Origin of the sequence: Advenella kashmirensis WT001 (genome assembly GCF_000219915.2) — a bacterium.
Taxonomy (GTDB): domain Bacteria; phylum Pseudomonadota; class Gammaproteobacteria; order Burkholderiales; family Burkholderiaceae_B; genus Advenella; species Advenella kashmirensis.
The window spans coordinates 461,374-922,746 of record NC_017964.1 but is presented as its reverse complement, the minus strand read 5'-3'; the positions used below and the strand labels follow the sequence as shown (position 1 = coordinate 922,746).

Annotated in this window: 380 protein-coding genes, 2 tRNA genes, 83 pseudogenes and 1 riboswitch (2 of these 466 cut by a window edge); of the genes and pseudogenes, 170 read left to right on the top strand and 295 right to left on the bottom strand. The window is 55.6% G+C overall.

The annotated features are described in order from the left end of the window. Positions 1 to 32, top strand: partial view of a hydroxymethylglutaryl-CoA reductase, degradative gene (locus TKWG_RS04340; protein ID WP_014749656.1) — the 3' end only. 1,240 nt of this gene lie to the left of the window's left edge; only the last 32 of its 1,272 coding nucleotides appear in the window; its start codon lies off the left edge, out of view; its stop codon occupies positions 30 to 32. A 49-nt stretch (positions 33 to 81) separates the two neighbouring features. Here TKWG_RS04340 and TKWG_RS04335 read toward each other — a convergent pair whose 3' ends face one another. The 10 genes from TKWG_RS04335 to TKWG_RS04290 form a co-directional block, all read right to left on the bottom strand. Beyond that, positions 82 to 822 (bottom strand): transporter substrate-binding domain-containing protein, encoded by a 741-nt coding sequence (locus tag TKWG_RS04335; RefSeq protein WP_014749655.1) that lies wholly within the window; start codon positions 820 to 822, stop codon positions 82 to 84. Between the two features lie 109 nt (positions 823 to 931). Beyond that, positions 932 to 1,660, bottom strand: a complete 729-nt coding sequence (locus TKWG_RS04330) for an amino acid ABC transporter ATP-binding protein (RefSeq protein ID WP_014749654.1) — start codon at positions 1,658 to 1,660, stop codon at positions 932 to 934. Then, positions 1,644 to 2,294, bottom strand: a complete 651-nt coding sequence (locus tag TKWG_RS04325) for an amino acid ABC transporter permease (RefSeq protein WP_041709034.1) — start codon at positions 2,292 to 2,294, stop codon at positions 1,644 to 1,646. Before TKWG_RS04325 ends, TKWG_RS04330 begins: the two co-directional genes overlap by 17 nt. A 3-nt stretch (positions 2,295 to 2,297) precedes the next feature. Beyond that, positions 2,298 to 3,065 (bottom strand): amino acid ABC transporter permease, encoded by a 768-nt coding sequence (locus tag TKWG_RS04320; protein ID WP_014749652.1) that lies wholly within the window; start codon positions 3,063 to 3,065, stop codon positions 2,298 to 2,300. Between the two features lie 53 nt (positions 3,066 to 3,118). After that, entirely contained in the window at positions 3,119 to 3,934 is an 816-nt protein-coding gene (locus TKWG_RS04315) for an NAD-dependent epimerase/dehydratase family protein (protein ID WP_041709029.1), read from the bottom strand. A gap of 242 nt (positions 3,935 to 4,176) precedes the next feature. Next, a complete protein-coding gene (locus TKWG_RS04310) occupies positions 4,177 to 5,424 on the bottom strand; it encodes an MFS transporter (protein WP_081489215.1) in 1,248 nt (415 codons plus the stop codon). 577 nt (positions 5,425 to 6,001) lie between these two features. After that, the gene (locus TKWG_RS22930; RefSeq protein WP_171815119.1) at positions 6,002 to 6,286 is read right to left on the bottom strand and encodes a tripartite tricarboxylate transporter substrate-binding protein; all 285 of its coding nucleotides are present in this window, start codon (positions 6,284 to 6,286) and stop codon (positions 6,002 to 6,004) included. Next, a complete protein-coding gene (locus tag TKWG_RS04300) occupies positions 6,283 to 6,966 on the bottom strand; it encodes a Bug family tripartite tricarboxylate transporter substrate binding protein (RefSeq protein WP_085946349.1) in 684 nt (227 codons plus the stop codon). The genes TKWG_RS22930 and TKWG_RS04300 overlap by 4 nt, the downstream gene beginning before the upstream one ends. Positions 6,967 to 7,072: 106 nt before the next feature. Next, positions 7,073 to 7,840, bottom strand: coding sequence for an enoyl-CoA hydratase/isomerase family protein (locus TKWG_RS04295; RefSeq protein ID WP_014749649.1), 768 nt, complete (start codon positions 7,838 to 7,840; stop codon positions 7,073 to 7,075). A gap of 13 nt (positions 7,841 to 7,853) precedes the next feature. Continuing rightward, positions 7,854 to 9,062, bottom strand: coding sequence for a CaiB/BaiF CoA transferase family protein (locus tag TKWG_RS04290; protein WP_014749648.1), 1,209 nt, complete (start codon positions 9,060 to 9,062; stop codon positions 7,854 to 7,856). Between the two features lie 136 nt (positions 9,063 to 9,198). On the opposite strand from TKWG_RS04290, the gene TKWG_RS25770 reads away from it, so the two are divergent. The 4 genes from TKWG_RS25770 to TKWG_RS04275 are packed head-to-tail and all read left to right on the top strand — an operon-like array spanning position 9,199 to position 11,411. Then, positions 9,199 to 9,840, top strand: a complete 642-nt coding sequence (locus TKWG_RS25770; protein ID WP_081489214.1) for a LysR family transcriptional regulator — start codon at positions 9,199 to 9,201, stop codon at positions 9,838 to 9,840. After that, complete coding sequence (locus TKWG_RS25765) at positions 9,779 to 10,117, top strand: LysR substrate-binding domain-containing protein (RefSeq protein WP_081489213.1); 339 nt, start codon at positions 9,779 to 9,781, stop codon at positions 10,115 to 10,117. Before TKWG_RS25770 ends, TKWG_RS25765 begins: the two co-directional genes overlap by 62 nt. 39 nt (positions 10,118 to 10,156) lie before the next feature. Continuing rightward, positions 10,157 to 10,516 (top strand): nucleotide pyrophosphohydrolase, encoded by a 360-nt coding sequence (locus TKWG_RS04280; RefSeq protein ID WP_041709850.1) that lies wholly within the window; start codon positions 10,157 to 10,159, stop codon positions 10,514 to 10,516. Next, positions 10,509 to 11,411, top strand: coding sequence for an aminoglycoside phosphotransferase family protein (locus TKWG_RS04275; protein WP_014749644.1), 903 nt, complete (start codon positions 10,509 to 10,511; stop codon positions 11,409 to 11,411). Before TKWG_RS04280 ends, TKWG_RS04275 begins: the two co-directional genes overlap by 8 nt. A 16-nt stretch (positions 11,412 to 11,427) precedes the next feature. Here the strand turns inward: TKWG_RS04275 and TKWG_RS04270 are convergent, their stop codons facing one another. The 6 genes and pseudogenes from TKWG_RS04270 to TKWG_RS04245 form a co-directional block, all read right to left on the bottom strand. After that, positions 11,428 to 11,634: a dodecin gene (locus TKWG_RS04270; RefSeq protein ID WP_014749643.1), complete on the bottom strand. Its 207-nt coding sequence runs from the start codon at positions 11,632 to 11,634 to the stop codon at positions 11,428 to 11,430. 209 nt (positions 11,635 to 11,843) lie between these two features. Beyond that, positions 11,844 to 13,202, bottom strand: a complete 1,359-nt coding sequence (locus TKWG_RS04265; RefSeq protein ID WP_014749642.1) for a four-carbon acid sugar kinase family protein — start codon at positions 13,200 to 13,202, stop codon at positions 11,844 to 11,846. After that, on the bottom strand, positions 13,199 to 14,473 hold the full coding sequence (locus tag TKWG_RS04260; protein WP_014749641.1) for a ribulose-bisphosphate carboxylase large subunit family protein: 1,275 nt from the start codon (positions 14,471 to 14,473) through the stop codon (positions 13,199 to 13,201). The genes TKWG_RS04265 and TKWG_RS04260 overlap by 4 nt, the downstream gene beginning before the upstream one ends. After that, positions 14,470 to 15,009, bottom strand: coding sequence for a VOC family protein (locus TKWG_RS04255; protein WP_014749640.1), 540 nt, complete (start codon positions 15,007 to 15,009; stop codon positions 14,470 to 14,472). Before TKWG_RS04255 ends, TKWG_RS04260 begins: the two co-directional genes overlap by 4 nt. A gap of 72 nt (positions 15,010 to 15,081) precedes the next feature. Next, positions 15,082 to 16,846 (bottom strand): annotated as a pseudogene (locus tag TKWG_RS04250) (TRAP transporter large permease). A 136-nt stretch (positions 16,847 to 16,982) separates the two neighbouring features. Further along, a complete protein-coding gene (locus TKWG_RS04245) occupies positions 16,983 to 18,002 on the bottom strand; it encodes a TRAP transporter substrate-binding protein (protein ID WP_014749639.1) in 1,020 nt (339 codons plus the stop codon). Positions 18,003 to 18,095: 93 nt separating this feature from the next. Between TKWG_RS04245 and TKWG_RS04240 the strand changes: the two are divergent. Then, positions 18,096 to 19,157 (top strand): annotated as a pseudogene (locus TKWG_RS04240) (LacI family DNA-binding transcriptional regulator); the annotation flags it as partial. 80 nt (positions 19,158 to 19,237) lie between these two features. Here TKWG_RS04240 and TKWG_RS04235 read toward each other — a convergent pair. The 5 genes and pseudogenes from TKWG_RS04235 to TKWG_RS04215 all read right to left on the bottom strand — a co-directional run bounded on the left by TKWG_RS04235 (position 19,238) and on the right by TKWG_RS04215 (position 23,555). Then, positions 19,238 to 19,813 carry a carboxymuconolactone decarboxylase family protein gene (locus tag TKWG_RS04235; protein ID WP_041709019.1) on the bottom strand — a complete coding sequence of 192 codons (576 nt, stop codon included), beginning with the start codon at positions 19,811 to 19,813 and terminating at the stop codon, positions 19,238 to 19,240. 164 nt (positions 19,814 to 19,977) lie between these two features. Beyond that, positions 19,978 to 20,513 (bottom strand): annotated as a pseudogene (locus TKWG_RS04230) (FumA C-terminus/TtdB family hydratase beta subunit). 40 nt (positions 20,514 to 20,553) lie between these two features. After that, on the bottom strand, positions 20,554 to 21,396 hold the full coding sequence (locus tag TKWG_RS04225; RefSeq protein ID WP_014749634.1) for a fumarate hydratase: 843 nt from the start codon (positions 21,394 to 21,396) through the stop codon (positions 20,554 to 20,556). A gap of 13 nt (positions 21,397 to 21,409) precedes the next feature. After that, positions 21,410 to 22,573 (bottom strand): enolase C-terminal domain-like protein, encoded by a 1,164-nt coding sequence (locus tag TKWG_RS04220; protein WP_014749633.1) that lies wholly within the window; start codon positions 22,571 to 22,573, stop codon positions 21,410 to 21,412. 19 nt (positions 22,574 to 22,592) lie between these two features. After that, positions 22,593 to 23,555, bottom strand: coding sequence for a Bug family tripartite tricarboxylate transporter substrate binding protein (locus TKWG_RS04215; protein WP_014749632.1), 963 nt, complete (start codon positions 23,553 to 23,555; stop codon positions 22,593 to 22,595). Positions 23,556 to 23,743: 188 nt separating this feature from the next. Between TKWG_RS04215 and TKWG_RS04210 the strand changes: the two genes are divergently transcribed. Beyond that, positions 23,744 to 24,472: a GntR family transcriptional regulator gene (locus TKWG_RS04210; RefSeq protein WP_014749631.1), complete on the top strand. Its 729-nt coding sequence runs from the start codon at positions 23,744 to 23,746 to the stop codon at positions 24,470 to 24,472. 80 nt (positions 24,473 to 24,552) lie between these two features. Here the strand turns inward: TKWG_RS04210 and TKWG_RS04205 are convergent, their stop codons facing one another. Then, entirely contained in the window at positions 24,553 to 25,443 is an 891-nt protein-coding gene (locus TKWG_RS04205; RefSeq protein ID WP_014749630.1) for a dienelactone hydrolase family protein, read from the bottom strand. A gap of 186 nt (positions 25,444 to 25,629) precedes the next feature. Between TKWG_RS04205 and TKWG_RS04200 the strand changes: the two are divergent. Together TKWG_RS04200 and TKWG_RS04195 are read left to right on the top strand one after the other, a co-directional pair. Further along, positions 25,630 to 26,681: pseudogene (locus tag TKWG_RS04200) on the top strand (asparaginase). A 450-nt stretch (positions 26,682 to 27,131) separates the two neighbouring features. Next, on the top strand, positions 27,132 to 27,701 hold the full coding sequence (locus TKWG_RS04195; protein ID WP_014749629.1) for an AAA family ATPase: 570 nt from the start codon (positions 27,132 to 27,134) through the stop codon (positions 27,699 to 27,701). Positions 27,702 to 27,756: 55 nt separating this feature from the next. On the opposite strand, the gene TKWG_RS04190 is transcribed toward TKWG_RS04195, so the two are convergent. The 14 genes and pseudogenes from TKWG_RS04190 to TKWG_RS04140 form a co-directional block, all read right to left on the bottom strand. Beyond that, complete coding sequence (locus TKWG_RS04190; protein WP_014749628.1) at positions 27,757 to 28,425, bottom strand: OmpW/AlkL family protein; 669 nt, start codon at positions 28,423 to 28,425, stop codon at positions 27,757 to 27,759. 226 nt (positions 28,426 to 28,651) lie between these two features. Beyond that, positions 28,652 to 29,032, bottom strand: coding sequence for a DUF2195 family protein (locus tag TKWG_RS04185; RefSeq protein WP_014749627.1), 381 nt, complete (start codon positions 29,030 to 29,032; stop codon positions 28,652 to 28,654). Between the two features lie 73 nt (positions 29,033 to 29,105). Then, positions 29,106 to 30,599 (bottom strand): glycine betaine/L-proline transporter ProP, encoded by a 1,494-nt coding sequence (proP, locus tag TKWG_RS04180; RefSeq protein WP_014749626.1) that lies wholly within the window; start codon positions 30,597 to 30,599, stop codon positions 29,106 to 29,108. A gap of 707 nt (positions 30,600 to 31,306) precedes the next feature. Next, positions 31,307 to 31,477, bottom strand: a complete 171-nt coding sequence (locus TKWG_RS24510; protein WP_014749625.1) for an outer membrane porin protein — start codon at positions 31,475 to 31,477, stop codon at positions 31,307 to 31,309. Continuing rightward, the gene (locus TKWG_RS24505; protein WP_014749624.1) at positions 31,474 to 31,776 is read right to left on the bottom strand and encodes a hypothetical protein; all 303 of its coding nucleotides are present in this window, start codon (positions 31,774 to 31,776) and stop codon (positions 31,474 to 31,476) included. Before TKWG_RS24505 ends, TKWG_RS24510 begins: the two co-directional genes overlap by 4 nt. After that, on the bottom strand, positions 31,680 to 32,024 hold the full coding sequence (locus TKWG_RS25760) for a porin (protein ID WP_264300293.1): 345 nt from the start codon (positions 32,022 to 32,024) through the stop codon (positions 31,680 to 31,682). Before TKWG_RS25760 ends, TKWG_RS24505 begins: the two co-directional genes overlap by 97 nt. Positions 32,025 to 32,098: 74 nt before the next feature. Further along, positions 32,099 to 32,494, bottom strand: a pseudogene (locus TKWG_RS25755) (porin); the annotation flags it as partial. 448 nt (positions 32,495 to 32,942) lie between these two features. Beyond that, positions 32,943 to 34,328, bottom strand: coding sequence for an amidase (locus TKWG_RS04170; RefSeq protein ID WP_014749621.1), 1,386 nt, complete (start codon positions 34,326 to 34,328; stop codon positions 32,943 to 32,945). A 10-nt stretch (positions 34,329 to 34,338) separates the two neighbouring features. Then, positions 34,339 to 35,592 (bottom strand): Zn-dependent hydrolase, encoded by a 1,254-nt coding sequence (locus TKWG_RS04165; protein ID WP_014749620.1) that lies wholly within the window; start codon positions 35,590 to 35,592, stop codon positions 34,339 to 34,341. 44 nt (positions 35,593 to 35,636) lie between these two features. Further along, positions 35,637 to 36,642, bottom strand: a pseudogene (locus TKWG_RS04160) (ABC transporter ATP-binding protein). Positions 36,643 to 36,675: 33 nt separating this feature from the next. Beyond that, a pseudogene (locus tag TKWG_RS04155) lies at positions 36,676 to 37,736 on the bottom strand (ABC transporter ATP-binding protein). 4 nt (positions 37,737 to 37,740) lie between these two features. After that, positions 37,741 to 38,636: pseudogene (locus tag TKWG_RS04150) on the bottom strand (ABC transporter permease). Between the two features lie 4 nt (positions 38,637 to 38,640). Next, the gene (locus TKWG_RS04145; protein ID WP_014749615.1) at positions 38,641 to 39,588 is read right to left on the bottom strand and encodes an ABC transporter permease; all 948 of its coding nucleotides are present in this window, start codon (positions 39,586 to 39,588) and stop codon (positions 38,641 to 38,643) included. 62 nt (positions 39,589 to 39,650) lie between these two features. Then, a pseudogene (locus TKWG_RS04140) lies at positions 39,651 to 41,272 on the bottom strand (ABC transporter substrate-binding protein). Between the two features lie 435 nt (positions 41,273 to 41,707). Between TKWG_RS04140 and TKWG_RS04135 the strand changes: the two are divergent. The 3 genes from TKWG_RS04135 (at position 41,708) to TKWG_RS04125 (ending at position 44,853) form a co-directional block, all read left to right on the top strand. Beyond that, positions 41,708 to 42,334: a TetR/AcrR family transcriptional regulator gene (locus TKWG_RS04135; protein ID WP_014749614.1), complete on the top strand. Its 627-nt coding sequence runs from the start codon at positions 41,708 to 41,710 to the stop codon at positions 42,332 to 42,334. A 66-nt stretch (positions 42,335 to 42,400) separates the two neighbouring features. Further along, positions 42,401 to 43,384 carry a Bug family tripartite tricarboxylate transporter substrate binding protein gene (locus TKWG_RS04130; protein ID WP_014749613.1) on the top strand — a complete coding sequence of 328 codons (984 nt, stop codon included), beginning with the start codon at positions 42,401 to 42,403 and terminating at the stop codon, positions 43,382 to 43,384. Positions 43,385 to 43,386: 2 nt separating this feature from the next. Beyond that, on the top strand, positions 43,387 to 44,853 hold the full coding sequence (locus TKWG_RS04125) for a carboxylesterase/lipase family protein (RefSeq protein WP_050981525.1): 1,467 nt from the start codon (positions 43,387 to 43,389) through the stop codon (positions 44,851 to 44,853). Positions 44,854 to 44,942: 89 nt separating this feature from the next. Here TKWG_RS04125 and TKWG_RS26395 read toward each other — a convergent pair whose 3' ends face one another. Together TKWG_RS26395 and TKWG_RS26390 are read right to left on the bottom strand one after the other, a co-directional pair. Further along, on the bottom strand, positions 44,943 to 45,452 hold the full coding sequence (locus TKWG_RS26395) for a LysR substrate-binding domain-containing protein (RefSeq protein ID WP_322786619.1): 510 nt from the start codon (positions 45,450 to 45,452) through the stop codon (positions 44,943 to 44,945). Next, positions 45,401 to 45,889 (bottom strand): LysR family transcriptional regulator, encoded by a 489-nt coding sequence (locus TKWG_RS26390; RefSeq protein ID WP_322786598.1) that lies wholly within the window; start codon positions 45,887 to 45,889, stop codon positions 45,401 to 45,403. Before TKWG_RS26390 ends, TKWG_RS26395 begins: the two co-directional genes overlap by 52 nt. A gap of 270 nt (positions 45,890 to 46,159) precedes the next feature. On the opposite strand from TKWG_RS26390, the pseudogene madL reads away from it, so the two are divergent. The 9 genes and pseudogenes from madL (at position 46,160) to TKWG_RS04075 (ending at position 53,445) form a co-directional block, all read left to right on the top strand. Further along, positions 46,160 to 46,560: pseudogene (madL, locus tag TKWG_RS04115) on the top strand (malonate transporter subunit MadL). Positions 46,561 to 46,575: 15 nt separating this feature from the next. Beyond that, positions 46,576 to 47,337 carry a malonate transporter subunit MadM gene (gene madM, locus TKWG_RS04110; protein WP_014749609.1) on the top strand — a complete coding sequence of 254 codons (762 nt, stop codon included), beginning with the start codon at positions 46,576 to 46,578 and terminating at the stop codon, positions 47,335 to 47,337. 21 nt (positions 47,338 to 47,358) lie between these two features. Continuing rightward, a pseudogene (mdcA, locus tag TKWG_RS04105) lies at positions 47,359 to 49,012 on the top strand (malonate decarboxylase subunit alpha). A gap of 6 nt (positions 49,013 to 49,018) precedes the next feature. Beyond that, positions 49,019 to 49,333, top strand: coding sequence for a malonate decarboxylase acyl carrier protein (gene mdcC, locus TKWG_RS04100; RefSeq protein ID WP_041709008.1), 315 nt, complete (start codon positions 49,019 to 49,021; stop codon positions 49,331 to 49,333). Beyond that, positions 49,330 to 50,244, top strand: coding sequence for a biotin-independent malonate decarboxylase subunit beta (locus TKWG_RS04095; protein ID WP_014749605.1), 915 nt, complete (start codon positions 49,330 to 49,332; stop codon positions 50,242 to 50,244). The genes mdcC and TKWG_RS04095 overlap by 4 nt, the downstream gene beginning before the upstream one ends. Beyond that, positions 50,241 to 50,951 (top strand): biotin-independent malonate decarboxylase subunit gamma, encoded by a 711-nt coding sequence (locus TKWG_RS04090; protein WP_014749604.1) that lies wholly within the window; start codon positions 50,241 to 50,243, stop codon positions 50,949 to 50,951. Before TKWG_RS04095 ends, TKWG_RS04090 begins: the two co-directional genes overlap by 4 nt. Positions 50,952 to 50,960: 9 nt before the next feature. Then, positions 50,961 to 51,632 (top strand): malonate decarboxylase holo-[acyl-carrier-protein] synthase, encoded by a 672-nt coding sequence (gene mdcG, locus TKWG_RS21090; RefSeq protein ID WP_014749603.1) that lies wholly within the window; start codon positions 50,961 to 50,963, stop codon positions 51,630 to 51,632. Next, positions 51,622 to 52,467: a triphosphoribosyl-dephospho-CoA synthase MdcB gene (mdcB, locus tag TKWG_RS04080; RefSeq protein WP_014749602.1), complete on the top strand. Its 846-nt coding sequence runs from the start codon at positions 51,622 to 51,624 to the stop codon at positions 52,465 to 52,467. Before mdcG ends, mdcB begins: the two co-directional genes overlap by 11 nt. 30 nt (positions 52,468 to 52,497) lie before the next feature. Then, positions 52,498 to 53,445: an acyltransferase domain-containing protein gene (locus TKWG_RS04075; RefSeq protein WP_014749601.1), complete on the top strand. Its 948-nt coding sequence runs from the start codon at positions 52,498 to 52,500 to the stop codon at positions 53,443 to 53,445. Here the strand turns inward: TKWG_RS04075 and TKWG_RS23520 are convergent. The 5 genes from TKWG_RS23520 to TKWG_RS04055 form a co-directional block, all read right to left on the bottom strand. Further along, positions 53,434 to 53,577 (bottom strand): hypothetical protein, encoded by a 144-nt coding sequence (locus tag TKWG_RS23520; protein ID WP_171815118.1) that lies wholly within the window; start codon positions 53,575 to 53,577, stop codon positions 53,434 to 53,436. The two genes, TKWG_RS04075 and TKWG_RS23520, sit on opposite strands and share 12 nt — an antisense overlap. 95 nt (positions 53,578 to 53,672) lie before the next feature. Then, positions 53,673 to 54,479 (bottom strand): OmpA family protein, encoded by an 807-nt coding sequence (locus TKWG_RS04070; protein WP_014749600.1) that lies wholly within the window; start codon positions 54,477 to 54,479, stop codon positions 53,673 to 53,675. A 75-nt stretch (positions 54,480 to 54,554) separates the two neighbouring features. Beyond that, positions 54,555 to 57,497, bottom strand: a complete 2,943-nt coding sequence (locus TKWG_RS04065) for a YadA-like family protein (protein ID WP_041709005.1) — start codon at positions 57,495 to 57,497, stop codon at positions 54,555 to 54,557. Then, complete coding sequence (locus tag TKWG_RS04060; RefSeq protein WP_171815117.1) at positions 57,494 to 59,416, bottom strand: ESPR-type extended signal peptide-containing protein; 1,923 nt, start codon at positions 59,414 to 59,416, stop codon at positions 57,494 to 57,496. The genes TKWG_RS04065 and TKWG_RS04060 overlap by 4 nt, the downstream gene beginning before the upstream one ends. Before the next feature lie 372 nt (positions 59,417 to 59,788). Continuing rightward, positions 59,789 to 60,580, bottom strand: a complete 792-nt coding sequence (locus TKWG_RS04055) for a helix-turn-helix domain-containing protein (protein ID WP_014749599.1) — start codon at positions 60,578 to 60,580, stop codon at positions 59,789 to 59,791. Positions 60,581 to 61,101: 521 nt separating this feature from the next. On the opposite strand from TKWG_RS04055, the gene TKWG_RS04050 reads away from it, so the two are divergent. Together TKWG_RS04050 and TKWG_RS04045 are read left to right on the top strand one after the other, a co-directional pair. Beyond that, on the top strand, positions 61,102 to 61,872 hold the full coding sequence (locus tag TKWG_RS04050) for a glutaredoxin family protein (RefSeq protein WP_014749598.1): 771 nt from the start codon (positions 61,102 to 61,104) through the stop codon (positions 61,870 to 61,872). A 298-nt stretch (positions 61,873 to 62,170) separates the two neighbouring features. Continuing rightward, on the top strand, positions 62,171 to 62,359 hold the full coding sequence (locus TKWG_RS04045; RefSeq protein WP_014749597.1) for a hypothetical protein: 189 nt from the start codon (positions 62,171 to 62,173) through the stop codon (positions 62,357 to 62,359). Positions 62,360 to 62,517: 158 nt separating this feature from the next. Here TKWG_RS04045 and TKWG_RS04040 read toward each other — a convergent pair whose 3' ends face one another. Continuing rightward, the gene (locus tag TKWG_RS04040) at positions 62,518 to 63,378 is read right to left on the bottom strand and encodes a LysR family transcriptional regulator (RefSeq protein ID WP_014749596.1); all 861 of its coding nucleotides are present in this window, start codon (positions 63,376 to 63,378) and stop codon (positions 62,518 to 62,520) included. Between the two features lie 176 nt (positions 63,379 to 63,554). Here TKWG_RS04040 and TKWG_RS04035 point away from each other — a divergent pair. From TKWG_RS04035 to TKWG_RS04025, 3 genes and pseudogenes are all read left to right on the top strand, one after another. Beyond that, positions 63,555 to 64,680: pseudogene (locus TKWG_RS04035) on the top strand (mandelate racemase/muconate lactonizing enzyme family protein). Between the two features lie 124 nt (positions 64,681 to 64,804). Next, positions 64,805 to 65,776: a Bug family tripartite tricarboxylate transporter substrate binding protein gene (locus TKWG_RS04030; protein ID WP_014749595.1), complete on the top strand. Its 972-nt coding sequence runs from the start codon at positions 64,805 to 64,807 to the stop codon at positions 65,774 to 65,776. Between the two features lie 61 nt (positions 65,777 to 65,837). Then, positions 65,838 to 66,755, top strand: a complete 918-nt coding sequence (locus tag TKWG_RS04025; RefSeq protein ID WP_014749594.1) for a dihydrodipicolinate synthase family protein — start codon at positions 65,838 to 65,840, stop codon at positions 66,753 to 66,755. Positions 66,756 to 66,959: 204 nt separating this feature from the next. On the opposite strand, the pseudogene TKWG_RS04020 reads toward TKWG_RS04025, so the two are convergent. The 3 genes and pseudogenes from TKWG_RS04020 to TKWG_RS04010 all read right to left on the bottom strand — a co-directional run bounded on the left by TKWG_RS04020 (position 66,960) and on the right by TKWG_RS04010 (position 70,881). Further along, a pseudogene (locus TKWG_RS04020) lies at positions 66,960 to 68,800 on the bottom strand (ABC transporter ATP-binding protein). Positions 68,801 to 69,276: 476 nt separating this feature from the next. Next, complete coding sequence (locus TKWG_RS04015; RefSeq protein ID WP_014749591.1) at positions 69,277 to 69,552, bottom strand: CopG family ribbon-helix-helix protein; 276 nt, start codon at positions 69,550 to 69,552, stop codon at positions 69,277 to 69,279. Positions 69,553 to 69,933: 381 nt separating this feature from the next. Further along, a complete protein-coding gene (locus TKWG_RS04010) occupies positions 69,934 to 70,881 on the bottom strand; it encodes a LysR family transcriptional regulator (RefSeq protein WP_014749590.1) in 948 nt (315 codons plus the stop codon). A gap of 143 nt (positions 70,882 to 71,024) precedes the next feature. On the opposite strand from TKWG_RS04010, the gene TKWG_RS04005 reads away from it, so the two are divergent. Further along, positions 71,025 to 71,954 carry an aromatic alcohol reductase gene (locus tag TKWG_RS04005; protein WP_014749589.1) on the top strand — a complete coding sequence of 310 codons (930 nt, stop codon included), beginning with the start codon at positions 71,025 to 71,027 and terminating at the stop codon, positions 71,952 to 71,954. A gap of 255 nt (positions 71,955 to 72,209) precedes the next feature. Here the strand turns inward: TKWG_RS04005 and TKWG_RS04000 are convergent. Continuing rightward, positions 72,210 to 72,284, bottom strand: a tRNA-Arg gene (locus TKWG_RS04000). Between the two features lie 265 nt (positions 72,285 to 72,549). Here TKWG_RS04000 and TKWG_RS03995 point away from each other — a divergent pair. Next, entirely contained in the window at positions 72,550 to 73,545 is a 996-nt protein-coding gene (locus TKWG_RS03995) for a c-type cytochrome (protein ID WP_014749588.1), read from the top strand. 284 nt (positions 73,546 to 73,829) lie between these two features. Here TKWG_RS03995 and TKWG_RS03990 read toward each other — a convergent pair whose 3' ends face one another. From TKWG_RS03990 to TKWG_RS23515, 5 genes and pseudogenes are all read right to left on the bottom strand, one after another. Beyond that, on the bottom strand, positions 73,830 to 75,053 hold the full coding sequence (locus TKWG_RS03990) for a CaiB/BaiF CoA transferase family protein (protein WP_041708997.1): 1,224 nt from the start codon (positions 75,051 to 75,053) through the stop codon (positions 73,830 to 73,832). Between the two features lie 160 nt (positions 75,054 to 75,213). After that, a pseudogene (locus TKWG_RS03985) lies at positions 75,214 to 77,255 on the bottom strand (UvrD-helicase domain-containing protein). A 24-nt stretch (positions 77,256 to 77,279) separates the two neighbouring features. Next, on the bottom strand, positions 77,280 to 79,331 hold the full coding sequence (locus TKWG_RS03980) for a primosomal protein N' (protein ID WP_014749586.1): 2,052 nt from the start codon (positions 79,329 to 79,331) through the stop codon (positions 77,280 to 77,282). 347 nt (positions 79,332 to 79,678) lie between these two features. Continuing rightward, a pseudogene (hemE, locus tag TKWG_RS03975) lies at positions 79,679 to 80,751 on the bottom strand (uroporphyrinogen decarboxylase). Between the two features lie 126 nt (positions 80,752 to 80,877). Beyond that, positions 80,878 to 81,861 carry a hypothetical protein gene (locus TKWG_RS23515; protein ID WP_014749585.1) on the bottom strand — a complete coding sequence of 328 codons (984 nt, stop codon included), beginning with the start codon at positions 81,859 to 81,861 and terminating at the stop codon, positions 80,878 to 80,880. A gap of 230 nt (positions 81,862 to 82,091) precedes the next feature. On the opposite strand from TKWG_RS23515, the gene TKWG_RS03965 reads away from it, so the two are divergent. Beyond that, the gene (locus tag TKWG_RS03965; RefSeq protein ID WP_014749584.1) at positions 82,092 to 82,334 is read left to right on the top strand and encodes a hypothetical protein; all 243 of its coding nucleotides are present in this window, start codon (positions 82,092 to 82,094) and stop codon (positions 82,332 to 82,334) included. Between the two features lie 724 nt (positions 82,335 to 83,058). On the opposite strand, the gene TKWG_RS03960 is transcribed toward TKWG_RS03965, so the two are convergent. Continuing rightward, the gene (locus TKWG_RS03960) at positions 83,059 to 84,054 is read right to left on the bottom strand and encodes a Bug family tripartite tricarboxylate transporter substrate binding protein (protein ID WP_014749583.1); all 996 of its coding nucleotides are present in this window, start codon (positions 84,052 to 84,054) and stop codon (positions 83,059 to 83,061) included. A 122-nt stretch (positions 84,055 to 84,176) separates the two neighbouring features. Between TKWG_RS03960 and TKWG_RS03950 the strand changes: the two genes are divergently transcribed. After that, a complete protein-coding gene (locus TKWG_RS03950) occupies positions 84,177 to 85,865 on the top strand; it encodes a thiamine pyrophosphate-binding protein (protein ID WP_014749582.1) in 1,689 nt (562 codons plus the stop codon). Positions 85,866 to 86,056: 191 nt separating this feature from the next. On the opposite strand, the gene TKWG_RS03945 is transcribed toward TKWG_RS03950, so the two are convergent. The 10 genes and pseudogenes from TKWG_RS03945 to TKWG_RS03900 form a co-directional block, all read right to left on the bottom strand. Next, the gene (locus TKWG_RS03945; protein ID WP_014749581.1) at positions 86,057 to 86,485 is read right to left on the bottom strand and encodes a F0F1 ATP synthase subunit epsilon; all 429 of its coding nucleotides are present in this window, start codon (positions 86,483 to 86,485) and stop codon (positions 86,057 to 86,059) included. Positions 86,486 to 86,494: 9 nt separating this feature from the next. Then, on the bottom strand, positions 86,495 to 87,895 hold the full coding sequence (gene atpD / locus TKWG_RS03940) for a F0F1 ATP synthase subunit beta (RefSeq protein ID WP_014749580.1): 1,401 nt from the start codon (positions 87,893 to 87,895) through the stop codon (positions 86,495 to 86,497). 55 nt (positions 87,896 to 87,950) lie between these two features. Then, positions 87,951 to 88,862, bottom strand: a complete 912-nt coding sequence (gene atpG / locus TKWG_RS03935; protein ID WP_014749579.1) for a F0F1 ATP synthase subunit gamma — start codon at positions 88,860 to 88,862, stop codon at positions 87,951 to 87,953. A gap of 67 nt (positions 88,863 to 88,929) precedes the next feature. Further along, a pseudogene (gene atpA / locus TKWG_RS03930) lies at positions 88,930 to 90,471 on the bottom strand (F0F1 ATP synthase subunit alpha). Positions 90,472 to 90,505: 34 nt separating this feature from the next. Then, a complete protein-coding gene (locus TKWG_RS03925; RefSeq protein ID WP_014749576.1) occupies positions 90,506 to 91,048 on the bottom strand; it encodes a F0F1 ATP synthase subunit delta in 543 nt (180 codons plus the stop codon). 12 nt (positions 91,049 to 91,060) lie between these two features. After that, positions 91,061 to 91,530, bottom strand: a pseudogene (locus TKWG_RS03920) (F0F1 ATP synthase subunit B). 145 nt (positions 91,531 to 91,675) lie between these two features. Continuing rightward, positions 91,676 to 91,918, bottom strand: coding sequence for a F0F1 ATP synthase subunit C (gene atpE / locus TKWG_RS03915; RefSeq protein WP_014749574.1), 243 nt, complete (start codon positions 91,916 to 91,918; stop codon positions 91,676 to 91,678). 128 nt (positions 91,919 to 92,046) lie between these two features. Beyond that, positions 92,047 to 92,934, bottom strand: a complete 888-nt coding sequence (atpB, locus tag TKWG_RS03910; RefSeq protein WP_014749573.1) for a F0F1 ATP synthase subunit A — start codon at positions 92,932 to 92,934, stop codon at positions 92,047 to 92,049. A 65-nt stretch (positions 92,935 to 92,999) separates the two neighbouring features. Then, positions 93,000 to 93,446, bottom strand: a complete 447-nt coding sequence (locus TKWG_RS03905; protein ID WP_085946384.1) for an ATP synthase subunit I — start codon at positions 93,444 to 93,446, stop codon at positions 93,000 to 93,002. Between the two features lie 261 nt (positions 93,447 to 93,707). Beyond that, positions 93,708 to 94,487, bottom strand: coding sequence for an enoyl-CoA hydratase (locus TKWG_RS03900; RefSeq protein WP_014749571.1), 780 nt, complete (start codon positions 94,485 to 94,487; stop codon positions 93,708 to 93,710). Positions 94,488 to 94,624: 137 nt separating this feature from the next. Here TKWG_RS03900 and TKWG_RS03895 point away from each other — a divergent pair. Beyond that, positions 94,625 to 96,408 (top strand): annotated as a pseudogene (locus TKWG_RS03895) (M61 family metallopeptidase). On the opposite strand, the gene TKWG_RS03890 reads toward TKWG_RS03895, so the two are convergent. The 7 genes from TKWG_RS03890 to gpmA all read right to left on the bottom strand — a co-directional run bounded on the left by TKWG_RS03890 (position 96,405) and on the right by gpmA (position 101,319). Next, positions 96,405 to 97,160 (bottom strand): HesA/MoeB/ThiF family protein, encoded by a 756-nt coding sequence (locus tag TKWG_RS03890; protein ID WP_014749568.1) that lies wholly within the window; start codon positions 97,158 to 97,160, stop codon positions 96,405 to 96,407. The pseudogene TKWG_RS03895 and the gene TKWG_RS03890 sit on opposite strands and share 4 nt — an antisense overlap. A gap of 3 nt (positions 97,161 to 97,163) precedes the next feature. Next, positions 97,164 to 97,661, bottom strand: coding sequence for a prolipoprotein diacylglyceryl transferase (locus TKWG_RS24495; RefSeq protein WP_050981524.1), 498 nt, complete (start codon positions 97,659 to 97,661; stop codon positions 97,164 to 97,166). After that, positions 97,658 to 98,044 carry a S41 family peptidase gene (locus TKWG_RS24490; protein WP_407636887.1) on the bottom strand — a complete coding sequence of 129 codons (387 nt, stop codon included), beginning with the start codon at positions 98,042 to 98,044 and terminating at the stop codon, positions 97,658 to 97,660. The genes TKWG_RS24495 and TKWG_RS24490 overlap by 4 nt, the downstream gene beginning before the upstream one ends. Beyond that, a complete protein-coding gene (locus tag TKWG_RS24485; protein WP_050981522.1) occupies positions 97,929 to 98,762 on the bottom strand; it encodes a S41 family peptidase in 834 nt (277 codons plus the stop codon). The genes TKWG_RS24490 and TKWG_RS24485 overlap by 116 nt, the downstream gene beginning before the upstream one ends. Positions 98,763 to 98,904: 142 nt before the next feature. After that, positions 98,905 to 100,095 (bottom strand): murein hydrolase activator EnvC family protein, encoded by a 1,191-nt coding sequence (locus tag TKWG_RS03880; protein ID WP_014749567.1) that lies wholly within the window; start codon positions 100,093 to 100,095, stop codon positions 98,905 to 98,907. Continuing rightward, positions 100,064 to 100,504 carry a metallopeptidase gene (locus tag TKWG_RS23510; RefSeq protein ID WP_014749566.1) on the bottom strand — a complete coding sequence of 147 codons (441 nt, stop codon included), beginning with the start codon at positions 100,502 to 100,504 and terminating at the stop codon, positions 100,064 to 100,066. Before TKWG_RS23510 ends, TKWG_RS03880 begins: the two co-directional genes overlap by 32 nt. 62 nt (positions 100,505 to 100,566) lie before the next feature. Continuing rightward, a complete protein-coding gene (gene gpmA / locus TKWG_RS03875) occupies positions 100,567 to 101,319 on the bottom strand; it encodes a 2,3-diphosphoglycerate-dependent phosphoglycerate mutase (RefSeq protein WP_014749565.1) in 753 nt (250 codons plus the stop codon). Positions 101,320 to 101,499: 180 nt separating this feature from the next. On the opposite strand from gpmA, the pseudogene TKWG_RS25750 reads away from it, so the two are divergent. The 4 genes and pseudogenes from TKWG_RS25750 (at position 101,500) to TKWG_RS03855 (ending at position 103,870) form a co-directional block, all read left to right on the top strand. Beyond that, positions 101,500 to 101,915 (top strand): annotated as a pseudogene (locus TKWG_RS25750) (rhodanese-like domain-containing protein). A gap of 73 nt (positions 101,916 to 101,988) precedes the next feature. Then, a complete protein-coding gene (gene grxC, locus TKWG_RS22920) occupies positions 101,989 to 102,249 on the top strand; it encodes a glutaredoxin 3 (RefSeq protein ID WP_014749562.1) in 261 nt (86 codons plus the stop codon). Between the two features lie 39 nt (positions 102,250 to 102,288). Next, a pseudogene (gene secB / locus TKWG_RS22915) lies at positions 102,289 to 102,824 on the top strand (protein-export chaperone SecB). A gap of 6 nt (positions 102,825 to 102,830) precedes the next feature. Next, positions 102,831 to 103,870 (top strand): annotated as a pseudogene (locus TKWG_RS03855) (NAD(P)H-dependent glycerol-3-phosphate dehydrogenase). Positions 103,871 to 103,971: 101 nt separating this feature from the next. On the opposite strand, the gene TKWG_RS03850 reads toward TKWG_RS03855, so the two are convergent. Continuing rightward, positions 103,972 to 104,907 (bottom strand): methyltransferase domain-containing protein, encoded by a 936-nt coding sequence (locus TKWG_RS03850; protein ID WP_041708988.1) that lies wholly within the window; start codon positions 104,905 to 104,907, stop codon positions 103,972 to 103,974. A gap of 168 nt (positions 104,908 to 105,075) precedes the next feature. Between TKWG_RS03850 and TKWG_RS03845 the strand changes: the two genes are divergently transcribed. The 6 genes from TKWG_RS03845 to hutG all read left to right on the top strand — a co-directional run bounded on the left by TKWG_RS03845 (position 105,076) and on the right by hutG (position 109,973). Next, the gene (locus tag TKWG_RS03845; protein ID WP_014749558.1) at positions 105,076 to 105,798 is read left to right on the top strand and encodes a ComF family protein; all 723 of its coding nucleotides are present in this window, start codon (positions 105,076 to 105,078) and stop codon (positions 105,796 to 105,798) included. A 283-nt stretch (positions 105,799 to 106,081) separates the two neighbouring features. Continuing rightward, on the top strand, positions 106,082 to 106,837 hold the full coding sequence (locus TKWG_RS03840) for an IclR family transcriptional regulator (RefSeq protein WP_014749557.1): 756 nt from the start codon (positions 106,082 to 106,084) through the stop codon (positions 106,835 to 106,837). A 19-nt stretch (positions 106,838 to 106,856) separates the two neighbouring features. Further along, entirely contained in the window at positions 106,857 to 107,591 is a 735-nt protein-coding gene (locus TKWG_RS03835; RefSeq protein ID WP_014749556.1) for a transporter substrate-binding domain-containing protein, read from the top strand. After that, the gene (locus TKWG_RS03830; protein ID WP_014749555.1) at positions 107,588 to 108,256 is read left to right on the top strand and encodes an amino acid ABC transporter permease; all 669 of its coding nucleotides are present in this window, start codon (positions 107,588 to 107,590) and stop codon (positions 108,254 to 108,256) included. The genes TKWG_RS03835 and TKWG_RS03830 overlap by 4 nt, the downstream gene beginning before the upstream one ends. After that, a complete protein-coding gene (locus tag TKWG_RS03825) occupies positions 108,253 to 109,008 on the top strand; it encodes an amino acid ABC transporter ATP-binding protein (protein WP_041708984.1) in 756 nt (251 codons plus the stop codon). The genes TKWG_RS03830 and TKWG_RS03825 overlap by 4 nt, the downstream gene beginning before the upstream one ends. Next, entirely contained in the window at positions 109,005 to 109,973 is a 969-nt protein-coding gene (hutG, locus tag TKWG_RS03820) for a formimidoylglutamase (protein ID WP_014749553.1), read from the top strand. Before TKWG_RS03825 ends, hutG begins: the two co-directional genes overlap by 4 nt. A gap of 164 nt (positions 109,974 to 110,137) precedes the next feature. Here hutG and TKWG_RS03815 read toward each other — a convergent pair whose 3' ends face one another. The 7 genes and pseudogenes from TKWG_RS03815 to rsmB all read right to left on the bottom strand — a co-directional run bounded on the left by TKWG_RS03815 (position 110,138) and on the right by rsmB (position 118,664). Then, positions 110,138 to 110,602 carry a tRNA (cytidine(34)-2'-O)-methyltransferase gene (locus TKWG_RS03815; protein ID WP_014749552.1) on the bottom strand — a complete coding sequence of 155 codons (465 nt, stop codon included), beginning with the start codon at positions 110,600 to 110,602 and terminating at the stop codon, positions 110,138 to 110,140. A gap of 44 nt (positions 110,603 to 110,646) precedes the next feature. Beyond that, positions 110,647 to 112,114 (bottom strand): annotated as a pseudogene (locus TKWG_RS03810) (TrkH family potassium uptake protein). Between the two features lie 9 nt (positions 112,115 to 112,123). Then, positions 112,124 to 113,500, bottom strand: a complete 1,377-nt coding sequence (gene trkA / locus TKWG_RS03805; RefSeq protein ID WP_014749551.1) for a Trk system potassium transporter TrkA — start codon at positions 113,498 to 113,500, stop codon at positions 112,124 to 112,126. Further along, the gene (locus tag TKWG_RS03800) at positions 113,497 to 114,213 is read right to left on the bottom strand and encodes a response regulator (protein ID WP_014749550.1); all 717 of its coding nucleotides are present in this window, start codon (positions 114,211 to 114,213) and stop codon (positions 113,497 to 113,499) included. The genes trkA and TKWG_RS03800 overlap by 4 nt, the downstream gene beginning before the upstream one ends. Before the next feature lie 78 nt (positions 114,214 to 114,291). Continuing rightward, a pseudogene (locus TKWG_RS03795) lies at positions 114,292 to 116,570 on the bottom strand (ATP-binding protein). Beyond that, on the bottom strand, positions 116,570 to 117,199 hold the full coding sequence (locus TKWG_RS03790; protein ID WP_171815116.1) for a DUF4390 domain-containing protein: 630 nt from the start codon (positions 117,197 to 117,199) through the stop codon (positions 116,570 to 116,572). The pseudogene TKWG_RS03795 and the gene TKWG_RS03790 overlap by 1 nt, the downstream one beginning before the upstream one ends. Before the next feature lie 121 nt (positions 117,200 to 117,320). Next, positions 117,321 to 118,664, bottom strand: coding sequence for a 16S rRNA (cytosine(967)-C(5))-methyltransferase RsmB (rsmB, locus tag TKWG_RS03785; protein WP_050981700.1), 1,344 nt, complete (start codon positions 118,662 to 118,664; stop codon positions 117,321 to 117,323). Positions 118,665 to 119,233: 569 nt separating this feature from the next. On the opposite strand from rsmB, the gene rimO reads away from it, so the two are divergent. Continuing rightward, entirely contained in the window at positions 119,234 to 120,562 is a 1,329-nt protein-coding gene (gene rimO, locus TKWG_RS03780; protein ID WP_014749547.1) for a 30S ribosomal protein S12 methylthiotransferase RimO, read from the top strand. A gap of 22 nt (positions 120,563 to 120,584) precedes the next feature. Then, a complete protein-coding gene (locus TKWG_RS03775; protein ID WP_041709832.1) occupies positions 120,585 to 121,214 on the top strand; it encodes an HAD-IA family hydrolase in 630 nt (209 codons plus the stop codon). A 127-nt stretch (positions 121,215 to 121,341) separates the two neighbouring features. On the opposite strand, the pseudogene fmt reads toward TKWG_RS03775, so the two are convergent. Next, positions 121,342 to 122,300: pseudogene (fmt, locus tag TKWG_RS03770) on the bottom strand (methionyl-tRNA formyltransferase). A 105-nt stretch (positions 122,301 to 122,405) separates the two neighbouring features. On the opposite strand from fmt, the gene TKWG_RS03765 reads away from it, so the two are divergent. Continuing rightward, the gene (locus TKWG_RS03765; RefSeq protein ID WP_014749545.1) at positions 122,406 to 123,383 is read left to right on the top strand and encodes a cation diffusion facilitator family transporter; all 978 of its coding nucleotides are present in this window, start codon (positions 122,406 to 122,408) and stop codon (positions 123,381 to 123,383) included. Positions 123,384 to 123,494: 111 nt separating this feature from the next. Here the strand turns inward: TKWG_RS03765 and TKWG_RS03760 are convergent, their stop codons facing one another. The 4 genes from TKWG_RS03760 to dprA are packed head-to-tail and all read right to left on the bottom strand — an operon-like array spanning position 123,495 to position 126,791. Continuing rightward, positions 123,495 to 123,974, bottom strand: coding sequence for a membrane protein (locus tag TKWG_RS03760; protein ID WP_014749544.1), 480 nt, complete (start codon positions 123,972 to 123,974; stop codon positions 123,495 to 123,497). 8 nt (positions 123,975 to 123,982) lie between these two features. After that, complete coding sequence (locus TKWG_RS03755; RefSeq protein WP_014749543.1) at positions 123,983 to 124,894, bottom strand: hydroxymethylglutaryl-CoA lyase; 912 nt, start codon at positions 124,892 to 124,894, stop codon at positions 123,983 to 123,985. A 12-nt stretch (positions 124,895 to 124,906) separates the two neighbouring features. Then, on the bottom strand, positions 124,907 to 125,485 hold the full coding sequence (locus tag TKWG_RS03750) for an NADPH-dependent FMN reductase (RefSeq protein WP_014749542.1): 579 nt from the start codon (positions 125,483 to 125,485) through the stop codon (positions 124,907 to 124,909). A gap of 37 nt (positions 125,486 to 125,522) precedes the next feature. Beyond that, positions 125,523 to 126,791 carry a DNA-processing protein DprA gene (dprA, locus tag TKWG_RS03745; RefSeq protein WP_041709829.1) on the bottom strand — a complete coding sequence of 423 codons (1,269 nt, stop codon included), beginning with the start codon at positions 126,789 to 126,791 and terminating at the stop codon, positions 125,523 to 125,525. 174 nt (positions 126,792 to 126,965) lie between these two features. Here dprA and def point away from each other — a divergent pair, with 174 nt between their 5' ends. Together def and TKWG_RS03730 are read left to right on the top strand one after the other, a co-directional pair. Further along, positions 126,966 to 127,478, top strand: a complete 513-nt coding sequence (def, locus tag TKWG_RS03740) for a peptide deformylase (RefSeq protein WP_014749540.1) — start codon at positions 126,966 to 126,968, stop codon at positions 127,476 to 127,478. A 263-nt stretch (positions 127,479 to 127,741) separates the two neighbouring features. Next, positions 127,742 to 128,455 (top strand): lipoyl protein ligase domain-containing protein, encoded by a 714-nt coding sequence (locus TKWG_RS03730; protein WP_014749538.1) that lies wholly within the window; start codon positions 127,742 to 127,744, stop codon positions 128,453 to 128,455. A 21-nt stretch (positions 128,456 to 128,476) separates the two neighbouring features. On the opposite strand, the pseudogene TKWG_RS03725 reads toward TKWG_RS03730, so the two are convergent. From TKWG_RS03725 to TKWG_RS03695, 7 genes and pseudogenes are all read right to left on the bottom strand, one after another. Continuing rightward, positions 128,477 to 129,774: pseudogene (locus tag TKWG_RS03725) on the bottom strand (phenylacetate--CoA ligase family protein). Between the two features lie 9 nt (positions 129,775 to 129,783). After that, positions 129,784 to 130,634, bottom strand: a pseudogene (locus tag TKWG_RS03720) (ABC transporter ATP-binding protein). A gap of 82 nt (positions 130,635 to 130,716) precedes the next feature. Continuing rightward, on the bottom strand, positions 130,717 to 132,048 hold the full coding sequence (locus TKWG_RS03715) for an ABC transporter substrate-binding protein (protein WP_041709827.1): 1,332 nt from the start codon (positions 132,046 to 132,048) through the stop codon (positions 130,717 to 130,719). Between the two features lie 74 nt (positions 132,049 to 132,122). Then, positions 132,123 to 133,186 (bottom strand): annotated as a pseudogene (locus TKWG_RS03710) (branched-chain amino acid ABC transporter permease). A 17-nt stretch (positions 133,187 to 133,203) separates the two neighbouring features. After that, complete coding sequence (locus tag TKWG_RS03705; protein WP_014749533.1) at positions 133,204 to 134,133, bottom strand: branched-chain amino acid ABC transporter permease; 930 nt, start codon at positions 134,131 to 134,133, stop codon at positions 133,204 to 133,206. A gap of 5 nt (positions 134,134 to 134,138) precedes the next feature. After that, entirely contained in the window at positions 134,139 to 134,939 is an 801-nt protein-coding gene (locus TKWG_RS03700) for an ABC transporter ATP-binding protein (RefSeq protein WP_014749532.1), read from the bottom strand. Further along, positions 134,936 to 136,906, bottom strand: a complete 1,971-nt coding sequence (locus tag TKWG_RS03695; RefSeq protein WP_014749531.1) for an AMP-dependent synthetase/ligase — start codon at positions 136,904 to 136,906, stop codon at positions 134,936 to 134,938. Before TKWG_RS03695 ends, TKWG_RS03700 begins: the two co-directional genes overlap by 4 nt. 173 nt (positions 136,907 to 137,079) lie before the next feature. Between TKWG_RS03695 and TKWG_RS03690 the strand changes: the two genes are divergently transcribed. Then, on the top strand, positions 137,080 to 137,748 hold the full coding sequence (locus tag TKWG_RS03690; RefSeq protein ID WP_014749530.1) for a Crp/Fnr family transcriptional regulator: 669 nt from the start codon (positions 137,080 to 137,082) through the stop codon (positions 137,746 to 137,748). Between the two features lie 230 nt (positions 137,749 to 137,978). On the opposite strand, the gene TKWG_RS03685 is transcribed toward TKWG_RS03690, so the two are convergent. The 3 genes from TKWG_RS03685 to TKWG_RS03675 form a co-directional block, all read right to left on the bottom strand. Next, entirely contained in the window at positions 137,979 to 138,671 is a 693-nt protein-coding gene (locus TKWG_RS03685; protein WP_014749529.1) for a YggS family pyridoxal phosphate-dependent enzyme, read from the bottom strand. Between the two features lie 31 nt (positions 138,672 to 138,702). Then, positions 138,703 to 139,632, bottom strand: a complete 930-nt coding sequence (locus TKWG_RS03680; protein WP_014749528.1) for a glycosyltransferase family 9 protein — start codon at positions 139,630 to 139,632, stop codon at positions 138,703 to 138,705. Between the two features lie 169 nt (positions 139,633 to 139,801). Further along, entirely contained in the window at positions 139,802 to 141,079 is a 1,278-nt protein-coding gene (locus TKWG_RS03675; RefSeq protein WP_014749527.1) for an O-antigen ligase family protein, read from the bottom strand. Positions 141,080 to 141,297: 218 nt separating this feature from the next. On the opposite strand from TKWG_RS03675, the gene TKWG_RS03670 reads away from it, so the two are divergent. Then, positions 141,298 to 142,173, top strand: coding sequence for an acyl-CoA thioesterase (locus TKWG_RS03670; RefSeq protein ID WP_014749526.1), 876 nt, complete (start codon positions 141,298 to 141,300; stop codon positions 142,171 to 142,173). A 229-nt stretch (positions 142,174 to 142,402) separates the two neighbouring features. Here TKWG_RS03670 and TKWG_RS21065 read toward each other — a convergent pair whose 3' ends face one another. The 7 genes from TKWG_RS21065 to TKWG_RS03630 all read right to left on the bottom strand — a co-directional run bounded on the left by TKWG_RS21065 (position 142,403) and on the right by TKWG_RS03630 (position 151,605). Further along, positions 142,403 to 144,388, bottom strand: a complete 1,986-nt coding sequence (locus tag TKWG_RS21065) for an acyltransferase family protein (protein WP_014749525.1) — start codon at positions 144,386 to 144,388, stop codon at positions 142,403 to 142,405. 321 nt (positions 144,389 to 144,709) lie between these two features. Next, positions 144,710 to 147,055: a glycosyltransferase gene (locus TKWG_RS03655; RefSeq protein ID WP_014749524.1), complete on the bottom strand. Its 2,346-nt coding sequence runs from the start codon at positions 147,053 to 147,055 to the stop codon at positions 144,710 to 144,712. 20 nt (positions 147,056 to 147,075) lie between these two features. Further along, positions 147,076 to 147,822 (bottom strand): ABC transporter ATP-binding protein, encoded by a 747-nt coding sequence (locus TKWG_RS03650; protein ID WP_014749523.1) that lies wholly within the window; start codon positions 147,820 to 147,822, stop codon positions 147,076 to 147,078. 2 nt (positions 147,823 to 147,824) lie between these two features. Beyond that, entirely contained in the window at positions 147,825 to 148,634 is an 810-nt protein-coding gene (locus TKWG_RS03645; RefSeq protein ID WP_014749522.1) for an ABC transporter permease, read from the bottom strand. 331 nt (positions 148,635 to 148,965) lie between these two features. Next, on the bottom strand, positions 148,966 to 150,273 hold the full coding sequence (locus TKWG_RS03640; RefSeq protein WP_014749521.1) for a hypothetical protein: 1,308 nt from the start codon (positions 150,271 to 150,273) through the stop codon (positions 148,966 to 148,968). After that, a complete protein-coding gene (locus tag TKWG_RS03635) occupies positions 150,248 to 150,661 on the bottom strand; it encodes a GtrA family protein (protein WP_014749520.1) in 414 nt (137 codons plus the stop codon). Before TKWG_RS03635 ends, TKWG_RS03640 begins: the two co-directional genes overlap by 26 nt. Next, complete coding sequence (locus TKWG_RS03630; protein ID WP_014749519.1) at positions 150,658 to 151,605, bottom strand: glycosyltransferase family 2 protein; 948 nt, start codon at positions 151,603 to 151,605, stop codon at positions 150,658 to 150,660. Before TKWG_RS03630 ends, TKWG_RS03635 begins: the two co-directional genes overlap by 4 nt. 268 nt (positions 151,606 to 151,873) lie before the next feature. On the opposite strand from TKWG_RS03630, the gene TKWG_RS03625 reads away from it, so the two are divergent. After that, a complete protein-coding gene (locus tag TKWG_RS03625) occupies positions 151,874 to 152,704 on the top strand; it encodes a glycosyltransferase (RefSeq protein WP_014749518.1) in 831 nt (276 codons plus the stop codon). Positions 152,705 to 152,706: 2 nt separating this feature from the next. On the opposite strand, the gene TKWG_RS03620 is transcribed toward TKWG_RS03625, so the two are convergent. From TKWG_RS03620 to TKWG_RS23160, 4 genes are all read right to left on the bottom strand, one after another. Beyond that, entirely contained in the window at positions 152,707 to 153,978 is a 1,272-nt protein-coding gene (locus tag TKWG_RS03620) for a polysaccharide pyruvyl transferase family protein (protein ID WP_014749517.1), read from the bottom strand. Then, positions 153,971 to 156,055, bottom strand: coding sequence for a glycosyltransferase (locus TKWG_RS03615; protein ID WP_014749516.1), 2,085 nt, complete (start codon positions 156,053 to 156,055; stop codon positions 153,971 to 153,973). Before TKWG_RS03615 ends, TKWG_RS03620 begins: the two co-directional genes overlap by 8 nt. A gap of 106 nt (positions 156,056 to 156,161) precedes the next feature. Continuing rightward, positions 156,162 to 156,671: a sugar transferase gene (locus TKWG_RS21060; RefSeq protein ID WP_081489205.1), complete on the bottom strand. Its 510-nt coding sequence runs from the start codon at positions 156,669 to 156,671 to the stop codon at positions 156,162 to 156,164. Further along, positions 156,557 to 157,435, bottom strand: coding sequence for a hypothetical protein (locus TKWG_RS23160; protein WP_014749514.1), 879 nt, complete (start codon positions 157,433 to 157,435; stop codon positions 156,557 to 156,559). The genes TKWG_RS21060 and TKWG_RS23160 overlap by 115 nt, the downstream gene beginning before the upstream one ends. A gap of 377 nt (positions 157,436 to 157,812) precedes the next feature. Here TKWG_RS23160 and pgi point away from each other — a divergent pair. Together pgi and TKWG_RS03600 are read left to right on the top strand one after the other, a co-directional pair. Further along, positions 157,813 to 159,260 (top strand): annotated as a pseudogene (pgi, locus tag TKWG_RS26860) (glucose-6-phosphate isomerase). Next, the gene (locus TKWG_RS03600; protein ID WP_014749513.1) at positions 159,257 to 160,366 is read left to right on the top strand and encodes a glycosyltransferase; all 1,110 of its coding nucleotides are present in this window, start codon (positions 159,257 to 159,259) and stop codon (positions 160,364 to 160,366) included. The pseudogene pgi and the gene TKWG_RS03600 overlap by 4 nt, the downstream one beginning before the upstream one ends. 41 nt (positions 160,367 to 160,407) lie before the next feature. Here TKWG_RS03600 and galE read toward each other — a convergent pair whose 3' ends face one another. From galE to waaC, 13 genes and pseudogenes are all read right to left on the bottom strand, one after another. Continuing rightward, positions 160,408 to 161,442, bottom strand: coding sequence for a UDP-glucose 4-epimerase GalE (gene galE / locus TKWG_RS03595; protein ID WP_014749512.1), 1,035 nt, complete (start codon positions 161,440 to 161,442; stop codon positions 160,408 to 160,410). 361 nt (positions 161,443 to 161,803) lie between these two features. Continuing rightward, complete coding sequence (gene lipA / locus TKWG_RS03590; protein ID WP_014749511.1) at positions 161,804 to 162,784, bottom strand: lipoyl synthase; 981 nt, start codon at positions 162,782 to 162,784, stop codon at positions 161,804 to 161,806. Positions 162,785 to 163,078: 294 nt separating this feature from the next. Continuing rightward, positions 163,079 to 163,704, bottom strand: a pseudogene (lipB, locus tag TKWG_RS03585) (lipoyl(octanoyl) transferase LipB). After that, positions 163,704 to 163,979, bottom strand: a complete 276-nt coding sequence (locus TKWG_RS03580) for a DUF493 family protein (RefSeq protein WP_014749508.1) — start codon at positions 163,977 to 163,979, stop codon at positions 163,704 to 163,706. Before TKWG_RS03580 ends, lipB begins: the two are co-directional and overlap by 1 nt. Continuing rightward, positions 163,979 to 164,845 (bottom strand): D-amino acid aminotransferase, encoded by an 867-nt coding sequence (locus tag TKWG_RS03575; protein WP_014749507.1) that lies wholly within the window; start codon positions 164,843 to 164,845, stop codon positions 163,979 to 163,981. The genes TKWG_RS03580 and TKWG_RS03575 overlap by 1 nt, the downstream gene beginning before the upstream one ends. Before the next feature lie 18 nt (positions 164,846 to 164,863). Continuing rightward, positions 164,864 to 165,976: a D-alanyl-D-alanine carboxypeptidase family protein gene (locus tag TKWG_RS03570; RefSeq protein WP_014749506.1), complete on the bottom strand. Its 1,113-nt coding sequence runs from the start codon at positions 165,974 to 165,976 to the stop codon at positions 164,864 to 164,866. Positions 165,977 to 166,267: 291 nt separating this feature from the next. Next, the gene (locus TKWG_RS03565; RefSeq protein ID WP_014749505.1) at positions 166,268 to 166,939 is read right to left on the bottom strand and encodes an alpha/beta hydrolase; all 672 of its coding nucleotides are present in this window, start codon (positions 166,937 to 166,939) and stop codon (positions 166,268 to 166,270) included. After that, a complete protein-coding gene (locus TKWG_RS23505; protein ID WP_171815114.1) occupies positions 166,939 to 167,100 on the bottom strand; it encodes a hypothetical protein in 162 nt (53 codons plus the stop codon). Before TKWG_RS23505 ends, TKWG_RS03565 begins: the two co-directional genes overlap by 1 nt. 1 nt (position 167,101) lies before the next feature. Beyond that, positions 167,102 to 167,902: a type III pantothenate kinase gene (locus TKWG_RS03560; RefSeq protein WP_014749504.1), complete on the bottom strand. Its 801-nt coding sequence runs from the start codon at positions 167,900 to 167,902 to the stop codon at positions 167,102 to 167,104. Positions 167,903 to 167,906: 4 nt separating this feature from the next. Beyond that, positions 167,907 to 168,284 (bottom strand): hypothetical protein, encoded by a 378-nt coding sequence (locus TKWG_RS24470; protein ID WP_050981519.1) that lies wholly within the window; start codon positions 168,282 to 168,284, stop codon positions 167,907 to 167,909. After that, positions 168,281 to 168,766, bottom strand: a complete 486-nt coding sequence (locus TKWG_RS24465) for a biotin--[acetyl-CoA-carboxylase] ligase (RefSeq protein WP_050981518.1) — start codon at positions 168,764 to 168,766, stop codon at positions 168,281 to 168,283. The genes TKWG_RS24470 and TKWG_RS24465 overlap by 4 nt, the downstream gene beginning before the upstream one ends. A gap of 3 nt (positions 168,767 to 168,769) precedes the next feature. Continuing rightward, positions 168,770 to 170,128 (bottom strand): 3-deoxy-D-manno-octulosonic acid transferase, encoded by a 1,359-nt coding sequence (locus TKWG_RS03550; RefSeq protein ID WP_014749503.1) that lies wholly within the window; start codon positions 170,126 to 170,128, stop codon positions 168,770 to 168,772. A gap of 76 nt (positions 170,129 to 170,204) precedes the next feature. Further along, positions 170,205 to 171,157: pseudogene (gene waaC / locus TKWG_RS03545) on the bottom strand (lipopolysaccharide heptosyltransferase I). A gap of 53 nt (positions 171,158 to 171,210) precedes the next feature. On the opposite strand from waaC, the gene TKWG_RS23500 reads away from it, so the two are divergent. After that, complete coding sequence (locus TKWG_RS23500; protein WP_171815113.1) at positions 171,211 to 171,387, top strand: hypothetical protein; 177 nt, start codon at positions 171,211 to 171,213, stop codon at positions 171,385 to 171,387. Positions 171,388 to 171,394: 7 nt separating this feature from the next. On the opposite strand, the gene TKWG_RS03540 is transcribed toward TKWG_RS23500, so the two are convergent. Both TKWG_RS03540 and TKWG_RS03535 read right to left on the bottom strand, forming a co-directional pair. Next, on the bottom strand, positions 171,395 to 172,204 hold the full coding sequence (locus TKWG_RS03540) for an endonuclease/exonuclease/phosphatase family protein (protein WP_014749502.1): 810 nt from the start codon (positions 172,202 to 172,204) through the stop codon (positions 171,395 to 171,397). Between the two features lie 9 nt (positions 172,205 to 172,213). Next, positions 172,214 to 172,855 carry a site-2 protease family protein gene (locus TKWG_RS03535; RefSeq protein WP_041709819.1) on the bottom strand — a complete coding sequence of 214 codons (642 nt, stop codon included), beginning with the start codon at positions 172,853 to 172,855 and terminating at the stop codon, positions 172,214 to 172,216. Positions 172,856 to 173,195: 340 nt separating this feature from the next. Here TKWG_RS03535 and ypfJ point away from each other — a divergent pair, with 340 nt between their 5' ends. From ypfJ to TKWG_RS03520, 3 genes are all read left to right on the top strand, one after another. Continuing rightward, a complete protein-coding gene (gene ypfJ / locus TKWG_RS03530) occupies positions 173,196 to 174,065 on the top strand; it encodes a KPN_02809 family neutral zinc metallopeptidase (RefSeq protein ID WP_014749500.1) in 870 nt (289 codons plus the stop codon). 217 nt (positions 174,066 to 174,282) lie between these two features. Continuing rightward, a complete protein-coding gene (locus TKWG_RS03525; RefSeq protein ID WP_014749499.1) occupies positions 174,283 to 174,561 on the top strand; it encodes a type II toxin-antitoxin system RelE/ParE family toxin in 279 nt (92 codons plus the stop codon). Between the two features lie 10 nt (positions 174,562 to 174,571). Then, on the top strand, positions 174,572 to 174,844 hold the full coding sequence (locus tag TKWG_RS03520) for a helix-turn-helix transcriptional regulator (RefSeq protein WP_014749498.1): 273 nt from the start codon (positions 174,572 to 174,574) through the stop codon (positions 174,842 to 174,844). Between the two features lie 226 nt (positions 174,845 to 175,070). Here the strand turns inward: TKWG_RS03520 and TKWG_RS03515 are convergent, their stop codons facing one another. From TKWG_RS03515 to TKWG_RS03490, 6 genes and pseudogenes are all read right to left on the bottom strand, one after another. Further along, on the bottom strand, positions 175,071 to 176,240 hold the full coding sequence (locus tag TKWG_RS03515; RefSeq protein WP_014749497.1) for a patatin-like phospholipase family protein: 1,170 nt from the start codon (positions 176,238 to 176,240) through the stop codon (positions 175,071 to 175,073). Between the two features lie 8 nt (positions 176,241 to 176,248). Beyond that, on the bottom strand, positions 176,249 to 177,046 hold the full coding sequence (locus TKWG_RS03510) for a 3-hydroxybutyrate dehydrogenase (RefSeq protein ID WP_014749496.1): 798 nt from the start codon (positions 177,044 to 177,046) through the stop codon (positions 176,249 to 176,251). Between the two features lie 204 nt (positions 177,047 to 177,250). After that, positions 177,251 to 179,043: pseudogene (aspS, locus tag TKWG_RS03505) on the bottom strand (aspartate--tRNA ligase). A gap of 88 nt (positions 179,044 to 179,131) precedes the next feature. Next, the gene (locus tag TKWG_RS03500; protein WP_041709816.1) at positions 179,132 to 179,428 is read right to left on the bottom strand and encodes an FmdB family zinc ribbon protein; all 297 of its coding nucleotides are present in this window, start codon (positions 179,426 to 179,428) and stop codon (positions 179,132 to 179,134) included. A 157-nt stretch (positions 179,429 to 179,585) separates the two neighbouring features. Further along, entirely contained in the window at positions 179,586 to 180,887 is a 1,302-nt protein-coding gene (locus TKWG_RS03495; protein WP_014749493.1) for a putative Na+/H+ antiporter, read from the bottom strand. Between the two features lie 111 nt (positions 180,888 to 180,998). Beyond that, positions 180,999 to 181,498, bottom strand: a pseudogene (locus TKWG_RS03490) (GAF domain-containing protein). Between the two features lie 284 nt (positions 181,499 to 181,782). On the opposite strand from TKWG_RS03490, the pseudogene ubiA reads away from it, so the two are divergent. Further along, positions 181,783 to 182,695, top strand: a pseudogene (gene ubiA, locus TKWG_RS03485) (4-hydroxybenzoate octaprenyltransferase). A gap of 372 nt (positions 182,696 to 183,067) precedes the next feature. After that, positions 183,068 to 186,890, top strand: a pseudogene (gene putA / locus TKWG_RS03480) (trifunctional transcriptional regulator/proline dehydrogenase/L-glutamate gamma-semialdehyde dehydrogenase). Between the two features lie 25 nt (positions 186,891 to 186,915). Here the strand turns inward: putA and dctP are convergent. From dctP to tssJ, 11 genes and pseudogenes are all read right to left on the bottom strand, one after another. Beyond that, the gene (gene dctP, locus TKWG_RS03475) at positions 186,916 to 188,073 is read right to left on the bottom strand and encodes a TRAP transporter substrate-binding protein DctP (protein WP_014749489.1); all 1,158 of its coding nucleotides are present in this window, start codon (positions 188,071 to 188,073) and stop codon (positions 186,916 to 186,918) included. A gap of 95 nt (positions 188,074 to 188,168) precedes the next feature. Further along, positions 188,169 to 188,543, bottom strand: a complete 375-nt coding sequence (locus tag TKWG_RS03470; protein ID WP_041708968.1) for a hypothetical protein — start codon at positions 188,541 to 188,543, stop codon at positions 188,169 to 188,171. Continuing rightward, on the bottom strand, positions 188,540 to 190,003 hold the full coding sequence (locus tag TKWG_RS03465; RefSeq protein ID WP_041708966.1) for a hypothetical protein: 1,464 nt from the start codon (positions 190,001 to 190,003) through the stop codon (positions 188,540 to 188,542). The genes TKWG_RS03470 and TKWG_RS03465 overlap by 4 nt, the downstream gene beginning before the upstream one ends. A 36-nt stretch (positions 190,004 to 190,039) precedes the next feature. Then, entirely contained in the window at positions 190,040 to 190,432 is a 393-nt protein-coding gene (locus tag TKWG_RS03460; RefSeq protein WP_014749488.1) for a hypothetical protein, read from the bottom strand. Beyond that, positions 190,429 to 190,977 carry a serine/threonine-protein kinase gene (locus TKWG_RS03455; RefSeq protein WP_041708965.1) on the bottom strand — a complete coding sequence of 183 codons (549 nt, stop codon included), beginning with the start codon at positions 190,975 to 190,977 and terminating at the stop codon, positions 190,429 to 190,431. Before TKWG_RS03455 ends, TKWG_RS03460 begins: the two co-directional genes overlap by 4 nt. 49 nt (positions 190,978 to 191,026) lie before the next feature. Further along, a complete protein-coding gene (gene tagF, locus TKWG_RS03450) occupies positions 191,027 to 191,770 on the bottom strand; it encodes a type VI secretion system-associated protein TagF (RefSeq protein ID WP_014749487.1) in 744 nt (247 codons plus the stop codon). A gap of 2 nt (positions 191,771 to 191,772) precedes the next feature. Continuing rightward, a complete protein-coding gene (tssM, locus tag TKWG_RS03445) occupies positions 191,773 to 194,058 on the bottom strand; it encodes a type VI secretion system membrane subunit TssM (protein ID WP_264300270.1) in 2,286 nt (761 codons plus the stop codon). Next, positions 194,025 to 195,382: pseudogene (tssM, locus tag TKWG_RS25735) on the bottom strand (type VI secretion system membrane subunit TssM). The gene tssM (TKWG_RS03445) and the pseudogene tssM (TKWG_RS25735) overlap by 34 nt, the downstream one beginning before the upstream one ends. Continuing rightward, positions 195,379 to 196,692, bottom strand: a complete 1,314-nt coding sequence (locus TKWG_RS03440) for a DotU family type VI secretion system protein (protein ID WP_014749486.1) — start codon at positions 196,690 to 196,692, stop codon at positions 195,379 to 195,381. Before TKWG_RS03440 ends, tssM (TKWG_RS25735) begins: the two are co-directional and overlap by 4 nt. 83 nt (positions 196,693 to 196,775) lie before the next feature. Then, positions 196,776 to 198,001: pseudogene (tssK, locus tag TKWG_RS03435) on the bottom strand (type VI secretion system baseplate subunit TssK); the annotation flags it as partial. A gap of 51 nt (positions 198,002 to 198,052) precedes the next feature. Continuing rightward, positions 198,053 to 198,580, bottom strand: a complete 528-nt coding sequence (gene tssJ / locus TKWG_RS03430) for a type VI secretion system lipoprotein TssJ (RefSeq protein ID WP_014749485.1) — start codon at positions 198,578 to 198,580, stop codon at positions 198,053 to 198,055. A 546-nt stretch (positions 198,581 to 199,126) separates the two neighbouring features. Between tssJ and TKWG_RS03425 the strand changes: the two genes are divergently transcribed. Both TKWG_RS03425 and TKWG_RS03420 read left to right on the top strand, forming a co-directional pair. Next, positions 199,127 to 199,597: a TssQ family T6SS-associated lipoprotein gene (locus TKWG_RS03425; protein WP_171815112.1), complete on the top strand. Its 471-nt coding sequence runs from the start codon at positions 199,127 to 199,129 to the stop codon at positions 199,595 to 199,597. A 58-nt stretch (positions 199,598 to 199,655) separates the two neighbouring features. Continuing rightward, positions 199,656 to 200,732: an FHA domain-containing protein gene (locus tag TKWG_RS03420; protein ID WP_014749483.1), complete on the top strand. Its 1,077-nt coding sequence runs from the start codon at positions 199,656 to 199,658 to the stop codon at positions 200,730 to 200,732. A 140-nt stretch (positions 200,733 to 200,872) separates the two neighbouring features. Here the strand turns inward: TKWG_RS03420 and tssH are convergent. Beyond that, a pseudogene (tssH, locus tag TKWG_RS03415) lies at positions 200,873 to 203,499 on the bottom strand (type VI secretion system ATPase TssH). Positions 203,500 to 203,700: 201 nt separating this feature from the next. Beyond that, positions 203,701 to 204,427: pseudogene (locus tag TKWG_RS03410) on the bottom strand (class I SAM-dependent methyltransferase). A gap of 222 nt (positions 204,428 to 204,649) precedes the next feature. Between TKWG_RS03410 and tssG the strand changes: the two are divergent. The 3 genes from tssG (at position 204,650) to TKWG_RS21045 (ending at position 208,717) form a co-directional block, all read left to right on the top strand. Continuing rightward, complete coding sequence (gene tssG / locus TKWG_RS03405) at positions 204,650 to 205,684, top strand: type VI secretion system baseplate subunit TssG (RefSeq protein WP_014749482.1); 1,035 nt, start codon at positions 204,650 to 204,652, stop codon at positions 205,682 to 205,684. Positions 205,685 to 205,955: 271 nt separating this feature from the next. Then, complete coding sequence (gene putP / locus TKWG_RS03400) at positions 205,956 to 207,455, top strand: sodium/proline symporter PutP (RefSeq protein WP_014749481.1); 1,500 nt, start codon at positions 205,956 to 205,958, stop codon at positions 207,453 to 207,455. A gap of 314 nt (positions 207,456 to 207,769) precedes the next feature. Next, entirely contained in the window at positions 207,770 to 208,717 is a 948-nt protein-coding gene (locus tag TKWG_RS21045) for a LysR family transcriptional regulator (protein ID WP_014749480.1), read from the top strand. A gap of 105 nt (positions 208,718 to 208,822) precedes the next feature. Here the strand turns inward: TKWG_RS21045 and TKWG_RS03390 are convergent, their stop codons facing one another. Beyond that, on the bottom strand, positions 208,823 to 209,803 hold the full coding sequence (locus TKWG_RS03390) for a DMT family transporter (protein WP_014749479.1): 981 nt from the start codon (positions 209,801 to 209,803) through the stop codon (positions 208,823 to 208,825). Between the two features lie 399 nt (positions 209,804 to 210,202). Here TKWG_RS03390 and TKWG_RS03385 point away from each other — a divergent pair, with 399 nt between their 5' ends. After that, entirely contained in the window at positions 210,203 to 211,561 is a 1,359-nt protein-coding gene (locus TKWG_RS03385) for a GntP family permease (protein ID WP_014749478.1), read from the top strand. A gap of 268 nt (positions 211,562 to 211,829) precedes the next feature. On the opposite strand, the gene TKWG_RS03380 is transcribed toward TKWG_RS03385, so the two are convergent. From TKWG_RS03380 to TKWG_RS03370, 3 genes and pseudogenes are all read right to left on the bottom strand, one after another. Continuing rightward, the gene (locus TKWG_RS03380; RefSeq protein WP_014749477.1) at positions 211,830 to 212,336 is read right to left on the bottom strand and encodes an acetone carboxylase subunit gamma; all 507 of its coding nucleotides are present in this window, start codon (positions 212,334 to 212,336) and stop codon (positions 211,830 to 211,832) included. A gap of 58 nt (positions 212,337 to 212,394) precedes the next feature. After that, positions 212,395 to 214,722 (bottom strand): hydantoinase B/oxoprolinase family protein, encoded by a 2,328-nt coding sequence (locus TKWG_RS03375; protein ID WP_014749476.1) that lies wholly within the window; start codon positions 214,720 to 214,722, stop codon positions 212,395 to 212,397. 16 nt (positions 214,723 to 214,738) lie between these two features. Then, a pseudogene (locus tag TKWG_RS03370) lies at positions 214,739 to 216,885 on the bottom strand (hydantoinase/oxoprolinase family protein). A gap of 627 nt (positions 216,886 to 217,512) precedes the next feature. Here TKWG_RS03370 and TKWG_RS03365 point away from each other — a divergent pair. Further along, the gene (locus tag TKWG_RS03365; RefSeq protein WP_050981516.1) at positions 217,513 to 219,522 is read left to right on the top strand and encodes a sigma-54-dependent Fis family transcriptional regulator; all 2,010 of its coding nucleotides are present in this window, start codon (positions 217,513 to 217,515) and stop codon (positions 219,520 to 219,522) included. Positions 219,523 to 219,665: 143 nt separating this feature from the next. On the opposite strand, the gene TKWG_RS03360 is transcribed toward TKWG_RS03365, so the two are convergent. The 7 genes and pseudogenes from TKWG_RS03360 to TKWG_RS03330 all read right to left on the bottom strand — a co-directional run bounded on the left by TKWG_RS03360 (position 219,666) and on the right by TKWG_RS03330 (position 226,811). Further along, the gene (locus tag TKWG_RS03360) at positions 219,666 to 220,736 is read right to left on the bottom strand and encodes an aldo/keto reductase (RefSeq protein WP_014749474.1); all 1,071 of its coding nucleotides are present in this window, start codon (positions 220,734 to 220,736) and stop codon (positions 219,666 to 219,668) included. A gap of 40 nt (positions 220,737 to 220,776) precedes the next feature. Continuing rightward, positions 220,777 to 221,736, bottom strand: a complete 960-nt coding sequence (locus tag TKWG_RS03355; RefSeq protein ID WP_041708961.1) for an asparaginase — start codon at positions 221,734 to 221,736, stop codon at positions 220,777 to 220,779. A gap of 394 nt (positions 221,737 to 222,130) precedes the next feature. Continuing rightward, positions 222,131 to 223,221: pseudogene (locus tag TKWG_RS03350) on the bottom strand (tartrate dehydrogenase). Positions 223,222 to 223,302: 81 nt separating this feature from the next. Next, the gene (locus TKWG_RS03345; protein WP_014749471.1) at positions 223,303 to 224,097 is read right to left on the bottom strand and encodes an ABC transporter permease; all 795 of its coding nucleotides are present in this window, start codon (positions 224,095 to 224,097) and stop codon (positions 223,303 to 223,305) included. 1 nt (position 224,098) lies between these two features. After that, positions 224,099 to 224,908: an ABC transporter ATP-binding protein gene (locus tag TKWG_RS03340; protein ID WP_014749470.1), complete on the bottom strand. Its 810-nt coding sequence runs from the start codon at positions 224,906 to 224,908 to the stop codon at positions 224,099 to 224,101. 4 nt (positions 224,909 to 224,912) lie between these two features. Next, the gene (locus TKWG_RS03335) at positions 224,913 to 225,950 is read right to left on the bottom strand and encodes an ABC transporter substrate-binding protein (protein ID WP_041709807.1); all 1,038 of its coding nucleotides are present in this window, start codon (positions 225,948 to 225,950) and stop codon (positions 224,913 to 224,915) included. A gap of 363 nt (positions 225,951 to 226,313) precedes the next feature. Then, a complete protein-coding gene (locus TKWG_RS03330; protein WP_041709806.1) occupies positions 226,314 to 226,811 on the bottom strand; it encodes a DNA-deoxyinosine glycosylase in 498 nt (165 codons plus the stop codon). Between the two features lie 129 nt (positions 226,812 to 226,940). Here TKWG_RS03330 and TKWG_RS26385 point away from each other — a divergent pair, with 129 nt between their 5' ends. After that, positions 226,941 to 227,291, top strand: a complete 351-nt coding sequence (locus tag TKWG_RS26385; RefSeq protein ID WP_014749467.1) for a transporter substrate-binding domain-containing protein — start codon at positions 226,941 to 226,943, stop codon at positions 227,289 to 227,291. Further along, the gene (locus TKWG_RS26380) at positions 227,285 to 227,857 is read left to right on the top strand and encodes a type 2 periplasmic-binding domain-containing protein (protein WP_014749466.1); all 573 of its coding nucleotides are present in this window, start codon (positions 227,285 to 227,287) and stop codon (positions 227,855 to 227,857) included. The genes TKWG_RS26385 and TKWG_RS26380 overlap by 7 nt, the downstream gene beginning before the upstream one ends. Before the next feature lie 15 nt (positions 227,858 to 227,872). Here the strand turns inward: TKWG_RS26380 and TKWG_RS03320 are convergent, their stop codons facing one another. Then, positions 227,873 to 228,808, bottom strand: a complete 936-nt coding sequence (locus tag TKWG_RS03320; protein WP_014749465.1) for a LysR family transcriptional regulator — start codon at positions 228,806 to 228,808, stop codon at positions 227,873 to 227,875. 525 nt (positions 228,809 to 229,333) lie between these two features. Between TKWG_RS03320 and TKWG_RS03315 the strand changes: the two genes are divergently transcribed. From TKWG_RS03315 to TKWG_RS03300, 4 genes and pseudogenes are all read left to right on the top strand, one after another. Continuing rightward, positions 229,334 to 229,744, top strand: coding sequence for a PaaI family thioesterase (locus TKWG_RS03315; RefSeq protein ID WP_041709804.1), 411 nt, complete (start codon positions 229,334 to 229,336; stop codon positions 229,742 to 229,744). Positions 229,745 to 229,826: 82 nt separating this feature from the next. After that, entirely contained in the window at positions 229,827 to 233,144 is a 3,318-nt protein-coding gene (locus TKWG_RS03310; protein ID WP_014749463.1) for an acetyl-CoA carboxylase family protein, read from the top strand. 29 nt (positions 233,145 to 233,173) lie between these two features. After that, positions 233,174 to 235,636 carry a CaiB/BaiF CoA-transferase family protein gene (locus tag TKWG_RS03305; protein WP_014749462.1) on the top strand — a complete coding sequence of 821 codons (2,463 nt, stop codon included), beginning with the start codon at positions 233,174 to 233,176 and terminating at the stop codon, positions 235,634 to 235,636. A 139-nt stretch (positions 235,637 to 235,775) separates the two neighbouring features. Beyond that, positions 235,776 to 236,782 (top strand): annotated as a pseudogene (locus TKWG_RS03300) (Bug family tripartite tricarboxylate transporter substrate binding protein). Positions 236,783 to 237,017: 235 nt separating this feature from the next. On the opposite strand, the gene TKWG_RS03295 reads toward TKWG_RS03300, so the two are convergent. Continuing rightward, positions 237,018 to 237,998: an AraC family transcriptional regulator gene (locus TKWG_RS03295; protein WP_171815111.1), complete on the bottom strand. Its 981-nt coding sequence runs from the start codon at positions 237,996 to 237,998 to the stop codon at positions 237,018 to 237,020. A gap of 173 nt (positions 237,999 to 238,171) precedes the next feature. Here TKWG_RS03295 and TKWG_RS25730 point away from each other — a divergent pair, with 173 nt between their 5' ends. Continuing rightward, entirely contained in the window at positions 238,172 to 238,306 is a 135-nt protein-coding gene (locus tag TKWG_RS25730) for a hypothetical protein (RefSeq protein ID WP_264300269.1), read from the top strand. Between the two features lie 18 nt (positions 238,307 to 238,324). On the opposite strand, the gene TKWG_RS03290 is transcribed toward TKWG_RS25730, so the two are convergent. From TKWG_RS03290 to TKWG_RS03190, 23 genes and pseudogenes are all read right to left on the bottom strand, one after another. Then, on the bottom strand, positions 238,325 to 239,104 hold the full coding sequence (locus tag TKWG_RS03290) for a 2-keto-4-pentenoate hydratase (RefSeq protein WP_014749460.1): 780 nt from the start codon (positions 239,102 to 239,104) through the stop codon (positions 238,325 to 238,327). 10 nt (positions 239,105 to 239,114) lie between these two features. Beyond that, positions 239,115 to 239,750 (bottom strand): mechanosensitive ion channel family protein, encoded by a 636-nt coding sequence (locus tag TKWG_RS26855; protein ID WP_014749459.1) that lies wholly within the window; start codon positions 239,748 to 239,750, stop codon positions 239,115 to 239,117. An 11-nt stretch (positions 239,751 to 239,761) separates the two neighbouring features. Continuing rightward, a complete protein-coding gene (locus TKWG_RS26850; RefSeq protein ID WP_014749458.1) occupies positions 239,762 to 240,430 on the bottom strand; it encodes a mechanosensitive ion channel family protein in 669 nt (222 codons plus the stop codon). A 205-nt stretch (positions 240,431 to 240,635) separates the two neighbouring features. Then, a pseudogene (locus TKWG_RS03280) lies at positions 240,636 to 242,001 on the bottom strand (4Fe-4S binding protein). A gap of 123 nt (positions 242,002 to 242,124) precedes the next feature. Continuing rightward, positions 242,125 to 242,969, bottom strand: a pseudogene (locus TKWG_RS03275) (FTR1 family iron permease). Positions 242,970 to 242,996: 27 nt separating this feature from the next. After that, positions 242,997 to 243,353 (bottom strand): cupredoxin domain-containing protein, encoded by a 357-nt coding sequence (locus TKWG_RS03270; protein WP_014749457.1) that lies wholly within the window; start codon positions 243,351 to 243,353, stop codon positions 242,997 to 242,999. Positions 243,354 to 243,355: 2 nt separating this feature from the next. Continuing rightward, positions 243,356 to 243,862, bottom strand: a complete 507-nt coding sequence (locus TKWG_RS03265) for an iron transporter (RefSeq protein WP_014749456.1) — start codon at positions 243,860 to 243,862, stop codon at positions 243,356 to 243,358. A gap of 266 nt (positions 243,863 to 244,128) precedes the next feature. Beyond that, on the bottom strand, positions 244,129 to 244,743 hold the full coding sequence (locus TKWG_RS03260; protein WP_014749455.1) for an MBL fold metallo-hydrolase: 615 nt from the start codon (positions 244,741 to 244,743) through the stop codon (positions 244,129 to 244,131). Continuing rightward, positions 244,737 to 244,886, bottom strand: coding sequence for an MBL fold metallo-hydrolase (locus tag TKWG_RS23920; protein WP_014749454.1), 150 nt, complete (start codon positions 244,884 to 244,886; stop codon positions 244,737 to 244,739). Before TKWG_RS23920 ends, TKWG_RS03260 begins: the two co-directional genes overlap by 7 nt. Continuing rightward, positions 244,883 to 245,464, bottom strand: coding sequence for a phosphonate metabolism protein/1,5-bisphosphokinase (PRPP-forming) PhnN (gene phnN / locus TKWG_RS03255; protein ID WP_014749453.1), 582 nt, complete (start codon positions 245,462 to 245,464; stop codon positions 244,883 to 244,885). The genes TKWG_RS23920 and phnN overlap by 4 nt, the downstream gene beginning before the upstream one ends. Beyond that, a complete protein-coding gene (locus TKWG_RS03250) occupies positions 245,464 to 246,609 on the bottom strand; it encodes an alpha-D-ribose 1-methylphosphonate 5-triphosphate diphosphatase (protein WP_014749452.1) in 1,146 nt (381 codons plus the stop codon). The genes phnN and TKWG_RS03250 overlap by 1 nt, the downstream gene beginning before the upstream one ends. 78 nt (positions 246,610 to 246,687) lie before the next feature. Then, positions 246,688 to 247,302 (bottom strand): phosphonate C-P lyase system protein PhnL, encoded by a 615-nt coding sequence (gene phnL, locus TKWG_RS03245; protein WP_014749451.1) that lies wholly within the window; start codon positions 247,300 to 247,302, stop codon positions 246,688 to 246,690. Positions 247,303 to 247,336: 34 nt separating this feature from the next. Beyond that, positions 247,337 to 248,166: pseudogene (gene phnK / locus TKWG_RS03240) on the bottom strand (phosphonate C-P lyase system protein PhnK). Continuing rightward, positions 248,163 to 249,017, bottom strand: a complete 855-nt coding sequence (locus TKWG_RS03235) for an alpha-D-ribose 1-methylphosphonate 5-phosphate C-P-lyase PhnJ (protein ID WP_014749450.1) — start codon at positions 249,015 to 249,017, stop codon at positions 248,163 to 248,165. The pseudogene phnK and the gene TKWG_RS03235 overlap by 4 nt, the downstream one beginning before the upstream one ends. Further along, positions 249,014 to 250,258, bottom strand: a complete 1,245-nt coding sequence (locus tag TKWG_RS03230; protein ID WP_014749449.1) for a carbon-phosphorus lyase complex subunit PhnI — start codon at positions 250,256 to 250,258, stop codon at positions 249,014 to 249,016. Before TKWG_RS03230 ends, TKWG_RS03235 begins: the two co-directional genes overlap by 4 nt. Positions 250,259 to 250,268: 10 nt before the next feature. Beyond that, a pseudogene (phnH, locus tag TKWG_RS03225) lies at positions 250,269 to 250,771 on the bottom strand (phosphonate C-P lyase system protein PhnH). Between the two features lie 77 nt (positions 250,772 to 250,848). Beyond that, on the bottom strand, positions 250,849 to 251,298 hold the full coding sequence (gene phnG / locus TKWG_RS03220; protein ID WP_014749447.1) for a phosphonate C-P lyase system protein PhnG: 450 nt from the start codon (positions 251,296 to 251,298) through the stop codon (positions 250,849 to 250,851). Beyond that, complete coding sequence (gene phnF / locus TKWG_RS03215; RefSeq protein WP_202947762.1) at positions 251,295 to 252,008, bottom strand: phosphonate metabolism transcriptional regulator PhnF; 714 nt, start codon at positions 252,006 to 252,008, stop codon at positions 251,295 to 251,297. Before phnF ends, phnG begins: the two co-directional genes overlap by 4 nt. 39 nt (positions 252,009 to 252,047) lie before the next feature. Then, positions 252,048 to 252,829, bottom strand: a pseudogene (gene phnE / locus TKWG_RS03210) (phosphonate ABC transporter, permease protein PhnE). A gap of 93 nt (positions 252,830 to 252,922) precedes the next feature. Next, positions 252,923 to 253,918, bottom strand: coding sequence for a phosphonate ABC transporter substrate-binding protein (phnD, locus tag TKWG_RS03205; RefSeq protein WP_014749443.1), 996 nt, complete (start codon positions 253,916 to 253,918; stop codon positions 252,923 to 252,925). A 23-nt stretch (positions 253,919 to 253,941) separates the two neighbouring features. Further along, a complete protein-coding gene (phnC, locus tag TKWG_RS03200) occupies positions 253,942 to 254,784 on the bottom strand; it encodes a phosphonate ABC transporter ATP-binding protein (protein ID WP_014749442.1) in 843 nt (280 codons plus the stop codon). Positions 254,785 to 255,308: 524 nt separating this feature from the next. Then, positions 255,309 to 256,627 (bottom strand): annotated as a pseudogene (locus TKWG_RS03195) (YbfB/YjiJ family MFS transporter). 18 nt (positions 256,628 to 256,645) lie between these two features. After that, positions 256,646 to 257,617 carry a threo-3-hydroxy-L-aspartate ammonia-lyase gene (locus TKWG_RS03190; RefSeq protein ID WP_014749439.1) on the bottom strand — a complete coding sequence of 324 codons (972 nt, stop codon included), beginning with the start codon at positions 257,615 to 257,617 and terminating at the stop codon, positions 256,646 to 256,648. A 139-nt stretch (positions 257,618 to 257,756) separates the two neighbouring features. Between TKWG_RS03190 and TKWG_RS24455 the strand changes: the two genes are divergently transcribed. Continuing rightward, positions 257,757 to 258,098 (top strand): FAD-dependent oxidoreductase, encoded by a 342-nt coding sequence (locus tag TKWG_RS24455; RefSeq protein ID WP_238534303.1) that lies wholly within the window; start codon positions 257,757 to 257,759, stop codon positions 258,096 to 258,098. 52 nt (positions 258,099 to 258,150) lie between these two features. Beyond that, positions 258,151 to 258,996 (top strand): NAD(P)/FAD-dependent oxidoreductase, encoded by an 846-nt coding sequence (locus TKWG_RS03185; RefSeq protein ID WP_014749437.1) that lies wholly within the window; start codon positions 258,151 to 258,153, stop codon positions 258,994 to 258,996. Positions 258,997 to 259,143: 147 nt separating this feature from the next. Here TKWG_RS03185 and TKWG_RS03180 read toward each other — a convergent pair. The 4 genes and pseudogenes from TKWG_RS03180 to TKWG_RS03165 all read right to left on the bottom strand — a co-directional run bounded on the left by TKWG_RS03180 (position 259,144) and on the right by TKWG_RS03165 (position 262,599). Further along, positions 259,144 to 259,661 (bottom strand): annotated as a pseudogene (locus TKWG_RS03180) (class IV adenylate cyclase). Positions 259,662 to 259,871: 210 nt separating this feature from the next. Next, positions 259,872 to 260,852: a Bug family tripartite tricarboxylate transporter substrate binding protein gene (locus TKWG_RS03175; protein WP_014749436.1), complete on the bottom strand. Its 981-nt coding sequence runs from the start codon at positions 260,850 to 260,852 to the stop codon at positions 259,872 to 259,874. Between the two features lie 18 nt (positions 260,853 to 260,870). Continuing rightward, entirely contained in the window at positions 260,871 to 261,818 is a 948-nt protein-coding gene (locus TKWG_RS03170) for an SMP-30/gluconolactonase/LRE family protein (protein WP_014749435.1), read from the bottom strand. After that, a complete protein-coding gene (locus tag TKWG_RS03165; RefSeq protein WP_014749434.1) occupies positions 261,802 to 262,599 on the bottom strand; it encodes an SDR family NAD(P)-dependent oxidoreductase in 798 nt (265 codons plus the stop codon). Before TKWG_RS03165 ends, TKWG_RS03170 begins: the two co-directional genes overlap by 17 nt. Positions 262,600 to 262,710: 111 nt before the next feature. On the opposite strand from TKWG_RS03165, the gene TKWG_RS24450 reads away from it, so the two are divergent. Next, positions 262,711 to 262,956 carry a LysR family transcriptional regulator gene (locus TKWG_RS24450; RefSeq protein ID WP_238534302.1) on the top strand — a complete coding sequence of 82 codons (246 nt, stop codon included), beginning with the start codon at positions 262,711 to 262,713 and terminating at the stop codon, positions 262,954 to 262,956. A 29-nt stretch (positions 262,957 to 262,985) separates the two neighbouring features. After that, positions 262,986 to 263,615: a LysR substrate-binding domain-containing protein gene (locus TKWG_RS03160; RefSeq protein ID WP_238534301.1), complete on the top strand. Its 630-nt coding sequence runs from the start codon at positions 262,986 to 262,988 to the stop codon at positions 263,613 to 263,615. 160 nt (positions 263,616 to 263,775) lie between these two features. On the opposite strand, the gene gorA is transcribed toward TKWG_RS03160, so the two are convergent. Then, on the bottom strand, positions 263,776 to 265,122 hold the full coding sequence (gorA, locus tag TKWG_RS03155) for a glutathione-disulfide reductase (RefSeq protein WP_041709801.1): 1,347 nt from the start codon (positions 265,120 to 265,122) through the stop codon (positions 263,776 to 263,778). 244 nt (positions 265,123 to 265,366) lie between these two features. On the opposite strand from gorA, the gene cuyB reads away from it, so the two are divergent. Both cuyB and TKWG_RS03145 read left to right on the top strand, forming a co-directional pair. After that, positions 265,367 to 266,179, top strand: a complete 813-nt coding sequence (cuyB, locus tag TKWG_RS03150; RefSeq protein WP_014749432.1) for a cysteate racemase — start codon at positions 265,367 to 265,369, stop codon at positions 266,177 to 266,179. A 2-nt stretch (positions 266,180 to 266,181) separates the two neighbouring features. Next, on the top strand, positions 266,182 to 266,928 hold the full coding sequence (locus tag TKWG_RS03145) for a VOC family protein (RefSeq protein ID WP_014749431.1): 747 nt from the start codon (positions 266,182 to 266,184) through the stop codon (positions 266,926 to 266,928). On the opposite strand, the gene TKWG_RS03140 is transcribed toward TKWG_RS03145, so the two are convergent. The 9 genes and pseudogenes from TKWG_RS03140 to TKWG_RS03105 form a co-directional block, all read right to left on the bottom strand. After that, a complete protein-coding gene (locus tag TKWG_RS03140) occupies positions 266,855 to 267,679 on the bottom strand; it encodes a M55 family metallopeptidase (protein WP_014749430.1) in 825 nt (274 codons plus the stop codon). The two genes, TKWG_RS03145 and TKWG_RS03140, sit on opposite strands and share 74 nt — an antisense overlap. Before the next feature lie 91 nt (positions 267,680 to 267,770). After that, a complete protein-coding gene (locus TKWG_RS25720) occupies positions 267,771 to 268,049 on the bottom strand; it encodes a P1 family peptidase (RefSeq protein ID WP_014749429.1) in 279 nt (92 codons plus the stop codon). Next, positions 267,991 to 268,871: pseudogene (locus TKWG_RS03135) on the bottom strand (P1 family peptidase). The gene TKWG_RS25720 and the pseudogene TKWG_RS03135 overlap by 59 nt, the downstream one beginning before the upstream one ends. A 43-nt stretch (positions 268,872 to 268,914) precedes the next feature. Next, positions 268,915 to 269,817: a glutathione ABC transporter permease GsiD gene (gene gsiD / locus TKWG_RS03130; protein WP_050981515.1), complete on the bottom strand. Its 903-nt coding sequence runs from the start codon at positions 269,815 to 269,817 to the stop codon at positions 268,915 to 268,917. A gap of 10 nt (positions 269,818 to 269,827) precedes the next feature. After that, complete coding sequence (gene gsiC, locus TKWG_RS03125) at positions 269,828 to 270,748, bottom strand: glutathione ABC transporter permease GsiC (protein ID WP_014749425.1); 921 nt, start codon at positions 270,746 to 270,748, stop codon at positions 269,828 to 269,830. 78 nt (positions 270,749 to 270,826) lie between these two features. Beyond that, positions 270,827 to 272,332, bottom strand: a complete 1,506-nt coding sequence (gene gsiB, locus TKWG_RS03120) for a glutathione ABC transporter substrate-binding protein GsiB (protein ID WP_014749424.1) — start codon at positions 272,330 to 272,332, stop codon at positions 270,827 to 270,829. A gap of 102 nt (positions 272,333 to 272,434) precedes the next feature. After that, positions 272,435 to 274,335, bottom strand: a pseudogene (locus TKWG_RS03115) (dipeptide ABC transporter ATP-binding protein). 48 nt (positions 274,336 to 274,383) lie between these two features. Beyond that, a complete protein-coding gene (locus tag TKWG_RS03110; RefSeq protein ID WP_014749423.1) occupies positions 274,384 to 275,370 on the bottom strand; it encodes an isoaspartyl peptidase/L-asparaginase family protein in 987 nt (328 codons plus the stop codon). Further along, the gene (locus tag TKWG_RS03105) at positions 275,367 to 276,236 is read right to left on the bottom strand and encodes a MurR/RpiR family transcriptional regulator (protein WP_014749422.1); all 870 of its coding nucleotides are present in this window, start codon (positions 276,234 to 276,236) and stop codon (positions 275,367 to 275,369) included. The genes TKWG_RS03110 and TKWG_RS03105 overlap by 4 nt, the downstream gene beginning before the upstream one ends. 342 nt (positions 276,237 to 276,578) lie before the next feature. On the opposite strand from TKWG_RS03105, the pseudogene TKWG_RS03100 reads away from it, so the two are divergent. Then, a pseudogene (locus TKWG_RS03100) lies at positions 276,579 to 277,687 on the top strand (NADH:flavin oxidoreductase/NADH oxidase). A gap of 128 nt (positions 277,688 to 277,815) precedes the next feature. Next, positions 277,816 to 278,313: a C40 family peptidase gene (locus TKWG_RS03095; protein WP_014749419.1), complete on the top strand. Its 498-nt coding sequence runs from the start codon at positions 277,816 to 277,818 to the stop codon at positions 278,311 to 278,313. A gap of 181 nt (positions 278,314 to 278,494) precedes the next feature. Here TKWG_RS03095 and TKWG_RS03090 read toward each other — a convergent pair whose 3' ends face one another. Further along, positions 278,495 to 279,031 (bottom strand): VOC family protein, encoded by a 537-nt coding sequence (locus TKWG_RS03090; protein ID WP_014749418.1) that lies wholly within the window; start codon positions 279,029 to 279,031, stop codon positions 278,495 to 278,497. 397 nt (positions 279,032 to 279,428) lie between these two features. On the opposite strand from TKWG_RS03090, the gene TKWG_RS03085 reads away from it, so the two are divergent. Then, the gene (locus tag TKWG_RS03085) at positions 279,429 to 279,872 is read left to right on the top strand and encodes a MarR family winged helix-turn-helix transcriptional regulator (protein WP_014749417.1); all 444 of its coding nucleotides are present in this window, start codon (positions 279,429 to 279,431) and stop codon (positions 279,870 to 279,872) included. Between the two features lie 76 nt (positions 279,873 to 279,948). On the opposite strand, the gene ppk2 is transcribed toward TKWG_RS03085, so the two are convergent. Continuing rightward, positions 279,949 to 281,145: a polyphosphate kinase 2 gene (gene ppk2, locus TKWG_RS03080; protein ID WP_014749416.1), complete on the bottom strand. Its 1,197-nt coding sequence runs from the start codon at positions 281,143 to 281,145 to the stop codon at positions 279,949 to 279,951. 124 nt (positions 281,146 to 281,269) lie between these two features. Here ppk2 and thiD point away from each other — a divergent pair, with 124 nt between their 5' ends. After that, positions 281,270 to 282,082: a bifunctional hydroxymethylpyrimidine kinase/phosphomethylpyrimidine kinase gene (gene thiD / locus TKWG_RS03075; protein ID WP_014749415.1), complete on the top strand. Its 813-nt coding sequence runs from the start codon at positions 281,270 to 281,272 to the stop codon at positions 282,080 to 282,082. Between the two features lie 77 nt (positions 282,083 to 282,159). Beyond that, positions 282,160 to 282,837, top strand: a complete 678-nt coding sequence (locus TKWG_RS03070; protein ID WP_014749414.1) for a protein-L-isoaspartate O-methyltransferase family protein — start codon at positions 282,160 to 282,162, stop codon at positions 282,835 to 282,837. Positions 282,838 to 283,042: 205 nt separating this feature from the next. On the opposite strand, the pseudogene TKWG_RS03060 reads toward TKWG_RS03070, so the two are convergent. From TKWG_RS03060 to ubiE, 10 genes and pseudogenes are all read right to left on the bottom strand, one after another. Further along, positions 283,043 to 283,536 (bottom strand): annotated as a pseudogene (locus tag TKWG_RS03060) (adenylyltransferase/cytidyltransferase family protein). A gap of 67 nt (positions 283,537 to 283,603) precedes the next feature. Then, positions 283,604 to 285,106, bottom strand: a complete 1,503-nt coding sequence (gene ubiB / locus TKWG_RS03055) for a ubiquinone biosynthesis regulatory protein kinase UbiB (protein WP_014749412.1) — start codon at positions 285,104 to 285,106, stop codon at positions 283,604 to 283,606. Further along, positions 285,103 to 285,786 (bottom strand): ubiquinone biosynthesis accessory factor UbiJ, encoded by a 684-nt coding sequence (locus TKWG_RS03050; RefSeq protein WP_014749411.1) that lies wholly within the window; start codon positions 285,784 to 285,786, stop codon positions 285,103 to 285,105. Before TKWG_RS03050 ends, ubiB begins: the two co-directional genes overlap by 4 nt. Before the next feature lie 93 nt (positions 285,787 to 285,879). Then, on the bottom strand, positions 285,880 to 286,110 hold the full coding sequence (locus tag TKWG_RS21040; protein WP_050981514.1) for a hypothetical protein: 231 nt from the start codon (positions 286,108 to 286,110) through the stop codon (positions 285,880 to 285,882). 26 nt (positions 286,111 to 286,136) lie between these two features. After that, positions 286,137 to 286,730 (bottom strand): type 2 periplasmic-binding domain-containing protein, encoded by a 594-nt coding sequence (locus tag TKWG_RS03045; protein WP_050981513.1) that lies wholly within the window; start codon positions 286,728 to 286,730, stop codon positions 286,137 to 286,139. 55 nt (positions 286,731 to 286,785) lie between these two features. Next, the gene (locus TKWG_RS03040; RefSeq protein ID WP_014749410.1) at positions 286,786 to 287,559 is read right to left on the bottom strand and encodes an ABC transporter permease; all 774 of its coding nucleotides are present in this window, start codon (positions 287,557 to 287,559) and stop codon (positions 286,786 to 286,788) included. After that, positions 287,556 to 288,554 (bottom strand): ABC transporter substrate-binding protein, encoded by a 999-nt coding sequence (locus TKWG_RS03035; RefSeq protein ID WP_014749409.1) that lies wholly within the window; start codon positions 288,552 to 288,554, stop codon positions 287,556 to 287,558. The genes TKWG_RS03040 and TKWG_RS03035 overlap by 4 nt, the downstream gene beginning before the upstream one ends. A 180-nt stretch (positions 288,555 to 288,734) precedes the next feature. Then, positions 288,735 to 289,510: pseudogene (locus tag TKWG_RS03030) on the bottom strand (ABC transporter ATP-binding protein). Between the two features lie 206 nt (positions 289,511 to 289,716). After that, positions 289,717 to 290,706, bottom strand: a complete 990-nt coding sequence (locus TKWG_RS03025; protein ID WP_014749408.1) for a Tim44 domain-containing protein — start codon at positions 290,704 to 290,706, stop codon at positions 289,717 to 289,719. Positions 290,707 to 290,884: 178 nt separating this feature from the next. Beyond that, positions 290,885 to 291,652 (bottom strand): bifunctional demethylmenaquinone methyltransferase/2-methoxy-6-polyprenyl-1,4-benzoquinol methylase UbiE, encoded by a 768-nt coding sequence (ubiE, locus tag TKWG_RS03020; RefSeq protein ID WP_014749407.1) that lies wholly within the window; start codon positions 291,650 to 291,652, stop codon positions 290,885 to 290,887. Between the two features lie 119 nt (positions 291,653 to 291,771). Here ubiE and phoB point away from each other — a divergent pair. Together phoB and phoR are read left to right on the top strand one after the other, a co-directional pair. After that, positions 291,772 to 292,466 (top strand): annotated as a pseudogene (gene phoB / locus TKWG_RS03015) (phosphate regulon transcriptional regulator PhoB). A gap of 125 nt (positions 292,467 to 292,591) precedes the next feature. Then, positions 292,592 to 293,932 (top strand): phosphate regulon sensor histidine kinase PhoR, encoded by a 1,341-nt coding sequence (gene phoR, locus TKWG_RS03010; protein ID WP_014749406.1) that lies wholly within the window; start codon positions 292,592 to 292,594, stop codon positions 293,930 to 293,932. A gap of 141 nt (positions 293,933 to 294,073) precedes the next feature. Here phoR and TKWG_RS03005 read toward each other — a convergent pair whose 3' ends face one another. Further along, positions 294,074 to 294,994, bottom strand: a complete 921-nt coding sequence (locus TKWG_RS03005; protein ID WP_014749405.1) for a LysR family transcriptional regulator — start codon at positions 294,992 to 294,994, stop codon at positions 294,074 to 294,076. Between the two features lie 169 nt (positions 294,995 to 295,163). On the opposite strand from TKWG_RS03005, the gene TKWG_RS25715 reads away from it, so the two are divergent. The 7 genes from TKWG_RS25715 (at position 295,164) to TKWG_RS02980 (ending at position 300,555) form a co-directional block, all read left to right on the top strand. After that, positions 295,164 to 295,736, top strand: a complete 573-nt coding sequence (locus tag TKWG_RS25715) for an AMP-binding protein (RefSeq protein ID WP_050981512.1) — start codon at positions 295,164 to 295,166, stop codon at positions 295,734 to 295,736. Between the two features lie 5 nt (positions 295,737 to 295,741). Beyond that, positions 295,742 to 296,668, top strand: coding sequence for an AMP-binding protein (locus tag TKWG_RS25710; protein ID WP_050981511.1), 927 nt, complete (start codon positions 295,742 to 295,744; stop codon positions 296,666 to 296,668). Positions 296,669 to 296,708: 40 nt separating this feature from the next. Next, a complete protein-coding gene (locus TKWG_RS24435) occupies positions 296,709 to 296,876 on the top strand; it encodes a hypothetical protein (RefSeq protein ID WP_014749404.1) in 168 nt (55 codons plus the stop codon). Positions 296,877 to 296,884: 8 nt separating this feature from the next. After that, a complete protein-coding gene (locus TKWG_RS02995; RefSeq protein ID WP_014749403.1) occupies positions 296,885 to 297,673 on the top strand; it encodes a tripartite tricarboxylate transporter substrate binding protein in 789 nt (262 codons plus the stop codon). A gap of 229 nt (positions 297,674 to 297,902) precedes the next feature. After that, entirely contained in the window at positions 297,903 to 298,652 is a 750-nt protein-coding gene (gene pxpB, locus TKWG_RS02990) for a 5-oxoprolinase subunit PxpB (RefSeq protein WP_014749402.1), read from the top strand. Positions 298,653 to 298,693: 41 nt separating this feature from the next. Next, entirely contained in the window at positions 298,694 to 299,683 is a 990-nt protein-coding gene (locus TKWG_RS02985; RefSeq protein ID WP_148274465.1) for a 5-oxoprolinase subunit C family protein, read from the top strand. A gap of 119 nt (positions 299,684 to 299,802) precedes the next feature. Continuing rightward, entirely contained in the window at positions 299,803 to 300,555 is a 753-nt protein-coding gene (locus TKWG_RS02980; protein WP_014749400.1) for a LamB/YcsF family protein, read from the top strand. A 177-nt stretch (positions 300,556 to 300,732) separates the two neighbouring features. On the opposite strand, the gene TKWG_RS02975 is transcribed toward TKWG_RS02980, so the two are convergent. Then, the gene (locus TKWG_RS02975; RefSeq protein WP_041708945.1) at positions 300,733 to 301,332 is read right to left on the bottom strand and encodes a YqaA family protein; all 600 of its coding nucleotides are present in this window, start codon (positions 301,330 to 301,332) and stop codon (positions 300,733 to 300,735) included. 116 nt (positions 301,333 to 301,448) lie between these two features. On the opposite strand from TKWG_RS02975, the gene ilvA reads away from it, so the two are divergent. After that, positions 301,449 to 302,957, top strand: a complete 1,509-nt coding sequence (ilvA, locus tag TKWG_RS02970) for a threonine ammonia-lyase, biosynthetic (protein ID WP_014749398.1) — start codon at positions 301,449 to 301,451, stop codon at positions 302,955 to 302,957. Between the two features lie 260 nt (positions 302,958 to 303,217). Here ilvA and TKWG_RS02965 read toward each other — a convergent pair whose 3' ends face one another. Both TKWG_RS02965 and purT read right to left on the bottom strand, forming a co-directional pair. Continuing rightward, positions 303,218 to 303,757 carry an adenine phosphoribosyltransferase gene (locus TKWG_RS02965; protein ID WP_014749397.1) on the bottom strand — a complete coding sequence of 180 codons (540 nt, stop codon included), beginning with the start codon at positions 303,755 to 303,757 and terminating at the stop codon, positions 303,218 to 303,220. Positions 303,758 to 303,846: 89 nt separating this feature from the next. Then, a pseudogene (purT, locus tag TKWG_RS02960) lies at positions 303,847 to 305,072 on the bottom strand (formate-dependent phosphoribosylglycinamide formyltransferase). A 498-nt stretch (positions 305,073 to 305,570) separates the two neighbouring features. Between purT and TKWG_RS02950 the strand changes: the two are divergent. The 10 genes and pseudogenes from TKWG_RS02950 (at position 305,571) to TKWG_RS24430 (ending at position 313,667) form a co-directional block, all read left to right on the top strand. Continuing rightward, positions 305,571 to 306,560: a KpsF/GutQ family sugar-phosphate isomerase gene (locus TKWG_RS02950; protein WP_014749395.1), complete on the top strand. Its 990-nt coding sequence runs from the start codon at positions 305,571 to 305,573 to the stop codon at positions 306,558 to 306,560. 3 nt (positions 306,561 to 306,563) lie between these two features. Beyond that, positions 306,564 to 307,160 carry a KdsC family phosphatase gene (locus tag TKWG_RS02945; protein ID WP_014749394.1) on the top strand — a complete coding sequence of 199 codons (597 nt, stop codon included), beginning with the start codon at positions 306,564 to 306,566 and terminating at the stop codon, positions 307,158 to 307,160. A 4-nt stretch (positions 307,161 to 307,164) separates the two neighbouring features. Further along, the gene (gene lptC, locus TKWG_RS02940; RefSeq protein ID WP_014749393.1) at positions 307,165 to 307,791 is read left to right on the top strand and encodes an LPS export ABC transporter periplasmic protein LptC; all 627 of its coding nucleotides are present in this window, start codon (positions 307,165 to 307,167) and stop codon (positions 307,789 to 307,791) included. Further along, entirely contained in the window at positions 307,788 to 308,486 is a 699-nt protein-coding gene (lptA, locus tag TKWG_RS02935) for a lipopolysaccharide transport periplasmic protein LptA (RefSeq protein WP_014749392.1), read from the top strand. The genes lptC and lptA overlap by 4 nt, the downstream gene beginning before the upstream one ends. Before the next feature lie 3 nt (positions 308,487 to 308,489). Next, a pseudogene (gene lptB, locus TKWG_RS02930) lies at positions 308,490 to 309,280 on the top strand (LPS export ABC transporter ATP-binding protein). A gap of 227 nt (positions 309,281 to 309,507) precedes the next feature. Then, on the top strand, positions 309,508 to 309,828 hold the full coding sequence (gene hpf, locus TKWG_RS02925) for a ribosome hibernation-promoting factor, HPF/YfiA family (protein WP_014749390.1): 321 nt from the start codon (positions 309,508 to 309,510) through the stop codon (positions 309,826 to 309,828). A 103-nt stretch (positions 309,829 to 309,931) separates the two neighbouring features. After that, entirely contained in the window at positions 309,932 to 310,390 is a 459-nt protein-coding gene (ptsN, locus tag TKWG_RS02920) for a PTS IIA-like nitrogen regulatory protein PtsN (protein ID WP_014749389.1), read from the top strand. Between the two features lie 13 nt (positions 310,391 to 310,403). After that, complete coding sequence (hprK, locus tag TKWG_RS02915; RefSeq protein WP_014749388.1) at positions 310,404 to 311,336, top strand: HPr(Ser) kinase/phosphatase; 933 nt, start codon at positions 310,404 to 310,406, stop codon at positions 311,334 to 311,336. Positions 311,337 to 311,600: 264 nt separating this feature from the next. After that, entirely contained in the window at positions 311,601 to 312,467 is an 867-nt protein-coding gene (gene rapZ / locus TKWG_RS02910) for an RNase adapter RapZ (RefSeq protein ID WP_014749387.1), read from the top strand. A gap of 192 nt (positions 312,468 to 312,659) precedes the next feature. Next, entirely contained in the window at positions 312,660 to 313,667 is a 1,008-nt protein-coding gene (locus TKWG_RS24430; RefSeq protein ID WP_014749386.1) for a septal ring lytic transglycosylase RlpA family protein, read from the top strand. Positions 313,668 to 313,841: 174 nt separating this feature from the next. On the opposite strand, the gene rsmI is transcribed toward TKWG_RS24430, so the two are convergent. Then, entirely contained in the window at positions 313,842 to 314,780 is a 939-nt protein-coding gene (gene rsmI / locus TKWG_RS02900) for a 16S rRNA (cytidine(1402)-2'-O)-methyltransferase (RefSeq protein WP_014749385.1), read from the bottom strand. A 73-nt stretch (positions 314,781 to 314,853) separates the two neighbouring features. Between rsmI and TKWG_RS26845 the strand changes: the two are divergent. From TKWG_RS26845 to TKWG_RS02870, 6 genes and pseudogenes are all read left to right on the top strand, one after another. Next, positions 314,854 to 315,392, top strand: a pseudogene (locus TKWG_RS26845) (YraN family protein). Positions 315,393 to 315,515: 123 nt separating this feature from the next. Beyond that, a complete protein-coding gene (locus TKWG_RS02890; protein ID WP_014749383.1) occupies positions 315,516 to 316,109 on the top strand; it encodes a phosphoheptose isomerase in 594 nt (197 codons plus the stop codon). After that, complete coding sequence (locus tag TKWG_RS02885) at positions 316,106 to 316,810, top strand: BON domain-containing protein (RefSeq protein WP_014749382.1); 705 nt, start codon at positions 316,106 to 316,108, stop codon at positions 316,808 to 316,810. The genes TKWG_RS02890 and TKWG_RS02885 overlap by 4 nt, the downstream gene beginning before the upstream one ends. Before the next feature lie 12 nt (positions 316,811 to 316,822). Further along, a pseudogene (locus tag TKWG_RS02880) lies at positions 316,823 to 317,313 on the top strand (peroxiredoxin family protein). A 22-nt stretch (positions 317,314 to 317,335) separates the two neighbouring features. Continuing rightward, positions 317,336 to 318,238 carry an acetylglutamate kinase gene (argB, locus tag TKWG_RS02875; protein WP_014749380.1) on the top strand — a complete coding sequence of 301 codons (903 nt, stop codon included), beginning with the start codon at positions 317,336 to 317,338 and terminating at the stop codon, positions 318,236 to 318,238. Positions 318,239 to 318,284: 46 nt separating this feature from the next. Further along, entirely contained in the window at positions 318,285 to 319,013 is a 729-nt protein-coding gene (locus tag TKWG_RS02870; protein WP_014749379.1) for a pyrimidine 5'-nucleotidase, read from the top strand. A 51-nt stretch (positions 319,014 to 319,064) separates the two neighbouring features. On the opposite strand, the gene TKWG_RS02865 is transcribed toward TKWG_RS02870, so the two are convergent. From TKWG_RS02865 to apaG, 4 genes and pseudogenes are all read right to left on the bottom strand, one after another. After that, positions 319,065 to 319,826: a DsbC family protein gene (locus tag TKWG_RS02865; RefSeq protein WP_014749378.1), complete on the bottom strand. Its 762-nt coding sequence runs from the start codon at positions 319,824 to 319,826 to the stop codon at positions 319,065 to 319,067. A 177-nt stretch (positions 319,827 to 320,003) separates the two neighbouring features. Beyond that, positions 320,004 to 321,172, bottom strand: a pseudogene (locus tag TKWG_RS02860) (FAD-dependent oxidoreductase). Continuing rightward, positions 321,169 to 322,451: pseudogene (gene mltA / locus TKWG_RS02855) on the bottom strand (murein transglycosylase A). The pseudogenes TKWG_RS02860 and mltA overlap by 4 nt, the downstream one beginning before the upstream one ends. Positions 322,452 to 322,513: 62 nt before the next feature. Continuing rightward, positions 322,514 to 322,885: a Co2+/Mg2+ efflux protein ApaG gene (gene apaG, locus TKWG_RS02850; protein WP_014749377.1), complete on the bottom strand. Its 372-nt coding sequence runs from the start codon at positions 322,883 to 322,885 to the stop codon at positions 322,514 to 322,516. A gap of 94 nt (positions 322,886 to 322,979) precedes the next feature. On the opposite strand from apaG, the pseudogene rpe reads away from it, so the two are divergent. The 11 genes and pseudogenes from rpe (at position 322,980) to TKWG_RS23910 (ending at position 333,753) form a co-directional block, all read left to right on the top strand. Then, positions 322,980 to 323,674: pseudogene (gene rpe / locus TKWG_RS02845) on the top strand (ribulose-phosphate 3-epimerase). Then, positions 323,671 to 324,375 carry a phosphoglycolate phosphatase gene (locus TKWG_RS02840; protein WP_014749374.1) on the top strand — a complete coding sequence of 235 codons (705 nt, stop codon included), beginning with the start codon at positions 323,671 to 323,673 and terminating at the stop codon, positions 324,373 to 324,375. The pseudogene rpe and the gene TKWG_RS02840 overlap by 4 nt, the downstream one beginning before the upstream one ends. Before the next feature lie 227 nt (positions 324,376 to 324,602). Next, a complete protein-coding gene (gene trpE, locus TKWG_RS02835; RefSeq protein WP_014749373.1) occupies positions 324,603 to 326,123 on the top strand; it encodes an anthranilate synthase component I in 1,521 nt (506 codons plus the stop codon). Between the two features lie 9 nt (positions 326,124 to 326,132). Further along, positions 326,133 to 326,702, top strand: a complete 570-nt coding sequence (locus tag TKWG_RS02830; protein WP_014749372.1) for an anthranilate synthase component II — start codon at positions 326,133 to 326,135, stop codon at positions 326,700 to 326,702. Then, a pseudogene (gene trpD, locus TKWG_RS02825) lies at positions 326,699 to 327,729 on the top strand (anthranilate phosphoribosyltransferase). The gene TKWG_RS02830 and the pseudogene trpD overlap by 4 nt, the downstream one beginning before the upstream one ends. Beyond that, positions 327,726 to 328,520: an indole-3-glycerol phosphate synthase TrpC gene (trpC, locus tag TKWG_RS02820; protein ID WP_014749371.1), complete on the top strand. Its 795-nt coding sequence runs from the start codon at positions 327,726 to 327,728 to the stop codon at positions 328,518 to 328,520. Before trpD ends, trpC begins: the two are co-directional and overlap by 4 nt. A gap of 36 nt (positions 328,521 to 328,556) precedes the next feature. Next, positions 328,557 to 329,087 carry an HIT family protein gene (locus tag TKWG_RS02815; RefSeq protein WP_014749370.1) on the top strand — a complete coding sequence of 177 codons (531 nt, stop codon included), beginning with the start codon at positions 328,557 to 328,559 and terminating at the stop codon, positions 329,085 to 329,087. A 570-nt stretch (positions 329,088 to 329,657) separates the two neighbouring features. Continuing rightward, entirely contained in the window at positions 329,658 to 331,298 is a 1,641-nt protein-coding gene (locus TKWG_RS02805; protein WP_014749368.1) for a DEAD/DEAH box helicase, read from the top strand. A 40-nt stretch (positions 331,299 to 331,338) separates the two neighbouring features. Then, positions 331,339 to 332,583, top strand: a complete 1,245-nt coding sequence (locus TKWG_RS02800) for a class I SAM-dependent methyltransferase (protein WP_014749367.1) — start codon at positions 331,339 to 331,341, stop codon at positions 332,581 to 332,583. A gap of 196 nt (positions 332,584 to 332,779) precedes the next feature. Further along, a complete protein-coding gene (locus TKWG_RS23915; protein WP_202947761.1) occupies positions 332,780 to 333,388 on the top strand; it encodes a cation diffusion facilitator family transporter in 609 nt (202 codons plus the stop codon). Beyond that, complete coding sequence (locus TKWG_RS23910; RefSeq protein WP_202947760.1) at positions 333,343 to 333,753, top strand: cation diffusion facilitator family transporter; 411 nt, start codon at positions 333,343 to 333,345, stop codon at positions 333,751 to 333,753. The genes TKWG_RS23915 and TKWG_RS23910 overlap by 46 nt, the downstream gene beginning before the upstream one ends. 92 nt (positions 333,754 to 333,845) lie before the next feature. On the opposite strand, the gene TKWG_RS02790 is transcribed toward TKWG_RS23910, so the two are convergent. Further along, positions 333,846 to 334,112: a hypothetical protein gene (locus TKWG_RS02790; protein WP_014749366.1), complete on the bottom strand. Its 267-nt coding sequence runs from the start codon at positions 334,110 to 334,112 to the stop codon at positions 333,846 to 333,848. A 293-nt stretch (positions 334,113 to 334,405) separates the two neighbouring features. Between TKWG_RS02790 and TKWG_RS02785 the strand changes: the two genes are divergently transcribed. Further along, entirely contained in the window at positions 334,406 to 334,777 is a 372-nt protein-coding gene (locus TKWG_RS02785; protein WP_014749365.1) for a DUF4870 family protein, read from the top strand. Between the two features lie 75 nt (positions 334,778 to 334,852). Here the strand turns inward: TKWG_RS02785 and TKWG_RS21015 are convergent, their stop codons facing one another. Both TKWG_RS21015 and TKWG_RS26840 read right to left on the bottom strand, forming a co-directional pair. Continuing rightward, complete coding sequence (locus TKWG_RS21015) at positions 334,853 to 335,548, bottom strand: TIGR02444 family protein (RefSeq protein ID WP_148274464.1); 696 nt, start codon at positions 335,546 to 335,548, stop codon at positions 334,853 to 334,855. After that, positions 335,514 to 335,606, bottom strand: a pseudogene (locus TKWG_RS26840) (DUF2390 domain-containing protein); the annotation flags it as partial. The pseudogene TKWG_RS26840 and the gene TKWG_RS21015, both read right to left, overlap by 35 nt. Positions 335,607 to 335,820: 214 nt before the next feature. Between TKWG_RS26840 and TKWG_RS02775 the strand changes: the two are divergent. Further along, positions 335,821 to 336,414, top strand: coding sequence for a UbiX family flavin prenyltransferase (locus TKWG_RS02775; RefSeq protein WP_014749363.1), 594 nt, complete (start codon positions 335,821 to 335,823; stop codon positions 336,412 to 336,414). A gap of 76 nt (positions 336,415 to 336,490) precedes the next feature. On the opposite strand, the gene TKWG_RS02770 is transcribed toward TKWG_RS02775, so the two are convergent. Together TKWG_RS02770 and TKWG_RS02765 are read right to left on the bottom strand one after the other, a co-directional pair. Beyond that, positions 336,491 to 337,660 (bottom strand): tRNA CCA-pyrophosphorylase, encoded by a 1,170-nt coding sequence (locus tag TKWG_RS02770; RefSeq protein ID WP_014749362.1) that lies wholly within the window; start codon positions 337,658 to 337,660, stop codon positions 336,491 to 336,493. Further along, positions 337,660 to 339,723: a lytic transglycosylase domain-containing protein gene (locus TKWG_RS02765; protein ID WP_014749361.1), complete on the bottom strand. Its 2,064-nt coding sequence runs from the start codon at positions 339,721 to 339,723 to the stop codon at positions 337,660 to 337,662. Before TKWG_RS02765 ends, TKWG_RS02770 begins: the two co-directional genes overlap by 1 nt. Before the next feature lie 53 nt (positions 339,724 to 339,776). On the opposite strand from TKWG_RS02765, the gene TKWG_RS02760 reads away from it, so the two are divergent. After that, on the top strand, positions 339,777 to 340,301 hold the full coding sequence (locus tag TKWG_RS02760) for a 5-formyltetrahydrofolate cyclo-ligase (protein WP_081489200.1): 525 nt from the start codon (positions 339,777 to 339,779) through the stop codon (positions 340,299 to 340,301). A 282-nt stretch (positions 340,302 to 340,583) separates the two neighbouring features. On the opposite strand, the gene metF is transcribed toward TKWG_RS02760, so the two are convergent. The 4 genes from metF to metK all read right to left on the bottom strand — a co-directional run bounded on the left by metF (position 340,584) and on the right by metK (position 344,765). Beyond that, positions 340,584 to 341,426 (bottom strand): methylenetetrahydrofolate reductase [NAD(P)H], encoded by an 843-nt coding sequence (gene metF / locus TKWG_RS02755; protein ID WP_014749359.1) that lies wholly within the window; start codon positions 341,424 to 341,426, stop codon positions 340,584 to 340,586. 4 nt (positions 341,427 to 341,430) lie between these two features. Beyond that, positions 341,431 to 341,766: a phage holin family protein gene (locus TKWG_RS02750; protein WP_014749358.1), complete on the bottom strand. Its 336-nt coding sequence runs from the start codon at positions 341,764 to 341,766 to the stop codon at positions 341,431 to 341,433. 273 nt (positions 341,767 to 342,039) lie between these two features. Continuing rightward, the gene (ahcY, locus tag TKWG_RS02745; protein ID WP_014749357.1) at positions 342,040 to 343,434 is read right to left on the bottom strand and encodes an adenosylhomocysteinase; all 1,395 of its coding nucleotides are present in this window, start codon (positions 343,432 to 343,434) and stop codon (positions 342,040 to 342,042) included. Between the two features lie 69 nt (positions 343,435 to 343,503). Continuing rightward, positions 343,504 to 343,585: riboswitch (S-adenosyl-L-homocysteine riboswitch) on the bottom strand. A gap of 13 nt (positions 343,586 to 343,598) precedes the next feature. Further along, positions 343,599 to 344,765 (bottom strand): methionine adenosyltransferase, encoded by a 1,167-nt coding sequence (gene metK, locus TKWG_RS02740; protein ID WP_014749356.1) that lies wholly within the window; start codon positions 344,763 to 344,765, stop codon positions 343,599 to 343,601. Between the two features lie 256 nt (positions 344,766 to 345,021). Here metK and TKWG_RS02735 point away from each other — a divergent pair, with 256 nt between their 5' ends. Then, positions 345,022 to 345,216, top strand: a complete 195-nt coding sequence (locus TKWG_RS02735; RefSeq protein WP_014749355.1) for a hypothetical protein — start codon at positions 345,022 to 345,024, stop codon at positions 345,214 to 345,216. Between the two features lie 365 nt (positions 345,217 to 345,581). Here the strand turns inward: TKWG_RS02735 and TKWG_RS02730 are convergent, their stop codons facing one another. From TKWG_RS02730 to TKWG_RS02720, 3 genes are all read right to left on the bottom strand, one after another. Further along, a complete protein-coding gene (locus TKWG_RS02730; protein ID WP_014749354.1) occupies positions 345,582 to 345,992 on the bottom strand; it encodes a MarR family winged helix-turn-helix transcriptional regulator in 411 nt (136 codons plus the stop codon). A 256-nt stretch (positions 345,993 to 346,248) separates the two neighbouring features. Continuing rightward, positions 346,249 to 346,638, bottom strand: coding sequence for a DMT family transporter (locus tag TKWG_RS02725; protein ID WP_014749353.1), 390 nt, complete (start codon positions 346,636 to 346,638; stop codon positions 346,249 to 346,251). Positions 346,639 to 346,691: 53 nt separating this feature from the next. Continuing rightward, the gene (locus TKWG_RS02720) at positions 346,692 to 347,015 is read right to left on the bottom strand and encodes a DMT family transporter (RefSeq protein WP_238534299.1); all 324 of its coding nucleotides are present in this window, start codon (positions 347,013 to 347,015) and stop codon (positions 346,692 to 346,694) included. Positions 347,016 to 347,362: 347 nt separating this feature from the next. Between TKWG_RS02720 and TKWG_RS02715 the strand changes: the two genes are divergently transcribed. The 4 genes and pseudogenes from TKWG_RS02715 to xerC all read left to right on the top strand — a co-directional run bounded on the left by TKWG_RS02715 (position 347,363) and on the right by xerC (position 350,910). Further along, complete coding sequence (locus tag TKWG_RS02715) at positions 347,363 to 348,247, top strand: lysophospholipid acyltransferase family protein (RefSeq protein ID WP_041709791.1); 885 nt, start codon at positions 347,363 to 347,365, stop codon at positions 348,245 to 348,247. Between the two features lie 79 nt (positions 348,248 to 348,326). After that, positions 348,327 to 349,213: pseudogene (gene dapF, locus TKWG_RS02710) on the top strand (diaminopimelate epimerase). A 12-nt stretch (positions 349,214 to 349,225) separates the two neighbouring features. Beyond that, complete coding sequence (locus TKWG_RS02705) at positions 349,226 to 349,888, top strand: DUF484 family protein (protein ID WP_014749348.1); 663 nt, start codon at positions 349,226 to 349,228, stop codon at positions 349,886 to 349,888. 53 nt (positions 349,889 to 349,941) lie between these two features. After that, positions 349,942 to 350,910, top strand: coding sequence for a tyrosine recombinase XerC (gene xerC / locus TKWG_RS02700; protein ID WP_238534298.1), 969 nt, complete (start codon positions 349,942 to 349,944; stop codon positions 350,908 to 350,910). Between the two features lie 29 nt (positions 350,911 to 350,939). Here xerC and TKWG_RS22235 read toward each other — a convergent pair. The 3 genes and pseudogenes from TKWG_RS22235 to TKWG_RS02685 form a co-directional block, all read right to left on the bottom strand. Beyond that, positions 350,940 to 351,793, bottom strand: a pseudogene (locus tag TKWG_RS22235) (metal ABC transporter permease). Next, positions 351,793 to 352,569, bottom strand: coding sequence for a metal ABC transporter ATP-binding protein (locus tag TKWG_RS02690; RefSeq protein ID WP_014749345.1), 777 nt, complete (start codon positions 352,567 to 352,569; stop codon positions 351,793 to 351,795). The pseudogene TKWG_RS22235 and the gene TKWG_RS02690 overlap by 1 nt, the downstream one beginning before the upstream one ends. A gap of 36 nt (positions 352,570 to 352,605) precedes the next feature. Next, positions 352,606 to 352,902, bottom strand: coding sequence for a hypothetical protein (locus tag TKWG_RS02685; RefSeq protein WP_014749344.1), 297 nt, complete (start codon positions 352,900 to 352,902; stop codon positions 352,606 to 352,608). 338 nt (positions 352,903 to 353,240) lie between these two features. Between TKWG_RS02685 and TKWG_RS02680 the strand changes: the two genes are divergently transcribed. From TKWG_RS02680 to hslU, 5 genes are all read left to right on the top strand, one after another. After that, entirely contained in the window at positions 353,241 to 353,756 is a 516-nt protein-coding gene (locus tag TKWG_RS02680; RefSeq protein WP_014749343.1) for a Fur family transcriptional regulator, read from the top strand. Positions 353,757 to 354,133: 377 nt separating this feature from the next. Further along, entirely contained in the window at positions 354,134 to 355,261 is a 1,128-nt protein-coding gene (locus TKWG_RS02675) for a CobW family GTP-binding protein (RefSeq protein WP_014749342.1), read from the top strand. Between the two features lie 100 nt (positions 355,262 to 355,361). Next, a complete protein-coding gene (gene dksA, locus TKWG_RS02670; RefSeq protein ID WP_014749341.1) occupies positions 355,362 to 355,811 on the top strand; it encodes an RNA polymerase-binding protein DksA in 450 nt (149 codons plus the stop codon). Between the two features lie 72 nt (positions 355,812 to 355,883). After that, entirely contained in the window at positions 355,884 to 356,417 is a 534-nt protein-coding gene (gene hslV / locus TKWG_RS02665; protein WP_014749340.1) for an ATP-dependent protease subunit HslV, read from the top strand. 14 nt (positions 356,418 to 356,431) lie between these two features. Beyond that, the gene (gene hslU, locus TKWG_RS02660; RefSeq protein WP_041708922.1) at positions 356,432 to 357,763 is read left to right on the top strand and encodes an ATP-dependent protease ATPase subunit HslU; all 1,332 of its coding nucleotides are present in this window, start codon (positions 356,432 to 356,434) and stop codon (positions 357,761 to 357,763) included. 128 nt (positions 357,764 to 357,891) lie between these two features. Here hslU and TKWG_RS02655 read toward each other — a convergent pair whose 3' ends face one another. Next, the gene (locus tag TKWG_RS02655) at positions 357,892 to 358,185 is read right to left on the bottom strand and encodes a copper-binding protein (RefSeq protein ID WP_041709788.1); all 294 of its coding nucleotides are present in this window, start codon (positions 358,183 to 358,185) and stop codon (positions 357,892 to 357,894) included. A gap of 397 nt (positions 358,186 to 358,582) precedes the next feature. Between TKWG_RS02655 and TKWG_RS02650 the strand changes: the two genes are divergently transcribed. Further along, on the top strand, positions 358,583 to 359,143 hold the full coding sequence (locus TKWG_RS02650) for a cob(I)yrinic acid a,c-diamide adenosyltransferase (RefSeq protein WP_014749337.1): 561 nt from the start codon (positions 358,583 to 358,585) through the stop codon (positions 359,141 to 359,143). Between the two features lie 87 nt (positions 359,144 to 359,230). Here the strand turns inward: TKWG_RS02650 and TKWG_RS02645 are convergent. The 6 genes and pseudogenes from TKWG_RS02645 to petA form a co-directional block, all read right to left on the bottom strand. Beyond that, a tRNA-Thr gene (locus TKWG_RS02645) sits at positions 359,231 to 359,306 on the bottom strand. 195 nt (positions 359,307 to 359,501) lie between these two features. Next, complete coding sequence (locus tag TKWG_RS02640) at positions 359,502 to 359,927, bottom strand: ClpXP protease specificity-enhancing factor (RefSeq protein WP_014749336.1); 426 nt, start codon at positions 359,925 to 359,927, stop codon at positions 359,502 to 359,504. Positions 359,928 to 359,972: 45 nt separating this feature from the next. After that, positions 359,973 to 360,584 (bottom strand): glutathione S-transferase N-terminal domain-containing protein, encoded by a 612-nt coding sequence (locus TKWG_RS02635; RefSeq protein WP_014749335.1) that lies wholly within the window; start codon positions 360,582 to 360,584, stop codon positions 359,973 to 359,975. A 140-nt stretch (positions 360,585 to 360,724) separates the two neighbouring features. Further along, on the bottom strand, positions 360,725 to 361,576 hold the full coding sequence (locus TKWG_RS02630; protein WP_014749334.1) for a cytochrome c1: 852 nt from the start codon (positions 361,574 to 361,576) through the stop codon (positions 360,725 to 360,727). Between the two features lie 22 nt (positions 361,577 to 361,598). Then, positions 361,599 to 362,983: pseudogene (locus TKWG_RS02625) on the bottom strand (cytochrome b). 51 nt (positions 362,984 to 363,034) lie between these two features. Beyond that, positions 363,035 to 363,675, bottom strand: a pseudogene (petA, locus tag TKWG_RS02620) (ubiquinol-cytochrome c reductase iron-sulfur subunit). A 120-nt stretch (positions 363,676 to 363,795) separates the two neighbouring features. On the opposite strand from petA, the gene mscL reads away from it, so the two are divergent. Further along, on the top strand, positions 363,796 to 364,251 hold the full coding sequence (gene mscL, locus TKWG_RS02615) for a large conductance mechanosensitive channel protein MscL (protein WP_014749332.1): 456 nt from the start codon (positions 363,796 to 363,798) through the stop codon (positions 364,249 to 364,251). A gap of 242 nt (positions 364,252 to 364,493) precedes the next feature. Here mscL and TKWG_RS02610 read toward each other — a convergent pair whose 3' ends face one another. After that, positions 364,494 to 365,279 (bottom strand): Nif3-like dinuclear metal center hexameric protein, encoded by a 786-nt coding sequence (locus tag TKWG_RS02610; RefSeq protein ID WP_014749331.1) that lies wholly within the window; start codon positions 365,277 to 365,279, stop codon positions 364,494 to 364,496. Positions 365,280 to 365,290: 11 nt separating this feature from the next. Here TKWG_RS02610 and TKWG_RS02605 point away from each other — a divergent pair, with 11 nt between their 5' ends. After that, positions 365,291 to 366,442: a S1C family serine protease gene (locus TKWG_RS02605; protein WP_014749330.1), complete on the top strand. Its 1,152-nt coding sequence runs from the start codon at positions 365,291 to 365,293 to the stop codon at positions 366,440 to 366,442. 484 nt (positions 366,443 to 366,926) lie between these two features. Here the strand turns inward: TKWG_RS02605 and tatC are convergent, their stop codons facing one another. From tatC to TKWG_RS25705, 22 genes and pseudogenes are all read right to left on the bottom strand, one after another. Continuing rightward, positions 366,927 to 367,718: a twin-arginine translocase subunit TatC gene (gene tatC, locus TKWG_RS02600; RefSeq protein WP_014749329.1), complete on the bottom strand. Its 792-nt coding sequence runs from the start codon at positions 367,716 to 367,718 to the stop codon at positions 366,927 to 366,929. Next, the gene (gene tatB / locus TKWG_RS21010; protein WP_014749328.1) at positions 367,718 to 368,368 is read right to left on the bottom strand and encodes a Sec-independent protein translocase protein TatB; all 651 of its coding nucleotides are present in this window, start codon (positions 368,366 to 368,368) and stop codon (positions 367,718 to 367,720) included. Before tatB ends, tatC begins: the two co-directional genes overlap by 1 nt. 66 nt (positions 368,369 to 368,434) lie before the next feature. Beyond that, complete coding sequence (gene tatA, locus TKWG_RS02590; protein ID WP_014749327.1) at positions 368,435 to 368,710, bottom strand: Sec-independent protein translocase subunit TatA; 276 nt, start codon at positions 368,708 to 368,710, stop codon at positions 368,435 to 368,437. A 90-nt stretch (positions 368,711 to 368,800) separates the two neighbouring features. Beyond that, positions 368,801 to 369,172 (bottom strand): phosphoribosyl-ATP diphosphatase, encoded by a 372-nt coding sequence (locus TKWG_RS02585; RefSeq protein WP_085946381.1) that lies wholly within the window; start codon positions 369,170 to 369,172, stop codon positions 368,801 to 368,803. Positions 369,173 to 369,183: 11 nt separating this feature from the next. Continuing rightward, positions 369,184 to 369,576 (bottom strand): phosphoribosyl-AMP cyclohydrolase, encoded by a 393-nt coding sequence (gene hisI, locus TKWG_RS02580; protein WP_014749325.1) that lies wholly within the window; start codon positions 369,574 to 369,576, stop codon positions 369,184 to 369,186. Next, a pseudogene (hisF, locus tag TKWG_RS02575) lies at positions 369,573 to 370,375 on the bottom strand (imidazole glycerol phosphate synthase subunit HisF). The gene hisI and the pseudogene hisF overlap by 4 nt, the downstream one beginning before the upstream one ends. Further along, positions 370,372 to 371,124: a 1-(5-phosphoribosyl)-5-[(5-phosphoribosylamino)methylideneamino]imidazole-4-carboxamide isomerase gene (gene hisA, locus TKWG_RS02570; RefSeq protein ID WP_014749322.1), complete on the bottom strand. Its 753-nt coding sequence runs from the start codon at positions 371,122 to 371,124 to the stop codon at positions 370,372 to 370,374. The pseudogene hisF and the gene hisA overlap by 4 nt, the downstream one beginning before the upstream one ends. A gap of 91 nt (positions 371,125 to 371,215) precedes the next feature. Next, positions 371,216 to 371,899 (bottom strand): imidazole glycerol phosphate synthase subunit HisH, encoded by a 684-nt coding sequence (hisH, locus tag TKWG_RS02565; RefSeq protein WP_014749321.1) that lies wholly within the window; start codon positions 371,897 to 371,899, stop codon positions 371,216 to 371,218. A 16-nt stretch (positions 371,900 to 371,915) separates the two neighbouring features. Continuing rightward, a complete protein-coding gene (gene hisB / locus TKWG_RS02560) occupies positions 371,916 to 372,503 on the bottom strand; it encodes an imidazoleglycerol-phosphate dehydratase HisB (protein ID WP_014749320.1) in 588 nt (195 codons plus the stop codon). A gap of 9 nt (positions 372,504 to 372,512) precedes the next feature. Continuing rightward, positions 372,513 to 373,822 (bottom strand): annotated as a pseudogene (hisD, locus tag TKWG_RS02555) (histidinol dehydrogenase). A 9-nt stretch (positions 373,823 to 373,831) separates the two neighbouring features. Beyond that, positions 373,832 to 374,500: an ATP phosphoribosyltransferase gene (hisG, locus tag TKWG_RS02550; protein WP_014749318.1), complete on the bottom strand. Its 669-nt coding sequence runs from the start codon at positions 374,498 to 374,500 to the stop codon at positions 373,832 to 373,834. Between the two features lie 5 nt (positions 374,501 to 374,505). Continuing rightward, positions 374,506 to 375,762, bottom strand: a complete 1,257-nt coding sequence (murA, locus tag TKWG_RS02545) for a UDP-N-acetylglucosamine 1-carboxyvinyltransferase (RefSeq protein WP_014749317.1) — start codon at positions 375,760 to 375,762, stop codon at positions 374,506 to 374,508. Further along, positions 375,755 to 375,997 (bottom strand): BolA family protein, encoded by a 243-nt coding sequence (locus tag TKWG_RS02540; protein WP_014749316.1) that lies wholly within the window; start codon positions 375,995 to 375,997, stop codon positions 375,755 to 375,757. The genes murA and TKWG_RS02540 overlap by 8 nt, the downstream gene beginning before the upstream one ends. A 2-nt stretch (positions 375,998 to 375,999) precedes the next feature. Beyond that, entirely contained in the window at positions 376,000 to 376,785 is a 786-nt protein-coding gene (locus tag TKWG_RS02535) for an ABC transporter permease (RefSeq protein WP_014749315.1), read from the bottom strand. Continuing rightward, entirely contained in the window at positions 376,782 to 377,582 is an 801-nt protein-coding gene (locus TKWG_RS02530) for an ABC transporter ATP-binding protein (protein ID WP_014749314.1), read from the bottom strand. Before TKWG_RS02530 ends, TKWG_RS02535 begins: the two co-directional genes overlap by 4 nt. A gap of 67 nt (positions 377,583 to 377,649) precedes the next feature. Continuing rightward, positions 377,650 to 378,258, bottom strand: a complete 609-nt coding sequence (locus TKWG_RS02525) for an MlaC/ttg2D family ABC transporter substrate-binding protein (protein ID WP_014749313.1) — start codon at positions 378,256 to 378,258, stop codon at positions 377,650 to 377,652. A gap of 324 nt (positions 378,259 to 378,582) precedes the next feature. Next, positions 378,583 to 379,436: pseudogene (locus tag TKWG_RS22230) on the bottom strand (MlaA family lipoprotein). 102 nt (positions 379,437 to 379,538) lie between these two features. Further along, positions 379,539 to 380,084 carry an outer membrane lipid asymmetry maintenance protein MlaD gene (mlaD, locus tag TKWG_RS02510; RefSeq protein WP_014749309.1) on the bottom strand — a complete coding sequence of 182 codons (546 nt, stop codon included), beginning with the start codon at positions 380,082 to 380,084 and terminating at the stop codon, positions 379,539 to 379,541. Between the two features lie 40 nt (positions 380,085 to 380,124). Next, positions 380,125 to 380,907: a lipid asymmetry maintenance ABC transporter permease subunit MlaE gene (gene mlaE / locus TKWG_RS02505; protein WP_081489199.1), complete on the bottom strand. Its 783-nt coding sequence runs from the start codon at positions 380,905 to 380,907 to the stop codon at positions 380,125 to 380,127. Continuing rightward, on the bottom strand, positions 380,822 to 381,739 hold the full coding sequence (locus tag TKWG_RS02500; protein WP_014749307.1) for an ABC transporter ATP-binding protein: 918 nt from the start codon (positions 381,737 to 381,739) through the stop codon (positions 380,822 to 380,824). Before TKWG_RS02500 ends, mlaE begins: the two co-directional genes overlap by 86 nt. Before the next feature lie 185 nt (positions 381,740 to 381,924). Further along, positions 381,925 to 383,391, bottom strand: a complete 1,467-nt coding sequence (locus TKWG_RS02495) for a glutamate synthase subunit beta (protein ID WP_014749306.1) — start codon at positions 383,389 to 383,391, stop codon at positions 381,925 to 381,927. A gap of 13 nt (positions 383,392 to 383,404) precedes the next feature. Then, positions 383,405 to 388,054, bottom strand: a pseudogene (locus tag TKWG_RS25705) (glutamate synthase-related protein). A 419-nt stretch (positions 388,055 to 388,473) separates the two neighbouring features. On the opposite strand from TKWG_RS25705, the gene dbpA reads away from it, so the two are divergent. Next, positions 388,474 to 389,847 (top strand): ATP-dependent RNA helicase DbpA, encoded by a 1,374-nt coding sequence (gene dbpA, locus TKWG_RS02485; RefSeq protein WP_171815107.1) that lies wholly within the window; start codon positions 388,474 to 388,476, stop codon positions 389,845 to 389,847. A 31-nt stretch (positions 389,848 to 389,878) separates the two neighbouring features. Here dbpA and glpK read toward each other — a convergent pair whose 3' ends face one another. The 3 genes and pseudogenes from glpK to TKWG_RS02470 all read right to left on the bottom strand — a co-directional run bounded on the left by glpK (position 389,879) and on the right by TKWG_RS02470 (position 394,243). Continuing rightward, positions 389,879 to 391,363 (bottom strand): glycerol kinase GlpK, encoded by a 1,485-nt coding sequence (gene glpK, locus TKWG_RS02480; protein ID WP_014749304.1) that lies wholly within the window; start codon positions 391,361 to 391,363, stop codon positions 389,879 to 389,881. Between the two features lie 63 nt (positions 391,364 to 391,426). Then, positions 391,427 to 393,323: pseudogene (locus TKWG_RS02475) on the bottom strand (LTA synthase family protein). Positions 393,324 to 393,526: 203 nt separating this feature from the next. After that, positions 393,527 to 394,243 carry a hypothetical protein gene (locus TKWG_RS02470; RefSeq protein WP_014749303.1) on the bottom strand — a complete coding sequence of 239 codons (717 nt, stop codon included), beginning with the start codon at positions 394,241 to 394,243 and terminating at the stop codon, positions 393,527 to 393,529. Between the two features lie 180 nt (positions 394,244 to 394,423). Here TKWG_RS02470 and fghA point away from each other — a divergent pair, with 180 nt between their 5' ends. From fghA to TKWG_RS25695, 4 genes and pseudogenes are all read left to right on the top strand, one after another. Further along, complete coding sequence (gene fghA, locus TKWG_RS02465) at positions 394,424 to 395,275, top strand: S-formylglutathione hydrolase (protein WP_014749302.1); 852 nt, start codon at positions 394,424 to 394,426, stop codon at positions 395,273 to 395,275. A 504-nt stretch (positions 395,276 to 395,779) separates the two neighbouring features. Next, positions 395,780 to 396,657, top strand: a pseudogene (gene rpoH / locus TKWG_RS02460) (RNA polymerase sigma factor RpoH). Between the two features lie 347 nt (positions 396,658 to 397,004). After that, complete coding sequence (locus tag TKWG_RS25700) at positions 397,005 to 397,310, top strand: cation:proton antiporter domain-containing protein (RefSeq protein ID WP_264300268.1); 306 nt, start codon at positions 397,005 to 397,007, stop codon at positions 397,308 to 397,310. Positions 397,311 to 397,312: 2 nt separating this feature from the next. After that, entirely contained in the window at positions 397,313 to 399,676 is a 2,364-nt protein-coding gene (locus TKWG_RS25695) for a cation:proton antiporter (RefSeq protein WP_264300267.1), read from the top strand. Positions 399,677 to 399,815: 139 nt separating this feature from the next. Here the strand turns inward: TKWG_RS25695 and TKWG_RS02450 are convergent, their stop codons facing one another. The 5 genes and pseudogenes from TKWG_RS02450 to TKWG_RS02430 all read right to left on the bottom strand — a co-directional run bounded on the left by TKWG_RS02450 (position 399,816) and on the right by TKWG_RS02430 (position 403,925). Beyond that, complete coding sequence (locus tag TKWG_RS02450) at positions 399,816 to 400,463, bottom strand: SCO family protein (protein ID WP_014749300.1); 648 nt, start codon at positions 400,461 to 400,463, stop codon at positions 399,816 to 399,818. 134 nt (positions 400,464 to 400,597) lie between these two features. Then, positions 400,598 to 401,500, bottom strand: a complete 903-nt coding sequence (gene cyoE / locus TKWG_RS02445) for a heme o synthase (RefSeq protein ID WP_014749299.1) — start codon at positions 401,498 to 401,500, stop codon at positions 400,598 to 400,600. Continuing rightward, positions 401,497 to 402,527, bottom strand: a pseudogene (locus TKWG_RS02440) (COX15/CtaA family protein). Before TKWG_RS02440 ends, cyoE begins: the two are co-directional and overlap by 4 nt. Before the next feature lie 85 nt (positions 402,528 to 402,612). Further along, positions 402,613 to 403,188: a membrane protein gene (locus TKWG_RS02435; RefSeq protein ID WP_014749298.1), complete on the bottom strand. Its 576-nt coding sequence runs from the start codon at positions 403,186 to 403,188 to the stop codon at positions 402,613 to 402,615. Beyond that, positions 403,185 to 403,925, bottom strand: coding sequence for an SURF1 family protein (locus TKWG_RS02430; RefSeq protein WP_014749297.1), 741 nt, complete (start codon positions 403,923 to 403,925; stop codon positions 403,185 to 403,187). The genes TKWG_RS02435 and TKWG_RS02430 overlap by 4 nt, the downstream gene beginning before the upstream one ends. A gap of 71 nt (positions 403,926 to 403,996) precedes the next feature. Here TKWG_RS02430 and TKWG_RS02425 point away from each other — a divergent pair, with 71 nt between their 5' ends. Next, positions 403,997 to 404,209, top strand: a complete 213-nt coding sequence (locus TKWG_RS02425; protein WP_014749296.1) for a twin transmembrane helix small protein — start codon at positions 403,997 to 403,999, stop codon at positions 404,207 to 404,209. A 254-nt stretch (positions 404,210 to 404,463) separates the two neighbouring features. Here TKWG_RS02425 and TKWG_RS02420 read toward each other — a convergent pair. From TKWG_RS02420 to coxB, 5 genes and pseudogenes are all read right to left on the bottom strand, one after another. Next, positions 404,464 to 405,338: pseudogene (locus TKWG_RS02420) on the bottom strand (cytochrome c oxidase subunit 3). Positions 405,339 to 405,369: 31 nt separating this feature from the next. Beyond that, complete coding sequence (locus TKWG_RS02415) at positions 405,370 to 405,594, bottom strand: DUF2970 domain-containing protein (protein ID WP_014749294.1); 225 nt, start codon at positions 405,592 to 405,594, stop codon at positions 405,370 to 405,372. 29 nt (positions 405,595 to 405,623) lie between these two features. Further along, positions 405,624 to 405,734 carry a cytochrome oxidase small assembly protein gene (locus TKWG_RS24385; protein WP_226817222.1) on the bottom strand — a complete coding sequence of 37 codons (111 nt, stop codon included), beginning with the start codon at positions 405,732 to 405,734 and terminating at the stop codon, positions 405,624 to 405,626. 9 nt (positions 405,735 to 405,743) lie between these two features. Continuing rightward, a pseudogene (ctaD, locus tag TKWG_RS02410) lies at positions 405,744 to 407,346 on the bottom strand (cytochrome c oxidase subunit I). A gap of 88 nt (positions 407,347 to 407,434) precedes the next feature. Next, positions 407,435 to 408,247: pseudogene (gene coxB, locus TKWG_RS02405) on the bottom strand (cytochrome c oxidase subunit II); the annotation flags it as partial. Between the two features lie 248 nt (positions 408,248 to 408,495). Here coxB and TKWG_RS02400 point away from each other — a divergent pair. The 7 genes and pseudogenes from TKWG_RS02400 to TKWG_RS02375 all read left to right on the top strand — a co-directional run bounded on the left by TKWG_RS02400 (position 408,496) and on the right by TKWG_RS02375 (position 414,795). Continuing rightward, entirely contained in the window at positions 408,496 to 409,359 is an 864-nt protein-coding gene (locus tag TKWG_RS02400; protein WP_014749291.1) for an NUDIX hydrolase, read from the top strand. Further along, positions 409,337 to 410,035: a PhaM family polyhydroxyalkanoate granule multifunctional regulatory protein gene (locus tag TKWG_RS02395; RefSeq protein WP_014749290.1), complete on the top strand. Its 699-nt coding sequence runs from the start codon at positions 409,337 to 409,339 to the stop codon at positions 410,033 to 410,035. Before TKWG_RS02400 ends, TKWG_RS02395 begins: the two co-directional genes overlap by 23 nt. A gap of 84 nt (positions 410,036 to 410,119) precedes the next feature. Then, the gene (gene glmU, locus TKWG_RS02390; protein ID WP_014749289.1) at positions 410,120 to 411,496 is read left to right on the top strand and encodes a bifunctional UDP-N-acetylglucosamine diphosphorylase/glucosamine-1-phosphate N-acetyltransferase GlmU; all 1,377 of its coding nucleotides are present in this window, start codon (positions 410,120 to 410,122) and stop codon (positions 411,494 to 411,496) included. 4 nt (positions 411,497 to 411,500) lie between these two features. Beyond that, positions 411,501 to 412,562, top strand: a complete 1,062-nt coding sequence (locus tag TKWG_RS02385; protein WP_050981508.1) for an MFS transporter — start codon at positions 411,501 to 411,503, stop codon at positions 412,560 to 412,562. Beyond that, complete coding sequence (locus TKWG_RS24380) at positions 412,562 to 412,912, top strand: hypothetical protein (protein ID WP_050981507.1); 351 nt, start codon at positions 412,562 to 412,564, stop codon at positions 412,910 to 412,912. Before TKWG_RS02385 ends, TKWG_RS24380 begins: the two co-directional genes overlap by 1 nt. Beyond that, complete coding sequence (locus TKWG_RS02380; RefSeq protein ID WP_014749288.1) at positions 412,902 to 413,705, top strand: glycosyltransferase family 2 protein; 804 nt, start codon at positions 412,902 to 412,904, stop codon at positions 413,703 to 413,705. The genes TKWG_RS24380 and TKWG_RS02380 overlap by 11 nt, the downstream gene beginning before the upstream one ends. Positions 413,706 to 413,726: 21 nt before the next feature. Beyond that, positions 413,727 to 414,795: pseudogene (locus tag TKWG_RS02375) on the top strand (glycosyltransferase). A gap of 119 nt (positions 414,796 to 414,914) precedes the next feature. Here the strand turns inward: TKWG_RS02375 and TKWG_RS02370 are convergent. Continuing rightward, complete coding sequence (locus TKWG_RS02370) at positions 414,915 to 415,376, bottom strand: Lrp/AsnC family transcriptional regulator (RefSeq protein WP_014749287.1); 462 nt, start codon at positions 415,374 to 415,376, stop codon at positions 414,915 to 414,917. Between the two features lie 248 nt (positions 415,377 to 415,624). On the opposite strand from TKWG_RS02370, the gene glmS reads away from it, so the two are divergent. After that, positions 415,625 to 417,457: a glutamine--fructose-6-phosphate transaminase (isomerizing) gene (gene glmS, locus TKWG_RS02365; protein WP_014749286.1), complete on the top strand. Its 1,833-nt coding sequence runs from the start codon at positions 415,625 to 415,627 to the stop codon at positions 417,455 to 417,457. Between the two features lie 260 nt (positions 417,458 to 417,717). Here glmS and acuI read toward each other — a convergent pair whose 3' ends face one another. From acuI to TKWG_RS02350, 3 genes are all read right to left on the bottom strand, one after another. Beyond that, positions 417,718 to 418,704 carry an acrylyl-CoA reductase (NADPH) gene (acuI, locus tag TKWG_RS02360; RefSeq protein WP_014749285.1) on the bottom strand — a complete coding sequence of 329 codons (987 nt, stop codon included), beginning with the start codon at positions 418,702 to 418,704 and terminating at the stop codon, positions 417,718 to 417,720. Positions 418,705 to 418,791: 87 nt separating this feature from the next. After that, entirely contained in the window at positions 418,792 to 419,745 is a 954-nt protein-coding gene (locus tag TKWG_RS02355) for a Bug family tripartite tricarboxylate transporter substrate binding protein (protein WP_014749284.1), read from the bottom strand. Between the two features lie 48 nt (positions 419,746 to 419,793). After that, positions 419,794 to 421,002: a CaiB/BaiF CoA transferase family protein gene (locus TKWG_RS02350; protein ID WP_014749283.1), complete on the bottom strand. Its 1,209-nt coding sequence runs from the start codon at positions 421,000 to 421,002 to the stop codon at positions 419,794 to 419,796. 138 nt (positions 421,003 to 421,140) lie between these two features. Between TKWG_RS02350 and TKWG_RS02345 the strand changes: the two genes are divergently transcribed. The 3 genes from TKWG_RS02345 to TKWG_RS02335 all read left to right on the top strand — a co-directional run bounded on the left by TKWG_RS02345 (position 421,141) and on the right by TKWG_RS02335 (position 424,028). Continuing rightward, positions 421,141 to 422,061 (top strand): LysR family transcriptional regulator, encoded by a 921-nt coding sequence (locus TKWG_RS02345; RefSeq protein WP_014749282.1) that lies wholly within the window; start codon positions 421,141 to 421,143, stop codon positions 422,059 to 422,061. A 302-nt stretch (positions 422,062 to 422,363) separates the two neighbouring features. Next, complete coding sequence (locus tag TKWG_RS02340; RefSeq protein WP_202947759.1) at positions 422,364 to 423,341, top strand: GlxA family transcriptional regulator; 978 nt, start codon at positions 422,364 to 422,366, stop codon at positions 423,339 to 423,341. A gap of 135 nt (positions 423,342 to 423,476) precedes the next feature. Continuing rightward, positions 423,477 to 424,028, top strand: a complete 552-nt coding sequence (locus TKWG_RS02335) for a cysteine hydrolase family protein (RefSeq protein ID WP_014749280.1) — start codon at positions 423,477 to 423,479, stop codon at positions 424,026 to 424,028. Here the strand turns inward: TKWG_RS02335 and TKWG_RS23905 are convergent. The 4 genes from TKWG_RS23905 to TKWG_RS02320 form a co-directional block, all read right to left on the bottom strand. Then, complete coding sequence (locus TKWG_RS23905; protein WP_238534372.1) at positions 423,983 to 424,621, bottom strand: LLM class flavin-dependent oxidoreductase; 639 nt, start codon at positions 424,619 to 424,621, stop codon at positions 423,983 to 423,985. The genes TKWG_RS02335 and TKWG_RS23905 overlap by 46 nt on opposite strands. Next, positions 424,521 to 425,201, bottom strand: coding sequence for an MsnO8 family LLM class oxidoreductase (locus TKWG_RS23900; protein WP_202947758.1), 681 nt, complete (start codon positions 425,199 to 425,201; stop codon positions 424,521 to 424,523). Before TKWG_RS23900 ends, TKWG_RS23905 begins: the two co-directional genes overlap by 101 nt. Before the next feature lie 268 nt (positions 425,202 to 425,469). Next, positions 425,470 to 426,486, bottom strand: coding sequence for a tripartite tricarboxylate transporter substrate binding protein (locus TKWG_RS02325; RefSeq protein ID WP_014749279.1), 1,017 nt, complete (start codon positions 426,484 to 426,486; stop codon positions 425,470 to 425,472). A gap of 80 nt (positions 426,487 to 426,566) precedes the next feature. After that, positions 426,567 to 426,773: a hypothetical protein gene (locus TKWG_RS02320; protein WP_148274462.1), complete on the bottom strand. Its 207-nt coding sequence runs from the start codon at positions 426,771 to 426,773 to the stop codon at positions 426,567 to 426,569. 174 nt (positions 426,774 to 426,947) lie between these two features. Between TKWG_RS02320 and TKWG_RS02315 the strand changes: the two genes are divergently transcribed. The 5 genes from TKWG_RS02315 to TKWG_RS02295 all read left to right on the top strand — a co-directional run bounded on the left by TKWG_RS02315 (position 426,948) and on the right by TKWG_RS02295 (position 431,905). Further along, entirely contained in the window at positions 426,948 to 427,754 is an 807-nt protein-coding gene (locus tag TKWG_RS02315; protein ID WP_014749277.1) for an IclR family transcriptional regulator, read from the top strand. A gap of 146 nt (positions 427,755 to 427,900) precedes the next feature. Next, positions 427,901 to 429,469, top strand: a complete 1,569-nt coding sequence (locus tag TKWG_RS02310) for a class I adenylate-forming enzyme family protein (protein ID WP_014749276.1) — start codon at positions 427,901 to 427,903, stop codon at positions 429,467 to 429,469. A 32-nt stretch (positions 429,470 to 429,501) separates the two neighbouring features. After that, on the top strand, positions 429,502 to 430,455 hold the full coding sequence (locus TKWG_RS02305) for an NAD(P)H-dependent flavin oxidoreductase (protein WP_014749275.1): 954 nt from the start codon (positions 429,502 to 429,504) through the stop codon (positions 430,453 to 430,455). A gap of 31 nt (positions 430,456 to 430,486) precedes the next feature. Next, on the top strand, positions 430,487 to 431,215 hold the full coding sequence (locus TKWG_RS02300) for an SDR family oxidoreductase (protein WP_014749274.1): 729 nt from the start codon (positions 430,487 to 430,489) through the stop codon (positions 431,213 to 431,215). A 66-nt stretch (positions 431,216 to 431,281) separates the two neighbouring features. Further along, a complete protein-coding gene (locus tag TKWG_RS02295; protein ID WP_014749273.1) occupies positions 431,282 to 431,905 on the top strand; it encodes a 2-hydroxychromene-2-carboxylate isomerase in 624 nt (207 codons plus the stop codon). 366 nt (positions 431,906 to 432,271) lie between these two features. On the opposite strand, the gene TKWG_RS02290 is transcribed toward TKWG_RS02295, so the two are convergent. Then, positions 432,272 to 433,246, bottom strand: a complete 975-nt coding sequence (locus tag TKWG_RS02290) for a GlxA family transcriptional regulator (protein WP_014749272.1) — start codon at positions 433,244 to 433,246, stop codon at positions 432,272 to 432,274. 181 nt (positions 433,247 to 433,427) lie between these two features. On the opposite strand from TKWG_RS02290, the gene TKWG_RS24375 reads away from it, so the two are divergent. The 3 genes from TKWG_RS24375 to TKWG_RS02280 all read left to right on the top strand — a co-directional run bounded on the left by TKWG_RS24375 (position 433,428) and on the right by TKWG_RS02280 (position 434,842). Further along, positions 433,428 to 433,640: a hypothetical protein gene (locus TKWG_RS24375; protein WP_238534295.1), complete on the top strand. Its 213-nt coding sequence runs from the start codon at positions 433,428 to 433,430 to the stop codon at positions 433,638 to 433,640. A gap of 18 nt (positions 433,641 to 433,658) precedes the next feature. Continuing rightward, positions 433,659 to 434,315: an MBL fold metallo-hydrolase gene (locus tag TKWG_RS02285; RefSeq protein WP_322786597.1), complete on the top strand. Its 657-nt coding sequence runs from the start codon at positions 433,659 to 433,661 to the stop codon at positions 434,313 to 434,315. 242 nt (positions 434,316 to 434,557) lie between these two features. Beyond that, positions 434,558 to 434,842, top strand: a complete 285-nt coding sequence (locus tag TKWG_RS02280; RefSeq protein WP_014749271.1) for a putative quinol monooxygenase — start codon at positions 434,558 to 434,560, stop codon at positions 434,840 to 434,842. Between the two features lie 66 nt (positions 434,843 to 434,908). Here the strand turns inward: TKWG_RS02280 and TKWG_RS02275 are convergent, their stop codons facing one another. Further along, complete coding sequence (locus TKWG_RS02275; RefSeq protein ID WP_014749270.1) at positions 434,909 to 435,655, bottom strand: anti-sigma factor family protein; 747 nt, start codon at positions 435,653 to 435,655, stop codon at positions 434,909 to 434,911. Beyond that, positions 435,652 to 436,145: pseudogene (locus tag TKWG_RS02270) on the bottom strand (sigma-70 family RNA polymerase sigma factor). The gene TKWG_RS02275 and the pseudogene TKWG_RS02270 overlap by 4 nt, the downstream one beginning before the upstream one ends. Before the next feature lie 247 nt (positions 436,146 to 436,392). Here TKWG_RS02270 and TKWG_RS02265 point away from each other — a divergent pair. Together TKWG_RS02265 and TKWG_RS02260 are read left to right on the top strand one after the other, a co-directional pair. Next, entirely contained in the window at positions 436,393 to 437,496 is a 1,104-nt protein-coding gene (locus tag TKWG_RS02265) for a catalase family peroxidase (RefSeq protein WP_014749269.1), read from the top strand. Beyond that, positions 437,493 to 438,047, top strand: coding sequence for a cytochrome b (locus TKWG_RS02260; RefSeq protein ID WP_014749268.1), 555 nt, complete (start codon positions 437,493 to 437,495; stop codon positions 438,045 to 438,047). The genes TKWG_RS02265 and TKWG_RS02260 overlap by 4 nt, the downstream gene beginning before the upstream one ends. 4 nt (positions 438,048 to 438,051) lie before the next feature. Here the strand turns inward: TKWG_RS02260 and TKWG_RS02255 are convergent, their stop codons facing one another. After that, the gene (locus TKWG_RS02255) at positions 438,052 to 440,463 is read right to left on the bottom strand and encodes a membrane-bound PQQ-dependent dehydrogenase, glucose/quinate/shikimate family (RefSeq protein ID WP_014749267.1); all 2,412 of its coding nucleotides are present in this window, start codon (positions 440,461 to 440,463) and stop codon (positions 438,052 to 438,054) included. 310 nt (positions 440,464 to 440,773) lie between these two features. Between TKWG_RS02255 and parS the strand changes: the two genes are divergently transcribed. Together parS and TKWG_RS02245 are read left to right on the top strand one after the other, a co-directional pair. Then, positions 440,774 to 441,232, top strand: a complete 459-nt coding sequence (gene parS / locus TKWG_RS02250) for a type II RES/Xre toxin-antitoxin system antitoxin (protein WP_050981506.1) — start codon at positions 440,774 to 440,776, stop codon at positions 441,230 to 441,232. Next, positions 441,232 to 441,699 (top strand): RES family NAD+ phosphorylase, encoded by a 468-nt coding sequence (locus tag TKWG_RS02245; protein ID WP_014749265.1) that lies wholly within the window; start codon positions 441,232 to 441,234, stop codon positions 441,697 to 441,699. Before parS ends, TKWG_RS02245 begins: the two co-directional genes overlap by 1 nt. An 8-nt stretch (positions 441,700 to 441,707) precedes the next feature. Here TKWG_RS02245 and TKWG_RS02240 read toward each other — a convergent pair whose 3' ends face one another. From TKWG_RS02240 to TKWG_RS02205, 9 genes and pseudogenes are all read right to left on the bottom strand, one after another. Continuing rightward, a complete protein-coding gene (locus tag TKWG_RS02240) occupies positions 441,708 to 442,556 on the bottom strand; it encodes an amidohydrolase family protein (protein ID WP_014749264.1) in 849 nt (282 codons plus the stop codon). Positions 442,557 to 442,567: 11 nt separating this feature from the next. Next, the gene (locus TKWG_RS02235) at positions 442,568 to 443,275 is read right to left on the bottom strand and encodes a fumarate hydratase C-terminal domain-containing protein (protein ID WP_014749263.1); all 708 of its coding nucleotides are present in this window, start codon (positions 443,273 to 443,275) and stop codon (positions 442,568 to 442,570) included. After that, positions 443,263 to 444,204, bottom strand: a complete 942-nt coding sequence (locus TKWG_RS02230) for a fumarate hydratase (protein ID WP_014749262.1) — start codon at positions 444,202 to 444,204, stop codon at positions 443,263 to 443,265. Before TKWG_RS02230 ends, TKWG_RS02235 begins: the two co-directional genes overlap by 13 nt. Before the next feature lie 27 nt (positions 444,205 to 444,231). Beyond that, a pseudogene (locus TKWG_RS02225) lies at positions 444,232 to 445,966 on the bottom strand (L-aspartate oxidase). After that, the gene (locus TKWG_RS02220) at positions 445,963 to 446,319 is read right to left on the bottom strand and encodes a succinate dehydrogenase (RefSeq protein WP_014749261.1); all 357 of its coding nucleotides are present in this window, start codon (positions 446,317 to 446,319) and stop codon (positions 445,963 to 445,965) included. Before TKWG_RS02220 ends, TKWG_RS02225 begins: the two are co-directional and overlap by 4 nt. After that, positions 446,316 to 446,498: a hypothetical protein gene (locus tag TKWG_RS24370; protein WP_238534293.1), complete on the bottom strand. Its 183-nt coding sequence runs from the start codon at positions 446,496 to 446,498 to the stop codon at positions 446,316 to 446,318. Before TKWG_RS24370 ends, TKWG_RS02220 begins: the two co-directional genes overlap by 4 nt. Next, entirely contained in the window at positions 446,470 to 446,649 is a 180-nt protein-coding gene (locus TKWG_RS24365) for a hypothetical protein (RefSeq protein WP_238534292.1), read from the bottom strand. Before TKWG_RS24365 ends, TKWG_RS24370 begins: the two co-directional genes overlap by 29 nt. Positions 446,650 to 446,651: 2 nt before the next feature. Then, positions 446,652 to 447,364: pseudogene (locus TKWG_RS02210) on the bottom strand (succinate dehydrogenase/fumarate reductase iron-sulfur subunit). A 10-nt stretch (positions 447,365 to 447,374) separates the two neighbouring features. Next, complete coding sequence (locus tag TKWG_RS02205) at positions 447,375 to 448,301, bottom strand: tripartite tricarboxylate transporter substrate binding protein (RefSeq protein ID WP_014749260.1); 927 nt, start codon at positions 448,299 to 448,301, stop codon at positions 447,375 to 447,377. 281 nt (positions 448,302 to 448,582) lie between these two features. On the opposite strand from TKWG_RS02205, the gene TKWG_RS02200 reads away from it, so the two are divergent. Continuing rightward, positions 448,583 to 449,512 (top strand): LysR family transcriptional regulator, encoded by a 930-nt coding sequence (locus TKWG_RS02200; RefSeq protein ID WP_014749259.1) that lies wholly within the window; start codon positions 448,583 to 448,585, stop codon positions 449,510 to 449,512. Positions 449,513 to 449,662: 150 nt separating this feature from the next. Here the strand turns inward: TKWG_RS02200 and TKWG_RS02195 are convergent, their stop codons facing one another. The 3 genes from TKWG_RS02195 to TKWG_RS02185 all read right to left on the bottom strand — a co-directional run bounded on the left by TKWG_RS02195 (position 449,663) and on the right by TKWG_RS02185 (position 452,394). Then, on the bottom strand, positions 449,663 to 450,853 hold the full coding sequence (locus TKWG_RS02195; RefSeq protein ID WP_014749258.1) for a CaiB/BaiF CoA transferase family protein: 1,191 nt from the start codon (positions 450,851 to 450,853) through the stop codon (positions 449,663 to 449,665). A gap of 83 nt (positions 450,854 to 450,936) precedes the next feature. Further along, entirely contained in the window at positions 450,937 to 451,398 is a 462-nt protein-coding gene (locus TKWG_RS02190) for a MaoC family dehydratase (protein WP_014749257.1), read from the bottom strand. Positions 451,399 to 451,431: 33 nt separating this feature from the next. After that, a complete protein-coding gene (locus tag TKWG_RS02185; protein WP_014749256.1) occupies positions 451,432 to 452,394 on the bottom strand; it encodes a Bug family tripartite tricarboxylate transporter substrate binding protein in 963 nt (320 codons plus the stop codon). A 134-nt stretch (positions 452,395 to 452,528) separates the two neighbouring features. Here TKWG_RS02185 and TKWG_RS02180 point away from each other — a divergent pair, with 134 nt between their 5' ends. Next, on the top strand, positions 452,529 to 453,428 hold the full coding sequence (locus tag TKWG_RS02180; protein ID WP_014749255.1) for a LysR family transcriptional regulator: 900 nt from the start codon (positions 452,529 to 452,531) through the stop codon (positions 453,426 to 453,428). 33 nt (positions 453,429 to 453,461) lie between these two features. On the opposite strand, the gene TKWG_RS02175 is transcribed toward TKWG_RS02180, so the two are convergent. Further along, positions 453,462 to 454,331 carry an NmrA/HSCARG family protein gene (locus tag TKWG_RS02175; RefSeq protein ID WP_014749254.1) on the bottom strand — a complete coding sequence of 290 codons (870 nt, stop codon included), beginning with the start codon at positions 454,329 to 454,331 and terminating at the stop codon, positions 453,462 to 453,464. 113 nt (positions 454,332 to 454,444) lie between these two features. On the opposite strand from TKWG_RS02175, the gene TKWG_RS02170 reads away from it, so the two are divergent. Continuing rightward, on the top strand, positions 454,445 to 455,320 hold the full coding sequence (locus TKWG_RS02170; RefSeq protein WP_014749253.1) for a LysR family transcriptional regulator: 876 nt from the start codon (positions 454,445 to 454,447) through the stop codon (positions 455,318 to 455,320). A gap of 43 nt (positions 455,321 to 455,363) precedes the next feature. Here TKWG_RS02170 and TKWG_RS02165 read toward each other — a convergent pair whose 3' ends face one another. Next, positions 455,364 to 456,122: an IclR family transcriptional regulator gene (locus TKWG_RS02165; RefSeq protein WP_014749252.1), complete on the bottom strand. Its 759-nt coding sequence runs from the start codon at positions 456,120 to 456,122 to the stop codon at positions 455,364 to 455,366. 209 nt (positions 456,123 to 456,331) lie between these two features. On the opposite strand from TKWG_RS02165, the pseudogene sauS reads away from it, so the two are divergent. From sauS to TKWG_RS02150, 3 genes and pseudogenes are all read left to right on the top strand, one after another. Beyond that, positions 456,332 to 457,712, top strand: a pseudogene (gene sauS / locus TKWG_RS23145) (acylating sulfoacetaldehyde dehydrogenase); the annotation flags it as partial. A gap of 39 nt (positions 457,713 to 457,751) precedes the next feature. Continuing rightward, the gene (locus tag TKWG_RS02155; RefSeq protein WP_041708911.1) at positions 457,752 to 459,278 is read left to right on the top strand and encodes an AMP-binding protein; all 1,527 of its coding nucleotides are present in this window, start codon (positions 457,752 to 457,754) and stop codon (positions 459,276 to 459,278) included. A 45-nt stretch (positions 459,279 to 459,323) separates the two neighbouring features. Continuing rightward, positions 459,324 to 460,658: an MFS transporter gene (locus tag TKWG_RS02150; protein WP_014749248.1), complete on the top strand. Its 1,335-nt coding sequence runs from the start codon at positions 459,324 to 459,326 to the stop codon at positions 460,656 to 460,658. A gap of 176 nt (positions 460,659 to 460,834) precedes the next feature. Here the strand turns inward: TKWG_RS02150 and TKWG_RS02145 are convergent. After that, positions 460,835 to 461,373: pseudogene (locus TKWG_RS02145) on the bottom strand (TRAP transporter large permease) (it continues 744 nt past the right edge of the window).

The following is a 461,373-nucleotide window of genomic DNA, read 5'->3' as shown; positions in this document are numbered from 1 at the left end:
AGAAGATACTTCAGGATCTGAAAGCTGACTGATCACGGCATCCTGGCACTCATCAATGCAGTGCCAGGACGCTCATTGATTTCAAGACTGCTGATTGACCACTTTCGGTGAAAGCGCATTGCCGTGATATTTTTTATAAATATTGTTCAGCTTGCCGTTTTTCAGATTTTCAAGAATCCACTTGTCCAGCCATGCCTTAAGTTCTGGATTATTTTTCGGCATGGCAATGCCCAGCATGAATTCATGCTGGACAAATTTGGTCTCAAAGGGATTGCTGGTCTGCTTCTTGTTTATTTCCGCCACAATAGGCCATTGGGAAGAGACGGCCTGAACCTGTCCCGATACGCCGGCAGTCACCAGTGTAGCGTCGTCCTCAAAACGGCGAATATTGGCGTCTTTCGCATTCTTGGTCACATCGGCATCATTCACCGTGGCGCGCGTCACGCCCAGGCGCAGGCCCTTGAGGTCTGCATAGCTCTTGATCTGCACATCCTTGGGCGCAGCGACAATGGTTTGCAGCGAAGCATACGGGACCGTGAAATCCACCACTTTGGCGCGTTCCGGCGTGATCGACAGGCTCGAGACCGTCAGGTCTGCCTTGCCGGTTTGAATGCTGGGAACCCGCGCCGCATTGGTGATCTGAACCAGTTCCAGTTTAACGCCCAGATCCTGGGCCAGCAGTTTGGCAGTGTCCACATCCGAGCCTTCGGGCTCCATATTGGCATTGGCATAACTGAACATGGGAATGCCCATGGCAACGGCCACGCGGATCGTGCCCTCTTTCTTGATGGTATCCAGGCGCCGGCATGGCTTGTCGCGCAAACACCCATCAGGCCCAGACCGAGACCGATCGTTTTCACTGTCTGTATTAATTTCATTTGTCGTCGTACCTTTTATAAATATAGTGAGCTGCGATTAACTGCTTTAACTGCTATAACCCGGTGCCGATAAACTCCTGCAACTCGCGGGTTTGTGGATTGGTCAGGATTTCCGGACCGCCGGTTTCCCACACCATGCCCTGATACATGTAAATCACCTTGTCGGCAATTCTGCGTGCGAACGACATTTCATGAGTAACCAGCACCATGGTCATCCCGCCTTTGGCCAGATCTTCAATTACCCGGAGCACTTCACCGGTCAATTGCGGATCCAGCGCGGAAGTCACTTCGTCAAACAGCATGACTTTGGGTTCCATTGCCAGTGACCTGGCAATCGCCACCCGCTGCTGCTGTCCGCCCGATAGCTGTTCCGGATAGCTTTCCGCTTTTTCAGCCAGGCCCACTTTCTCAAGCACGTACTGCGCCTTGCGACTACACTCTTCGCGCGATAGCTTGCGTACATGCTTTAATGCCAGCATGATGTTTTGCAGGACAGTCAGATGCGGAAACAGGTTGTAGCTCTGGAATACGATGCCCACATCCTTGCGCAGTTCACGCAAATTGACCGTACCCGTACCAAGTTCATGGCCACAGACCGAAATGGAGCCGCTGTTGATGGTTTCCAGATGATCCATACAGCGCAGCGCCGTACTCTTTCCTGATCCGCTCTGCCCGATGATCGCTACTACCTGGCCTCGTTCGATCTCAAACGACACGCCCCTGAGCACCTCATTCTCTCCGAACTTCTTGTGTACATCCCGTACATTAACGATTGCCGACATTGAGTTTTCTCTCCATGGCCCTGCTCCATAACGACAATGGATAACAGAGCACAAAATAAAAGGCGCCCACCAGCACGAAAACCAGAAATGGCTGGAACAGCGAGTTGTTGATGATCTGGCCGGCACGCGTCAGCTCCACGAAACCGACAACCGATGCGAGTGATGTCAATTTGATAACCTGCACCAAATAGCCTACCGACGGCGGCAATGACATACGCAATGCCTGCGGAATAATCACCAGCATTAGCGATTGCCAGCGCGACAGGCCCAGGCACTCTGATGCTTCCCATTGGGTTTTCTCTATGGCCTGTACGCTGCCGCGCCAGATCTCACCCAGGAATGCGCTCACATGAACCATCAACGCAAGGGCCGACGCCACCAGTGGCGCAACGTTGATGCCGAAAATGCCAACCCCGAAATAAACAATAAAGAGCAGGACCAGCAAGGGAATGCCCTGAATCATCTGGATATAGGCAGATGTGATCACCCGGATTGATTTATGCACAGAGACGCGCGCCAGCATCACTGCAAATCCTGCCAGGGAGCCAAGCGCAAATGAAATCAGCGACAACACCAGCGTCCAGCCCACACCCTTGAGCAGATACATTAGCTGTACAGAAGAAAATGAATCCATGAGTTACCCTCTGATCGTAACGGCCGGCAGCTTGCGCGACACCGTTTTGCGCTTGCCGGCCGCTGCCGTACCCAAAGATAGCGAACGGCGCTGCGCCTGGGCGATAACCCGCTGGCGCCGAAACAGCAGTTGCCCGGCCAGCCAGAAAAGCAGCCGCAACACGATTGCCAGCAGCAAGTAAAGGGCGGCAACCACGATGTAAGACTCCAGCGAGAGAAACGTTTCCGATTGCACATTATTGGCTACGGCAGTAAGCTCCTCGGTGGAGATCTGTGAAGTGATGGACGACATCAGCATCATCAGAATGAACTGACTGGTAATGGCCGGATACACTTTCTCGAAGGCCGGCAGCATAATAACGTGCCAATAGATGCGCGGTCGGGACAGCCCAAGACATTCTGCGGCCTCAATCTGCCCCTTGGGGATGGCGTCCATGCCGGCGCGGATAATCTCTGAAGAATAGGCGCCTACATTGATGACCATGGCTATGACTGCGGCCACCGCAGCCGGCATCTGCAGCCCAATACTGGATAACCCAAAGTAGAAGATAAATATTTGCACCAGAAATGGTGTGTTGCGAATCGTCTCAACGTAGACAGCGCAAGCGCGGTTTACCCAGCGGTACCGGCTGCGACTGCCGATCGAACAAAAAATACCGATAGCCAGGCCCAACACTGTCGAGGCCAGGGTCAGTTCCAGCGTCAGTAATGCGCCTTCAAGAAACGTATTCCAGTAAGGAAGCAGACCCGCGAAATTAAAATCATACTGCACTTATATCTCCCATCCAGGTTGGCCGGTTTTATATAGTCCTGCAGTCATTTACTTTACTCGAACGGGCCCTGGGCGGTGAACGCGCCCCCCTGGTAGATAGCCACAGGGTCATCGGCCGCAGGCATGGGCTGGCGCTCCACCTGCTCGCGAAATATTTCAGATGAGTCCTGCGCCACGAAGTTCAGCCTGGCGGCAAGGTGGTTATCCCACCACACCTGTTTGTTATCAGACATGCCATACACAATCGTATGCCCCACTCCCTCAGTTACCAGCGCACAACGAATGAGTTCGGTCAAATCGCGGGCACTGATCCAGGTGTGCATCATGCGCCGGTCTTTCGCAACCGGAAAGCAGGATCCGATACGGATGCTGACCGTTTCAATGCCATAACGATCGAAATAGAAACTGGCCATTTCTTCGCCATAGGCTTTAGACAGACCATAATAACCATCGGGTCGGCGCGGCACACCGGCGTCAATAATTTCATCCTGCCGGTAAAAGCCGATTGCATGGTTCGAACTGGCGAAAACCACCCGTTTGACACCATGCAGTCGCGCGCCCTCATAGATATGGAACACACCCTTGATATTTGCCTCAAGGATTTCCTCAAATGGGCGCTCAACCGATACTCCACCCAGATGTACGATGGCATCGCAACCGGCCACCAATTGCGCTACCGATGCCTTGTCGGCCAGATTGCAAAGAATGAGCTCTTCACCGGTTTCCGACTGCAGTTTTTCAGCAGGAGCAATGATGTCAGACAGCCTCAATATATCGGCAAAGGGTTTCAGGGTTTGGCGCAGCACGGTGCCCAGTCCGCCGGCAGCACCGGTTAACAATAGGCGTTTAAAGGGTTTTGTCTCTTGCACGAAGATTCCAACTGAAATACAGCGTTTATTTATGAGCCTTATTGTTGTATGTTATCTGACATCTTTAAATTGTGGTTTACCCTAAAAACCACCACAAAAGTGTTTCAGGGAAATGCCTGCCTGCGAGCTACTGGTGACCCGCTTCCATGATTTTTTGAGCGCGCAGCAGCCAGGGCTTGTCAATAGCAGCAAAGGTCAAGGGTCTGGCTCCGCGGCACAGCCAGGCAGCACCTGCCTTGCCTCTACTCCCCCCGAAAATGTCTTTTGGTCCGGCCCAGCAAGATGATTGAAGCAATCGTGGGCAATAGCAACGCCAGAAAGCCGTAGCCGAAGCCGCCTGCCGCCTGTGATATGAGGCCGATGACCGGCGGCCCTAATACGACGCCCAAATAGGTAACGGCCAATGTAGCGCCGGTGACCGAACCTGATTTCCCCTCCGGCGCACGCCTGGCTACTTCAGCCAGATACACGCCGTTCCAGCCAATGGCAGTGGCTCCGAAAACAGCAAAAACAAAGATGATCCACCACTCACTTGAATCGGCGTCAATATAAAAGACGCCAACGGCAGACAAGAGCATGCCGGCAGCCAGCATCAGCAACATGCTCCAGGTGGAAAAGAAATTATCAGCCAGGTAGCCCCACAAAATCCGTCCGACCACGCCTGCCGCCTGAGACACGGACAGAAAAACCCCCGCGAGAACCAGCGACATACTGACCTCGTTATGCAGGAAGGTAATGGCATATGTCATTAACGTGAGTTGGCATACAGAAAAGCAAAAGGAACAGACCGCGAGTGTGCGCAGCACAGGAATACGATAAATCGTTCCCAGCGCACCAAAGAACTCATCTTTGAATGACTTTCTGGCTCCGGTCGCCTCGGGCTCCCAGGAGCGCGGAGCAAAAAGCGAGACCACTGCGCAAATGAACAGCACCACACAGACAACGCCCAGGGCGCTGCGCCACCCGGCCATTTGCTCCAGGCTGGGCATGATCATGGCGGCCAGCACCCCACCAAGCGGCACACCGGTTTGCTTAATAGAGAAAATCAGGCTCAGCCGGTGCATGGGCGTGTTTTTAATCAGTATCTGCGAACTGCACGGGGTCACCGGACCATATCCGAGACCGATGAATATGCCGGCCAGCGCGAGCGTCCACACAGACGGCGCCATCACGAACAGGGTCAAACCGACGGCGGACGACAACAGACACAAGGCACTCAGGCGGATCGGCCCGACCATGGTCAGCATCGCGCCCGCGCTCAGGCTGCTTAACATCGCAGACAGATAAGCCACGGCAATATAAAAACCGATATAGCCGGCAGGCACGCCCAACTGGGCGGAGAGCACCGGCGCCATTACCGGCGGAACCAACAATACCATGGTCGCCAGCGCCTGAATGGTCAGCGTCAGGATAAGTACCATCCAGCCTGCACGACTATCCCGTTTCCTTCTGACAAGGTCAGGCTGAGTATTCGTCTTTGTATTTGTCATAGCCCACTTGCCTGGAAAAAACGTTATGCCTTACCGCACCAGTGTCGATTAAAAACAAAAGGGCCACCGTAGAGACCCGCAGCGTGAGTACTGGTCGATACTTCGATAAGGCCACCTATTTCGATCGTGATCTTTTCAGGCGCTTCTCGAACACCATGCCGCCTGCACCGGATTACTACAGCTCCTTTGGACTTCGGGCCGGATCGATTGCCGGGGTTTTAGGCTCAGCAATAACGCCGTCTGGGAACCAATCTGCTGCGCTCAATGACAGCGGTCATAAATGCGGCATATGATTGCTATCGGCAAGATCCACATATACTGACCGCAAGCAGCGCTGCTTGGGTTGAACCCAAGCCTGACGCTCACGTTGACAAACGCGTAATCAGGCACGACAGCGCCGGCATTTCAATCTCTCTGGCCGTAACAAACTTAATCGGACATATTGTAAACAACATTTAAAAATAGCCAATTGATTACGAAATAATCTATTAATTATTTATTTTTGCATACCCATGGATTAATGAAAAGGTCGTAGCCGCTAGCGGGCCCTGCCTGCGAGGCAGACCCCGCCTTGTCCTCAGTTCTTTGTTTGCAGACTCTCTCTGGCCAGATCCAGGCCAAGCTTGCCTTCGGTGCGCGCAAACTGCACAAACTCTTGCTGGCTGGCAGAGGGATTAACCTCTTCAAAGTTTGCCGTCAAGTTCTTTTTGACAGCCGGCTCCGCCAGGACTTTGCCGGTAGCCGTAAACAACGTATCAATAACGGACTTGGGTGTGCCAGCCGGAACGAAAATACCCCACCAGTTGGTGATGTCATATCCCTTTAGCCCGGACTGGTCAATGGGTTTATATTGACTGATCACGCTGGAGGCGTTTTGGAAGTAATTGCCAGCCCTTTCACTTTGCCGGTATCGATCATCGCCTTTGCCGATGGCGCCGTCGCAAACGATATGTCAGTATCTCCTGCCGCCACCGACTGAGTCGCCGGCGCGCCTCCCTTGAATGGCACATGCAGCAGCTTGCGGCCCGACAGCCTTAGAAACTCAACGCCTGCCAGATGGGTTATAACACCGTTACCAGAGGAGGCAAAGGTCAGCTTGCCCGGCTCTTTCTGCGACCTTTCCAGCAAATCCTGAACACTACCTATGCCAGACTTCTTGCTGGCAATAAGAATCATGGGTGATGTGGTAAGCCGGCTGACAGGAATGAAACTATCCGGAGTATAAGCCACTTTATACAGAACGTTGTCGCTCCCCATGACACTTGAATTACCCATGAAAATCGTATAACCGTCTGGCTTGGCCCTTGCTACATGGGCTGCTGCGATAGTGGAACCAGCACCCGGCCTGTTCTCGACAATGACCGGCTGCTTCAGGGTTTTTGCCAGATGGTCTGCATAGACTCGCGCTACGTTGTCGGCACCGCCACCTGGCGGAAATCCGATAGCAAGTGAAATTGGCTTGTCAGGGTATCCTGCCGCATGGACAGTTGTGGTCACAGCCAGCAAGGCTCCCGCCATCCAAATCGCTTTTTTTCCAATCATGTTTGTCTCCTGATAGGGTTTGACCTTCGTTGTAATTGCTTTTTAGCGCTTATGTTTTTTGCGCTTATCTGTTGGTACTTCTTTGTTATTGCTACTTTATGGTCGTTTAACGCCCGGTAAATACGGGGGAACGCTGCGCCCTCCAGGCCGCGGCGCCCTCTTTCATATCCTGCGAACTTTCGGAGCGCAATACGGCCTGGATAATCTCCTCTGTTCTTATCTCCTGTCGGGCGATCAGATTCAAGTGCTTCTTGATTCCCAGCAGGGCTTGCGGCGCCATGGCAGCAAGATGGGACGAAAGCTCATCGGTACGCAACTGCAGGCGCTGTGCCGGCACCAGCTCGGTCAGAAACCCCATATCCAGCATTCGGGCTGCATCGACTTTCTCCGCCGTCAAAAACAGGTACTTCGCATTATTCAGACCCAGGCGCGAAATATAGCGCTGCATGCCGCCTGGGTAAAAATGCAGGCCGAATTTCACAGCCGGCATAAACATATTGACGCGGTCTGTACCCAGCCGAAAATCACAGGCCAGGCACAGATCTGTACCACCGCCATATACGCCGCCCTGGATGACGGCAATAGTAATTGCACGACACTGCTCTAAGGCATCGACCACTTCACCGAAATACAGTGAGCTGGGTGCTTCTTCGCTAGCCAGCGAAGAGATGTCATAGCCGCTGCAGAAATACTTTCCTGATGCAATCAGGCGCAGCACCAGCACGCCTTCGCTATCGTTGACGGTTGCAATATGCTGTTCGATCGCTTTGAGGTCCGCAGGCGACAAACGGTTGGCATGCTCGGCTTTGTTCAGTTGCAGCGTGGCTATCGCGCCCTCGACGTGCAGGGTTGGCGTATGCAAGTCTTCTGTCATGATCACAACCTCTTTAATTTTGCCTGTCGGCCTGGTACAAAACGCCGTCGGCAATCAATTGCTCGATCTGGTCGCTGTTCATCCCCATGTCAGTGACTACCCGCAGGGTATCCTGTCCGAAAACCGGCGGAGAAGAAACAACGCTATTGCTATCGTGATTGCTCATATGCACGGGCAAGGCCACTTGCCGCAATTGCCCCAGGCGGGCATGCTTCACTGTCTGAACCAGATTACATGCCAGCACCTGCTCATCGCGGAAAACATCTTCCAGCGTATTGATCGGGCCGGCAGGAATACCCTGCTCGATCATGATTGGCGTCCAGTGCATGCGCGGATGCTGTTTGAGCGCGCCCTCAAGAATATCCTTGAGCGCATGGCGATTTTTCATTCGATCTGCATTTCGAACAAACCTCGGATCGGCAACCAGTTCATCCAGATCCAGGACGGAACACAGGCGCACCCACATGTCCTGCGTGGCCGGCGCCAGATTGATCGGGCCGTCGCTGGTTTCAAAAGTGCCATAAGGCGCGATCACCGGATGAACATTGCCGCAAGGTTGTGGCACCTCCCCCACACTCAAATAGCGCTGACCCTGTACCGACAGCAGGCTTAGCAGGCTGGCCAGCAGCGACGTTTCCACATGCTGGCCCTGTCCGGTCGATTTCATCTCAATCACCGCCGCCAGCACACCGATCACCGCCCACATCCCGGCTGTCAGGTCGCCGATAGCAGTACCGACCCGTGTCGGGCCCGATTCGGGTGTGCCTGTCAGACTCATGAAGCCGGAATACCCTTGAGCAATCTGATCAAAGCCGGCCCAGTTTTTTGCCGGGCCGGTGCTGCCGAATCCTGAAATGGAAGCCATGATCAGAGACGGCTTATCCTTGCTGAGCGACTCATATGACAAGCCCATACTTGCCATGGTGCCCACCTTGAAATTTTCCACAACGATGTCCGACTGCAGGGCAAGCTGCCGGATAAAAGCCAGCCCTTCAGGCTTGCGAAAATCAACGCCTATGCCCTTCTTATTTCTGTTGGCGCTCAGATAATAGACACTGATGTCCTCATCGAACGGCCCCCACTGGCGAATCATATCGCCATTAGGCGTGGGCTCGACCTTGATTACTTCCGCGCCAAGATCGGCCAGTGTCATGGTGCTAAACGGTCCGGATAGCGCACGTGTCAAATCCAGGACGCGCAAACCGGCTAATGGTCTTGTCATGATTGTCTCCTTTTGCATGCTATTCTATGCAATAAGATTTTCCAATCAAAATACTGTTTATTTATCGTAAGATCATTTTTTCTTATTGCTATATTTCTTATTCACACGCAACACCAGTAAGCACAGACGAGATCTCATGAACACACGCCAAATGCGCTATTTCATCAAAGTCTTTGAATTGGGAAATATGACCAAGGCAGCGGCCACGCTGCATATTGCGCAGCCTGCCCTGACACAGCAGATACATCTGCTTGAAGCGGAGCTAGGCGTCCCGCTGTTTATACGATCTACACGCGGCGTAAAACCGACAGAGGAAGGCACACTGCTCTACAAACATGCCCAGACCATCGTGCGCCAGATTGACAATACCAAGGCAATTTTGCATCGGCACGATAACCCGGTCAGCGGCACAGTCTCCATTGCGTTAGCGTCCAGTACGGCACGCATGCTGGCCTTGCCGCTCATCCATCAGGTCAAGCAGCGCTACCCCTCCGTAATTCTGGAGATTGTCGATCTGCCCAGCGCCGATCTGACCCGTCAGGTGCTCCAGGGACGGGTTGACTTTGCCCTGACGCCGGACCAGCAGGAAATCAAAGGCATGGTGCTCAAGCCGTTTCTGGTTGAGGAATTGCTGCTGTTGCTGCACGCCGACACAAACATAAAAAAACGCCGCGTCAATATCGAGGACATCAAGAATGTCCCGTTGATTCTACAGTTTGCCCAACCGTTTACGCTCTCGAATCGATCATGCCTTCCTGGAGCGACGCCTGCCTTATGAGTTGATCGCAGAGGCCAGTACTTCTGCCATTCTGATTCCCGCAGTCAAAAACGGGCTGGCAGCCACCATTCTTCCCTACTCCGCCGCCCATGAAGAAATCCATGACGGTACAATCGCTATGCGGCGGTTCGATTTTGAGTTTTTCCGCGAGATTTTCATTTGCCATACCAATAACAGCATGCGCAATGACGCTGTAGATTGCGTCATGGACGAATGCGAAAAAACGGCGGCAAGCCTGATTGCGAAGAACGCCTGGAAATATACCAGGCTGCTCTAAGCCAGCCTGCTGCAACCCTTAACCTATTTCATGCCGGATATGATGAAACCAACCTTAACCTCCATTTGCGAACAGCTTGAGGCCTTTGCCAAAGCCCGCGACTGGGACCAATACCATTCGCCTAAAAATATCGCCATGGCGCTTTCGGTGGAAGCGGCAGAGCTGGTCGAAATATTTCAATGGAAAACTGAAGCAGAATCGGCCGCACTGAATCCACAGGACCAACTGGCTGCCAGGCATGAAATTGCCGATGTGTTTCTGTATCTGCTTACCATCAGCCGGGTCCTGAACATTGACATCTTGCAGGCCGCTCAGGAAAAACTGGAGTTGAACGCACAAAAGTATCCAGTAGTAAAAAGCAAAGGCAATGCGAAGAAATATGACAGGCTCGATGACTGACGATAAACCGGACTCGGAGCCTGCGCGTCAAGATCGCCGCGCACATGCCTGCATACAGCCGACGACAGATGCGGATGTGGAGGTGTTTACGCCGTGGATGAACAAATGGAATCTAATCCGGGACGGCATGCCCATTGTGACCCCGGGCAGTAGCCTGCTGCCTGTGAAAATGAACAATACCATGGCAATGCTTAAAATTGCGCATGATGAGCACGAGATACGCGGCGGCAAAGTGCTGCAATGGTGGGATGGCAATGGCGCTGCCCGGGTATTTGCCCGTAACGCCAACGCCTTGGTAATGGAACGGGCTCAGGGCAAACAATCCCTGATGCATATGGCGTTGCACGGCCAGGACGACAATGCCAGCCGTATTGCCTGCGCCACGGTGGCACAACTGCACGCCCACGCACGGCGCGTTTCGGGCCGACCTGAACTGGTTCCTTTACAATTGTGGTTCGCTGACCTGTTCGCAGGGGTCGGGAGCAACCCGGTGCTGCAACAATGCGCAAAGGCAGCGCAGCGGCTTCTGGCCAAGCCCGAAGAGATAACCGTACTGCATGGCGATATCCACCACGACAATATTCTGGAGTTTACGGCCCGTGGCTGGCTGGCTATCGACCCCAAGGGGTTAGTGGGCGAACGAGGGTTTGACTATGCGAATCTGATAGTGAACCCGGACTTGCCCACCGTGACCGACCCGGTTCGCTTCGCTCGCCAGGTTCAAGTCATATCGCAAGCGGCCAGCCTGGATCGCCACCGCTTGTTATGCTGGGTGCTGGCCTTCGCCGGACTGTCTGCGGTCTGGTTCATACAGGACGCAAGCGAGGCGCAGGCACAACAGGACTTGAACGTGGCGCGCCTGGCACTTAAGGCTCTGTCACTGCACCCTGATTAACTGCACCCCGCCTGGTTCATTCCAGCGTAAAACCCGCCTTGATGCTGACCTGCCAGTGAGCCACTTTGCCGTCGACAACGTGTCCCCGGGTCTCGGTAACCGAGAACCACTGGATGTTCCTTACTGTCTCATTGGCTTTGGCCAGCGCGTTGCTTACTGCGTCTTCTATGCTGGTTTTTGACGAACCCGTCAGTTCAATATGCTTATAGACATGATCGCTCATGGCGCTGCTCCCTGTAGTGTGGATAGCACTTACCATGTTACGGCGATTAGACTTTTTATGCAATTGGGCAACATCAATCTGATTTGTTATTTTTATTGCTATTGCAATATAAGTCTGGCGCAAGAATTGCTGCAGCGGCTTACTGTGGTCGTGCGCCGTGCCGAAAGGCTTAGGCAGAAATGAACTTGCCATGCTGCCATGGGCGCAGCTTAGCGGGTCACCGGCACTTGCAGCAATTTATCGAAAATATCCTCACTTCCCATCTGCCCACCCTTTAACATGACGGTCAGGCCATCCAATGCGGGATTGTCACTATGCATTGAACAAACAGTTACGCCGGGCGATAGTACACCTGAATATGACAATGCCCACAGATCCAGTTGCGCAATCGCCTGACTGGATGTATCTCCACCTGCAATGCCAAGCTGCCCCAGGTGTATACCCTGCTCTGCCAACAATTGCAGCGTCGAATATACAAAGCGGGCTGTTGCCGCCGCCAGATCCGCTGATTGTATTGCGTTGTCGCGCCCGTTTTGCTGGTCGACATAGGCCAGAACATGTCGATTAGCACTCAGCTGATCACAAATGTGCTGGCATTGTGCGGCCCGGTAGGCAGCGTCATTCAACAGCAGGCGCGCCTGCAAAGGCAATTTTACATATCCGCTGGCGGCCCCCACCTGCGCAGCGGTCACCGGAGACAGGCTTCCCGCCAATACAAACGTCGGACCACTGTGTGTCGGTTGCCTGTCGCCAATCGCGTGGCCCAAAGCGCGATGGCTGCGTTCACCGGTATTTTCTGCCGCGGCCACTGCCTGCAGCACAACACTTGAGCCGACAACCAAGGCTGTACCGTGATTATGGGCGATACGCAGGATCTGCCGTCCCACGCTTGCAAGCTGCGTGCTGTCCGAAACATCGAACAGGACACCGGTATCCATTTTTCCCTGGGTGCTAGCACAGCGGTGGATGGCCCTATCAACATGCGCATCCAGCACGGCCGGTTGCTGTTGATATGCCGTATAAGGAATGCTGATGACATCTGCCATTGCCTGCGATTGCAGATGCAATCTCAAGTCAGCTTCATGCATTGGTGTCACCGGATGGCATTGCATGGTTGGATGCCGGTCGATACGATGCACCTGGCCGCAATCCCCGGCCGCAGCAAAAAGATTGCCAAAACAGCAGTAACGACCAATATCGGGCTGGCCACCTACAAACAATGCAAACGGCGCTTGCACGTAGTCGCCCAGGATATTGACTGCAGCCCCCAGGCTGCCCGTGTGTGCGGCGCTATCAAAGGTGGAACAACATTTATAATGCAGCACCGGCACCTGCTGATCCCGGAAAAAGCGCCCGATCTTCGGCAAACAGGACTGCATCTGTTGCGGACTCATGCCGCGCGCCGTCCCTGCTATTCCGATTGCCTGCAATGGGCCGATACGCGCCAATTGCGCTTCGGTGGGCACGTCCAGAAACAGCATGCTACGAAGATTGGCTCGTGCCGCAACGGCCAGCGTATCGGTCGCCCCCGTGAAATCATCGCCGTACCAGCCAAACCTCAGGCTCATGATTGCTTGTCGCCAAAAAACGAGAGGGCCGCCTTCAGCTCGGGCATATTGCAAGCGTAATCTTCCAGCCTGGCGCCTTCCTGCTGCGCTGCCCAGGCCTGCCGAAGGCTGACCACACCGGCCGCCGGCCCCATGGGGTGGGCCAGAATGCCGCCGCCAGACATGAAGAGCAGATCCTGACTTTGAATCGATTGCCAGGTCACCGGGACCGTACCTGCCCACTGGCCCGACGAAAACACAGGTAACACCCGATCATCGACCGTGTCGGACATGCGCGCCAGAGAGTCGGCGGCTGCACTTACTACCTCACTATCTGGCTGCGAGAATTTCCCCTGAAGGCCATGCACATGCATGTGATCCACCCCTGCCAGGCGCCACATCGTCTGATATGGCTGATATGCCATGCCAAGCAACGGGTGCCGCGAGACGGCTCCAAAGCCATTACGATGACCATGGATAGCAAGTGGCGTACTCTTTCTGAGGCTTTCAATGGCCGAGAAGCCGCAATAATTGAGACTGGCCATCACACAAGTGCCTTCTTCCTGCGCCACCAGGTCTGCATGGCGTCGCATGGAATCCAGATCATCGCTGATATTGAATGCCATCATGACCTTTTTACCAGTGCGCTGTGCATGCTCGCGAATAACGGCCATCACCGCAGGTACGCGCTGGGCCAGTGGTGCATGGTCCGGATTGGCGCACACTTCATCATCCTTGATGAAATCAACACCGGCCTCGCACAAGGTTTTTACCAGTGCTGCCGTCTGCGCCGAACTCATGCCGACATTCGGCTTGATAATCGTGCCGACCATGGCGCCCGCAGCCACACCAATACTGGCACGGGTGCCGGCAATGCCCAGGCCGGGCAAGGCAAACCGCATACGAAATGAAGCGGGCAGCGTCAGCGACTCAAGACGCAATCCGGTCACTTCACCCAAGTCGTAAAGATTGCCCGAGACCGTGGCAGCCAGCGTGGCCAGGTTAGCGCCAAAATTAGCTATCGGAAATGAAATATCAATCCGGGCGCGACGCCATGGACCGTTTACCTGTCGGCCTTCGAGCCAGGCATTGGGCAAACTGGGCGCCTCGCCTGCGGGCAACTCGGTCACCGCGGTTACCGTGGCGCGGGCTCGCTCTCGCAACTCATCGGTTTCGCCAGCCACGCGGGTAAAGGTTCCGCAAGACTGTTCACCAGCCATAATTTCCGCCACTTTGGCCGGCTCAAATGGCGTTTCCACCACATATCGGGCCTGTACGACAGTATCGCTCATAATGTATCCAGATCCGGAAACGGCCGGATGGCCTGTTGGCCATTCCAGCCTTCCGACGTCGAGCGAATCAGGTCAAACAAACGTCCCTTGGGGCCGGCCACTTCCGACAGTTCGATAACTGTGCCCGGATGATACTCAGTATCAAAATAGATGAACCTGCCCTGCTCGCCAACCTCGCCGCTCATGCGTGGCTTAAAACCCTGCTTGAGCAACCGTTCAAGATCGGCATCGTATTGCTCGGTCCAGTAAGCGACATGCTGCAGACCGGTGCGGCCCGCTTGCAGAAAATCGCGGTACATCGACGGAACATCGTTGCGCGTCTGTATCAGTTCTACCTGCACGAAGCCGGAATTGGCCAGCGCCACTGAATTATGTGGCTCGTAGGCCTGACCGTCATATTCATAGTTGCGGATCGGCACCTTGGGGTTGTAATACCAGGGCCCCACGCCCAGCGTGTTGCTCCAGTAAGCCATTGCCGCTTCGATATCGTCGACAACATATCCCAGCTGACGAATTTCGCCAAAGAATGTACTCATATTGTGTTCCAGCTATTTGATAAAAATGATGCCTGCAAAAACAGGCACCATGAACCTGTATGGCGAGATAATTTATTTGATAAAACCGGTAGAGATCCAGGGAACAAATGTCACGATCATCAGCCCGACAAACAGCGCGACAACATAACCCCAGATATAGCGCATGCCTTCTGACGGATTAACCTTGCCGATTGCACATGCGCCGTAATAGCCTACGCCGAATGGCGGAGCGAACAGCCCGATACCCATTGCAAAAATGACGACGATCGAATAATGCACATCATGAATTTCCAGTGCCCGTGCGACCGGAAAGAGCAGTGGCCCGAACAGGACGATGGCAGGGATCCCTTCCAGAATGCTCCCCAATATGATGAACGCAAATATCGAGATGATCAGAAAGCCATAACCGCCGCCTGGCACGTTCGCCATAAGCGCCGCCAGATCACTGGAAAAGCCAGATTGAGTGAGCGCCCAGGCCATGGCCGTAGCACAGCCGATTATCAGCATAATGGCGCCTGACAGCGTTGCCGTTTCCACCAGGATAGGCGCCACGCGCTTCCAGTCAAATTGCCGGTAAACCAGCAGGCCCAGAAGAATGGAGTACACCACGCCAATGTAGAGACCTCAGTGGCTGTCGCGATACCCTCCACAACCGCAGCGCGGATAACGAACGGCAACGAAATGGCGGGCAAGGCAATCAGCAGGAAACGAAAAATATCACGCTTGGGTACTTTTGCAACCTTTGACAGATCTTCGTGGCGATAGCGCCAGCCAACCACGACACACAAACACAAGCCCAGCACAACAGCCGGCAGTATGCCCCCGGTAAACAGCGCGGCAATGGATACGCCGGTAACCGAGCCTATGGTGATCAGCACAATGGATGGTGGAATGGTCTCGGTCTGCGCGCCTGTTGCGGACAGCAAGGCAACAAGTTCACCCTTTTTGGCGCCGCGCTTTTCCATCTCGGGAAACAGTACCGGCGTGATGGCGGCCATATCTGCAATCTTGGAACCGGAAATACCGGAAACCAGATACATGGCGCCAATCAATACATAAGAGAGCCGCCACGAACATGTCCCAGACAACTGGCCAGGAACTGGATCATGGCCCGCGCCATTCCCGTCATCTCTATGAGTGCGCCCAGGAAGATGAAAAGCGGGACAGCCAGCAGAATCAGATGAGACATGCCTTCGTTCAAACGGCCCACCATCACGACAATGGGGGTCTGGGTCGTTAGCGTGAGATAGCCGAAAGTAGCCAGCGCAAAGGAAAAGGCAATCGGCACGCCGGAAAAGACGCAAGCGGCCACCACAAAGACAAAGAAAATCACCAGATTGAATTTCCCTAGCCCCATTAGCACGGGATGCGCCAGCCAGAACACACCCAGTAAGGCCAATGTAACGCCCAGGCTAATCCACAATTGCTTGCGATCGGCCGTCATGGCCATGCGAAAAACCGACGTCAGGATCATGAGTGCAATACCCACCGGCAATGCCGCTGCGTGCCAGGCATTACTTATTTCGAGCGCCGGAGTCACAATATAGGATTCTTCGTAGGCATACTCGAATGCCGGATACAGAAAAAGCGCCAGGAAGGCCAGTGATGCAGACGAAGCAAAACCTTCAAGCAACAGACGCCGATCGGGGGAAACCCGGTCAACAAAGGCGGTCATGCGCATGTGCTGCCCGCGCCGCAACGCGATGACCGCCCCCAGCATGGACAGCCAGAGAAACAGGATCGAGGCCAGTTCATCGGTCCACACCAATGGCACATGCAATACGTACCTAGCTGCAACACCAGAAAACAGAATCACAACTTCCAGGATGATCAGCATTACGGCGACCAGCTCAATACTGCGGCCAAGCGCATTATCGGCCGTATGAACCAGCTTGCCGGCGCCGGAAACAGGGGTTGTGGCGGGCGTGTTCAGCGCCATCGCAGAGTCGGTCATCATTGCAGTTTCCATCACACTAAACCAGTTTGCCTACCGAGGCCTCGAGAGCAGACCAGGCTTCGTCGCCAAAACGGCCCTTCCACTCTTTGTAAAAACCGGCATCGCGCAGTGCAGCCCGGAATGTGTCGGGCGCCGGCGCATTGAAAGCCAGCCCTTTGGCTTGCAAATCGCTCTGCACCGAATCATTGAGCTTTCGGATATCTTCGCGCTGACGCATACCTGCGCCATTAATGCCATCTGCAACAATTTTCTTCAGATCATCGGGCAACCGATCCCATGCCGCGCCGTTGGCAATAAACCAGAAGCCATCCCAGATGTGATTAGTCTGGGAGCAGTATTTTTGCACTTCATACAGTTTTGCCACCTGGATGATAGGCAACGGGTTTTCCTGGGCATCCACAATCTTGGTCTGCAAAGACGAATACACTTCGCTGAACTGAAGGCTTGTCGGAGCGGCACCCAGACCTTTGAACATGGAAATGGACAACGGGCTGACCGGCACGCGGATTTTCAGATCTTCCAGATCGGATGCCTGCTGTATCGGCCCCTTGCTGCTGGTCATCTGGCGAAAACCGTTATCCCACATTTTGTCAAAGGCATACAGACGTATCTTGCGGATGGAGGCCCGGACATGTGCACCCAGATCGCCGTCCATCGCTTTCCACACCTGGGCATAATCACTGAAAGCAAAACCCAGTGCATTAATGGCCGCAACCGGCACCAGCGTAGCAATCACAAGTGAAGACGGCGTAAAGAACTGAATGCCGCCGGAGCGCACCTGCGACAACATATCGGTATCGCCGCCGAGCTGGTTGTTGGGGAAAATGGCGATATCGACCCGTCCGCCGGATTTTTCCCGGATTTCATCGGCCGCTTCCTTGGCGCGAATATTCAAGGGGTGAGACAGCGGAAGGTTGTTGCCATACTTATAGGAAAATTCGGCAGCACGCGCCATCTGTGGCAGCGCGCTGACAACACCTGCCAGCGGCATGGCGGACAGGGTGCACAGCATGCTGCGGCGAGAATACTTCTGCATATTTGTCTCCAGACGTTAAATGATGTTTTTTGATTTTATTATTTTTCTAACCGCAACGATATAGTGATAATATACCAGCGTCAATCAAATTAAATGATGGTTTTTGATGTAATGAAAAACTCAGAGAAAGCCGCAAGCAGGGCCAATATTGCAGATATTGCCAAACTGGCCAACGTGTCCACTGCCACGGTAGACCGCGTATTGAACCACCGATCGGGCGTGCGCGAGGCCACGGTCCAGCGCGTACTGCGCGCCGCAGCCGAATTGGCCTATCTTCCGGAAAATGATCTGTATGCGGCACTTACCCCCAGTGCCATGCGTATTTCATTTGTGCTCCCCAAAGGCACCAACCGCTTTATCAGGATGCTGGGCGACACCATCACTTACTCCCAGGACAGTTGGACGCCCTACAACGTCAAATGCAGAGTCGATTATGTAGAAGGCTTCAATCCCGAAGCCCTTGCCGCAAGCCTGAAAAAGCAGGCAGAGCGCGCTGACTGCGTGGCCTGCATGGCTATTGAACACCCACTGGTGCGCGACGCTATCGAAGAACTGGTCGATAAGGGCAAGCATGTAATAACGCTGATAACAGATATTTCCAATACGGGCCGCGCCGCCTATATCGGCCTGGACAATCGCGCTGCGGGCCGTACCGCGGCATACCTGATTGCCCGCTTCATTGGCGCGCGGCCGGCCAAGGTTGCCATGATCGCAGGCAGCCTGAGTTATCGCGCTCACGAAGAGCGTGAAATGGGTTTTCTGTATATGTTCAAGGAGCTGTTTCCCACCGTTGAAGTGGTGGGATTGCGCGAGGGCCTGGACAGCGCCGAAGAAAATTATCGACTCACGCGGCAACTGCTGGAGCAATCACCGGATCTGGCAGGAATCTACAATATTGGCGGCGCATCCGACGGCGTGGCAAAAGCGCTCAAGGAAGCAGGCCTGGCGCACAAAGTGGTGTTTATCGGTCACGGACTCACACCCGATACCCGCGCCCTGCTGATCGACGGAACCATGGACGCCGTCATTACACAGAATCCACAGTCCTCTACCATGAACTGTATCCGCATCTTTGCCAATCTGCGTGATCGACGGCCGGTCATGAGCGGCATTGACCCCGTGCAAAGCCAGATCATTTTCCGGGAAAACCTGCCTGATCACACGGGTGCGCATAAGCTCGCCGCCCCTTGCCATCCATTTATTGCGCCTGCAATAAATGGACCTGCCCGACAACGCTACACGGCGGGCATGGTTACCAGCGGCTTGGCCGAAGACACGGGAACCGGTGTTCTGGCCACATTCATGACCATGGAAAGCAACGAATAATAGCCATTGATGCCGACCAGATCCATCACCCCCTGCTCGCCAAACTGCTGCAGCGCGCGCTCATAGGTGCGATCGCATACCGACTGATTGCGAAACAGCTCAGTCGAGAATGCATAAAGTATCGCCTCGTCTTCAGGCAACCCCTCGGGCTTGCGGCCTTCGCGTATTGCCTCGATGGTTTGTTCAGATACGCCTTCACGCAGCGCGATCGGCGCATGAATCGCCCACTCCACCTGCTGGGACCACTGTCGCGAGGTGATAAGTATTGCCAGCTCCGACAGACGCTGCCCCAGGGCACTGCGATACCGCAGGTACTCGCCCATGCGACTGGCATGAGCCATCAGCTCAGGACTGCGCATCAAGGGAATGAAAGGCGACAAAAGCCCGCCACGCGGGCCGTTGATAATTTCCTGGGCGTACTGTTTCTGATCTTCGCCCCAGGTTTCTGGTGCAAGGGGAGGAAGGCGGTCCGGGTACTGATTCATAAGGGTTCTATAGTTTAAATAAAAGAAATTGAAGAAGTACAGTCTTTGCAACTATACCAATTCTCTTATCCCAACAACAGCGCAATCGCCAGGCGCCCTAGATAAGCGTATGTAACGGCGCCGTACAACGGGCGTCGGCTATCGATTTGTGCTAAATCGTCTTGTCAGGCGTTGAGCAGCTTACGATATTTTTCCACCTCCTGCTCATAAAGATCGCCGCCCTGGGTATCGTTCGTCACCAGCAGGGGGAAGTTTTCTATTTCCAGGCGCTGAATCGCTTCGGTCTTAAGATCTTCATACGCGACAATTTCCGCTTTCCTGATACACGCAAACAGGGTTGCAGAAATGCCGCCAATGGCAGAGAACGAGACTGCATTAAAATCAATGCAGGCCTGGCGAATCTCTTTTGCACGATTTCCTTTCCCAATGGCAGCCTTGACCCCATATTCAAATAATTTCGGTGTATAGGGATCCATTCGGTAAGACGACGTTGGCGCCACCACCCCAATGACATGATCCGGTTTGGTCGGCCCGGGTCCGCCGTAAAAAACAACCTGCCCTTGCAAATCCACCGGCAAAGGTTTGCCTGATCAAGCAGAGCAATAAGCCGCTTATGCGCAGCATCGCGCGCCATGTAAATTATGCCGCTCAGATATACTTCATCGCCAACCCTGAGCTGGCTGATTTGCTCGTCGGACATAGGCATTGTCAGATGATAGGTTTTCATTACATCCCTTCCTTCAGATAATGGCCGTTTTGCGACGCGAGGCATGGCACTGTATATTGACTGCCACTGGCAGCGCCGTGATATGACAGGCATACGTTTCAACCGCGACCCACAACGCCGTATTGGACCCGCCGTAACCTTGTGGGCCAATCCCTGTTTTGTTTATTTCAGCCAGCAGTTCTGATTCCAGCTGTGCGATATGCGGCAGCTCACTGTGAACACCAATGTCACGCAAAATGGCTTTCTTGGCAATTTCCGTCACCTTATCGAAACTGCCGCCCAGTCCAACGCCAACCGTCAACGGAGGGCAGGCACTACCTCCCGCCTTGATGATTGCCTGAAGCACAAAGTCTTTAACACCCTGAACGCCTTCGCCAGGTAACAAAAACTTCATGGTGCTCCAGTTTTCACTGCCCCCTCCCTTGGGTAAAACCGTCAGGCGAATCTGTTCGCCTGGCACAATTTCCGTATGCAAAACCGCCGGAGTATTGTCATTCGTATTCATTCTTGTTAAGGGATCACCAACCACAGACTTACGCATGAATCCTTCGGCATACCCTTTTCTGACGCCGCTCTGAAGCGCATCATTGAAATTACAGCCTGTAATGTGCACATCCTGTCCCACTTCTGCATAAACAATGGTCAGGCCCGTGTCATGGCAATAGGAAACATTATTCTCTCTTGCAATACGGTCGTTCTCGATGAGTTTTATCAATACCTGTTTACCCAGCGGCGACACTTCTGTTTCTGCTGCACGGTGGAAACTATTCACCAGATTTTCCGGCAATTGATGACAGGCATCAATACACAATTGAGCAACAGTATTCGTTATCAGGTCAGTGTTAATTTCACGCATTTTTCTCTCAATCCTATCCAATCATTTTTGCAAAAAGCGAGAACAGCTGCGGCTTGCATTCGAATCCAAAGCCCGGCGCATCCGGGACATTGACCATCCCATCGACTATTTTCGTTGTACTGCCGTAGCCACCCATAGGCTGAAATATACCCGGATAGACCTCGGATCCTCCCAAACCAAAACCGGCCACCACCTGCAACGCCATCAATTGGCCGCCATGCGGAAAACAAAATTTTCGGCTGAAGCCGCGACTTTCCATTTCATTTAGCATGCGCGCATATTCCGTGATGCCATACGCCAGTCCCGAATCCATCTGGAAAATATCACGATCGCAACGCATTCCACCATACAACGTCAGGTTCTTCACATCCTGGCGCGAGAACAGATTCTCACCTGTCGCTATCGGTCCCTCATATTCGTTTGTAACCATTGCATTTAACTCGAAATCCAATGGGTCGCCGGCTTCTTCGAACCAGCGCAGCTGATATGGTTGAATGCTCCTGGCATATGCTCTTGCGGCGGCAAGATCAAATCGGCCGTTGGCGTCCACCGCCAGATTCCAGCCCTCTCCTGCCACGGTCAGGGCATCCTCAATCCGGCGCATGTCTTCGCTCAGGCTTGCGCCGCCGATTTTCATTTTGTACATCGTAAAGCCGCTGTCGCGATAGGATTGCAGTTCTTCCTTGAGTTTGCGACTCCCCTCGCCTTCATAATAGTAACCACCGGCAGCGTAGACAAATACACGATGTCCATCGTGATCCAATCGGTAACGCTGCCGGATCAACTGGCTCACCGGGCAATCCTGCAGCTTGCCATTCAGATCCCAAATAGCCAGCTCCAGGGCGCTGGCAGCCGCGGCACGATCTCCATGCCCGCCCGGCTTTTCGTTACGCAGCGCACAAGCCAATACTTTTTCCGGGCAAATCATCCCGTTCTGGTCCAATAATGCGTCAGGCGGCTCCTGTTCTATTCTGGGAATCATCCGGCTGTTTAGAATGCCGCTTTGCGCGTACCGGCCAATCGAGTTGAAAGCCAAGCCGACTACCGGCTTGTTGTTGCGTATCTGGTCAGTCACGACTGCCACAAGTGACACCGTGTGCTCGGAGAAATTGACCAATGCATTCGAAATATTACTTTTCAAATGCACAGGACTTTCAATAATGCGGGTAATTTTCATTTACTGCCTGCCTCTGCTATTACTTTTTTTCTACTTTGGCCGTATCTGTAATTTTTTTCCATTTTTGCGCCTCATCTTCCAGATAAGCGGTGAACTGCGCCGCGGTTTGTTCTTTAGCCGGCGTCAATGCCAATTTTTTGAACTGTTCAAGCGTGGCCGGCTCCTTCAACGCCTTATTCACTTGTGCATTCAGCAATTCAATAACCTCTGGCGGTGTTCCCTTGGGCGCCATCAGAGCAAAAAAGGCAACGGTATTCAGACCGGGAAACCCTGCCTGGTCTGTCGAAGGAGTGTCAGGCAGAAATGCTGAGCGCTCTGAACCCACGACAGCCAGCGCCTTGAGTCTGCCCGCTTTGATCTGCGGCAAAATGGCAGGAAGGGTGTCGGACAGCCCGCTAATCAGACCACTGATCACCTGTGGCTGCGCCTCCGAGCTGCCTTTGAATGGGACATGCGTCATCTTTGCACCTGCCGTACTTAAAAAATATTCCATCGTCAGATGCTGGGTTGAGCCAGTTCCCGCAGAAGCAAAGTTCAAATCCTCCTGTTTTGCCTTGGCCACCAGGTCTTTCAGCGAGTTGATGCCATTATCGGGATTGACAGCCAATACCTGCGGCGAAGTGGCTATTTCGGCAATGGGCTGCAAATCCTTAAGCGGATCGTAGCTGAGTGATTTGTACAAATGAGGCGCGATGGAAAACGGCCCCGTACTAGTCAACAGCAAGGTATAGCCGTCCTGTTTTGCGCGCGCCGCATAGCCCGTACCAATCGTGCCGCCGGCCCCGCCTCTGTTTTCGACAATAAATGCCTGGCCCAGAGCTTTGGACAGTTTTTCACCCACGGTACGGGCAATCAGATCGCCGGTCTGTCCTGCGGGAAACGGCACAATGATTGATACCGGTTTTTCCGGATACTGTGCCTGTGCACAGCTCATAGCAACAAAGCTCAGGCCAGCGGCAAGCCCCAATACATATTTGTTCATTGCAGTCTCCTTTGATTTATTCTGGATTTAATAGTACGTACTATTAATTAGTACGGACTATTATAATGAAATATAGTCAATCGTCAAGAACCTATATTGGGAAAGCCCCAACGTAGCGCCCAGGCAGGTCCGATGACGCAAAGGCCGTTTCCTAAGTACAATGTGGCTCTATTAGGGGAATGCAAACTATGGATGTCAGATACTCGGAACTTGCCAATACCATCGTAAAAAACATCAAGGATGGCATTTACCCGGTGGGATCCCGGTTGCCAAGCGAGGTTGATTTTGCTCGCCAATTCGACGTCAGCAGAACAACAATACGATCAGCATTAAGGGTTGTGGAAGAGCTGGGATTGATATCGCGCAAGCGCCGGGCGGGCACGGTTGTAGAGGCGGCCAAGCCTGCCAGCCAATACAGTAAATCGCTCCATAGTATCGAGGATCTGGTCAATTACGCGAGCAAGACTATTCGAAATGTCCTGGATATCAGCGAAATTATTTGTGATGACGCACTGGCAACGACCCTGGAATGCAAGGCTGGAAAACGCTGGCTTCGTGTACAGATACTACGAACCGAACTAACAGACCGGGATCATCCTATCTGCTGGACCGATGCCTATATGGACCCGGATGACGGACGGGCCATCCTGGATCTTATCAAGGACGGTTCAGGCCTGTTGTGCCATTTCATCGAACAGCGTACAGGTCGTACCGTCATTGATTTGAAACAGCAGGTCGGGGCCACGCAGGTTCCCGCTGCGGTGGCTCATTTGTTGCAGGTAGAAGCAGATTCTGTAGGCCTGGAGATCACCCGCCATTATCTGGATCAGGCAAAAAAAGTATTTCTTATCACGGTCAACATTTATCCAAAAGACAAATTCAAATTTACGTTCTGGATTCACCGCGATAAGCACTAAGCTTCAAGGCAACGGCAGGCCCCTGGCCCGCCGCGCTTAAACCCTTCCAGCTTATTTATCCGCCTGGGTCACGACTGGCATTAGCCGCCCAGGTTCGATTTGAAAAACGCCAGCGTCCGGGACCACGCCAGCTTGGCCGCGGCTTCGTCGTAACGGGGCGTCGTATCGTTATGAAATCCATGATTGGCCCCTTCATACATGTGCATTTCATATTTCTTGTTATTAGCCTTGAGCGCGGCTTCGTAATCCGGCCATCCCGCGTTGATGCGCTCATCAATGCCTGCATAATGGATCAGTAGTGGCGCCTTGATTTTCGGCACATCTGCAGCGGCAGCCTGGCCACCATAGAATGGGACGGCAGCCGCCAGATCCGGCATGCGAACAGCCAGCATATTGACCACCCCGCCGCCATAGCAAAACCCAACTGCACCAAGGTTGCCATTCACGGCTTCGTGCCCCTTCAGAAATTGCGCTGCCGCCACCATATCTTCGGTGCGCTTGGCTGGATCAAGTTTGGCGAAAAGCTCGCGCGCCTTGTCTTCATCACCGGGATATCCGCCTGCCGGCGTAAGCGCATCTGGCGCGAATGCGACATAGTTTTCAACAGCCAGTCGCCGTGCCACGTCCTCGATATAGGGATTGAGTCCCCGGTTTTCGTGAATAACGACAACGCCAGGCAACTTGCCCTTGGCATCGGCCGGCTGCGCCAGATAGCCTTTCATGGTGCCATTGCCCTGGGGAGAAGGATATTCCACGTAGCCAGCTTTAATTCGTTTGTCATCAGGCGCAATTTGCTGCGCCCAGGAAAAATTCGGTGCAAGACTGCTGAGAATCGCCGAGCCTGTGACGCCGCCTACTGCATAACGCGCTGAACGATCCAGAAACTGCCTGCGACTGATACCGCCGTGCACATAGGCATCAAACAGCTTAAGGACATCGGGGTGAAAATCACTCGCTTTTTTTCGATTCATGTTGCGGACTCCTTGACAGGCGGGTCAGCAGACCCGGATTGGCTGAGAAAGGAACTAATGGAGAAATTGCGTGAACAGTGAAATGTGAAACTCGATCCTGATACCATATGCGGGCGCAGGAGGGCTTTCTGCCGAGCCTGCACAGAATCACATTCGTGTTAATTAAATCACAATAAGGGGACAACCATGAAAAAAATCTCATTTGTATTAGCCGGACTGTGCGCGTCACTGATCGGCGCAGCCCACGCCCAGGATAAGCCAACCGTCCAGTTTATTGCCACCGGCGGGACAATTGCCATGAAAATTGATCCTGTCAAAAAAGCGCCGGTACCGGCGATCTCCGGCGATGATCTGCTGGCAACGGTGCCCGGCGTGGCCGAGTTCGCCAAAATAGAAGTCAACAATCTATCGAATGTGCCGTCGGACTATATGGATCCGCCACGCTGGATTGAACTGAGCAAGGCGGTCAGTGCTGCGGCACAACGGCCGGAAGTGTCGGGCGTCATTGTGTCGCACGGTACCGATACACTGGAGGAAACCGCATTCTGGCTGGACTTGACCGTGCAATCGGACAAACCCATCGTCCTGATCGGCGCCCAGCGCAATGCCTCCTCATCCGATTTTGACGGCCCCCGCAATCTGCTGAATGCAGTGCGTATTGCCGTAGACGAACAGGCAAAGGGCAAAGGCACCATGCTGGCCATGAACAACCAGATCAATGCCGCACGTCATGTTACAAAAACCCATACTGCCAATGTGGAAACATTTCAATCGGGTGACTATGGTTTCCTGGGCGAAGTCTATCCTGACCGTGTGATATTTGCCCGGGCACCACTGCGCCGCCAGCATATCCCCATCAGTGCTGAGACCATGCCGAAAGTAGAGATTGTTGCCATGTACGGCGGCGCCGATGGCAGCCTGCTGCGTAGCGCCGTAGATCAGGGAGCAAAGGGCATTGTGTGCAGGCGCTGGGCATGGGAAATATGAACAAGCCGATGTTCGAAGCTGTCAAATATGCACTGGGAAAACAAGTTCCGGTTGTGATTTCCACCCGTGTCTACAACGGTCGCGTGATGGCCAACTACGGATTTGAAGGCGGCGGTAAAACGACCGCAGACGCAGGTGCTGTTATGGCGGGCAATTTGAGCCCGCAAAAAGCCCGTATTCTGCTGATGCTTCTTTTGCAAAGCGGCAAATCTGGCAAAGAAGACCTGCAGGCGGCATTTGACGCCATGTAAGGGGTCTGAGTAAAATCCTGTTTATAAAAAATATATCAATGCATTAATATCGATGCATTGATATATTCGGCATATCGATCGGACACGAGGTGATCACCGCGCTGCGCATCGTTATCTATCGTTACTCTCGAGACCGATCCACCAGCCGCCCTGTACCGTTTTTACCCACCACCCGCAACATCTGTTTGCGTGTCCCAGCACTCACCTTTCGGGTGCCGTCCTCCTCAGACACCCGCTACGTCGAGACTCCGTTTTCTTTTAATACTTTCCAGTCTTATCTGCCATGGCTGCCCGCCGACGCATCAGCGCCAGAGCCCTGGCAAGGCCCTGCCCTTTCCCCCCAACACGATCCCGTCTTCTTCTGTTGACCTCCTGTCGGCGCGCCATACGCGCCGGCTCATGGCGGCCTCTAGAAACATCTTTAATGTATAAAGCGAACCCTCATCAGACATGAATCCTCAATCAACCAACTTTTTTGTATTGACCGGTGGACCCGGCTCTGGAAAAACGACTTTGATCAATCAACTGACAGATATGGGATACCACTGTATGTCAGAAGCAGGTCGGACCGTAATACGCCAGCAGCAAAGCTGTGGCGGAGGTGCCCTGCCATGGAACGACAAAATCACGTATGCCCGGCTCATGTACGAACACGACCTGGCGGCTTATCGGCGCGCATGCAATATGAATGGTCCGGTTTTTTTTGATCGCGGTATCGTGGACGTTGTTGCGTACCTGCAAATGGAGCACTTGCCTGTTCCAGAAACACTGCAAACAGCGGCATCCCATTGTCGATATCATACGACAGCGTTTATTTTGCCGCCCTGGCCACAGATCTATCGTCGTGATCAGGAACGCCAGCAGGACCTGCCCACCGCCATCGCGACCTATCACGCGATGATAAAGACATATTTACAATATGGCTATACGCTGGTGCACGTGCCCCGCCTGCCGGTCGCGCAACGGGCGGTGTTCATCCTGAATGCGATCACGTCCGAACACCGCAGCAAAAAAGATTGAAAGCGCCGTCAATAGTGCACATCACAGTATGCCACTTGCGCTTGCCCGGTGCGGATCAGAACCGATATCCTACGCCGACTGTGGCGACCCAGGGATTGATTTTTGCGGTACCAATTTTGTTGCCATCAAGTCGAACACTGGTCTTGATATCAATATAGCGAACACTGGCATTTAAAAACCAGCTATCGTTGATTTTCACATCGGCGCCCACTTGGGCGGCCAACCCCCAGGAGTCCGAGAGCTTGAGTTTTTCAACGCCAAGATCCCGCAGCGCACCTGTCGGTTTGGTGTCAAAGAAGGTGGTGTAATTGAGCCCAACTCCCACATAGGGCTGTACCCGGGCATCGGGCAAAAAATGCCATTGAACGCTAAGCGTTGGCGGCAGTTGCCTGGTTGTGCCAATCCTTCCAAGATCGCCGCCCAGGTCAGCGGCGCTACCACGAATGTCATGCTTGAACGGCGCTGCAGCCAGCAGCTCGATCCCAAGATGTCGCGTGGCCATATACGTCAGACTGAAACTGGGGCGTGTACTGTCATTGACATCCAGGTCAATCCCGCGAGGGGCGATACTTTTTCCAACCGTACCATTGCCCGACTTGGGCATCACACTGGTCAAACCGGCTTTCACTATCCAGTCCCCCGCTTCGTGAGCAACTGCAGGCAAGGTAGTGAGTGCACCCAGCGCAAGCGCGCCTGCGACGACCAAATGACGAATGACATACATTTTTTTCTCCATCAGTACTTGTTAACGAACTGATAGAGTGCAACAAAAATCACAAATGAATATTGCGTTTGCGCAAGCAACAGCAATTGCGCAACATTAAAAATTGATTTAGATCAAACTTTATGCATTGGACACAATGCGATTGGCTCAATCCAGAATGACACGTTGCAGAAAAGCAGTCGACAGTAGGGACTGCCATGCTCCTTTCAACCCGGCACTAACAATGCTATAACGCGGGCGCACAACGAAATTGAAGCTGTATCTGCCTGTCTGTGACCAGGGCCTGCTCTGATGCCAGCGCCAGCGTTTTGTTGCCGCTCTTGCTGATTCCGATCAGCCCATTTTGCAGCACCTGCGGCGCAGTGTTTACGATTGTGACACTGTCATAGCTTACCAGTGCAGACCGGCAGCCACACTCACCAATAGGCTTGCGCAATTGAAAAACCGTATTGGCCAGAAGCATATTGGCATGTATGGACGTATCTCTGATGTATATGGCCACGCAGGCCGAGAGCGTGTTGTGGATATTCAACGAAACATTGTGCGCCAGTGCCTGCCCATGGACTAATGCCAACAACATGATTGGGCAGATAATACTTTTTTTCATGGGCAATGCCTAATATGATATATGATCGCGGTCGCAGGGGGCACTCTCACAACACCGTCAGACCTCGTTGCCTTTAATCCATGTGCGGATGGCGGTCTACCAGGCGCTGGCGGCGCGCCTTCAGTGCTTCAAGCTGCTCCTGCAACGCTGTGATTTCCTCGTCCACATCACCAACAGTTTGTTCGATATCATCGTAAGCTTCCTTGAGCAGCGCCTTGGCCTCGTGCTTGTTGGATGCTGTGGGCGTGTCGCCCCGCATCGGCTTGTTCGCGGTCTCGGGAAGATAGAAGGAGGTAATGATTCCGATGACGGCAGCAACCATCAAATAATAGGCCGGCATCATCAGATTGCCTGTTTCTTCCACCAGCCAGGCCGCTACGGTTGGCGTGAGCCCGGCAACAATAATGGCGACATTAAAGGAACTTGCCAGCGCGCTATAGCGGATACGCGTCGGAAATAATGCCGGCAGTGTCGAGGCCATCACACCCGTCATACAATTGAGTACGATTGCAATAAACAAAAGCCCCAGGAAGATCAGCCCAGTATTGTCGCTGCCAATGAACTGGTAAGCCGGTATTGCCAGCAACAGCAAACCAATGCTGCCGATTCTCAGGAAGGGTTTTCTGCCAATTTTATCGCTGAAAAAACCGACAACCGGCTGCACGAACAACATCCCGATCATGACCACAACAATAATCAACACACCGTGCTCTTCGGTGTAGCCCAGGCTGCTCGATAAATAGGTAGGCATATACGTGAGCAACATATAGTAGGTAATATTGGTTACCAGAACCATACCTATGCTGATCAACAAAGCCTTGCGATATTTGGAAAAAATCTCGCGAAAGGAAACACCCGGCTTTTCCTTGATGGCATCCTTGTCTTCTTTTTCCATCTTTTCAAGCTGTTGCGTAAATGCGGGGGTTTCTTCGGCAGCGTGACGCAGATAAAGCCCCAGCAGACCTAAGGGACCGGCAATAAAGAAAGGCACCCGCCAGCCCCATTCCAGAAAGGTTGGCTCTTTGAGGATCGTTTGCAACAACACCACCAGGCCAGCGCCAAGCACGAAACCGGCAATTGAGCCGAAATCGAGCCAACTACCCAGAAACCCGCGTCGCCGGTCGGGTGCATATTCGGCAACAAACACCGCCGCGCCCGTATACTCACCGCCGACAGAAAAACCCTGAGCCAGTTTGCATAACAGCAAAAGAACTGGGGCCCACAGGCCGATGGTTGCGTACGACGGAATCAGCCCGATGCAGAAAGTGCTGATGGCCATGATAATAATAGTTAGCGACAGCACCTTCTGGCGCCCGAATCTATCGCCCATCACACCAAAAAACACGCCTCCCAGCGGCCGGACCAGAAACGGGACAGAAAACGTCCCGAGCGCCGCGATGGTCTGCACCGCAGGCGAGGCATCCGGGAAAAAGACTTTACCCAGCGCATAGGCCACGAAGCCATATACGCCAAAATCAAACCATTCCATCGCATTGCCAAGTGCCGCGGCAGTGACGGCCTTCTTAAGCTTGGTATCGTCAATGACGGTGATATCGTCAATATGCAAGGGCTGGTTGTTGTGACGCTGAAGCAGACTCAGTCATTATCTTCTTCCCGGGGCTTCCCATTGTTACGACCCATGGTGCCATAATGTTTATCGTCTTGCAAATACTTCCTATTGTCTGCAACGTGTACATTCATTCACAGATTGCACGCAACGTCTGTTTTCAAATTGTCATAAACAAAGCGGGAAAAACACCCAGCCAAGTAAATAACACTCGCGATAGCGCCCATGGAACGGCACCTGAAGCATATTCAAAACGTCTGTCACGTGACCTTTGCAAGGACGATGCCGTGTGGATAAAGGGATCAATTTTTCCCCAGTAAAACAGATTTATGACGTTGGGCAAATCTGACTATTTGCCAGGCGGTGCACCTGCAACGGGAATGTACATCTGCAACCGCTGGTATCCAGGCGACACAGCGCCCGATACGTTATCGATGTGAAAGTTGAATGAATGGTATTGCATGAAAACGCAAGGATAAAACGAAAACCCCAGAAGCGACCAGCGCTCTGGGGTTTCAAACTACGGAGTTGATGCAAGGGCCGGGAGTCCTTGATACGTCAGGCAACCGCACGTCTTGGGTGAATAAGTATGTTGGAACATATCTACTCACTACGGTTGGCTGCAGACGCCAAGCCTTTATTCTACTGCATCGAGCCGCGCCCGCAATAACGGCGCCAGGCACCGCATTGCAAGTAGCGGCAAGTCATCAGAAGCGATGATTCAGACCGACGCCAACCAATGTTGACTTCAGTTTGACGTTTTCAGTGTTGTCAAACTTCAGCTTGCCTGTACCGTAAGATGCGATAGCATAAATAGTCGTGCGTTTGGACAATTTCTGTTCGTAACCCAGGCTGAAAATATTCAGTTTGCCTTTCACACCATCGAATCCGTCGTCTTTGTTTTTGGTAGAGCTGCCTGATACGAGAACATGACTTTGCCGTCGTCGCCAACAGGTGCGGACAGGCCAGCCACCCAGGCTTGTTGACGGTAACCTTTGGTTTCTGCATAAGTGAATCCATCAGCATTGGTAGCGAAATCATCCAATGCACCGGTCAAACCTGTACTTCCGACACCGCTGGCTACGATAACATCGTTGGCCATTGAGCCGCGAATCTGACCATAACCCAGGAACAATTTGACGACCTCAAAATCATAGGCGCCAAACAGATTCCACATATGGGTTGTACCTTCTCGCCTGCACCATTGGACAGACGCACGTCTGTGCGGAAGCGATCGTATGAAACGCCGACAGAAAGCGGGCCGTTATCATAAGAGGCACCAGTCGTGATCCAGTTGGAAGTATCACGTGCTTCGAAATCTTCGAAGCCGTCGCTGCCGGTGGTTTTCGTGTTTTTGCCAGCATAGCCGATACCAACTTTGAAGCCGGAAAGGTCAGGACTGATATATTTGATCGAATTGTCCATGCGGGCATAAGTGGAAGCACCGAATGCACCAGAAAGCACACCGGCCTGCATGTAGCGACGCCGAAAGGATTAAGCGACGACACTGTGTCTGCCGCAACGTTCAGTTGGCGACCCAAAGTCAGCGTACCCCAGTTGGCACCGGTCAGACCGACATAGGCATGACGACCAAACAGACGGCCACCCTGTGCGGATCTGCCATTGCCCAGGTCAAAGCCGCTTTCCAGTTGGAAAATGGCGCTTGTGCCGTTGCCCAGGTCTTCAACACCCTTCATTCCCCAGCGGTTGCCGTTTCTGACGCCGTTGATCAATCCGATATCACGTGTTTTGGTAAAGGCATCACCCTGCGTCACTTTGGTCTGTTGATAGCCAATACCGGCATCGACAATACCATACAGGGTTACGGAAGTTTCTGCGTGGGCTACGCCGGCAAAGCCGACGGCCAGAGCTGCAGCAAGCAAAGTCTTTTTCATGTATCAAATCTCCTCAGGGATGGGTCATCATTCTTCTTACCCGAATGGTTCAGAAACAATTCAGATTTGAAGCAATATAAAGATTGGATACATTTATGTAAAGGAACCAACCAACTCGGAAAATGGGCAGTTGGGCGGCTCGCGTACGCGGTTGCCACGGCATTTGAATCGTAATTGCTGCGCTTATATTGCTTATGAGAATAATCTAATTGCGATTTGATTCATCACGGTTTTATACGAAATTTCATTTGCAATCAAATGGTTAAACAGATATTTCGCAACGGCTAAGATTCTGAACAGTTTCCTTCACTGATAAGCAAAGTTGGCACGATTCTTGCCCAGGCAATCATTTTTCATTCTTAGGTCATGAGGGTTTTCCTTCATAGTGAATACGCTTAGCGTTTTTATTACATTTGTGACATATATGCGACATTTGTGTAAAACCGTACTAGCCGACTGTTGGCGTATAAGAATGCCAGGCCGTCCGGCATTGAATCGCACTGCCGATGCGCAGTAGCATAAGTTCGTCTCCCGCCTTGCCGGCCAGCTGTACGCTGACAGGCAGGTTGGTTTGGTCAAAACCGGCGGGCAGCGCCAAGGCGCAACCGTTGACCCAGTTCACAAAACGGGTAAAGTAGCCCAGCGGTGTGCCGGACTCGTCCACCTGCGCAAGCGGTATCGGACCAAAAGGCGTGGTGGGCAGCAACAAGGCATCTTTATCGGCCATCCATTGCGTCCAAACGGCCTGCACCTTCAGATGGGCGCCCAGCAGATCCTGGTATTGCATATCCGATATGCTTTTTCCGGCCATGAGGCGATCGCGCACAAAAGGCCCGAAATGCTGGCTCGGGTCCTGGATGTAGTCCTTATGTACACGCCATCCTTCGGCCGCGATCAATTTTCCGCAATCGCTCATGGCCTGCTCAAAGCTAAATGGAGGCGCCTCGCGTACGATGGTTGCGCCGGCCATCTCGACCATCCTGACCATATCCCGCGAACCCAGGCGCACAGCACGCTGCACTTGCACACCATAGTCATCCTCGGGCAGCACGCACACCCGTACTCTCGCCAGATCGTCGGCATTATCCTGGGCCAGGTACGTCATGCTTTGTACTGTCTGCCCCGGCGCATGCGTTAACGCCTGCAGCAGCAAGGCGGCATCATCTGCGGTCCTGGTCATGGGCCCCACGCTATCCAGCGTCCGGGACAATGGATACACGCCGTCGGCGTTGATCGCACCAACTGTCGTCTTCAAGCCGGTAATCCCGTTGAGCGCGGCAGGAATCCGCACCGATCCGCCGGTATCGGTACCCAGCGCTCCCGGCACCAGTCCGGCAGCAACCGCAACGCCCGACCCGCTTGAGGAGCCACCGGGCACGCGATGAAGGTTTCTGTCCCAGGGATTGCGAGGCGTTCCCAGCAAAGCATTGGTTCCCCAGCCGCCAAACGCAAACTCTACCGTATGCGTCTTGCCAATAATGACCGCGCCATGGGCTCGCAAGCGATGCACCGCATCGGCGGTTTGGTTACTGGTCCTGGTTTCCCACTGTCTCGAGCCGCAAGCCGTTATCGTACCCTCGATATCACACAAGTCTTTGATGCCCAGCGGTATGCCATCCAGCATACCCAGCGTCCGTCCCTGTTGCCGCCGTTCATCGGACTCGCGTGCCTGCGCCAGCGCCTGTTCCGGAAACACACGCGCAAAGGCATGCAATACGGGATTCAACCTGTCTATACGGTTCAAAAAGTAGTTCGTCAGCGACTCGGCAGTCACGTTGTTCATTGCCAGGCTGCGGGCCAGCTCTGTGATCGAGGCGAAGGCATACTGTTCCATAATATGTCCTTTACACCACACCGGCTTCATCAAGCATGCAATAGAGCAGGACGTTGCATCCGGCTTCCACATGCTCCGGCAAGGCATCTTCGATTTCATTGTGACTAATACCATCCTTGCAGGGGATGAAAATCATCGCTGTCGGACATATTCGCGCCAGGTAAACAGCATCATGGCCTGCGCCGCTAACCAGCCGGGAATGCCCATAACCCAATCGGGCGGCATTTTTTTCCACAGCAGCCACTTGCGCCGCGGCAAACGCCTGAGGAGGAAAATAAACCACTTCTTCGGCATGAATCTGTACCTGATACGTATCGGCCATGGCATCGCAATAGCGCTGGAAATCGGCAGACATCGCAGACAGGTCGTCGTCGGTCAGCGCGCGCAGGTCCACAGAGAACCGCACCCGTCCCGGAATGACATTGCGCGAATTGGGATATACATCAACCCAGCCAACCGTACCACGTCCATCTTCTCCGTAGCGACGACCAATCTCGTTGACTTCGTTCATGATGCGCATTGCGGGCAATAATGCATCCCTGCGCAGCTCCATGGGCGTCGTACCGGCGTGTGACTCTACTCCCTGCACGACAACATCATACCAACGCTGTCCCAGCGCGCCCGTTACCACACCGATGGTATGCGAGCGCCGCTCCAGCACCGGTCCCTGCTCAATGTGCGCTTCAAAATAACTTTTCACGGGTGTCGCCCTGCACGGCACAGCACCATCGTAACCAATGTCCGCGAGCGCGGCGGCAACACTAATACCCTTGGTATCAGTACTGTGCAATGCAGTCTGGGCAGAAAATGCCCCCACATAAACACCCGACCCCATCATGACAGGCACAAAGCGCGAACCTTCTTCGTTCGTCCATACCACGACCTCGAGAGGCGCTCGCGTGCGGATCTGCAGATCATTCAGCGTGCGTAGTACCTCAAGCCCGGCCAATACGCCATAATTGCCATCAAACTTGCCACCGGTCGGCTGCGTATCGATATGGCTACCGGTCATGACTGGCGGCAACTGCGGGTCCTGTCCCTCGCGGCGGGCAAAGATATTGCCCAGTTCATCCACACGGATGGTGCAGCCGATGTCCTTTGCCCACTGAACAAACAGATGACGGCCTTCCTTGTCCAGCTCGGTCAATGCCAGACGATTTACACCGCCTTTTTCCGTGCCGCCGATGCGAGCAAGCGTCATCAACGAGGCCCAAAGTCGCGCGCCATTGATGCGCCCGTCAGTGTTATGTTCATTCATATCCATTATTCGTTACCTGTTTAAAACATTCGTTGATACGGGATCGATTATCAGGCTGCCACCAAATGGCACTGCACCTGATGACTTTGACTGATCTTGGTCGTCTGCGGCACACTTGTTGTGCAACGTGCCAGCACATGTTCACAACGCGCAGCAAATGGGCAGCCAGGCGGCAAATTGGCCAGATCGGGTGGCGAACCACGTATCACATCCAGCGGCTTACCTCGCTCCATGCCATGACGACGGCTCTTGAGCAACGCCAGCGTATAGGGATGGCGGGCATCCTGCAAAATTTCCCGAATACTGCCCTCTTCGACGACTCGCCCGCCATACATGACGGCGACCCGGTCGGCCATTTCCGTTGCCGCGCCAATATCGTGAGTGACAAAAACAATGGCCAGCCCTAATTGCTTTTGTAATTCGCGCATCAAAATCAACACCTGTATCTGCACCGTGGCATCCAGGGCTGTGGTCGGCTCATCGGCCAGCAACACTTCGGGCTGGGCGGACAGTGCCAGCGCAATCATCGCCCGCTGACGCATGCCACCTGACATTTCATGAGGGTATGCGGCCAGGCGCTTTTCCGGCTCGGGATGCGTACTGCTTCCAGCGCCTCGATCGCACGGGCACGAGCATCCTGGGCGCTAATCTGATGATGCGTCCGAATGCACTCGATCATTTGCTGCCCCACTGTATAGACCGGGTCCAGGGCTAATAGCGGCTCCTGAAATACCATCGCTATTTTCTTGCCTCGTAGCGCGCGCAATTGCCTCCGGTTCATCTGCAATACCTCTTGCCGATTGATCTGGATCGAGCCGCTTTGCCGGGTTTGTCTTTCAGGATGCAGACGCATCAATGCCCGCAACGTCACGCTCTTGCCCGACCCAGATTCGCCAATAAGCACCAGGGTTTCGCCTATGGCTACGTGAAAAGAGACGCCGTTGACCGCCCGTATCGTCTTGCCCCGCGTTCGAAGGCAACCGTCAGGTCTGTTACTGAAATGGCGTTGCCGGGCTGATCGCCAGTGACGGGATGCCCGCTGTTGTGTTCGTCCATAGGCGTAATCGCTTGTGTATTCATTGTGTCCTCTTAGATCGACATATCTGCAGATTCGCGCTGAACCATGCTCACGCTTTGGCCAATTCGGTCGTTAACGCGAATGCACGCCACCTGATGTCCAGGACGATGCGCCAGCAACAACGGCATATTTGATTTACACTGCGGGATCATCTGGCTGCACCTCGGATGAAACCGGCAACCGGCAGGCGGCTCAATGGGATTGGGCGGATCCCCGGCCAGCGGCGCCTTTTCAGTGCGCTGATCCGGGTCTGTCGTGGGCACCGATGCCAACAGCGCCTTTGTATAGGGATGAGCAGGCGTACTGAGTACTTGCGGTGTCGTGCCCAGCTCTACCACCTTGCCCAGATACATGACCAGGACCCGATCACACAGGTATTCGATCACACTCAGATCGTGGCTGATGAACACAAATGTGAGGTTGTATTTTTTCTTCAGGTCCGATAGCAGATTCAATACCTGGCTTCCACGGATTTATCCAGCGCCGATACGGCCTCGTCAAGAATAATCAAGCGTGGTTTCAAAGCAATGGCCCGTGCGATATTAACGCGTTGCCGTTGCCCTCCGGACAATTCATGCGGATATCGTCCGGCAAAGCGTCGCGGGTCCAGGCCCACATTCTCCAACAGCGCGAGCGCCTCGCGTTCCGCCTGACGAGGGGAAAAGCCATGTACGATCGGGGCAAAGGCGATGGTATCCAAAATGGTCATGCGCGGATTCAGGGATGAATAACTATCCTGGAAAACCATTTGCACCTGACGCCGGTATGATTTCATCGGCAACTGCGCACTGCCGACAGTCTGTCCGTCGAAAATCAGTTCGCCGCGGTCCTGCTGCAACAGTTGCATCAGCAGCCTGGCCGTTGTCGATTTACCACAACCAGACTCCCCGACAATACCGAGGGTTTCGTTTTTCATGACATCGAAACTGATATCGTCTACAGCCTGTACTGCAGCGGTGGTACGACTGAAAAACGGCGTTTTCAAAGGGAAGTGCTTCAGCAGGTTTTTCACAATAAGCAAGGGCTGGGCCGGTCCGCCAATATCCTGGGGCTGGGTCAATGTCGTTGTCACAGTATTACTCCTTGATATCCATGGCCTGGCGCAGTCCGTCTGAAAAGACGTTGAAGGAAATCGATGTGATGAAAATCATCAGGCCCGGCAATGCTGCGATTACTGGCTGGGTGTAAATGGCCGTGCGCAGGGTATTGAGCATGAGCCCCATTCGGGCTCTGGTGGTTTGACGCCCAGGCCCAGAAAGGATAGACCCGAAGCCAGGATCATGGAGACGGAAATCAGACTGGTGGAAAAAACGAAAATGGGTCCCAGCACATTATTGAGCACCTGACTGAACACGATCCTGACCGGCGATGCGCCCGATGTTCTGGCAGCATCCACAAACTCCTGAGTGCGCATTTGGGTGGTTACGCTTTCGGCCACGCGAATGATTTGCGGGATGAACACCACGGTCAGCGACAACAGGGCGTTGCCAGTACCGGCGCCCAGCGTGCCCGAGAGCGCGATCGCCAGCAACACAGACGGAAAGGCATACAGCACATCGGTCAGGCGCATAAATACCGCGTTGATCCGCCCCCCGGCATAACCGGCAATAACGCCTATCGTTCCACCAATTGCAAACGCAATTATTACGGGTGTAATACCCATAAATAGCGACAGCCGCGCACCCAGGATCAGGCGCGACAGCATATCGCGCCCCAGCTCATCGGTGCCTAGCAGATAGTTTTCCGTGCCTATCGGCTTGAGCCGGTGAATTATCGAAGATTTATAAGGATCGGCCGGCATGATCCACGGCGCAAGGATCGCCATCAGCAACAGGGTAAGCAACAGACAGGCAGCGAACATCGCAACCTTGTTGCGGCGCAGGTTGAGCATGACGCCGCTCCAGTATCCCGCCGAGCGGTGCGTCTGCACGAGCAGCAAATCTGCGTTCCGGTTAAGGGAATAATCGGTCATTGTGTTACCTTTGAATACGGGGATCAAGCCAGGTCTGAACGGTGTCGACCAGTAGATTGAGCAGCACGAAAAAAATCGCCATGATCAGGATCGTGCCTTGCAGCAGGGGAAAGTCTCGCTGGAACACGGCTGAATTGAGCAGAAATCCGGCGCCGGGCCACGAGAAAACGGTTTCGATCAGGATCGAGCCGCCCAGCAGATAGCCCAATTGCAGCCCCATCACCGACAGGGCCGTTGGCGCCACGTTCTTGACCAGATGCATGAACATTCGGCCGCGGCCCAGACCTCGCGCCTGTAGCCCGACCATGAACTCTCGCGACAGAATATCGCTGACAAGGGCACGGATGGTACGAGCCACAATCCCCATGGGAATCACTGACATCGTGATTGCAGGCAGGATCATGTATTGCACGTGATCCCAGTCCCAGCGCCAGCCAGTGCCATCGCCCGCAGCCGAACCCGTCGCGGGGAACCAGTTCAGGTACACCGAAAACACAATGACCAGCACCATGCCCAGCCAATAATGCGGAATACTGACGCCGAATATAGAGCTCAAAGATGCCAGCCGATCCCAAATGGAATTTCTGGCATAGCCGGAAATCATGCCAAATACGACCCCCAGCGAAAAACCGATCAGCACGGCAATCACGGCCAGCCGCAAGGAATTGCCCACCGCCGCGATAACCTCTGTTGCCACGGGGCGACTGGTCGCGATGGACATGCCCAGGTCACCCTGCAAAGCCCGCCACAGCCAGTTCCAGAACTGAATCAGGAATGGCTGATCAAACCCATAGATGCTCATCATCTGGCTGCGCAAGGCTTCAGAAGCGTCGGGGGGCATGACGGAAATCAGGGGGTCGCCGGGAGCGATATGAATCAGGGAGAAGCACAAAAACGCCACTCCCAGCAATACTGGCAACGAATACACGAGCAGTCTCAGAAAATACATCATGATAATCAGGCTTCAAAAAGAGGGAATAAGGGTAGCGCCGACCACTATCGTGGTCGGTCAAATCACTCCTTGGACATGGTCGCAATATCAATGAACCAGCTTTGTGGCTGAACTACGCCCTTGACCTTGTTGGAAATGGCTCTGGGGCCGACATCATGCGCTACGTAAAGAAACACGGCTTCGTCCACCATCCGGGTATGCAGCTTGGCCAGTGCAGCATCGCGCTGTGCAGGATCAAAACTGGTGCGCGCCTGGCGGATATAGTCGTCGAACGTGTCGTCGATCACATAGCCCCAGTTATTCGAAACGGGCGGCAACGCTTTGCTGCTGACAAAACGCACCATGCAAAGAACGGATCCATGGTTGCCGCACTAACGTTGGTTGCCTGTGCTCCATGCGCGCTGGCGTCCTTGGCGCCCAGGCGCCAACTATTGAACAGGGTATTCCATTCAACAACATCGAACTCAACATCAAAAAAGCACTCTTTCAGATTCTGCTGTATGTACTCATTCATCGGCAGCGGCTGCATCTGACCCGAACCCGACGCTGAAATCTGCACTTTGACCTTGACCGGTTTACTCTCGGAAAAACCGGCCTCTTGCATCAGCTTGCGCGATGCATCCGGATCATATTTGATATCGAATGTCGGCGTGCCCCACCAGGGACTGGACTTGGCCACAACGCCCTGCGCCGGCGCCATCAGGCCGCCCAGCATGCTTTTCATTCCATCACGATCCACGCAAAGATTGGCTGCCTGACGCACCCGCTTATCAGCCAGGCGAACCATCGGTCATAGAAAACTGCCATGGCCAAATATGCGGTTGTACATTTGTATAGATGGTATTGCCACGTGCCTTGATCGGCTCGAGCGCATCTGGTGCTGGTGCCTCTATCCAATCCACCTGTCCCGACATGAGCGCCGCGGTCCTGGCGCTGGCTTCCGGCATCGGAATCAGCACAACCTTATCCAGCTTCGGCATGCGTGCAGGATTCCAGTAATGATCATTTTTGACTATTTCAAGCCTGGAGCGCGGCACCAGCCGGGACAGTTTGAACGGGCCGGTACCGGACGCTTCACTTGCGAATGCATTCCAGGCCTGTTTTGAGCGCTCAAGTGGTTCTGTGACCGAAGCCGGCACGGCATTAAATTTCTTTTGCCATTGAGCAGGCGAAGCCATAAACAGGTTTGTCAGGTTATAGGGCAGGAATGCGTCGGGCTCTGTCGTAGTTATTTCAACCGTCATAGCATCAATTGCTTTGGCTGCCTTGAGCGTGGGCATTCTTGATACCGTAGCCCCAACTTGTGCCGGATCATACTGGGGAGCAGACTTATCCAGTACTTTGCCGACGTTCCAGACCACCGCCTCAGCGTTAAATGGTGATCCATCATGAAACCGGACATCAGGACGCAGCTTGAAAACCCATTTTGTCTTGTCCGCCTCGTCTACGGTCCAGCTTGTAGCCAACCCCGGCGTCAGGGGCGTTGCGCCTTTATCTGAGGACAAATCCCAGCCAACGAGTGCATCGTACATGGGAATGCCGGTAAAACGATTGCCCTCGAATCCCTGATCAGCTGGCCCGAAGTCCGGGGAATATCGGCAGCGGTCATGGCAATACTCAGCACCGATTCTGCGTTAGAGATCAAAGGCATGGCGCTTGCACTAAAAAATACAGCCAATGTCATGGCCGTGGATAACGTGTTCTTGGGAAAAGTTGGGATCATGACGTGTCCTTGAAAGTTACCAGAACTCTTAAGCAAAAGACGTGCCAGCCACTAATCTGCACAGCCTGCACTGTGAGGCATGCTTGTCGCGGCCTGCAAAAGAAGGGGCGCGCACCAAAACAAGGCAGGCATGGGCATTGGTTGATGTGCACACGAGAAAGCGCGCCTGGAAGCAACGCCAGTTGTTCAACTTAATCAATACAGAAACGCCTGCTCCTGGATTCGCATTCCCATATCGTGAAGGAAGACTCGGCGGGCGTGCTCACCTTGTCTTTTGACGACAGTCGAATCAAAACCTGACACTGCACTTTTGCAGCGTACTGCTCTGGAAAACCCGCATTGCAGATATCATCAGTACATTTACAATATGATCATAATGTAAATGAAAAACAATCTATGTCCCCCTCTTCTACTTCTTCGCGCCGCCGGCAGGCGGACCGCAGTAAAGCCACGCAGCAGGATGTGATCCTGGCGGCGATCCGCATTATTTCTGACAAAGGACCAGAGGCCGCGTCCATGCAGGAAATTGCCCGAGAGGCAGGCGTCACACCTGGGGCGATTCAACATCATTTCCAATCCAAGGCAACGCTCATGATGCATGTGCTGAGCACTCTGGTTGACGAGAACATCGAAGCCGGACAATTCTGGCCACCGGTTGACATGCCAATCGACACGCGTGCACAAACCTTCGTTTCCAATCTGTGGACTCGATTTTATAAACAGCCGCGTTTTATCTCGGCCTGGGCAACGTATCTTAGTTGCCGTAACCAGCCTGTACTGCTGGCACATATATCAGAGCTACGCAAAGTCCTGCAAATGCGCCTGCACGCTACTTTCCCGACAATATTTCCTGAACTGGCCAACGATCCCGCACTAGGCGCTTTCATCAACTTGGTGTTCTCTACGTTGCGTGGTCTGGGGTTCTTGGAAATGTTCGCTGCTGCACATGAGGGAACCCAGGAACAACTCGATTGTCTGGCAGATCTGATTGCGCAGCGATGTTACAGCCAAAGCGCACTATAACCATACAACCAAAAATCGGCAGTCCCCCAAAACCATAGAAAAGCAATATTCCGTCAGGAGACATTCATGCAGTGCAAACCGGCCGCCTCGTATTTGAGTACCATACTTACCGCCTTTACAATCGGCTTTTCCGGCTCGGCCTTTGCCGCTTATCCCGAATCGCCGATAACGATCGTGGCACAGCAGCCACCGGGTAGCGGTTCAGACGCGATGACACGTGTTCTGGCCGATTGTCTGGCAAAACAGCTTAAGCAGCCTGTCGTTGTGCAAAACAAAGCAGGTGCAAATGGCATTCTGGCCATCAATTATCTGAAAGGACAACCGGCCAATGGCTACACCCTCATGACAATCGGCATGTCGCAGATGACCATTACTCCTTATGTGTACAAAAAGATGCCCTATGATCCGCAAGCCGACTTTACGGGTGTAACTGTCTTCGGCACGTCACCGCTGGTGCTAACGGCGTCTCTGAATTCGGGTGTGAAGGAACTTGGCGATTTGGCCGTGAAATTTGCAGACAAAGATGGCGGCGCCAATTTCGGTTCGCCAGGCAAGGGGAGCCCGGCCCACTTGCTCACCACCGCACTGTTGGAACGACTGAACGTGCCAGGCACACATGTCCCATTTACGGGTGAATCTGCAGGGGCCACGGCACTGATTGGCAATCAGATCGATATCATGACATTGGTTTCAGGCACTGCATTGCCTCAGGTTAAAGCGGGTAAGCTTGTGCCCTTGGCCGTTTTTGATGACGTGCGTTCGCCTGCGTTCCCTGAAGTGCCTACCATTGCCGAACTGCTGGGCGACCAGGAACTGGCTCGTGGAGCATGGATCGGCCTGGTTGCCGTCAAAAACACACCAGCAGCTATCGTTCAAACACTGAATAAAGCCACCAGCCAATGCAGCCAGGACCCGGCCTATATACAGCGTTTTGCGCAAATGAATGCCAAGGCGATCGCCACTTCAGCAACCGACGTCATCAGCCGCGCCAAGGCGGATTCCGATGTCTGGCGCCCCCTGATCAAAAGCCTGAATCTGACCGTAGACTAAATATGATCGATCACACTCATTTGGCGACCCAGGATATTAGTACAAAAGTAGGTACTGTACGCGGCGTTGTCCATAACGGGCTATGCGTTTTTCGGGGTGTGCGTTATGCCCGTGCATGCACCACCGCCACACGCTTTGCCCCGCCCAAGCCTTTAGAAGAAACGTCTTCGCTCATGGACGCGCGCAAGTTCGCGGCGCTCCCGGTACAACCGGCGCGCAGTCCGAATCCGGAGAACGTCTATGGCAACATTGATTGCCTGAACCTGAATATCTGGACCCCGGAATCATCTTTGAAAATGGGCGGACTGCCTGTAATGGTGTGGATACCGGGCGGCGGATTTATGCGTTGCGATGCCAACGATCCGCTGTACGACGGTTCTCACTTTGCGCACAAAGATATTATTTTTGTCACGGTGAACTATCGCGTGGGCGTGGAAGGTTTTCTGCAATTGCCAGGCATGGCCGCTAACCGGGGGCTGCAGGATCTGTTACTGGCGCTCAATTGGGTGCAGCAGCATATTGGCAACTTCGGCGGAGACCCGGCCCGGGTAACCGTGGTCGGGCAATCGGCCGGGTCCGGGGCAATCGCGTGCCTGATGGGCATGCCACAAGCCAACGGCTTATTTAAACAGGTCATTTTGCAAAGCCCGAGTACACTGGTGCAGACAATGGCAGAAGCGCAAACAGCAGCAAATGCGATCGCCGACTTGGCCAACTGCCCCGCCACGCTTGAAGGACTGGCATCCATCACTGCGCAAAAGGCAGCAACGGCACTGGCCAAACTGTCGCTGGATGGCAAACTGCGACAACGATACGGCCTGGGTGCACATCACCGCTTCGCTCTACGCCCGGTAATTGATGGCGAAATTGTTGCCAGCTCTCCATTACAAGCGATCAAGCAGAACACCATCATGCCAAAAGCGATACTGGCCGGAGCAACCAGGGAAGAAGCCCGTTTGTATCTGGTTCCTGATGGCAGTATTTCGAAAATATCCGCAGAGGATGTGAACAGCTTCATCACAGATGCAAAGCTGCCACCGAATACAGCTGAGCGCTATCGACAACAGCTTTCCGCCGATAGACAAAGCAACGGCGAAATCCTTTGCGCTATTCAATCTGATTACTACTACCGCGAACCAGCTCGACGCATTGCCGAGCATGCGACAGATCGTGGCTCAAAAGCCTACTCCTACGAATTCTGCTGGCAATCGAACTTATACGAAGGTCAGCTTGGTGCTGCCCACGGCGTTGAGCTTCCATTTATGTTTAAAAACCTGCATAACGACACAGCACGTCTTTTTATCGATGTTGATAAACCTGTTTCAAACGCACTGGTCTCAAGCATGCATCAAGCCTGGGTGAGCTTTGCCAAGACGGGAGAACCAGGCTGGCCTGCACAGGAAAAAGGTCAGCGCAGCATGATGCTCTTCGGAGACGGTGATAGTATAGAGCGCCTGGTCACTTATTGATCAGGCGCAACCGGTGCCCCTGCCGCTGGAACATACGTCCACCCTTTCGCCGCCTGATCTGAAATCGCCATAAATACTGGCCTGCCAATTCATTCGGCCTCTCCAAACATGGGGAAATCTGCGCCTCGCAACAGGCGGCGACTGTAGGTGCGGCCCTCTGCCGCCAAGGCAAGCAAATTGCGATCCTGTTCCCGGCTATCCAGAAACAGCAACGCAATGTGTTGGGAATAGGCATGACCGGGACTTAATGGAATCAATTTGATACGTGGTGTAAACGATGCAATTCGCCCAGGCAACAAACTGATTCCCATGCCGTTGCTCACCAGATTGATTAGCGAAAAAATATCGCCCACATGCATTCCTATCACAGGTGAAATTCCCGCATTCTCCATCATCTGGTTAAAACTGAATGATGTGATGAACCCATCGGCCAGAGTCACAAAGTTCTCGCTGGCCAGCTCCTGCAAATCAACCTCGGCACGATTCGCATACGGAGAATCCAGAGGGACAGCCAAAAACATTTCGTCCGAGAATAATGGCACCGTAATCAGGCGCTTGCTGGCAATACCGTCATGCACCCCGATGACAATGGCATCCAGTCTGCCATCTTGCAGCTTTTGCAGCAGTTCATCATTGGAACCAGTGTCAGCTCTATATTGAGCCCGTCCTTGCGCAACTTTGTTCCGACAATCAGGTGCGGAATGCAATGCAAGGTAAGCGAATAGATGGCGCCCAGCCGCAACCGCGACGCATTAATGCCCGCCATGTCTCGCACTGCCTGGATGCCCTCTTCGCACTCGGCTACGACCCGACGGGCAGATTCAGCCAGTCGGTGCGCCGTATCCTGCGGGACCAGATTTCTTCCTTCCAGCTTGAACAGCGGGCAGCCAATGGCCTGCTCAAGTGAATGCAAGGCGCGGTGTACGCTGACAACGCTCTGACCCAGATCCTCTGCGACCCGGGCCAGATTGTTGCGCTCCATGAAAGCCAGAAAGACTTCCAGTTTTTTCAGGGTAATGGATTCATCAATGGCCATGGGTTTAACTCATTGGATGTCTAGGGTAAACGATAGGCCGGGCCAAACAACCTGCTCGTTGACTATAGAAACGCAGGACGGGACAACGAAATATTTAACCTCAGGCTAAACGATTGTACATGCAGGTTGATTGAAAAGCCCATCATCCCTGTCTATTGTCTGTCTTACGAAAAGGAGTTTGTGTGAGGTTGGCATCGCCTTATGCAGCACGAGTCCCTTTCGGCACAAAAAACGCTTAACTACACAGCAAAAACATCCGGAGACAAAACCATGATTATTTACGGTACAGCCATACTGGCTGCATGTCATTTACTTGGAGTCTACATTGGCGACCTGCTGGGCATGCTCATCGGCGTGAAGGCCAACGTGGTGGAGTCGGCATCTCTATGATGCTGCTCATTGCAGCCCGTAGCTACCTTCACAAAAAAGGACTCATGCCCGCCACCACATTGGCCGGCGTGGGGTTCTGGTCTGCCATGTATATTCCCATCGTGATTGCCATGGCCTCACAGCAAAATGTCGTAGCCGCACTCAAGGGCGGCCCGGTCGCCATCCTGGGTGCAATCCTGACGGTGGCGCTAACAGTATGCGTTATCGCGATCATCAATCGCTCCGGCCCTGAGGATGCCGGCGCTACCTGGCAAGCCAGCCTCGCTGCTGATCAGGCCTGACGGGGAGACATGACCATGGATATGTTGAAACAGGCAATTATGCAGAACAATCTGATCGCTGCCTTCGCTTTCGTTGGCCTGATCATATGGATATCAGGCCATCTGTCAAGACGACTGACCAATGGACGCGTACATGGCTCAGCCATTGCCATTGTGATTGGCCTGATACTTGCCTATTGGGGTGGAATGGAAACGGGTGGCACAAAAGGCTTGGCCGACGTCAAGCTGTTTGCCGGGATAGGGCTGATGGGCGGCGCCATGTTGCGCGATTTTGCCATCGTTGCGACGGCATTTGACGTGCAGGTAGAAGAAGTTAAAAAGGCAGGCCTCATCGGCATGGTTTCCCTGATGCTGGGTATCGTACTCCCATTCGTTGTGGGGGCCAGCGTTGCCTATGCATTCGGCTATCGGGACGCGGTATCCATGGCGACCATCGGCGCCGGGGCCATGACCTACATTGTCGGTCCTGTTACGGGTGCAGCAATCGGTGCCAGTTCTGACGTCATTGCCCTGTCCATCGGCGTGGGCCTGATCAAGGCCATTCTTGTCATGGTCTTTACGCCCGCAACCGCTAGATTCATGCGCCTGGATAATCCACGCTCAGCGATGGTCTTTGGCGGCATGGCAGGAACGACTAGCGGTGTCGCGGCAGGTCTGGCAGCGACAGACCCGCGTCTGGTCCCTTATGGCGCACTGACGGCAACCTTTTATACCGGCCTGGGCTGTCTGATGGGGCCTTCTGTGCTGTTTCTCGCGACAAGAGCGTTATTCGGTTAATTTATGCAACAGGAATATTTTATGAATCACACCGGCACCCCACAAGTCTGGGATAAACGAAAGCGCGGACGACAGCGACGTCTGGAACGCGCAGCCAACCTGGGACTGGGCCCTCAAATCAGCCAAGAGCAGATCACTCAGTTGCTGCAGGCGGTAATTGAACCTGATGACCGCGTGTGCCTGGAAGGCAATAACCAGAAGCAGGCCGATTTTCTGGCCGACTCGCTAGCTGCTTGTGATCCGCAACGATTGCATCATCTGCATATGGTGCAGTCTGTGCTCGCCCTGCCCAGTCATCTGGATCTGTTTGAGAACGGCATTGCCAGCCGACTGGATTTTTCTTTTTCAGGCCCGCAAGGGGGCCGGCTGGCGCGACTGGTACAGGACAAACAGATCGAGATCGGCGCTATCCATACTTATCTGGAACTGTTCGGTCGCTACTTTACCGATCTGACCCCCAATGTCTGCCTGATTGCGGCGCAGGCCGCCGATGCTGCCGGTAACCTGTACACCGGCCCGAATACCGAAGATACACCCGCCATCGTAGAGGCCACGGCGTTTCGCAGCGGAATCGTGATCGCTCAGGTCAATGAACGATTGGACAAACTTCCACGGGTCGATATTCCGGCGGATTGGGTCGACTTTACCGTAGTCGCACCGCGCCCCAACTATATTGAACCCCTGTTCACCCGGGATCCGGCTCAGATTACAGAAGTGCAAATCCTGATGGCCATGATGGCTATCAAAGGTATCTACGCCGAGTACGGGGTACAACGGCTCAATCATGGAATTGGCTTTGATACCGCTGCGATCGAGCTGCTATTGCCCACGTATGCAACCGAACTTGGCCTGAAAGGAAAAATCTGCAGCCACTGGCCCTGAACCCCCACCCCACCCTCATTCCCGCGATTGAGTCCGGTTGTGTGCAATCCATCCATAGCTTTGGCTCCGAAGTGGGCATGGAAAATTACATTGCCGCCCGCCCCGATGTCTTTTTCACCGGTAGGGACGGCAGTATGCGTTCGAATCGTGCATTTAGCCAGACAGCCGGCCTGTATGCCTGCGATATGTTCATCGGCTCAACACTGCAAATCGATCTGGCCGGCAATAGCTCAACGGCAACCACTGGGCGCATTACGGGTTTCGGCGGCGCGCCCAATATGGGCTCAGACCCGCATGGCAGGCGGCATGCCTCTGCCGCCTGGCTCAAGGCGGGCAGAGAGGCAGGCGGGCCCGACGCCATACGCGGGCGCAAGCTGGTTGTGCAAACCGTAGAAACCTTTCGCGAACATATGACCCCGGTATTTGTGGAGGAGCTGGACGCCTGGCAACTGAAAGCAGCCATGGACGCCGAGTTGCCACCCATCATGATTTATGGCGACGATGTCACGCATATCGTGACCGAAGAAGGCATTGCCAATCTGCTTCTTTGTCGCAGCGCCGAAGAACGCGCCCAGGCCATTCGCGGCGTCGCCGGCTTTACACCGGTGGGCATGGCACGCGATCGACGCATGGTCGAAAATTTGCGCGATCGCGGCGTGGTGCGCCGCCCCGAAGATCTGGGCATTGATCCTCGCATGGCAACGCGGGATCTGCTGGCGGCCCGCTCGGTCAAAGATCTGGTCAGATGGTCTGGCGATCTTTACGCCCCCCTTCCCGATTCCGCAATTGGTGATTCTCCATGGAAAAACTTGAATATCTTTTTTCAACACCCACCATCAAACCCGCTAGTGGCGCCGTGCTGTGCGGCGTGGTTGGCTCGGGCAATCTTGAAGTGCTGATCCGGCCCGCAGACACTGCGACGTCCTGCACAATACAGATACAAACATCTGCCCGCGGATTCGGGGATATCTGGCAAGCCGTTCTGACAGAGTTTATATCTCACCATGCTGCAGGCGGCACGCACATCGCCATTAATGATATGGGTGCGACACCCGCGGTGGTCACGCTCAGGCTTGCCCAGGCAATCAGTCAATATGCAGGAGGTCTGAGATGATCACAGAAAACCGACCAGTGCTGTCGTTACGCCATAGTTACTTCGAAGCCACTGCCCGACAGCGTCTTTCCTGGATACTGGACAACGGCAGCTTTCGGGAACTGCTGCCGCCGACAGAGAGCGCACCCAGCACGCATCTGGCGGCACTGGATATCCCCGGTGCCTTCGACGACGGGGTTGTCATTGGCGAAGGCGCACTGAATAAAAGCCCGGTATTCATTATCGCGCAGGAAGGCCAGTTCATGGGCGGAGCAGTTGGCGAAATCCATGGCGCCAAAATTGTTGGCCTGCTGCGCCGTGCCATACGCGACAAACCCGCTGCCGTCCTGTTTCTGGTCGACTCGGGCGGCGTCAGGTTACATGAAGCCAATGCCGGATTGATCGCCATTTCCGAAATCATGCGCGCCATACTGGACACGCGCGCCGCTGGTGTACCGGTAGTGGCATTGGTAGGCGGCAGTTGCGGCGCGTTCGGCGGCATGGGCATTGTAACCAGCCTTTGTTCGGCAATTGTCATGTCTGAAGAAGGCCGGCTGGCGCTGTCCGGTCCTGAAGTTATCGAAACCGTGGCTGGTGTCGAGGAGTTCGACTCCCGTGATCGGGCGCTGGTGTGGCGCGTAACGGGCGGTAAGCACCGGTATCTGATGAACGATTGCGCTGCTCTGGTCGAAGACGATCCATTTGCATTCCGGGATACGGCAAAACAGCTTATTGCGGAGAATAAATTTGCACCACCTGATCTGGATGCGCAGAAACAGAACCAGGCGCGCCTGCTGGCTCGATTGGAGCGTTTCAAAGGTATGCGCGATGGCTTGCAAGTGTGGCAGGCCCTGGGCATTCCAACTCCCGTCAACATCCCCATGATGAACTGTACGGACCTGGCCCGACTGCATAAGGAGCTTTACACATGAACCTGAGTACCATTCTGGATGCCCTGTTCCCGGCAGGACATCAAGTTCGAGTCGATGGGCATCAACTGGCGGGAACCGCAAGCACCACCGCTGGCGACGTTACCGTACTGGGAACCACGGATGCTGCCGCTATCGACCACGAGATCGCGCTGTACCTGGCCCAGCAGATATTAGTCACGATCCAGGCGCATCCGCGTCGACCACTGATATTTCTGGTCGACACCCAGGGCCAGGCGTTATCGCGAGCTCAGGAGCTACTTTGCCTGAATGGAAGCCTGGCGCATCTGGCAGCCTGCGTCGATCTGGCCCGACGCCTTGGTCACGTCAGCCTGAGCCTGGTCACCGGAGAGGCGGTCAGCGGCGGCTACTTGTCTTTTGGTCTCATGGCAGACCGCGCCTACGCGCTGGCCAGCTCGCAAGTTCGGGTCATGGATTTGAAAGCCATGGCGCGTGTGACCAAGATAGATCATGCAAAATTGGTGGAGCTGTCAGCCAGTGCCCCTACCTTTGCACCTGGCGCGGAAAACTACCAGCGCATGGGTGCAATCGAGGCTATATGGCAGGCACCCTCTGCCACGCTGCTTGATGCTGCACTTGCTCAATTGTTAAAGACTCGCGCTGGCACAGACCTTCGCATGCTGGCGGCTCAGGATAGAACCGGACGGGTACAGGCGGCCAGCATTGTCGATCAGATCCTGGCAGCCTAGGAGATAATCATGCGTCGCCATGACCTTGCCTATCTGTACTCAAACGCAGAGTACCAGTTGCTCAGCCCTGTGCAGAGTCCAACCGCGCAAGCCGCACTGCAGCGTTGGCTGCACGCCCGGCACCCGCTGGTGGTAGCCCGGCAACCCGCAGCGGCTGATGCCCAGATCCTCTTGGGCCTGACATTGCCACCAGAGGCAGTGCACAGACGAATCAGCGTCTCAATCTGTCCCGATGCTATCCGGGCAATCACACCCCCGCTAGCCCTCGCTGATGGCGTAAATACATGCACTGCAGCGATTGCAGCGCCATTGAAACATCTGCTGCAGAAATGTGAGTCACACGATATTACTGTTAGTGTGTACGGATCGCTCGCATGGGAAATGCTCAGCGGAACGACATATCGACACGACAGGTCGGACATTGACGTTGTCTGCGATATTGCACATGTGGCTCAGCTTGATCCCTGCATTAAAGCCCTGCAACAGGCCCAACAAGCACTGCCCTGCTCACTGGATGGTGAAATACGCTTTGCCAGTGGTCCGGCCGTCAATTGGAAGGAGCTTTCCCGAACGTTATTGCAGCCGGCACTGCGCGTTGTCGCCAAGGATAATGCCAGCGTAGCATTACTGTGCCTGACAGACCTGCTGTCGCGGTTAAAGGAACACGATCATGTTTGCTGAGTCCCTCAGACCTGAACACGTGACTGATCAGGCCGCCCGCCAAATGTCGCCGGCATTGACGCCTGAAGCAATTGGCCGGCTGGCAATCGGCGCGCTGTATCGGGAGGTCGCCCTGGCGCCTAAACCGGGCCTGGTCAGCCCTGTTGACAGCGGCAGCCATACTGACATGGATTTCAGTACCTTTGTGCGAAGCCTTCAGGCACTGCGAGGGTATTTTCCAGCGATCGCTCGCTTGGGCATGCAAACACCAACTTATGCACAGTTGCAATATTGCGGCATGGACGCAGAACAGCGCATGCTGCAGGCCACCAATGGCGTCAATACTCACCGCGGAGCAATTTTCAACCTGGGGTTGCTATGTGCAGCAGCGGGCATTGATATTGCCCTTGCCGGTTCGTGCTCGGCCGAATCGGTGAGCCAGCGCGTTGCAGATCTGTGGGGGCCAGCCATCATGGTTACGGCAAAAACCACACAGGATAGTCACGGCGCAGTCGTTCAACGCCGTTACGGTAGTGGAGGTGCGCGGGCCGAGGCTGCCGCGGGCTTTCCCTCGGCCATCAGGATCGGCTTACCGGCCTATCGTGCGGCGCTTGCACAAACCCAGTGCACGCAACTGGCCGCCGTTCAGTGTTTTTTTACACTGATGGCTGAACTTGAAGACACCAATCTGCTTTGGCGAGGCGGCCGTCAAGGACTGGCGTTTGCCCGCGAAGCTGCAACGACGTTTCTTGACCGTGGTGGCGTATACGTCCAGGACTGGCAAAGTCAGGCCCAGACATTGCATACGCAATTCGTGGCCCGTCGACTGAGCCTGGCGGATCGGCCGATTTGCTAGGGATTGTGCTGTTTCTGGAGTCCCTCTGACATGCGACTTGCCATTCTCTTCAGTGGCCAGGGACAGCAATCTGCTGAGCATTTTCAAGCGCTACAGGCGATGGTGTCACCAGAAACGGCGGCACAATTGTCAAAACAGCTGCCTGATGTCTGGCATAACGCTGCAGTCCATTGCGAGACACTTGGACAAAACAGGATTGCTCAGCCGTTTATCTTTGCGTTTCAATTGCAATGGTGGCACACACTGCGACCATTGCTGCCGCGACCGATTTGCGCCGCGGGATATTCTCTGGGGGAGTTGGCCGCTTGCAGCGCAGCCGGCGCTTTCGATATGCAGCAGGGAATCGTTCTGGCAGCACAACGGGCTGCTTGCATGGACGATTGCATACAAACACAGGCCGGTTTAACGAGCATCATGGGCTTGCCTCTGGAAAATATCGAGGCGATTACCGCCAACAGCAATACGCATCTGGCCATCATCAACCCTGAGCAACACTATGTCATTGGCGGTTTCGAACAAGACTTGCAACATGCCGGTCAACAGGCCTACGATCAAGGCGCCATGCGCGTGGTCAGGCTGTCTGTTCAGACGCCATCGCATACGGCGCTGCTGCAATCTGCGACACCGGCTTTCGCTCGTCACCTTGCGCCCTATTGCAATAAGGCGCCCCTGGCATTCAAAGTGCATAGCGCCATGGACGGTCGCGCAGCCATGCTTGTAGCGCAGGCGCTGGACGCCCTGGCTGAGCAGATAAGCCATGCCATGAATTGGGTAGCCTGCCTGCAAGCCGTTCGTGAATTGCAACCGGATGCCGTACTTGAGATCGGTCCGGGTCGCGCTATGCTCGTATGTGGAACGCCATCTATCCAGATGTACCTGCCAGATCAATCGATGACTTCCGCAGCCCGAGTGGGATACAAACGTGGGTTGACAATGTGCGGGCGCGCTGTTGATGCCAATGCGTCATCACCAGGGTGAAGGTACCCGAGCCATATATTCCGGAATGATCATATTGGTTGTGAACAATTGAATCTCCGGTACCGCAACCAGTACCATTTGCAACAAGGGGATGTGCCTGCCGGGCGTTATCCCGGCATATGCGTGATACATGATCACGCCCCTGTGCTGCAGGTTTGCGCAAGACAGGGGCGCAATTCAAATCACCCGGACGTATATCGCAAGCGGCTTCGGGTCTGACACATCACTTATTTTTCCACCGTCACCTCGACACGGCGATTGGGCACCAGACAACGGATCAGCGCTGCCTCGTCACCGTTATTGCATTGCGCCACCGGCTGAGATTCTCCCATGCCCCGACTATGGATCAGATCGGCAGCAACGCCGTTCTGGATCAAATAGCCGCGTACCGTATCGGCCCGGGCTTTAGACAAGCGCTGATTATACGCATTCGAGCCCAGCCTATCGGTATGGCCTGTAACAGAAATGGCACGGATGCCTTGCGTGCCACGCAGGCTTTCGGCCAGCTTGCTCAGCGCCTGCCGGCCTGATGTCACATCGCTAAGCGTAGAGCGATCAAATTCAAATAACGCATCGGCGCTCAGGGTATAGGTTTGCGGTGCAGCGCCAGGAGGACAGCCTGCGCCCGAGTCACCAACCGGCTTCCAGTACATATTGCGGGCCAGATGCTCAGCGTCGAACAGAATCTTGAACTGACAACGGGTCACGTCATTTGCACCCTGACCGGCGCCGGGAAAGTGCATGAGATAATCCCATTCGTCGCTGCCAAAACCCTCATCAAAGTGCGGGCGACCAAGCAGATGATAGAGCTGGTCCCTGGTCATTCCGGGGCGAATCAGTGAAATGCTTTGCTGTGTTGGATAAATGCCCTGCTTGTTATCGAATGTAATACGGTTTACGTCGGGCCACACCACATTGTCACTGGTGCCGTCGGGTTTAACGTCGCTTAGCGTCGAGCAGCCGGCCAGGAGTACAGTCATGATTGCTGTCACGGCGAAGGCAGCCCGATTGGATTTGAAAATTTTATATCGCATCTTAAGTATCCCTTTAAACCATGGTGATTCTTCTCCGGTGCATGCGTGCACGCACCGGCGTGTTCTATTGCATTATTACCATTGGTATCCGACACCAACCGTGCCACCCACCTGGCCGCGACTGGAGCTGGTGATCGAGCCTTTCAGAACCCATTTTCCGTTACCCGATACGGTGGACAGGCCCATGGCGACACCGGACTCTCCCTGAAACACACTGCCGGCCACCGCAAACATGCTTTTTCCGGGCAGATATGCCTGAGGTAAGCCAGCGACCGCCATTGCTGCAGCAGTGCCGGCCTCGGCCCGTTTTTCAGCGCGATTGATCCGCGAATTCAGGTTACTCTCGACGCTACTCAATTGACGTACGTTCACCGCATCCATCGGGGCTGAACCATTTGCGACCTGATGAATCTGATTGCCGCCCATGCTCACGTTTGTCTCCGGCCTGATCTCAACTGATTGTGAATTGGCCACGAAGGCGCCCCCCCCTATGTTCACACTATTGAAGGTCGGATTATCATCAACGGCGATGGTCACGTTCCTGCCGTCGCGCGTGATATTGACGTTACTGCCGTCGTTGAGTTGAACCGTATCGTTGTTCAGGACCTTGGACGGTGTGTCGCCGTTGGTTTGCAGGTTCCAGCCCACTGTTTTGACTTCGCCGATAATGTTGTACAACTGGCTGCCATTGACTGCGTCCTGACTGGTCGCACTAATGTCTCCTGCTCCCACATTAGTAATTTTGTTGCCCGACATATTCAGTGATCCACCTATGGTGGTATTGCCGGCAACCGTCAACTCCTGAAATACCGGGGCTTGCGCCATCTGGACTTTGACTTCATTGCCCTCCACCACCGTGCGGATATTGGCCCCGCTATATGTACCTGCCGTTGTCGCTTCGCCGGTGATCTTCAATTGCTGCCCAAGCTTGCGATCAACCGATCCACTATTGCCGGTAAACGTAATGGGCAGGTTGCTCAGTTCGCCAATCTCCTGTTGCACGCCGAACAATTGCCCGCCATTGACTGCGTCTTTACTGCCGCTGGCAACCAACCCGTCTGAAACACCGGTAATTTTCCCGGTGCCCCCGGCATTCACAGTCACTGCCCCAAACACTGGAGATTCGGACAACATGATATTCATGGCGCCGGTGTCTGGGTCAACTTCCGTACGAATATTCTTGTTGGAGGCTGCGGCCAGTGGATCAAGTCCGCCCTGGATCACCATCGTAGAACCAAGATCACGATGAACAGTGCCCACATTACCCGCAAAATTTAAGCCCTTGGCTGTCAACTCGTCGTCCTGGTCCTTCAACTGGCTGACATTGATCGCGTCCATGGGATCTACACCGGCTGCTACATTATTGATCCGGTTTCCGCCCATATTTACGATCGTGCCCGGGTTGATGGTCAGGCTGTTGCCGATCACCGCACCGCCATTGAACGTGCTTAGTCCCATCACTGACAACGTGCCTGCCAGGTCTACATTGTCATTCAGGTTGACCTTGATCTGATTGCCTGTCTGCACTACGTTCGTGTTAGTGCCGCCGATAAAGTCTGCACTGCCCCCCGGAGCGATGTTCTGTGTCGTCGCGCCGTTGTTGGCTGTCAGGTTCCAGCCTTTGTTTGCTGTGGTCTGTACTTCAAACAACTGACTGCCGTTGACTGCATCGGTACTGAACTCGGTGACTGCGCCGTCCATCACACCCGTGATTTTGCCGGACCCTCCGTCGTTAATAACGACATCACCAAATCGGGGAGAATCTGCCATCTGAATACGGATTACGCCCGCATCATTGAACGTTTGTACATTCTGGCTTGAGTAGGTTCCTGCTACCGGCGCTGCACCCCCTACAATAGAAAGTGTCTGGCCCAGATCCTTGTGTACCGACAACCCATCATTACCTACAAAGTTCAAGCCCTTGGCCGTCAGATCATCGCCCTGATCGGTCAGCTGGCTGACATTGACGGCGTCTGTGCCCACAACCCCCGCGGCTACGTTATTGATCCGATTGCCACCCATATCCACGGTCGTACCGGGGTTAACCGTCAGACTGTTACCGATCACCGCACCGCCATTGAACGTACTCAGGCCCGTTACCGACAGGGCGCCGGCCAGATTCACATTGTCATTCAGATTCACCTTGATCTGATTGCCTGTTTGCACCACGTTCGTGTTGGTGCCACCGATAAAGTCTGCACTGCCCCCCGGAGCGATGTTCTGTGTGGTCGCACCGTTATTGGCTGTCAGGTTCCAGCCTTTGTTTGCGGTTGTCTGCACACCAAACAGCTGGCTACCATTAACCGCATCGGTACTCAGTTCGGTGACATCCCCATCGGTGACGCCGGTAATTTTGCCGCTGCCGCCATCGTTGATAACCACATTACCGAACTTCGGCGAATCAGCCATCTGAATGCGGATGGCTCCCCCATCGTTGAATGTTTGCACATTCTGGCTTGAGTATGTACCTGCTACCGGCGCTGTGCCCCCGACAATAGAAAGCGTCTGACCCAGATCCTTGTGTATTGGCAATGCATCATTACCCACAAAATTCAAACCCTTGGCTGTCAGATCCTCACCCTGATCGGTCAACTGGCTGACATTAACTGCATCGGTATCTGCAACCCCTGCGGCTACATTATTAATCCGGTTGCCGCCCATATCCACGGTCGTACCCGGATTTACCGTCAGACTGTTGCCAATGACCGCACCGCCATTGAACGTGCTCAGGCCCGTTACCGATAAGGTGCCAGCCAAATTCACATTATCATTCAGATTGACCTTGATCTGGTTACCCGTCTGCACCACGTTCGTATTGGTACCGCCAATAAAGTCTGCACTGCCCCCCGGGGCGATATTTTGTGTCGTCGCGCCGTTGTTGGCGGTCAGATTCCAACCAGCACCCGCAGTGTTCTGTACGGCAAAGAGTTGACTGCCATTGACTGCATCCTTGCTAAACTCGGTCACTGCGCCGTCCATGACACCCGTGATCTTGCCGCTGCCAGCATCATTGATCACAACTCCTCCGAATTTCGGAGAATCGGCCATCTGAATGCGGATGCTCCGCCATCGTTGAACGTTTGCACATTCTGGCTTGAGTAGGTTCCCGTTACCGGCGCTGCGCCCCCGACAATAGAAAGCGTCTGACCCAGGTCCTTGTGTATTGACAATGCATCATTACCCACAAAGTTCAGGCCCTTGGCGGTCAGATCCTCACCCTGATTGGTCAACTGGCTGACATTGACCGCATCGGTATCTGCAACCCCTGCGGCCACGTTAGTGATCCGGTTACCGCCCATATTCACCGTTGTAACTGGATTCACTGTCAGGCTATTACCGATCACCGCACCGCCATTGAATGTGCTCAGACCCGTTACCGACAGGGTGCCAGCCAAATTCACATTGTCATTCAGATTAACTTTGATCTGGTTACCGGTCTGTACCACGTTCGTGTTGGTACCACCGATAAAGTCTGCACTGCCCCCGGGAGCGATGTTCTGTATGGTAGCGCCATTATTGGCGGTCAGATCCCAGCCTTTGTTGGCTGTTGTCTCTACCTCAAACAGCTGGCTGCCATTCACTGCGTCGGAACTTAGGGCAGTAACATCACCATCGGTGACGCCTGTAATCTTGCCTGAACCGGCACTGTTAATGACCACATTGCCAAACTTCGGCGAGTCAGCCATCTGGATGCGAATGGCTCCGGCGTCGTTGAACGTTTGTATATTCTGACTTGTGAAGGTACCTGCTACCGGCACCGCGCCACCCACAATAGACAGGGTTTGACCCAGATCCTTATGTACAGATAACCCGGCATTGCCCACAAAGTTCAGGCCCTTCGCTGTCAGATCCTCGCCCTGGTCGGTCAACTGGCTGACATTGACTGCATCGGTATCAGCAACCCCTGCGGCCACGTTATTGATCCGGTTACCGCCCATATTCACCGTTGTAGCCGGATTCACTGTCAGGCTATCGCCGATCACCGCGCCACCATTGAACGTGCTCAAGCCGGTCACCGACAGTGTGCCTGCCAGGTTCACGCTGTCATTTAGGTTGACCTTGATCTGGTTACCCGTCTGTACCACATTCGTATTAGTGCCGCCGATAAAGTCCGCACTGCCTCCCGGAGCGATGTTCTGTGTGGTCGCACCGTTATTGGCCGTCAGGTTCCAGCCGGCCCCGGCGCCGGTGGCCAGGCTTTCAACTGCCTTCAACTGGCTAACATTGACCGCATCCGTATTCTGCGTACCACCCGCAACGCCGGTAATCTGACGCAGTTTCCCTGTGGCTGGATCGCCGACACTCAAGGCGCCTAATGAACTCGTTGTTGCATTAACGGCAGCAATTGAAGGCACGGAGGCTCCTACGGGCGCGTACGGTGCGATACCTCCTGCCGTATTGGCGACCGAACCTGCTCCCAGCGCAATACCATTAGCGACAGTCGTTGTCGCACCCAACCCCAATGCAACGCCGCTGGTGGCCCCGATGGAGACCACAGCGTCTTTGCCAATTGCAATACCGTCCGCAGCGGCTGCGCCATCATTGTCAACGTTTCCTCCTCCAGTAGAATTTACGCTGAAATATTCCAATGGGTTGTCGACCAGGCCTTGCAACGCTTCAGCACAGACTAACGTATCGGAGCTCCCGGTACCCTCGCCCTTGATCGTTATCGTGCCGCCAGTATCATTCCCCCAGGAAAATGTACATTCTGACGTAGTGAGATCCCCTGCGGCCAATGCCATTGGCGGAAACAGGGCAATGGCGCCCGTGAATAAGACCGGAAGTAGCGCCTTGATCGCAACATCATGAAAAGGCAGGCTACCAAACTCTGTTTTTTCGGTTCCGGTGCTGGCTTTGCGTCCTCTCTTTGTATTTTCGGACACAGCAACAAAAGTGCCTGTTTTTTCACACCAAATAGATCTGTATATTCGATTCATTTTCCAACTCCCCATTGAAATCCATAACATTTCATATTTTTACTAAATGTTATTAAACGAAAAATTTAGTACTTATTTCGTAAGCATCATAGAAGAGTGGAAAGCCGGCATTTTATCTATAAGTACAGAAGTTTCATCAAATACAAACATTGGAAAGCAGAATAAAATTTTTATGAATTATTTAATATTTACTAACATTTATTTACTTTCTGTGTTGTTTAAATGCTTCGTTTTTTGAAATATCTTTCAAAAATGACCAAAAATCGCAGTAGCGATAACCGCAGGTACCTGCGGCCAGACGGCCCGAACGTCCAGCCGCATTCGCCCGCAAAGACATTTCTTGCGAGTGGAGTGTCTGATCTGCCGAAGTTGTCAGCTCATCGTTTTTCTGTAAGCAGTAGGCGGCATGCCATACTGTTTACTAAAAGAAGAAGTAAATGCCGAAAGAGAAGTAAAGCCGATTTCTTCGGCAATATCTGTGATACTGAGCTGCGTTTCCCTAAGCAGCACCTGAGAATAGTCCAGGCGCAGTCGGCTCAGGTACTCGTATATCGTTTCATGCATATGCGCCTGGAATACACGCGCCAGTTTTTTCTTATGCACCCCCAACTCGCTTGCCAGCTGATCCAAAGTCGGTGGATCGTTAAGGTGCTCGGATAAATAGAGCTTGATGCGATTTATGGTGGCTTCCCTGTTTTCCTTCTGCAGGGGCAAGGTTTGATGCACCTTCTGCCTGGCGTAGGACAAATGAATATTCATCCTGGCCACGACCTCCTCTATCGTGTATTGCCCATAGATAAAATCCGAAGCACCATGTTGCAAGGCATGAAGACGGGTCTGCAAATCCGACGATTTGCACAGGATGATAATTGGAATATATTTGGTCAATAACGAACTGCGCAGGATGTCAAACAACTCAAAACGGTTGCGGCTCTCGGTCATGTTAAAGTCAAGCACAATCAGATTGGGACACTGTGTCGCGGCGCATTCATATCCCTTGACATTATTTTGCGCGGTGCTTAAATGAAAACCCTGGGCTTCCAGACTGTCGCATAACGCTGATAACGAGCTCTGACAAACACTGACGATGAGGATGTGCTGGCTGTTGGAGTTAATATAATTACCCGTTCTTTCACACCATATTGATTTATATGTCTGGTTCATTTTTTTGCCTCACCACAGCTTATAAGTTATTCTAATAAATACTGAATGTTACTAAACAAAACTTTTTTCTGTTACAAAGCAGATCATATCTGCCCAAAAGAAGACTGTTTTATCTAAAGAGACATAAATTTCATCTTATGTTTAATTTTCCCTATTTAGTTGTAATTTTTTAAAAAAAGAATTATTTAGTTACATATGTTATTGTGTTTTTCGTCAAAGTCGGCAAAAAGCACGTCATCTGGCAAACTTGAGCTGCGTCTTTGCCTCCCTAACAATAAATCATCCGACCGGACGACACTAAGCCCACAAAGCATCCTCTGTATCAGCGACACGCTCCTGGCATTGGGGCGATTTTTTCGCCTGGAAAAAAACGCTTTGTGAAAAATATATAATGAAATCACATACATGATAAAAACAAATCGCGCCAAAGGTACGCCTGAATACAGGCATCTGATAGACAGGTAGCCGCGTCAATTTACTTCTTGCTATTACCTCATATCCAGCATTAACAGGAGACCGAGATGGCCAGAGAAATACAGTCCCTCAGAAAAGCAGTTATTTATCGCATGGTCATGCCCGAGCACACATGCCCGTATGGCCTGAAAGCCAGAGCGCTGTTGCAGCGCTCCGGTTACGACGTGGAGGATCATTGGCTGACCTCGCACGAAGACACAGAAGCCTTCAAGGAACAACACGCCGTACCCACCACACCGCAGATTTTCATTGACGGCACAAGAATCGGCGGGTACGACGATCTGCGGCGTTATTTAGGCAAGAAAGTCTTTGAGCCCGGTCAGACAAGCTACCGGCCCGTGATCGCTCTATTTGCCATGACGTTTTTGATGTCGCTTGCCGTAAGCTACCTGGTATACGGCCAACCCTTGACGGCGCAGGCAATCAAGTGGTTTATTGCTTTTAGCATGGTGATCCTGGCGCTGCTTAAACTACAAGACGTGGAAAGCTTTTCCACCATGTTTTTGAATTACGATCTACTGGCCAGGCGCTGGGTGCCGTACGCCTATATTTACCCGTTCGCAGAAGGCCTGGCCGGCATTTTAATGATCGGCAATATACTGACATGGTTATCTGTGCCGGTTGCGCTTTTTATTGGAACAATAGGTGCAGCGTCAGTCATCAAGGCTGTTTACATCGACCAACGACAATTGAAATGCGCCTGCGTTGGCGGGTCAAGCAATGTACCGCTGGGATTTATCTCGCTAACTGAAAACCTGATGATGATTGCAATGGCGGCCTGGATGGCTTTTGCTGCATGGGGAAACGGTGGTCATTAGGTATTTTTCTGCAGCGGTCTTCAGTAGTTATTTTTATTCGCAGCGGTCGTTAGCCCCACGCTGTGGTAATTACGCTCATCGTGACGATATGTGATTCGGCACAGTTGCCCGATCGATAGCTGCGCAAATATTCATGCGACATCACTAATATATAAATTCGTGCGCTCATAATAATGTCATGCCGCGTCCCATCTGTGCGACCGTGCCAGCATCCGTTCCAATGGACGGATAACGCACTGCGCTCCCAAATAGATGTAATATGCCGTCTCATATTTTTTTACAACAAGGACTATTTCTCATGCAACTTATGAACCCGGCCAGCATTATCGGCATTGCTATTGGCGCGTCATTATTTACGCTGATCTCAAAGAAAAACAAAGATAAGACAAAGTTGCGCAAGTTCGGTCTTTTCGTTGCCAGTTTTTTTGGTGTTCTTGTTGCGCTATTGGCTATTAACTTCGGTATTTATTATTTTCAGCGGTATTGAGCATCAGAAGGATAAGTGCATTAGTCTGCTGGCCCGCCAGCCCATATCAATATAAAGCACACACCGGTCTCGCGTCACAGACCGGCAGCGCAATCGCTTGCTGAGCCGCCGACCACACTTCGCAACGGCAGCAAGGCTGCCGCAATGATGCCCCTTCATTAGTCGGCCAACGCCAGAAAAGCATGGATCAGCTTTTCCCTCACGTTGGAGCGCAACCACATGATGCCCAAATTGCGAGTGGGTACCGGGCCCGGCAATCGATGGCGAATCAGGCCGGGATCATATTGGTTGCCATAGCTCCAGTCGGGTACGACTGATACCCCCAGATCGGCCTTGACCAAATCGGAAATATAGTCCAGCCCGTCCAGTTCCAGCCATGGTTCAGGATAGACCCCGTGCAATTTCAGATAGTCATCGGCCATTTTTCCGGCGACAACACGTCTGTCATAGCGAATAAATGGATATTTTCTCAAAATTGAAAACGGATCCTCGCCCTGCAACCGGGCCGGCGCAAGCAGGATCAGCGGCTCTTTCCTGAGCTGCTTCCACAAAACTGTTTTTGGCACTTCGAATAAGGGGTGCACCAGGATGGCCGCATCCAGCTCGCCTTGCAACAAGCGCTGGTAAAGCACGGTCGAGGCTGCCGGTTCTATGAGGATCTTGGTGCCTTCATATTTGCCAAGCCATTTTCTCAGCATGCCTGGGAGCATGCCCTTGACAACCGATGGCGTGGCGCCCAGCGTCAGCGGACCGGCCGGCAACTCGGTATTGCTCGCCAGTGAATTGAAATTTTTGACTTCAGCCAGCACCAGCTTGGCCTGCCGCAGCGCCTTGCTGCCCGCCTCGGTCGGCATCATCGTGCGCCCCACGCGCTTGATCAGTGCAGTGCCAACGTCCGCTTCCAGCGCCCGAAGCCTGAGCGATACGGCTGTGGGCGTCAAATCCAGCTGTCTGGCCGCCGCAGCGACAGATCCCAGCTCGACGACCTGCACGAAGCTTTCCAGAAATCTGGTATCCACATCTGTCCTTTCACTTGTAATAAAAGCAAGTCCGATCCAGAGAAGCCGGACCTGAAAAACCAGTTTTTGTTATTTCTGAACCCAGCAAAACAATATTGTTCTCGTGTTACGAACTTCCAATAATAGCATTATGTGTTCACTTCATTTCACTCGTCATCAACAGTAAAAAGGATCCTATGCCAATTATCGAATCGATACAGGTGTGCGCGCCGGTCGTGCCGCTTGATAAAGTTACTTCGTTTTCCAACCGCACCGTGAGCGCGCGCCATTATGGTCTGGTCAAAGTAACCTCGACAGATGGGGTAACAGGCATTGGATTTTGCTACGTCGGTAGCGCGGGTGGTCCGATTTTTTCCCAGGCGGTCAGCCAGCTGCTGGCACCAGTGTTAGTCGGACAGGACTCCTATGCAGTAGAAGGGTTGTGGCAGTCAATGTACCAGGAGTCGTTGCTACAAGGCAGGTCCGGCACTGTGATGCGCGCGCTCAGCGCACTCGATATCGCCCTGTGGGATCTGAATGCGAAGACCCACCAGCTGCCCTGCATAAATACCTTGGCGCTGTCTCCCTGGAGCAGGTGCCGGCCTACGCCAGCGGAGGCTATTACCTGGACGGCAAAACACCCGGGCACCTGGGGGAAGAAATGGCCAGTTACGTTGCCAAGGGATTCAAGGCAGTAAAAATGAAATCCGGTCGCCTGTCGCCCAGAGAAGAAGAACAGCGCCTGAAGGCAGCACGCGAGGCGGTAGGACCGGACGTAGAACTGATGATGGATATGAATAATGCCTGGTATGACACCACCCAGGCCATGCAGTATGTCAGGCGCTTCGAACAATACGACCCCTACTTTATAGAAGAGCCCTTCTTGCCGGACGACATAGATAATCATGCCCGTCTGGCCAGCATGACGCATATACCGATAGCCACTGCCGAGATCGGCTATGGACGTTGGTACCACAAGGCGCTGATGGACCAGGGCGCGCCGCCATCTTGCAGACCGATGCGGCGGTTTGCGGTGGCATCACGGAATGGCGCAGAATTGCCCAGACTGCAGCCAGCTTCGGCCTGGTCATGTGCCCGCACTGGTTTCATGACCTGCATGCGCCACTGGTTGCCAGCACGCCCAACGCCCGCTACGTGGAGTACTTCTGGGACGACCAGGTGCTTAACTTCCGGCGCCTGGTAGACCGACAGTTATCTCACAAGGATGGCCACGTGATCCTGCACCAGGAACCCGGTCTGGGCTTCGGATTCGATGAAAAATACCTGGCCAGCCTGGCCAAATGGGATTTAATAAAAAAGTAACAAGCCATGGGAAGGCAACACACACGTAATCGGGCAGAAACGAGCCGGGAGATCACCAGATAACGAGTCAGAGCAGACAGCAGCATTTTCGCAAAATGGCCGTACACGTTCCAAGGAGACAAACGTGAACAAAATTCAATATGCAGTTGCAGCAACGACGTTAGTGATGGCCTCTATTCCCGGTTTTGCCTGCGCCCAGGATACATGGCCGAGCAAGGCGATTACCTATGTTGTACCGTTCCCGGCAGGCAGCAATACCGACGTTCTTGGCCGCATTATTGCCGACGAACTGGGCAAGCGACTCAAGGTGCCCGTGGTGATTGAAAACAGGCCTGGCGCCACCGGCATGATCGGCTCGACGTACGTGGCCAGGGTCAAAGCCGACGGCTATACAATCATGGGCGGCAGCATCGCCTCGCACGCGATCAATGCCGGTCTGTTTCCCAATATGCAATATGATCCGGCCGGCGACTTCAAGCCGATTACGATTATCGGTTTCAATGCCAATACGCTGGTGGTATCCAACACAAGCCAGTTCACTGACCTCAAGACGATTATCGCTGCGGCCCGTGACAAACCGGACACCATTACCTATGCGTCATCGGGCATTGGCACGACACAACATTTGTCCGGCGTTCTTTTCGGCCAGCAAGCCAATGTCAAAGTCGTGCATGTCCCCTATGGCGGCAAAGCAGCGCTACCGGACGTGATGGGGGGACAGGTCAGCATGATGTTCGAAGGTCCGACCGTCATCCCTCATGTGCAGCAAAAAACAGTTAGAGCCCTGGCGGTCACGTCCACAACCCGGCTGGCCGGCCTGCCCGATGTGCCGACCATGAAAGAGCTGGGATTGCCCGACTACGAAATGCGTTCATGGCAGGCCATTTTCGCACCAAAAGGCACGCCCGACCCCATCGTAGAAAAACTGTACTCGCACATCAAGGCCATTCTGGATACGCCGCAGATCAGCAAGAAACTTGCCACCATGGGTGTTGAGCCTTCGGGCATGCCACCCACCGAATTTGCTGATTTTCAAAAGCAGGAAATAGAAAAATGGCGCGCCGTTATCAAGCGCGCAAATATCAAGATTCAATGATCGCAAGCCCCCGTGTCCTGCCAGACCAGGGCTTACAACCACACCCCCAACAGGAGACATGATGTCCGATCGAATTAAAGGTGTACTCTCCCCCGTCGTGACCCCATTCCGGGAAGACTCGACTGTAGATCTCCCGCGCTTTACTGAACAATGCAAATGGCTGCAAGCCAATCAGATTGGCCTGGCCTTTCTGGGCACCAACTCTGAAGCAAATTCAATTTCACCCGATGAACGCATCGCCATGATTGACGCTGTGATTGATGCGGGGCTGGATCCCAAAGGGATGATGCCGGGCACCGGCAGTTGCAATCTGCCCACAACCGTGCGCCTGACCCGACATGCGGTCGAGCATGGCTGCGCCGGCGTACTGATGCTACCGCCCTTTTATTACAAAGGGGTCTCCGATGAGGGCCTGTATCGTTATTTCTCTGAGGTGATCCAGCGCGTTGGCAATGATGGGCTAAGGGTCTACCTCTATCATATCCCGCCAGTCGCGCAAGTGGGCATCAGCCTGCCGCTGATTGAGCGGTTACTGAAATCGTATCCATCCGTTGTCGCCGGCGTCAAAGACTCCTCCGGCGACTGGAACAATACCCAGGCCATGCTGACACATTTCGCGCCAGACGGTTTCGATGTCTTTGCCGGCAGCGAAACCTTTCTGCTGCAGACGCTGCGCGGCGGTGGCGCCGGATGCATTAGCGCCACCGCCAACGTGAATGCGCCAGCCATTCATGCCTTGTACAACAGCTGGCAAGGCCCCGACGCCGACAGCCAGCAAAGGGATCTTGATAAGATTCGCCAGATCTTCCAAAGCTATCCGATGATACCGGCGCTCAAAGCGGCCATCGCGCATTGGAGCGACAATCCGTCCTGGACCCGTGTGCGGCCTCCGTTGGTTCAATTGGAACCACAGCAGCACCGTAATCTGATTGAACAACTGCAAGCCGCTGGCTTCAGTATTTCGGGCCTGGCCACCTGATAAGCGCCTGATGCAATACTCATTCAAGCTGCGTCTGAGACACACACATTCAGACAGGCTTGTCGGCGAGCATCAACCTCTTGTTGATTCGTCAGAACAAACCTGATGGCGTGCAGCACGGCGTCTGCCCTGCGCTCGTTGAAGGCAACGGGCCTGCCCCCTGGTCACGCTGTCACTAAACAGACGCGAACCAGGTGACGATCATCAACTCACTTCAGCGGCCGGGGTACGAGGCGGGGTCTGTTCATGGAACCCTTTGGTCAATTCCAGCGCCTGTCGCTCGAACAACCGCCGATACAACCCGCCTTCAAGTCGGATCAGGGCTTCATGCCGGCCTTCTTCAATGACTTTGCCTTTTTCCAGCACCAGCAATCGATCCAGCGTGCGCACCGTGGATAAACGGTGGGCAATCACAAGTGTGGTACGGCCAACCATCAGGCGTTCCATGGCCTGCTGAATGAGCACTTCGCTTTCGCTATCCAGGCTGGCCGTTGCTCATCAAGGATGAGGATAGGACAATCGGCAAGGAAGGCGCGTGCAATGGCGATACGCTGACGTTCGCCGCCAGACAGCTTGACCCCTCTTTCTCCCACCAGCGTTGCGTACCCCTTGGGCAAGGCAGTGATAAAGTCATGGGCACTGGCCAGCCTTGCTGCCATCTCAATCTCGGCCTGGCTGGCGTCGGGCCGCGCGTAGGCAATATTTTCCGCCAATGATCGATGAAACAGGATGGGCTCCTGCTGCACGATGGCAATCTGATTGCGTAACGATGCCTGCGTCGCATGCGCAATGTCCTGCCCGTCGATGCAAATACGCCCTTGGTTCAGGTCATACAGTCGCTGAATCAATTTTACAAAGGTGGATTTACCCGAACCCGATTGGCCTACCAGGCCGATCCGTTCACCTGCCGCGATCGTCATCGAGAAGTTGGCAAACAGCGGTGTTACATGATCGCCATAGCGAAACGACACGTTCTCGAAACGAATCTGGCCATCCCGGATGACGATTGGCACCGACTGTGCACGGTCGTCCACGCCAATGGCCTGCGCCTCAAGCCCAACCAACTCTTCCATGTCGTTGACAGCGCGTTGCAAATTGCGAATATGCATGCCCACGTCACGCAAGTACCCCTGCAACATGAAAAACATCGTAAGTGCAAATGCAATATCGCCGACACTGGCTTCATTCCTGCCCCACAGGATCAATGCCACCCCGAGAATCGCCGTCTGCAGGACAACCAGCAAGAAACCTTGCACACCACCATTGATGGTGCCGCGTATCCAGGTTCGACGCGTGCGATGGCGCCATTTATCGATGACACGAACAAGCCGCGCCTCCTCCCGGTGCTCGGCACCGAATGCTTTGACGACTGAATTGCAACTGATCGCATCGGCCAGCGCCCCACCCATCCTGGTGTCCCAGGTATTGGCCAGGCTGGCGGCCGGTGCCACATAAGCCAGCGACAGGAAAACGGTCACGCCGATATAGATGACCGAACCGAGCCCGACCACCAGGCCCATAATAGGCCATTGAATGCTCAGCAGAAAGGTCGAACCCACCAGCATCACAATTGAAGGCAGTAGCGCTACCAGCAAGGTGTCGTTCAGCATATCAATCGCCCACATGCCACGGGTGATTTTTCTGACGGTAGAACCGGCAAAGCTATTGGCATGCCAATCCGTGGAAAACCGCTGTACACGGTGAAATGCGTCAGACGCAATTTCACTCATCATTTTTAATGTGAGCGCGATGATATTCAGGAACGTTAGTTCCCGACATAAAGTCCCGCTCAAGCCCAGCGCCGTCAGCACCCAGAATGCCAAAATGGCGGCATCCCAGGCAATAGTAGCGCTTTGCGCATTCGAGGCCACCGCGTCGACCAACCGCCCCGCATATAATGGAGTAAGCACGTCGGCTACGGCTGATAGCAGCACCAGGCCAGCTATCAGCAAGATACGCAAGGGCTGCTTACGCCAATGAGAAAGAGTAAAAGACAACACGCTTCGAAAAGCGTGACCACGAAAATCAAGTTTTTTCTGAATCATTGATGACACCCCGGACGCCTTGTGGGCCTCCGGCATTCCATAAGTGAGAATATTGACGACGACAGACAATCGCTCCGAAAGCATCGGAGTGCAGAATGCTGCGCTTTAAATATGAGGCTGCGTCTTGGAGATGAGCGCCGACCTAAATGAGAGGCAACTTAATGCTGCTGATCCCGGGGCGGGAAAAAGTTATGTGCTGCTGCCATCGACTGACTCCCTTTAGGTGGTATTTGACAAATAGAATTGGCCGATTGTGTATATCGGTCCGCAAATATTAGCTGACTAATTATTGCCTGACAAGCACCCCGCCGGGGTTAGCGTTGTCTGCGCGCAACGAATAGGGCTGGTCCGATCAGGAGTTGTATTGCGGAAAATTTTATCCATGCGCGCTGCTACTACCGGGTTATCAGCGGCGATGTAGTCCCAAATATCAGCGCGATATTGTTTTGCATCTGGTGTCCAGACAACTTTCAAACTTAGCCCGCCACAACTTTTTTTCGCCTCGCTGCAAACTCGGCTTCAACCTCATCATTTGAACGACCAAGGCCAGAACGCATTGACGCGCGTCCAGCCTCGACCTTGTGCCGCAAGAACTCGTCATATTCGCGCGCATGACGCCGTTGCTCGATGTAGCCACGCATCAGCTCGCGCATGACCTGGGACGCCGGCCGATCTTCGCTGGCCGCTTCAGCCATAAACTTGTCGCGCAGTTCTGGCTCTAACTTCATTGTGAAAACAGCCTGTTTCGACATGGTGTTCTCCATCTATTTATGTACCTTTTTAGCAACCATGAACATAGTGTATACGGGATATATGATTAGTGTATACGGCGTGTAAACGTGGTATACACAAGATGTATGTGCGGTGTGTTTGTGGTGTATAGATGGTGTAGTACCGAAAAACGGGATTGTCTACGGCATATTTGTTCTACAGTTGTAGACCAAGTATTTCTACATGACACGTATCCTGCTTAGCTTAGTGCAGCGCTGCATTTGCCACATATCCGACATTGGGCGTATCCATGGAATCCGCTTATATCAACGGTTTTGAACCCGGAGACGGGTGCGTCATGTGTGTAGCCTTTAAGGCCACAAAGGAGCGATGAGCGCATTTGGGGAATTCCATATCCGATCCTAACCAATGAACCCGCTCCCTGGTTTTTGTAAGACAGGTGTTTCAGGATGATGATTGGGTTGGCTCAAAACCTTTTTACACCAGTCATAAAAAACGCGCACCGAAGGGGGAAGATATCTGTTTTGCGGATATACCAGTGACAAAGGTAAATCAAAAGAGAGGCCGTCCATGCAGGGAACAAGCGCTCCGCACTGCACATAGGGCTTAACCAGATAGCTGGCAACGCGAATTAATCCAAGACCCTGTATTCCGGCCTGAATATATGCATCCGTATCGTCGACTATCAGAGTTTCATTCATTCGGAGCGCGTAATCTTCCTCATCAAGCGTAAAAAACCAGTCGGTAGTTCGCCCTGTGCGGTGGTTCAGATAGCCAACAGCGCGATGCTTCTCCAGATCATTCAAACTCTTCGGCTTGCCATAGATATCAATATACGTCGGAGATGCAAAAACCGCCCACTTAAAATTCGCGAGAGGTCGTGCAACCAGCGTTGTTGAATCTTCGATCCTGCCGGCACGAATGACGCAGTCATATCCATCCTGGATGATATCTTCCACGTCATCGCTTGAACAAAGTATTAACTCCAGTTCAGGATACTGATGCAGAAATTCCGTGAGGCTGGGGATAACGCAATGTCTGGCCAGAGACTGCGGCACCCCCACTTTAAAACGGCCTTTGGGCTTTGCGGATCTACCGGGAAATGAAGACTCCATTGTCGAGATATCAGCTAGTAATCGTTTGCAGTCCACGTAATATCGTCGACCATCTGCGGTCACACTGAGTTTGCGAGTGGTACGCTGGAGAAGTTGGATCCCCAGCCACGACTCCAGCTCCTTTATCACCCGGGATACTGTTGAACGCGGCAGCCCAAGCACTTCAGCTGCCCTGGCAAAGCTATGGGCATCCACCACACAAACGTAAACCTGCATTGATTCCAGTTTATCCATACTCTTTCCATGCCTGAAGGCGCTGATTATCCCATTTTTGCGAACAGTTTAACCTGTATTCGTCATCTTATCGAATGAAGAGCACTGTTATAGACTTGCCTTAATCTCAGCAAATATGCTGCTTATCAACATGAGAGCTAAAAATGAAAGAACATGATTTCAATACTACTAAAAAGGTATTAGTACTAGGAGCGGGACAATTGGGAATCGCTGTACTGGAGCATCTGGTCCCGGCAGTAACGCAACTAAATGGCATTGTCTCCGTCATCGTGTCGCCCGCTTCCCGGGATAAACAAGGCAAACTGCTGTCCGATATGCATCAAAAACTGGCCGATGCCGGGGCGGCATTTATCTCTGTCGACGTCGCGGCCAGTACGATTGAATCGCTAAAAACCCACTTTGCAAATTTCGATACCGTTATCAATTGCATGGGTTTTGTCGCTGGAGCGGGCACACAGATAAAAATTACGCGCGCAGTACTGGAGGCTGGCGTAAGCCGATACTTCCCCTGGCAGTTTGGCGTTAATTACGATGTAGTCGGCAAAGGAAGCGGTCAACCGGTCTGGGACGAGCAGTATGACGTTAGGACGCTACTGCGGGAACAAAACACGACAGAATGGGTGATTGTTTCAACCGGCATGTTTACCAGTTTTCTCTTTGAGCCGGCATTCGATGTGGTGAATTTATCCGAGAAAACCATCAACGCACTCGGAGGATGGGACACGCAGGTCACCGTTACGTCACCTGCGGATATTGGTCGACTGACCACTGACATTTATTTGCATGAGCCTCGAATTGCCAATGAAGTGGTATTTGTCGCGGGTGAAACAACCTCCTATGGGAGACTGGCAGAAACGGTCGAGCACGTGACAAAACAAACCTTTACTAAAGGCATACTTACCTTGCCCGCGCTACAGGATGCACTGCGTTCGAATCCGGATGACCAAATGCTTCGCTATCGAACAGCATTTGCCCGGGGAGATGGGATGTGGTGGCCGATGAGTGACACCTACAATGCGAGAAATAAGATTCAAACCCAGAATATTGAATCCTGGCTTAGGGCATTGATTTAATTAATTGACCCTTTCAGGGCGCTATTTGGGATCTGCATACTGAGGGCTGGATACGAAACGGAGACGATCTTTACCGGCAAAGCATTATTGCGATGCTCTCGCGTCGACGTATGGGTTTAGAAATTTTGAGAATTACCGGCTGAGGTCTGGGCCCAATGCGGTTTGAATGGCGTGATTAATCGAGTTTGGTGAATACCTGCCGCCGATTATGGGGCAGAGCCATAACTAATAGCCACGACTAACAGTACTAAATTCTGGCGCCTCCGACAGGAATCGAACCTGTATCAAGAGCTTCGGAAACTCTTATTCTATCCATTGAACTACGGAGACATTCAACCAAGTCCGCTATTTTACCCTATTGTGCAGATTCCTGTAAGGCCCAGACGATATACTTGCACAGTTAATTTCTGTTTAAAATAAGACACTTTCACCTGTTGCAGGGCGTATTCACGTACAAAACAGGGTGACAATCGTTATAATCCAACATTACTTATTATTTCACTTTCGGGGGAAAGGGCATGGTCCGGCAGTATGCCAGTCATTTGGCTTCTTTTTTTCCATTATTTAACATTGCAATGACCTGTAGGATGTATCTATGAGCGATCAAACAGAACACCACGAAGAACACGATGAACATGTTAGCCCGATTAAAACGCCCAAACAGCTGATTGTCGTCGTCGTACTCGCGTTCATACTCCCCGTACTTATCATTATCCTGCTGGTCAATGTAGTCAGCTCTTCCAGTAGTTCTGGCGCAGGCAGCGATACATTGACTGAAGAGTCCATTGCCGCCCGTATCGCGCCCGTCGCCAAATACAACACCGCTCCCGTGATTGTTGCCGCTGCCGACGCAGGTCCGAAAAAAATCAAGACTGGCGAAGAAGTATACAAAAGCCTCTGTATGGGCTGTCATGACACCGGCGTTGCCGGTGCACCTAAATTCGGCGATAAGGCTGCCTGGGCACCACGCCTGCAAGCCGGTCAGGCTGAAGTCGTCAAACTGGCCATCAATGGCCTGAACGGCATGCCTCCGAAAGGCGGCGATCCAAGCCTGAGCGATCTTGAAGTGGAACGTGCTGTTGTATACCTGGCCAACCACTCTGGCGGCTCATTCAAGGAACCTGCTTCGCCTGAAGGCGCTGCTTCTGCTGAGGGTGCTGCTCCTGCTGAGGGTGCTGCTCCTGCCGAAGGCGCTGCTCCTGCCGAAGGCGCTGCTCCTGCCGAAGGCGCTGCTCCTGCTGAAGGCGCTGCTCCTGCCGAAGGCGCTGCTCCTGCTGAAGGCGCTGCTCCTGCAGCTGCTGCGGCGGGCGCTGCAGCCGGTGCCGCAGCGGCGGCCCCGGCAAATGACAAGCTGGCTGAAGGAGAAGCGCTGTACAAACAGATTTGTTTCGCCTGTCATGACGCCGGCGTAGCCGGTGCGCCAAAACTGGGCGATAAAGCTGCCTGGGATGCACGTATTGCAACCGGTATGGACAAGCTGTATGACGCAGCCATCAACGGCTTGAATGCCATGCCTCCTAAAGGCGGGTCTTCTGCATCAGATGAGGTTGTCAAGGCTGCTGTTGATTACATGGTCAAGTCTGTCAAGTAATCCACAACGTATTCGCTTGAAGTTAAAAAGCCCACTTTGTATAAGTGGGCTTTTTGTTTTGGATAAAGTGAACTGGCAGGGACAGGCTGGATACAAAAAATCCAACTGATATAAACCAGTGCACATTGCAACTCAAAATATTTCCGGTTGCCTGTGATCCTACTATCCTGCCCAAATGAGGCAGGCTATCGGCACGACGCTGTTGCAGCAGGATGACTGCCTTTTTTCGACAGCAACCACACAAGACCACCCGGCTGGACGTGCAACGCCACCTTCCTTGTTGTTTACTTGCCCAGCAATGCAGCGATCTGCTCGTCGCCCCAGCCCAGCTCCTCTCTGAGGATATCTTCGGAATGCTGGCCCAGCATGGGCGGTGCATTCCGATACTGAATGGGGGTGTCGGAAAACCGCATGGGACTGGCCGTCATCGGCGTGGTTCCCGCTGCCGGGTGAGGCAGCTCCAACTTCATCTGGCGTGCGATCACCTGGGGATCCGCATAAACCTGGTCAATCGTGTTGATCGGTCCTGCCGGAATATTGCTCGCTTCCAGATCGGCCAGCCAGGTATCACGCCTGCGGGTCTTCATGACGGACGCCAGCAATGGAATGAGTGAATCGCGATTGACAACCCTGCCGGCATTTTTCCGGTAGCGCTCATCTTCAACCAGCTCCGGCATATTGATCAGGCGGCAGAACGAGGCAAACTGTGTGTCGTTACCTACCGCCAGGATAAGGTGACCATCTTCGACCTCGAACACCTGGTAGGGCACCAGATTCTGATGTGCATTACCGGCGCGCTTGGGCACCTGCCCCGATGTCATGTAATTGAGATTCTGGTTGGCCAGCATTGCCACCTGGCAATCGAGCAGCGCCATGTCAATATATTGTCCCAGGCCACTGCTGTGGCGCTCGTTCAATGCAGCCAGAATGGCAACGCTTGCATACATGCCTGTCATCAGGTCCGACACCGCTACGCCGGCCTTCTGGGGACCACCACCGGGCAGATCGTCGTGTTCTCCGGTAATGCTCATCAGACCACCCATACCCTGAATAATATAGTCATAGCCCGGGCGAGTGGCGTACGGTCCCGTTTGTCCGAATCCGGTAATGGAGCAATAAATAAGTCGCGGATTGATCTGCTTGAGGCTGGCGTAGTCCAGGCCGTATTTTTTCAGACCACCCACTTTGTAGTTTTCCACGACAATATCGGCTTTGGCCGCCAGCGCCAGAACAACCTCGCGCCCCGCGTCCGTAGTGAAATCGAGCGCCAGTGAGCGTTTATTACGGTTTGCGGAAAGGTAGTAGGCCGCCTCGCTGGTGTCTGCCCCTTGCTGATCCTTCAGGTATGGAGGCCCCCAACCACGCGTGTCGTCACCGGTACCCGGACGTTCCACCTTGATAACATCAGCGCCCAGATCGGCCAGGTTCTGAGTACACCAAGGACCCGCCAGAACGCGCGTCAAATCAAGTACCCTGATGTTCGCCAATGGCGCCATACGCTGTGTCATTTTCCTGCTTCTCCGTATTCAAATTTCAGATTATGTGGTCGCCAACGGCCAACATGTCAAACGTGATTAATTACCAGAATCGGCCACCCTCCCTGCACGGCGCAGGTCATTTGGTGACCCAGCAGACAGGCCAGCGGCCCGGCTGCCTGGGGCTTACATTCTACCCTTTTTTCTGCAGCATCTCTTTGAGCCGCACCAGCCGTTCCTTGGGCGTCATGCCACTGAACGGATCGACCACTGTTTTGACGCCGTTCTCCAGGCCCATTTCATTGATAAACCGCGAGGGCTCACGAATCAGATCCTCGCGGGCCTTGCGGCGCTTTTTGCACCAGGTCAATGTCAGATGAAACTGCGCTCGGGTAATACCCACATACATGAGGCGACGCTCTTCCTGTATGCGCACTTCCAGCGCCTCGGCGTCCTTGTTCGCATCGCCATATTCGTCGTCCTTGCCAAAATGAGGCAATAGCCTTCCTCCACGCCGACCATGTGCACATAGGGATACTCCAGTCCCTTGGAAGCATGGATGGTCGTCAGCCGAACAGCATCCGGGTCTTCGTCGTCTTCGCTACGCTCCAGCATGGTAATCAGGGCAATATGCTGAACCAATTGCGCAAGTGTCAAACCGTCTTCCTGTGCCTTGCGCTTGAGCCAGTTAGTCAATTCAAGTACATTCTGCCAGCGCGATTGTGCAGCACGCTCTTCCTGCGTGTCATATAAATAGCGCTCGTAATCGATGTATTTCATCAATTCGTCCAGCAGCTCGGTTGCGCCTTCGGCCGGTGTTGCCGCTCCACCGTCGGTCCTGCCGCGTCCGGCACGCCACTGTATATTTCGAATGAAATCAACGAAAACCTTCAGAGGCTCAAGCTGGCGCGGCGCAATCCGTGTCGCAGCCAGTTCATCATGAACGGCATCGAATAGTGAACAATTAAGCTGCGTGGCCGTGTCTCCCAGTGCTGTCAGGCTGGCCTGTCCCACGCCACGCTTGGGCGTGGTCACCGCGCGAATGAATGCGGGATCATCTTCTTCGTTGGCGACAATGCGCAGGTAAGCAATGATATCGCGGACCTCGGCCTTGTCGAAAAAACTCTGCCCGCCGGCGATCACGTAGGGAATCCGCAACTCCCGGAATGTCTGCTCAAATAGTCGACCCTGGTGGTTGCCACGATACAGTACGGCGTAGTCCTTCCAGCGGGCGTTGCGTTCGAAACGGGACGCCGAGATACGCATGCCCACCGATTCGGCCTCGGCCTCTTCATTGTCCATGACCACCACCTGAATGGGTTCGCCCTGCCCCAGCGTAGACCAGAGTTTTTTACCGAACAGATTGGGATTGCGGCTGATTACCTGATTGGCTGCATCCAGCACGGTCGCGACCGAACGATAATTTTGCTCCAGCTTGATAATGCGCAGTGCCGGATAATCCTGGGGCAGTTTGGCCAGATTTTCGATGGTGGCGCCACGCCAGGCGTAAATGGCCTGGTCGTCGTCTCCCACCGCCGTAAACATGTCGCGTAGTCCGGTCAGCGATCGCACCCACTGGTATTGGCAGACGTTGGTGTCCTGGTATTCATCCAGAAGCATGTAGCGACAGCGCCGCTGCCAGCGCTCGCGCACCTCAGCATTGGTGCTCATCAGCGTGGCCGGCATGACAATCAGATCGTCAAAATCCACCGATTGATACGCGCGCAAGGTTGCATCGTAGCTCCGGTATACGCGGGCAGCGTCCATTTCGTCAGGAGTCTGGGCGATTTTCTCGGAATCGTCAGGTGTAATTAGCGCGTTTTTCCATAGTGATATCTGCTGCTGTACGCTGCGCAACCGGCCCTTGTCCGTCGTGGCCAGCAGCTCCTGGATCACGCCCAGCGCATCGGTCGAATCCAGGATGGAAAAACCAGGTTTCAATCCCGCCAGCACTGCCTCTTCACGCAAAAAACGCACGCCCAGCGCATGAAAAGTGCTGATCGTCAGCCCTTTGAGGCGTTTTTTTTCCACGCTTTGCTGAATGCGTTCAGCCATTTCGCGCGCCGCCTTGTTGGTGAACGTCAGGGCTATGATACCGCGGGCATCATAGCCGCATTCATTGATCAGATAGGCAATTTTCTGGGTAATAACGCGGGTCTTGCCACTGCCGGCGCCAGCCAGCACCAGGCACGGCCCGTTCAGGTACAGCACCGCCTCACGCTGCGCGGGGTTCATCGATTGCAGTGCATTGCTCATTATCTAGATTTCCAGTGGGTCTACTTCGATGAAATAACGCATGCGCTGCTTTTGTCCGATTGTTTGGACCTGTGGCAGCCACTGCTGCAGAAAACGCTGCAACGCTGGCCTTGATGCCGATTCGACCAGCAACTGTGCCCGCTCCACGTGAGCAACGCGCAGAATCCGCAAGGGGACAGGATCATAAAGACGAACAACCTCGGATTCGCCCTCGCCAGATAAGAACGAAGCTGCGAGCGCCCGGATCTCATCAAGAAAGGCCAGCGCCAGTTGCACGCTTTTGGCCTCGGCGGTAATGAGGGCCTGAAAGGTAAAGGGCGGCAAGCCGGTATCCTGGCGTTCAGCCAGCAGATCGTCGGCAAACGCTGGGAAGTCGTTGTTAAGCAACGTCTGATAGACCGTATGGTCGGGATAGCCGGTTTGAATCAGCACCTGACCTCCTTCCGCATGACGCCCTGCCCGGCCGGCCACCTGCAAGAGCTGGGCAAACAAGCGCTCGGGGGCACGAAAATCGGCGGAAAACAGCATGGAGTCGGCATTGAGCACAGCAACCAGGCCCAGACGCTTGAAGTCATGCCCCTTTGCCACCATTTGCGTGCCGACCAGAATATCAATATTGCCGGTATGCACCTCATCAAATAGCCGCAGGGCACTGCCCTTGAGGCGTGTGCTGTCTGCATCAATGCGCTGGATGCGCGCTGCGGGAAACGCTTCCTGCAGAAACTCTTCAACCCGTTGGGTCCCGCGCCCCAGAGGCTGCAAATCCTGGTTGCCGCAATCGGGGCAGATGGACGGAACACGACTGTGGAAACCGCAGTGGTGACATTGCAATTGATAGCCGCTGCCAGGGGTGCGATGCAATACCGTATGCACCGAACAGCGCGGGCACTGGCTGACCCAGCCGCAAGCGGCGCAATGCATGACAGGGGCATAGCCCCGACGGTTCAGGAACACCATGGACTGTTCACCGCGCTCAAGCCTGCTGCGGATGGCCTCCAGCACGCTGGGCTCGAACCCCTGATTAAGTTTAGCCTTCCGGGTATCGACAAGACGGATATCGGGCAGAAAACGGGTTCTGGCGCGCTGCTCCAGGGTTAATCGGGTATAGCGGCCACTGAGTGCGTGATGCCAGGTCTCCAGCGAGGGCGTAGCCGATCCCAGCACCAGCGGAATACCGGCGTGATGTGCGCGCCACACCGCCAGATCGCGCGCCGAATATCGCAAGCCCTCTTGCTGCTTGTATGAAGCATCATGTTCCTCATCGACAATAATCAGGCCGGGATTGTCCAGCGGCGCAAAAATGGCCATGCGGGTGCCCAGCAGCACCTTGAGTTTGCCGCGCTGGGCGTCTGCCCAGGCCTTGATGCGCTCGCCATCGGCCAGCCCGCTGTGAAATACGGCAATTTCATCGGGTGCCACGATATCTGCAAAACGCGCCCGTACAGCCGTCTCCAGCTGTGGCGTCAGGTTAATTTCCGGGACCAGCATCAATATCTGCTGCCCTCGCTGCAAGAAAGTGAGCGCCGCGTGCAGATACACTTCTGTTTTGCCGCTTCCAGTCACCCCATGCAGCAAATAGGCAGCATAGCCGTCTGACTGGGATATTTTCTGCACGGCATGTTGCTGCTGGGCATTCAATACGATTGGAGAGGCCAGCGCCGGAGCGACCGTGCCGCGTTTTTTACGATCGGCTCGGGCTACCGGGCCGCCGGCGGATCGTTTACCCAGATAGGCAGTCGGTTTTCTCAATCCGTTGGGCAATACCGGCAGAATGACCTCACCCAAGGAGCGTTGATAATAACGCGACGCAAATTGGGCCAGGGCCAGCCAGGAAGCAGAGAGCGCGGGGAGATCATCCAGCACCTGCTCCACATCGCGGATTTGCTCCGGATCGAACGCGGGTGCTGGCAATAATTCGATGACCACGCCGATAAGCTGTCGCGAGCCAAAGGGCACAATGACGCGTTGCCCTTTTTGCACCGGATGCTCGCATCGATAGTCGAATGCCTCCTGTCGGGGAATATCCAACACGACACGGACCCAGCTGACTTGCACGCTTAATTCCTGAAAAATGTGAAGACAGATGGCACCAAAGCCATCTGTTTGAGTATTACCTTTAAGTTACATATCCATGTCAACACTTAAAGTAGTTTCGCAAGTTTCAGCGTTAAAGCATGTGCCCGAAACCACTTATTAAATATATGACTCTGCCTGTGGATAACTTTGGGGAAAACTATATTACAAAAAAACTATTGAAATGAATTGAAGGATCAAATATTTTTCATACCGGAAACTTCATAAACTAATTTCTTAAAATTCAATAACTTAAAACACAAGTTCATTGTGCTACACACCATTTGCCTAAAAACAACAGCTGCTTGACATCTGTGTACAACTTGACATCAACCATGTTTACTTGCGCTATAGCTGTGCACTTCATCAACCAGAATTGATACATTCTGGGGCGGCGTAAATTGTGATATTCCGTGACCAAGATTGAATACATGGCCCCCATTTGTAACTGGCCCGAAGTCATCTATGACGCGGCGCACTTCCTGTCGAATGGCGTCTTCTGTTCCGAACAATGCCATGGGGTCTATATTTCCTTGCAATGCAACACGATCCCCTACCCGCTCGCGGGCCTGTTTCAGGTTGACGGTCCAGTCAAGTCCTATCGCATCGCAGCCACTGTTGATGATGTCTTCCAGCCACAATCCGCCACCCTTGGTAAACGAAATGACCGGCACCGCAACGCCATTATGATTGCGCTCCAGCTGGCTGATTACCTTGGTGATGTATGCAAGCGAAAATTGCTGATACAGGCCGTCGGCCAGCACACCGCCCCAACTGTCAAAAATCATGACGGCCTGGGCACCCGCGCGGATTTGCTCGTTCAAATACTGTGCAGTGGCCTGTGCGGTGACTTCCAGAATACGATGCAGCATCGCTGGCTGCGCATACATCATGGTTTTAATTTGACGATAATCTGACGAGCCCCGCCCTTCTACCATATAACAGGTCACAGTCCATGGGCTGCCGGCAAAGCCGATGAGGGCACGCGCCCATTGAGCGACTGGCGGATCTGGCTGACGGCATCAAACACGTAACGCAACTGATTCATATCGGGAACGGCAAGCTGCTCGACATCCTGCTGCGTGCGCACGGGACGGGCAAATTGCGGGCCTTCACCGGCCACAAAATTCAGCCCGAGACCCATGGCGTCGGGCAACATGAGAATATCGGAAAATAGTATGGCCGCATCCAGGGGAAAACGGTCCAAAGGCTGCAAAGTAACTTCTGTGGCAAAATCGGGATTTTTGGCCAACCCCAGAAAGGACCCCGCCCGGGCGCGGGTCTCGTTATATTCGGTCAGATATCGCCCAGCCTGACGCATCAACCATACAGGCGTATAGGGGACATGCTGGCGCTGCAGTGCGCGCAGGAAAACATCGTTCTGCAAAACCGGGAAAGCCATCGGGTACCTTTAATATCTATAAATCTATGATTTTCTTACCGGACAGATTGTATCGTACCTGGTGTAAGAATGGCCGCAGACCGTCACCCGGCCATGAAGCGGGTTGCCGCCAGACGCCACAGGAGTTCAAAAACCATTGTCGCGAAACGGTTCTGCACTGATCTGGTGCTTGCGCATGAGCGCCCAGAACGCCCGACGGTGTTTATGGGAATTGCGGGCGGCCAGAGCGATATTACCCTTGCTGCGCGCCAGTGCGTGCGTAAGATAGGTGCGTTCAAATTGCGCCACCACGACCGACTTCAGTTGCTGGAAGCCTTCTGGAAATTGCGCTATTTCCTGACAGCAGACCCTGGGCACGCTCGGGTGTACCGGATGGGCGCCAGCCTGCTTGCTCCCCTGCGGCGCGGTGCCAATTCCCCGAAAAAGCGACACAGGTGACATAGCATGATGGGCACCTGACCTGATGCCCATCATGGCAACAGCAGGCGTACGCCCCGTAGACCGCCGGAACGCGGGCAACAACGGTAAATCCGTTGTTTCAGTGCTCAGCTGCAGCGAGCCCGATGAAGCGCTAGCCGACGCCAGAGAGCAGGCATATTCGGTCTGGTGCGAAATTGCCGCATCGTGAACAGCATATTGCTTCGTATTAACGCTGTCGCCCAGCAGCGAAGGAAGCCGAGCCGGGACATTCCGCAGTTCATGCAAGGCACGCAGGAGCCTGACGCGGATTTCTTCTGGCTCGCATGGCCATAAGGCAAAATCAACAACGCCGAGTTCGAGCAAATCAATCAATCCAATGGGGCGCAGCGACAGCCCCAGTACAAAAATAGGACGATGCTGTTCGATACGGGTTTGCTGCAACAATAAACGCGTCCAGACCAGCGAGGCCGACGAGACAGGCAGACAGATGGCATCAAAATGACGTAGTGAGTAAGTCATGTCCTGCAACAACGAGACTGAGGGAAGCGTGCCGTGCTCCGCCCCGGGAGTGGGTTCTATCAGAGTGAAATGCAAACGACCTGCTTGCAAACGGTCGTGTTTGAGCAGCGTTTTTGCCAGCGGTTCACTGCCAGGAATACTGATAAGGGCGCAGTCCAGTCGTTCTTTCACCTTGAGACCTTTTTCATGTAACAAAACGTACAGAATAAATGGGCTCTTTGTGAGCGACAATTCGCATTTGCCACACTAGGGCAAATACTGTTAAGTGACTGTTTTTGCTGAAAAAACAACGGAATTGTTGCACTGCATGACATAAAGGTCTCCTGTCCTTGCTTATTCCTAGGGTTAACCCTATAATGGTTTATACCTAGTTTTTACAGTCAATTAAGGAACCCAATACCATGAACATTTCTATGAAAAACGCCCTTGCAATGAGCGACACCCCGGAACTTGCTTTCAGTGATTCCATGGAACGTGAATTGATCCACAACGCAATCAACGAAGAGCGCGCATTGAGCCTGACCGCGCTGGTCAAAGCCATCGCCACCTCTGTGGCCGCAGCTTGCGTCATGATGTATGACATGATCAAGGAAACAGAAAAAGCGATTGACGACACCGATTCCGAAGGCGGTTTCAGCTGGTAATCAGCTTGACCGTTCCTGCGACAACAGACGCGGGTACAAGAAATCGAAGTGCAGTAATAAATGTGGCGGACATAATCGTACGCCAAACGGGTGATTGACTGACGGCGCATCTGCCTGCAATTGAACCTGCAGCAACAAGACAGTTGTTGTCATGCAGGCGGATGACATGCCGGTTTGGCAACCAGGCCCGTACAGATGAGGATAAGGGGCATACACGCCACCATATTCGATTCATTTACCCATCTGAATATATTCCCGTGGCATATGCCTGCAGCAGGCAAGCGCCGATGCAGTCGCTACAACGCTCCCCGCCTTTTACCGTCACTGCTTGCATAAAAAGCGGACGTCGCATGGCTGTTTTGTGTCAAATGTCACATTACTGGCGGCAACACCAACCTTCCAATAACAATAAATAAAAATACCGATTTACGCGCGCACTATCCCTCCGAAAGGGCATTTGCAATCAGGCGCAACACAATAACCTGCTCAATCCAATCGGCTTGCGTCTATTGCGCTTGCGTTACTGGCGATTCGCTTTGGCACTCCAGGCAGTAACGCTTCTTTCCTTGCCGCGATCTGGCGTTAAGAGATTCCCGATGAGCATAATGAGCGCTGTAATGCGCGCAACATAATGAAAAACGGCAACAGGAGCCTGCGCCCTGCTGCCGTTTCTGTTAAGTGCCGGAACGAAAAGCCTGGGCTTCGCGTGCCAGCTGCTGCTCAGTTATTCAATTGAAATATTACCCTTGCGAATAACCTCACCCCAAGTTTTGGTTTCGTCAGAGACGAATTTTGCGAACTCTGCGGGTGTATTTTTTTCTGCTGTCGCGCCCAGCCCTTCGAGCTGCTTGATCACTTCAGGCTTGGCCAGAATTTTTTCCACGGTTGCGTTGATTTTATCGATAATCGGCTTGGGCGTACCTTTGGGCGCCACCAGGCCAAACCATGAAGATACGTTAAACTGCGGATAGCCAGACTCCTTCAGGGTAGGAACGTCGGGGAATGCTTCTGAGCGCTTGTCTGTTGTTACGGCAAAGGCTTTAATCTTGCCTGCCTTGATTTGCGGTACGGCAGCGGGCATATTCTCGAACACGACGTCAGTCTGGCCACCGACCAGTGCTGTCATGGACGGGCCGCTACCGCTGAACGGAATGTGCAGCATGTCGATACCGGCCTGCTGTTTGAACAACTCGCCGGCCAGGTGAATGGAAGTACCGGCGCCGGACGATCCGTAGTTTACCTTGCCAGGGTTGGCCTTGGCGTATTCAACGAATTCTTTCAGGTTGTTATAGGGCGTATTTTTGCTGGCGACCAGGATATTAGGCACTTTGGCAACCAAAACGATGGGTTCGATATCCTTTTCAATATTGAAGCGCGCGTTTTTGTACAGCGTCTGGTTGATTGTGGTCGTTACCGCCATCATCATCAGGCTATAGCCGTCTGGTTTCCTGCGCAGCAGCTGGTCCGTCGCAATATTGCTGCCGGCGCCCAGTTTGTTCTCGACCACGAAGCTCTCGCCAAGCTCTTCGCCCAGGCCCTTGGCCACAATGCGGGCCAGCACGTCAGTGGTGCCGCCGGCCGCAAAGCCGACCAGTACCGTCACCGGTTTTGATGGATATGCTTCTTCCTGTGCAAACGCGGTATTTACTGCAGCCAGCAATCCCAAGCCAGCCGCGATCGAAAAAGCGCGCGGGAAAAAACCTTTCGGAGTCAAATTCATATTCTATATCGCCTATACTTTACAATGATGATGTTGTCTGTGATTGTGCGTGCGACACAAGCGACACGCGGATTTGGAATCATGGACAGCATTCCTTTCACAACTGAAATTATAGAACACTCATGCAAAACAATAGCCAGAGTCGTCCCGGTGGAGAAATTATCGTAGATCAACTCGTCCGTCAGGGCGTTGATCATGTCTTTTGTGTTCCAGGTGAAAGCTACCTGGCCGTTTTGGATGCGTTGCACGACGCCAGCATCAATGTCACGGTGTGCCGCCAGGAAGGCGGCGCAGCCATGATGGCAGAAGCTCACGGCAAGCTCACGGGCCGGCCTGGCATCTGCATGGTGACCCGTGGTCCGGGCGCCTCTAACGCGCTGGCAGGTATCCACATCGCCAAACAGGATTCCACGCCGCTTATCGTCTTTGTCGGGCAAATTGAAACCGGCATGCGCGAGCGCGAAGCCTTCCAGGAAGTGGATTACCGCGCCGTTTTTAGCACGCAGACCAAATGGACCACTGAAATCGATGATGCGGCGCGCATTCCCGAACTTGTCGCCCGCGCGTTTCACGTGGCCATGTCCGGTCGCCCGGGGCCGGTCGTCATCGCCCTGCCCGAAGATATGCTGGTGCAGTTGGCCACCGTAGCGGACGCGCCACGCGTAGAGCCGGTAGAGTCAGCGCCTGCTCCTGAACAAATCAAACAAATGGCCACCCTGCTGGCGGATGCGAAAAAGCCGCTGGCCATTCTTGGCGGCTCACGCTGGACGCAAGAAGCCGTCAATGATTTCGTACGCTTTGCCGAAAAACAGCAACTTCCTGTAGCGGTCCAATTCCGCCGCCAGCATCTGTTCCCGTCCTCGCATCCCAATTTCGTTGGTGATATTGGCCTGGGCATCAATCCGAAACTGCTCAAGATGGCGCAGGAAGCTGACGTGATTTTGCTGGTGGGCGGGCGCATGTCGGAAATCGCTTCGCAAAGTTACACACTGCTGGATATCCCTGTACCAACACAGACACTGATTCACGTCCACCCGGACAGCCAGGAACTGAACCGTGTGTATCAGGCCGCACTGGCCGTCAATGCCACCCCATCCCAGTTTGTCAATGCCTGCGCCGGACTCGCTGCCAGCGAACAGAACGCGCGCAAGGACTATGTTGACACCGCCCATGCAGCCTACCTGGCATGGAGCGATCCGCAGTCTGTGAGTACGCCCGGCGCCCTGCAAATGAGTCAAGTCATGGCGTATCTTGAAACCCATCTGGAACCGGACGCCATTATGACCAATGGCGCCGGCAACTATGCCACCTGGCTGCACCGTTTTCACCGCTACAATCATTTCAATACCCAATTGGCCCCTACCTCCGGGTCGATGGGCTACGGGGCGCCAGCTGCCGTAGGCGCCAAACGTGTCATGCCACAGCGGCAGGTAGTCTGCTTTGCCGGTGACGGCTGCTTCCTGATGCACGGTCAGGAGTTTGCCACCGCCGTACAGTACGGTTTGAATATTATTGTGCTTGTGTTCGATAACGGCATGTACGGCACGATACGCATGCACCAGGAAAAGCACTATCCGGGGCGTGTCAGCGCCACCAATCTGCAGAATCCGGACTTTGCCGCTTACGCGGTGGCGTTTGGCGGTCATGGAGAGCGGGTGGAAAAAAACGAAGATTTCGGGCCCGCATTTGAGCGAGCAGTGGCCAGCGGCAAACCGGCCATTTTGCACTGCCTGATTGATCCGCAAGCCATTACCCCCACGGCGACGCTGGATCAACTGCGCGCTGCTGCAGAAAAATCACAAGCGAAGTAATCGCGCAAAAGCACTGACGGTTTGGAGCCAGCGTTTCAAACCGTCAGCATGCATTCGCTAGATCAGCACATGCACAATCATTGAACATAGTATGCGCCGGACAGCATCGACAATGAACATGAAGACAAAACAAAAGACGCCACCAGGGCGTCTTTTGTTTTTACTGACAGTACCGCAGTAACAATGAAGAATCAGTGACGATTTTTCATGTTGGCCAATCGACGAGCTGCAGCAACCTGCGCTGCCAGCATGGCCAGTTCGGCTTCGACAGCGGCAATATCCTGCTTGTCGTGTGCGTTCTCGAGTGCTTCCAGCGCCTGCTGGCGAGCCTTCTCGGCCTTGGCTTCGTCCAGATCTGCCGCACGGATTGCCGTGTCGGACAGAACTGTAACGCCAAATGGTTGCACTTCAAGAATACCACCGGCTACAAACACCAGCTCTTCTGTTCCGTCTTCACGTACGATTTTCAACGTACCTGGACGGACCTTGGAGATCAGCGGCGTGTGGCCGGGCAGAACGCCCAGCTCACCGCTTTCACCCGGCAAAGACACAAACTTGGCTTCGCCCGAGAAGATGGATGCTTCAGCACTGACAACATCTACTTTGAGTAAAGTAGCCATAGCTATTCCTTATTTTAAGCTTTTCGCTTTTTCGAAGGCTTCATCGATGGTACCGACCATGTAGAAAGCCTGCTCAGGCAGCGCATCGCATTCACCGTCAACAATCATCTTGAAGCCGCGAATGGTTTCAGCCAGTGGTACGTATTTACCTGGAGAACCTGTAAAGACCTCGGCAACGTGGAACGGCTGAGACAGGAAACGCTGGATTTTACGTGCACGGGCAACAGCCTGTTTGTCTTCAGGAGACAACTCGTCCATACCCAGAATCGCGATAATGTCGCGCAATTCCTTATAGCGTTGCAGCGTCTGCTGAACGCCGCGGGCCACTGCGTAGTGCTCTTCACCAACCACTTGAGGATCCAGCTGACGGCTGGTGGAATCCAGCGGGTCAACCGCTGGGTAAATACCCAGAGAAGCGATGTCACGCGACAGCACGACCGTAGAGTCCAAATGCTGGAAGGTTGTGGCAGGAGACGGGTCGGTCAAGTCATCGGCAGGAACGTAAACGGCCTGGATCGATGTAATGGAACCGGTTTTGGTAGAAGTAATACGCTCTTGCAGTACACCCATTTCCTCAGCCAGTGTTGGCTGATAGCCCACCGCTGAAGGCATACGACCCAGCAGCGCAGATACTTCAGTTCCGGCCAGGGTGTAACGATAGATGTTATCTACGAAGAACAGAATGTCACGACCTTCGTCACGGAATTTTTCGGCCATTGTCAGACCGGTCAAAGCCACGCGCAGACGGTTGCCCGGAGGTTCGTTCATCTGACCGAACACCATGGCTACTTTATCCAGAACGTTGGACTCTTCCATTTCGTGGTAGAAGTCGTTACCTTCACGAGTACGCTCACCCACGCCGGCAAACACGGACAGACCGGAGTGCTGTTTGGCGATGTTATTGATGAGTTCCATCATGTTAACGGTTTTGCCCACACCGGCACCACCGAACAGACCCACTTTACCGCCTTTGGCAAACGGGCAGACCAGGTCAATCACCTTAATGCCGGTTTCCAGCAGCTCGACCGAAGGAGACAGTTCGTCAAACTTCGGTGCAGACTGGTGAATTGCACGTCGTTCCTCGGTAGCAATAGGACCGGCTTCGTCGATAGGACGACCCAGTACATCCATGATGCGGCCCAGAGTGGCTTCACCGACAGGAACGGAAATAGCAGCGTTGGTACGGCCAACGGCCATGCCGCGACGCAGACCGTCACTGGAGCCCATTGCAATCGTACGCACAACACCGTCGCCCAGCTGCTGCTGAACTTCCAGTGTCAAACCTTTCTCGGCGAATTTTGATTCATTGTCCGCCAGGACAAGGGCTTCATAAACTTTTGGCATGTTGTCGCGTGGGAACTGAATATCCACGACGGCGCCGATGCACTGAACGATGGTACCGTTACTCATGTCGATTCCTTACTTAATAACGATTGAAAGATGCCGGTTGGTGTTGACCCGAAGGTTACACGGCCGCGGCGCCCCCCACGATTTCTGAAATTTCTTTAGTGATGGATGCCTGACGGGTTTTGTTGTAAACCAGTTGCAGTTCTCCAATCACTTTCTTTGCATTGTCCGACGCAGCCTTCATCGCCACCATCCGTGCCGACTGCTCTGACGCCATATTTTCCGCAACTGCCTGATACACCAGACCCTCAACGTAACGGGCCAGCAGATCGTCGATGACCGATTTGGCATCGGGCTCGAAGATGTAGTCCCACTGGTAGCTCGATTCGATCGCAGCTTCTTCGTCTTCGGCTTTTGCAGCACCGGCGACAAACGGATCCTTCAGGCCATCCGGCAACGGCAACAGACGCATGATCGTTGGCTCCTGTCGCATGGTGTTCACGAAATGCGTGGACGCCACATAGAGGGCATCGATCTTGCCGTCCAGATAATCATCAAGCTGCACCTTGAGGGCGCCGATCAGGCGTTCAAGGTGTGGCTGATCGCCAAGCTGCACTTCGTTGGACACCAAATTGCTGCCAATACGTGTCAGCAGGCTCAAACCTTTATTACCCAGGGCAGTCGTCTGGACCTTGATACCCTTGGCTTCAAATTCCTTGAGACGCGCCAGCACCAGCCGGGAGATATTTGTATTCAGGCCGCCGCACAGACCTTTGTCTGTGGTGACCAGCACTACACCCACCGCCTTGATATCTGTACGCTCTTCCATGTACGGATGACGGTAGTCAGGATGCGTTTGCATCATGTGTGCAGCGATTTCGCGTACTTTCTTGGCATAGGGACGGCCGGCGCGCATTCTTTCCTGCGCCTTGCGCATTTTGGATGCTGCCACCATTTCCATGGCCTTGGTGATCTTGCGCGTGTTTTGCACGCTCTTGATCTTCGTACGAATTTCCTTGATTCCAGGCATTTCGCTTTCCTGTTAAACCAATTTCAGGAAGGTGCATGGCAACAGGCCCTGCACCTCACGGACTTACTTAGTATGAACCACCAGATTTGAAGCTGGCAACAATATCTTTCAATGCAGCTTCGTCTTCTTTGGACAGTTCTTTTGTATCTTCGATACGGCCGATCAGATCAGCGTGCTTGTTCTTAAGCTCGTCTTTCAGACCTTTCTCGAATGACAGGACCTTTTCAACTTCAACTTCGTCCAGGTAGCCATTGTTCACCGCATACAGTGAGACGGCCAGTTCCCAAACCTGCAAAGGCTGGTACTGAGACTGCTAGAGCAGTTCTACCACGCGTTTACCACGCTCGAGCTGACGGCGTGTTGCGTCGTCAAGGTCGGAGGCAAACTGGGCAAAGGCTGCCAATTCACGATACTGGGCCAGGTCGGTACGAATACCACCGGACAGTTTTTTGATGACTTTGGTCTGTGCTGCACCGCCAACCCGTGAAACGGAGATACCGGCGTTGATCGCTGGACGCACACCGGCGTTGAACAGATCGGTCTCAAGGAAGATCTGGCCGTCGGTAATGGAGATCACGTTGGTAGGAACGAACGCAGAAACGTCGCCTGCCTGGGTTTCAATGATAGGCAGCGCGGTCAGAGAACCGGTTTTACCTTTCACTTCGCCGTTAGTGAATTTTTCTACGTAATTTTCGTTAACGCGAGCTGCGCGCTCAAGCAGACGGGAGTGCAGATAGAACACGTCCCCGGGATAGGCTTCACGGCCTGGCGGACGACGCAGCAGCAGGGAAACCTGACGGTATGCCCAGGCTTGTTTGGTCAGATCGTCATAAACGATCAGCGCGTCTTCACCGCGGTCACGGAAATATTCACCCATGGTGCAACCAGCATACGCTGACAGATACTGCATGGCAGCAGAGTCAGATGCCGTTGCTGCAACAACAATCGTGTATTCCAGTGCGCCCAGTTCTTCGAGCTTGCGCACCACGTTGTTCACGGTAGAGGCTTTCTGACCGATAGCAACGTAAACGCAGGTAACATTCTTGCCTTTCTGGCTGATGATCGCGTCGATGGCAACAGCAGTTTTACCTGTCTGGCGGTCACCAATAATCAGTTCGCGCTGACCACGGCCGATAGGCACCATGGAGTCGATTGATTTAATACCGGTTTGCAGAGGCTGGGAAACAGACTGGCGCTCAATAACGCCGGGTGCCACTTTCTCGATAATGTCGGTTGCTTTCGCATTGACCGGACCTTTACCGTCGATGGGCTGACCCAGTGCGTTGACCACGCGGCCGCGCAATTCGGGGCCAACGGGTACTTCGAGAATACGACCGGTAGTTTTGACTTGATCACCTTCGGATACGCCGGTGTAATCACCCAGAATAACGGCACCCACGGAGTCACGCTCGAGGTTCAGAGCAAGACCGTAGACGTTATTGGGAAACTCCAGCATTTCGCCTTGCATCACATCGGAAAGACCGTGGACGCGGGTAATACCGTCGGTTACGGAAACAACCGTACCTTGCGTACGAACATCGGCAGAAGCGCCCAGGCCTTCAATACGGCTTTTGAGCAGTTCGCTGATTTCTGACGGATTGAGTTGCATGTTCAGACTCCTGAAATCCTGTTATGTATGGCGCTTAGTGAGCCGCCAGTGTGTCGCGCAGGCGGCTCAACTGAGCCTGCACGGAAGTATCTAATACCTGATCACCTACTGTTACGCGAACGCCACCGATAAGCGATGGATCAACGGTAACAACCGGCTTCAGTTTAACGCCGAATTTTTTCTCCAGCCCGGCAATCAGTTCCTGCACCTGGGCTTCGGACATCTCAAAAGCACTGGTGATTTCTGCCTGCGCAGTTCCATCATTGCGGTTTCTGAGCGCCTCGAACTGCTCGGCGATTTGTGGCAGGAGCAAAAGACGATCGTTTTCAATGAGCAGGTCAACGAAATTGCGCATTGGCTGCGACAAGGACGTTTTGAGCAGGCCCAGAAAAACGTCTTCTTTTGTTTTTCTTTCCAGTTGCGGATCTGACATCGCTTCACGCACATCTTTCATGTTTGAAAGCTGCGCGAGCTCATTGACGGCATCCGACCATGCAGCAAGACCTGCCGGATCATTTTTCGCTGAGGCAAAAAGCGCCTCGGCGTACGGACGGGCAACGGTTGATAGTTCTGCCATGGTATTTCCGAATTAAAGCTGTGCCTTGAGTTGGTTCAGCAACTCGGCATGCGTCTGAGGATTGACTTCGCGCTTGAGAATCTGCTCTGCGCCTTTGACGGCAAGGGCAGCTACTTCATCACGCAGGCTGTCCCGTACACGCTGCACTTCACGCTCGGCATCCTGTTGGGCCTGAGCGATGATGCGTGAACGTTCAGTTTCGGCTTCTCCGCGGGCAGCATCAACAATCGATGCAGCATGTTTTTCAGCGTCCTGCAAGCGAGCATGTGTTTGCTGCTTGGCATCGGCTTCGATCAGACTGATACGAGCCTGGGACTGAGCGAGATCCGCTTTGCCTTTGTCGGCTGCAGCCAGACCATCGGCAATCTTCTGACGACGTTCTTCAATGGCCTTGATCAGCGGAGGCCACACGAATTTCATCGTGAACCACGCCAGCACAAAAAAACGAGCGTCTGGAAAAAGAGCGTCGCGTTTAAATTCACGGTCGTTTCCCTTCAATAATGGGCGGTTTCGCCTGGGCGAAATCCTGAAATTTACTTGAACTTTTGTCATTGGCGAACCCTGAATGTCAGGGTTCGCTATTCCATCTTGTTCACCACCATCCGAAGATGGCCTTACGTCTTGTTATCAGGCACCAAACGGGCTTGCGAACGCGAACAGCATGGCGATACCAACACCGATCAGGAACGCAGCGTCGATAAGACCAGCCAACAAGAACATTTTAGTTTGCAAAACGTTCATCAGTTCTGGCTGACGAGCGGATGCTTCGAGGTATTTACCGCCCATGATACCGATACCGATACACGCGCCGATAGCGCCCAGGCCGATGATGAAAGCGCAAGCAAGAGCAACGAAAGCTGCTGTGGTCATGACAACTCCTTGTGGTTATGAACCTAAAACAATTTAAAGATGGAAAATTACTGCTTAAAATTTGGCAGACCGGTTGTTAATTTCCGATCTGCCGACTACGGCATAACAGAATCTGCTATGACGAAACCTTAGTGGCTCTCATGCGCCTGACCAAGATATACCAGGGTCAGCATCATGAAAATAAAGGCCTGGAGCAGGATGATCAGAATATGGAAAATAGCCCATATTGATCCGGCCAGTACCTGGCCGATGCCAAGCCCGATATTCATTGCGGAAAAACCGGTCCATGCGCCACCCAGCAGGGCAATGAGCATGAACAACAATTCACCGGCGAACATATTACCGAACAGCCGCATACCGAGAGAAACGGTTTTGGCAGCGTACTCGATGATATTGAGCAACAGATTGAAAGGCGACAACAGGACAGCGGCAAAGCCATGCGCATGAAACGGCGCAGTGAACAGCTCTTTAACAAAACCGCCGGCGCTCTTGATTTTGATACCGTAGTAAAAAGACAGCAGCAGCACAGCCAGAGACATTCCCATAGGAACGTTCAGGTCGGCAGTAGGAAGAATACGATGATAATACAGAGGACCGGGGGCGTGATGATCGCCAGCCAGACCCAACCAGCCAAGAATGGCACCCGGCAGATCAACCGGGATGAGGTCAAGCGTATTCATCAGCGTGACCCACAAGAACACAGTAAGTGCCAGGGGCGCGATGAACTTGCGCGAGACTTCGTTATGAACAATGCTTTTTGCCTGGTCGTTGACCATATCAACAACCATTTCGACGGCGGCCTGAAAACGACCAGGTACGCCATTGGTCGCACGGCGGGCAGCCAGCCATAGCAGGAATACGACAACCAGACCCATGGCCAGAGACCAGAACACGGAGTCGTAATTGATAACACTCATATCCAGAATACTGGTTTGAGGATGACCCGTATTATTCAGGTGCGCCAGGTGATGCTGGACATAAGCTGACTGAGGCGATACTTCGGCAGATGCAGCCATTTAGTACGTACTCCAAATGCGCAGCCGGTTCAGGCTGCATTTTGATTTATCCCATTTATGTCTGACTACCTGAGTTTATTCAACACAAGCAGCAGGACATACCCCTTCAATACAACAACAAGCCCAATCAGCAGCGCAGGCCAGACAAGGTAGGCTCCCGCGAACCTGACCACCAGAGCCAGCAATGCCAGCGTTCCGCCAATCTTCAGCGCTTGCGTCCAGAAGAACGTAAGCGCACCGGCATTAGCCTGACTGTAAATCTTTACAAGCATATGAAGAGCAGCGAACGAGGATGGGATCAGATAAATCAACCCCCCGGCCAGCGCCGATAGCGCTGCATAGCCCCCCGCGACAAGCCAGCTTACCAGTGCTGTTACCAGCAGCAACGCCGCTTGTGCCAGCACCAAATTAACCAGGCCCCTTGCCGCCCTTGCGTTCATTCTGGCCCGCTCTTGTGGAGTCAGACTCAGTGGACGCGCTTCCTGTGGCGTTGTTTGTGCTTTTTCTGACATTACCGGCGCAGCCTTTCCTACTGCGGTGTGTTGGTTATTGGCAACGGGCGCATCTGTGGACACCCCGGACTGCAAAACCGACCTTTCCGGCAAATGCTTCGTACGATCTGGTTCGGTTGCTCCCGTTTGATGACTCATGCCGATGGATGATTCATAAGTAAAGTAAAGCCCCCGCGCCGTTCATAACGGTTTTAGCATTCAGTTAAGCCATAGAAGTATATCGTATATTTCAAGTCATAGGCAAGACGCGGGGACGTTTTCTTACATATTATTGAAGGCAGGCGCACGCTTGCCAACAAAGGCGTCCATTCCCTCTTTCTGGTCCTTTGTGGCAAACGTTGCGTGAAATACACGGCGTTCAAACAACAGGCCCTGCTCAAGTGTTGTTTCCAGTGCCACATTGACGCATTCCTTGGCCATCATAAGCGTGGTCTGCGACATGCCGGCCATGCCCTGTGCGATCTCGATCACCTCATCGAGAAAATTGTCGACCGGCAGGACCCGGGCAACCAGCCCGGCGCTTTCCGCTTCCTTGGCGTCCATCATGCGACCGGTGAGCACCAGATCCATGGCCTTGGCCTTGCCTACTGCGCGGGTCAGCCGTTGCGTGCCGCCCAGGCCAGGGATGGTCCCCAGCTTGATTTCGGGTTGACCGAAGCGAGCGCTTTCGGCCGCATAGATGGTGTCGCACATCATGGCCAGCTCGCAACCCCCACCCAGCGCATAACCCGAGACTGCCGCAATAACTGGCTTGCGAATGACATTTTTCATGGTTTCCCAATCGCCGCCGATGTAATTGCTTTTATAGACATCCATATAGTCCCAGTCTTTCATGGCCGAGATATCGGCGCCGGCGGCAAAAGCCTTGTCGGAACCGGTCAACACAATGACATTGACATTGCTGTCTGCCTGCATGGCCAGCAACGCCTGGCTGAGCACGTGCATCAACTCATTGCTAAGCGCATTCAGGACCTTGGGGCGATTGATGGTAATGACGCCGACAGCGCCTTCGATACGCGATAAGACAAATTCTTCTGACATGCTTTGGTCTCCCTGTGAGTATTCGGATATTCACTGAAATTGTGTCGAATATTGTAGCCACTGAATGGTCAAAAAATGACAAACCTTCGGTTTTTGCTATAGTTACTTACTTCACCTCCAAATTTTACCGAGTCAGTATGCCTTCCGTTTCCTATCAGATCACACCCGCCGACCCCGCCGCTCATTATTTTGATGTCCAGATCACCATCAGCAACCCCGATCGTCGCGGCCAGGTTGTGTCGCTGCCGGCATGGATTCCAGGCAGCTATCTGATACGGGATTTTTCCCGGCATATTCACAGCCTGACGGCAAAGGCAGGCAGATCTGTGCTGGCCGTCAAAAAACTGGATAATCACACTTGGCAGGTAGCGCCCTGCACCAGCCGCCTCACGCTCAATTATCGGGTATACGCCTGGGATTTGTCGGTGCGCTGCGCCCATCTGGATCAGACCCACGGTTTTTTCAATGGCACCAGCGTTTTTCTGAAAGTGCACGGTCGCGAAAAGCAACCATGCCTGGTGACCATCGACCCAGGCAATAACGGTACCCGTCACTGGCGCGTTTACACCAGCCTGCGGCCGGCACGCCGGGGCCGACAAACGACCCTGCCCCACCGGTTCGGGGTCTATGAGGCGCCCGATTACGATGCCTGGTGGATCATCCGGTCGAGATGGGCACGCCTCATGTGGAAACATTCACCGTATGCGGCGCCAAACACGAAATGGTATTTACCGGCGTGTTACCCAACGTCGACTTCAAGCGTATTGCACGCGATACCGCGAAAATCTGTGAAACACAGATTCGTTTCTTTGAGCCGGGCACCCATCGCGCGCCGTTTCTGGACAGCGCCGATCGCTATGTGTTCATGACCTACGTGACCGGCAAGGACTATGGCGGCCTGGAGCATCGCGCCTCTACGGCGCTGGTGGCTTCCCGTCAGGATCTGCCCGTGATGGGCAATGATGAACGCAGCGAGGGCTATACCGGTTTCCTGGGACTGGTCAGCCACGAATATTTTCATACCTGGAATGTCAAGCGCATCAAACCGCAAGCCTTCGTTCCCTATGACCTGTCCCGGCCCAATCTGACCAGCCTGCTGTGGATTTTCGAAGGGTTCACGTCGTACTACGATGACCTGATGCTGCTGCGCGCCGGCGTTATCGATGAGAACGACTATCTGAGACTGCTGGCCAAGACCATTACCGGCGTGCATCGGGCGCCAGGCCGTTTCAGACAAAGCGTGGCCGACAGCTCTTTTGATGCCTGGAATCGCTATTATCGCCAGGACGAGAGTTCAATCAACAATATCGTCAGCTACTATACAAAAGGATCCCTGGTCGCACTGGCGCTGGATCTGAGCATTCGCAATGCCACCGGCAACCGCAAGTCGCTGGACAACGTCATGCGCCTGCTGTGGGACCGCTATGGCCGCCGCTTTTACCAATCACGTCAGCGCGGCTTGCAGGAGGATGAATTTGCAGGCTTGCTCAGGCAGGCAACGGGGGTGGATTTACAGTCATTTATTAACGCGGCCACCGAACAAACAGCCGATTTGCCCCTTGCATCTTTACTGGAAAAGCAAGGCATCAGCCTGTCCTGGGAGACCGAGCGCCGCGCACCAGGCATTGGCGCCACCATGCGAGCCACAGCGACCGGCGAACCGGGCCTGGCGCAGGTAATTGAAGGCGGCGCAGCGCATGCGGCAGGTTTGTCGGCCGGCGATATTTTGCTGGCTATGGACGGCCTGCGTATTGACGCGACAAACTGGGACAAACAGCTGGATCGTTACCAGGCCGGGCAGCAAGTACTTATTCATTATTTCAGACGTGATGAACTGCGCAGCACGCAACTCACACTGCAGGCGCCAGCTCATGACAAGTGCAATTTGGCCAGGCAATCTGCCAGCCAGGACAGCAATTAATAATCGCGCGCTGCACACACCGGGCAGGTAGGATTGCGCTCCAGCAGCAGCGTTTGCCATTGCATGGATAGCGCATCGAGCATCATCAGCCGGCCGCGCAAGTTGTCGCCGGCATCCAGCAGCGTTTTGATGGCTTCGGCGGCCTCTACGCTGCCGATGATGCCAACCAGCGGCGCAAAAACGCCCATGGTGGCGCAGTTGTCTGTTTGCAAATTATCTGAAGGAGGAAAGGCGCAGGCGTAACAGGGCGAGTCTGGATGGCGCGTATCAAATACCGTCACCTGGCCGGCGAACCGGATGGCCGCACCCGACACAAAAGGCTTGGCTTGCGCAACGCATACTTCATTGATGGCCTGGCGTGTACGAAAATTATCGGTGCAATCCACAATAATATCCACCCCGGCAAGCAACTGCCCCAGACGATCAGTATCTACCCGCTCGACGACTGTTTCCACTACGCAATCGGGATTGATCTCCGCAATGGCAGCGAGGGCCGATTCAGCCTTGCTCTGGCCGATACGCGCGGTGGTATGGATAATCTGACGCTGCAAATTCGACAGCTCAACCTGATCGTCATCCACCAGCACCAGCCTACCCACGCCGGCCGAGGCAAGATACGCGGCCACCGGCGAGCCCAGGCCACCGAGCCCGAGGATCAGCACGGAACTGGCAAGCAGTTTTTCCTGCCCCTCGATGCCGATAGCATCAAGCATCAGATGTCGCGCATAGCGCAGCAGCTGGTTATCATCCATTGGCTATTTTCCTGAGGGTTGCGCGGGTGCCGCCGGCTTGACCGCATCGGCCGGCGCCTTGCGCTCGGCTGGTGACGGCGCAGACGGCTCGGCCTTGTCAGGCTGATCTGCGTCAGCGGGCTCCCGCTTAACGGGCTCCTGCTTAACAGGTTCATCCTTAGCCGGCTTGTCGTCCTGGTCTTGCCCCGGTTTAGCGCTGCCCGAAGCTGCATCAATGGATTTTTTCTCCGCCTGTTTTTCCTTCTCGCTCAGTTGCTTCGGGGCAACCGGCGCACCGCCTTTGACGGGTTTGCCCAGCAGTTTATTGACCGCCTGCGTCAGCTGAAAATCACCCGCCGAGCCGAATTCAAAGACCTGCTCGTTCTCCGATGCTTCATTGGGTTTGATAGCAGTGGTGCCCTTGACTTCGCCGTTTTCACCCGCCTGTTCATTGCGCAGATGCTCAGCAAGGTCAGCCTCGCGCGGGAAGCTGAACAGATCACCTTTTTCGGTGTCGGTCACCACGATATCCGGGACAATGCCGGTGGCCTGGATGGAACGCCGGAGGGAGTAAAGTACCGCGCGGTGGTCAGCTTGAGCGCGGTGTTATCGTCCAGCGGCATGACGACCTGGACCGAACCCTTGCCGAAGCTGCGGTTACCCATGACCGTAGCGCGCTTATGGTCCTGCAGCGCGCCAGCGACAATTTCCGCGGCTGATGCCGAACCAACATTGATCAATACCACCATGGGAACGGTTCTGGTCCAGGCAGGCAGGTCTTTCAGATAATCACTCGAATTGTGAACGTAGTCCCGGGCATCTGCCTTGAACACATGGGAATCCTGATCGTCGCGGGATTTGGTGGACACAACGTTGATGCCAGGCTTGAGAAATGCTGCCGACACCCCGATGGCGCCGGTCAATAGCCGCCCGGATCATTGCGCAAATCCAGGACCAGCCTTTGGGCTTGCCCTTGGCGTCCAGTTGTTTTAAGTGCGTCGCCAGATCGGGGCCGGTACGCTCCTGGAACTGCGATACACGCACATAGGCTATGGCATCAGGCAGCATTTTGCTACGCACGCTTTGTACCTTGATCACCGCGCGCACCAGATCAAAGTCCAGCTGTTTGCCGGTAGACGGACGGCTGACCGACAGCTTGATCGACGTACCCACATCTCCGCGGAGATTTTTCACCACATCGTTCAGTGGCTTTCCTTCCATGCTTTCGCCATTGATGCCGGTAATGATGTCGCCGGGCATGATGCCGGCCTTGGCTGCAGGTGTATCTTCAATGGGCGAAATAATTTTTACAAAACCTTTTTCGGGCCCGATTTCAATACCCAGGCCGCCGAATTCGCCATCGGTGGACACCCGCATCTCTTCATACTCGAGCTCATCCAGATAGGCCGAATGCGGATCCAGGTCCTGAACCATGCCCTTGATCGCGGACTCGATCAGTTTCTGATCCTCTATGGGCTCTACATAGCTGTTTTTGATCGCGGCATAAACACGCGCAAAGCGCTGCAATTCGGCAAATGGCAACGACTCTTCAGCAGGCAGCGGCGCATGCGTCTCGGGCGCGGGAATCTGCCGCGCCGGATTGGCCGGCTTCTGCTGAGACAACGCCAGCCGGCGAATAGGCGATGCTCGCCTGAATCAGCCCGGTGATAATTACATATGACAACTGGCGCACTGCAAACAATTTCATTTAGAGTCTTCCGGATAAATGCGCGGCACCGTTACCGGGCCAGCCAGCTCATGGGATCTACCGGGGTAGACCCTTGTCTGATTTCAAAATAAAGGCCAGGGTCAACCTGCCCCCCGTCGCCCCAACACGGGCAATGGTCTCGCCAATGCGTACACGGTCGCCCACCCTCTTGCTCAGGCTCTGATTGTAACCATACACACTCAGATATCCATTCTGGTGATCCACAATAATGAGGTTACCAAATCCCTGAATCCACGACGCATACACCACGCTGCCGCTGCCAATGGCCTTGACCGGCGTGCCGTTGCCCGCCCGAATCAGAATGCCGCGCCACACATCGCCTGTATCGGGACGCGGCGTGCCGAAGCGACCCTGCACACTACCTCGTACAGGCCAGGGTGCGCCGCGCTGCAGGCCGGCAGTGCCGGATGAGGCTTCTGCTGCGGCCTTGCGCTCGTCTTCACGTGCCTTCTGTGCCAGCCGCGCTTGCTCTTCAGCTCTCAGGCGCGCCAGACGAGCCTTCTCGCGATCAATTTCCAGGTTTTCCCGCTGTATCCGTGCCAGCGCCAATTGCTCCTGCGCCGCTGCCGCAGACCGAGTGGCTGTATTCAGCTCGGGCGACGGCGAAACGCCAGCGCCGGCAGCGGGCGCATTTTCACGGGCGCGACGCAGCGCCTCTGCCTGTTCTTCGGCCGTCATATAAGCGCGCTGCTCTGCTTCCCGTGCCGCCTGAGCCTGACGCGCCGCCTGTTCGGCACGCTTTGCCGCAAGTGCCGCCTGCTGGGCAGCGCGACGAGCGGCCTGCTCACGGGCCTGCTGCAGCGCCTTGCGTCTGGCCGCCTCGCGTGCCTCGCGCTCAATCGCCGCACGACGAATGGCCTCGCGCTGTTTAACAATGCTGCCCTGAATATCATCGATAAGCGCGTTCAGGCGTTTGTCGTCCCGCGCCAGCTTGCCGGCCTGGGACCGCCGCGTTTTCAGATCTTCTTCGATCCTGGCCAGCACGGCGGCATGCTTTTGTTTTTCCTGCTCCAGATCAGCCTTGCCTTTTTCTGCATCATCGGCCAGTTTCTGCAATGTCTTCTGGTGGTCTGCCACCTTCTTTTTGACCGCATCCAGACGGGCGATTTCGGTATTAAGCGCTTGAACGGCCTGAGTTCTTGCCTTGGCCACATAACTGAGATAGGTCAGGTCACGGCCGATTTTCTGCGCATCATCACCCGAGAGCAGCGCGGCCCAGGGTGACACACCGTGGGTATACTGAGACTTGAAGCTGCTCTGCCAGTTCCTGGCGGCGCTGCTCCATGAGCGCCTGCTGCCCTGCCTGCTCCTGACGCAACTGATCCAGTTCCCTCTCGGTCTTGTCGCGCTGGCTATCCAGGTCATCAAGCCTGGCATTGAGCCGGGAAATTTCGGTCTCGGACTGGCGCAGTGATTCGGTGACATCCTTGCGGTCACTTTCGGATTCATCGATCCGCTTCTGCACCTGGGCGATTTTTTCCTGAAGGTCTCGACGCAATTGCTCGGCATTCTGCTGCTGCTTGGTAAGCGAAGAAATGGACTGCGCCCCCGCCGGGCCGCCGGCAAGCAGCGCCAGACAGGCAAGCGTTGCGCTGCCGAGCAAACGTAATGACGGCAAGGAACCGGGCCCACTCATGATGCCTTCCCTATGACCGGCATGCAGACAGAAGACGCAACGCGCGCGAGACCCGGATCACGTCAGTCCTTTTTAGCCTTTCCCTGGGCCGCAACAGCAGCCATGGCCGCAGCGATGGCTTCCTGATCGCCCAGATAGTAGTGCTTGATAGGCTTGAGGTTCTCATCGAGCTCATAGACCAGCGGCTGGCCGGTAGGGATATTCAGATTGACGATATCGTCTTCGGAGACCTGATCCAGATGCTTGATCAACGCACGCAGGCTATTGCCGTGAGCTGAAATAAGCACATTGCGACCGGCCTTGATCGCCGGCGCAATAGAGTCATTCCATAAAGGCAGGACCCGCTCCACGGTATCTTTCAGGCATTCGGTTGCGGGCAGATCGGCTGGGGCAATGCGGCTATAGCGCGCATCAAAGCGCGGATGACGTTCGTCATCACCGTCCAGCGGCTCGGGCGCAATGGCATAAGCCCGGCGCCATACCAGCACCTGCTCATCGCCATATTTCTGCGCCGTTTCCGCCTTGTTCAGGCCCTGCAACGCGCCATAGTGCCGTTCATTCAGGCGCCAGCTCGGATGCACAGGCGTGTACATGGCATCCATGGCATCCAGCGCAATCCAGAGGGTGCGGATGGCGCGTTTTAACACAGATGTGAATGCCAGATCGAAGGTGTAGCCTTCTTTTTTGAGCAGCTCGCCGGCTTCCCAGGCCTGCTGACGGCCGGTTTCAGTCAGATCGACGTCTTTCCAGCCGGTAAACCGGTTTTCAAGATTCCACTGGCTTTCGCCATGGCGCATTAACACTAGCTTATACATTGTTGATTCCCGCAAGACAAACTGAAAAACTGTACCGGGTTGAAAATCGGCCCGCCGCGTGCCTGCGGCCCGGGTCAACCATTAATTTTCCTCTATTTTACAGAAGTCTTATCGCGAATAGGCGAGCTATTTTATAATCAGTAAATTCAGCGTTTGAAAAACGCATTTTCAGGATTCATTGTGGATTTTCTTTTTTATCAGAACTCGATTTACTTTCTCATTTTTCTGCTGGTCTCTGGCGCACTGCTGGCTTTCCCCCTGCTGCGCAAACAGGGCAAGGGTAATACCGGGCTGAGCGTCAAAGATGCGGTCAACCTGGTCAACCGTGAAAACGCGGTGTTTGTCGATGTGCGCCCCGTCGATAGCTATCGCAGCGGCTCCATTCCTTCTGCGCGCAATCTGCCGGCTGCGACTTTGAACAGAAAGCCAGTACCCTGCCGCGTAACAAACCACTGATCCTGGTATGCGACAATGGGCGAGAATCAGCCAAAATGGCAGATGTGCTGCGCAGCAAAAACACCGAAAACGTGTATACGCTGGCCGGCGGCATGGGCGCCTGGAAGGCTGACGGCATGCCTGTCAAGCAACACAGCTGAGGCCATTGCCGGCGCCGCCACGGCGGCAGCCCACCGTATTCCATTGCTACACAGTGAACAGATAAGGCTCATGATGAAAAAAGTGACCATGTATTACAAGCAGACCTGCCCCTACTGCGTACGCGCAGAAAAATTATTGCGTGAGCGCGGGGTGAGCGATCTGGAGAAAATCAGTATTGACACAAACCGGGAGCAGCGGGCTGCTATGATTGAACGATCCGGCGGGCGCACAACCGTGCCGCAAATCTTCATCGATCAGGCGCATATCGGCGGCTGTGACGATCTGATAGCCCTTGACCGTGAGGGAAAACTGGTTACCATGCTGGGTGCATGACCCGCTTATTTTTGAAATTTACATCATTTAGGAAGTTATATGGCTGACGAAAACAACGCTGCATCGAACAACGACGCGACAGGAACAGATCCGGTATTCGCGATGCAACGCGTCTATCTTAAAGACCTTTCCCTGGAAATGCCCAACGCGCCGCAAATCTTCCTGGAGCAGGAAACACCGAACGTTGAAGTCTCCCTGAACGTCGGCGGCGAGCGCCTGGCCGATACCGTTTTTGAAGCAACCGTGACAGTGACGATCACCACCAAGATTGGCGACAAAACGCTGTATCTGGTCGAAGGCACGCAAGCAGGTATTTTTGAAATTGCCAATGTACCTGAAGAACAGTTCGAGCCACTCATCGGTATTGTCTGCCCGACCATGCTGTTCCCTTACCTGCGCGCCAACGTAGCCGATGCCATCAACCGCACCTCACTGCCACCACTGCATCTGGCCGAAGTGAACTTCCAGGCACTGTATGAGCAACGCGTTCAGGAAGCACAAAGCCAGGCTGGCGGCAATGGCGCACCAGACAGTGTTCAGGCATCTATGTGCCTCCCGGTACAACACGTCAATAAACGCTCATGACGCCTGCGCCCTCGCCGTTGTCATTGCGCGTGCTCGTTCTTGGAGCAGGCAGTTGGGGCACAGCGCTGGCGCATACCGCCTGCAATAATGCCCAGACCATGGTCTGGGCGCGGGACCCGGAAACGGCACGACACATCAACCAGCAGCATCGCAATCCGCGATATCTACAAGATATTCCCCTGCCTCCCAGCCTGCTTGCCAGCGACAATCTGGACCAGGCGTTTGCGTTTCTGCAAGAGGCGTCAACCTCCCTGATTATCCTGGGCACCCCTGTTGCCGCCATCGCCCACACCTGTACTATTTTGCGCGAGCGCCTGCCTGCTGCCGGCCTGCACACAACGCCTGTGCTGTGGACCTGCAAGGGATTCGAACAGCAAACGGCGCGCCTGCCTCACGAAGTGGTGCAGGCCATTCTTGACGATATCGTCCCCTATACCGGTGTGCTGTCCGGCCCCTCGTTTGCGCGTGAAGTAGCGCAGGGTCTGCCGGTTGCACTCACTGTGGCCAGCCGCCATGAGTGCGTGAGGGCACGTGCCACAGAGGCCCTGCATGCGGGCAATACGCGCATCTATCGAAGCCAGGACGTGGTCGGCGTAGAAGTGGGCGGCGCCATGAAAAACGTTATTGCGATTGCCTGTGGCATTGCCGATGGCCTGGCACTGGGCATGAATGCACGCGCGGCGCTTATTACCCGTGGACTGGCTGAAATGAGCCGCCTGGGCCTTGCGCTAGGCGGAGAGGCCGCCACCTTCAGCGGGCTGACCGGACTGGGAGACCTTGTCCTGACGGCAACCGGAGACCTGTCGCGCAACCGCCAGGTGGGCGTCGCGCTGGGCCGGGGTCAGGACCTGGAAACGATCCTATCTTCGGGCATGACCGCCGAAGGCGTTCGCTGCGCCCGGGCCGCCCTGACTCGCGCACGCGGCTGAATATTGATATGCCGATTACCGAAGCCGTTTGCGCTGTGCTGTTCGACAAAGTATCCCCGCTGCAAGCCGTATCCCGGCTGTTATCGCGCGAATCGCGCAGCGAATAACGCAGCGAATAAGGCAACCAATAGCGCGACAACGCCAATGCACGGGTAGTTCCAGTGCTGCCGGTCGACGACATTATGATTACACTTGCCATCGGGCTGCGCTACCGCGCACGCACACTCTTAACGTACCGCCCGCTTGATGGCGCTGACCGGCACCAGGTTTCGCCGGCCGCATTTTGCCTGACCGGCCTGCACCAGGCGTGCCCATACGCCACCTCTAATGACAAACGCAATAAACCATCTTCTCCGCGACCCGCTTCCAGGGCCTCGCGCAGGCGCCGGTACCACGCCCGCCCCTTGAGCCCGTCGCCGCGCGCTTCGCTGGGATTACCACCCAGTCCGCGTACATCCTTGAGCAAGGCATCCACTGTGCGATAAGTCAGTGTGATCACTTCCTGATCCATGACCGGATCCATAAAACCATTTTCCAGCAGGATATCGCCGAAATCATGCATATCGACAAATTGCATGGTCTGAGTATGGATACCCGCCGCCGCGACTGCATTACGCACTTCGCGCAAAGTACCAGGGCCAAGACAGGAAAACATGGCCAGACCGCTATTGCTCAGGACCCGGCGCCACTCACGAATGACGTCATGCGGTTGCTGATGCCAATGCAGCGCCAGATTGGACCACACCATATCGACCGACTCAGCAGCCATGGGCATGGCTGCCATATCAGCAAGCTCGAAGGAAAAACCTTGCCGCCCCTTGAGTTTTTGCATGATGGATTTGAGGCCTTTGGGCACGTACTGGTTCCGGCAATGCTCAATAAAGGACGTGCAGTGGTCCACACCGATAATGGATGCCTGCGGATAGCGCGCCGCCAGCAGGTAAAGCGAATTGCCGGGCCCGCAACCGGCATCAACAACCCGCTCGGGCGCCACTTTGATATAGCCCAGGCGGTCTATCATGCGCGTAGCGATTTCATCATAGAAAAAGCGCGCGTCTTCCAGCGTGCCACGGCGGGCAAACTGCTGACGAACATGTGTCATGTTGATGGGTAGCCGGGAAGCCGAATGGATTAGCTGGGACATTGGTATCACAAACCCGATTGATGCCAGAACTGCATTCTGGCAGATTATGCAATCTGCCATTGTAATGAAGGTGACCTGCCATGACTGCAGTCAGGCCGTTTTCCCTACGATTTTCCCGCCTGCGCGCACGCCTGCCTGCAATCACTGGGGCCGCTTGCGCACTGTGTAATGGCCCAGCCCCAATTGGTCGCCTCTGCTCCGGGTGCACTCGCGACGTGCAGCATTCCATGCGGCATCATCCGTGGCGCTGCCCCCGCTGCGCACTGGCTCTGCCAGCGCCGGGCCCAGTGCCCGGACTGCGCCGACCAGACGCCATTGCTGGAAAAAACCATCGCCGCCTTTGACTATGTTTGCCCCGCGGACAGCCTGATCCTGCGCTATAAAAACGCCCGTCAGTTTCAGCTGGCCGCCGCTTTTGCTGCGCTGGCTGTTGAGGCCATACAACGGGCAGACCCGCGCGGCGGCTGCCCACCGTGGCCGGCCTTAACGCCGCTGATTCCAATTCCCGGCAGCCACCGCTCGTTGCGAAGACGTGGCTTTAATCCGGCGGGCGAGTTCGCCTGCAGACTTGGCCGGCTACTGAACATGCCGGTGCTGCATTCACTGCTCTTTAGGGAGCCCGACCATCTGAAGCAAAGCACGCTGAACCGCCGACAGCGGCGCGCCAACACCGCACATCTATATTATTGCGCTCGCAATATCCAGTTGCAGTACGCGGTGCTGGTGGACGATGTGCTGACCACGGGCAGCACACTCAATACCGCCGCCAGCGCGCTCATCGCAGCTGGCGCAGAACGGGTCTTTGCCGTAGTCATCGCCAGAACACCCTGCGTCGCCCGCGACGAGTCCGAAGGTGTCGGTTTGCCGGATACCCTGTCGAACCCGGACTGATCAGAGCACGAGTGCCGGCGCGGCGTAGCGGCACGGTGCACGCATCCGTCGCCCCCCTGGTGGAGCCTGATCAGTTGCCGAAAAGCCAGCCGATACCTCGACAAGGTCGGGCAACGCGGCTGGCCTTCTATCGGATGCTCCCTTATACCGTACCGAGCGCCGCCGCTACCTTGTCTGTTGAATTGGGGTTTTCCATTATTTTCTCAATTATCAGGAATACATTATTTAATTATTGAGAAATTGACGTTATTCTGCGTTTCTCTTCTTTTTTCTCAGCAGGCACATGCTTTCTCAATCGGACAAAGGCGGCGCCGATCGCGCGCTTTATATTCTGTCGGTTTTCGCCAAAATCGAACGACCCGTCACCGTGGCTGAGTTGATCACGTTAACCGGTTTGCCACAGAGCACGCTTTACCGGCAACTGACGCTACTGAAAAAGTGGGGGTTTGTTTTCGAATCACAGGGGCAATATATGCCCGGCCCGGGTTGTCTGCCTCTGGCATGGGGATTCAGCCAATCGTCTTTTCTTTTGCAACATGCACGCAGGGATATGCTGACCCTGTCTACCCAGACCGGTGAATCGGTCGGCATACTGGTTGCGCTGGACGCAATGGCGGTGTGCCTGGATATGGTCGAAAGCACAAATTCCCTGCGCTGTTCGTTCGTCAAGGGGCGCTCGCTGCCCTTGATCCGCGGAGCGTCCGCCAAATCCCTGCTGGCGTTTCTGCCTGCAGCCAAACAGCAGGTGATTGTGCAGGAAGCCGTACAGCAGAATTTGCTGACTGGCACGCAGGCGGCGCAATTGGCGGCAGATTTGCGCCAGATTCAGCAGCAAGGTTTTGCAGTATCCGAAGGCGAAGTAGACGATGGAGTCTGGGGTGTCAGTGCGCCGCTTTTTCAGCACAAACGGATCGCACTTGGATCCATTACGCTGATGGCACCCACTGCCCGGGCTCTGCCAAGAAGTCAGCAACTGATTGATGCAACCGTGAAGGCTGCAGCCAATATTTCAACCACGCTTAAAGCGCTCCTGGTTTAACTCACGTGAAGGAATTTTCATGAAAACATTTTTTCTTACCGGTCTGCTGGCTCTTGGCCTGGCAGCCCCCGCCCTCTCTGTCGCTGCCGACGCGCCGTTGCGCGTGGTCACAGACGCCACCTTTCCACCCATGGAGTTTTTTCAGGACGGCAAGCCTACCGGTTTTGATATCGAGCTGATTCATGCGCTGGGCAAGGAAATGAACCGCCCGATAGAATTGACCAACATTGACTTCAAGGGCCTGATTCCTGCCATTGTGTCCGGTCGCGCCGATGCGGCCATTTCGGGCATCTACATTACGCCCGAACGTAAAAATGTGGTGGACTTTACCGATTCGTACTACGCGGGTGGCCTCGTCGTCCTGACCAAGAAAGACAACAACATCAAAAACATCAAAGATCTGGATGGCAAGAAAGTCTCGGTTCAGGTCGGAACCAAATCGGTCAACTATCTGACCGAGCATTTCCCCGACATCAAGCGCGTGGAAGTGGAAAAGAATGAGGAAATGTTCAACCTGGTCAAGATCGGTCGTGCTGATGCGGCAGTGACAGGCAGACCGGCGGCCAAACTCTACGCCCAGCACAATCCGGACTTCATCGTTCTGGACGAACAGATTACTACCGAAGAATACGGCATTGCCGTGAGCAAATCACAATCGCAAGTGCGTGATGCGCTGAACGCAGCGCTAAAGAAAATCCGTGACAACGGCACCTATCAGAAGATCGTAGACAAGTGGTTTGAGGCCAAATCATGAATCTGGATTTCTCTCCTGTCCTGGCCGGCTGGGAACCGCTGCTGCGCGGAACCCTGGTGACCATCGAGGTCACTGCCGGCGCATTGCTGCTTTCGTGCATCGTCGGTCTGCTCATCGGTATCGGGCGTCTGAATCCCGAGCGCAAATTTATCTATATGCTGTGCAGCACATACCTGACGATTTTCCGCGGCACACCCCTGCTGGTGCAGCTGTTTATCTGGTTCTTCGGACTGCCGCAATTTGGCATTCTGTTGCCGGCCTACCTGTGCGGCGTACTGGGGCTGGGCATGTATTCGGCCTCGTATGTTTCCGAAGTAGTGCGCGGTTCCATTCAATCGGTGGACAAGGGACAGGGCGAAGCGGCCCGGTCACTGGGCATGTCCGCGCGTCAGGCCATGCGCAAAATCATTCTGCCCCAGGCGCTGGTACGCATGATCCCGCCCCTGGGCAACGAGTTTATCGCGCTGATCAAAAACTCCGCCCTGGTGTCTTTGCTGACGATTCACGATGTGATGCATGAAGGCCAGAAAATTATCAGCGTGTCATATCGTTCGCTTGAAACGTATCTGGTCATTGCCCTCATTTATCTGGTGCTGACCGCCACCGCCATGTTCATATTGCGCAAAGTAGAAAACTCACTCAAAGCCGGAGGAATGGTTCAATGACGCCATCCATGATTCATCTTGATCGCGTTGAAAAATTCTACGGCGATCATCAAGTGCTCAAGGGCGTCAGCCTGGACATTGCCCGATCCTCTGTCGTGGTCCTGATTGGCCCCAGCGGCTCCGGGAAAAGCACTCTGTTGCGCTGCTGCAATGGCCTGGAGACAGCGCAAAAAGGCAATATCACAATCAACGGACAAGCGTTGCTGAAGGACGGCAAACTGATTGCCGAAAAAGACCTGAATGCATTGCGCATGAACGTTGGCATGGTGTTCCAGTCGTTTAATCTGTTTCCCCATCTATCTGTTTTGGACAATGTCACGATTGCGCCCAGGACACTGAAAAACACCACCGATGCCGATGCAAAAAAACTCGCATTGTCATTACTGGAAAAAGTGGGCTTAAAGGAAAAAGCCCACGCAATGCCGGCCAGCCTGTCTGGCGGCCAGAAGCAGCGCGTGGCGATCGCCCGGGCGCTGGCCATGGAACCGGAGGTCATGCTGTTTGACGAACCCACTTCGGCGCTGGATCCCGAACTGGTGGGCGAAGTGCTGCAGGTCATGAAAATGCTGGCCAGCGAGGGCATGACCATGCTGGTCGTTACCCACGAGATGGGTTTTGCCCGCGATGTAGCCGACAAGGTGGTGGTCATGGATCACGGCGTGATCCTTGAAGAAGATATCCCCTCTGTCATATTTACACAGCCGGCGCATGAACGCACTCGTTCATTTTTGCAGGCAGTCCTGAACGCTTGAATTTCACTTATCATAATGACAAAAGCAATATTTTCCTGGGTCGCAGAGTTGACTCGTCCGAACGAGGCGACACCTGCCGGCTTCACCAGATTGCCCAGCCATTGGGCGATCCCCTTCCTGACTCCCTGAACGGGCAAGCCGTTGTTCTGGGGTTTTGCTGCGACGAAGGCGTCAATCGCAACCATGGGCGCATGGGCGCACGCCAGGCGCCGGATCATGTGCGTCGGGCGCTTGCGGGCCTGCCTGCCCATAAACTGCAACGTCTTTACGATGCAGGCGATATTGGCTGCGACGATAATAATCTGGAACTGGCGCAAAGCCGGCTGGCAAACAGGATCGGCACGCTGTTGAACACATCCTCACGCCTGGCCGTCATCGGCGGAGGCCATGAAATTGCCTATGGCAGTTACCTGGGGCTGGATCAGCATTTGCAGGCAACGGCGCAGCCAGGGACCGTGCTGGTGCTTAATCTGGATGCGCATTTTGATTTACGCACCAGCCGGCCCGGCAGCTCGGGCACCCCGTTCGATCAGGTATTGGAACATGCAACGCAACACGGCCGGTCTGTTCGTTATTGCTGCCTGGGCGTCTCGCTTCTGTCCAATACGCCGGCTCTGTTCGAGCGGGCCCGCGAGCTGGGTGTGACCTATCTGGAAGACACCCAGATGCAGGAAAGCCAGTTGCCCCAGATACGGCAATTTGTGGCGGCGCAATTGCAAGAGGTATCTCATCTTTATCTGACCATTGATATGGACGTGCTGCCCGCCTGGCAGGCGCCCGGCGTATCGGCGCCAGCCGCTTACGGCGTGAGTCTGTCGGTCATCGAAGCGATTCTGGGCATGGCCCAGGAATCGGGCAAACTGCGACTGCTGGATATCGCAGAGGTCAACCCTGAGTATGACCATGACGGGCTTACCGCAAAAACCGCTGCACGGCTGATCTGGCGTTATCTGCAACCTGCATGAGGCCAAGTGCTAAAGCGCTGTGGGCCGCAACGGGCCTGCCGCGCCTTAACGCCCCGCGTCGCCGGTGCGGTCCCGACACGGTGAATTTGCAAAATAATCTATCGGGATTCGCTTGAATGCCGGCGATCTTGCATTCTCCGGCTGGCATTCACACGGCAGCAGCGCTAGCTGCCCGACGCAAACCCCAGTTGTCGCCATGCTTCATAACTGACAATAGCCACGGCATTGGACAGATTCAGGCTCCGATTATTGGGCAACATCGGGATTCTCAGGCGCTCACTGTCGGCAAAGGTGGCCATGACCTCGGGAGCCAGCCCCGTGGTTTCTGCGCCAAAAAGCAGCACATCCCCATCCTGGTACACCACATCGGTATAGGCGCGCGTGCCTTTGGTAGTAATGGCAAAAATCCGCTGGCCAGATATGCTGGCCACAAACGCGGCGTAGTCGGGGTGAATCGTTACCTTGGCCAGATCGTGATAGTCCAGCCCGGCGCGGCGCATTTTTGCATCATCAATGCGAAATCCCATGGGCTCAATCAAATGCAGCCAGCAACCGTTATTGGCAATCAGGCGAATAATATTGCCGGTATTGGGCGCAATTTTAGGTTCGAACAGGGCAATATGAAGCATGGGTAACGTCAGCTGAGGGTAAGTGTGTGGGCCAAACAGGCGCCCTATTTCTTCCAGAATCCAGGAGTAAAGAGCACCAGGACGGTAAAAAACTCCAGCCGGCCGATCAGCATGGCAAAGGTGCACACCCAGATCTGAAAATCGCTCAGTCCGGAGTAATTGCTCATGGGACCAACGGTACCCAGCCCGGGCCGATATTGGACAGGCTGGCAAACACCGCCGATGACGCTGTGGTGAAGTCCAGGCCGGACATCACCATCACGCCGGTGAGCACCAGATTCATGATAACAAACACCAGCACGAACGCCATGATGGATGAAATAATCGCTGGCGGCACGATCCGTCGGTGCAACTTCACAGGACAAACGGCATGCGGATGCAACACCTTGCGCAGCTCGGCGCTAATTTGCTTGAGAATCACAATGACCCGAATCAGCTTAATCCCGCCGCCGGTGGAGCCAGCGGAAGAAGAAAAGCTGCCCAACATCAGCATCATCACGGGCAACAACACCGGCCAATGCAGATAGTCGGTATTGGCAAAACCAGTGGTTGTGGCCAGCGATATAGTGTTGAACATCCCAAAACGCAGCGCTTGAACGATGCTTGGATATACGCCGTCAAAATACAGCCAGGCACTGACGGCCAACCCGCCAAGCAACATAATGCCGACAAATACTTTTGTTTGCGGGCAGGTAATGTAATAGCGCAGATTACGATATCTCAAGACGTTGTAATGCGTGGCAAAGCTGATTCCGGCCAGGATCATGAAGACACAGGCTACCGCATCGACCATGGGCGAGTCATAGTGCAGGAAGCCCTCATCGTAAATCGAGAAACCGCCCAATGCCATGGTGGATGCAGCATGACACCAGGCATCAAACCACGACAGGCCTGCCAAACGATAGCTGATGACGCACAGCGTTGATAACGAAATATAAATGGCATACAGTGCTTGGCGGTCCCGGCGATGCGAGGCGTGAGCTTCTCTTCCTTCATGGGACCGGGAATTTCGCCACGCATGATCTGATAACCACCCACGCCCAGTAGCGGCATGATCGCCACGGCCATCACCAGAATACCCATCCCACCGACCCAAATGAGGGTAACACGCCAGATATTGACTGATGGCGGCAGCGCCGAGATATTGTTCAACACCGACGCACCGGTGGTGGTAATGCCCGACATGGCTTCATAATAGGCATGGGTAAAGCTGAGTGAAAATCCTTCTATACTGGCATCGATCACAAATGGCAGCGAGGCGATCAGGGGAAACACCAGCCAGACCAGTGAGACCAGCAGCAGCCCGTTGCGGGCGTTGATTTCATCCTTGGAACTGCTGGTGAGCTTCCAAAGCACGGCCGAAATTCCCAGGGAAATACCCAGGCTGATCAGAAAGGCATTGTGCGCGCCGTCTTCAAAATACAGAGAGACGGCCAGCGGAAACAGCAGGATGGTGGAAAAGCCGATCATGGTCAGGCTAAGCGCATGCAGGACATTCAGAATATTGCGCATGTAGGCTGCCTAGAAGAAAAACACGGAAACCTGGAAGAGTTTTTCGACCCGCCGCATATCGTGCCGATTGCCGGCAAAAACCACCACATGATCGCCCGGCTGAATAACGGTTGCCGGTTCGGGCAGAATGACTTCGTCTGCGCGCAAAATAGCCGCCACGATGGCGGTTCTTGGCAGTTTTAGTTCAGCAATGGACTTGCCCACCACCTGGGAACTCTTGTTATCGCCATTGACTTCAAACTCAATGGCTTCGGCATTGCCCCAGCGCAGCCGATGTCCGGCCACCACAGCGCCCTGGCGCACATCGCGCAGCAAGGCGCCAATGGTCGCCTGGGAAGGCGAGACGGCAATATCGATCAGGCTGCCTTCCATCAATTCGCCATAAGCCTTGCGATTGATCAGGGCCACCACCTTGCGTGCGCCCAGCCGCTTGGCCAGCAGGGACGACATGATATTGTCTTCATCATCATTGGTAACGGCCAGGAAGGTGTCCATCTCTTCGATATTTTCGTTATCGAGCAGGGCCTCATCAGTCGCATCGCCGTGCAGGACCAGCACTTTGCTGGGCAGCAGGGTTGCCAGGGTTTCACAACGCTCCCGGTTGCTTTCCAGGAGGCGCACGTTATAGCTGCCTTCGGACAGCTTGCGGGCCAGCCGGTAACCGATATTCCCGCCGCCGGCGATCATGACTGTACGCACCTTGCGCGAAGCGTACTGCAGCTTGGCTACCGCGTCCTTGCCTTCCTGGGTATCGACAGCGACCACCAGCTCGTCACCTTGTTGAATTGCAGACTGATGATCCAGCGCAACCGAGGCGCCGTTGCGGAAAATTTCCAGCACGCGGGCATTGATGTTCGGTAAATTATGACCGGTCTGATTGACACGTACATTGATCAGCGGGCTGACCCGGCCGATACGGATGATCAGCAGGCTTAAGCGGCCTGCGCCGAATTCCACCACTTGCAGCGCTTCCGGAAATTCGATCAGGCTGTGCAGATAGGTGGTAACACTGTTTTCAGGACTGATCACGGAGTCAACGCCGAAGCTCTCCTTGATCAGTTCCGGATTGCTGGAAAAATCGTAGCTGCGGACACGGGAAATGCGACGCGGGATATTGAAGACATCCTTGGCAATCCGACAGGCAACCAGATTGACCGGATCGGTCGCCGCACAGGCGACCAGCAAGTCGGTATCGTCGGCCCCGGCTGCGCGCAGCACTTCGGGCATGGAAGCATCGCCCTGTACGCCGCGAAGGTCAATGCGGTCCTGCAGGTAGCGCAGGCGCTCGCCATCGGTATCGACAATCGTGATATCGTTTTGTTCGGAGACAAGATTCTCGGCGACGCTCGCACCAACACGCCCCGCGCCAAGGATCAGGATCTTCATGAATTGCGTTTGCGTGAGGAATCAATACCCAGTTGACGCAGCTTGCGATACAGGTGCGTGCGTTCCAGGCCGGTTTTTTCCGATACCCGAGTCATGCTGTGATTTTCGCGACCCAGGTGATATTCAAAATAGACGCGCTCAAACTCGTCCCGGGCATCACGCAGTGGCTGGTCAAGCGAAATGCTGCCCAATTGAGATCCTTGTACAGGCGTCTCCGGCTCAGCCGCAATCGGCGAACCCTGGACTGTTGCAGCTGCAGGCGCCGCCGCGGTGCCTGGCCTGACAGCAGGCGCTGCGGCCGGCGCGCGATTGGCGCCGTTGGTTGCCGATGCCAGGACCTGTTTGGCGTGCGGCCGCATCAGGCCGGCCTGCACGGTCTTGAGCAGTTTTTGCAGCGTGATGGGTTTTTCAAGAAAATCCATGGCGCCAATGCGGGTGGCTTCCACCGCAGTGTCTACCGTTGCGTGTCCGCTCATCATGATAACTGGCATATCCAGCAAACCCTGCGAGCCCCATTCCTTGAGCAGGCTGACACCATCGGTATCGGGCATCCAGATATCAAGAAGCACCAGATCGGGCCGGTAGCGCAGGCGAGCAGCACGTGCCTGCGAAGCATTCTCTGCAAGCTCTACAGTGTGACCTTCGTCGTATAAAATTTCCGACAGAAGTTCGCGTATACCAATTTCATCGTCAACCACCAGAATTCTGGCCATATCTTGTCACCTATTACTTTCTGACTGCATTTTGGTACTGATCAAAGTTCCGGGTTCAATTATAACCACGGGAATGCGCTAATTGCCTGTTTTCGGAGCAAGCCGCGTGAGTAATATTGAGACACGGGCTCCCCCGTCCTTACGATTGGCAATATCAATTCGGCCACCATGCTCCTCAATTATTTTACGCACGATGGGCAGTCCGAGCCCCGTGCCATGCGCCTTGGTGGTGACGTAGGGTTCAAAGGCTGTCTGCAATACCTTGGCAGAAAATCCACCGCCTCTGTCCTCAAGTGTAATACGAATTGCCTGTCCGTCCGTGCTCTGGTCCTTCTCGGGGCGCGTAAGGGTCGTACGAATGGTGATCCCGGGTTCGTCGCCTTCGAGTACCAGATCGGCCATGGCGTCCCGCGAATTGGACAGCAGGTTGTTCAGCACCTGGCGCAACTGGGTCGGGTCAGCTTCAGCCAGGGGCAGGTCTGGCGCAAGATCCAGGCGAATATGACGGTACAAGGGCTCGTCATGATGCCCGTTGCCTTCAGGGTCCCAGCCATACAATATGGCCAGATCGGCTATCAACGCATTGATATCCACACGCTGCATTTGCGCCGGCGGCGTTCGTGCATACTCGCGAAAGTCATCCACCATTTTTTTCAGCGACGATACCTGATTGATAATGGTATTGGTCGAGCGCGCCAGGATTCCGGCATTGCGTTCGTCCAGATGCCCTTCCAGCTTCATGGCCAGGCGTTCGGCCGACAGCTGAATCGGTGTCAGCGGATTTTTGATTTCATGCGCCAGTCGTCGCGCCACTTCGCCCCAGGCGCGGGCCCGGTTGGCCGAAATCACTTCTGAAATATCGTCGAACACCACGACATAGCCTGTAGGACGCCCGTCAATGCGCAGCCTGGTGCCGCGCATCAACAGGGTAACATCGTCGGTTTCATCGCTTTCGCTACTGGTCGACAGGGTGATCTGCTCCTGCCAGTAATGACGTTCGGACCCCACGGCGGCATGATCGGCAAATGCCTTGCGGATCTGCCGGGTAAATTCAATCAGCGAATCGATCACTTCCAGAGGCCGACCCGGCACGGAGCGCAAATCCACGTCCAGAATTGATTGGGCGCCTTTATTGACTGTAGTCACATTGAAGCGCTCATCAAATACGATCACCCCCGAGGACAAGCCGGCCATCACGCTTTCCAGGTACGCATTGGAGCGCTCCAGCTGGATGCGATTGCTTTCAACCTGGCGGCGCGCTTCATCAAGCTGGCGCGTCATGGCGTTGAATGAACGGGTCAGCAGGCCAATTTCGTCCATGGCCGTAGGTTCGGGCAACGGCCGGTAATCACCAACCGCCACAGCCTGGGTTCCGGAAGCCAGCGTCAGCAGCGGCTTGACCAGGCGCCGCGCAATGGCCAGCGCCACGGCAATGGAAGTAAACAGCGTAACCAGCAGCGCCAGCGTCAGGGTAATGCCATACAGTTTCTGGATGCCCTGGCGCGACAAGGCCAGTTCCTGATAATCGCGGAATCCCTTTTGCACCTCATTCAGATTGCTGCCGATATTTTCCGGCACCAGCCGGGTCAGCTGCAACAGATACGGTTCGGGCGAAGCGCCCAGGGGCGCGTCCAGCTTGAAGGAATTGGAAAACACCGGCACGATGACGCGAATGCGCAACTGCGGGTTTTCGAAATCAGTACCTTCGACGGCTTCGGTACGGGCATAGGAGCGCGACAGGCGCAACTGGTTCAGCACCGACACAGGCGGCATCTGCGGCAGCAGGCTGCCAAAGGAAGAGCTGGAGAATCCGACCACCCTGCTGCCGGAAACGGTAAATACCAGGCATCGCCCACCGTGGTGTTTTCACGCAAGCGGGTCAGCGCCACCGACAGTTCCTGATCGGGAACGGTGGACAGATCGTCGGCCATTAGCCTGGCGCGCGACAGCAAATCGCCCACCTGGCTGTCCAGCGACGCCTGCCCCAGGGTCAGACCCGATTGCAGGGCGCTGTCGACCCTGACGTTGAACCACGACTCGACCGATCGCGACATAAACTGCACGGAAAGCAGATAAATGACGACGCCTGGAATGATTGCCATCACGGCAAACGCCAGCGCAAATCGAAAAGTCAGTCGGGCGCCGAATTGTCTGGACCGCAATTGCCGGATCAGCCGAATGGTCAGCATCGACACCCAAAGGAACAACGCCAGCGCCAGCACTCCGTTGAGCAGCAGCAGCAGATCGTACTGCTGCGCCAGCCTTGACGAGTTGCCTGTAGAGCGCACCAGCAGGCCCATCAGAACCAGGGCCGCGAGCACGGCGGCAATAAATACCAGTCGCACCACCCACTTGATCAGGGCGTGGGCACGGTTGCCGAAAATTGAAATGCGAAATTTTTCCATGGTGTCGATAAGGCCCAGGCGCGTCCGCCCAGAGCGTCCATCCGAAAGGGCCGCGGTAAAAGAGAGGTATCCAGTTTCATGCGAAACTGCGCTTCATAATGCTGGTCGGGATCCAGATCAGGGAATGGTCCCACCGGCCAGTTATAGATTCGTGTAATGGTTTGCAGGGCATCGTCCAGAGACATTTCCGGCACCGAGTAGTCGCCCGAAGTGACGCGCCATTGACGCACCAGCGCATTGTAGGCCACGCGCCAGGTCTGCGACTGATCATACACTTGCCGGTCAAACCACCACCAGCGTGGCTGCACCAGCCGAAACTCGACCGTGAAGTAAAGCGGCACGCCATGCTGGGCGGCCACTTGCAACTCATGCGACAGCGGCAGGTCAACGTCGGCATTCAGAACATAGCCATCAGCCTGCCGCAGAATTTCAACGCTGTTGATGGTCGCCACAGCAGCAGTGCCAGTACCTGCGGCGCCGGCATCTGCGGCGGTGGTCTGCGCATGCAAGGCGGTGCCTCCATTGACGGCCAGGCCCAGCAGCACGATCAGCGCAAACCTGAGAATAAATGCGATTGACATGAAAACGGGCTGGTTTTTCATCCGGAATGGGTCATGGGGGTTGGCAGCACCGGCGCTTGCAGTGCTCCTATGATACCCTAACCCAACCGGCACCGGCAGCTTAACTGCCCACGTCGCGCCTTCAGCCCTGCTTGCGCAGCAACGAATAGAAAAAGCCATCATGTTCCTGTCCCTGCCCTGGCAAAAGCTGGCCGGGTGACGGCAGCGCAACGGCACCTTCCAGCGTCTGCTGCATCCATTGATCCTGCTCAATGCCTTCCTGCGGAAAGACCGAACACGTCACGTACAGCAATGTCCCGCCAGGCTTGAGCGTCTGCCACAGGGCCGACACAATGCGTCGTTGCAATGCGACGGTGTCGACAATATCCTGCTCCTGGCGCAACCATCTGATATCAGGATGCCGACGTACAATGCCGGATGCAGTACAAGGCACATCAGCAAGAATGGCATCAAAAGGCTGACCGTCCCACCACGATTTCAAATCAATCGCATTGCCGGCACGCAGCACCACGCCTGCGTCATTCAATTGGAGCCGCTGCAGGTTCGCGGCGACCCGCTCCAGACGGCCCTCGTCGATATCCAGCGCCGTCAGCTGCAATCGGGCCTGCATCAACAAGCCCGCCGTTTTGCCGCCCGGCGCCGCGCAGGCGTCCAGCACCCGCATGCCATCGGTGACCGGCAATAGCTGGGCGGCCAGCTGTGCACCCGCATCCTGCACCAGCCACCAGCCTTCTTCGAACCCCGGAATTTTCGCCACCGGCAGCGGCTGATCCAGAATCACGCCATGATCGCCGATAGCCGTGGCAGCAATATCCTGCTCCTGCAGCGCTGCAAGAAGGGCTTCCCGGCTGGTTTTGCGTGTGTTGACGCGAAGGGTGAGCGGTCCCGGCTGAAAACTGCTGGCCAGGATGGTTTCCCATTGCGCCGGGTATGCCTGGCGAACCCGGCCTATCCACCATTTCGGAAAGCCCCAGCGCACATTGCTGCGGAGGTATGCCTGCTCCAGCAGCGCTTCGCGCTCTCGCTCGAAGCGTCGCAGACAGGCATTGATCAGCCCTTTGAAGCCGGCGGTTTTCCGATCCAGGCCGGCGGCAGTGACTGCCTGACTAACCAGGGTGTGGGTCTCATAGACCGGCACCCGCGGGTTATCGCGTACTTCCCTCTCGTCCACTGACAACAGGCTCAAAGCCGTAATCAAAAGACTGTCAGCCAGCGAATTGGGCAGACCGCGATCCAGCAACAGGTCTGCCAGCGCGTGCCCGCGCGCCAGCTGGCGCATGACATAAAATGACAGAGACTGCACTGCCGCGCGCCGGTTCGCCGGCTCGGCATTGAGGATATCGGTCAGGGAACGGCCTTCGCCGACTCCCTCAACTGCGTATGCCGTTGCCAGCAAAAGCTCGCTTAAGGGCGGTGTAACCGACGCCGCTTGCGGCGACAAAGTGGGTTGAGCGGGACGGGTCATTGACTGAAATCCCCAAGCATAAATAATTGACTGTGCATATACACCGTTAGTGAGCGAAAATGGTAAAATTGCCTGATTATTCATTGCGATAGCAAATAACCGGCGGCGGGTAGCAGGCTGGCAGACCAAAAACAAGCCTTGGCAGTTCGCGATGTCCTGTCAGAAATACGGTCTCTTTTGCAAGCCTCTTTTGTAAGCGTTACCGGCCAGCAACCGGTTCCCTATGCGCGCATCAGCCCTGCCCTGCAACTTGGTACTGTACTTACCGTATTTATACTGTAAGTTAAGAATACGGGGTTACAGGCAATACCGCCAGCGGCCTTGCTACTGCGCCTGGGGCAAATGGCACAAGCGCCCGTCAACCTGGCAGGCTGCCGGATAAATCTGGCACAAACGCATTGACAGGCGTGATGCCGTTATCGAAACTGGGCTGGCAACAGGGCCCGTTTCGATCTGCCGCAAGAATAAACCGGACGCCTCAGGGTAAGGTATTTTACTGCCCATACCCCATCCGGGCGCATTGCTTCCCATTGTTTCGTATTTATTTCTCTATATATTAAAGGTTTTCTATGTCCGCTCCCCGCGTTGGCTTTGTCAGTCTGGGCTGCCCGAAGGCACTCGTTGACTCTGAACGCATCCTGACCCAGTTGCGTACTGAAGGTTATGATATTTCTCCCTCCTATGAAGGCGCCGACGTGGTCGTGGTCAACACCTGTGGCTTCATCGACAGCGCCAAGGCCGAATCGCTTGACGCGATCGGCGAGGCCATCTCCGCCAACGGCAAGGTAATCGTGACAGGCTGCATGGGTGTAGAGGAACAGGTCATTCGCCAGGTTCATCCTCGCGTGCTGTCCGTGACCGGCCCGCAGCAATACGAAGAAGTGGTCCGTGCCGTCCATGAAGCGGCCCCCCCTTCGATCGAGCATGATCCCTATGTAGACCTGGTGCCGCCACAAGGCATTAAGCTGACGCCCAGGCATTATGCTTATTTGAAAATTTCCGAAGGCTGCAACCATCGCTGCAGCTTCTGTATTATCCCGTCCATGCGCGGCGACCTGGTCAGCCGCCCGGTGGGCGATGTGCTGCAAGAAGCGCAACGCCTGGCCAATGCAGGGGTCAAGGAACTGCTGGTCATTTCTCAGGATACCAGCGCCTACGGGGTAGATATCAAATACCGTAGCGGATTCTGGAACGGACGCCCCGTACGCACACGCATGACCGAACTGTGCGAGGCACTGTCCGAACTGGGTATTTGGGTACGTTTGCATTACGTTTATCCATACCCCAGCGTTGATGAAGTGATCCCGCTGATGGCCCAAGGCAAAATCCTGCCGTATCTTGATATCCCGTTTCAGCACGCCAGCCCCAGGGTTCTCAAGGCTATGAAACGCCCAGCCTTTGAAGACCGCACGTTGGCGCGCATTCACAAATGGCGCGAAACCTGTCCGGACCTGACCATCCGCTCCACCTTTATAGTGGGGTTCCCAGGCGAAACCGAGGAAGACTTCCAATATCTGCTGAACTGGATGACAGAGGCACAGCTGGATCGCGTTGGCTGTTTCCAGTATTCGCCGGTAGAGGGCGCACCCGCCAATGCATTGGGCGATCATGTGCCCGATGACGTCAAGCAGGACCGCTGGGAGCGCTTCATGGCTCATCAGCAGGGTATTTCTACTGCCCGGCTGGCACGCAAGGTGGGACGCGAAATTGACGTTCTGATCGACGAGATCGATGAAGACGGCGATGCCGTAGGCCGCTCTCACGCAGATGCGCCGGAGATCGACGGTTGTGTGTTTATCAGCAGCGCTGAAAAACTGCAGCCCGGCCAGATTGTGCGCTGTACCGTGACCGACAGCAATGAATACGATCTGTGGGCAGATCATAAACCACTATCATGATTGTGATTGACTGATGAAGCCTCTGCCTTACCAGTTGCTGGCCTTTGACTTTGATGGCACGCTGGCCGATACTCTGCCGTGGTTTGATACGGTACTGGCCAGCGTGGCGCAAAAATACGGGTTTCGCAACCCGGCCGAAGACGAGAAGGAACAGCTGCGCCAGCGCGATGTACGCCATATCCTGAGCACACTGGATATCCCCTTCTGGAAAGCGCCCGCCATTCTGATGGAATTTCGCCAGCGCATGCAGGAAGCGTCGCCGGATGTGCATCTGTTTGAAGGCATTGAGCAGGTCCTGGCTGCGCTCAGGCACGCCGGCTACCAGATCGCTGTCCTGAGCTCGAACAGTGAAGTCAATGTGCGCCGCACGTTGGGCCGGGCAACCGAATTCATCGACCAGTATCGCTGCGGCAGCGACCTGTTTGGCAAAGCATCCAGGCTCAAGACCCTGTACCGCCAGACCGGCTGCACGCCCGAAACCTGCTTGCTGATCGGCGATGAAATCCGCGACATCGACGCCGCGCGCGAATCGGGCTGTCATGCCGCCAGCGTGGCCTGGGGCTATAACCATCCCGATGTGCTGTCTGCAAAAGGACCGCAATTTCTGTTTTCCACCCCGGATGATATCCGGGCCCAGTTGCTGCCCGGCTGACGGACCGACTCAAAACGGATCATCGTGGTCCCACAACGAGCTCAAAGCGAACCCTCAGCGGCCCCACAACACGGCGCATGCTCCAAGCGTGCATCGCTTGCCGGCCAAACCGCTCAAGGTCCGGGGGTCAGCCCTGTGGCGGCTTCCACCCTGTGACAAAAACCGCTACAGGTTGACGCTTGCCGCCCGCTTTCTGCAATTGCAATAGCCGCAATGTGCCATTACCCGTAGCCAGATCAATGCCCTCGGGGGTAACCGCCAGCACCTGCCCAGGCGTTGCCGAAGCAGCGCCCCCCGCAGCACCTTCGATCGCGCAGGCATCCCACACCTTGACCGGGCTGTCCAGTCCCGGCAGCATTACGCTTGCCCCGGTGCCGGGTTAAAGGCGCGGACTCGGCGCGCCAGGGTCACGGCATCCTCCGACAAATCCAGCGCGGCTTCGCGCTTATCCAGTTTGGCGGCATACGTGACGCCGTCCTGTGGCTGCGGGCTTGAGTGCAGCACACCTTCTTTATCCAATGCCTGCAGCACTGCGACAATTTGCCGTGCGCCCATAACGGCCAGTTCATCGTGCAGTTGTGCGGCATTCTGGCCCACAATGGACAGGGTCTCGCTGGCGATGACATTGCCTGTGTCCAGGCCAGCATCCATTTGCATGATGGCAATGCCGGTCTGACTGTCACCGGCTTCGATCGCCCGTTGAATGGGCGCCGCACCGCGCCAGCGCGGCAACAGGCTGGCATGGATATTCAGGCAACCATAGCGGGGCAGATCCAGCACCCACTGCGGCAGGATCAGACCGTAGGCAGCCACCACCATGACATCGGGTTGCAGTGCTTGCAGCGTCTGGCGGGCACTGGCGGCTTCGTCGGGATACTTGCCATCCAGGCGCAGACTGACAGGCTGGATCACAGGGATGTTATGTGCGACCGCCTGCTGCTTGACCGGGCTGGGCGTCAGCTTCATTCCCCGACCCGCAGGACGATCGGGCTGCGTCATAACCAGGGGAACCGAAAACCCTGCCTGAACAATGGCTGCCAGCGCCTGGCGCGCAAATTCGGGCGTTCCCGCAAAAACAACATTCAGCATAATCGTGATACTTGGAAAGTGATGGACAATTGAGTAGCATACCTCAAAGACACTTTTATTTTCAGCCCTAATGGACATGACCCATCGACATGACCCATCGACATGACCCATCAACATGATCATTCTGCGGTACCTGCGCGCCGACTTGCCTCCTATCAGGCATCAGAGCTTGTCGCAGAAAGCGAGCGCTCGCAGGTAGCCCGGCGCAGCACCTGGATCAGCGTCGTCGTCAATATCACCCTTGTGATATTCCAGATCATTGTGGGCGTGTTTGCCCACTCTCAGGCATTGATTGCAGATGCCATTCATTCACTGTCCGACATTCTTTCCGATTTCGTGGTGCTGTTTGCCAATCGCCATGCCGCCAGGGCGGCTGATGCCAGCCACCCTTTTGGACATCGCCGATTTGAGACGATCGCATCGCTGGCCATTGGCTTGATCATGCTCGGAGTGGGACTGGCTATGGTTTGGAGCGCGGGGCTGCGCCTGACCGATCCGTCAACGATTGCCACCGTACATCTGAGCGCGCTGTTTGTCGCCATCAGTGTGCTCATTGCCAAGGAACTGTTGTTTCGTTATATGTTGAATCAAGCGCAGCGCGTGCGCTCGGCTCTGCTGGTGGCCAATGCCTGGCATGCACGCTCGGACGCGGCTTCATCACTGGTTGTCGCTATCGGTATTCTGGCAAACATCGCCGGGTTTCCCATGGCCGATCCGCTTGCCGCGCTGCTGGTGGGCGCCATGATTGCACGCATGGGCGGCAAATTCTCCCTTGCCGCCCTGAGCGATCTTGCCGATCATGCCGTTGGTGAAGAAATAGAACAGCAGATTCGCCAGGCCTTGCATGACACTCCTGGTCTGCAGGGATTTCATGATCTGAAGACGCGCAAGAGCGGCGACATGATTCTGGTCGAAGTCCACCTTGAATTTCCTTCGGACATGACCATCCTGGCGGCGCATGAAATCTCCGAGCTGGCCTGCGCGCGTATTATGCAGATCGATGATATTTTGCAGGTGACGACGCATTTTGATCCGGTGACCGTCGCCTCCGCGGATACGGATCGCCAAGTCAATAAATAAGAGACACTGAGCGCCGCACACCGGCGCGTAGTGCGATGGCGTTGACCCAGGCAGTGCAGCGGCCAGACTGGCGCACTGCCCGCAAGCATTGTCTACCGGCCCTGTTGTGCGTTACACCTTACGATTTTTGAACGCCAGCGAAATTTTTGCAAACGCCACCTGCAGATCCTGTGTGCCTCCCTGGAACACGACAGGTTTGCCTTTTTTTGTGAAGACCACCAGCCGCTTGGACGCGAGCATCGGCACAAACTTGGCGAAGGTCACGTCCTGCCAGGCCACTTCACGGCGGGTCAGCCAGCTTTGCCGCAAACCCTGTGAATCGATGGTGGTGACAGAAGTCTGCATATAGCGCGTCGTGACGGCAAGCGCCAGGAAAACCACCAGCAGGATCAGGCCCGTCATGGAAAACAGCACCTGCACCCCGGCCTTGTTGAATGCCACAAGGGACTGCAAGACGATAAGCCCCAGAATAACCCAGGCGACTGTTTTCACCCAGGCGGGCCATGCCTGCCCGCGAATGGGCAAGGGCTCAATGGAAGCGAGCAGCTGGTCGCGTTCAGATTCGGAAAGCGGCAGGAAATTGATGACCATAAGTGCGCTTACGCCGCCTGCCGTTTGGTAATAATGGCCTTGCCGGCACGACTGGAATTGGCGCGCTGCAGGTAATCAGAGATCCACTGGCCGGTGCTGATGACCTGATCCAGGTCAATGCCAGTTTCAATGTCCATGCCATGCAGCATATACAGCACATCTTCGGTGGCGACGTTGCCAGTCGCGCCCTTGGCATAGGGACAGCCGCCCAGACCTGCTGCAGACGAATGCACAATGGCAATCCCCGCTTCGAGCGCGGCCAGGATATTGGCCAGCGCCATCCCATAGGTATCGTGAAAATGCGCAGACAACATGGCAGGATCGGCCACCGCTGATACGGCGTTCATCACCGCCGTCACCTTGCGCGGCGTGCCCACCCCAATCGTGTCTGCAATATCAATTTCATTACAACCCAGTGCCAGCATGCGCTTGACCACATCGGCCACCGCAGCCGGCGCGATCTCGCCCTCGTACGGACAGCCCAGCGCGCAGCTGATGCTCGCACGCACGCGCAGGCCGGCCTCTTTGGCCGCATTAGCCACCGGCTCGAAACGCGCAATGGATTCGGCAATGGAGCAATTGATATTGCGCTGAGAAAAAGATTCACTGGCTGCGCCAAAAATCACTACCTCGTCGGCGCCGGCGGCAAGCGCCCCTTCGAACCCTTTCAGATTCGGCGTAAGAACGGAGTAAATGGTGCCGGGTCGGCGCTCGATGGCAGCCATGACCTCTGCGCCATCGGCCATTTGCGGCACCCACTTGGGCGACACGAACGAGGCCGCTTCCACATTCTGAAAACCGGCAGCCGACAGGCGATTGATCAGCTCCACTTTAATGTCGGTTGGAACAAATTGCTTTTCATTCTGCAGGCCATCGCGAGGCCCCACTTCCACCACTTTTACGCGTTGCGCAATTGCCATGACTATCTCCGATCAGGCTTGATTCTGTTTTTGATGATGCAGCTCGAGCATGCGAGCCAGTTCTTTGAGGTGATTGCCGATGAAGGTGAGCGTGGTTTCGTCGGTAATGTTGCCGCCTTCGCCGTCGGTCTTGTTTTGTACTGTGCCGACCATGATCTCGGGCCGATTGACCAGATGTATATTCATCGCAACCAGGATCTGGCGCAGGTGATACTGCATTCTGGCCCCGCCAATGGCACCGCCCGAAGCCGAAATGATTGAGCCCACCTTGTTGTCGAACGGCAATGGACGCAGGCGTGATACCCAGTCGATCGCGTTTTTGAGCACACCGGGCACCGAATAGTTATATTCGGGCGTCACAAAGATCAGGCCATCGGCCGCCACAATGGCGTCGGCAAACGCCTGGACTTCCTTGGGAAAGCCGGCATCCTGCACATCCTGGTTATAGTGAGGCAGCGTGCCAATGGAAGGAGCGTACACCAGTTCCAGATTATCCGGTGCCAGGTCAGCCAGCTGCCGGGCGATCGCGGCGTTATAGGATTTTTCACGAAGACTGCCGATGATAATCAGAACTTTGAACTTGGTGCTCATTAAATGCTCCTTTGGGCTTGGACAAGAATAGCGTAGATTATTGTAAGTGATTCACCCGCTGCAAATAGCGTCCGTCGGGCAGCCGCAAGATTTTACCGGCCATTTCCAGTTCGGTCAGCAAGCCCGCCAGCGCACCCACTGTCGTGTCAAGCCTGACCAGCAGCAAATCCATGGAAACCGGGTCAAACCCCATCTTCTCCAGTAGCTCCTGCTGCGCTGCATTGCTGGCGCCTGTGGCCACGGCCGGCGTGCTGCGCGCACCACGCGATGGCGCCTCCCGGTGCGCTACAGACATGACAGGCGTGACGGATGTGTCCGGCCTCGGGGGGTTGCCCGCTAGCTTTGATTCCGATTGCCGCTGCCGCCCCGTCTCACGGCCCAGGCTGGCGCCCGCCTTGGGTGCCGAACCGCTGCGCGCAAGCTCTTCCAGAATGTCTTCGGCCGTTTCCACCAATTTGGCGCCCTGCCGGATCAGCGCATGGCAGCCACGTGACAGTGGGGAATGAATAGAACCCGGGATGGCAAATACCTCGCGTCCGTTTTCCCCGGCCAGACGCGCGGTAATCAGCGAGCCGCTGCGTTGCGCGGCTTCAACCACCAGTACGCCAAGCGAGAGCCCGGCGACAATCCGGTTGCGCCGGGGAAACTGGTGCACCACCGCCGCGGTATCCAGCGGCAACTCGCTGACCAGCGCCCCCTGCTCCCGGATCCGCATGGCCAGCCCCTTGTTGGCTGCGGGATAGACGCGATTGATACCCGTTCCCATGACAGCAATGGTGGCTGGTGTCGCCCCGCTGGCCAATGCCCCCTCGTGAGCGGCCGCGTCAATGCCCTGCGCCAGGCCGCTGGCGATGGTCCAGCCGGCATCGGCCAGATGTCGTGCGAAAGCGAAGGCATTGTCCGTACCGCCGACCGTCGCCGAACGCGCGCCCACCATGGCAAGTACGGGCCAGGACAGCGCCTGCGGGTCGCCGTCCACATAAAGCAGGGACGGCGGATCGGCCGTATCCAGCAACCGGGCAGGATACAGTTCATCGGCCAGCGTCACGATGTGATGGCCGGGGCGGGCCAGCCAGTCGAAAGTGCGTTCAATCAGGGTATGGGTGACAGGATCGACCGGTGCGGCCAGTTGCAGGGCCTGTTTCTGGGGCACCACCTTCATCAGCGCCGCAACCGAGGCGCCGAAAATATCCTGGGGCAGCCCGAAAGCAACCAGCAGATGGCGGGCAGTGACCGGGCCTATCCCGGGTTCCAGCGTGAGACGAATCCACGCGTACTGCTCTTCATCTGACATTGCCATATCCATCCGCTTGAATTTGTAAGAAAACACCCTATTATAGGAATATAGCCGCAAGAGAATGATGATTTTTCTGCGGCATTCCCAGGAATCCGATTCATCATGCAATTTGACCCGCTGCGCCAGAGGCGCCCGACGGGCTGAGAACCCCAAGCAGCATCGATTTCAATTATAATATTGGCCATGGCACTCTTACCTATTCTTCAATTTCCCGATCCCCGGCTGCATACGGTAGCAAAACCGGTAGCCCAGGTGGATGACCGCATTCGCCAGCTTGTCCGCGACATGGCTGAAACCATGTATGCTGCGCCCGGCGTTGGGCTGGCTGCGACCCAGGTCAACGTGCATGAGCGCGTGGTGGTCATTGATGTCTCCGAAGAAGGCGACGACCTGCTGACGCTCATCAACCCTGAAATTATCTGGAAAAGCGACGATAAACAGGTGTATGAAGAAGGCTGCCTGTCGGTGCCCGGTGTTTACGACAAGGTGGAGCGCTCAGCCAGCATTCGCGTGCGTGCGCTCAACGAGCAGGGTGAAACCTATGAATTTGACGCAGAGGGCCTGTTGGCCGTATGCGTGCAGCACGAATTGGATCACCTGCTGGGCAAAGTATTTGTTGAATATCTGTCGCCCTTAAAGCAAAATCGCATCAAGACCAAGCTGAAAAAGCAAGCCAAGGAACAGGCCGAGGCCTGATTGAGCAGGAACGGCCGGATGCACACCAGCAAAGGCCGCCGCAGCCCCCAATCGCAGGCCTGCCTGGACCTGCCTGAATCACATACGCGCCAATCGCCCTCGCCTAGTGGCAATCACCCGGCGCGAATCACCAAATTTAATCGCCCCAATTTTTCCATTTCCCCGGCAAACCGTCGCCACCGGCCGGTGTTTGCCCATGGCCCGTTGGCCCATCCCGCCCTTAGCATGGGCCAACCTCCCCCGCGACAGGACTGACAGCTAACATGAATATGCCCTTTTTTGTCCTGCCGCCCGGTGCCATTTTTGAAGTCGGGCAAAGTCGTCGCAACAGCGAAATGCAGTTGCTGGACCGGGTCGATCAGCAGGGACAGCGCCTTGCGGTCATTCACCAGGCCAGCCCGGGGATCAGCGTACCGCGCAGTTATCAACGTAACCCGCTGTTTGACGCGGCTGGCAGACAGTTGGCCGCAGCGGGCCTGCCCGTCGATGTGCGCCTCTCAGGCGGCGGTGTGGTGCCCCAGGCGGCCGGCGTGATCAATTTACATCTGGCCTACCCGGTCCAGGCCAATTATCCGTTGCAACAGGTCGAAGCGCATTATCTTGGCTTATGTGAGCTCGTTGCCCGCACGCTGGCTGCATACGGCATTCATGCCGCGCCCCAGCCGGTGCAAGGCTCGTTCTGTGACGGCCGGTTCAATCTGGCTGTTGGCGGTAAAAAAATCGCCGGTACGGCCCAATACTGGCGTCGCAATAAAACGGCAACCACCCCTACTTTTTCGCTGCTGTCGCACGCAGTGATTCTGGTCAATGCCAACAGCACCGAGCTGACCGACATGGCGAACCGTTTTGAAGCGGCGCTGCACAGCCCGGTACGCTATCTGCCCGAAAAAACCACCTCGGTGATAGAGTTACTGGGCAGTCCTGCAAGCGACTTTGAACAGACCCTGTTGCAGGGGCTGCAGAACCCGCCCTTCTGAAAACCGCAGCCACTTGCTTTTTTATTCGTAAGAGCGGCTATCTTCAATGACCTTGCCGTCATTGGCCAGCTCGCCAACCCCGACAAAGACGATGGCGGCGCGCAGCTTGGTTTCCTCCCGGACCACATTGCCCAGTTTTTCCTGCAGGCCCGCGGCGGGCGTGCCGTCCACTTCCACAAACAGGGTCATGTCATCGCGCCCGGTTTCACCGGAAACAACCAGCCTGGCCTTGTTGACCTGGTCAAAGCGGGCCACGACCCTGGCCACTTGCTCTGGGTGCACAAACATGCCCCGCACCTTGGTCGTCTGGTCGGCACGCCCCATCCAGCCGCGAATCCGCTTGTTGGTACGACCGCAGGCAGAATGCCTGGCATGATTGCCGACAGGTCTCCGGTGCCAAAGCGCAGTAGCGGATAATCGGGATTGAGGGTGGTCACCACAATCTCCCCTACCTCGCCCTCGGGCACAGGCTCATTGGTGCCGGGTCGTACAATTTCCAGCACAATATCCTCGCCAATGATCAGCCCGTCCCGCGCTTCGGACTCATAGGCGATCAGGCCCAAATCGGCGGTGCCATAGGCCTGGTAGCCATGGATCCCGCGTGCTGCGAACCAGGTCTGCAACGATGGCGGAAAGGCCTCACCGGAAAACAGTGCGCGCTTTAACGATGGCAATGCGACCTGCATTTCGTCGGCCTTCTCCAGAATCAGTTTTAGAAAACTGGGTGTGCCTGCATAGCCCTCGGGCTGCAAATCGTGGATGGTTGCGACCTGCATCTCAGTCTGACCCACCCCGCCCGGAAAGACCGTGCAGCCGATAGCCAGCCCGGCGGTTTCAAACATGGAACCGGCAGGGGTGAAATGATACGAGAAGCAGTTGTACAACAGCGTGTTGGCACGAAAGCCTGCCGCATAGAGTGCGCGGCCAAAACGCCAGTAATCGGCCCGTTTGCTCTCGGGTTCATAAATGGGACCCGGCGAGGCAAAAACGCGCGCCGCATCGCCCCAGCCAATTGTTGAAAAGCCGCCAAAGACGCGCTGCACGACAGTGCCGGCCCCAGCGCCTGCCTGGACGTGGTTTTCACCGACCTGCGTGCGTTGTGCATGCTGCCGCTTGAGTAGCTCGGATTTACGTAATACTGGAATAGCGGCCAGCGCCTGGCGACTGGTGATGCGATCCACCTGCACGTCCTGCAACTGCGTGGCAATTGCAGGTGCACGCTCGCGTGCTGCAGCCAGCGCTGCAGGCAAGGCAGCAAACAGCTCGGCCTCACGCTGCGCCTGATCACGCACTTCCAGAGCATCGAAATACTCAGTCATTCTTTGCTCCTAAGCCAGCCAGCGCTTGCGGCGGCGATAAAATTTGGTGTCACGAAAGTTTTTCCGATCACCGCTTTCAATACCCAGATAAAATTCTTTCACATCATCGTTGCTGGCCAGTTCCTGCGCCGTGCCATCCATCATCACACGTCCGCTTTCCAGGATATAGCCATAGTCGGCATAACGCAGCGCGATGTTGGTGTTTTGCTCGGCCAGCAAAAAGCTCACCCGTTCACGGGTATTGAGGTCACGTACGATTTCGAAAATTTCCTCGACAATCTGTGGCGCCAGCCCCATGGAGGGTTCATCCAGCAGAATCATTTTAGGGTCGGCCATCAGGCCCGCCCGATAGCGGCCATCTGCTGTTCGCCGCCCGAGGTATAGCCGGCCTGGCTGGTGCGGCGCTGCTTGAGCCTGGGAAAATACTGATACACCCGATCCAGCGATGCCTCAATGTCCCCCTTGCTCACCTTGCGCGTATAGGCGCCGGTCAGCAGGTTTTCCTCGATGGTCAGGTGGCCGAAACAATGGCGGCCTTCCATGACCTGGATTACTCCGCGTTTGACCAAATCTGCCGGTGTCATGCTGTCAACACGTTCGTCCTGGTAATGAATCGTCCCTTTGGTCACGTCGCCGCGCTCGCTTTTAAGCAGGTTCGATACGGCACGCAGCGTCGTCGTCTTGCCGGCGCCGTTAGCGCCAAGCAGCGCGACAATCTTGCCTTCCGGCACCACCAGCGAAACGCCGCGCAGTACAAGAATAACGTGGTTATAGATCACTTCAATGCCGTTGACGTTCAGCAGAAGCCGTTCAGGTTCCGGCTTGGCGGCAGTGTCTGTTGCAGTTGGCGTGGTTTGCATATTGGTATCCTGCTATGTGCTGTCTGATGGGTTGCCCATCCCCCGGCACCGTACCGCGCCGGGGGTGGACGTGCCTCATCCCTCAGGAAGAAGCCTTACTGCAGTCACGAGGAGTGACTTTCTTAGACTGAGCATATTTTTCGGCTTCAGCCTTGACCAGCGGTCCCACATATTTCTGGTCAGCCTGATACAGATCGGAAGCCGGAACAAACTTGCTGCCATCCCATTGAACGATCCGCGCCCAGTCTTCACCAACGTGATTGGCGCAAGAGGTCTTGAACGGTTTGATAATCTGGTCAAAGCCGATTTCCTTCAAGCGCGCTTCGGTCAGGTTCAGGTTTTCGAAACCCCAGCGCACCTGTTCGGACGTCATATGCTTGCCCTTGCCGTATTTTTCCTGGGCAGTGCGAATGGCTTCAACCTGCAACATGGAAATAACCAGGCCACGCGTGTAAGCGATGGTGCCCAGGGTATTCTTGCTGGAGCCTTCACCCTTGTCGAACACATGCGTTTTCAGATCGTCGTATACCTTGCCCTTGGCTTCACCGGTATTGTGAATCGTAATGGCGTTGTATCCCTTGGCCACCTGGCCCAGATCTTTCACGTCACCTTCGGAGCCGGCCCACCAGATGGCATACATCTTGTCGCGCGCATAGCCCGTAGACTGCGCCTCACGAATGGCCGTCGGGGTCATGATGCCCGCGCTCCACAGCAATACGTAATCGGGCCGTTTCTGGCGGATTTGCAGCCAGGTGGATTTCTGTTCAACGCCTGGCGCGGTTACCGGATAAAGCTGCAGTTCAAAGCCGTTGGCTTCGGCGCGCGCCTTGAGCAGCGGAATCGGCTCTTTGCCATAGGGCGAGTCATGATAGACAAGCGCGATTTTCTTGCCTTTGAGCTTGTCTTCTCCTCCCTCTTTTTTGGCAATGTCCTGAATCATCACATCTGCTGCGGTCCAGTAGGTGCCCAGCAAGGGGAAATTCCACTCAAAAACAGAGCCATCTGCAGATTGCGACAAACCATAGCCCACCGTTTCGATAGACACCTTATCTCTTGGCGCCTTGTCGGAAACCGCAAATGTGATACCGGTAGACTGCGAATCAAAACCAGAGGCACCACCATGGGCAGCCTTCAAGCGCTCATAACACTCTACGCCGCGGTCTGTCGCGTAGGCCGTTTCACATTCTTCATAGGCAATTTTGACACCGTTGATGCCGCCGTCGCGGGCATTGACCAGCTTGAGGTAATCAATTTTGCCATCGGCCCAGGGAATACCCAGCGGGGCGAACGAACCCGTACGATAGGTCAGCAACGGGATAAATTGTTCATCAGCAGCCTGCACCTGTAGCGGCAGCGTACCCAGCACACCGGCAACGCCCAGTGCGGCTATCCATTGTTTCATTTGCAATTTCATGTCTCTCTCCTCTGGATTTTCATCCAGATAGGTTTTATTTGTTGAATACATCCAGCACAGCAAACCGAACACCACTAGTGCGGAAACGGCCATATCCGCAATTTTTCTTTCGCAATACTCCACAAGCGCGCCAACCCGTGCGGCTCGACGATCAGGAAAAACACGATCAGGCGCCAAATACCATATGCTCGATATGCGCCGCCGTATCCACACCCAGCGACAGCCCCAGCATTTCAGGAATCCGATTCAGCGCGATAGGCACCAGGACAATGAAGGCCGCCCCGAAAAAACTGCCCACGATGGACCCGAGCCCGCCAATAATCACCATGAACAGCAATTGAAATGAACGATTCAGATCGAAGGCAGACGGCTCCCAGGAACCCAGATGGATATAGCCCCACAACGCGCCGGCGATTCCCACAATGAACGAGCTGACGGCAAAGGCGCTGAGCTTGGCATACATGGGACGGATCCCGATCACAGAGGCGGCCACATCCATATCGCGAATGGCCATCCATTCGCGACCGATGGCGCCGCGCACCAGGTTTTTCGCAAGCACGGCGATGACAATCACAAGCGCAAGAACGAACAAATACTTTTGCAATGGCGTTTGTATCGGCAGACCGAAAAAGTCCAGTCGTGGCACCGACACGCTGCCCGATGATGAGTTATTGGTAAAGAACGGAATACGAAGGAAGGTCCAGTCTACAAAGAACTGCGCTGCCAGCGTGGCCACCGCCAGATACAGGCCGCGGATACGCAAGCTGGGAATCCCGAACAGAATGCCGACCAGGGTGGCAAAGACACCGCCCATCAACAATTGAAAGATCAGCGGCAACTCCGGAAAGCGTACCCCAAAGTTCCATGCCGCATAGGCGCCCACTGCCATGAAGGCGCCGGTACCCATCGAGATCTGACCGCAATAGCCCACCAGAATATTCAAGCCGATAGCCGCCATGGCCAGGATCAGGAACGGAATCATGATTCCGCCCAGGAAATAATTGGAGGACAGCAGTGGCACGACCACAATTGCCGCTACCAGCAGCAGCCCGATAAAAATACGATCCTGCCTGATCGGAAAAATCTGCTGATCCTGCCGGTAACTAACTTTAAACTGACCGTTTTCACGATAAAACATATGGATTCCCTTGCCTTTTACACGCGGTCAATGATTTTTTCGCCGAACAATCCCTGCGGACGGAACAGCAGGAACACCAGCGCCAGGACATAGGCAAACCAGATCTCGATCCCCCCGCCTATGAACGGACCGATATAGGCTTCAGACAGCTTTTCGCCGACACCGATAATCAGGCCGCCGATAATGGCGCCAGGCACGGATGTGAGCCCACCCAATATCACAACAGGCAATGCGCGCAGCGCGGCAGTGGACAGGGTAAACTGCACGCCGAATTTCGAGCCCCAGATAATCCCGGCAACCAGTGCCACAATACCGGCAACAACCCACACAATGACCCAGATACGATTCAATGGAATGCCGATAGATTGCGCGGCCTGGTGGTCATCGGCCACGGCACGCAAGGCACGCCCGGTCGCCGTGTACTGGAAAAAGAACGCCAGTAGCGCCACCAGCACTGCCGAGATCACTGCAGCCGTCAGGTCTTCCAGGCTGATCAGGATGCCGCCTTCGAATACCGAGTCCAGAATGAAAGCCGGATCTTTGGGCATGCCGACATTGATGGAGTAAACCGAGCTGCCGAAAACAATCTGTCCCAGTCCGTCCAGAAAATAACTGATGCCCAGCGTGGCCATCAAGAGCGTCGTGCCTTCCTGGTTGACCAGGTGACGCAGCACCAGCCGTTCCACCAGAATGGCGATCAGCACCATCACGCCGGCACTGACAATGAACGCCAGAATATTTGCCAGCAGCAGATTTTCAAATCCCAGCCATTGCGGAATCCAGACGGAAAACCGTGCCATGGACAACGCGGCAACCAGCACCATGGCGCCCTGGGCGAAGTTAAACACCCCCGATGCCTTGAAGATAAGCACAAACCCGAGTCCGACCAGCGCGTACAGCATGCCGCCCATCAGACCACCAAAAAGCGTTTCAAGAAAGTAAGCCATGATGATCAGTGCTCCACACCCAAATAAGCCCGAATCACATCTTCGTTCGAGCGCACTTCCGACGGCGTACCATCGCCGATTTTTTTACCGTAGTCGAGCACCACTACCCGATCGGAAATATCCATCACCACGCCCATATCATGTTCGATCAACACAATCGTCGTACCGAATTCATCATTGACATCCAGAATGAAGCGGCTCATATCCTGCTTTTCTTCGATATTCATGCCGGCCATTGGCTCGTCCAGCAATAGCATGCGCGGCTCCATGGCAAGTGCCCGACCCAGGTCCACGCGTTTTTGCAAACCATAAGGCAGCCGTCCGACCGGGGTTTTGCGATAGGCCTGGATTTCCAGGAAGTCAATAATGTTTTCGACGAATTCGCGATGGGCGATTTCCTCTTTTTCCGCACCGAATATGCGGAAGGCTTGCGAAAGCAGCCCGCTTTTCATGCGCAGATTGCGTCCGGTCATGATGTTGTCCAGCACACTCATTCCCTTGAACAGCGCCAGGTTCTGAAAGGTGCGCGCCACACCCATCTCTGCTGCACGACGTGACGTCATCCGGCCGAACTGTTTGCCATCGAACTCTATGCCGCCGTCCTGCGGCACATACACCCCGTTGATTACATTGAGCATGGAGCTTTTACCGGCCCCATTGGGCCCGATAATCGCACGAATCTCGTGTTCCTTTACATTGAACGAAATGTCGGTCAGTGCCTTGACGCCGCCAAACCGCAGCGAAATATTCTGCATATCAAGGATCACTTTGCCAATTCTGGCGTCACGTTCGTCACTCATGCTCATGCGGCCTTTTTCAGAGTATCGGATACAACGACAGCGGGGTGAATTTTCAGCTCTGCGGCAATTTTCCCGGTTCGTCCATCTTCATATTTCACTTCGGTTTCGATGTACTGGCTCGGCTTACCGGCAAACAGCGCATCAATCAGCACGCCATAGCGTTCAGCGATGAAAGCGCGGCGCACCTTGCGGGTACGCGTCAGCTCACCATCATCGGGATCCAGCTCCTTGTGCAGAATCAAAAAGCGGTGGATCTGCAGGCCCGACAACTGCGGGTCCTGTGCCACATCTGCATTAACCTTGCCGATACAATCGGCGATCAATTCATATACTTCCGGACGTGAGGCCAGGTCGGTGTAGCCGGCATAAGCCAGGCTGCGTCGCTCGGCCCAGTTAGCCACGGCTTCCAGATCGATATTGACAAAGGCAGTGACAAAATCACGATTGGCACCAAACGCCACCGCTTCCTTGATAAATGGAAAGAATTTCAGCTTGTTTTCCACATATTTTGGCGCGAACATACGTCCGTCGCTTAACCGCCCCACGTCCTTGGCGCGATCAATTATCCGCAGTTGCCCCTGGGCATCCACAATGCCGGCATCACCAGTGTGATACCACCCATCTTCGGTAAACGATTCACGCGTAGACTCCGGATTGCGATAGTACTCGCGGAACAAGCCAGGGCTTTTGACCTGCACTTCACCACTGTCCGCAATGCGCAGCTCGACGCCGGCCACGGGGGGTCCGACCGTATCGGCCGATACCTGTCCGTCGCTCTGAACACAAACGAATACCGAGGTTTCGGTGGACCCGTAGAGCTGCTTCAGATTGATGCCGATCGAACGGTAAAAGCGGAACAGATCAGGACCAATGGCTTCGCCGGCGGTATAGGCCACGCGCACCCGGTTCATACCCAGCGCATTGCGCAATGGTCCGTAAATCAGAATATTACCTATTGAATACTTGATACGATCCAGCGTACCGACCGCCTCCCCATCCAGGATACGCCCGCCCACACGATGAGCCAGCTTCATGCATACATCGAACAGCCATTTTTTGAACCGGCCTGCGTCTTCCATGCGAATGGTCACGTGCGTCAGCAGGTCTTCAAGAATGCGTGGCGGCGAAAAATAATAGGTCGGTCCGATATCGTGCATATCAATCGCCACGGTCGCCGGCGATTCCGGATGGTTCACGGTAAAGCCGGTGACCAGCAATTGCGTATAGGAGAACATATTCTGGCCGATCCAGGCCGGCGGCAGATAGGCCAGCACCTCTTCCCTGTCGGTCAGATTTTCCAGTTCCTGAATCACTCGCGCCCGGTCGATCAGGGCAGCATGCGTGAGCACCACGCCCTTGGGTTTGCCAGTGGTACCCGAGGTATAAAACATCGCGGCAGTGTCATCTGGTTGTACGCGGTTTACCGCAGCTGCGTAGGCAGTGGGTGCACCGGTTGCGTATTGGTCGCCCAGTTGCTGCAGTGCTTCCCAGGACATCAGTTGCGGATCGCTGTAATGGCGCAGGCCGCGCGGGTCATCATAAATAACATGCGCCAGCGTGGGCACCTGTTCACGTACTTCGAACATTTTGTCGACCTGTTCCTGGTTTTCCGCAACGACAATCCGTACGCTCGCATCCTGGAGCACATAAACCATCTCCTGCGCAACGGCGTCCTGATACATGGGAACGGGAATCGCGCCAACCGCCTGCGCAGCCATCATCGCCATATACAGCCTTGGCCGGTTCTCACCGACAACGGCAATATGTTCGCCCGGCTGCACCCCGAACTGCAGATAGCCGTTGGCAACGCGCTGTACTTGCGCGGCAACCTGCCCCCAGGTATAGGTCTGCCAGATCCCCAGGTCTTTTTCCCTGAGCGCCGGTCGGGCTCCGCGGACTGCTGCGTGATGCTGCAACAGCGCAGGAAAGGTCTGCGGCATGGCGGCATTCGTGCTATTTACTTGTTGCGGCATGTTGTCTCCTTGCCTGTGTCTTCGGGCCCTGATTTATTTGTTTTGCCCGTCCCGGTCCGGATATCTCGTCTTGGCGAAACACCCCGGAAACTTAATGTGTTGCTAAGTTAACGGTTTGATTGTAAGCTAACTGTCGCCATCACGACATTCTATGATTTTCTAGGGTAAGTCCTATGTCATCTTTTTCTCCAGAGGCCGCGCAGTGGTTCAATCTGCTGGCACCCGAGCACCAGCGACGGGTGCTGCAGGATGTAACTGTTGCCCATTACGGAAACGGTGCCCTTATTGCGCGCAAGGGCGAGACGGCCGATCACTGGATCGGCGTCATGGATGGCCTGATTAGAATTTCGGTAGGTAATGCTGACGGCAAGGTAGCCTCCCTTACAGGCATTCCGGTCGGCGGCTGGCTGGGTGAAGGCAGCATCCTGAAAAAAGAATGCCGCAAGTACGATGTCGTGGCGCTGCGCGACTCCTATGTGGCCAGACTGCCATCCCGCACCTTCGAGTGGCTGCTGGACAATAGCATTCCGTTTAACCGCTATCTGCTGGATATGCTGAACGAACGCGTAGGACAGTTCATCGGTCGCGCCGAACATGACCGGCTGCTCAACGCCGATGCCCGCGTTGCCCGCTGCCTGGCCGAACTGTTCAATCCCCTGTTGTATCCTGGCCTGAAACAGCGGCTGGCCATTACGCAGGAGGAAATGGGTTATCTGGCCCGGGTATCACGCCAGCGCGCCAATCAGGCACTCAAGAAACTGGAAAGCGAAAAGTTATTACAAGTGGAATACGGCGCCGTATCCATTCTTGATCTGGACGGCCTGCGTCGCTACGGCGCATGATCGTTGTACTGTAGTTGTTGTATTGTGGGTACTGTGCAATGTATACCCTGATCACTGGATCGTGTATTTACGCCGTGATATTCATATCGTGGTATCTGCATCGCGATATCCGTCCCCTGATATCTCTTCTTTGATATTGCTGCCGAGATCTTCAACACGAGTCTTCGCAGCACAGTATTATCCCGGAAGCCTGATACCGAGCGTTCTAGCTCGGGTTGCCCACGGTTGGGTCAGCGCAAGGGGGGACGTTCACCAAAAAGTGCAGATCCTATGCGCAGCTGCGTCGACCCTTCCTGTATCGCCAGCTCAAAATCTGCACTCATGCCCATGGAGAGCACCGGCAATGCGTCGCCCAGTTCATTCTGGCATTGGTCACGCAACTGGCGCACACGTGCGAAACAGTGCCTGATGCGTTCCTGCACATCGGTATTTTCCGCGACCGTCATGAAGCCCTTCACATTCAGGGTGTCATAGTCGCGAATGGATTTGAGAAATTGCGGCACCTGTTCGGGTGCCATGCCGGTTTTACTTTCTTCGTCGCTCGACTTGACCTGCACCAGCACATCCAGTCGGCGACCAGCCTGTTGCAATCGCTTGTCCAGCGCCTGCGCCAGATCCAGCCGGTCCAGCGATTGCAATTGGCTGGCATAGCGCACCACTTCCTTGACCTTGTTGGTCTGCAGATAGCCAATCACGACCCATTCGATGGACGAGTCGTTCAATGCCAGCGCCTTTTCCTTCATTTCCTGGACCCGGTTCTCGGCAAACTGGCGCTGACCCAGCGCCATGGCCTGACGTACCACCTCATGCCCAAAAGTTTTGGAGACTGGCAAGATGCCGACCTGCTGCGGATCCCGGCCGGCGCGTTCACATGCCAGACGTACCTGTTCATTGACGGCGGCAAACTGTTCGGCCAGACTCATTGTGTACCCCTTTGTTGCTGTGCTGCCTGAATCAGGCCGCTTCCTTGGCTGTTATGTTGGTGTCGCTATCGGCGGCGGCTGCGTCTGAACGCAATTTGCCAAACGCCCACATCACGTGCCGCGGCGTAAGCAAAATACGCCAGTATCGGTCGCGCAACCGCCCCCCTGGAATATACCATGGCGCAACAATGCGCGAGATACCCCAGGCCGGCCGCCACGCCCGGGTACGGGTCATGCGACCGGTCAGCGTTAACACCGGAATACCGGTAGCCGATGCCAGATGGCCAATACCCGACTCATTACCAATAAACCAGCCCGACTCCCGGATGTAACCGGCAACGCCTGCGAGTCCCGGATTATCCGGCAAGGCGGCTCCCACGCCGGTAACCCATTGCCAGTCTGCACGCTCGGCTGGCGACACAATAAAGGCAGGTTCAAAACCCGCCTTTATCAAATCTGTGGACAGTCGGCCAAAGTGCTTTGGCGCCCAGCAGCGCAATGCGCCGGTGGAAGTCGGATGGATGACCACCCGTCTTGGGTAGCGGTTTTTTTCAACACCGCCTGGCGCGACCATGCCATTGGTGTGCGTGCAGCCGGTATGCCCAAAGTAATCGCGGCAAAAATCACGCATTTGATAGGCCTTGACAAAGCCCTTGCCGGTAATGATCACATGCTCATCGTAGATGACCGCATTCGGGTGGGCTTGAGTCAGATCAAACGGCCAGCCCGGATGCATTTGTATGGCCCGATCAAAACCACTGAGCGCCGTATGCGCCTGCTGCTGCGTCAACGACCGACGGATGTCAAACCCTGGAAACCAATCGCGCAATTGCCAGATGTAGTCGCCAAAAACGGACACCTGAGCGCCATTGTTTCGAAAATTATTGGCAATCACCATCATAAGCAAGGAATCGCCCAGACGCGGCGCCATCAGGATAGCTACCTTCTCTTGTTCGCCCATATATGTCTTTCAATCCCCATCATCAGACAACATGGTTATTGTACTGTTGTCTGATTTGCCACATGACGCCACAATACTGGAGCGCCAATAGAAATATATACCTGCCATAACCCGATCTGCTGTCCGCAACATAACGTATTTGGCGGCCTCGCATGAAAATGTACCTTGATTAATGTTCAACCCCCCGGATTCTAGTGGACAGGGCCAGATACACGGCGACAATGACGGTATAGAACCCCATTGTGCGCAAGCCGCGGAACATCAGCTCCGAAAGGCCGAAGACAGCAAAACCGACGCAGACCGCAGCCCCCATTGCCGCGTAGGTTCTTAACTCCTCGTTCGTAGTGCGCAACATTCGCTTGACGAATACGGCAGCCGGCGCAAAGTAAACCAAAAACAGGCCCAGTACCCCAAACAATCCATAACTGCTTAGCGCCTGCAGCCAGTCATTATGCGGCTCTCCCCATTGGTTGGCCACCACTTCGGAAACCAGCCCGCGCTGCACGCCTTCCGTCTTCATGAATTCGGAAAAATACTTGTTGGCGCCGGACCCAAACAACGGATTCTCTTCCCAGATCGCAACGGTTGAACGCCACAACTGCAAGCGTATGCAGATGGAAGACAGCTTGGTACTATCGGTAGTGATGCATTCCGTGAACTCTTTCTCGCCCAACTGCACCCGATCCTTGATACCCGGTACGGTCAGGGTGACAGCTGCGGCTAGTACCAAGCCAAGCAGAAACACGCCTGCCAGCCTCATGCGATTATTTTCCCGCATATGAATCATGATGCCAAACAGCAGGAAAAAAGGCACTGCCACCCAGCCGCTGCGCGTCTGAGTAAGTACAAAGGCTGCGATACCCAGCAGTCCCAGCAGGATCTTGAGGATTTTTTCGGCTCTGGCAAAGCGTGTGAACGTCACATTACAGGAATACAGCGTGATCACGCTGAGCAGAAATGTGAGATCGCCATAGCCCACGGCATTGTATACTGCACTGGTTTCGGGTCGGATGAAATCGGGCAGGGCCAGAACAACGATGAAAGCAATGGCAAACACCAGTGCAGCATAAACACCGAATACAGAATAGGACAGCCAGCGACGGGGAACATAGCAACAGGCAGCCACCAGCAGCGGCAGGCCGGCGGAAAAGCGCAGCGCTTTTTCAAACCCGGCGCCGTCGCTACGGCCATTGACCAGTTCGGATACCACCACGGCTACAACAAAGACGGCACACAGGGCAAACAACCACGAAAATGTCTTGAGCCTGAACGTGTTTTGCGCCGGACGCAATGCGATCACAATAAACAGCGACAAAACAAGCAGAAAATAAAAAAGCGGACTGGGAACGCTTTGGGTGCTCATAATGGCAAGTGGCATTGCCACCAGCGCCAATATGAATGTCAGAAAAACAGGGCTTGCCAATTTATTCTGGATGAAATGTGGCATTCGGTGTTCCTTTTCCGTAAAGCATATAACAAGGCGGGGACTTAGCGTCACCGGAATTATAAAGCGGGTTATTAAGGCCTGTCCAAAATTGTATCGAGCTGCAAAAACTATTGGCTGCAGTAGCGCAGCACGGCCATAATTATCGCCAATCTGCACGCTATCGTCCGAACTCTTCTGCTAGAATCGGACTTTCCTCTCATTTGTCAAAATGAACATCTATGGATAATCAGAACGTACTGCCAGACCTTATTGAACAACTTCAGGTCGAGTCACTGGGTAATGACGTTTTCAATGGTATAAGCACCGACATCTTTGGTACAGGCCGTATTTTTGGCGGACAAGTGCTGGGACAATCCCTGATGGCTGCGTCGCTGACGGTCAGCCCGGGTCGCGCCGTGCATTCGTTGCATTCCTACTTCCTGCGCCCGGGCGATACCAGCAAACCGATACGCTTCGAAGTGGAACGCACCCGTGACGGGGGCAGTTTTTCAGCCAGGCGCGTGATTGCCTCGCAACTGGACCAGCCCATTTTCATTATGAGCAGCAGTTTCCAGGGCGAAGAACCGGGTTTTCAGCACCAAACCCCGGCACCCGTGGTGGCGCCGCCCGATTCTTTGAAAAATGAAAAACAGCTCATTGCAGATTTTGAGCATAAGTTGCCCAAACGCCTGGCCAGCCTGGTCGGACGGGATTTTGCCATAGAAATGCGGCCGGTCGAGCCCACCCATATGCTCAAGCCAGGCAATTACGATCCGCAGGCCCACATCTGGTTTCGCGCCGCAGACAAGCTGCCCAACAATCCGCTGCTACACCGTGCCATGCTAGCCTATACATCAGATTTCTATCTGCTGTTTACCTCGTTGCTGCCGCATAACCAGACACCGTTTTCCAAAAGCATGCAAATGGCCACCATTGACCATGCCATCTGGTTCCACCGCGCGTTTCGCATGGACGAATGGCTGCTCTACTCCCTGGAGTCGCCCAGCGCCAGCAATGCCCGTGGATTTTGCCGGGCACATATATACAACAGCAAGGGCGACATGATCGCTTCCACCACTCAGGAAGGGTTGATCCGCAAAATACAGGAACACTAAGTGCAGTAACAGCAAACCTGTCAGCCCAACGTCTGGTATCCATGGGAACCGGTTGCCGGGCAGGATGTACCCGAAAGCGGCGCACCGGCCGCTTGTGTTGGGCCACAGAGCAAGCCAGCCGCCCGTGGTCTGTCCAGGGCCAGGCGATGACCCATTACACCGGCACAGATTCATTCAATTGCCTGCCTGACGCGGTCCATATATGCAATGGGCCGAACATTATCAGGCATTACTTTTCGAAAATAGCCTTGAGTCTGGGCCACAAGCCCTGTATGACAAATGCCGACCCCTGTTTGGATAAATGCGTCCCATCGGAATACAGAAACTGTTTGCGCTCGATCATGGTCACACAGCGTCCCTCCTCGCACAATACCGAATAGGGATTGATGAATTCGACGTTCTTATGGCTTTGCGCATATTTTTCCAGACTGCGGTTCAGCGCATACGCATTGCCCTTTTTCTCATTGAGTTCCAGATACTTGGCACACACCAGCGGCAGGTAGCCCGGCCGGTCAACGCAGGAGGCAAGCCCTACCTGCGAGCCGGCGCCCGGTGGCGTACCGATTATGACTAGGGTATTGGCCAGGCCGATCCGCTCATGAATGGCATCGAAGTTTTTTTCCAGAAAGCGGATATAGGTCTCGGTATCAGGGAAATCCACGCGCTTGCCATCTGGCGTACCCATGGTTTTCTGGTAATTCTGATAGCTTACTGCGTATAGCAAAGGTACCTTGGACAGCTTGGCCTCTTCCAGGGCATACTCCAGCCGTTCCACGCAATCCTTGCGAGGCACGCCATCGAGCAGGCGCGTGTAACCGGGTCCAAAAAAGCAGCCGTCTTCAAATGAGGTATCCACCCACTTTTTATTGGCCGCCAGGATCTGATTCAAGCCGAAGGCGTACTGCCTGGCATAACTGTCCCCCAGCAGAACGGCCGATTTGCGTCGGCCATTGGCGTCTCCCAATACCTGGCTGCCCATGGCAAACCCCGCTCCACCATATTGTTCTTCATGGAACCGGGGGGAATTGGCCATATGCTCGGCGAAATAATCATTCATCCGAAAACTCATACCGTTGCTGGTCATGATCATGAGCGCGGGAACGAGGATCAGTGCAAGCGCAAACACGCGCTGGATGGTCTGTTTGAAATACCAACTGTACAGATCAACACGGCGATACCGGTTTTCCACCAGCACATACATCAAATAGCCCAGAATAAACGGCGCAATCACCAGTGCCCATCTTTCGGACAACAGCAGCGGCCGGTAAATATAATATTTGTAGAAAACAATCAGCGGCCAGTGGATCAGGTACATTGAGTAGGAGATCAGCCCCACCGTGACCATGGCGCGATTTCTGAAAATATTACCCAGGTACTTTGCCGGGCTCGCATAGATGCACAGGGCCGCGCCAATTGCGGGCACCAATGCATGCAGTCCCGGGAAAGTTGTGGTTTTGTCATAGACAAAGATACTGTACAGCAGCAGTGCGATGCCAACCGCCATGATGATTTCGTACAGGATCACGCCTGGCGTATGCCGCTTGCGATAATCCACTGCAAATACCATCAGGCCGCCGATGGCAAATTCAAACACCCGAAAGGGAGTCAGATAATAATTGGCCGATGTGTCTACTGACAAATACCATTGCGACAGCGCAAGTGACACCGCCCCCAGCGCCAATAGCACCCATGGCAACAAGGCAGGTTTGAGCCGATAGACCAGAAAAATAACAAACGGCCAGATCAGGTAAAACTGCTGCTCCACACCGAGTGACCAGGTGTGCAGCAGCGGATTGGTTTCTGATGAGGTATCGAAATACCCCGACACCAGCCAGAATCGGAAATTGGAGACAGAAAACAGGGCGAATACGCTGGAGTCGGCCAGGGCAACATAGTCGTCTGGCGAGAACAGCAGGAATCCGGCAATCAGGCACAACACCAGCGTCAACAGCAGGGCTGGATACAGGCGGGCAACACGCCGGGCCATAAAGCGCAAAAACGAGAATTTGCCTTCAATACAACTGTTGAGCAAAATTCCGGTGATCAGGTAACCCGAAATGACAAAGAAGACATCAACCCCGACATAACCGCCACTGAACGCCTGAAAGCCTGCATGAAAAAACAGGACGGCAATGACCGCAAGGGCGCGAAGACCATCAACACCAGGTTCGTAGGATGCGGACTGCGTTTTGGAGGTCGTTGAAAACAGGGACATCAGGGCCTTTCTTTATTGAATAACCGGGACTATGTTAATACAAATCGATGACGGCACATCCCCGGTACCATATATGCATCTGTAAATATTGTGTGGAATCCTTATCAATTGTTCCGGCTCGTGCCTAACCGGCAACCGGCTTGTATCCAATTGCAGCAAATACATTGCCGCAGGGCGTATAAGACTCGTGCATGACTGGCGTCTCGCCTGGCTGATTTCCCCACGCTGCCCCAGGCGGTGGGTCTGCTTCAACAGCACGCGTATTGTGTCCGTATGAAGAGCGCTGGCAACAACACTGACATCCCCCCGGGAGAACATCGCTCAGTGCCTGGCGACAGCGCCCGTGTCAGTCACCGTCACATCAGCCGGGGCGGATATGGGGGCCACTTGTCGTTCCTGCTCAAGCGTCAGGTAAAATCCGTCCATCAGATCGGACCATTGCGCATTGTACTTAGGCACAAAATCTTGCAACAGGGACTGGATATGCGCCTTGTTGGCCAGCACACGCTTCATCCTGACATAAATGGCGTAGGCATTATCTACGCAGGGCTCAACCAGATATCCGGCCAGCTCATCGGAAATGCCCGAGAAAATATCGCCAGCGGGGCCGACAATGCATGGCACGCCCAGCGCGCTGCATTCGAGCACTACCATCGGAGAACATTCTGTATTAGTCACATACAGATTCAAATCCAGCGACGCCAGCAGGGCGATAAACTGCGGGCGCGGCAATTGCTCGTAAGATTCCATTCGACCCAGTTGTCGAAAATCCAGATCCTTGAAAGTAATGCGCGGCACATTGGTATGCAGAGTCCAGTTTTCTTGCCCAAGTGTGGCCAGCAGCTGCACAAACGGATTTTTGTACCAGGAACTGACAGCTGAAAAAACGCCAATATGGGCCACCCCATCGTCGGCACGCTGGGTAACCGGCAGCGTGAACTGGCGACGCAAATCCGGAATCGGATTGATCAGCCCGAAGCTTTTAATGCCAATCACAGTGAGAATTTTTTCCAGATCAGGCTTGACTGATATCACGCCATCAATAACACGACTGTTATATAGTTTGTGCCACAAGTTGAAGTGTTCCAACTGGCTGGGCTCAACCCATTGCGCCGGCGAACCATGCCACAGAAAATACTGCTGAATCTGCGGCGCGCGTTCGCGAACTTTTTCCGCCATGGTGATGTGAATGACAGAGCCGCCGCTATAGATGATTTGTTTGGGAGAATAATCAAGAAGTGTCTCGATCGCCATCTCCAATTGAGGATGATTGACCACCTCCGGATATTCATCGTCAAAGTAAGGAAAACGGAATCGCCCATCGGCAAACAGGCTTTCAGTGGAAGCAGCCACACCCTTCCACATAGGTGCATAGATCACCACCGGTCGATCTGAACTGTGCTGTTCAAGCGTAGCTCTGTAGGCCTTCTCTACAGTTTCATATTGGGCTGCACGATGAGCGCCGCTAGCGCCAAATATCGATGCGCTATTGCCGTGCAAGAGGCGGTTATACCATATGGCGGCTTTGGGAAATACGCGATCAATGGTCCGCACCAGACCAGCGCGCTTAAGAAAAAACACAAATGTTCTGGCGCCATTAATGGCATATTGTCGCAGCATACTGCGGTTGATACTGTAGCTTTTCTGGCGTGTGGCCAGAGGTACCGTCCTGGCAGCCGCCGTCTTCAGAAACTGCGACCATTGTGCCTTAAGCGGCCCTGCAGGGGCAAACTGTTGCTGGAATGCGTGCAGATTGGCCTGTTTCATCGCAGAAATGCGATGTCGTGACTGCACCAGCGACTTGAGCGTCATATAAAACTGCTCGGCGCTGCGCTCGATGACTGCCTCTTTCAGATACTGGGCGGGCAGTACTTCCCGGGCGATGCCAACGGGCGTGGAGACAACGGCGACGCCAAGACTCATCGCTTCGATCAGCGTCAGCGGCGTTCCTTCAGCCAACGAGGCAACCAGAAGAATATCCTGTTGCGCCAGCGTCGACAATACTTCATCACGTGAACGTTTCTGCTGTGCCGAATCGATTACTGTCAGTGCAACCGGAAATCCTTCCTGTTGCAACCGGTCGATTGCTGGCTTAATAATGGACTCCAGCCCCTTGTAGTCGCGATAGCCCGCGTACTCACCCCATTTGGAATTACCAGTCCACATGATTTTAATGGGACCGTTGGCACCAACCGGCGTAGCTTGTCCGCCAGATACCTCCGCCTGGCTGATCGGCCAGTCAATGACAATACCGTCAGGTCTAGCGAAGAAATCCTGGCTGTCATAAAGCTGTTTGAGATCGGCATTGGTTACGAAGTAACCATTCACGAAATCAAACACCAATTTTCGCTCGATCAGCTCATCTGTCGAGTGGTAAAGATAGTCCGGGATATGCGTCGTAACGACAAGGCTATTCAGGTGCGCCGCTGCTTTGGACTTTGCCCCTACCGTTTCAAAAATGACTTTCAGGTGCTCCCGGAAAAAAAAGTGCGCATGCGCAATACCATCGCCTGCCATTTTCTGCAGAAGATGGGAGGCAATCGGGTAGTCGGCCCAGTAATACAGAGTGACCTCGTAATCATCCGACAGCTGCTGCTTGACATGACTGGCAATAATATCAAATGCCCAGCCACGTATATCAACGACAAACGCCAGCTTCTTTTTCATATCTATCCCGGGCCGCACATTCAAAACGACTGCTCGTAGGCAGAGATCACCTCTTCTACCGGTCCCACCATCATTTGCTTGCCGGCATCAAGCCAGATCGCCTTGTTGCACATATCGCGGATGACCTGGTTCGAATGCGAGGCGACAAAAACGATCTTGGCACGCTGCTGAAATTCCTTGAGTCGCTTATTAGCTTTGTCCAGAAAGGCCGCGTCGCCTACCCCAATCACTTCATCAAGCAGCAGGATTTCCGGATCGAGGGCCGTTGAAATGGCAAACGCCAGACGGATACGCATACCCGATGAATAGGTTCGGATAGGCAGATACAGATAATCGTTCAGATCGGTAAAATCGGCGATTTCTTCGGTTTTTTCCTTGATCTCAGCGGTGGACATACCCAACAGCGTACCACGCAGGCGAATATTGTCATAACCGCTGAGCGTCTCGTCCATACCCAGCCCCATATCGAGCAGCGCCACTGCGCGTCCCTTGGTGATGAGGGTACCGTTGGTTGGTTCGTAAATGCCTGCCAGGACCCTGAGCAGCGTCGATTTGCCGGCGCCGTTGCGGCCGACCAGCCCGACCCGGTCGCCATTGCCAAATTCGAAATGAAGGTCCTGCAGCGCCTTGACAACTGTAATACCGTGATCCGAGCGCAAACGATCGTTTTTGAGCGAACCCAGTACGCGCAACTTCATGGAACGACCGCTAAGGTCGTACACCGGCATCTCGACGTTAAGATTTTCTGCTTTTATGTATGCGGTCATGATTACACCCAGAAAGGAACGCGGGCACGGTAACGGCCGTGCATGAAAATAGCCAATACGGTTCCGGCCACCGCCATCACCAGGCACACTATCCAGTTTTCGATACTGGGATATTCACCCAGCAGCGGGGAGCGAATGATTTCGATCAGATGGGCGAACGGGTTGAAATCAATAATCCATGGGTATTTGTCCAGCATATCTTTTTTGAACAGAATAGGCGTGACATAAAAGATGACCTGCAAAATACTGATGACAATCTGCGGGACATCTCGAAAACGGGCGCAGACCAGAGAAGCCACTGTGCAGATCCACCACAGGTTCCATAGCAGCAACAGCATGCCCAGGACAAACAAATGCAAGGTGTGCCAGAACGAAATCTGAAAACCGATCAGCACCAGCACGACGATCACAAAGTTGTGCGCCAGTACGATCAGATTACGCCAGATTGTCTGCAAAATGAAAATGGACCGCGGCAACGATATCTGCTTCAGATAATTGGTCGAGGCAATATAGGTGTTGCAACCATCGGTAATGGTTAGCGATATAAAAGACCAGATTACCAGTCCGATAGCCAGCATCGGCAGGTAATCACGCAAATTCATCTTGAACAGCGCACCGTAGATGACGCCCAATGCGGCAACCATCACACCCATACTGATAGTGAGCCAGAATGGCCCGATTTTTGAGCGGTTATAGCGCTGCTTGATTTCAAGCCAGGCCAATAGCATCCAAATGTGATGATGCTGAAGACCCGCGCGGATATCGCTCATACCCCGATTGATATTGAACAAAAACATGTAATGTAAACTCATCCAAAAAAAGCCAGATTCGCCATATATCTGCCGAATTGCCTGACGATGGCGCTGCAGGCCGGTTGCCCGCCAGCGGAATTATTTATCTGTTCGCGTCCAGCCATAGATAAAGCGCAGGCAGAAATGCGCCGCAAATCGCGATAGCCCCGCGCGAACATTGCGATTTGCAATGCCGGACGCGCAAAGCGCTTGCCGAGCGCTGACAGGGATGGATTTTACAATATGTCCCCTGGATAACGTAAAACCCTTGGGCAGCGCAGCAAATATTGGGGCCGTACTGATTACAGCAGGTTTCAGCCCCCAGCGCCACCCCACTCAGGTAGCCCAATTCTTACAATTGGCTGACAGCATTCCCAGCCAATTGCCTGCGTTGCTGGGCAAATCCGATCAAAAGCAGAAGGACGGCGAGCGAACCTGCGACGATACTCCAGTAGTAATACCGAAAAAAAGGCGCGTTTGCCACCAGCACATAGGACATCAGGTTGATACCTGCTGACAATGACAGGGAAAGGGTCACTGTGCGGTACGGCAGCCTGGAAGCAACGCTCAGGCAGAACGTGAACGCCGCCACCGCCAGCCACAATGCCCCGGTAAAGAAAACCGGGACCAACTGTGCCAGCGAATTGACATACAAGCCCAGCATATGGCGTATCTCATTGGTCTGATTGCTCTGGTAGGAGTGATCGAGCCAGTAACCATAGCTGGGCTCGTGCAGCTGGAATGGGGGGGCCAGCGAGAACCCCAGAAAGCGCAGAAAGACTTTGCCACGAAACTGCAGGTACATCCACGGATGCTCGCGGACTACCGCTTTCCAGCTGGCCTTGACGGCCTCATAATCGAGCCCCTGGCCGTAGCGGAAGATATTGTCGCTCACCGCCACCTGTGAACTGCGGGTCACCGTCTCCAGGTCTACCCCCGGTACCAGCGAATGCCCCATCTGTGTTGACATATAAGTCAGATCGTCCACCATAATGACAATTTGCGGCGTGCCTTTGGTGGTATTTAGAAAATGATAATTGAACAGATTCAGGCACGTTAGCTGCGCTATAAAAAATGCGCAAGACAGGGCGAGTACGCGCGCCCATTTATAAGAAACCTGGCACCTTGCGAACGATTGCCAGAAATAGCCTACGATCAGCGGCAGGCACGAAAAAAGCGAATTATAGCGAACGCCGATGGCAACGAAAATGAACACGGAAAACAGCGCCAAACGGCTGCGCGATGGTGGTTGAAGCATCATAATGGTCGCCCACAGCAGCGCATAGGCGGTTGCCACATCCTTCCAGATTACACCGGATAGATTGATCACGAACGGCAAAAAACCGAGCAGGTAGACAAATGGCGCATAGCGATGTTCTACACTGCGTCTGACGCAGACCAATCCGAACCACAGCAAAAACAGATCAAAAAAGAGGAAGCCTGACGCTGCCGGAAACACCAAATTCAGACCCGACCACAACCAAGCCATCATGGGTGGATGCCAGTCATTGAAGGATTGGGTATTGGCCTGGGCAAGCTGATCCAGCGAATCCGGAGTCATGATGCCCGGATAAAAAGCCAGTGCGCACACGATGAAACCCAGAACAGGGATCAGATCCCACCAACACAGCGGTTTACCGGGAAATGGCGTTTTTAGCATATTTATACATTCCCAGCCGCAATTGCAGATAATTGACAAACATACCGGCCACACTGCCCGCCGCGACCCCGAAAACGGGAAACTGTCGCACGGTGGGCGACCAGGTTACCAGAGCGGCATAGGTCAGATAATTGACTGCGCCGCCGGCAATCATCATGGCAAAATAATGTACAAACTCATGCCAGGGCGCCTTGTTGGACGACTTGCTGCGAAAGGTCAGGTTGCGGTTCAGTATCCAGGTGACGAACACGGCGCAGGGAAAGGAAATAGTCCTGGCCCAGTAATTGCCCACACTGTCTCTGAACAGATACAACACAGCAGTGTCGGCAACAAAGCCAGCTACGCCCACCATACCGAACAACAGGAACTCCCGCAACAACGGCCTCATTTTGGCGTTCTGGATAAAATTGGGATGGCCAGATAGGCAAACCGGCGCATTTCCCGCCGGCTTTTACCAATGGAGTCCAGAATAATCCCCGCAACAAACAGCTGCATGGCGAAAATAGACAGGCCGGTAGCTGCAACCGCCGTGGGCAGTCGCGGCACCAGCCCCGTTTCCAGCCAGGTCAGAAATAGCGGAATGGTCAGGCCAAGTGCGCTCAACGCAAAAGCGGCCGCCAGAATGGACAGACACGCCAGTGGCCGCTCGAACATATATAAACGCACAATGGTTCGGGCTATGCGAATGCCGTCCTTATAGGTACACAACTTGCTGTCAGAACCCTCGGGTCGCGCACCGTAAGGCGTGTCCATCTCGCCATACGGCATGGCATTTTCCAGCGCATGAACGGTCAGTTCAGTCTCAATTTCAAAACCAGAGGACAGGCTGGGGAACGATTTTGCAAATCGCCGGGAAAAAACCCGGTAGCCCGAAAGCATATCGGTGAACTGGCCACCGAATATCTGCATCACCGAGCCGGTCAGCATGCGGTTGCCGAATCGGTGCCCCTTGCGGTAGTTGGCTTTGGCGCCTTCATCAACGCGACACCCCACCAGCATATCCAGGTGCTCGTCCAGCAATTTTTCCACCATAGCCGGCGCCGAGGCCGCGTGATAAGTTGCATCACCATCGACCATGATGTAGATATCGGCCTGTACATCGGCGAACATACGTCGAACCACATTGCCCTTGCCTTTTTCCCTGACATGGAAGACATGCGCCCCGGCTGCCCGGGCCACCCCTGCCGTATTGTCCTGGGAGTTATTATCAAAAACATAAATCTCCGCCTGAGGGAGCGCCGCCGCGAAATCGCGGATGACGGTGCCAATGGCCGCCGCTTCGTTATAGCACGGTACAATGACGGCGATAGTCGGGGCTGTATGTTCTTTCATAGTCTTTGCTGACTCATGTCCCTCTTTGGTTTGATTTTGCGAACTGCACACCGGTGGCCGTGTCGGAACAACAGCCCGCAATTGCATACAAGGCCCCGACGACGGCTGGTCCGAATCGCATCGTTGCGCTGCCCGATTTACAATCAAGGACGCAGCACAAAACTTACACCCGGATACACTTGTTCAGTTTATAGCACACTGGCTGGGAATCCGGTCTGAAAAATTTCGCTACTGTTGTACGCTTACGATTTTGACGCCGATACCAACAATGACCCGCCCCATTTCCTTTTCGCTGCTAATGGCTGTATATAAAAAAGACAGCCCCGAATTTCTGGCGCAGGCGCTGGACAGTGTTGTGGGCAGCAGTTGTCGGCCAACCCAGGTGGTGGTGGTCAGGGATGGTCCGGTCACTCCGGAACTGGATCGCGTACTTGAGCAATATTCAGAGCATCTTGCGCTGGATCTGGTCTCTTTGCCGGTTAACCAGGGCCTGGGGCCAGCGCTCAATGCCGGCGTCCTCGCGTGCCGGGAAGAATGGATCGCCCGTTTCGACAGCGACGATATATGCAGCGCAACACGTTTTGAGCAACAACTGGCCTACATTGCGGCGCATCCGGAAACCTCGCTGCTGGGCGGCCAGATCCAGGAATTCGAATCCGGGCGCGAACACGCATACGCCTCGCGCATTGTACCTCTGGAGCAGAACGCGATTTACCGCTACGCCAAAACGCGCAACCCATTCAATCACATGACCGTCATGTTCAGGAAATCTGCCGTCCTTGCCGCCGGCAATTATCAGAATGATCCGCTTTATGAGGACTATGCATTATGGATTCGCATGATAATGCAAGCGCAGACGATGGCCAATCTGCCTATGATATTGGTTTATGCGCGAGCCGGCGATAATATGTTTCGCCGGCGTGGGGGCTGGAAATATGCATGGAACGAAATACGATTCCAGTATGGATTCTACCGAAAGGGATTTCTCTCCCTGCCCCGTTTGGCGGTCAATATTGCCAGCCGGGTACCCGTCCGGCTGGTGCCAAATCAAGTCCGGGCTTTCATCTACCGGCGCGTATTGCGCCGATCGACGCAATAGCGCTACTTCAAGATCCCGAGCCCGCGCAGAATGCGCCCGCCAGCGGACCGCAATTTTCGCAGGACCGGCCCGCTACGCTCGTTCTCATATAGTCGGTTATAACGTACCCATAAGCGATAGCCACGGGAATCCAAAAAGGCCTGCTGCTGTGGGCTGGGTCGCGCTTCGATCAGCGCCTGGGCACTTTCATCCAATTGCCTTGAAAGCATGTCGAGTCGATAAGCGTAATTGAGATTGCGCTCCCGGGTATCCTGCAATTGTTCATTCAGCAGACGGTACTTGCCTGTCAGGTCGGCCAGCGACGCATTGAGCGCTGCATTATCAGCCGCAGCATGCTCGACAGCCTGCAGATCCTGCGGGTCATGGGCCCTCGATACACTGCCCGTGCCCCCGTTCTCGTCCGGCTTGCGGCCGGTGAAGGTCACATTTGGGAACCGCGACAAGGAGTAATCATAGACCGCCCTGTTCTTGAAATACCCGCTGGGATGCATGGTCACGTCACAACCCATCAAAGTGCCCAGAATGGACATATGCAGTCTGTCGGAGTGAATTTGCTCAAATTGTGACATCAGTTCAAGCAGCGGCGAGAGGCGCCTCTGGCACATGTCCTTATCGAACCAGGACTGGCTGTTCCACAAAAGGGAAAGATCATAGTTATGCGTGTAATGAGCCGCACTTCTGGCCTCCTCATCTTCACGAAACATATTTAATCGCCCGCTCCGATGTTCGACTCCATGAATCTTGAATGCCGACCAATCAGTGGCGAATGCCAGATCATGACAAAGAAACACCCGATCCTGCATGCCGCTGATCGCCTTAAGATGAGCGTAGGACACACGCTCCCGGGCAAAGATGGTGATCTGGCTGGCGTATTTTTCAAAAAAAGACTCAAAGCCTTTGACCGTGCTAGGCAGAATCAGTACCTGCCCACCTTGCGCTAAATAACCATCGAGGATTTTTGCATAATGGTTCCAGAGACCATCAAGCCAGCCGCCGCCACCGCCCACAATGATATGTCCGGCCTGGGGTGGGACCGAATCGGCCAGGAAATCGTGTATTTTCGGATTAATGCCGATTGTTTCAAAGAGGCATAAGGTCCCCAGTCCGATCAGGCCATCGCCAAAATTGCCCGCACTGGGCAAATAGACCGCGTTGTTTTCCGCAAACTTTTTCAGAGCGCTAATCAGCGGTTCACACCCTGTGATCTCGCTTTGAAGCTCAAGTCGTTTTTCAATGATACTGCGCTGTTGTATGCTGCCTGATTGGTTATTCATGTGATCCGTCCGCCAAATCAAATATTTCTTTTACACGTGTCATATATGCCTGTTCGCTGTGGCGCTCCAGAACAAGAGACAGCGCGTCTTTTCTTAACTGATCGATATCAATGGAATCGTCATAAAGCTTTCGGATCGCATCCAGATAACGATCGGCCATTGTCGCGTCGTCAAAATCATTATCGATCAGTATTCCGGTTTCATTGCTATATACAATCTCGGAGATTCCTCCCACATTCGGTGCAATCACCAGCAATCCCTCTGCCATGGCTTCCAGCAGAATATTGGGCAAACCGTCAAATCGGCTGGTGTAGATAAGCGCGTCATATCCGGCCGCATGCAAATCGGCGAACCGTGTGAACCCGCCCTTATAGACAACATTGGGAAGAGAGGCCAGCTGATTTCTATTTTCCACAAATACACTTTGACCGTAGACGTCCAGCACGATGGCTGGGTCATATTCAAATAGCCGGGCAGCGATTGAAGGGATCAATTCAGGACGTTTTTCATAATCCAGACGCGATGCCCAGAGCAGCCTCTTGACTGGCGAAAATGCTTTCAGGTCGTCAGGTCGCAAATGACTGGCGCATTTGGCAAATAACGTTTCACGCTTGAGCTCGTCAATGTCAAGCCGTTGCTCCGCGTAGCGAATGGACGCAGGCTGATCTGAAACGATGTGCGACAGATGGGGAGCAAATTCCGAAATGAAATACAAACTGCTGCCATCAACAAAATTGACACCGCGGTCCGGATATACAGCGTTGCTGAAATAATAAAATACTGCTTGATTGGTCAATTCTGCAGAAAACCGCTCAAAGAATGTAAATGCATAAGGACACGATTTGATATGTAGCATACTGGCGCCGGCCACCGCCTGGATGAGTCGAAGTGTAATGATGTAGATATCACTTAACTGCCAGCGTGAACATATGTCATATAAATCGATAAAGGTACACTGCTCTGGGAGCAGATGGAGTGCATGCTCCTGGTATTTTTCGCCGCAAAGAATCAGGATGCGCTTGGACGGCTCCAGCTTGACCATCGCTTTTACCACATCAAGTATATATTTTTCCCCTCCTCCTCTGGAAACAAACGGAAACAGTACCACGTCGGTAAACTGAGTATCGTCCAGGTCCTTGACCGCTTCATAATAGGCACATCCAGGCGAAAGCGGTCCGCCTTTTGAAGTGCCAACATTGAGTCTCCGTACAAGCTCCAGATCGATCTTCGGCTCGATGTGGTTGGCAGCAGCAAATGACTCGAGTATGACTTCCGATGCCAGCAACTGTTCTCGCCTGCGTTCGCTATCGAACCCGTCGAACCATTTTCTGCCGTCAACACGCCGGTAGTCATCAGCACACCGCTGCACAAAAACACTCGGCATGAAGAGCCTGGAAAATGGAATAATTCGACCGTGGGATGTGGTCATGATGCTATTGCGACGCTGTCTGTAAAACAAGATGGTATCGCTGGCAACGTCAAACCGGTACCCCGCGGCCACAGCTTCACAATTGAAATGCCAATCTTCAAACGCTTTCATACCGCCACGTGCATCTATAAACTGCAAATTATCAAATACCGAGCGGTGGCAACCAATGCGGGATACATATGAGTTGGCGCCGAACAACATAATATTGGTCACATCCTCGCTGGAGGTGTATTGTCCCCAATAGATACGGTCGCCAAACGAGCAGACGTGTTCCGGACAAATAATCGTATTCTTTCCATGCTCCAGCAAGGCCTGGTGCATCTGGACAAAGAAATTATAAGACACAAGATCGTCGGCATCTGCCGTCGTAATATACTCGCCGCCGGCAGCTGCAATGCCATCATTGCGCGATAGTCCCAGAGAGCGATTCGTAACATGCAGGATTTTATGCGAGTCGAACTCTGAATAGTCGGCTTTCTCAACCCAATTGCGCGTGGCCTCATCGGCGCTATCGAGCACCAGAATAAGCTCGGACGTGAGTCCTTTATGGCGGGCGAATTCAGCGGCCTGGGCGAGCGAGCGCAGCGTCCGTTTGAGATACGGTGCCTCGTTGTGTAAATTGAGAACAATTGAATAATCAATAGTCATGTACTTCCCGTTATGACTGAGTAGAAAAACAATGGATAGAATTTGTCATTGCCATTGCCTGCTGGCCATCGGCAAACCGGTACATGTCGATGGCCTTGAAGCCCGTTCAGCGAGCCCCATACCCTGTCAGCATTGTCTTGACCGTCAGGAAAATTATATAAATATCCAGTGCAAAGGAGGCGTTCTTGATGTAATAAAAATCATGTTCTATCTTGATCTGCGTTTCATCAACGTCGGCCGCGTAACCGGAACGCACTTGTGCCCAGCCCGTGATGCCGGGCTTGAGCACGTGCCGATAGCTATAGAACGGAATCAGCTCGTCAAACTGTTCGACAAAGCTGGGTTGCTCCGGGCGCGGACCGATCAGGCTCATTTCACCACGGATCACATTGATGTACTGCGGCAATTCGTCAATGCGCAGCATCCTGATAACACGACCCACCCGGGTAATGCGACCATCATCTGCCTGTGCAAAGGCCTCGGTTTCTTCGCCAGTACAGATCATGCTGCGAAACTTGTATACGGTAAAGGGCCGGTTGCCGCGACCAATGCGGGTCTGGGTATACAGGATCGGACCAGGCTGTCCAGCCGGATACACACCGCCGTGACCGCGCATACAATCAGCACCAGCGGCAAGGTAAGCAGAACAATAACCATATCGAACAGAAATTTCAGTCGCTCATAATTGCGACTAGGCAACAAGGACCCGATATCGTTTTCAGACATTTTACGAATCGATACCCGGCCCGTGAGCGATTCCAGCAAATGCTTGGCATTGTAGACGGCCGTGCCTTTGAGCACGCAACGTGTCAGGAAACGCTCCCAGGTGCCGTCAATGGCATCGAAATCGGCCACCACGCCGTCATAACGGACTTCCTGGAGGTCCGGTGCCTTCAGAATGCGCGTATCGATAAACGGAATCTTGGTCAGCTCGGCAGCACGCCCCATGTCGATCACCGCAAGTTTGACCTTTTTTAGGTGCTGCAGCGCCATAAATTCGATATGCAGCCAGAACAAGGCCACAATACCGCTGGCAAACAGCAGATATCGAGATACTTCCAGGCGAAACACCAATACGATCAGCGACAGGATCAGATAGATTACCATGACCTGGGGCGCGACCAACGCGGCGTTTCGCCCCCCCGGGTAACGGGTCAGCAGGCGAAAGACAGCCACATTGGACAGGACCAGCGCGAGCGTAGTGACCAGTGCCGCAGTGACCTGGCCGTTATCGGGCGACCAGACCGCGCGCGGCCCCCACATCAGCACATACGGCAGTGCAACGCACAGGCTCCACCCGATCACGATTGAAAACACCCTGGAAAACAGGAGTTGCTCAAAAAAACGGTCAAACCGGCGGGCTGGAATTAGTTCATTCACGTTTCAGTACTGATCCATGTAATATACGACATGCATTACACTACGGATCGGGAAATAAAGCAGCTAGTTTACCGCTTAAAAGCCACACTTCGCCGCACAGCAATCAAAGAATTGAAAAGGCATCGTATTGTTGGCAACACCCTATTTCAGGGGGTTTCCCCAAAGTAAGAAGAATCATTCGCATTAATACCTTACGGTATACTTGGCGCTGGCACGAAAAGCTTTAACCCTGAACTGTTTTTGGCAGGAACAACTTGAATACTGAACTGGATTCTCACAAACCATTGACTCAACTGCCGCAGTGGCACGCATACGTCAAGGCAATCAACGCTGCCCCCCGCGTAGCCCCTGCGCCGCGGATTATCGAGGCCGGCGGCATGCAAATCGACCTGACTGCCCAAACCTATAGCGTAGATGTTCTTAACACTACCACCGCCCTGCTCCAGGCACGGGATTTTGCCGCTGCCCGGCAAGCGCTGTTTGACGGTGAACCAGTCAATACCACAGAAAACCGGGCCGCCTGGCATACTCAGCTGCGCACCCCCCGCCCCGTCGAAGAAGTTGCCGAGGAGCGCAAGCGCGCCCTGGAATTCGTGCGGCGCAGCGACAGCGAGCGCCGCTGGCGCAATATTGTCCACATCGGTATCGGCGGCAGCGACTGGGGCGTGCGGCTGGTCGTGGGCGCCTTCGGCTATGCCGGCATGTGGCGCAACATCCGGTTCGTGGCCAATATCGACGGCCATGCGGTCGAGGGCGGGCTGGCCGGCCTGGACCCGCGCGAAACGCTTGTGGTCGTGGCGACAAAATCGTTCAAAACGGCCGAAACCCTGGAAAATGCCAAGCGAGCCATCGAATGGATGCAGGCGGCAGGCATAGCCAAGCCGCTGAACCAGGTCATTGCCGTGACGGCAACCCGCAGGCGGCCCAGGCATGGGGTCTGCAGCAAAGCCAGATATTCCGGTTCTGGGACTGGGTGGGAGGCCGTTTTTCCATCTGGTCGGCCGTAGGTGTCGCTGCGGGCCTGGCGGTGGGACCCGATGTGGTTGCGGGGCTGCAAAGCGGCGCCAAGGCCATGGATGACCATTTCCTGACCGCGCCCATCGAAGAGAATGCGCCGGTACAACTGGCCATGGCCGGCATTGCCAACCGCAGTATCCTGGATTACGGCTCGCTCAATATCTCGGCTTATGATTCCCGGCTGGCCAACCTGATTCCCTATATCCAGCAACTGGAAATGGAGTCGCTGGGCAAATCGGTCGATATCAAAGGACAACCCATCACTGTACCCACCGGGCCTGCTGTTTGGGGGATGCCGGGCACCGATGCGCAGCATACGTTTTTCCAGTGGCTGCACCAGGGCAGTGATGGCGCGCCGGTCGATTTTATCGCCTGCCAGCACGAGGATCATGCCTGGAAAGAACACCACATCCAATTGCTTGCCCATTGTCTGGCCCAGCGCGAAGCGTTGATGAACGGCAAGACGTATGAACAGGCCGTGCAGGAAAGCATGGCAGCCGGGATGTCAGAGGCCGACGCCCGCGAGCTGGCAAAACACAAAGTCCACCCCGGTGGGCGCCCGTCCAATCTGATTATGATGCCCAGCCTGACGCCTTTTTCGCTGGGTGCGCTGCTGGCCCTATATGAACACAAGGTATTCGTCCAGGGCCTGGTGTGGGGCCTGAACCCGTTCGATCAATGGGGCGTGGAATACGGCAAGGTGCTGGCAACCGACATTACCGCTGAATTGAAAGGTGCTCCGCCTCAGACGTCGCACGACGCTTCCACCCGTTACTGGATTGAACGCATTCGCTCGCAAATGGAATGAAAATCCTCTTTACCAATTTCCACAAGCGCAACGGCGGCGGGCACGTAACCTATATTCTGAACCTGCTGCGGCAGTTTGCCGACCATGACTGCTGGCTGGCCACGCCCGACACCAGCAGGCTGTTTCGCTATGCCAGCGCACTGGAGGGCGTCACGGTCCGAGAGCAGGCCTTCAATTCCCGTATCGGCAAGTTGATTCCGGAAGTACGCCAGTTGCGACAATTGATCCGGCAGGAGCAATTTGACATTATCCACGTCAACGCCTCTGCAGATCACCGGCACGTGATGCTGGCCTGCCTGGCGTTACCGCGGCACCAACGTCCGCGCATTGTCTTTACCAAGCACAACGACCATTCGGTGCATACGCTCGGACATCGGCTGCGCGCCTGGCTGGCCACCGATGCTGTCATTGCCGTCAGCCATTACGTGGCAGGATTGTTCGCCGACAGCGCCTACGCATGCTTTCCGATACACGTGATTCATCATGGCATAGACGTACAGCATTTTGCACCAGCCACCCGCGCCGAACGACACGCGGCGCGCCAAAGCCTGCTGGGCACAGATGATCCGCAACTCATTGTCTTTGGCAGCACCGGCGGCACCGATTTTGAAAAAGGCTGGCTCGAACTGGTGTATGCAGTGGCCGGGTTGCCCGACGCATTACGCAGGCGTTGCCGTATTGTGGTGGCCGGCGACCCGCCGCCGGACGATATTATCCAGAGTATCAACGGGCTGCAAATGCAGGACCAGGTGATCTTTCCGGGGTTGCTGGATGATACGCGCCCCGTGCTGGCGGCCAGTGACTTGGGATTTGTCCTGTCGCACCGTGAAGCCCTGTCTTACGCTGCGCGTGAAAGCATGGCTTGCGGGCTGCCCACCATCGTGAGCGATGCGGGCGGTCTGCCCGAAAATCTGGAGCACGGGGTGTCCGGCTGGGTAACGCCAACCCAGGATGTCACCGCATTACGCGCCCTGCTTGCACAGATTCTACCCGATGCCGCAGCCTTGGCAACTGTCGCCCAGCATACGAGGCAGCGCGCCGAAGCCTTGTTCAATCTGTCGGTGTTTGCCGACAGCACGATGAAAGTATACAAAGACGTACGCTAGATATTAGCCCTGACTGAGGCGCGCGGCAATGCGACCTGCCGCTATTGCTTATCGCTGTCGTCGCCCCGATAGCCCTCTGGGTTGTTTTTTTGCCAGCGCCAGCTATCGGACATCATCAACGACAGTCCGCGTCTGGCCGTCCAGCCCAGTTCCCGGCTTGCCTTCTCGGGATTGGACCAGCACTCGGCAATATCGCCTTCGCGCCGGGGCGACAACGTGTACGGAATGGACACCGCCGTCGCCTCTTCAAATGCCTTGACGATATCCAGCACGGAGTACCCTTTGCCCGTACCCAGATTCCAGATATGGGCGCCGGTTTTATCCTGAATGAAATTCAAGGCAGCCAGGTGACCCTGAGCCAGGTCCACCACATGGATATAGTCACGCACACCGGTGCCATCGGGAGTTGGGTAGTCACTGCCGAATATGGCCAGTTTTTCCAGTTTCCCGACCGCCACCTGGGTAATGTAAGGCAACAAATTATTGGGGATGCCGTTAGGATCTTCGCCGATATACCCGGATTCGTGCGCACCGGCGGGATTGAAGTAGCGCAGAATGGCCACCGACCACTGCGGATCGGACTTTGCCAGATCCTGCAGGATACGCTCGACCATCAATTTGGAGCTGCCATAGGGATTGGTGGGATTCCCCACCGGGCAGGTCTCGGCAATCGGCATGGTCTCGGGCTCGCCATAGACGGTTGCTGATGAGCTGAAAACGATGCGACGGACCCCGGCATCGGCCATGGCTTCGGTCAGCGTGATCGTCCCCCCTACATTATTGTCGTAATACCGCAAGGGCTGCCGGACGCTTTCACCCACGGCTTTCAGGCCGGCAAAATGCACCACCGCATCAATATCGTGCGCACCGAACAGCGCGTCCAGCACAGGCCGGTCACGAATATCACCTTCGATAAAAATAACAGACTTTCCGGTGATTTTCTCTACCCGGTTTAGCGAGGCGACCGAGCTATTGGACAGATTGTCCAGCACGACAATCTCATGTCCTGCATTCAGTAATTCGACAACGGTGTGTGAGCCAATAAACCCGGCTCCGCCGGTAATCAGAAGTTTCATGCCGGGATTCCCACTATGCAGATTCAGATCGGAGTGATATAGACGGGATTATAGTGCAACGGCTGGCGCAAAACCGGCCGGGCAACTGACTGAAAAAGCAGGATGGCGGAATAATTGACAGGAAAACGACAAACCGGACACGCTTACCTGCGCCGCCCGTCTCCGGTGGCGCATCCGCCATGCTTGTACCCACGGCGCCAGCCAATGCCTGACGCTTTGGACTCCTCATTAATGAAGCGACAAAACACCAACCTGATTCCTTGCGGCATCTCTGGCCATGTTGCTCAGGGCAAAAAAAAGCGCAGCCTTCAAAGAAAGACCGCGCTCCATTGCAAACTACCTGGAAATGATCTAGCTACGATCAAAAGCCGGCTGCGTGCGCCTGTTCGTCTGCATGGTAGGAAGAACGGACCATGGCACCGACGGCTGCGTGCGTAAAGCCCATTTTGTAGGCCTCTTCCTCGAACATTTTGAAGGTATCGGGATGAACGTAACGCAGCACGGGCAGATGGTGTTCTGAGGGTTGCAGATACTGGCCAATGGTCAGCATATCAATATCATGTTCGCGCATGTCGCGCATGACCTGCAGGATTTCCTCGTCAGTTTCGCCCAGACCGACCATCAGGCCGGACTTGGTCGGCACATTCGGATAACGCTGCTTACAGTCGCGCAACAGTTTGAGCGAATGCATGTAGTCAGCACCGGGACGGGACTGTTTATATAGGCGAGGAACGGTTTCCAGGTTGTGGTTCATGACATCGGGCAGGCCGTTGCCGAAAATATCCAGCGCCTTGTCCAGGCGGCCACGAAAATCGGGTACCAACACTTCAATCTGGGTTTTGGGAGAGCGGCTACGTGTCTCGTTGATGCATTCCACAAAGTGCGCCGCCCCGCCATCACGCAGATCATCACGATCAACCGACGTAATGACCACGTAGTTCAGACGCATCGCGGCGATGGATTTGGCCAGATTGGACGGCTCGTTAACATCCAGCGGATCGGGCCTGCCGTGGCCCACATCACAGAACGGACAGCGGCGCGTACATTTGTCGCCCATGATCATGAAGGTCGCCGTACCCTTGCCGAAACACTCGCCGATATTGGGGCAGGACGCTTCCTCACAGACGGTGAACAGATTGTGTTCGCGCAGAATTTTCTTAATGTCGTTAAAGCGCGAATTGGGCGCCGCCGCCTTGACGCGAATCCATTCGGGCTTTTTCAGGCGTTCGACTGGAATGATCTTGATGGGAATCCGCGACGTTTTATCGAAGGATTTCTGTTTCTTGGTGGCGTCGTACTGTTCGTCTTTGACAGTCGGAGTTACTGCTGTGTTTGTAGTCATAGTGGTGTCACGGCCCTTATGGGAATGGACGTTACGGCAATAAGTCAGGTTGTATTTACTGACGGCGGTTTATGAAAGCCGCGTGAAATTTCAGCTCATTTTAACGCTTAAAACGGGCTTATCCGCAAAAACCCTAAGAGCGCCATAAGTTTAGGCAGCGTCAGCGCCCCTGGATAGGGCGGGCAATCGCCAATTTACTCTGGAAGATGGCCCCAGGCGCTGCCCAGTCAGACCACGACCCGACTACGGTCCAGCCTTGTGGCAACCGCATTACAGCCATAACCCATTCCATTTTCAGGAAAACCGCGGCAACAGCCGTTCAAGCACACGCCTGCCGGCTTCCTGCACTGTGGTACTGACGCCCATGGTTTTCAAGTCTACGGTTTGTAAACCCGCGTAGCCACAGGGGTTAATGCCGGCAAAGGGTTGCAGATCCATATCCACATTCAGGGCCAGGCCATGATAGGCGCAACCCTGGCTGATTTTCACCCCCAGTGCAGCGATTTTGGCCAGGCTGCCGTCCTGCAAGGGCACATAGACGCCTGGCGCCCCGGCCTTGCGGCAGGCTTGTTGCAGGCCGAAACTAGCCAGGGTGTCAAGCACGACGTCCTCAATCAACGCGACATATTCCTTGACGTAAATGCCCTGGCGGCGCAGATCGATCAGGGGATAGACAACCAGTTGCCCGGGACCATGGTAGGTGACCTGCCCACCACGATTGCATTGGACCACCTCGATCGCACCGGTATTGAGCAAATGCTCCGGCTTGCCGGCCTGCCCCAATGTATAGACCGGAGCGTGCTCTACCAGCAGATTTCATCTGGCGTCGCTTTATCGCGACCTTCGGTGAACGACTTCATGGCCTGCCATACCGGCTCGTAGGGCGCAGGCCCGTCCAGATGGCGTACCTGTACTTGCATCACAAAACGATTTTGACCAGCGCGTGTCCATGCAGCGCACGATACAGATTATCAAGCTGCTCTCGGGAGGTGACGCGCACAGTGAATGTCAGGCCAATGTAGTTGCCCTTGCTGCTTGGACGCATTTCCACCGTAGCCGGATCAAATTGCGGATCGTACTGCAACACCACCTCTGTCAGCAGTTGTGCCAGTTCGGGATGCTGAACGCCCATGACCTTGATCGGAAAATCACTGGGGTATTCAATCAGCGACTGCTCTGGCGGAATGTCTTTCATCATAGTCGGGAGATTTCCTTATCATATTCAGCCCTTAACTTCCTGTATATGGGGCCGGGCTGACCATTTCCAACCGGCGCACCGTCCAGCTCCAGCACCGGCAACACTTCCTTGGTGGCCGATGTGACCAGAATCTCGTCAGCGGCAAAAACCTCTGCGCGGGTAATGTTGCGGGCTTCAAACGGCACCCCGGCCCGTTCGGCCAGTGTCGCCAGCAGACCGTAGCGAATACCTTCGAGAATCAGGTGGTTTTTGACGGGCGCCAGCAAGGTCCCGTCTTTGACCACCCACATGTTGCTCAGAGAGCCCTCAGTCAACAAATCATCGCGAAACTGGATAACTTCATCAACACCGCGCTCGGCGGCCATCTGGCGTGCCAGAACGTTGCCCAGCAACGACACCGATTTGATATCGCAGTGCAGCCAGCGCTCATCCGGACCCGAGATCACGCGAATGCCGCGCTCACGCTGCTCTGCGGTTGGCCGGATAAACGGACCGCTGGAGCAGAAAATAGTGGGCGTCACCGGCGGTACGGGAAATACATGCTCGCGCTTGGCCACGCCGCGCGTGACCTGCAGGTAGATGAAGGAGTCATCGGTTTTGGCGCGATCAATCATGTCCTGCATCAGGCCGGCCCAGAACTGCGCCGTTTTGCCGGTTGCCAGGCTGATGGCGTTCAGGCTGCGCTCCAGGCGCTGCACATGTTCGTTCAGCCGGAACGGCTTGCGGTTATAGGCCGGTACCACTTCATAGACACCGTCCCCAAAAATGAATCCCCGATCGAATACCGAAATTTTAGCCTCGTCGGCCCGTACATACTCACCGTTAAGATAAACGATGCTGTCGCTGTCTATACCCTGTATCACCACATTCTGCCCGAAAGATTAGCTATTGAAACTGCTCAGTACCTTGTCCCACATGCGTCCGAAGAAGCCGGCTTGTGGTACGTCTTCAAGAACGGTGAGTTGCTCCTGCTTGAGTACTTTGCCATTGAGCACGAACTGCACATTGCCCACTGTCTGGCCTTTGGTCAGCGGCGCAACCAGCTTGCCATTAATTTGCGTAATGGTCTGGACCTTGTCTTCCATGCCACGCGGTACGGTCACGCTGACGCCATCGGCAGCGCCCAGCTTGGCCTGCTTGATTGTTCCTTCCCACACGCGCGGACTAATAAGCGACGCACCCGCCGCAGCCACTTGTTTGGCGGTAAAGTTCTGGTAGCCCCAGTCCAGCAGGTTCTGGCTGATCTGTTCGCGCTCACGCACAGTGGCAGCGCCAACAACAACTGAAATAAGGCGACGATCATCGCGCTTGGCCGCCGCGATCAGGCAATAGCCGGCATCTTCCGTATGTCCGGTTTTAAGGCCATCCACGCCGATATTGCGCGATAACAAGCCGTTGCGGTTCTGCTGACGAATTTTGTTGTAGGTAAACTCGGGCTGGCTGAAATAGTGATAATACTTGGGATGGTCCTTGATCACGTGCTGCGCCAGTACCGAGAGGTCGCGCACCGTCGTGTAGTGCTCCGGTGCCGGCAGGCCGGTCGGATCCGTAAAGTGCGTGTTGGTCATACCGAACAGCGCCGCTTCCTTGTTCATCTGGTTCACGAATACATCTTCGCTGCCCGCCACGGTTTCAGCCAGTTGAATGGTGGCATCGTTGCCGGACTGTACGATCATGCCCTTGATCAGATCGTCTATCGTCACTTGCGTATTGACCTGGATGAACATGCGCGAACCGCCGGTGCGCCAGGCTTTTTCCGACACAGTTACTTCTTGTTCCGGACGAATACGATTTTCGTCAAGCGCCGAAAATACCAGACTGGCGGTCATCAGCTTGGTCAGTGAAGCAGGCGAGACTTTCAGGTCCGGCTCCTGGTTGCCGATAATCTGGCCTGAGGTCGCATCAATCAGGAACCAGGCCTTGACATTGGTTTGCGGCGGCGTCATACCGGCCACCTCTGAAAGCACCGGCGTGCTGGCATTGGTTACCGGCACGCTTGAGCGTGAGTCAGGCTTGGGTGGCGTTGTAGGAGCGCCTGTGTAGAAGATCCTGTCTGAGCACCGGTTTGCGTCGAGTTCGACCCTGTGGTTGTCTGCGTGCTGCCCGAGGGCGCACTATTGTTGGTTTTATTGAAGAAGACATAAGCACCGCCTGCGACCAGGACGATGATCAGGATAAGAACAATACGACGTAGGAACATGGAAACGGATCCGGATAGAAGAAAGGATTTGAAAAGAGAGGGGCCTGCCAGTTGGGAATTATAAGCGCTTGCAGAACAAAAAGCGTTACACGGCGGTTTCGGCGGACATCTGCTGCAACGCGTCAAGCGCCAGTTTTTTCAATTCGATCAGATAGCCATGAAAAAAATGGGTAGCGCCCGGAATAACCGTCACGGCAATGCGGTAGCTGGCAATCCAGTCAAACACTTCCTGCAGCGGCACCACTTCATCGCGTTCCCCGTGGATCACCACTGTGTTGGCAGGCAGCACTACCTCGCGCCAGGCGAATCGCTTTACTGCCGTGCCCACCAAAGTAAGCAATTGCGGCAAGGGCTGGGTTTGCTCTTCGCGCAACACCGAGTACAGTTGCGCGGCCACCGACGTGCCAAACGAAAAACCGGCCAGCAGCCATGGCTTGCCGTCCAGTTGCGGATGGGCAGCCAAAAACGCCTGAATCAGCTGCTGCATGTCTGCGGTTTCGCCGCGCGCCTGGTCAAAACTGCCTTCAGATTTGCCGATACCGCGAAAATCAGGGCGCAGCACGGCGTAACCAGCCTGCGCGTATGCGCGCGCCAGGGTCGTGACCACTTTGTTGTTGCGCGTGCCGCCATGTAGCGGGTGTGGATGCAGAACCAGCGCCCAACCCAGTAGCGGCTGGCCCGGATCGGGCCAGTCAACCAGACAGTCGATGCGGCCTGCCGGACCCACGGTATCAAACGGTTCAGTCTGGATGGCCATTAGCGTATCGGCCCTACTTCAATGGCGCCGGGTCGAAATTCGGTGGGGGTCTTGACGGTCGCCCCCAGGCGCGATTCACCCGGCTTGAGGCCAAACCAGCCTGCGCCCAGCCCGTAAGTAAGGACATTGGCCAGGAGGACAATAAAGAAAAGCGTGCGCATATCAGGCGTCCGTTGAGTGCTGTGCAAGCGCGCGCAGGCCGTCAAGGACTGGCGATTCGCTCTCGATGAGCGGTATTGTACCAAATCCCATATCAACGCTGAATGAATCGATACGCGCCTGCAGTTCCGGCAAGATCGCTGCGCGCGCGCCCCCTGTCACAAAGACCAGCGGGGCGCGGCCCAGATGTTCGGTTACCTGCTGCCACTGTCTGATCACGCCTCCGGTTTGCGCAGCCACAATGCCGGCGGCAATGGCCGCCTGGGTGTTTTGCGGAAACGATGGCCACACCTGTGCCGGCATCGGGGCAACGGGCAGGCGGGCCGTTCCCGCGCCCAGCGATGATTGCATCATGCTCACGCCAGGGAAAATGACCCCGCCCAGAAAGGTTTCATGATCATCAATCGTATCAACCGTGGTCGCTGTCCCGAAACTGACCAGCATCATCGGGCCATCAACCGGTCGCGCAGCCAGAATGCCCAGCAGGCCGAGCCAGCGGTCGGGCCCAAGCTCGGCCGGGTTGTGATAACGGTTTTTCAGCCGCAGCAGGCGCGCTCCCGGCGTCTGCCACTGGATGGGGCACGGCGCGAGGATCGTGTCCAGTTCCTGCCGGATCGCCTCGGTGGTAACACTAACGCCCAGCGCACTGGCTGGCGCCTGCGGCAGTTGCCTGATCAGGTCGGCCAGCGCATTCAGATCCGCCGCAGCAAAGGCATGAACGCCCTTGTCGACAGACCGGTCTGTCGAATCGAAAAAGGAAACTTTGATGCGCGAATTGCCCGCGTCAATCAGAACGGTCAGCATAGAGTCAGCCCTGGCCTTCAGGTCGGATGGAAATATCACCGATCGTAATGGGGTGGTGTTGCCCTGCATGCTCAACCACCAGGCAGCCATCCTGATTCACGCCCCGGGCGGCGCCGGACAGGACGATTCGTTCATCCTGGATCACATTCACTTGCTGCTCGCGCAGCGCATCAATTTGCGCATGACGCGCCATGAACGCGGCAAACCCCTGTTGCTCGTACTGCGCAAAGGCATCGCGCCACGCCCGGGCAATGCGGGCAACCAGTAAGGCGATGTCTTCCGAGCGACCGGGATCGTCGCTCATATCGCCCAGCACCGAGGTCCAGTCAGCAACCTTGCGTCCCAGATGCTGAGTCAGTTCCACTGCGCTGGACAAATTCATCCCCATGCCAACGATAACCACATGATGGTGCTGCGATTCGCGTTGCAGCGGCCGGTCGATTCGACCAGCAGCCCAGACAGCTTGGCCTGATCGTACAGAATGTCATTGGGCCATTTCATGAGCAGGCGGTCCTGCACTGCCGGACCGGCGACTTTTCGCAACTGCTCGCAGGCGACAATTCCTACCACCGGCGCCAGCATGGGCAGGCGCGCAGGCGGCACGAATACATCGTAGGCGCAGGAAAACATCAGCGTGGAACCCGGCGTATCCTGCCAGCGCCGTCCTGCCCTGCCGCGTCCGCTGGTCTGGGTATGAGCGCCCAGCAGCGCCGGCCGGCCCATGGCCGACTGCGTACTTCTGACTTCCTGCATCAAATTGACGTTGGTCGAACCGACCTGTTCAACCCAAGCAATGCTGGCAAAGTCCGGCAATGCGGAATAAAGGGTTTTTTGCAGAACGGAGGCGCTGGGTAACAGGGACATGGTTTACTTCAAATAAGGCTGCAACGCAGACATGATTCTATCGGTGGCGCCCTCGTGCAGGGACAGCCATTCTTTGGCAGCGCGACTCATGCCCAGGCGCAATTCGGGATTCTCCAAAATTCGCAACGCCAGGGCAATGGCCTCGGAGGGCGTCTGGGCGCGGCGGGCTGCGCCTTCGGCCAGCGCATCTTCCACCGATTGCTGAAAATTGCGGGTATGCGGACCCACAATGACAGGCAGGCCAAGCGCACTGGCTTCGATATGGTTCTGACCACCCAGCTCGGCAAAACTGCCGGCCACGATGGCCACGTCAGCCAGCCCATAAAAGAAAAACATTTCCCCAACCGAATCACCCAGCAATACATCGGCCGTGCGCAATTGGTTATCGGTCGGAAAGGCACTGCGGCGACAGAAACTCAGGCCGTCATCGGCCAGATAGTCGGCAACCAGATCAAAGCGTTGCGGGTGTCGCGGCACCAGGACAAATAGCGGCATCCGATTGGGGGCGATGCCCGATGCGCCTTGCCGGTCTGCTTCGCCCTGTCCGCCCGACTCTGACTGATAGGTCTTTTTTACCTCGGCTATAGCGCGGGTAAACAGCTCGTCTTCGCCTTCCCGGGTGCTGGCAATCACAATGACAGGCCGCCCGATATGGCGCCGCGCCACCTGTCCCATATGCGACTGCTCGGGCGAGATGCGCAGGTCAAACTTCAGGTTACCGACCACCCTGGTGCGCTTGACGCCGATTTCCGCAAGACGCGCTGCGTCAATGTGGGTCTGGGTGAGAATCAGATCAATACTGGTGAGCGCCTTGCGCAGCACACTGCCCAACAGTTGGCCACGCCGCAGCGACGTCGGCGAAAAACGCGCACTGGCCACGATAACGGGAATATTCTGTTTCTTGGCCTGGGCCACCATATTGGGCCAGATTTCGCGTTCGATCAGGATACAGCAGCGCGGCTTCCAGTAATCCAGAAACCCTTGCACTGCTTCGGGAAAATCGTAAGGCATCCACGCCTGGCACAATCTGCCGGTATTGATGGCTGGCGCGAACAGTTTGCCACCGATGGATCTGCCGGTTTCCGTAAAATGCGTTAGCAGAACAGGCAAGCCCTGATCCAGCAACGCCTGCACCAGCGGCTGGGCGGCCCGGGTCTCGCCCAGGCTGACGGCATGCACCCACACCGGCCGAACAAAATCGAAGACCGATTCGGCATAACCCTCGTCATCGTCATGCGGGCCGGGCTGCTGTTGCTGTCTTTCAGTATATCGACCGTATCGCTCGGGACCGCGAATATCCCAAACACCTCCTGCCTTGCGCGCGCGCCGCTGCAGCCACCACAGCAGCAAGGGTGAGGCCATTCTTAGGGTTGCAGTATAAAAAAAGCGATTCATGTTCTGATTCTAGGTACCGGGACGGCCACAAGGGAGAGCACTGTCAGGCCTGCAAAGCCTGCTTCAGTTTTGATACCACCATATCCCGTGTTGGCGGCAAACCCCGGTCGCCCAGGCTGGCAGTAAAGCCGCTGCCCTCCAGGGGCGTGCGGACCGGCGTCGAGGCACTGTAAATCCCAATAGTGGGACGACCAAGCGCCGCTGCCAGATGCGTCAGACCGCTATCAAGACCGATCATCATTTTGCAGGCTGCCAACAGTTTAGCAACTTCGGTCAGGTTCATTCTGGGTAAAACTTCGGCATTATCGAAATCCCGTATAAGCGCCTGCGCCCTTGCCGTTTCTTTTTCGTTCCCGGCGAGCAACTTCAAGCCCAGTCCCGCCTCTCTCAGCAGGCCAAATACAACCTGCCAGTCCTGTTCGGGCCACAATTTGTCTTCCCGGCTGGCCGATGGCATGATGACTGCATAATCCTGTATCGGCGTGTTGTCGGTAAAGGACTGCAGCCCGAAATCGGGATCCCCGGAGAAGGCATAGCCCAGCGCGGCCGAGGCCAGCAGGCGCTGACGCCGTACAGCCGGTTGCCAGAACTCGACCTTATGACGCTTGTGATAAAAAAGCGAGGCCAGCGACTCGCGTGCCGAACGCCAGTCCAGCCCATGGCGTCGGCCTTTTGCCTGGCGCACGACCCAGGCTGATTTCATCAGCCCTGCATGTCCAGCACAATATCGTAATCCCGCTTGCGCAGGTTCTGGGCGAAAACCCGCCGTTCGCTGCAGGCCTGACGCGAGAGCCATTGCTTGCGCCAGCGGCGGTGGGAAATGACAATCACTTCATGTACAGCAGGATGCCAGGCAGGAATTTCAGCAAAATGTTCTTCCACGACCCAGTCAATTTGCGCGCCAGGCACATGCCGATGAATATCGGAGATGGCCGGTAGCATATGCACCAGATCTCCCAGGGAAGACGAGCGAACAATCAGGATTTTTTTTGTCATCGTAGCGATTTTCGTACTGTGGCATTCCCGAAGGTCTGCCACGAGGTAACTGAGTGCAATTTCAATGGGCAAGTAACGATAGCCGCAACGTGCTGTTGCCCACGCCCGGCAATTGCTGCATATTGGCCGCTATTGTAGCGAAGAATGAAGCGTTGCTGCGTTCGCGTCTCGCAAAGCAGATTGCGTCTGAACGCAAAACCGGCGAGTCGGGTGTAACCCGTGGCGAGTGAATGCATTTCAGGCCAATTCCAGTTCGGCCAGAATCGGCGCATGGTCGGAAATGCGCGTCCAGGGCCGCCCCTTGAGCACCTGCGCCGACAGGATGGTAAAGCCACGTTGATACATGCGGTCCAGCCGCAACCAGGGGAACATGGCCGGAAATGTACGCGGTGGTGCCAGTTGATCTACAGCCATCAGACCGCGACCGGCCATCATGCTGCGCAATGACGTTTTCAGGCGCGGCAACTCGTTATCGATCCGCAGCGGGCTGTTGGCGAACACCTCGTGCAGGCCCAGCTCATGATCGAAATAAGGCGCCAGTTTTTCATTCCAGTCGTTGAAATCACCGGCCAGAATAAGCGGTTCATGATCCGGCACCAGCCGCTTGATGCGTTCGATAATGGCAACGACCTGGCGGCCGCGACTGGCGGCAAAGAGTCCCAGGTGGGCAACAAAACAGTGAACCATTCTGCCGTCGATTTCCACTCGCGCGTGCAGCACACCGCGCTGCTCCAGCCGATGGTCGGAAATATCCTCGTTCTCATGCTCCACAATGCGAAACCGGGAAAGCAGCGCATTGCCATGATCGGTGTCTGTACGCACGGCATTGCAGCCATAACAGACATCCATTGACAAATGATTTGCTAGCATATCCTGCTGGGCGTGCAGCGATTCGAACCGGCTGTTGCGGCCCTGCACTTCCTGCAGGAACACAAGATCTGCACTCAGCTGCGTCAACCCGCACTGCAGATCAGCGAGCGATACCCGCTTGCCAAATGCTGACTTGCCTTTGTGAATGTTATAGCTGACGACCTTAAGTGTAGTCATGAGTTATTCTTATCCGAACAGAAACAGACGCCCAAGCAGGTCAAGCACGACACTGATGACCGGCAGCAGCACGACCTGCAACAAACCAAAGGCGATCAGACCAAGCACAATGAAAAACCCGTAGGGCTCCAGCCGCTGATAGGCGATGGCCCATTTTGCAGGCAAAAAGCCGGCGATAATGCGGCTGCCGTCCATGGGAGGAATAGGCAGCAGGTTAAAGACCATCAGGAAGATATTGAGCGTAAAGCCGGCGATAGCCACCTTCCACCAGTAACTGTCCAGCAGGCCAAAGCCCAGCAGCACACGCGCCGTAATCACCCACAAAATGCCCATCAGCAGATTGGCCACGGGCCTGGCCAGCGCCAGCAGGATACTGTCGCGCTTCGGGTTGGCAAAGTGCGCCTCGTTCACCGGAATTGGCTTGGGCCAGCCCACCACAAAACCCGGGTTGGCGGCGATCAGCAGCAATGGCACAAGAATGGTGCCGATGGGATCGATATGCCTGGCCGGATTAAGGGTAAGGCGACCCAGCATCAAGGCCGTGCGATCTCCCAGCTTGTGGGCGACAAAGCCGCGTGCCGCTTCGGCCAGCGTAATGGCAAAAATCAGCGGAATGGCGTAAATGGTAATGGCACGGATAATATCATCCATGATGACGGCGCCCCTCACGGCAACGGATTGGCCGTTCCGCAACAATGGTCCGTCCGTATCCACCATTCACATAACAATCGCCGGAATAGCCCGGCGCGCCGAAAACAACACAATTGAACATATTTTTCATGATCCTATTTTAATCGTGAAAACCCACAAAAGAATGACAACCGGGTACCCCTTGTGATTTGAGCTGGACTGCAGATCTTGCATTCGGTTACGTGATTTGCCCCAATTTGCCCGGCGTTCCCGTATAAAATCGGGGCGCAGTCACACAATTTCAAATAAAAAAACCACCTGCCTGTTTCATTTGCGGTGGGCTTGCAACAGAGGGATCAAGATGCGATTAGACGATCAGGAACAAAGCAGCAATGTGGAAGACCGCCGCGGATCCGGCGGCTTTGGCCGTGGCGGCATGCGGCTGGGTGGGGGCAAGATCGGCATTGGCACGATCGTTGTTGCACTGGCCGCCTGGTACTTTCTGGGCATCAATCCGATGACCATTCTGGGCGGCGGCGATATCATGCAGGAACCCGCCGGCCAGTCACAGCAAGCCGGCCAGCCGGTTGCCAATGACAAGGACAAAGTATTTATTTCCAAGGTGCTCAAAACCACCGAAAACGTCTGGACTGGCATTTTCAAGCAGAATGGCGGCACCTATCAGAATCCGGCTCTGGTACTCTACTCCGGCGCTACCCGCTCCGCCTGCGGTGTGGGTCAGGCAGCGATGGGGCCGTTTTATTGCCCTGAGGATCGCAAGGTGTACCTGGACATGAGCTTCTTTCATCAAATGGGGGCGCAAATGGGCGTGCAGGGCGACTTTGCACAGGGCTATGTACTGGCTCACGAAGTTGGGCATCATGTGCAGAATCTTCTGGGCGTCATGGATAAAATGGCCCAGGCGCGCAGTTCCATGAACGAGCGCCAGGCCAACGATCTGTCGGTGCGCGTCGAACTGCAGGCAGACTGCTTTGCAGGAATCTGGGCACATGAACTGCAGAAAGAAGGCACGATTATTGAAGACGGCGACATTGAGGAAGCCATGAACGCTGCCGCAGCGGTTGGCGATGATCATATCCAGAAGCAGGCCCAGGGTTATGTGGTGCCTGACTCCTTTACGCATGGCTCTTCAGAGCAGCGCATGAGCTGGTTCAAGCGCGGCCTGGCCGGCGGCGATATGAAACAGTGCAATACGTTTGCGCAGCAGTGACGCAGGGAGATACCCAGCCAACGCCGAATCAAGCACAAAACAGGCAAAAAATAATTCATTTTTTCAAACAAAACTGCCTGATGTTTACCTTGATTCGGCGTTAAAACCAACTGATTCTACTTGATCCACCTATATTAAAGATTCAGGCCACTTGCACCGCGTAGCGGCACACAGTACAATAAAACAATGAATTGATAGCCCAAAGGAAAACGGGGGAATGATAAAAAGTTTTCGCCACAAAGGACTTGAAATTTTTTTCCGCACAGCTTCAACACGCGGCATTCAAGCAGCCCATGCCGCTAAACTAGGGCGAATATTGCGCTCATTGAACGTTGCCCAAGCGCCTTCTGACATGAACTTACCTGGATATGATCTACATCCATTGAAGGGGGATTTGAAGGGTTCCTGGTCCGTTAGCGTCAATGGAAATTGGCGTGTGATTTTTGTTTTTGTGGGAACAGATGTTGAGCTTGTCGACTATCTGGACTATCACTAAGGAGTAGCATATGAACATACTGAACCACCCACATCCTGGCGTCATTTTGCGTGAAGATGTCATTGTTCCGTTGGGTCTGACGGTAAGCGATGCTGCTGAAAAATTAGGCATGTCTCGAACCGCATTTTCACGCGTAATTAATGGAAAGGCGGGAATTAGCCCGATTTGGCAATCAGACTGGAAACAGCGGGCATTAGCTCCGCCCGCTTCTGGATCGCCTTACAAGCTGAATACGATCTTGAAAAAGCCAAGCAGCATAAGCAACCAAAAGTTGCCCGTTTAATGGTTAACCCGGCGCTGACCTGACAAAAAAAACGGCTAATGAACGCCCATGCACATGACTCGGCAATACATCACTTTCTCATGAAAAACTGACGGGTTCGTTTGTCAAGTGGCGTCTCCCCCTATAAAACCCAAACCGGCGTCTGCATCGGCGGATTATGATTCCGCCGCGCCTGCCCGCCTGCACGGAGTCGATCGCGATTGCTTGCCCAAACACTTCGCCCTGCTCAGAACTTTCTCTTGCGGGCTGCTTCGCTTTGATTGCGATGAATGTCATGCGTCACAAATGAAATATCATTATCGGGCATGGCAAGATAGTCGGGGTGCGATAGCGTACTGCGGATATCCTTAAGCCCGGATTTCCAGTGATCGCGCATGGCACTCACGCCGAACTGATAATCCTTGTTGTACGATTCGTACTCGCGATCGCGGTAAATAAGCTGAATCACATTGCAGTGCTTGCTGTCGGCAATCGCCCGCGCCATTTCCAGGGTTTCCGCATCCAGCCCGTGCTTGTCCGGCAACTGCTCCAGCACTTTGGCCATGACCGAGCGCATACGCTGCGTGCGCGCCCATTGATTGGTGACAAGCCGGGTACGGCTGGAGTACTGGATTTCCTTGACCCGGTCATAGACCTGCAGCATATTGTCGGGCAAATGCCCGCGGGCGCTCCATAAATCCACCTGGAAGACCAGAGTATCGGCATTCACTTGCGCATCCAGTACATAGCCCAGCGGCGTGTTGGACATGATGCCGCCATCCCAGTAATACTCGCCATCGATCAGAACCGGCGCGAAGGCCGGCGGCAATGCGCCAGAGGCCATAAAATGCGCCGCTGTCAGGCGGTGCTTGTCGTTGCAGAAATAGGTGAAATTGCCGGTGCGCACGTTGACGGCGCCGACCGACACGTTCAGATGCCCCTGGTTGATCAGATCAAAATCGCACAGCCGTTCAAGCGTCTCGCGCAATGGCGCCATATCATAAAAACCGGTATGCTCCACGCTGCCTTTCGTATACAACGAGGGCGGCGGAAAGCGCGGCGTGAAAAAGCCTTTTTGCCCGTCCATCATGGCAGACATGCCATACATGGCTGACAAACTGCTACGGGTCAGGTCATTGAAGCGGAACAGGCTCTGCTCCAGCCACGGCATCAGCCCAAACCCATTATTGGGCTGGCAGATGGTATCCCAGAACTCACGAAGCCGTTGCGCCCGTTTGCCCGGCGGATTTCCGGCAATGATGGCGGTGTTAAGCGCACCAATGGAGATACCGGAAATCCAGTTGGGCTCTATCCCGGCCTGCTCCAGACCTTCGAATACGCCAGCCTGATAGGCGCCAAGCGCGCCCCCACCCTGCAAAACCAGCGCAATCCGCTCGTACTCGGGCAACTGAACCATAATATGCCTTACTGCATGAACCAGCCGTGGCTGACCACGACCGATTGACCGGTAAGCGCGTTATTGGGAAACGCAGCCAGGAACAGGGCCGTCTGCGCAATATCCTGCGGCGTCGTAAATTCACCGTCCACGGTACCGGCCAGCATGACGTTTTTGACCACTTCTTCTTCCGAAATACCCAATTCCTTGGCCTGCTCCGGAATCTGTTTTTCCACGATCGGCGTGCGCACAAAACCGGGACAAATCACATGCGAGCGCACATTGTGGGCTGCGCCCTCTTTGGCCAGCACCCGGGCCAGCCCGAGCAGGCCGTGCTTGGCAGTCACATAAGGCGCTTTCAGTTTCGAGGCCTCATGCGAATGCACCGATCCCATATAAATGACCACGCCTTTCTTTGCCTTGTACATATGCTGCAAGGCCGCTTTGGTGGTCAGAAATGCACCATCCAGATGAATGGCAAGCATTTTCTTCCACTTTGCAAACTCGAACTTGTCGATAGACTCAATAGTCTGGATGCCTGCATTTGACACCAGGATATCGAGCGCGCCAAAGTGCGCGACAAGATCATCCACGCCCTTATTCACCTGCGCCTCGTCGGTCACGTCCATGGCAATGCCAAAGGCTTTGCCGCCGGCGGCGTTAATTTGCTCTGCCACTTTATTGGCGCCGTCCAGATTCAGGTCTGCAATGCCCACTGCGGCACCTGCCTTGGCATAGGTTTCGGCAATTTCCTTGCCCAGGCCGCTGGCCGCGCCGGTAACCAATGCCACTTTGCCGGCGAGTGAGGTTTGTACTTCGGTTGTCATTACATCTCTCCTGAAATTTCAATGAACGGATGGCGGGTACACGCCCGCAGGCAGGTCCTTGCCACTGGCGTATAAACAAATAGGAACTGAACAGCAGAATAACAAAATTATAGGCCCACTGATCCGGTTACGCAGCGGCACAACAGATACACGCCGCAAATGGGCGAAAAAAAAGCCAGAATCAGATTCTGGCTTTTCTCCGGCTTATTCGACGACTGTTTTATTACGCAAACGAATATGCAGTTCACGCAATTGTTTTTCATCGACGGGCGAAGGCGCCTGCGTAAGCAGACACTGCGCGCGTTGTGTTTTCGGGAAGGCAATCACATCACGGATGGATTCGGCACCGGCCATCATGGTGACCAGGCGATCCAGCCCCAGGGCCAGGCCGCCATGCGGAGGCGCACCGTACTGCAGCGCATCCAGCAGGAAGCCGAATTTGGCGCGGGCTTCTTCGTCGCTAATGTTCAGGGCACGGAATACCTTGCTTTGCACTTCTTCACGATGGATACGGACCGAACCGCCGCCGATTTCCCAGCCGTTGAGCACCAGATCATATGCCTTGGCATAAGCCTTGGACGGATCTGTGGTAAGAAAATCTTCGTGACCATCTTTCGGGCTGGTGAAGGGGTGATGCGCGGCGAAATAACGACCCTCTTGCTCGTCATACTCGAACATCGGGAAATCAACCACCCACAACGGCTTCCAGCTGTTTTCGAACAGGCCGGCAGACTTGGCAAAGTCACTGTGGCCCAGCTTGACACGCAAGGCGCCCATGGCGTCGTTCACGACTTTGGCCTTGTCCGCGCCAAAGAAAATGATATCGCCGGCGGCAGCGCCCGAACGTTGCAGAATTTCATTGATCGCGGCGTCATGCAGGTTTTTCACGATGGGCGACTGCAGGCCTTCGCGGCCCTTGGCCGGGTCGTTGACCTTGATCCATGCCAGGCCCCTGGCACCGTAAATGCTTACAAACTGGGTGTAGTCGTCAATTTCCTTGCGTGACAACTCGGCGCCACCGGGTACGCGCAATGCGACGACACGTCCACCCGGCTGAACCGCGGCGGCAGAGAACACCTTGAACTCCACGTCTTTCATCACGTCGGTCAGCTCGGTGAACTCCAGCTTGACACGCATGTCCGGCTTGTCGGAACCGAAACGGCGCATGGCTTCGTCCCAGCTCATGATCGGGAAGGTTGCGTCCAGATCCACATTCTGCACCTGTTTGAATACATGGCGCACCATGCCTTCAAAAATCTCACGAATCTCTTCTTCGTTCAAAAATGAAGTTTCGCAATCGATCTGGGTGAATTCAGGCTGGCGATCGGCACGCAGGTCTTCATCGCGGAAGCATTTGACGATCTGATAGTAACGGTCAAAGCCGGCCACCATCAGCATTTGCTTGAACAGCTGGGGCGACTGCGGCAGGGCAAAGAACTGGCCGTCATGTACACGTGACGGCACCAGATAATCGCGCGCGCCTTCCGGTGTGCTTTTGGTCAGCATGGGTGTTTCAATATCGATAAACCCGAGTCCATCCAGGAATTTGCGCACTTCGATGGAAACCCGATAGCGCAGCATCAGGTTACGCTGCATTTGCGGACGGCGCAGGTCCAGTACGCGATGCGTCAGGCGCGTGGTTTCAGACAGGTTTTCGTCGTCAAGCTGGAACGGTGGTGTGACGGACGCATTAAGCACTTCAACTTCGCGGCACAGCACTTCGATTTCACCCGAGACCAGCTCCTTGTTGGAGGTGCCTTCAGGCGGCGGCGCACCAGGCCAGTAATGCGAATGCAGTATTCGTTACGGATTTCTTCGGCGATAGCAAAGGCCTGCGCATTATCGGGATCGAATACGATCTGGGCAATGCCTTCGCGGTCACGCAGATCAATAAAAATCACGCCTCCATGATCACGGCGGCGGTGCACCCAACCGAAAAGGGTGACAGTTTGATCCAGCTGATCAAGGCTGACTTGACCGGTGTAGCAGGTACGCATGAAAAATGCTCCGAAATTCTTTGATTTTGTGTAAATGCTTGAAGCGGCACGGGCCCAAGGCACTGTGCCGCCGCTGGCAGACGGCAAATTATGCAGCGCTGCCTTCAGATGAAGATGAGGCCGGCGCAGCTGCCGGAGGGGCCGCGCTCTGACCGGCACCGCCGGCGTCGGACTTGGCCGGCGCAGTGGCGGCGCCATTGCCGCCGCCGCGGAAATCAGTTACGTACCAGCCAGAGCCTTTGAGCTGAAAGCCGGCAGCAGTAACCTGCTTGGAAAACGTGCTTTGGCCACACTCGGGACAGGTGGTCAGCGGCGCATCGGACATCTTTTGCAGCACATCCTTGGCATGGCCGCAGGCGCTGCATTTATATGCATAAATAGGCACAACGAACTCGCAAAAAAACAGGGTGAAAAGGGATACAAGCCCGAAACCGGACGATCCAAAAAATGGGACGTCCACGGAAAAGAATATGGGGCTCATCCCAAAGTTAGGGACTCGATTAGGGACTTATCCCCAAATTAACCCCTTATTTTATCGCAATTTACAGGCCTGTATTTCCCAGAAGTTGCACCGGCAGCAAAAACATGGCCGCTGCTACCAGCGTGGGAACCAGCGCTGCCAGCAACAGATATTTGGGTGAAATCGCCTCGTCAGGAAAGCATCCCTTGAGGATAGAGAACCCCGCCGGATTGGGCGCATTGGCGATCACCGTCAGGCCACCGCCGGTCACCGCACCCGCGACCAGCATATAGCGCCAGAGCTCATTGGTGCCTTCCACCAGTGAGCCGAGATACGTTAATGCAGCGTTATCGGTAATCGCAGTCAATGCCGTTGCACCCCAGTACAGCATCGCAGGCGACAATCCTGCCAGCAGATCCTGCAGCCACCATTGCTGCAGCCCGCCCAACACAATCAGGCCGGCCAGAAAGAACGCTACCATCAGCGCCTCTTTGATCATCAGCTTATCCTGATAATGTTCGTAGGCCGAGCAATAGCCGACAAACAGCATCATCAATCCCATGAACATGGCCGGATGATGCGCGAAAATCACAATGCTGGCCAGAAATGCCAGATGAATCAGAATGACAAACCACGGTATTGGCGCGCGTTCGTCACTATTGCTCCGGGTCTGCTCATTCGCATGCTCACCGGCCACCACCAGCTCCTTGCGCATCAAAAAGGTCAGCACGCTGGCATTGATCACGACCGCAAGCGCCGCTTTCCAGCCGAAATGGGTCGCCATGTACACTGTGTCCCAGCCAAATGAGCTGGCCACCATCAGCACCGGCGGCGCCGCATAGGAAGTAAGCACCCCGCCGATGGAAATATTGACGAACAGCACGCCCACGGCCATGTATTTGAACCGGGTGTGGCTGCTGTGATCAAAGAACGCACGCTTGAGCAGCAAGGCGGCCAGTGTCATCGCGGCCGGTTCGGTAATAAACGATCCGGCCAGCGGCACCAGCGTGAGCGTCAGAAAAAAGGTGGCAATCGAAGTCTGCAGGGGCAGCACGCGGGCCAGATAGCGCACCGTTGTGCCCACCATGACAAGAATAGGCCGGCTGGCGGCAACAACCATGATGGCAAATACGAACAGCGGCTCGGTAAAGTTTCGGCTGTCCATATATTTGACGGCGCTCTCGAGCCCGCCGGTCACGCCCATGAAAATGATCAGAATGGCCGCCCATAAGCCGAACACGGCTTCCACTTCGGAAAAGGCATGCCACAAGCCTGAGTGCGGTCCGCCCCGATGTGCTCTTCTGGCAAAAAACGGCACCGAAAAGGTGTGCACAATGGCAATCGCAAACAGCACCGTTGCGATCAACTCGATCTTGTCCGGCATTATTATCCTTTATTTGTTACTAACGAAATGGGGCGATTTTACGGACATCTCCATAAAGATTTCAATCGAAACACAGGCAAATAAGGGTTTATCTGTGCACGATCGGGCAGGCTACGCCCCGGCGTTGTCGCCGGCATCCAGCCATACCTGGCAGAGCGCCTGCATTCCTGCTTTGTCCTCTTGGGTAAAGCGGTCAGGCTTGGGGCTGTCCACATCCCAGACGCCAATCAGCTTATCATCCCGGAACAAGGGAATAACAATTTCCGAACGGGATGCCGCATCGCAGGCAATATGACCAGCAAAGGCGAATACATCCGGCACCAACTGGCTTGTCCGGTCGCCGCAGCCGTTCCGCATACGCCTTTACCCATCGCGATGCGCACGCAGGCGATCTTCCCCTGAAAAGGCCCCAGCACCAACTCATTGCCATCGTAAAAATAAAAACCAGCCCAGTTCAGATCGGGCACGGTGTGATACACCAGCGCTGCCAGATTGGCTGCGTTGGCTATATGGCTGGGTTCACCGTCAAATAGCGCGCGCGCCTGGGAAACCAGTGTGTCGTACATGGCCGGCACCGACTCAAAGCCGGAAGAATGATCGAAACTGAACATAATCTGTTTTGGATAGAGTGAGCGCCGCAGTTGCGAAAAGACGGGCTCAAAGCGAGGCGCCCACGCACAACAAACAGCGACATTGACTGGCAGGCATTATCGACAACACCATACCGCGGGACTTCGATTGTATCCACAAAGCAGGCCTTGCCAGCAAAAACCACTGCCAGCGTCGCAGGAAATTACCTCACGCCAGCCGCACAGCCCTCTTGCCCGGCAAAACCTTTAAAATCATCTTTTCAGCATCAAATACGCCGTGAACCCGGCGACACTCAGCACACACCATGTCCAGCACTCACTCTGATCTTAACGACATTCGCCACAACGACTGGGTGGAGCATTATCTGCCCGCTGCCTGGCGCCGTATGCGCGGCTGTGCCGACTGGACCGCCCGGTTGGCACGTGGCTTACGCTGCTGCCGTGCATCGCAGCGCTGATCCAGGCCCAGCACGGCGTGCCTACACTGCTACGCTTTGTGGTCTTCTGTCTGGGCGCCTTGCTCATGCGCAGCGTAGGCTGCACCATCAATGACATTTGTGATCGCAACTTCGACAAACATGTAGAACGCACCCGTTTCCGCCCGTTAACCAGCGGTCAGGTGTCGCTCAAACAGGCCCTTATCTTTCTGCTTGCGCAACTGGTGGCAGCCGCTCTGCTGCTGTTTTTCATCAATAGCTACAGTCGCTGGCTGGCGGTAGCCTGGTGCCGCTGGTGTTTATCTACCCGCTGTGCAAGCGCTTTACCTACTGGCCGCAACTGGTGCTGGGCATCGCTTTCAATTGGGGAATGCTGATGGCCTGGTCCGACACCACCAACACGGTACCGCTGGCTGCTGTTCTCATGTGGATGGGCGCGGTCACATGGCAGATCGGCTACGACACCATCTACGCCTACACCGATATGAAGGACGATGAACAACTGGGGCTGCGATCTACCGCGTTGCGCTTCAGGGACCAGGGGCTGGTCTGGCTTATCGGGTTTTACGCCGTCACCGTTGTCTTGTGGACCGTGCCTGGCATCATGCTGGGGTTCGGTTGGCTTTATTACGTATTTATGCTGGCTATTGCCGTGCATTTTTATTGGCAATTGTCTACCTTTGATATACACAATCCGGGCCGCAGCTTTGCGCTGTTTCGCGCCAATATCTGGACTGGCAGCCTGCTGGTCGCCGGCTCGCTGGGCGGCACACTACTGTAAACAGCAACCGGGTAGGCCGCCGAGCAGCTACAATCGGCGAGCATTAGCTGGCCAGCGGACAGACGGGGCACCCTATCGCTTTGCCCCTGCTGACCATACCATTCGTTGGTGCGATGCGGATTCGCGGGCGCCGGGCTGCACCCGGTTTCAGTCACTCCGAGCGCCGCTCGCAACGCGACAGTCTAGCCAACACCGCCCCTTGCCCCAGCAACATCTCCGCTGTGGTTAACCCGAACCGCGTCAGATCAAATACAAACAAATAATTCAATAAATCCAAAGGTTAACCTAAAAATTAAGGGTTAACCCTAATATTATTTTAGCCTCAGATTCGGTACGCTCAGCGTCATCACCCGAACCAGACTTGAGTTGCATATGGCTACGACTACTACACTAGGCATCAAGGTCGATACCGACCTGAAAAATCGCCTTCAATATCACGCAGACAAACTGAACTGTACGCCGCACTGGCTGCATAAACAGGCGTTAATTACGTATCTGGAACAGATCGAACGCGGTCTGACGCCCGACGAACTGCGGCATTTGGCGCCAGCCGCCACAGACAGCGACGGCGCCGTGACCTACCCACAGGACAACCGCAAGCCGCCCTTTTACGAGTTTGGCCAGGACGTACAGCCGCAATCGGTGCTGCGCGCCGCCATTACCTCGGCCTATCGCCGGCCCGAGCCTGAATGCGTGCCATTGCTGCTGGAACAGGCCTCATTGGTCAAGCCAGAACAGACACGGGAACTGGCGATCAAGCTGGTCAAATCGCTTAAAGAAAAAAGCCCCGGCGGCGGTGTCGAAGGACTGATTCAGGAATTTGCCCTGTCCAGCCAGGAAGGCGTCGCGCTCATGTGTCTGGCCGAAGCGCTGCTGCGCATCCCGGACCGCGCAACGCGCGATGCGCTCATCCGCGACAAAATCAGCCATGGCGACTGGAAATCGCATATGGGCAGCTCTCCCTCCCTGTTCGTGAACGCCGCTACCTGGGGGCTTATGCTCACGGGCAGACTGGTGGCCGTCAACAGCGAGCAGAATTTGTCCAAAGCCCTCACACGCATGATCGCCAAAGGCGGCGAACCGCTTATCAGGCAGGGCGTGAACATGGCCATGCGCATGATGGGCGAACAATTTGTATCGGGCCAGACCATTTCGTCTGCCCTGGCCAACAGCCGCAAATTCGAGGCCGAGGGCTTTCGCTACAGTTACGATATGCTGGGCGAAGCCGCCACCACGGCGGCCGATGCGCAACGTTACTATGAATCATACGAACAGGCGATTCATGCCATCGGCAAAGCCTCTGGCGGACGTGGCATTTATGAGGGGCCGGGCATTTCCATCAAACTGTCCGCCCTGCACCCCCGCTACTCCCGCTCCCAGCGCGATCGCGTCATGAGCGAGCTGCTGCCGCGCCTGGTTGCCCTAACGCGCCTGGCCCGCTCCTACGATGTGGGTCTGAACATCGACGCCGAAGAAGCCGACCGGCTTGAGCTCTCACTGGATCTGCTGGAAGCGCTTTGCGCGACCCGTGAATTCGAAGGCTGGAACGGCATCGGCTTTGTGATCCAGGCCTATCAGAAACGCGCGCCGCATGTCATTGATTACGTCATTGATCTTGGCCGCCGCACCCGCCATCGCCTGATGATCCGCCTGGTCAAAGGCGCCTACTGGGATACCGAAATCAAACGCGCGCAACTGGACGGCCTGGAAGGCTATCCAGTGTATACGCGCAAGGTCTACACCGATGTTTCCTACCTGGCGTGCGCCCGCAAACTGCTGTCTGCGCCCGACGCCGTATACCCGCAATTTGCCACGCACAATGCGCAAACGCTGGCTGCCATTTATCACTTGGCAGGAAACAATTACTACCCGGGCCAATACGAATTCCAATGTCTGCATGGCATGGGCGAACCGCTGTATTCCGAAGTGGTCGGCAGCAAAAAGCTGAATCGCCCCTGCCGCATTTATGCGCCTGTTGGCACACACGAAACATTGCTGGCCTATCTGGTGCGACGCCTGCTGGAAAACGGCGCCAATACGTCATTTGTCAATCAGATCGGCGACGACAGCATAGATATCAATACGCTGGTTGCCAATCCAATTGAGGTGGCCACCACCATTACGCCGCTGGGGGCACCGCACGAGAAAATTCCGCTGCCGCGCGATTTGTACAGCATCGATGGCAAACCCGGCAGACGCAATTCCAGCGGCCTGGACCTGAGCAATGAACATCGCCTGGGCTCGCTTGCCGCAGCGCTGCTCAATGGCGCGACCCAACCCTGGTTGGCTGCACCCACGCTGTATAACGCTGACAGCGGCGAGGCCGACACGGCAAACCGCAAGCCGCTGCTCAACCCCGCCGACCATCGCGATGTGGTCGGGCAAGTGATTGAAGCGAGTGTGCAGGATGTGGACCAGGCCATGGCCGCAGCCACCACAATGGCGCCCATCTGGCAAGCCACGCCCATCGAAGACCGGGCCCGTGCCTTGCGCCGCGCTGCGCAGTTGCTCGAGTCACGCATGCAGCCCTTGCTTGGGCTGATCGTGCGCGAAGCCGGCAAATCGCTGCCCAACGCCATTGCAGAAGTGCGCGAAGCCGTAGACTTCCTGCGCTATTATGCAGACCAGATCGAAGACAGCTTCAATGAAGACCATCATCGTCCACTGGGACCGGTACTGTGCATCAGCCCCTGGAACTTTCCGCTGGCGATCTTTACCGGACAGGTCAGCGCCGCGCTGGCTGCCGGAAACACCGTACTGGCCAAGCCGGCCGAACAAACGCCATTGATTGCCGCGCAGGCCGTGGCCATCCTGCATGAAGCCGGCATCCCCAAAGAAGCGGTACAACTGCTGCCTGGCGCAGGTGAAACCGTGGGCGACCAGTTGGTGTCGCACCCGGACATTCGTGGCGTGATGTTTACCGGTTCCACCGAAGTGGCCCGCATTATTGCCGGTAAACTGGCCGGCCGCCTGGACAATCACGGCCATCCGATCCCGCTGATTGCCGAAACCGGCGGCCAGAACGCCTGATCGTAGACTCCTCTGCCCTGGCAGAGCAAGTTGTCTACGATGTCCTGAACTCCGCGTTTGATTCTGCGGGTCAGCGCTGCTCTGCCCTGCGCGTGTTGTGTATTCAGGAAGACGCAGCCGATCACGTACTGACCATGATCAAGGGCGCCATGAAGGAATTATCCGTTGGCTGCCCCGACCTGCTGTCGACCGATGTCGGCCCGGTCATCGATGCGCAGGCGCGCCAGATTATCGAACGCCATATCCTTAAAATGCGCCAGTCCGGACATGTGGTGGAGCAATTACCCATGGACGCGGCCACCGAAAAAGGCACTTTTGTCTCACCGGCAATCATCGAACTCAATGACATCAGCGAGCTTGAGCGCGAAGTATTCGGCCCCGTGCTGCACGTTGTACGCTACAAACGCCAGGAGCTGGATGCTCTGGTCGACAAAATCAATGCGACCGGCTACGGTCTGACTTTCGGCATCCATTCGCGCATCGATGAAACCATCGCCCGTGTCAGCAACCGTATCCATGCGGGTAATATTTATGTCAACCGTAATATCGTGGGCGCTGTGGTAGGCGTTCAGCCTTTCGGCGGCCAGGGCCTGTCGGGAACCGGCCCCAAAGCGGGCGGCCTCTGTACTTGTATCGCCTGCTTTCCCAGGGCAACGACGCTATGCCAAGAGGCATCGACCTGCCCGGTATCAATCCTGCCGGCACGCTCTTGCCGGGCCCCACCGGGGAAACCAATGTCTATCGCCTGGTGCCCCGGGGTACCGTGCTGGCCTGGCCGGCATCAATCGAAGGCGCACGCCTGCAGCTGGAGCAAATTCTAGAAACCGGCAACCAGGCCTTGTTTGTGGATGCACCTTCAGTACGGGAATGGATTGGCACGGTCACCAATGCTGAAAACCGTCAGCGCATTGAATTTATTGCCGAAGAACGGATCGACGAGGCGGCCCTGGATGCGGCATTGTTCGAAGGCGATGGCGATACCCTGCGCCGGTTGAACTTGCAACTGGCCGCAAAAAAAGGGCCTATCGTTATTGCCCAGGGCCTGCAAACCGATGAAATCGCCCAGGGGCGTCGCTATGCCGTCAGCGGCCTGGTGCACGAACAAAGCATCAGCACTAATACCGCAGCGGCAGGCGGCAATGCAAGCCTGATGACAATCGCTTAAGGGTTGCCGGGCAAGTGCGCTGGCGTTAGCCACCAGTACCGGTAGCGGCAGGTGTACTCTGCCCTGCCTTATCCGGTTCGGCGCCCGTTGCCGCAGGGGCGGCCCCATCAACGGGCGGCGGCTCCGGATTCGGCGAAGCCGGTACGGCAGAGTCCGGCACAATAGCCGGATCACTGCCTGGCGGCAATGTCGGCCCGCGCTTGATATCGGCATTGGCGATGGTAATCAAATCCTGGCCGATTCTTTCGGACCAATTCTGCAGCACCCCGGCCGCGGCATTTTTGAATGCCGCTTTCTGCTGATCAGTCAGGCGCGTCACTTGCACACCGGCCTGCTCCAGTTGGCCAACCGTTACGTCCACGGCCTGGGCTGCTGCCTGCGATGTCAGAATTGGCGCGGTTTCGCTCATGGCCTGCTCGGCTGCTTCGCGCACCCGTTGCTGGTCTTCACGCGACCAGTTATTCCAGACATTTTTATTGACTGCGATAAAAATCGGCTCTGCCGGATAATTCCACACCGTCAGGTATTTCTGGCCCATTTCATTGAACTTGAAACCGGTAAACACCGACAGCGGATTATCCTGGCCATCGATGGCCTTTTTCTGCAGCGCATCGGGCACCCCGGTCAGATTCAATTGCACCGGCGCAGCGCCCAGGGCTTTGAAAAAGTCCATGAACAGCGGCAAGCCAATGACACGGATGCGCATGCCTTTCAAGTCGGCAGGCGCCTGCACCGGGCGCAGCGCATTACTTAGCTGACGATAGCCCGAGGAACCCCAGGCCAGGGTCACAATGCCCGCCTTGTCCATATTGTCACGCACCAGGCTGCCCAGGTTGCCACGAATCAATGCCGCTGTCCCATCAATATCGGGAACAAAAAAAGGAAGGGAAAATATAGACAGCGCACGAAACTGGCTGGACCAATTGCTGGCCGAAGCGACAGCCATATCTGCCACCCCCTGGCGCACCGCCGTCGCTTCACGGGTCTGCTCGCCTTTGACCAGCGAAGCGTTGGGATACATGCGGATGTTGACGCGCCCTTCGGTTTTTTCTGCCACCAGCTCGCGCCAGCGTTTGGCCGTGCGCCCGATGGCAATCCGTTCATCGGATACAAAGGAAAGCGAATACTCGGGCTTATAGCCACCCGCACTTTGTGCCGAGGCCGGAAAAGCATGCAGCAGCAAGAATCCGACACAGGCTCCTGGAAGCAAAAACCTGCGCAATACTACCCTTTTCATTCCGTGAACATCCGTATTAGTGATTGATCGTACCTCGCATGTTACTGGAATTGGTGTACAACGGTGATATTTTCACCCGCCTTGACGGTAATCACCCGGACATAACGCGGCAAATCCCCGTTTGTGATCATGACATTATAGGTGCCTGGCGCCAACCGCACACTGCGAAATGGCGGGCTCGCGCCGCGAGAACGCCCGTTGATGAACACATTGCCCCAGGGTCGTATTACAAAGGAAACCGTTCCTCTTGAAGTACTGCGTGTAGTATCTGCACTTCGCTCGGCACGTGCCTGGGCCGCAAGCCGGCGTTCACGCTCTTTTTTCAGGCGCGCATCCTGCTCGCGCGCTTTCTGCAGCGCTGCCAGCTCTTTGGCCTGGTTCGCCTCCTCTTCGCGCGCGGCATCAGCCGCTTTCATTTCAACGGACTCGCTTGTGCCTGAAGCCGGCGCTGCGTTTTGCGCTGTGGATGGTTGGTCCGCAGCAGCCGCGCTTGCAGCACCGGCGGCACTCGCAGCCGTGGCTGCAGTAGTAGTACCGCCTGCGTTATTGGTTGCAGTTTCAGACCCGGTAGCGGCTGGCGCGCCATTTTCTGTCGGCGTCGCTGCGCCGGCAGTCGAACTGGTGCTGCCCGCGCCAGCGGAGGGCGTCTCCTGAACAAACGTACTGGTGCGCCTGATGCTGCGGTCTGGGGGGCTGTATCAGACGTTGTCGATGAGGCTGCTGTATCAGATGCAGTTGAGGTGCTGGTAGTTGTACCAGCGGCCGTCTCTGCTGCAGGTGCTGTCGCTGATGGCGATTGTTGGCTTGCCGCAGCCAGACGCGCTTCTTCTGCCTTGGTTGCTTCTTCAATGCGTCGCGCCTCCTGCTCACGACGCGCCTGTTCTGCAGCGGCCTGATCGCTGGCAGCGGTGCTGCCCGCAGCGCCTGGCGTCTGTGTTGCGGTCTCACCCATGGCGCTCAATGCATTGCCTTGCTCGGTTGGCATGGGGCTGGCGCCCGTTGCCGACGGCGTCGTGCCCGCTGTTGCTGCAGCCGACTGCGCATTGTCCATACCCGAAGCCGATTCGGCAGGGGCCGGCGTCGTGGTCGCCGCTGCTGGTGCCGAATTGGTCACAGGCGCTGGATTGCTGGCGGCCTGGTTCTGACCTGATGCTTCATCCGTTGGCGCAGCAGCCGGCGAAGGCTGTCCGGTCGCACCCGATGCGGCCAGGCTCTCGGTATTGCCGGCGTCTGTAGATGCAGCATTATCGGCCGTTGAAGCCGTATCAGTTGCTGGCGCAGCCTCGGAAGGCGTCTGCGCCGTGGCAGACGAAGTCTCGCCAGCCTGATCGGTCGTCGCCGCTGATGGCGTTGCGGTAGTAGCGGGCGCCTGCGGCGTTGCCGGTTCATTGGTCGTCGCCACGGGGGGTGTATCGGTCTCTTTTTGACCACCAAAACCGAAATAGGCGCCTGCTGCGATGGCCGCCAGCACAAGCGCAATCAACAATACCGGCGCATTCTTTTTATCCTCGCGCGGCGGTGGGGCAGATGCAGAGCTACCGCCCTCGGAGGCATCGGGTGGAGAACCGGATCCGCCGCTGCTGCCTGTCTCATTTGGCGCAGCGCCACGATGATCAGCCGCGGCTTTTTGGTCGCCAGCGCCTGCATTTGTCGGCGTGTCCGATGATGCAGTCTCGTTGCTTTTCCCAGCATGGTCAGCCGCAGCCTGATCATCAGCACGGCTCTGGGCATTTGCCACATGAGCAGCGCCCATCGCACCGGCTACGCCCATGGTGGCCAGTCTGGCGCGTTCATTGTCATCGTGATCTGGTTGCGATTCGTGCGCTCGCTCGCTCGGGGATGCCGTGGCCGCAATGCCGCCCGACTGGCTTCGCACCTGTTCTGCCCGCGCCCTGTTCTGCCCGAGCCTGTTCTATCCTGGCCTGTTCTGCTCTTGCCTGTTCCGCTCTTGTCTGTTCCGCCCGGATCTGTTCCTGCCTGGCCGCTTGCTTACTGGCTTGGGCTTGCCGAGCCTGTTCAATCTTCGCGGCTTCTGCCTCCTGGCTTGACGCCGAGCCTCTTCCTGAGCGATTTGCGCCTGTCGCGCCTGCTCTGCCTGATGCGTCGATTCCTGCTGCGCAACAGGTCGCTGCCCGCTTCCTTCAATTTCTCCCGCGCCCTCGCCCTCACCTCTGCCGCTGCCCGCTGCCGGGCTCAGTATTCCCTGGGCGGCCAGGCCACCTGCAACTGCACCGGGCACCGTAATGCCGCCCGATGTCGAAGGCGCCGCCGGCATACTCTGGCTGGAGGCCGACAAGCCCATCATGCTGATAGTTCATCAACCGATTGCAAACGCAAGGCAGACTGCAGCACCGTGCTCAGATCCACCGTACGCAGAAACTGACGCGAATAGCCTGCGGGTGCTGCTGCCGCCAGCGGCTCCTGCGTGTCCTTGACAAAACGACGCACCGGACTTTGCGGCGTCTGTTCGCAAATCATGGCCCGCAGCAGGGCGCCCAGGCCGTAAACATCGGTCCAGGGGCCAATACGCCAGGCCGCATCATCGGTCTGTAGTTCGATGGCGGAAAAGGGCTCCGTTCCCGGTACAACGTGAGTTCCCTGCTTGACAAAAGGCTGACCGACACCGGGTAGCAGCTTGGCACGGCCTACCGGATCCAGAAACACCGTTTGCAGGGACCACAGGCCATAGACATACTGCTGTGCATGCAGTGCCTTCAGTTGCGGTAGTAAATCCAGCACCAAATCTTCCAGCTGTCCCTGTGATGCAGATCCTGTCCCCAGCCCGGTCTTTTCCAGAGGCTGCCATGCGGGGTCGACGTTGCGTATAAGGTCCTGTAACGAGGTCGCCATAATGTTGTTTCCTATGCCAGGCTTGTCAAATGCATTAATCGGTAAATAGCTACAATCTGAAATTGGTGTGTGTGATAAACAGCGAATTGAACAGCGGGATATTCAACGCACCGCCATGCACCATGGACTTTTGCGCAGCTCCATTGGCCTGGTTGGTCCACCAGTAACTATTGTGTGCGTCACTGTTAAAGCATAGCGCCAGCTCCGGCCAGCGCGAGTCGTTCTGGTCCAGTTTTTCAATTGGTGCCGTCTCATGGCCGCCGTTCAGAATGTCCAGAATATCACTGCTGCCATCGTCTTCTACCATTTGCGTAGAGGCGCGTGTCAGCATTTGCGTCAAGGTGCCGCGAGCCCCCTGGATATTCTGCTCGAACTGGGTGGCCGAGCAACCATGTCCGACGGCAGCCAGCAGGCTGCGTCCCAGATGTTCGTAAAACCGCCCCGAGCCCGATACCTGCTGCGCTTCATATTGCGTTGTCGGCACATATAAAACAGCCAGCAACGGATAGGCGCGCCCCACCCGGTCGCGGCTTGGCGCCAGACAGCCCATTTGCACCATATCGCAGCCCAGCGAGGCGGGAATCAGGAAATTCCAGATAGGTGCACTCAGGTATTCCTGCTCTGCCGACAGCAATACCGACTCATGCATGGCAACCAGACCGGAGCTGAGCCAGCGGTGCCACCAGCCGATCAGGCTCTGATCGAGTCGTCGATGCACAAAATCGCCACTGGAAGGCATTTTTCCATACCAACCCAGCGATTCGGAAAGTTGGTCAATACTGATTTGGCCCATATCTAACCCTTCCCCGGACATCGGAAACTGCGCATATCACTCAGGCGAAACGGACTCTTGGCCGAATAGGCGGCAAACTCCAGGGTCACCCGACGACCACCGATATTGAAGGTGGCGATCGTCACTTCCGGCGAGCGCCCCTGACGCTGGCTGGCACGGTCCAGCAAACGGTTCAGCGCCCAGGGCCCTGACGCAGAAATGCCCGAGGTGCCGATTTGCGGTTGCAGACTGATCGTAACCTGGTTGCTGCCCTGCTTACCGGGCCACTCCATGGTCGTACCCACCTGGGGACCATGGGCGTATGTCAGCGTCTGTCCGTCCACTTCCATTACCATCTGCGTAATCTCCGGATCCATATCGATCGGACGAACCGCAACCTTGAATGAAGGCTCTAATTTTCCGGCCGCAAAATAGACATCACGAATGACCGCTGCCTTTTCAAAGGAGTCCAGAAAGCCTGCAACGCCCCCTTTGCTGCCATCAATACCGGGCTTGAAGCGCCATTTCCCACCGCTCATATCGACCAGGCTAGACAGATTTTCGCGGAAAAACTGGTCCATCATCTGCTGGGGACCGAAGAAACGCGCAAAGTCATTAGGCGCCACATCCTTGGATGAATTGCCAAACGGATAGCGGCCTGCAATCGAACGGCGACAGAAATTGCCGAGCACTGCATTCACATCTTCGCCCACCTTTTCCTGACGAACCCCAGCCACTTGTCGTGAAGCGGTAACCGACAGGTCTGTCAGCACGCCGCCGACCGCAGGTGGCACCCGCCCTGCTTCGGCCTGCAGCTTGGTCAGGACATCTGCCGGTGGCAGCGGACTCTGGCTACGCAAGGCGGTATCGGCCGCAGTCAGATAGGTATAGAGCTCATTGAGCAGCCCGGTCGTACCCTCAATTGGCGGAGGCACGCCCTGTCCGGCACTGCGGGCCAGTTCACGATACTGCACAAAATGGTTATCGACAATTTTTTCCAGCTTCTCCTGGGTCGCATCTCTGCGTATCGGATTGTCTATCCCTGTTGCGCCGAACATGGACTCGAGCGATTGGGTCGAGCCGGTCACCCGTTCCCGCGCCCGATCGATCAGCGAGCGCTGATTCTCTTCATCCTCGCGCAGCAGCGTGGTCTCCAGGGCAACCCCTTTGACAAACTTGACCAGCGGTGAATTGGACGAGGACAGGCTGCGGGCTATCTCTATGCTCTGCAGCATGGTTTGGGGTTTGCGTACCGACACATCGGCCAGATAGTTGTCCCAGTACTGCACGTAGTCGTCAAAGTATCTTTTTTTTACATCCTCGAACAGCTTGCGATTGCTGCCGTCGGCAAAGCTGCCTGCCTTGACCTCCAGCACCCAGGTATCGTCCTCGCGCAATTGCGTGGCGACATTTTCCACGCTCTTGCTAAAGACGTTCCAATAACCGTTATAGGTATACAGCCCGGGGATCCCCTCATTAAGGGGTTTGCCGCTTTTGCGAAAAAAAACCGCAGAGGCTTCGGCACCACCCAGTGTAATAAATGTGCTTTGCGTCAGGCTCTGGCCCGACAACAGGCGCAGCATGCGGCTGTACACCCGTTCGGACAGCGCATGGCGATCAAGATTGCCGCGCACCCGTTCGATCAGCGCATCATTCTTGGGAAACGGCGAAGACATCACGCCGTTGTTGAACAACCGGTTGATATGCAGCTTGAGCTGATCATAATCCTGTGTGGTGTAGCCGGCAGGCAGAATTTTCTGCATATCGGACAGCACCCATGATTGCAGAAACGACGGATCATAATGCTCGGTATCGTACATCATCAGATAGGCGCGCAAGGCCTCGTATGAGTATTCCAGATCGTCCGGCGGTGCGTTTTCCAGCGCATTTTCAATCCGTCGCGACACTTGCGGCAACAGGACTTGCTTGATTGTCTCATCGTAAATACTATTGGCCGCCGCAGCAATTTTGCTGCCTTGATACAAACCAAAAGTATTCCAGACTGGCGGACTCTCAACCGGGAAGTCTTTGCCATTGGGCAGTTCGGTCGTCGCATTCATGAACGGCACCAGACCCAGCACATCGCCCGATTCGGTAATCTTGATGTCCCGGCTCAGTTGATTAAAGCCCGGCAGCTTGTCACCTACGTGCGTAAGATAATTACGATTGTTCCGATAGCTGTTGAGCCATGCCAGCAGGCAAATGGCCAGAACAGCAGTCAGCAGCACATAGCCACCCCACTGGATCGTGCGATAGCGGCGTTCCCATTTCAGGTTCAGGCCGGCCAGCATGGACTCGGGAAAGACCACGTCCTTGAGCAGATTATGCAGAAAGTAGCTTTTACCCGTTTCCAGCGGAATGCTGATCCCTGTTCCCGGATGCCTTCGATTTTCAGGTATTTCTTAAGCTGACCCGTGACCTGATCAAATGTCTGGCCACCCTGCGTACCACTGGTGAAATAAATGCCGCGGGGAATCACTACCGATTCAAACTTGGAACTGGAAAAGACATCGCTCAGGAAATGCCCCAGCACCTGGCGCAGGCCGGCAAACTGTTGCGGCAGCAGATAGGCCAGAGCCGTCGGGTTTCGTCCGGCTCGGCAGCCAGCACATCCGGCAGCGCTTCGTACAGCCGTTTCTGCAGCAGTTCGTACTCGGCGTCATAGGCAGTCATCAGCTTGAAGTCCGGCTTTTGCGCCTGTTCATACGGAATCGTAAAACCCCAGATCTGATCCAGTTCCTGCCGACTGAAAGTTGCAAAATATTCTTCGAACCCGGAAAGCAAATCCGTTTTGGTGACCAGTACATACACCGGAAAATGAATGCCCAATTCTTCACGCAGCTCCTGCAACCGACGGCGCAGCACAGCGGCGTGCGCCACCCGTTCCGTGTCGGTCGCACTCAGCAGGTCGGCCACGCTCACCGTCAGCATCACACCGTTGATCGGCTGGCGACCGCGATACTTGGTCAGCAGGTTCAGAAACCCTTTCCACTCCTGCTCATCGCCAGTCGGATCGCTTTCATGTGTGGTATAGCGGCCTGCCGTATCCAGCAACACGGCCTCATCGGTAAACCACCAATCACAATTGCGGGTGCCGCCAATGCCCTTGAGGGCCACTTTGCCGAAACGGTCCGCCAGGGGGAAATTCAAACCTGAATTGACCAGTGCAGTGGTTTTTCCCGAGCCCGGCGCACCAATAAACACATACCAGGGCAATTGATACAAATACTGCTTGGAAAAGCGCGCCAGCGGCGACTTGTTCTCGCCGGCTTCGAAACGCGAATTGCGCAACAGTGTAATGGCCTCGTCGAACCGTTCGGACAGGACCTTGATCTCGGCGCGCTCGGCTTCGGGCATTGCCTTGAGTTCGGCTTCGGGCCTGGGCTTGCGCAATTGACCCAGCAGTTGCGCGTTCAGCCGCCCTTCACGCCACTTGCGCCAGATAATGCGCAGCAGCCAGATGCCCCAGATCGTGCCGATCACCCAAAGACGCACTTCCTGGGAATCGAGCAAATACCAGTTATTGACCGACAGGCTCGGGCCCACCGTCCAGATCAGGAACGAGATGACCAGCAGTCCGAGAAAAACCCACAGACCACGACTGAAAAGAAAACTGAAGAAGCGGCTGATCATCGGTTCGCTCCCCGCTCGGGCATGGCAGACGGATCAGCCGGGGCAGACGAGCCCGGCGCAACAGGCGAAACAAGCAAAGTGATCTCCACGCGCCGATTGCGCGCCCGGTTTTCCGGCGTATCGTTCGGCGCCACCGGATCAGCCTCTCCACGGCCCTCGGCACGTACTCGCAATTTATTGTTCAGGCGTTCATCCAGCAGCTTTTTAACGGCATCGGCACGGGCCTGGGACAGCTCCCAATTGGACGGGTATTTAATGGTTTTGATCGGTACATTATCACTATATCCGGTGACCAGGATATTGCCCTGTACCGCATTGAGCGCATCGGCCACGCGTGAGAGCACAGGCAGATATTGGGAGCGAATGGCATCGGCGCCGGATTCGAACAAACCGTCGCCGCGCAGCACAATCACGCTGCGATCGGCCTCATCACGCACAGTCAGCAAATTCTCGCGTATTTCAGGTGCAAGAAACGGCGCAATCCTGTCGGTTTTGACCGGCTCGCGCTTGATCTGCGGCGCGCTGATCTGTACCGTTGGCGGTTTGATTTTAATGACATCTGCAAACAGTTTGTCCGAACGGTCGCCCAGGCTCCACTGCAGGCCAAGGAACGACAGAAAACCCAGCGCAGCGGCCAGCACGGCAAATACCCACAAGGGAATCGGCAGGCGCCGCACCTTGTTTAAAATGGGCGCGTCCTGCCAGTGTGGAGACAGTGCAGCGGCATATTGGCCACGCGCGTTGCGCAAGATAAGCAACAGGCGCTGGCGCAATGTTTCCAGTTGCGAGCGACCGTTGTCCACCACCCGATAGCGGCCTTCGAAGCCCAGCACCAGGCAATAGTAAAGCAGTTCCAGCAGGTCAATGTGCTGCGCCGGATTCTGCGACAGCTTGGCCAGCAGCTGGAAGAATTTTTCTCCACCCCAGGTCTCGTTATGAAAGGTGACCAGCAGGCTATTGGCAGACCACATCCCGCCACCACCCCAGGGCGTGAGCGCCGCCGCTTCATCCAGCGCCGTGCACAGGCAATAACGCGCGCCAAGAATCGTCTCGTTGCGTATGCCTGCGTGCTGCGCACGCAATTCGAACTGACGCACTTCATCGACCAGGTGTTCACGCAATTGGGTGGGCGACGGATGCGAGCGGGTATTGCGAATTTGCGGAATCAGCACCAGCAGCGGATTGGCCGCGGCAACCAGCGTATTTGAACCGCTAATGACATAGTCATCGGGCCGCAATTTGCCAGCATCGGGCATTGCGGTGGAGTTTGCCCAGGGACCGATCGGCGTCCCCGCGAAGTTTTCTGCCATGTTTATCTGTCCCGATCCTCTCTGACCGCCCAGAACTCAAGTGTCAGCCCCGGAAAGTCCCCAGCCAGATGCAACGCCAGCGCGCCGGTGCGTTCCAGTTGTGTCCACATATCTCCGGTTTTTTCCAGAGAAAAATAAATATGCCCCGCGCTGTACGGCAACTGACGCGGTACATTGGTGACCGGCTTGAGCGACACGCCCGGCAACTGCAGATGCACCAGATCGCGGATACGCTCGACCGGTCCCAATTTGACCTGTGCCGGAAAACGGGTCCGCGTAAGCTCAGCCGGCATATCGGCATGAACGGCAATAATAAATTCGGCAGACTGCAACAGGTGCGGGTCGGTGATCTGCCCACCCGCAGCCCCTGACCTTTGTCGTGCAGCGGTATGCGAATGGCCTGCTCTTCCAGAATGGTGGTCAGCGCCCGGCGCAGCACTTGCATCAGCGGTTCAAAGCTAAGCCGCAAATTATCGTGTACGTAAGCGGGGAACGTTTCCATTCGTTTTCCCGTGCCGGTAAAGGTGGCCAGGTCGCTGGCCAGCATCAGAAAGTCATGAAAAATGCGCTCCGGATGCACATTGCCAAGCGTGATCATATGCCATAAGGCGCCACGATAGCGATTGATGGTTTCCAGTATAAGGAACTCCGAGACTTCGGCAACACCGCCACGCCCCGGCTGATTCAGACGTGTCGCCAGCAGTTCACTGCGGGCATTGAGCAGTCCGAAGAGTTCCCGGATAAAGCTGGTCAGGGCAAAACTCACATTGCTCGACAGGACCGGCGCGATATAAGTGAAGTCAAGAACGACCTTATTGTCGGCGCTGCGTTCGGTAATCCAGGCCAGCGGCATGCCGATCCACTCATCACCGAAATCGGATTCCAGCATCAGCCGAAAACGCAATCGTCCGACCTGCACCACCGCTGTTCCAAGAGACACTTCACAGGTGTCGACAACTTCATCTTCAATGACGCTATAGCGCGCCAGAGAGTCGGGCGTCTCTTCGAACACAACGTCTTCGGCGCCTTCGCGTACTCGCGGGATCGCCAGGTATACCCGTTTGTCCAGCGTGCCGGCCGGCACTTCCAGGGCAAAGGGCGCAGACTCGGCGTCAAAGCTGAACGGCGTGCCATCGGGAAACAGGCCCGTGGCCTTTTTCAGCGCCACCTTGCCCAGCGCCAGGGCATCAACATCAATATCCAGGTCCTGAAACCCCCAGAACACGCTTGTGATACTTTCGATGCGTACTCGCAGGTTGTGTTCCAGATATCGTTCGAACTGCTGAAAATGATGGGGGCGAAGAAACATCCCCTCTGACCAGACTACTTTATCTTTTATGCTCATAAAACAATCTGCAATTTATTTTGGTTCTGTTTTGTTGACGTTGACAGCGGCTCTCTGCACATCGATGCGAATACGCTTTTCGTCAGGAGAGAACTGCCAGAATTTGTAGAAATTGGTCGTCTCGGCTTCGGGCAGATCTACTACCAGGCGCCATTGACTGTTGTTCAGATCGCGGTACGAGGCAACAATGCCCAGCGCCTTGGCCTGGGTGCTTCCCGATGCCTTGATTTCTTCAGTACTGCCCGGCTTGATGATACGGGAATTGACTTCAAGCATCTGATCGCCAAGTACTGCGCGCGGGTCCTTCATAAGGGCAAAATAGTCTGCCGTATCAAAAGCATTGGTGGACTTCAGTTCATAGACAGTAACCTTAACCGGCGAAGGTTTGCCCGAGGCATTAGGGTTTACCTGACTATCAGCATTTAACTCTACGATATAGGGGACAGCCATTTTGGATTCGGTAGATGCGCATCCGGCCAGCACACCGGCGGCAATCAGGCCGACCGTCCCCAGCTTCATGATCTTGTTATAAATAAATGTCATTTGCCATGTCCTCATTCAAATAGCGTGCAAGTGCCTGATCATGAACCGCATATTAGCCACTATAAGCCGCAATAGCCGCCTTAAAGGCGCAGTTTACAAGAGCATTTGCGCCCGCCAGTCCTGTCTGTCAGCGCCTGCACGCCCGACAAATCCGTCAATTTGCATTGTGTTTGTGACAGACCAAAACATCAAGCACAAAAACCTATACTCTTACTGAAATTGACTAATATGTAGTTAAATTAAACAGTATTTTTCCAAAGTTACTTATACGTTACATAATTTACGTTTCTTAAGCACGACGCTGTCGATTTAACATGTTATTGTCATCTACAGGTATTAATATATTTGGTACACAGTCCTGTTGCCTTAAACACTCCAATGAGGGACATTTCCTTCGCAGAAATGGCAGCACAGTGACTGATCTGCAGTTGCAATTGCATTTGTCATCCGCCGTAATAAAACGGTATATTTCATTTGCATTAACAGGCTATGTCAAACAGCATTATTAAATATTTCTATTACATCAACATGTCTCAATTCAAAAAAATGAACGCTTCACGTGTATTTCTGCTGTCCGGTGTACTTGCTGCTGGTGTCCTGACGTCGGCGTGCTCCCTGTGGAGCAGCTCCGATTCCACTGCACTGTCCTCATCTGAAGAAGTACAGATTCGGCCGATACGTGAAAGTTTTATGGCAGGACAATACGACGCGGTCATTACGCAAGTAACGAACACGCCGGCACTGAGCACCGGCTCGGTTCCGCTGCACACGACGGCACTCAAGTACAAGGCATTCAGCGAGTGCCTGACAGAAGCCAAGCGTAGTTGCGCCAGCACTTTTGAACAAATTCTGACATTGAATCCCAATTTCACATTGCTTCCCGCCGAGAAATCACACCCGTCATGGGGACCGGTTTTTGAGGGAGTCCAGGCAGAGCATCAGCCTAGCAAAACAACAAATCCGGGCACCACACCGGCTGGCGGCAGCATTACGCCCATCCGTCCTCTGACAAAGTAGGCCGGCGCGGCACGACGGGGACGCCACAACCGTCTCCAGTCAAGGAGCAGAACCCATCATGAAACTGACCGTACAACATCTGCACAATGCCACCACGTTTACCTGTCAGTTGCAGCCGCCCGGCGGCACGATTGGCCGTGGCCAGCAGAATGATCTGAACCTGCCCGACCCGTCGGGCGAGCTAAGCACCCTGCAAGCGATTGTTCGCATGCAGGAAGCAGGCGGTGCTGGCACAGTACTCAATATGAGCAGCATGAGCCGCGTTGCAGTCAACGACACGCCACTCGGACTGTCCCAGGAAGCCAGTGTTCACAAAGGCGACCGGATTACCGTGGGTGATTATCTGATTGTCGTTGACGGACCGCCTGCCTCTGAACCGGCCGCCATAGACGACACTGCCCTGAGCGCAACCCCTTACGATACGGCGGCATTTGCCGGCACGGCTGCAGCTGCAGGGGCGACGACAGCGGCCCGTGCCTTTCCGGGGGCAACGCCCGCTACTGCCGACATTGACGAGCAACTGCCCACCTGGCATCCGGCCTATCAGGCTCCCGTCGAGCAGGCCGCCGGCGCAGCACAACCTGATCTCTATCCTGAAGAACACCCGCTGGGCACGCCCATTAACAGGATGCCGCCCCCGGCGCCCGTACCCAACACCACGGTCGCACCCCTGGGAGACAACACGACGATATCGCATGCGGCGCCGGAAAAGGCAAATGCGGCCCAGCCCCCCGATGCGGGCAACACTCCGCCAGCAGCGCCTGTGCCGGAAGAAAACCCCGACGACATTTTCAAGGATCTGCTCAGCGGTCCTGGTGTACTGCCGGTGGGCGGCAGCGCTGCCGATGAACGACATCCATTTGACATGGAATCGGCCACCAATCGCAATCATCATAATCCCGTAGAACTGCTCAGGCCGGAAGGCATGCATCATCCATCCATCGATGGAGACCCACTGGATGCGCTGCCTAACGACGGCGCAGACAAAGATCGCTACACCATATTCAGCGACGACAGTCCGACTACCCTGAACAAAGATACCGCCCTGGACAGTCACAAGCAGGATAATATTCTTGATACACTGCAGCGCGCAGTGCATTCCGGATACAAAGACAAAGACCCGGACAAAAAATAACACGCCCGGCAACGATAAGATGCCTGGCAAGACATCCCGTCGACAGATGCGCCACCGTCCGGATCGAATCCTCAAAAAAATGCCCGCTGCAATTTAATGAGCGGGCATTTCTTCAATCTTCATTGCAACTGAATTGATTTTCAGCTGTATTGATAGACAAACTCGCCGTCCTGCGCATCCAGGGACAACCGGGCCAAACTGCGGCCTTCGATGGTGCTCATCAGAATTTCCTGGCTCACTTTAGGCAATACCGTATTGGTTAGAATCGCATCCACCATCCGCCCGCCGGATTCCACTTCAGTACAGCGTCCAACGATCTGCGAGACTGCAGCGTCAGTAACCTCAAAATCAATATTGTGATTTTGCTGCAGACGTACCTTGATACGATCCAGTTGCAGACGCACGATGCGACCCAGCATCTCATCCGATAGCGGCAGATATGGCACCACCACCAGTCGACCCAGCAGCGCCGCAGGAAATACGCCCAGCAGGGGCTCACGCAAGGCGCCGGTCAGCCCTTCGGCATCGGGCATCAAATCAGGATCCTTGCACAGATCCACAATACGATCCGTCCCGACATTGGAGGTCAGAATAATCACGGTGTTTTTGAAGTCGATATAGCGCCCTTCCCCGTCTTCCATCCAGCCCTTGTCGAATACCTGAAAGAAAATTTCATGCACATCGGCGTGCGCCTTCTCAACCTCATCGAGCAGGACCACGCTATAGGGGCGGCGCCGCACCGCTTCGGTCAGCACACCGCCTTCGCCATAACCAACATAGCCGGGTGGTGCTCCCTTAAGCGTGGAAACGGTATGTGCTTCCTGGAACTCGCTCATATTAATGGAGATCAGATTCTGCTCGCCGCCATAAAGCGTTTCAGCCAGCGCCAGCGCCGTCTCGGTCTTGCCCACGCCACTGGGGCCGCAAAGCAGGAACACCCCTACCGGCTTATTTGGATCGGTAAGACGGGCACGGGACGTCTGGATACGGCGCGTGATGGCATCCAGCCCATCACGCTGGCCAATAACGCGTTTTTCCAGCGAGTCGGACAACTGTAATACCGAACTGGCCTCGTCCTTGACCATTCGGCCCACAGGAATGCCCGTCCAGTCTGCCACGACAGCGGCAACGGCATTGGCGTCCACCGACGGAAAAATCAGGGCGTTTCGCCCTGCTGGGTTTCCAGTTGCTGCTGCACCTGCCGCAGCGCGGTCAGGGTGTCGTTGCGCAGTTGCTCGCTGGTATCCTCATCACGTAATATCTGGCGCAACTCAAACAGCCGGGCGGCCAGCTCCTGCTCGGTCCGCCAGTTATCTTCCAGATGGCCCAGCTTGTCACGCGCGACCTCCAGGTCGCTGTCGATGTTAGCGATGCGTGCCTCGCTGCCGACACCGACCTGCAATTCCCGCTGCGCAATATCGCGCTCGATCTGCAGATGCTCTATGCGCCGCCGACAATCCTCTACGGCTGGCGGCTGGGCGTGCTGGCTGACCGCCACACGGGCGCACGCCGTATCCAGCAGCGCCACTGCCTTGTCGGGAAGCTGGCGCGCCGGAATATAGCGGTGCGACAGTCGCACGGCGGCATCAATCGCTTCATCCAGAAGCAGCACCTGATGGTGCGACTCCAGCCTGCCGGCCAGGCCACGCAACATAATCAGCGCGCGGGCTTCGGCCGGTTCGTGCACCTGCACCACCTGAAAGCGGCGCGTCAGGGCGGGGTCTTTTTCTATGTACTTCTTATACTCGGCCCAGGTCGTAGCGCCGATGGTACGCAATTGACCGCGCGCCAGCGCGGGTTTGAGCAGATTGGCCGCATCGCCCGTGCCAGCAGCACCGCCTGCGCCAATCAAGGTATGGATTTCGTCTATAAACAGTACAATCGGCTTTTCACTGGCCTGCACTTCGTCTATGACCTGACGCAGTCGCGATTCAAATTCACCCTTCATGCTCGCGCCGGCAGACAACAGCCCGATATCCAGTAAATACAGCGACACCTCGCGCAGCGAAGGCGGAACGTCGCCGCTGGCCAGCCGCAGCGCCAATCCTTCAACCACAGCGGTTTTGCCGACACCGGCTTCGCCGGTGAGCAATGGATTGTTCTGACGACGGCGCATCAGGATATCGACAATCTGCCGGATTTCTTCATCACGACCGGATACCGGATCAATTTCATTGTTACGCGCCCGGGCGGTCATGTCTACCGCGTACTGTGCCAACGCAGACCTGCCGCTGGCCCCGGTAGCAGGCGCTGCTGCGCCACCATCTGACAAGGCAGCGCTATCCTGCTGCTCGACAGAGTCCTTGACGATAGCCGGCAGATGGTCGGCCAGTACATCCGGCGTGATTTTCTTGAACTCTGATGAAATACCATAGAGCACATTGCGCAGAGAATGGGTCTTGAGAATGCCCAGAATCAGATGCGCGCTGCGGATCCGCGCTTCGCCATACTTGAGCGAACCATATACCCAGGCACGTTCGGCCGCGTTATCCAGGTGCTCCGACAAATCGGAAACCGAGGAAGCGCCACGCGGCAGTTCGTCCAGGGTGGCGACAATGCCGCGCTCCAGCTGATCGGGATTGAGTTCGAAATAACGAATTATTTTCTGCAGATCACTGTCATGCTCATGCATGATCTGATGAAGCCAGTGCACCAGTTCCACATGAGGGTTACCGCGAAGTTTACAAAATGCTGTGGCGCCTTCCAGTGCGCGGTACAGCAGGGTGTCAAGTTTTCCAAAAAGATCGCTGCGATTAATTTCAGACATAGTTGTTTATTTTGCTTGCTGTCATTTGTGAATGGGAAAGCGTAGCCGAAAGATATGACCTGCCTGTGAAAATGATGTCCTGTATGTTACGTGTATCCGTGAAGGTTTTCGAACTCTAAAGTTTTGCCAAATGTAAACGCGCCGATCCGGCCTGCGTATTGAGCACCCTAAGACAAGAAATGGCTTTGTCCGCAGCAACCGTTACGCTGTCGCCGACACAATCAGCATCATAGGACGTTCCAGCTCCTCTGCCAGTTGCGGTAGTTGCTCAATCTGTTGGGCAGTGGGTGCGAACTCCTGCACGACCTGAATGCGAAAACCCGCAGCAATCAGGCATTCAACGTTGTGCCGATTGTCCGGTGGTACTTCAATACGCCGGTGGCGAACCAGTCTGTGCGGCGCTCGCCCTCCCGGGCGTATCCGTTGACCGGCCAGGTTTTACGGCCCTGCTCATCACTAATCCAATGAGCGGCGGCGGCGGCCATGAAGATCGGATGCTCAATCGAGAAGACCAGATGCCCGCCAGGTTGCAGGCACTTGTGATCTGGCGCGCAAGGCGATCAAAATCCTGCACATAGTGAAAGGTCAATGCACTGTAGGCAATATCGAAGCTAGCCCGAGCAAGCGTCAGGGTGTCCAGATCGGCGATTCGATATTCAATAGCGGCATCTGCAGTCTCTGCCCGCGCGCGCTGGATCATGTTCCGCGATAGGTCCAGCCCCAATACCGAGGCCGCCCCCTGCTGGCGAAACCAGCGTGCGGTCCAGCCAAAGCCGCAACCGAGATCGACAACCTGTTTGCCGGTCGGATCAGGCAAGAGCGCCCGGATCGCTGGCCATTCCGGCGCCCCTTCCAGGCCAAGGACCTGCCTGGGCAATTGAACGTAGCCAGCGAAAAAACCAGGATTATCGTAAATATTCTGTGCCATTTATCCCTCAAACGCATTGGGGCGAGACGCTGATGCGCTTGCCGCCCGCGCCCGGGCAGTAGCATACATCTGCCAAACCTGCAGATAGCGCCTTGTTCTCCGTATCTGATATCCTCAGGGCGGTCACCTTACACAATATTAAGCTTTCGGGTACACTGGCTGCAACCGCCATGTCATTTCATCACGCTATCTTATACACCTTTTGACGGGTACCACAACCGCATGGATACACCTTCGGATCCTGTAACCCCGGCCAATACGCTGCCGCCGGACTTCTGGCAGAAGCTTGAAGCAGACCCGTATCGCTTCGGCCTGTATCATGTATTGCGCTGGCTGGACGCCCGCAGCGGCACACGCAAGCCGCTGGGCCGCGATTCGCTGCCCTCGCGCGAACCGGTGCGGCTGCGCCAGGAACCGTCCATGGCGTTCGCGCCATCCACCATTTGTGATGTCGACCGTGATAAAGACGGTCCGCCCGTTGTTTCCATTCTGAGCTACGGGCTGTTTGGTCCTAACGGCCCATTACCCTTGCATCTGACCGAATACGTGCGCGAGCGGATCGTACATCATCGGGACCACACACTCTCGGCCTTTGCCGATATTTTCCATCATCGCCTGATTGCACTTTTTTACCGGGCCTGGGCAGATGCGCAAAGCACAGTCAGCCTGGATCGTCCCGAAGAAAATTTCAGTCGTCATGTTGCCAGCCTGATCAATCAGGGGCAGGATTCGTTGAAACAGCGTGACTCCATCATGGATCACGCCAAGTATTTTTTTGCCGGCCACCTGGTGCGCCAGACACGCAATCCGGAAGGCATTATCCAAATACTGAGAACCTTCTTCAACATCAACGTCAGCCTAAAGGAATTTGTGCCGCAATGGATCCAATTGCACCCATCGCAGCAGCTGGGTCTCAATGGCAGCATGGGACTGGGCCAGGATACGATTCTGGGCAGCTCCGTGCGCGATGCACAGCATAAATTTCGCCTTTCGCTGGGCCCGCTTACGCGCTCTGAATTTGATCAATTCATGCCCGGCACACGCCAGGCAAAGCAACTGACCCACTGGCTGCGCCATTATGTGGGGATCGAGTTGAACTGGGATGCGGAGATCGTACTCAGAAAAGAAGACATCAAGGGCATTCGTCTGGGGCAAGCCTCGCCGCTGGGACTGGGTACGTGGATGGGGTTGCGGCCAGACAGCGCCGGCGACGCGCGCGATGTCGTTATTGATTACGAATTGCGCGAAAAGCTATAAATTTCTTTTAGCGGGCCGGCCAGAACAGCTCACCGGCATGGTTGCCAGGGCCAGCTCTTTGAAGAGCCAGGTTATGGCGCAGCGCACAGCCCAAATCGGAGAACCGGGTTGATTTTAAGGTTAACCCCGCTTAAAAATAGAAAAATGAAAAACAATATGCACATCAAATCAAAACGTTAACCTTCATTTATAAGAGTTAACCCTTATATTCATCTGTTTTACTTTTCCGTAAAATCCAACACTTTCAACAGACAGACACAGGGAACGAGGAATGAGTGGCATAAATCCAATGATCATCACGTTCGCCATATATCTGATTGTCGTACTGGCAGTCGGGTTTATCGCCTACTTTTCAACACGTAATTTTGACGACTATATTCTGGGCGGACGCAGTCTGGGCAGTTTTGTAACAGCACTCTCGGCGGGCGCCTCCGATATGTCGGGCTGGCTGCTTATGGGTCTGCCTGGTGCAATTTATCTGGCCGGCTTGTCTGAAGCCTGGATCGCCATCGGCCTGACCGTCGGCGCCTACTTCAACTGGCTGCTGGTGTCCGGCCGTTTGCGCATGCACACCGAATACAACAACAACGCACTAACGCTTCCCGAATATTTTCATCACCGCTTTGGTGCCGGCAACGTCATCATCAAGATTGCAGCGGCTGCCATCATTCTGTTTTTCTTTACCATCTATTGTGCGTCCGGCATTGTGGCTGGTGCCCGTCTGTTCGAAAGCCTTTTTCACGTTGATTACGTCACCGCGATGTGGCTGGGCGCTGGTGCTACCATCATCTATACCTTTATCGGCGGTTTTCTGGCTGTCAGCTGGACTGATACGATTCAGGCGTCACTGATGTTTTTCGCACTCATCCTCACGCCGATCATGGTTCTGCTCGGACTGGGCGACCTGTCTGCGGTCACGGCAACCATCGACCAGGCAGCGGCCGCAGCCGGCAAGAATTACTCCAGCCTGATTTCAGGTACGAGCTTTATTGCGATCGTGAGTGCGGCAGCATGGGGCCTGGGTTACTTTGGCCAGCCGCATATCCTGGCGCGCTTCATGGCAGCCGATTCGGTCAAAAGCCTTAAATCTGCACGTCGCATTGGCATGACATGGATGATTCTGTGCCTGGCTGGCGCCGTCGCCGTGGGTTATTTTGGCATTGCCTGGTTCCAGTTGCATCCGGAACAAGCCGGCGAAATCAACAAAAATAGCGAACGCATCTTTATCGAACTAGCCCAGATTCTGTTCAATCCCTGGATTGCAGGTGTGATTCTGTCCGCGATCCTGGCTGCGGTCATGAGTACGCTCAGCTGCCAGTTGCTGGTATGCTCCAGCGCTATTACCGAAGACTTTTACAAAGGCTTTATACGGCCGCACGCGAGCCAGACCGAGCTGGTCTGGACTGGCCGAGTGATGGTACTGTTAATTGCATTGGTCGCCATCTGGATTGCATCTGATCCTGAAAGCCGGGTACTTGGCCTGGTTTCGTATGCCTGGGCCGGCTTTGGCGCAGCCTTTGGTCCGGTCATTATCCTGTCGGTGTTCTGGCGTCGCATGAATGCCGCCGGCGCACTGTCCGGCATGGTCGCCGGCGCACTGGTCGTCGTGTTATGGAAACAGTATAGCGGCAGCGCCCTGTATGAAATCGTACCTGGTTTCATTGCCGGTATGATTGTGATCGTAGCAGTTTCACTGTTGACCAAAGCCCCCTCACAGGCCGTGGTCGACAACTTCGACCGCGCAGACCGAGACTTCAAGAACGCGGTATAGCCGCAGCAGGCAACTCTGTAAACCGGCCAGGCAGGCCGATTTACAGGCAGCAGCAGCCAAACGCTCCCGTCCAAACCAGGACCGGAGCGTTTTTCTTTATATTCACTGTTTCTGTAATGGTGGATGCTATAGCCGGCTGATTACCGCGCTCTATAAAGAGCCGAGCGCCAACGCGCGTCATTTTTTTGAAACGGACGTCCAACACGTACGCTTTACACAACATAGTCAGCGATTTGCACGAATCCTGTCGGCAGAATACGGGTTAAGCCCTACAATCAACAATACCTGAACACCTGCACCTATAAGAGCCCTTCTTGAAAATCCGCCAGCCGCTTCCTCCGCTGAACAGCCTAAAGGCATTCGAAGCCACTGCTCGCCTCAAATCCATGGCGCTGGCGGCCAAGGAACTGCATGTCACGCCGTCTGCTGTCAGCCAGCAAATCAAGCAGTTGGAACATCATCTGGGCCAGCGCGTCATCACTCAATCGCGCAGCGGAATCGTGCTGACCGCTTATGGGCGCGACGCGCTGCCCAAACTGTCCCAGGCGTTCGATCTGCTGGCAGGGTCCTTTCATCACCCGCGCGATCCCTTGCTGGTGCGCATCAGCGTACTGCCTTCGTTCGCACGCTTCTGGCTTAACCCTCGCCTGCCCGCATTTTTTCGCCAGCACCCCACTATCCGGCTGGACATAGACAGTTCGCCCAAGTTGATTGATTTCACCTTTGACGATCTGGACCTGGCGATCCGCTATGGCAAGGGTAATTATGAAACGCCACTGTGCGACAGCCTGATGAAAGAAGCCCATCAGGCTGTGTGTACACCGCGCCAATATCCCGCGTGGGCGCCGCTGGTAGAGTCCGCGGATTTCTCCCGCCTGCCATTGATTGGCGACCGGGGCATGCTGGGCGGTGATGACCAGGATGTGACCTGGCGCGAATGGCTGCATGCAAAGGCGCCCGAGTCCACCTTGCCCGACTATCGCATTACTTATACCGATTCAGGCCTGTCGATAGACGCCGCGCTTGCCCACCAGGGCATGCTGCTGGGACGGCTGGTGCTGCTGGACACGTTGCTCAAGGAACAGAAACTGGTTGCGATAGACCCGCTGACATTGCGCTCGGAACTGGGATACTTTCTGCTGGGGCCGTCACTGGCCGGCTTATCCAAAGGGGCGCAAAAATTTCGGCAGTGGCTGATACAGGAAGCCGCCGCCTACCAGACGCAGCACCATACTCAGTCGCCCGGCTTTTCCGATCGATAACCACCTACAACAGGCCCGACACAAACGGAACAAGACCCGTTAATATCGTTAAAACCGTTAATACCGGGAGCCTGGTGCCTTGGTGCAGCCATCTAAAAACACAGCTTATTGCGATTGTGTTCGCACCGGACTATTTATAACCGCATCGCCGGCAAGCTCGCCATGCCCGGCTTGCAGATTCTTCTGCAACATGTCCGGCGATTGCACCCGTCTTCCCGAATTGCGCGCATTGGCTAAGCCCGCAGCAATAATCATGACAATGCCCAGCCATTGCCAGCCCCCCACTTCATGGCCAAACGCAAAATAATCTGCAATCACCGCGACGACCGGATAAACATAAGACAGAATCGCAATTTTTCCCACCGGCAATGATTGATATGCAGAGTAGATCAGGATATACATCAGGAAGGTATGAAACACCCCCATGACAACGACATACAGCCATTGCATTGATGTCTGTGGCATCTGGTCAAATGCCATGATCGGCGCCAGGAAAACAAGCCCCACGCCCAGCTGACACATCGCTACAACATGAGGTTTGATACCGGCCAGCTTTTTGGTAACAATGGTCACGCCCGAATAAAGCATGGCGGCAAGCAAGGCAAAGCCGGCGCCCTGTAGAAACAGCAGATCCACTTCTACTCCAAGCAGAGCGGGCAGCACAATCAGTATCACGCCGCCAAAGGCCAGCATCGCCAGCAGCACCTGTTTAAGCGTGATGCGCTCTCCGAATATCAGCGGGCCGGCCAGCAACAGAAAAAACGGCTGCGTATTGTAGATCACCGTGCCAACGCCGATACCCGCGTGCAGATAGGAAGCGAACAGCGCTGCCCAGTTCAGCACCAGCACCACGCCGCTGACGGCAAGCAATACCCATTGCAATCTTGATACGTGCGACAGCTTCAGATATCCCTTGGCAAAACAAAACAGCAACAAGCACAACCCGCCAATCAGGCAGCGCCAGAACCCGACATTAAAGGGATTCTGCCCCGACCAGACTACGAACAGCCCAATGGTGCCCGACATAGCCATGCCCGCAATCAGCTGAAGCTGGCCTACGTTTTCGTTTTTTGTACTCTCTGTCATTGTCTTTTCCTGAACTGCCGTGATTATGCCAAAACTGATGGCGTTGCGACAGGTGCCTGTTGAAACCGAGGAACTGTAGTCATTGTGAACAAGCGACTACTGGCTGGCAAGCCACTTTTTCTTAATGGTCTTTACTTTTTCTGGTGAAACGTTCTGTCGCTCTAGTGCTGGCAGGCCCCACCATGCATGCCATCCGAACTGGTTGCACGCCCCTGCCGATCAACATATCATCGCTAGTCGCGCCTTGCGCCAGCAGCCTGATCGGCTGCCATCGGCCACGCTGCACATGCGCCAGCGCAGGGGTAAGACCACGATATCCGGTAATAATTAAGATACAATCGCCGAATTATTACCCGTTGCACCCCAACCTTTTACCACAATTGAATTAGGACAACTGAAATGTACCTGGTCGCCATTCTTGCCATATTGATCGCGCTGATCGTACTGGCAACAACCAAACTCAAACTTCATCCGTTTCTGGCTTTGCTCGCAGCGGCTTTTATCGGCGGCTTCATGTATCAGGTGCCGCTGCTGGATATTGTCAAACACATCACCACCGGCTTCGGTGGCATCATGGGCAGTATCGGGATTGTGATTGTATTGGGCACCATCATTGGTGTCATTCTGGAGAAAACAGGCGCCGCCATTACCATGGCAGACAGCATTATCAAGCTGCTGGGAAATCGCTTCCCTACGCTTACCATGTCTGTTATTGGCTATCTGGTATCCATCCCCGTGTTTTGTGATTCTGGCTATGTGATTCTCAATTCGCTGAAGGAAGCCATTGCAAAACGCATGAATGTCTCGCTGATCGCCATGAGCGTCGCGCTGGCAACCGGCCTGTATGCAACCCATACTTTTGTGCCGCCAACCCCGGGACCGATTGCCGCCGCCGGCAATCTGGGGCTGGGCGACAACCTGGGCCTGGTCATTCTGGTTGGTCTGGTCGTATCTGCGGTGACGGCGCTCGCTGGTTTGCTCTGGGCCAATATTTTCCTGAAAAAGGACATTGAACTGGAAGAGCCTGTGGTGCCTGTCGGCCCGAATCAGGGCTTGATGAAGACCCGTGAAGAATATGGCGTGCTGCCCAGCGCAGCCCAGGCCTTTACGCCCATTTTCCTGCCTATCATCCTGATCTGCATTGGCTCGATCGTCGCCTTCCCCAGCAAGCCGTTTGGTGAAGGTACCTTTGCCAGCATCCTGCTGTTCCTGGGGCATCCTGTCGTTGCGCTACTCGCGGGCATGATCGCTGCCATGTTCCTGCTCAAGGGTACGGGCAAACGCCAGCAGTTTCATGACTATGTGGCCGAAGGACTCACTTCTGCGGCACCGATTCTGCTGATCACCGGTGCGGGCGGTGCTTTTGGCGCAATTCTGAAAGTAACGCCGCTGGGTGATTACATTGGCACGACCCTGTCGGCCATGGGAATCGGGTTGTTTATGCCCTTCATCGTATCGGCAGCGCTCAAAACCGCCCAGGGCTCGACCACTGTCGCGCTGGTCACGACCTCTGCGCTGGTCGCGCCGATGCTCGGTCAATTAGGTCTGGATAGCGAAATGGGACGTGTCCTGACAGTAATGGCCATTGGTGCGGGCGGGATGACCGTCTCTCATGCCAACGACAGTTTCTTCTGGGTGGTTACCCAGTTTAGCCGCATGCGCGTCTCAACCGCCTATTATGCACAGACCATGGCCACGCTGATTCAGGGCGTGGTCGGGATGCTCACGGTATGGTTGCTCAGCCTGGTGTTGTTGTAAAAACTGCTGCAGGGCTGCGTCTGTAACGCAGCCCTGCAGCAGTACAGCAAGATCAATTGGCTTAACGTGCTGCCAGCATTCACGGTGAATAGCAGCAGGCTATTTAGCCCACCATTGCTGAACGCTGATTGCAACAAGCATGAGAGCCATGGCGGCATCATAAACGTCATAAAAATTACAATCATGATGCCGCACTGATACTTCACTGAAGCTCTGCGTGGACTAACACAGCGTGAATCGGCTGTCAGGCGCCCACGCAGCCAGCTGTTTACTTCCCTTTTTTAGGTACAGGAAGACCCAACCAGTCTTTATAGAAAGCCTCAATATCCGGCGAAAAATCGTGAATCACGGGATACCATGGCGTGGGCGCTTCTACATCCAGCATTACGCCACAATCAGGACAATAGTACTCCCGATACACCTGCCACTGCGTGTCGGGCGCCATGAGCAATGGATAGACTTCCTCCATTGCTTCAGGCGTATCGCGCACAAAAATGCTCGCCTCCAGTTTCCAGTTTTTGTCATAGGCACAAAACTCATGTCCGCACTCACATTTGGTGATCCACTCGCCGGTTTTCGCCGAGCGCACGATATGAAGATGTGGCCCCAGCGGCAAAATGATTTCGTCCTTCCATGACATTTTAGCCTGCAGGACATCACGATACATTTCAAAACGCTCCTTGTCCTTAGGCATTTGCAACATGCGCAAGGTCGTATCCCAATCGAGTTTGCCGTCAACCAGATTTCTGACCTGTTCCTTTGTATAAACTGACATAAATTATCTCCAATATTGTTGTAGCGGGACCGGCTGCCTTGGCGCCGATCCCTGCGAATTACTCTTCCACCAGCACAACCGTACGAACGTCGGGCATTTCGGAAATGTCATTACGATACGTGGAGCCAAAGGATGGAACACCCAGCTCGGATTCGGGCAACGACCAATCGGCAGGCAAATCCCAGAAGGACTTGAATTCGTTGGTGAATTTTTCGCTCAGACCGAAGCTGGTTGAGTACATATGACGTACCGGCAATGACGCATCCTTGGCGATAATCCGTTCGCGCTCCTGTTTCATCCAGTCGCGTACCGGAACAGCGCGTTTCAGGCGTTCCTTGCGGATCTGCTTGCGTCGTTCTTCGGTTTTGCGATCGTCAACCGTCCATACGTCATGGGCATCTTTTGCAATAACGGCGCCATAAACACGTTCGGCATATTCAGGCAGAACGAAACGGCAGTTGAGGTCGCGGGCAATCGCCTGAGGATCCCGATCCAGCGGATCACCAAAACCCGGGCCTCCACGAATGTAATTGAGGTACAAATCGTGGTCATCAAATACGGTTTCGGTTGTCATGCATTGCTTGTCGCGCTTGACCACCGCGCCCTCTCCCAGATGTTTCTCGTAGTCCGGTTGGTTCGGATTGGCATCGGCTCCCAGCGGTAGTGAATCGCGATTGGCAATGCGATCTTTCAGCCCAGTGTGGTGGGCTTCAAAGCGATAGCCGGTGGCAGCAGGATAACCGCCCATCATCCCCCAGTCACTATTCATATAGCCGTTGCCTGAGAAGAACATAGTCCAGTCCTGCGCGTGCCATACCATGCGCAAGGTTTCCAAACCGCAACCGCCCCGGTACTTCCCATAGCCACCTGAGTTGCATTTGACCGTGCGTCCCATGAACAGCAAAGGCTCGGCCATTTCCCAGATTTCGATATCACCCATGTCGCCTTCGGGGTTCCATACGGCCGCAGCATGATTTAGTCCATCCTTGACCGCGCAGGCGCCGGTGCCGGTGGCCGCCGTCTCAAAGCTGTTGACGGCGTGAATTTCACCATCCTGGTTGATGCCGCCACCCTGCAGCCAGTTACTGGTATTCCCGTTACCCGCATTGACCTCTTCCAGATAACCACGACTGAAATAGGATTGGCTCATGGCACGCCACATGCCGGTCCAGGCGGAAACAAGATAGTGCCAGGCATCAGCATGCGCTGTACGACGGTCGTCCGGATTCATCCATGTTCCCTTGGGAATATGGAACTCAGTTGCGTAATAGGCGCCATCATTGATCCGTTGCGTCGGCACCAGCGTCTGGGTCAGCATCACCCAGATACCGCTGGTGAAAGCGACCTGGTTGGCGTTGAAACTGTGCCAGCACCAGCGGCTGCCTCCTTCGAAGTTCATGCGCCAAGAACCATCCGGCCTGATGGTCAGCTCCGTAGGCGCGTGCATGATCGTGTTCATTTTGGCGTAAGAAGACGTCAGGTTGACATCCTCATGGTCGTACGGCACGTCAACAAACGCTACCTTGCGATAGACGCCCGGAATGGTCATATCCCTGAGCCGTTGCCGCAAGCCCCGACGCCCTTCTTCGATGATCTCGTAGGCAAATGTTTCAAATGCCTCGACGCCTTCGCTTTCGATCACTTCTTCCACCAACGCCCGGATCATATGGCAACCGGCGATACGGGTACGCTCATCTAGAATCAGGTACTTCGGCGTACGTACGGAACGCTGGCTTTCATGCAACCAGTCACGCAGCGGCTGGTCATTGACACCTGTCTTGCGGCAGGTCGTCATATAGCCGTCGCCAAAACGCTGTGTCTGCCCCGTGGACATGGACCCGGGGCTGATAGAACCGGTATCGATCACGTGGGTCACGCCACCGACCCAGCCAACCAGCCGGTCTGCCCAGAAAATGGGAACAATGGTCGCAATATCGCAAGGGTGAACATTACCGATGGTGCAATCGTTGTTGGTGAACATATCACCCGGGTTAATGCCTGGGTTGGCTTCCCAGTCATTCTCGATCATGTACTTGATCGCCGCGCCCATGGTTCCCACGTGGATAATGATCCCGGTTGAGGTCAGGATACAATCGCCTGCGGCGTTATACAGCGTAAAGCACAGCTCACCTTCCTGCTCCACGATCGGTGAGGCCGCGATTTTCTTCGCAGTTTCGCGAGCATGAACCAGACCACCGCGTAACCGGGAGAACATTTTCTCATAGCGGATCGGATCCTTTTCCTTGAAGGTCAGCGTGCTCAGGCCGTTGTAGTGCCCGGTCTCGCGGGTTTTCGACAGAACCTCGTTACGATGTTCGCGCAGCGTCTTGCCATTGCCCAGCAACTCTCCCGGACCGAACACGTTCTTTGTCATCATATTATTCATATATGTCTCCTGCTTTCTATTTGACTTCTTTCAGATGGAACAAGCGGTGTGTATCGAGTCTGGTTTCGAACCCCTTGGGCACCACGAAAGTCGTGGAGTCAGATTCGATCACGGCAGGACCGACGATACGGTTTCCGGCCTGCAGTTTTTCCATGGACCAAACATCAGCCTGCTGCCATTGCTTGCGACGGTAGAATGGGCGCTTGCCAAGCAATGCCTCTTTTGGTGGCGTCTCTCCGACCAGTTTTTCTTCTGGCAGTTCGGGCTTTTTGGAGACCACACTGCCTCGCATGATAGCGCTGGTGACACCGAACCCGAGTTCAGGGGAACTGGCAGACGTGGCGTACACACGAGCATAGGTTTCATCGAAAGCGGCAACCAGTTTTTCCCAATCGGCCACCGTGGCAGCGGCGCTGATGGGAGAGTCGATTTCCAGGTCATTCAACTGGCCAAGATACTGCATGCTGTAGCCTGGGCGCAGCATGACATCTTCACGCTTGAAGCCATTGATGATGAATTCCTCGACCACCTTCTCTGCGAGCTCGGCCCACGCTTCGGTAAGGGTTTTGCCTGCTGCAATCTTGACATCGTCTCCGGCCGTAGGCGGCACCGCAATGTCGACACTCTTGTCATACCGATATTCATACTCGGCGCAAGCGCAACCGAAGGCCGAGAAGCCGGCTGCCCATGCAGGCACGATGACATCTTCAAAGCCCAGGCCCTCGGTATAGCCGTAGGTGTGGACCGGGCCAGCGCCGCCATACGAGAAGCAGACGAAATCGGCTGGGTTATAGCCCTTGGCACTGATGATGGAACGCGTATATTCACGTAGTTGCAGATCAAGCAATTCAATCACGCCGGATGCTGCATCCTCGACCGACAGGCCCAGCGGATCGGCAATCTGCTCCTTCAGGCAGCGGCGTGCGCGATCAACGTCCAGCTTGATCGCTCCGCCAAGAAAGTTATCGGTGTTCAAATAGCCCAGGATCACGTGACAGTCTGTTATCGAGACGGTTTCAAGACCGCTTTCAGGCCAACACATGCCAACACGATAGCCGGCGCTGTCGGGTCCGAGCTTGATCGCGCCGCTGTAAGGATCTATACGTACAAAACTGCCAGCGCCTGCGCCCACCGAATCCATGGCGACCAGGGCAACGACAGCACCAGTCGGGCCATGTCGGGATCGGATTTGATGGCAAAATTGCCCTTTGTGATGAGCGCCATATCAAAGCTGGTGCCACCGATGTCACTGCAGGCAATATTTTCATAGCCAAGCAATTCACCCAGATACTTCGAGCCGATCACGCCCCCGATAGGGCCGGAGACGATGGTGCGGGCCAGCTCCTTGGCTCGCCAGCCGATGGTTCCTCCATGCGTGGCCATCACGCGCAGATCGAACTTGCCACCGTGTTTCTTGAATCGGTCACTGACGCGTTTGAGCGTGGCGCGCGACGGCTCTGCCGCATAGGCTTCAAGCACGGTTGTGTTGGTTCGATGACTTTCCTTTCGGGAAGGATAGTAGTCGATCGTTGCGAAGACTGGAATATCGCTGCCGATCTTTTTGAGTTCTTCCAGGCATATATCGCGGGCACGCTGCTCGTTCTGTCCATTTTTGTGGGACTGCAGCAGGCTGATGACGATGGCCTTGGCGCCACTATTGACCAGTTCGTGCGTGACCGAGCGCACTTCGTCTTCATTCAATGGAATAACGATTTTTCCCTGTACATCAGTTCTTTCCGTCACCCCGCGAGTGCGCGATAGCGGCACCAGCGGCTCGTCGTAGCGGTGGGTATTCAGATGGATGCGGTCTTCCAGCGCGTAGCCAAGGTAACTCTGCAGTGCGCGGCCCATTGAATGAATATCCTCGAATCCCTTGTTGCACATCAGGCCCACATCCAGCCCCTTGCGCATGACGACACGATTGAGCATGGCCGTTCCCGAATATACGCAAGTGAGCAGTTCAGGATAGACGTCCTCTACGCTGCGCCCCCACGGCGCCAGCGCATCTTGGGATGATTCATAAATCGCCTGGGACTCGTCGCCAGGGTTGCTCTGGGCCTTGCCGACAACGAACCTGCCATCGCTGCTGACGAAAAAAGTATCGGTCATCGTGCCGCCGGCATCGATACCCATTACCTGAACGGGCATTGATTCAGTTTGCATATTTTTGTCTCCGAATAATTGCTAACCTCGCAACCAGATAGGCGCATTACCCTTGCGTCTACCGGGCTGCCTGAACAACAGAATTGACTGTCGTGCGCAGAGATCTAGCAATTTTCGGGCCAACTTTTTTATCAATCTTCAACCGGCTGATTTTTCTGGAAAATTTATTTTTCTTTTTAGTTTTCCTATTATTGAGTCTAAAAAAACGCTGTCCTGAACGTTCGAATCCCATACGTATTTGTTGACAACGTATGAAATTTGACCGGCGTGACGAACGCGACTCATACCAAAGGCACGGCAGGAAAACGAATTCACCTTACGGCAAAAGCATGCTCCATCGGTTTTTCATATATTGCAAAATCAAGACCTGCGACGTTATAGTTATCAACACGATCAACCCCACAAATGCAACAGGTGGCCTTCGCCAGACTTAAGCGATCCAGACTTAAGCGATCCAGACTTAAGCAATCCAATCATGCGCAAGCCAGCCACTCAGTGCTACCGGGGAAAAGGCACACTACCGGAAAGGTTGAAGGTAGTGATAAGTATCAGCACAAAGGGAGAGACAATATGATCAGGAGCAAAAGATCACAAAGGCTATCCGACCCCGAAAAAAATGGCCTAGTCATGTCAGTCTGGGAGCGCATCGTTCACGGCGGCACATGCAATTCAGACGAATTGCGCCCTCTGGTGACTGACTCGTGGCAACGCTGCCTGCACGCGCAAGTTGACCCCTTTCATCCGACAACCTCCCCTGCGCTGCAAGGCGCCTCGTTGCGTCACCTGCAGGAACGGCATGCCGATCTGCTGACCTGCAGTCAGCCAGTCATGCAGATGGCAAAAGACCTACTCGAGGAAACCGGCTCGATCATGATTCTGACTGACCCGCAGGGCGTTATTCTGTCCGTTGAGGGCGACAGCCGAACCCAGAGTGCGGCCGAGAACGTATCGCTGGTTTCCGGCCAGAGCTGGGACGAACTGCTGTCAGGCACGAATGCGATTGGTACCGCGCTGGCAACCGGTCTGCCGGTACAAATTCATTCGGCCGAACACTTCTGCGCTCAGGTCAAAGCGTGGACCTGCGCAGCAGCCGTCATTCAGGATCCGCTGGACGGGCGCACAATGGGTGCGATTGATATTTCGGGCTTGCATAACACCTACACGCCAAACAGCCTGGCACTGGTCGCATACACCGCCAGCCGTATTGAAAACTTACTGTCCAAAAATGAGTTGCATTTTCGAAACCAACTGCTTGAGCGCAGCATGGATCGGTTTTTGGGAACTGAGGACGGCATCATTATTGTTGACAGACACGGACGTCCATTCAAGCTGAACCCTTACGCCAGGCAGATTCTGCGTGACATGGACATCTGCGCAGACCCTGAACAGCTAGATACCATTGCTGCTCTGAATGTCAGGCAAGCCGACCTCGTCGGTGACAGATCAATGCCGGAGTGGCTCGACCCCGACTGGGTGGAAGCGGTCATTGTGGAAGGAAAAAGAGTCGGGTCCATTTTGACCCTTCCTCGCAGAAAGCCACCCTGTGCCCCTGCCGGCGGCGCGTCCCTGGCGCGCGCACGACAATACGTACACCGGCCCGAGCCCGACGCGTTCGATCGCATTATCGGAACTGCCCGCCCCTTGCGCGAGGCTATCGCCAAGGCCCGGCGCCTGGCAACAGTAAACGTACCAGTGCTGGTACTCGGCGAGACAGGAGCGGGTAAGGAAAATATGGTTCGCGCCATGCATCAGTTTGCGGAAAGCTCAAGTGTAGCTGCGTGCGAAGTGAATGTTGCCAAGCCGGCGCGCCGGCCATTTGTCGCCATCAATTGTGGAGGCATGTCGGCAGACTTGCTGGCAAGCGAGCTGTTCGGTTACGCCGATGGCGCCTTTACCGGGGCACGTCGGGGTGGCATGACAGGTAAAGTTGAAGCTGCTCATGGCGGCACGCTGTTTCTTGATGAAATCGGTGAAATGCCACTGGCACTGCAACCACATTTGTTGCGTGTGCTGGAAGAAGGGGAAATCTACCGTATTGGAGAAACAACGCCCCGGAAAATTCAATTCAAACTCATTGCGGCAACGCATCGCAATCTGCAGCGTGAAGTTGCCGAAGGTCGCTTTCGTGAAGACCTGTATTATCGCATCTCAGTTACCAGCATACAACTGCCACCGTTGCGCGAAATGGCCGAAGATATTCCTTTGTTGGCTCGGCATCTGCTGCAGCGCCTTTGCTCCCGGTATGATGCAGGCCCGAAAACCATCGCTGACGATGCGATGGCGCTATTATGTCAATATCACTGGTCCGGCAATATCCGCGAACTGCGCAATACCATTGAAAGCATGTACCTCACATCCCCGTCATCCGTGCTGCAAGTTAAAGACCTGCCGCCGCATTTGCAACCGGGCGCCCCGGGCAATGGCACCCTGGCGACGCCAACCATTGCTGTCAACCAGGGAAAGCTTAAGGAAAGTGAAAGTCAGGTGATTCAACAGATGCTTGAGTCCTGTTGCGGAAACCTTACGCTCATGGCGCGAGAACTAGGCATAGCAAAAAGCACCCTGTATGCAAAACTCAATAAACTTGGACTGGCTGATCAATTGCGCAAGATACGACAGGACCGCCGCACACATTAATGCGAATTGCAACCCAATATATGTCCACTGCCATGTACACTACAAGACCAAGGGCAAGGAGGCGCCCCGCTGTTACGGCTCTCTCCGACACACCAACCGTCACGAGTGGCTCGTCTGCCGACAGCTAAGGGCGTCACTGTGGCTTACGACTTTTCCTGTTGTGGTGTCGCCTGCACAAACAACGTGAAATCTCCGGGACCTTCACTTTCAGGATAGGGCACGCGCCCTCGTACCGGATGGCCTGGATCGCTATAGCCCGGCGTGGAAGCATGCCCTGGTGTAACCAGGGCATCCACCAGCGCCTCGTCTTCTTCAGTCAACGTGTATTGCAGCGCGTTCAGATAAGACTGCCATTGTTCAAAGGTACGCGGTCCCACGATAGCCGAAGTTACGTATTGATTGTTCAACACCCATGCCAGCGCAAAATCAGCAGCAGATATGCCCCGCTCCTGAGCATGTTCCTTGATTTTCTGTGCCACCAGCAGCGACTCCGGACGAAACTCCGTTTGCTGAATGCGCTTATCGCCGCGACCTGCCCGGGAATCGGGCGGTGGCGGCGCATCTGCTGCATATTTTCCCGTCAACACGCCCCGCGCCAGTGGGCTGTAAGAAATGACACCGATTCCGTAGTTTGCGGCAGCGGGCAACTGCTCCACTTCTGCATTGCGTGATACCAGGTTATATAAGGGCTGACTGGCCACAGGACGGTCAATACCCAGCTCATCGGCCAGGCGGATGGTGTCGGCAATTTTCCAGCCGCGAAAATTGGACACACCGAAGTAGCGCAGCTTGCCCTGGCGGATCAGATCGGCAATGGCGCGCATCGCTTCGCCCAGCGGCTGGTCGGGAATTTCGCGATGCATATACAGGATATCGATATAGTCAGTCCCCAGGCGTTTCAGGCTTGCTTCCACAGACTGAATAATCCATTTGCGCGAGATGCCACGCTCATTGGGGCCCTCGCCTGCCGGATTGCCCAGCTTGGTGGCCAGCACCCAGAAATCACGACTGTCTTTGAGGGCCCGGCCCACCACACGTTCGGACTCGCCGCCATTATAAACATCCGCGGTATCAATGGAGTTGATCCCCCGCTCTCTGGCGTCCTGGATAATACGATGCGCTTGCGCTTCATCCGTTTGTCCGCCAAACATCATTGTCCCTAACGTAAGGGGAGAGATGCTCAATCCGCTTTTGCCCAGATACCGATATGACATGACATTTCCTTGTGCAAATACATTTGAAATAAACTGGTTGTTACTTTGACCAGGCGGTCAACAGCTTGTTGATCGCGTCGCGATTGAGTCCGTTCCAGATGGCAGCAGCGAGCAGCAGCCTGGCCTTGCGCGGACACAGCCAGCCGCCCATCAAGACGCCGTGCTGCTGCAAATCGATTTCCGCCCCCTTGTAACCGTACACCGCCGTGGTGGTGCTGCCTGCACCCGTACGGCTGCACACGATGACAGGCACCTGTGCTAGCGCCGCGACCAGTGCATCGCGCAGCGGCTCCGACACGTGCCCGGAACCAAACCCGGCGACCACGATGCCGGCGTATCCCGCGCTCAGTGCACAAGAGACGATATCTGGATCATCATCAAGACTGTGTTCGAGCAGCAGCACTTTGTCGTCGTGCGCTGTTGGTGTTGGTAAGCGTGGCGTTTCGGGGGTATCGCGCAAATAGCGCACTTGCCCTTCCTGTACGACTCCGACGGGTCCGAACACCGGTGAGACAAATGCATCAACATGGGTGGTATGCATTTTTCGCACGCGCCGCGCCTCGTGAATGTCATCATTCATAACCACCAGCACCCCGCGCTCGCAACTGTGCTTGTCGGCAGCCACTTGTACCGCAGCCAGCAGATTGGCACTGCCATCGGCGCCAGGCATTTGCGGGTTGCGCATGGCTCCCATCAGCACCAGTGGCTGGCGTCGGTTCCAGAATAGATCCAGCAGAAATGCTGACTCTTCCAGTGTGTCGGTGCCCTGGGTGATGACCACACCCTGCGCGCCCTGATCAACCTGTTGCCCGGCCCACGCCAGGGTGTCAAATAGATGCTGGAAACGGATGGAGCCACTGGCGATTCTGGCCAGCGTATGCAAATTAAGCGTGGCTGCCTGGGCCAGCCCTGGCACGGACTGGGCCAGCTCCTCTGCGCCCAGGTTCGAGCTTACTCCCTGGCTACCCGGCGTGCCGGTCATGCTGATTGTGCCGCCCAGGCGCCAATGGAAATCAAGGGTTTGCTGTTGATGTTGTTCATGCTCGTTCTTTTGCGGATAGGTCTGCCGGTAAACGTGTACGGATCAATCTGGTGGTAAATCCGGCATCTGCGCGTCATGTGTGGCAATACACGTTGCCAGTTGCGTTCTGTCTCGGATAGCGATATCTGAAAAGTGCCATGTCGATTTCAGGCACTCACCACTTCATGCGTTCAATTATCACACGATACCAGATAAAAAAATCGCCAGCACCGGCCCGGGCCGATCTGACGATGGTGCTTTGCATAGTGCTTGGCCAGAACGGGAACGATCTGGCTCATTGCGCGTATTGTATCGGTCTGCTGTTTGACAATGCCCAGGTCAGGCAAGCGCACCGTCACCTGGCACGTATGCCCTACTGCTGACTGGCGACCAATTTCGCGATGGCCTCACCCATCTCTGCGGTCTTTGCCTGCCCCCCAAGATCGGCGTTTTTGGCCCATTGAGCAATGTTGCCTCAACCGCCTGCATAATACAATCTGCCGCTTTTTGCGCATCCGGGTTATCCGCCGCAAAAAATTCCAGCATCATCGCGCCGGACCAGATCATGGCCACCGGATTGGCAATGTTTTTGCCAAAGATATCCGGTGCAGAACCGTGCACCGGCTCAAACAGCGACGGAAAATCACGTTCCGGATTCAGGTTTGCCGATGGCGCGATGCCGATCGTGCCCGTGCATGCCGGCCCCAAATCAGACAAAATATCGCCAAACAGATTGGATGCGACCACCACATTAAAGCGGTCCGGTTGTAAAACAAAGCGCGCACACAGGATATCAATGTGCTGCTTATCCCATTTGACGTCCGGGTACTGACTGGCCATCTCCAGCACTCGTTCATCCCAGTACGGCATGCTGATTGAAATACCGTTGGACTTGGTCGCTGCCGTCAGCGTTTTACGTTCGCTCCGATTGGCCAGTTCGAATCCGTATTTCAGAATACGGTCCACACCCTTGCGGGTAAAGACCGACTCCTGCAGCACCACTTCCCTGTCGGTGCCTTCAAAAATCTTGCCGCCCACTGAAGAGTATTCACCTTCGGTGTTCTCGCGCACCACCAGAAAATCAATATCGCCCGGCTTGCGATTGGCCAGCGGACATGGCACGCCGGGCATCAGGCGCACAGGACGCAAATTCACATACTGATCAAATTCGCGACGGAATTTAAGCAAGGAACCCCACAGGGAAATATGATCGGGCACTTTGTCGGGCCAGCCGACGGCACCGAAATAAATCGCATCGTAGGATTTGAGCGTTTCAAACCAGTCATCGGGCATCATCTGCCCATGCTTTTCATAGTAGTCGCAACTGGCCCACTCAAACTCGGTCACTGCCAGATTCAGACCGAATTTTTCGTTCACGGTCTGCAGTACCCGCAGCCCCTCTGGCATGACTTCCTTGCCGATACCGTCTCCGGGTATCGCGGCGATTTTGATCTGTTTTTTCATGACTGCAAATTCCTGGCGATGCAACGCCTTGATGTGTTTTGGATAATGAAGCGATTGCCCGGGCGCGCCCGGGCACAATTGCTACAGCTTTTCGGTTTCACCTGCTGCCGGACGCCAGGTGAGCGCATACTTTTCGGTAATGCTGACAATACCGTCCAGAATAAGGGCAAACACCGTGAGCACAATGATACCGGCCACCACCGTATTGATATCGAAAGTACCCTCGGCCTGCAGGATCAGATAACCGACACCGCTGGCGGAACCCAGGTATTCCCCGACGACCGCACCGACAAAGGCCAGGCCAACCGAGGCATGCAGACTGGAGAAAACCCAGCTGGTTGCCGAGGGAATATAAACGTGACGCAGTAACTGTCGACGATTGGCGCCCAGCATGCGCGCGTTATCCAGCAGCGTGGGACTGACTTCGCGGATGCCCTGGAATACGTTGAAGAACACGATAAAAAATACCAGCGTAAAGGCCAGTGCGACCTTGGATCCGATACCCAGCCCGAACCACATCGCAAAAATAGGCGCAAGAATGACCCGCGGCATGGAATTGAGCGCGGTCAGAAAAGGGTCAAGCACCAGACTGGCGGTACGGGACAGCCCCAGCCACAAGCCAAAGCCCATGCCGAATACGGTACCAAGGAAAAAAGCCAGCAAGGTTTCGATCAGCGTGATCCCCAGATGCTTGTAGATATCGGCATTGACGATGAACCAGTTCCAGATGACCTCGGCCACGCCCAGAGGCTGACCAAAAAAGAACGCTGCCGTATCGTTCAGGGTAATGAAGTACCAGGACCCCAGCAGCACGACAACGATCAGTAGCTGCCAGGCGCGGTAATTTCTGGGTGAAGGTTTAAGCGAGTTCCACATATTACTTCCGTTTTTGTTGATCGTAGCCTTTGAGAACTTCGTCACGCAGGACGCTCCAGATAGCCTGGTGAAGTTCAACAAAGCGCGGGTGAGCACGAACCTCGGCCACATCGCGCGGACGCGGCAGATCGATGTGAAACTCGCCCATGATGTGGGTTCCGGGTCCGGCCGAGAGCACAACCACGCGGTCGCTCATGGCAATGGCTTCGTCAAGGTCATGCGTAATGAAGAGCACGGCCTTGCGCTGTTTCATCCAGATATCGAGCACTTCATTTTCCATCAGTTGACGGGTCTGAATATCCAGAGCCGAAAACGGCTCGTCCATGAGGATGATATCGGGATCGCGAATCAGCGTTTGCGCCAGCATAACGCGCTTGCGCATGCCGCCGGACATTTGATGCGGGTATTTATACTCGGCCTGGGACAGGCCCACGCGGCGCAGCCAGTCCAGTCCCAGGCGCTTGGCCTCTTCCTTGGCCGTACCCGCAAACTCCAGGCCGGCGGTGACATTGTCCAGCGCGTTGCGCCACGGCAGCAACGCTTCGCCCTGGAACATATAACCAGCCCGCTTGTTGATTCCGGACAAGGGCTGGCCAAACACCCGCACCTGGCCGGATGAGGGAGCAAGCAGGCCTGCCCCCACATTGAGCAGCGTGGATTTGCCACAGCCTGTAGGCCCGACTACAGAAACAAATTCCCCGGGAGCGATATGCAGCGTCGCATCCCGGACTGCGGTGTATTTCTGATCACGGTCGTCTTTGGAGACGAACGTGCAGGTGATATTGTCCAGGCTTAAGGCAGCATCATTCATAGCATCAGGCATTGTTAGCTTTGTCGGAGAAATCATTGGTCCAGCATTTGGACAGGTCTATCTCGTCGGCCTTGAAGCCGGCGATATAGACAGACAGTGCTTTCAATGACGTTTCAGCGCCTTTGGGATCAATCCGGCCGTCTGGTGACAATCCCTCAAAACTCTTGGTCAGCGCAAGCTTGTAGACATCGGGGTTGCCCAGCAGATAGTTTTTGGGGACCGTTTTCATGATCTCTTCTGCGCCTGCAGTCTGAATCCATTTATCAGCCTTGACCATGGCATTGGTCAGCGCCTGCACCGTGCCCGGATTTTCATCAATATACTTTTGCGCGGTATATAGGCAGCCGGCAGGCATGGGGCCGCCGAAAATCGTTTGCGTATCTTTCAGGGTACGGGTATCTGCAATCGTAAAGATATCACCTGTGCCGTCGAGCAAGCTGATTACCGGATCCAGGTTGCTCAGGGCATCAATCTGACCGGCCCGCAGGGCGCTGACCGCCCCGGCGCCACCGCCAACGCCGATAATGGACACATCGGAATCTTTCAACCCGTGCTGGGCCAGGAAAAAACTGACCAGCATATTAGTTGAGGAACCAGGGGCCGTAACGCCGATTTTCTTGCCTTTGAGGTCGGCAGGCGATTTGTAGCCGGCCAGCGTTTTCTTGTTGCCCGCCAGAACGATCATTGGGGCGCGCCCTTGCAGTACAAACGCACGGAAATATTGTTTCTTGGATTGCAGGTTGATGGTATGCTCAAACGCCCCGGAGCAGACATCGGCGCTGCCCCCGACCACCGCCTGCAAGGCTTTGGAGCCGCCTGCAAAATCGGCTACCTTGACATTGAGTCCTTCTTCCTTGAAGAAGCCCTTTTGTTCTGCAATGGTCAGCGGCAGGTAGTACACCAGACCCTTGCCCCCCACGGCAATAGAGACATCGGTTTTTTCCAGCTTGGGTGCATTCTGTGCCAGGCCGATACCTGGCCAGACGGTTGCCAGGCCGGACAAGCCGGCGGCCTTCAGTAAATGGCGACGTGACAAACTCATGTGATGCTCCTTGGTTTTTTTTTCTTGAAGAAGGTTGAAATAGGACAACAGGAAATTGCGTTGTGCCGGTTCAGACAGTGCGGCCTGACCATCGCACAGCCCTGGCTGGCCCAACCGGCAAGGCGTGAAAACTCAGGCCGATGGCTGGCAAACAAGCTGCAGATGAGCGGCGCAACCGGTACAGCGTCGAACCGGGCTATTGTATCAGAACCCTATAGGGTGAAGACAATCGTGATTATCACCAAGGCGCACCTGGCGGGTCGCCCTCACCAGGCAGCGCTAACCAAACCCTGCCAGCCAGGCTACCTCAGCAAAAACCGAAACCGCTGCCTGCCGATACGGGCAATATCGTCTGTCGCAATATCAGCTCGGGCGCTGCGCAAAAAACTGTTGCCATTGCTGCAGCTTGGCAGCGAAAGCCAGTGTGTAGGCGGGACTGCTTGATGCTAGGGTCTGCGTCTGGATATGTGCGGGAATATGCCGCTGTCCCGCCTTGGCTGACGCCTTGCCATTGAACCCCACATACTGCAATGCGGGCGACGCAGCAAACAGGGTATGTAGCGGATTGAGCCGACCCTGACGAATGGCGCTATCCAGACTGCCAACACGCTCGCAGCCGGCGTATACATCCCAGAGCCCGATACGGTGCGCCAGCAAGACGGCGGTACGCGCCTCATAGTCCAGGGTCGCCATGGGTTCATCCAGGATTGCGCCCATCAGCCGCCAGAACTGGTTTTGCGGATGTCCGTAGTAACCCTGACGCGCAAGCGATGCTTCCGACGGGAAACTGCCAAGAATAAGATGAGTAATGTGCGGCGAATGAAGGGGCGCAAAGCCGGTTAGCCAGGGCGAAATATTCATTGTGTCTGTGTTGTAGATTGGGTATGCACCAGCCAGTGTACCCGTATATTGGGATAAGCCTGATTGTATTGCATCTGAAATTGCGCCAGACTTGCTGTTTTTATCCATCCTTGTCTTCGGAGAATAACCATGAAAAAGACGCTGTTGTCCGCCCTGCTTTGCACTTTGCCACTTTCGGTTCTGGCGCAAACGGCTCCCGATACGCTCAAACAGGTCACGGACAGCAAGACCCTGCGCGTCTGTACACCAGGCGACTATAAACCCTTCAGCTTCGATCAGGGCGGGCATTTTGAAGGCCTGGACATCGACCTGATGAATGCCCTGGCCGATACCCTGGGCGCCAAGATGCAGGTTGTCAAAACGTCCTGGGCCAATCTGATGGCCGATTTTACGTCCGGCAAATGCGATATCGGGGCCGGCGGCATTTCAGTGTCCGTGGAACGCCAGAAAAAAGCTTTTTCAGCGCACCCTATATGGTAAATGGTAAAACGCCGATTGTCCGCTGCGAGGATAAGGACAAATATCAAAGTATCGATGCCCTGAACCGCCCGGAAGTAAGGATCGTCGCCAACCCCGGCGGCAGCAATGAAAAATTTGCGCGCACCATGTTGCCAAAAGCGTCGCTCACCATGCACAAGGATAATCTGACTATTTTTGATGAGGTTGCCAACGGCAAGGCCGATGCCTTTGTGACCGAAGCGGCCGAAGCCCGGGTCCAGAGCAAACTGAATCCCAAGCTATGCGCAGTCAATCCGGACCAGCCATTGCAATATGCCGAAATGGGATACCTCATCCCTGACAATGACATACGGTTCAAGCTCTATGTCGACCAGTGGATGCACTTGCTCAAGGCCAGTGCCAATACGATCAAATGGCCGAAAAATGGATTCCCGCCGACCCCGCGAAGTAATCGCGCAGCAAGCAACTGCACTGAACGAGGCAGCCGTGCTGAAGGCAACCCGAGCCATCAGCACGGCCCACAGCATTTAACATCATGCCTGGCCAGAGTTGCCCATTGGGTGCCCGGTCCGCCAGATCATGATTAAGGCTCTACCCCATTATCAAGGCATATCAGCCAGCCACTCCACCCCCACACAAGAAAATTGCTGGACATACGGCCGCAGCAAGCCGATCAGTTCACCCTGAAGTGCACTGACCGTATGCGGGTTGCGATTAATTACCGGACTGCCGATGATCACGGTCCGGCGAAGTTGAGGACTGACGATGGGTGCGCCGACGATGCGCCCGGCCTTTAACATTGGGGTAATCGGCATGACCGGCAGGATGGTATAGCCCACGCCGCGCTCCACCAGATCGAGGATGACGGCAGTACTATCGGACTCAGCCACCAGATTCAGGTTAACCCCAATAATGGTGCACGCACGATCGATGGCGTTGCGAAGACTTTGCGCTTCCGGAACCACCATGGGTCTCTTTGCGACCTCAGCAAGCGTGACGGGTTGAGACTGTGATAACCCACAAGCAGGCAGGCCCACAACGTAAATGGGCTCGCGAAAAACCGGCGACGTCAGGAGCATCTCGGATTGCAGATAGTCGCCCATAAGGCAAATATCCAGCTTGCCATCTTCAAGGCCGTCTTGCAGGAAATCCGTGAAACCAGTGGCAATGCGTACTTTCAAATCCGGGTATTGCCGACGCAGAGACGTGACCAGTGGTCCGGCCAGTGCAGCAGCCAGACCTGGCAGCATACCGACGGCGACAGACCCCATCAGGTTCGCGGCCGCCGCACCGATGTCAGCCTTGGCTTGATTAAGCCCCTTTAATGAAACGCGCACCTGGTCAACGAAGCGGCGACCAGGCACTGTGAGCACCATGCCAAGTCGATGTCGTTCGAACAATGGGCTACCCAGTTCATCTTCCAGCTGCTTCAGTTGTCGGGACAATGCCGGCTGAACGACGTGAAGCAGCTCTGCAGCCTTGGTTAGACTACCCGTTTCCGCAATAGCCAGGATGGTCCGAAGTTGTCTTAAATCCATCGTTGGTTCACCCCGATTGTGATCTATGCCGAACCGCTATAGCTGTCAGAGAAAGATGTGAATTGTGTCACAGACTCGCCGAAATTACTATTAAACCACTCAATTGCACGTCCATGACCAAGGCAAAGCAGCTTCGCTGACAAAGGGTTTCGGCAGCGGTCCATCCACAAGCCCGTCATGTCATCCAGCGGTTTCAAAAGTGACAACACTGGCGCTTTGTTGATTTGACTGCAGGGGCAAACGAGCTCAGCAGGAAGTTAAGCATTCATTAAAAAGCGCGCTGGCATCGTTATTCATAAACGTAACGATGAACAAAGGGCAATATTTTCGGAGACAAAATGCTGCTACGTTACAAATTGAATCGCCGGGTGTTCTCGGTATTTTCGATACTTATCACCGCATCAACGCTGGGATTGTCAAATAGCGCCTGCGCAGTGCACATCACTGCTCAATGATCTTCAGTTTATTTTTATACCTACATTAGAGGATTCAAGTTTGGACAGTATAAAAAACCAGCCATTAACAATAGAAACAGACGGGATTCAATTGGGGCACTTTGGAATTGATGTTCCATTCATGCACCATATTGGCCTCCAGAGTATCGGCCTGGAAGGCAATTGTTGCCGTACACGCCTGAAATTGACACGCGAGCTGGTCAACAGTCGGGGCGATATTCACGGCGGCGCGTTGATGAGCGCGCTGGACTTCACATTGAGCGTTGTAGCGCGGGCGCATGACCCACTGAATATGGGGGCGGCAACGATTGATATGTCGACCCATTTTTATGAGCCTGCCAAATCGAACGTAGAGATTATTGCCGCCTGCAAACGACGCGGCAAAAGTATTGCATTTTGCGAGGGCGAGGTCCGGGACGGCCATGGGACGGTTTTGGCTGTTGCGCGTGCCGTATTCAAATTGGTGCCCCGAAACCGGTAAGCGTTTCACTTGACCTCGAACGTGCACCTTCGGGTGATGAGCAAGAGAACGATTAAGACAAAAATCAGGAAAACAGGAAATCATGAAGAAAATTTTGGTTGCCAATCGTGGCGAAATCGCCGTTCGCATTCTTCGCGCCATACGTGATCTGGGAATGCCCGGCGTGGCGGTTTATTCGAGCGATGATGCCAATTCCCGGCATCGGACACTGGCGGACGCTGCAGTGGCATTGAATGCTGCGGGTCCTGCAGCCTATATCGATATCGACGCCATTATCGCTGTCGCACAAAGGCAAGACTGCGATGCCATTCACCCCGGCTATGGTTTTCTAAGTGAGCGGCCGGATTTTGCTGCCGCATGCGCTAATGCAGGCATTACCTTTATTGGCCCCGAAGTGGAGCACTTGGCCTTGTTTGGAGACAAGGGCAGCGCACTGAAGCTTGCCAGGGAGTGCGGCGTGCCCGTGATGCCCGCCACGCATGGAGGCGCCACGCTGGAGCAAATCATGCAATTTTTCGACGAGCAGGACGGCGCAGGCATCGTCATCAAGGCGGTGGGCGGTGGCGGCGGTCGCGGCATGCGTGTCGTAAAGACCAGGGATCAGATCCCTGAACTCTATGCACGCTGCCGATCCGAGGCAATGTCCGCATTTGGCGTGGATACCCTCTATGCAGAACGCCTGGTAAACCGCGCGCGTCACATCGAGGTGCAAATCGTGGGGGACGGCGCACATGTTGTCGCGCTGGGTGAGCGCGATTGCACGTTGCAACGTCGTTTCCAGAAAGTGGTTGAAATCGCGCCAAGCCCGGTTCTGAATGCGCAATTGCGAACAGAGATCCTGGCTGCGGCAATCAAGCTTGCGTCGAAAGTGAACTATCGCAGCCTTGGTACATTTGAATTTCTCGTTGAGGAAGACGAAAACGGCGCGCAAACGGATTTTGTTTTCATCGAGGCCAATCCTCGACTCCAAGTGGAGCATACGATTACCGAGCAAGTTACCGGAGTCGATCTGGTGGCGTTGCAAATCGGCATTGCGCAAGGAAAGCGGCTTGAAGCATTGGGCGTGAACCCTGCGAATCCGCCACAGATCAAAGGCTATGCCATTCAAGTACGCGTGACGGCAGAATCCACCGACGCCAATGGTTTGGCGCGACCGGCACACGGTCGGCTGGAGCGCTTCGATCCACCCACGGGACCGGATGTGCGAGTGGATACGCATGCCTTTAGCGGCTATTGCCCCGCCCCGGCTTTCGATACGCTTTTGGCCAAGCTGATTGTATCGAGCGCCAGTGATGAATTTTCAAATGTCGTCAGGCGCTTGCGACGCAGCTTGGCTGAGTTCACGATCGCCGGCATTTCGACCAACATTCATTTACTGAAAGCGCTTGTCGATCGTGATGATTTCCTCCAGCAAAAGAACCACACCCGCTATATCGAATCGATTCTTGGGCAACTGGTCGCTACTGCATCTGTGCTCGAAAGTGAGCAGGAAGCAAAGAATAAGCTCACTAGCGAAGCGTTGCCTGCTGCCGCAGCATCGTCAACCGCCAAAAGCGTCGTACAGGAAGTGCTCGAGGACGGGCTTGCAGCCTTGTGCGCGCCACTGAGCGGACGGATTGTCGAAGTCTCGGTGAATGCAGGCGATACGGTTCTGAAAGGCCAGCCCATTGCGGTCATCGAAGCGATGAAAATGGAGCATTCCGTTGTTGCCGAGTTCAATGGAAGCGTCGTTGAAGTACGGGTGAATAACGGTAGTCAGACAGCGGAAGGCGATATCCTGGTGGTGCTGGAACAGGCGTTGGACGGTACAGACGCAGAGCTCGCCGTTGAAACGGTCGATTTGACGGCCATCCGCCCCGATTTGCAGGCAGTACTTGATCGCCATGCCATCCTGTATGACGAGGCTCGCCCGGACGCGGTGGCAAAGCGCCGTGCACGCGGGCAACGCACTGCCCGCGAGAACCTTGCTGATCTGTGTGATGATGGTTCCTTTGTCGAATACGGCGCATTGGTCGTTGCCGCACAGGCAAGCCGTCGCACCAAAGAGGATCTGATGCTAAACACGCCCGCTGACGGTATTGTCACGGGTATTGGCAACATCAATAGCGCGCAGTTCGGTTATGAGCAATCGTTAAGTGCCGTGATGGCCTATGACGCAACGGTGCTGGCCGGTACGCAAGGCAAGCGCAATCATATCAAGACCGATCGTCTGGTGGAGCGTGCCCGCCGCGACCAAATGCCGTTCGTGCTGTTTGCAGAAGGCGGCGGTGGGCGTCCGGGAGATGTGGATTTCCCGTTTGTTTCCGGCTTGTACCAGCCTTCCTTTGCTGCGCTGGCAGAACTCAGTGGAGAAGTGCCGCTGCTGGGCATCGTGTCGGGCCGATGCTTTGCCGGCAACGCTGCCTTTCTGGGTGTATGTGACGTCATCATCGCGGACAAAAATTCCAATATCGGCATGGCCGGCCCCGCAATGATTGAGGGCGGCGGCCTGGGTGTATTCAAGCCTGAAGACGTTGGCCCGGCTAGCGTGCAATTTGCCAATGGCGTCATCGACATTCTGGTGGAAAATGAAGCACAGGCCGTTAAGCTCGCCAAGCATTATCTTGCAATGTTTCAGGGTAGAACGAAAGACTGGTCGGCGCCCAATCCACTGGCGCTGCGACACGTGGTCCCAGAGAATCGCTTGCGCGTCTACGACAGTCGCAAAGCCATTGAAGGCATCGCCGACGTAGACAGTGTATTGATGCTTCGCTCCGGATTCGGGCACGGCATGCACACCGCGCTTGCACGCGTTGAAGGGCAGCCGGTAGGCATCATCGCCAATAACCCACAACATCTGGGCGGCGCCATTGATGCTGATGCTGCGGACAAGGCGGCCCGGTTCATGAATCTTTGTGATGTTCATGGCCTGCCGATCATTTCGCTGATCGATACGCCCGGATTCATGGTGGGTCCCGACGAAGAAGCCAAGGCCCAGGTGCGCCACGTGTCCCGTATGTTTGTGACCGCAGCCAAATTGCGCGTCGCGATCCTGGCCATTGCCCTGCGCAAGGGCTACGGTCTGGGCGCAATGGCAATGGCAGGCGGCGGTTTTCGCTCGGCAAGTTGCTCGGTGTCCTGGCCCACAGGAGAGTTCGGTCCGATGGGACTGGAAGGCTCAATCCGGCTGGGGTTCAAAAAGGAACTCGACAGCGTTCCGGATGGGCCGGAACGGCAAGCGCTTTACGACCAGTTGGTGGCGCGTGCATACGAACGTGGTCATGCCATCAACGTTGCGTCCACCACAGAAATCGATGCAGTCATCGATCCGGCCCAAACGCGGACATGGATTCGTCAGGGCATCGCTTCCGCATCGTTACGTGCGGCTCGCCCCCGTCGCTCGTTTGTCGATACCTGGTAAGCACGGCACTCTCATAAAGGAAACACACTGTGGTTAAGCACGAACCCACCAGTCAGCTTGCTCTTGCCGGACTGCGCGTCCTGGAAATCGGTAGCGGAGCGGCATTGGCCTATGCAGGGAAACTCTTCGCAGACTTTGGTGCAGAGGTCATCAAGGTGGAGGATCCGGACGGAGACGCGCTTCGGACGGTACCACCGTTGCTGACCAGTTCTGATACCGAATCGCAAAGCGCGCTGAACGCCTGGCTCAGCACAAATAAACGCAGCGTCACATTGGGTAGTCAACGTTTTGAGCAATACGCATGGCTGGCGCGCCTGGCCAGAACCTGCGACGTGGTACTCGATGCCAGGGCGCTCAGTGAGGGCATCGAAGTTCTGAGTCGCCCGGTGTATGGCGCAAGTGACGCGGCCAGCGGCGAAAACATGCCCATCGAGGTGTGTTTAACCTGGTTTGGCGAAAGTGGTCCGTATAGCACATTCTTAGGAACTACCGCTGTGTGCCGCGCCCTGGCCGGCGCTGTATACAGTAGCGGCGCGGTAGAAGGGCCGCCACATCTGCCGCACGACGTGCAAACAGGCATTGTTGCCGGTATCGGCGCTTTCTCCAGCGCGATTTCAGCCTTGTTGGGAGAGTCTGACGGAAGCCGCCGCTATGTACTGAGCATTCATGAGCTTGCCTTCTCTGTTGTGGAGATGGAAGCAGGCATGGTGCAAGACGGACGCCACCCCAAAGCCCGCTTGGGCGTCAACCGGTTTTGTACGACACACCCCGGCGGCATCTACAAGACCCGTGAAGGCTGGATCGGCATTTTCGCCCACACCGGTCCGCAATGGGCTGCGCTGTGTGCGGCTGTGGGGCATCCGGAACATGCCCAGGATCCCAGATTCATAAACGGCCCGACACGCATCAAACATGCCGACGAGATTGACGCATTCCTGATTCCAGCCCTGCTTACCAAGACGGCCAAGGACTGGTTTGAGGAGCTTGGCAAGGCTAAATTTCCGGCCGTTATCGTGCCGACTATGGACGAGTTGCTTGCGCAGCAGGTACATCGTGAACGCGGTGCGTTTGTTCCTGTGATATCCGGAGACCGGCAGTTTGAAGGGGTGGTCGTGCCGTTTCCGCTCGGAGATGCAGGACCGTTGCCGGGTGGCGCTGCACCAATGAAGGGGGCGGATAACCAGTATTATCGCAGCGACGAAGCACTGGCTTTGCGAGTACGCCGCACCCGCGCGAAAGTAGCGGTGCCGCCGCTTCGGAAGACGCGTGTGATCGATTTGACCATGGGGTGGGCAGGCCCGCTGGCAGCGCGCACCCTGGCAGACTTTGGCGCCGAGGTCATTAAGGTCGAAGGGACGCAGTATCCGGATTGGTGGCGGGGAACGCATTATACCGAGGAGTTCTACAGCGAGCGGCTTTACGAAAAAAACGCGAACTTCGCTCTAATGAATCGAAACAAGCTCGGCATTACCCTGGATTTGACGCGTCAGGAAGGACGCGCCGTTTTACTCGATTTGGTAAAAACCGCCGACATCGTCATCGAAAACTATTCAACAGAGGTGCTGCCCAAGCTGGGCCTGGATTATGCGGCTTTGTCCAAGGTGAATGATCGGCTGGTGATGGTCTCCATGCCCGCGTTTGGTGCGGGCAATGAGTGGAGCACCACCCGGGCTTACGGCGGCACGCTTGAGCAGGCTAGCGGTTTGCCGCATCACACCGGATTCCCACAGAATCCGCCATCACTGACATCCTACGCGTATGGCGATCCTGTCGGCGGATGGAATGGTGGCGCCGCTGCTCTCCTGGCGCTCCTGGTACAGGCGCGGACAGGAAAAGGCCGGCACGTCAATCTCTCGCAGGTCGAATGCATGCTCCCCATGGCTGCCCCATTCATCCTGGAGCAGTCTGCCTGCGGGAAAACGACACCGAGAAACGGTAACGAGCATCCCCTCTTCGCGCCTCACGGTGTGTATCAATGTGCAGACGATGACGAGTGGGTGGTTCTGAGCATCACCAACGACACACAATGGCAGGCCCTGGTCCACGTCATTGATGCTCACGCGCTGGGCACCAATTCGTCATTGAACCACGCTGAGGGCCGTCGTGCGCGACGGCAGCAGATAGATGCTCACATCAGCACGTGGTGCCGACAGCGAACCGCAGACAGCGCCATGCGCGAACTGCAAAAGGCCGGCGTTGCTGCGGGCGTGGTGCAGCCAATCTGGCGTGTGATGGAAGACTCACATTTGAACGACAGGGGCTTCTTTTCCAGGATACCTCGTGCATATCTTGGCGAGTATATGGCCACCACTGCCTGGTTCAGAGAGACGGCCTCGGCAACTCAGCTGGTCCGTCCGGCGCCCACACTGGGTGAGCACAACCGCGAGGTCTTCTCCCGGGTGCTTGGCATGACGCAGGAACAGCAACAAGTACTTGAGGATAGTGGAATCACCGGAACATCGGCCACCAGGAAAGCGGCCCGGGAGCCTTGAAACACGTTGTTTGATTTGTCTCAAGCCGCGATTCTCAACGACACAGAATGGCCGGCTTGCGAGCGTTGTACAAAGCGATCCATAGATATCGCAATTTGAATCTTTCATTTTTTGTTCATAAAATTTTAGGAGACTTAACATGGCAATATTGAAATCACGTAGAGATTTTCTAGTCGTAACTGCTAGCGTCGCGGGCGCATCAGCGTTCGGACTCGGTTGCACAGTGGCGTTTGCACAGGATAAAAAATGGCCTGCAAAGCTGATTCGAATCGTCGTTCCCTTTCCGGCGGGATCCATTACCGATGCAATGGCGCGGCTGCTTGCCGACAATCTCTCTAAATCACTGGGACAGTCGGTCATTGTGGAAAACAAAGGCGGAGCCAACGGCTCCATTGGTGCGACCGATGTTGCCCGATCGGCACCGGATGGCTATACCTTGTTGGCTACCAACAGCAGCAGCATTACCGGCAATCCGTTGATTTACAAGAACTCGCCATACAAGTCGACAGACTTTACCCCGATCTCGCTGGTGCTGGATGCACCGTTCGTCCTGAATGTAAACGCTGAATGGGCAAACAAGCACGCCATCAACTCCGTAAAAGACTTGGTCGCGTTTGCCAAGAGCCATCCCGCTGAGCTCAGTTACGGGTCTGGCGGTGTTGGGAATCTCGCTCACCTGGCGTATGCCATGTTGAGCAATGACGGAGGGTTCAAGGCCACGCACGTCCCGTACAAGTCTGCATCGCAGGCGAGCATGGCGGTGATGGCTGGCGAGGTAAACACTTCATTCGACACCCTGGCCAGCGTTCCGCAAATTCGCGCTGGAAAACTCAAGGCTCTCGCGGTAACGCCCAAGCAACGCATTTCCCAGCTACCCGATATTCCCACAATGGCTGAGGCGGTTTTCCGAATATCGATTTGACGTTCTGGCTGGGTCTGCTGGCGCCTGCCGGCACCCCTAGCGACATCATAGAGAAGTTGTACGAGCACGCCAGACAAGCCATGTCTGTGCCGACAGCGAAAACGTTATTGAGTGCACAGGGAACCATTGCCATGACCAATCCTAAGGATTTCGCAATGCGCATTGCGAACGAGACCAAGCAGTTGGCGCAAGTCATCGAGCGAGAGAATATCACGCTGGATTAATTCACTGAACGGTATCCCGACGGCACGCCCGCCAGAACCGATAGTTCGGAGCAACAGGCGTGCACGACTGAATAGAGACACCGTTATGGCTTGCGCGAAGATGGTTCGCTTCGAAACTGGCCAAGCAAGGGCCGAAAAATCGCTTCGGCCCTGCGTCCGCAGGGTAACTGCAACTAACGTCGCTGAATGTCCCGGCGTTGACGGTAACCCGTGCTGCAGTCGGCGACACTTGCACTTAGGATGATGCCTGGGATTCATCCCTGCCGCGTGCAATATCGCGCATTTTCCCGGGCGTGATCGAGTAGTATTTTTTGAAAACCTTGCCGAAATGCGCAGGGTCGGAAAATCCGCAAAGCCAGCCGATATCGCCAATCTTAAGATATCCGAGCAACGAATCGCGCAGCAGGTTTCTGGCGTTCAACATACGGATATCGTTCAGAAACATTGCAAAAGTCGCCGAGTCATTGAACTGGCGAAACAGCTTGTGCAACGTACGCACTGAAATGCGAAATTCCCTTGCCACTTTTTCGCCTGTCAGACTGATTTGGCTGGAATTCAAGTAGAGCCACAACGTGATCTCGGTGTACAGATTATGGCGGGCCTGATAGTTTTTTTCGGGAGAGCGACTTGCCAGACGATGATGTATGTTCTGCCCGATCGTCATGCCCGCCAGCAAGCGCACCGTGTCCAGACAAACGGCCTGATCCGATGGCACCGAGGCGATCCGCTCCATGAACGGCTCATTCAAATCGCGCAGGCATATCGCCAGCACTTTCGCCCAGCCACTGTCTGGGCGAAAGCGCTGATTGCAAGCCTGCCGAAACAGCGATTGCCGGTGTCCGACGCAAGACTCCTGCAGGGCAACGATTGTACAGTCAAGATTCAGATGCGGTCGCAGGCTGGCCGAACCAGAGCTGTGAATCAGCAGCAGATCGCCCGCCTGCAGTGTGCAGCTGTTGGTATTATCGGTGAACTCTGCAGCCTCCCTTGTGTGTAAAAGCAACCACTGTGGGCTGTTGCTGGCGGCAGGCGCCCATATAAGATCAGCATGATTTGCCTGCAGCATGACCACGCTGGCGCTGGCGGTCAAGGCAAATGCAGACAGATTGACTCTGAACCCATGAGCCGGTTGCGTTGCGGGATGCAACTTGGCATTGGACAGAATTTGCGGCAGGATTTGATTGAAACGCGGCAGGCTGATATCTGCATCCGCCATGACTGAATTCAGTCTGAATGGCTCCGATAGCCCATTGACAAAATCTTTGAAATGCATCGACAAGCCTGTACGACAAAACAAAAACCCGCAGCCATTTTGAAACAAATCAATCGAACTGGCTAGTCAATGCGCGCTAAAAAAGCATAATATTCGTGCGTTAAATCAAATTGTCCATGACTACCACAACGCCCATATCCGACGATGGCATGTCATCCACCACCGTTTCGTCAAGCCGCAACATGCTCGCTTCGCGGCACTGGCTGCTGCCTGCGCCGGGATTGCTGCGCTACGCTAGCGTCTCAGAATAACGCAGCAGCTTGATGACACTATGGTTCACAACGGAATGAAACAGATCCCAACCCGCCGAGTGCAAACGCAAACTGATCGCCGGCGCTGGGAAATCTCACCGTCATGAGATTACCGGTAATAAGTACTGCACCCGCAGGGATGCTGCGCTGCTTTCTGGCCATGGCCTTGGCCAGCCAGTATACGGACTCCAGTGGGTTGACAATATCTGCCACGTTACCCTCTTCGATCACTGCTCCATGCGAACTAATGGTGATATCCCGGTCAAAATCGGACACCGCGGGCTGCCACTGGCCCAGAATAACAGACGTATTATTGACGTTGCATGCCACCAGCGTCTGAGCATCGGGCGACGTCTTTTCCGGACAGCGGTCGTCAAGCACCTCAACGGCCGGTGCGACCGCATCGATCCAGTCAGCAGCCGCTTGCACGCTGTTTAATTCATCTCCTGAGAGCTCCCTGCCTATGCGCACGGCCACTTCAAATTCGAATTTCATGTGAGTGTAGTCACTCATGGACAACACTGCACCGGAAGATAATAACGCCGTGTCCAGCAATTCACCATAGACGGGCTCGGTCAGGCCATGCTTGCTCCAGGCGGCAGGCGCATTCAGGGCGATTTTCAATCCGGCCCGCCGGGCATGGTGACGCGCCATGCGAATCTGTACCAGTTGCTCCTGCACCGCATAAGCCTGCTCCAGGCTCAATGGCCTGCCGTCTGCCAGCAATGGGGAAAAATGCACACGATTATCAAATTGCTGCTGCAACTGCAGTGCCAGCTCACGAGGGGTGGGGCCCATGACGTCTCCTTTACGAATTGGGTGGTGCAGCACCAGCGCTGCCGCTTGTGTTGCCGTTGTTATCGATATTGGTATTCACATTGTCGGCAATGGCCGTTTTGAGTGCTGCCATATCATACCCGCTGGGCGCCTGGAATACGCGCAAATCGAACTCACCGACCACGGCAAAGATATGATCGAACAGATCGGACTGGATGCGTTCGTACTCAGCCCAGACCACGGTCGTCGTAAAGGCGTAGATTTCAATGGGCACGCCTGTTGCCTGCGGAGCCAGCTGGCGCACCAGCAGGGTCATATTACGATGGATATGCGGGTGATTGCGCAGGTAGACTTCCAGATACGCCCGAAAGGTGCCGATATTGGTGAGCCGTCGACCATTCAGCGCGGACGACAGGTCTTCGCTGCGCGACTGATTGTAGTCCTCTACTTCCCTGGATTTGTCCAGAATATATTGGGACAGCAGCCGGCTTTTGGTCAGCCGCTTCATTTGGCTTTCGGTAATGAACTTGATGCTGTTGACATCGACATGGATGGCACGCTTGATACGACGACCACCGGATTCGGACATGGCGCGCCAGTTCTTGAATGAATCTGAAATCAGTGAATAGGTGGGAATGGTGGTTACCGTATTGTCCCAGTTGCGCACCTTGACCGTGGTCAGCCCGATATCAATAACGGCCCATCAGCATTGTATTTGGGCATTTCCAGCCAGTCGCCGATACTGAGCATATTATTGGCAGACAACTGGATGCCGGCCACCAGACCCAGGATCGGATCCTTGAAAATAAGCATGAGCACGGCGGTCATGGCACCCAGACCGCTGATCAGGATAACCGGCGACTGGCCGATCAGGACCGAGACAATGAAAATGACGCCGGCAATGGAGGCAATGATTTTCAGGCTTTGCACGATGCCCTTGAGCGGAAACTGGACAGCAACCTGTTTGCGAAAACACCAGTCCAGCACGATATCCAGGAATGCAAAAAACGCCAGGATGGTATAGACCAGCATCCAGATGCGCGAGAACCCCAGCAGGCCTTCATGAACCGAGCCGGGCGGCACCCACAGGCGTGTAAGCAAGCCAAGGGCTAACCCCTGCACCAGCATGGCAGCATAGCGAAACAGGGACGAATGACCGACAAGCTTGATGAAGAGAAAACGATCGTTGCGCATTCTGCCCCGCAACATGCGCAGCACACCATAATGCAAAACACCATGCAGCAATGCCAGCAAAAGCAGCATGATCCCGAGGGTAACAATTAACGTTGCATAGGGAGAAAGCTGCAAACCGGCCAGGGCCAGCCAGTCAGAAGGAGTGTCTTTCATGGATTACCATCAGAATAAGCAAGAGCATGACATAGTAGCAAACTGGTCCGGTCTCGTCATCTGTGCAAAGTACGAAGAAGCACGATCAGATGCTGTTGGTCCGCGATCGCGGCAAGACCACGACCATACGCACGACGTGACGTCGTACGCAGACATCCCATCGCGCATACCCTGAACTTGTAAATGCTGATCGTTTATATCCCCCTTACCAGATCACAAAGAACAATAGCCATGCGTAGATGAACGGCGCCAGTCCTGCGATCAATAACAGCATACAGGTAACCCGCTGCCCGAACGATACCTGATGCCGTTGCAGAATTTTCCAGGCCAGACGCAGTGACCACAGCAGGGAAAGAAACAACAATGTCAGGCGAACCGGGCCCGCCCAGCCAGTGGCAATGCCATCATTGCGCAACAGGGTAATGGTGGTTGCCGACAGTCCCAGAAAGACGCCGACGCCAGCCGCCGGTATCAGCGCCTGCGCGACGGTATCGACAGCGTCGAATAATTTTCCACCCACACTTTCTGTATGCAATGCAGGCTCAGCCACAACGCCCCCCCGGTAACCAGTGCAGTGCCAAAAATGAACAGCACAATGGTAAAGCCGTCGAGCCAGCTGAAAACATCATTGACTTCCGGATAGTTCGTCAGAATGAACCAGGGCGCGTTCTGTTCCAGAGGCCAGAAGACATCACGGTTGACCAGCCACTCGGCCATGGCCTGTTTCAGGCTGACAAACCAGGGGCTGGCGCTCCACAGAAAGGCGCCCACGGCAATACCCATCAGCCCCCATATGATCAGGGCCGTCTGCCAACCACCGGTTTGCGCCACAGCAACGATTTCTTCCTCCGGCGAGCGGGTGGTGAGCGCAATCGCACCACGATAATCGGCGCAGCGTCCGCACATATGACAGTCGGCAGCACCCTTCATATGGCGCAGCGGTACCAGCGGCGCGCAATTGATTCGCTCGATACGTCGAACCGGATGGCGCCAGGCATCTTCACTAACCTTGTAATGCCAGGGGCCAGTTTGGCCAGGAGCTGGAACACGCCATTGACCGGACACAAATACTTGCACCAGACGCGTTTATTGCGACCATACAGGTACCCGACCACCATGGCCCCCGCTGTCGAGCCGCCCAGCACAGCAAGCACCGCCCAGGGATATTGATATACGCTGACCAGCTGGCCGTAAATTGTTGTCAGGGCAAAGGCAACAAAGGGCCAGCCACCCCAGCGCATCCATTTTGGAATGGCTCGACCGCGACCATGTTCGCTGGCCCACTCGCTAAGCATGCCTTCCGGACAGAACCATCCGCACCATGCCCGTCCCATCAGGGGCATGGACACCAGGACAAAGGGCCACCAGATGCCCCAGAAGGCGAACTGGGCAAAAATGGTCAGATTGGAAAAAATATGCGCGGAATTGCCCGGCAGGGGCAGCGCAGCAGGAACAAGAATGAGAAAAAAGTAAACGCCAACCACACACCACTGCATATTGCGAAGCAGTTTCTTGTGGTCCCGCAGAAATGACGATAGCCGATAGGCAAGCGATTGAAATATGGCGCTCATGGAGCAAACCTTTGAAGAGCGAATCCACTATGGTGGACAAAACAGATGCGGCCAGACGCCTGGTTCACCGACACAGGGCATCTGAATTTTAGCAGTACGTGCCACCTCTTGAGGCGGCACGTGTCAGCCATGCGTGGAAACCATCTGTCGCGCAATGGCAGGTCGCGACCAACGAAACAACAACCCAATGGCAAGCCAGTACAAGGCAAAAACAATGACATGCGTAAGTGACGGCATTGCCCGGTAGCCGGCGAAATCGGCCAGGACCTTGCCCATGCCGCTGCTGTCATCAAACACTGCACTGGTGTCCCACACAGGATCAACCAGGGTCGCAATGGCCTCAAGTGAGATCAGGTGATCGATCCCGTTCATGAGCAGTGAGCCTGCCAGCAGCAGCAATAAAATTTCGGTAATTTGAAAGAAGCGGCGCCATGTAATGACTTTGCCCCCCAACTGCAAAATATAGAACGTCAGCAGTGCCAGCAGAAAGCCACCCACACCGGCGGCTGCCAGCATCCACGCCTGACTCTGTTGCGCGCCGGCCAGTACCGTGCCCCAAAGAAAAACCACGGTCTCGCTGCCTTCTCGCGCCACGGCAATCATGACCAGAACCAGCAGCCCCCACCAGCTGTTACGCTGGAGATTGGCCGATGCACCACTGACCAATTCGCTTTTGAGCTTGCGGCCATTTTTTTCATCCACAGGACCATTTGCACCACCAGTCCGCAGGCAACCAGCGCCATGATGGCCTGGAACCATTCCTGCCCGGTATCGGACAACCAGGTGGACACGCCCATGAAAACCAGCGCCAGCGCGATGGCCAGCAACAGCCCCGCAGCCACCCCACCCCAGAGCCACGGCATACCACGCCGTCCTTCCGGAGAAGCGCGCAACCAGGTGTACAAAATACCCACCACAAGCAGGGCTTCAACGCTTTCACGCCAGACAATAAAGGCCACTTGATCCAATGGGTTACCTTTTAAGAGAATGTTGAACTATTGGGCAGGCTTGACCACCAAGGTGCCTTTAACGGATTGATGAAAGTCGTCAAAAAACGGATATTCGCCGGGTTTTGAAATTTTGAAAACCAGAAATGAGGACAGACCTGGTCCCAGCACTTTTTCCTTGCGCAGCGGCAGGCTCTCGAATTCAACGGGCACCTTGCTTTCATTGATGAGATTGATCTTGAAGCGACCGGCAGGCACTTCAAGCCGCTGCGGCTCGAACGTGCCATCTTCCTTGAACGTGAGGGTAAAGGTGGGCGTCTCGGCCCAGGCGCTTGCCGCCAGCAAGGCCTGGGTCATGGTGAGGGAAAGCGCCAGACCGGCAATAGCCAAAGCGCGTTTAACCATGATCAATATCCGCCTTTTTTACCTGTACCGGCATACGTGAATTCGTACTCGACTTCAAATGGCTTCCAGAACGCCTCAACTCCGGTTTCCTTGTCGGTATGATGGCCAAAATGATTCATTTTATTGGCCTCGGGCGAATCAATGATGTACGTGAGTTTATATTTGCCAGGCCCTTGCAGCTTCACATTGTCACCATAGTGGGGACCGTCATTGGCCACCATGGGCATGAACATCCCTTCCTGAACTTTGCCGCCTACTTTTTCCAGCTTGTATTTGATGGTCAGATACGGCATCCACGCGCCTTCCTCGAACCCGTTCTTGTTGTCAGCCGTTGCATGAATATCTGCTTCAAGGTGAATATCGGAATCCTTGGCTTCACGCATCATGCCTGCCGGTTCCATGGTAATGGGCTGCAGGTACACGGCAGCGATTTCCATGCCGTTTTTCATATGAGGTTTGCCGATAGGATACTCGGCAGCCTGTGCAGACAGAGACAGAGACAGTGCCATGCCGGCACCGATCAGGCGATTTTCTTGACCATACGTAAATGTCCACCAATAAGGAAATAGGTAAATGAGAATATTTCTCGTTTATATTAGTATATATTGGCTGACAGTCGCCTTAATAAATATCAAAAGCGACGCAGACAGGTGCTCATCTATGCATAACCTGTCTCAGAAAAATCGCCCGGCGCCCGGAACGGTCGGACTGGTAGAGTAGAGGAATCAGGAAAGTCGCCATTAGCGTCATGATCCATGTCATGCCCGGAGTCAACTCACAACTGAATCTGGTCACCATCAAATGCCTGGCGGACATCCGCGGGCAGTGCCTGGGGATGGGCCATCAGGTAGCGATCCAGTTCGTGACCGGCATGGGTCAGCCAGGTGGTCCCGGCGCCGATGGCGGCATGGATCGCCAGCGCCTGGTTCAGATCGTTGTGATTGCGCCCGGGTTCTGGCCGGGGCGGATAAGAACAATCGAGCACACAATGAGCCGGACGCTGGTCGCGCAAAAAACGTTCTACCGCTTCGGGCAGGCCTTGCGTATCGGTCAGGTAGGCCAGACTGTCGCCCTGATCGGGCCGGATCAAATAGCCGTAGGTCGGGCGCGAATGCTGCAGTGGCAAGGCAGTGATGCTGAAACCGGCAAACCGCCGTTCTTCAAATGCTTCAAACGGTTCGGAAAAGTCCAGAATGCCCGGATGCTTATACAGGTCTGCAAACCCGGCTTCATCCTCAGGTCCGTATACCGCAATCCGCAAGTTGACGCCCCAGCGCAAATGCAGCAGGCCCTGGGCATGATCGGCATGATAATGCGTCTGGAAAATACCCTGCAGCGTGCCGGGCGCAAAGCGAGTGGTCAGGTCCGTCAGGCCGCTGTCAATCAGCACTGGCCGTCATTGCCTTGCAGCAACGCGCTACAGGGCAGGCGCGCGTGGCGAACATCACTGCGCGCCCGGGCACAGGCCACGCAATCGCAGTTATAAACAGGCATCTGCGCCGAATTGCCGGTGCCCAGGAAAGTCAGTTTCATTGCCGCTCCAGTGTCGTGGCCTGTTCAATTGTATGCAAAAACTGCGTCACGGCGCTGTCCAGGTCGCCGGAGTTATCCAGCACCACCAGCCGCGCGCCCTGCTCCCGCAGCCTGTCCATAAATGCGATATCAAGCGCGCAGTTGCGTGCCAGCCGCTGAGTAATCTCCTGACGGCTTTCACGGCCACGCTGCAGCAGGCGTTGCAGCAGCAAGGGCGGATCGACCTGCACCAGCACCACCAGCGCCGATTTGTAACGTTGTACCGCAGACTCGCAATACGCGCGGGAACCGTTGACCAATACGGTATGCCCCTGCGCCAGCAAGTTATCTAGCTCTATCGGGATGCCATAGGCCAGGCCGTTGGCGCGCCAGCTCATGGCAAACTCGCCACGTGCCTGCATCGCATCGAAAGCATCGGGCGACAGGGAGAAGGCATCTTCTCCCTCGGACTCAGCCGACCGGGTTATGTAGCGTTTCATCAATCGCAACTGTGATCCCGCACGGCTGGCCGCCAGTTGCAGCAGACTGTCTTTGCCCGACCCGGAAGGTCCCATCACGTAAACCAGCTGACCCGGCATCAAAATACCCGTTGACCTTCGCGCAGCACCTGCTGCACTACAAACTGCCTGCCCGTATCCTTGACCTGTACCAGATCGGCACGCAGTCCCGGACTGATCTGGCCACGGTCCGGCAAATTGGCGGATCTGGCCGGCGCCAGGCTCACCATATTCACCGCCTGCGGCAGGCTGATCCCCAGATCTGACTGGCTCAGAATACGCACCGACTGCAACATGCTTGCCGGGTAATAATCGCTGGACAGAATATCCAGTACGCCTTTGCGAGCCAGGTCGGTGGCGGCGATATTGCCGGAATGTGAACCGCCGCGCACCACGTTGGGCGCGCCCATCAGCACTTTCAGGCCCAGTTGGTGGCTGAGCGCCGCCGCTTCATGGGTAGTGGGAAATTCGGCAATGGTCATGCCAAAACCGGCTGATTCGTGCACGTGCTCGCTGGTGGCATCATCATGGCTGGCAAGCGATAGCCCGCGCTCGTGGCAGATATCCACGATACGACGGCGGTATTGCTCACTGTAGCGATCGGCATTCTGTTTTTGCAGAACGATAAAGGCGTCCATGTCAGCATCATTCAGGTGATACTTGCCCTGATAGTATTCGCGGTATTTTTCGTACTTGACAAACTGGCGCTGCCCCGGTGTATGGTCCATGACCGACACCAGATGCACCAGGTCATTGCCTACCAGATCTTCGAAGATACCCAGCGTTTTTTCATGACTGACTTCACAACGCAGGTGCAGCCGGTGTTCGGCCCGCGTATGTCCCTGGTCTGCAGCATGGGAAATGGCTTCCACCATTTTTGGCAATTGCAGAAGGCGTTGCCCTTTGGGGTTCACATCGCCAATCGAGAGCGCATCAAATACCGTTGTGATGCCTGCGCCGACGATTTGCGCGTCATGCGCCAATACCGCATTTTCCGATGGCCAGTCTACACCGGGACGCGGGTTCATGTATTTTTCAAGGTTGTCGGTATGCAGCTCGATCAGACCTGGGATAACAAAATCGCCCTGCCAGTCTTCGGCGGCAGGCAGACTGCTTCTGCCTTCGCTGACATCATGAATCTGTCCATCACGCAGCGCCACGGTGCCACTGATGACCTCGCTGGCAGTGACGATCTTTGCATTGGTAATCACTCTTTCACGCAACATGTTTCATCTCCCTCGTCGCGATATCCAGGCTGCGATCTCGCCACGGCTCGCGCGCCGCCTTGTCATGAAAAATCCCGATCAGGCAGCGCCGGCTGCCCGGGCCTCGCCAATCATCTGCAGCACCACCTGGCGATTTGCTTCATCCAGCGATGCTGTCGGTTCATCCAGCAGCATCAATGGCCAATTGACCATGAAACCACGGGCGATGTTCACGCGCTGCTGTTCGCCGCCAGAAAAGGTATTGGGCGCCAGCGACCAGAGCCTTTGCGGAATGTTAAGCCGCGTTAACAGGTCGGCGGCACGCGCTCGGGCCTGCTCGGCGCTCCAGCCGCGCAACAGCGCCGGCTCACTGACCACATCCAGGCAGTTGACGCGTGGAATGACGCGCAGGAACTGGCTCACATAGCCCATTGTCTCGCGGCGTACCTGCATGATCTGGCGCGGCGCCGTGCCGACCAGCTCGGTCATGCTGTCACGGTGCAACACGCGGATGGAGCCTGCACCTGGCAGATAGTTCCCATATAGCGTGCGCAGCAGCGTTGACTTGCCGGCACCCGACTGCCCATGCAGCACTACGCACTCGCCGGCGTTGACAGAAAAGCTGATGTCGTCGAGTACATGCAGTTGCACCCCCTGCTGTTGATGCAGAGTGAAGGTCTTGGACAGATTGTTTACTTCCAGAACGGTATTCATTGTTTCTCCGAATGCGTTGATTGCAACTGTACTATCACGGTTGCAATACCGATGAGACCAGCAGTTGCGTGTACGGATGTTGTGGATCATCCAGTATCTGATCGGTCAGGCCGCTTTCGACCACGCGCGAACGGCGCATCACCATCAGGCGGTCTGCAAGCAGCCGGGCCACGGCCAGGTCATGGGTCACAATAATGACCGCAAGACCCAGATCGCGCACCAGTGCGCGCAGCATATCGAGCAAGCGTGCCTGCACCGAGACATCCAGCCCTCCGGTGGGCTCGTCCATGAACACCAGCCGTGGATGGGACACCAGATTGCGGGCGATCTGCAGCCGTTGCTGCATGCCGCCGGAAAAAGTGCGCGGCAGATCGTCAATGCGCGACTCGTCAATTTCCACCTGACGCAGCCAGCGCTCCGATTCGCTGCGCAGCACGCCATAATTGCGTACGCCTTGCGCCATCAGCGCTCGCCGATGTTGGCGCCCGCCGACACCGTCATGCGCAGGCCATCGCGCGGGTTCTGCTCTACAAACCCCCACTCGGTGCGCAGCAAGGTGCGTCGTTGCGCCTCGGAGGACGCATACAAATCCGTCACCGCCCCATCAGTCTGGCGATAGTGAATGGTTCCGGCGTCGGGCTGGCTGCGGCCGGAGAGCACATTGAGCAACGTAGACTTGCCCGAGCCCGACTCACCGACAATGCCCAGCACTTCGCCGGGATACAAATCGAAACTGACCGCCTGGCATCCCTTGTCCGGGCCAAACAAAAGGCCGATATCCGATACCTGAAAAAGCGGCTCGCCGGCCAGCTCGTCCGCCACCGGGCGATCTGCCTGATTGTTGATAGACTGCAATGCACTCATTGTGTTACCTCTGCTTGTGCCACGCGCTGCGCGCAGTAGTCAGTATCGGAGCAGACAAATTCCCGGCTGCCCTTGTCATCTGTAATAATTTCGTCCAGGAACGACTCCGTGGATCCGCAAATGGCGCAACTGTGCTCCCATTTCTGCACCTCGAACGGATGGTCTTCAAAGTCAAGGCTGGCCACATCGGTATAGGGCGGCACGGCATACAGGCGCTTTTCACGGCCGGCGCCAAACAGCATGAGCGCGGCGCTGCGGTTCAGTTTCGGGTTATCGAACTTCGGTATGGGTGACGGGTCCATCACATAGCGACCGGCCACCAGCACCGGATAGGCGTAGGCGGTGGCGATATGGCCGTAGCGGGCAATGTCTTCGTACAGCTTCACATGCATGACGCCGTAATCGTTCAGCGCATGCATGGTTTTGGTCTCGGTTTCCGACGGTTCAATAAAACGCAGCGGTTCGGGGATGGGCACCTGGAAGACCATGATCTGATCATTGCTCAATGCCGTCTCGGGTATGCGGTGACGGGTTTGTATTACGGTCGCTTCGGTTGTATCCACAGTGGTGCGAACGCCTGCAGTACGCGAAAAAAAGCGCCGGATGGACACGGCATTGGTGGTGTCGTCCGCGCCCTGGTCGATTACTTTCAATACATCATCACGTCCCAGGATCGCGGCGGTCAGTTGCATGCCGCCGGTGCCCCAGCCGTAGGGCAGCGGCATCTCGCGTCCGCCAAAAGGCACCTGATAGCCGGGAATGGCTACTGCCTTGAGCAGCGCGCGGCGAATCATGCGCTTGGTCTGCTCGTCCAGATAGGCAAAGTTGTAGGGTTCTGCTATGGCGTTCATGCCCGTTTCTCCTTCTGCGGCGGGACCTGCCCCGCGTCTGTTTCCTGCTGTTCCTGGTCGAGCCCGGCCTGCGCGTCGCGTTTTCTCATTTTGCGAATCAACTCAAGTTCTGCCTGGAAGTCCACATAGTGCGGCAATTTCAGATGTGATACAAAGCCGGCCGCCTCGACGTTATCGCAATGCATCAGCACAAACTCTTCCTGTTGCGCCGGCGAGGTGATCTCCTCGTCGTATTCGGCCGCGCGCAACGCGCGATCGACCAGGGCCATGCCCATGACCTTGCGCTCGTTGTAACCAAAGGCCAGACCGTAACCGCGCGTAAATTGCGCTGGCTGATCCTTGGAGCCGACAAACTGATTAACCATTTCACATTCGGTCACTTCGATATCGCCGGCAGGCACGGCGAAATCCAGCTCCTCGGGCTCCAGCCAGACCTCGGTGAAGCCGATGCGGATCTCGCCGGCAAATGGGTGGTTGCGACCATAGCCGCGCTGCGTCGAATAGCCCAGCGCAAGCAAAAACCCCTCATCGCCACGGGCCAGCGCCTGCAAACGCTGCATCCGGTTGCTCGGAAAATCGAGTGGCTCACGGGTAATGTCGGGAACTGCCTGGGCACTGTCCGTTTCTTCGCGCATCAACCCTTCCTGGGCCAGCAGGCCCAATACACGTGGAAAGTCCTGCCCTGCTTCTTCGATCGCGGCATCTGCCTGCGCATTTGTATCCAGGCGCGTCGCGCCCGACAATGATGCCGTTTGCTGCGCGACTGCGGCCCCGTCAATGTCGGCCGGGGTCTGCTGCGCATTGTCCTGCTTAAGCGCCTGGGGCTGTTCGCCTTCGGCCTGCAGGGTAAAGTCCAGCAAACGGTGTGTGTAGTCAAAGGTCGGTCCCAGCAACTGCCCGCCCGGCAAATCCTTGTAAGTGGCGGAAATGCGTCGTTCCACCTGCATGCTCTCGGTGCGAAGGGGGCGGCTGACGCAGTAGCGACTCAGTGTCGTGCGATAGGCGCGCAACAGAAAAATCGCTTCCAGCAAATCGCCCGCAGACTGTTTGATAGCCAGCGCGGCCAGATCACGATCGTACAGCGAGCCTTCGCTCATTACCCGGGCTACGGCCAGCGGCATCTGTTGCGCGATCTGGGCCAGCGACAAGGGTGGCACCTCAGTCGCACCACGCCGTTTCTGATCAAGCAAGCGATGCGCATTTTCGATAGCGGTTTCACCGCCTTTTACAGCAACATACATCGTATTCTCCTTATAGGACGCTGGCCACGGTACTGCGCGGCAAAGCCATCAACTGGCGCTGGCTGGTCATGAAAAAGTCCAGCCCCTTGGGAAAATCGGTTACCCGATTGCGTTCCGACCAGAACCGCTCGCACAGCGGCAGTGTGACAGCGCGCTGTGATTCGATGCCCGGCCCTTCGAGCACAACCGGCGCCCGCCTTCCAGGCTATCCAGCTGGACAATCACCGTGCATGACAGCTCCGGGTCACGATCGGTGCCGCAACGAAATTGCTCAAGATAGTCGACTTCGACAGCTGTAATAATGGCCAGGTCGGCCTGCTGCGGATCATCGACTACCGGGCAGGCACAGTGAAACGCCAGGTTGGCGCGAACCATGGGCGTATCGAGCGCCGGACTCAGCCAAATTTGCGTATCGTCATCAAACAGTGTCAGTGCCAGGGAAAAGGTAGCCGGATGCATAATGTCCAGCGCATCGGCAAAATCGGCCTGGGCGATCACGCCGGGCTCGGACATGGCCTTGAGCGCGGCACGAAAACTCATTTGTGCATTGAGCACAGGATCTGCAAAGGCAGGAACCAGAACGGGAGCGGTCATTCATTTTCTCCTCGAAGAAGGGTAAAGAAGTCAACTTTGGAAGCGGCGACCTCGGCCTGTCTGGCCAGACGCGCCTGCTGCTGACTGCGCGCAAGCGGTTCGATCACCGCTTGCATGAGTTTTGCCTTCTCCTGACCAAGCAGCAAGGCATCGGCCAGCGCAGCCAGCTCCGCATGACGCTTATTGCGTCCGGCAATATAGCTGTACCCGGCACGACCATCCTGCAGTTGCACAACGCAACGGGTCACTGTCATCTCGCCCAGGTTGAATGCCTGTCCGGTGCCGCCAGTGCGTCCCCGCACCATGGCCATACCGGTTTCCGGCTTGCGTATGCATTGATAAGGTACACCGGCGAGCTCGGATTCGTACCCGGCCAGCGCATCCCCTGCGCGTGCAAGCACCTGCATCCAGCGTTGCCGCTCGGTCGGAGCAAAGTCCGCTTTCATATGTGTTCTCCGTTTAAAACTACCTGATATTGAAAACGGTCGGCGCGGCTGACGGAAAACGTCAACTCTACGGGATGACCGTGCTGGTTTTTGGATAGGGTGGTCACAGTGAGCACCGGCGCCGATTGTGGAATCAGCAGGCGCGCCGCTTCGTCAATGGTGGGCAGCCTGGCGCCAATCACGCTGGAGGCGCGCTGCAACTCACAGCCGCGCTCTTTCAGATACTGGCGCATGGAATCACGTTTGTAATCTTGCAGCAACGCTTCGTACCCGGAAGAAAAAAAGTGCGTCATGACGCTGATCGGCTCGTTATCGATAAATCGCAGCGTGCGATACTCAAGCACGGTGCTGCCCGGAGCCAGGGCCAGTTGCGTCAGTTCGTCGTGGTTGGCCGGACGCCGATATACCTTGAGCAATTGCGCCCTGGCGGTGTGACCCATGGCCGAAAACTGGTCGGTGTAGGCGGATGTGGCCTGCACCGGATACAGCAGCGGCCGGGTCAGCACCTTGGTGCCCTTGCCCTTGATCCGGATAATATTGCCCTCTTGCACCAGCAAATCCAGCGCCCGCCGCACAGTATGACGATTGACATCAAAGCGTTCAGCCAGCCGCAACTCGCCCGGCAGCAGATCACCCGGTTTGTACATAGACAACTCAGCCCGGATAGTGGAAGCCAGTGTCTGGTAGAGCGGTTCATCTTGTCTAGACAAGTTCATCATTTTAAAAAGGCAGTTGCCTGCCTTGTTCCATCATACGAAGAATTTTCTGAGTCGCTGCGAGACCACGTCGATCACACTCACGCACACAATGATGATGAGCAAAATGGCCGCAGTCTGTCCGAAAGCGAAGCCCCGGATCGCTTCCCACAATAGCACGCCAATACCGCCGGCGCCAACCATCCCCACCACAGTGGCCGAGCGCACATTCGACTCAAATCGATACAGCGCGTACGACACCCACAAGGGCATGACTTGGGGAATCACCCCGAATATCACCTCTTGCAAAGCGCTTGCGCCAGTGGCACGCACTCCTTCGACGGGACCCGGATCAATCGCTTCAACAGCTTCTGCAAACAGCTTGGCCAATACTCCCGTGGTACCAAGAAATAGTGCCAGGTGCCGGCAAACGGCCCCAGCCCCACGGCCACCACGAACAACATGGCAAAGACCATTTCATTGATGGAGCGCAGGGCATCCATCAGGCGACGCACCGGCTGGCAAACCCACCAGGGCACCAGATTGGATGAAGACAATATGCCAAGTGGAATACCAAAAATAATCGCCAGAACGGTACCCCAGACGGCGATCTGGATGGTAACCAGCATCTCTCGCGCATACATGCGCCATTCAGAAAAATCGGGCGGAAAAAAATCCGCGGCAAACGTAGCCATGTTGCCTGAATCGGTCCACAGCAGGACCGGATTCATTTCGGCGCCTTTCCAGGCCCAGGCCAAAAACAGCAGGAACAGCCCCCATCCCAGCATTTTTGCCCATGTCATGCGCGGCGGCTGCGCTGGCAGTGCGCCGGACATCGGGCTGGGGCTTGTCGTCATTACAGACATATTCATTTCCAGTTTATGGCAACCTGCAAATACAATGCAGGCCGCCATCATGATCAACTCAAATTACGAGTTTTTACCTTCGATTTCTTTCATGCGCACAGAGATCTTGCTCAGTTGTTCATCCAGGCCAGCGATCTGTTTCTTGCGATCCTGCTCGTCCAGTTTGCTGTCACCAGCAATCTGCGAACGTTTTTTGAACAGTTCCAATTGGCGGATCGGCAGCAACTGATCATTGCTTGAAGGCTTGAACTTGCCCCAGGCCATTGCGTTAAGCACTTTGAGTTCTTCCGGCTTGTCGCCATAACTGTCAAAGAATGTCTTGAGTTTGGCCTTCACGTCCTCAGGCAGGTTTTTGCGCCATACGATAGGATCGGCCGGAATCAGCGGGGATTTCCAGATAACCTTGAGCATGGCTGCTTTATCCGGGCTGGTCCGGTTCAAACGCTCCATGCCTTCCGTGTTGAAAGTGGCGACATCAACCTGTTTGTTGGCCACAGACAGTGCGTTCACTTCATGGCTGCCGTTGACCGAGCGTTTGAAAATCTTGTTGGCATCAACATTGTTTTCAGCAAACACATAATAGCCGGGCACCAGGTAACCGGATGTGGAGTTCGGATCGCCGTTGCTGAAGTTCAGCGTTTTGGCGTTTTCCAGCATGTCCTTGACTGAATTGATTTTGCTGTCTTTATGGGCGATCAGCAGGCTCCAGTACCCTGGCTTGCCGTCTTTATCTACTGTCTGGTAGATCACTTCGCCGTTGGCGCGATCCACCGCTTCCATGGCAGATTTGTTGCCGTACCAGGCGATGTCGACTTTATCGAAGCGCATGCCCTGGATAATGCCGGCATAGTCAGGTGCAAAGAACGCCTTTACTTTGTAGCCGGTTTGCTTGGACAGATCGGCCAGAAACGGTTCCCAAACCGTTTTCAGGTTCTGGGAAGATTCCGTAGAGATAATGCCGAAATTGAGTTCCTTGGATTCCTGGGCCTGAACCGCGGCAGCACTCATACCCAGCGCGAACAGGGAAATGCCAAGGCGGCGAATGGTCGATTTGAACATGAAAATTCCTAATGAAATAATGTTTAAGCTGCTGCCAGAACCAGGCGTGCCGGGTCTCTGGCGGGTGTTTTTTGTGCCTCCTGCTCTCCGAACAGAAGCGCCGTACCTATTTCCGAGCCGTACAGGTCGCTCAGAAATTCGTTGCTCAGCCCGGTGATCGGGCCGTCGAAATATTTTTTGCCGCCTTTGAGCGCTACCGCGTGGCGGCAATATTTCACTGCGTAGTCCACCTGATGCAGCGTGACAATGACTGTTTTGCCGTCGCGCTTATTGATGTCCGCCAGTGTCTCCATGACACGGCGAGCCGATTCCGGATCCAGTGACGCGATGGGTTCGTCTGCCAGAATAATTTCCGCCTTCTGGCACAGGGCGCGGGCAATGGCCACGCGCTGCTGCTGACCACCAGACAGGGTTGAAGCACGACGATAGGCATACTCAAGCAGACCGACCCGCTCCAATGCCCGCAACGCGTTATTCACTTCTTCCTTGTTGAACAGGCCGAGCGCGCCGCGTACCCGCGACATGCGCCCCAGGCTGCCCAGCAGGACGTTCTTCAGGACCGACAACCGTCCCACCAGATTGAACTGCTGAAAGATATAACCGATGTCAGAACGCAGGCGGCGAACATTGCGGTTCAGGATGCCATCTTTTTGCATTTGCTGGCCCAGCATCTGGATGTCGCCGCCAACCTGGCGATCACCGGTGGCCAGGCCGGCCAGATGGCGCAGCAACGTGGATTTTCCGGAACCGGATGCGCCGATCAGCGCCACCATCGCGCCAGGTGCCACGTCCAGTTCCAGATCGTGCAGCACTTGTCTGGTGCCGAATGTCTTGTTCAGATTCTGAACCCGAATTGCCTGAGTCATCGTATTCCTTTATATATTTTGCAACTGCCGGGCTGATACACCGGAAAACGGTCGAGCGCAAGCAGCAGATGTCAGCAGTCGGCCAGCCATAGCGGGCCACTACTGTTCAAGTGCTGTCATATTAAGGAAGATGTGTGACAGTCCGGTTAATGCTGTCTTACACGGCAGTGACAGTTTTGCCATTTTTGGGGCGATTTACTAGACAAGCCGGATGCAGCAAGAAGGAATAATTCTTATAATTAATCAATGATTTGGCATTTTTCCAACACTATTTTGTGCGGATAACATAGACAAGTTAAAACGAACTAAAAAATGTAACAGCAACGGCGGTCAAGCGTGCATGATTGCACCTGTGGTCAACGACGGGCACGCCGCGACAGTACAATGCTGACGGCAGCGCCCTTGCCGGCCTGACGTCGCTTTCCTCTTGCACCGGTAAAGAACCAAGCAAGGCAATGCGTAGCCAAAGCGCCGGCTCATGGGTCGGGTACGCAATCTCGCTGGCCCGGGCCAAAAAATTGCCTTTAGCGTTGCGCCTTAGGCCCGGGCGATAGCATGAGCATCACAAATGCAATAGCCAGCGCCACCGCGGCCAGCATAAAGAGCAGCAGATACTGGCCATTGGAATGCGCAAACACAAATGACATTGCATAGGCAGCGGCTGCCTGCATCAGCGCAAAAGCGGTTGTCGCCCTGCTCCAGGCGATTTTCTGCTGCGTCGGGGAATGCGGCAGCATCTCGCGCAAACGCCCCAGAACCAGCGGCACAATGCCCGGCGTGAACGCTCCTACCGCGAAGCTGGAAATACCAAGCAGGATGGGCGCCGTGCTCAGAATCGGTAGAATAACCATAAGCAATTGCAGCAGCAACGCCGCACGCAGGTCAATCCATAGCCAATACGGTCTGCCACCGCTCCGGTACACAGAGGCCCTGCCACTGCCCCCAAACCGTAAATGACCCAGAATAACGACCCGGTACTGACGCCCCAGCCAAGCCCCCGCGCCACATAATCCACGAGGAAAACCATGTGCGCTACCAGCCCGACTGCATTGAGGCCGTAAACAAGATACAACACATACAGGGCACGACTATCGGTTTCTGCGCACTCCCGGTGTGGCGACGTGGTCTGCATACCCACAGGGTCATCACGAATCGATGCCTCTGCATCGCCCGCGCGGTGTTGCGCGTTTAGAGCAGCATCAGTCGAAACCGCTGCAGGTACTGACGTAGATGTTGTTACTGTTGTTGCCGGCGGCGCCGATGGCCAGCTGGACCAGGCCAAAAGCGTCAACAATAAAGACAACACCGCCAGACCCAGCCATGTTTGCGTCAAACCCAGTTGCAGCAGCATCGGCACCAGCGTGCCCGATGCGACCACGCCCAGTCCCACCCCGGTAAATATTACACCACTGGCCAGCCCGCGACGCGAGGGCAGCACGAACGGCAGGATGGATGTGGCGGCAAGCACCATCAAGGCGCCACCGGAGACGCCTGACACAAAACGCCACAAAAAGAACCAGATAAACGATACCGGCAGCGCGCAGGCAAAAAAAGCAAGTGTCGCCAGGACCATCATTAGTCGCAAGGCAGCTCGTGTCCCGGTCTGCCGGGCGATACCAACACCCAGCAGGGCGCCGGCCAGATACCCCGCAAGATTGGCCGCACCCAGATAGGCTGCTGTGGACGCAGAAAACCATTGTGCATTGATAATGGCCGGCAGCAATGGTGTATAGGCAAACCGGGCCAGCCCGATGCCTACCAGACTGGCACACAGCCCAGCCATCAACATCCGCCATTCCGGCAACGGTGCCGGGGTATTAGCGATCGACTGTTCTGTGCGCATTTTCACGAGTTCGTTCCGTTAATCAGTGGCACTGCCGAGCAAGGCGCAGAAATTGGCCAGGTCCACATTGCCACCGCTAATAATAATGCCCACGCGCTTGCCACGCACCAAGTCTTTTGCACTGGCAGCACCGGCCAGCGACAGGCACCCGGTAGGCTCGACCAGCATTTTCATGCGCTCGGCATAAAAGCGCATCGTACGAATCAGCTCCTGATCCGTAACAGTCAGGATATCTGCCACTTCGCGCTGAATGATGGGAAAAGTGTAGTCGCCCAGAAACTGCGTTTGCGCACCATCGGCAATGGTTTTGGGCATGTCGATGCGCACGATATGGCCGGCGCGCAGGGACAGTTGCCCATCATTGCCCGCTTGTGGTTCCACGCCATAGATCTGGCAATCGGGGGCAAGCGCCCGCGCCGCCAGAGCCGAACCCGACAGCAATCCGCCGCCACCCAGACAGACAAAAAGCAGATCTAGCGGCCCGGTGTCTTCCATCAGTTCCAGGGCGGCCGTCCCCTGGCCGGCGATCACGTCAGGGTGGTCATAGGGTGGGATAAGTGTATAGCCATGTTGCTGTGCCAGCCTTGTGGCAATGGCCGCCCGGTCTTCGGTATAACGATCATATTGCACCACCTGCGCGCCATAGCCGCGTGTTGCTGCCAGCTTGGCAGCCGGTGCATCCAGCGGCATCACGATGGTGGCTTTGACCTGGAGCAAGGAAGCGGCCAGCGCTACGCCCTGGGCATGGTTGCCCGAGGAAAAGGCAATCACCCCTGCACGCTGTTGTGCTTCGCTCAATGTCGCGATCGCATTGAATGCGCCACGGAACTTGAATGCGCCAATGCGTTGCAGGTTTTCACATTTGAAATACAGGCTGGCGTCCAGTTGCGCGTCAATGGTCCTGGAACGAAGCACCGGCGTGCGGTGCGCATAACCTTTGATGCGTTCGGCGGCGGCGACAACATCAGTGTAAGTGGGCAGTGTCTGCATAATGCTCCTGTGTCAGAAATGGCCCTGCCGCGCAAAACGTCATGACCTTGCCGGTTTATCTCAATCCGCCTATTCTACCCGCGTTTGAGCCGTTACAATGGACGCCACCATCAGGCCAGATCGAGAAGCATCCATGTCCATGCAAAACAACTCAGTTGCCATTATCGGCGCCGGCATTGTCGGTTTGTGTACAGCGCACGCCCTCCGAAAGGCGGGCTGGCAGGTGACTGTTTTTGACGCGCAGGACCCGGGCTCTCAATGCTCTTTCGGCAATGCCGGTGCGCTGTCCGAAGGCTCGGTCGCCCCCTTGGCCATGCCCGGTGTCATCAGGCAGGCGGCCTCCATGCTGCTGGACAGCACCAGCGCGCTACATGTCCCGCTGGGATACCTGTTGCCGGCCATGCCTGGTTTGCTCGCTTTATCGCTGCATCACGACCAGAACGCGTGCGGCAGATCGCGGCGGCCCTTCATGATCTGCTGACCGGATCGGTGCGTCATCACACGGAACTGGCTCGCGATATCGCTGCGCCCATTTGATAAAAACCACAGGCCAGCTACACCTGTACCCGAACGCCGACAGCCGTGACAAGGACAAGGCGTCCTGGCAGCTCAAGGGCGACTTCGGGCTGGCCATGCAGTCGGTGGACCGCGCCGCCATTGCCGAACTGGAGCCGGCAGTGAGTGACACTTATCGCTGCGGCTGGTTTCTACCGGATGAAGGCTGGGTTAGCGATCCGTTCCAGTATTCACAGGCCCTGGCCAAAGCAAATACAGACCAGGGCGTTGTATTTATCAACGCCGGCATCAGCAGCCTGCGCCGCAGCAACGACAAGTGGCATTTGCACAGCGGTGAACAATCATGGCCAGCCGATCATGTTGTCGTGTGTGCAGGCATGGGCTCGCGCGGTCTGCTGGCGACACTGAATCTGTCGGTGCCGCTGGAAAGCCAGCGCGGCTACCATTTGCAGGCGCCACATCCAGGTGTAACGCTATCGCGCATTGTGGTGCTGGCCGATCGCAAGATCTTCATGAACCCGATGCAGGGTCAATTGCGCATCGCCGGTACGGTTGAATTTGGCGGCACCGGCAAGCCGATGAACCAGCAGCGCGCACTGCTGCTCAAGGATCACGCGCTGGCCGGTCTGGACAACCTTGATACCAGCGGCTTTACCACCTGGCTGGGACATCGGCCCTGCCTGCCCGATTCTTTGCCGGTCATCGGACCTGTCGCGAATTTGCCGGGCCTGTGGACCGGATTCGGACATGGCCATCTTGGGTTGACCGGCTCGGTCAATACCGGCAGGCTGCTGGCGCGTGCCATGGCTGGCCAGACAAGCGCCAACGAATTGGCGCCGTTCTCCCTGAGTCGTTTTCGCTAAGGCTTTTTTTGCAGGCCGCTTTTGGGAATGCAGCTGTCGGTACGCTATTTTCAGCAAGCAATATCGCCATTTGCCAAGCAATCACGTTTATCAGCTGCATTGATGCAACCGTCATGTCATCGCACATTGCGTGGCAGGCAAATCAGATTACAAACGCTTGCGGGCCAACAGATCGAAGTAGGATCCTTCGATAAGTTGCGAACTGCGGATTCCCAATTGCTGCATCAATAATTCGGCTTGCTGCATGCCACTGGCGGTGGACTCGCCGTCTTCAAGCACAACCTCGAGCTCCATGAACTGGCCCAGCCTTCTACGTGATCAAGGTGAACGCGCGTTCTGCCTACCATGTACAGCGTACGTCGCTTGATTACCCGACCGATCACGCCCTAGGCCAGTGATAACACTTCTCTGAGCGATTCAGGCGTCGCAGTTTCTGACAACACATAGAATGATTCTTTCGGCCCGACCTCATCCGGGCGCCGATAAAAAATAAGCTGTCCTGTCCCGTCTGCAAATTGCCTGAGCTTGAGCCGACCTTCATCACACTTGAAAAACGTATCATCCTGGAATATGTCGCAAGGTGATTCAGTTGCCAACGTGGCCGCCTGTTGCGCCAGATCACTGACACTTGCAATACGCGCCTTGATTTCGATATTTCTCGCCATTTTGCCATCTCGTACATACATGTTTGCTGCGCCAGTACAACCCTGCTTCCATACTGGCACATGAATCGGCCATTATAGCCCCGCCCATGATGGTTCAAGATGGATCCCTGTCGGTCACTGTCGCGCGCATTGATCATTGAAATCGTCATTGCGACAGTCATCTGCACTGGCAGTGAACGTGATTGGACGTCACCTGTGTTAGTGATCCCCTTATTGATTCATCTTGATATTTTCCGCCTTGATCAGATCAGCCCATTTTTTGCTGTCCTGATCGATCAATGACGCAAACTGTGCCGGTTCCAGATCATCGGTATCCAGTCCGGAGGTTTGCACATATTGTGCGACTGCCGGTGTTTTCATGACCGCTAGATAAGCCAGGTTCAGTTCCTTTATTTTCTCGTCAGGCGTGCCGGCCGGTGCAAAAACACCGTACCAGTTGGTCGCATGGACATTTTTGATGCCCAGTTCGTCAAAAGTGGGAACCTGCGGCAGCGCCGCAGATCGCTTGTCCGATGCCACGCCGATAGGCACCAGGCTGCCTTGCTTGATATGCTGCACCAGGCCCGACACATCGCCAAAGAAGCCATCAACCTGTCCACCGATGGTCGCGGTAATTGCCGGTGCGGCGCCGCCAAAGGGCACAATCAGCGTATTGGCTTTGGTCGCAATGCGAAACTGGGCAATCGCCATATGAGGCATGCTGCCTACCCCGGAAGTGGACAGCGAGATACCATCGGGATTGCTTTTGGCCTTTTCAAGCAACTCCTTCACACTTGTGATACCGCTTTTTTTGGACACAACCAGCACTTCGGGTGTTGAAACCAGCAACGCTACCGGCCGCAGATCCTTTGCCGGATCATAGATCAGCTTTTTGTACAGCGCCGGATTGATGGCAATTGCACCGGTAGAGCTTAGAAACAGCGTATTGCCATCCGGTTTTGCGCGGGTCACTGTACTGGCGGCAATGGCGCCGTTGCCGCCCGGTTTATTTTCCACCACCACTGTTTTCTTAAGCTGGCCCTCCAGCTCTTTTCCGGTCACCCGGGCCAGCGTATCGCCAGGACCGCCAGCAGGAAAGGCCACTACGACACTGACGGGAGATGCAGCCAGGGCATGCTGGCTGAGCGCAAGACCCAGAACAGCGGCAACTGGCATCACGTATTTAATATATTTTTTTCCGAATCCGGACATGTCTTCCTCCTTATGTCGTCAGGTACCCGCAATCCCTTGCGTATTGACGAACAGTGAATAAATGGACGTACACGACGCCATGAACAGGCGATTCCGATGCAAACCGCCAAAACATAGATTGGCGCACCGCTCGGGCAATGCAATGCGCCCCAACAATTCGCCTTGCGGGCTAAATACCCTGACTCCGTCAAGTTGCGCCGTGCCCATTCCCCAGCCGCACCACAAATTGCCATGGACATCCACCCGAAAGCCGTCGGGCGTGCCTTCACCTGCATCAAAAAGCACACGCTGCGCAAGCAAACCTGTGCCGTCGGCATTCAGATCAAAGGCCAGCAGGTTACGCGGTTGGGCACGCGATTCAACTATGTACAATTGTGATTCGTCGGGAGAGAATGCCAGACCGTTAGGGCCGTTGACGGCATCGGTCACCAGTGCGACGTGTCCGTCAATCGGATCAATGCGATAGACCGCAGCAGGCAGTTGCTGCTCTGCCTGTTCACCCTGATAGTAGCCAACGATGCCAAACGGCGGATCGGTAAACCACACTGAACCGTCTGACTTGACCACGACATCATTGGGTGAATTAAGTGGCTTACCCTGATAGCTGTCGGCCAGGACGGTAATGCGGCCATCTGGTTCGGTGCGCGTTACCCTGCGCGACAGATGCTCGCAGGTGATCAGGCGTCCTTGCCGATCGCGTGTATTGCCATTGGCATGGTTGGACGGACTGCGAAACACCTGGCTCTGGCCGGTGGCAGCATCCCACCGCATCATGCGGTTATTCGGTACGTCACTCCATAGCAAACAGTTCCAGTCGCCAAACCACACCGGCCCTTCGGCCCACCGACTGCCGCCGGCCAGCCGCTCAAGCGCGGCCAGGGGCAGCGTCAGTGCATGAAAGCGCGGGTCCAAAGCAATCACAGCAGGATCCGGATAGCGAACGGGGGTCTCAGTCGCAGCGTGCACTCATGCCTCCGTCCACAATGATTTCGGTGCCGGTGATAAAGCGCGCCTCATCGGAAGCCAGAAAAAGCGCGGCATTGGCCGTATCAATGCCATCACCCATGAATGGCAGGGGAATACGTGCCTGGCGCTGTGCAAGCAGCGTACTTACATCGCCGCCTGCACGTTGTCCTGCAAGACGTGTTTCCACCATTGGTGTGTGCATCTGGCCCGGCACCACGGTATTGCACCGTATATTGCGCTTGGCATATTCCACCGCCACGACGCGAGACAACTGGATAATGCCTGCTTTGGCGCTGGCATATCCGACCTGCGCCGAGCCGGTCCAGCGGATGCCGGATGTGGAGGAAATGTTGACAATCGCCCCTGCACCCTGCTGTTCCATAATCGGCAACACATATTTGCAGCCCAGAAAAACACTTTTCAGATTGAAATCAAGCTGGCTGTCCCATGTCTGCTCATCCAGGGCGACCGGGCCACCCTTTTTTGAACCACCGACATTGTTGACAAGAATATCGACCCGTCCGAAAGCCTCCTGGCAGGCCTGCACCATCTGCTCAACAGCCTCAGCCGAGGTAACATCTGCAGTCCAGGTTCGGATCGTGCCGTTGACTTCATTAACCTTGGTCACAGTCTCATTTAACGCATCGGGGTTCATATCCACGGCAAAAACATGCGCGCCCTCGCTGGCAAACCGCCAGGCAATCGCCCGACCGTTGCCCCAGCCGGGCCCCACACTGCCGGCTCCCGTCACGATTGCTACTTTGTTTTCCAGACGTCTCATCGCTCGCTGTCCCTGTTATCGTCTAATCACAGTCATGATGCGCGAGGGCCTGCGAATCATCAAGGCCCGCCTTGCGACTTCTGATATCGAAAAAACGTATATCATTGCCACATGGATCTCAAACAGCTTCAGTATTTCATCGTGATTGCCGAACAGCGCAGCTTTTCCCGCGCTGCGGACATGCTTGATGTGTCACAGCCCTCGCTAAGCCGGCAGATCCAATTGCTGGAGGCCGAACTTGGACAGCATTTGCTGGTTCGCACGGGCCGTGGGGTAGAACTGACTGAAGCCGGCACCCGTCTGCTGGGCCATGCCCGCACCCTGCACCATCTGGCCACGCAGCAAAACAGGATCTGATCAACTTTCGTTCTTCGGCTCCGGGCCGGGTGCGGCTGGGCATTCCGCCGCGCGTTGCGCGACGACTGGCGCCCAATATCATGCAGCAGTTCCGGGCGCAGTTTCCCGCCTCATCCATTACGCTGGCCGAAGGCCTGAGCGCCCAGTTACGTGATTGGCTGCTTAAGGATAAGGTTGATCTGGCGCTGCTCTACGAGCCCGCGCCCTCTTCACTGATGCAGGTAGAGTCGCTGTATCGGGAAGAGCTGGTACTGGCCCACGCACATGCCGGCGGGCCGGTCCTGCCGGCAACGATTGCCGTTGCCGATCTGGATAAATATCCATTGGTGCTGCCCAGCGCGCCCAATACCATTCGCGCGCTGGTTGAACAGACGTGCAGAGAATGCAATGTGCAATTGAATGTCGTAGCCGAAGTGGACGTTGTGCAGACGATTGTGGAAACCCTGAGTTATTCGCACGAGCCGGTTTTCACGATCATCCCGCGCTCTGCACTGGGCGATATCCCCGGCCCCACGCGCCTGAGCTGCGCGCCGATTGTGGAGCCGGTCATCCGCAATAATCTTACCCTGGCCATCGCGACCGCCGCGGCGCAATCACAGCTGGTGCTTGCGGTTGCGCAAATTATTCGCGCCATTGATATGAACAGCCATATGGGTTGAAATGGTTTGGCGCAATGGTTTGGCGCAAATGTGGCGGGAAGGCCGACAGCCATGCCATAAAACCATACAGGCAATATCAGCCCTGTACGCCCTCGCCCATCCACGCCAAATAAGCATGACCGCCGCACTGCCCCAACACATCGCGCCGGGGGCAGTTGTATTATCCGCGCATGGTCACAAACTCTTCCGCTGCGGTCGGATGAATGCCAATGGTCGCGTCAAAGTCCGCCTTGGTTGCGCCCATGCGCACGGCCACGGCAAATCCCTGCACGATTTCTCCTGCGTCGTCACCGGCCATATGCAAACCCACTACACGATCGGATTTCTTGTCGACAATCAGTTTCATCATCATTCTGGCAGTGCTGCCACTAAGCGTATGCTTAAGGGGGCGAAATTCCGAACGATAGATGGTGACCTCGCCATACTTCTCGCGCGCTTCGTGCTCACTATAGCCCACCGTTCCCACGTTTGGATGGGTGAAAATGGCAGTCGGAATAAATTCATAACTCATGCGACGCACACCCTTGCCAAACAGATGATCCACCAGCACCATGGCTTCGCCCAGTGCAACCGGCGTCAGTTGAATCCTGTCGGTCACATCGCCCAAAGCATAAATGGAAGGGGCCGATGTCCGGTAGTTTTCGTCAATCTGAATGGCGCCATTGTGATTGACCTGCACGCCCGCAGACTCAAGATTGAGTTTTTGCACATTGGGCGCGCGTCCTGTCGCATACAGCACCTGGTCGGCCTGCAGCGTCGTGCCGTCATTCAATTTCACTGACAGAACGTCACCCTCTTTGTCGATGCCGTCCACTTTGGTCTCAAAGTGAAAATGCACGCCGGCTTTTTCCATTTCCTTTGCAGTGAACGCGCAGATTTCTTCATCAAAGCCGCGCAGGATACGATCGCGGCGGATCACGATATGCACCTGGGCGCCCAGTCCATTGAAGATCGATGCAAATTCACATGCAATATAGCCAGCACCCACCACGACCAGCCGTTTCGGAAACTGCGGGACATCGAAAATTTCATTTGAGGTAATCACATGTTCGCGCCCGGGAAAATCGGGCACGACAGGCCAGCCGCCAGTCGCAATCAAAATGTGCTTTGCTGTATAGGTCTTGCCGTCATCCATGCGAACGGTATTGGGCCCGGCCAGCTCGGCCCAGCCAGTCAAGAGGGTCGCGCCGGCGTTGGTAATCAGCGAGTGATAAATGCCGTTAAGACGGGAGATCTCCGTGGCCCGGTTGGTTTTCAGGACCGACCAGTCCAGTGTCGCCTCGCCGACATTCCAGCCAAAACCGCGTGCCTCTTCAAAAGCTTCATGATAATGCGCAGCATAACTATAAAGTTTCTTGGGAATGCAGCCGACATTGACACATGTTCCGCCCAGATCGGATCCTTCTGCCACCGCCACCCGGACACCGGCCTGTGCTGCCATGCGCGAGGCGCGTACCCCGCCGCTGCCGCCGCCGATTACAAAAAAATCATAGTCGAAACTTTCCATGCTGACTCCAAATTCAAAATGCGCAATATTGTCGGGCCGCCATGCCAACTGCTGCCGGAAACCGGGCCAGGCCCTTTTTGCGGCGTCACTGCGGCTGCCCGGCACAAATGCCAGCGGCAGCCGCATCGCTTTGGCCCCGCCTGATTGTAACCCTAGCGTCCCGGCAAGAGATGCAAAACCCCTGCGCGCAAGTGCGTTCTCGCCAGCCTGGTCGTATAATCATTCCTTACGGAGAGTTATATTCATGTCATTGCCTCACACATCCTCGTTTTCGTCTTCCCTGACTGCTGCCCCACCGGTCTGGCCCGTGCTCGGTGTCCTGGGGGGCATGGGACCGCTTGCCGGTGCCACGTTTGCAGCCAGGCTTGTGCAACTGACCCCGGTAACGGCAGACCAGGCGCATATCCCGGTACTGCTGCGCAATGATCCGCGGATTCCTGACCGCAGCGCGGCGCAGCTGGCCGGCGGGCCAAGCCCGCTGCCGGCCATGCGCCAGGGAATGCAGGACTTGCAGCGCTGGGGCGCGCAATGCATTGCCATTCCGTGCAATACGGCGCATTTGTGGTTTGAGCAGTTGCGCGACAGCGTCCAGGTGCCGGTTCTGCACATTGTCGAATCAGTCATTCAGGATCTGCAACGCAATGGCATCTGTGATGGCCCGGTGGGCGTGATGGGCACCCCGGCGACGATGCAATTGGAACTGTATCAGAAGGCCCTGCGTGCGGCCGGATATGAGCCTTTTACCGGCAACGACAATAGCATTCGTGACTGGTCCGTGCAGGCCATTGCCGCCGTCAAATCCAACCAGAACGAGCTGGCCTTTGCCCCCGCTGCTGCGGCCGTCAATCGCCTTGCCCAAATGGGCGCGCGGGCCGTTATTCTGGGTTGTACGGAATTGCCGCTAGCCATCCCGCCATCGCGCCGTGATGCGTTTGATGTCGTGATATCGGACTCGATCGACGCCCTGGCGCATGCCGTGCTGGCGCGCTTTTCGTATCATGAGCACACCAGCGACAGTGCTGACCATGCCGTAGCAGCGGTCGCAAAACCGGAGTAATCATGTCTGTGCCCCACACTGTCATTGATCATATTGTCGTGACCGCCAGCGACCTTGAGACAGGTGCGGCCTATGTACGCGACTGCCTGGGTGTAGCCCCGCTGCCGGGCGGCGAACACGCAAAAATGGGTACCCACAACCGCCTGCTGCGCTGTGGCACAAACTGCTATCTGGAAGTAATTGCCATCAATCCGGTCGCGCCAGCCCCCGCGCAGCCACGCTGGTTCGGGCTTGATGCATTGGCACCGGAGAGCGCCGCAGCGCTGTCGGCCTGGGTCGTGCGTACAACAAATATTCATACACATGCGGCGGCAAGCACCCAGCCTTTGGGCCCGGTCACCGCCATGCAGCGCGCAGACCTGAACTGGCTGATCACGATTGCTGAAAGTGGCCTGTCGCCCCTTGACGGGATGGCCCCGGCGCTGATTGAATGGCAGACCGCCGAACTACCGGTATTATCCATGCCGGATATGGGCCTTTCGCTGGAAGCACTGCATATCTATCATCCTGAACCAAAGGCGATGCAGGCGCTACTGGCCAGTCTGCAACTGAACGCCCCGGTCTCGGTATTTCCAGCCGCGCCGGACAGCAAACCGGCCTTGCGGGCGATTATCCGCACACCGGCCGGCATCCGCGCACTGGCTGATCAGACCAGGCAGCGTACCACCCTGGGTTCTAGCGCAAGGCCGCAGACATGGTGGAAAACACATTCAATGTGCGAATCACATGCTCGATACTTTCTGCCTTGAATGATAGGGTAACCCCATCTACACGGTCGGTGCCGGGCAGCACGCAAAATGTATCGGCCAGTGCAGGCGAATTGGTTTGCAACCTGCATTCATATGGCGCACCGATCACAAACGGTGTCAACGCTTGTGCCATGGCACTCTGAACCGCCCTGCGCATGCCCTCGCGTATGCGCTCGCAGGCCGCTTGCGGCGTCAGCGTAGCAGCACTGGCATGACCCATGGCCTGTTTGGTTTCCACCCATACGGCACCGTCGAAAAACGCTTTGTTTTCCTCGATGAAATACTGGTCGCCGCTGCCGAAGATCACAGGTACACCGGCCTGACCGGCCAGCGCGCCATACAGGCCCGGTTCGCCCAGTTCCATGCCGTTGACCGTCACCCGGGCAAAGGCAAAACTGTTGATGGTATGGGCCAGCACGCCACGACCCTGAGCCCGTGAGTGATGCCCGACCAGGGCGACAGCGCCAACACCGAATTCCAGACCGGTCATCATGCTGTAAGCCCGTGGCTTGCCGCTGATCAATGTAGCACGCGCATCAATCTCGGATGCAATCATATTGCGAAAGCCGCCATGCGAATCGTTCACATAAACAGCCGTGGCGCCACCATCGAACGCGCCGGCAACTGCAGCGTTGGCTTCGGCCGCCATCCACTGTCGTGCCCTTTCATACTCCACGTTGCCGGCCCGCACCTGCTGCGCATCCACCACACCGGCGACGCCTTCAATGTCTGTTGATATTAGTACTTTCATTGATCACACCTTGTTATTCTTTGCCAACTGTTATTGCAACTGTAATATTCACGTATTCATCACTTACTTTGCATGACCGCGATGGTCGCGCTTAGTCATGCAGCCAGTCGGTGACTGGCAGGCGTGTATTGCCATCACGCCCGGTCACTGCCGTGGCACGCCACAGCGAATTGACAATGGCCTGTTCGATAGCCTCGGCGGCCGCGTCAAACAGCGACTCCAGCTGCTGCTCATGCAAGGGCGCCACCGGCATCGGTGCTCCCTGCACCTGCTGGCCGATGCGCATGCCCGTTGAAAAAGCAACGGCAATATCACCACTGCCATGGCCAAAGTTCGAACCGGTGCGCGCCAGCCCGGCAGCTGCGCGCATGCTCAGCCGACGCAGTTGCCGGCGTCCAGCGGCGCGTCGGTTGCCAGCACCATGATGATGGACCCTTGTCAGGCGCATTTTCCGCGATATCCGGGGGCACTGGTGCTGCCGTGTGCCTACCGGCCATGCGTCTTTTGATGTCCTGGCCCAGCATCCGGCCGTTGACTCGCAAGTGACGCAGCTTGCCAAAATTGGACAGCACCAGCGCGCCCACCGTATAGTCCGGCGCGCTACCTGCCAGTTCCGTTTCCTGCCGGGCGATCCGCGATGCCGAACCAATGCCGCCTTTCAAGCCAAAGCAGCTCATCCCGCGGCCGGCGCCTACCGCACCCTGCTCCGGTTGGGCAGTTACATTGGCGCAAGCGTTGAAGTAATCCGCTTCGGTCACGGCCATAGCCTGAATATCGTTCAGGTAGCCGTCGTTGCACTCGAGCACCAGCGGGTTGACGGTCGGCCAATCGCGGCCGATCTGCGGGTTGGCGGCAATTGCCTGCCTGATTTGCGCCTGCGCCACTATCGGTACGGAAAAAGTATTGGTCAGCGCCAGGGCGTTTCTATGACACCGAGCTCCTGCAACTGTACCAGCCCCATGCTTTTGCCAAAACCGTTGAGCACCGACACGCCGGCCGCGACCTTGTTCAGAAACAGATCGTCCGCATGCGGATAAACAACCGTGACGCCGGTCTGGATCGCACCCCGCACCAGGGTGACATGACCCACTTTGACGCCGGAGACATCGGTAATACAGTTATGCGGTCCTGCAGGCAGGATGCCCACTGGCGGCGCAGACCACAGCGCCGCATCTGTTGAAGAATCACTCATATACACTCATCTGTCCGGGCCATCAATCGATAACACCACGGGATTATTGCCGGTCAATCTTCGGATCCAGCGCATCCCGCAACCCATCGCCCAGCAGATTGAACGCCAGCACGGTCAGGAAGATAGCCAGTGAGGGGAAAATCGCCACGTGCGGGGCCAACACCATATCCGAGCGCGCCTCGTTGAGCATCGCGCCCCATTCGGGCGTCGGCGGCTGCGCGCCAAGTCCGATAAACGACAGCGAAGCGGCCGTGATAATTGAGGTGCCGATACGCATGGTGCCATAGACCAGAATAGGTGAAATCGTACCGGGCAGAATGTGCTTGAAAATAATGGTGAAATCAGAAGCGCCGATACTGCGTACGGCTTCAATGTACGTCATGTTTTTCAGGGACAGGGTATTGCCGCGCACCAGCCGTGCAAACGCCGGAATGCTGAATACCGCCACAGCGATCACCACGTTCACCATACTGGGGCCCAGCACCGCGATCACGCCGATGGCCAGCAAAATACCGGGAAACGCCAGCAATACGTCTGAAATACGCATCACAATGCGCTCCCACCAGCCTTCGTAATACCCGGCAAGCAGGCCCAGCACCGAGCCCACAATGGCGCCCAGTGCAACCGAGATGAAACCGGCGGCCAGGGAAATGCGCGTTCCCATCACGATGCGGCTGAAAATATCCCGACCCAGCGAATCCACACCCAGCCAGTGCAGCACTGACGGCGGCTGGTTGATGCGATCATAATCGAAATAATTCTCCGGATCGAAGGGGACGATCCAGGGCGCCAGAATGGCAATAAATACAAGTGCAATAATAAAAAGCGCCGCGACGACAGCCAGATGCTGCTTGCGGAACTTGCGGATAAATTCCGTCATCGGGGTGCGGATGCGTTCCCGTTGTGGCGGCAGCGATTCGATCGGAGAAGAAGTTACTTGCGTCATATCTGTCCCGTTATTTGTAACGGATAGTCGGATTGATCACGCCATACAGCACGTCAACAATCAGATTGATCAAAATGAATTCAAAGGAAAACAGCAGAACCAGTCCCTGAATAATCGGATAGTCCCGTGCCGCGACGGCATCTACCAGCAGCGTACCCATCCCGGGCCAGCCAAAGACAGTTTCCACCACAATCGAGCCACCCAGCAGAAAGCCAAATTGCAGGCCCATCATCGTAATCACGGGAATCAAGGCATTGCGCAAGGTATGTTTGACGATGACTACTTTTTCAGACAAGCCTTTGGCGCGGGCGGTGCGCACGAAATCTTCCTGAATGACCTCCACGAACGAGGCGCGCGTAAAACGCGCCATGATGGCGGCGACCGCGGCGCCCAGCGTAATGGACGGCAAAATATAGTGTTGCCAGCTGGTCGCGCCTACGGAAGGCAACCACCCCAGGTTGACGGCGAAGATCTGGATCAGGACCATGCCCAGCGCAAAGGGCGGAAAGGAAATACCCGACACCGCCAGCGTCATGAACAGGCGATCCGGCCAGCGGTTGCGCCACACAGCCGAGACCACGCCGATCACCAGGCCGAAAATCACCGACCAGATCATGCTGGTAATGGTCAGCAGCAGGGTTGGCGTAAAGCGGGCCGCGATCTCGGTCAGCACCGGCCGTTTGGTGCGCAGCGAGGTGCCCAGATCGCCCTGGCTCAGGTTGATCAGGTAATGGCCGAACTGCTGCGGCAGCGGCAAATCCAGGCCCAGTTGCTTGCGTATGTTCTGAACCGTTTCGGCATCCGCCTCGGGCCCTGCAGCAAGCCTGGCCGGATCCCCGGGCAGCATATGTACAAACAGGAACACCACCACGCAGACCAGAATCAGCGTGGGTATCATCCCGAAAATCCGTTTAACCAGATAGGAAAGCATTTTTGAATCCATTGGGCCGCGGCACCCGAGGGCGCCGCGGATATTTCAATTGCAATAAAACTGCTAAGCAGGATCGAATCAATCCTTCAGGCTGACATCCCTGAAGTAATAGGAAGCATCAGGCATCACATGAAAGCCATCAAGCTTTTTGCTGCGCGCTGCCACGGTATCGGCCGTATTCAGGAAAATCCAGGGCGCGTCCTTGTAGATCTGTTCCTGGGCATCTTTGTAGAACTTGGTCTTCGCGGCTTTATCAGTGGTTTTCAAAGCATCGGCAAGATCTTTGTCGACCTGGGCGTTTTTATAATAGGAGAAATTGCCGAAGGTAGGTGGCCATGAATCGCCCGCCAGCAAGGGGCTCAATGCCCAGTTGGCCTCACCCGTAGAGGCAGACCATCCGATGTAATACATCCGCACCTTGGCGTCCTCTGGTTTTTGCACTGTTTCAACCCGTTGGACCCGCTGGCCGGCTTCCAGGGCCTCGACCGATACTTTTACGCCAACCTGGCGCAATTGCTGCTGAATGAACTGGATAGCCTTGACCGATGTGCCATCGTTGTACGCGCTCCACAGCGTGGTTTCGAATCCCTGCGGGTAACCGGCCTCTGCCAGCAGTTCACGGGCTTTTTTCGGGTCATAGGGCCAGGGTTTCATTTTTTGCGAAAACTCGACCTTACCGGGAACCACGCCCTCGGCAACGCGCGCATAGCCATTGAATACAACCTTGTTCAGGGCTTCTTTATTGATTGCGTAATTCATGGCTTCGCGCACTTTCGGATTATCGAAAGGCTTGACCAGATTATTCATGGCAATATAACGCGCAATAATGGACGGCTCTGCAAGCAAATCAAGCTTGTCATTTTTCTTCAGGATGGCCGCCTGCTCATAGGGAATCGGGTAGGTAAACTGGGCCTCTCCGGTCTGCATCACTGCTGCACGCGTATTGTTATCGGTCACCACACGGAAATTGATGGAGTCGACTTTGGCCAGATGTTCCTTATCCCAATAGCCGTCGAATTTTTTCATTTTCACATTCTGACCAGGGTTCCATTCCACGAACTCGTACTGTCCGGTGCCGGTAGGATGCAGGTTGATATCCTTGCCATATTTTTTCAGGGCGGTCGGAGAGATCATCATGGCCGAGGGGTGCGTCAGATTGTTGATGAATGCAGAGAACGGCTCTTTGAGCGTGATCTTCACAGTGGCCGGGTCAATCACGTCGATTTTTGCAATACCCTTGAACTGGTTGTAGCGACCCAGTGCATTGTCGCGGTTCAGTACACGCTCGAAATTGACCTTGACCGCTTCTGCATTGAAGTCGGTGCCGTCATGAAACTTTACGCCCTGGCGCAGCTTGAATGTATACGTGAGACCGTCTTCGCTGACCTCATAACCGGTAGCCAGCAACGGATGGATTTTGAAATCCAGATCAAACATGAACAGGCCTTCGTACCAGCCCTTGCCTACGGCCTGCGACTGTGTCGAATTGGTGTTATAGGGATCGAGCGAATCAAAACCATAAGGAACCGCGACGGTGACGTCTTTGGCCGCCAGTGCGGTATGAGAAAAGGCCAGGCACGCCATTATGGCCGGGCCAGCAATGCTCTGCGAAGATAAATAGGCTTCATGAAAATCTCCCTGCGAAGGATAAATGGTTAAACGCCGTTTGACTAAACGAAATAAAAATCAGTAAATACCTACCGAGTGGCGGGCAACAAAATGATCCGCGCCCACCTGCTCCAGCGGCAATACCACCGGCTCATCGCCGACAGCACGCACCGGGCTGGGGATCTCACCTGCCATCAGGGTGGCAAGTTTGTGGCGCCTTGCGGGATCAGCAATGGGCACGGCAGCCATGAGTTTTTGTGTATAAGGATGCTGGGGGTTTTCGAAAATTTCACGACGCGACCCCAATTCAACCACCTGCCCCAGGTACATCACCGCCACGCGATGGCTGATACGTTCCACCACCGCCATGTCATGTGAAATAAACAGATATGAAATACCAAATTCTTTTTGCAAATCCATCAGCAGGTTGACGATCTGCGCCTGGATCGAGACATCCAGTGCCGATACCGATTCGTCTGCAATCACCACTTTGGGATTGAGCGCCAATGCACGTGCAATACAAATACGCTGGCGCTGGCCTCCGGAAAATTCATGCGGATAGCGCTGCGCCATGGCTGGCGGCAGGCCGACTTTCTCAAGCAGCCATTCGACACGAGCCAATGCCTCGCGACCACTGGCCACGCGATGAATCAGCAGCGGCTCCATAATGGAATAGCCCACGGTCTGGCGCGGGTCAAGCGACGCATAGGGATCCTGGAAGATAAACTGGATATCGCGCCGAACTGCCTGCATATCCTGTGTATTGAGCTTGCTGATATCGCGTCCCTGGAACAGGATCTGCCCGAGTGTGCCTGGATCAGACGCAGCAGGGAACGACCGGTCGTGGATTTGCCACAACCGGATTCTCCGACCAGGGCCAGCGTTTCTGCCGGGTACAAATCAAAGCTGACTTTTTCGACCGCATGCACACGCCTGGCAACACGATTGAATATGCCGCTGGTCACATCGAACCGCGTCACCAGATCCTTGACCTGCAGTATCGGACCGGCCTGGCGATCAGGCGCCAGCACCACCGGCTCATGCGGGGTAGCGGCTTCATCGGCGCCCGCCTGTTGCAGCGACAGCAAATCAAAATGGGCCGGCAATGAGGTGCCATTCATGGATCCCAGCCGCGGCACGGCCGACAGCAAGGCCTTGGTATAGGCATGTTGCGGATCGTGGAAAATAGCCTGGGCGCTGTTCTGTTCAACCTTGTTGCCCTTGAACATGACAAGCACGCGATCGGCCACTTCAGCCACCACGCCCATATCGTGCGTAATGAAGATCACGCCCATGTTCATTTCTTTCTGCAGTTCGCGGATCAACTGCAGAATCTGCGCCTGAATGGTCACGTCCAGGGCCGTCGTGGGTTCATCGGCAATCAGCAGAGCCGGCTTACAGGCCAGCGCCATGGCAATCATGACACGTTGGCGCATACCGCCGGATAACTGATGCGGAAACCGTGTCAGTACAGCACGCGCTTCGGGGATACGCACCTGGTCAAGCATGCGCAAGGCTTCTGCCATGGCCTGCTGCTGGCTGAGCCCCTGATGCAGGCGGATGGATTCGGCAATCTGGTCGCCGACCGAAAACACCGGGTTCAGCGACGTCATGGGCTCCTGAAAAATCATGGCCATATCGGCCCCGCGAATACTGCGCAGTTGCGCACCAGGCAGCCGGGCAAGATCCACGACCTGTCCCTGACGCCGGCGAAACAGCATTTGCCCGCTGACGATGCGGCCGCCGCCATGTTCGACCAGACGCATAAGCGAGAGCGAGGTGACCGATTTACCCGAGCCCGATTCGCCCACGATGGCCAGTGTTTCACCCTGGCCCACCGTAAAGGACAAATCCTGAACTGCCTGCACGGTTCTTTCTGATCCGACAAAATTGACGCTCAGATTGCGCACGTCCAGGACGTTGCCCGTTGCGAGTTCTCCGGTGCCATTCGCGGGCGCCTTCTCGGCGTTTGCATTAATCACATTTGTATTCACTTACTGTTTTCTCCATACCGCTCACGGTGCCATTCAGGCATCGGACTCACGATAAATACTGACAACCGGATCCTGACCGACCCGCAGATAACCCCGATACATGCCTTCGGAATTGAATGGCAGCGCCACATTGCCTTGCGCGTCAACGGCAATCAGGCCACCCACGCCACCAATAGCCGGCAGCTTATCGAACACCACGTTATCGGTCGCCTGCGCCAGCGTGCGGCCTGCATATTGCATTTGTGCAGCCACGTCATACGCGGCAACACTGCGAATGAACATTTCACCGGTGCCGGTGCTGGACACCGCGCAACTGTGATTACTGGCATAGCACCCGGCGCCGATAATAGGCGAGTCGCCAACCCTGCCAGGCTGCTTGTTGGTCATGCCGCCGGTAGATGTGGCCGCCGCCAGATTGCCGGCCTGATCCAGCGCCACCGCGCCAACGGTACCCAGTTTCCGGTCTTCATCCAGCGGCGCCACCGAGTGAGCCGGTTGTGCGTTTGCCACGGCATCGTGGTCAAGAACGAAGCTGGCAGCCCCGGTTGCGCGGACCCGCTCAAGCTGCTCGCGCCGCAGCGCGGTGCTGAAATAATCGGGGTCGACCATATCGAGTCCGGCGGCAGCCGCCAGCGCTTCTGCAGGTTTACCGCAAAAGAACACGTGTTCGCTGGTTTCCATGACAGCCCTTGCCGCCAGTACCGGATTGCGTACAGTTGAGACTGATGCGACCGAACCGCAGCCCAGCGTTGCGCCATCCATAATGGCAGCATCCATTTCATGGGTCGCGGCACTGGTAAAGACCGAGCCATGGCCGGCATTGAATAAAGGACAATCCTCAAGCAGGCGCACGGCCAGCGTCACGGCGTCCAGCGCCGAGCCGCCCTTGTCCAGCAAGGCGCCGCTTTGCACCAGAATGTCGTTCAATGCCGTCTCGTAGGCCGCTTGCTGTTGCGGCGTAATGGTTTCGCGAGACAGGGCGCCAGCCCCGCCATGAATGGCGATAATGGCAGTTGTCATGCCGAGGTTTCTCCGTGAATGAGCCAGGGGGTGATGGTTTCTGCCACTTCCGTGGCAATTTCAACTGAAAAAGGTGAGCGATAGTCCAGGGCCGCCATGAGGGCGTCGATCAGGGCCAGCGCTACCGGGTCGCTATTGGTGCCGTAGACGCTGTCGCTGGAGGTGTACAGAACGCAGTCGCATGCAGGAACGATCGGCGAGGTGGCCTTGTCGGTAAGCCCCAACACCTTGGCGCCGCGGCCATGTGCTTTTTGCACGATTCTGACGGTGTCGGCCAGATACCGGGGGAAAGTGAGGGCGATGACCAGGTCGTTCTTATCGACCAGCGCCAGCCTGCGGGCAGCATAGGTCACCCCACCAGGGCCGGCAAGACTAACCACCATATCGTTGTGCGAAAACAGGCGCCGCTCCAGCAGTCCCGCCAGATAACCGCTAGTGCCCAGACCCAGTACGAAAATTCGGCGGGCGGCCAGGATCATATCCACCGCCTTGTCACAGGTCTCGGCGCTTAAATTCAGGCGGGTCTTCTCCAGATTGCGCTGCCCTTCCACCAGGACATTGGCCATGATTTCCTGATTGGTGGCCGGATACGACTGTTCTTTTTTCAGGCGATTGACCGACTCCAGCACGCCTTCGAAGCCCTTGATAATGTTTTGCCGAAACTGGGCATATCCCGGATAGCCCAGCGCCCGCGCAAAACGGTTGGCGCTGGCGCTGGACACACCCGCAGCCTGGGCAAACTCGTCAATCGACATGATGGCGACCTTAAACGGATGTTCGAGCACATAGGCGCCAAGCAGCCGCTGGGGTTTGGTCAGCTCTGGCAACCGTTTGGCCAGCGCCCGTGTAAAATCGGTTTCAATCATGATGACAGAAGGTAAGGAGAGTCCGGATGGGGAAAACAGCAGCTATAACGATGTAAGTAAACTTACTATTTTCATCTTTTATGAAAATATAATTACATTTTATGCTGCTTTATACCATTTTTTTCGGCTATGTTGCAGCAACAAGCCACTTGCACCGCAGCGTCCCCCCGGACGTCCCGGTTCGTAAACCGGTTTTGCGCAGACAAATATCCGTGATCATGTCGTCATCAGGGTCATATACCGGTCACCGTTGAACGGTATGGTAAAAACAGGACGTGGCGCTGACAGCGTATTGCCGGCGCCCGTGCCACTCCCTGACAATTTCTAAAGTGTGAAGACGCCATGACCGATTCGATCCTGTTCAGTCCCTTCAACCTGGGCAGCCTGCAGCTTAAAAACCGCATTATTGTTCCTCCCATGTGTCAATATTCAGCCATAGACGGCTGCATGCAACCCTGGCATCTGATGCATCTGGCTCGCTGGCCGTATCGGGCGCGGCACTGGTGTTTATCGAAGCCACCGGCGTCGAACAAGCGGGCCGCATCTCGCCGACAGACGTCGGGCTGTGGGACGACGCCACCCAGGAGGCGATCGCGCGCACCCTGCGCGATATCCGCAGCTTTTCCGATACTCCTTTTGCCATCCAGCTGGCGCACGCCGGGCGCAAGGCATCATGTCGCCAGCCCTGGTTTGGCGGTGGCCAGCTATCGCTGGAAGATGGCGGCTGGCAAACCTATGCTCCGTCGCCTGTGCCTTTTGATCCCAAGGATCGTGCGCCCCAGGAACTGGACCAGGCAGGATTGACGCGCATTATCGAAGCCTTCGTGCAGGCGGCCCGTCGCAGCGTAGACCTGGGTATCGACGCCATTGAGTTGCATGGTGCCCATGGCTATCTGCTGCATGAATTTTTGTCGCCCCTGTCGAACCAGCGCCAGGACAGCTATGGCGGCTCCCTGGAGAACCGCATGCGCTTTGCGCTGGAGGTATTCCAGGCGGTCTATGAAGAAGTGGCCGGCAAGGTGCCGGTGGGTGTGCGAATTTCAGCCAGTGACTGGGTCGACGGCGGATGGGACGTGCAGCAGAGCATTCGTCTGAGCCAGGCGCTCAAAGAGCGTGGCGCGGCATTCATTCATGTCTCTTCAGGCGGCCTGTCACAGGCACAGCAAATCAAAAACGAGCCAGGCTATCAGTTGCCCTTTGCGCAGGCAATCAAACATGCGGTGGATGTGCCAGTCATTGGCGTTGGCCTGATTACCGACCCGCAAATGGCCGAGTCGGTAGTCGCTTCGGGTCAGGCCGATCTGGTTGGTGTTGCCCGCGGTATGCTGTACGACGCGCGCTGGCCATGGCATGCTGCAGCCGAGCTGGGCGCACAGATTGACGCTTCGCCCCAATTCTGGCGCAGCCAACCCTCAAGATTAAAAACACTCTTCACAAACAACATAAGCTAATTCTATTAACCTGTTGTTTTTATGATTTATTTTCTATTTTTTTATTGAAAATACCAGCAAAGTGCTTTGCCCGGCGCTGTGAAATTGCGATACTGGAATCCAGAGGATTTTTTCGCGTCGGGTAAGCTATGCTACGTTTCCAGATTTCTATCGCAGTGGTAATAACAGCCTGTCTGCTGGCAGGCTGCGCCAGCCGCGGTCCGGTGGCCGAGGTGCCCGCTTCCTTCTCAACGCCTGCACTTGACCCTTCCTATCGCGATCCCGTGCTCGAACGGGCGCTGACCCTGACCGGCACACCCTACCGCTACGGTGGCATGACCCCCGACGGGATGGATTGCAGCGGGTTTGTGCGCTACGTATTCCAGGAATCGGCGGATTTCCGCTTTCCGCATAACACCGCGATGATCGCCAAATTGACCAAGCCAATTTCCCGATCAGAGCTCAAGAAAGGCGACTTCGTCTTCTTCAATACCTACAAGCCCTATTCGCATATGGGTATCTATATCGGCAACAACGAATTTGTCCACGCCCCATCCAGCCGCAACAATGGCAAGGTCCGCGTCGATTCACTGGACAGCCGCTATTTCGCCGAACGTTTCCTGGACGCACGAACAGCATTTCAATAATCGGCATTTCAATGACCGGCAGGACAATGACGCAGGCGTCGGCAGGCGCCCCCCCATCACACGGGACCGTTTGACAGCGCATACACACAATAACAAAGATGCAGACCGCCACCGTTGGCGACCTGCATCTGTTGGACCAGCCTGATTAATTCGCCCCATTCTGCAGGGCACGCAACCATTGTTACGCCTGGAACTCTTCTTCATGCAGCCATGCTGCGTGTTTGGGCGCACGCCGGGTCTTGCTCCACTCTTCCAGCATCTCCCACTTGACCTCATCCAGTTTCCGGTTCATTTCCGGCGTGGCCGTGGGCGCGGCCAGTTCGACACGATGGCCGTTGGGATCCCGGAAATAAATGGACTTGAACAGCACATGATTAGTGATACCTACAACATCAATGCCCTTTGCCTGCAATTTTTCCTTGGTTTGCTCCAGCACCTGCACACTGGGTACTTCGAACGCGATATGCTGGACCCAGTCTGGCGTATTGGCGTCAAAGCCCATTTCCGGTGAGTTGGGCAACTCGAAGAACGCCAGTATATTGCCATGGCCGGCGTCAATGAAAACATGCATGTAGGGATCATTGGCCTTGGTTGACGGCACGCGATCCTCGGCGATGGCCAGCACGAAGTCCATGCCCAGATTTTCCTTGTACCAGAGAACAGTTTCCTTCGCGTCTTTGCAGCGATAGGCTACGTGATGTATTTTCTGAATGTCCATGTCTACCCTCTTTGTCTGATATGCTGAATGAAATAATTGCGCATAAGCGCCCGATCGCAAAACCACGATCATCGCAAAGGCGTGCCAGGCATGGGTTGTGTGCGCGATATGCATAGGCTCGACGCACAAGTGCCTGTACTGAAGGGCCAATAGCTAAATAGCTAACGAGCTAATGGGAGATTAGGCTATTAGGCCGATACTGACGCCGATGATCTGGCTCTTATTAATAGTAACCAACGTTACTATTAAACAGCATTTGTTTTCTGTAGTCAACAGATAAATTCAGCAAACCTTTATTTTTTATGAATTTTTATACTACTCTAGATTTTTATATCATCATAAAAATTAATAAAAATAAAGTATCATAAGTTACCAATTAATATTGAACGAGTTTTTAATGATTGATTTGAATGCTTTTTTGCCGTATCAGTTTTCGCAGTTGGCCGACGTGGTCAGCCATTCTGTCGCCACGGTCTACGAAAGCCGGCTGGGAATCTCACGCGACGACTGGCGCGTGCTGGTTGCCGTCAATCAGGCACGGGATATGCGTGCGACCGATATCTCGCAACACACCACGCTGGACAAAATGCAGGTAAGCCGGGCGATTGCCCGGCTGGAGAAAAAGGGTTTCTTGTCCCGCAAGGCCGATACTGACGATAAACGACAGCAGATCCTGGCGGCGACGCCTGCTGGCCAGGCGGCCTATAGGGAGGTGTCACCATTGATGATGGCGCGCAATGATTACCTGTTGCAGGACCTGACACCGGCCGAGCGCGAGACGCTGCAGCGCTATCTGGACCAGGTGCTGAACCGAGCCCAGCAATTGGTGGCGCGCGGATAGCTTCAATAGATATGCATGCGCCATACACCGATAACCGGCGCATGGCCGCAACAACGACACGCCGGGCAAACCGCTATTAGCGTGTATCCTGCTTAACTCCTGATGGGCTGTGCAAGGCATGTTCACCCTGTTCGTAGACCACGTTGGAGCGACCCACAATTAGCGGGTCGATCTTGCCGATGTGCTTGGAGTCCTTGTTGGTGTAATTGAACTGCTGCAGGACATAGCGCATGGCGTTTAGCCGTGCGCGTTTCTTGCAGTTGGACTTGACCACAATCCAGGGGGCGTCACTGGTATCAGTATGAAAAAACATCGCCTCTTTGGCGCGGGTATAGTCATCCCATTTGTCCAGAGAGGCCATATCGATAGGAGACAGCTTCCACTGTTTGAGCGGGTGGTGACGGCGTTCCTTGAACCGGCGCTTCTGCTCATCCTGGCTGACCGAGAACCAGAATTTGATGACACTGATGCCGCTGCGAACCAGGTTGCGCTCGAACTCCGGCGCCTGGCGCATAAACTCCATGTATTGGGCATCGGTACAGAATCCCATGACCCGCTCAACCCCCGCCCGGTTATACCAGGAACGATCAAACATGACAATTTCACCGCTGGTGGGCAGATGCTCCACATAGCGCTGAAAGTACCATTGGCCCAGCTCGCGTTCCGTTGGCTTCTGCAACGCAACCACACGGGCGTTCCGCGGATTCAGATGCTCCATGAAGCGCTTGATGGTGCCGCCCTTGCCCGCCGCATCGCGACCTTCAAAAACAATCACAACACGCTGGCCTGTTTCCTTGACCCAGGACTGCAGCTTGAGCAGCTCAACCTGCAAGTCGTATTTCTGAAACTCGTAATTGCGGCGCGACATGAGATATTTATAGGGATACCCGCCATCCTGCCAATTATCCTGGAGCTTGTAGTCCGGATCAGTTTCCGGGTGCCTGAGATTGTCGGCGCGCAGCTTTTCCTCACGCAGCAGCTGGAGCAATTCACGACGATCATCAGCAGCCATGCCCTCGAGCAGGAGCTTAGCCCGCTGATTACGCGCGGCCTTGTCGGTACCGACAAGGTCGGCCGTAAAGGCAGCGGCTTCGGCATTGATGTGTGCCCGCTGGCTATCCGTGACCGTATTGTCGCGGGTTTGCTCCGGCGTCTCGCCCGACTGAACATCGCCCGCCTTCACTTCTCGTGCGATACGATCATTCCCGGTACGCTGACCATTGGATTTATTGCCCTGACGGCTCGTTTGATCTGTAGATTTACGGGTAGCCATTTCACATCCTTGTACTGACAAAAGCGCATTGTAAGATTGCGCTTTCAATCAATCATTAACATTAATTCAGAGGAAAGACATTATCATATGCGTATGACAACAATACTGTCGACAGAGAGGCTGTATGATTTTTAATACTTTGACCATTGCCGGTGTAGACCCTTCCGGTGGTGCCGGCATTCTTGCCGACGTCAAGACCATGAGTGCCCTGGGTACTTATGCCTGCGCCGTGGTGGCGGCCCTGACCGCCCAGAATACCAAGGGTGTGAGCGGTGTGCAGCCTGTTGCGCCCGAGTTTGTCCGCCAGCAGATTGATACGCTGTTTGACGATGTCCATATCGATTCGGTAAAAATCGGCATGCTGGGCCAGGAGCCGGTAACCCGCATGGTGGCCGAGCGCCTGGCATACTGGATGCCTGATCATATTGTACTGGATCCGGTCATGGTGGCCAAAAGCGGCGATGTACTGCTGGACAAGCCGGCCATTGCCACACTGCGTGAAGCACTGATACCGCTGTCAACTGTCATTACACCAAACCTGCCCGAAGCAGGGGTGCTGCTGGGCGAACGCGAGGCCGATTCCTTAAAGCAAATGTATCGGGTGGCCGAGCGCCTGCGCAAACTCATGGATCATCACCGAACCGTTTGGGTCATGCTCAAGGGCGGCCATTTGCCGGGCAACGACACCGTCGATCTGCTGACCGACGGAGACCGCATGATCGAATTGCCCGGTAAGCGTGTTGATACTGCCAATACTCATGGCACGGGATGCACGCTGTCTGCCGCCCTGTGCGCGCTGATCCCCGGCACCGGCGATGTGCCACAGGCTGCCCGGCTTGCCAAGGCCTACATCGAGACCGCCATTGCCCGCTCGGGCGAGCTCAATGTTGGCCACGGGCACGGGCCCGTTCATCATTTTCATGCCTTATGGTCATGAAACCGGAAGCACCGCGCCAGTTGCGGGTAAAATGAACAAGAAATTCCAATCTCAGGACCACGTTTGATACTCTTCCTATGAATGCTCTGACTTCCCTCGCCGAACAAAGCCGTTTCAACATGATCGAACAGCAGATCCGTCCGTGGCATGTACTGGACCAGGATGTACTGGACGCGCTGTCTGCGATTCCGCGCGAAAGGTTTGTGCCTATCCGCTATCAGAATATGGCGTATTCCGATATTGAAATCCCGCTGGAAGTTGAAGGTATCAACAGCTGTGAAACCATGCTGGCGCCAAAAATAGAGGCCCGGCTGGCCCAGGAATTGCGCCTGACTCCAACCGATGGCGTGCTGGAAATCGGCACCGGCTCGGGTTACCAGGCAGCCATTGTCAGTCGCCTGTGCAGCACGGTTGTAAGCGTCGAGATCGATCGCCATATTGCGGCATTCGGCAAGGCTAACCTGGAGCGCGAACAAATCGGCAACGTCAAAGTGGAAATTGGTGACGGACGTGCAGGCTGGGGGACCGGCGAGTACAGCGCCATCCTGCTGACCGGCTCCATCCCCAACATTCCCGATTCACTGAAATACCAACTGACCATTGGTGGCCGGCTGGTCGCCATTGTAGGACAGGCGCCGGTCATGACGGCATTGCGCATTACCCGGGTCAGCGCTGCTGCCTTCGAAACCGAATCGCTGTTTGACACATACGCCAAGCCATTGCGCGGCACTACCGTGTCTCATTTCAAATTCTGATTCACCTGAACCCGCATCGGCCCATGCCGGTCGGGATTCAAAAGAAAAGGCCGTTGCCGCAGACTGACCAATGCAGTTGCGGCAACCGCCTTTGTGCATGCTGCCAGCGCTTTGACGCGCAACGCGCCGCATGATTCATCGCAAATCCTTGCGATAAAAGTAAATCGCCAATGCAAGCCTTTATTGGCGCGCCGCAACCAATCAATTACCGGGCGGTGGTACCGCGAATGGTATTGACCAGGGCTGTGGTAGAGCGCTGAAAACGAAAAGGAATGGCAACCGCAAGCCCGCCCCAGCTTTGCACCAGCCCGGTTTCCCTGAGCGTAGCCATATCGTAATCCCCTCCTTTGACGATCACATCCGGCCGCAATTGTGCGATCAGCTCGTAAGGAGTGTCTTCTTCGAATACGGTCGCTGCGGAAACGCTGGCCAGCGCGGCCAACATCGCCTGGCGATCCTGCTGCCCATTGAGGGGGCGATCGGCGCCTTACCGAGCCGCCGCACCGAATCATCAGTGTTGACGGCAACCACAAGGCTGGCGCCAAGCTGCGCAGCTTCATCCAGATAGCTGACATGGCCACGATGCAGGATATCGAATACGCCATTGGTAAACACCAGCGGGCGCGGCAATGTGCCATTGCGAACCGCATCAATACACTGCTGGCGGGTTAGTATCTTGTTTTCGAAACGTATGCTCATTACTGCCACTCCAGCAATGTGGCCACCAGCCAGAGTATCAGCCCGGCCTGCAGCGTGAGAATCAGCGTCATGACGATAAAGATGCGTTCGCTGCGACGATGGCTTTTCCCCAATTGAGACAATTCCTTGCGAATGGCCGGCAAACTATCCTGCGCGCCAGTTGGGTATGCACCAGCCTTGGAATTTCCGGCAACAGATGTGACCACTGCGAAGCTTCCTTGCGCACCTGAGCAATAAAAGCGCGCGGGCCGATGCGATCCCACATCCAGCGTTCCAGAAACGGCTTGGCCGTTTGCCACAAGTCCAGATCGGGATCAAGCTGGCGCCCCATCCCTTCCACGTTCAACAGGGTTTTCTGCAGAAGAACCAGTTGCGGCTGGATTTCCACGTTAAAGCGACGCGAGGTCTGAAACAGGCGCAGCAGCACCTGGCCCAGGGAAATTTCGGATAGTTTACGATCAAAGTACGGCTCGCACACCGAACGCACCGCTGCTTCCAGCTCTTCTTCGCGGGTCGTGGCCGGCACCCAGCCGGATTCGATATGCAGTTGCGCGACACGGCGATAGTCCCGGCGAAAGAACGCCAGAAAATTCTGCGACAGATAATTCTTGTCGAATTCGGAAAGCGACCCGACAATGCCAAAATCAAGCGCGATGTAGCGCCCCAGTGTTTCGGGCTGCAGCGAGACAAAAATATTGCCCGGATGCATATCGGCATGAAAAAAACCGTCTTCAAACACCTGGGTAAAGAAAATTTCCACCCCGTTGCGGGCCAGCTTCTTGATGTCCACGCCCGCCGCCTCCAGCTTGTCAATCTGGCTGACCGGCACGCCGTGCATGCGCTCCATCGTCATGACCGTCTTGCTGGTAAATTCCCAGATTACTTCGGGCACGATCAGCAAATCGGCGCGCTTCGGATTGGATTCGAAGTTACGGCGCAACTGGCTGCAATTGGCCGCCTCAACCTGCAAATCGAGTTCATCATGCAGATATTTGTCGAACTCGCTGACCACTTCCCGGGGCCGCAAGCGGCGCCCATCCGGCAACAGGCGTTCAACAAAACCGGCAAACAGATTCATGAGCGAGAGGTCGCGCTCGATGACAGCCAGCATGCCGGGACGCAGTACCTTGACCGCCACTTCACGACCATCATGCAGTACGGCAAAATGCACCTGCGCAACCGAGGCCGACGCCACCGGCTCGGTTTCAAATAGCGCGAACAGCTCGGACGGATGCTTGCCAAACGCTTTCTGGATGCTCTCCATGGCCTGTTCGGACGGAAATGGCGGTACACGATCCTGCAACGCCGACAGTTCATCGGCAATGTCCAGCGGAATAAGATCACGCCGGGTGGACAGGACCTGGCCGAACTTGATGAAGATCGGCCCCAGCGATTCGAGTGCAAGTCGCAGGCGCTCTCCGCGCGGCTGCTCGAAACTGCGGCCCAGCCGCACTACTTTGAGAAGAGAACTGGCAATGGGATGCTTAAGCCCGCTGAGCACCAGTTCATCCAGACCATACCGCAGGCAGATCAGCAATATGCGCAACAGGCGCAGGGTAGACATAATCATCGTCCGCTCCTGCGTTGCCGCGCATCAAGTGCCCTGAGCCGGGCGTCAAGCTGGTCCAGTTGTACGGTAGCAGCGCGCAGGCTCTGCTCCCAGGATTGCAGTGCCGGCTTGCTCAGCACCATGCCGGCCTCCTCAGACACATATTCACTCACGTTTTCCGACAGGCGGCCGGCCACGGTCGTGGTTGTCGCAATGGCACGATGCAGCAGCAAATGAATTTGTTTTGACAGCAGGCCGCCGGTAAACCGGGCCAGTTCGTGCTCGGAATCCCAGCGCAGGTCACGCGCCAGGTCAGAGACCAACTGCGCCAGGCCTGCATCCCCTTCCAGATGCAACAGCGCGGCCAACTGCGCAGGATCGTGCCGATTGCGCAATGCCCCGGGCACATCGCCCAGCCGGCTCTCGGGAATGGACAGCGTGACATCGGCCACCACTGCAGGATCAGCGCGCGCCACGCTGCCATCGTGCCCAAGGGTAAACCGAAGCACAAGTCGGCTGATGCGGATGCATACGGTTTTGCCGGCATGCGCAGCAATACGCGTCTTGGCCCAGGGCTCGCGATCCAGCAGCAGGTTCAGGGCGCGCACAATAGGAATGTTTGGATCAGGTAAGTCGGAGAGCAACATAAAAATCCGGTAGGCCACGGCAAGATTCTGAATCCGATAGTGTACTCTTTTCATGCAGAACCAGACCCGTTTTACGCTTGCGGGCGCTGTCGCGCCGGGATCACAGCGGCACCGTTGGTCAAATCCAGGAGCCGCCGCCGCGTGCGTTCAGCTATGGCAATCGGGTACTTCCTGGTCCAGATAGACATCAAAGGCCACATCGGTCGCCCACTTTTTACTGAACACCGTCCATTGCCCGGTCCTGTCCCACTGTTGCATCCGGGCCCGCAGCCATTGCGCTGCATGCGTGTTTTTGGCAGAAACCAGCCAGGTGAGTGTACGGGGTGTGTCGGCCAGTTCAAGCGTGGCGGAAAATTTCTTCCATTCCGGATACTGCATCAAGGGTTGCCAGACCGTCTGATCTATCAGCCCAGATCACATTTGCCTTCGCGTACCGCGACCAGCGCATCCGAAGGCACGGCAAAGGGCAGCAACGTTGCTCCCGCCCGTGTTGCTTGCTCCGCCGCATGCTCTGCGGTACGGGCGATGCACACGGTGCGCCCCGCCAAATCGGCCCGCGAGCGAATTTGCGTATCGCTGCGGATAACCGCCTTGGGATACGTACGATAACTGGTAGGAACAGATGTCACACCGGGCCAGTTGGCTGCATCTGTCGGCAGGCTATAAAGCGCCAGATCGACGCTGCCTTCTGCCAACGCCTTTGCCGCCTGGGCAGGCGCTAGCGGCACCCGCTGCGCCGGCACATTCAGGGCGGCGGCAAGCGCCTTGACGGCGGGCGTATCCAGCCTGTCTTCAGTCCGAACCTTGGCGCCCGGCGCTGCAGCAGGTGTAATGTGGATCACCGCCACACGCAGCGCACCCCGGGCGATCGCCTGCGGAAACAGATCTGTGGCTGTAGTGGCTGCGGCGGCAGTCGTGGCAGCAACGGGCATCAGTGTCCCGGCACAGGCCCAGATTAGCAGTACGCGCAGGACAGCTCGGATGGACAGCAGGGTCATAATGCATATTCCCGCCCCGCCGCACGGCGGGACTTGCAGGATTGGGTCTGGTAACTCAGACGTACTGGTAACGCAGCAGTCTGTGCTTGATACGCTCCAGGATCAACTGATCGATAAGCGCCGCCAAAATGGCGATGACCAGGATATTGGCCATGACACCTGTCATATCGCCGGTATCGCCGGAAAAACTCAGCGAGCGGCCAAGGCCCTTGCCGAAGTCAACCAGCATTTCCACGGAGATCAGCGCGCGCCATGCGTTGCCAAACGCCAATTGCGCGCCGGTAATCAGCTCGGGCATGACCGCAGGCAGATAGACACGCCTTACCAGGCCCCAGCGACTGGCGCCCATAACGCGAGCCGCAGAAATATGCACCTTGTGCACCGATTCGGTGGCGTTCATGACGCTGAGCGCGGCCGGGAAAAAGGCAGCCAGTGCCACGACAACGATCATGGGCTTGTTGCCAAAGCCCCAGACGATCAGAAACAGCGGCACCCAGGCAATGCTGGGCAGCGACTGCAAAATCACAATCACATTGCGCAGTACTTCGCGAAAGAAATTCAGACTGGCCGCCAGCAGACCGAAGGCGATGCCGCAGATCAGCGCGATGCCGTAGCCCGTGCCAAGACGCGCCAGGGAGCCGGCCAGGCCGCTATAGAACTCACCGCTACGAATGCTTTCGGACAGCCGCTCGAGCACCGGCAAAATACCGGGCATGAGAAAGTCTGGCAGTGTCAGTGCGACCAGTTGCCAGACCAGAAGAATGAAAGCGATGGCCAGCACCACCGCCAGCGGCTTTTTATAGCCGCCGATCCGGGTGTCGTTGCTCACAGTTTACGTGCCTTCTGCCATTCAAGATCCAGCACCGTATTAACATCAAATGGTTTGCCATCCTTGGTCTTCAGGGAACCGTTACTCTCCATGATGCGAGCCAGTTCTGTCATCCGCTCAATATCCTTGTCTGTCACGGTAGGCGTAAATTCCTGGGTCTTGATCGCGTCTTCAATTACGGTCTCGCGCGCCAGCTCACCCTGCTTTAGGGTCTTGAGGGTAGGTTCGGCGATAAAGTAACTGGCGATCAGCTTCGATGCCTGGGCCGGTTGATTTTCAAGCAATTCGATTGCCTGCTGCTGGGCATCCAGCGCCTTCCAGATATCGTCCTTGCGGGCTTGCAGCACTTTGCCGGAAGTAATCACAACCATGCACGGGAAGGGCCAGCTTTGGCCAACCTCATAGATCTGTTTAACCGGCGCAACCAATTGCGCAATCCGGTCATACGGCTCGAAAAGAAACGCAGCATTTACACGATTGCCCACCAGCGACTGTACGGCCACTGCGGGACTGACGCCCATGACACTGACATCACCCTCGGCCAGACCCGCCTGCTTGAACACCACGCCGCGCAAGACGGTATCGGCGGTGCTGCCCTGGCTTTGTGAAGCCAGCGTTTTACCTTTCAGGTCGGCCACAGTATTAATGCCGGCATCATCACGCACGACCAGTGAGTGGTAGCCGCGCTGCGCACCGGCCACCACCTTCAGGTCTGCGCCACGGGAAGCCCAGGAGATGGCGTTAGTAAAGCCAAGCACGCCAACATCGACCTGGCCGCCAACAATAGCCTTGATCAGATCGGTACCAGACTTGAATTCCATCAGATCGGTGTCCAGGCCCTGTTTTTTGTAGAACTCACCTTCATGAGCAACAATGGCCTGCGCATCATCCATCACTCGCAGATAGCCCACTTTGAGCTTGTCGGCCGCCATGGCCGCACCAGACAGCAACAGCGAAGCCACCAGGGGCAACGCGGTCCATTTCCGAATATTCATCTCTGACTCTCTCTAAAAATTTGAATGGTTTTTGTTATTGACTCATATACTGTCTGCAAGCAGACGTTTGCCGCTTATCTGAATCGGCTTGCCGGATTATTTACCGATACCGGATGCCCTCATACAGACGCCGACTGAGCGCGGCAGGAAGATCGCATCAGCGCGCCGTCAGCGTCGCGTTCAGGCAGCCATTTCAATCGGCTTTGCAGCCGGCTTGGCCTCATGTGTGACCGCAATACCCAGCAGGCTGAGAATTTCTCGTTTTTCCGCCGCCAGATCCGACAAATCGTGCGAGCGCTCCCGATGGGTCAGATTAAATTCCTTAAGGACCGTGGCAGGCCTGGCGCTAAATACCATGACGCGGTCGGCCAGAAACAGGGCCTCATCCACATCATGAGTGACCAGCAGCACGGTTGGCCTGGCCTGTTCAACCAGGTCAAGCAACACATCCTGAAGGCTGAGCCGGGTCAGTGCATCCAGTGCGCCAAAGGCTCATCAAGCAACAGCACTTCCGGTTCTGCAATGAAAGCACGGGCCAGCGCGGCGCGCTGACGCATGCCGCCTGAAACCTGATGCGGATAATAATGTTCAAAACCGTCCAGGCCCACGCGTTGCAGCCACGTGGTGGCACGCTCGTAAGCCTGCTTGCGGGCCACCTGCTGAAACTCCAATGCCATGGCAACGTTCTGCTTGAGCGTGAGCCACGGATACAGCGCATGCTCCTGGAATACCAGGGTGCGGCTGGGGTCCGGCTTGGTCACAGGCTGCGAATCGGTATCAATATGGCCTGACGTGGTGCTCTCCAGGCCGGCAGCCATGTGCAACAGCGTGGATTTGCCTGAACCCGAAGGCCCTACCAGGGCAACGATCTCACCCGAGCGAAAGTCGGCGCTGAAATTCTCAACAACCGAAAGCGAACCGAACTGCTTATAAACATTGTTGAAGCTAAGATTCACGGTATTTTCCCTATACGATCTGACACTATAACCAAATCTTCTTAAGAGAAAAAATAATTAGTATTTATTTTTATATAGCTATTAGTTATTAATAATAAGCAGCAGTCATAAAGGCCAGCCAGGCCACAAAACAACAAGGCGTGATCACGAAACATGATCACGCCTTGTGTGCCGGCTAACTTTGCCGACGTCGTTCTACTCTACAGTCAGGAAGCGTTTTCCACCGGAATCTGCTGAATACCCGCCAGCAGCCAGCCGGAATTGTTTTCCTTGTACAGGTTCCACACTTCCTCGAATCGGAAAGCGGCTTCCTGAGCGTCTTCACGCAACATGCCGGAGAAACGTACCGAGGCAAGATGGCCGTCCTGAACCTGCTCGATACCAAGCAGTTCTGCATTGAGCAGCACGACTTCAGTCTGGCTTTGGCCGGCGCGACTGGTAATTTGCGGAGACAATTCTGCCACCAGATCTTCGGTCAGATAGTTCTTGAGATCTTCAATATCACCCTTGTCCCACAAGCCCTGAATGGTCACAAACTGCTTCTTGGCGGTTTGCAGAAAGGTCGGTGTATCAAAATCGCCCGGGATAAACCAGCTTTTGTCTGCCGGCTCGGCCGCTGCCTGCGCATTACCGGAAAAGTCTGTTGCAGACAGGCCGCTTTGTTGCTGCATGCCGCCACCGGTGCTGTCCTGCCCGGTGTACTGATGCCGTGAACCCGGCGCGGGGCTGCCCGCCTGGCGCTGCATGGGCGAGGCGCCCTGGAAGGCCGGGCGAGCCTGGCCACCGCGCAGGCGACGCACAATAAACATAACGCCAAAAATAACGATCGCTATAAGAAGCGCGCTGGACAGGAACTCAAGCATGGCGCCACCCAGGCCCAGGCTGGACAGCAACGCGGCAATACCCAGACCAGCAGCTATACCGGCGATCGGGCCCAGAAAACGGGAAAAACCACTACGCTGTGCCGCAGCGCCGGCATTGGCAGCAGTGCCGGCTGGCGCCGCTGAAGTGCGATTGACGGCATTGGGAGCCTGTGCCGCTGGAGTCCGGTTCGTTGTAATGTTGGAAGACTGGCGTCCGAAACTGCTGCCCCCTCCCATACGGCGGGCTTCAGCGTCATGGGTCACGGCCAGCATGCTTACAGATGACACGACAATCATCGCAGCGGCGAGAAATTTAGACCACTTTTTGAACATTGATTATTGCTCCGGTGGGATTGACCCACAATGAATAAATTAGCAAACAATTCAATCTTACAAAAACCTGAATATTAATGCAAGCTACTTTGTAATGACCTGAAAATGAAGGATCGATCTGCCTGATCGCTGCGCCCGCCGAGACAGCTGCCCCGGACAATCCCGAGCAGACTTCAGATCAGAACAGCTTTACGCCTTCGTGCAACGCCACCACACCGGCGGTCAGATTGAAATAGCTAACCCGCGGCAAGCCGGCGTCGCGCATCATTTGCGCCAGCGTTTCCTGATCGGGGTGCATGCGGATGGACTCGGCCAGATAGCGGTAACTGTCTTCGTCATCTGCCACTTTTTTGCCAAGCCAGGGAAGAATATTGAACGAATACCAGTCATAGGCAGGCGCCAGCGGCGCCGCGATCCGCGAAAACTCCAGCACCAGCAATTTGCCGCCAGGCTTGAGCACCCGTTGCATTTGTTGCAGGGCCAGGTCCTTATGCGTCATATTGCGCAGACCGAAGGCAACAGTGACGACATCAAAAAATTCGTCGGGAAAAGGCAGGTGCTCGGCATCGCACACCACAGTAGGCAGTAACACCCCCTTATCGGTCAGGCGATCCCGTCCAACCTGCAACATGGAGGAATTAATATCGGTATGCCAGACCTGGCCGGTGGGGCCGACCTTGCCTGCAAAAGCCAGGGCCAGGTCACCGGTGCCCCCGGCAATATCGAGCACCCGCATGCCAGGCCGCACGCCCGCCCGTCCGATTGTGAAGCTTTTCCACAGACGATGCATGCCGCCGGACATCAGGTCATTCATGACATCGTAACGTTGCGCCACCGAATGAAAAACTTGCGCCACTTTTCCGGCCTTTTCCTGTTCATCGACAGTGCGAAAGCCGAAATGCGTGGTACCGGATTGCCCGGCGGACGTTGGACGTTCTGAATTCATATGCAATCTTTATGAAAAGTAGGCAGGGTTGTCACAAACATGACACAATCAGGCAATACCATTGGAGACTAGTATTTCCGGTTAATGTCAATCGTGTGACTTTTTAATTTTACTTCATTATGGCCAGCACAATTCTCGTCGTCGAAGACGAACCCGCAATTCAAGAGCTCATCTCCGTCAACCTGTCCTTTGCCGGCCACAAAGTGCTGCGCGCGCTGGATGCTGAACAGGCAAAGGTATTGATCAATGCAGAGTTGCCCGATCTGATTCTGCTGGACTGGATGCTGCCTGGCTCCACCGGCCTGAATCTGGCACGCAATCTGCGCAGCAGTGAGCGCACCCGCGACATCCCCATTATCATGCTCACTGCCAAGAGCTCCGAAGCTGATAAAGTAGAAGGCTGGAAAGCGGCGCCGACGACTACATTACCAAGCCCTTTTCCCCCAAAGAGCTGATGGCGCGCATCAAGGCAGTGCTGCGTCGCCGCGCCCCGCAACTGACCGACGATGAAATCGAGATTTCCGGACTCAAGCTGGATCCGGTCTCGCATCGCATCACAGGCAACGGCTCAAACCTGCCGCTGGGCCCGACCGAGTTTCGTCTGCTGCACTTTTTCATGACACATCCCGAGCGGGTATTCACCCGTGGTCAGTTGCTCGACCAGGTCTGGGGCGACCATGTATTTCTGGAAGAACGCACCGTCGACGTACATATTCGTCGCCTGCGCAAGGCGCTTGAGCCGAGCAACCATCATAATCTGGTTGAAACTGTACGCGGAAGCGGGTATCGTTTTACCTCTAAACTGCCGGCCTGATTGCCCGCCAGGCCCGTCCATAGCGGGCCCGGTTTTTATTATTGATGCTGGCTACTGCTGGCGCGCCGTGTTTTTCTTCAAGGTTGGGCGGCCAGCGCACGCCACTGTTCAGGATATAATCAATCATGCCCCGCCCCTCACTCCTGTTCGCCTATCTTGCTGCCGTTGCCCTCGCACTGGGCATCCAGTGGCTCGTCGGTGGATTCAGCGGCGTTCTGTTGCTGGCTGCGTGCGGCGTCATTTATCTTGTCGGACACCAGCGCCACCACAGGCTCACGCTCAAGTGGGTCAGCCACCCCACCAGCGCCCCACCGCCCGACCTGGGCAGCTATGACGAAATCGTCACGCCGATTTATAAATACGTACGCACCCGCCAAAATGAATACACCGCGCTGCGCGAACTGACCAATAACGTTCTGTCGGCGGCACAGGCGCTACCGGCTGCAGCAGTCACGCTGGACAAGTCCTTCCAGATAGAATGGTGCAACGCTCAATCCCAGCGACTGCTGGACCTGGTCTACGAAAAAGACAAGGGCTACAACATCTTCAATATCATTCGCCTGCCTGAGTTTTTCGATTATGCTCAAAGCCGTCAATGGACTCGTCCTTTACGCAGTCGCAGGGAAATTGGCGGACAGGTGTGCTCCCTGCAATTTCAGCTGACCCAGCATGCCAATGAAGGATATCTGCTGCTGTGCCAGGACATTACCCAGCTGGAAAAGCTGCAAACCACACAAAGGGATTTCGTCGCCAACGTTTCGCATGAGATCCGCACCCCGCTGACAGTACTGATCGGTTTTCTTGAAACCATGCGTGACCTGCCACATGAGGCGCTCACCAAAGAACAGCGCAAGCAATATGAAGAATTGATGCACGAACAGGCACAACGGATGCTGGCCATCGTAGCCGATCTGCTGACGCTGTCCACCCTGGAATCGACCGAAATCGTCGAGGGCTCCAACGTGCAATTGGCCCCCATTATCGACAAGGCAGCCGTACAGGCCCAGTCAATCTCGCGCGAATCACACGCCTTCGAATTCGACGTGGACCCCACGCTGGCGGTTGTCGGGCAGATGAACGAGCTCGCGTCTGCCGTCACCAACCTGCTGACCAACGCCGTACGCTACACCCCGGAAGGTGGAAAAATTACCATACGCTGGGCCCGCAACGAACATGGTGAGGCCATCTTCAGCGTGACCGATACGGGCCTGGGCATTGAAAAGAAAGACATTCCGCGCATTACCGAACGCTTTTACCGGGTAGACAAAAGCCGTTCGCGCGCATCGGGCGGAACCGGCCTGGGCCTGGCCATTACCAAGCACATTGTCATCCGACACAATGCCAAGCTGGTTGTGGACAGCGAAATCAACAAGGGCAGCACCTTCAAGATTGTTTTTCCGGAAAATCTCGTGGCCCACGCCCCCGAGAGCACGGAGACCAAGGTCGTTGAAGATGCCGGCGCGTAATTTGCCCGCGCCACGGCCAGATGCCTCGCGGGAACGCGCAGCGGCACGTCCAAATAACCGAAGCTGAACTCTGAACAGACAATCAGGCTCTACTTATCGTAAAGACTGATAGCGCATAAAAAAATGACGAGCCACCATGCGCTACGCAAACATCCGTCTTAATTTGCGAATGACAAAGTCGATGAACCGTCTTTGCAATTGAGTCATATGAAAAGTCTGTGTGGATATCACATACAGACGATCACCAAACCCTTTTATTTGGCAATCTGGCAGCAGCCTGACCAAAGAGCCCTCATCCAGTTCTTTTTGTATTGAATACGCCGGCAGCAGGCCAATGCCCTGGCCGCCGAGCACGTTATCCCTGAGAAACGGCAACGATTCGGACTGCACCCGTAAACTGAGTGGAATATGGACCGTGCTGTTTTCACTTGTGATAACAGTAAGTTTGGGGCTGGCTACGGTGTAGGTGGGTGTAATAAAGGGTAATGCGGCCAGTTGCCGGGGCAGCGTAATCGGCCCGACCGTTTCAAGAAAATCAGGTGCAGCACATATGCACCAGGGAACGACACCTATTTCACGGGCAACATAGTCTGGGGGGATAGTGTCAATTGTCGTTATCTGCAAGGCAACGTCAATTTCGGAAGAAAGGAAATTTTTGATCCTGTTGCTGAAAATGATTGTGAATGAAATATTCGGATTCTCTTTGATGAAATCGATCAGGACGGTGTTGAAGTAGTCCTGGCCCAGGCTGGTGGGCACGCACAGTCGTATATGCCCCTGCATTTCATTTTTCAGGCCCGATAACTGGCGCTCTGCGGTATCCAGTTGTTCAAAGATTCCCACGCAATGGTCATACAGACATTGGCCCGATCCTGTCAGGTCAATATCGCGTGTAGAGCGCCGTATCAGTTGGGTGCCAATGCTGCTTTCCAACGCCTTGAGTTTCTGGCTGACCCCCGAGCGGCTGATGCGCAATTTTCTACCGGCAGCAGATAGCGAACCTGTGCGCACAATTTCATGAAAAACGTATAAAAGATTCAAATCGTATTCATAAGGTTTCATATGAAATACGCCCCTGCCTTGTGTGTGCCATCATTGATCATCTATTTGTATTGTAGGTGTTTTCCTTTATATTGTTCATAATTAATAAACAATCTGTTAAGAGCAAGCGCGTTGTATCTGCCGGGCAGATTCGGTAAGCTTTTTTCTGATAACGAGAGGATACGAGACAATGATCAAGGCAAATCTGATTTTCAATGATGCCGTGGTAAGCAATGAAGCATTAAATCGGCAAACGGATTTGCTGATCAGCGCATTCGAACAAGCGCACATCACAGACATGGATGTGATTGCCATCTACCTGCCCAATTGCCCTTCGCTCATTGAAGCCATTGCCGCTTCGATGTTATATGGCAATAATTATTGTCCGATTAATTACCGGCTGACGTCGGCCGAAGTCAGCTATCTGTTGCGCGACAGTGAAGCCAAAGTGATTGTGACGTGCAGTGAAGGTTACGACAAAATCAAGGCAATTGTGCCCAGTGAAACGAGCATCATTCTTGCTGATCAGGAACGTGGAGAAATTGCCCGCGCGCATACCTACTACAAACTGGATCATTCCTTAGCGATTCCTCGCAGGGCGGTAGCATCACCTCGCTCCCGATTTCTTGGCACCCATATGCCTTATACATCGGGCACGACAGGCAAACCAAAAGGCATCGTAAGGACAAAAAAACTGCGGACCGACATTTCTGCAGCACCCGGCTCATCGCCGGCGCATTGGGCATTAAAGGCAATGGCGTAGCGTTAATGCCTGCACCACTGCATCACAGTGCAACCAACAGTTATGTCCAGCAGGCGCTGCTATACGCCGGCACGCTTATCCTGATGGACAGGTTCGATGCAGAAAAAGTCCTGCAACTGATCGAAAAACACAGCGTAACGACTGCCTATCTTGTACCCACGATGTACAAGAGAATGCTCGATTTGCCAAAAGCGACCAAAGAAAAATACGATTTGTCCAGCCTGCAATTTGTTGCCTCTACCGGTTCGGCCTGCCCTGCCCTGCTCAAACGCCAGATGATCGAATGGGTAGGGCCGGTCATCCATGAGAGCTACGCCTCCAGCGAAATGGGCCTGGTCACGTTGATGACTGCTAACGAATCAATGACAAAACCCGGCAGTGCCGGCAAGCCGCTGGGCAATGCTCAAATCAGAATCCGATCAAACGGCACGTGGGCGCAAGCGGGCCAAAGCGGGCTGATATACGTGCGACAACCGGCCTATGCCGACTTCACCTACAAAAACAATCATGACGCGCGTCAATCCATGGAATGCGATGGCTTGCTGACTGTCGGCGACATTGGCTATCTGGACGATGAAGGCTATTTGTATGTGACCGACAGACAATCGGATATGGTTATTTCTGGCGGCGCCAATATCTATCCTGCCGAAATAGAACAGCTCATCCACCAGCGACAGGACATTGAAGACACCGCCGTGTTCGGCATACCGGACGACGAGTTTGGAGAAAGCCTGGTCTGCCTGCTGCAAATGAAGGCCGGGCGCACATTGGATAAAGATGAATTTATCCGGTTTCTCAGGACGCATCTGGCGGGCTACAAAATTCCCAAGAAAATCGGCTTGATTGACAAGCTGCCTCGCGAAGAGACCGGCAAGCTGTTCAAAAAGAAATTGCAACAGTCGCTGGGCGATACAACGATCACCTACCTATAAACCATTTTTATAACAATCAACTAAACAGAGAGACAATACAATGAAACGAATAACGGGATGCCTGGTGCTTGCGGCACTAACCCTGAATACGGCCGCATGGGCAGCCGACTACCCGACCAAGCCTATTACGCTGGTTGTTCCTTATACCGCCGGCGGCCCGACAGATCAGATGGCCAGATCGCTGGCCCAGGGCTTGCCGAGCAACTGAAGACGCCGGTGGTGGTCGATAACAAACCGGGCGCGCATACATCGATTGGTACCGGCTACGTTGCCAATGCAAGTGCCGACGGTTATACGCTGTTGATGGCAAGCAACGGCAGCATGATACTGAATCCGTTACTGTACAAAAAAACGCCGTACAAACTGACAGACTTCAAGGTCTTTGCCATTGCAACCGAAGCGCCCCTGGTCGTTGTCGTCAATCCAAAGCTCAAGGTACACAATATCCAGGAGCTGATCAGCTATTCCAAAACGGTGCCCAAGGGACTGAACTATTCGTCCGTGGGCCAGGGCAGCCCGCTACATCTGGCGACCGAGATCTTGAATGAAGAAGCCAAAATGAATATGACCCACGTGCCCTACAACGGTACGGCGCAGGCGCTCACGGCCGTGGCCGCCGGGGATGTGGATTTGATGAGTGATGTTGTGAGCACGTCGCTGCCACTGATATCGGCAAATAAAGTGCGGCCCATCGCTGTCACGACATCGGAGCGGCTAAAGGTACTTGCAGATGTGCCGACCGTTGCTGAATCAGGTTTTCCGGGATTTCATGTTGCCACCTGGTTCGGGCTGGCCGTGCACAAGAACGTACCGGTAGCGGTCACCGAAAAGCTGCATAAGGCTGCGTACCAGGTGATTACTTCCGAGGGCTTTCGCAAGCGCTTCGAAGCCCTGGGCCTGATCGTACAAAACAACCAGAATCAACAGCAGGTTGATCAATTCGTCCAGACTGACTTGGCCAGTTGGAAACGGATTGTGGACCTGAAACAGCTTTCGCTGGATTGATGGCCCCGCTGCAACATCATCGCAGTGCCCGAGACCGGGATCTGACGGGCGCCGTTCTCATGAGCCGCCATGCTGAAGCGGTATGCACAGGCGTGCGCATGGCGACAATGACGGCTATTGGACTCAGGTTTTACCCCTACGGGCACCTGAAACCAGATGAATACTGATACACTATTTTGCACATCGGCCTGCAGTGGGTCCCGTTTTTCCGACAGCATTTGCACAACGCATGAGTTCACATCCGGTCAATTCCACCGCCCCCTGGACCTTTACCTCTGAAGGCGATCATTGCCTGATCATCCGCTTTGGCGACAGCATTGATCCGGCCATCAACGCCCGGGCGCGCCAGGCGGCAGAGCTCATTCATAATGCCGGTCTGCCTTATATCAGCGACCTGGTTCCCACCTTCACCACCCTGGGGGTGTATCTGCATCCCTTTTATGCCGAGCCGCCTGCACACAAAGCGCTGATCGATACCCTGACTGCGGTGCTGGCACCGCTGACCCAGCCTCAAGACACCGCCGGCGCTGTGACCGAAGCGACCCGACAGATCCGTATCCCGGTTTGCTACGACCCCGAACTGGGCATCGATCTGGCACAGATTGCCCGGCACTGCAAGCTCACGGTAGATGAGGTGATTCAATTGCACACGGCAGCGCCGGTTCGCGTTTTCATGCTTGGTTTTGCCCCTGGCATGGGTTATATGGGGTTGTCCGACAGCCGTCTTGCCATCGGCCGACGCGGCACGCCGCGCAACCGCCTGCCTGCCGGCTCGGTCGCGATCGCCAATCGCCAGACGGTCATCTATCCCAATGAATCGCCTGGCGGCTGGAATATTGTTGGTGCGACACCATTGCGCCTGTTTGACCCGAGCACGCCGCCCTATGCGCTTTATGCGCCGGGCGACCAAGTGCAGTTCGAAGCCATTGACCGCGAACAGTATGAACAGATCAAGGCGCAACAATATGCCGCGCGTTAAGGTGAGAACATGAGTCTGCAGGTGCTCAAACCCGGCCCTCTATCCCTGTTTCAGGACGCCGGACGGCATGGCTATCAGGCCTACGCGCACCAGTCTGCGGTGTCATGGACCAGGTTGCATACAGGCTGGCCAATGCCCTGGTAGGCAATCGCGAGCCCCTGCCGGTGCTGGAAATGACGCTTTCCGGACCGCAAATCCGATTCCAGCAGGATGCCTGTATCGCCGTGTGTGGCGCCCCTTTTTCCCTGCGATGCGACCAAAGACCGCTGGCGATTAACCGCCCGCACCTGATTCGCGCCGGACAGGTGCTGGACATCGGCGCGGTTCCCATGACCGATGGTAGGCCACAGGGACATGCGCGCGCCAGCCTGGCCATTGCCGGTGGTGTACAGCTGACCACCAGCATGGAGAGCGCCAGCACGGACATCAAAAGCCGCATGGGCGGCATCCAGGGACGCGCACTGGTCAAAGCAGACACGCTTGTTCTTAACTGCAAGATCAATGCCACGACAGTTGACGCACTTGACCACTTTCTGGATGATTTCCGGATCTATCTGCCGGCAGGGCTGGGACTGGCAGCGCGGCAACATATTCGGATTACCCGGGGTGCGCACTGGACCTTGTTTGACACCCGGCAGCAAGACCTGTTTCTGAATTCGCCCTACACCATTACCGCGAACTCGGATCGCATGGGCTACCGCCTTGACGGTCCATCCCTGGAGCCCGAACCCGGCTTGCAGATTCTCTCAGAACCCACTGCTTTTGGCACTATTCAGGTTCCGCCCGACGGCCTGCCGATTATTCTGATGGCCGATCGGCAGACAACAGGCGGGTATCCCAAGATTGCCAACGTCGCCAGCGTAGACCTGCCCGTGCTGGCGCGCTGTTTACCTGGCGAGCGCCTTGAGCTGACACTGATCAGCCTGGACCAGGCGCACCAGATCTTCCGGCAGCGTGAAGCGTTGTTTGCCCACCTGCTGCACGCCCTGGAGCCGCTTACCACACGCATTGCCGCTGCGTTCTCGGATTGAGACGGCGGGACCGGTGGCGGCATTATTGGGTGGGCTCCGTTTAGCGCCAGCCCTTTACGGTATAGAATGCCAGTATGACTGTCGCGATTTCACGTGCCTGCGGCAGAGGGAAGAATCCTATGAAGAAAATTGATCTCAATTGTGATATGGGTGAAAGCTTCGGCGCCTGGACCATGGGTGACGATGGCGCCATCATGCCTTATGTCACCTCGGCCAATATCGCCTGCGGCTTTCATGCGGGCGATGCGCATACCATGCGACGCACCATGCAACTGGCGCTGCAACAGGGCGTCAAGCCAGGCGCCCACCCTGGCCTGGACGACATCCGCGGCTTTGGTCGCCGTCCCTTTGCACTCACGCCCATTGAAGCCTATGACCTGGTTGTCGTGCAGATCGGCGCGCTTGCCGCGGTCGCCCGCGCTCAGGGCGGCAGGCTTTATCATGTGAAAGCGCACGGCGCCCTGTATAACATGTCGGCCAATCATGCCGAACTGGCGGCAGCCATTGCCCAGGCGGTATTGGACGTCGATCCGCAACTGACGCTGTTTGCACTGGCCGGCAGCAGACAGGTAGACATCGCTCGCGGCCTGGGTCTGAACGTCATGCAGGAAGTCTTTGCCGATCGCTCCTATCAGGACGATGGCACCCTGACGCCGCGCAGTCAGCCCGGCGCCCTGATCGAAGACGTTGAGACTTCGGTAGCGCAGGCGCTGACGATGGTGCGTGAGGGTTATGTGATCGCCCAATCAGGCAAAAAAGTGGAGATACAAGCCGATACACTGTGCCTGCATGGCGATGGCGCGCATGCGCTGGAGTTTGCACGCCAGATTCACGCTGTTTTTGCAAAGGAAGGGCTGCTGATGGCCCATTGAGGCAATAGCTGTGGTGCGCAATAACATAGTCACCACAGCGTCATTCTCGCCGGTCACGCGATGGCCCATTCTGTCACCGGTCGATAAATGATTGTGATTTACCCGGTCACCAAGAGATCAACGCTCGGCATCGCCCTCCAGCCCGAGACCACACCGCAGCCCGGGCTTCGCCGCTTTTTACCAGAGCCACAATACGGCGGAGGTCATCAGCAGATAGCGCAGGAACTTGCCGATGGTCATAAAAATAATACACGGCAACAAGGGCAGGCGCATCCATCCGGCGACACCGCAAAGGGGATCGCCCACTACGGGCAGCCAGGAGAACAACAACGCGGCGGGACCAAAGCGGTCAAAATAATAGGTCATCTTGCCGTGCCAGCGTCCGCCTTCTTTACCCGGCGCAGCAGGCGACGGCGCAGCCTCGTCGCCTTCGGACAGGTATTTTTCTTCGGCCGCTACCGCCAGACCGGTCTCGTCAACAATTTCACCGGCAGCCAGCGCCTGCTTGTGCTGGAACTTTTCATAGGCGACCTTTGCCGCCTTACCCATATAGTAGGTGATCACCCCGCCAATGGTATTGCCCACGGTGGCGACCACCATGGCAGGCCAGAACATGTCGGGCGCTATTTTCAGATAGGCAATGACCACCGGTTCCGAACCCAGTGGCAACAGGGTAGCCGAGACCAGCGCAACCACGAAAATGCCGGGCAAACCGACAGTAGGAAGGGACAACACAGTCAGCATTTCCCTGACCCACAACATTACTTCATGTTCCATAACTTCCCTATTGGACCGACTTTTTGAAAACGACGGTTCCGGCTTTAATCCCAAAATCAGATCCGCTATGTTAACCTTAAGCGCTTGTCTGTATCCTCTTTTCTTTCAAAAATAACATGTCAACCGACTACCTCAAACGCATACTCACATCTCGTGTTTACGATGTCGCAATCGAAACAGCCCTGGAACCGGCCACACTGCTTTCCCAGCGGATTCAGAATACAGTACTGCTCAAGCGTGAGGACACCCAGCCGGTATTCAGCTTCAAAATACGCGGGGCCTACAACAAAATGGCCAACCTGCCCCCGGAAGCGCTCAAACGCGGGGTGATTGCCGCCTCTGCCGGCAACCATGCCCAGGGCGTGGCCATGTCGGCCAAGCGGCTGGGCTGCCGCGCCGTAATTGTCATGCCTACTTCTACACCCGCTGTAAAAGTAGATGCGGTCAAGCGCCTGGGCGGCGAAGCGGTGCTGCATGGCGACTCATACAGCGACGCTTATGAATTTGCCTGCACCCTTGAGAAGAAGGAAAAACTCACGTTCGTGCACCCGTTTGACGATCCCGATGTGATTGCCGGACAAGGCACCGTTGCCATGGAAATCCTGCATCAGCATCCCGGCAAACTGGACGCGGTTTTTGTGCCTATCGGCGGCGGCGGGCTGCTCGCGGGCATTGCCGCCTACATCAAGCAACTGCGTCCGGATATCGCTGTCATTGGCGTACAGACAGAAGACTCCGATGCGATGGCACGCAGTTTTCGCGCCGGACGCCGCGTCAATCTGAGCGACGTGGGTTTGTTTTCCGATGGCACCGCCGTCAAGCAGGTCGGCAGCGAAACCTTCCGCCTGATTCATAAATATGTAGACGATATCATCACCGTCAATACCGACGAGTTATGCGCGGCCATCAAGGATGTGTTTCAGGATACCCGCAACGTGGTAGAACCGGCTGGCGCGCTTGGCCTGGCGGGCGCCAAACGCTACGCCGCTGAACACGGCTGGAAAAACAAGACCGTCATTGCCATTGCCTCGGGCGCCAACATGAACTTTGACCGGCTGCGTTTTGTCGCAGAACGGGCCGATATGGGCGAAGCGCGCGAAGCCATCTTTGCGGTTACCATGCCCGAAGAGCGTGGCAGCTTTCGCCAATTATGCACGCTGCTGGGTAACCGCAGCGTGACCGAATTCAACTATCGCATTTCAGACGCGCAAAAGGCGCATGTCTTTGTCGGGATCCAGATCAGCTCACATGCTGAAGCCGAAAAACTGGCCAACACCCTGCGCCGCAAGAAATTCGAAGCCCTGGACCTGACCCACGATGATCTGGCCAAATCACATTTGCGATACATGGTCGGTGGCCATTCGCCGCTGGCAGACAATGAAGAATTGTACCGCTTTGAGTTCCCGGAACGCCCCGGGGCGTTGATGCGCTTTCTGGATACCATGAATCCCGAATGGAATATCAGCCTGTTTCATTACCGCAACCAGGGCTCTGATTATGGTCGGGTGCTGATCGGTATACAGGTTCCGCCTGCCGACAAAAAGGCGTTCAAGCAATTTCTCTCGCAAATTGGCTATCCGTACGAGAACGAAAGCAAGAATCCGGCATACAAGCTGTTTCTGTAGAAACAACCACCGTAGCAGTCAGTATATAAGAAGCACATTGAAGGCGCACATTGGGCATCAGGAGAAACCGGCAACTTCCCCTGATGGCCTGCGCCAGGGCCCAGCTTGTATCACGCCATAACGGATCCTGCCGTTATCACTAGAATGCCAGTTGCATCACACAACACCGGCCTTCCTGCGTGCCGACAAAAGGCGCAGCAGATCGCTGCGCCAGGTTTGCAGCAAACACCCAAGACACCCTCTAATCAGACCGAAAGGCCTCAGAACTCACAGACCGTAAAAACGGATGCGCCATTTTCCCGCAACAATTTCGACCCACCCAGCTCGGGCAAATCAATAATGGCAGCCGCTTCCACAACATTGGCACCCAGGCGCTGCAACAGTTTGGCTGCCGCCAGCATGGTACCGCCAGTCGCAATCAGATCGTCCACCAGCAGCACGCGCTGGCCGGGACGCACGGCATCGGTGTGCATTTCGACGCTGGCATTGCCGTATTCCAGAGAGTATTCTTCGGCCAGTGTCTGAAAAGGCAGCTTGCCTTTCTTGCGTACCGGCACAAACCCCAGCTTGAGTTCATAGGCCAGTACGCTGCCCACGATAAAGCCGCGCGCATCAATGCCGGCAATCAGATCCAGCCGTTCACGCATGTACCGATAAACAAAAATATCCAGCAGAACCCGAAAGGTGCGCGGGTCTTGTAACACAGGTGTGATATCACGAAATGTAATGCCCGGCTTCGGCCAGTCAGGCACGCTGCGGATGGCGTTGAACACCATTTGATGCGGGTCAATCATGGTCATGATGTCAGAAACTCCTGTGACGGTGAAAATCAAACAACGACACTATAGCCGATTCACGAACCCCAATACCGGCGATTCGCTTTGCGTCCTTAATCGACGGACGACACTTTGATAGCCGATGACACGCGCAGTGCTTTTTCACGGGCCAGGTCGGTCGTCTCCGCTGCAGCCAGCGCCACTCCCATGCGTCGACGCACGAAAGACTGCGGCTTGCCAAAAAGACGAACGTCAGTATCAGGTTCTGCCAGTGCCTCGGCCACCTGACTGAAGCTGACGGCATCTGCATCCACGCCGCCATAGATCACACTGCTGGCTCCGGTGGCGCGCAACGCCGTATTGACTGGCAGCCCGAGCAGTGCCCGCGCATGCAGTTCGAATTCATTCTGCGTTTGAGTGATCATGGTAACCATTCCGGTATCGTGCGGCCGCGGGCTGACCTCGGAAAACCAGACCTGATCGCCCGCCACAAACAGTTCTACACCAAAGACGCCCAGCCCCTGCAAGGCGCCGGTGACCGCCAGTGAAATCTCTTTGGCCCGCTGCAGCGCCGCAGGCGACATGGCCTGCGGCTGCCAGCTTTCCACATAGTCCCCGGCTTCCTGGCGGTGGCCAATAGGTTCACAAAAATGCGTGACGATCTCTCCGCTTTTGGGGTCTCGAGCCCGCACGGTCAGTAAGGTGATTTCATAATCGAAACGGACAAATCCCTCGACAATGATTCTGCCTTGCCTACGCGCCCGCCTTCCTGGGAATACTGCCAGGCATGCTGCACATCATCTGCGTTGCGAATAAGTGATTGGCCTTTGCCCGAAGAGGACATGACCGGCTTGACCACGCAGGGATAGCCGATCTGCTCATCGATGGCCTGCTGCAGCGCTTGCTGCGTATCGACAAAGCGATAGGGCGATGTGGGCAAGCCCAGCGTTTCGGCAGCCAGCCGGCGTATGCCTTCACGATCCATGGTCAGCCTTGCGGCCAGTGCCGTCGGCGTGACCCGCAGCTGCCCCTGCGCTTCCAGTTCCACCAACAGGTCGGTGGCAATGGCCTCGATTTCAGGCACGATCACATGGGGTTGCTCTGCCTCGATGATGCGACGCAGGGCCTCCCTGTCTGTCATGTTCACCACGTGGGCGCGATGGGCCACCTGGTGCGCCGGCGCATTTTCGTAGCGATCCACGGCGATCACCTCTACGCCCAGGCGCTGCAGGGCGATCACGACCTCTTTGCCCAACTCGCCCGAGCCGAGCAACATCACGCGGGTAGCCGCGCGGGAAAAAGGGGTACTCAACACGGGAGAAGCAAAATTGACGGTCATGATGGCATTGGTGATCAAAAAGATTGTACGGTTGCCAAACAGACCGGCAACGGCAAGGGATACCCTGGTATTTCCTACATCGCTTTACATTCTGCATCACGTTAAAGCGTGCTGATGAGACACCCATCGGACAAAAAATGCACACCAGGCGGACACGACAGGCACGCGGCAAATGCGATGGCCGGGGCAAAACACGCTTGCGCCGGTCCGGCTATGCAGCAACACCATCACGAAGTCGATAGCAGCAATAACAGGCAAACAGGGTACGAACAGCGTCGATTATAAAACGCCTGCATGACAAAAACAGCGCCACGCCTGTGACCGCCAATTTCCCCTGCCGCCTCATCCGTAACGGCAACCGGCGTCGGGCGGTGGCCACTGGCTGCGGCTGCACCGCTGGCAGGGCGCCGCTTCCGGTTGCAACCCGCTGCAATGTGCATTTTGACAGAAGCCTGAAATTTATCCATCTTGCACTCGCGTTGCGATTAAAATTGCCGGATGGCCAATGAAATTGCATTTACTTCTGCCGATGCCCTTGCCTCTGCGCATCGTACGCTGCAAACCGAGATTGCCGAGTTGCAGCACCTTGACGCACGCCTGGATGAGCGCTTTGCCCAGGCGGTAGCCCTGCTGCTTGGCAACAAGGGGCGTGTCGCCGTTACCGGCATCGGCAAATCGGGACATATCGCCCGGAAAATATCAGCCACCTTCGCCTCTACCGGCTCGCCCAGCTATTTTGTACACGCCGCCGAAGCCGCGCACGGCGATCTGGGCATGATTACCGGCGAGGACATTATTATTGCCGTATCCTATTCCGGGTCATCGCCCGAGCTGGCAACCATTTTGCCGATCGCGCGGCGGCTGGGCTCGAAAATCATCGGTATTTGCGGCAACCGCTATTCCGAACTGGCCAGCCTGTCTGATGTTTTCCTGGACGTTGGGGTCACGCGCGAAGCCTGCCCCCTCAATCTGGCCCCCACCTCCAGCACCACCGTCACGCTTGCATTGGGCGATGCGCTGGCGATTGCGTGCCTGGAAGCGCGCGGCTTTGGCACATCCGATTTTGCCCGCTCGCATCCTGGTGGCGCGCTGGGCCGTCGCCTGCTCACGCACGTGCGCGATGTCATGCGCCAGGGCGAGGAGCTGCCCATTGTCGGTCCGGATACCCCCATGCAAAAAGTACTCGAAGAAATGACTGGCAAACGCATGGGCATGACAGTGATTGCCGACCAGACCCGCAAGCCCCTGGGTATTTTCACCGATGGCGACCTGCGCCGCCTGATCATGCAAAAAGGGGACATCCGGCCGACCACGGCAGGACAGGTCATGACCCCCCATCCACGTACAATCGGCCCCGATGCGCTGGCTGCAGAAGCGGCTGCCGTCATGGAGCAACAAAAACTCTCGACCATGCTGGTCGTCAATCAGGAACAAACGCTGGTCGGTGCCCTGCACATGCACGACCTGATGGATGCAAAAGTAATCTGACGTATGAAACCAATCACCCCTCCCCATCCGGCCGAAGCGCTGGTCCTTTCCAAAATCAGCCAGCCCGTACGCGAGCTGGCGGCACAAGTCAGGCTTATCGCCTTTGATGTAGATGGCATCCTGACCGATGGCAGCCTGTGGTACGGCGAGCACGGCGAACTCATGAAGCGCTTTTGCGCGCTGGACGGACACGGCATGAAAATGCTGCATCAGGCTGGCGTGCGCGTGGTCCTGATTACCGGTAGGGAAGGAGAAATTCTGACGCGCCGCGCCGCCGACCTGGGCCTGTCGGATGTTTTTCAGAATGTACGCGACAAAGTTTCCGTGCTCAGCCAGCTGGCCGGCGACATGGGACTGGGCTTTGAAAACGTAGCGTTCATGGGCGACGATGTTATCGATCTGCCGGCCATGCAAAAGTGTGGCTTTGCCATCAGTGTGCCCAATGCACCGCTGTATGTGCAGCAAACGGCCCATTGGACCACCACATTGCCTGGCGGCAGCGGCGCGGTACGCGAGTGTACCGATTTGATCCTGGCCGCGCAGGGCACCCTTTCAGGCTTTTTCACGCCAGGCCGCATTACCGGCAATGTCATCCAGTAATGCGATGAAAGAACGCTTCCCCGCTCTTATCGCGCTATTCATGCTCATTACACTGGTTATTTCAACCTGGTGGGCAGCCGATTATGCGCAGCGGGCCATTGATGTAGACCCGCCGGCACGCAAAACGCAGGAACCCGATTCATGGTCGGAAAAATTCGTGATGCTCAGCTCCGATGCCAGCGGTGTGCCCGTCAACCGGCTGGAAGGCTCGCAGATGCAGCACTTCCCTTATAACGACAGTTACCTGATTACCAACGCCACCGCCACCGGCCAGCGCCCGGACTCGCCCCGTACCGTAGGCACTGCAGATACGGCCACGGTACTGGATGACGGCAACAAGATTATCATGCAGGGCAACGCCCATCTGCACCGCTTTCCGCACGGCGAAGACAAGGCGCTGGACGTCACCAGCGAGCAATTGATCATCTATCCCAATGAAGATATCATAACGACTGACAAACCGGCGCTCGTCATCAACGGCAATTCCCGTATGAACGGCAACGGAATGATGTATAACAACAAAACCAGAAAACTCGATGTGTATTCCTCTTCCGACGTCTCCATCTCAGGGCAGGATAGTCAACGGCGTCGTACCATCATCCCCAACAAGCAAGGAAACTCCCCGCAATGAATGCGTCATCTTTCAGAATCACGACACACGCGCTGTGCCTTGGCCTTTGTGCCCTGCTGGCCGGCACCGCGGCGCTGGCCCAGACGCCTGCCGGATCCCAAAGCCCGGCAAACAAAGAAGAGCCCGACACCCAGGTCTTGTCTGATACCCTGAGCTATGATGACGCAAACAAAACCAGCGTTTTTACCGGCAATGTCATTCTCACGCGCGGTCTGATGAAGCTGACCGCCGACAAACTCAGCCTGCGCGAAGATGCGCAGGGCTTCCAGCATGGCGTAGCCACGGTCAACAAATCTCGCTTTGTCTTCATTCGCCAGGAACGGCCCGAAAACTATGAAGTGGTAGAAGCGCGTGGGGATCGCGGCGAGTACGATGGCAAGCTGAACACCGTCAAGATGATTGGCCACGCCACGGTAACCCGGTTCATTTGCGGTAAGCCGTTCGATACGGTTAACGGTGAAGTCGTCACGTTCAACAACCAGAACAATACCTACTCGGCAACCGGGGGCCCGACATCGGCAGCCCAGCCTGGCCGGGTGCGCTCTATTGCCCAGCCGCGGGCCAAAACAGACCAGGCCGTGGCCGAATGCCGCAAGCTGTATAACAACAAGCCAATGCCCAGCACCATCCAGGCACCCGCCCAGGACACCGGATCGGCTGCCACCGGCGGCGCCGGCAAAGCAACCCAGAATTAATGCATGAATACCTCATCCAGCTCTAGCCTGCAGACCAACACCATTGACAGTCTTGGGCAGCTCAAAGCCATCGGCCTGCAAAAAATATACAATGGCCGCAGCGTTGTCCAGGACGTCTCCATTTCCGTATCCAGCGGCGAAGTCGTCGGCCTGCTCGGCCCCAATGGGGCCGGCAAAACCACCAGTTTTTACATGATCGTAGGGTTGGTGCCGGCCGATTTCGGACGAATTGAAATTGACGGGCGCGACATTACCGCGCTGCCCATCCACAAGCGCGCCCATCTGGGCCTGTCCTATCTGCCCCAGGATGCCTCGGTATTCCGGCGCCTGAGCGTCGAACACAACATCCAGGCCGTGCTGGAACTGCAGGATGACCCCGAAACCGGCAAGACACTGACACGCAAACGGGTCCAGGAGCAGCTGGAACTGCTGCTCGAAGAGCTGCAAATCACCCACATTCGCAAGAACGCCGCCATTTCCCTTTCCGGCGGAGAACGGCGCCGCGTCGAAATTGCCCGGGCGCTGGCAACCAACCCCCGCTTCATTCTGCTGGACGAACCCTTTGCAGGAGTTGACCCCATCGCAGTGATTGAAATCCAGCGCATCGTGCGGTTTCTCAAAAGCCGCAATATCGGCGTGCTGATTACCGACCACAACGTACGTGAAACCCTGGGCATTTGCGATCGCGCCTACATTATCAGTGCCGGCAAGGTGCTCACTGACGGCGAACCCGACGCCATTATTACCAACCGGAAGTGCGCAAAGTCTACCTGGGCGAACACTTTAAAATGTAACTGTCTGCGCGCCCCTGCCGCGCTGCCACAGGGGCGCTGGCAAGCAGACTGCCTTGCAGGGGGGGCTTGTATAAGTCCAAATAAGGTTTAAACTATCCCCAAGGACTGAAAAAAAATAGCTTTTCATCAACCTGTCAAAAAAAGGAGTTACGCCTCTCTCATCTTTTTGTACTGACGCCCTGCCCTGTTGCGGCGTCTGCCTATTCAACTTTCAAAAGGAGCACACTATGAATCTTAATATCAGTGGCCATCATGTGGAAATTACCCCTGCCATTAAAGAATACGTAGTGACCAAGTTCGCCAAAGTCCTCAGGCACTTCGATCATGTCATTGACACCCAGGTTATCCTGTCCAGGGAACCCCTGAAGCACAGCGCAGAAGTTACACTACGCGTGCCGGGCAAAGACATCCATTGCGAAGTTACGGACGAAAATCTGTATGCGGCCATTGATTTGCTTTCGGACAAAACCGACAGACAAGTCATCAAATACAAAACGAAAGCGTCAAATCACTCCAATGAATCGGCAAAAAGAATGAGTATCGGCTAGATACGTTGTACTTTTTTCCCGTTTTTTGCCCAAACCCGGCCGGATGGCCGGGTTTTAGCTTACCCTTCTATTTCTTATTGTAAGAACATCCTATAATTGCGGCATGAATCAACTATCCCGTATCCTTCCGCAGGAAAATATCCTGCTGGATGTCAATGTCACCAGCAAAAAGCGCGCTTTCGAACAAGCTGCGCTGCTGTTCGAAAACAATCAGGGCATTGCCCGCTCCACGGTTTTCGACAGCCTGTTCTCGCGCGAGCGACTGGGCTCCACTGCGCTGGGGCATGGCGTAGCAGTGCCTCATGGCCGCATCGCCAACCTGAAGCAGGCGGTTGCAGCCGTCATGCGGCTGAGCACGCCCATCCCCTTTGATGCGCCTGACGGACAGCATGTACAACTGCTGGTCATCCTGCTGGTGCCCGAAAGCGCAACCCAGCAGCATCTGGAAATACTGGCCGAATTGGCGCAAATGCTCTCCAGCGCAGAAACACGCAAGCAATTGCTGGGCAGCCCCAATGCAGAAGGCATTCATCAACTGCTGGCCCACTCTGCCGGCAATTAATCGGGGCACGCTCATGCTCAGTATTCAGGATCTGGCGGCTGACAATGACGAAACCCTGCGTTTCACCTGGATCGCCGGCAAAGAAGGCCGCACCCGCCATATCCAGGATTCAGCAGCCAATACGTCCGCAGCAGACCTGCTCGGACACCTGAATGTGGTCCACCCGTCGCGGATCCAGGTATTCGGCAAGGAAGAGCTGATTTTCTATAACCGCATTTCTGCCGTTCAACGTGAAAAAATCCTGATCGAACTGGCCGAAGGCGGCGTTCCGGCCATGATCCTGGCCGAAGGCCTGGATTCTCCCCCCGACCTGGTTGGCTTTTGCGCCCGCAGCAGAATACCCCTGCTATCGACTCCGGTAGATGCTGCGCATCTTATTGATGTACTGCGCATCTATCTGAACAAGCGTTTTGCCCCAAAAACCACGGTGCATGGCGTTTTCATGGACGTGCTGGGACTTGGCGTGCTGATCACGGGCGAATCCGGCCTGGGCAAAAGCGAGCTCGCGCTTGAATTGATTTCCCGCGGGCACGGCCTGGTGGCAGACGACGCTGTCGATTTTTCCCGCACTTCACCCACGCTGATCGAAGGCCAGTGTCCCGACCTGCTGCGCAATATGCTCGAAGTGCGCGGACTGGGCCTGCTGGATATCCGTACCATTTTCGGGGAAACCTCGGTACGCAGGAAAATGCGCCTGAAACTGATTGTGCATCTGGTACGCGCCAATAGTGAAAAGTTCGAGCGTCTGCCGATTCAGGACCAGACTCAGGACTTGCTGGGCATCCCGATCCGCCGTGTCATGCTGCAGGTCGCAGCCGGACGCAATCTTGCTGTGCTGGTCGAGGCGGCCGTGCGCAATACCATCCTCAAATTGCGTGGCATTGATACCCTTGGCGAGTTCATGGAACGGCAGGCGGCCGCCATCATGGAAAACAGCAACCTCTGACATGCAACCGTTACGCAGGGCCGAACCAGCCCTTGCCCCCCTCTGCTGCCAAGGCATCCGCTTCCAGTACGATAAGAACAAGAGACCACACACAGGCTTCACAGAACCAAATCCCGGCCAGAGACCGATCTGTTATATTTTGTCACGTGTCTATGGTTAAATAGGGACTAGAGACATAGATTTCGGCCACCACCACTGTACAAGAACGAACGAAAGGCCTTTTTTCCGACCATCCATACGTTTTGTCCAGGATTGATACCCATTATGCTTCATGTTGTACTTATAACCGGCATTTCAGGATCAGGAAAATCCGTTGCGCTGCGCCAGCTCGAAGACCTCGGATATGCCTGTATCGATAACCTGCCCGTCAGCCTGCTGCACGACCTGGTTGCCAACGCCAGGGAAAACCGCCTCAAGTCGGTAGCTGTTGCAATTGATGTCAGAACGCCAGGCGAACTGGCCGGTCTGCCGGGGGTTATTACCGCCCTTCGCAGCATGGGTCTGCCCATGCAAGTGATCTTTCTGGACTCCGATGACGAGACCCTGATTCATCGTTATTCCGAGTCGCGGCGCAAGCACCCGCTTAGCAACCGCATGCGTGAAACCACAGGAATTACGCCGTCTCTGGAGGATTGCATCACACACGAACGCAATCTTCTGGCGCCGTTGCGCGAGCAGGAACACGTGATCGATACCTCAGGTTTGACGCCCGGACAATTGCGCGCATGGGTCAAAGATATTGTCGATCATGAAGAGCCGGAGGTCCTTTTGACCTTCGAATCCTTCGCCTACAAAAAAGGCGTCCCTAATGACGCAGACCTCGTTTTTGATGTAAGATGCTTGCCTAATCCTCATTACGACAGCAACTTACGCCCGCTTACGGGCCGTGATGAACCCGTGGCGGCATGGCTGGCTCAATTTGACAGCGTCCCCGCCTTAATCAACGATATTGCCGCATATATTGAAAAATGGCTTCCATTGTATATGCAGGATACGCGTAGTTATCTCACCGTTGCCATTGGTTGCACCGGTGGTCAGCATCGATCGGTCTACGTGGCCGAAGAACTGGCCAAGCGCTTCAGTTCGTACAAACCCTTACGCGTTAGGCATCGTGCCCAGTTGACACTATGACATGATGAAACGAACAACTTTAATACGCAGCACCTTAACAACCCTTGTGACCGGCCTCTTTCTTGCGCCGGCCGTCCATGCCGCCGGTATTGAAATCCGCGAAAACCAGGATTTTTCCGAGCACATGGTTGCACCCGCCGACGCCGTCGCGCCAGGGCAAAAGCCCAAAAACCGGCGGCGCCTGCGCAAAAAATGCGCATCACCGCCAACGGAATTGTCCCTGAAGCGACCGATGATGCTGCAGTAGCCGCCAAACCGACGGCAGCAGGCAAAAAACCGGCGAAAGCTGAAGTGGCAGCGGTACCATCGCCAGCCAAACCTGAATCGACCTCACAGGCGATTAAGGGCGACGATACAGCCAAGCCCGCCAAAACGGGCAATACGCTGGCCAGCCGCACAGAGACTTCTGTAAAACAGGCTGTAACCACAGGTGAACGCGCTAAAGCTCAAGCCAAAGCGGGATCCCGCCTGACACAAAAAGACAGCAGCCGCAACGTCGCAAAGCCATTGGTCGCCAAAGCTGATAAAGAAAAAACCACAGCAGCGGTCAAACAGGCTAATGTTACTGCTGCACCGGTAACGATAACGCCCGCCACCCCCGACGAGAGCAGCAAGCCGCAACTGGTGGACGGCCTGACCATGCGCATCACGGAAAACGGCATTATTCCTGAAAGCGAGTACGAAATTCAGGTACCCAAAGAAGACGTCAGTCTGGCCGAACGGGATGATACGCAACCTGCGGACGAGGATATTGCCACCAAGGCACGCAAGGCGCTGTCCGGCACCAGCAAGGCCTATACAGTCAAAGGAATCCGTTACAAGCCCATGGGCATCGACGAGATCAGCAACTTTACGCAGGAAGGCATCGCTTCCTGGTACGGCCCCGGTTTCCATGGCCGCAAGACCGCCAATGGCGAGACGTTCAATCAGAATGCCATGACCGCCGCCCACAAACGCCTGCCCATTTCTTCCTACGTCCGGGTAACGCGTGTGTCCACCGGCAAAAGCATCGTGGTGCGTATCAATGATCGCGGACCGTTCGTGGGCAATCGGGTGATTGACTTGTCTTATGGCGCCGCAAAACGACTGGGTATCGTCAATCGTGGCAGCGACAAAGTGAAGATCGAACCCATTTCCAAGGCAGCGGCAGCGGGCGAGCGCAGCACCGAAACGCAGGTCAAAGCCAAGAAAATGCTGTAGTCACCCTGTCGCCGACTTAATGTCGGTGTAAGCAGCAAGAATAAGGCCGTTTCCCTACCGGGAGCGGCCTTTGTGTTTTTGGCGCCTCACCCTGGGGCTTTTGTTGCCTGTTTGTTACCTGCTTATGAGGCGTCGCCATGCGAGGGCCAGTCGCGGCAGGCCACCAACAGGATTTCACATTTGCGCGTCACTGTCCTGCTGCTTTAACTGCAGCGCTTTGGCGTAAAGCACGTCACGGGGCAAACCACTAAAGGCGGCAAGCAGCCTGGCCGTATCTTTCACCGAATAAGACCGAAGCATGGCGGCCACAATCTGCTCTGCCTCCTGGCCCAGCGCCGCCGCCTCTTGTGTTGCGGCCTCATGCACGATCAGGACAAATTCGCCCATCGTTCGCTGGCTATCCTGAGCGAACCAGTCGGCAAGCTGCCCTGCCGGTACGGTGGCAATTTGTTCGAATCGCTTGGTCAATTCCCGCGCAACGGTCACCGGGCGCTCATCGCCTGCGATTGCGGCAATGTCGGTCGCCGTACTGCGCACCCGATGCGGCGATTCAAAAAGAATAATGGCTGCTGGTAGCGCGCACCAGGTTTTCAGCCAGGTCTGGCGCGCCACAGCTTTTTGCGGCGCAAAGCCGGCAAAGACAAAGGCCGGATTTTCATCGCTGGTAGCGCCGCTGCCCATCAGGGCGGCAATGACCGCAGAAGGGCCCGGGATAACCCGGACAGCGTGCCCGGCAGCACGTACTTCTCTCACAATGCGCCCCCCCGGATCGCTGACCGCCGGCGCACCCGCGTCAGAAATCAATGCAACCCGCTGGCCCTGCTCCAGATGGCGTAACAGGGTTGCCGCTGCCTGGGCCTCGTTATGCCGGTGCGCGGCCATCATCGGCGTCTCTATGCCCCAGGCATTGAGCAGGACGCGGGAAGAACGCGTGTCTTCGGCCGCAATCAGATCGGCCTTCTGCAGCGCATATAAGGCGCGCGGCGACAGGTCGGCCAGGTTGCCGATCGGCGTAGCCACCACATACAGGCACCCGGCCGGCCAGTCCTGGCTGGCCAGGTCATGCAGCACGCGCTGCCATCGGGCGTCAAATTGTCCGCTTTCGGTAGTCATGGACTTCTCTGTGTGAAAAAATTATATCCGGACATTATCCCCGATAGCCGTCGCCCCCCTGAAGATCCATGCCGTGACTGAAAAAAAACCTGCAGAACACGCTTGCGGCAAGCCGCAGACATCCGTGCCGGTGCAAAGCCACCGGGACCTCGCATTCACGCTGGCGGCTGCCGCACAGGACAAGCTGCGGGCACGGCAGCGCCACCGGGCAGCCACAGGCACCGTCGCCCCGCGTAAAACGCATGAACATCGATTATCGCCGTCTCAGCAACGAGGCTTGCAGGCAGAAAGCCGTGCCATCGCCTGGCTTTGCGCGCATGGCCTGCAATTGCTGGGTACCAATTTGCGCTGTCGGCACGGGGAGCTGGATGCCGTTTTTCGCGCCGACGCCCAAACCCTGGTCATCGTTGAAATCCGCTATCGTCGCAACGCGCGTCATGGGGCGCGGCTGCCAGTATTACCCACGCCAAGCAGCAGCGCCTGCGCAAAACAGCTGCCTGGTTCCTGCCCCAGCTGGCTGCTAGCGGTTTTGGCGGCAGAACACCACGCTGCCGCTTCGACGCGGTCTGCATCGAAGGCGATACCCTGAACTGGCTGCCTGCCGTCTTCTGACGATCACAAAACCGTTACAATCGGTTTTGCTGGCGCCTCAAACGCGTCTTTTGCCGCCCGTTGCCTGCTTCAATGACAACAGCTGCCCATGCGGTTTTTTTTAACACGTGCGATAATAGCGATATGGACATCTCTTCCCGCATTTCTTTTCATTTCGATGATTCGGCCCGCGTGCTCGCCCAAAGCCACCAGGTATTGGCCGAACCGCTGGCTGTCGCCATCGACATGCTGGTCAACGCCATCAGCAATAATGGCAAGGTGCTTGCCTGCGGCAATGGCGGCTCGGCCGCCGATGCCCAGCATTTCATCGCCGAACTGGTCGGCCGGTTCGAACGCGACCGCATTCCGTTTGCCGGCATTACGCTGAACGCCGACACCTCTATCCTTACTGCGGTTGGCAACGACTACGGTTTTGACAATATTTTTGAACGCCAGGTGCAGGCGCTGGGTCAGCCGGGCGACGTACTGGTCGCCTTCACCACCAGCGGTAATTCTGCCAATGTGATCAAGGCGATCCGCGCCGCCCATGAACGCGAGATGCATGTCATCGCCCTGACCGGCAAGAAAGGTGGCAGTGTGACCGGCCTGCTGACCGATCAGGATGTCCATCTTTGCGTGCCGCATGACCGCACCATGCGTATCCAGGAAGTCCACTCGCTGGCACTTCACGTTCTGTGTGATGGCATTGACGCCATGTTACTTGGAGATTCCGAATGAGTGTATCGCGCCCATTTACCCTGTCCCGCCCTGCCACTGCCCTGGTTGCCATTTCACTGTCGTGCTCGCTGCTGGCCGGCTGCGTGCCCCTGATCGTCGGGGCTGCCGCCGGCGGCACCGCCATCGTGGCCGTGGACCGCCGCTCGGCCGGCATGCAACTGGTGGACAAGAACATTGAACGGCGCACCCAGAACACCATCAACGAGAGCATCGGCGAAGCCGGCCGTGTCATTGTTTCATCCTATAACCAACGCGTCCTGCTGACCGGTGAAGTGCCCACAGAGGCTGCCAAGCAGTCGGCCGAAACCATGGCGCGCACCGCCACCGACGTCAAGCGCGTCGACAACCAGCTGACCGTAGGCCCTCGCGCCTCTTTCAGTACCCGCAGCAATGAAACCTGGATTACTTCGCGCGTCAAGGCGGAACTTCTGGCCACCAAGCAGGTCCCATCAGGGTCCATCAATGTGATCACCACCCGTGGTGTTGTCTATCTGATGGGTCAGGTCACCGACCTTGAAGGACAGCGTGCAGCCTCGGCAGCAGCCGGCGTCAGTGGCGTGAGCCGGGTTGTCAAAGTATTTGATATTGTTTCGGGCAGCAGCCTGAATGCGACAACCGGCGGCACGGGTGCACCCACAACGGTGCCTGGCACCGAGAACAATCCTTCTGCGGGCGGCGTGCAAACTTTCCCTCTGGAATAAAACCGAATATCCATGAAAAAAATCGTTCTTCCTGCTGTACTAGCCGTGGCCGCCATAGTGGGTGGTTCATGATGACCTCATCCAAGGCGGCGCCCGATGTCACATTCACCACGCTCGACGGGCGTCAGTTCCAGACCGCCGATCTCAAGGGCAAGGTAGTCCTGGTCAAATTCTGGGCCACCAGCTGCGTAACCTGCATTGCGCAAATGCCCGACACCATCGAGTACTATAATACCTATCACGACAAGGGTTATGAGACCGTTGCCGTGGCCATGGCCTATGATCCGCCTAATTTCGTAAAAAACTACACAGCAGACAAAAAACTGCCGTTTACCGTTACGCTTGACAGCGATGGCAGTGCCGCCAAAGCCTTCGACGATATCAAGTTCACACCGGTGGCGTTTTTGCTGGATCGTCAGGGCAATATAGTCAAACGCTATATTGGCAATTACGATAAAAAAGATTTCATCAAAACGCTGGAAAATACTCTGGCACAAAACTAACTTTCAGCAACCGCGAGCTAGCATGTCTGACACATCCCTGGATATCAACGCTGTTTCACCGGCAGTCAAGGCCGACATTATTTCCGAGTCTTTGCCGTATATCCGGAAGTTCCACGGCAAGACTGTCGTGATCAAATACGGTGGCAACGCCATGGTTGAAGAGCGACTGCAGCGCAGTTTCGCCCGGGATGTCGTCTTGCTCAAACTGATCGGCCTGAATCCGGTCGTGATCCACGGCGGCGGCCCGCAAATTGACAGCGCACTCAAGCGTCTTGGCAAGGAAGGCAACTTCATCCAGGGCATGCGCGTAACCGATGCCGACACCATGGAAGTGGTCGAATGGGTGTTGGGCGGTCAGGTCCAGCAGGATATCGTCATGATGATCAACGAGGCCGGCGGCAAGGCCGTGGGCCTCACCGGCAAGGATGGCGGCCTGATTCAGGCTCGCAAAAAGCTGATGCCCAACAAGGAAAACCCCGACGCGCCGCTGGATATTGGCTTTGTAGGGGATATTTCCAGCATTGACCCCTCTGTGGTCAAGGCCCTGCAGGATGACCAGTTCATTCCCGTTATTTCCCCCATCGGCTATGACCCGGAAGAAGGTGATGTTTACAACATCAACGCCGACGTGGTCGCCGGCAAAATGGCTGAAGTGCTTCAGGCAGAAAAGCTGCTGATGATGACCAACACCCCGGGTGTACTGGACAAATCAGGCCAGTTGTTGCGCAAGCTGTCGGCCAAGACCATTGATGAATTGTTTGCTGACGGCACCATCTCCGGCGGCATGCTGCCCAAGATTTCATCGGCACTGGAAGCCGCCCGCAACGGCGTGAACTCCGTACATGTCGTCGATGGCCGGGTCGCTCACTGTCTGTTGCTGGAAATCCTGACGGACAAGGGTGTCGGCACCATGATCACCTCATGATCACGTTTGCGGCGTTGTTACGCGTCGCAGGCGTTGCTGTTCCGGCATGATCTGTACCCCGCTCATCAAACCCCTGCAGCCGCTGGTGCGTCACAGTCGCACCCCGCGAGTATGGCTGTTTGACCTGGACAACACACTGCACGATGCCTCGCACGCTATCTTCGGGCACATAAACCAGAGCATGACGCGGGCCGTCATGCAATCGCTGGATATTGAAGAAGACGAGGCAACCGTTTTACGCAAGACCTATTGGGCACGCTATGGTGCCACGCTGATCGGGATGGTGCGACATCACAATGTGAAAGCCGCCGATTTCCTGCATTTGAGCCATGACTTTGATATCGCAGGCAACACCAAAATCGAAAAAAACCTGTCGGCCATGCTCAATGCCGTGCCGGGCATCAAGTATGTGGTCACGAATGCGCCCATGCATTACGCCAGAATCGTTTTGGACCGCCTGAATGTACGTCACTGTTTTGCGGGCATCTGTTCCATCAACGAAATGTGCCTGCAGGGCCGGTTCCGGCCCAAACCCTCACCGGCGCTAATGCAGCAGTTGCTGGTGCAGCTGCAATGCGAGCCGACTCGCACCATTCTGGTCGAGGACACGCTGAAAAACCTGAAAACGGCCAAGCAGCTGCATATGAAAACCGTGCACATCTTTCATCGCGGCACGCCGTTCAGTTCCATGCAGCGCATGCGACCGGCCTATGTGGACCTGCGCGTCAACTCGGTCCAGCAACTGCTGACCCATCCTTTTGCCCTGTCAGCCTGACAAGCGCATTGGCCGGCGCGCAGCCGGCCTGTCAGGGCCGAGGGCGCTGACTCACTTGCGATCCAGTTCCTGATTGAGCCGGGCGGCCGGTACATAGCCGTTGATGCGAGTACCACTTTCAAAGAAGATGGCAGGCGTACCCTGGACAGCCAGTTTCTGGCCCAAGGCGAGATTTTTCTCGATGGGTGTCTCGCAGGTAGCCTCAGGCGGTTCAACACCCTTGTTCATCCAGTCTGTCCATACAGTGGCCTGGTCTTTGGCGCACCATACGTTGTTGGCTTTGGTCACAGAATCGGGTGCCAGGATGGGAAACAGAAAGGTATACACGGTGACGTTATCCATCGTCGCCAGTTCCTTATGCAGTTTTTTGCAATAGCCGCAGTTGGGATCCTCGAACACGGCCATCTTGCGCGCACCGCTCCCCTTGACCAGCTTGACTGCCTGAGCCAGTGGCAAGGTGGAAAAATCCACTTTGGAAATTTCCTCGATCCGCTCGGTGGTTACATCGCGTTTTGTTTTGGCGTCGACCAGATTGCCGGCCAGCACAAACTCGGCCTTTTCGTTGGTATACACGATATTGCCACCCAGTTGCACTTCATACAGATTGGCATAATCGGTCGGCTGAACGCGGGTCACTTCAACATCGAAGGCCTTTTTGACTGCTTCCCGAACGCTTTCCAGCTTTGCATTATCAGCCGTTTGTGCCTGTACCGCCGGCACGGCAAAAGCACCTGCGGCCAGCGTCAGCAAGCCTGCCAGCGCCGCCCGTTGGTACCGCTGCACGGTGCGTGCGTTTATCCAATTCAATCCCATTACCTTACATCCCTTACAACAGAAAATCTATTGAGTGGCGTTGCCGCCAACGAAGCCTTGCATGAGCCTTGCAAGGCGCTTGTGTCCGGTGGCAGCCACCGACACGGTATTACTGGCCACCCATTTGTGCAGGTGCCGGCACGGTACTCGCGCTGCGATGTCTTTCTCCCAGGACAATCACAACCCTGATGCCCCGGCAATCAGTTGCCGCTTGACCCAGGGAAGCTGCTGCACCAGATTCATGCCTGCATTGCGCAGAAATGGCAGTGCCGGCAGATCGCGAGAAAATAGCTGGTACAGGCCATCGGTCGCCACACGCATGGCCATGACATCGGCGGCACGCGTACGGGCGTAACGTTCGAGCACACGCAGATCTCCATAGGACCTGAATGCCTCTTTTTCGTTCAATACCTGCGTGAGCGCCTTAACGTCGCCCAGCCCAAGATTGAGCCCCTGTCCGGCCAGCGGATGTACCCGATGCGCCGCATCGCCCACCAGCGCCACGCCCGGCGCCGCCATTTGCGCCTTTTCCAGCGTCAAGGGAAAGCCATGCAGGCGTGCACGCACCTTAAGTGTACCCAGGCACCCCTGCGCCACCTGATTGAGGGCTTCCGGCAGCGCCTGGCTCAGCGTCGTCTCGTCCATTTGCAGGTACCGGTCGGCGGTAGCATTGTCAACCGACCAGACCAGCGACACCTGATGCCCTTCACTGGTATCGGGCATGGGCAGAAAGGCCAGCACATGATGATTGCTGAACCACTGGTATGCTGTATTCATATGGGGCTTTTCGCAAGTCAGATGCGTCACCAGCCCCTGGTCGCTGTAGTCCTTTTTCTGGTGCGCCATGGCAGCGGCGCTACGCAGCGGCGAGCGGCCCCGTCGGCACCGATAAACAACTGCGCCTGCAGCGTTACGCCACTGGCAGTTGTCACCTGTCCTGGCTGCCAGGCCTGCATCGTGTCGTCAATCCACGACACACCGTAAATTGTCAGCGCCTGGAACAGCGCTCGTTCAATTTCACCCGATTCGACAATCCATGCCAGATGAGATTTGGCTGCCTGCCAGGCATCCAGCACTACCTGTCCGTCGCGATCGCCATTGACCTGCATGGCATCGACCGGGGTAATCCGTTCCTGCGGCATGGCATCCCAAATGCCCAGCGATGCAAGCAATGCCTGGCTGGCTTCGGAGATGGCATACACGCGGGGGTGATACTGCTCGCCCGGCATGCGTGCCGGGGCCCGCCTGGGCGCCAACAGCGCCACATTCACGCCGGCCCGGGTCAGCGCCAGCGCGCTGGCCATTCCCGCAATACCGGCACCACAGACAATCACATCGTGTTTCATCGCGCCTCCGGAACTCCTGCGCTGCGCGGCCAGAGAATCCATACCCGGCCAGTCTGTTTCATGCGGCCGGCCAGCTCGCCTGCCGCATCACCCGATCCCCAGAAAAAGTCAGTTCGTGCCACCCCTTTGATGGCAGCACCCGTGTCCTGCGCAAAGACAACGCGTTGCATCGGCTGAGTCGAATGCGGACGGGTAGTTGCCAGGAACAGCGGACTGCCCAATGGCACATAATTGGGATCGACGGCCACCGAGCGTTCTGCTACCAATGGTATGCCATAGGCGCCCTTGGGGCCTGCCGCATCATCAGACAGCGCCTCTTCGCGGAAGAACACCATCGCCTGATTGGCGTTGAGCATTTCATCGACCCGATCCGGGTGGGCTTTGGCCCAGGCCTTGATATTTTGCATATTGGCCTGCGCCAGCGGCAATTCGCCCTTGTCGGCCAGCCACTTGCCGATTGAGCTGTAAGGACGGCCATTATGGTTGGCGTAAGCCAGGCGGATCATGGAGCCATCTTCCAGCTGCACCCGGCCAGACCCCTGCACCTGCAGGAAAAACGCCTCAACCGGATCATTCAGCCACACAATGACCGGCGGCTTGGTATCGCGCTGGCCGATTTGCTCCCTGGTGTCGTAGGGGACGATCGTCTTGCCCGAGAGCTTGCCGCGAATCCGCTTGCCGGCCAGTTCAGGATATTGCTGACCAAGATCGATGGTGAGCAGGTCGTCGGGCGCAGCATACATAGGCCACTGATACTCACCGCCCTGAGAACGCGAGCCATGCACCACCGGTTCATAGTAGCCCGTCACGGTGTTGGTCGATTTGCCGCTTTCGCTTACCTGCCAGGGCTGCAGATGTTGCTCCAGGAAAGCCTTGACCGTGGCCGCATCATTGCTGCGCGGATCAATACCCGACTGCGCAGCGGCCTGGCATACCGGTTGCCATACGGCAGGCGCAGCGCGCGCCGGCATGGCCTTGGAACCACTGACAGGGCGCATCAGCCGCGACAATTATTATAGAAAGTCAGCCATAAATGGCGGGCATCATCCGCATTCCATCCGGGCAGCGACGACCAGGCAACCTGGCTGTACTGGCCTGCCAGCGGTCGCGGTGGCGTAGGCGCAAAGGCCGACTGGTCCGGCACTGACAGGGGCGCGGTCATGGAGAACGACGACTCCGAGGGCTGCTTGCCCGCCTCTTGCGTCGAACAACTTGCCAACAGGACAAGCGCAGCAACGGCTGCAGGCAGTAACCTATTTGGTGCTTGCGGATTTTTCATATTTATTGATCCAGACAAATAATGGAAGACAAGCCCGATGACACAGTAAGGTGATGGGGCAATCAGTGCAGCGTTCGCGGGAGCGTCAAAATGAATTCTGGAATGTCCACGTCGAACGGGACACCGTTTTCACCCACACAGTGGTAGCTGCCCTTCATGGTGCCAAAAGGGGTATTTAGCGGACACCCGCTGGTGTATTCGTACATGTCGCCAGCGGCAATCAGCGGCTGTTCGCCGACAATGCCCAGCCCGCGCACCTCCTGTATTTTCTCATCGCCATCGGTAATGACCCAGTGACGGCTGATAACCTGCGCGGCCGCTGTACCGGTATTGCGAATTCTCACGGTATAGGCAAAAACATACTGCGAGCGAGACGGGTCGGACTGTTCTTCGAGATAGCGCGGTGTGACTTCCACCGTCATTGTATTTACCATTCGTGCCGGATCCTCGGAAAGCTAAACGTGTTTGTATGGAATAATATGACTTCATTGTACTTCGTGCGCCCCCTTACAGGAGAAAAACGCTGTCATGGAATTACAACCCGTTACCCGCATCGCCCCCAGTATTCTGTCAGCAGATTTTTCCCGACTCGGCGAAGAAGTCAGAAATGTGATCAGCGCCGGTGCGACTGGATTCATTTTGACGTGATGGACAACCATTACGTACCCAATCTGACCATCGGGCCCATGGTGTGCAAGGCCATTCGCCCCTGTACAGACGCCCCCATCGACGTACATCTGATGTGCGAGCCGGTAGATGACCTGATCCCGCAATTTGCCCAGGCCGGCGCCAACATCATCTCCTTTCATCCGGAAGCATCGCGCCATGTGGACCGGTCGCTTTCCCTGATCCGCGACAATGGCTGCAAGGCCGGGCTGGTGCTCAATCCCGCAACACCGCTGTCGGTGCTCGATCATGTCATGGACCGCCTGGATCTGATTCTGCTTATGTCGGTTAATCCCGGTTTCGGCGGACAGTCATTCATCCCGTCTACGCTGGATAAACTGCGCGCCACCCGCCAGCGCATTGATGCCTGGCAGGAAAAAACCGGCAACACCATTCTGCTTGAAGTCGATGGTGGCGTGAAAACAGACAACATCGCGCAAATCCATGAGGCTGGCGCCGATACCTTTGTCGCCGGCTCGGCCATCTTCGGCCAGCAGGACTACGCCGCGGTCATCGCCGGCATGCGCGAACAAATTGCCGGAGTACACCGCTCATGAGTATCCACGCCGCACTGTTCGACCTTGACGGCACCCTGGTCGACTCTATCCCCGATCTGGCCCAGGCAGCCAATGCCATGCGTATCAAGCTGGGGCTGTCACCACTGCACCAGGAGCTGATTGCCCAGTTTGTCGGCAAAGGCATCGATAACCTGGTGCGTCGCGCCATGACCGGTGGCGACGAGCAAGCCGTGATGACCGCAGAGGCATTCATTGTTGCCCGCGAACATTTCATTGATGCGTACCATCAGGTCAATGGCGATCATTCCACAGTATTCGAAGGCGTGCTCGAGGGGCTCAAGTCAATGAAGGCTGCCGGTATACGCCTGGCTGTTGTCACCAACAAACCCACCGTATTTACCGAGCAATTGCTGATTCAGACCGGATTGCGATCGTTTTTTGACGCAATCGTCTCCGGTGACACCTGCCCGACCCGCAAGCCGGATGCCGGCCCCGTGCTGCATGCCTGCTTTCTGCTGGAAGTTGCACCAACAGACTGCGTTTTTATCGGTGACTCCATCAATGACGCCCAGGCAGCGCAAGCCGCAGGCATGCCGGTACTCATTGTTCCTTATGGTTATAACGAAGGAAACAGTGTACAAAACCTGAAAGTCAATGATATAGTAGAGACTATCGTCGAGGCGGCCCAGTGGATTGAACGCCACAACGCATCGGCAGACCAACCTGATTTATTAACGTAATGACTGCACACTCCCTTTATGCTCGCTCTGCCCTGGTTGCCATGTATTGGCGCTGGTGGCGTTCGTTTGCCGGGAGTGTCACTCATTAGACTGTTCCGGATGCCGCTTTTTTTCTGCATCCGAAAATTGTAGTCAGTACGCACCATACCCGGTAATCCCTTAAAACAGGACCGGGTATTTTTGTATCTGCCCGGTCATTCAGGAAAACACAAACAGAGACCGTCATGATGACTGAAATTGAATTTAATGCACTCGCAGCACAAGGCTTCAACCGCATCCCGATCATCAAGGAAACCTACGCCGATCTTGACACCACGCTTGGCATCTACCTGAAACTGGCTCACACCGGCAAAGAAGCTGGTCGCATGACCTGCCTGCTTGAGTCGGTAGTTGGGGGCGAGCAGTTCGGTCGCTATTCCTTTATCGGCCTGCCGGCCAAAACAGTCATCCGCGCGACAGGCGATCTGACCGAAGTACTGACCAATGGCGAAGTCACCGAAACCCATCGCGGCGATCCGCTGAGCTTCATCCAGGAATTCAAAAAACGCATCAAGGTGGCCCTGCGCCCGGGCATCCCCCGCTTTGCCGGCGGCCTGGCGGGCTATTTCGGCTACGACACCATTCGTCATATCGAACCGTCCCTGGGCCCCAACGTCAAACCGTATCCTCATGGCCAGAAGGAAGGCGTACCCGATATCATGCTGATGCAGGTCGATGAACTGGTCATTGTCGACAATGTGATCGGCCGCACCTACCTGATGATATACGCCGATCCGAATGAGCCCGAAAGCTACAGCAAGGCCCAGAAACGACTGCTTGAACTGCGTGCCCGCCTGCGCCATCCGGTGGAAATTCCCTACAGCCTGCCCAGCCTGCAAACGACCGAAATCCGCGACTTCAAGAAAGAAGACTACCTGAAGGCAGTGCTCAAGGCCAAGGAGTATATTGCTGCAGGTGACCTGATGCAGGTCCAGGTCGGCCAGGTCATTGCCAAGCCCTTCCGGGATTCACCACTGTCGCTCTACCGCGCCCTGCGCTCCCTGAATCCTTCTCCCTACATGTATTTCTGGAACTTCGGCGACTTTCACGTCGTGGGCTCGTCACCGGAAATTCTGGTGCGCCAGGAAACGTTCACCGAAAACGCCGAAGAGAAAACCGCCATCACTATTCGTCCGCTGGCCGGCACGCGCAAGCGCGGTGAAACACCGGAAGAAGATGCGGCACTGGCCGACGAGCTGCGCGCCGATCCCAAGGAGATCGCCGAGCACGTCATGCTGATTGATCTGGCCCGCAATGATGTGGGGCGTGTGGCAGAAACCGGCACTGTGGAAGTAACCGACCAGATGGCCATTGAACGCTATTCACACGTGATGCATCTGGTATCGAACGTCAAGGGTATCCTCAAGCCGGGCATGGACGCCATCGACGTGCTGCGCGCCAGCTTTCCGGCAGGCACCCTGACCGGTGCGCCCAAAGTGCGCGCCATGGAACTGATCGATGAACTGGAACCCGTGCGACGCGGCATCTATGGCGGCGCTGCCGGCTATCTGAGCTACAACGGCACAATGGATGTGGCCATCGCGATCCGCACCGGCGTCATCAAAAACGGCATGCTCTATGTACAGGCCGCCGCCGGCATCGTCGCCGACTCCGACCCTGAAAAAGAATGGCAGGAGACCGAAGCCAAGGCCCGCGCCGTGCTGCGCGCCGCCGAACAGGTGCAATACGGTCTGGATCAACCCATCTGAGGAACTGTCATGCTGCTCATGCTCGATAATTACGATTCGTTTACCTACAATCTGGTGCAATATTTTGGCGAACTGGGCCAGGACGTTCATGTGGTGCGTAACGACCAGATGACCGTTGCGCAAATTGCCGAACTCAATCCCGAACGCCTTTGTGTCTCGCCCGGCCCCTGCTCGCCTGCCCAGGCCGGTGTCTCGGTCGAACTCATCAAACACTTCGCAGGTAAAATACCGGTGCTGGGCGTGTGCCTGGGACACCAGTCCATCGGCGCCGCTTTCGGCGGTAAAATCATCCGTGCCAAGCAGATCATGCACGGCAAGACTTCAGAAATTACCCATGATGGATCCGTACTGTTTCGCAACATTCCTTCGCCCCATACCGTGATTCGCTACCATTCACTGGCAATCGAACGCGAGTCATTGCCCAGTTGCCTGCGTATTACGGCAGAAACAGCCGACGGGGAAATCATGGCGATAGAGCATACCAGCCTGCCGGTTTATGGCGTACAGTACCATCCTGAATCCATTCTCAGCGAACATGGCCATGCCCTGTTGCAAAACTTTCTGGATATTCACCCATGAGCATTTCCTACACAGACGCCCTGACGCGCTGCATTGAACACCGCGAAATTTTTCATGACGAAATGCTGTACCTGATGCGCCAGCTGATGCGCGGCGAAGTGCCACCAGCCATTGCCAGCGCCCTGCTCATGGGATTGCGCGTCAAAAAAGAAACCATCGGCGAAATTACTGCAGCGGCCACGGTCATGCGAGAATTTGCCACGCCGGTGAGCATCAGCGATCCGGACAATCTGCTGGATATGTGCGGCACCGGCGGAGATGCCAGCCATACCTTCAATATTTCCACCACCGCCATGTTCGTGGCGGCTGCGGGCGTGTGCGTATTGCCAAGCATGGCAATCGCAGCTCCTCCTCCTCTTCGGGCAGCGCCGATGTTCTGGAAGCGCTGGGCATCAATGTGATGCTGTCACCAGAACATGTTGCCGAGTGCGTGGAACAGACCGGTATCGGCTTCATGTTCGCGCCAGCACACCACGGCAGCATGAAAAACGTCGCCGAGATTCGCAAAATGCTGGCCGTGCGCACCATATTCAACATTCTGGGCCCCCTGACCAACCCGGCCAAAGCCGGCAACCAGCTTATGGGTGTTTTCCACCCGGATCTGGTCGGCATCCAGGTGCGCGTGCTGCAGCAATTGGGTTCCAAGCATGTGCTGATCGTGCACGGCAAGGACAATCTGGACGAAGCCTCGCTGGGCGCCGCAACCCTGGTGGGCGAGCTCAAGGACGGCAAAGTCAGCGAATACGAGATCCATCCCGAAGACTTCGGCATGCAGATGGTCTCCATTCGCAATATTACGGTCAGCAACAAGGAAGAGTCACGCGATCTGGTCATGAGCGCACTAAACAATGAGCCGGGCACAGCCCGCGATATTGTCGTGCTCAATGCCGGTCTGGCGCTCTACGCAGGCAATCAGGCCGCCACCATGCAGGATGGGATCAATAAAGCACGCGAACTGATCCAATCCGGGGCTGCACGTGATAAATTAGAGACATTCCGTGCCTATACCAGGAAGCTCACGACATGAACGATATTCTTGAACAGATTCTCAGCGTAAAAAAAGAAGAAGTCGCTATGCAGCGCCAGTTCCGCAGCGAAGCAGATCTGCTGCGCGAAGCCCAGGCGCGCAAGGATGTGCGCGGTTTTGCCAATGCGCTGCGTGAAAAGATCAGACAGAAAAAAACGGCTGTCATCGCTGAAGTAAAAAAAGCGTCGCCATCAAAAGGCGTAATCCGGCCCAATTTCAACCCTGCCGAAATCGCCCACACCTATGCCGCCCATGGCGCGACGTGTCTGTCAGTGCTGACCGATGTGCAGTTTTTCCAGGGCTCCAGCGATTATCTGCGCCAGGCGCGCGCGGCCTGCCCGCTACCGGTGCTGCGCAAAGACTTCATGATTGATCCCTATCAGATCATCAATGCCCGCGCACTGGGCGCCGACTGCATCCTGCTGATCGTCGCCGCTTTGCCGGCCGACCAGCTCAAGGAAATGGAAGCGGTTGCGCAGGAACTGGACATGGATGTCCTGATCGAGGTGCACGACCGGGCCGAACTGGATATCGCCCTGGACATGAAATCGTCGCTGATCGGCATCAATAACCGCAATCTGCGCACCTTCGAGACTACCTTGCAAACCACGCTGGACCTGCTGCCGCATATTCCCGAGGGGCGTTTTGTCATTACCGAAAGCGGCATCCACGCCCCCGAGGACGTGCGCAGCATGCATGAGAACGGAGTCTATGGGTTCCTGATCGGCGAAGCGTTCATGCGGGAAACCGATCCAGGCATCACACTTGAGTCATTTATCGTGAATCATTGATTCACCCAGCAGGTATTTTCCGGGAGAACCACGGCAGTGACCACGCGTACTGATTGCCCGTTGTGCCATGGCGATGGCGGAACCGTGCTGTTTCGCAACGCATTCCTGCGCGTTGTCGATGCGCAGGAGGCCGATTACCCGGCATTTACCCGCGTCATCCTCAATCGCCACGCGCAGGAAATGACCGATCTGAATCAGGCCGAGCGTAGCGGCCTGATGAGCGCCGTATATCTGGTAGAAGCCCTGCAAAGGCGCCATTTCCAGCCCGATAAAATCAATCTGGCGCAATTGGGAAACATGGTGCCTCACGTACATTGGCACATTATTGCCCGCTTTACCGACGACAAACATTTTCCCAATCCCATCTGGGGCGCGCCGCGCGCGGCAGCAGACGGGCCAGACGACGAACCCGAAGCGGCCCGCAGAAACGCGCATATCCGGCAGCTCGTACCCGCCTACCACCAGGACATCACGCAATCGTTTAGCGCCCTTTTTGATGACACGGCAGATACCGTGCCCGAACAGACCCGCTTTGAGCAAACCCTGCAACGCATCACGGATGGATGAAACCGGCAGCACCCGACCCGCGCGCGTCCAGTAGCCTGTGGCGCTCTGCCGCCACCGAATGGCGGCCATGTTGCCGATTTTACCCACCGTACTGCTGTGCCAAGTAAGTGGCTTTTACCCTATACGCAACACGGCTAAATAGATAATGCAATAATAATGCTTGCATTCTAGGGAAAACACTTATATAATCATTTTCTTTGCAGCAAATTCTCTTTATTTTTGCTGCCTGGCTTATTAATCAAAAGCCGTCATCGCTCCTACCTCCAGACCCGCATGCGTATTTCCTCTGTCATGCAACGGTTGATCCGGTCGGCTCGATGCTCCGATCAACGATTCGTCTGGCTATTTCCCATTCGTTTGTTCATCCTGATCAGTAAAGTGCAGATGTGCATTGTGCATATCAGCAAGACTTTGCTGCGTGACAGAATTGTCGTTTTGTCCTGTTTGCCGATGGCCTGTCCATCGTGCGGCCTGGGGTTGCTTATGCAATCGCCCAGCATCACAACCGGAATCAACGGCCATCTGCACTCCTGATGAACAGGCTTGCCTGACACCTACTTAGGATTACAAATGTCATTTGATTCTCTGGGTCTATCACCCATTCTTCTTGCTGCCCTGAACAAGGCCGGCTTCACTCAGCCCACTCCTGTGCAAACCGAAGCGATCCCCAAAGCCCTTGAAGGCAAGGATCTGATCGTCTCTGCACAAACCGGCAGCGGCAAAACTGCAGCATTCATGCTGCCCTCTTTGCACCGCATTGCCGGCATGCCTGGCAACAAAGGCGTCGGCGTACAGGTATTGGTCCTGACCCCAACCCGCGAACTGGCCCTGCAGGTTGCAGAAGCCACCAAATCATACGGTGTTGGCATTGACGATCTGCGTATCGCCACTGTAGTGGGCGGCATGCCTTACGGCGCACAGATCAAAGCGCTGTCGCGTCGTGTTGACGTGCTGGTTGCCACCCCCGGTCGTCTTATTGACCACCTGAACGCACGTCGCGTCAATCTGTCACGCGTTCATACTCTGGTGCTGGACGAAGCCGACCGCATGCTGGACATGGGCTTCATCGAAGACATCGAAAGCATTGTTGCGCAAACGCCTAATGATCGTCAGACACTGATGTTCTCTGCCACGTTCGAAGGCACCGTTGCCCGTCTGGCCGCAGACATGCTGAACAATCCGCTGCGTATCGATATCGCCGGACAGAAACAGAAACACGCCAACATTACCCAGACCCTGCTTTACGCAGATGACAGCGGTCACAAACTGCGTCTGCTGGGTCACCTGCTGCGTGATGCCTCCATGGATCAGGCCATTGTCTTTACCTCCACCAAACGCGGCGCCGATGCACTGGCCGAACGTCTGGAAGATGAAGGTTTTGCCGCCTCTGCTCTGCATGGCGACATGAACCAGCGTCAGCGCACCCGCACACTGGGTATGCTGCAAAAAGGTCGTCTGCGCGTGCTGGTTGCAACCGATGTTGCCGCCCGCGGTATTGACGTGCAAGGCATCAGCCACGCCATCAACTTCGATCTGCCGATGCAGGCTGAAGACTACGTTCACCGTATTGGTCGTACCGGCCGTGCCGGTCGCAATGGTCAGGCATTTACACTGGCAACCCATGGCGAACGTCATAAAATCCGCCGCATCGAACAGTTCACCGGCCAGTCCATGCCTGCCGAAGTGATTGCTGGCCTGGAGCCGGTCAAATCGGCCGAAAGTGGTCGCGGCGCCGGCGGCGGCAAGGGTCGTAGCGGCAAGCCAAATGGCTCACGCCAGGGTCGCCCAGGTGGCGGTTCGCGCGAGAAAGATCAGGCCCGTACCGGCTTTGGTCATCGCAAAGGCGGCAGCGCCCCTTCTTACGGCGCTCGTGAAGACTCACGCTCTGCTGAAGGTCGCTCCGAGCGCGCGCGTCCTGCACGCTCTTATGACGCACCACGTGAATCGCTGATTGACCGTGCCGCCACTTCGCTGTCACGCAATCCGTTCTCATCTGATCGTCCGCGTAGCGAAAAAAGCGGTTTTGTCAAAGCTGATGCGGCACCCGCACCGCGCAAGCCACGCACCGAGTTCGCTCCTGCACCGGCTCGCAAGCCTCGCCCAAGCACCCGTTCCGACGGCGGCTTCGGTGGTGATCGCGCACCGCGTTCAGACAAGCCCGGTTTTGCTCGCAGCAAAAAGAAACCGAGTTCATCACGCACCTGGGCGTAAGCCTTTATAATGATCTTTCCCAAAGTAACGTTGGAAAGATATGCGTGCAGACCCAACCGGCGCTGCGCTGCCCCAAATTCAGGAAGCAGCGCAGCGCTATAGCGAAAACGCCCGGCACAAGCTTGCCGGGCTTATTCATGAAGCCGGCCCCCAGGGGCTGCCCTTCGCGCGCTGGATGCATGCAGCGTTGTACGATCCTCAAGCTGGCTATTACGCCGGCGCCCCCCTCAAATTCGGCGATACCGCAGCCGCAGCAGGCACCGCACTGCAAGGCGACTTTGTCACGGCACCAGAACTGACGCCGTGGTTCGGCCGCAGTCTGGCCAGGCAAATCGGCCCCATCCTTGCCCATATCGGCACCCCTCATATTCTGGAATTCGGCGCCGGCTCCGGCGCGCTGGCCGAGCATATATTGCAAGCCCTGCTGCCCGAGTTTCCCGAACTGCAATATTACATTCTTGATATTTCACCGGATCTGACGCAGCGACAACAACAACGGCTTGCCCCTTTTGGAGACAGCGTGCATTGGCTGCACAGTCTGCCTTCGGGCTTTAGCGGCTGCATCATTGCCAACGAAGTGCTCGACGCCATGCCCGTCTCGCTGTTCGAATGGGGCGAAGATGGCAATGTCCATGAACTGCACGTCATCAACAAACCAGGTGAGGCATCAGCAGCCGCAGACCCGCAAGCGGACCAGGAGGCACAGGCCTCGTCATATTTTGATTTTCTGCGCGTTCCCGCCGGCGCACTGCTGGAGCAGGCCGTAAGGACGCGCATGCCTGCGCTGCCCGGCTATCGATCCGAAATAAACCTGCAAGGCGAATCCTGGGTCGCGGGTCTGGGACAGTGGCTGGATCAGGGTGTCGCTCTGCTGATCGACTACGGTTTTCCACAGCACGAGTACTATCATCCGCAACGCAGCCAGGGCACACTCATGTGCCACCTGCTGCATCATGCGCATAGTCAGGTGCTGCATTTCCCCGGGATTCAGGACATTACCGCACACGTAGACTTTACCGCCATGGCCGATGCGGCACTGGCAGCAGATCTGGAAGTGCTGGGCTACACCTCGCAAGCCCGTTTTCTGCTCAACTGCGGCCTGCTGCAGATGCTCAGCGAGCTGGACCCCGACGACACGGCACGCTATGCGCGCGAAATTGGCCCGGTACAAAAGCTGCTGTCAGAAGCAGAGATGGGAGAACTGTTCAAGGTGCTGGCCATCGGCAAAAATGTAGATATGGATCTGATGGCGTTTGCCACGGGAGATCGCCGCCATCGCCTGTGAACTTAGGTGAAACCCTATCTGAACGCACGGTACCAGCCTGTGGGCGCCTTAGGGCGGGCGCCATTTTGATAGATAGCATGGCAAGGTCGGGGGCCTGGCATCAATGGTATAGCGCTGGTGACAGATCGCCCTGCCATTGCGATAGCGAACCGCAAGCCGCGCAACGAAAAACGCACCATAGACATGGGGACACCCGATGACCCGAAGCACACCGCAAACTGATCACGCATCGAATATGGTCATTTATATTGCCCTGGCGGGCAATATTCTGGTGGCCATCAGCAAATTCGTCGCTGCCGCCATCACCGGCAGTTCGGCCATGCTCAGCGAGGGCGTGCACTCGGTGGTCGACTGTACCAATGAAATCCTGCTGCTGTATGGTGTCCATCGCAGCCGCAACCGGCCTGACAAAGACCACCCTATCGGCTATGGCCGCGAAGTCTACTTCTGGAGTTTTGTTGTCGGCCTGTTAATTCTGACCTTCGGCGCCGGTGTCTCGGTCTATGAGGGCATTGTCCACATCCGCGAACCGCACCCGATCGAATCACCCCATGTCACCTATATCGTGCTGGCGCTGGCTTTCCTGTTCGAAGGCTTCTCCTGGGTCTTTACCGTCAGAAAATTCAGGGGCAATCGCCCTTACTCCGAGCTGTTCCGGATGATCGTCCATAGCAAGGATCCACCTACGTTTATCGTATTGCTGGAGGATTCGGCCGCCATGCTGGGACTGCTCATCGCCTTCGCAGCGTCTACCTGTCCGTGGCGCTGGACAATCCGGCACTCGATGGCGCGGCGTCGATACTGATCGGTCTTACCCTGGCCTTGACTGCACTGCTGGTGGCGCGCGAAACCAAGGGTCTGCTGATTGGCGAAGCGGCCAGCGCCGACATACGCGACTCCATTGTGACGCTGGCCGAAAGCACCGCTGGCGTAACACGCGTCAATGGCTTGATTACGGTGCAGACGGCACCACAGGAAATCACGGTTGCAATGAGCCTGGAGTTTGCCGATGCGCTGCGCGTGCCGGAACTCGAAGCGATCGTCATTGCCCTTGAAAACAAGATTCGCAAGGGACACCCCGAGGTAGCAACGCTGTTTATCAAGCCTCAAGCGCATGAACACTACGAAAAACTCAAGCCGGAAGACGACCCCGGTTATATCGAGCCCTGACCAGCGGAATCCGAAAATAGGGGCTACAGCGTTGCCAAGCCCTCCCGCCCCTGACTATTAATCGCGACGCTCAGGTAGCGGGCCCAATTGCATCAGCCCTTGAGCGCCTGTTCCAGCAATTGTCCGATAATGTCGTTGGTATTCCTGTCCTGCTGCACCGCGCGCTCACGAATCTGGTCAATCACTTCCTGCCTGAGCTTGACCGGAAAAGAGACCAGCCCCTGGGCCTGGTCCAGCTTGCGCTGGGCGCGGCGATCAACTGCGGCATCGGCGGCGCCGAACTGCCCCGGCACGCCTTCTTGTTTCATTTTTCCCACTGTTTTAAGCGCTTTGGCTTTTTCAAGGTCAAATTTTTTCATTGTTATAGTCCATATGGTTGGGAGAATAAGGGCGGGCAATGCCGGAAAGCACACATGCCCTGATACAGCAAGGGTTCCGGCAAGGCATGGCAAAAGCCATTGCCGCCGCGCGAGTCTACCGCATCCCTTATACGGAAGCAAATACTTCATGCGGCAATGTCAATCTGCTACATTTTTACACGAATGCAATATCGGTTTATTAAACTTGCAATCTATATTAAAGTAGTTATTACTTAAAGTTTAAAGTGGACAGACTTAAAGTGACTCACGCCTGAACTCAAGGGGATACTGCAATGAACGAAGAAACCAGCCAGAGCCAGACTCCGGTTCCCGCGCCGGATAACGCCGCTCGCAATTTCACCTGGATTACGTATGCAATGTACGCATTGGGACTGTTTACCGGGCTGTTTTCAGTGGTGGGCGTCATCATGGCCTACGCCAAACGGGGCGAGTTCGCCAATACGGTCTATGCCGATCATATGCAATATCTGATCCGTACTTTCTGGATCGGCCTGATCGGCGCGATTGCAGGCTTTTTGCTAATGATTATCCTGATCGGCTGGATTGTGCTTATCGCCGTTACCGTATGGTACATCTATCGCATCGTCATGGGCGCCATTCGCCTGAATGACGGCCAGGGCGTATCGACCACATCCTGGTTCTGATCCCAACGCTTTGGCCTTGCTGCGGGCCACGAGGGTAGCGGCGGTCCGGTTATGGTGCAGCAGCCATTTTCGCCATCAGGCTGACGCAAACACCGCCGCTGCAGCCAGCACGACCTGATGTGCATGCTGCAAGGCCAGCCATGGGTCCGCAGCGTGCTCATCGCTCACAGATTCCACCGCAACTGCTTCGGCAACCGCAGGCTGCCCATCCGCTGCGTTAGCATATCCATGCTGCGCCTCGTAATGAGCAACCACCCTGACGGCCGTCTGCTCCAGCACAGCCAGTTGCCTGGCGTTTTCCGCCGTATCTGCCAGTTCTGCCTGCGACCGGTCTGGCGCAGAAATACCGTCTTGCGTGACCGGATCGGACCACGCATCGTCCTGGGCCTGCGTTATCTCCATTCTCTGCTGTACCACACCGCCTTGCGCACCTGCGTTTATCGCCTGCGTCTGTTCCTTTACCCACTGCGCCAATACCTCCTGCTGCATGCGCTCGGCCTCCAGTTCAAGTCGCTTGATATCGTTCCTTAACACATCTGTCATTGCATCGGGCGCCGGCGCCGGCCCGCTCTTGAGCCGCGTTCGCAGCTGACGCAAGGGGATAACGATCTCGCACCGCCACGCAGCAATTGTGCTGTCGGCATCGGCAATCTGTTCTGCCGTAGGCGCGGCGCCCCACTGCCTGGCCGCCCACAGCATGAGCAACAAGACGTTGACATCCAGTCTCCAGCCTGTGCTGCAGCGCGAGACAGTGCCCGGCCACGCCCTCACGGGTATACACAGCCAGCGAAAACTGCCAGTGATCCGCTGCGCTTTTAACCTGATCCATCTGTGCCCCCTATTGCTTCTCTCGCCTGGCCAATATAGCCCACCGTCGTTAACCAATACCGACAGGCTTGCGTCATCCGGTTAACCACAAACCCCGGCCCGCGTCGCTTTATGCGCCAGCGGGTATAATAGCCCTTTCAGCCGGTGTATTTTGCCCCGGCCAGGCCGCCAATATCAGCCAGCCCATTTATCCTTACCGAAACAGCCATTTGCCCATGCCAAGCTCCGTTTCCACACCTGCACGTATTATTGTCGGTATCACCGGCGCCTCTGGCGCCATTTACGGTGTCCGTGCTCTTGAGCTGCTTGCCCAGGCCGGCTTCGAAACCCATTTGGTCATGAGCCGCTCGGCCAGCCTGACCTTGTCGCAAGAGCTGCAGATGCATCCCGGTGAACTGGCCGACCGGGCAACGGTAGTGCATGCGATTCAGGATGTAGGGGCGGTCATTTCCAGCGGTTCTTTCAAAACCAGCGGGATGCTCATTGCTCCTTGTTCCATTCGTACGCTCTCGGAAATTGCCAGCGGTGTCACCTCTTCGCTATTGACCCGCGCTGCCGATGTGGTGCTCAAGGAAAGGCGCAAGCTGGTGCTTATGGTCCGGGAAACACCGCTGCATCTGGGTCACTTACGCAGCATGGTGGCGGTAACGGAAATGGGCGCCATCGTCATGCCGCCGGTGCCGGCTTTTTATGCGCGCCCGGAAAGTATCCAGGCTATGGTCGACCACAGTGTCGGTCGGGCACTGGATCTCTTTGACATAGATACCGGTTCGGTCACCCGCTGGAGCGGAATGAGCAGCAACCCCTGATATTGCATTTGAAATAACCGCCCTTATAACCGCTGTTGGCACATGCGCCAATGGTACAACGCCTGACAATCCGGGTCTAGCCCGGTGCAATTTTTTCCAGGCAGGCGGCAATGGCATCCAGTCTTGCCGCACGCACCGCCGCCTTGATCGCGTTGGTGCCCCCCGCGGTTTGCCGCGCGACTGCGCCCGCATCAACCCGCAAATAACAATCCAGTATTTCACTCCAGGACTCAATGCGCGTGATTTCCGCCTGCAGATTTTCCGCCGCAGAATGTCGGGTACACAAAACGACGCCCAGTAAATCACGAAACCGCGTCGGCTTGCGCAAACTGTCCGTCACTTCCAGTGTTTCCAGCACATATTGGGCGCGGCTCAACAAGTGCGCCTGCGCCGTCGGGCTCGGTGGCAATGGCAACATATCCAGGCGCTCCGATAGCACCTGCGCCAGGCGGGCGTAATCAGCACATTCGGCAGGCACTTTAAGATGCACGCTCAACGCTGCATGCTCGCGTGTCTGTGACAGCGCCACCGCGTAGCGCGAAGGCAGCGGCAGGATTCTGGCAGCCGACAAATCGGTGGCCTGTGCCACTTCTGTATTCCAATGTAATTGTGGCATCACGACAGCAAGCGCATTGGTATCCTGCAAAACAGTGAACATGCGCGACGGCTTTTCGTTCATGAGCCCGCGCGAGACCTCTTTCCAGACCCGCTCGGGTACCAGGGCATCGGTCTCTCCGCTAGCGACCATGTCCCGACACAGCTGCAGCGTACCGCCGGCCAGTGTGAACTCGGTGAAGCGCGCTGCAAACCGCGCCACGCGCAATATGCGCACCGGATCTTCGGCAAACGCCTGGCTGGCATGCCGGAACACGCGGCGCTCAAGGTCATCGCGACCACGCAAGGGATCAACCAGCGTACCATCGGTGCGGCGCGCCATGGCATTAATGGTCAGATCGCGACGCTTTAAATCCTCTTCCAGCGTCACTTCCGGACCCGTATGAAAGGTGAAGCCCTTGTAGCCGCGCCCCGCTTTTCTTTCGGTGCGTGCCAGCGCATATTCCTCTTTGGTTTGCGGATGCAGGAAAACCGGAAAATCGCCGCCTACCGGCTGGAAACCACGCCGCACCATCTCCTGCGGACTGGCTCCCACCACGACCCAGTCCCGGTCTCCCTGCGGCAGTCCCAGCAACTCATCGCGCACGGCACCGCCCACCACATATACATCAAGGCCATCGGTTACGGACATCAGGGCCTCACCTGCCCCAGCCGCTGCACAAGCGATTGCGACCGCCCGCTGAACTGGGCATCGTACCAGGTTGCATTGGACATGACATGTTTCACATACAGCCGGGTTTCCGTAAAGGGGATGGTTTCCGCAAAAATTGCGCCTTCCAGTGGCTGACTAAGCGAATCACGCCAGCGCTTGGCGCGGTTGGGCCCCGCGTTGTAGCCGGCAGTAGCCAAAACCTCGGAGCCATTCAGGTCGTCCAGGGTCATTTTCAGGTAAGAAGTGCCCAATAGCGTGTTGGTGTCAAAATCATTGGCATTCGAATAACTCAGACCCAGCTTGCGCGCGACCAATTGCGCCGTTCCCGGCATGACCTGCATCAGCCCAGAGGCGCCCACCGACGAGCGGGCGGCTGTCACAAAGCGCGATTCCTGACGGATCAGACCGTAGACCCAGGCAGGGTCCACACCCACGGCACGCGCCTGCTGACTGACCCGCCCTTCGAATGGGGCCAGATAACGCTGGCGGAAATTGAAATCGTTTTTGGTCAGCATGGAGGTGTTGATGGCCCGATCATAGACCTGCTCGCGCAAGGCCCATTCTGCTGCCGCCATCAGCTCGCGATCGTTCATACCACGAATCGCAAAATTCCATTCGCCTACCGCTTCCGGACGCCAGCCCAGGCGGAACAAGGCAATAGCGCGCTGCAGGCCTTCGTGCGTCATGATTTTGTTGATTTCGGCAGTGCTCGGTTCTGCCGGCTGCGGCGGCACGGAAATCTTGCTTCCCAATGCCTCGGTCGCCAGTTGCCCGTAGAAACCATGGTCATACAAAATAGACCGCCAGGCGCTGGTGGCGCCGCTGGTGTCGCCCTGCCCTGCACGGGCGCGGCCATACCAGTAAACCCAAACCGGTTCTTTCTGCTGTTCGGGGCCCATCATGCCAATGGTCTGCTCTACCCATTTCCAGTCAATGGCGGGCTGGCGCAGCGCCATGCGGGTGCGCCAGGCATGGTTATAGTCGCTCAGACGAAAACCCTGGCCTGCCTTGCGATACCAGCCATCCGCCCGGGCCTCCAGATTCAGCGCAGCGATCAGGCCGAACTGCGTCCAGGCCCATTGACGATTGCGCTCGCTCAGCAATGCACCGCCCTGCGTCTCCAGAAAAACGGCTCCGCCATCTCTGTCCTGTCGCGCCAGACGACTGAAGGCCAGCGCACGTAACTGCTGCAGTTCGCCATTGGCCGAGCCGCTCTGGGTGGCCAGCCAGCCCATCGGGTTGGCCATGAGCGCATCGTAGGAAGACAGCCCGGCGGGCGAGAACGCCAGCGCTGCATAGCGGCGGGCGCTGGCCTTGCTGTCGTATTCAACGGCATCGCGCAACAACGGTTCCAGGTGCTCCTGGGTGATAATTTTGGCCGCCGTCAGTTGCCCCAGCATGTTCCAGCAGGCATCGCCTGGCTTGAACACATCCAGCGCCTGTGCGGCAGAGACCTGCCCGTTGCCAAGAAAGCGTGCCTGCAGGATGGCGCAATCGACTTCCGAAGTCCGGCTGGCCACGGTGCCGATACGTCGCACAGTATCAAAGTCTCCCCGCTTGGCCGACGCCAGGATCCAGTCCGATTTCAGGCGGTTTTCCAGATAGGGATTCTTGTTCTGCTGTAAAAAAGCATAGATCTGCTGCGTGGGAACCGGCTGCGCAGGGTCATTCAACAACTGGCGCAGATACCAGTACATGGGATAGCCGCCAAGTTCATGATCATCCCGGGCCTGTTCTGCATAGCCGGGCAACGCCTCCCATTGGCGACGCTGCATGGCCTCTCTGGCCGACACCACCGCCGCGCGCGCCGCCTGCGGCACCGCACGAGGCGCCTGTCCGTATATGACTGCCGATGAAGTGGTGGCCAGACTACGTGGCGTGAGCGACGGTCTGCTATCCTGGGTGTGCTGTACCGACTCGGCACAGCCTGCCAGCAACACGCCAGAACCGAGCGCCCCCCAGATGACTTGCATTGACCGGCGACGCAGGCTGCCCGCAACACCTTTGTTGAACCTGCTTTTTGCTTGTGCCCGCTGTTGCATATGCTGTCCTGTTATAGTCATGCTTTGTACTACATTCTATATCGTCACAGGTCATGACATCCGCCGATACTCCGACTTTGCGTCAATCCCTACTTGCGGCCAGATCGGCCATCCCCGACTCGCGTCGCCAGATGCTAAGTGTACAAATAAAACAGCATATTTTGGACTGGCTGCAGGGCCGCCACCAAGATTGCCGTTTGCCGGATCATGCATCTATCGGTTCCATCGCCGGTTTCTGGCCCATACGGGATGAACCCGACATGATTTCGCTGCTGCATGATTTGCATACGCTGGGTCACGACATCAGCCTGCCTGTGATTGAACAGCTGGACGCACCGCTGCACTTTTACCGCTGGTCGCCCGATACCCCGTTGCGGCGTGGCGCCTTCAACATTCCCGAACCACAAGTAGATACGCCGGCGATGCAGCCGTCCCTGATACTGGTACCCACACTCGGTTATACCCGTGATGGTCATCGGCTGGGCTATGGCAAAGGGTATTATGACCGCACCCTGCATGCGCTGGCGCAGCAGGGCCACAACCCGGTGAGTGTAGGCATCGGCTGGGATGAAGGCTGATCGACGATTCTTATCTGCCCGCAAGCCATGATATGCCGCTGGATGCGATTGTGACCCCTGGCGGCTGGATCGTACCGGCCAGAAACAGCACGGATTAAGTCGTGCCCCGATACGCAAGGGTGTGACTCACCGCATGAGCGCATGACCGGATATATAGCGCGAGGCATCGCTGGCGCACCCCGCCACGCGACACTATGCCTTGCAGGGCATGACAAATGTCAAACGAAAAAAGTCCGGTAACAACCGGACTTTTTGATTCATGTGCGTGTTAGTACCAGGCACTCAATAGCGCAGATTTTTCCATATCGCCAGCGTGGCTTCGGCATTATTAAGCGTATAAAAATGAATGCCCGGCACACCGCCGTCAATCAGCTTCTGACACAGCTGGGTAACCACATCGGCACCAAAGGCACGAATGGAAGCTTTATCATCGCCATATTGCGCCAGGCGCAGGCGAATCCAGCGCGGCACTTCGGCACCGCACATTTGCGAGAACCGCAGCAACTGCGTATGGTTGGTAATCGGCATGATTCCTGGCACGATCGGAATACTCACGCCACGCTGCACGGCACGATCAACAAAATCGAAATAGGCGTCGGCATTGAAAAAATACTGCGTGATCGCACTATTGGCACCGGCATTGACCTTGGTGACAAAATTATCCAGATCATGCTCGGGACTGTCGGCCTGCGGGTGCATTTCCGGATAGGCAGCCACTTCAACATGAAACCAATCGCCCGAATGTTCGCGAATAAGCCTGACCAGTTCGGACGCATACGGTAACTCTGAATCATTGCCGCCCATGCCCGAGGGCAGATCGCCACGCAACGCCACGATGCGATGAATGCCTTTGGCCTTGTACTGATCCAGCAATTGGATCAGCGACGCTCTGCTGGCGCCAATGCAGGACAGGTGCGGGGCGGCCTCGCAACCGAGTTGCGAGAACATGGAGACGGTCTCGGCCGTTCCATCCCGGGTAGAGCCGCCTGCCCCGAAAGTCACACTTATATAACGAGGATGCATCGCCATCAACTGCTTGGCGGTGCCTACCAGCCGCTCGCGCGATACCTGATCGCGCGGCGGGAAAAACTCCAGGCTGAATGCCTCGTCGGAAAAAGAACTCATAACGTTAATTCAGAATACTCAGCAAAATTGCAGAAATAATGGAATAGAGCACGGCGCCAATGACGGCCCACCAGAAACCATCCACCTTGAAGCCATTGAATACCGATCCGGCCAGCCAGAACATGAGCACGTTAAGCACCAGCAGGAAAAGCCCCAGCGTAACAATGGTAATGGGCAGGGTGAGAATGGCAAGAATGGGATAAATCACCGTATTGACCAGCCCCAGAATGACAGCTGCAATAAGCGCAGATACAAAGCTGGTTACAGTAATGCCTGGCAGTATATAGGCAACAATCATGAGGGCCAGCGCCTGCAGGACCCAGGTTAACAGCAATGTCATATCACTTCTCCTTTAAATTCCCTAATAGAACACCAACACCAAAAGAACACCAACACCAGAACAACGTGCGCCCTACGCTCACGCTGCCATTGCGCCCCCCGTACCGCAACACCTTGCATGACAGTTGAACGGCAGCACAATGATCAAAAGTCGCCGCAGCGCGGCATGCTCCGGCAGCCAATCCGAAAACGAACCGACTGCCGACAGCTCGTCACATTTGCAGCAATCACATCTGTAATGATAACGCGGGCCGACAGCAGCCGCAGCGATTGATCAATAGCGATAATGATCGGGCTTGAATGGCCCCTGCGCAGGCACGCTGATGTAATCAGCCTGTTTCTGCGACAGCGTGGTCAGGTTCACACCCAGTTTTTTCAGATGCAGGCGCGCTACCTTCTCATCAAGATGCTTGGGCAGCACATACACCTGGCCTTTCTTGTACTGTTCGGTACGGGTAAACAATTCGATCTGTGCAATGGTCTGGTTGGTAAACGAGGCAGACATCACAAATGACGGATGACCGGTAGCGCAACCCAGATTGACCAGGCGTCCCTTGGCCAGCAGAATAATACGTTTGCCGTCGGGGAAAATAATATGGTCAACCTGGGGCTTGATTTCTTCCCACTGCAAATCTTCAACAGCAGCCACATCAATCTCATTGTCAAAGTGACCAATATTGCAGACGATGGCTTCGTTTTTCATGCGCTCCATATGATCGCGTGTAATCACATGATAGTTGCCTGTGGCCGTGACAAAGATATCTGCCTTGTCCGCCGCTTCTTCCATGGTGACCACTTTGTAGCCTTCCATGGATGCCTGCAGGGCGCAGATCGGATCGATTTCGGTAACCCATACCTGGGCGCGCAGGGCTGACAGCGCCTGGGCGCAACCCTTGCCCACATCGCCAAAACCGGCCACAACCGCAATCTTGCCGGCGACCATCACGTCGGTCGCGCGCTTGATGCCGTCGACCAGCGATTCACGGCAGCCATACAGATTATCGAATTTGGATTTGGTAACCGAGTCGTTGACGTTGATGGCGGGAATATGCAATTCGCCTTTCTGCGCCATCTGATACAGGCGATGCACGCCGGTCGTGGTTTCTTCGGTAACACCAATGATATTGGCCAGCCTGGTGGAGTACCAGGTGGCATCTTTGGCCAGGCGTTCGCGAATAGCGGCAAACAGCACGGTTTCCTCTTCACTGCCTGGATTGTTCAGCACGGAAATGTCTTTTTCCGCCTTGGCCCCCAGGTGCAGCAGGGTGGTAGCGTCGCCGCCATCATCCAGGATCATATTGGCCTGTTCACCCGGCCAGTCGAAAATGCGGTGGGTATATTCCCAGTAATCGGCCAGCGTCTCGCCCTTGATGGCAAACACCGGTACACCACTGGCAGCAATGGCAGCAGCAGCGTGGTCCTGGGTAGAGAAAATATTGCAGGAGGCCCAGCGCACTTCGGCACCCAGCGCAGTGAGCGTTTCGATCAGCACACCGGTCTGGATGGTCATGTGCAGGCTGCCGGCAATGCGAGCGCCCTTGAGCGGTTGGGATTTGGCGAACTCTTCGCGCGTGGCCATCAGGCCCGGCATTTCGGTTTCGGCAATGGACAGTTCATGGCGGCCCCAGTCGGCCAGCGCAATATCGGCAATTTTGTAATCAGCAGTCATAGTTTTCATCCTGAAACATACTGCGATGCCGACTGTGAGTTACGTCTCACCATAGACCAGCAACGCAGTATATGATGAGCGCGGTTCGTTACCTGATCGTATCCTGAGCCTGGCATGACGGGTAAGTCATGTCGCAACGCCCCTCAGGACACGACGATTATACCTTAAGCGATGGCTTTTTTCAGAACCGCCGCTTTGTCCAGCGCTTCCCAGCTGAACTCGGGCTCGGAACGGCCAAAGTGCCCATAGGCGGCAGATTTGGCATAGATCGGACGCAGCAGATCCAGCATCTGCACGATACCGCGCGGACGCAGGTCAAAATGCTCGCGTACCAGTTTGGCAATGTCGTCGTCAGGAATGACGCCGGTGCCTTCCGTGTACACGGTAATATTAATGGGCTCGGCCACACCGATGGCGTAGCTGACCTGAATCTGGCACTGGCGCGCCAGACCCGCTGCCACAATATTCTTTGCTACATAACGTGCTGCATAGGCAGCAGAACGATCAACCTTGGAAGGATCTTTGCCTGAAAACGCGCCGCCGCCATGCGGGCACGCGCCACCATAGGTATCGACAATGATCTTGCGTCCGGTCAGACCGCAATCGCCCTGAGGGCCGCCAATAATGAACTTGCCCGTCGGGTTGATCAGGAATTTGGTATTGGGGGTGATCAGGCCTTCGGCAAACGTCGGCTTGATAATATCTTCAATGACCGCTTCGCGAATCGCTTCCTGGGAAATGTCCGGGGCGTGCTGGGTAGACAGCACAACGGTATGGACCTCTACCGGCTTGCCATCGACATAGCGGAACGTGACCTGGGATTTGGCATCGGGACGCAGCCAGGGCAGGCGGCCGTCCTTGCGCAGTTCGCTTTGACGCTGCACCAGACGGTGGGCATACCAGATGGGCGCAGGCATGAGATCCGGGGTTTCATCGCATGCAAAACCAAACATCAGGCCCTGATCCCCAGCGCCCTGGTTCAGAATATCTTCTTCGCTGCGGTCTACTCCCTGGGCAATGTCGGGAGACTGCTTGTCATAAGCGACCAGAACCGCGCAGCCCTTGTAGTCAATACCATATTCGGTGTTGTCATAGCCGATGCGCTTGATCGTATCGCGCGCGATCTGAATATAGTCGATGTTGGCTTTGGTGCTGATTTCTCCGGCCAGGACAACCAGGCCGGTATTGCACAGCGTTTCGGCAGCCACGCGGGAGTTGGGGTCCTGCTCAAGCAGCGCATCAAGAATGGCGTCGGAAATCTGGTCAGCAACCTTATCGGGGTGACCTTCGGAAACGGATTCGGAAGTAAAGAGAAAATCGTTGTGGGCCATGTTGCGTCCAATTAATAGTGTCAAAACAAAACCGACATTCTTAAAAAGAACGCGCAGCACCGAATGGGATTAATACTGGCGCGACGCTTTAGCGGAATGTATCTGAATACGACCCCATGCCAAGCCTGGCATGTGCACCGTGTTTTTCAGCTGTCGCCCCGCAAGTTGTCGGTTAACTCAGCGACCGGAAATCATTTTATGACAATTTGACTGCGAAGGCCTGAAAAACCCTGACAGCGGTAGATAAAAGGCAGCCATGCGCAACAGCACGGCGCGCATGGGCAAGGTGATTGCCGTTAAGGGCTGCAAACGGAAACAGGCTGCCTCCGTAGAAAACGAGGCAGATAAATACGACGCAACGGCTGACTGCAAGAGCATGGATTTGCAGAAAATATCGCCGTGGCAGGCGCCAGGCGCTTTTGCCACAGCGCTGATGAGCAGCAGACGGTAAAAGGCCCGACCGAAGCCGGGCCAATCTGATAAGGAGTGTACGATGAAACAGATCGTATTTCTACTTATCCTGATCGTATTGATGCTGGTGTTTATGACGCCAGCCTATTGATCAGGGACCGGTACGGTAGGGGCCGTACCGGTTCAGGTGTTAAATGTACTGAATTGTCCGGGATTGTGTCAATTGTGGAAAACCGATGGCGCGCTGTTCATACCTGTAAACCATCCAGGGCACGCCACCATCCAGAATGGTGCATTGGAACAGGCCGACGCCAAGTGCCGGCGACATGGCGTGCCGACATAACCTGGCGCCTGACACCCTCACCCCTTCCAAGTGGCGCAGCCATAACGATAGCGCCAGGCAAGTTATCCTGCATTGATAAATTTCATGAGCAGCAGCTTTTCACACCCGCATTCTTTGAGTGCCTCATCCAGCGCATTTTCGTAATCGACTCGCGCGCCATCCAGATGCGCCCGCCCTTTATCGGTGATCACGGTATAAACCCCCCGTTTGTCGTCCGGGCACAAATCGCGAATAGTAAACCCCACACGCTCCAGGCGCTCAGCCATCCGCGAAACTGAACTCTGGTTCAAGCGCAGATGCGACGCAAGCTCCTGCATGCGTAGTTCGGCGTTGGGCGACCGCGCCAATACCTCAAGCGCACGATACTCTGAAAGACCAAGTCCATGCTGTGCCTGCAGCACCGCCCCAAGCCGGGTCTCGACATTGGCGATCACCTGAATCAGCTTGAGCCACGTATCACTTTTCTTTGACATTGAAGATCACCACATCCTTAATCGTTCAGCAGAATATCTTATCATATGCATGTCCATGCAAAATCATGCCTAGGCAGACCGGTGCGAAACGCCAGAAACGGCTGCAAACCTTCGCACGCAGGCAGCGTTCTGACCTCGGACAAATGCCAGCCAATGGGATCGCCGGCCAAAACCGTGTAGCCGCCACGATAGTCAAAACCATTTCTTCCTCCTGCATATGCCTGTCAGTTTGTTTGAGCATCGCCGCAACAGTCGGTCAGAATGGCTCGCTGCTTTGCTCTGCCTGCAGTTTGACGCTATCGGCCAGTTTCAGCCAGACCACCCCTGCGATAATGACGACCAGCCAAAATACCTGCACCGCCGTCAGCGGCTGATCGAGCAGAATACTGCCAAAAGCGGCCGCGCCGACCGCGCCAATGCCCGCCCAGACTGCGTAGCCGATCCCCACGTCAATCGTCCTCAGGGCGGCGCTCAGAAAATACAGCGTGAGCAAAAAGAAAACGATGGCAGCAAGCGACCAGCTCCATACGGTAAAGGCTTTGCTTCCACCCACACTGAGCGCGTAACCGATTTCGAACGCGCCGGCCAACAGCAGCATCATCCATGCCTGCCCACTGCCCGGATTTTTTTTGTTTGTTGTCGACATATCTATTTCCTTCAAAATTATATAAATTAAATTAACCAATACCTGTCAATGCGTTATGCCGCAGCACTGAGCTGCAGACCAACAACACCGCCGATAATCAGCACAATTCCCAGGACCTTTTTCCAGTTAAGCCGCTGCTTAAAAAACAGAGCGCCCAGAATGACGATGCCTACGCCGGCTACCGAAGTCCAGATTGCATAGCCAATGCCCACATCGAAGGTCAGCAGCGCAAGGCTGAGAAAATAAGTGGCAATAACGCCGCTGATAAGGGTGGCAATCGTCCAGCCAACCCGGGTGAACCCCTTCGCATTCCCTGCCGATATGGCGACCGCAACCTCAAAGACCACGGCAATTCCAAGATATAACCAGTTCATCATTTTTCCTTTATGGAGTGTTCAACAGCTTGCTTTCATGCATGGCAATTGACATTATTTGATTCCATCTATTATTTGCATGTGCATGCATATTATAAGAAAGAAAAGCGCTCGTCAACATATTTGTATGCGCATGCACATATAATTACTCCCGGTATTACGGCCCCACCCGTCTTGCTGCTTCAGGCAACCACCTGGACAATGTGATCTCTTTCTCCATTACAATCGAAAAAAATCCAGGATCGGACCCGTCTGCCGGCAATGCCACCAGACCGGCAGCCAGCGACGTGCCTGTCACGGCGCACCCTGCCCGTAAGTATTGTCAGGACGCACTTCGCTTATCTTCAAACATGATGAAATCCGCATTACTCGTTTTTCTTTTTCGCACTATCAATCTATTACCGGACAGTCTGCGTCTGGGCCTGGGCAGCATCTGCGCCACCCTGATGCGCGTGCTAATGAAGCGCCGCCGTTTTATTGTCAGCACCAATTTGCAATTGTGTTTCCCCGAGGCGACGCCAGCCCAGCGCGAGCGCTGGTTGCGGGAACACTTTCGTGCCCTGGCCCAGACCATGATTGATCGCGCCGTCTTGTGGTACGGCTCGGAAGATAAAATCCGCCGCATGGTGCACCTGAGTGGTTACGAACACATCCAGAACAGCATCGACGCTTCCCGGCCCACCTTGATGTTCGCTCCGCATTTTGTCGGGCTGGATGCAGCCGCCACTATCTTGTCCATGCATCTGGTCAAATCGGCCACCATGTACACGCCCGCATCCGATCCACAGGTGGATGCCATCATGATCAAGGGACGCGGTCGCTTCAACAAGGTTACCCAGATCTCTCGTAAGGAAGGCATCCGCAGCCTCATCCGGCAGTTGCGCCAGGGCACACCGGTGTATTACCTGCCCGACATGGACTTTGGCCGCGACGGCGCCATTTTCGTGCCGTTCTTTGGCGTGCCCGCTGCAACCCTGCCGGCAACCGCCCAGATCGCCCGAACCTGGAAGGCCGACGTGATTCCTATCGTGACGCGCTGGGACAGCGCCACCGGTCACTATCACACCCGTGTACTGCCTCCCTTTGCCGACTTCCCGGGCCAGATGAGCCTGGAGCAGGCCACACTTTTCTGCAATCAACAGCTTGAACAATGGGTGCGTACCGATCCGCCCCAGTATTATTGGGTGCATCGACGCTTCAAAACCCGCCCTGAAGGGGAAAAGAAATTCTATTGAATGCGCATGGTCGTGGTGCTGCCACGCAGGATCGGCGATAATAATGTGCAATACAGCAGTTCAATCAGGAAAACGTTCAATGATCTGGTCTTTCTCGAAAATGCACGGTGCCGGCAACGACTTTGTTGTGCTCGATGGCGTACGTCAGTCCATCGACATGACGCCCGAGCGTGCACGCGCGCTGGCGCATCGGCAATTTGGCATCGGCGCAGACCAGATCCTGCTGGTCGAAGCTCCAAGCCACCCGGAGGCCGACTTTCGATACCGCATTTTCAATGCCGATGGCTCGGAAGTTGAGCATTGCGGCAATGGCGCGCGCTGTTTTGTGCGCTTTGTGCACGAACAGAAACTGTCTTCGCGCAATCCGCTGAAGGCCGAAATTGCAACCGGCCTGATTACGCTAGAAGAAGCCGACGACGCAACGGTCACGGTCAATATGGGGCAAACCCGCTTTGAACCCGAGGCGGTCGCATTTGACACCACCGATCTGCCAAGCACGCGCGATCATGACGACACATTGTGGTCGTTGCCGCTGGACAATGGCGATTCCGTCACGCTCTCGCTGGTTGCCATTTCCAATCCGCATGCCGTACAGATCGTCAGCGATGTGGCCAGCGCACCGGTTGCCGTGCAAGGCCCCCTGATCGAAGGGCATCCGCGCTTTGCCAATCGCGTCAACGCCGGGTTTATGCAAATCGTCGATACGCACACGATCAACCTGCGGGTTTATGAACGCGGAGCCGGCGAAACGCTGGCCTGCGGCACCGGCGCTGTGCTGCGGTGGTCGCGGGTATCCGGCGCGGTCGTCTGCAATCGCCGGTGACCGTCCATACGCGCGGCGGCGATCTGTACATCGCCTGGGATGGCACGCAAATTACCATGCGCGGCCCGGCTGTGACCGTATTTTCAAGTGAAATAAACATTGATCGTCTGGTTGCGCAGTATCGCAACAGCACTGCTTTATAAAGGAACGTACTCATGTCTGAAGCTGCCACACTGACAGCAGAAACCGTCGCACAATTTCTGCAGGACAACCCTGCTTTTTTTGATGAGCACGCCGATATTTTTTCATCGCTGAAGGTACCCCACCCCCATGCCCGCAACACGCTGTCATTGGGCGAACGTCAGATCCTGACACTGCGCACGCGCAACAAGGAACTGGAGTGGAAGCTGTCTGAACTGCTGCACAATGCCAATTCCAACGAAGCCATCAGCGATCATGTCACGCTTTGGTGTACGCACATGCTGGCAGAGCAGGACCCCCAGCGGCTGCCGCAACGCGTGGTAGACGGATTGCGCCAGGAATTCGATATGCTGGAAGTTGCCCTGCGCCTGTGGAATCTTCCGGCCCTCAAAGACGAGCGCTTCCAGGGCACCGACGACATGCTCCAGGCCTTTGTGGCCGGCCTGCAGAAACCCTATTGCGGCCAGGAAGGGTATCTGCCGGCGCATGGCTGGTTCGATAGCAAGCCCGGCTCGGTTGCCATGGTGCCGTTAACACATGAAGGGCGCACCATTGGCGTGCTGGTCTTCGCTGCAGAAGGCACCGAGCACTTCAAACCGGACATGGGCACGACATTTCTTGAAATTCTCGGCAAGCTGGCCAGCGCCTGCTTAAGCCGCCTGAATTACACCGCCTGACATCTGCCAAAACTGACCTTCGGCCAGGTGCAGCAGTACTTATGGAAAGCGCCATGACACGCATTCTGCCCGATGCAATGGAAAAATGGCTGGCCTACCTGCAAACCAACCAACGGTATGCGAGCCACACGCTGTCTGCCTATCGGCGTGATCTGGTGCTGTTGCTGGGTTTCTATCCGGACATCCTGCCCGAGAATCTGAGCAACGCACAAATACGACACGCCATCGCCCGGCTGCATGCACAGGATTACAGCCCGCGCAGCCTGGCGCGCATTCTGTCGGCCTGGCGCGGCTTTTATCAATGGTGGATTCCCCAGACCACGGTCAAAGTCAATCCAGCCCTGGATGTGAAGACACCCAAGATTGCCCGCTCGCTTCCCAAGGCGCTGTCGGTGGAGCAAACCCAGGCGCTGCTGGATCATCCCACCGTGGCCACTGGCACAGAACCGGCCGATCTGCGCGATCAGGCTATGTTCGAAGTGCTCTATTCCAGCGGCTTGCGTCTGGCCGAGCTGGTCAGCCTGGACATCCGTTACACGCGCAAGGATGGCTATGAATCGATCAGTTGGCTCAACCTGGATGAAGGCGAGGTCACGGTTACCGGCAAAGGCGGCAAAACGCGCAGCGTGCCATTGGGCCGCAGCGCCATTGGTGCCGTAACGCAATGGCTGGCCGTCAGGCACAAACTGCTGCCGCCAGGCAGCACGACCGACGATCAGTCTGCGGTGTTTCTGGGCACCCGCGGTCGCCGCATTGCCCCGCGGGTTGTTCAATTGCAACTGAAAAAACTAAGCCTGCGCAGTGGCATTCCCGCGCAGGTGCACCCACACGTCCTGCGTCACAGCTTTGCCAGCCACGTTCTGCAATCGTCGCAGGATCTGCGGGCAGTGCAGGAAATGCTGGGGCATGCCAATATTGCCACCACGCAAATTTATACGAGGCTCGATTTTCAGCATCTGGCTCAAGTTTACGACAAGGCACACCCCCGCGCCAAGATGGACGAAACAGATAAAGAGAAATAAGGTTTTTTTTGCTAGTAACCGGATCTTTGCTAGCGGCCGGAACGCAGCAAGCCGTGCTGATTGCCAAATAACATTGACAAAATATACAAGGCGCCCGCAGATAGAATGATGGCGCTGGAAGCCGGCAGACCGAAGTGATAGGACAGTACGAGGCCGATATAAGAGCTACAACGCCCAGACACACAGCCAGGACCAGTTGCCACCCCAGCGTACGTCCCCAGAAGCGCGCCGCGGCGGCCGGCAACATCATCATCCCCACCACCAGCAAGGTACCCATGACCTGGTACCCGGCCACCAGATTAACCACCAGCAGGATCAGAAAGCCGCCATGAACCAGCGAGCCGCCGCCGCCTTCCATTTTCAGAAAAGCCGGATCCAGGCATTCGATCACCAGCGGCCGGTACATCAACGTAAGCACAACCAGCGTTACACTGGAGACGCACATGATGAAAACCAGATGACTGTCATCGAGCCCCAGCACAGTACCGAAAAGCACGTGCAACAGATCCAGATTGGAACCTTTGAGCGAAATTAACAACACGCCAAGGCCCAGTGATATCAGGTAGAACGCAGCAAAACTGGCGTCCTCTTTCAAGCCGGTAGATCGGGCCACACTGCCGGCAAGCACGGCGACCAGCAAACCGGTGGCCAGGCCGCCGATCAGCATTGCCGTCATGGATACGCCGGCCAGCAGGAAGGCCACCGCCACGCCAGGCAAAATTGCATGCGACATGGAATCGGCCATCAGGCTCATGCGCCGCAGAATCAAAAACACGCCCAGCGGTCCTGCGGCAAGCGACACAAATATCGAACCGAACAGGGCTCGGCTCATAAACGCAAATTCGGTAAAAGGCGTCAGCAGCGCCGCAACAACCGCCTCCATCAAAAGCCTCCCAGCGCCAGCGAGCGGGCCTGGTCCAGATTGGCGTCGGTCAGCACGCTGGCCGTATCGCCCCAGCCCACCACCTGCCGCGCCAGCAGCAACGTTTGGGGAAAGCACTGGCGCACCAGCGCAGCATCGTGCAGCACCACGAGCACGGTGCGCCCTTCGCGATGCCAGTCAAGAAGAATCTGCAGCAGCAAGTCGCAGGTTCCCTCATCCACGGCAGTGAAAGGTTCATCCAGGATCATGACCGGCGCATCGCACACAATAAGACGGGCAAACAGCGCACGTTGCATTTGTCCGCCGGACAGACTGGAAATCAGGTCGCGGGATTTATCTGTCAACCCGACGGTGGCCAGCGCGTCATGAATACGCTGACGCTCGCCTTTATCGTAGCGACGGAAGGCGCCTACCCGGCGCCAGGCGCCCATGGAAACCAGATCGTAGGTGGTAATCGGAAAGCTGCGATCAATTTCACTGATTTGCGGCAACAGGGAAATACCGCCACGGAAATGGTCGTGGATTGTCACCCTGCCAGTGCGCGCTGTCAGTTGTCCTGTCACCGTTTTGAGCAGCGTCGATTTACCGGCGCCATTGGGCCCCAGGATCGCGGTCAGCGACCCTTCAAGAAAGGTCCCTGTCACGCCGCTGAGGGCAGGCACACCGTTCCAGCCCACAGTCACATCCTCAAGCTGGATAACCGGCCTGGCCGCCGCCGAGACCGCAATTGCGGGACGGTCAACACGGGCGCTGTTTGTCGCAAAGGGCATGGGCATGGGTGTCAGTAAGAATCCGAAAGACAAAGGCGGCGATCAGCCGGCAATCGTACCCAGCCAGCCGGCCGACCAGGCGATCAAACCCCATAGCAGCAGGATAACGCCCAGCACCGGGCCCAGCCTGTCAACGGCAGACGCCAGGAAAATCGTGGGAGTTGACTCGGCCGGCATGTGCAGTGGGTCGTCGGCTGAAGGAACCGAACCGTGTCCGCCAGCAGCGCCGACCGCCGGTGCGACATCAGCAGTTTTGGCACGCGCCTGCTCGACAAAAGGCGTCCCTGTCACTGTGGGATAGACGCGCTGCAAGGCCGGGAACAGGGATTCATTCTGCATAATTGTCTGATTTAACGGATCTGTTAATGGATGGATCAGCGTGGATGGGTGGGGCAATCATTCGCCTGCGAAGCAGGCTGGGTTGCCCGAGCGGACCTGGAACGGCGTCGAATACACGACGCTGCAACAGCCTGGCCCTGTTATGGCCTCGTGTCGACTGTATGCTGCCGGCATCCTAATCCCGCCACAACCACTTTCCAAAATGATATGTTATATCATAATACACAATTTCGGCAGTGAAATGGCCTAAAATAGCTTGAAAGTTTCCTCCTTGCGGACGATGGCAGTATCATTGCCTCCATCTTCGCCCAACGATTGCCTGTCACATGACCCCCAGAATGCCACCTGATACAGATCACCCGGAACAGACGCACCAGCATGGCGCCCATACCCACTCTGTAGCCTATCAGCTGCTGGAAGCCATTCGTCATTGCGAACAACGCGGTACCCGCCTGACGCCGATTCGCCAGCACGTGCTCACCCTGCTGCTGGAAGCCGGTCGCAGCCTGAAAGCCTATGAATTGCTTGAGGCCATGAAGCAGCTCTATCCGCAGGCCAAGCCTCCCACCGTCTACCGCGCCCTGGATTTTCTGGTCGAAGAAGGCCTGATCCACCGCCTGGATGCCGTCAACGCCTGGACGGCCTGCCAGGACGTATCGGGTCACCACCACGATCTGCTGATTGTCTGCACACGTTGCGGCAAGGTCGCCGAACTGAGTGCCCCGCTGATCAGCCACCAGTTGCAGGACATGATCCATACGGCCGGTTTCATTCAGACAACCAGCGAAACCGAATTGCGGGCCATCTGTGAAGATTGCAACAAAAAACAGGATGAAACAGCAGCGGCGCCGTGACTGAAAACGGCAGACCCGCAGCATCAGCCCGCCGCCACGCCCATTGCTCCGGCTGAAACCGTCACCCACTTCCCCTACAGGATCAATCGGTCAATTGTCAGCAGTCGGCAACAGGCGCGCAGGACACAATAATCGCTCCCCTATTGAACGAGAAGCGCCGGTCAATCGCCGTTATCGTGGCCGGGCATACCAGAATGTAAATTTCATTACACAAATCAAGATCTTAGGGTTTATCCCCAGTATTTGGGGTTTATTTTGTTCGAGAAACAATTAACGTTTGCGACTTTCGCAAAGCTATGATGTAATCCTGCGATTGACTTTAGGAACGTCTTTTTGGAATCGGCCGGTTTCTGTTGCCGGTAAGACGTTTAAACGCCATGACAAAAACGCAAGCACAAGCAGATAAAATGATCCCTGTCACCGTTCTTACCGGTTTTCTGGGGGCAGGTAAAACCACACTCCTGAAACGCATCCTGACCGAATATCACGGCAACCGCATCGCCGTCATCGAAAATGAATTCGGGCCGGAAAGCATAGATAACGAACTTCTGGTGCAGGATAGCGACGAACAGATTATCGAGCTGTCCAACGGCTGCGTCTGCTGCACTGTTCGCGGCGATCTGCTGAACACGCTCAATGATCTTAAAGTTCGCCACCAGAAAGGCGAACTGAAATTCGAACGCGTGGTGATCGAAACCACCGGTGTAGCCAACCCCGGTCCGGTTTGCCAGACCTTCTTCATGGATGACAGCGTTGCCGCCTTCTACCGGCTCGATGCCGTAATTACGGTGGTCGATGCCAAGCACGGCATGGAAACGCTGGACACCCAGCCAGAAGCTCAAAAACAGGTCGGATTTGCCGACCGCATCCTGGTCTCCAAGAAAGACCTGGTCACAGACCAGGAATACAGCGCCCTGCGTCATCGGTTGCTGCATATGAACCCGCGCGCCGAAATTATGCCGGTTCATTTTGGCGAGATCGACATCAATAAGGTCCTGGACATCAGCGGCTTTAACCTGAATACCATTCTTGACATTGATCCGGAATTTCTGAAAGAAGAACATCCCGATGCGGCCCATGATCACGACCATGAGCACGATCACGACCATGGGCACGATCACAAGCATGATCACGGCCATGCGCATGGCGAGCATCACGATCACGACCACCATCATCACGATCATCATCACGCTCACCATGACGATGAAATCGGCGCCTTCGTTTTCAAATCTGAAAAACCGTTCATACCGGAACGTCTGGAAGAGTTCCTGAGCGGCGTAGTGCAGGTATTTGGTCCCGACCTGTATCGTTACAAAGGGATCCTTTACATGAAAGGCATGCGCCAGCGCATGATCTTCCAGGGTGTACACATGCTGATGGGTGCAGAACCCGGCAAACCATGGGGGCCTAAGGAGAAGCCCTCCAACACCATGGTGTTTATTGGTCGTAAGTTGCCCAAGGATGTCATCCTTAACGGGCTGAACCAGTGTCTGGTACAAAAATAGCGGGCACTGAAAGCATCATATTGCGCACAAATGTGATCACGCAATTTCAATCCATTGTGCGCTATGTTCAACATTATTGAAGTGATATATGGAGTGTTTTATGGCTAAGGCAGCTAAAAAAACAGATGCAACAACGCAAGCCCCTCTTCTGACTGAAGAGCAACTGCTCGCCATGCCCGAATCTGACTATATGAACGATGAGCAACTGGCGTTTTTCCGCGACCGCTTAAAGCGCCTGGAAGACGAAATCATCAATAATGCAGGCGTTACTACCGAAAATCTGCGTGAAACCCAGTTCGTTCCTGATCCGGCCGACCGCGCCACGATTGAAGAAGAACATGCACTGGAGTTGCGCACCCGGGATCGCGAACGCAAGCTGCTCAAGAAAGTGCAGCAGTCACTGGCCCTGATCGAGTCGCGTGACTACGGCTGGTGCGAAGAAACCGGCGAACCCATCGGCCTGCGCCGCCTGCTGGCCCGTCCAACCGCCACTTTGTCGCTGGAAGCCCAGGAACGGCGCGAAAAACGCCAGAAAATGTACGGTGATTAATTAATTGATCCGGGTTCCTTGAAATCTTTCTGTCCCGTCCCTATCTAACTAGGGAAACAACAGGAAGGCTCTATGGAACAATTTCACGCTACTACCATCGTCTGCGTCCGGCGCGGCAATCAGGTCGCGCTCGGCGGCGATGGTCAGGTCACTCTGGGCAATATTGTCATCAAAGGCACGGCCCGCAAAATCCGCCGTTTATACCACGACAAGATTCTGGCCGGCTTCGCAGGCGCAACCGCCGATGCCTTTACGCTTCAGGAACGCTTTGAGGCCAAGCTCGAAAAACATCAGGGACACCTGATGCGGGCCGCCGTAGAGCTGACCCGCGACTGGCGTACCGATCGCGTGCTGCGCCGTCTCGAAGCCATGCTGATCGTGGCAGACGCCGAACACACCCTTATTCTGACCGGCAACGGTGACGTACTGGAGCCCGAAAACGGTATTGCCGCTATCGGTTCCGGCGGCGCCTACGCGCAGTCAGCCGCCCTGGCGCTATTGCAGAATACGGATCTGCCCCCAGAGGTCGTCGTCAAGAAATCTCTGGAAATAGCGGGCGATTTGTGTATCTACACAAACAGCAATCACACCATTGAAACACTCTAACCGGAAATATCAGAATGTCAGCGAGTGTCATGACCCCCAAAGAAATTGTCTCTGAACTGGACAAAAACATTGTCGGACAGAACAAGGCAAAGAAATCCGTCGCCGTTGCCCTGCGCAACCGCTGGCGTCGTCAGCAGGTGCCCGAGCCCCTGCGCCACGAAATTCATCCCAAGAACATTCTCATGATCGGCCCAACCGGGGTCGGCAAAACCGAGATTGCGCGTCGCCTGGCCAAGCTTGCCAACGCACCGTTCATCAAAATTGAGGCAACCAAGTTCACTGAAGTGGGCTATGTTGGTCGCGATGTCGACACCATTATTCGTGATCTGGTGGAAATTTCCATCAAACAGACCCGTGAGCTGGAAACCCGCCGTGTGCGGACCCAGGCCGAAGATGCCGCAGAAGACCGGATTCTGGACGTTCTGGTCGCGCCGCCGCGCGACAGCAACGGCGAACCGCTGCGCCAGGAAAACACGGCGCGCCAGACTTTTCGCAAGAAACTGCGCGAAGGGCAGCTGGACGACACCGAAATTGAAATCGACGTAACCCAGCCCCTGCCGCACATGGAAATCATGGCGCCACCGGGCATGGAAGACATGACCGAACAGCTCAAGGGCATGTTCGCCGGCTTAAGTCGTGACAAGAAAAAAGCCACGAAGATGACCATCAAGAACGCCTTCAAACTGCTGGTAGACGAAGAGGCCGCCAAACGGGTCAACGAAGAGGAAATCCGGGCCGCTGCAGTTCGCAACGCAGAGCAGCAGGGCATTGTCTTCCTGGATGAGATCGACAAGATCGCCACCCGTCAGGAACATGGCGGTGGCGATGTGTCCCGTCAGGGTGTGCAGCGCGACCTGCTGCCCTTGGTAGAAGGCACGACCGTCAATACCAAATACGGCATGGTGCGTACAGATCACATTCTGTTCATCGCCTCTGGCGCATTTCACCTGTCCCGCCCTTCGGACCTGATCCCCGAGTTGCAGGGCCGGTTCCCGATTCGGGTCGAGCTCGATTCGCTGACCACCGCCGACTTCGTACGCATTCTGTCAGACACCGATGCGTCCCTGACCAAGCAGTACACCGCATTGATGGCCACCGAAGACGTCGCGCTGGAGTTCTCTGATGAAGGCATTCATCGCCTGGCCGAACTGGCCTTTGATGTGAATGAACGGACCGAGAACATCGGTGCGCGTCGTCTTTACACCGTGATGGAAAAGCTACTGGAAGACCTGTCATTTGACGCGACAACCAGCAGCGGCAAAGTCGTCAAAATTGACGCCGACTATGTCAACAGCAAGCTGGAAGAAGCCGCCAACAGCCAGGATCTGGCACGCTACGTGCTGTAAGCAAGCGCAAATAGCGTAGGCAGCTAAATACAAAAGGTGCAGATACTCATGTTGAGTTCTGCACCTTTTTTACATCTACCGCCGGCTCGCATAGTGTTGACGCGATGATCGGCACAGAGGCCTTGGGGCTAGTTGCTGATTTCCTTGATAACGTAATCCTTGCCAACCCGTTCGGCAGTAAAACTGACCGAATCACCGGGCTTGATATCTTTGAGCAACGCGGCATCAATCTTGTAGGACAGCGTCATGGCCGGCAGCTTCAGGTCGCTGATGGCGCCCTGCTTGATGGCAATTTTGCCCTGTTCAGGTTGAATGCGGCGCACTTCTCCGCTGCCTCGTCCCGTTTCCTGGGCGTAAGCAACGCTGGTGACAGCCACGGCTGCGGCCAGCCCCAACATTACAGTTGCAATTGACTTTTTCATGCGCATCTCCGGTGTTTGCATTTCAATCTTCATTTTAGGACAAAAGACAGCGTTCCACGAAACGGGTGCGTTTCAGTCGTTACATAGCGCTTCAGAGCACGGCACACCGAGCATGCATCGCAACACAGATAAATGACGAATCAAAAATCGCCCAATTGCACCACTGCACAAGATACACCAAACTTGTTTATCTCCTGAAGCCTGGATCGCGTTTCCGATCACCATACATTAAAAATCGCCATGCCGTGAATCCTGGTATGGTGTGACGTCTGGCAAATGCCGACACAGGCACAGTGCAACTCTGGATACAATTGCAAATGGGCTACAAACTATCTACATTGTGCGACAGGCACGTGGGCGTTGTATCTTCACTGATCAAAAGGAGCTTCTGAGCAACATGAATGACCGACTCACTTCAATCATTACCAAAACCGGCGACGATGGTACCACCGGTTTGGGTGACGGTTCACGTATTTCTAAAAACAGTATCCGTATTCAGGCTATCGGTGACGTCGACGAACTCAACAGCCAGCTTGGGCTGCTCCTGACCGAACCATCCCTGCAGCAAGACATGATCCAATTGCTGCAACAGGTGCAGCACCGACTGTTTGATCTGGGCGCAGAGCTCAGTGTTCCTGGCTATACTGCGCTGGCTGAAGAGCACATCACGATGCTGGAGCAGGCGGTGCACACTTATCAGACTACCCTGCCCCCGTTGCGCGAATTCATTCTGCCCGGCGGCTGCGTAGCAGCGGCACAGGCTCATGTATGTCGCAGTGTCTGTCGGCGCGCCGAACGCAGCGTGGTCGCCATCAATGCCACCGAGCCGGTCAGCGACGCGGCCCGACATTATCTGAACCGGCTATCCGACTGCCTGTTCGTGGTTGCCCGTGTTCTGAATCAGCGTGCAGAACAAAGCGATATTTTCTGGCAGGCCGCCCCCAACACGACTCCTTAAGCCACAAAACACCCGATTCGCACGGACAAAACAAAAGCCCCGCAATCAACATACCAGGAGTATGTGAAAACGGGGCGTTTGAAATTCTGGTGCCGGTTAAAGGAGTTGAACCCTCGACCTTCTGATTACAAATCAGCTGCTCTACCAACTGAGCTAAACCGGCGAAAGAAAGATTATATGTGAAGCGAGCGGAAAAAGTCCAGTTTTACGGCACTCAGCTCAAAAAAGTCACGTTCGTGTCTTGTTTTCGCTGCAAAAAGCACCATCCGGACCACCACCACCCATTTTGGCGCCTGGCCATGCCATGCCGCCAGCAGCGCCACCGCTCATTCGTCGCCAAATAGCCAGGGTAAGCTGGTTACTTGACCACCTTGAGCCACGGTGCCTTTTCTTTCGGTGTGGGCGACGGAGGCGGATCGTCGTCTGGCGCAGGCGAATCATGCGCGTCGGCGCCTGCGTCAGTCAGATCGTACTCTTCCACTTCAAATTGCATCCCTTCCTGAGTCTCACGTGCGTAAATTGCTTCGACGCGCGCCACGGGAACGGAGATTTGCCGCGAAGCGCCGCCAAATCTTGCCTGAAACTCGATCCAGTCATTGCCCATGACCAGACGATTGGTTGCCATTGCCCCTACATTCAAGGTAATGCGTTCGTCACGGACAAACTCCCTGGGCACCTGGCAGGCCGCATCGACATGGACCACCAGGTGAGGGGTGTAGCCGGCGTCGGTACACCACTCATGCCAGGCACGCAACAGATATGGTTTGGTAGATGGTTTTTCCATTCACTTTCCTTTAGTCTGTGGCTGTGCTAACTGTCCCGAAACGGATCAGCGACGCATGACCTTTTCTGACGGCGTCAATGCCTCGATATACGCCGGGCGCGAGAAAATCCGCTCAGCATACTTCTGGATCGGCGCTGCATTTTTGGGCAACTCGATACCGTAATGGTCCAGACGCCACAGCAGCGGCGCCATGGTCACATCAAGCATGGAGAACTCTTCACCCAGCATGTAACGATTTTTGATCAGCAATGGCGCCAACTGTGACAGGCGGTCGCGGATCATGCGACGGGCATTTTCCAGTTTTTTCTCGTCGGAGCGGGCAGAGCGATCTTCCAGCACGCCAACGTGAACAAACAGCTCTTTTTCAAAATTATGCAGGAACAAACGGGTGCGCGCGCGCATGACCGGATCCGCAGGCATTAGTTGAGGATGCGGAAAACGCTCGTCAATGTACTCATTGATAATATTGGATTCGTACAGAATCAGGTCGCGCTCTACCAGGATGGGCACGCGACCGTAAGGGTTCATGACCGAGATATCCTCGGGCTTGTTGAACAGGTCAATATCACGAACCTCAAAGTCCATGCCTTTTTCGTACAGAACGAAACGGCAGCGTTGAGAAAATGGACACGTGGTTCCAGAATAAAGCACCATCATGGTGTGCAGTCTCCCGCAAAAAATAAAAAAAAGAAAAGGTCAGTGCCATCATACAACAAGCACTGACCCGAATCACAGTGGTTCTGACATCGGCAGCAAAGGGCGGGTTTTGTCTGCCCCCCGGCGACTGCCGACAACGCTTACTTAACGTGTTTCCAGTAAGACGCGTTCAGCCTCCAGACAACGATAAAGAACAGTCCGAGGAACAACAGCACCCATACGCCCAGTTTCTTGCGCAGCAGTTGTTCTGGTTCGGACATCCAGCCCAGGAAGGCGGTCAGGTCGGCAACGTCATTGTCAAATTGCGCCTGTCTGGATGGATCCAGGTACTTCAATGTCGAGTGTGACGATGCGCTGCCATGATACTCGGGCAGAGGTTCGTCGCTCACGACAGACTTGAAGCCTTCGGAGTCCACTTTCGTGGTGATCTTGCGCCATTCCTGCTTGCCATCTTTTTCCACAGGATGGATATCGACGGTTTCCAGTTCACGCGGGCCTTGCAGGTCCCACATTGCATGCGGCATACCTACGTTCGGGAATAGCAGGTTGTTCCAGCCCAGAGGACGGGACGCATCGCGGTAGAACGTACGCAGGTAGGTGTAGATGTAGTCAGTGCCGTCCTGCCCCATATTTGCAGCCTTGGCGCGCGCCATGACTGACAGATCAGGTGGAGCCGCACCAAACCAGGCCTTGGCATCAGACGGGCTCATGGCAACGCGCATCAGGTCGCCAACCTTCTCGCCGGTGAACAGGAGGTTTTCCTTGATCTGCTCTTCGGTCAGGCCAAGTTCCGTGAGCTTGTTGTAGCGCATGGAATTGGCACTGTGACAGTTCAGACAGTAGTTGACGAAAAGCTTCGCGCCATTTTGCAAAGAAGGCAGATGGTTGACACGGTTGGGGGCACGATCCCACTCCATACCGCCTTCGGCGGCCAGGACAGGAGTAGTAAACGTGACGACCAATAACAATGCGCCTATTAACTTTTTAAACATGTTCATTCCTGTATTTTTCAACTTAGTGGGGATGGAAGGTCACACGATCAGGGACTTTCTTGAATGTGCCCAGCCGGCTCCAGATTGGCATGAACAGGAAGAAAGCCAGGTAAATCAGTGTACCCACTTGAGAAATAATATTCAGGACAGGACTTGGCGCTTTGGTACCAATGATGCCCAGGATCACGAAGTTGATCAGGAATACCGCATACACCAGCTTGTGCCAACCCGGACGATAACGGATGGATTTGACCGGAGAGTGATCAAGCCAAGGCATGAAGCCCAGGATAACCACGGTGCCGCCCATAATGACCACACCCCAGAATTTTGCATCGTAGACACGCAGAGCAACCGCAACCAGCACCAGAATGACCGGGAAAATGATTTTCCAGATACCCTTGAGGTTTTTGCTGAATAGCAGGCCTACGGCAAAGATGAGCGCCAGGCAACCAGCACCCAGGTAAATTCATCTGTGGTCGCACGCAGCATGGAGTAGAACGGCGTGAAATACCAGACAGGCGCAATATGCGGCGGTGTCTTGAATGCATCGGCCGGCAGGAAGTTATTGGCTTCCAGGAAGTAACCACCCATGGTTGGCGCAAAGAACATGATTGCTGCAAACACAATGAGGAAACCGACAACGCCCATCAAATCGTGTACGGAATAGTACGGATGGAAGGGAATGCCGTCCAGCGGACGACCGCTGGCATCTTTCTTCTCTTTGATTTCAACGCCGTCCGGGTTGTTCGAGCCAACTTCATGCAGGGCAATCAGGTGGGCAGCGACCAGACCAATGAGCACCAGCGGAATGGCGATCACGTGGAAAGCAAAGAAGCGGTTAAGCGTGGCATCGGACACGACGAAATCGCCGCGAATCCAGATGGACAGGTCAGGACCGACATAAGGAATGGCGGAGAACAGGTTCACAATCACCTGGGCGCCCCAGAATGACATTTGACCCCATGGCAGCAGATAACCGAAGAAGGCTTCGGCCATCAGACAGAGGAAAATGGCTACGCCGAAGATCCAGACCAGCTCACGCGGTTTGCGATAGGAGCCATAGAACAGGCCACGCAGCATATGCAGATACACGACCACAAAGAACATGGACGCGCCGGTAGAGTGCATATAGCGGATGATCCAGCCATAGGGCACTTCGCGCATGATGTATTCGACCGATGTAAACGCCAGGGCGGCATCGGGTTTGTAGTGCATGACCATGAAAATACCGGTCACGATCTGGATAACCAGAACCAGCAGGGCCAGGGATCCGAAGAAATACCAGAAGTTGAAGTTCTTGGGTGCGTAATACTCGGACAGATGAGCTTTCCACAGACTTGTCAGTGGGAAACGCCGATCCACCCAACCCAACAATCCTGTCGTTTCGACAACTTTTTCGCCAGCCATTTTACAGGGCTCCTTTTCTAACTAGGCAAGAGAACAGACGGATCATTGGGATCAGCCTTCCGCTTTTTCTAAACCGACCATAACGGTGTTATCGTCGATAAAGTAATAAGGGGGAATAAGAAGATTGTCAGGCGCAGGCTGATTTTTGAAAACCCGGCCGGCCAGATCAAAATGAGAACCATGGCAAGGGCAAAGAAAGCCGCCTTCCCAGTCGGCGCCCATGCCTCGGAACCGCCGATGGCGAAACGGGGTGAAGGAGAACAGCCCAGGTGTGTGCAGATACCAACGCAAATAAACCATTCCGGTTTGCGTGAACGGCCTTCGTTCTTGGCAAAATCAGGCGTATAGTCAGGACGCTCGGAATTCGGATCGGCCAGGTGTGAATTTTTGGACAGGCCATCTATCATGGCCTGTGTGCGATGGATGACCCAGACCGGCTTGCCCTGCCATTCGGCGGTAATCATGGTGCCGGGGGCAATACCGCCCAGCGCGATTTCCACTGGCGCACCGGCTGCCTTGGCCCGATCGGACGGGTTCATTGATGCTACAAAGGGAACGGCCGTTGCCACTCCTGCCACACCACCGACCGCACAGGCTGTACCCAGCCAGAAGCGTCTTTGCGGATCAGAGGGAAGCACGGCTGGCGTAGCGGGCCCCTGATTATCATACTGCTGTATAGAATCCTGACTCATTATCCATCCTTGTTGATACACTCAAGGTACTAAAAATTACTATATTTTATGTGTACATAATTTGGCAACCGTTTATTATATACCGGTGCCCGAGCCGGGCGTGGAAAAAAGGACATAATCATGAGTAAAGGTTTTATAAACGAGTTCAAAGAGTTTGCAATCAAAGGCAACATGATTGATCTGGCGGTTGGTGTGATTATCGGCGCCGCTTTCGGTAAGATCATTGACTCTTTAGTCAAAGACGTCATCATGCCCCTGATCAATTTCATCCTCGGCGGATCTGTTGATTTTGCCAATAAATTCATTGTCTTATCCGAGCCCGAAGGCTATGCCGGAGCACGCACCTACGAAGCCATGAGCAAAGCCGGTGCCAATTTGCTGGCCTATGGTAATTTCCTAACGATCTTCATTAATTTCATCTTGCTGGCGCTGGTTATCTTCTGCCTGGTCAAAGCCGTCGCCAAAGCGCGCGCCACCTTTGAACGAGAAAAAGAAGCCGAAGCGGCCGCCGATCCGGCAGATGTCGCCCTGCTCAAGGAAATCCGCGATCTGCTGCGTCAAAAACCTACGGTCTGACCTGCTACGCTTAGGGTCACCGCTGACCTCGGGTCCTGATATCAACCCCTGACAGCACGGCCTGAAGTAAAAAAACAACATCTGCAATTGCTCACAGATGTTGTTTTTTTTCGTCCTGTCGCACTTGAGTAAACCGCCATGACGGGCGCACAGATAGCCACAAGGCTGCCGCTGTCGCAGAGCATATGAAGAGCATGCGCGCCCCGACCCAGCCAATGGCGTGAAACCGCAGCGGTGCCGCACTACACGGGATTGGGCAGATCCACGAACTCCACATCCACGCCAAAGCGCGCCGCCACCGCCTGCCCCAGCGCCTGAACGCCATAACGCTCGGTTGCATGATGGCCGGCGCCGATATAGGCCACGCCCGACTCCATCGCCTGATGATAGACCTGTTCCGAGGCCTCTCCAGTCAGATAGACATCCACGCCACGCGCTATCGCCTCTTCAAACATGCCCTGGGCGCCGCCGGTACACCAGGCGATACGCCGCAAGGGCCGCTCGTTGTTGCCTATAAGCAACGGGGATCGGCCCAGGGCGGTTTCAATGTGTGCGCCCAGATCAGCCAATGTGCGCAGACCGCCAGGCACTGCGCCCGACCAGATCAACCCGCCCCTGCCGAAGACCACCGGCTGTCCGCTGCCGTCATCGGCCCGATCAGGAATCAGACCCAGAACCCTTGCCAATTGCGCATTGTTGCCCCATTCCGGGTGCGCATCCAGCGGCAAATGGTAGCCAATGATATTCAGGCCATGCCGTATCGCCAGTTCCATGCGTTGATATTTGCTGCCGACCACACAGGGATTCTCGCCTTTCCAGAACCATCCGTGATGCACGAGAACCGCATCGGCGCCTTTGTCCGCGGCAATCTGCAGCAGTTGCGCCGAAGCGGTGACGCCCGTAATTACCTTTTTTATTTCGGGCTTACCCTGCACCTGCAGCCCGTTTGGTGCATAATCCTGAAAGAGGGCTGGTTTTAGTTGCTGGTCCAGCCAGCCCAGCAAATCCTGCACGAAAATTTTATTCACGACGTCTTCCTATGTATCGTTTTTGGTTACTGTTATCTCAGGCGGTCACCGTCTGCCTGGCGTTGGTTTTCACCATTACAACGTTGCGCCCGGGCTGGCTGACGCCTGGCGCCGGCGACAACCCACGCGTGCTGCCGGCCACGGTGCTTACATCGGCCAATGAGAGCCTGAGCTTTGCCTCGGCCGTTGCCGCTGCCACCCCGTCCGTTGTGAATATCTATACCACAAAGAACATCGAGTCGCCGTTCAAGAACCTGCCCGATGTACCCGCACTCAAGCCGTTTATCAAGGATAACAAGGATCTGAACACAATGGGGCCCACCAATCTGGGCTCCGGTGTTATCGCCTCTGACAAGGGCTATATCCTGACCAACTATCACGTAATCGAAGCAGCCGATTCCATCGAAGTGGGCCTGGCCGACGGTCGCAAGGCCCCGGCCAAACTGATCGGCACCGATCCCGATACGGATCTGGCCGTGCTCAAGGCCGATCTCCCCGACCTGCCTGTTATCCACTACAACGCCGGCAATACGCCACGCATCGGCGATATGGTGCTGGCAATTGGCAACCCGTTTGGCGTGGGGCAGACAACCACCATGGGTATTGTATCGGCGCTGGGCCGTACCGGCCTGGGAATCAATACCTATGAGAATTTCATTCAGACAGATGCCGCCATCAATCCCGGCAACTCCGGCGGTGCGCTGATCAATACTCGCGGCGATCTGATCGGCATCAACACGGCGATCTACACTGAATCGGCTGCCGGCGGCTCGCTGGGCATCGGCTTTGCCACACCTGCCGATACCGCCATGCGCATCATGTACGAAATCATCAAGACAGGCAGTGTCTCGCGCGGCTGGCTTGGCATAGAACCACAGGACATCACGACCGATCTGGCCAGGGCGTTCAATCTGAAAAATACCAACGGGGTGATTATTGCCACGCTCGCCCCCAATGGCCCGGCCGGACAGGCTGGCCTGATGGTTGGTGATATTCTGCTTGCGGCCAATGGTGAAGATATTACCGGCACCGACCATTTGCTGAACAAGATCGCTGAATTTGCTCCCCAATCCAAAGTAACCTTTACCGTTTTGCGCGGCGGCAAAAAGCATGACTTCATCGTCACGCTGGGCAAACGCCCCCAGGTAACCACCACCAACTGATTGCGACCAATACGACAGACTGCCGCTTTTGTCGTATCGTTTTCTGCAGCATCGTTCTGCCCTACCCATTCTGCCGCCTTCTGCCGCCTTCTGCCACCTTCTGTCACTTCACCCAGTCATCCTGCCTGCTGCAGCAGAACTGCGCCCACGCGCATCACGAGCGCTCGCGACCATTCACTGATGCCACGGCGCGCGCCGCTCCGATGACAACGATGCGCCTGCTGTAGCAGAACAGCACGCAGATTATGTTGCACACAGAAATTTGATTACACAGGATAAATAGCAACGAGACGGTTGAACCGCGGACATGAACGGCACAGCGTTTCACTGGCCGCACTGATCACGCCTTCCTGCGGAAACCGCCGAAAGGCAAGCACGAGACAAAGGAAGAAGTAAAAATGAGCGAAACAAGAAACGCGGCAAGACAGACGCGACAACGTGAACAGAAAGAATCTGCGTCACGCCGGCCGGTATGCAAACCGCCCTATTCTTCAGATTCTGAGTCCTGCTGATCCAGTTTGCTGACTTTGAAAAAACGCGCAGCAAACAACCCCAGCTCAAACAAAAGGCACAGGGGAACCGCCAGCAGAAACTGCGACATGACGTCGGGTGGCGTCACCACCGCCGCGATCACAAAGGCGCCAACAATGACATAGCCACGCATGGATTTGAGCTTATCCACTGTAACCATGCCGGTGCTGACAAGCACGACAACGACTATAGGCACTTCAAACGTGACGCCAAAGGCCAGGAACATGGTCATCACAAAGCCAAGATATGCCTCGATATCCGGTGCGAAATTGATCGACTCGGGCGAGACCATGGCGATGAAATGAAAGATGGTATGGAAAACAATGTAGTAGCAAAAAGCCATTCCGAAAAAGAACAGCAGCGTGCTGGAGACCACCAGCGGCATGGCCAGCTGTTTCTCATGACGATACAGCCCTGGTGCGATAAAAGCCCACGCCTGGTACAGCACGTAAGGCAGGGCGATCATGAACGCAAGCAACAACGTTACTTTGAGCGGCACCAGAAACGGCGTAATGACGCCTGTGGCGATCATCCGATTGCCGGCAGGCAGCGACGCAATCATGGGCTGGGCAATAAAATCGTAGACTGCGCCCGTACCAGGATAAATACACAAAATGGCAAAGAGCCCGATCACAGCCAGCAACGCCCTGATCAAGCGGGTGCGCAATTCGATCAGATGCGAAAAAAAGCTGTCTTCAGGCAGACTTTCCTGCGCGTTGTCGGGAGGAAGAATTGGATTGGCCATCAGGAATGCTTATCGGAACGGGTAACGGCAGAAGCCGGCGCGTCGGCTTCAGGGGATTTGATATCGGGCCGATCAGCGGCGGCCACTGTTTTGCCCGCAACCGTCACATCCGATGGCACGGCAGGCTCGACAGGAGGTTCTGCCAGGGGCGCCATCAGGTCTGCAACGCCTGCAGTGGCCGATTGCGAGCCGGTTGCCGTTGAAGCGGCTGGCGTAACCGTATCGGCTTGATTCGCCTTTGCCCGGACAGGATCAACCACCGCATCGACCGCAAGATTGTTTGAGCCAGCGGCTTGCGATCCAGCTTGTTGTGTTGTCGCGCCGTTCGGGCTGACGCTATCGCGCAGCGAATTGCCGGTGCGCTCAAGATCGTCCCGCAGAGCATTGACCGGGTTGCGCAAGGCACTAGCCGTGTCTTCTACCGACGATTTAACATCGCTGACGGCAGACTGCATTTCTTCTTTTATCTTGGCAATTTCCTGGATATCCACTTCCCGCTGAATATCGCTTTTGACATCGTTCACGTAGCGCTGCGCGCGCCCGACCAGATGGCCCAGCGTACGGGCGACCGTAGGCAGGCGTTCGGGGCCGATCACAATAAGCCCCACAACACCGATAACGAACAGCTCTCCGAAACTTAAACCAAACATACTTGCTACTTTTCAAGAAGATCGGCGGGTATGCCGCAGCGAATGCCGACCGTCGGCACGACGTCTTTATTCGGACTTGTCGCGAGCCTGCACGTCGATCGCATCCTGATTGGTGCGCGCTGCCGTGTCGGACCGTGCAGGATTCTGCGTGTCGGCAACCTTGCGATTGAGCCCATCGTCTTTGGACGAATCGGCTTCTTCATTGGCATCCTTGATGCCTTTCTTGAACCCCTTGACAGCACCACCCAGATCTTCGCCTACATTGCGCAGCTTTTTGGTACCGAAAATGAGGGCGATAATGACCAGTACGATCAACCAGTGCCAGATACTTAGACTGCCCAAGTGTTACTCCTGAAATCAGATTGCGTGAATACGCATACTATACCAATTAATTGGCGAATCAATAGGGAAATATCATGAACGTAATCGCAGTTATGCACTGCGATCCGGCGTACTGTTAACGCCTTCATGACTGCGCGCTGCCTTTTCTGCCAGCCCGGACAGGCCTTCGCGGCGAGCCAGCTCGGCCAGCACGTCCTCAGGACGCAGCCCATAATGGGTTAGCGCCACCAGACAGTGAAACCACAGATCTGCCGTTTCAGACACAATCCGCTCGGGTACGCCATCTTTTGCGGCCATGACCAGTTCGGTGGCTTCCTCGCCGATTTTCTTGAGAAAGGCATCGGGCCCACGCGCCAGCAATTTGGCCGTATATGACGATTGTGAATCACCGCCGGCCTGTGGCCTGCGTGTTTCCAGCACATCGGCCAAACGAACCAGAATATCGGCCGTTGGCGCGGGCAGGTTATTTTGCGTCATTTGTACATGCTCTCCGGATCCTTGAGCACCTCATCGGTTATCTGCCATTGCCGTGCAGATGCATCGCCGGTGAGCTCACGAAAAAAACAGCTCTCGCGTCCGGTATGGCAGGCCACGCCGCCCTGCTGTTCAACAGTAAGCAGTATCACGTCGCCGTCGCAATCCAGACGGAGCGAACACACCCGCTGCGTATTACCCGACTCTTCGCCCTTGCGCCAGAGCCGCTTGCGCGACCGCGACCAATAGACGGCTCTGCCGGTTTGCGCGGTTTCAAGCAACGACTCCCGATTCATCCAGGCCACCATCAGAATCCGGCCGCTTTGCCAGTCCTGCGCGATAGCAGGCACCAGGCCGTCAGCATCAAATACTACCTCGTCTATCCAGTTCATTGCGTGTTCCTGACCTGTATCCCGTGTTCGGCCATATATGCCTTGGCCTGCGCGATACTGTAATCGCCGTAATGGAATATGCTGGCGGCCAGCACCGCACTGGCGCGCCCTTCGTTAACGCCATCGCACAGATGTTGCAAATTGCCCACCCCGCCGGAGGCGATCACCGGCACGGCCACTGCATCGGAAATAGTTCGGGTCAGTTGCAGGTCGAACCCGGCCTGCGTGCCATCCTGGTCCATGCTGGTAATCAATAATTCACCGGCGCCATAGCGGGCCATACGCACCGCCCAGGCAACGGCATCGATGCCCGTGGCTTGCGCCCGCCGTGGGTAAACACTTCCCAGCGCAGCGGCTCGCCCGGCGCCGAGACCCGGCGCGCATCCACAGCCACCACAATGCACTGTGAACCGTAATAATCAGCGCAGGCGCGCACCAGCTCGGGTTCGTTCACGGCCGCACTATTGATGGACACCTTGTCGGCGCCCGCATTGAGCAGGCGTTGCACGTCGGGCAGCGCTCGCACGCCGCCGCCGACCGTGAGCGGAATAAACACTTCCGATGCCACCTGCTCTATCATGGACAAGGTCAGATCCTTGCCGTCACTGGTAGCCGTAATGTCCAGGAACGTGAGTTCGTCGGCACCCTGTTCATTGTAGCGCCTGGCGATTTCCACCGGGTCACCGGCATCGCGCAGCTGGACAAAATTGACCCCTTTGACGACGCGTCCGGCCGTTACATCAAGGCACGGGATGACGCGAGTGGTCAGGGTATGCGCCGGTGCCGTAGAATGTGTCACTCCAGCTCGTCCCCGTTCAGCTCGTCAGCCATGTCCTGCGCCGCCTGAAAATCCAGGGTGCCTTCGTAGATGCTGCGTCCCAGAATGACGCCTTCGACGCCTTCCTGTTCAACTGCACACAAAGCTTCGATATCGGTCAGGTCGGTAACGCCGCCCGAGGCAATGACCGGAATCCGGACGTGCTGGGCCAGACGCACCGTGGCTTCGATATTGACACCAGTCAGCATGCCATCGCGGCCAATATCGGTATAGATAATGGACTCAACGCCGTAGTCTTCGAACTTGCGGCCAAGATCGAGCACATCATGCTTGGTCAGTTTGCTCCACCCATCGGTTGCTACCTTGCCATCCCTGGCATCGAGCCCGACAATGATGTTGCCCGGAAACGCGCTGCAGGCATCCTGCAGAAAACCAGGATCCTTCACGGCCGCCGTCCCGATAATGACATACTCGATGCCGAAATCCAGATACCGTTCAATGGTATCCAGATCGCGGATGCCACCGCCAATCTGTACCGGAATGTCGTCTCCGACGGCCCGCACAATGGCCCTGATCACATCTTCGTTTTTGGGTTTGCCAGCGACGGCCCCGTTCAGGTCGACCAGATGCAGGCGTCTTGCGCCCTGGTCATACCATTGTTCCGCGACGGTAACCGGGTCTTCGGAAAAAATGGTGGCATCCTGCAAGTCTCCCTGGCGCAGGCGGACACAACGTCCGTCCTTCAAATCAATGGCTGGTATGAGCAGCATAACAATCAGATTATCAAAATAAGAATAAAATTAAAATCATGGAACGCATGATGCGATTTCACAATTCACCCAACTGCCGTGACCTTAACGGTCAGATATCCCAGTTTACAAAATTCCGATAAAGACGCAAGCCTAACTGCGCGCTTTTTTCGGGGTGAAACTGCACTGCAAAGATATTGTCCCGCGCCACGGCACAGGTAAAATTGTGTCCGTATACGGTTTCGCCCACCGAGATGGCGGTATCTGCCGGATCAACATAATAACTGTGGACGAAATAAAAAAAGCTATCGTCCGGGATTCCATCCCACAATGCATGCGGTTTTGCCTGCTTTACCCGGCTCCAGCCCATGTGCGGCACTTTGAGCGGGCGCGCCTCGTGCTGTACGTGCGCAGCAGACGTATCAGACTGCTCCTGCAGATTCACGGCAAATTGCGGTCCGGCAAACTTGCGCACCATGCCAGGGAAAATCCCCAGACACGGTACATCGCCTTCTTCACTGTACTGCATCAGCATCTGCTCACCCACACAGACGCCCAGCAGGGGCTTGCTTTCAGCGGCACGAAGCACGGTCTGCATCAGCCCGGAACGCTGCAGATTGCGCATGCAATCGGGCATGGCCCCCTGCCCCGGAAACACAATCCGGTCTGCTTTCTCGAGCGCCGCCACATCGGAAGCAAGATAGACATCTGCTTCACTTGCTGCATGACGCAAGGCGCGCTCTACTGAATGCAGATTTCCCATGCCATAATCAACGATGGCAATTTTGCTGCTCATAAAAGCATTCCCGCCATTACAGCACGCCTTTGGTCGAGGGAATCACGCCTTCGCTGCGCGCATCTGGCGTGAGCGCCATGCGCAGCGCCCGTCCGAATGCCTTGAACACGGTTTCGGCCTGATGATGCGAATTGGTACCGCGCAAGTTGTCGATATGCATGGTCACCAGCGCATGATTGACAAAGCCCTGGAAAAACTCACGCATCAGATCAACGTCAAAACGCCCGACATGCGAGCGGGTAAAGGGAATGTGGTACTCGAGGCCCGGACGGCCGGAAAAATCAATGACCACGCGCGACAGGGCTTCATCCAGCGGCACATAGGAATGACCGTAGCGGGTAAGTCCCTTTTTGTCGCCGACTGCCTTGGCCACGGCCTGGCCCAGCGTGATGCCGACGTCTTCCACTGTGTGGTGATCGTCGATATGCACATCGCCTTCGCATTTGATATCAAGATCAATGAGGCCATGACGCGCAATCTGGTCGATCATATGATCAAGAAAAGGCACGCCGGTATCAATGGACTGTTTGCCTGTGCCATCCAGGTTCAGTGAAACCGCGATGCGGGTTTCATTGGTATTTCGGGTAATGTCAGCGGTTCGCATAACTTATCATCAGGTAGTAGTGTTCAGGCGGTAGCGCGCGCTCTGCGCGTGCGCAGCGAGGCCTTCGCCATCGGCCAGTTCAGCGGCAATCGCCCCTAGTGTAATCGCTCCTGCCTCGGACACCTGGATAATACTGCTGCGTTTCTGAAAATCATAGACGCCCAGCGGCGAGGAAAAGCGGGCGGTACGCGCTGTGGGCAGCACGTGGTTGGGTCCGGCGCAATAGTCTCCCAGCGCTTCGGACGAAAAACGGCCAAGAAAAATCGCACCAGCATGGCGAATTTTCTCGGCAAGCGCTGGCGCATTTTCGGTGGAAATTTCAAGATGCTCGGGTGCAATTTCATTTGCAATAGAAACTGCCTCATCAAGGTCTTGCACCAGAATCAATGCGCCTCGATCAGACAGGCTTTTGGCCAGGATCTGGGCACGCGGCATGGTGGGCAGCAGGCGTTCGATCGCCTCCTGCACTTGTTCCAGGAAACCGGCATCGGGACACAGCAAAATGGCCTGGGCCAGTTCATCATGCTCGGCCTGGGAAAACAGATCCATGGCGATCCAGTCTGCCGGCGTGGTGCCGTCACAGATAATCAGAATCTCGCTGGGGCCGGCGACCATATCAATGCCTACCGTACCGAATACCCGGCGCTTGGCTGCGGCCACATAGGCGTTGCCAGGGCCGACAATTTTATCCACGGCGGCAATGCTGTCGGTGCCATAAGCCAGCGCTCCTACCGCCTGGGCACCGCCGATGGCAACCACGCGATCAACGCCAGCCACGGCGGCAGCGGCCAGTACCAGCGGATTACGCGAGCCGTCGGGCGTGGGTGTAACCATGATCACTTCGCCCACCCCGGCCACCTTGGCCGGAATGGCGTTCATCAGCACCGAAGAGGGATAGGCCGCCTTGCCGCCGGGCACGTAGAGCCCGACGCGGTCCATGGGGGTAATTTTTTGACCCAGCACCGTACCGTCTGCTTCCTGATACTGCCAGGATTCGGCTTTCTGCCGATCATGATACATGCGCACACGTTGCGCTGCCTGCTCCAGCGCCTGACGACTTGCGGGCGCAAGCGCATCCAGCGCAGCCTGCACTCTGCCTGCGAAATCTCCAGATCGGCCATTGCAGTAACCGGCAAACGGTCGAATTTGGCCGTGTATTGCAGCACGGCTGCATCACCGCGCTGCCGGACGTCCTGCAGAATGCCGGCAACGGCCTGTTCGATATGGGCGTCTTCGCTGGCTTCAAAAGCCAGCAGCTGGCGTAGCTTACCCGCGAACCCGTCGGCACGGGAGTCCAGTCGATTGATTACAGGTTTCATAGCTTCGGATTATCCCTGCGAGGGCGTTGCGTGTTCAAAGGCATCCAGTATGGGCTGCAAAACCGCGGCGCGGGTCTTGAGTGCCGCCTGATTGACGATCAGCCGTGAAGACACGGGCATGACATCTTCGACGGCGACCAGGCCATTGGCGCGCAGGGTGCCACCAGTGGAGACAACATCGACAATGGCATCGGCCAGTCCGACCAGCGGCGCCAGTTCCATGGAGCCGTATAACTTAATAATATCAACATACACGCCCTTGCGGGCAAAATGCTCGCGCGCCACGTTAACGTACTTGGTGGCCACGCGCAGGCGCGCGCCCTGGCGCACTGCGGCGTCGTAGTCAAAGCCGTCGCGCACCGCAACGGCCAGGCGACAGCGTGCGATATTCAGGTCGATAGGCTGATACAGGCCGCCCGGATGTTCTTTGCTGTATTCGTACAGCACATCTTTACCGGCGATGCCGAAATCGGCCGCACCATATTGCACGTAAGTAGGCACATCAGAGGCGCGCACAATCAAAATCCGCAGATCATCGCGACTGGTAGGCAGTATCAGCTTGCGTGACTGGTCGGGATGCTCGGTCACGACGATGCCTGCCTGCTCAAGCAGCGGCAGCGTTTCTTCAAAGATACGCCCTTTGGACAGGGCCATGGTCAGTTGGGGATTCTGTGTCATGAGTATCAACTCCGCAGTCGCTGGATGTCGGCACCCACCGCCTGCAGCTTGTCTTCCATTTTTTCGTAACCGCGATCCAGATGATAGATGCGATCAATGATGGTTTCACCAGTTGCCGCCAGGCCGGCAATGACCAGACTGGCTGAGGCCCGCAGATCGGTCGCCATGACCTGGGCACCCATGAGCTGCTGCACGCCGTTGATGACCGCGGTGTGGCCATCCAGTTCGATATCAGCGCCCATGCGTATCAGTTCGGGTACGTGCATGTAACGGTTTTCGAATATGTTTTCGACAACAAAGGCTGTTCCCGCTGCCACCGTATTGAGCGCCAGCAACTGGGCCTGCATGTCTGTCGGAAACCCCGGATACTCACGCGTCCGAAAGCCCACGGCTTTGGGCCGTGCCTGCATTGATGCGCGAATCCAGTCTGCGCCTGTTTCAATGGTCAGGCCGGCGTCGATGAGCTTGTCCAGCGTGGCGCCCATGGTATCGGGCGCGGCATTGCGCAACATGATGTCGCCACCGGTTGCGCCGACTGCGCACAGAAAAGAACCCGCTTCGATACGATCGGGCACCACGGTATAGTCTGTGCCGTGCAGGCGCTCAACGCCGTCAATGACGATCCGGTCGGTGCCATGTCCTGAAATGCGCGCGCCCATGGAGATCAGCATTTCGGCCAGATCCACTACTTCCGGTTCGCGTGCGGCATTTTCCAGCACCGTCTGGCCTTCGGCCAGTGCCGCAGCCATCAGAAACTGTTCGGTCCCCCCTACTGTCACCATATCGGTCACAATGGATGCACCCTTCAGGCGCGTGGCGCTTGCCACGACGAACCCGTATTCCACGGCAATGTCGGCGCCCAGCGCCGTCAGGCCCTTGATATGCTGATCTACCGGACGCTGGCCGATAGAGCACCCCCCGGGCAAACTGACCTTGGCCTGCCCAAACCGCGTCAGCAGCGGCCCAAGAACCAGTATAGAGGCGCGCATGGTTTTCACCAGCTCGTACGAGGCCTCCAGATTGGTGATCTGGTCAGCCTGCAAATGCACAATACCGCCGGCTTCCTGGGTAATTTTAACGCCCAGGTCGGCCAGCAGACGCACCGTGGTGCTGATGTCATTGAGCTGCGGCACATTGCGCAACGTCACGGGTTCGGCCGTGAGCAGCGCGGCGCACAGGATGGGCAATGCCGCATTCTTGGCGCCAGAAATGCTGATTTCGCCGTTCAGGCGTCGCCCGCCGACAATTTTGAGTTTATCCATGCTTGCGGTACTCTTCGGGGGTCAACGTTTTCATTGAAAGCGCGTGAATTTCTGCTTTCATTCTTTCGCCCAGCGCTGCGTACACCGCCTGGTGCCGCGCAATGGGTCGTTTTCCTTCAAAAACAGTACTGACGATCAGCGCTTCGAAGTGCGAGCCGTCGCCGCGCACTTCAATGTGCTCACAGGGCAGATGCGATTCGATATATTGCTGAATCTGTTCGGGGGTAGGTAACATAGTCATGTCCGGAGTTTATATCCCTGGGCAAGCAAACGCAGGGCGTAGGCAGAGAGCAACACAAAAAAGGCCGCCACCACGGCAACGCTGTGCCATGGTGAGACATCCGATACTTCGAAAAAGCCGTAACGGAATCCGTCAATCATATAGAAAACCGGATTCCAGTGCGACACCGCCTGCCAGAATGGGGGCAGTGAGTGGATAGAATAAAACACACCCGACAAAAAAGTAGCGGGCATGATCAGAAAATTCTGGAACGCTGCCAGCTGGTCGAATTTTTCCGACCACAGCCCCGCGATAATGCCCAGCACGGCCAGAATGCAACAGGAGAGCACCGCAAACACCAGCACCCACAAGATGCTGGCGGGCCATATGGGCACGAAGAATGAAGCCATGATCCAGATGCCCAGGCCAACCACCAGGCCGCGCAGGACTGCCGCGATCACATAGGCGGAGAAAAATTCGTAATGGGACAGCGGCGGCAGCAGCACAAATACCAGATTACCGGTAATCCGGCTCTGAATGAGCGAAGACGACGGGTTGGCAAAGGCGTTTTGCAGCATGCTCATCATCATGAGCCCGGGAATCAGGAAGGCCGTATAGGGAACCGAATCGTACATCCGGACCCGGTCCTCCAGCACATGGGCAAAGACCAGCAGGTACAGCATGGCCGTCATGACCGGGGCGGCAACGGTCTGGAACGCGACTTTCCAGAAACGCAGCAGTTCTTTGTAGAGCAGGGTCGGAAAACCCGAACCGAATTTGATGTCTTTCTGCAGCGGATTCATGATGCGATCTCCTCCTGCAGGCCGTTATGCATGATGTGTACAAACGCCTCTTCAAGATCCCGGCCGCCCACCCGTGCCATAAGTGCCTGTGTGGTGTCCAGGGCAACAATTTGCCCGCGCTTCAGAAGTGCAATGCGGTTGCACAGGGCTTCGGCCTCTTCCAGATAGTGCGTGGTAAGCATGATGGTGTGGCCGCTTTTATTCAGGCGCACGATAAAGTCCCACAAGCTGCGGCGCAGATCCACGTCTACGCCTGCGGTGGGCTCATCCAGGATGATGACGGGCGGACGGTGCACCAGCGCCTGGGCCACCAGCACGCGCCGCTTCATGCCGCCGGAGAGCGCGCGCATATTGGCATCGGCCTTGTCGGTCAGGCCCAGGTTATGCAAAATTTCGTCGATCCAGTCGTCGTTACGGTGAATGCCGAAATAACCCGATTGCAAACGCAGGGTTTCGCGCACCGTGAAAAACGGATCGTACACCAGCTCCTGCGGCACCACACCCAGCGAGCGACGGGCCTGTTTGTACTGCGCAGCGACATCAAAGCCACAGATGCTGGCGCTGCCTGCGGTGGGGTGGGACAAGCCCGCCAGCAGGGAAATGAGCGTGGTTTTGCCGGCGCCATTGGGGCCCAGCAAGCCAAAAAACTCACCCTCTTCAACAGTGAAACTCACATTATCGAGCGCACGAAACGGCGCGCGCGCTGGGTCAGCCCGGGACGGCAGAAAACGCCGCCAACCTGCGTTGCGGACGCTGTTATAGACTTTGGAAAGATGTTGTACTTGGACGGCGGACATGAATATAAAAAAATGCTTGCTTCACCAATGAAGCAAGCATTTGATTATAGCCCAAACGCCCGTGGAATCAGCGATTGAGTGCTTTGATCAGACCATCAATGCCGCCCTGCGAGATCTGGCCGGCAAACTGATTGCGGTAATTCTGGATCAGCCAGATGTTTTCCACGTTCAGATCATAGATTTTCCAGCCGCTGCCGGCCTTTTCCAGGCGATAATCCACCGAAATAGGTCCCTGGCCCGCTGTAATGGTAGAACGCACGACCACATCGCTGGCATTGGCGTCACCACGGAACGGTTGCATGGTAATGGTCGTGCTTGGCGTCACATTGCGAAAAGCGCCACTATAGGTACGCAGCAATGTCTGCTTAAAGCCATTGACCAGCGCCGAACGCTGTTGCGGGGTGGCCTGGCGCCACGGCTGACCCACCGCCAGACGGGTGGTCTTCTCCATATTGATGTGCGGCATGAGGTACTGCGTCACAATACCGTTGATGGCGCTTACATCGCCGCTTTTGGCCGCTTCATTCTGGTTCACGGCCTGCAAGGTGTTATTGGCGATCTGTTCGACGAATTGATTCGGATCCTGGGCAGCCACAGCGGCCTGCATGGCGCCTGCCGAAAGGAACCCGGCGATCATGGCGGCCTGGGTGGTCCTGAGAATACCTGCGAATTTCATACGTGATCTCCTTTCTGATCTGTGACGTGACAGTCCGGACTGGCCGGTACCTGCCCAATTGACTCATTGTATTTCCGAGGATACATGGGAAATGTCAGCAAGAGTAAAAGAACCTGCCGAATGAAACAGCCTGAAAGGAATGGGGCGACAATCCCGTTTCAGGCTGTTGTATTCATGCGCGCAGTTACTTGCCTTCCGGATCCGTATAGACGGGAACCGATGGGTCTGCATTGGCGGGGCCACTTGCTGGCGCTCCTGCAGGTTTTTGTCGAACTGCGGCTGCCGGCTGGGAAGCCGGCCTGGATGCACTTTGGGCCGCATCCGCTACCGGGCGGCCTCCGGATCATCGTACACCGGCAAATTGGGATTGGCAGCAGCGCCGGTGGCACCCGCGCTACCCGCTTCAGGGTCATCGTATGACGGCAGGTTGCCGCTACCGCCCTTGTTCTGCCCGTCAGGCTGATCCAGCACGACCGGACCCAGTTTCTGATTAAGTAATGCCTGGCGACGTTGCAAATACGCATCACGCAGGAAGCTGTATCGATCCAGCGCGACATCATTCATGAGATCGCTGGCATTGAGCAGATTGGCGCGGGAGTTGACAATACTGATGCCCCAGACCGTGTTGCGCACCGGCACATCACTGATGGCGCCAGGCGAAGCATAGACTGCGGCGCCGCCGACGCCGTCGCCCACCGTACCGGCGGTATCGCGGAACGTTGATGGGCCCAGCAACGGCAGCACAAAATAAGGCCCTGGCCTATGCCCCAGACGCCGAGAGTGGTACCAAAATCGTTCTGGATACGCGGCGCGCCTTTCATGGAGGCAACGTCAATACACCCGCCCAACCCCATGGTGGAGTTAAACAGCACCCTGCCGAAGGTATTGACCGAATCAAGGCCACGCCCCTGCAAAAAGCTGTTCACCCCCGACCAGATATCGCCGAAGTTGTTGAAAATGTTGGTAACGCAGGTGCGCACCGGGCTTGGCACCACCGCCTGGTAGCCCTTGGCCACAGGTGTGAGCAAATTGCGGTCAACCGCATCATTGAACGCGAACATGTTGCGGTTATAGCCTTCCAGCGGATCACCGGGCGTCGGATTTTTGACCGAAGCACAACCGGCGAGCACCACCAGCGCGGAACCCAGACCAACCAGGCGTATTTGAGTTTGTTTCATAGGAGACTCGTTATTTTATGTCGACAGGCCCGTTCCGGACGGTGATTTACCACTCGGACTGCACCGCCTTGCGTTAACCTAAATATACCAGTATTTGAGCAGTTATTGCACAGGCGCCGGCGCAGAGGCAGGTGGCGTCAGCGCTGGTGCATTTTGCTGCTGGCCCGCATCACCACTTCCCGACGCGCTGGAGCCTTCCGATTCGGCCTTGGAAAACAGGAACTTGCTGATCAGCTCTTCAAGCACCACCGCACTCTGCGTATAGATAATTTCACTGTTGTCTGTCAGGTTCTTCTCTTCGGCGCCAGGCGTCAGACCCACATACTGTTCGCCCAGCAACCCCGAGGTCATGATGGACGCCGAACTGTCTTCAGGAAACTGATAGTCGGCCTCTATATCCATACCTACAACTGCCTTGAACACTTTATTGTCAAAGTAGATGCTGCTGACCCGGCCAACCACCACGCCATTGCTTTTGACCGGAGAACGCACTTTGAGCGCGCCGATATTCTCGAACTTACCGGTGACATGATAGGTTTGCCCGATAGAAAAGGTTCTGAGGTTGCCTGCCTGCAGCATCATGAACACCGCAGCCAGAATACCCAGCAATACGAACAACCCGACCAGAAAATCTGTTTTCTTACTCATTTGAATTTAACCTTTTTCGTGTGCACGTCACAAAACGCGACTAACCACCGAACATCACTGCAGTGAGCAGGAAATCGAGCGCAAGCACCAGCAGCGAACTGACCACCACCGTGCGCGTCGTGGCGCGCGCCACGCCTTCCGGCGTAGGCCGCGACATCCAGCCCTCATAGACTGAAACCAGCATGACCGCCAGACCGAACACTACGCTTTTGATGAAACCTGCCAGAATATCGTCCCGAATATCGACAGCGCTTTGCATTTGCGACCAGAATGAACCGCCATCTACGCCAATGAGCACCACCGCAACCAACCAGCCGCCAATAATACCCACAGCCGAGAAGATCAGGGCGAGAATCGGCATGGCAATTACCCCGCCCCAAAAACGCGGCACCACAATGCGTCGCAACGGATTGATGCCCATCACTTCAATGGCTGCGATCTGCTCCCCAGCCTTCATCAGGCCGATTTCCGCTGTAATGGAGGTGCCGGCCCTGCCAGCAAACAGCAGCGCGGTCACGACAGGCCCCAGCTCACGCACCAGCCAAGGGCGACCATGACACCCAGCGCTTCTTCCGAACCATATCGGGTGAGCGTGTAATACCCCTGCAGTCTCCAGCACAAAGCCCACAAACAGGCCAGATACCGCGATGATGATCAGCGAATAGTTGCCGATAAAATGAATTTGCTCAATTACCAGTCTGGGGCGCTTGAACACCACCCCGCTACGGGCCAGGATGTCAAGAAAAAACCGGAAGCAGATGCCCAGCGTAAGGATGGGTCGCGTAATACGTGATCCCAGCGCGGTAATAAAATTGACGATCATTTGACACCCTCGCGATGACGGCTGAGCCAGCGATCAAAATCATCTGAGGGGGATACTCAAACACCACCGGTCCGCTGGAGGCGCCTTTGAGAAACTGCCGCGCCAGCGAATTGTCAGACTGGCGCACTTCGTCTGGCGTGCCCGATACCACCAGGCTGCCGTCGCCAACCATGTAAACCTGGTCGGCGATCAGGAACGATTCTTCCAGATCGTGCGTAATGAGCACGGTGGCGCAGCCAAGTTTGTCGGTCAGGCTGCGGATCAGGCGGGCTGTCATGCCAAGCGAAATCGGATCCAGCCCGGCAAAGGGTTCATCAAACAGAATAATCTCGGGCTCCAGCACAATGGCCCGGGCCAGCGCCACACGGCGCGCCATGCCGCCCGAAATCTCGGAAACACTCAAATGCGCGGCACGCTTGAGCCCCACCTGGTCAAGTTTGTCCAGCACCTTGTCCAGGATAACGGCTTCACTGTCCTTGCTCAGTTCGCGCAAGGGGAAAGCCACGTTGCCAAACACGCTCAGATCTGTAAACAAGGCTCCCTGCTGGAACAACACGCCCATGCGGCGGCGCACGGCGCCCAATTGCTGGGGCGTCATGCGATTGACGTCGTGGTCGAAGACCGTTACGGCCCCTTTCTGGGCGCGAATCTGGCCGGTTGCCGCACGCAACAAGGTGGTCTTACCGGAACCGGAACCACCAATAAGTGCAACCACTTCGCCTTTGTATACTTCGAGATTCAGATCCCGCAAAATGACGCGTGTATCGTAACCAAGGGTGACGTCCGCAAACCGGATAACCGGCGGGGAGGAGTGACGTGACTCTGCTGTCATCAAAGAAATTTCTTGAAAAAGAGATCCTATTGTATCTGTTTAACGGGAGTTGGTAAAAACAAAACGCAAAAATGCGCAAGTGCCTGTTCAACGTAAAAACAGGCACTTGCGCAAGCGCAAACCAAATGGCCGGGGTTATTGTGTAATGCAGCGTAACAATTGCCTCACACTACCCGACGGGAAAATTAACGTGGCAGCAGCGAGGTGCCCATCAGGAATTCATCTACTGCGCGAGCACACTGACGACCTTCGCGGATGGCCCAGACCACCAGCGACTGACCGCGTCGCATATCGCCCGCCGCGAATACTTTGTCCCGGGAGCTGCGATAGTTGTCAACATTGGCTTTCACATTACCACGCTGATCTTTGTCCACCCCGAATGCATCCAGCACGGCAGCAACAGGCGAAACAAAGCCCATGGCCAGAAAGACCAGATCCGCTTTCAGCTCAAATTCCGACCCTTCGATTTCCTGCATTTTCATCTGGCCGGTGGCCTCGTCCTTGACCCACTCCACCCGTGTGCATACCAGTTTTTTGAGCTTGCCCTTGTCTCCTTTGAAGCATTTGGTGGTGATGGCCCAGTCGCGCTCACACCCTTCGAGATGCGAAGACGAGGTGCGCAGCTTGGCAGGCCAGTAGGGCCAGGTCAGCGCCTTGTTTTCGTGCTCCGGCGGCCGGGGCATCAGCTCGATTTGCGTGACCGATGCTGCACCCTGGCGATTGCTTGTACCCACACAGTCCGAACCAGTATCGCCGCCTCCTATCACAATCACGTGCTTGCCGGCAGCCGAGATCTGATTGGCGATACGGTCGCCCGCGTTGCGTTTGTTCTGCTGCCGCAGAAAATCCATGGCGAAATGAACACCACTGAGCTCACGTCCCGGCACTGGCAGATCGCGCGGCATTTCGGCGCCGCCAGCCATGATAACAGCGTCAAACTGCTGGTCCAGTTCGGCGGTCGTGATCACGTTCAGGCCGTCTTCGGTGGCATCGCCGGCAGCGCCCACGTAAGTAGACGCCTGGAACTCAACGCCTTCGGCTTCCATTTGGGATACGCGACGCTCGATCAGGCTTTTGTCCAGTTTGAAGTCGGGAATACCGTAGCGCATCAGCCCGCCAATGCGATTGCTTTTTTCAAAGACCGTTACGCTGTGCCCCGCACGTCCCAGTTGCTGCGCAGCAGCCAGCCCTGCAGGACCGGAACCGACCACGGCAACCTTTTTGCCGGTTTTCTTCAACGGCGGCTGCGGCACAACCCAGCCTTCGCTCCAGCCCTTGTCGATAATGGCATGCTCAATGGACTTGATGCCAACCGGGTCATTGTTGATATTGAGCGTACAGGCCTCTTCGCAGGGCGCCGGGCAGATGCGGCCTGTAAACTCGGGAAAGTTGTTGGTCGAATGCAGGACCTCAAGCGCCTGTTTCCATTGCTGGCGGTACACCAGATCATTCCAGTCGGGAATAATATTGTTGACAGGACAGCCGGTATTGCAAAACGGAATGCCGCAATCCATGCAGCGTGCGCCCTGCACCTGCGCCTGCTTGTCGTCCAGCGCCAGGACAAACTCTTTATAGTGTTTCAGGCGCGTACCGGGCGCCTCGTACGATTCGGCAACCCGCTCAAATTCAATAAAACCGGTAATTTTACCCATGATAGATCTTTCCTTAAGCTGCTTTGCGGGCGGTTTGTTCTGACTGCCAGATTTCTGCCAGTGCACGTTTGTAGTCGGTCGGCATGACCTTGACGAATTGCTTGCGGGCCTTGTCCCAGTCGCCCAGCAAATCGCGCGCACGGAAACTGCCGGTCAGGCGGAAATGATTTTCCACCAGCGTGCGCAGGATTGATTCGTCGGTCTGGCGTTCCTGTCCTCGCTGGACACAATGCCAGCCGTCCTGGCGGTTTTCCTTGAGCTGATCGTCGTGTGCCGCGACCACGCCCAGTTCGACCATTGCCATATTGCAACGCGACTTGAGCTCGCCTTCAGGATCCCATACATAGGCCACGCCGCCAGACATACCGGCTGCAAAGTTGCGGCCTGTTTCGCCCAGCACCACGACTGTACCGCCGGTCATGTATTCGCAACCGTGATCACCAGTGCCTTCCACGACCGTGGCGGCGCCGGAGTTGCGCACGGCAAATCGCTCGCCGACCACGCCATTGAAATAGGCGTCGCCGGCCAGCGCGCCATAAAGCAAGGTATTGCCCGCAATGATGTGATCCGGTCCATAGCCACGGAAGTCATTGGGTGAGCGCACGATAATGCGACCCCCCGAAAGCCCCTTACCCACGTAGTCATTGCCTTCACCAACCAGGTCAAAAGTAATGCCATGCGCCAGGAATGCGCCAAAACTCTGGCCTGCCGTGCCGTTCAACTGAATGTGAATCGTATCGTCGGGCAGCCCTTCATGGCCATATTTGCGGGCAACCGCGCCCGACAGCATGGAGCCGACCGTCCGATTGCGGTTGCGTATAGGTACAATGAATGACACTTTTTCACCGCGTTCGAGCGCTGCCTTGCTGCGCTCAAGTAGTTGAATATCCAGCGCCTTGTCCAGCCCGTGGTCCTGCTCTTCGGTGTGCCGCACAGAAGTGTCCACATCAGGCTGATGAAAGACATTGCTGAAGTCCAGCCCACGCGCTTTCCAGTGTTCAATGCCGGCACGCGTATCGAGCAGGTCTGCGCGACCGATAAGCTCGTCGAACTTGCGGATGCCCAGTTGCGCCATAATTTCACGGACTTCTTCGGCAATGAAGAAGAAGAAGTTAACCACGTGCTCGGGCTTGCCTGGAATTTTTTGCGCAACACAGGATCCTGCGTTGCCACGCCGACCGGGCAGGTATTCAAATGGCATTTGCGCATCATGATACAGCCTTCGACCACCAGCGGCGCTGTCGCAAAGCCGAATTCATCAGCCCCCAGCAACGCGCCAATAACCACGTCGCGGCCTGTTTTCATCTGACCATCTGCCTGCACGCGTACGCGACTGCGCAGCTTGTTCAGCACCAGCGTTTGCTGGGTTTCCGACAGACCCAGTTCCCACGAGGTACCGGCGTGCTTGATAGAGGAGATAGGCGAGGCCCCTGTGCCACCATCATGTCCGGCAATCACAATGTGATCGGACTTGGCTTTGGCAACACCCGCGGCGACCGTTCCTACCCCCACCTCGGACACCAGTTTGGTGGAAATGGAAGCCGTTGGATTGACGTTTTTCAAATCATGAATCAATTGCGCCAGATCTTCGATAGAGTAAATATCGTGATGCGGCGGCGGGGAGATCAGGCCGACGCCAGGCACGGAGTAACGCAACTTGGCAATGTACTCGGACACTTTATGTCCGGGCAACTGGCCGCCCTCGCCAGGCTTGGCGCCTTGCGCCATTTTGATCTGGATCTGATCGGCGCTGGACAGATACTCTGCGCTCACGCCGAAACGGCCCGATGCAACCTGCTTGATTTTCGAACGCAAGGAATCGCCTTCCTGCAGCGGCACATCGGCTTCAATACGATCGGTGCCCAGCACCGAGGCCAGCGTATCGCCTTTTTTGATGCCGCTGGCACCCGTGCGCAATTCATTGCGGTAACGCAGTTCGTCTTCGCCACCCTCGCCGGTATTGGATTTACCGCCTATGCGGTTCATTGCGACGGCCAGCACCGAGTGCGCTTCAGTAGAGATCGACCCCAGCGACATGGCGCCGGTAGCAAAGCGTTTGACGATTTCCTTGGCGGGCTCCACTTCTTCGAGCGCAATGGCCTTGGCCGGATCGACGCGAAATTCGAACAGCCCGCGGAAAGTCATATGACGACGCGACTGATCATTGATCAACTGGGCGTATTCCTTGTAGGTGCGATAGTTGTTGGCACGGGTGGAATGCTGCAGCTTGGCAATCGAATCGGGCGTCCACATGTGGTCTTCACCACGCACGCGATATTCATACTCGCCGCCGGCGTCCAGCGCATTTTTCAGGACAGGATCTTCGCTGTAGGCCGCCTGATGCAGACGCAAAGCTTCTTCGGCGACCTGGAAAATACCGATCCCTTCGATTTTGCTGGGTGTGCCGGAAAAATACTTCTCGACCAGCGCCGATTGCAGACCGACTGCCTCGAAAATCTGCGCGCCGGTATATGACATATAGGTGGATATGCCCATTTTGGACATGACCTTGTTCAGGCCTTTACCTACGGCTTTCACATAGTTCTTGACTGCCTTTTCAGGCTCCGGAAAACCAGCCAGGTTTCCATGACCAGATTCGGATAAATCGCTTCGGCGCCAAACCCGCCGAGCAGCGCAAAGTGATGCACTTCACGCGCCGAGCCGGTTTCAACGACCAGCCCGGTCGCGGTACGCAGACCCTCGCGAATCAAATGCTGATGCACAGCCGAGGTAGCCAGCAAGGCCGGGATGGCCACGCGCTCACCGTCCATATTGCGATCGGACAGAATCAGGATGTTAAGCCCGCTGCGAACCGCATCGGCAGCACTGGCACACAATGCGGCAACACAGGCCTCGATACCTTCGCTGCCCCAGCTTGCCGGATAGGTGATATCCAGCTCGGCGCTGCGGAATTTGTTGTCGGTGTATTTTTCAATATCGCGCAACACCAGCATGCCAGCAAAGTCCAGAATGGGCTGGGACACTTCAATCCGCTGCGGCGGATTGACGTTATTGATATCCAGCAGATTGGGCTTGGGACCGATGAAGGACACCAGTGACATCACCAATTGCTCACGAATCGGGTCGATAGGCGGATTGGTCACCTGCGCAAACAGTTGCCGGAAATAGTTGTAGAACGATTTGGGGCGGGACGACAGCACCGCCAGCGGGGTGTCGTTACCCATGGAGCCGATGGCCTCTTCGCCGTTTTTGGCCATGGGCTGGATAATGAACTTGAGATCTTCCTGGTTCCAGCCAAAGGCCTGCTGGCGGTCCAGCAGCGCGGCCGGCGAACTGACCGCCTGCGGGTGATTTTTCTCATGCACCAGAATGTCGTCGAGCTTGACGCGCAGGCGCTTGATCCACTGGCCATAGGGGCGGTTATTGGACAATTGTGATTTGATTTCATCATCGCCAATGATGCGGCCCTGCTCCAGATCGATCAGCAGCATGCGCCCGGGCTGCAGGCGCCATTTCTTGATAATGCGGTTTTCCGGAACGGTCAGCGTACCAGCCTCGGAAGCCAGGATGACCATATCATCATCGGTAATCAGATAGCGGGCGGGACGCAGGCCGTTACGGTCCAGGGTGGCGCCAATCTGGCGGCCATCGGTGAACGCCACTGCCGCCGGGCCATCCCAGGGTTCCATCTTGGCCGCGTTGTACTCGTAGAATGCACGACGGTTCTCGTCCATCGTGGCGTGCTGCTCCCAGGCTTCGGGGATCATCATCATCATGGCATGCGACAGCGAATAACCGGACGTGACCAGCAGTTCCAGACAGTTGTCAAACGTGGCTGTATCAGACTGCCCTTCATATACGATTGGATAGAGCTTTTTCAGGTCATCGCCCAGCACGGCCGATTCCATCATGCCTTCACGGGCACGCAGCCAGTTGAAGTTACCCTTGACGGTATTGATCTCGCCGTTATGCGCGATCATGCGATAGGGGTGGGCCAGCGGCCATGCGGGGAAAGTATTGGTGGAAAACCGCTGGTGCACCAGTGCCAGCGCTGACACAGCGCGGGTATCGGCCAGGTCGCGATAGTAGATGCCAACCTGATTGGCCAGCAGAAGCCCTTTGTAGACGACAGTGCGCACCGATGCCGACGGCACAAAATACTCCTGACCATGGGCCAGGCGCATATTTTGAATCGCGTGGCTGGCAGTCTTGCGGATAACGTAAAGCTTGCGCTCCAGCGCGTCGGGCACCATCACGTCCGGGCCGCGGCCGATAAAGAGCTGGCGGATCAGCGGCTCGCAATCGCGCACCGTGGGTGACATTTCCATGTCATGATCAATCGGAACATCACGCCAGCCAAGCAAGACCTGGCCTTCGTCGCGCACGGCGCGTTCCAGTTCTTTCTCACAGGCCAGACGGGAAGCCGTTTCCTTGGGCAGGAACACCATGCTACACCATATTCGCCCTCGGCAGGCAGGGTCACGCCCTGCTTGGCCATTTCCTCGCGATACAGCGTATCGGGGATCTGAATCAGAATCCCGGCGCCGTCGCCCATAAGCTTATCGGCGCCCACGGCACCCCGGTGATCCAGATTTTCAAGAATCTTCAGACCTTGCTGAATAATGGCATGGCTTTTGCGGCCCTTGATATTGGCTACAAAGCCGACACCACAGGCGTCGTGTTCGTTGGCCGGATCGTACATGCCCTGAGCTTTGGGCTGACGATGGGGGCGATGGCCGATGGCAGAGGCGTCGATAACCGACACCTGACCGTCGAAAGAAGATGAATGAACTGACATAGGAAAACTCCGCAGAGTGCTGCGTAAAAAAAAGCGCCGCGATTGAACCAGGATACTGTTGATTCTTGGACTTCTTGAACGCTATCGTGCAGCGCAATAAGTGACAAGAAAGAATACTGCGATTACCCAGACGTGGCAAGAAAAATAATTAGGGACGCACCCTAATATAACACGCACTATTTTGGTTCATATTTAATTAGGGACAGATCAATAATTATGACGGTTTCAGGTACAATAAGTCTTCGATTTCATTGCGCTTTTCCTATCGCGCTCATTTTTTATCAAGGCTGCATTGTTTGCGCCTTCGTCACCATCAGGCCATCATGTCTTTTTCCACCCTTCCCCTTTCCGACGCCCAGCAGAAAAACCTGGCCGAACTCGGCTTTCAAACGATGACGCCGATCCAGTCCGCCAGCCTGCCGGCCGTCCTGGAAGGCCGCGATGTGCTGGCCCAGGCAAAAACCGGGAGTGGCAAGACACTGGCCTTCGCACTGGGTCTGCTGCAGCGCCTGAACCCCGCCTATTTCGGTTGCCAGGCGCTGGTCCTGTGCCCGACCCGGGAACTGGCCGAGCAGGTTGCACAGGAAGTGCGCAAGCTGGCACGGGCGCTGGGCAATATCAAAGTACTTGCACTATATGGGGGCACCGCACTGAAACCGCAGGCAGAATCGCTCCAGCATGGTGCACATATTGTGGTCGGCACGCCCGGCCGAGTGTTGGATTTGGTCGACCGCGATGTCCTGAATTTGTCTGCCGTCAAGGTGCTGGTGCTGGATGAAGCCGATCGCATGATCGATATGGGTTTTTACGAAGACATCAGCGCGATCACCCAGGCCTGCCCGCTAAAACGCCAGAACTTGCTGTTCTCGGCCACCTTTCCGCCTGCTATTCTCAAAGCCAGCGAGGGGTTCCTGATGAATCCGGTGCACGTGCGCACCGACGACAAGCCCGATCATCCAGATACCGATTCCTGGTTCGTGGCTACGGAAGACGCCGACCGGTTCGAGACCACTGCCACACTGCTCAATGCCTATCGTCCCGTGTCTACGCTGGCCTTTTGCAACACCAAGGCCCAATGCGAGGCGCTGACCGATTCCCTGCTGGAGCGCGGTATCGAAGCGCGTACCCTGCACGGCGATATGGACCAGCGCGATCGCGAAGATGTGCTGGTCGATTTTATCGGGCAAAGCTGCTCGGTGCTGGTGGCGACCGACGTGGCAGCCAGGGGTCTGGATATTGCCACGCTTGACGCGGTAATTAATGTCGATATGTCGCCCAACGCAGAAACCCATATTCATCGCGTGGGGCGCACTGGCCGGGTCGCCGGCCGAGGCGGGCTGGCGCTCACCTTGTGCACGCCCAAAGAGAAATTTCGCGCCGAACGCATCGAACAGGCGCTGGGCAAGCCGCTGGCCTGGCTGGACATGAATACGCTTAAACGCGCGCGCGGCGCCTTCACGCCCCCGATGCGCACGATCTGCATCCGTGGCGGCAAGAAGGACAAACTGCGCCCAGGCGATCTGCTGGGGGCACTTACCAAAGATCTGGGTCTGCAGGCCGATCAGGTCGGTAAAATCAGCCTTTTTGATTTTGTCGCCTTCGTGGCAATTGACCGCAGCATTGCCGAAGATACGCTGCAGCGCCTGAGCCAGCGTCCCATCAAGGGCCGCTCATTCCAGATGCGCTTTCTGAGCTGAACCGCGGCAGCGCCGGCTGGGGCACCAGTCATCAGGTGCCGCAAATCGTTTGCGCAACCGCCTTTTCCCACTGCTGCATGCACGCCTGCGCCTGGTCGCGGCTCATGGCCGGCTCAAAGGTTTTATCGATACGCCACAGCTGTTCAATCTGCTCAACGTCTGACCAAATGCCACTTTGCAGGCCCGCCAGATACGCAGCGCCCAACGCAGTTGTTTCCACCACTTGCGGACGTAACACCGGGATGCCCAGCAGATCGGCCTGAAACTGCATCAGCGCATCGTTGACGCTGGCGCCGCCATCCACCCGTAGTTGCTCCAGCCCCACGCCGTCACGCGCCATGGCCGACAGCAGTGCGGCACTCTGATAGGCAATGCTCTCGACCGCAGCACGGGCGATGTGCGCAGCAGTCGTGGCGCGATTGATGCCGACCAGCGTTCCGCGGGCGTCGGCCTTCCAATATGGCGCACCCAGGCCGGTAAAGGCAGGGACGAACATAACGCCTCCCGTATCGGGTACCGACTGGGCCAGCGCCTGCACATCCCGGCTTCTTTTAATAATCCCAAGCCCGTCACGCAGCCACTGCACGGCCGCGCCGGCCACAAAAACGCTGCCTTCCAGCGCGAACTCCGGCTGTTGCTGGCCATATTGCGCAACCCGAGTCGTAAGCAGTCCATTTTCAGAAGCGGTAAAGCGCGTGCCGGTGTGCAACAGGGCAAAACAACCGGTACCATAGGTATTTTTAGCCATTCCGGCCCGCGTGCACGCCTGGCCAAAAAGCGCACTATGCTGATCGCCCGCCACACCACAAATAGGCAGCGCATAACCCAGCAGGTCGGCAGGGATATCGCCATAGTGGGCGCTGGAGGGCATTACCTGCGGCAGAAGACTGGGGGGAATCTGGAATAGATCCAGCAACTGAGAATCCCACTGTCCCGTATGCACATTGAACAGCATGGTGCGCGACGCATTGGTCACATCGGTGGCGTGTACCTTGCCCCCGGTCAGTTGCCAGATCAGCCAACTGTCGATAGTGCCGAATAGCAGTTCGCCTTTGTCGGCACGCGCCCTGGCCTGCGGCAGATGCTCCAGCATCCAGGCCAGCTTGGTCGCAGAAAAGTACGCATCCAGGCGCAGGCCGGTTTTCTCCAGAATCATGGGTTCGTGCCCCTGATCGCGCAGCTGGCGGCATAACGGTTCGCCCCGGCGATCCTGCCACACAATTGCCGGCCCCAGGGGCTGGCCTGTAGCACGATCCCACAGCACCGATGTCTCGCGTTGGTTGGTAATGCCCACGGCACGCACCCTGGCAATGTCTACCGCGCTCTGGTGTAACACCTTTTGCATGGTAACCAGCTGAGTACGCCAGATTTCAAGCGCATCGTGCTCAACCCAGCCCGACTGGGGATAATGCTGCGTAAACTCCTGCTGGGCAAGGCCCACAATTTGCCCGTTGCGATCAAATAAAATGCTGCGGGAACTGGACGTTCCCTGATCTAGCGCCAGCAGATAATCCATGGTTGGCTCTCCGGAAATGAGATCAGGCTGGCGCACCCTGACACGAATGCGTGATGCCTGCAATCAACGTTGTTTCGGCACAGTATAGCTTTTATCCCGGTAAACACTGAAGGGCCACAGCGCATGGGCGCGTGCCAGCCTCACCAGCGCATCATCGCACGCCATGGGCTCAAACGACTCGGGCGCCATATAGCGAAACTGCCGCGGATCCAGATGCGGCTCCAGTACGGTCAGGCGATCGCCTTGCAGGTAACCGTAACGGTCACCATATTGCATGATGGCGCGATCCGGCGTCTGCCGGGTCAAGTCCTGGCCTATCATGGGGTGTTCGCAGGCGGCGCCGGCCAGCGACAACAAGGTAGGCGCCAGATCAATCTGGCTTATGAGACGATCGTCGCGTCGCGGCGTGATCGTGCCGCCCAGAATGACGGCGGGGATATGAAAATGCTTCAGGGGGATCAGCTCGGCGCCGAACACGCGCGAATCATGATCGGCCACCACTACAAACACGGTATTGTCCCAGTAGTCCCGCGTTTTCGCAGTTTCAAAAAACTGTCCCAGGGCATGATCAGCATAACGAACGGTATTGTCCACCGTTGCCGGGTTGCCGTTGGTCTGGATGCGACCTTCGGGATACTCCCAAGGCGAATGATTGCTCACGCTGAAGGCCAGCGTCAGTACGGGTTCCTTGCGCGAGGCGTCTTCCTGCAACAGGCGATCCAGCTGATTGAACATATCCTCATCGCAATAGCCCCAGGTGCCCAGGAACGCCGGATCCTTGAACTGCGGCCCGTCAATCACCTCGCGAAAGCCGTTGCCCAGGAAGAAGCCCTTCATATTGTCAAAATGGGCTTCACCACCATACAGGAAACGGGAATGATAGCCATGCTGCTGCCCCAGCACGTCGGCGATCGTAAAAAAGCCGCTTTGCGCCCCCGGCAGCTTGAATACCGATTGGGTGATGGTGGGTGGAAAACCCGCGGAAAGCGCCTCCAGCCCGCGTACGGAGCGGGTGCCGGTTGCATAGGCACGGGTAAAGCCCCAGCCCTGTTCATACAGGGCATCCAGATTGGGCGTAAGCGACTGCCCGCCCAGGGTCTGCACATATTGCGCCCCCAGGCTTTCTTCGACAATCAATACGATATTAAGCGGACGCGCGCTGCTGACCGATACCGCCTGCCGATGCCGGGTTGCGGTGCCCGCCGCCGAATCAGCAGCCAGAGGGATGCCGGCCGCCTCGCACACGATCCGGTTCATCTGCTCGGCCGGCATCTTGCCATAAACGTCTTCGGCCGACATCTCATATTTCATTGCATAGATAGCGTACTGCAGGCTATACATGGAGTTCAGCGCCAGGCTGTTGACCATGCCATCGCCGGCAAATGCCACGGTAGACGGATTGATGGGGCGTTTTTTGAGTGTGCCGCGAATCATGAGAAAGCATAGCGCCGCATAGACCAGCGATTCAATGGGTCTGAGCCACCAGGGCCCAGCGGGGTAGACGTATAGCCTGAGAACAGATACAGCGCCAGCGCAATCATGCCGGCAAAAACCAGCAACCCCAGCGCCAGCACTTTCTTGTACCCGCGCCACAGCATCCCGGACACCTCTTTGGGGTGTTTCAGATACTCAACGAACAAACGGTTCGGACGCGAATCGTACTCATCAATGAACTGCGGTGTGCAGATTTCCATAAATACGCAACCCAGCACCATATGCCAAACCAGACGGCGGTCACGGTCACGAACCACTGGCGGTCCTCCAGCCAGGGCATCAGCACCGCAGGCAACGCCGCGTAGGTTGCGATCTGGTTCATGTCCATGCGCAACCCGCCCAGAAACACGCGCCCCATGCCGTGGGCTGCCTGAACACGCCTGCGCTGCCATAGCACTAATAAAACACGACTAGCAAAAAACACAAGAAACAGCGCCAGGACAAACGTAAGCAGTTGATATCGCAAAATAATTCCAGAATCGGCAGGGAACAGTGGAGTATACGCAACTCTACTGGGCCGAGTGTAAAATTTTTGTAAAACCCTGACCGTTTGCTACGATGTTTTCGTGAATTTTTGCGCGTGCATACCTTGCGGAACATGCCCTGTAAACACATATGCGGCATGGTCTAAGGATGGCCCGACCATGACCGCAACGAAACGCTTCTGGTTTAGTGTTCCAGCGGCTCGCCCTGCTCCTGAACCGGCCGGATGCGCGGACGCCCTCGCCGGCCCTGCATCGGACGTCGGCTGGCGACCGAACAAAGCTGGCTGATGAATCCCGGCGAACCCAGTGCCCATTGCCCGTGCAAGGCCTGTGCAATCTGTTGCAATTGACCTGACGAGAGTCCGTCGGTATAGCGGTATTTGTATGCCGCCTGCCGGTCAAACGGCGTGTTGCCGGAAGACCAGTAATCAGCGTGGTCATTCAGGGCCGGGCAAGAGCCCATAAACGCCCCAGTATGAAAACCAGCCGAAGACCACGGCCACAACTCGCTGTCGCTGGCGCCCTTTTCCCGGGCGACCCATGATTCGAGCCAGATCATTGAAGGGATGACCCATGCACCGGGCTCGACCAGCGTGGAACGATAGCGTCCGCTGAAAACAGGACCGCTGCGCAGCGTTGTCGCCAGATTGCGGCCCAGCATCTGGATCAGGCGCGACAGGGATTTTTCATTATCGGGCGTTGCCAGCAACAGGATACCGTCGTCAGTAAGAGTCCAGGCATGCAGCATGACGCCATGCCGGTCAAGCCCATCGAAAAGCCATTTCTGCAGCGTGTCCAGAATGCGGCTGCCTGCCGGGGCGCGCGTGGCAAGCGGAAACAGAAACCGGGCGTGAACCAGTTGCGGGATGCCGGGGGCGTAAAGCCGGGGTAAACGGGCCATGGAATGTACTGTACACTGAAAGCGAAGCCGTCATGGCCACGAGAACCGGCAGAGCGTTGGGTTACCGGCGGTTTTTTTCCTATATTGTAACTATTATTGAAACAATGCTATGGTAGAACATAGCTGTAAATTTGGCAAAAAACCGACAACAATCATCATATCAGGAGCAGGGGCCTACCCATGAGCGACAAACTCGAACTTTTAAGTGAACATTACTGTTTTGATGGCACGCAGCGCTTTTATCGCCATAACTCGCGCGAAATCGGGCTGCCCATGCAGTTTTCAGTCTACATCCCACCCCAGGCAGCACGCGGACCGGTGCCTGCCCTTATTTATCTGGCAGGTCTGACATGTACCGAAGAAACGTTCATGACCAAGGCCGGCGCGCAACGCATGGCCGCAGAGTTGGGTTTGCTGCTGGTGGCACCGGACACCAGCCCGCGGGGCGCCAATGTGCCGGGCGAAGATGACGGCTGGGATTTTGGCACCGGCGCCGGGTTTTATCTGGACGCCACCGAACCCGGCTGGAAGGACAAGTACAAAATGTACAGCTACGTGACCAAAGAATTACTGGAATTTATTCCGGAGTTCGGTGGCGACCAAAGCCGTACAGGTATTTTCGGGCACTCCATGGGCGGCCACGGCGCGCTGACCATTGCCCTGAAAAACCCGGAACTGTTCCGCTCGGTGTCTGCGTTCGCGCCCATCAGCGCCCCCATGAACTGCCCGTGGGGCGAAAAAGCCTTCAACGGCTATCTGGGACTGGATCGCTCAAGCTGGGAAAACTATGATGCCAGCAAGCTGATGGAAAAAGCCAAAACGCCGTTCCCGGACGGAATCCTGGTCGATCAGGGCCTGGCCGACAAGTTCCTGGCCGATGGCCAGCTATTGCCGGAATTGCTTGAGGCAGCCTGCGCCAAGGCAGAGCAGCCACTGACGCTGCGCCGCCACGAGCATTACGACCACGGTTATTATTTCATTTCCACATTCATGGAAGATCATCTGCGCTTTCATGCCGAGCGCCTCAAGTAAGGGCTTGAGTTGATCCGGCAACCGGCAGACCCGCTGCGGTCCCGCCCGGTTGCTGCCCCGTCTTTCCCGTGTTGCGCAATACAACGCAGTAAACCGCCAAAGCAGGGAACGATTTGGCGCGACGGCAGTCTTATTAAGAGCAGAACGTTCGATCTCTCTGGAGAGAACGTTGCTCAAGCAAAATAAAGCAGAACAGTAAAACAGCATATTCACAAGCCAACGCATCAGCAGGAAAAAGAAATCTGAACCGAGATTTGCCGCTACGAAACAGGTTTTTGTTACCAATTTTTGCGTATTTTCAAGGGCTGACGTTCGCTGCCCTGATCGCAAATCAGGCCATCGGGTGCGCATTCCGGACAGCCGGTGCTGCAGTGAACACTGCAGCCAAATAACCATTTGAAACGGAACTTTTTAGCTTATACCCACTCAATATTAGCACTCAGCGACAGAGAGTGCTAATATATAAGTACTTTGAATATTCCTAGTCAGGAGATATACAAAACCATGTCAAATCAAGCGCTTACACTGCAAAATTCGATTGCCTCGGCGATTTCCAATCCGGGCGCCTGGGCACGATCGAGTCTTACATTAGTGCTGTGAATCGCATCCCCATGCTCACACCCGAGCGTGAGCAGGAATTGGGCGCGACCCTTCAGGAAAAGGGCGATCTGAACGCTGCACGCGAACTGATCATGTCCCATCTGCGGCTGGTTGTCTCCATTTCCCGCCAGTATCTGGGTTATGGGCTGCCCCACGCCGACCTCATCCAGGAAGGCAATATCGGGCTCATGAAAGCGGTCAAACGTTTCGACGTGACCCGCGGCGTGCGCCTGGTGTCCTTTGCCGTACACTGGATCAAGGCCGAAATTCATGAATACATCATCCGCAACTGGCGGTTGGTGAAAATTGCCACCACCAAGGCGCAACGCAAACTGTTCTTCAATTTGCGCAGCATGCGCCCCGATGGCCAGACCCTCACGCCAGAGCACATTGAAGGCATTGCCTCCAAGCTCAACGTGCGCCCCGAAGACGTCAGCGAAATGGAAGTACGCCTGACCGGCCGCGACATGTCGCTTGAGTCGCAAGACGACGACAACGATGATTTCGCGCCCATTTCCTATCTGTCCGACGAAGGCGAGCAGGAACCTGGTACGGTACTGGATCGGCGCGCACATGACGATATGCAGGGCACAGGCGTGTCCAACGCGCTGGCCGTGCTGGATCCCCGCTCCCGTCGCATTATCGAAGCACGCTGGTTGCAGGACGAGGGTGGCGGTTCTACCCTGCATGAACTGGCCGATGAATTCGGCGTGTCGGCCGAGCGTATCCGTCAGATTGAATCGGCCGCGCTCAAGAAAATGCGTGGCGCATTCGCCTCATAACGCTATCACGCTGCTTGCAGCAGGCAACAAAAAGGGCACCGCTGCGGTGCCCTTTTCTGTTCCAGCAAATACATTCCCGATACGTAACCGTCTGAAATATTCAGGATGAAACTGCCGGAACTTCCCCACAAATGGTTTGACTAATCTTCATGATTCGCTCATCCCTGTCTCTGACACATGTTCGAATCCGTCCGTTTCTGCTTCTCCTCTTTCCCCTCCCCTTTGAAACGGATGTTAAGGGTGCTTCTTGATGAGGCACCTTTTTTTTGCCCGCGCCAAAGATATCGATCTGCACAAAAACATATCCGGGTATAGTTGATTTCCGCCGCACCAGAATATGTTCTCGCATGGAAATCCAATACTTCGTATTTGCACTGGCCGGGCTGCTAACGATCGCCTGTTTTATGCCCTCACTGGCAAGCCGGCTGGGTTTGCCGCATACCGTCACGCTCGCAATTCTGGGCGGCGCATTGGGATTGATTGTCCAGGCCAATGGCATTCACTGGCCCTTTATCGGCGATTTCCTGCATGCCCTGCACGGGTTCTCCATTTCATCCCAGACCTTTCTGATTGTCTTCCTGCCCATCCTGCTGTTTGAAACATCCATGGCGATGAATGTGCGTCGCATTATGGTCGACATCAGCCCATACTAACCATGGCCATTGTGGCGGTTCTGGTCTGCACCGTCAGCGTTGGTATGGTCATGGCCGAGTTTTCAGGCTACAGCCTGGCGGTGTGCCTGCTGCTTGGCGCTATTGTGGCTACCACCGACCCGGTCGCCGTGGTCGGCATTTTCCGCGAAGTGGGCGCGCCCAAGCGGCTGACCACGCTGGTCGAAGGCGAATCACTGCTCAATGACGCCGCCGCCATTGCCCTGTACACCGTTTTCATATCCGTTATTACCCGCGATGCAACACTCAGTATTGAACACATCGCCGGTCACTTTCTGTACAGCTTTCTGATCGGCGGGTTTATCGGCTTTATCTTCGGCCATATTACCTGCCGGCTTTTTCATTATATGCGCGGCTGGCCCACTGCCGAAATCAGCCTGACCATCTGCACGGCGTATCTGACCTTTTTCATTTCCGAGCATTATTTCCACGTATCCGGCGTCGTCGCTACCGTGGTGGCGGGGCTGGTCGTGGGATCAGCGGGTCGCACACGGATGTCGCCCTCCACTTTTGAACAGCTTGGACACGCATGGGAACAGTTCGGGTTCTGGGCCAATTCGCTGATTTTCATTCTGGCAGCTATGTTGATCCCGCGCCTGGTCGTTGACCTGGATTTGAAGCAGGTGCTACTGCTTGTCCTGCTGTTCATCACCACGCTTGCCGCGCGTGCTGCCGTTGTGTTCGGCGTGATCCCGCTGCTGACGATGTTTAAAATGTCTACCTATGTGAGTCGACCGTTTCGCGCAGTCATGTGCTGGGGCGGCTTAAGGGGCGCCATCTCGCTCGCGCTGGCTCTGGCGGTGACAGAGCAGACGGCGATTCCTGCCGATGTGCGCCATTTTGTCGCAGCGGCCACCACCTGCTACGTGCTGGCTACATTGCTGATTAACGGCCTGACCCTGCGATTGCTGATTTCCAAACTGGGACTGGACCAGCTCAGCCCGGTAGAGCAAGGGCTGCGCAATCAGGCATTGGTCATTGCCCTGGACGACGTCAAGGAACAAACCGACGCACTGGCCGGCTTGCTCAAGGTAGAGGCCAGCGCCAAACAACAGGTGGATGCCATATTTGCCAAGGGGATGGCCGATATCCAGAAGGACGAAACCGATTATCTAAGCAAGGGTGATCGACTCTCTGTCGCGCTGGCGATTATTTCCAACCGGGAAGAAGAACTGTTTTTTGATTCGCTGAAGAAACAGCTGATTCCCTGGCAGGCAGCCCAGACCCTGCTGTCCAATGCCGAGAATCTGGGCGATGCCGCCCGTGCCGGTGGCGCGCGTGCCTACACCCGCGCCCTGCGCAATGACATTCGTTATACCAATGCCTTCAAGATTGCCCTGCGCTTGCAGACCACGTTCAACTTCAGCCCATGGCTGGCTCATGAACTGTCCCAGCGCATTATCAAGCTGATCAGCAAGCACTCTGTGGTCAGCCAACTGGTGCGCTTTTGCCGCGACGATCTGACACCCTTGCTGGGGCAGGAAATTGCCGGCAAGGCTGAGCGTATCCTGCTCGCCAGGCTGCATACTATCGACAACGCGCTCAGCGCCCTGAACCTGACGTATCCGGTCTACGCGCACTGGACCCAGGAAGATTATCTGGCGCGGATCGCCCGCTCACTGGAAGTGACGCGCTATAACGAAATGCTGGAACAGTCGCTGGTGACCAAGGAAGTTTATAACAACCTGATTGCCCAGGTGAATCAACGTTGGGAGCCGCTGTTTCGCCATCCCAGCCTGGACGTATCGCTCAGCGCCAAGGAACTGGTCAAGCGCGTGCCACTATTCGAAGAGATGGACGATACCGCCCTGACGCAGTTGAGCAGGCTGCTGCGGCCCCGCCTGATGCTGCCCAATCAAACGATCCCGCAAGTTGACCGGTACGGCCACAAACTGATGTTCTTTGTCGCCTCCGGGGCGGTTCTGATCACGCTACCCGACTCTTCCCGCGTGGAACTGGGCTCCGGTGAAATGCTGGGTGAGTTGAGCATGCTCACCGATAAGACCCTGACGCAAAGCGTGCGATCCATGGGCTACTCCAAGCTGCTGTTTCTGCAGGCACGGGATTTTCACGCACTGATGAAAAAATTCCCCGATATCAAGGAAAAAATTGACCTGGTGGTCAAACATCGGTTGCGGGCGCTGGAGGTGTGGGAACAATATGCTGCCAAATCGGCAAATGCAACCGACGGCATGGACGAATCGGAAACGGCGGCAGCACCCGGTGGTATTTCGAGCCGCTCACAAGAGGAACTGCAGGACCTGACCGCGATGAGCGAGCCGAGACAGACCGACACAAGAGAGTCCGAGCAACCCGATAGCGATAACCGCGTTATTGAGAAAAACTGATTAGGGATATGCCCACAACAGATAATGAGGATCGCCGGCAGTCTGCCCGGCGCGCGCCCAATCGTAAGACAGGACGATGCCCGGACCGGGGCTGTGATCGTGCTGTCGCCGATGTAATACGACAGCCACTTGTAAATCGCTACAGCAGCTTCTGAATATCTGCTGCAATCGCTTCGGGCGCGGTGTTGGGTTTGATCAGCAGCCGTGACTCTCCCTTGCCGTCCAGCACATACAAACCGGAACTGTGCTCCATGGTGTAGCTCTGACCGCTATCGACCTTTTTGTAGTACGCCTTGAAAGAAGCGGCCACCTTGGCAATTTGCTCGTCCGACCCGGTCAGACCCACAAATGAAGGATCAAAAGCGCTCACGTACTGCTTCATGACAGTCGGCGTATCACGTTGCGGATCAACGCTGATCATGATGATCTGCACCTGGTCGCGCTGTTCGGGAGTAAGCTTTTCCCTGACCTGGGCCAGTTCTGCCATGGTGGTGGGGCATACGTCGGGACATTGCGTAAAGCCAAAGAAAATCACCATGACCTTACCGCGATAGGCCTTCTGCAGCTCGATAGCAGTGCCATTCTGATCGACCAGCTCAATATCCTTGCCGAATCCCGTTCCAGTGATGTCGGTACCGTTAAAGCTGCCAGCCGTAGCGGTTGCATTGGCTGAAACCGCATTGCCGGCGCTATCGGACGCGCTGTTATCGCAGGCAGCCAGCGCAGTCGCCAAGGCCATTGCAAGGACCGTTCGGGCTGCAAATCGCAGGGACAGAAACGACTTCATGATTTACTCCAGGAAACAATAAAAACCCGTGCAAGATGGGCAGATACCAGGCGCCAGGAAATGCTTGCGATGCCTGGCAGGCAGCAGGCTCGATCATCATAGCCGTCAATGACCATCAATGACCGGTCGGGAAACTAACCCGCCACGCCGGACATCAGAATCCAGTGATCGATCAGCAGGGCCATGAACAACAGGGACAGATAAAGGATCGAATAGCGGAAAGTCCTGCGGGCCAGTTCGTCACTGTATGCCTTGTAAAGCTTGTATGCATAACCGATGAAAATGGCGCCCAGGATCAGCGCGCTGGACAGATACATATAGCCGCTCATGCGAATCACAAATGGCAATACGGTAATCACCAGCAGCATGAAGGTGTACAGCAGGATATGCAGGCGCGTAAAGTCCTTGCCATGCGTAACCGGCAGCATGGGCAGGCCCGCATTGCGATAATCATGCTCGCGATACAGCGCCAGCGCCCAGAAATGCGGCGGGGTCCACACGAAGATAATCAGCACCAGCAACCACGCCTCTGCGGGCACGGCATTGGCCACCGCCGCCCAGCCCAACGCCGGCGGCATGGCGCCGGACAGGCCGCCGATGACGATGTTCTGCGATGTGCGCGGCTTGAGGATAATGGTATAGATCAGCGCATAACCGATAAAGGTGGCAAAGGTAAGCCACATGGTCAGCGGATTGACCAGGTGATACAGCACCAGCATGCCGGCGCCGCCGACCACGCCCGACAGAATGATCACCTGCAAGGGAGTAATTGTTCCCTTGGCTGTCGGCCTGCGTGCCGTACGCAACATGCGCGCATCAATCTCGAACTCAATCAGACAATTGATGGCAAACGCCGCAGCCGCAAGCAGCCAGATGCCAATGGTGGCAGCAATCAGGATCTGCACCGGCGGCAGGCCCGGCGAGGCCAGGAACATACCGATAACCGCGCAAAACACGGCCAGCTGGGTCACGCGCGGCTTGGTCAGGACAAGGTACTGTCGCAACAGTCCGGCATCAGGATGGATAGCAGTTGTCATAGTGGCAGAAACGACCCTTTGCCGCCGCGGGACATACGCACCATCAGGGTCACGCAGGCTATGGTAAGCCCGGCAGCACCCCCTGTATGCAGTACCGCGATAAGCAACGGCCATTGAAAGAAAATGGTTGTGAGGCCGGTCAGCACCTGAACAATAAGCAGCCCGATCAGCAAATGGGCTGGCCCTTTCAGACCGGCTTCCCGACGCGCCACAAAGGCCAGCGCAAACAGGAAAACAAAAACAAAAAAAGCAAAATTGCGATGTGTCCAGTGTATCGCGGTCAGCGCCTCTTGAGAAATGATTTCTCCCGACGGCAACTCACCCAGCGCTCGCACCAGAGAAAAGCCGCCCTGATAGTCCATCTCGGGCACCCAGGCACCGTGACAAGTGGGAAAATCCATACAGGCAAGCGCCGCGTAATTGGTGCTGACCCAGCCTCCCAGAAACAACTGCACAATCAGCACAATGAACCCTAAGGCCATCCATGGTCGCCAGCACGCGCGCGCGCGGCAATGCCTACATGCGGCTTTTCACGGGCGGCCAGCCAGGTCATCATAGCCAATAGCAGCATACCCAGCACCAGATGCGTGGTCACCACCAGCGGCATCAGCTTGTGCGTCACAGTCCAGGCCCCGAAGGCGCCCTGCAGGCAGACTGCGATCAGGGTAACCGTGGCCAGCACCGGCGATCTGCCAAGCTCACGGCGATAGCGCCATGCCATGTACACGATCCCGATAATCATCATCCCCAGCAGCGTGCCCCAGTAGCGGTGAATCATTTCGATCCAGGCTTTTGACATGGACACCGGACCAAAAGGTTGCTGCTCAAGCGCATTGGCGATATGTTCAGACGCGCCCAAGGGGCTGGCCTTGCCATAACAACCCGGCCAATCGGGGCAGCCCAGCCCTGAATCGGTCAGGCGCACAAAGGCGCCAAACATAATCAGATCCAGCGTAAAAAACCAGGTCAGAAACACCAGCCTGCGATAGCGGCTGCGAATGCGTTCAGTTGCCGTGTTCATATGCATCAGCCAATCGTCGAAGCATGCAGCAATTTGGCCAGATCACCACGAAAACGTACCGGATCAGATTCCTTGCCGGGGTAATGCATAATCAGGTTGCCATTGGGATCAATAATCCACAGGTACGAATCCATTTTCTTTTCGACCGCAACTGCATCCCCTGTACGATCGGCCCGTCCAGCAGAAAATCGCTCAGCGCCTTGGGATCAGCCCGCAACATGATCGTGCCTTTATAGGCTTCCATCACTTTTTCCGGGATAGGCTCATTATCGGTCACGAACCAGATTCGCTGAATACGGTTTACGTTCTTGCCCTGGCTGGCGTGGCCATTGCGGGTGAAATGCAGTTTCTGTGCGCAGGAATCCGGGCAGGCGCCGCCATCGGATGTGACCAGCAGCCATTTGCCTTTTAAGGTATTCAGATCGAAAGACTTGCCATCCAGCGTGGTCAGGCTGAGCGCTTCTGACGATGGCATGGGCCGCTGTGGCTGAACAAAATTGCCGTAATTGGTCGCACCGTCTGGTCTCAGGGAAGGCACATAGTACAGCAGCGCAGCTGCAATCATGGGCACGATACAGCTCAGGATAATAAGATACAGCGGCATAATGGAGCGCTTTGCGCCCGGCTTTGCGGGAGTCCCTGATGACGATGGACGGGTGGTATTCATGACGACGACGTTTCCTTTGTACTTTTCAGACGCAGCCGGATCAGGCTGATCAACAAGGCCAGGGCGGCAATGGCGGCGAAACTGAACCATTGCAATGCATAGCCGATATTTTTATCCGCATCAATAGAGGGATGCGGCCAATCACGCACCAGCCCCTGCTCGGAGGAACCGGTTTGCAGCACCACCAGCGGCAGCATATGCAAGCCACTGGCCTTGCCAAATTCAGTCAGATCCAGATTCTGTACCTGGGGCAGCGGTCCGCTGCTTTGGGGGATCTGTTCGGGCAATTGCGCCACGGCCTTGCCGAAATTCCATAGCTCAAACAGGCGCGGCACCCGCAGAGCGATCTCGCCGCTCACCGTCTGCCTGCCTTCTGGCAGCGCAAATTCAGGCATGGCAGACGGCGTCAGCACTTGCGGGAACCACCCTCGCAATACCAACACCGCGTCGCGCGAATTATTGTCAAGCAACAGGGGCGTGGCAAGCCAATAACCCGGGCGACCGTTCTGATTACGATTGACCAGCACGCTGAAGGCGCCCAGCCAATGGCCGGTGACGGTTGCAGGACGCCATGGCACGATATCGGAAGACGGGATACGCTTGTCAATGGCCAGCGGCGGCAACGCCTGTCCGCTTTCAATCTGCTGCGCAGTCGCGCGGCGCTCGTCGGCGCGATGCAACTGCCAGCGACCCAGCGAAACGAAAACCACAGTCAGCAATGCCAGCAGAATCAGCATCGTTACTGTTTTCCAGTTTATTAATTTTCGTTTCATTACTACAATAATCTATTCCAGTCAGGAGTTAATCCATGCGTATCTTTATCGGACTCGCCTTTCTCGTCATCATAGGCAGTCTGGCGTCGGCCTTTTTCTACCTTATGCGCGACAAAGGCACAACCAATCGCACAGTCAACGCCCTTACTCTGCGTATTGCGCTATCCATTGTGCTGTTTTTGTTTGTCCTGTTTGCCCATTACATGGGGTGGATCGACAGCACGGGCATTGATCAGCCCGTTCGCTGAAACAGCGCCCCCGGGCACGGCCCCGCCATGCAGCGGCGGCTGGACAGCGCGTTTTTTATCCCGCATTAAACGGCCAGAGTCAGCCTCAATACCATGCTAGATGCCCGCCTGCAGCGGCACAACTAGGCTATCTAATGGTACCTTAAACATCATACCGCCAATGACAGCGCTTTGCTGTAACAGCATCGCGTTGCGCTGAAACAGCAAAGGGTCGGTTTTCCGACCCTTTGCCTTTTATCGAACCGTTGGGTAAATCAGAACCAGTAAACGAACAGGTACAGACCCAGCCAGACCACGTCCACAAAGTGCCAGTACCAGGCAGCACCCTCAAAACCGAAGTGATGATCGGCAGTGAAGTGACCGCGAAGCAGACGGAACAGAATAACCGTCAGCATGGTTGCACCAAGAATCACGTGGAAACCGTGAAAGCCGGTCAACATGAAAAACAGAGAACCGTAAATACCAGAATCGAAACGCAGATTCAATTCCGTATAGGCATGAATATATTCTTCAGCCTGGAAAAACACAAATGTGAACCCCAGGACAACGGTCACGAACAACCAGAAAATGGTGCTCTTGCGATGGTTGGCACGCAAGGCATGGTGAGACAGAGTCAGCGTCAGGCCTGAGGACAACAGCAACAGTGTATTGATTGTCGGCAGCCAGAAAGGGCCGATAGTTTCAAAATGACTGACGATACCTGCAGGACCCAGGTTGGGCCACTGGCCAGTAAAGCCCGGCCACAGCAGCAACTGGTGATCCATGTCACTCAGCCAGGGCGTAGTCACTTCACGCGCATACCAGAGTGAGCCGAAGAAAGCGGCAAAGAACATCACTTCAGAGAAGATGAACCAGCCCATACCCCAGCGGTAAGACAAGTCGATGCGCTTGCTGTTCATGCCGGCCTCTGACTCACGGATGGCATCGCCAAACCATTGGTAGAGCACGACAAACAGGGCCAGCAGCCCAAACAGTACGAGATACTGCCCGTAAGGCACTTTGTTAATCCAGTCACTGCGCCGATCAAAATGATCAGCATTATGACACTTGTCTTAACTGGATGGGCCGAATCGGCCGGCACGTAATAATACGGTGCTTCTTTTACCTGAACCGAGTGGCTCGCACTCATAATGTTCTCCCTCATGGAACGCTTTGACCAACTAGGTGAGGCTGGTTATCGCCCAGCGCGCCACCATCACCAATAAAATAATAAACAGGACTGTCGCTATGATGCCACCCAGGATCAGATGTACCGGATTCAAGCGGGAAATGTCGTCCTGATAGCCCGAACCGCGGCGCACGCCGAACAGCCCCCACAGCACTGCTTTCATGGTCTGAAAGAAGTTGAGCTTTCTCTTGGACAAATCCCGTAAATCTTCACTCATTGCTACATCCTTCCCAAATGTCAGCGGCGTTAAGCCGCAGACAGTACATGACCGAAAATAGCCCACAGGAAGATTGCAACTACCAATCCGGCCAGGATCAAACCAACAATCCTGTTCCTACGTTTTTGCTCTGGTGTCATAACGCGATGTTACTTGACAACAGGCGGCGTTTCGAATGTATGGAACGGCAACGGCGAAGGCAATGTCCACTCCAGTCCTTCCGCGCCTTCCCATACCTGGGCAGTCGCAGTCTCGCCAGCGCCACGGTATGTTTTCACAATGATGTACAAGAACAGCAATTGCGAGAATCCGAACCAGAAGGCACCGATAGTGGCAATCTGGTGGAAGTCTGTAAACTGCGGTGCGTAATCGACATAACGACGCGGCATACCAGCCAGTCTCCAGGAAGTGCATCGGGAAGAACGTCAGGTTGAAAGACAGCATGGTAGACCAGAAGTGGATCTTGCCCAGTTTCTCGTTATACATGCGGCCTGTCCATTTTGGCAGCCAGTAATAGGTACCCGCAAACAGCGCAAACAGTGAGCCGGCTACCAGCACGTAGTGAAAGTGAGCCACAACATAATAGGTATCGTGTACAGCGATATCAATTGGTGCAACCGCCAGAATCAGGCCGGTAAAGCCGCCCAGGGTAAACACGAAAATAAAGCCAACGGAGAACAGCATGGGCGTTTCGAAAGTAAGCGAACCGCGCCACATGGTGGCAACCCAGTTGAACACTTTCACGCCCGTAGGAATAGAAATGAGCATGGTTGCGTACATGAAGTACAACTGTCCGGTAACCGGCATACCCGTTGCAAACATATGGTGAGCCCAGACGATGAACGACAGCACGGCAATCGCGGCAGTCGCATACACCATGGACGCATAACCAAACAGGCGCTTGCGAGAGAAGGTAGGAATGATGGCCGACACAATACCGAAGGCCGGCAGAATCATAATATACACTTCAGGGTGACCGAAGAACCAGAATATGTGCTGATACAGAACCGGATCACCACCGGCAGCGGCGTTGAAAAAGCCTGTACCAAAATGACGGTCGGTCAGCAACATGGTAACGGCAGCAGCCAGCACCGGCATAACAGCGATAAGCAGGAATGCCGTGATCAGCCATGTCCAGCAAAACAGCGGCATTTTCATCAATGTCATGCCAGGCGCGCGCATGTTCAGAATGGTCACGATAATATTGATCGCACCCATGATGGACGAGGCACCCAGGATATGCACGGCGAAAATGGCCATGTCCATGCCAGGACCCATTTGCAGCGACAGCGGCGCGTAAAGTGTCCAGCCGGCAGCCGTGGCGCCACCAGGAACAAAGAACGAGCCGGTCAGCAAAATGGCGCCGACAGGCAGCAGCCAGAAGCTAAAGTTGTTCATCCGCGCAAAAGCCATATCGGAAGCGCCGATCTGCAACGGAATCATATAGTTGGCAAATCCAACCAGCGCAGGCATGATCGCACCAAAAATCATGATCAGGCCGTGCATGGTGGTGAACTGGTTAAACAGATCAGGCTGGAAGAACTGTATTCCCGGTTCAAACAGCTCGGTACGAATCAGCAACGCCAGCGCGCCGCCCTCCAGCAGCATGATGAACGAGAATAACAGGTACATCGTACCGATATCCTTGTGATTGGTGGCAAACAGCCAGCGGCGCCAGCCCGTTGGGGCTGCGTGGTGATGGTCATCGTGTCCGTGATGATCAGGAGCGTGACCCACTACTGTACTACTCATTTTTGACTCCTTGCCTGCTGCGTGCCTGGCTTGCAGATATCACAGGCGCAATATTGCGAATATAAAGTTCCGAATGTCATTTTCATTTTGCTGCCACTTTCTGCTGCTCTGCAATCCACTTGTCATAATCTTCCGGAGATACGACGCGCACTACGATTGGCATGAATGCATGGTTCTGGCCACACAGCTCGGCACACTGGCCGCGATACGTACCCACCTTGTCGGTGCGGAACCAGGCATCGCGCAGGAAGCCGGGAATGGCATCCTGCTTCACGCCCAGCTCAGGTACAAAAAATGAATGAATGACGTCGTCGGCAGTGATCACGACGCGGACTTTTTTACCTGCGGGAACAACCAGTTCGTTATCCACTTCCATCAGGTAAGTATTGGATTTCTCGGCGCTGCCTTCGATCTGATCGTAAGGCGTTGTCATATTGGAGATGAAATTGATACCCTTGGCCTTGCCATCCAGGTACTCGTAACCCCATTTCCACTGATAGCCGGTTGCCTTGACAGTGATATCAGCGCTGCTGGTATCTTTCATTGCCACTACGGTTTTCGTTGCAGGCAGGGCCATTGCGATCACGATAATAAACGGAACCACTGTCCAGGCCACTTCCACGCCCATGTGCTCATGGAATACAGAAGCCTTGAAACCCTTGGATTTGCGGTGCGCCCAGATTGAGTAGAACATGACGCCGAAGACGGCAATAAAGATAACAGTACAGATAATCAGCATCATGATGTGCAGACTGTACATGCTTTCGGCTATTTCGGTGACACCCTTATGCAGATTGACTTGCAATACCTTAGGACCACCTGGCATATCCTGGACCTGAGCCCACGCCGTACAGGCTGGCAGGAGCGCTCCAAGACCAAGTAAACCTTGCAACTTCTTCATGTTGACCTCATTTTTGTGCGCTGTTCCGTTTTTCGTATGAAACTGATCGGATCGCGCCTGATTATCGTAGCTGACGGCAACCGCATAAAGCGTACCTATCATAACCCTTTGCGGTACAGGATTATACCCAAGACGCCTTAATCTGTGTCAAAGATACTTCATTTAACCATATAAAAGCGACAGCGAACCTGCCCGTGAACTTTTTGCGAATACAATCGTTGCATGTTTGACACGACATCGAAGCAACTTTGAACCGAATCCCCGCCCTTTACGCCGCCCTGTTGCAATCCATACAGGAAGTGCCGCCTGAATACTCGCTGCCGCTGACCATTGCCGGCAAACTGGCCGGCTTTATTACGCCGCAGGCGCTCAAGGCCATTGGCCATCTGCCTCAAGTGCGCACCACAGCAACCGCCGTACATTTTGCCGATCCTGGCACGCCGCGCTTCGAACTGGAACCGATGCTGGCCGATATTGCCATTATTTTGCGCAACGCGGGCCTGCTTAAAACCTGGCGGGATGAGCTGCTCACAGTATATGCTGAAGGGGAAGATCTGGCAAAAATGGAGCGCGCCGCCATGCGCCCCCTGGGTCTGCTGACCCACGCCGTTCATTTGAATGCCTGGACTCCGGACCTGCAACTGTATATCGCAAAACGCGCCATGACCAAAGCCAGCGATCCGGGCATGTGGGATACGCTGGCCGGCGGTCTTGCCAATGGCTCGGAAGACCTGGAACACGCGCTGTTGCGCGAAACTTTCGAAGAAGCCGGGCTGCAGGAAGACGTGCTGACCTGCCGCACGCCGTTGCGCACGCTATTGCGCATGCACCGGCGCCTGCCCGAAGGCTATCAGGTCGAAGACATCCTGGTCAGCGATTGCATTCTCCCGCCCCACGCCACGCCGCGGAACATGGACGGCGAAGTATCGGAAATTCGCATCGTCAGCCAGCAGCAGGCCGTGCAAATGATTGCCGACAGACAAATCACGCTGGAAGCTGCACTTGTTATACTGGAAGGCATGCTGAGCCGTACATCCGAAACATTGCTCGCGCGTTTTCGCGCGCAGCCGCAACATCAGGGAGAACCTCATGACAAGCAGCAACCCGTTTGATCGGCCCGGCCTGGGGCCTGACAGCGCCAGCAATCCCATCATGCAAAGCCTGGACATGATGAGCAAGGCCTGGCAGCAGTTTGCACAAGTACAACAGGCAAGCAATCCGGTTTTTGCCATGCCCCCTGCCCTGAGTCCGGACGAACTGGACAAGCGCATCCAGGAACTCAAAAGCATAGAAAGCTGGCTTACCATGAACCTGTCCATGCTTTCGGGCACCATTCAGGGACTGGAAATCCAGCGCGCCAGCATTCACACGCTGAAAACATTTGTTGACACCCTGCAAACGCAGAACCAGGATCGCTCGCTGGACGATCTGTTTGGCTTGAAAAAATCGCGGCAACCCGAAGCCGCAACCTCTTCCCACCCTACTGCCGCCGACCGCGAAGAAAACACGGCAGCCAACGGCAGCGCCGGTTCTGCCACAGATTCGGTCAGCCAGGCATCGCAGGCATGGTGGGATATGCTGCAAGGGCAGTTTGCCCAACTGGCCCAGGTAGCGACCCAGGCCACGCAGGCAATGCACAAAGAGCCCTCGCCCGTCAAAACACCGCCTGGCCCCGAACCCGATGAGCCGGTGGAACCGCAAGAGCCGGTCAAGCCGGCGGCACGAAAACGCGCGGCGGCCAGCCGGCCTGCGGCAAAACGCAGCACGGCAGCACGCCGCGGCTCCTGACACATACAACAACGGGGAAGACATGCTTACTTCCCCATTTTCTATCCCCCTTAACCAATTTCAAACTTTACGACACGTCTATCTATGTTAAATATCGTCATTCTCGCAGCAGGTATGGGTAAACGCATGCAGTCGGATCTGCCCAAAGTATTGCATACACTGGCTGGCAAGCCCATGCTGGCGCAGGTCATCGACAGCGCCCGGCAACTATCCCCGGATCGCATCATCGTCGTGGTCGGACATGGCGCCGATGCCGTCAAGAAAGCCTTTGCCGACCAGACCGACATCGAATACGCACTGCAACAGCCCCAGTACGGCACCGGCCACGCAGTCCAGCAGGCCCTGCCGCTGCTGGTTGGCGGCGAACAGGACAGCGACACCACCATTGTGCTGTATGGCGACGTGCCCCTGGTACAGCCCGCCACGTTAAAGCGTCTGCTGCAGGCGCGCGCCGATGGCATGGCCGTGCTGACTGAAACGCTGCAGGACCCGACCGGATACGGGCGCATCGTGCGCAACGACAGTGGCCAGGTGCAGCGGATTGTCGAGCACAAGGACGCCACCGAGCAGGAGCATAAAATCTGTGAAGTCAACACCGGTATTCTGGCAGCCCCCACCGCAAAGCTGAAAGACTGGCTGGGCCGCATCAACAATAATAATGCGCAGGGCGAATATTATCTGACCGATACCATTGCGCTGTCGGTCCAGGACAACGTGCCTGTCAATGCCGCCCAGCCGGATGCCAATTGGGAAACGCTGGGCGTCAACAGCCGCGTGCAACAGGCACAACTGGAACGCGCCTGGCAGGCAGAGCAGGCACAACGCCTGCTGACCCAGGGCGTCACACTGGCCGACCCTGCTCGCTTTGATCTGCGCGGCACGCTAGAATGCGGGCGCGATGTATTTATTGACGTGGGCTGCGTCTTTGAAGGCCACGTTACCCTGGCAGATGGCGTGCGTGTCGGGCCGCATTGCGTTCTGCGCAACGTAACGCTGGGCGCCGGCACGCAGGTAGAGGCATTCAGCCACCTGGAACAGGCCACTGCGGCTGAAAACGTCAAAATCGGTCCATACGCAAGACTGCGTCCAGGCGCAGAACTGGCTGCGGATTCTCACGTAGGCAACTTTGTCGAACTGAAAAAGACCAAACTCGGCCAGGGCAGCAAGGCCAACCATCTGAGTTACCTGGGCGATGCCGTTATCGGTGCACAGGTCAATATCGGCGCGGGCACCATTACCTGCAATTACGATGGCGTGAACAAATTCAAAACCATTATTGAAGATGGCGCGTTCATTGGTTCGGACACGCAACTGGTCGCGCCTGTCACCGTCGGCAAAGGCGCAACGCTGGGCGCGGGCACCACGCTGACCAAAGACGCGCCTGCCAACAAACTCACGCTATCGCGCACCCGCCAGACCACCGTGGAGAACTGGACACGTCCGGCCAAGAAACAAGATTGATGGCATGAACCAAGCCCCAACCCGCAATCCCGACAAGCCAGCCCCGGCGGCCGCGGCCAGAAACACCACCGGGCTGCCGGCCCCGGCTCGCCAGTGGGCTGCGGGCGCCTTGCTGTGCTGTATTGGCGTCACGGTACTGGACGCCAACATCGCCAATATCGCGCTGCCGACCATTTCACGTGAACTGAACGTGGGCGAGGCCGATTCCATCTGGATCGTCAACGCCTATACCATTTCCGTGATGGCCACCCTGCTGCCCTTATCGGCAGTGGCCGAGCGCGTGGGCTTCAAGCTCATGTTTCGACTGGGCCTTGCGCTTTTTACCATTGCCTCTCTGCTATGCGCGTTTTCCGGCAACCTGCATAGCCTGGTAGCCGCGCGCATGCTGCAAGGGCTGGGCGCCTCATCCATGATGTGCCTGTTTGGCGGCCTGGTGCGCCACATTTATCCGGCTCACAAGCTGGCCGCGGGCATCAGCATCAACGCTATGACGGTTGGCGTCATGTCCGTGGTCGGACCCTCTGTGGGGGCGGCCATTTTATCTGTCGCTTCGTGGCAATGGATCTTCGGCTTTACCGTGCCGATCTGCCTGTTTGCCATGTATGCTGCCGGCTACCTGCCAGAGGCCGCTTCGCGCAGTAAAGGTCGCTTTGACTACCTGAGCGCCATACTGAATATTTTTACCTTCGCAATCCTGCTGATCGGCCTGGATGCCATCGGCCGCAATCCCGGTCGTGGCCTGTTCATGCTTGGCGTGGCGGCAGTCAGCGGCTATGTGCTGCTGCGACGCTCAAGGCCACAAGAAACGCCCTTGGTGCCGGTTGATCTGTTTCGTTACCCTATATTCAAATACGCCGTCATCGTCTCTGCGCTCACCTTTACCGCGCAGATGATATCCATGCTGGCGCTGCCCTTTTATTATCAGCACAACCTGGGCATGCCGCTGCAACAGGTTGGTCTGCTGTTCGGAGCCTGGCCGGTAGGCAGTGTGGTTATTGCTTCGCTGTCGGCAAAGCTGTGTCGCTATTTCAAGGCCTCTCTGCTGGCTGGTATTGGCGCAGCCTGATGGCCATCGGCATTATTGCCCTGATGGCGCTGCCTGCCGATATTTCCCTGTGGTATTACGTCGCTCCCATGTTCGTGGCCGGTATGGGCTTTGGCTTTTTCCAAACACCCAATAACCGCGCCATGCTGCTGTCCACCCCACTGAAACGCAGCGGCGCCACCGGTGGCGTACAGGCAACCACACGCCTGTTTGGCCAGGGTATTGGCGCAGCATGCGTGGCCATCAGCTTTCATGTCGATCAGGTACGCGGGCCCATGTACGTGATGGGCTTTGCCAGCTCGCTGGTTATAATCGCCGTTATCATCAATCTGTTCCGCTATATAAAAGGTCTCGACACCGATGCCTGCTGAAGCAGCCCGTCCCACTCGACGCGTCACCCTGGCCGTTGCGCTGATCGTAAAGAACGAAGCGCAAAACCTGGCCGCGTGCCTGGATTCGGTCGCCGGCTGGGTCGATGAAATCGTGATCCTGGACTCGGGCAGCACCGATGCCACCGAACAGATCGCCCGCCGTTACACCCAGGCTTTCTACACCAGCAGCGATTGGCCGGGGTTCGGTCCGCAACGACAGCGCGCGCAAACACATGTGACCGCCGACTGGATCCTGTGGCTGGATGCCGACGAACGCGTCACGCCAGAACTGCGCGCCAGCATTCAAGCCGTGCTGCAAAACCCTCCGGACAACACCATATACCAAGTGGCAAGACTGAGCTGGGCGTTCGGCCAATTCATTCGTCATTGCGGCTGGTATCCGGGACATGTGGAGCGCCTGCACCCCCGGGGCCTGACGCAATACGACAATGCCCTGGTGCATGAGTCGCTCGTACTGCCGCCCGGCGCCCGGCTTGCAACGCTGCAGGGTGATCTGCTGCACTTTACCTACGCCACGGTCGATGAGCATTTGCGTAAATCGGCAGGCTACGCCATTGCCTGGGCAGAACAGCGGGCCGCCGCCGGCAAAAAGGGGTCGCTTGCCACCGCCACCTTGCATGCGGCCGCGCGTTTTTTCAGAACCTATTTTCTGCGCCTGGGCATACTGGATGGCAGGGCTGGCTTTCTGCTGTCGGTCATGGCTGCCCAATCGGTCTTCAACAAATATGCCTGCCTGTGGTCCCGCACCCGGCAGGCCAAGCCGCCGCGCTGATTCAGCACAAGCATAGTCATCATGAAAATCCTGCAGGTAAATTTCGAAAAAGGCTGGCGTGGCGGTGAACGCCAGACGCTCTACTGCATGCGCGCGTTTCGCGATGCCGGGCATGAAGTGAGCCTGCTGGCCCGCAACGACCAGCCACTGGCGCAGGCGGCGCAACAGGAAAGCTTTACGGTTGTGACGCGCCAGCGGCCATTTGAGCAGGCCTTGTATTTATTGCGCCATGCCCGTGATTTCGACATTGTTCATGTGCAAACCGCCGGCTCCCTTACCTGGGCAGCCATTGCCCGCCGCTTTTTCGGCAAAGCCCGTCTGGTGTTTACCCGCCGCACTTCCCTGCCCGTCCAACCGCAACGACAATGGCGCACGCTACGCAAGTGGCGCCAGGCAGATCTGTTTGTGGCTATCAGCCAGATGGCAGCGGCCGAGCCACGCCGGCTGGGGCTCGATCCCATCCTGATTTCCAGCGCGATCGAGCCCAGGCAGATCAACACGGCGCATGCTCAACAGGTTCGTGACGAATTTGCCATCGGCAACAAAAAAAGTGCTGGCCACCAGCGCTGCATTGGTTTCCGTCAAGGACCCGCTCACCCTGATTCGCGCCGTCGCCCGCCTGCACGCGCTGCGCCAGGACTTTATTTTCCTGCACTTTGGCGCCGAGGGCGACTGCTCAGAACAGGCCCGGGCGCTGATTCAGGAGCACGGCCTGCAACAGGTGTACCACCTGGCGGGCTTTCGCCAGAATATCGAAGACTTATATAGCCTGTTTGATATTTTTGTCATGGCCAGTCGCGAAGAAGCGCTGGGCAGCAGCGTACTGGACGCGTTCGCCTTGCGCATACCGGTGGTATCAACCAATGCCGGTGGACTGGCCGAACTGCTGGATGACCAACGCGGCTACCTGTGCGAGACCGGCGATGACGACCAAATGGCGGCAGCCCTGCAACAGGCGCTGGCCCATCCTGTAGAGGCCAAATTGCGTGCCGACAAGGCATGGCACTACGTACAGGACTACCATGATATTGGCCGCATGAGCGCGCGCTATCTGGCGCAGTTCGAGCAATTGGTCAGCCAGGCCCAATAGCGCCCATCGCAACAGCGCCTTTGGTCGCCAGCCTCATGGCGTTGTACTCCGCTTCAATCACGCTTCATAGCCGTATTACCCGTTCATTGCCACATGATGCTAGTGATACGCTTCACAACTCAGTCAATCGCAATCTGCGTTTCGAACTTGCTGCGATGAACAGAGAAAAAACTGCGCACGTTCCGCACATTTTTCTGCGCAGTAAAAAAGCGATGAACCAGGGCGTGATAGGCCGGCATATCGCGGACCTGCACAATCAATACAAAATCGGGACCGCTGGAAACCCTGTAGGCCTGAAGAATGCTCTGCTCCTGGGCCACGCGCTCTTCAAAATCGCTGTAGGCTTCTGCGGTCTGCACATCCAGCGTAATTTCTACAATTGCCGTCAGCGTGGTGGCCACCAAAGCGGGGTCTACAATCGCCACCGTTTTCTGAATAATGCCATGCTCATACAATTGACGTACGCGCCGCAGACAGGTAGGCGCCGACGCATGCACCCGCTCAGACAGTGCCTGGTTGGTCAGGCCACTATCCTTCTGCAGTTGCTGCAAAATACGTTTATCCAGTTCATCAAGTTCCATTGCTTTCCTTGAAAGCGCACTTTCGAGCTGCTGATGCTTTGACCCACTGTGAGCAGGCAGCCACGAATTTGCGTCTTATTACAGCTTTGTAATGAAATATAATTTCATATTTTAATATAAATGAAATAAAACATCGTTTTTATTGATAAATGAATGAATATTTCATATTGGATTTAAATTAGAACATTAATTTCTTTGCTTGAGGCGCACAATACGCTTTTCCTATTCAGAATAAATGGAGTAAACGCATGTGCGGAATTGTCGGCGCAGTAGCGCAACGTGACATCACACCAGTTCTTGTCGAAGGCCTTAAACGGCTTGAATATCGCGGTTACGATTCTTGTGGTGTTGCGGTGCATATGGACGGCGAACTGCGCCGTACCCGCAGCACGCAACGCGTCTCGGAACTCGAAACCCAGATCAGGGAAGACAACATCGCCGGCTTTACCGGCATTGCCCATACCCGCTGGGCCACGCACGGCGTGCCTGCCACGCGTAATGCTCACCCGCATTTTTCCGGCCCTGCCAACGGCAAGCCGCGTATCGCGCTGGTTCACAACGGCATTATTGAAAATCACGACGAACTGCGTGACGAACTCAAGGGCCACGGCTACGTTTTCGAAAGCCAGACCGACACCGAAGTGATTGCCCACCTGATTGACCATCTGTACAACGGCGACTTGTTCGAAACCGTCCAGCAAACCGTGCGCCGCCTGACCGGCGCCTACGCCATTGCCGTGTTCTGCCACGATGAACCCCATCGCGTAGTGGGTGCACGCCACGGCTCTCCGTTGATCGTGGGTCGCGGAGAAAACGAAAACTTCCTGGCGTCCGATGCCCTGGCGCTGGCCGGAACCACCGACAAAATCGTCTATCTGGAAGATGGCGACGTGGTTGACCTGCAGTTGCAGAAAATCTGGATTGTAGATATTGATGGCAAAGCCGTGGAACGCAAGGTCAATGTCGTGCACGCGCATACCGCCGCTGCCGAACTGGGCCCCTATCGCCACTATATGCAAAAGGAAATTTTCGAACAGCCTCGCGCCGTGGGCGATACCATTGACGGTATCGAATCCATCGAGCCTGAACTGTTTGGCGATGATGCTGCAAAAATCTTCAAGGACATAGATAACATTCTTATTTTGGCTTGCGGCACCAGTTACTATGCCGGCCTGACCGCCAAATACTGGATCGAGTCCATCGCCAAAATCGCAGTGAACGTGGAAATTGCCAGCGAATATCGCTATCGTGATAGCGTACCCAACCCCAAGTCACTGGTCATTACCATTTCCCAGTCTGGCGAAACCGCCGATACACTGGCCGCGCTCAAGCACGCGCGCACACTGGGCATGGAAAACACGCTGACCATCTGCAACGTGCAAACCAGCGCCATGGTGCGCGAATGCAAGCTCAATTTCATTACCCACGCCGGTGTGGAAATTGGTGTCGCCTCGACCAAAGCCTTTACCACTCAGCTGGTTGGCCTGTTCCTGCTGGCGCTGACCATCGCCAAGGTCAAGGGTCGGCTGAACGATGTACAGGAGAACCAGTACATCAAACAGCTGCGTCACCTGCCCACCGCGATTGGCGCCGTCCTCGCACTGGAGCCACAGATCATCGGCTGGGCCGACCGTTTTGCCAACAAGGAAAACGCCCTGTTCCTGGGACGTGGCATGCATTACCCAATTGCCATGGAAGGCGCGCTCAAGCTCAAGGAAATCAGCTACATCCACGCTGAAGCCTATCCTGCAGGCGAACTGAAACACGGCCCGCTGGCGCTGGTGACAGAACAAATGCCAGTGGTCACGATTGCACCGAACGACGAACTGCTGGAGAAACTCAAATCCAATATGCAGGAAGTGAGCGCACGTGGTGGCGAGCTGTATGTGTTTGCCGACAGTGATTCAAAAATCAAAGCCAGCGAAGGCATGCACCTGATTCATATGCCAGAGCACTACGGCAAACTGTCTCCGATCCTGCACACCATCCCGCTGCAACTGCTGTCGTATCACACGGCAGTGGCACGTGGAACTGACGTGGACAAGCCAAGGAACCTGGCCAAGAGCGTGACGGTGGAGTAAGAAGGCAAGCTGTTGTTAGATGTTGATGTGGAAGAATAAAGTCTGTCGATTTTTATTCTATCTAATTACCGCTCAATTTCAGACAAAACCCACCAAAGTTATATCAACTTCGGTGGGTTATTTTTTGCGCGAGAGGTTTGGCAAACGGCTTGGATGTGTTACCAACAAAGACGGCCAAGGCGCAACTAAAATTAAACTGTCCGCTAAAAGTCGACGCTTGATTCTCAAACGTCGACCTCAGCTTTGCCACGCCAGGCGATTCAGCGATTCACATCCACTACCACCCGCCCGCGCACTTTTCCAGCTAATAATTCACTGGCCACTGCAAGCGTCTGCTCCAGCGATATGATTTTCTGGCCGATCACCGCCAGTTTGGCTGGGTCCAGATCGCGAGCAATCGCATCCCATGCAGACTGGCGATGCTTGCGAGGACAATACACGCTGTCAATGCCTGCCAGGGTGATGCCACGCAAAATGAAGGGTGCTACCGTGGCCGGAAAATCCATCCCTTGCGCCAGACCACAAGCGGCGACGATGCCACCGTATCGGGTTCCCGCGCAGACATTGACCAGCGTATGGCTGCCCACACTATCGACAGCGCCTGCCCAGCGTTCCTTGGCCAGCGGTTTACCGGGTACACTCAGTGTATTGCGGTCAATAATGTCCGCTGCGCCCAGGCGCTTAAGGTAGTCCGCCTCTTCGGGCCTACCGGTAGAAGCCACAACACGGTAACCCAGTGTGCTCAACAACGCAACGGCCACACTGCCAACACCACCCGCTGCACCGGTAACCAGAACATCACCGTCGCCAGCTTCAAGACCATGCTTTTGCAGCGCCATAACACAAAGCATGGCGGTGTAGCCCGCTGTGCCTATAGCCATTGCCTGCTCCGAGGTAATTGCGGCCGGGCGTCGGATCAGCCAGTCGCCTTGTACCTTCGCCTTTTGCGCCATCCCGCCCCAATGAGTTTCACCCGCGCCCCATCCATTCATAATGACGGCATCGCCTGCCTTGAAATCGGGATGCCGACTTTCCCGTACGATGCCGGATAGATCTATGCCCGGAATCATGGGAAATTGGCGTACCACCGGCCCCTTACCGGTAATGGCCAGGGCGTCCTTGTAATTTAACGTGGAATGCTCAACGTCAATCAGGACGTCGCCTTCGGGTAAGTGTGCCGGATCCACTCGGGACTGGACGGTTCGATACCCTTTGTCGTCCTTATCTATTACCAATGCGTTAAACATTTTCACTCCTGTTTATATAATGATTTAATGTTGTGCCGTCCGCTGTCGCCACACGCTCGGCTTTAGTCTTGTGGTCATGCTGCAATGCTAATCAACCGTCAAAGCCGCCTGCTGCACGCCATTGCCCCAGCGTTCGTATTCGGCCGCCATGAATCGGCGAAATTCCGGCGTTGGCATCGTGCGCGGCACGGCGCCTAACGCGGCGTACTTGCTGCGCACCGCTTCTGACTGGATTACTTTCATTGCCGCATTATTCAGCCTGGCAACGCGATCAGGCGGCACACCCTTGGGCATCATCAGACCAAGCCAGGCGCTGAGCCGGAAGTCTTTTACTCCCAACTCAGCCAGTGTCGGTATATCCGGAAAGGCCGGCAATCTTTCAGAATAAGTGGTTGCCAGAAGTCGTAGTTTTCCGGCGCGTATTTGTGTCTGGGTGACCGCTACGGTGTCGATGGCTGCCTGAACACCGCCGCCAACCACGTCTGCCATCGAGCGCGCGCTGCCGGAATAAGGTATGTGCGCGATTTTCATCCCAGTATGCCGCTTGAGCTCTTCCATTCCCAGATGCGACAGCGTTCCGTTACCCGATGACGCATAGTTCAGTTTACCCGGGTGGTCTTTAACATAACTGACCAGTTCTTTATAGGATTGCGCGGGCAACTTTGGATTGACAACCAACAGCATGGGAAGGTCCGCCACCAACGCTACGGGCTCGAAATCACTCAGTGTCGCATAGCCTACATTTTTATACAGATGCGGATTGACGACGAGAGAAGCCAGGGCTGCCAGCACCATGGTGCGACCGTCCGGCTCGCTACGCTTGAGCGCTGCCAGGGCTACGCTGCCACCCTGCCCTGGCCGATTCTCTACAATAAAGTTTTCCTGCAACTCGCGCGATAACTCCTGCGCAAGCAGACGCGCAACCTGGTCTGTCGCTTGCCCTGGAGGAAACCCAACAATAATCTTATTTACCTTATCTCCCTGCGCCTGGGCGAATGAAGCCGCCATCGCCATCAATAGGCAAAACATCAGCCTTTTCATCAATAGTCTCCTTTGGTTGTTGTAGATCTGACGTCATTGTGCCGCCGTCTATATCACGCCCTGGTGGCGCATTTCTTCCATTTCCTGATCGTTAAAGCCCAAAGAGGTATAAACGGCCTTGTTATCCTGGCCGATACCAGGCCCCGTGCTGTGAATTTTTCCAGGCGTTTCTGAAAAGCGCGGCACAACGCATTGCATACGTACCGGTCCCAATTCGTCGTCATCGACAGTCACGATGGCTTCGCGCGCCTGAAAATGCGGGTCTGCCATGACATCCGATGCATCATAAATGGGCGAAAACCCGACATGCGCGCGATCCAGCCGTTGCTGCAGCTGCTGAAGGGTCAGACTGGCGATACGTTCGGAAAGCAGGCCATCCAATGCCTCGCGATGCATTACACGCGTGGGATTGTCCACGAAGCGGGGATCCTCCAGCAAAGCCGGCAGATCCAGGGCATGGCATAGTCTTTCGTAAATGCTTTGAGTGGATGCCGCAATGGACGCCCATTTCCCATCCTGAGTGCGATAGATGTTGCCGGGAGCTGCATACTGACTCAAATTACCCGAACCAACCCGTGTTGCTCCCAACTGGTCATACTCGATGGCGAGAAAATCCAGCGTCCGTAGCATGGCTTCGGTAACGGAGACATCAATTTCCTGGCCATTGCTCTCCGGTTGGGCACGCAAGCGGCTGAGTTCGGCCAGGATACCGATAGCACCGAACAGGCCACCCACCGCATCCGAGATGGGATAGCCCAGATGCAAGGGACCGCCCCCCACCTCCCCGCACATGCGGGTAAAACCGCTCATTGATTCAAAAACACGTGCGAAACCGGGGCGATTACGATAGGGACCTGTCTGCCCAAAGCCGGTTACACGCAAGATGATGAGACGCCGGTTAATGCCATGCATCCATTCCTTGGTAATACCCCAGCGGTCCAAAGTATCAGGACGGAAGTTTTCGACAACCACGTCAAATTCTGGCAAAAGTCGTTCCAGCACGGTTTTCGCACCGGCCTTGCGCAAATCAAGCGTGATACCGCGCTTGTTGCGATTGGTTACTTTCCACCAAAGGGGGACACCATTTTTGTGCGGCGCCAGGGCGCGCAGGCCGTCACCTTTGCCGGGCAGCTCCACTTTAAGGACTTCCGCCCCCAAGTCTGCCAGTAGCGTCGACGCGTAAGGCCCTGCTATAACCGTCGACAAATCCAGAATACGTAAGCCTTGCAGCGGGCCATGAGCGTTTTCAGAAGTCAATTCCTGTTCCTTGGAAGTTGTAATCTGTAGACGATTCTAGGGACTTTCATATATGATGAATGCGCAGCTTGAGGATATCAGATATGTAATTTATGCAATTCTGCCCAAACCCCGAACAAACAGGAAAAGCAGCCCGACATGGCCGATACAGCGGACTCCTCCATCGCAGTTGCAGGCTTGAAAGCCGCTATCCGGGTAGCCAGCCATGGCAGTTTTTTGCGTGCCGCCATTTCGATGGGCGTCTCGCAATCCCAACTGAGTAGACGGGTGGCCGGCCTGGAGAGCCGCTTGGGGCAAAAACTCTTTTATCGTCACGGGCGAGGAGTCGCCCTGACCGATTTCGGGCAACGTATCATGCCGCGCGTTCAATCGCTGATAGCCGAACTGGAAGCCTTCGATGCACTGGTGTCTGATACGCAGGCTCAATTATCAGGAGATGTTACGGTTGGCGTTATTCCATTAGTGTCGCGCCACTTGGCATCCAGCCTGGTACGCCGTCTGCAATCCACGCATCCGGGCATCCGGCTGCGGATGCTGGAAGCCTACAGCGGCCAGGTCGAGGAATGGTTAAGCAGTGGACGCGTTGATATTGGCGTGTTCAATCGTTACGGCGATGCCCGGCCGGTTTGCGCCGACCCGCTCATGCGTGGCCAGGTATCAGTCATCGGCACGCCCAACCACCTCTTGTTTCGGCAGAAAGAAGTTCCCTTTGACCTTCTGCAGGGAGTCCCCATCGCCATGCCGGCCCGTCCCAATAGCCTTACAGACCGCATCCTTGGTGCAGCGGCCAGCCATGGAATCTCTCTGAACATTGCCCTGGAAGCGGGCACCTCATCGTTAATCCAGGAAGCCATGCTGGCCTCCGGCTTTGTGACGCTATCGCCTGCCGGCACCTACGCCAAAGCCATCAGCAACAACCAGTTAACCGCTCGTTACCTGTGCAACCCAAGCGTGGAGCAAACCACCTGGATCGCCACATCCAGAGAGCATCCATTAACAGCCGCTTCACGTGCTGTGGAAAAATTCATCAAAGAAATTCTGTATACGTCGACACAATGACAGGAGGGCAAGAGAGACAGAAACAATGCCAGTTGTGTTTGATATAAAACGCCAGCGCCCAATCGCCGAAAACCCATTCTCACTTTGAACGACGCATACAGCCACGCCACTGAGGCACTGCCCTGTTTTACTGGGCCAACATTCCCATCAAAAACTATCCGCAGCCGGCGGTTATGATTAAAGCAATTCATGGCTGTCACAATCATGGGAGTAACCTATGGTTGGCACTGTCATATGATCGACGGGTACCAGTGTGAGTGACTTGACATTACATTTGGAAAACTCCGAAGCACAGGAAATCAATGATGATTGAAATAGGACTGGTAATTTATCCTGGCGCACAACTGGCTGCCGTACTGGGACTGACCGACCTGTTCGGCGTGACCAACCGGATTGCGATGTCACATCAAAAAGCAGGAGCTCCGGTCTTAAGGGTAACGCACTGGCGTCAGGACCGCGCAAGCGAAGCACCAACCTGTGTGTTAGACACCTGTCCGGATGAGTCTGCCGGCAAATTGTCCGCGTTGATTTTGCCGCCCTCTCTGGACGAGCCCGTAGGTGGGGACGAAGCTGCAGCGCTGACGGCCTGGTTGCGAGACCATCACGCCAAGGGGGTGGCATTGGGCTCGGTATGTGCCGGAGCCTTCGTATTGGCCGGCACCGGCCTGATAAGCGGTCGAAGAATAACCACGCACTGGTCCTACGCAGATTTGCTGCAACAACGTTTCCCGGAACTGTCTGTCGATGCCGACCAATTGATTATCGATGACGGCGACATCATTACGGCCGGCGGCCTGATGGCGTGGACCGACCTGGGGTTGCGGCTGGTAGATCGCCTTCTGGGCCCGACGGTCATGATCGAAACCGCGCGCGTACTGCTGGTGGATCCACCCGGTCGCGAACAACGCTATTACAGCGTGTTCTCGCCACGCCTGACACATGGCGATGCGGCGGTGCTCAAGGTGCAACATTGGTTGCAGGCCACTCAGGCCAGTGATGTGGCACTGTCGACACTGGCCGCGCAGGCAGGACTGCAAGAGCGCACCTTTCTGCGTCGCTTCCAGAAAGCCACCGGCATGACGACCACCGAATACTGTCAACGATTGCGGGTGGGACGGGCGCGCGAGTTGCTGCAGTTTAGCAATACCTCTATCGACCGCGTGGCATGGGAGGTCGGTTACAGCGACCCAGGCGCGTTTCGCAAGGTTTTCACACGCATTGTCGGGCTCTCGCCCGGTGACTACCGTCGCCGCTTCGGCGCAAAAGGTGCAGGCAAATAAGCACAGGCAGTTGCCTGTATAACGCAATGACATCATTTGTCGATATCAACATGAAAGTTGTCGTTTACGCCACTTCTTATTTTGCCCGATCCGGGCGAAGATATGGCTTTCCGTCCCCTATCAGGAGAGTCGACAATGAAACAACGTGGTCTGATCGTCATCGATCTGCAAAATGAATACCTGCCTTCGGGCAACCTGCCATTATCGGGCATTGAAGCGGCCACCGCTAACGCAGCCAGGGTGATTGCCGATGCCCGGGCAAAACGCATTCCGGTCTTTCATATCCGCCACGAAGTGGCCAGCGGCGATGCGCCGATATTCAAGCCAGGCACCCATGCCGTCGAAATACAGCCGGCCGTAGCCCCGGTAGGCGACGAGCCCGTTATCGTGAAGAACCATATCAACGCTTTTCGCGACACGGATCTGCGACAACAACTTGATACCCATGGGGTTGAAGAAATAATCATTGTGGGCGCCATGAGCCACATGTGCGTGGATGCCTGCGTACGGGCCGCTGTTGATATGGGTTACCCGGTCACCGTATTGCACGATGCCTGCGCCACCTTGGATCTGAGTTTCGATGGTGTGACGGTACCGGCAGCCCATGTACATGCCGCGATGATGGCCGCCTTCGAGTTCGGCTACGGCACCGTGACCTCGACGCAATCGTATCTGACAGCGCAGTAAACATCCGCAGTCCCGAAAACGCAAAAGCCCCCGGCGCAGATCAAAACGCCGGGGGGCTTTTCGCGACCTGTGATGCCATGCCGTTTATTGTTTGACGTTCTCCGGCATCCCGTAGCGTCGGCGATCAATTCGGTCGAACGGTAGATCGCCTGGGGCGAGTGACCCAGATTAAGGATCATCAGCTCGTTCGCATTCAGTCGTTGTTGCCAGGCATTGAGCCGGTCTACGACCTGCCTGCCGGTACCACACATGATTTTGGCATTCCACATATCCATGATCCGGCTTTCCGCGGGGGAGTAATCGTAGACCTCTGCTTCATGGGCCGTAGGAACAACGAAGGGGCGACGTGTACTCATGCGCATCATGGCGTGTGAGTATGCCCAGGCCTGGCGGCGTGCTTCATGCTCATCGTCTGCAGCCATCACACCAAAGCTGGCAATCACGTAGGGTTGCGAGAGCACAGCCGAGGGTTGAAAGTGACGGCGATAAATTTCAATTGCCATAACCACATTCTGGTCCGCCAGGTGAGCGGCGAAGGCAAACGGAAAGCCCAGTTGCGCCGCCAGGCGTGCCGAGTAGTCCGAGGAGCCCAACAGCCAGATCGGCGGACGAACAAACGAACCCGGTACACCATTTTCCTGAGCACTGTCTTGGACCAGGTATGGCATATACATCAGTTTTAAACGGATGCGAATCGGGAAAGTCGTCATCCAGAAACGCCAGTAATTCCATCAACTGCGACGGAAAATCCTCTGCGCCAATCTGACCGCGCCGCAAGGCGGCCGCCGTGTTCATATCCGTGCCGGGTGCGCGCCCCACACCCAGGTCAATACGGCCCGGCGCCATGGACGCGAGCAAGCCGAATTGCTCGGCAACGACCAGCGGCGGAAAATTGGGCAGCATCATGCCACCAGCACCAAGACGGATCTGTTTTGTTTCGCCCACCAGGCGTGCGAGCAGCATGGCGGGCGAGGAGGTGGTCACGCCAGGACTGGAATGATGTTCGGCAACCCAGTAGCGGCTAAAGCCACGCCGGTCTACCAGACGCGCCAGTTCAATGCTGGCAGTTAGCGCCTGCTGCGCCGTCAGGCCTTTGCCTGCCAGGGCAAAATCAAGAATGGATAGGGGATATGACGCTGCGCCCTGGCGCACGCCTGCAATTGAGTCGTTCACGTTGTTTATCTCTCCGGACGTTCGATCATCAGAATCGTGTCAATTCCGTTTGTTCGCTGAATATCCAGGAGTATGTGCGATACACCCCGAGCAGACAATTGACCTGAATGACAATATAAGATAAATTCAGGCCAATCCGTATCATAATCCGTACAAATGACCCGGTACCAAGGCAAGCGGCCCGCCAAGCTTCAGCAGCGCTGTCGCTGCTACCGAAGCCACCACCTGCTCGACACCCACTGCCGGTAAACAAACTGCAATCAATCCTTTATTGTGTGAGCTTTAAGCCCAGTTCTTCGATCAGTTTTTTCTCTTTCTGCATGCTGCTGACAGCAAACTGTTGAAAATCTTCTGAGCTTTTGTACTCCGGGGTCATGTCAAACTGCGCCAGTATCGTTTTGAATTCCTCGGTTTCCATGGCCAGCTTGAATGCCTCATGCAGTTTGCGCACGATAGCCGGGTCGGTTCCCTTTGGTGCCACCAGGCCCCAGGGCGAGGTTTGCACCATATCTATGCCCTTTTCCTTGAGCGTTGGAACGTCCGGAAAACGCGCCATGCGTTTGTCGCCCCAGACAGCCAGCAACCGCAATTTGCCAGCCTGTATCAATGGCACAAAGGCAGAGGTTTCGGCTGCGGCATCGATCTGCCCCGCCAGTAATGCCTGCAGCGATTCGCCCGAACCCTTGTAAGGAATATGATTCAGTTTGATCCCGACCTGCCGGGAAACTTTTTCCATGGTCAGATGATTAGTGGTCGCCACCCCTGGCGTGCTATAGGTCAACTTGCCAGGATGCGCTTTGGCGTGGGCAATCAAGTCATCCAAGGAGGTAAAAGGCGACGAAGCCGGCACAACAATGCCGAAGGCATACCCGGTAATACCGATGATATAAGTCAGATCAGTTGCCGGGTTCCAATTGACCTTCATGGTATAGGGCATGCGATAAACACTGGCAACAGCAACCGCCAGCGTATAACCATCGGGCTTGGCAGAATGAACTGTCTGTACCGCCAGCGTTCCTCCGGCGCCAGGACGATAATCAATAACTACCGGCTGCTTCAGCGACTCGGACACATGTTTTGCGAGCACGCGCATCGGGCCGTCGGTCGAGCCTCCCGCAGCGAATGGCAGCAGAATGCGAATTGGCCTGTCCGGATAACGGCTTGTATCCTCCTGCGCGGCTGCCAGCAGCGGGGCGGCGGCCAACAGTGCGCCGCAGACCGAGGATACAGCGATCTTGCAAAAATACTGGTTCAGATGATTGATTTTTCGTTTTAATAAATTCATGCATGTCTCCTTTGCATTCAGGGTTATCGAACAGGGTTACGCATCTGTCCCGATGTTCCGCCGGAACAGAATTTTCTGGATTAAAGAATATTGAGTGATTGCTCAGCTTTTGCGATCAGTTCGGGCTGCTTCGGCTTTTCGGCCGCGCTATGTGAGCATTGCTTATCGGTCAGCGCTGCCGGAGCCTGGGCCGGCAATAAATATAGTGCAAGGTGATGGTCCTTATCTTCGGATCGGTGTTCAATCAGGCGGCAGGCACCATGAGGCAGCCGTAATTGATCTGTCATGCCAATATCGCAGTGCATTTGTATACCCTCTTGCGCAACTGCCGCATCCACTATCGTGCACCCGGTCATCGCACATTCGTATGTCTGTTCTTGCTGCGTATTCTGTACTATTATTGTTGCTCGTTACAGCACGAAAACCGCTATGCAGTATTAATTGCAATCCGAGGAGCCGTTATGACAGATGAAAACCCAGATAACCAGCCTACTAGCGGTGACCGCCATTTTGTTACGGCGCTGGCCCGGGGACTGGCTATTCTCAAATGCTTCCGCTCCGGTGAAGAGCTTTTGGGCAACCAGGAACTGGCGCTGCGTTGCGATTTGCCCAAGTCAACCATTACCCGGCTGACCTATACGCTGGCAAAACTGGGCTACCTTCACAAAACCGGCCAGCAGCCCAGGTATCGGCTGGGTATGAAGACACTGACACTGGGCGGAACCACGCTGGCCCGCTTGAATGTCAAACAGATCAGCCAGTCACTAATGCGTCTGCTGTCGGAGGAAACCGAGAGTCTTATTTCACTTGGCATTCGCGACGATATGAGCATGCATTACATTGAGAGCTACCGTGGCAACGCGCTGATTACGCTTAACCTGGGCATCGGCTCTCGCATTCCGATCGCGCCAACTGCCATGGGCAAGGCCTATCTGGCCGTGGTCGATGCCGCAGAACGCCGCACGCTGGAGGATCGGATACGGTCATTTGACACCTTCTCCTGGCCACGGCTGAAACAAGGCATTGAGCAAGGCCGACAAGACTTTTTAACCCTGGGATGCGTTCGTTCTTTTGGCGACTGGCACAAGGAAATCAATGGTCTGGCCGTACCGCTCTCGTTCTCTAATGGGCTTCCTGTCATGGTGCTCAGCTCGGCCGGGCCTGCCAGTCACATGACAGCGGACCGGTTAATGCGCCAGGTCAAGCCCAAACTGTTGGCCACCGCGGCAGAGATTGTACGCAGGGTTGATGCCGACTCGGGCTCATAGACAGGCAAAAGCGACCCGCCCGGCACCCAATACTGCATTGCAGTTTTGCATTACAGCATTTTCGCTTTTCAATATTGCCGGCTAATCCGGATTTGCTCTACCATGGCTTCACAACCAGTACAAAAATTGAAAAGTGGAGGCCGTTTGTGAGCTGGAGACCTGAAGCCGGGCAACTGAGTCGTATTCATCAGATCGCGGACGCCTGGGCTGCGCGCAGTCCCCAGGCGATCGCATTGCGCGATGGCCTGATCAGCATTGATTATGAAACGCTCTCCGAGCTGTCTGCGCGTCTGGCAGACCAACTTGGGCACATGGGTGTACGGGCCGGGGATCGGGTTCTGATCATCGGCGAAAACTGTGTTGCCGCATGCGTTATCATGCTGGCAGTCAGCCGCCTGGATGCCTGGTTCAGTTTTGTCAACGCCAGGCTCTCGCCCCGGGAGATAGACGGGTTTATTGAGCATGCAACGCCGCGCCTCACGCTTTACACATGCCAGGTTTCGGAGAACGCGCTCGAACATGCCATTCGTCATAAGGCAGCACCACTGGCATTTGCGGCATTGGGGGATATTTACACTGGCTTGCCCAACGAAGCGAGCGTGCCAGAGCCAGCATCGCCCGATCCCGCCGAGCAAGTGGCCGCCATGGTTTACACCTCTGGCACCTCCGGTTCACCCAAAGGCGTGATGCTCACGCATGCCAATGTACTGTTCATCGCCAACCAGGCATGCACCTCCAGACGCATGCAGCCCGGTGACGTGCTGTATGGTGTGCTGCCCATGGCCCATGTCGTGGGACTGGTCACACAGTTTCTGGGGGCTATTCTGGGCGGTGCCACCGTAGTGCTGGAACCCCGGTTTTCTGCGCGGCAGGCATTGTCGGTCATCGCAAACGAAAAAATTACCTTATTCGTGGGCGTACCAGCCATGTTCGCGCGGCTGCTGGAACAAGCCCAGACGCAAACGCTGCCCATACGCTGCCCCGCCTTGCGGTTCATCGGCACCTCGGGGTCGCCGTTAACGCCCAAGTTGAAGAAAGAAATTGAACAGATGTTCGGCCTGCCGTTGAACAATGGCTATGGTCTGAGCGAGACCGCCCCAACGGTGGCCCAGACAAGAATCGATCAACCCAGGACAGACTGTTCTGTTGGCTTTCCAATCCCTGGTATTGAGATCAGCATTGTCGATACGACCGGCAAACCGGTAGAAAAAGGCAATGTGGGCATGCTGCGTGTACGCGGTCCCAATGTCATGAAAGGCTATTACCGTAACGAAGCATTGACGCGCGAGGTGCTGTCGCCCGATGGCTGGTTCAGTACCGGAGACCTGGTGCGACAGGACGAGGATGGTGCGTTGCATATTGCAGGACGAAGCAAGGAACTGATTATTCGCTCGGGCTTTAATGTGTATCCGCTGGAAGTAGAACAGGTCATTAACAGCCACCCTGCCGTCATCCATAGTGCAGTGGTTGGAAGAACGGTGGAGCATAACGAAGAGGTCGTGGCCTTTATTGAGCTGAACCGCCCGGAGCAGCCTGATGACCAGAGCGACTTTCGCAGCTATCTGCGGGAACGGCTGTCGCCCTACAAGTTGCCTACCGAGATCCGGTTTCTCTTTCCGTTGCCCACTGCCCCCACAGGGAAGATATTGAAAAATGTCCTCAAGCAATTAGCAGCATGCGCCGACAATGGGCAGCATGCAGCCTCCCCGAACTAACTGCCTATGCCCTCTTTTACCGAGACACATTTATGACATTACCCGCAGCTTTACGCGAGAACCTTTCCCTGCCTGTGATCGGTTCGCCGCTATTTATCATTTCCAATCCGGCGCTTGTTATTGCACAGTGCCTGTCAGGCATTATCGGCTCCATGCCCGCACTGAATGCACGCCCCATGGAAAAGCTCGATGAATGGCTGGCGCAAATCACGACCACACTGGACAAGGCGCGTGCAACTTCGCCGGAAAAGCGGATTGCGCCATTTGCGATCAACCAGATTATTCACTCATCCAATGACCGGCTCGACCACGATATGGATGCTTGCGTCCGTTATCGCGTACCGCTGGTCATTACCAGTCTTTCTGCCCCTACGGATTTTGTCAAACCGATACAGTCATATGGCGGCCTGGTGTTCCATGACGTCACCAATATCCGGCATGCACACAAAGCCCTGGAAGCGGGCGTGGACGGCTTGATCCTGGTGTGCGCCGGCGCCGGCGGCCATGCCGGCACCTTAAGTCCCTTTGCGCTTATCAGTGAAGTCAGACAGTTTTTCGACGGGCCGATTGCCCTGTCAGGAGCGATCACCTCGGGCGCGCACATTGCAGCGGCACGCGCCATGGGCGCAGATCTGGCCTATATGGGAACGCGCTTCATCGCCACCGAAGAGGCCAATGCCTCTGCACAATACAAGCAAATGCTGGTCGACAGCGATGCCTCGGAAATCGTGTATACGCCGTTATTTACCGGCGTGCATGGCAACTACCTGGCCCGTAGCATTACCGCATCGGGCCTGGATGCGAAAAACCTCCCTGATGCGGATAAAAGCAGCATGAACTTTGGCTCACGCCGTGTCAAACCATGGAAAGACATCTGGGGCGCAGGCCAGGGCGTTGGCAATATACGATCAGTTATGCCTGCCAGCGAGCTTATTGCACAACTGGACAGAGAATATCGCGGCGCACTGGCGCAACTGCGACATTAACCAATAACGAGAAATCATAGGAGTCAATATAATGAATGAAAAAAAGGCAATCCTGGTCGTGGGCGCCGGAGATGCTACCGGGAGCGCTATTGCCCGGCGCTTTGCGCGTGAAGGCTATATCGCCTGCATGACACGCCGCAATGCCGACAAGCTGGAGCCGTTGGTAAAACAGATTATCGATGACGGTGGCCAGGCGCATGGCTTTGGCAGTGATGCGCGAAAGGAGGATCAGATGATTGAGCTGGTCCAGCATATCGAGAACACGATCGCGCCGATTGAAGTGGCGGTGTTCAATATTGGCGCCAACGTTCAATTTAGCATTACCGATACCACGGCCCGCGTCTATTCAAAGGTCTGGGAGATGGCGTGCTTTGCAGGCTTTTTGATGGGACGCGAAGTGACCAAAGCCATGTTGCCGCGCGAACGGGGTACGATTATTTTCACCGGAGCAACGGCAAGCCTGAGAGGACGGGCCAATTACGCCGCCTTTGCCAGCGCCAAGCACGGCCTGCGGGCACTGGCGCAAAGCATGGCGCGAGAACTCTGGCCCAAGGGCATTCACGTGGCACATCCGATTATCGACGGCGCGATCGATACCCAGTTTATCCGCGAGACCTTCCCGCAGCGTTATGCATTAAAAGATCAGGAAGGCATTGTGGACCCGGAAAGCATTGCGGAAACGTATTGGCAGATTCATCAGCAGCCGCGCAACGCCTGGACACATGAAACGCAATTGCGTCCATGGATGGAAACCTGGTGAATATGGTCGCACGTTCGCGTGCGATATGGTTTCCGAATTGATCATTCCTGAATAAAGGCCTTTTCCATGCAAACCCCTTCAATTGATTTTCTTTTCGATTTTGGAAGTCCAAACGCTTACTTTTGCCATAAAGTGATTCCCGATATTGAAGCACGAACGGGAAAGACATTTCGTTATGTGCCGATTTTGCTGGGCGGACTGTTCAAGCTGACCAACAACCAGTCTCCGGCCAATGCCTTCGCGCATATAGCCAACAAGCGAGCCTATGACGCACTGGAAGTGGAGCGTTTCATCAAAAAACATAAGCTGGACCAGTACCGCAGAAATCCCTATTGGCCGGTTAATACGCTCAAAATCATGCGCGGCGCCATTGCCGCAGAAAAACTGGGTATATTCGATGCCTATGTTGATGCTGTTTTTTCCTGCATGTGGGAGCTGGAGCTGGATATGTCCGATACCGATACCATCCTGCGCGCGCTTGAACAGGCCGGACTTGATGGCGCAGCGATCATGGACCTGTCCCAGCAAAGCGATATCAAACAGCGCCTGATCGACAATACGCAACAGGCGTGCGATCGTGGTGCTTTTGGTTCGCCCACCTTTTTCGTGGGCGATGAGATTTACTTCGGAAAAGACCGATTGGCGCAGGTGGAAGAAAAAATCAATGAATACGCTGCAACCACACGATAAGCCACCGGCGCTTCGGCCAAGCCTATACGACCAATGCAGTCAGTCAATGACCCGCTGATAATCCAGCCATACCTGCGCGAGCAAGCTCCATGTTTTGCAAAAATTACACAGATAGTGCAATGGCGAGGTGCCTGATCTGAAGATAAGCTATTTGCGCTCTCGGTGATTTTATATATTATAGCCATATGGTCATTTTTTACGGGGTCGCTATGAAATCGGTTACCGTTGTTGGCCGTGCTGGTAACAGACAATGAGCGGGAATTCTCGCGCGTACCCAACCTGCAGATAGAGAACTGGCTGGTACGATGATGCTGCTTCGACGAAACAAAACTGCCCCGGATATCACCTGGCATCGCTAAAACCCAACTACGCCAGCACCGCCTCGCCCGCTGTTTTGCAAAAATTGCGCCGATAGTTCGATGGCGAAGTACCCAGTTGGGCGGCAAATTGCTGACGCAGGGCCAGCGTTGTCCCAAAGCCGGCTTCTGCTGTGATGCGTTCAATAGACAAATCTGTGGTTTCCAGCAAATGCTGCGCCCTGGCAACCCGCTCGGTATTGAGCCACCGATTGACGGTAGTGCCGGTTGCTTCCTTAAAGCGCCGGGTAAAGGTGCGCCGGCTCATGCTGGCCACGCTTGCCAGCGTATCCAGCGACAGCGGTTCATGCAGGTGCTCACGCGCCCATTCCAGCACGCCGGGCAAACGATTGCTATCGGCAAGCTTTGGCACCGGCCGCTCAATATACTGCGCCTGTCCGCCAGGCCGGTGCGGCGGCGTCACCAACAGCCGGGCGACATGATTGGTCGCTTCGTAGCCCTGATGCTCGCGTAGCAAATGCAGGCAGCAATCAATGGCGGCAACGGTACCGGCCGAGGTCACCACGTTGTCATCGGCCACATACAGTACGTCGGGGCGGAACAAAGTTTGCGGAAAACGCCGCGCAAATACGTCGCGCGCCACCCAATGCGTGGTCGCCTCCCGTCCATCGAGCAAGCCGGCATCCCCCAGCACGAATGCGCCCAGACACAAACCCACGATCAGCTTGCCGCTGGCGTGTGCCTGCCGCAATGCCGTGGTCAATTCCTCGGGTGCAGGCACTTGCGGGTCGCTCCAGGCGGGAACAATGATGATATCGGCCTGCTGCAATGCCTGCAGGCCCTCGGGCACCTCGATCATGACCCCCTGGTCTGTACGTATCTGGCCTGGTGTTTGAGCCACGTACTGTATCGTGAATTGAACCGAGCCTGACCCGTTATTGGCGCCCAGGACAAGACCGGGAACCGAAAGGTGAAAAAGGCTGACATCGTCAAAAGCCAGCACGGCTACGCGAATGTGAGACATAAATGAATCACCACTTAAATGAAGAATTGACCTGATTTTAACCTATATATTTATTCAGGCCATAAAATTAACCATCTTTTGGCCTGTTTTTATCTAATATTGTCATTCAGGCCACTTTAACGAAATGCCTGTGGGGCACACAATAGAGGCTCACTAATCACTCATTCATTGGAGTAGCCATATGTCTATGAAAACCGTCATCAGCTCCCTGGCGCTGGCCCTGAGCCTGACCACCGGCGCTGCATTTGCCCAAACCCAGGCGACCACTGCCGCCCCCACCACAGAACAAGTGCAGTTGCAGCAGATTCGCAACGCCACGGTAAAAATCACGTACGCCGACACCACTTTTCTGATCGACCCGATGCTGGCCAAAAAAGGCACCTACCGGGTTTGAAGGACCTACCGCAGCAAATTGCGCAATCCGCTGGTCGAACTGCCAATGTCCGAGAAGGATGTTATTGCCGGCGTTGACGCAGTCATCATCACCCACACCCACCTGGATCACTGGGATGAGGCCGCCCAGAAACTGCTGCCCAAAAACATCCCGCTGTTTGCCCAGAATCAGGCCGATGCAACAATGATTCGCGAACAGGGTTTCACCAACGTGCGCGTTCTGTCCGATAAGGCCGAGTTCGGTGGCGTGACTATTAGCAAAACCGGCGGCCAGCATGGCACCGATAAAATGTACGCCGTGCCCGAAGTGGCCAAAGCCCTTGGCCCAGCCATGGGCGTCGTGTTCCAGGCGCCTGGTCACAAAACTCTATATCTTGTGGGCGACACCATCTGGCGTGACGAAGTGGACCAGGCACTGGCCCAGTACGATCCACAAGTTATCGTGATCAATGCCGGCTATGCCATGATGGACGGCTTTGAAGGTTCCATTATCATGGGCAAGGAAGACGTGCTGCGCGCTGCGCAGGCAGCGCCTGGTGCGACGATTGTTGCCACACATATGGATGCCATCAATCACATGGCCCAGACTCGTAAAGAACTCAGGGAATATGTGAAGGAAAAAGGCATACAGGACCGCGTGCATGTTCCCGAAGACGGCGCAACCGTACAGTTCTGATGATACGAAGCGGCTGCACTGGAAGTTACAGGCAGCCCTCGTCAAATTGCCTATTTCCTGATTGGCCTGATTTTTCTTTAAAGAACGATTAAGCAATAATTCTTATGATCTCTTACACCTGTACCGTACCTGTTGATTTGACTGGCTTACAGAGCCACTGAATCGACAAAACACGATAAAATCAGCGCTACTTCAGCCTGCCGGATACGGCGGGCTTTGCCTTGTGATCAATCGGAGGACATATGATCAGACTGAGTGGAAAACTAATCTGCAAGAACCTTGAAGAGTCTGAATCAGTCATTCGTTTACTTCCTGAACACATCAGATTGACCAGCAATGAACCCGGTTGCGTGGCCTTTGATGTAAAAGGCACCGCTGATCCATTGGTATGGGCGGTTGAGGAATTGTTTGTAGATCGCAAAAGCTTTGAAACCCATCAGGAACGAACAAAAAGTTCAAGATGGGGTATTGAAACCGCCGCCATTCTCAGGCAATACGAGATAACGAAAGTTGCCTCGGGACAGTAACGCGTCCCAAGGCGAACATGGGTTATTTCTGACCGCTAGCTTTGTCGGTTTCGCAGCAACCGGTGATCAGCCCGTACCGCTCATGACAATCGCATTACTGCTGACCAAAGCGTAATTGTAGCCATGGTCGGACCAGTAACGGGTAAGCAGCGGCCCTTCCTGCCTTTGTCCCTTTGGAAGCAGCTTGTTGCCCGGGCCGGGCGGACGGATATAGAATCCGGTCTGCTGCCCTGCATCGTTCTTATACATGATGACGGCAGCAGGCCCCTGCTCGGTCACGAGCATGCGAGCGTAAACAGGATGAAATCCATTGGCTGTCAGGTCCGGCAGGCGTTGCGCATTTGAAAAATTCGCGGTCACCCATTGCTGTAAATCCGTCTCTGCAGCCAATGCATCGGCGCGCAAAGCAGGATTGCCGGCAAACACACGGTATGCAGCAATGGCATCCTGCATGGGCAGCGGACGATCCGCCAGACTCGATTGCGCAGTCGGCCCGGAGTTGAGCTGCCATCCGGAAAGCCCCCCGATACAAAGAGCGACGAGAACGCTGGCCGCCAGTTTCCAGCGCGCGCTTGAGCGTTCTTTCAGGCGCATGCGAATCGCCACCGGGTCCAGCGCAGGATTGAGCGGCGCCTCGGCAGTATGCAATGCCGCCCGCAATTGCGCTGCATCCTTGCGCCAGGCATCCAGTTTGCGCGCCTCTTGCGGGTGAGCAGCAAGATAGCGGTTCATCATTTCTTGCTCTTGCGCGTTCAATCGCCCGTCCACATAAGCGTGCCGCATCATATCGTTAATATGTAGATCGTCATTCATTTCAGTATCCTCAGATGGCCTCTGGATTCACCGTCACAGGCATCACGCAACGCGCCGCGCGCCCTGGACAGGCGGGACATGATGGTGCCCAGCGGCACATCAAACATATCGGCTACCGCCTTGTAGCTGAGCCCGTCCACGCTGATCAGCCATAACAGGTCCGCTGCGCCTCGGGCAATTGTTCGAACGCTTGCAGCGAAGCACGCGCCTGCACATGACGCTCGGTCGAAGGTGCATCATCGGTTTTGCGAAACCACTCCAATAAGCGTGCGTAGCGACTGGCGTGGCGCTTGGTATCTATGAACTGCCGATACAAAATGGAAAACAGCCAGGCGCGTAAATCTCCGTCCGGTCTGCGCGTATGCTGGTATTTAAGGGCACGCTCTATGCTTGCCTGCACCAGATCGTCTGCTGTGCTCGGATCTTTGCTCAGCCACAGCGCAAAGCGGTAAAGCCGCGGCAACATCTCGCGCAACGTCGCATCGGACATGTCATCGGCGCCATCACCGTTGCCTTCGATGTCCGGCATCAGCGGTAAATCCTCTGAGCTGGGATCATATTGCCTGTCCTTTTGGTTGAAAATTCGTTGCTTGTTCATATTCTGCCCGGAGTGATTGCAAACAATGCAAGGCTTCTGTATGACGCTTGTGGTTCGATATTATTCCATTTTGGAATAAAAAAAATATGCAGCCGTCTATACCCACATGTGCAACAGGCCGCCAGGCCAGGGAAGTACGATGCTGGAAAAGAACGAAACCCGCCCGTCCGGATTAACTGCCGGGCAAAAACTCATCCGATTTACCGTCATCGGTGCCGCCGTGCTGGGCCTTGGCGCCGCCTTTGGCTATACAGGCGGCTGGCTCGCCCCGCAACGCCTGACGGCCGATCGCATTGCCAATACATTCGAACCAGGCGGCAAAAGTCACCCTGGTTTCCGTCGCAATCACGCCAAAGGGATTTGCGTGACCGGCCACTTTGAGAGCAGTGGCGCTGCACAGACGCTATCGAGCACGCCAATGTTCTCGCCTGACGCTTCGATCCCGCTGGTTGGGCGCCTGGCGCTACCGGGACCCAACCCCTATGCCCCCGACTCCAGTGTGCCGATCCGCAGCTTCGCCCTGCGCTTCTCCATGCCCGATGGCCAGCAGTGGCGCACCGCCATGAATAGCATGCCGGTTTTCCCGGTTGCGACACCGCAAAGTTTCTACGAACAACAGCTGGCCAGTGCTCCCGATCCAAAAACAGGTAAACCGGATCCGGCCAGAATCAAGGCCTTTTTTGCCTCCCATCCTGAAACGGCGCAGTTCCGCAAGTGGGTCAAGACAGCGCGCCCATCGGCCAGCTTTGCCACTGAAGCCTACTACAGCCTAAATGCATTTGTGTTTACTAATAATGAAGGCGTCCGGCAGAACGTGCGCTGGCGCGTGGTGCCGCTGGGCACGCCCGCAGCGGACGATGCCACACCCGAACATGACCAGAACTATCTGGATATGGATTTGGTTCAGCGATTGTCAGAAGGACCCTTGCGCTGGCGCCTGATTGTAACGGTTGCCGATCCCGGCGACCCAAGCAACGACGCCACGAAACCGTGGCCGGATTCACGCAGACAGGTAGAGGCTGGGACTATTGTGATTGAAAAAAGCCAGGCCCAGGATCACGGACCTTGCCGCGATATCAACTTCGATCCTACCGTACTGCCACAAGGCATGGCCATCTCGGACGATCCCCTGCTGCCGGCGCGATCCTCCGTTTATGCCGCCTCGGTCGACCGGCGAACCCGCGAAGGCCTGAGCCGCCCCTCCCCGTCCTCTTCTGCCGCCTCATCGGAGCACTCAAAATGAATCATTCTATTGATAAAACACAGGAAGCGAGTTTCAGTCTGCCCGCCAGAGTGCTGCATTGGTTAATGGCCGCTGGGATCCTGGCGATGCTGTTTATCGGAGTGGGTATGGTCGCCTCGGTGTCCGAGCGACACAACTGGTTGCTGGCCATTCATAAGCCATTGGGCGCCGCGCTGCTGTTGCTCGTGTGTATCCGGCTTATCGTGCGCCTGACCAAAGGCACACCGCCATTGCCGGCTGACATGCCCGAATGGCAAAAGCACGTCGCGCTGGCCTCGCATTGGCTGCTATATCTGCTCATGTTTGCCATGCCGCTTATCGGCTGGGCCATGGTCTCGGCCAGCGGCACGCCCGTGACCCTCATCGGCGCCTGGACCATCCCGGCCATTGCACCTGAAAACGCAGACGTATTCGCCGTGTTGCGCGCAGCCCATCGCTATTTGGCCTATTTACTGTTCGCAACGGTATTACTACACCAGGCAGCAGGGTTGTTCCACGGGTTGATCAGGCGCGATGGCGTGTTGAAGTCGATGGTCAGCAATCGCGCCTGAAATACTATTTTTTCAATCGGAACGCGACCACCGAATCGCCCTGCTGGGTGCCCAGCGAACCATGCCCGCCGGCTGCGATAATTACGTACTGATTATTATCCGATCCCATATAGGTGGACGGCGTGGCCTGGGCGCCGGCCGGCAGTTCAGTTTCCCAAAGCAGCTCGCCTGTATTGATGTCATACGCACGAAAGAAATTATCTGCCGTCGCGCCATGGAAAACAACGTCGCCAGCGGTTGTGAGCGGACCGCCGTGCGCCACCATGCCCATTGGGAAGCCAACGGGAAAGCGCATGGGCAGAAAGCTGGTCTTCAGGTTTTTAGTATTGCCGATGCGACGCATCCATGACGTTTTACCGGTGGTCAGGTCAACCCCGACCATACGACCCCATGGCGGTGCAATGCATGGGACACCAAGACTGGAGGCAAACTGCCGGATCTGGGTGGCATACGTACCTTCAAAATTCTCGTTCCAGTACGGCGTATCCTCCGGGGTGAACAGACGCTTGTCTGCCGTTTCGGGCGTACGCTTGATGAGGTTGTATTTGTAGGCCAGACGAACCGGAGCGCCGATCAGGATCTGACGCTCCGGGTCAATGGCGACCGAACCCCAGTTGAATGAACCGATATTGCCCGGGAAAATCAACGAACCGTTTTCGGTTGCCGGCGTCCATGGGTTGCCATCGTAGCGCAATGTGTTGAACTCGATGCGGCATGCCATCTGATCGAATGGGGTCATGCCCCACATTGATTTTTCAGTCAGCGGCTCGGGAATGAAGTTCAATGCCGAGACCGGCTGCGTTGGCGCGTAGGTCTCGCCTGTTACGCCCTGCGTCGAGACATCAACCTGTTTGATCGGATACACGGCCTGGCCGGTTAAACGGTTCAACACAAACAGATTTCCGACTTTGGTGGGCAACACGATCACAGGCTGCTTTTGTCCCTGGTAATCAATATCCAACAGTGAAGGCTGGGACGGATTATCACGATCCCATAAATCGTTGGCCGAAGACTGGAAGCGCCATTTGAACGCACCGGTTTTCAGGTCAAGGGCGACCAGCGCATCGCGAAACTTCTCGGTATTGCTGTTGGGGTCGCGCTGATCGCTCAGCAAGTCCGGAGAGGCGTTGCCGAAAGGCACATACACGATGCCATTCTTGGTATCTGCACTGAGCGTCGTCCAGGCCACAGGCGTGTCCTGAGGATAAACCTGACCTTGCGCAATGGGCTGGGTGTTGTCAGGATTGGCAGGATCAAAGTTCCAGACCAGTTGACCACTCACGACATCATATGCGCGGATCACACCGGAAGGATTACCCTTGTCATAGCCATTATCCATGACCGAGCCACCTACAATCACCAGATTGCCCGCCACCAGAGGCGCAGCGGTCTGCATATATGCATGAGGGCGGACTTCGCCCAAATTGGCATGAAGGTCCACTACGCCACCCTGGCCAAAGTCTGCGCAGAGCTTGCCGGTATCGGCATCCAGCGCAACCAGTTTGGCATCGGCCGTGGCGCTCAGAATGCGCTTGCTGCATGCAGCCGGACTCTGAGCTGGCGCGCCGGCGGTAGCCGGTTCAGCTGGCTGCGTGCCGCCAGCGGCCGCAACATCATTGCCTGCATAATAACTCACGCCCCGGCATGTCTGATGCTGCTGCAAATAGGAGCGATTTTTCTCAGGCGCATATTTCCATTTCACCTCGCCCGTTTCCGGGTTCAGCGCATGCACTTCATTATGCGCAGTGCATAAATATACTGTGTTGTTTACCTTCAACGGCGTGGCCTCAAAGGTATACTCGCTGGCGTCTTCGTCCTGACGCAGGTCGCCGGTCCGATAGGTCCAGGCCACTTCCAGATCGCCGACATTATCCTTGGTAATCTGCTTGAGCGCAGAAAACCGCAGGCCGTTATTCGTGCCGCCATAGGCTGTCCAGTCATTCTGCGCGACATCAACATCAGCGGCATTGCGATCAGTCGCCAAAGTACCGTGCTGCGGATACGGATCGTAAAACATCATGCCGATCACAAGCGCAATAGAGAAGAGGACGGTACCACCCAGGAACGGATGGAAAGAGCGAACCGCGCCTGGGTTCTGTTTCTGGAACAGCGGACGTACCACCCACGGCAGTGCGAGCCAGAGCCCAATCAGGCCGATAATATCGCCACGGGGAATCCACTGCCATTTATCAAAGCCGACTTCGTAAACAATCCACCCCATCACGATCCACATGATGACGGCATAGACAGACAAAGCGATAACGCGTTTCATGAACAGAAGAACCGCGGTAATCAGCAGGCCGACTGCCAGGATGGCGTAGAACGGCGAACCGCCTACCAGCCATAGCTTGCCGCCCATGTATAGCATCGCGAGTCCGACGAGCGCGATGACAATGCTCGTTAATTTATTAATCATGACAGTTCCTTACTGCGGGATATGTTTGGGCGCAATTAACGTTGAAAACCATGGTAATTCGGCAACGACTATTCGGGCGTGTTAATCCCGGAAAAATGCATATGTGATTTTATGTGATTATGATACTCCCACTATGACAATTGTGCTGGTGCAACAAGAATAAAGTTGAAAAGTATACTATTCAGAATAATGTCAGATAGTGTGGATGGGGCTTACTTGATGTATATGAATTCCAGGGGAACTGACAAAAATCATCCGCAGGTATATAATTCATTTGACACTATTAATATATTCAATTGAATAATCTATCATGAAAACTCACCGTACGCTTAGGGAAAACCAACAAATCCCTGCCCCACCATCCTTCTGGCGTCTGGCACATGTTCATGCCCGGATGAGCGAAGGGCAACGCATCCAGTCCATCACGGCCGGTTTGAGTGTATCTTGGGCCACCGCAGCTAAATCGACCTTCGGCATGTCATCCACAAGCATCGGGCGCTTGCTCAATCTATCACTGTCTACATATGAGCGCCGTAAAAAGGATGAAAAACCTCTGGACTCAGTCGCCTCAGAACGACTGGACCGGTTAGCTTCGATCGCGATCCTGGCCGAGAACGTTTTTGAAGACAAACAAAAAGCAACTCGCTGGCTGGCTGCGCCTAACGACGCTTTGGGCGGCAACAGTCCCGTGATGCAGTGCGAAACAGAAATAGGGGCGAAACAGGTTCGCCGCGTCCTGAACGCCCTCGAATGGGGTGGAGTGGTTTAATGCAGGCTTGGCGTGTCACAAAAGAAAAACGGGCAACCGATTTGTCCGGCCGCGGCGCGGCGATCGAAGGCGGTCGATGGAACGATATGGATGTGCCCGCGGTTTACATGGGCCTGTCACCGGCCATCTGTGCGCTTGAAACGTTCGTGCATGCCAGCGCCCGTCCAACATTTCCGTTGAAAATCACCTGCTTTGAACTGCCGGACGACGCGAGCTTATATCTGAAGGTCGAACCACAAGCATTACCTGTCGGATGGGCTTCTTTACCTGCCGACAGAGCCAGTATGTCGTTTGGAACACAGTGGCTGAAATCGGCAAGTCAATTAGGACTTATTGTCCCCTCGGTAGTGCTTCCCCTGGAACATAATATTGTGTTAAACCCGTTGCACCCAGCCATCTCCAACGTCAAGGTCTTGGATATCTATGATTTTTCCTATGATAAGCGGATGTTTGCGCAACGCGTTTAGGGCGGCAATCATCCTCGTCTGTTCACGCCCAGCAGCCGGCGCGCATTTTCCCCCATGATTTTTTTCCGGTTCGCTTCCCGTATCGGCAGCGTTTCAAACCATTCTTTATACCCTTTGATCGGACAAAACGGAAAGGAACTGGCGTAGAGCATCCGGTCTGCCAGAAAGCCGTCGGCTGCCTTCACATACTCTTCCCAGCCGGCCATTCGGGAGAAATACATATCCGGCGACAAATACACATTAGTGCGCCTAAAGGCGATGTGCAGTATTTGCGTCACCCAGGGCCAGCCGCCGTGGGCAAGTACCACTTTCAGATTGGGAAAATCGGCCAGCATGCGGTCGGTGGGAATCGGATCAGAGTAACTCAGGTCAGGACCCGCCGTGCCGCCGACCATCAGGATAATGGGAATCTGGCGATCTTCGCAATGGGCATAAATAGGGTACAGGCGTCGATCATCCGCGTACATGGGTATCGGATAGGCGCCAGGTTCGATATTGATCAGGCGAAAACCTGCCGCCATGGATTGGTCAATGCTGCGGCATGCTTCGATCCTGTTGGTCGGGTCAATGGAGGCCGCACCGATAAACCGGTTGCCGTGCGCTTGCATCAAGGCCAGCACATCGTCGTTGGAGATGCTGCCCAGCATGCCGGCCAGCCGGCCCACGACCACACCATGAGCCACCCCTGCCTCATCCATTTCCTCAAGGGTCATCTGCATGGACTGCTGCTGCGCCGCCGGTGACGGCTCAAAGCCAACCGTTCGGGTAAAGCCGTCGCGGCGTTCGCCCTGTGCGTACATGAGCGTAGACAAAAACTGTCCTGCCGGCGGCCTGAGCCGAAAATCAATAATACTCATCAATCCTTCTCCTACATGACTTCGTCTTTACGATCATTAGTCTCGCCAAACCGGTGCAGCGCAGGCGGCTTCAGGCCAGCGTAGAGCGCATCAATACGGGCGTTGATCTGCTCGCCGTGCTGATGAAACAGCGAATTGCCGTTGATATCGCTCTCCACGATAAAGGGACCAAAATCCTCCACTTCAAACAACCACATGGCCTGGGCAATGCCCAATTCATCCAGCCAGAACACGTCGCGAACCCGCTTGATGCCGCGGCCCAGCAGTGCGCCGGTGCCATAGCCAACGGTAGTCAGATAGACAGCGCCATGCGGCACCATGATATTGGCGTAATCGTCGTGTGGCATGCCGCCCTTGCCGATCACGATTTTCGTTCCTGTCAGCTCAAGCCAGTTGGCCATCCACTTGGAGAACCGGAAACTGGCGGTTGCCGTGACAGCGCCCACGTTGTACTGGCCATCTGGCGTGACGGCAGCGGCCGGCGAACAGTGGAAATTGACGTTGGACAGCGCCTTCAGATCTACGGGCAGCGCTTGGCCGTTGCCCAGGACCTTTTGATAGACGCCTTCCCTGGCGGTATAGACCACGCCGCTCATATAAACCACCGAGCCGATTTCCAGGCTGGCGATATCCTCGGGCGTGGCCGGTAGATTAATTCTGAAAACTTTCAGATCTTCATCTTTATCGTTCTCTGCTTCCTGGTTGCTTATCGGTTCCATTCGACTGTCTCCCTTCTCATATAGGGCGTGAACCATTCCGGATCGGTACGGTATTCAATACGCCCGTCTGCATAAATCCTGGCGGTGGCCCGTCGTGAAGACAGGCAGAATGTGTGAATACTGACCGGCATGCCGCCAGTGTGGGTGTAACCCACCTCGATATGGCAATCGACCACCATGGAGGATCCCACAAAGCCCATCGCACCCATGCCGATCGAGTTGCCGAGTTTTTTCAGTTCCATTTCCAGCTCTGCAATTTTCGGATCAGGATTACGGTTGCCCACAGTGCGCAGGCACGCTGCCTGTTTGCCCAGTTGCATACAGGTATCCTTGGAGCCGCCAATGCCGATGCCAACGATCGCCGGCTGGCAAGCCAGACCGCGTTTGCCAAATGCAATCAGGCCGTCCAGGACAAAGCGCTTGATGCCGTCAATCCCGTCACCCGGGAACAGCATGCGATAGTCGGTGCCGAACAGGCCGCCCTTATGCACTGTGGTGACATCCACCCAGTCTGCGTCCGGTTCAAATGACCACTCGATCTCCGGCGCGTTGATGCCGACGTTGTTATTGTGTTCGGTGCGCCACAACGGGTGCACCCGGTTGGGCCGCAAGGGGATCTGTACCGTGGCATCTGCAGTGGCCTTGCGCAATGCCCGCTCGATTCCGATAAACCCTGATTGCACACTGGCGTTGTTGCCCATTTTCACGTAATAGCGCGGCACCCCCGTATCAGCGCACATGGGGCGACGGTCCTTGGTCGCCGCATCCCAGTTGTCCACCATGGCGTGCAGCACGAAGCGCGGCAACTTGCCCGTCTCCGTTTTCTGCATCTCCTTGATCCCCTGGCTGTAATCTTCGGGAATATCGATGGCCGCGCGCTTCATGATTTCCAGCCCGGCTTCCTCAATCCTGTTTATGTCAATTGCCATTACCTGTCTCCTGATATCCGCGTGCGTTCATGCACATTTTTCTGCCTCTTCGCCAATTAATGTCTGTCCTGGGGAGACGATATCGAACTTGACCGGCACCATCTGCAGCTCAATGTTGTCATCACGACCACTGACACTGGTATAGGCAGTGGTCTCCAGATCGCCGTTTCCGGATAATCTTCCCTGAAATGCGCGCCGCGGCTGTCGTTCCTGGCCAGCGCCGCTGTTGCGATCACTTTTGAAATAGTCGTCAGGCTGTCAAGGTTGAGCCAGTCATGCCAGCTCAGATTGAACCGGCGCTGCCCATCGGCCACGCCAATCCCCCGCAATGCCTCATGATGGCGGGCAATACTGGCAATGCCCTGTTCTATGCCTTCTTTGGTTCGCAAAATACCCACATCGTTCCACATGGTTTTAGACAAGGCCTCGCGCAGCGGCAGGGTCATATCGGCTTTCCTGGAAAATGGGTATTCGGCACGGGCAATACCGGCTTCGATCACAGACTGATCGGGCTGCCGCCAGCTTCCTTCCTTGCGCACGTAGTCGGCCATGGAGTCGCCCGCGATGCCGCCGAACACGGTTGAGTTGGCTACGCCGTTGCCGCCCAGGCGGTTGGCGCCATGTACGCCACCGCAATCTTCTCCGGCTGCAAACAGGCCGGGAGAGGCGGTTGAGCAGTCCACTTCAAACTCCACGCCACCCATCAGATAATGCGCGGTAGGGACCACCTCAACCTGTCCGCCGGCCAGATCGAAGCCGCAATCGGCGCAACGCTGCACCATGCCCGGGAATGACTTGCGTACGTGTTCCACGCCCAGGTGCGACATCTGGATGTACACGCCCCCCATGGGACTGGTTCGTCCGGCGCGCATTTCTGCATAAATCCCGCGACTGACCACATCCCGCGTGGCGCGTTCGCCCCGCTCGTGATAATTGCTCATGAAGCGTTCACCTGCGCCATTAATCAAATAGCCACCGGCGCCGCGCAGGCCTTCTTCCAGTACCGTACCGGTCATGCGCGTATCGGGCCCGCCCAGCAGACCTGTCGGATGAAACTGCACCATTTCCATATCGCGCAGTGTCAGGCCATAGCGCAGCGCCATGGCCAGACCGTCACAGGTTTTCTCGCCTGACGGGGTGTGATACAAGTACATGGTCGGCCCGGCGCCTGTACTCAGCAGCACCGCCTTGGCCTGCACAAAGCGATATCCGCCGCTACGCATATCAATAAACAACACGCCCGCAATACCGGAACCATCTGCAGCCGGAATCAGTTCAATTGCCCGGTGCTCTTCCAGACGGTTGACATCCAGCGCCCTGACCTTTTCCATCAGGCGATTAATAATTTCAATGCCGGTCAGGTCTGACTTATGCACCGTCCGGTCAAACGTCTGGCCGGCAAAGGCTTTCTGGTGCAACGTGCCATCGGGGTTGCGATCAAAAAAACAGCCAATTTCATTTTCCAGCTCCTGAACACGCTCCACCGCGCTGTGACCAGGCGCCAGGCCAGATCCTGGCGAGGCAGCCATTTGCCACCTTCGATGGTGTCCATGAAATGCCGCTCTACCGAGTCGCCTTCGGCCAGGGCCACGTTATAGCCCCCCTGCACCATGCGCGTACAGCCGCTTTTGCCGATCAGGCCCTTGACCGCGATGGTGACATCCAGGGTCGGGTTGGCCTGCTTTGCATGCAGGGCGGCAAACAGACCCGCACCGCCACTGCCAAGGATAAGAATATCCGTTTTCAAATTTTCCACGTTCATGACCCGAACACCCCTGCAAGAAACACCGCGCCAATGATGACGCTAAATACCACACCCCAACTGATCCAGTTCAACCGTATGGACCCTGGCGTTGGCCATTGCACAAATTCAATTACCAGTATCCGCAGCCCGAAACTCAGATGAATGGCCAGCAACAGCACCAGCCCCCACTCGGCAACCTTGACGCCCGGCAATTCGGAAAATTTCAGGAACCGGTCCAATTTATCGGTCTGTTCCAGCGCCAGGCCCAGTACATAAAAATGAATGGGGAGAAAGACGCCCAGCAGCAGACCGGAAATCCGGTGTCCCAAAAAGGCAAAATAGGCTTTGTGTTTATGAACGCTTCTTATCATGCCAGTCCCCCTACCGCGACCACGGCCCGCAGGCCAAGCACCAGAAACAGCGCGCCCAGCGCCAGCGCCAGCAAATTGACCGTGGTGTATGACAAGCCGGCCCACTCCCTGAGCACCTTGCGAATACCGATGGGCGCATGAATTGATGCACTAATGACAAACAAGGCATAAAAAGGCAATCCACACACGTTGCCCTGGGTACGCCCCCAGAATTTCTTCGGCGCTCAGCCCCCCGCGAACCGCATACATAATCACGCCGATATGCACGAAAATAAACGGCACCATGATCATGGCCGTCAGCCGCTGCAGCAAAAACAGTTTCATCTCCATGGCTATTTCCCGCCAAGAAACTCGAACAGCGAGCGTTTTTTCAGGCCGGCGATACTGCCCGTGGGACTCAAACCAACGGGACAGTGCTTCATGCAACTGCCCTGGGTATGACAGGAATTACAACCGCCTGCGGCCATCGATTTTTCCAGCACCCCTTTCGGATCTGCATGACGCTCGTCATTGACCAGGCTCCAGGCACGATTCAGTGCTGCCGGCCCCAGATAGTCTTTGTCCCATTCGACTACATCACAAGCCGCATAACACACCGCGCAGTTGATGCATTCGATCGCCGCATCCGCCTGTTTTCTGGCTTTGCTGGCAGGATCCACCAGCGCAGGCTATCGTGGCGTGTTCGGGTGCCGATAAACTCGCCACCGGCCTTTTTCCATTTATCAAAGAACTCGGTCATATCAACAACCAGATCCTTGATACGTGGCATATTGCGCAGCGGTTCAAGCACAATCGTGTTGTTTTTCACGACATTTTTCACATGGCTTCTGCACGTCCATCTTGGCTTGCCATTGACGGTCATCGCACAGCTGCCACACACGCCTACCCGACAGGAGAAACGGTATGCCAGCGTAGGGTCTACCTGCCGCTGAATTTCTGTTACCACGTCCAGTACAGTCTGATTCTCCCGGGAAGGGACCTGGTAAGTGACAAACTCGCCGTCTTCCTCGCCCCGCCAGATTTTTACCGCCAGCATCTTTTCCATAACGCCCCGCTCAGATACAAATAAATATTGGTTTTTCTAAATCATTACTTCGATTGGATTTTCTGTTCTGCAATAATCTTCTTCCAGAAGCCTGACTCCTCTTTGACCTGTCATTCATGTACGGCGCACCGATCGGCGCCTGTTCCAGGCCCAGCTCTGCAAATTTTTGCGTCATGCGTTTGGAAGCGATGGCCGTTTTGATGCCCTCTTCAATCCGTGCTACCACCTTTTCCGGTGTGTTTTTGGGCACGACAATACCGAACCAGCCCACCACATCAAAATCACTGCCCAGTTGCTCCTGCATGCTCGGCACATCAGGCAGGCTCTTCGAGCGCTTGTTACCAGTAACCGCCAGGGCCTTAATATCGCCCGAGCGCACGAATGGCAGCGTCGCAGAAAGATTGGCAGTGATCACCTGGATCTGTCCGGCCACCAGATCGGTCAATGCTGCAGATTCGCCACCATAGGGGATGTGGGTCATGGTCGCGTCCGTCGCGTTCATGATGGCTTCGGACGCCATATGACCCTGGCTGCCTACCCCGGCCGAGCCGAAATTGGTAGCGGCCCCGTTCTTTTTGGCGTAGTCCAGAAATGTCTTCAGGTTGGTGGCCGGTACGTTCTTATTGACAGCCAGTAGCAGCGGTCCGGTGGTAACGATGCTAACCGGCTGAAAATCCGCGACGCTGTAAGGCAATTTTTTGTACAAATAGGGGTTGACGGTAAACATGCTGCCCGAGATCATCAGCATGGTGTAGCCATCGGGCTTGGCACGCGCCACTTGCGACGCGCCCACCCCACCGCCGGCGCCGACCTTGTTCTCTACTACGACAGTCTGTTTCCAGGCATCACCCAACTCCTGGGCCAATACGCGGGAAATAATATCGGTGGCGCCACCGCCGCAAACGGCACGACCAGTCGCACCGGCTGCTGCGGCCACTCGCTGGCAAATGCCGGCGCAGCATGGTACAGGCGATAGCGATACAGGCAACACTGCTGAAAACACCGCCTACTGCACGATTCAGTATGGTCTTCATTTTTGTCTCTTCCTTGTTGGCTGACTTCTTGCTCGAAGCCTGGGTTGGCGATAATACAGTCGCATTTTTGTAGTTGCTGTCATGGACATGGCATGCAGTTTTATTATTTCGTTGATTATTGTTTAAATTTAATTTAAAGTAAAACCAATAATTTTTTAATTATTTAAAATTAAATTTTAAATTTATGATCACTTTAAGAACCTTCAACGTATTTGTCGCGGTGGCTGAATGCGGCTCTTATACTGGCGCCGGCAGAAAGATCGGCCTGACCTCTGCCGCCGTCGGTCAGCAGATCAAAATGATGGAAAATACGCTGGAGGCGCCACTGTTCCATAAGAATGGTCACCAGCTTGTGCTGAACCACTATGGCGAAGCGCTGCTGAAGGACGTTCAGGAACTGCTGGTCAAATATGAAGAAATTATCAAAAGCGGAGATGGCCGGCATGGCCAGCTTACCGGTACAGTGCATATCGGCGCGCTGATCTCCAGCCTGATGGGGTCTTTTTCGGATGCGCTGTGGTCCATCCGCAAGAACAATCCTGAGCTGGATGTCAAAGTGTTCGCGGGTCAGTCCGGCGATTTCGCCCACAAGATCACCAGTGGTCAGCTGGATGCGGCCATTGCCACCGAACCGCCGGAATATGCATACAAGGAACTGATCTGGACGCCGCTTTATGCAGAACCCATGATTCTGATCATACCACGCAAGCCATTTTTTACTTTGGCGGACCAGGCTAGCAATCCCTCAATAGATATTCTGAATCATGCGCCCTTCATTCATTTTGACCAAATGACATGGACCGGCATACTGATCAGGCAGACACTCAAAAAGCTGGCCGTCAGTGTCGATATACAAATGGAAATGAACTCGATCGAAGCCATTATTGAACTGGTGCGCCAGGGCTATGGCGTGTCCATTGTCCCGAAACTGGCCAACCTCAATTGGGAACAGGATGAAAAACTGCTGTTTGTAGACCTGTCACCGACGCGGATTTACCGTCGCATTGGTATTCTGGAGCGCAAGTTTCATCACCGCAGCAACTTTACCAATGCAATAAGAGACCACTTCGGGCAATCCGGGCCGACGCTCAAAGAGCGCGCCGCGCTGCGATAACGCTGCGGCAGGAGAAGGAGTCAGAAACGGGAAGTGGCAGAATAACCGTTGCGGTAAAGGTAAGAAGCAGTACGTGACTATTACGTGACCGATATGCAATGCAACAGCATCAATCGGGGCCGGGCGCAGATGACGCCCAGCCCCGATAGGTTAAACACAGCCGACAACGCCCTTTTCGGCCAGGCCCGCTATTGCATCTGTCGTATAGCCGATCTCTTCCAGGATCTCCGAGGTATGCTGGCCCAGCAATGGTGGCGTTCTGCTCACGCCTCTGGGTTCATTATTGAAGGTCACCGGATAGGCAATGTGCCGCAAGTCTCCCAGTTTCGGATGCTTGCTTTGCACCACAATATTTCTGGCCTGGACTTGTTCGTGCGACAGTGCCTGATCAAGCGTATGCAACGGCGCGACCGGAACGCCGGCACGCCGCAACCTCAAGAGCCAGGATTGTGTGGTGTCCTGGTTCAATACCTCCTGGACCAGCGCGCAGGTCTGCTCAAAGCGGTTTACACGCTGCGCATTCGTACTGAAATCGGGATCCTCTGCGTATTGCGTCAGTCCGGCCTCCTGACAGAAGCGCTGCCAAAGCCGGTCATTGCCTACGCCCAGCATCAGCTCCCCGTCCTGGGTGCGAAACACCTGATAAGGACACAGTGACGGATGCGCCGTACCCATTCTGGACGGCGTCACGCCAGAAAACCAATAGTTATGAGACATATATCCCATAAACCCCATGGCGGTATCCAGCAAGGAGACTTCTATATAGCCCCCCTGCCCTGTATTTTTTTTGTGCAGAACGGCTGCCAGAATACCGGAGACGGCGTGCAAACCGGTTCCCAGGTCCACAGGAGAGAAGCTGACCCGGGCAGCAGGACCCTCTTTTTGGCCAATGGTGCTGATCATGCCGCTGAACGCCTGCAGCATGACATCGTATCCAGGCTCTTCGCCCCAGGGACCATCGCGCCCGTACCCTGATATTTCACAATAAATCAGGTTGGGATTAATGTCACGCAAGCTCTGATAGTCCACACCCAATCGTTGCGCCGTACCGGCGCCGAACCCCTGTATGACAACGTCAGCGCGCGCCACCAGTTCACGAACAATTTGTTTGCCTTCCGGTGACTTCAAATCCAGCGCCAGGCCCCGCTTGTTGTGGTTGACTGCCATAAATGACGCCGATTCGCCGTCTTTTTGCGGTAACCAGCCGCGCGTCTCGTCTCCGGAACCGGGCGGCTCTACTTTAATGACGTCAGCGCCAAGATCGCCAAGATACTGTGCGCATAACGGGCCGGCAAGCACTTTGCTGAGGTCTAATATTCGTATTCCTTGAAGCGGACGCATCTCTCTTTCCAATATCGTGGTTGCTTATATTCGTCCATACGTGGCGCGACGCACAGCGCCAGGCGCAATCGTATGCGACTCAATTACACTGGTCGTTTACGAAGCAGATATTTTTGTGTACCTTGCATGACGACAACTCTATTCTGATTAATAATGGTCGATTGCATCACCAGCACACCGGTTGTCCGCCCGGGGATCAGTTCCGAAACGACCAAAGATGGATAAAGCGTATCGCCAACAAAAACCGGATTAAGGAATTTGCTGCTTTGTTCGATAAAAGCTTTCAGTGACTCTTCCACGCAGTGTGGGAACAGACCGGCGCCGGCTGCTGTCTGAATGAGTACCTGAAACCCATGCGCCAGCATATGCGGCATGCCATGCGCCCGACAGTACTCCACGTCATAGTGCACCGGGTGATTATCGCCGCTGGCCAGTTGAAAGGCCGCAAACAAGGCATCGGTCATGGTCCTTGAAGGTATATTGAATTTCTCTCCGACTTCAAAATCGTCGAAATATTTTTGTGCACACAGTGAATGCGAAATCATATTTTTTCCAGTAGTTACGGTGCCGTGTCCGGCTCAATTGGTTGCCATGTCTGACGCTTTAACAACATCGCGCCATTTTTCCTGCTCGGCAGCGATGAACGCTTTCAGCGCCTGTGGATCAGGCTTGCTCTCGAGCAGCAAGCCCATCTGATCGGCCTTTTGCATCAAGCCCTCGTCGTTCAGCGCAGCCTGCAGACTGGCACGCAAGGTTTCAATCACGTCTTTATCTGTTTTGGCAGGCACCTGCATTGCATTCCATGTATACGCTTCGTAGCCTGGCAATGCTTCGGCAATAGCCGGAATATCCGGCGTCTGGGGAAGCCGCTCAGTCATGCTGGTAGCGATCAGGCGCACTGTTTTTGCCCGCGCCTGCGCCAGCGCGGTTGGCGCGCTATCAACCATGAACTGAACATGGCCGCCAATCAAGTCCGCCATCGCGGGTGCGCTGCCCTTATAAGGAATATGCCGGGCTTTGAATTTGCCCACATGGTTCAGCAATGCCCCGCCAAGGTGAGGCGCACTGGCAATACCGGCGGAACTGTAATCGGTCTTTTCCGAGTTCTGTTTCATGTATTCCAGAAACTCGGGCAGGTTTTTAACCGGAAGGTCGTTGTTTACAACAAGTGCCAGCGGCGCTCGCGCCGCCAGTCCGACCGGTGCAAAATCATCATTCGAATAGGACAGCTTGCTGTTGAGCGTCGGATTGACCGCATGCGCAACCGTGGACATCAACACGGTATAGCCATCTGGCGCGGCCTTGGAGACAAACTCCGTGCCGACAATGGTACCTGCGCCTGCCTTATTTTCCACAATCATTGTGGTGCCCAGTTTTTTCCCCCAGACATCAGCCAGTGCACGTGCAAAGGTATCGGTGGGACCACCGGCGGCATATGGCACGACCAGCCGGACGGGTTTTTCGGGATAGGCTGCGTGGGCCGCGAAAGATACAACGCCCAGCGAAAGCGCTGCAATAATTCGTTTGGTGAGTGATTTCATTTGTCGCCTCTGTTCATTTATAGTCGGTTCAACTATATCTATCCACGCTGAAGGCCGTCCAGTTGAAATTATTGCCGTGATGTTAGACAAAATCTAATACACTATTGTTTTATGCCAGATGTTTCCCTCCAACCATGCGATATGAACTGACTGATATTCGTGTTTTTATGGCCATTGCCGATGCAAGGAACTTGAGCATCGGGGCGATGAATATGCACATGACCGCGCCATCGGCCAGTTATCGATTAAAAAATCTCGAAAATGCATTGGGTGTTTCGCTTTTTGACCGGACAGCCAGGGGCATGGTCCTGACCTCTGCCGGAGAATCGGTATATCGCTACGGCGAAGCCATGCTGTCCAGCGCTGACCAGTTACGGACCGAGATGACCCGCTATAACGCCGGCGTCACCGGTCACATCAAGGTCTTTGCCAATAGCAGCACCTTGAGTCCGTTACCGGTACCGCTCAGTCGCTTTCTGGCCAGCCATCCGACAATCAATATTGAATTGGAAGAGCACCTGAGCGAAGAAAGCGTCAGGGCGGTACATGATGGCCTTGCAGATATCGGATTGGTTGCCAGTGTGGTCCATTTGCGAGGATTGGAGGCCATCGAGTATGGTCATGACGAACTCGTTTTTGTAACGCCTCGCGGCCATCCGCTCACCACCGCCGAGCGCGTCACTGTGGATATGGCTTTGGAGCACGAGCTGGTATCGGTGGGTAAACGCAGCAGTAACTTTTTATACCTGCAGCAAATTGCCAATAAGCTGAACAAAAATATGAATGTGCGGGTGCATCTGCCCGATTTCGATGCCGCATTGCACTGCGTACAAGAAGGCGTCGGTATTTCTCTGGTGCCGTTGTCAGTTGCCAGGCGCTCGGCCAAAAGAAGGCTGGTCGACATTGTTCATTTGAGCGACCACTGGGCCAAGCGCGATCAACTGATCGTCATGAGATCATTTTCCGCGCTGCCCAAATATACGCAGGACTTTGTTCAGATGCTCGCTGCGGCAGAATCTGGCCGTGCCGGTTGATGAAACCATCTCCTGGCACTTAACGGTCTTCGTTCAAGCTGCGCCGACAGTCTCGCGCACGAAATCGTTGTAAGTGCGAAGCTCACGCCCCAGGATGGCCTGCAATCGGTCCACTGCGCCGTTATCGCCTTGCATGCCGTATTGCTGGATGCCCGTCATCATCAGGCGCATGTCGTAGGCCATCCAGGCGGGTCCAAACGCGGCCATCTGAGCCTCAAAGGGCACTACGTCGTCACCGCCATAAGACACCTCGCGCCCCAGGGCGGTGCTCCAGACCCTGGCGACGGCAACGCCGGTCAAGGCTTGCGGACCCACCAATTCCAGCGTCATGCCGTCTAGCGCGGCAGCAGCCTTGTCGCGGCGAAGCAGCTCGGCCGCAGCGATATCCGCAATGTCGCGCGTATCAATCATGGACACGCCCGCCGAGCCAATCGGCATGGGGTAGACGCCATGCGCCTGCATTGCCTGCTGGACCATGCTGTCGTTCTGCATGAAATAGGCAGGCCGCAGGATCGTAGCAGGAATATCCAGGCTTTCGATCATGCGCTCAACGGTGTGTTTGCCCGTAAAATGCGGCACATTCGTGAACTTTTCGGCGTGAATCACTGATAGATAAACCACGCGCTCAATGCCCGCCTCACGAGCAAGGTTCAGCGTAATCAGTGCCTGGGTTACTTCATCGGGTGTAACCGCATTGAGCAAAAACAGCGTTCGCGCCGAGGAGAGCGCAGCGCGCATCGACGGTACATCTGTCAAATCTGCAACCACTTGCGTGACGCCTTCGGGGAATGCGCGCTTGCCGGACTGGCGAACCAGCGCCTTGACCTGAGCGCCCGCGTCGGCCAGGCGCTGCGTAATAAGAGAACCGATGGTGCCCGTGGCACCGGTGACAAGAATACTCATGTAAATCTCCAGTTATGAAAGGATTGGGTGAGTTGGTAAACAGACTATAGATCGTTGCAACAATAGAAAGAAGACCATAAAATAGAGATATATCGTTTCAAAATTGGAACACTATGGATCTGAATGCACTGGCCGATTTCGCCCTGGTTGCAAACAACGGTGGATTAGGCAAAGCCAGCCGGGTAAGTGGCCGGTCAAAAGCGACCTTATCGCGCCACATTGCCGAGCTTGAAGAGCAACTGGGCGTGCGCCTGGTTGAGCGCAGCGCCCGTGGGCTCAAGCTTACCGAGGCCGGCGACATGTTGATGGCGCGAACTGAAGGCTCGATCACAGAGGTGCTGGACGCCATGACCGCCGTCCGGGAAGGGCTTTCTGCACCTCGCGGACATCTGCGCGTTGCGGCTCCCGCCCTGTTTTCCCAGCTCTCCATGGGGTCCATTGCCGCGGATTTTTGCACTGCCTATCCGGAGATTACGATTGAAGTCGTGGCAGAAGACCGGACGGTGGATCTCGTAGAGGAACAGTTCGACGTCGCCATTCGGGTCAATCCGAGAGCCGATAGCCGCCTGGTCGGCCGTTGCTTTGCCAGGGACCGGCAAGTGGTGGTTGCAGCAGCTTCAATCCCCATGCCCAAACCTGGCGCGGTCAGACCGGTTCCGGGCATCGTATTTGCCGGTACGCAGGCTACTAACTGGAACCTGGACGATGGTCGCCTGGTCCTGGAGCCCATTCCAAGACTGAAGCTTTCCTCGTTCCTGATGATCCGTGACGCTGCAATTGCAGGCGGTGGCGCCGCCCTGCTGCCACAGTCGATGGTATGGAACCAGCTTGCCAGTGGTCAACTCGTTCAGTGGGGCACCATATCGGGCGCCGAGGTTGCGCTGTGGGTATTGCACACCTCGCGGCGGCTTACTGCGCCCAAGGTTCGAGCCTTCGTCGAATTTATGTGCTTACGATATCCGGATGTATCTCTGGTGCTCAAGGGGTAAAGACCAGGCACCACTCTCCGACAGAGCCGTGCCTGGCCTGTGTCTACAAAAACGTCTGCGCAATTTCCTGTGCCGTGCGCTGCAGTTGCGGCATCAGTTCCATCAACTGGTCAAAGCTTTTTTCCTCTTCAAATGCCTGAACGGCAACGGCAGCACAGATCCGGTTCTTGCCCAATGAAACCGGAACCGCGATGGCATTCATGCCTTCCACATGCTCGTGGCGACTGATGCCATAGCGCCGCTTTCTGGTACGCGCAAGTTCGGCTTCCAGTTGCTCAGGCTGGGTAATGCTTTGCGAGGTCCGAGCACGCAGCGGCAGCGTGTGCAACAACCGGTCACGCCGCTGCTTGGGCAACAGGCTCAATAGCAGCTTGCCACTGGCCGAGCAATGCATTGGTACGTGCGAGCCGGGTTTTAGCCCCAACTTGATGGCTGCAGGATGCTGTGCCCGATCCAGATAAATAATTTCGTGACCGCTGATCGCCGTCAGATTGCAGTTCAACTGCACCCGCTCCACCAGCTCGCTTAGCAAAGCATGCCGGGCAACGGCCAGGCTGCCCGAGCTCATGAGTACCTTCACCGAAAAATTGCGTATCCGCGCCGAGCATTCATACTTTTTACTGTCCGACACTTGCACAATCAGCCACGCGGCTTCCAGCAGCTTGACGATACGGTGCACCGTCTGTTTCGGCAGATTAATCTGCTCGACAATCTCGCTCAATTGCATGGGTCGGCCCGCTACGGCCAGTATTTCCAGCACACGAAACGACCTGATGGCTGCCGCGTTCTCCGTTGCGCTCATATCCTTGCTTCCTCCTTTGTTGCGGGGCCTGGGACCTGGGGCCTCTTCTTTTTCCTCTTCACTATAGATTCTTTGTCCCGAAAATCAATAAAAAGCATTTCTTGTGCTCTGCGGCAAATGCGAAATGTCGATTTTCGGGACTTTTGAGCGTTGAGCATACCCTATATTTTCAGAAATATTACAAATTCGATTTCATTAGTGGAGCAACAATGGATACCATCAATAGAAGCAATCCTGAATATGTCACGCAAACGGTATTACAACTGGTGCAGCGTGCCCGCACCGCGCAAAGCCTGTTTTCCACATTCGATCAGCAACGCATTGACCAGGCTGTCCTCGCCGTGGGCTGGGCGATCATGGAGCCCGAAAGAAACCGCCAGTTGGCAGAACAGGCGGTTGCCGACACCGGCCTGGGCAACGTGCCCGACAAAATTCGCAAAAATCATCGCAAAACATTGGGGCTGTTGCGCGATCTGGATGGGGTCAAATCCACCGGAGTTATTCGCCAAGACCCGGCTAGCGGCATCACCGAAATTGCCCGCGCGGTGGGCGTTGTTGCCGCCATCACACCGTCCACCAACCCGGCGCAACGCCAGCCAATAAAATCATCAATGCCATCAAATGCGGCAACGCCATCGTCGTTGCCCCGTCGCCCAAAGGGGCCGGCACCAGCAGGCTGCTGCTGCAATTCATTCATGACGAATTTGACCGTATCGGCGTACCGCGGGACCTGGTGCAAATGCTGCCCGAGCCCATCAGCAAGGCCGCGACCGCCGCACTGATGCAGCATGCCGATCTGGTGGTCGCCACCGGATCCCAGGCCAATGTGCGGATGGCTCATACCAGCGGCACACCCGCTTTCGGCGTTGGCGCAGGCAATGTCACTGTGATCGTGGATGAATCGGCCGATCTGCAGTCCGCAGCCAGCCTGATTCGTCAGTCCAAGACCTTTGATAACGCCACAAGCTGTTCTTCAGAAAACAGCGTCATTATCGATGCATCGGTTTATGACGCCATGCTGGCGGCACTCACCGCTGAAGGCGGCGTCATGCTAACCAACCAGGACAAGCAACGCCTGCAGGATCTCATGTGGCATGACGGCAAGTTGAGCGCCGTTTTTCCGGAAAAGATGCCGCGCAAATTATGCAAACCGCACAGATTGACGGCACGCAAACGCCTGCCGCGCCTCGCTTTCTGATGGTGGAGGAAGCCGGCTTTGGGCCTGAGCATCCATTTTCAGGCGAGAAGCTTGCGCCGGTTCTGACCGTTTATAAAGCTTCTGATTTTGATCATGCCAAGCGCATTGCCAGCGGCATTTATGGCTATATGGGAGCAGGCCATTCAATCGGACTGCACACGTCAAAGCCCGAGCGCGCTCAAGACCTGGGCATGACGCTGCCGGTCTCCCGGGTCATCATCAATCAGGCGCATTGCTTTGCCACCGGCGGCAATTTTGACAACGGCCTGCCCTTTTCCCTGTCCATGGGTTGCGGCACCTGGGGGGGTAATAGCTTTTCCGACAACATGAATTATCGCCACTATATGAATATCACACGCGTGGTTCAGACGATTGCCGCCAGAGAACCCGAGGCTGAGACTTGCCAAGCGACTACCTGGAGAAATTTCATCATGTCTGACACAACAACAACCATTACCAGCCTGCTTGATCAAAACGCGACAGCGTGGGAGTCCGATCCGTATCTAGTCGACGCCATCAGCGGACAGGCAATGTCCTATGGCGATATCACAAACGAATGCAAAGTCTTCGCCAGGCAGATGGCCGCGCTGGGCATCGCCCGTGGCGATACGGTCTCGGTGTTCATGCCCAATGGCGTGAACACGGCCAAAATCATCGTTGCTACCATGTACAGTGGCTTTGTCGTCAATCCGATCAATCTGCTGTGCCAGGAAAAACAGCTGGCCTATATTCTTGGTCACGCCGATACCAGAATCGTCTTTACTACAGCAGAACTGGAGCCAGTGGTCAGCGCAGCATTGAAGACCAGTGGCACGCAGGCAATGGTAGTGGCCACCGCGCCGGACGCAGCAGCACTCCCCACCTTGACGCTCGCACCACTGCCTTCGAGCACGGACGAGTCCATTAGCGCCAGCCTGCCTGCGCTGCTCATGTACACCTCTGGCACCACCGGTGTTCCCAAGGGCGTCGTGCTGACCCATGGCAATCTGCTGGCCAGCGCAAGGGCCATTGCCAGCGAGCACCTGCTGGAAAAATCGGATCGATGCCTTTGCGTGCTGCCGCTGTATCACATTAATGCACTTGTGGTAAATATATTGACGCCGCTGCTGTGCGGCGCGGCTGTCATTATTGATAGTAAGTTCTCGGCTACGCATTTCTGGCAACGAGTCCAGAAATTCCAGTGCACCTGGATCAATGCGGTGCCCACCATCATCAGCTATCTGATCAACGACGAGAATCCCTGCGCCATTGACCGCAGCCGAATCCGCTTCTGCCGCTCTGCCTCGGCAGCACTGGCGCCCTTTCATCACAAATCATTCGAAGAAAAATTCGGTATCGGCATTATCGAGACCATGGGAATGACAGAAACGGCGGCACCCATCTTCAGCAACCCCTATGATCCGGCGCAACGCAAGATCGGCAGCATCGGTCGCCCCTCGGGCGTGCAGGCCCGGGTTGTGGACAAGCAGGGCAACCCCTTGCCGCCTGGAGAGAAAGGGGAAATTCTGGTCCGGGGCGATAACGTCATGCTCGGCTATTACAAGTCGGCCGAACAGACAGAAAAAGCGTTTACTGCAGACGGCTGGCTGCGCACGGGCGATCTGGGCTACCGCGATAGCGATGGCTTTTATTTCATTACCGGACGCGTCAAGGAGCTGATTATCAAGGGAGGGGAAAACATCGCACCGCGCGAGATCGATGAAATATTGCTGGCTCATCCAGACATCCTGGATGCCGCTGTGGTTGGCATAGATGACAAGCACTATGGCCAGAACATCGCAGCTTATATCGTAAAACGCATGACGACCCGAAACGACGATGACCTTATCCAGGACATCAATCAGTTTTGTATCAGGGAACTGGGCAGCTACAAATCGCCTGCCGCGTTCCGTTTTGTCACCGAGTTGCCAAGAGGACCCTCAGGGAAAGTGCAACGCCTGAAATTGCTGGAGCTGTAGAAATTGTCGGAATAGAAAACATGATTCAATCATCAAGGAGACAACATGATCAGGAACATAAAAACCAGACATATGATACTGGGCCTGCTGTGTGCAATGTATTTCATTGCCTATGTAGACCGGGTCAACATCGCCGTCGCAGCACCCTTTATTGCCGAAGAGTTCAATCTGTCGCCAACGGAACTGGGCTTCATCTTTTCCGCTTTTGCCTATCCGTATCTGGTCATGCAGATATTGGGCGGCTGGCTGGCTGACCGGTTTGGGCCGAAAAAAATTCTGCTTATCCTGTCGCTAATCTGGGGGCTGGCAACATTGCTGACCGGCTTTATTGGTGGCTTAATGGCACTTGTGATTATGCGCGTATTGCTGGGCGTTGGCGAAGGAGGCGCCTTTCCCACAGCCACGCGCGCCATGACATCATGGATGCCCAAATCCTCTCGCGGATTTGCCCAGGGAATTACACATAGCTTTTCCCGGTTGGGCGGCGCCATCACCCCGCCCGTTGTTCTGGCGATTGTGTATTACGCCGGCTGGCGCGAAGCGTTTATTGTACTGGGTGCGGTCAGCCTGTTATGGACCCTGGCCTACCTGTTGCTATTTACCGATACTCCCCACCAACATAAAACCATTACCCCTGCAGAACTGGAGGAAATCGGCGAGCCGGCCCGCAAGAATAAGGCATCGGGTAAAACGCCATGGAAAGACATGATCAGCAAAATGTGGCTGGTTACGTTTGTGGATTTTTGCTACGGCTGGTCTCTGTGGGTGTTTCTGACGTGGCTGCCTTCTTATCTGAAGGACGACCGTGGCTTCGATCTGAAAGCGATGGCACTGTTTACAACGCTACCGCTGCTGGCCGGTGTGATCGGCGATACCCTTGGCGGAGTGATTTCCGACAAACTGTATATCCGCACCAAACGCCTGCGCTTTGCCCGCGTATCCGTACTCTCGCTGGGCCTATTTTTGGCGTTTCTGTGCATTATGCCGATGATATTTATCCGTGATCCGCTTATTGCAATCGTCCTTATTTCCGCCTGCTTTTTCTTTCTTGAGCTGACCAATCCGGTCTTGTGGAGCTTGCCCATGGATATTGCCGGCAAGTATGCGGGCACAGCTGGCGGCATGATGAATTCAGGATTCGGCCTGGCGGGCGCTATTTCACCCGTGGTCTTCGGGTTCCTGATCCAGACAACGGGAAACTATACCCTGCCGTTTCTTATTTCCGGCGGTTTACTGTTGATAGGCGCGATCGCAGCCCTGATGATTGATCCGAACCGGACCGTAAATGACGCAGCAACCAGGCCAGCAGACTTTCAGTTCAAGGCCAGACCACCAGCGCCGGCCTTTGCGCTTGGCGTATCATCTAGCCATAAGCGCTGACCAGGGGTGTCCTCCTGCCCGATGCCGGATGCGGCGTCGGGTCGGGTCGGGTCGGGTCGGGTCGGGTCGGGTCGGACACAAATTACCCGCCGCCATCACAACTGGCATTACCAAGGAAAGGGCCACGCATATTTTCAGCTATGCGTGGCCCGTACTGCATACCATACCAGACCACCTTACTGCAGTAGCAACTCCGGCAGCCACAGTGAAAAGGCAGGCACATAGGTCACCAGCGCCAGGGCAAGAATCAATGCCCCGTAGAACGGCCAGATGGTGCGCATCACGGTGCCCACCGATACCTGGCCAATCGCGCAGCCAACAAACTGCGTGGTGCCAACCGGCGGCGTGTTCAGACCCAGGCGCAGTTAAGGAGCATTACAATCCCGAATTGCACCGGTCCCATGCCGTATTGCATGCAAATCGGCAGAAAGATCGGCGTACAAATCAGGATGGTGGCGGCCATATCCAGAAAGGTCCCCAGCACAAACAGCGACACATTCACCATCAGGAAGATTGCCCATGGGCTGGTGGAAATGGAGGCCATCAGTTCGCCGGTTTTTTCCGCTACGCCATAAAAGCCGATCAGGTAGCCGAACGTGGCCGAAATGCCGATCAATAGCAGCACCACACCAGTCGTCTTTACTGCCTTGGCAGCGGCACGCACAAATTGCTGCATGGTCAGCGAACGATACACAAGGCCGGTGAGCAGCAATGA

Bases quoted from the DNA above. Each gene is read 5' to 3' on its own strand.
- TKWG_RS02395 (WP_014749290.1), top strand. From the start codon at position 409,337: ATGACAAGCAGCAACCCGTTTGATCGGCCCGGCCTGGGGCCTGACAGC.
- TKWG_RS24465 (WP_050981518.1), bottom strand. From the start codon at position 168,766: ATGTCCCTGTTACCCAGCGCCTCCGTTCTGCAAAAAACCCTTTATTCC.
- tssG (WP_014749482.1), top strand. From the start codon at position 204,650: ATGGATACACCTTCGGATCCTGTAACCCCGGCCAATACGCTGCCGCCG.
- TKWG_RS03825 (WP_041708984.1), top strand. From the start codon at position 108,253: ATGACGCCATCCATGATTCATCTTGATCGCGTTGAAAAATTCTACGGC.
- glmU (WP_014749289.1), top strand. From the start codon at position 410,120: ATGTTAAATATCGTCATTCTCGCAGCAGGTATGGGTAAACGCATGCAG.
- TKWG_RS03520 (WP_014749498.1), top strand. From the start codon at position 174,572: ATGAACATACTGAACCACCCACATCCTGGCGTCATTTTGCGTGAAGAT.
- trpC (WP_014749371.1), top strand. From the start codon at position 327,726: ATGAACGATATTCTTGAACAGATTCTCAGCGTAAAAAAAGAAGAAGTC.
- TKWG_RS02190 (WP_014749257.1), bottom strand. From the start codon at position 451,398: ATGATTTCGCATTCACTGTGTGCACAAAAATATTTCGACGATTTTGAA.
- TKWG_RS24380 (WP_050981507.1), top strand. From the start codon at position 412,562: ATGGCCATCGGCATTATTGCCCTGATGGCGCTGCCTGCCGATATTTCC.
- TKWG_RS02750 (WP_014749358.1), bottom strand. From the start codon at position 341,766: ATGACATTGCTGTTAACCTGGGTCCTGCAGGCGCTGGCCCTCATGATT.
- TKWG_RS04280 (WP_041709850.1), top strand. From the start codon at position 10,157: ATGATGAAACCAACCTTAACCTCCATTTGCGAACAGCTTGAGGCCTTT.
- TKWG_RS02450 (WP_014749300.1), bottom strand. From the start codon at position 400,463: ATGAAGTCGTTTCTGTCCCTGCGATTTGCAGCCCGAACGGTCCTTGCA.
- atpD (WP_014749580.1), bottom strand. From the start codon at position 87,895: ATGAGTAACGGTACCATCGTTCAGTGCATCGGCGCCGTCGTGGATATT.
- ahcY (WP_014749357.1), bottom strand. From the start codon at position 343,434: ATGACTGCTGATTACAAAATTGCCGATATTGCGCTGGCCGACTGGGGC.
- rsmB (WP_050981700.1), bottom strand. From the start codon at position 118,664: ATGACCCGTCCCGCTCAACCCACTTTGTCGCCGCAAGCGGCGTCGGTT.
- TKWG_RS23520 (WP_171815118.1), bottom strand. From the start codon at position 53,577: ATGTATCACGCATATGCCGGGATAACGCCCGGCAGGCACATCCCCTTG.
- TKWG_RS03765 (WP_014749545.1), top strand. From the start codon at position 122,406: ATGACCCATCAACATGATCATTCTGCGGTACCTGCGCGCCGACTTGCC.
- TKWG_RS02690 (WP_014749345.1), bottom strand. From the start codon at position 352,569: ATGCCCATGCCCTTTGCGACAAACAGCGCCCGTGTTGACCGTCCCGCA.
- TKWG_RS02765 (WP_014749361.1), bottom strand. From the start codon at position 339,723: ATGCAACAGCGGGCACAAGCAAAAAGCAGGTTCAACAAAGGTGTTGCG.
- TKWG_RS03510 (WP_014749496.1), bottom strand. From the start codon at position 177,046: ATGACAACCGAAGTACAAACCTCACTCGCCGGCAAAGTGGCATTGGTT.
- TKWG_RS04145 (WP_014749615.1), bottom strand. From the start codon at position 39,588: ATGATGTATTTTCTGAGACTGCTCGTGTATTCGTTGCCAGTATTGCTG.
- TKWG_RS03110 (WP_014749423.1), bottom strand. From the start codon at position 275,370: ATGACAACTGCCATTATCGCCATTCATGGCGGGGCTGGCGCCCTGTCT.
- TKWG_RS03690 (WP_014749530.1), top strand. From the start codon at position 137,080: ATGTCATCTTTTTCTCCAGAGGCCGCGCAGTGGTTCAATCTGCTGGCA.
- TKWG_RS04125 (WP_050981525.1), top strand. From the start codon at position 43,387: ATGATCGATCACACTCATTTGGCGACCCAGGATATTAGTACAAAAGTA.
- TKWG_RS03515 (WP_014749497.1), bottom strand. From the start codon at position 176,240: ATGGTTCAGTTGCCCGAGTACGAGCGGATTGCGCTGGTTTTGCAGGGT.
- TKWG_RS03905 (WP_085946384.1), bottom strand. From the start codon at position 93,446: ATGTCAGAAAAAGCACAAACAACGCCACAGGAAGCGCGTCCACTGAGT.
- TKWG_RS02495 (WP_014749306.1), bottom strand. From the start codon at position 383,391: ATGGGTAAAATTACCGGTTTTATTGAATTTGAGCGGGTTGCCGAATCG.
- TKWG_RS03840 (WP_014749557.1), top strand. From the start codon at position 106,082: ATGCTTTCTCAATCGGACAAAGGCGGCGCCGATCGCGCGCTTTATATT.
- tagF (WP_014749487.1), bottom strand. From the start codon at position 191,770: ATGGGCCAAATCAGTATTGACCAACTTTCCGAATCGCTGGGTTGGTAT.
- lipA (WP_014749511.1), bottom strand. From the start codon at position 162,784: ATGACTACAAACACAGCAGTAACTCCGACTGTCAAAGACGAACAGTAC.
- TKWG_RS04195 (WP_014749629.1), top strand. From the start codon at position 27,132: ATGAATCCTCAATCAACCAACTTTTTTGTATTGACCGGTGGACCCGGC.
- TKWG_RS03675 (WP_014749527.1), bottom strand. From the start codon at position 141,079: ATGCCACATTTCATCCAGAATAAATTGGCAAGCCCTGTTTTTCTGACA.
- apaG (WP_014749377.1), bottom strand. From the start codon at position 322,885: ATGGTAAATACAATGACGGTGGAAGTCACACCGCGCTATCTCGAAGAA.
- TKWG_RS02185 (WP_014749256.1), bottom strand. From the start codon at position 452,394: ATGAAATCACTCACCAAACGAATTATTGCAGCGCTTTCGCTGGGCGTT.
- TKWG_RS26390 (WP_322786598.1), bottom strand. From the start codon at position 45,889: ATGGCCATTGATGAATCCATTACCCTGAAAAAACTGGAAGTCTTTCTG.
- TKWG_RS04295 (WP_014749649.1), bottom strand. From the start codon at position 7,840: ATGACAGAAGACTTGCATACGCCAACCCTGCACGTCGAGGGCGCGATA.
- TKWG_RS04270 (WP_014749643.1), bottom strand. From the start codon at position 11,634: ATGAGCGATCATGTCTATAAGCATATTGAACTGACGGGTTCGTCAAAA.
- TKWG_RS04090 (WP_014749604.1), top strand. From the start codon at position 50,241: ATGAACCTGAGTACCATTCTGGATGCCCTGTTCCCGGCAGGACATCAA.
- cyoE (WP_014749299.1), bottom strand. From the start codon at position 401,500: ATGACAACTGCTATCCATCCTGATGCCGGACTGTTGCGACAGTACCTT.
- TKWG_RS25710 (WP_050981511.1), top strand. From the start codon at position 295,742: ATGCCTGCACCACTGCATCACAGTGCAACCAACAGTTATGTCCAGCAG.
- TKWG_RS04070 (WP_014749600.1), bottom strand. From the start codon at position 54,479: ATGCGATATAAAATTTTCAAATCCAATCGGGCTGCCTTCGCCGTGACA.
- TKWG_RS03345 (WP_014749471.1), bottom strand. From the start codon at position 224,097: ATGTGGAACTCGCTTAAACCTTCACCCAGAAATTACCGCGCCTGGCAG.
- TKWG_RS02315 (WP_014749277.1), top strand. From the start codon at position 426,948: ATGACAGATGAAAACCCAGATAACCAGCCTACTAGCGGTGACCGCCAT.
- TKWG_RS03460 (WP_014749488.1), bottom strand. From the start codon at position 190,432: ATGATGGGCTTGTCGGCCTCCAGCCAGAGTATGCCGGCGGCGCCTTCG.
- TKWG_RS24470 (WP_050981519.1), bottom strand. From the start codon at position 168,284: ATGAATTTGTCCAGCGCAGTGGAACTGACTCAGCATCTGGGACGCAAG.
- atpB (WP_014749573.1), bottom strand. From the start codon at position 92,934: ATGGCTGCATCTGCCGAAGTATCGCCTCAGTCAGCTTATGTCCAGCAT.
- TKWG_RS02305 (WP_014749275.1), top strand. From the start codon at position 429,502: ATGACATTACCCGCAGCTTTACGCGAGAACCTTTCCCTGCCTGTGATC.
- TKWG_RS24455 (WP_238534303.1), top strand. From the start codon at position 257,757: ATGCAAAACAACTCAGTTGCCATTATCGGCGCCGGCATTGTCGGTTTG.
- TKWG_RS03330 (WP_041709806.1), bottom strand. From the start codon at position 226,811: ATGAATATTTCGCCCTGGCTAACCGGCTTTGCGCCCCTTCATTCGCCG.
- TKWG_RS04075 (WP_014749601.1), top strand. From the start codon at position 52,498: ATGCGACTTGCCATTCTCTTCAGTGGCCAGGGACAGCAATCTGCTGAG.
- TKWG_RS03550 (WP_014749503.1), bottom strand. From the start codon at position 170,128: ATGGCCTCACCCTTGCTGCTGTGGTGGCTGCAGCGGCGCGCGCGCAAG.
- TKWG_RS02290 (WP_014749272.1), bottom strand. From the start codon at position 433,246: ATGTCTCACATTCGCGTAGCCGTGCTGGCTTTTGACGATGTCAGCCTT.
- gsiB (WP_014749424.1), bottom strand. From the start codon at position 272,332: ATGGCGTGCCTGGCCTTTTCTCATACCGCACTGGCGGCCAAAGACGTC.
- TKWG_RS03695 (WP_014749531.1), bottom strand. From the start codon at position 136,906: ATGCCGCAACAAGTAAATAGCACGAATGCCGCCATGCCGCAGACCTTT.
- TKWG_RS25730 (WP_264300269.1), top strand. From the start codon at position 238,172: ATGACTACCACAACGCCCATATCCGACGATGGCATGTCATCCACCACC.
- TKWG_RS04210 (WP_014749631.1), top strand. From the start codon at position 23,744: ATGGATGTCAGATACTCGGAACTTGCCAATACCATCGTAAAAAACATC.
- TKWG_RS03705 (WP_014749533.1), bottom strand. From the start codon at position 134,133: ATGGCTTACTTTCTTGAAACGCTTTTTGGTGGTCTGATGGGCGGCATG.
- TKWG_RS04170 (WP_014749621.1), bottom strand. From the start codon at position 34,328: ATGGAACAGTATGCCTTCGCCTCGATCACAGAGCTGGCCCGCAGCCTG.
- TKWG_RS04045 (WP_014749597.1), top strand. From the start codon at position 62,171: ATGCAACTTATGAACCCGGCCAGCATTATCGGCATTGCTATTGGCGCG.
- galE (WP_014749512.1), bottom strand. From the start codon at position 161,442: ATGAAACTTCTGATTACCGGCGGAGCCGGGTTTATTGGCTCACACACC.
- TKWG_RS04025 (WP_014749594.1), top strand. From the start codon at position 65,838: ATGTCCGATCGAATTAAAGGTGTACTCTCCCCCGTCGTGACCCCATTC.
- TKWG_RS02240 (WP_014749264.1), bottom strand. From the start codon at position 442,556: ATGAGTATTATTGATTTTCGGCTCAGGCCGCCGGCAGGACAGTTTTTG.
- TKWG_RS03145 (WP_014749431.1), top strand. From the start codon at position 266,182: ATGTCTGTGCCCCACACTGTCATTGATCATATTGTCGTGACCGCCAGC.
- TKWG_RS04265 (WP_014749642.1), bottom strand. From the start codon at position 13,202: ATGAGCCTGAGGTTTGGCTGGTACGGCGATGATTTCACGGGGGCGACC.
- TKWG_RS02720 (WP_238534299.1), bottom strand. From the start codon at position 347,015: ATGATGAACTGGTTATATCTTGGAATTGCCGTGGTCTTTGAGGTTGCG.
- TKWG_RS02840 (WP_014749374.1), top strand. From the start codon at position 323,671: ATGAGTATCCACGCCGCACTGTTCGACCTTGACGGCACCCTGGTCGAC.
- TKWG_RS02650 (WP_014749337.1), top strand. From the start codon at position 358,583: ATGAATGACCGACTCACTTCAATCATTACCAAAACCGGCGACGATGGT.
- TKWG_RS02275 (WP_014749270.1), bottom strand. From the start codon at position 435,655: ATGAATGACGATCTACATATTAACGATATGATGCGGCACGCTTATGTG.
- TKWG_RS03235 (WP_014749450.1), bottom strand. From the start codon at position 249,017: ATGAACGCCATAGCAGAACCCTACAACTTTGCCTATCTGGACGAGCAG.
- grxC (WP_014749562.1), top strand. From the start codon at position 101,989: ATGAAAAAAGTGACCATGTATTACAAGCAGACCTGCCCCTACTGCGTA.
- TKWG_RS25700 (WP_264300268.1), top strand. From the start codon at position 397,005: ATGGAAATCCAATACTTCGTATTTGCACTGGCCGGGCTGCTAACGATC.
- TKWG_RS02540 (WP_014749316.1), bottom strand. From the start codon at position 375,997: ATGTTACCTACCCCCGAACAGATTCAGCAATATATCGAATCGCATCTG.
- TKWG_RS03390 (WP_014749479.1), bottom strand. From the start codon at position 209,803: ATGACAGAGAGTACAAAAAACGAAAACGTAGGCCAGCTTCAGCTGATT.
- TKWG_RS03455 (WP_041708965.1), bottom strand. From the start codon at position 190,977: ATGGCGACCTCGTTACAGGACCTTATACGCAACGTCGACCCCGCATGG.
- TKWG_RS03890 (WP_014749568.1), bottom strand. From the start codon at position 97,160: ATGGATGATAACCAGCTGCTGCGCTATGCGCGACATCTGATGCTTGAT.
- TKWG_RS24385 (WP_226817222.1), bottom strand. From the start codon at position 405,734: ATGACACCAGAGCAAAAACGTAGGAACAGGATTGTTGGTTTGATCCTG.
- TKWG_RS02530 (WP_014749314.1), bottom strand. From the start codon at position 377,582: ATGTCCGCCGTCCAAGTACAACATCTTTCCAAAGTCTATAACAGCGTC.
- TKWG_RS03965 (WP_014749584.1), top strand. From the start codon at position 82,092: ATGAACATTTCTATGAAAAACGCCCTTGCAATGAGCGACACCCCGGAA.
- TKWG_RS02800 (WP_014749367.1), top strand. From the start codon at position 331,339: ATGCGTGCAGACCCAACCGGCGCTGCGCTGCCCCAAATTCAGGAAGCA.
- cuyB (WP_014749432.1), top strand. From the start codon at position 265,367: ATGTCATTGCCTCACACATCCTCGTTTTCGTCTTCCCTGACTGCTGCC.
- ubiE (WP_014749407.1), bottom strand. From the start codon at position 291,652: ATGAATTCAGAACGTCCAACGTCCGCCGGGCAATCCGGTACCACGCAT.
- mdcB (WP_014749602.1), top strand. From the start codon at position 51,622: ATGTTTGCTGAGTCCCTCAGACCTGAACACGTGACTGATCAGGCCGCC.
- gsiC (WP_014749425.1), bottom strand. From the start codon at position 270,748: ATGCTTTCCTATCTGGTTAAACGGATTTTCGGGATGATACCCACGCTG.
- TKWG_RS02890 (WP_014749383.1), top strand. From the start codon at position 315,516: ATGGACATCTCTTCCCGCATTTCTTTTCATTTCGATGATTCGGCCCGC.
- TKWG_RS02680 (WP_014749343.1), top strand. From the start codon at position 353,241: ATGCCACCTGATACAGATCACCCGGAACAGACGCACCAGCATGGCGCC.
- madM (WP_014749609.1), top strand. From the start codon at position 46,576: ATGGATATGTTGAAACAGGCAATTATGCAGAACAATCTGATCGCTGCC.
- TKWG_RS02975 (WP_041708945.1), bottom strand. From the start codon at position 301,332: ATGGAACATGAAGTAATGTTGTGGGTCAGGGAAATGCTGACTGTGTTG.
- TKWG_RS03270 (WP_014749457.1), bottom strand. From the start codon at position 243,353: ATGGTTAAACGCGCTTTGGCTATTGCCGGTCTGGCGCTTTCCCTCACC.
- TKWG_RS02300 (WP_014749274.1), top strand. From the start codon at position 430,487: ATGAATGAAAAAAAGGCAATCCTGGTCGTGGGCGCCGGAGATGCTACC.
- TKWG_RS02775 (WP_014749363.1), top strand. From the start codon at position 335,821: ATGCCAAGCTCCGTTTCCACACCTGCACGTATTATTGTCGGTATCACC.
- TKWG_RS02830 (WP_014749372.1), top strand. From the start codon at position 326,133: ATGCTGCTCATGCTCGATAATTACGATTCGTTTACCTACAATCTGGTG.
- TKWG_RS03620 (WP_014749517.1), bottom strand. From the start codon at position 153,978: ATGAATAACCAATCAGGCAGCATACAACAGCGCAGTATCATTGAAAAA.
- parS (WP_050981506.1), top strand. From the start codon at position 440,774: ATGAAAACTCACCGTACGCTTAGGGAAAACCAACAAATCCCTGCCCCA.
- TKWG_RS03760 (WP_014749544.1), bottom strand. From the start codon at position 123,974: ATGGTCATCAATTTCCTGCCGCTTTCCGAATCTGAACGCGACCAGCTG.
- TKWG_RS24375 (WP_238534295.1), top strand. From the start codon at position 433,428: ATGTCTATGAAAACCGTCATCAGCTCCCTGGCGCTGGCCCTGAGCCTG.
- atpE (WP_014749574.1), bottom strand. From the start codon at position 91,918: ATGACCACAGCAGCTTTCGTTGCTCTTGCTTGCGCTTTCATCATCGGC.
- hisI (WP_014749325.1), bottom strand. From the start codon at position 369,576: ATGAACTGGATAGACGAGGTAGTATTTGATGCTGACGGCCTGGTGCCT.
- TKWG_RS03250 (WP_014749452.1), bottom strand. From the start codon at position 246,609: ATGTTGCGTGAAAGAGTGATTACCAATGCAAAGATCGTCACTGCCAGC.
- TKWG_RS03635 (WP_014749520.1), bottom strand. From the start codon at position 150,661: ATGAGGCCGTTGTTGCGGGAGTTCCTGTTGTTCGGTATGGTGGGCGTA.
- TKWG_RS03540 (WP_014749502.1), bottom strand. From the start codon at position 172,204: ATGACTACACTTAAGGTCGTCAGCTATAACATTCACAAAGGCAAGTCA.
- fghA (WP_014749302.1), top strand. From the start codon at position 394,424: ATGAGCGACAAACTCGAACTTTTAAGTGAACATTACTGTTTTGATGGC.
- murA (WP_014749317.1), bottom strand. From the start codon at position 375,762: ATGGATAAACTCAAAATTGTCGGCGGGCGACGCCTGAACGGCGAAATC.
- TKWG_RS03230 (WP_014749449.1), bottom strand. From the start codon at position 250,258: ATGTATGTTGCTGTAAAAGGCGGTGAAACCGCTATCGAAAATGCGCAT.
- phnN (WP_014749453.1), bottom strand. From the start codon at position 245,464: ATGCCGGGTCAGCTGGTTTACGTGATGGGACCTTCCGGGTCGGGCAAA.
- TKWG_RS03990 (WP_041708997.1), bottom strand. From the start codon at position 75,053: ATGACACAGCGTATGGCGCCATTGGCGAACATCAGGGTACTTGATTTG.
- TKWG_RS03320 (WP_014749465.1), bottom strand. From the start codon at position 228,808: ATGGATTTAAGACAACTTCGGACCATCCTGGCTATTGCGGAAACGGGT.
- phnL (WP_014749451.1), bottom strand. From the start codon at position 247,302: ATGAATACCGTTCTGGAAGTAAACAATCTGTCCAAGACCTTCACTCTG.
- TKWG_RS25720 (WP_014749429.1), bottom strand. From the start codon at position 268,049: ATGCGCGCAGCTGCCGGGCTGGCGCGCACCGGTTCGAACTTTGGCCAT.
- TKWG_RS04190 (WP_014749628.1), bottom strand. From the start codon at position 28,425: ATGTATGTCATTCGTCATTTGGTCGTCGCAGGCGCGCTTGCGCTGGGT.
- TKWG_RS26385 (WP_014749467.1), top strand. From the start codon at position 226,941: ATGAAAAAGACGCTGTTGTCCGCCCTGCTTTGCACTTTGCCACTTTCG.
- TKWG_RS03385 (WP_014749478.1), top strand. From the start codon at position 210,203: ATGTACCTGGTCGCCATTCTTGCCATATTGATCGCGCTGATCGTACTG.
- TKWG_RS03045 (WP_050981513.1), bottom strand. From the start codon at position 286,730: ATGACCCTGCTGTCCATCCGAGCTGTCCTGCGCGTACTGCTAATCTGG.
- TKWG_RS02245 (WP_014749265.1), top strand. From the start codon at position 441,232: ATGCAGGCTTGGCGTGTCACAAAAGAAAAACGGGCAACCGATTTGTCC.
- TKWG_RS23505 (WP_171815114.1), bottom strand. From the start codon at position 167,100: ATGCGCACGCTTTTCTTTATTGTCCTCCTGGCCAATGTCCTTACTTAC.
- TKWG_RS02320 (WP_148274462.1), bottom strand. From the start codon at position 426,773: ATGACAGATCAATTACGGCTGCCTCATGGTGCCTGCCGCCTGATTGAA.
- mlaE (WP_081489199.1), bottom strand. From the start codon at position 380,907: ATGATCGTCAATTTTATTACCGCGCTGGGATCACGTATTACGCGACCC.
- phnC (WP_014749442.1), bottom strand. From the start codon at position 254,784: ATGACTCAGGCAATTCGGGTTCAGAATCTGAACAAGACATTCGGCACC.
- TKWG_RS03140 (WP_014749430.1), bottom strand. From the start codon at position 267,679: ATGAAAGTACTAATATCAACAGACATTGAAGGCGTCGCCGGTGTGGTG.
- TKWG_RS02195 (WP_014749258.1), bottom strand. From the start codon at position 450,853: ATGCGTCCGCTTCAAGGAATACGAATATTAGACCTCAGCAAAGTGCTT.
- TKWG_RS03070 (WP_014749414.1), top strand. From the start codon at position 282,160: ATGAATGCTCTGACTTCCCTCGCCGAACAAAGCCGTTTCAACATGATC.
- TKWG_RS03945 (WP_014749581.1), bottom strand. From the start codon at position 86,485: ATGGCTACTTTACTCAAAGTAGATGTTGTCAGTGCTGAAGCATCCATC.
- TKWG_RS03495 (WP_014749493.1), bottom strand. From the start codon at position 180,887: ATGCCGGACAAGATCGAGTTGATCGCAACGGTGCTGTTTGCGATTGCC.
- ptsN (WP_014749389.1), top strand. From the start codon at position 309,932: ATGAATCAACTATCCCGTATCCTTCCGCAGGAAAATATCCTGCTGGAT.
- TKWG_RS04165 (WP_014749620.1), bottom strand. From the start codon at position 35,592: ATGGATATGAATGAACATAACACTGACGGGCGCATCAATGGCGCGCGA.
- TKWG_RS04050 (WP_014749598.1), top strand. From the start codon at position 61,102: ATGGCCAGAGAAATACAGTCCCTCAGAAAAGCAGTTATTTATCGCATG.
- TKWG_RS04095 (WP_014749605.1), top strand. From the start codon at position 49,330: ATGATCACAGAAAACCGACCAGTGCTGTCGTTACGCCATAGTTACTTC.
- TKWG_RS02165 (WP_014749252.1), bottom strand. From the start codon at position 456,122: ATGAGCGCAACGGAGAACGCGGCAGCCATCAGGTCGTTTCGTGTGCTG.
- TKWG_RS03850 (WP_041708988.1), bottom strand. From the start codon at position 104,907: ATGTCCCAGCTAATCCATTCGGCTTCCCGGCTACCCATCAACATGACA.
- TKWG_RS03715 (WP_041709827.1), bottom strand. From the start codon at position 132,048: ATGAAATTGCAAATGAAACAATGGATAGCCGCACTGGGCGTTGCCGGT.
- glmS (WP_014749286.1), top strand. From the start codon at position 415,625: ATGTGCGGAATTGTCGGCGCAGTAGCGCAACGTGACATCACACCAGTT.
- TKWG_RS02340 (WP_202947759.1), top strand. From the start codon at position 422,364: ATGATGATTGAAATAGGACTGGTAATTTATCCTGGCGCACAACTGGCT.
- TKWG_RS03960 (WP_014749583.1), bottom strand. From the start codon at position 84,054: ATGAATTTGACTCCGAAAGGTTTTTTCCCGCGCGCTTTTTCGATCGCG.
- TKWG_RS03050 (WP_014749411.1), bottom strand. From the start codon at position 285,786: ATGAAAAGAGTACACTATCGGATTCAGAATCTTGCCGTGGCCTACCGG.
- TKWG_RS03005 (WP_014749405.1), bottom strand. From the start codon at position 294,994: ATGAAACCTTATGAATACGATTTGAATCTTTTATACGTTTTTCATGAA.
- mlaD (WP_014749309.1), bottom strand. From the start codon at position 380,084: ATGAGTAAGAAAACAGATTTTCTGGTCGGGTTGTTCGTATTGCTGGGT.
- TKWG_RS02470 (WP_014749303.1), bottom strand. From the start codon at position 394,243: ATGGCCCGTTTACCCCGGCTTTACGCCCCCGGCATCCCGCAACTGGTT.
- TKWG_RS02430 (WP_014749297.1), bottom strand. From the start codon at position 403,925: ATGCTGATTCTGCTGGCATTGCTGACTGTGGTTTTCGTTTCGCTGGGT.
- dprA (WP_041709829.1), bottom strand. From the start codon at position 126,791: ATGGATATGGCAATGTCAGATGAAGAGCAGTACGCGTGGATTCGTCTC.
- TKWG_RS04330 (WP_014749654.1), bottom strand. From the start codon at position 1,660: ATGTCGGCAATCGTTAATGTACGGGATGTACACAAGAAGTTCGGAGAG.
- TKWG_RS02255 (WP_014749267.1), bottom strand. From the start codon at position 440,463: ATGATTAATAAATTAACGAGCATTGTCATCGCGCTCGTCGGACTCGCG.
- dbpA (WP_171815107.1), top strand. From the start codon at position 388,474: ATGTCTTTTTCCACCCTTCCCCTTTCCGACGCCCAGCAGAAAAACCTG.
- TKWG_RS02715 (WP_041709791.1), top strand. From the start codon at position 347,363: ATGATGAAATCCGCATTACTCGTTTTTCTTTTTCGCACTATCAATCTA.
- TKWG_RS03090 (WP_014749418.1), bottom strand. From the start codon at position 279,031: ATGGACATTCAGAAAATACATCACGTAGCCTATCGCTGCAAAGACGCG.
- TKWG_RS03175 (WP_014749436.1), bottom strand. From the start codon at position 260,852: ATGTCCGGATTCGGAAAAAAATATATTAAATACGTGATGCCAGTTGCC.
- TKWG_RS04205 (WP_014749630.1), bottom strand. From the start codon at position 25,443: ATGAATCGAAAAAAAGCGAGTGATTTTCACCCCGATGTCCTTAAGCTG.
- TKWG_RS03815 (WP_014749552.1), bottom strand. From the start codon at position 110,602: ATGCTTCATATTGCCCTGTTCGAACCTAAAATTGCGCCCAATACCGGC.
- TKWG_RS04260 (WP_014749641.1), bottom strand. From the start codon at position 14,473: ATGAGCGATACTGTCGTACAGGCCCGATATGTGGTGGAAACGCCATTT.
- TKWG_RS02950 (WP_014749395.1), top strand. From the start codon at position 305,571: ATGGCCAATGAAATTGCATTTACTTCTGCCGATGCCCTTGCCTCTGCG.
- TKWG_RS02155 (WP_041708911.1), top strand. From the start codon at position 457,752: ATGTCTGACACAACAACAACCATTACCAGCCTGCTTGATCAAAACGCG.
- TKWG_RS04300 (WP_085946349.1), bottom strand. From the start codon at position 6,966: ATGATTGGAAAAAAAGCGATTTGGATGGCGGGAGCCTTGCTGGCTGTG.
- TKWG_RS03440 (WP_014749486.1), bottom strand. From the start codon at position 196,692: ATGGCAGAAAACTTCGCGGGGACGCCGATCGGTCCCTGGGCAAACTCC.
- dksA (WP_014749341.1), top strand. From the start codon at position 355,362: ATGGCTAAGGCAGCTAAAAAAACAGATGCAACAACGCAAGCCCCTCTT.
- TKWG_RS03845 (WP_014749558.1), top strand. From the start codon at position 105,076: ATGGCCCAGCCCCAATTGGTCGCCTCTGCTCCGGGTGCACTCGCGACG.
- TKWG_RS03995 (WP_014749588.1), top strand. From the start codon at position 72,550: ATGAGCGATCAAACAGAACACCACGAAGAACACGATGAACATGTTAGC.
- TKWG_RS04010 (WP_014749590.1), bottom strand. From the start codon at position 70,881: ATGGATAAACTGGAATCAATGCAGGTTTACGTTTGTGTGGTGGATGCC.
- TKWG_RS03310 (WP_014749463.1), top strand. From the start codon at position 229,827: ATGAAGAAAATTTTGGTTGCCAATCGTGGCGAAATCGCCGTTCGCATT.
- pxpB (WP_014749402.1), top strand. From the start codon at position 297,903: ATGAGTTCACATCCGGTCAATTCCACCGCCCCCTGGACCTTTACCTCT.
- TKWG_RS04310 (WP_081489215.1), bottom strand. From the start codon at position 5,424: ATGACAAATACAAAGACGAATACTCAGCCTGACCTTGTCAGAAGGAAA.
- TKWG_RS04290 (WP_014749648.1), bottom strand. From the start codon at position 9,062: ATGACAAGACCATTAGCCGGTTTGCGCGTCCTGGATTTGACACGTGCG.
- TKWG_RS02425 (WP_014749296.1), top strand. From the start codon at position 403,997: ATGCGTATCTTTATCGGACTCGCCTTTCTCGTCATCATAGGCAGTCTG.
- thiD (WP_014749415.1), top strand. From the start codon at position 281,270: ATGATTTTTAATACTTTGACCATTGCCGGTGTAGACCCTTCCGGTGGT.
- TKWG_RS03375 (WP_014749476.1), bottom strand. From the start codon at position 214,722: ATGAATAATATGATGACAAAGAACGTGTTCGGTCCGGGAGAGTTGCTG.
- TKWG_RS02885 (WP_014749382.1), top strand. From the start codon at position 316,106: ATGAGTGTATCGCGCCCATTTACCCTGTCCCGCCCTGCCACTGCCCTG.
- TKWG_RS03365 (WP_050981516.1), top strand. From the start codon at position 217,513: ATGTCAGTCTGGGAGCGCATCGTTCACGGCGGCACATGCAATTCAGAC.
- tssJ (WP_014749485.1), bottom strand. From the start codon at position 198,580: ATGACATTTATTTATAACAAGATCATGAAGCTGGGGACGGTCGGCCTG.
- argB (WP_014749380.1), top strand. From the start codon at position 317,336: ATGTCTGACACATCCCTGGATATCAACGCTGTTTCACCGGCAGTCAAG.
- TKWG_RS03165 (WP_014749434.1), bottom strand. From the start codon at position 262,599: ATGAGACGTCTGGAAAACAAAGTAGCAATCGTGACGGGAGCCGGCAGT.
- TKWG_RS02640 (WP_014749336.1), bottom strand. From the start codon at position 359,927: ATGGAAAAACCATCTACCAAACCATATCTGTTGCGTGCCTGGCATGAG.
- TKWG_RS02325 (WP_014749279.1), bottom strand. From the start codon at position 426,486: ATGAATTTATTAAAACGAAAAATCAATCATCTGAACCAGTATTTTTGC.
- TKWG_RS04245 (WP_014749639.1), bottom strand. From the start codon at position 18,002: ATGCAGAAGTATTCTCGCCGCAGCATGCTGTGCACCCTGTCCGCCATG.
- TKWG_RS24365 (WP_238534292.1), bottom strand. From the start codon at position 446,649: ATGGAGATGAAACTGTTTTTGCTGCAGCGGCTGACGGCCATGATCATG.
- TKWG_RS02280 (WP_014749271.1), top strand. From the start codon at position 434,558: ATGATCAGACTGAGTGGAAAACTAATCTGCAAGAACCTTGAAGAGTCT.
- TKWG_RS02685 (WP_014749344.1), bottom strand. From the start codon at position 352,902: ATGCAGAATGAATCCCTGTTCCCGGCCTTGCAGCGCGTCTATCCCACA.
- TKWG_RS26850 (WP_014749458.1), bottom strand. From the start codon at position 240,430: ATGAAAGACACTCCTTCTGACTGGCTGGCCCTGGCCGGTTTGCAGCTT.
- TKWG_RS21065 (WP_014749525.1), bottom strand. From the start codon at position 144,388: ATGTCCCTGTTTTCAACGACCTCCAAAACGCAGTCCGCATCCTACGAA.
- TKWG_RS03295 (WP_171815111.1), bottom strand. From the start codon at position 237,998: ATGGCGGATGCAGATATCAGCCTGCCGCGTTTCAATCAAATCCTGCCG.
- TKWG_RS02370 (WP_014749287.1), bottom strand. From the start codon at position 415,376: ATGGAACTTGATGAACTGGATAAACGTATTTTGCAGCAACTGCAGAAG.
- lptA (WP_014749392.1), top strand. From the start codon at position 307,788: ATGAATGCGTCATCTTTCAGAATCACGACACACGCGCTGTGCCTTGGC.
- hpf (WP_014749390.1), top strand. From the start codon at position 309,508: ATGAATCTTAATATCAGTGGCCATCATGTGGAAATTACCCCTGCCATT.
- TKWG_RS24430 (WP_014749386.1), top strand. From the start codon at position 312,660: ATGCGCATCACCGCCAACGGAATTGTCCCTGAAGCGACCGATGATGCT.
- TKWG_RS04015 (WP_014749591.1), bottom strand. From the start codon at position 69,552: ATGTCGAAACAGGCTGTTTTCACAATGAAGTTAGAGCCAGAACTGCGC.
- TKWG_RS02785 (WP_014749365.1), top strand. From the start codon at position 334,406: ATGAACGAAGAAACCAGCCAGAGCCAGACTCCGGTTCCCGCGCCGGAT.
- TKWG_RS02500 (WP_014749307.1), bottom strand. From the start codon at position 381,739: ATGACAGCAGAGTCACGTCACTCCTCCCCGCCGGTTATCCGGTTTGCG.
- TKWG_RS23915 (WP_202947761.1), top strand. From the start codon at position 332,780: ATGACCCGAAGCACACCGCAAACTGATCACGCATCGAATATGGTCATT.
- hisB (WP_014749320.1), bottom strand. From the start codon at position 372,503: ATGCGAACCGCTGACATTACCCGAAATACCAATGAAACCCGCATCGCG.
- TKWG_RS03290 (WP_014749460.1), bottom strand. From the start codon at position 239,104: ATGGGCCCCACCCCTCGTGAGCTGGCACTGCAGTTGCAGCAGCAATTT.
- TKWG_RS03425 (WP_171815112.1), top strand. From the start codon at position 199,127: ATGAACGCTTCACGTGTATTTCTGCTGTCCGGTGTACTTGCTGCTGGT.
- TKWG_RS04215 (WP_014749632.1), bottom strand. From the start codon at position 23,555: ATGAACAAATATGTATTGGGGCTTGCCGCTGGCCTGAGCTTTGTTGCT.
- TKWG_RS03900 (WP_014749571.1), bottom strand. From the start codon at position 94,487: ATGTCAGAAGAATTTGTCTTATCGCGTATCGAAGGCGCTGTCGGCGTC.
- metK (WP_014749356.1), bottom strand. From the start codon at position 344,765: ATGGCCCACAACGATTTTCTCTTTACTTCCGAATCCGTTTCCGAAGGT.
- TKWG_RS03470 (WP_041708968.1), bottom strand. From the start codon at position 188,543: ATGAAAGCGGCTGATGCCGCGCGCGAAGAGGAGGCGAACCAGGCCAAA.
- TKWG_RS02235 (WP_014749263.1), bottom strand. From the start codon at position 443,275: ATGGAACCGATAAGCAACCAGGAAGCAGAGAACGATAAAGATGAAGAT.
- TKWG_RS02335 (WP_014749280.1), top strand. From the start codon at position 423,477: ATGAAACAACGTGGTCTGATCGTCATCGATCTGCAAAATGAATACCTG.
- TKWG_RS03790 (WP_171815116.1), bottom strand. From the start codon at position 117,199: ATGTCAATCGCATTTATTCTCAGGTTTGCGCTGATCGTGCTGCTGGGC.
- TKWG_RS24505 (WP_014749624.1), bottom strand. From the start codon at position 31,776: ATGTGGAATCTGTTTGGCGCCTATGATTTTGAGGTCGTCAAATTGTTC.
- TKWG_RS02605 (WP_014749330.1), top strand. From the start codon at position 365,291: ATGTATCGTTTTTGGTTACTGTTATCTCAGGCGGTCACCGTCTGCCTG.
- trkA (WP_014749551.1), bottom strand. From the start codon at position 113,500: ATGAAGATCCTGATCCTTGGCGCGGGGCGTGTTGGTGCGAGCGTCGCC.
- TKWG_RS02760 (WP_081489200.1), top strand. From the start codon at position 339,777: ATGACATCCGCCGATACTCCGACTTTGCGTCAATCCCTACTTGCGGCC.
- TKWG_RS02770 (WP_014749362.1), bottom strand. From the start codon at position 337,660: ATGTCCGTAACCGATGGCCTTGATGTATATGTGGTGGGCGGTGCCGTG.
- TKWG_RS02980 (WP_014749400.1), top strand. From the start codon at position 299,803: ATGAAGAAAATTGATCTCAATTGTGATATGGGTGAAAGCTTCGGCGCC.
- mscL (WP_014749332.1), top strand. From the start codon at position 363,796: ATGAGTAAAGGTTTTATAAACGAGTTCAAAGAGTTTGCAATCAAAGGC.
- TKWG_RS02655 (WP_041709788.1), bottom strand. From the start codon at position 358,185: ATGAAAAAGTCAATTGCAACTGTAATGTTGGGGCTGGCCGCAGCCGTG.
- TKWG_RS03560 (WP_014749504.1), bottom strand. From the start codon at position 167,902: ATGCTGACCGTTCTGATTGACGCGGGCAATTCGCGCATCAAAGTTTCC.
- TKWG_RS03750 (WP_014749542.1), bottom strand. From the start codon at position 125,485: ATGAGCACCAAGTTCAAAGTTCTGATTATCATCGGCAGTCTTCGTGAA.
- TKWG_RS03680 (WP_014749528.1), bottom strand. From the start codon at position 139,632: ATGGGCGAACAAGAGAAGGTAGCTATCCTGATGGCGCCGCGTCTGGGC.
- TKWG_RS04185 (WP_014749627.1), bottom strand. From the start codon at position 29,032: ATGAAAAAAAGTATTATCTGCCCAATCATGTTGTTGGCATTAGTCCAT.
- TKWG_RS03105 (WP_014749422.1), bottom strand. From the start codon at position 276,236: ATGATTGAAACCGATTTTACACGGGCGCTGGCCAAACGGTTGCCAGAG.
- TKWG_RS03835 (WP_014749556.1), top strand. From the start codon at position 106,857: ATGAAAACATTTTTTCTTACCGGTCTGCTGGCTCTTGGCCTGGCAGCC.
- TKWG_RS24450 (WP_238534302.1), top strand. From the start codon at position 262,711: ATGGATCTCAAACAGCTTCAGTATTTCATCGTGATTGCCGAACAGCGC.
- TKWG_RS04235 (WP_041709019.1), bottom strand. From the start codon at position 19,813: ATGAATCAGTACCCGGACCGCCTTCCTCCCCTTGCACCAGAAACCTGG.
- xerC (WP_238534298.1), top strand. From the start codon at position 349,942: ATGACACGCATTCTGCCCGATGCAATGGAAAAATGGCTGGCCTACCTG.
- TKWG_RS03580 (WP_014749508.1), bottom strand. From the start codon at position 163,979: ATGAAAGACATTCCGCCAGAGCAGTCGCTGATTGAATACCCCAGTGAT.
- TKWG_RS02175 (WP_014749254.1), bottom strand. From the start codon at position 454,331: ATGAGTATTCTTGTCACCGGTGCCACGGGCACCATCGGTTCTCTTATT.
- TKWG_RS02355 (WP_014749284.1), bottom strand. From the start codon at position 419,745: ATGAAAAGGCTGATGTTTTGCCTATTGATGGCGATGGCGGCTTCATTC.
- lptC (WP_014749393.1), top strand. From the start codon at position 307,165: ATGAAAGAACGCTTCCCCGCTCTTATCGCGCTATTCATGCTCATTACA.
- TKWG_RS02380 (WP_014749288.1), top strand. From the start codon at position 412,902: ATGCCTGCTGAAGCAGCCCGTCCCACTCGACGCGTCACCCTGGCCGTT.
- ppk2 (WP_014749416.1), bottom strand. From the start codon at position 281,145: ATGGCTACCCGTAAATCTACAGATCAAACGAGCCGTCAGGGCAATAAA.
- TKWG_RS04220 (WP_014749633.1), bottom strand. From the start codon at position 22,573: ATGAAAATTACCCGCATTATTGAAAGTCCTGTGCATTTGAAAAGTAAT.
- TKWG_RS25695 (WP_264300267.1), top strand. From the start codon at position 397,313: ATGGCCATTGTGGCGGTTCTGGTCTGCACCGTCAGCGTTGGTATGGTC.
- TKWG_RS03025 (WP_014749408.1), bottom strand. From the start codon at position 290,706: ATGTTCAAAAAGTGGTCTAAATTTCTCGCCGCTGCGATGATTGTCGTG.
- TKWG_RS02705 (WP_014749348.1), top strand. From the start codon at position 349,226: ATGTCTGAAGCTGCCACACTGACAGCAGAAACCGTCGCACAATTTCTG.
- TKWG_RS02865 (WP_014749378.1), bottom strand. From the start codon at position 319,826: ATGGGATTGAATTGGATAAACGCACGCACCGTGCAGCGGTACCAACGG.
- TKWG_RS02220 (WP_014749261.1), bottom strand. From the start codon at position 446,319: ATGATAAGAAGCGTTCATAAACACAAAGCCTATTTTGCCTTTTTGGGA.
- TKWG_RS03700 (WP_014749532.1), bottom strand. From the start codon at position 134,939: ATGAGCATGAGTGACGAACGTGACGCCAGAATTGGCAAAGTGATCCTT.
- TKWG_RS04005 (WP_014749589.1), top strand. From the start codon at position 71,025: ATGAAAGAACATGATTTCAATACTACTAAAAAGGTATTAGTACTAGGA.
- TKWG_RS02230 (WP_014749262.1), bottom strand. From the start codon at position 444,204: ATGGCAATTGACATAAACAGGATTGAGGAAGCCGGGCTGGAAATCATG.
- TKWG_RS04255 (WP_014749640.1), bottom strand. From the start codon at position 15,009: ATGAGTACATTCTTTGGCGAAATTCGTCAGCTGGGATATGTTGTCGAC.
- TKWG_RS02150 (WP_014749248.1), top strand. From the start codon at position 459,324: ATGATCAGGAACATAAAAACCAGACATATGATACTGGGCCTGCTGTGT.
- TKWG_RS03565 (WP_014749505.1), bottom strand. From the start codon at position 166,939: ATGGCCATCCAGACTGAACCGTTTGATACCGTGGGTCCGGCAGGCCGC.
- TKWG_RS03420 (WP_014749483.1), top strand. From the start codon at position 199,656: ATGAAACTGACCGTACAACATCTGCACAATGCCACCACGTTTACCTGT.
- TKWG_RS03670 (WP_014749526.1), top strand. From the start codon at position 141,298: ATGGATAATCAGAACGTACTGCCAGACCTTATTGAACAACTTCAGGTC.
- TKWG_RS03950 (WP_014749582.1), top strand. From the start codon at position 84,177: ATGCAAAACAATAGCCAGAGTCGTCCCGGTGGAGAAATTATCGTAGAT.
- TKWG_RS23920 (WP_014749454.1), bottom strand. From the start codon at position 244,886: ATGAAACTGACTTTCCTGGGCACCGGCAATTCGGCGCAGATGCCTGTT.
- TKWG_RS03340 (WP_014749470.1), bottom strand. From the start codon at position 224,908: ATGAATGATGCTGCCTTAAGCCTGGACAATATCACCTGCACGTTCGTC.
- TKWG_RS03800 (WP_014749550.1), bottom strand. From the start codon at position 114,213: ATGGCCAGAATTCTGGTGGTTGACGATGAAATTGGTATACGCGAACTT.
- TKWG_RS02945 (WP_014749394.1), top strand. From the start codon at position 306,564: ATGAAACCAATCACCCCTCCCCATCCGGCCGAAGCGCTGGTCCTTTCC.
- TKWG_RS24435 (WP_014749404.1), top strand. From the start codon at position 296,709: ATGAAACGAATAACGGGATGCCTGGTGCTTGCGGCACTAACCCTGAAT.
- trpE (WP_014749373.1), top strand. From the start codon at position 324,603: ATGACTGAAATTGAATTTAATGCACTCGCAGCACAAGGCTTCAACCGC.
- hprK (WP_014749388.1), top strand. From the start codon at position 310,404: ATGCTCAGTATTCAGGATCTGGCGGCTGACAATGACGAAACCCTGCGT.
- TKWG_RS26380 (WP_014749466.1), top strand. From the start codon at position 227,285: ATGGTAAATGGTAAAACGCCGATTGTCCGCTGCGAGGATAAGGACAAA.
- TKWG_RS03380 (WP_014749477.1), bottom strand. From the start codon at position 212,336: ATGTCAGTTTATACAAAGGAACAGGTCAGAAATCTGGTTGACGGCAAA.
- TKWG_RS02415 (WP_014749294.1), bottom strand. From the start codon at position 405,594: ATGAGTGAAGATTTACGGGATTTGTCCAAGAGAAAGCTCAACTTCTTT.
- TKWG_RS03640 (WP_014749521.1), bottom strand. From the start codon at position 150,273: ATGCTAAAAACGCCATTTCCCGGTAAACCGCTGTGTTGGTGGGATCTG.
- TKWG_RS02265 (WP_014749269.1), top strand. From the start codon at position 436,393: ATGCTGGAAAAGAACGAAACCCGCCCGTCCGGATTAACTGCCGGGCAA.
- TKWG_RS03685 (WP_014749529.1), bottom strand. From the start codon at position 138,671: ATGAGTCTGGCCGAACAGTTTGCCGCCGTCAATGAACAGGTACGTCTG.
- TKWG_RS03265 (WP_014749456.1), bottom strand. From the start codon at position 243,862: ATGGCACTGTCTCTGTCTCTGTCTGCACAGGCTGCCGAGTATCCTATC.
- ubiB (WP_014749412.1), bottom strand. From the start codon at position 285,106: ATGATTATGTCTACCCTGCGCCTGTTGCGCATATTGCTGATCTGCCTG.
- TKWG_RS03335 (WP_041709807.1), bottom strand. From the start codon at position 225,950: ATGAGTTTGTCACGTCGCCATTTACTGAAGGCCGCCGGCTTGTCCGGC.
- TKWG_RS03615 (WP_014749516.1), bottom strand. From the start codon at position 156,055: ATGACTATTGATTATTCAATTGTTCTCAATTTACACAACGAGGCACCG.
- acuI (WP_014749285.1), bottom strand. From the start codon at position 418,704: ATGTTTAACGCATTGGTAATAGATAAGGACGACAAAGGGTATCGAACC.
- phoR (WP_014749406.1), top strand. From the start codon at position 292,592: ATGCCCCGCCCCTCACTCCTGTTCGCCTATCTTGCTGCCGTTGCCCTC.
- TKWG_RS21040 (WP_050981514.1), bottom strand. From the start codon at position 286,110: ATGCAGTATCCGGAATGGAAGAAATTTTCCGCCACGCTTGAACTGGCC.
- TKWG_RS02635 (WP_014749335.1), bottom strand. From the start codon at position 360,584: ATGATGGTGCTTTATTCTGGAACCACGTGTCCATTTTCTCAACGCTGC.
- TKWG_RS02260 (WP_014749268.1), top strand. From the start codon at position 437,493: ATGAATCATTCTATTGATAAAACACAGGAAGCGAGTTTCAGTCTGCCC.
- metF (WP_014749359.1), bottom strand. From the start codon at position 341,426: ATGAGTTCTTTTTCCGACGAGGCATTCAGCCTGGAGTTTTTCCCGCCG.
- TKWG_RS04060 (WP_171815117.1), bottom strand. From the start codon at position 59,416: ATGAATCGAATATACAGATCTATTTGGTGTGAAAAAACAGGCACTTTT.
- hisH (WP_014749321.1), bottom strand. From the start codon at position 371,899: ATGAGCAGCAAAATTGCCATCGTTGATTATGGCATGGGAAATCTGCAT.
- putP (WP_014749481.1), top strand. From the start codon at position 205,956: ATGAGTGGCATAAATCCAATGATCATCACGTTCGCCATATATCTGATT.
- TKWG_RS04130 (WP_014749613.1), top strand. From the start codon at position 42,401: ATGCAGTGCAAACCGGCCGCCTCGTATTTGAGTACCATACTTACCGCC.
- rapZ (WP_014749387.1), top strand. From the start codon at position 311,601: ATGCTTCATGTTGTACTTATAACCGGCATTTCAGGATCAGGAAAATCC.
- hisA (WP_014749322.1), bottom strand. From the start codon at position 371,124: ATGCTGCTCATACCAGCCATTGATTTGAAGGACGGACGTTGTGTCCGC.
- TKWG_RS03525 (WP_014749499.1), top strand. From the start codon at position 174,283: ATGATAAAAAGTTTTCGCCACAAAGGACTTGAAATTTTTTTCCGCACA.
- TKWG_RS02170 (WP_014749253.1), top strand. From the start codon at position 454,445: ATGGATCTGAATGCACTGGCCGATTTCGCCCTGGTTGCAAACAACGGT.
- TKWG_RS04325 (WP_041709034.1), bottom strand. From the start codon at position 2,294: ATGGATTCATTTTCTTCTGTACAGCTAATGTATCTGCTCAAGGGTGTG.
- TKWG_RS03360 (WP_014749474.1), bottom strand. From the start codon at position 220,736: ATGTCATATCGGTATCTGGGCAAAAGCGGATTGAGCATCTCTCCCCTT.
- mdcC (WP_041709008.1), top strand. From the start codon at position 49,019: ATGGAAAAACTTGAATATCTTTTTTCAACACCCACCATCAAACCCGCT.
- TKWG_RS02535 (WP_014749315.1), bottom strand. From the start codon at position 376,785: ATGAATCCGCTGCAGAAAGACATCAAATTCGGTTCGGGTTTTCCGACC.
- TKWG_RS03755 (WP_014749543.1), bottom strand. From the start codon at position 124,894: ATGGCAATTGCGCAACGCGTAAAAGTGGTGGAAGTGGGGCCTCGCGAT.
- hslV (WP_014749340.1), top strand. From the start codon at position 355,884: ATGGAACAATTTCACGCTACTACCATCGTCTGCGTCCGGCGCGGCAAT.
- TKWG_RS03085 (WP_014749417.1), top strand. From the start codon at position 279,429: ATGATTGATTTGAATGCTTTTTTGCCGTATCAGTTTTCGCAGTTGGCC.
- TKWG_RS04225 (WP_014749634.1), bottom strand. From the start codon at position 21,396: ATGCGTGAAATTAACACTGACCTGATAACGAATACTGTTGCTCAATTG.
- rsmI (WP_014749385.1), bottom strand. From the start codon at position 314,780: ATGACTACCGAAAGCGGACAATTTGACGCCCGATGGCAGCGCGTGCTG.
- TKWG_RS04135 (WP_014749614.1), top strand. From the start codon at position 41,708: ATGTCCCCCTCTTCTACTTCTTCGCGCCGCCGGCAGGCGGACCGCAGT.
- TKWG_RS03645 (WP_014749522.1), bottom strand. From the start codon at position 148,634: ATGAGTTTACATTACATGTTTTTGTTCAATATCAATCGGGGTATGAGC.
- hslU (WP_041708922.1), top strand. From the start codon at position 356,432: ATGTCAGCGAGTGTCATGACCCCCAAAGAAATTGTCTCTGAACTGGAC.
- TKWG_RS02730 (WP_014749354.1), bottom strand. From the start codon at position 345,992: ATGTCAAAGAAAAGTGATACGTGGCTCAAGCTGATTCAGGTGATCGCC.
- gsiD (WP_050981515.1), bottom strand. From the start codon at position 269,817: ATGACGCAAGTAACTTCTTCTCCGATCGAATCGCTGCCGCCACAACGG.
- TKWG_RS03625 (WP_014749518.1), top strand. From the start codon at position 151,874: ATGACCCGCCCCATTTCCTTTTCGCTGCTAATGGCTGTATATAAAAAA.
- TKWG_RS02675 (WP_014749342.1), top strand. From the start codon at position 354,134: ATGACAAAAACGCAAGCACAAGCAGATAAAATGATCCCTGTCACCGTT.
- def (WP_014749540.1), top strand. From the start codon at position 126,966: ATGGCACTCTTACCTATTCTTCAATTTCCCGATCCCCGGCTGCATACG.
- TKWG_RS04275 (WP_014749644.1), top strand. From the start codon at position 10,509: ATGACTGACGATAAACCGGACTCGGAGCCTGCGCGTCAAGATCGCCGC.
- phnD (WP_014749443.1), bottom strand. From the start codon at position 253,918: ATGTTCAAATCGACCATTCGCCGCCTTGGCATTTCCCTGTTCGCGCTG.
- TKWG_RS25715 (WP_050981512.1), top strand. From the start codon at position 295,164: ATGATCAAGGCAAATCTGATTTTCAATGATGCCGTGGTAAGCAATGAA.
- ilvA (WP_014749398.1), top strand. From the start codon at position 301,449: ATGTCAACCGACTACCTCAAACGCATACTCACATCTCGTGTTTACGAT.
- TKWG_RS25760 (WP_264300293.1), bottom strand. From the start codon at position 32,024: ATGGACAATTCGATCAAATATATCAGTCCTGACCTTTCCGGCTTCAAA.
- TKWG_RS03600 (WP_014749513.1), top strand. From the start codon at position 159,257: ATGAAAATCCTCTTTACCAATTTCCACAAGCGCAACGGCGGCGGGCAC.
- TKWG_RS03095 (WP_014749419.1), top strand. From the start codon at position 277,816: ATGCTACGTTTCCAGATTTCTATCGCAGTGGTAATAACAGCCTGTCTG.
- TKWG_RS03830 (WP_014749555.1), top strand. From the start codon at position 107,588: ATGAATCTGGATTTCTCTCCTGTCCTGGCCGGCTGGGAACCGCTGCTG.
- TKWG_RS02735 (WP_014749355.1), top strand. From the start codon at position 345,022: ATGCGCAACAGCACGGCGCGCATGGGCAAGGTGATTGCCGTTAAGGGC.
- TKWG_RS02525 (WP_014749313.1), bottom strand. From the start codon at position 378,258: ATGAAATTCGCAGGTATTCTCAGGACCACCCAGGCCGCCATGATCGCC.
- mdcG (WP_014749603.1), top strand. From the start codon at position 50,961: ATGCGTCGCCATGACCTTGCCTATCTGTACTCAAACGCAGAGTACCAG.
- TKWG_RS03535 (WP_041709819.1), bottom strand. From the start codon at position 172,855: ATGGATGATATTATCCGTGCCATTACCATTTACGCCATTCCGCTGATT.
- TKWG_RS03630 (WP_014749519.1), bottom strand. From the start codon at position 151,605: ATGAAAGAACATACAGCCCCGACTATCGCCGTCATTGTACCGTGCTAT.
- TKWG_RS02805 (WP_014749368.1), top strand. From the start codon at position 329,658: ATGTCATTTGATTCTCTGGGTCTATCACCCATTCTTCTTGCTGCCCTG.
- TKWG_RS02385 (WP_050981508.1), top strand. From the start codon at position 411,501: ATGAACCAAGCCCCAACCCGCAATCCCGACAAGCCAGCCCCGGCGGCC.
- TKWG_RS02725 (WP_014749353.1), bottom strand. From the start codon at position 346,638: ATGTCGACAACAAACAAAAAAAATCCGGGCAGTGGGCAGGCATGGATG.
- gorA (WP_041709801.1), bottom strand. From the start codon at position 265,122: ATGGAAAGTTTCGACTATGATTTTTTTGTAATCGGCGGCGGCAGCGGC.
- TKWG_RS02345 (WP_014749282.1), top strand. From the start codon at position 421,141: ATGGCCGATACAGCGGACTCCTCCATCGCAGTTGCAGGCTTGAAAGCC.
- gpmA (WP_014749565.1), bottom strand. From the start codon at position 101,319: ATGTATAAGCTAGTGTTAATGCGCCATGGCGAAAGCCAGTGGAATCTT.
- TKWG_RS02790 (WP_014749366.1), bottom strand. From the start codon at position 334,112: ATGAAAAAATTTGACCTTGAAAAAGCCAAAGCGCTTAAAACAGTGGGA.
- TKWG_RS23510 (WP_014749566.1), bottom strand. From the start codon at position 100,504: ATGAGTGGGCCCGGTTCCTTGCCGTCATTACGTTTGCTCGGCAGCGCA.
- TKWG_RS02870 (WP_014749379.1), top strand. From the start codon at position 318,285: ATGATCTGTACCCCGCTCATCAAACCCCTGCAGCCGCTGGTGCGTCAC.
- TKWG_RS02630 (WP_014749334.1), bottom strand. From the start codon at position 361,576: ATGTTTAAAAAGTTAATAGGCGCATTGTTATTGGTCGTCACGTTTACT.
- TKWG_RS02965 (WP_014749397.1), bottom strand. From the start codon at position 303,757: ATGACCATGATTGACCCGCATCAAATGGTGTTCAACGCCATCCGCAGC.
- TKWG_RS04055 (WP_014749599.1), bottom strand. From the start codon at position 60,580: ATGAACCAGACATATAAATCAATATGGTGTGAAAGAACGGGTAATTAT.
- TKWG_RS02180 (WP_014749255.1), top strand. From the start codon at position 452,529: ATGCGATATGAACTGACTGATATTCGTGTTTTTATGGCCATTGCCGAT.
- ypfJ (WP_014749500.1), top strand. From the start codon at position 173,196: ATGCGATTAGACGATCAGGAACAAAGCAGCAATGTGGAAGACCGCCGC.
- TKWG_RS03190 (WP_014749439.1), bottom strand. From the start codon at position 257,617: ATGCAGACACTGCCCACTTACACTGATGTTGTCGCCGCCGCCGAACGC.
- phnG (WP_014749447.1), bottom strand. From the start codon at position 251,298: ATGAAAGCGGACTTTGCTCCGACCGAGCGGCAACGCTGGATGCAGGTG.
- tatC (WP_014749329.1), bottom strand. From the start codon at position 367,718: ATGGCCAATCCAATTCTTCCTCCCGACAACGCGCAGGAAAGTCTGCCT.
- atpG (WP_014749579.1), bottom strand. From the start codon at position 88,862: ATGCCTGGAATCAAGGAAATTCGTACGAAGATCAAGAGCGTGCAAAAC.
- hisG (WP_014749318.1), bottom strand. From the start codon at position 374,500: ATGACACAGAATCCCCAACTGACCATGGCCCTGTCCAAAGGGCGTATC.
- TKWG_RS03655 (WP_014749524.1), bottom strand. From the start codon at position 147,055: ATGAAAAAGAAGCTGGCGTTTGTCGTTGATATACGTGGCTGGGCATTT.
- TKWG_RS03730 (WP_014749538.1), top strand. From the start codon at position 127,742: ATGAATATGCCCTTTTTTGTCCTGCCGCCCGGTGCCATTTTTGAAGTC.
- TKWG_RS02435 (WP_014749298.1), bottom strand. From the start codon at position 403,188: ATGAATACCACCCGTCCATCGTCATCAGGGACTCCCGCAAAGCCGGGC.
- tatB (WP_014749328.1), bottom strand. From the start codon at position 368,368: ATGTTTGGTTTAAGTTTCGGAGAGCTGTTCGTTATCGGTGTTGTGGGG.
- rimO (WP_014749547.1), top strand. From the start codon at position 119,234: ATGTCCGCTCCCCGCGTTGGCTTTGTCAGTCTGGGCTGCCCGAAGGCA.
- TKWG_RS02295 (WP_014749273.1), top strand. From the start codon at position 431,282: ATGCAAACCCCTTCAATTGATTTTCTTTTCGATTTTGGAAGTCCAAAC.
- TKWG_RS03925 (WP_014749576.1), bottom strand. From the start codon at position 91,048: ATGGCAGAACTATCAACCGTTGCCCGTCCGTACGCCGAGGCGCTTTTT.
- TKWG_RS02200 (WP_014749259.1), top strand. From the start codon at position 448,583: ATGATCACTTTAAGAACCTTCAACGTATTTGTCGCGGTGGCTGAATGC.
- TKWG_RS21060 (WP_081489205.1), bottom strand. From the start codon at position 156,671: ATGCGCGGTCACGGCGGTGTGTATCCGGCTGGACAGCCTGGTCCGATC.
- TKWG_RS25770 (WP_081489214.1), top strand. From the start codon at position 9,199: ATGAACACACGCCAAATGCGCTATTTCATCAAAGTCTTTGAATTGGGA.
- glpK (WP_014749304.1), bottom strand. From the start codon at position 391,363: ATGGATTATCTGCTGGCGCTAGATCAGGGAACGTCCAGTTCCCGCAGC.
- TKWG_RS03035 (WP_014749409.1), bottom strand. From the start codon at position 288,554: ATGAATATTCGGAAATGGACCGCGTTGCCCCTGGTGGCTTCGCTGTTG.
- TKWG_RS03650 (WP_014749523.1), bottom strand. From the start codon at position 147,822: ATGACCGCATACATAAAAGCAGAAAATCTTAACGTCGAGATGCCGGTG.